We start from the raw sequence: 458,899 nt of genomic DNA on the forward strand, positions 1-458,899 counted from the left end.
GTCGGAGGCATCCTCGAAATCTTCCAGCAGCGCCTGCTTGGAAACGTTCAGGATCTCGATACGGTTGTTCTCGCGGAAGTCCGTGCGGTCGATCAGGAATTTCAAGGAGCGCCACGAGGATTCCAGCTTCTGGAATTGCTCGTTGTGCATGATGGCGTCGACCTGACGGCACAGCTTGCGGTCCAGTCCCGCGATCATCTCGTCGATCAGGCCCTGGCTGACCTTTTCCTGCGAGCGGCTGGGCTCCAGCAATTCGGCAACAAAGGCCTCCAGGCCCTGGCGCGTAATCGAATAGGCTTCGTCGCCCGGCTTGACGCGGGTGGACTCGATCAGCTGGTCGATCAGCGAACCGCCTTCCTGTGCCGCGCCTTGCGCGCCTTCTTGCTGCTGCGGGGATTCCTGGCTCATCACTTACTCCTTGGCCTTGCCCGACTCAGCGTCGGATTCCTGTACGCCCAGTTCGCCCAGCAGCCGTTCGCGGGCGCCTTCGTCCTGGATCAATGCCTGCAATTTCTTGCGGAATTCGGGCAGATTGCCCAGCGGACCCTTCAACGCCTTCAGGGCTTCGCGCAGTTCGATCAACTGGCGCAGTTCGGGCACCTGGCCCACCAGCGCATCAGGCTCGAAGTCGCGCAGGTTCTCGAACTTGAGCGACACGGGAATCGCCTCGTCGGATTCACCTTCGGCAAGTCGGTTCGGCACCGACAACGTCAGGTTCAGGTTCTGCGCCTTCAGGACATCGTTGAAGTTGTCCTTGTCCACCTGGATGGGCTTGCGCTCGTCCAGCGGGGTTTCGGTTTCCTGCAACGTGAAGTCGCCCAACACCAGTTGCTTCAGAGGCAGTTCGACTTGTTCCTGTGCGTCGCCGGTGGCCGGCTTGTAGACGATATTGACGCGTTCCTTGGGGGCTACTGATCCTTCATTGGCCATGGTTTTCTCCTAGGTTCCGGTGGGTCAGGCGGCGGCGGTTGACTGCGAAAGTTGCCAGGCGGCCCGGCAATCCAGGCTGGCCAGCTTGGCCAGCAAGGGATGGGAGGGCCCGGCGTCTTCCGCGCCGTATCGCAGTTCGACGGCCGCCGCCAGTGCAAGGGCTTGCCGGGCAAGCTCCGGTTCCCATTGCTGCAGGCGGTGGGCGTCGAGTTCATCAATCAGGGGGGACATCAGCGCGCGAATATCCGCACGGTCGTCGAAGCGGTGCAGCAGCGCGCATTGCGCCAGCCGCAGGCGAAAGCGCTTGCGCAGCCCTTCCGTGCGGCGCGCAGCTTCTTGCAGGCGGTCCAGGGCATCGTCCAGGCGTCCGGCAGCCGCATCGGCCTCGGCGGCCGAGGAAAGCGATTGCAGGTCGTCGGCGTCGTCGTGCGTGGTGGACGCGCCTTCACCAGCACCGGTGAAGCTCTCCAGCCAGGCAAGCGTCTGGGCGTCAGCGAAAGGCTGGCCATCGTTGAATTTCATGCCGGCCAGTTGGGGCAGTCGGGCGACCAGGCGGCCAGTCTCGAACCCGACGCAGGCCGCGGCATCGGCGGCGCCCAGGCGGGTCAGCGCGGCATGGCTTGCGCGGTTCAGGTCCAGCCAATAGCGATGCGTGATCAGGTGCGACTCCGCGAACTGCACGACGGCCTGCGGTTCGCCGGTCTGCGCGATCTGCTCGAAGCTGCTGACGATTTGCAAGGGCGGCGGCATCAGCAAGGTGACGCCGCCTTGCGCAGGCGGTGTCTGTTCCAGCGTGGCCCAGGCGCACACACGATTCAGGCGAAACAGCAAGGGCAGCGTGGGCTGCGTCTGCAGATACCAGTCAACCAGCGGGCGCAGGCCGGTCAGTGCCGCATCGGCGGCAGCCCCCGGATCAGCCCCTGCGGCAGGGGGCGCCGCGATGCCGGCGGCAGGGGGCGGCGCGGCGGACCGGCTGACTGCGGCCTGCGCGGCGACGGGCGCGATAGCGGGCGCCTGCTGTGGCGCGGCGTCAACGACGGGCTCAGGTTGCGCAGGCGCCTCGACCGGCAAATTCCGCAGGGCGGAACGCAAGCCGTAGAAGGCAGGGGCTTCGTCATCGTGACGCTGCCATTCGCTGTCCAGCGCTTCCCAATCTTCAAGCATGGCCGCGTGCGCGGCGGCCGGCATTGCGGGGTAGCTGTCGCGCCCCGCCTGCAGGCGCTCGTTCAAATGGTCCAGCAACCACTGGATCTGATTGCGTCGGCCGCGCATGCGGGTGACGGCGGGCGACATGTCTTCCCAGTAGGTCGCGACCAGGTCGCGCAAGACACGGATGCCTTCGCCCAGGCCCGTCAGGCCTGCCGTTTCAAGCAGGCCGGCGGCGAGCCAGGTGCCGACCGCCAGATCCTTGCCTTCCTGCTTGAGGATGCCGTTGGCCAGCGCGACAACCGATGTCCAGTCCACGGCGGTGCTTGCGTGGATGTCGGTCAACTGGTCGATGTGCGCCTTCAGTGCCGCGAATGCTTCACCATCGCGCGGGCTAACGCCGGCGGGGTGGTCGGCTTGTATGGGTTGCTGCCCTACATCACGGTCGAAAAGCACTGCAGACACAATGTCTCACCTGTAATAAACCGATACGAGCGGGATTTCCCTGACTCGGATGTCGGCCCACCCTCTTATCCTGATGGCGTAACCGTTGTTACTTCCGCTTTGGAAATGATGCTATCGACCCCCCGTTGAGAAACCGTTGAAGCAATTGCTCCCCCTGTTGTTACATTGCGGCAGCAATTAAACGTTTATTAAACGTTTGCAAAGTAAAACGGGCCGGTGTTACCTTCCGCAAGATTGGGGGGACAACCGCCAGAAGACACAACAACTGTCACGGGGAAAAGAAAGAATGCTCATCAGTACAAGGCGCCTAGGGCAAACCCTTTAGGCGCGGCCGCTTGGTCTATCAGGGTCCCATGCATCCCAGTCTGCTGAGGCCCGTGCAACTACGTCTGTTGGGCGAATTCGATGTCGCCGTGGGGGACGTTAGCGGTGCGCGCGCCATCACTTACAACAAACCGAAGCTATTGCTCGCATTGCTCGCGCTTGCGCAAGGCAAGCCATATGCACGGGCGGATCTGGCCGACATGCTGTGGCCGGATGAATTGGGCAATGGGCGTGCCAACCTCCGGCACGCCTTGTTCGTGCTGCGGCGTCTGTTCGAAAACGTGCCGGACGTGTGGTCGGGCACGAACAGCACCCTGGCGCTCAATCCCCAGGTCATCATGGTGGACGTCCTGGCCGTTACCGGCAGTGCCGGCTACGAGGCGCTTGGCCTGGAAGAGCGCTTGTCCTATGACAGGGGCCGACTGCTGGAATATTCGGAGCTACCCGAAAGCGCCGCGTTCAGCAGCTGGCACACCAGTTGGCAATCGCGTATCGAGCGCGAGATCTCGGAATGCCGCAAGACATTGTTGACGCGCCTGGGCCGGGAGGGCAGGCAAGCCGAGGCGATGGAGCATGCCAAGCAATGGGTGCAGACTCACCCGGAGGATGAAGGCGCGCATCGCCAGCTGATACGCCTGCTGCTGGACAGCGGCAATCGCGATGCCGCCATGTTGGCTTTCCGCGATTGCGTCAGCCTGATGCGCGATCGCTTCGACACCGAGCCCTCTGAAGAAACCCGCGCGCTGATGGAAAACGTCGTACCGCCGGCGGAGCTGGGCGGCGTGACCTTGCGCGAGCAAAGGCACTACCGCCCGCTGGCGGTGCTGGCCGTGACCGTATCGGCCGACGATCCCACCCTGCAGCCCGAGCAAACGCTGCATGGCATGCAGATGGCGCGCAGGCACTTGCAGGATCTGGCGCGCAAGGAAGGGGGGCAGGTGCTGCTCGGTCTGGCCAGCAATATGGCGATCGTTTTTGGCCACCCGGTTCTGACCGAGCGGCCCGCGCACGCCGCTGCTCGGCTGGCGTGCGCCATTCGCGATCTGGCCTTGCCGCCGGGCATGCGTGTCGGCATGGGCCTGCACGCGGATATCGCGCTGGTGCACGCCGACGAGCGGCCAGATGGTGGCGCGCTCGTCACGCAAGAGGCCATGCGGCTAAGCTACCTTGCCGAGGCGGGCGAGATACTGATCGGGTCGGCGGTTCGTGAACGCCTGATGGATCAGTTCGCCGTGCGTCGTGAGAAGCGGCATGGGCGCGAGCTGTGCTTGCTGGATGCGCAACTCGAGGCCGCGGCGGTGCATCGCATGTTCGGCCGGGTGCGTGAATTCGACAGCCTGGTGCGCATGTGGGCGCGCCTGCCCATGGCGCAGCCGCCGACGGCCATGATGGTGCGTGGCGAGCCCGGCATAGGCAAGTCGCTGCTTGCCGGCGTGACGGCGGAATATGTGCGCCGCACGGGCGGTGAAGTGTGCGTGCTTGCCTGTTACGAAGGTCATAGCGAAACGCCTTTCCATCCGGTCCGCGAGCATTTGCTGCAACGCCTGTCGCTGGAATGGGGCACGGTCGATAGTGCCGAACCGGGGTCGGCCGACCTGCCGACGCGCTCGGTCGATATCCTGTGCAAGCGCGCGGGGCTGGATCCCAGCTTGCGGCCGGCACTCAAGCGGGTGCTGTTTCCTGAGAATAGCCGCGGCGAAGCCGGTGTCCCGGTATCAGGCCACACCCCGCATGGCGCGCTGGTCGATGCGTTGGCCGCCATTCTGGCGCATCACGAAAAGGGCGAAGGGCCGCGCCTGCTCATATGGGAAGACCTGCATTGGGCGGATCGATCCAGCCTGTCTCTTATCGAGGCGTTGATGCGCCGGACCGTACGGGGGCCGATGATGCTCCTGACCACGGCGCGCGAGGAATTCGTTCGCACATGGGAAGCCCACGATCTGCGCCTTAGCCCCCTGGACCGCCAAGCCATGGGGGAACTTGTTGCCCACCGCTCGCGGGGGCAGCGCCTGGCGCCCGCGCTGCGCGCCAGGATCGTTGAGGGCGCCGAGGGCGTTCCCCTGTACGCGGAAGAAATGGTGCGTCAGGTCGCGCTTGGCACCGATATCGGGGTGACTCCCGTCATTGCCGACCTGGTCGCATCGCGGCTGTCCGCGCTGGATACCGCGGCACGCCACCTGATCCAGTTCGCCGCCGTGGCAGGCCGGCTGGACGATGCCTTGCTCGCCCGCGCGGCCCTTGCCGCCGGATTGAACCGGCGCGATATTCCGCGCTTGCTGGGGGACTTGCACCGCCACGGTCTGATCGACGACGGCATCCCGGCCAACTTCCGGCATGAACTGATCCGCACCGCCATTTACCGATCACTTGGCCCGCAAGAGCGCCAGCGCCAGCATGAGCAGGTTGCGCAGTACCTGATGAGCCTGGATCCGCGCACCAATGCGCCGGAGCCCGCGCATATCGCCCTGCACCTTGATCATGCGCGGCACGCGGATGCCGCGCATTGGTGGTGCCTGGCCATGCGGGACGCGTTGGCGCAGTCGGCCGTGGGAGAAGCGCAGGCCTTGAGCGAGCGCGCGCTGGGAGCGCTGCCGCTGATCGCGGATGCGGATCTGCGCCGCAAGGCCGAACTCGAGTGCCAGCTTTTGCGGGGGACGTTGTTCACGGCGATCAAGGGCGGGGGCGCGCGCGAAACCTCGCAGGCCTATGTCCGTACCGCCACATTGCGCGTCAGCGACGATAGCCCGCATATCCAGTTTCGCCAGATGTGGGGCGACTGGGTCGTGGCGCTGTGCACGCGCCCGCATGCGGAAAGCGTGCAATTCGCCGAACGCATACACCGCCACGCTGAGCTGACAGGCGATGGACTGCACCTGGGCTGGGCGCAATATGCCTACGGCGACAGTCGTCTGTGGATGGGCGATGCCGCCAATGCGGAGCGTTGGCTGCGCGCCTCCGTTGTGACGCTGAGCAGCCAGTCGGATCACAGCCTGCGCTTCGCCTGCTGTGGCGCGGATGGCGCCAGCCTGGCTAAAGCGATGCTGGGTCTGGCCTTGACGCTTCAGGGGCGCGACGCGGAAGGGCAGGCCTGCGCGCGAGCCGCCCTGGAAAGCGCCGATGCGCTCGACCACCTGGCCAGTCGCGTGCTGTGCCTTAGCCTGGTGGTCAGGCTGCATTGGCTACGGGGCGACGAGGACGCGACGCGCGAGACGGCGGCGCGTTTGTCATTCCTGGCCGGGCAAGCAGACTTTTCCATCTGGAAGGAACTTGCCCTGGGCTGGACGGGATGGGTGAATGCTTGCAATGGCGACAGATCGGGCGTTGCCGACATTGAGCGCGCGGTCGGGGCATGCGGCAAGGACCTGCCGGTCATGCAGTCCACGATGGAACTGATGCTGGCGCAGGCGCATCTGGCCTGGAACCAGATGGACGCGGCCACGGTGGCCGTTGAACGGGCAGGGGGGCTGATAGAGAAGTTTGGCACCGAGTCCCTGCGCGGAGAGTACCTTCGTTTACTGGGCGACACCTGGGAAAAACGAGGCGATGGCGCGCGGGCCGTGGCGTGCTGGCGGCAAGCCTTGACGGAAAGCCGCCGCCTGGGCCTGTCCATGTCGGCCAGGAAGGCAGAATCCCGAGTATGGGATGGCGCACCACAGGCGGCCTAGCGGGCCACTTTTTTTAGCGCGGCGCACTTGGTGGCGGACTCTTCAAAATAAGCATGCCCCCCAACCCGTGTAAAATCCACCCCCGCAGCATCTGCAATGGATGCGCATCGCCTCGACAGCGATACCAGTGGACTCGGCTTGGCCGGGTGGCTCGGCCGGGCGCCTATCCCTCGGACAACTCCAAGCGAATCACGGCTCGCTCCGGGACCAAAACAAACCCTCCTCGGTGTGAGGCATCGCTTGCTAACGTCAGGTTAGCCAATCAATGTCTTTTCTTTCTTCTTTTCGTCGCGAATGGATGTCCAATCCTCGCAACGACATTCTTGCGGGCATCGTCGTTGCCCTTGCGCTTATCCCTGAAGCCATCGGCTTTTCCATCATCGCCGGCGTGGACCCGCGACTGGGCCTTTACGCCTCGTTCTCCATTGCCGTGATCATCTCCTTGGTGGGTGGTCGGCCCGGCATGATCTCGGCGGCGACGGCCGCTGTCGCGGTGCTGGTGGGTCCCCTGGTCAAGCAGCATGGCGTCGAATATCTGTTCGCCGCCACCATCCTGATGGGCGTCTTCCAGGTCATCGCCGGATTCCTGCGGCTTGATCTGCTGATGCAATACGTGTCGCGGTCGGTGGTCACCGGCTTTGTGAATGCGCTGGCCATCCTGATTTTCATTGCCCAGTTGCCGCAGTTGATCAACGTCACGTGGGTCACCTACGTGATGGTGGCGGGCGGGTTGGCGATCATCTATCTGTTTCCGCGCCTGACCCGGGCCGTGCCATCGCCCTTGATCGCGATCATCGTGTTGACGGCCATCTCCATTTACTGGGGCCTGCCCGTCAACACGGTGGGTGACATGGGCAAGCTGCCGTCGGCACTGCCTTCGTTCCTGATCCCGGACGTGCCCTTCACCCTTGAAACCTTGCAGATCATTTTTCCGTATTCGCTGACCATGGCGGCGGTGGGTTTGCTGGAATCGATGATGACCGCGCAGATCGTGGACGACATGACCGACACGCCCAGCAACAAGCGGCGTGAATGCAAGGGCCAGGGCATCGCGAACTTCGTGACGGGTTTCTTTGGTGGCATGGGCGGTTGCGCCATGATCGGCCAGTCCGTCATCAACGTGAGGTCGGGCGGGTCGACGCGGCTTTCCACTTTCGTCGCGGGTTCCTTCCTGCTGTTCCTGATCGTGGTGCTGGGGCCCTTGGTGGCCAGGATTCCGATGCCGGCATTGGTCGCGGTCATGATCATGGTGTCCATCGGCACGTTCAGTTGGGGTTCGATCCGCAACCTGCGCTCGCATCCCTGGCAGTCGTCGGTGGTCATGCTGGCGACCGTTGTGGTGGTGGTTTGGACGCATGATCTGGCCCGGGGCGTGCTGGCGGGCGTGCTGTTGAGCGGCGTGTTCTTCGCGGGCAAGGTCAAGCGGCTTTTCGCGGTGACTTCAGCCTTGTCGGAAGACGGACGCACCCGTACCTATTACTACGCGGGGCAGGTGTTTTTTGCGTCCACCGAGCGCTTTGCCGAAGCCATCGATTTCAAAGAGGTCGTTGACCGCGTGGTGCTGGACGTTTCCGCCGCGCACTTCTGGGACATCTCTGCCGTAGGCGCCCTGGACAAGGTCGTGATCAAGCTGCGCCGCGAAGGCAAGGCCGTGGATGTCGTCGGTTTGAACGCCGCCAGCGCCACACTGATTGGCCGATTCGCGATTCACGAAAAAGCCGGCGCCGACGCCAAGTCCTTGGGGCACTAACGAGACAACATGTCGAGAATACTTGGATGCCTGGATGCCTGGATGCCCAGATGCCTCGCCCTACGCCGCGTCGGTTTGTGACTTGTCGGCCTGGGCGGCGCCGCGCCCAGCGACTTTGCCTTGTAGGATGGGTGTAGCGCGGCATGGTGTAGGCAAGAACATTAACGCCGAACGCGCGGAACCCATCACGCAGCGCTGAACGAGGCTAAGGCTTACCGCAGGAAAACAGCCGGTAGATGATGGACCAGGGCTATCCAATCTGCCGGCTGTTCTTGCTTTTGGCGGTCTACGTATTCGTCAGGCGCCGGTTGATGGGTTTCGCGCGATACACACCGGTATTCTTTTTGCGGATCTGGCGCGCTCCACCCATCCTACATTTTGCAGTTTGCCGCCTTGTAGGATGGGTGTAGCGCGGCACGGTGTAGACAAGAACATTAACGCTGAACGCGCGGAACCCATCAAGCAGCGCTGAACGAGGCTAAGGCTTACCGCAGGAAAACAGCCGGTAGATGATGGACCAGGGCTATCCAATCTGCCGGCTGTTCTTGCTTTTGGCGGTCTACGTATTCGTCAGGCGCCGGTTGATGGGTTTCGCGCGATACACACCGGTATTCTTTTTGCGGATCTGGCGCGCTCCACCCATCCTACATTTTGCAGTTTGCCGCCTTGTAGGATGGGTGTAGCGCGGCATGGTGTAGGCAAGAACATTAACGCTGAACGCGTGTATGGACCGGGGACATGGGTGACACATGTTCGGGGACATGGGTAACACATAGGTTTTTATCCTATTGGGGTGCTCTGAGGTCGATCTGTTGAACAATTTTGTACAGGAAGACGACATCAAGCACGCCGTCTTGCGAGGAGGGTCTGACCGCGACAGGCAGACCCGCCATTCCCTCTCCGACGAAGACGACGCGTCCGTTCACAATGATCTGCCCTTTGGTCCTGACCTTGAGCACTCGATCGCCCGGCTCGTATTCGATCGGAGGCAACGAGGCAGGATAGCGACGAGGGCTAGGTCTATATCTCGACAGGGGCGGCATCTGCCCCAACGCCTGGTGGGGCCGGACGTGGTTGTACTGTTCACGCCACTGATCCATGGCTTGCTGGCAGTCCGGCAGACTGCTAAACCCCCGGGCCTGGATCAACTCGCGCTTGAGCGTTCGATGCAGGCGTTCTAGCTTGCCTTGGGTTTGCGGATGATGAGGGCGACTGTGGCTGATACGCACACCCAGCCGCATGAGCCAAACCTCCAGGCCTGTCAGCCCCAGGCCGCGCACCGATGCCCAGGATGGGCCGTTGTCCGCGGTGATCCGTTCGGGCAATCCGTAACGGCGAAATACGGCCTTCAGGTGCTGCTGCACGGTTTTGCTGCGCTCATCGCCACAAGCCTGGATGCACAGGGCGTAGCGTGAGTGATCGTCCAATAGCGTCAGCGGATGGCACCGTCCCTGACGCGCGTCGGTCAGGGCAAAGTGCCCCTTGAAGTCCATCTGCCACAACAGGTTTGGCGCCTCATGCTCAAAGCGCTGGTTCGCCAGCCCGGCGTTCGAGTCCTCGCCTTGGACCCGATAGCCATGTCGTCGCAAAATTGCCGAGATGGTACTGGGCGCGGGCGCCGTAGTCGGCCCAAGCAGCGCCCGCAACTTGCGAGGCCCCCAGTACGGGTAACGCTTGTGCAGGTCGATCACCTGCGCTTCGATTTGCTCACACGTGCGCCCAGGACTATTGCCTGGCCTGCGAGACAGATCTTGCAACCCAGCCTGGCCGTTCTGCTCGTAGCGGCCCAACCACTTATATGCGGTCTTGGCGCTGATATCGAAACGCCGGCAAAGCTCCCGCACATTGCTGCCCGGTTGCAGGGCAAGCTGAACGAACTCCATTCGGCAGGACATAAGGCTTGACTCCTTCCACGGCATCGCTCGCTCCTAAAAACGACCATACCGTGATGCTAGAAGTGTTACCTATGTCCCCGAACACCCGTTACCCATGTCCCCGGGCCATACAAACGCGCGGAACCCATCAAGCAGCGCTGAACGAGGCCAAGGCTTACCGCAGGAAAACAGCCGGTAGATGATGGACCAGGGCTATCCAATCTGCCGGCTGTTCTTGCTTTTGGCGGTCTACGTATTCGTCAGGCGCCGGTTGATGGGTTTCGCGCGATACACACCGGTATTCCTTTTGCGGATCTGGCGCGCTCCACCCATCCTACGTTGTCGTTGCCGATGGCTTCGCATCCTTGCTGGTCATGGGCGCCTACGGCCATTCCCCGCTGGTGCAAACCTGCGGTAATCGAATCAGCTTCCCGCCCCGAAGCTGCATCCTCGCCGGTAGTCCTCGGCCCGAGCCAAGGTTCGATAAAAGTCCGCGCCCAGGTTGATGAAATCTTCCATTTCCTGCCGGGTGAGCTTGTGTTGCACGGTGTCCAGGCAGGCGGCGTAAGCGGCCAGGACTTCGGGCCAGTCTTCGAAGCGCCGCGTGCCTGATGTTCTGGTGATCATCTGGGCGACCAATTCTTGCGTATCCATAAGAAGCTCCTGCTGTCTCCCTACGTCTGCGTTGCCTGACGCATTTCCTCTTACGTTCCGATTGCTTGCGCCAAGCGCAAAGCCGCCCTTGTGGCGGCCCTGCATTGCTTGCGACGAGGTGGCTGCGGGGCGACCCGCAACTGTCCCGGGTTACATCGGCATCAGAACCGTGTCGATGACGTGGATGACGCCGTTGTCGGCGGCAATATCCGTCTTGACCACATTGGCGTCATTCACCTTGACCTTGCCGTCGGCGACGGTCACGGTGACTTCGCTGCCCTCAACGGTCTTGACCTTGCCGGCCTTGACGTCCTTGGCCATGACCTTGCCCGGCACGACGTGATATGTCAGCACCTTGGTCAGCGCGGCCTTGTCCTTCAGCAGCGCGTCCAGCTTGTCCTTCGGCACCTTGGCGAATGCCGCGTCAGTCGGCGCAAAAACGGTGAAAGGGCCCGGACCCTTCAGCGTGTCGGTCAGGCCGGCGGCCTGCACCGCGGTCGTCAAGGTATTGAACCCGCCCGCCGATTTGGCCGTGTCCACGATGTCGGCGGCATTGGCCCAGCCGCAAGCCAGGGCAATTGTCGTTCCAATCAAAAAACGCTTCATGTTGTGCTCCAGAAAGTGAGGGAATCAGGCGCCCGCGTCCTGGGGGGCCCTCAATATCGCTTCGCAACTTGGAAAACGCGATGCGTGAGGGTAGAGTAGGCGGCATCTTTCACTTCGTCCATATTTTGAACCTGTAATTGCTATCTTTATCGGTTCATAGGCGGGTCAAAATGCCAAACACTTCAAACACCGACCTAGACGACTCCGGTTCAACCGCGGCCTACCGCACGGGGGTTGCCGCCAAGCTGGCCGGCCTGCCCGTCGAAACCCTGCGCGTCTGGGAGCGGCGCTATCAGCTGTCCTCGCCGGCACGCTCGCCACATGGCCAGCGGCTGTACTCGGCCGAGCAGGTTCGACGGCTTAGCCTGTTGAAGCAGCTTGTGGACCAGGGGCACGCCATCGGTACGCTTGCGGTGCTGACGCTGGCGCAGTTGCAAGCCATGCTTGGCGCGCAGCCAAGCGTGGCCGGCCCGCCCTTGCGCGCCGTGGCGGTCGGCGCGACCCTTGTCCATCGCCTCTCGGCCGGGGGCGCGGGCCACGACGGGTCCACGGGCTACATGGCCGGGCCTGACGTGCATGTGGTCGGCGCCTGCGCACATCTGGAAGACGCCGGGTCGCTGCCGCGCCATGCCGACGTGCTCATTGTTGAAATTTCCGAGTTGGATGCCGATGCGCTCGCGCCCATTCAGCGCGCGCGGGACGCGACCGAGGCTGGCGCCGTGGTCGTTCTCTACCGCTTTTGCGCCAGCACCACCATACGCACCCTGCGCGCGCAAGGATGCCTGGTCGCGCGTATTCCGGCGCAGTTAACGGAACTTGCACCGCTGTGCCGTTCGGCGGTCGCCGGCTCGAACTTTGCCGCGCTTGCTCCGGCTTCGGCCATCACGTTCAACGAAGAAGCCTTGGCCAAGATCATGGCGCTGCGCAACCCCATCGCCTGCGAATGCCCCAGGCATCTGGCCGAGTTGCTCATGATGGTCGGCAGCTTCGAGCGCTACAGCGCCCAATGCGCATCACGCAATGATGCCGACGCGCAATTGCATCTGGCGCTGGAGCAGGCCGCGGGCCAGGCGCGTGGCATTCTGGAAAATGCCATGGGGCGCCTGCTGCAATCGGAAGGCATGTGGCCGCTGGCGGGATGACGGCGCCGCCCCGCACAGGGCGGCGCGTTGTCGATCACACTCCGATCGGTCCACCATCGGCGCGTTGGATCACCACCGTGGACGCGCGCGGGCGTACGGTGCCAGTGGCTGCGATCGTCGCGTCGTCCGTGGCGTAGGCCGGCCAGTTGGCCGGGTGCTGGATGTTCAGGAAGATGCTGGTGTAGTCCGGCGTGAACGCGAAGCCCGTAACTTCGGCTTCGTTGGGGCCGACGAAGAAGCGGCGCAGGTCCGCCTGATTGGACGCGTTGATGGCGGGACCCGTGCCGGTGCTGTCGGCAAGCGCGCCGGGGATGACGGCCAGCATCTGGTCGTTGGTGGCGCGCGCCACGTCGTTGTTGCGGCCGCCGTCGATGCCGTTGTCCGTCTGAATCCACAAGATGCCGCGGGTGTCGAAGCCGATACCGTCGGGGCTGGCCAGTTGGTTCAGCGCGGTCAGGCCCGAGCGGTTGGTGTCGGCGTCGGCGCCGGCATCCGAACCAAACACGAAGATATCCCAGTCGAACTTGGTCGAGCCGGCTTCGTCGTGCCAGCGGATGATGTGGCCGTTGACGTTGTTCAGACGCGGATTGGGCGGGTTGGTGCCGGTGCCGGCGTTGCGGCTGGTGTTGTTCGTCAGCGTCAGGTAGATGTCGCCGTTGGTGGGGTGCGTGGCGGTCCACTCCGGGCGGTCCATCGGGGTGGCGCCCACGAAGTCGGCTGCGCCGCGCGTGTTGATCAGAATGGCGTCCAGGCTGCCGAATTCGTCGGCCAGTGTACGGCCGCCCGCACCCACGGTGGTGCCCGTCAATGCCAGCCATTCGCCTGTGCCGTCCGCATTGAAGCGGGCCACGTACAAGGTGCCCTTGTCCAGATACTTCGCGCCCACGGCCAGGCGGTCGGTGCGCTCGGCGTCCTTCGGATCCCACACGGCTTCAGACACGAAGCGGTAGATGTACTCAAAGCGTGAATCGTCGCCGCTGTAGAAGGCCAGCGGCTTGCCGGCTTCGGGCTTGCTGTAGGCGGAGCCTTCATGGGCGAAACGGCCCATGGCGGTGCGCTTGGTGGCGATGCTGGCGGGGTCGTAAGGGTCGATCTCAACCAGGTAGCCGAAGCCGTTGACTTCGTTGCGCCAGTCTTGCGTGGCGTCGACGCCCGTTTCGGTGACGTTGAAGCGCGCGAATTCGCCCTGCACTTCGGTCACATCGCCCGCGGCGGTTTCCCACTGGTAGCGGCCAGCGGGGCCGGCGGAGACGCCAACGCGAAGCTGGTGCGCGGGGCGCACGCCAGTGTTCACAAAGCAGGCTGCCCAGTTTTCTTCCGCGGTGATGTAGGTGCCCCACGGCGTGTAGCCGTTGCCGCAGTTGTTGTTGGTGCCGCGCACTTGCATGCCGTTGGGCGAGAAGGGCGTCTTGACCCAGTCCGTGCCGCCGACGGGGCCGGCCAGCTTCATCGCGGTGGCCGACGTGAAGCGGCGGTTGTATCGCGAGTTGTTGACGATGTTCCAGCGGCCGTTTTCACGGCGCACATGCACAATGGCCACGCCGTGCGCGTTGATTTCCTTGCGCACTTCTTCAGCGGGGCGCTTGCCGGCCACCGTCGTGGGGCCGGCGGGGTGCAGGGCGCCTTGGTCGATGTATTCGTGGTTGATCGCGAGCAGGCCTTCGGTGGAGCTGCCTTCGATGGGGAAGAAGTGCATGCCGTCGTGGTGCATGCCCATGGAATTGAGCAGGTCGTTGGACGTGTTGTTGCCGTTCTGGTCCCAGGGCTGCGCGTTGTCGTTCAACGGCGTGCCCCACGGCGCGAACACGTGGGCCACATAGCCTTGCGGCACGACGCAAGCGTCCGTCATCGACGTGGGCAGGGAATCGAAGCCGAGCTTGAGCGGCGGGACTTCGGGCGTGGGGGTCGGGGCACCGCCGACGTTGTCGTCATCATTGTCATCGCTGCTGTTACAGCCAGCCAGGCCAAGGCTGGTCATCGTGGCGAAGGCGGCGGCAAGACCGCCGCGCATGACCATGCGGCGCGACAGATTCTTTTCCAGAATTTCGCTGAACGGGCTGCTCTGGCTGGGGTTGCGGACGATCTTGTCGGAGATGGATTTGCTCATGTGGCTTCCTGGCGTTGATGGGCTGTGCCTGAATGGACGAGCAATACTAGAAGCCGCAAATGAAAGGTTAATGACACCACGCTGAAAGGGTTTATGGGTGATCGGCGCGCGAAAAAAAGGCCGGCGCCGCTTGCGCGGGGCCGGCCAAACGCAAGCAAGCGTGATTATCTGGATGTGCTGGCGGCAGATTTTGTCGCTGCTGATTTCGACGCGACCAAGGTGCATCCGCCCTGGTCCAGCGGCCGGAAGGCGTTGTCGCCCGGAATGGTGCGCAGGATCTTGAAGTAGTCCCAGCGAGCCTTGGACTCAGACGGCTTCTTCACTTCCACCAGGTACATGTCGTGCACCAGGCGGCCGTCTTCGCGCAGATAGGCATTGCGCGCGAACATGTCGTCGATCTTCATGCCGCGAATCTGCTTCATCACCGCGTCGCCTTCCAGCTTGCCGCTTTCCTTCACGCCGTTCAGGAACGTCAGGACGGCGGAATAGACGCCTGCTTGCGCCATCGTTGGCACGCGGCCCTTCATCCGTTCGGCGTAGCGCTTGGACCAGTCGCGCGTGCGCTCGTCCATGTCCCAGTAAAAGCCGCTGGTCAGGACCAGGCCTTGCGCCTGCTCCAGCCCCACGCCGTCCACGTCGGTAATGAACATAAGCAAGCCAGCCAGTTTTTGCCCGCCCTTGATCAGGCCGAATTCATTGGCCTGCTTGATCGCCATGGTGGTGTCGCCCGACGAATTGGCCAGCGCCACGATCTCGGCCTTGGAGGCCTGCGCTTGCAACAGGAACGACGAAAAATCGTTCGATGCGCGCGGATGCTTGACCGAACCCAAGGTCTGGCCGCCCGCCTGTTTGACGGCGTTTTCGGTGTCGGCCTGCAAGGCGTGGCCGAAGGCGTAGTCGGCTGTCAGGAAGTACCACTTCTTCATGCCGGACTCGGTCAGCGCGCGCCCGGTGCCGTTGGCCAGCGCATAGGTGTCGTAGGTCCATTGCGCGGTGGAAGCCGAGCAGGCCTTGCCCGTCAAATCCGATGTGCCGGCCGTGGACGCCAGAAAGGCGATGTTGGCGGTGCGCGTGATTTCCTGCACCGCCAGCGCCACGGAAGAGGTCGGCACGTCGACGATGGCCTTGACGTTTTCCTGGTCGATCCAGCGGCGTGCGGTGGCGGAACCCACGTCCGCCTTGTTCTGGTGGTCGCCGGCAATGACTTCAATCTTGCGTCCCAGCACGGTCGGCCCGAAGTCTTCCACCGCCATGCGGGCGGCTTCCACCGAGCCTTGGCCGGACAGGTCGGCATTCATGCCGGAGAGGTCGGTCAGGACGCCGATGCGGATGGGCGTGTTGGGTTGCGCGTGCGCGGCCGGTATGGCGAATGCCCCGGCAACGAGCAGGGCGCGTAGGTAATGGTTCATGTCTTCCTCCAAGGGGGCGTCCGCTGTTTACGCGGATCTTTGCGGCATTGGTAATACGGCGGTGGGTTGGGACAGCAGATGGCACAACAGGAACTGATCGGTCTGCGCGTGCGCCAGGTGGCTCGCGTCGAATTGGGCGTCGATGGCGCGTTTGCTCAGGCGTAGCGCCAAAGGCGGGCAGGCGGCGGCATCGCGCGCCAAGGCCATTGCGGCGTGCAGCGCGTCGCCGGTGGGGGCCACTACGTCCGCCAGGCCCCAGGTGTGGGCGGTATCGGCGTCCAATTGCAGGTCGGTGAAGAGCGCCCGCTTGGCGCGAGCGGGCCCCACCAGGCTGGCCAGCCGGGGCAGGCCGCCCCAGGCCAGCGGCAGGCCCAGCCGCACTTCGGGCAGGCGCAGAAAGGCGTTGGTTGAAAGCACGCGCCAATCGCACGCCAGCGCCAGCACCGCGCCGCCGCCCACGGCCGCGCCTTCAACGGCGGCGATGGTGGCCTGCGGCAGGTTGGCCCACGCGCGGCACAGCGCCTCGCCCCGCGCCAAGGCGCGCTGCGTGGTCAGGGGATCGTCATGAGTCCACAGCGCGGGGTCTTTCAGGTCTATGCCGGCGCTGAAGACGGCGGGCGTGCCGGTCAGCACCACGGCGCGGATGTGTTCGTCGCGCGCTAACTCGGTGGCGGCAGCTATCAATGCGTCCATGGCGGTCAGGTTCAATGCATTGGCCTTGCCGCCACGGTCGTAACGCACCACCGCCACGCCATCGTCACGCTCGATTGAAACCATGCTCATGGGATTTTTCCGTGCTTGTTTTGAGGAATTTGGTGGATATACTACCAAGTATGTTGAAAGCCGCAAGGCTTCCTGGACGGTTCTTCATTGCGGGTGCGGGTAAGTCCGTATCCATCAACGCTGGATGGCCGCCGGGAAGTCATGAAAAATAAGGCGAAACCACAAGATGAGGAGACAGTTGATGAATGACGAGGCTGGGGCAGCCGTTCCCGAGCGCGAGGCATGCGTGCTGCGCTATCTGCTGGAAGCGCAAGCGAAAAAGATACCAGACGGTATCTTTGTTCAATTCCATAAGGGTCCGGCGTGGACCTATGCCCAGACGCTGGCGCAGGTACGCCGACGGGCAGCGACGCTGCGTCGCGCGGGCGTCAAGCAGGGCGATCGCGTGCTGTGCTGGATGGGCAATGGGCCCGAGCTGCTGGTCAGTTGGTTCGCCATCAACTATCTGGGCGCGGTGTACGTGCCGCTGAACACCGCGCTGCGTGGCCGCCCGCTGGCCCATGTGCTGGAAAACGCCCAGGCCTCGCTGATGCTGGCGCACCGCGCGCTGGTGGGGCGCTTGCAGGAATTGCAGGCGGGGGCGCTGCGTCACGTGCTGCTCACGGGTGAAGGCGATGGCGGTACGTCGTTCAACCCGTCCGAGCCACTGGCCGGCGTGTCGTTCGCGCCGCTGGTGGATGAACCGGGCGACCCCGCGCCGGAGCTGCTGGCTACCGAGACGCCCATTGAGCCCTGGGATACGCAGTCCATCATGTACACGTCCGGCACGACGGGGCTGTCCAAGGGCGTGGTGACGTCCTACGTGCAGATCTACACCATGGGGCCGGACGCCTTCGACTGCATCACGCCGGAAGACCGCTGCATGATCGCGGGCCCCATCTTCCATTGCGGCAGCACCTTGTACGTGTACGCCATGCTGGCTTATGGCGGGTCGATCGCGATGGTGCCGGAGTTTCGTACCGCCGAGTTCTGGGACGCCATCCGCGACACCGAAAGCACGGTCGTGCTGTTGCTGGGCGTGATGGCCAACTTCCTGCTCAAGCAGCCGCCGTCGCCGCGCGACCGCGAGCACACGTTGCGTAGTGCGTTCATCGTGCCGTTTGGCGAAGACGCGCCGGCGTTTCAGGCGCGCTTTGGCGTGGACCTTTACACGGTCTACAACATGACCGAGATTGCCAGCCCGCTAAGCGCCGGGCCGGGCCTGACCGAGGCCGGGCACTGCGGCAAGCCCAGGCCCTGGTTCGAACTGCGCGTGGGCGATGCGCAAGACCGCGCGCTGCCGGACGGCCAGGTGGGCGAGCTGCTGATCCGTTCGCATCGCCCCTGGGCGCTGTTCTCGGGCTATTACCGCAACGCCGAAGCCACCGCCGCGTCGATGCGCAACGGCTGGTTCCACACGGGGGATGCGTTTCGGCGCGAGGCGGACGGCACGTTTTTCTTTGTTGATCGTTTGAAGGACGTGATCCGGCGGCGCGGAGAGAACATCTCGTCGTTCGAGCTTGAGGGGGAGATTTGTGCGTACCCTGCGGTGCGGGAAGCGGTGGCCGTGGCGGTGCCCAGTGAGCACGGTGAGGATGATGTGCTGGCGGTGGTGACGGCGGTGGAGGGCGCGCAGGTGGATCCGGGCGAGTTGATCGCGTGGCTGGCGGAGCGGGTGCCGCATTACATGGTGCCGCGGTATGTGAGGGTGGTGGAGGAGTTGCCCAAGACGGCTAGTGGCAAGCTGCAAAAGCATGTGTTGCGCAGCGAGGGGGTGGCGGCGGGGACGTGGGATCGGGAACGCGCGGGGGTTCGGTTGCGGAGGGAGAGGTTGGGGTGATGGTGTTTAGGTTGCGGTGATGCGGTTAGGTTGCGGTGATGGGTTGCGCGCGTTGGGTCTTGGGGTTCTTGTTGAGGGCATTGCGCGCTTCACCCATCCTACGGTGGGGACAGCAGAAACGGGAGAAACGGCAGAGGCGGCAGAGACGGTGGGGGCGTCGCGGGGTGACCGCGACGTTTGCCGTCAGGGGCGGGTGCCGAGGCCGGCGATGATGGTGTGGACGACTTTGTTGGCCAGGATTTCGCGGTCGTCGCGGGTTTCGCCCAGGCGCGGGCGATACCAGACGGCCAGCCAGTTGATGGCGCCAAGTGCCGCCTTGATGGCGACTGATACATCGTCGATGGCCAGCGAGCCGTCTTCCACGCCTTCGTAGGCCACGCGCTTGAACAGCGCTTCGAAATCGTCGCGGATGGTCATCAGGTCGGCCAGGGTCTGGCGCTGCGCGGGGGTGGTCGCGCCCAGGCGATGCATGTGTACGCCTTGCACCACCACCGTTTCAAACGCCAGGTTTTCCATCATGGACAGCGCATGGTGCTTGAGCATCAGCGCCAGCCGATGCGCGGCGGTGCCTGGTTCCTTCATGACCGGACGCACGGCCTCGAAGTTGCGCCGCATGCCTTCGCGGTGCACGTCGAAGAACAGGTCGGTTTTTGACCGGTAGTAGTGGTAGACGCGACCTTTGGTGGCGCCCAGCCGGCGCGCCACGTCGTCGATGCTGGATGCGTGGAACCCCTGCTCCATGAAGCACTCGGCCGCCGCGGTCAGCAGTTCAATGTTGCCCATGCCGTCATCGCGTGCAGCCGTCACCGTAGGTTCCCCATTCATTGCGCCTATCTCCATCCATGCGTCGCGGCAAAGCGCCAGTTTAGCCAATCGCCCCGTGTCGCGCCGCGTGGCGGGACACTTTTGCACCGGCGCTCACCAGCGAACGGCGCACTATGCAAATCGGAAAAACGAAGTTTATACTACTCGGTATGTTTTGGTGTTCCATCGCATGACGGTGCTCTTTCGCGTGGCGCTTGTCATGCAGGCCTTTCGGGCACCTCTCTTCATGCAACTCTCTTCATGCAACTCCTATCGGGCAGCCCGTTTCCCGCAGTCCGGACCACGCAGCCCCTCATCGCATAGCCCTGATCACCTAGTCCAATAACGGCCTTCCATGACGACAGATCTTGCCTCCCCTCTTACCAGCCCCCAAACCCTGGCTGCCCTGGTTTCGCAAGAAATCGGCGTGTCGGATTGGCTCACCGTCACGCAGGCGCAGGTGGATCTGTTTGCCGACGCCACTGGCGACCATCAGTTCATTCATGTGGACCCGGAGCGCGCCGCACGTGAAAGCGCGTTTGGCGGGCCGGTCGCTCATGGCTTTCTGTCGTTGTCGCTGCTGACCCGGTTCAGCTTGCAGGTGCTGCCCGTATTCGAAGGGGCCATCGGCATCAACTACGGTTTCGACAAAGTCCGCTTCCTGACCCCGGTGCCCGTGGGGGCACGGATTCGCGGCCGCTTTGTCCTTAGCGAATTCACGTCCCGCAACGACCGTGAATTCACCACCCGCTACGCCGTCACCGTCGAGATCGAGGGCGCCGCGCGCCCCGCCTTGGTGGCTGACTGGATCACCATGACCGTGCTTCAAGGATGACCGCCATGACCATACGCTTTGACGAACGCATCGCCATCGTGACAGGCGCCGGACAAGGGCTGGGCCGCAGCCACGCGCTGCAACTGGCCGCGCGCGGCTGCCGGGTGGTGGTGAATGATTTTGGCGGCGCGGCGCAAGCCGTGGTCGACGAGATCCGCGCGGCGGGCGGGCAGGCCATTGCCGACGGCGGCAACGTCTGCGATACCTCGGCCGTGGACGCCATGGTGGCGCGCGCCATGGACGCCTGGGGGCGCGTGGACATCCTGATCAACAACGCCGGCATCCTGCGCGACAAGACGTTCGCCAAGATGAGCGCCGACGACTTCAACGCCGTCATCGACGTGCATCTGCTGGGCTCGGCCAACTGCGCGCGCGCCGTGTGGCCGATCATGCGCGAGCAACGCTACGGCCGCATCCTGATGACCACGTCCACCTCGGGCTTGTATGGAAACTTCGGCCAATCGAACTACGGCGCGGCGAAGGCGGGCGTGGTCGGCCTGATGAACGTGCTGCACCTGGAAGGCCAGAAGCATGGCATCCATGTGAATGCGCTGGTGCCCACCGCCGCCACCCGCATGACCGCCGAGATGTTCGACGCCGAGGCGCTGCGCGCGCTGGATCCCGCCTATGTGACGCCCGCGGCCTTGTTCCTGGTGGCCGAAGGCGCGCCCAGCCGCACGGCGTTGCTGGCGGGCGCGGGCACCTACGCGCGGTTGGCCATCGTGGAAAGCGCGGGCATGTATTTTCCAGAAAGCGAACGCACGCCGGAAAGCATCGCCGCGCACTTTGATGAGATCGCCAGCCTGGACACGCTGATCGAGCCGCCCGAGGGGCTGGCCCACGTTGCCCGTATCTTGAAGCGCGCACAGGAGGCCGCATGAACGCCAGCGCAGAACAACCGCAGCCGAATCAGCATCAGCAACCGCATCAGCAAACGCCGCAACCCCAGCGCGCCGCGCCGCACGCGCGTGGCGACTACCCGCGTCTGCTGCCGATGACGACGCGGCTGCGCGACACCGACGTCTACGGCCACATGAACAACGTGGTCTACAACGAATATTTCGACACGGCGGTCAACCAGACGCTGATCGAGCTGGGCGTGCTGGATCTGCGCGCCAGCGCCGTGATCGGCCTGGTGGTGCACAGCCAGACCTCGTACTTTCGCCCGGTCACGTTTCCCGACCGCGTGGTGCTGGGCATGCGCGTGGGGCGCCTGGGCCGCAGCAGCGTCACCTACGAGTTCGCGATGTTTCGCGAGGATGACGAGACGGCGGCTGCACAGGGCAGCTACACCCACGCCTATGTGGACCGTGAATCCAGCAAGCCCGTCGAACTGCCGCCGGCCTTGCGCCGCGCGCTGGAACCGTTGTTGCGCGCGGCCTGAGCCCGACGGCCGGCCACGCCGTAGCTGGCCACGCCTTCGCCGGCCACACCTCAGCCGGCCACACCTAGCCGGCCGCACTGACCCAAACGCCGCCCTGGGAGCTGCTGTGATCGACCACACCCTGCCTCGCGTCACCTACTCGAACATCCACACCGACTTTTCGGCGGTGCACGACCTGCTGGACCAGCGCCTGCCCGATTTCGAATCGCGCATGCTGGGCCATGACCATCGCCATCGTTTCGATGGCCAGGCGGTGGCGGGCGAAGACCTGCACGCATGCTATTCGCCGATCGACCATTGGTTGTTGATCGGCCGCTTCCCCTGCGCGGATGCCGATACCGTGGACCGCGCCATCGCCTGCGCCCGGCATGCGCAACCGGCTTGGGCCGCGCAGGGTTGGACAGCGCGCATCGCGGTGTTGCGGCGTCTGGCGATGGTGCTGTCCGAACGCAAGTACGACTTCGCCATGGCGACGATGATCGAGATCGGCAAGTCGCGCCTGGAAGCGCTGGGCGAAGCCGAGGAAGCGGTGGACCTGATCCGCTACTACTGCGATCAAGCCGAACGCAGCGATGGCTATCGGCAACCGCTGGCGCGCGCCTTCGATAACGAAAGCACCCACGATGTTCTGCGCCCGTATGGCGTGTTCGCGGTGATTGCGCCCTTCAATTTTCCGTTGGCCTTGTCGGTGAACATGATGTGCGCCGCCTTGCTGGCGGGCAACGCCGTGGTCTACAAGCCATCGCCCCGCGCCGCGTTGACGGGGGCGTTGCTGCTGGGCGCGTGCGACGCGGCGGGCGTGCCGCCGGGCTGTGTGAACGGCGTGTACGGCGGCGCCAAGACGGGCGCGCTGCTGGCGCATCACGCGGGCATCGACGGCTACGCCTTCACCGGCAGCCTGGACGTGGGCATGGAGCTGCTGCAAACGGTGGCGGCGGACCGCCACGCGCGGCCGGTCATTGCCGAGATGGGCGGCAAGAATCCCACCTACATCACCGCCAGCGCGGACCTGGACGTGGCCGTGCAAGGCGTGCTGCGCTCCGCCTTCGGGCTGCAAGGGCAGAAGTGTTCGGCGGGGTCGAAGGTATACGCGCACGCGGCGGTGCACGACGCTTTTCTGGAACGGCTATGCGCGGCCACCGAGGCCGTCACGGTGGGCGATCCGCGTGAGCGTGGCGTGTTCATGGGGCCGCTGATCGACGAAGCGGCGTGGCGGCGCTATCGCACGGCTTGCGAAGACGTGGACGCCGCCGGCCGGCTGCTGTCGGGCGGACGTCGCTTGAGCGCGGGAGAGCTGGCATATGGCCATTACGTGCGCCCGGCCGTGGCGGCAGGTCTGCCCGCCGAGCACCGCTTGAACCGCAAGGAACTGTTCCTGCCGTTCGTCTCGGTGCTGCCGTTTAACGACCTGCAAGCGGCTATCGATGACGGCAACGCGGTCGACTACGGTCTCACCGCCGGCTGCTACGCCCAAGAGCAAGACGAGATCGACCTGTTCCTGAACCAGGCGCATGCCGGCGCCTTGTACGTGAACCGCGCCAGCGGCGCGACCACCGGCGCCTGGCCGGGCATACAAACCTTTTGCGGTTGGAAGGGGTCGGGCATGACGGGCAAGGGCGGCCTGGGGCCGTACTACGTGACGCAATTCGCACGTGAGCAAAGCCACACCGTCTGGCGCCGATGACACGATCAGAAAGATCAACACGATCAGCAAGATCAACAAGATCAGCGAGAGCAGCCCGATCAGCAAGATCAGCAAGATCAACACGACCAGCACGGTCAATGCGGTCAAGACCTGGGAACCCATCATGAGAGAAGCCGTCATCGTTTCGACCGCCCGCACGCCGATCGGCCGGGCTTATCGCGGGGCGTTCAACGACACCACCGCACCCACGCTGGGCGGCCATGCGATATCGCATGCGGTGTCGCGCGCGGGCATCGACCCCCGCGAGGTGGAAGACGTGATCCTGGGCGCCGCCTTGCAGCAAGGCACCACCCACATGAACGTGGCGCGGCAGGCGGCGCTGCGGGCCGGCCTTCCCGTGCACGTGGCCGCAATGACGCTGGATCGCCAGTGCGCCTCGGGCTTGATGGCCATTGCCACGGCCGCGCGCCAGGTCACGCAGGAAGGCATGGACATCGTGGTGGCGGGTGGGCTGGAATCCATTTCGCTGGTGCAGAACGACCGCATGAACCGCAGCCGCTGGTTCGACGATGCCCTGATGCGCGAGCAACCGGAAATATTCATGAGCATGCTGGAAACGGCCGAGATCGTGGCCAGCCGCTACGGCATACCCCGCGCCGCGCAAGATGCCTACGCGCTGCGCTCGCAGCAACGCACGGCCACCGCCCAGGCCGCCGGCCGCTTCGATGAAGAGATCGTGCCGCTCGCCGCCATCAAGCAGGTGACCGACCGCGCCACTGGCGAGACCTCCGCGCAGGCGGTGACCCTGACCCGCGACGAGGGCAACCGGCCCGACACCTCGCTGGACAGCCTGGCCGCGCTGCAACCTGTGTTCAAGAACGGCCAGCGCTTGGAAGTCGGCCACCACATCACGGCCGGCAATTCCTCGCAACTGTCGGACGGGGCCTCGGCCTGCGTGGTGATGGAAGCCGCCCAGGCGCGCCGCCGTGGGCTGACACCGCTGGGCATCTATCGGGGCATGGCCGTGGCGGGCTGCGGCCCGGAAGAGATGGGCGTCGGGCCGGTGCACGCCGTGCCGCGATTGCTGGCGCGACACGGTTTGAAGGTCGATGACATCGGCTTGTGGGAACTGAACGAAGCCTTCGCTTGCCAGGTGCTGTACTGCCGCGATCAGTTGGGCATTCCGGACGAGCGCCTGAACGTCAACGGCGGCGCCATCGCTATCGGCCACCCTTACGGCATGTCGGGCGCGCGCATGGCGGGGCATGCGTTGATAGAAGGCAGACGGCGCGGCGTGCGCTATGCCGTCGTCACGATGTGCGTGGGCGGAGGCATGGGCGCGGCCGGCCTGTTTGAAGTCGCGGGCTGAACCGGCCCGCGCGGGTTTGAGGGGTGATGCACGGCGTGCGAGTCCTGTGCGCCGAAGGTGGCCACCGGCACGTTGGCGCGTTGGCGCGTGGTGTTTGGTGCGTGACGCCAGCCAGCCGCTACTTGGCCGTGTTCTCGTCGTCCACGGTCAGGCCGCCTTCCTTCATGATGCCTTGGGCAATCTCTTCGGCGGACTTGCCGGCAAAGCCGTGTTCGCCGGCCGTGATGCGAAAGCTATCGCCTTCCAGCGGGCTCATCAAGGTGGCCGACGACAGCAGAATGCCGTTGGAACGCAGTTGAATGCGCTTGCCGACGCGCTCGCGGGTGAAATCGGCCAGCGCCTTGCGGCTGTCGGGCTTGAGTTCAACATCGACCACGCGTGCGCCGGTGTTATCGGCGCCGGCGGTGGCGCGTTCGGCGTGCAAGGTAACGCTGTCGGCGTGCGCGGCTAGCGGCATTGCCAGGGCGGCGGCGGCCGCCAGGATGACGTGTCTCAGTGAGGGCATCGCAATCTCCTGCTGTTGGACGACGCCATTATCCTAGCCGAAGTGGCGCCTGCCGTTCACTTCAAGGCTGCCCGGGCGGTCGCACGCCCAGTGCGCGCATCCAGGGCATGTCGGGCAGCCCCTGGATGGGCGGCATGCCCGGCTGCGGCAGGCCAGGGGGGTTGCGTAGCGCATCTTGCAGCACCTCGGCCCATTCGCGCGGGTCCAGGGGTTCGCCCATGCGCACGCGCAGGTCCAGCAGGTTCAGCGCGGCGCGGCGGTGGCCGGCTTCGGCCGCATCGCGGAACAGTCGCTCGGCCACGTTGTAGTTCTTGGGCACGCCGCGCCCCATGCCGGCCAGTTCACCCAGATAGGTCTGCGCGGGCGCGAAGCCCTGGTCGGCGGCGCGTTGATACCAGCGGGCGGCGGCCTTGTAGTCCTGCGTGACGTGCTCGCCGTTTTCGGCGATCAGGCCCAGCGTGGTCATGGCCACCACGTCGCCCGCTTGCGCGCGCGCCTGTAGCGAAGCCAGGCGTGGCTCGTCCAGGTACTGCGCGCCGCGTTCAATTTCGTACTCCCAGGCGCTGATGCGGGCCTTGATCAAATCGCGGCCCAGCGTGGGCGACGGGCCTCTGCCCGGTTCGCCGGCACTGGCGGAGTTGGCGGGCTTGGCTCCCGGTACGGCAGGCGTCTGGCCGTCCGCCAGGCTGGTGAAGGTGATGGTGCCGACCAGGCTGCTGGCGTAGTGCGGAATCTGCCGATAGGCGGTGGCCACCTGCACGTCGCCCGTCAATTGCTTGAAGAACGTTTCGACCGGTGCGGACGCCGGCAAGTCAGCGAGGCCTTGCGCGAAGTAGAACGCATAGGGACTGTGGCGCGGCCCTTCGTTGCCAAAGCCGTCTTCAGCCGTGGCGCCGGGTTGGGTAGAGAACGCGATCAGTTCACCGCCCGCGGGCACGGTATGGACCAGGCCCGCCGACGGCGCGCCGCGCGTCAGGTTGGTGCGGCAAGCGTCCAGCACCAGCAGGCGGGCGCGTACCTGCGCGCGGCGCAGGGCCTGTGACACGCGCTTCAAACTCAGCGAGCCTTGCTGCGCGGTGCGGATGCGCACCTCGGCCAGCGGCACGGGCAGTTCCACCCCGAACAGGTAGTTCACATCGTCCACCGCCACCGCGTGGCCCGCGAAGTACACCAGCGCCAGGTCGGCGCCCGTGGCGCGGGTGGCGAACTCGTCCACCGCCGCTTCCATCTGGGCGGTGGTCAGGTCGGTCAGCAAGGTGACGTCCAGGTTGCGCTTGCGCAGCGTGTCGGCGACCAGGCGCGCGTCGTTGACCGGGTTCGCCAAGGCGTTGGCGGGCAGCGCGTAGCGGGCGTTGCCGATGACCAAGGCAAAGCGGCGCTTGGCCGGTACAGGGGTTGGCGCCGGGATTGGCGTGGGGTTGCTCAAGCCAATGCTGTGCCAGGCCAGCAGGCCGACGCCGAGGGAGGCGGCCAGCAGACGGCGTCGCGCGGACAGGCGAGACAACGAGGGGGAGAGGGCGTTCACGGGCGCTTTCATGGTTTGGGGCAGACGCCGGCCGGCGCCACGGACACGGACCGCGCACCCAGCGCCTGCGCGGCGTCATGCAAGGAGGACTCGCGCGCCGCGCTCAACACGAAGCGGCCGTCTTCGTCGGGGCCCGCCACAACGGACACGGCGTATTGGGACAAGGTATTGCGCAATTGCTTGGCGGTCACGCCGTCGGGCAAATCCACCACCAGGCGCGGGCAAGCGCCGCCGCCCCGGGTCAGCGTGCCGCCCGACAGCGGCACGCCGTCGGACATGGCGCCCGGCATTGCTCCCGATCCTGCGCCTGATCCCGCGCCCGTCACGCTGCCGTCTTGCGGTGCTTGCAGCACGACCACGACGGACAGCGCGATCGCCAGCGCCCAGCCCAAGGGCATGAGCGGGCTGGCGGGTGTGGGCCACAACCATTGCCACACGCGCGCGCGGGTGGTTTTGATGTCGGGCTTCGGCGTGGACGCTATCCGTGCCTGCTCGGCCAGCGCGCGCAGAAAGCCGGTGTCGCGCTCGGCCTGGCCGATGTCGTTGTGCGCCATCTGGCGCGCTTGCGCCAGCGTGCGCCAGTCGTCGACCTCGGCCTGTAGCGCGGGGTCGCGCGCCAGGTCGGCCTCGAACGCGCGGCGCGCGTCGTCGTCGAGCTCGCCGGACAAGTAGGACAGTACGCGGTCTTCAGACATGATCAGTCCATTCCTTTGCGCGTGCAGTCCGCCACAAGCTTGCGTGCCGCGTGCAGGCGGCTCTTGACGGTGGGCACGTGCAGGTCTTGCTGCTTGGCGATCTGTTCCATCGGCACTTCGTCCAGATACAGGAACATCGTGGCGCGCAAGGTATCGCTTAGTTTGTTGAGGCAGTCGCGCATGCGCTGCACGACCGACAGGTGCTCGTAGGCATGCGCCGGGTCGGCAAACGGCGAGGGGTCGCCAACGTCTTCGGCGTCGTCAAAGACGTTGTCGTCCGCGTCGCCGTCGGCGTTTGGTCCGTTCCAATTAACTTCGTGCCGCGTGCGCCGATGCATCTGAATCAGCTCGTGCAACGATCCCCGGTACAGGTAGCCGCCCAGCTTGCTGACCGCCAATTCATGCGCCGCCCAACCGCCCGGCGGCTGGCCGTGCTGAAAGCCTTCGTCCTTGAACGTGCGGGTTTGCAGGAACTTCATCAGCGCGTTGTTGAATGCGTCCACCACGCCTTCCGGCGAGGTGTTGAAGAACTTCTTGCGCAACTTCAGCGTGATGTGGTGCTCGGCCTTGTTGCGGAACTCCAGCGCGTAGCGGGGGTCGGCATGCATGATGCGCAACAGCGCGTCGACGTTGGTGATGACGTAGCGCTTGGGTTCGAGCGAGTTCATGGTTTAGCTTGTTGTTGGCGAACTGGACGCGCGTGACGTCAGCCCATCGGCGCGGGACGCCGCCGCCCTGCAAGACGAGGGCAGCGGCACCTTAGCCGTGCAAGCCAGGAAAATCAAGCGCGGCGGCGCAGCACGGCGATGCCGCGAATGGTGAAGCCCGCCACGATCGCCAACGACAGATAGAAGCCGAAACCAAAGCTCAGGCTGCTCCACAGCGTGGAGGCCATGTCGCCCGCCATGTTGCGGCTGGCGCGCGAATTGCCCATGAAGCCCGCGAATTGGCGCGTGGCCTCCATCAGTTCGCGCACTTGCGAGACCACACCGGCCAGCGCAATGCCCCACAAGACCAGCGGCATGAAGTAGCCCAGGCGGGCGGCGCGCTGCGGCATCAGCGACGGCAGCAAGGGGCCCACCACGGCCAGCAGCCACAGCAGTGCATAGATGCCCGCGCCGGACGCTTCACCCGCCATGGCGCCTTGCGCGCTGCCGCCGTTTTGCAGGCGCAAGAGGTCATAGAAGCTGAGGCTGGCGTTGGACCCCATCATGCGCACGGTGATCACCGAGAACACGGTCGTGGCCAGCAAAAACAGCAATGCGCCCACGGCGTCGCCACGGTTGACGCGGGCGGCGGCGGGGGCGGCGATGGCTAGCAAACGGCCGCCGAGGGTCTTGGCCTGGGTCAGGGCGTCGCGCAGCGCTTTCTCTTGCATGGTCTTTCCTTGTGGGTGGCGGCACTGTGTGCCTGTACCCACCTCTATGCACGGCGCGAGGAAAGGTTCGATTTATTTTTCTTGGGGTTCGTCGAACCTATTTTTCGAACCTTTCCGCGCCGGGTGCGTAGCAGAGGGCAAGGGCGCGGGTTGTCGCGCCACCTTTCATCCTTTGCCATACCCCCAACGGAGAGTCTCCTCATGTCCAACCCCACCCCGCTGACCGCCCTGTACCAGAACGTGGTCCAGGAAGAACTGGGCCTGGTCGCCCGCATTGACGAAGACGGCGACGTGCTGTTTCGCCACCCGGACCTGGGCACCATGTTCTTCAGCCTGAGCGAGTCGGACCCGGAGTTTTTGCGCCTGGTCTACCCGAGCTTTGTCGACGCCGAGGAACTGGGCCTGAGCCGCGTGCAACTGCTGGAAGTCATCAACGCGGTCAACCATCGCTGCAAGGCGGTCAAGCTCAGCTTGCAGCAAGACCGCGACGGCAAGCCCGGGCGCGTGACGGCATCGCTTGAGAGCTTTGTGGCCGCCGCCGATACGCTGCCGGCCGAAGCCTTGCTGCGCGCCATCATCGCGCGTTGCGTGTCGGTCATCCGCCATAGCGCGAACGAATTGGTCAAGGACGTGCTGGAGAGCAAGCAAGGCGGCGTCAGCAAAAGCTGATTAAAAAATGCGGGCGCTGTGGCGTCCGCGGAATTGAAACAAGCCTGGCCTCGTCTTGTAACTTTGAGATACATTGCGGGGCCGTTCCTGACACCACGATGATCTCGATGCACCCGTTCTTGTTCCGTTCGTTGACCCTGCGCCTTGCGGCCGCGCTGCTGTTGCTGGGAGGCTTGAGCGCTTGCGCGGTCAAGACCAATTCCCGTGGCGGCTACGTCTATAGCGTCGACACCGCGGCCTTGTTCGGCACCGAGATCGGCCAGTTCCCCTTGCAAGACGGGGGCTTGGGCACGTTGCGGCGCGAAGGCAAGAACTTCTCGGTCAAGCTGTCGGGCAACCAGCGCGTGGTGCCCTTGAACAATGTGGAGTCGGCCCGGGTGGCGCGCACCGAGAACGTGGGCCCGCGCACCGTTGTGGTCATCGAGACGCAAACCCGTCGTTGCGACTACCGCTACACCGTGCTGGCCATCGAGGGCTCGGACGTGCTGTCCTGGGACCTGGGCAATTGCCGCGACCGCCCGGCCGTGCTGGTGCAGGACGACCGCAGCGCCATGACGCTGGACTTTCCCAAAGGCAGCGCGATCGAGCGCTTTGTCTACACGCAGGACGGCCGCATGCGTCGTGGCGACGTGAAGTCGGTGGCCGGTATGAATCCGCGCGCCAAACCCTTCGCCGACGAATCGCTGTACCCCTCGGGCTATATGGAGTCGATACGCCAGTACGGCGTGTATCCGCCTCCGGCCGCGCAGACCGCCAAGGGCAAGCCTGGCAAATCGGGCAAGTCCGGTCGACCGGCCAAGTCCCCCGCGCCGACGCCGGCAACGCCCGCCACCGCGCCATCCCAGAGCGCGGGCCGCGTCGTGCCCGCGCCGCCCGCCCCCGTGTCGGGCGGCAACGCGACGGCGGCCAACGCCAGCGTCTCGTCTCCGCGCGCTAGCGCCTCGCGCACGCCCGCCAAGCTGGACCTGCCCGACGAGGAAATCACCTCGACCCGAATCGACCTGAGAGATTGACGTGCGGCAAGCCCAGATTCGCCAGATTCTTATCCTGATCGCGCTGACGGTCGTCTACCTGAGTTTTGAACTTGGTTTCAACGCGCGCCTGCTTGACGTGGTGGGCAGCCGCGCCACGCCGCACGACATCGAAGAGCTGGAGTTCTTCGGCCGCAGCCTGTCAGGCATTGCCGCCGCGCTGGTGGTGTTGCAAGTGCTGTGGACGCGGCGCTTGCGTACCGGCAAGCCTTCGTTTCTGAAGATCGCCGTCGCCTGCGCCGTGACCGCGTTCGTGGTGTTCGGCGCCATCAAGACCTTGGTGAATGTGCTGGTGGATACGCGCGACGGCGACTTCCGCCGCATCGCCACCAATGCCGGCTTGCTGCAGCGCTCGCTGGTGCAGGGCGACCTGCATCTGGACGGCCTGGTGGACGACGCGGTCTATGCGCGGCCCGAGGGCAAGGCGTTCCTGGCGGTGTTCCAGGTGCTGCTGTCCAACATCGATAACCTGGACGAGAAGGTCGAACCCAAGAAGCGCCAGGTCATCCGCGCCGACCTGCAACGCCAGATGAAGACGTTCACTTTCGACGGCCGCGACGTGCGCATGACGGCGCCGGGCATACGCGGCTATCACCAGGTCTACACCACGGTGATGCAGTCCGTGGCCGACCGCTGGAAGAAATACGCGGGTGTGCCGGTGGCGTCAGACATCGGCCTGGCGCGCGAGCAGGACCGCGCGTGGAGCGATTACCGCAAGAACCTGTCGCGACGCGGCTGGACCCCGGAAACCGTGCCCGCGCGCTACGAGGACCGCGTGGTGCGCGACGTGCGCAAGCGCGTGCCGGTGCCGGCCGGCTGGCAGCCCCATGACCGCGCCACCTTCCACGAGGCGGTGGCGCAGCAGTATTGGAAGACCCTGCGCAGCCGTACCGTACACGTCGAAGGCGATGCCATTCCGCCCGGCCTGTCGTATGAAGATTTCGTGGCCCGCCCCGGTGTGCAAAAGCTGTTGCGCCAGGCGCTGTTGGTGCCGGCCAACATGAACGTGGCGGCCAACTACACCGATGCCGCCAGCTTCAAACGGCTGTACGACGGCATGCTGGACCACGCGGTGGACGAGGCCCTGCCGCGCTTTTCCGCGCACACCGCCGACTTTCAGCGCGGTGGACAGCATCAGCAGTTGGGCCAGGACGCGGCCCGTGCGGCCATCGTGCCGCCGGTGGCGCTGCTGTGCTCGCTGCTGGGCGCGGTGGGCCACTTCGCCAAGCTGCTTTACCTGATCGCCAAGCTGGTCGTCTGGCTGCGTACGCCTGCTGGCCAGGAACCGGGCCGCACTGCGACGCGCGCGGCGGGCGCGGCCTTGGTGTTGACGCTGGTCTGCGTGTGGACGGCGTTTTCCTTCATGCAGAACGGCGTCACGCAAAGCGAGCTGTTCCAGCAGATGTCGCGGGCGGATTCCGGGCGCGACGACGAATCCCTCGGCCAGGCGCTGCGCCGCCGCGTGCTGGCCAATGTGGCGCACGTGGTGGTGGTGGGCCAGGCCTACACCTACCCCTTCAACGAAGCGGTGCGCACGCGCCTCTTGGGCGGCATCAAATACGGATATCACGGCGATGCAAGCTAGGCGCCGATAGTCTGTGGCGAGCGAAGCCCGGTATCCGGGTTTCTCCCTATTTGCATACGTATGCAAGCCTTCGAAAGTGGCCTCACTTTGTTGAACCACTCACGATTGCAGGGCCAGAAAACCATGATTCGCTATCTGAAGCGCGGCCGTACCGCCGCCGTAAAAACCGACGATGACGCCAAGGTACGCGCCACCGTCGAAGCCATCATCCGCGACATCGAGACACGCGGCGACGACGCCGTGCGCGACTACAGCCGCAAGTTCGACAACTGGGACCCGGCGGACTTCCGCCTGTCGCGCGCGGAAATCGAAGCGGCCCGCAAGCAATTGTCGGCGCGGGAAATCGAGGACATTGCGTTCGCCCAATCCCAGGTGCGCAACTTTGCCCAGATCCAGCGTGATTCCATGCGCGACGTGGAAGTGGAAACGTATCCCGGCGTGGTGCTGGGCCACAAGCACGTGCCGATGAACGCCGTGGGTTGCTACATCCCGGGCGGCAAGTATCCGCTCTTGGCCTCGGCGCACATGAGCGTGCTGACCGCCAAGGTGGCGGGCGTGAAGCGCATTGTGTCCACCGCGCCGCCGTATCAAGGCAAGCCGCACCCGGCCATCGTGACCGCCATGGACATGGCCGGCGCGGACGAAATCCTGGTGCTGGGCGGCGTGCAGGCCGTGGTGGCCATGGCGGTGGGCACGCCCAGCGTGGCGCCCGTGGACATGCTGGTCGGGCCGGGCAATATGTTCGTGGCCGAAGCCAAGCGGCAACTGTATGGGCGCGTGGGTATCGACCTGTTTGCCGGCCCCACTGAAACGCTGGTGATCGCGGACGACAGCGTGGACGGCGAATTGTGCGCGGTGGACCTGCTGGGCCAAGCCGAGCACGGCCCCACGTCACCGGCCGTGCTGCTGACCAACAGTGAACAACTGGCGCGCGACACTCTGGCCGAAGTCGAACGCCAACTGGCCATCCTGCCCACCGCCGGCATCGCGTCCAAGGCCTGGGCGGATTGTGGCGAAGTCATCGTCTGCGACACGATCGAGGAAATGCTGCAAGTGGCCGATGAACTGGCTTTCGAGCACGTCCAGGTCATGACGCGGGACCCCGATTACTTCCTGCACAACATGACGAACTACGGCGCGCTTTTCCTGGGCCCGCGCACCAACGTCAGCTTTGGCGACAAGGTGATCGGCACCAACCACACGCTGCCGACCAACCGCAATGCGCGCTACACGGGCGGCTTGTGGGTGGGCAAGTTCTTGAAGACCTGCACCTACCAGCGCGTGCTGACCGACGCGGCCAGCGCGACGATGGGCGAATACTGCTCGCGCCTGTGCCATATGGAGAACTTCGCGGGCCACGGCGAACAGGCCAACATCCGCGTGCGCCGCTATGGCGACCGGCCCGACCTGCCCTGGTATCAGCCCGTTGAGGCGCAGGCATGATTGCGCTGCCCAAAGGACCCGACTTCCGTCTGGACGGACGCCGTGCCCTGGTCACGGGCGGCAGCGGCGGCATCGGCCTGGCGGCGGCCGCCGCGCTGGGGCGCGCCGGTGCGCACGTGACGGTGGCGGCGCGCCGCGAACCTGAACTGCTGCAAGTCTGTGAGGCCTTGCGCGCCGAAGGCATCGACTGCGCCGCGCTGGTGCTGGACGTGACGGACTCTGCTGCTGTGGATGCCGCGGTCGCGCAAGCCGACCCCTTCGACATCCTGGTGAACAACGCCGGCATGAATCGCCCTAAGCCCTTGGTGGAGCAGTCCGACGAGGACATCGACGCGGTACTGGACCTGAACGTCAAGGCGGCGTTCTACACCAGCCGCGCGGTGGCGCGCCGTCTGCTAAAGGAAAGTCTGCCGGGGTCGATCATCAACGTGTCGTCGCAGATGGGGCATGTGGGCAGCCCCCGGCGCACCTTGTACTGCGCCAGCAAGCACGCGCTGGAAGGCATGACGCGCGCGCTGGCCTGGGAAGTGGGTGGCGCGGGAATCCGCGTGAATACCGTGTGCCCGACCTTCATCGAAACCCCGATGACCGCGGGCATGCTGGAGCAGCCCGGCTTTCGCGATTGGGTCTGCGCGCGCAACGCGCTGGGCCGCGTCGGACGGCTGGAAGAAGTGATGGGCGCCATCGTGTTCCTGGCCAGCGACGCGTCCAGCCTGATGACGGGCAGCGCGCTGATGCTGGATGCGGGATGGACGGCCGCATGAAGACCGCGCCGCGCGCCCAGGACGTGGCGGACCTGGCGGACGTGTCCCAGTCCGCCGTCAGCCGCACCTTTACGCCGGGCGCCAGCGTGTCGGAAGCCACTCGCCGCAAGGTGCTGGCGGCGGCGCAAAAGCTGGGCTACCGGCCCAACGCGTTGGCCCGCAGCCTGATCACGCGGCGCAGCCGCATCGTGGCCCTGGTGATGAGCTATCTGGAAAACCAGTTCTATCCGCTGGTGATCGAGAAGCTGTCGCAGAAGCTGCAGAAAGAGGGCTATCACGTGCTGATGTTCATCGCCGAAGTCGATGAAGCGGCGGACGGCGTGCTGGCGGAAATTCTGCAATACCAGGTGGACGGCATCGTCATGGCATCCGCCATGCTGTCCTCGAACGTGGCGCGCAGTTGCGCCGAGGTCGGCGTGCCGGTGGTGCAATTCAACCGCGTGTCCATCCTGGGCGGGTTGGCGCGGCATGCCAGCAGTTCGGTCACGTCCGACAACTACGCGGGCGGCCAGATGGCGGCGCGCTTGCTGGTGCAGCGCGGCTACCGGCGCTTTGCCTATCTGGCGGGCCTGGAAGATTCATCGACCAGCATCGAACGCGAACGCGGCTTTGTCGACGGCCTGCACGAACTGGGTCACGCGCTGCATCGTCGCGAGGTGGGCCATTACGACTTTGATCGCGCGCAAGAAGCGGTGCGCAGGCTGTTTGCCGACCCTGGACCCACCGCGCCCGACGCGCTTCTTGCCGGCAACGACCACATGGCGATCGCGGCCTTGGACGTGCTGCGCCAGGAACTGGGCCTGTCCGTGCCGCAAGACGTGGCCGTGGTGGGCTTTGACGATGTGCCGCAGGCGGCATGGGGCGCGTACCGCTTGACGACGATACGCCAGCAGGTCGAACCCATGGTGGACGCCACGGTGGCCCTGCTGCGCGAACAGATGCACGCCGAACTGCAACCGCGCGACATCGTCGTGCCATGCAGCCTGATTGAACGCGCCACCGTGCGGGCAGGACCCTGATTTCTTTTTTACCGGCAACACTCCAAAGCGCACACAGAACGCGCTCAACACACTCAGCAGGAGACACACCCATGCGCAGCATTTTCATCCGTACCCTGAGCGCCGTCGCGGCGTTCGGCCTGACCGCCACCCTGGCTCACGCCCAAGGCGACGCCGCCGCCTGGCCCACCAAGAACATCCGATACATCGTGCCGTTCTCGCCCGGCGGCGTGTCTGACGGCGTGGCCCGTCTGATGGCCGAGCAGTTGAGCGCACGGCTGGGGCAATCGGTAATCGTTGAGAACAAGCCGGGCGTATCCGGCATCGTGGGCACGCAGTTGACGGCGCGCGCGGAACCCGATGGCTACACGATCGAAGGCGGCACCATCACCACGCACGCGGTCAACCCGTTCTTCATCAAAAAGCTGGGCTATGACCCGGTCAAGGACTTCACGCCGATTGCCCTGGTGGGCATGGTCAGCAATGCGCTGGTGGTGCGCGCCGACAGCCCCTTCAACACGGTGCAGCAGGTGATCGACGCGGCGCGCGCCAAGCCGGACACGCTGACCTACGGCACGGCGGGCGCGGGCACCTCGCAACATTTGTCGGGCCAACTGTTCCAGTCCATCTCCGGCACCCAATTGCGCCAGATCATCTACAAGGGCGGCTCGCAATCCATGGTGGATTTGATTGGCGGGCAGATCGACATGGTCTTCGAAACCGTTGCCGCCGCGCGTCCGATGATCGACTCCAAGCGCGTCAAGGTGTTGGGCGTGACGTCCGCCGCGCCGCTGGCCGACCTGCCGGGCGTGAAGCCGCTGGCCGAGCTGGGCTTGCCCGGGTTTGAAATGCAGTCCTGGCAAGGCATCTTCGCGCCCGCCGGCACGCCCGCGCCGGTGGTGGACCGGCTGGCGCGCGAATTGGCGGCCATCGTGAAGACGCCCGAGGTGCGCGCCAAGCTGCTGACGCTGGGCGTTGCGCCGGATGGTCGCGGCTCGGCGGCGTTCTCGCAATTTCAGCGCAGCGAAATCGATAAATGGGGCAAGGTCATCAAGGACGCCGGTATCCAGGCAGACTGATCGCCTTTCCCAGCCATAGCAGGAGACTTCCATGACCCATTCCCACCATCCCCTGGACGGCCGCCTGCCGCACATGCTGCGCAGCGGCAAGCCCTTGCGCGGCTTGTTCAACGGGCTGCCCAGCCCGGCCATCGTGGAGATGTGCGCGTATGCCGGTTTCGATTTCATCATTCTGGATAACGAGCACGGCAGCGCTGACCTGGGCACCACCGAACACATGCTGCGCGCCGCCCGCGCGGCGGGCATTGTGCCGGTGGTGCGCTGCTTTGAACACGACCTGCCGCGCGTGCTGGACATGGGGGCCAGCGCGGTGCAGGTGCCCATGGTGGAAAGCGCCGAGCAGGCGCGGCGGCTGGCGGCCATGGTGCATTACCCGCCCCTGGGCCGCCGTGGCAGCGCCTTCAGCACGCGCGCGGCGGGCTATGGCGCGTTCGGCGGGGCAGGGCACACGCAACACAGCAATGACGGCATCGGCTTTATCGCCATGATCGAAACCCCCGAAGCCATTGCGGTGGCGGCGGAGATCGCGGCGGTGGAGGGCGTGGACGCCGTCTTCATCGGTCCGAACGACCTGGCCCACGCCATGGGCCATGGCAGCGACTGGACGGCGGCGCCCGTGCAGCAGGCTATCGAGCAGGGCCTGAAGGCCATCGCATCGGCCGGGAAATGCCCCGGCATCATTGCGCTGACACCGGCCGACGAAGAGAAGTACGGCGCATTGGGCGCCCGCTATTTCGCCAACGTGTCCACCAGCATCATTACGCGGGCGCTGGCGCAGGCGGCCTCGGCCGGACGGGACGCGCAACTGCGCTATTGAAGGCAGCGCGGGTCGGGTGGTGGAAAACAAGGGCCGAAAAATGCAGGGCGGAAATTGCGCATAAACTTGGCGGCTTCATAATCCGCCGACCCTGCAAGGAAGCCCACATGCCCGCACGCGCGATTTCGTTTCTGTCCTGCATGTTATTGATTGGGGCGGCCCACGCCGGGTCGGCCCCGGCCGAATTGTCGTGCCTGTCGGACAGCGGCAAGGTGGCCTTGAAGGGCGTCATCCCGTCGCCGTCTTCCGAAGACCTGAACCTGACGCTGAGCTACTTCGACGCACAGCTCAGCTTCAACGACAGCACAAGCGACGGCAGCTTCGTGGTCTCGGATTTCCCGCAATCGGTGTTCCTGCTGCGCGTGCCGTCCCCCGGCACCGCGCTGACCCTGTACGCGCTGCCTGCCAGCATGGCGGTGGAAAAGACGAGCGACAGCGGCGACCGCTCGGGCACCTTCCAGGCCAAACTGACCGCGCCCCGCCCACGCTCGGCCACGGGCGCGCAGACGGCAACGCCGTTGACCGCCACGCTGAATTGCGAGTACCGGTATTCGCTGTAAGGGCTTAATCCGAAGGGAGGCAAGGCAGGTGCAGCGCCACGACTTCGGTGTCGCCTTGCACCAGGCTGGGGTAGCGGCTTCGAACCAGCGGGTCGTGTCCCGGCACGATGTGGTCCGGCGACTCGGCGTGGCGTAGCAAGGTCTCGTACCCAGCCAGCATGTCGGCCACGTTCAGCACGATGGGAAACGGCGCATCCAGGCCCATGTTGTCGTAGTAGTGGCTGGCATCCGAGGCCAGCACGATCCAGCCGCGCGCCGTATGCACCCGCACCGCTTGCAGCCCCTGTGTGTGGCCGCCGATGTGCAGCAGTTGCAGGCCCGGCGCAATCTCGTCGTGGCCGTTGTAGAAGTCCACCCGCTTGTCGTACACGCCCCGCACCACATCAAGCACGTCTTCCACCGCATAGGCGTGGCGCAGCATGTCGAAGCGCATGTTGCAGCCGCAGGCGTAGTGCAGCTCGCTTTCCTGCAAGTGCAGGCGGGCATGCGGTAATTTGCGGAGGTTGCCGGCGTGGTCGTAGTGCAGGTGCGTGACGATGACGTCCTGGATGCCGTCGGGCGCCAGCCCCAGTGTTTTCAAGGCATCGATCGGGCAGCGCAGGAAGTCGCGGCCGCGTGCGTCGGCGGCGGCGTGGTTGAAGCCGGTGTCAACCAGCCAGACGCGCTGCTCCCGGCGGATGACCCAGACGAAATAATCCATGGGCATCGGGCCGTCGTGCGGGTCGGGCGGCGTGATGAAGTTCTGCGCGCGGCGACGGGCCACGGTGGCATAGCGCAGGGCATAGACTTCGTATTCAGGCAGCGTCATGCGATTCCCCGGGTGGTTCGGATGTGGTCGAGTTCGGGCTTCAGGTAGTGCATCAGGCGCTGTGGGCTTTCCACCATGGGGAAGTGGCCCAGGTCCGGCATGGCGGTAAAGCGCGCGCCAGGAATCCGCGCGGCGACGCGGCGAGAATCTTCCGGGCTGGCCGAATAGTCGTAGGCGCCCGTCAACAACGACACGCCGAATGCGCGCGTATCCAGGCCGTCCAGGTGTTGGGAAGCGTCGAAGTCTTCGCTGTAGAACCAGAGGTCGTTGGCGTAGACGTTGTAGCCGCCTTGCGCGTAGATCCAGGCCGCCTCGCGGCGCGCGTGCAAGGTGGCGGCGGGGCCCATCAGCCCGCGCACGTAGGCCGGGTTGTGCGCCGCCTGATTCACCTGGGGATGGCACAGCATGGGTGTGCGGCGCCCAACGGCCTTGTCCGGTGCTTCCAGTGCCACCACGCCCGCTACGTCCGCCGGGCTGCGGGCGGCGATCACCAAAGCCATCGCCGCGCCCATCGAGCAGCCAAGCAGGACGACGGGCGCGCCCGCCAGTTGGCGGATCACGGCCAGGCAGGTGTGCAGGTAGGCGTCGCGGGTCAAGCGGGTATCGGTCCAGGCGCGGCCGGGCAGGGGCATGCTGCGCCCATGGCCGGGCATGTCGAAGGCGATCATTCGCCATTGGGCGCGCAGCTCGGCGTCGGCCATCAGCGCGTGGTATTGGCGGGAATCGGCGCCGGCGGTGTGCAGCATCAAGAGCGGCGGGCCGTCCGTCAGGCCGCTGGTTTCAACATACAGGGAAGTGCGGGTGTCGCCCAGATCCAGCGTGGCGTAATGGCCGGTGATGCTGCCGCGGTCCAGCACGTCGGAGGGCGCGGCGTCGTCCTGCTGCCCGCGCAGGATTTCAAACAGCCGTTCCAGGGGATGTAGCGCCTGCGCAATGGCCAGCGCATCGCCTTTGACACGCAGGCCCTGAGCCTGCCGATGCGCGGCGGTGAAGGAGTGGTAACCGGGGGGTGGGGTGGGGGTCATCAGCTTGTGCCAGGTGTCCGGCAAGGCGCTGATGACGATGCACTGCGAGGGGGCGGCGGGCTGGCCGGCCCAGGCGCAAATCCGGTCTTCAGGATCAGCGCCTACTTGCAGCCAGATGGCGCAGGGCAGGCCCCTGGCTGCGCTGATGAATTCGCTATCCTGCTGCGCCAGGGCCGTTACGGCCCTCAGTTCCTGGACGGTCGCCTTCACGGGTTGATGCCTCCTCTTGTTGGCGCCTGAGCACGTCGAGCGCGGTGCGTTCCGCGTTCACGATATGGCTCTGTGCGGCCGCTTGGGCGCCTTGTGGGTCCCGAGCACGGATGCGCTCGTAGATGTCGTCGATTTCGGCCATGCTTTCCGGCAGCCGGTCGGGGCGCGCGAACGAGGTGGCGCGCAGCAGGTTGATGCGTGACAGCAGCCCCGGCAGCATGTCCTTGATCAGGTCGTTGTCACAGCCCGACAGCAGCACGTCGTAGAAATCGCGCTTGGCGGCCAGCAGCGCCGACTTGTTGCTGCCCTTGGCCTGGCGGTGCAGCGCGTCGACGGCCTTGCGCAGCCGGTCGACGTCGGCATCGCTGGCCAGGCGCGCGAATTCATGCGCGGCAAAGCCTTCCAGCAGCGCGCGCAGGGCATACAGGTCGTGCGCCGCTTTTTCAGTGATGCGCACCACCGTGGGGCCACGATGGGGCTCGATGGAAATCAGCCGTTCGGCCTCCAGGGTGCGCAGGGCTTCGCGCAGCGTGCTGCGGCTGATGCTCAGTTGCTCACAGAGCTCCACTTCGCGCAGGCGTTCACCGCCCTTGATATGGCCATCCATGATGGCGCCGCGCAGATATTCCTCGACGCGGGTGCGCAGGGTGGTGGGCTTCTCGAAAATCGCACCGGTGGGGGTGGGCATGGCTGTCTCTCGCTTAGCGTGGCGGCGGGGGCAAGGCGTCATCCAGGCTTTTGGCCAGGGCGCCGCGCACCGCCGATTCAACGTAAAGACGCAATATATCCCGCCGGCGGGTCATAGCCTTAACCTCATAGCCTTAACCTCATCGCTTGAGCCCCATCGCCTTGGCCCCATCGCTACAGCCCCAGGTACGCTTCGCGCACGCGGCTGTCTTCCATCAGCGCGTGGCTGGGCCCGGACAGCACCATGGCGCCGGATTGCAGCACGTAGGCGTGTTCAGCCACCGACAGCGCCAGCCGCGTGTTCTGCTCCACCAGCAAAATGGTCAGCCCGCTGCGGTGGATGTCGATCATGGCCTGGTGCATTTCCTCGACCACCTTGGGCGCCAGGCCGTGGCTGGGTTCGTCCAGCAGCAGCAGCCGGGGCTTGAGCATCAGCGCGCGGCCGAACGCCACCATCTGCTGCTCGCCGCCGGACAAGGTGCCGGCGGCCTGCCGACGGCGTTCCAGTAGCCGGGGAAACAAGGCATAGACCTCGTCGCAGCCGCGTTTGAGGGCCGCGCCGTCACGGCGGCGGGTGTAGCCGCCCAGGTAAAGGTTTTCCTCGACGGTCATCTCGGGGAACACGTGGCGTCCTTCCGGCACATGGGCAATGCCCAGCTCGGGAATGCGGTGCGGCGGCAGGCGCAGGATGTCCTGCCCGTCGAAGACGACGCTGCCGCTGACCTTGTCCAGCAAACCCGATACGCAGCGCAGCAGCGTGCTCTTGCCCGCGGTGTTGGCGCCCACGACCGCGATGAAGCCACCTTCCGGCACCTCCAGCGACACGTCGTGCAAGACCGGGCTGCGGTCATAGGAGGCGGTCAGCCCCCGAATCTGCAACAGGCTCATGCGCCGGCCTCCATGTGCTCCATCGACTTGCCCAGGTAGACCTCGATGACTGTGGGGTTCGCCGCGATCTCGGCTGGGCTGCCCTCGGCGATCTTCTGCCCGAACGACAGCACCAGGATGCGGTTGCATAGCCGCATGATGGCGCGCATGTGGTGTTCCACCACGATGAAGGTGATGCCGGATTCGTCGCGCAGCGTGCGGATCAGGTCCAGCATGGTGTCCATCTCGGTTTCGTTCAGTGCCGCCATCACCTCGTCCAGCAGGAACACCCGGGGGTCGGTACACAGCGCGCGCGCCAGTTCCACCCGCGCCTGTTCGGGAAACGACAGTTCGCCGGCGGGCTTGGCGGCAATGGCGGACAGGCCCACGCGATCCAGGCTGTCGCGGGCCACCTCGCGGGCGCGCGGCACGTCGTGATGCAGCAGGCCGCCCACCAGCACGTTGTCCAACACCGTCATCTCGGGAAACAGGGCCACGTTCTGGAAGGTCTTCGTCATGCCCAACGCCGCGATCTGGTGGGGACGCAGGCCGTTGACGTCGCGGCCTTCCAGTTCGATGCGCCCGCCCTGGCTGGCGTACAAGCCCATCAACAGGTTGAACAGCGTGGTCTTGCCGGCGCCGTTCGGCCCGATCAGGCCCAGGATGTCGCCGCGCGCCACGCTGAACGACACGTCGTCCACCGCCTTCAGGCCGCCGAAGCGGCGCTGGATGTTCGAGACTTTCAGGATGTCAGGCATGCTGGCCCCGCTTCAGGTTGCGCAGCCGCGCCCACAACGCCGACAGGCCGCGCGGCTCGATCAGGATGATGGCGATCAGGATCAGGCCGAACGCCAACTGCGACACGCCGGCCGTGTGGCCCGACAGCCAATCGTTGAACACCTCTTCCAAGGGAATGATGACCAGCGCGCCGATCAGCGGCCCCGCCACCGTGCCCACGCCGCCGATGATGCAGATGAGCGCCACGCGCACCGACACGCCCACCAGCGAGAACACCGTGTCCGGGTCGAAGAAGTAGATGAACTGCGCGTACAGCGTGCCGCAGGCGCCCATCAGCGCGGCGGACACCACGGCGGCCAGGATGCGCGTTTGCGCGGTGTTCACGCCGATGACTTCCGCCGCTTGCGGGTTGGCCTTCACGGCGCGCAGGCGGTAGCCCAGCCGCGAATGGCTGATCAGCGCGAAGACGAGCGACGTGATGATGGCGGCCCCCAGCATCAGGTAGTAGTACGGAATGCTGGACTTGAACTGCATCTGCGCCCAGCCTTCGGCAAACGGAATGGACAGGCCCACCGGCCCTCCCGTGACTGATGCCCAGGTGTTGGCGATGGCGCGCAGCACTTCGCCAAACGCCAAGGTGGCCAGCGCGAAGTAATGCCCGCGCAGCCGCATGGTGGGCAGGCTGAGCAGGGCGCCCGCCAGCGCCGCCACCGCCATCGCGGCCACGATGCCCAGCCAGGGCGAAATGCCATAGCGCATCAGCAGCAGCGTGGACGTATAGGCGCCCAGGCCAAAGAAGGCCGCATGGCCCAACGAGATCTGATTGGCCAGCCCGCCCACGATATTCCAGGACTGGCCCATGGCCGCGAACAGCAGCACCAGCGTCACGACGCGCATGGCGTAGCCCTGGTCTTCCATCAACCAGGGCGCCGCCAACGCCACCGCCAGCAGCAGCGCCCAGGGCAAGAGTTGTCGATTCATGCGCATCATGCCGCCCTTTTCAAAAGACCTTCCGGGCGCACGGCCAGGACCAGAATGAAGATGGCGAACAGCACCAGGTTTTGCAGTTGCATGGGCAGCACCAGCGACGACAGCGACTGGATCACGCCCACCGCCACGCCACCCACCACCGCGCCCATCACGCTGCCCAGGCCGCCCAGCACCACCGCCGTGAACATCAGCACGCTGAATTGCGCGCCGACCGTGGTGGATGCCGTGAGATACGGCAGGATGATGCCGCCGCCCAGGGCCGTCAGCCCCACGCCCAGGCCGAAGGCCAACTGATGCACGCGGTGGGTAGAGATGCCCGACAGCCGGGCGGCCATCGGGTCTTGCGCGGTGGCTCGCACGGCCATGCCCCACCAGGTTTTCTTCAGCACCCACCACAGCGTCAGCCCGGCCACGGACGCCACCACGAAAGCCAGCAGATACGGCGCGCTGAACAGAATGGGGCCCACGGCCAGCGCCGTCATCTGGTAGGACGTCTGCACCGAGCGGAACTCCGATCCGAACAGGACCAGCGCCAGGTTTTCCATGACGATCAGCAAGCCCACCGTCAGGAAAATCTGCGCCACGGCCGGCGCCTTCATCACCCGGTTGATCAGGAACTTTTGCGTCAGCACGCCCAGCACGAAGGCCACGGCGAATGACAGCAGCGACCCCACCAGCGGGTCCAGCCCCAGCAGTTTCCAGGCGAAGTACGCCACGAACATGCCCACCATCAGGAACTCGGCCTGGGCGAAGTTGACGATGGACACCACCCCGAAGACGAGCGTCAGCCCGATCGAGATCACCGCGTAAACGCCGCCCAGCAGAATGCCGTCCACCAGCGCCTGCAAGAATTGCATGACCTTCCCCCTCTGCTTTCTATCTTTCGCTCAAGGTGGCGTTCAGCCGGCGCTGATGACGCGGCCCTTGGCCAAGGCCTGCGGCCACACCGACACCAGCTCGTTGTTCTGCCACTGCACCATGACGGGCTGGGCCAGCGTGTTCAGGCCCTTGGCGTCGAAATGCACGCCGCCGCCCGACATCACGCCCGCCCAACCCTGGTCGTACTTCTTGGCGCGCAGGGCTTGGGTCACGGCCTCGGGCTTGTCGGACGCCGCCACCTCCAGCGCTTCGGCCAGCACCCCCGCGCACACGGCGTGTTCCAGCGCTTCGTGCGGCATGAAGGTGCCGAAGCGTTTGCGGTAGCGCTCGGTGTATTCGGGCGCCTGGTCGTAGTTGGCCGGCGCAATCGACAGCACCGCCTGGGCGTACTGGCCCAGTGCCTTGGCGAAGTCGGGAATGACGTAGCCCGCCGCGCCGCCCACCACGGGCACGGTCAGCCGTTGCTGGCGCATCACGCGGATGATCAGCAGGCTGTCGTTCAGATACGAAATGGGGAATACGATCTGCGCGTCGGAGCCGCGCAGCTTGCTGATCAGCGGCGTCACGTCGGTGATGCCCAGCGGGTAGGCCTCGTCCAGCACGATCTGGGCGCCGGCCGCCTTGGCCGCGTTGCGCACGCCCACCGCCTGCGAGGTGCCGTAGGCCGTGTCTTCGTACAGCAGCGCAATCTTCTTGATGTCGGACGCGCCGGCCACAACCGACGCGGCGTAATCGTACTGAGCCTTGCCCAGCACCGAGCCCTTGGACACCACCTGGAAGATGTGCTTGAAGCCGCGCTCGGTGAGCATGTCCGAGAACGACATGGTCAACAGCGGAATGCCACGGCGTTCGGTCACCTCGGACACCGCCAGCGTCAGCGACGAGGCGTACGCGCCGATGATGGCCACGCAGCGGTTCTGCGTGATCAGGCGCTGCGCCACCGTAGCGGCGGTGGTGGGTTGCGAGGTGGCGTCCGCGATGATCAGCTTGAGCTTGGCGCCGCCCATCGACTTGATGCCGCCCGCCGCGTTGATCTCGTCGGCGGCCAGTTCCAGCCCCTGGCGGGAATTGATGCCGAACTGCGCGTTGGCGCCGGACAGCGGCAGGATGACGCCGACATTGATCTCGGCCGCCGCCGCCCGCGCCATGCCCGGCAGCGAGGCCGCCAGCGCGGCGGCGCCCAGTCCCGCGACAAAATCCCGGCGGCCTTGGTGCACGGCTGAGCGGCGCACGTCTGCGTGGCGCACGGCTGCGTGACGCACTACCTGTTTGGCGTTGCTTTTCATGCTTGTCTCCTGGCTTTTATGGGGAATGGGCGCACGGCAGCCAGCCCGGCGCTTTGCGGCATTATTGTGCTCAATATTTACGCAGTCAAGCATATTGTCAGACAATCCGACTATTGACGATCCGACAAAAATGGGCTGACAATCGACCCCGTAATTGCCCATCACCATCACCAACGAGGAACTCATGGCAGACATCAAATCCGAAACCCAAGCCCTGTTTGACCAAGGCCTGAACCTGCGTCGCGAGGTGCTGGGTACCGAGTACGTGGATGGTTCGCTGGCGCGCGCCAACGACTTCATGATGGCGTTCCAGCACATCACCACCGAATGGTGCTGGGGCTATACCTGGGGCCGTCCGGGCCTGGAAAAGAAGACGCGCAGCATGCTGAACCTGGCCATGCTGACGGCGCTGAACCGTCCGGCCGAGATCAAGCTGCACGTCAAGGGCGCGCTGAACAACGGCGTCACGGTGGAAGAGATCAAAGAGATCCTGCTGCAAGCCACTGTGTATTGCGGCATTCCGGCGGGGCTGGACGCCTTCAAAGTGGCCAACCAGGTGCTGGAAGAAGAGGGCGCCTTCAAGGAGCAGCAAGCATGAGCGCAGCGCAAGAACGCGTGGGCCTGATCGGCATCGGCAGCATGGGTTGGCCGATGGCGGCGCGGCTGGTGCAGGCCGGCTTCGCGGTGACGGTGTTTGATGCCGTGCCGGGCCAAGCCGATAAGTTCGCGCGGGAAGTGGGCGGCCAGGCGGCCGCCACGTGCGCGGCGCTGGCCGCGCAAAGCGACATCATCGTCACCATGCTGCCCACCAGCGGCATCGTTGAACAAGTCTTGAGCGGCGCCGACGGCGTGTTGGCCGGCTTGCGTGCCGGCAGCGTGGTGGTGGAGATGAGCTCGGGCGTGCCGGCCCATACGCAGCGCCTGGCTCAGGCCGTGGCCGAAGCGGGCGGGCAGATGGTGGATGCTCCCGTGTCCGGCGGCGTGCCGCGCGCGCGCACCGGCGACCTGTCCATCATGTTCGGCGGCCCGGCCGCGACGCTTGAGCGCGTGCGCCCGGCACTGTCGGCCATGGGCACGTCCATCACCCCGGTGGGCGATGTGGGCAGCGCCCACGCGATGAAGGCGCTGAACAATCTGGTGTCGGCGGGCGGCTTTTTGATCGGCGTGGAAGCCATGCTGATCGGCCAGCAATTCGGCCTGGATCCAAACGTGATCGTGGACGTGCTGAACGCCTCCACCGGCATGAACAATTCCACGCAAAAGAAGTTCAAGCAGTTCGTGCTGTCGCGCGAATTCAACTCGGGCTTCGGCCTGGATCTGATGGTGAAGGACCTGGGCATTGCGCTGGGCATCGCCACCGATACCGGCACGCCCACGCCGTTCGCGTCGCTGTGCCGCGAGCTCTGGGCCTCGGCCGGCAAGACGCTGGGCAAGGGGCAGGATCACACCGCCGTGGCGCGCCTGTCGGAACAGTTGGCGGGCGTGGAGCTGGGCGCAAAGAAAGCGGATTCCTAGATTTCACCCTACGGCGCGGCACGGTCCGCGCCTTTTTTTCAACCTGCATTACCCATAACCGCCGGTACCAGGCGGAGGGGCCGGCTATCGCCGGCACGTACAGCAAGGAGCGAGACATGAAGAAGACATTGCGGGCGGCCCTGGCCGTCGGCCTGCTTGCGCTTGGCGCCAACGCAGGCGCGCAGGACTACCCCACGCGGTCCATCTCGATGGTGGTGCCCTATGCGGCGGGCGGCTCCACCGATGGTCTGGCCCGCATCGTGGCGCAGGCCATGGGCGAGAATCTGGGCCAGACCGTCGTTGTGGAAAACCTGGGCGGCGGCGGCACCATGATCGGCAATCAGCGCGTGACGCGCGCCGCGCCCGATGGCTACACGATCACCTTCGGCAACATGGGTTCGCTGGCGATCGCGCCGTCGCTGTATCCCAAGGCCAAGTTCGATCCGCGCCGCGACATGGCCGCCATCGGCCTGGTGGCCACGGTGCCGATGGTGCTGTCGGTCAGCAAGAAAAGCGGCATCACCACGCTGCCCGATTTCGTTGCGCGCATGAAGAAGAACGGTGCGGAGGTGAACTTCGGCAATGCGGGGTCCGGCTCCACCAGCCACATCGCGGCGGCCTACTTCATGCATGTGACGCAGACCCAGGGCATGCAGATTCCGTATCGCGGGGCGGGGCCGGCCATCGCCGACCTGATGGCCGGCACGGTGGACGCGGTGATCGACCAGACCGTGACGATGATTCCCATCCATGAAGGCAAGCGCGTCACAGCCCTGGCCGTGGCCAGCGCCTCGCGCCTGCCGCAGATTCCGGATGTGCCGACGTTTGCGGAAGCCGGGGTGCCGGCCTTCAACATGAGCGTCTGGAACGGCATCGCCGCGCCGGCCGGCACGCCACCCGCCGTCATCGCGCGCCTGGAGCAGGCGCTGGCGGCAGCCTTGAACAGCCCCGGCGTGCGCGATTCATTGGACAAGCTGGCGGCGCAGGCGCCCGCCGGCAAAGACCAGGGCGCGGCGGCATTCCAGGCGCTGATCGCGCGTGACGTACCGCATTTCGCGGCCTTGATCCGGGACGCCAACATCACCGTCAACTGAAGGCCGGGGTGGCGCCAGCCGCTTTGTTGCCAGTTCCTTTGGCGCCACCCCGATCTGCTGGCATGATCACCAAGCGATCATGAAACAAGGAGACATACGCATGAGTACCATCCCGTCCACCCCGTCCGGCCAGCCGTCTCAAGAACCGCCGCTGTGCCTGGCCCCGTTGCCCGACATGGACGCCGCCACCTTCGACATCCCGCCCGGCGCCTGCGACACGCATGCGCACGTGGTTGCCGCCGACAGCAGCGCGTATCCGCTGGTGCCCGAGCGCACCTACACGCCGCCGCCCGCGCCGGAATCCGCTTACCTGGGCATGCTGCGCCAGACCGGCATGTCGCGCGGGGTGCTGGTACAGATCAGCGTCTATGGCACCGACAACCGCTACATGCTGGAAGTGCTGCGCCGCCATCCCGAGCAACTGCGTGGGGTTGGCGTCGTCGCGCCCGACGTCAGCGACCAGGAACTGGAAGCCATGCATGCCGCCGGCGTGCGCGGCCAGCGCCTCAACGTCTTGTTTGGTGGCGGCATCGGCTTTGACGCCATGGAAACGCTGGCGCACCGCATTGCCGGGCTGGGCTGGCACATGCAGTTCCTGATGGATGCGCGCCAATTGCCCGACCTGCTGCCGCGCATGCGCAAGCTGCCGGTGCCGGGCGTGGTGGACCACATGGGGCACATGCCGGTGGCCGATGGCACCGACAGCGCGGGCTTCCTGGCCTTGCAGCATCTGGTGCGCGACCACGGCTGGTGGGTGAAGTTGTCTGGCGCCTACCGCATCAGCGACCGCTTCGACGATTTCAGCGACGTAACGCCGTGGGCGCAAACGCTGATCGACACCGCGCCCGACCGCATGCTGTGGGGCAGCGATTGGCCCCACGTGCATCAAACGCGCATGGTCAACACGGGCCGCTTGCGCAACCAGCTTGCGCAGTGGGCGCCGGATGCCGACGTGCGCCACCGCATCCTGGTCAGCAACCCCGAACGCCTGTACGGCTTCACCCCGGCGCGCTAAGCGCCAGCACCTTCAGAATCACCCAAGAGACAAGCCATGCAATGGTATAGAGAGCTGAACAAGACCGAACGCCGCACCTTCATTGCCGCGTTCGGCGGATGGGCCATCGACGCCCTGGACTTCATGGTGTTCACCTTCGTGATCGCCACGCTGATGACCCTGTGGGGCATCGACAAGGGCCAGGCGGGAATGCTGGGCACGGTAACGCTGCTGTTCTCCGCCATCGGCGGTTGGCTGGCCGGCATTCTGGCCGACCGCTATGGCCGCGTGCGCGTCCTGCAGTACACGATCCTGTGGTTTTCGGCGTGCACCGTGGCCATTGGCTTTGCGCAGAACTTCGAGCAGTTGTTCGTGCTGCGCGCGTTGCAAGGCCTGGGCTTTGGCGGCGAGTGGGCCGTGGGCTCGGTGTTGATGGGCGAGATCGTGCGCGCCGAACACCGGGGCAAAGCGGTGGGCACCGTGCAAAGCGGCTGGGCCGTGGGGTGGGGCGCAGCGGCGGTCTTGTACACCGTGGCGTTCTCATTGTTGCCGCCCGAATGGGCATGGCGCAGCCTGTTCTGGATCGGCGTGCTGCCCGCCTTCCTGGTGCTGTACATCCGCAAGAACGTGCCCGAACCCGAAGTGTTCAAGCGCGCCCAGGCCAAGGTGCAGGCGGGCGAGGCGCGCGCGTCGTTCTGGACGATCTTTTCGCCCGCGCTGATCAAGACCACCGTCATCACGGCCATTCTCTGCACCGGCGTGCAGGGCGGTTACTACGCCATCACCACGTGGTTGCCGACGTACCTGAAGGTGGAGCGCCAACTGTCGGTGCTCAACACGGGTGGTTACCTGATGGTCATTATTTTCGGCTCGTTCTGCGGCTACATTGCGGGGGCTTATCTGGCCGACCGCCTGGGCCGTCGCGCAAACCTGTTGATCTTCTCGGTGCTGTCGACCATCAGCGTTTATGTGTACACGCAGGTGCCGCTGACCGATCACCAGATGCTGTTCCTGGGGTTCCCGCTGGGCTTTGCCGCGTCGGGCATTTTCAGCGGCATCGGCGCTTACCTGACCGAGTTGTTCCCGTCGGGCGTGCGGGCATCGGGCCAGGGTTTTGCCTACAACTTCGGGCGCGGCATCGGTGCGCTGTTTCCCAGCCTGGTCGGCTTTCTTAGCCAGACGCACGGGCTGGGTTGGGCCATCGGCGCGTTTGCCACGGGGGCGTACGCGGTGGTGATCGTGACGGCGCTGCTCTTGCCCGAGACGAAGGGGCGCGTGCTGGAATAAGCGCCGCGCAGGCTGTCTTTGCGTTCGCATAGACGCTGCTGTTCGCGTTAGTTCGCGCTAGTTTTCGTCCGTGGGGCCTGGGCATCTGCCCGGGCCTTTTGTTTGGCTGTTTAAGGGTTTACCCGATATGGCCGCGATCATTAAATTTGTATGATGACCCGATAAATTCAACACAAGAGACATCCCATCATGCTGGCCCAGCCGAGATCCGCGCCGAACTTTTCGCGCCGCTTATTCCAGACATGCACCCCTGCCGAACAGGGGTTTTTTCATGACTGATGAAACCCGAATCCGTGAGGAAATCTGCGTCGTCGGCGCCAGCCTCTATCAACGCGGCTACACCGTGGGCGCAGCCGGCAACATCAGCGCCCGGTTGGATGATGGATGGCTCATCACCCCGACCGACGCTTGCCTGGGGCGGCTGGACCCCGCCGATCTGGCCAAGGTCGACCTGGACGGCAACTGGGTGTCCGGCGCCAAGCCGTCCAAGACGCTGGTGCTGCATCAGGGGATCTATCGCGCCAGCCCCGAATCGCGCGGCATCATCCACACGCATTCCACGCATCTGGTGGCCTTGACGCTAGCCGGCGTGTGGCGGCCTGACGAAGTGCTGCCGCCCATCACGCCCTACCAGGTCATGAAGGTGGGGCGCATTCCCTTGATCGCTTATCGCCGGCCGGGCGACCCGCAAGCCGCCGCCGAGGTGGCCGCCGTGGCGGGCCAGGTGCGCGGCGCCTTGTTTGAAAGGCTGGGGCCGGTGGTGTGGGAACGCTCGGTGGCGCACGCGTCGTATGCGCTGGAAGAGCTGGAAGAAACCGCCCGCCTGTGGCTGATGAGCCAGCCGCGCCCCGCGCCGCTGTCCGCCCAGGCCATTGATGAGCTTCGCGCCACCTTCGGCGCGCGCTACTAGTTCCCTCACCTGTACAAAGCCGTCTGGCCGCCGTGTGGCGGACCGGGTCGGCGCATTCCTTTTGGAGACGATGCATGCCCCCGATGGATTTGACGTCCGGCACGGCGCCTGGCAAACCCGGTATCCCCAACACCGCCGCCACTGCCGGCGCGCCACAGCCAGACTCCCTGGAAACCGCGCGCGCCTACGCCAAGGTGTTCTGGCGGCTCGTGCCGTTCTTGATGCTTTGCTATGTCATCGCCTATCTGGACCGCGTCAACGTCGGCTTCGCCAAGCTGCAAATGTCGCAAGACCTGGGCTTCAGCGAAACCGTGTTCGGCCTGGGCGCCGGCGTTTTCTTCATCGGCTACTTCCTTTTTGAAGTGCCCAGCAACCTGCTCATGCACCGCCTGGGCGCGCGCGTCTGGATCGCGCGCATCATGATCACCTGGGGCATTCTTTCCGGCATGTTCATGTTCGTGGAAACGCCCACCGGCTTCTACATCCTGCGCTTCCTGCTTGGCCTGGCCGAAGCGGGTTTCTACCCCGGCGTCATTCTGTACCTTACCTACTGGTATCCCGCGCATCGCCGCGCCAAGATCATCGCGCTGTTCATGTCCGCCATTCCCGTGGCCGGCATATTCGGCAACCCGCTGTCGGGCTGGATCATGGAAGCGTTTCACGGCACGCACGGCTTGCAGGGCTGGCAGTGGATGTTCCTGATCGAAGCCATACCCGCGCTGCTCATCGGCGTGGTCACCATCATGTACCTGGACAACGGCATCTCCAGCGCCAAATGGCTGACGGCCGATGAAAAGCAGTTGCTGACGCGCGAGATCGAACAGGACCAGAAGCAGACCGGCACGCAAAAGCACTCGCTGCGCGCGGTGTTTTCCGACAAGCGCGTGTGGTGGATGTGCCTGATCTACTTCGCCTTCGTCGCGGGCCAGTACGGCCTGACCTTCTGGATGCCCACGCTGATCAAATCGACGGGTGTCACGGGCGCTTTCAACATCGGCTTGCTCAGCGCCATTCCGTTCATCTGCGCCATCATCGTGATGAACCTGTTGGGCCACTCGGCCGACAAGCGGCGCGAACGCCGCTGGCACTTGATCGTGCCGGCGCTGGCGGGCGCGGTGGGCTTCACCGCCGCGGCGTCCTTTGCCGACAGCACGGTTATTTCGCTGATCTGCCTGTCCCTGGCCGCCGCCGGCGTGCTGACGTGCGCGCCGCTGTTCTGGTCCTTGCCCACGGCCTTCTTGTCGGGCACCGCGGCGGCGGCGGGCATCGCCATCGTGAACTCGGTTGGCAACCTGGCCGGCTTCGCCAGCCCCTACATGATCGGCTACCTGAAAGACCTGACCCAATCCACCGCGTCCGGCATGTATGTGCTGGCCGCCGTGCTGGTCATCGGCGCCATCGCGGTCTGGTTCACGCCCGCCAAGCTGGTCAACCGTTAGTAGCCGACGGTTAATGGCCCGACGCCCACGCCACCCTAATCAATAAGGACCGCCATGCCGCGCCTGGCCGCCAACCTGACCATGATGTACAACGAGCACCCCTTCCTGGACCGCTTCCAGGCCGCCGCCAGCGACGGGTTCCAGGGGGTGGAGTTTCTGTTCCCCTACGACTTCGCCGCCGCCGACATCCGTGCGCGGCTGCAAGACAACGGGCTGACGCAAGCCTTGTTCAATGCACCGCCTGGTGATTGGGCGGCGGGCGAGCGCGGCATTGCGTCGCTGCCGGGCCGGGAAGACGAATTCCTGCGCGGCCTGGATCAGGCGCTGGCCTACGCGGCGCAATTGGGTAACCGCAGCCTGCACGTGATGGCGGGCCTGATTCGTCCGGATCAAGATCGCGCGGCGCATCGCGAGGTGTATGTGCGGAACCTGGCGCGCGCCGCCAGCGCCGCCGCGTCGGCGGGTATCACCGTAGTGATCGAACCCATCAACACGCGCGACATCCCCGGCTTCTTTCTGAACCGCCAAGACGAGGCCCAAGCGATCTGCGCCGAGGTTGGCGCGGCCAACCTGAAAGTGCAGTTCGATTGCTATCACTGCCAGATCGTCGAAGGCGATATCGCCGTGAAGCTGGAACGCGACATGGCCGGCATCGGGCACATCCAGATTGCCGGCGTGCCCGACCGCCACGAGCCCAACCTGGGCGAACTGAATTACCCCTATTTGTTCGACCGCATCGACGCGCTGGGCTATGCCGGCTGGGTCGGCTGCGAATACCGCCCCAAGGCCGGCACGCGCGCGGGCCTGGGCTGGGCCCAAGCCTATCTGGCCAAGCACTGAGTCAACAAGAAGCGAGCACCCCACCATGAAAATCCTGATCACCGGCGGCGCCGGATTCCTGGGCCAACGGCTGGCTCGACAACTGCTTGAGCAGGGCACGCTGACGCTGGACGCCAGCGGCCCGCAAGCCATCACGCGCATCGACCTGCTGGACGTCGTCAAGACCGACGCTTTCACAGACAAGCGCGTGCATTCGCGGGTGGGCGACATCGCCGACCCCACCGTGCTGCGCGACGCCATCGACACCGATACCCGCGCCATCTTCCACCTGGCGGCCATCGTCAGCGGGCAGGCCGAGGCGGATTTCGATCTGGGCATGCGCATCAACCTGGATGCCTCGCGCGCCTTGCTGGACGTTTGCCGCGCGCTGGGCCACCAGCCGCGCGTCATCTTCACCAGTTCGGTGGCGGTGTATGGCGGCGACTTGCCCGACACCGTGCGCGACGACACCGCCTTGAACCCGCAATCGTCCTACGGCACGCAGAAGGCCATTGCCGAACTGCTGCTGGCCGACTACACGCGGCGCGGCTTTGTGGACGGGCGCGTGCTGCGCCTGCCCACCATCAGCGTGCGTCCCGGCCGACCCAACGCGGCCGCCTCGTCGTTTGCCAGCGGCATCATCCGCGAACCGCTCAGTGGCGAAGCCGCCGTGTGCCCGGTGGGCCCCGACACGCGCCTGTGGCTGCTGTCGCCCCGCGGCGCCATCCAGGCGCTGATCGCCGGTTGCGAACTGCCCGCTGACGCCGTGGCCGACCGCGCGCCGATCAACCTGCCGGGCGTGTCCGTCACCGTGGCCGACATGGAGCAGGCGCTGCGCGACGTGGCGGGCGACGCGGTGGCCGATCGCATCACCTGGCGGCCGGATGAACGGGTGGAACGCATCGTGGGCAGTTGGCCCGGCCGCTGGGACACCAGCCGCGCCAACCGTCTGGGCCTGGCGGGCGACAAGAGCTTTGGCGACATCATCCGCGCTTACCTGGCCGACGACCTGCCGCGCTGACGCGCAGCGCGACACCTCCTCCGTATCGACACGCCGTATTGACATGCGACGGGCCGTACCGCCATTCCGTATCGACACTTTCCTATCGCCATTCCCATCGACATTCCGGACGACACCGCCATGAGCCATCCGCAACCCTCACCCCGCCGCGTCGGCGTCATCGGCCTGGGCGCCATGGGCGCGGGCATTGCCCAAAGCCTGCGCCGCGCCGGCCACGATGTGCACGTCTATGACATCCGCCCCGAGGCCGCCGCCGCCTTCGCCGCCCAAGGCGGCGTGGCCTGCGCCACATTGGCCGACATGGCCGCCGCCTGCGACATCGTGGTCAGCGTGGTCGTCAACGCGCAGCAGACCGAAGCCGTGTTGTATGGCGACGGCGGTATCGCCGCCGCCTTGCGCCCCGGCGCCGTGTTCGTGATGTGCTCCACCGTGGACCCCAACTGGTCCATCGCGCTGGAGTCGCACCTGGCCGAATTGGGGGTGTTGTACCTGGACGCGCCGATCTCGGGCGGGGCGGCCAAGGCCGCCGCCGGCCAGATGACGATGATGACGGCGGGCAGCGCGGCGGCCTACGCCGCCTGCGGCGCGGTGCTGGAATCCATGGCCGGCAAGGTCTACCGGCTGGGCGACCGCGCGGGCGCGGGCAGCAAGGTCAAGATCATCAACCAACTGCTGGCCGGCGTGCACATTGCCGTTGCCGCCGAAGCCATGGCGCTGGGCTTGCGCGAAGGCGTGGATGCGGACGCGCTGTACGAGGTCATCACGCACAGCGCCGGCAATAGCTGGATGTTCGAGAACCGCATGCCCCATGTCTTGGCGGCGGACTACACGCCCTTGTCGGCCGTGGATATTTTTGTGAAGGACCTGGGGCTGGTGCTGGACACCGCGCGGCACAGCAAGTTTCCGCTGCCGCTGGCGTCCACCGCACATCAGATGTTCATGCAGGCGTCTACGGCCGGGCATGGCCGCGAGGACGACAGCGCCGTCATCAAGATTTTTCCTGGCATCAGCTTGCCGGAGGCCAAATGAGTATCAAACTGGGCTGTATCGCCGACGACTTTACGGGCGCCACCGATCTGGCCAACAACCTGGTGCGCGCGGGCATGCGCACGGTGCAAACCATAGGCGTACCGGGCGAGCCCTTGCGCGCCGACGCGGACGCCGTGGTGGTGGCATTGAAAACGCGCACGCTGCCGGTGGAAGACGCCGTGGCGCAATCCCTGGCCGCGCTGGAATGGTTGCAGCAGCAAGGCGCCGAGCAGATCTATTTCAAGTACTGCTCCACCTTCGACAGCACGCCGGACGGCAATATCGGGCCGGTGACCGATGCCTTGATGACGCAGCTGGGCACGACGTTCACCATCGCCACGCCCGCGTTTCCCGATAACAAGCGCACCGTCTTCAAGGGCTATCTCTTTGCGGGCGACGTGCTGCTGAACGAATCGGGCATGCAGCATCACCCGCTGACGCCGATGACCGACGCAAACCTCGTGCGCGTGTTGCAGGCGCAGACCACGCGCAAGGTCGGGCTGATCGACTACAGCGTGGTGGCCGCGGGGGCCGACGCGATTCTTGCGCGCGTGCAGGCGTTGCAAGGCGAGGGCGTGGAGATTGCGATTGTGGATGCGGTGTCCAACGATGATCTGCTGCGGCTGGGCCCGGCGCTGCGCGGCATGCCGCTGGTGACGGCGGGCTCCGGCGTGGCGATCGGCCTGCCGGGCAACTGGGGCCTGGCGCCCACCAGCGCCGCCAGCCAGGTTCGCGCGCCCGGCTTGCAGGCCGTGGTGGCGGGTAGCTGCTCCAGCGCCACCAATGCGCAGGTGGCGGCATTCATCGACAGCGGTCGGCCGGCGCTGGCGCTGGACCCGATGCGGCTGGCAACGGACGAGGATGTGGTGGCGCAGGTGCTGGACTGGGCCGAGCCGCGCATGCAGGACGGCCCGGTGCTGGTCTATTCCACCGCCGAGCCCGATGCCGTCAAGGCGGCGCAAGGCGCGCTGGGCGTGGCGCGCGCGGGCGCGCTGATCGAGGCGGCCATTGCGCGCACCGCGGTCGGGCTGGTTGAACGCGGCGTGCGCCAATTGATTGTCGCGGGCGGCGAAACGTCCGGCGCCGTGGTGCAGGCGCTGGGCTTGCAGCAGATGGCCATCGGCGAGCAGATCGACCCAGGCGTGCCGTGGTGCGCCGGCTACACGCCGGTGGCGCGTGGCGACGTCAGCATCGCGCTGAAGTCCGGCAATTTCGGCACGCGGGATTTTTTCACCAAGGCATTCGGCTAAGGCCGGAAATAGAAGCAGACGCAGCAGCAAAAAGCGGCAGCAGAAGCAGCAAAAGCAGCAGCAGTAGAAACAGGAGCAGGGCATTGGCCAGCAAACAAAACACCGAGCTCAAGGGTGGCTTGAAGTCGCGCCACCTGACGATGATGTCGATCGCCGGGGTCATCGGGGCGGCGTTGTTCGTCGGGTCCGGCAAGCAGATCGCGCTGGCGGGGCCGGCCGTCATCCTGGCGTACCTGGGCGGCGGCATCCTGGTCATTCTGGCCATGCGCATGCTGGGAGAAATGGCTGTTGCGCAGCCCGACACGGGGTCGTTCTCCACCTACGCCGACCGCGCCATCGGGCGCTGGGCCGGCTTCACCATCGGTTGGCTGTACTGGTATTTCTGGGCCTTGCTGATGGGCTGGGAAGCCTATGTGGCCGGGCAGATCCTGCACGGCTGGTTTCCGATGGTTCCCGACTGGGGCTATGCGCTCTTCATCACTGTGGCGCTCATCGTCGTCAACTTCATGAACGTGCGCAACTACGGCGAATTCGAATTCTGGTTCGCGCTGATCAAGGTGATTGCCATCGTGGCGTTCCTGGTCATCGGCAGCCTGGCGGTGGTGCATCTGTGGCCCTGGGGCGAAGCGCGCGGCGTGTCGCAATTGACGGCGCAGGGCTTTATGCCCAATGGCATCAAGTCGGTAGTGGTGGCCATGCTGGGCGTGATGTTCGCCTTCATCGGCGCGGAAATCGTCACGGTGGCCGCCGCCGAATCCGCCGACCCCGCGCGTGAAATCATCAGGACCACGCGCTCGGTAGTGTGGCGGATCTGCCTGTTCTACGTGGGCTCCATCTTCATCATCGTCTGCCTGGTGCCGTACAACGATCCGCAACTGTCGCAGCCCACGCACGGCAGCTATAACGTGGCGCTCAGCAGGTTGGGCGTTCCGTACGCGCAGGCCATCGTCAACTTCATCGTGCTGACGTCCGTGTGCAGTTGCTTCAATTCGGCCTTGTACACGGCGTCGCGCATGCTGTATTCGCTGTCGCGGCGGGGCGACGCGCATCGCATCATGCAGGTGACCGGCCGCCGCACCGGCACGCCGTATGTGGGCGTGCTGATTTCCAGCGCGTTCGCGTTCGTGGCGGTGTGGATGATGGCCACGTCCAAGATGGATCTGTACGACGTGCTGATGCAGGCTACCGGCACCATCGCGTTGTTCGTGTATCTGGCCATTGCGCTGTCGCAGTTGCGCATGCGCTACCGGCTGCAGGCGCAAGGCGTGGAGCTGACGTTCAAGATGTGGCTGTTTCCGTGGCTGACCTATGCGGTCATCGTGTGCATCATCGCCGCGTTGATTACGATGGTGGTGGAAGGCACGTATCGAAACGAAGTTGCCTACACGTCCTTGCTGGCGGGCGTGATCGTGCTGATGGGTTTGATCGCGCAGCGCTGGGGCATCGGCACCCGCCGGCGGCGCGAGCAGCTCAGCGGTGCGCCTGGCTAAGGCGCTTGGCCGCGTTCACCATGTGGATGCGCGCCGCCTCGCGCGCGCCTTCCACGTCTTGCCGGCGGATGGCTTCGACGATGGCGAGGTGTTCTTGCAGCACGTCGCGCATCAGGTCGGCATGGCGGGCTTCGTTGCCGCGCGTCACGCGGGTGGCGGCTTCCAGGAACTGGCTGACGAACGCCAGCGTGGTCAGGAAATAGGGGTTGCCGGTGGCGCGCGCAATGCTGCGGTGAAACGCCACGTCTTCCTTCACGCCGTCGCCGCCGTCCGCCACCGCTTGTGAAATCGCGGCTAGCGCGCGGTCAATCTCGACCATGTCGCGCTTCTTGCGCATCGCTGCCGCCTGGGCCGCGATTTCGGTTTCCAGCGCGCGGCGCAAATCCACAATGTGCAGCACTGCGTCCAGTGAACTGAGTTCGGTGGCGTCGATGCGCAAGGCCCGGTTGCCCGTCAGCCCGGTCACGTACACGCCGCTGCCTTGCCGCGCTTCCACGATGCCGTCCTGCCGCAGCCGCGACACCGCTTCGCGGATGACGGTGCGGCTGACGCCAAACTGCTCGGCCAGCGCGGCTTCGGTGGGCAGCTTTTCACCCGGCAGCACGCGGCCTTCGTCGATTTCGGCGAGCAGGCGCTTGGCGACCGTGTCGGTCAACGTGGGCGGGGACGGAAGTCGGGGGAACACCATGGATCTTGACTGCGAGGGAGGGAGCGGCCGGCAAGGGTCAGCGGCCGGTTTCAAGGCCGTCGGCGGGCACGGCGCCCATGATAACCGGTCCTCTATCAACGCTAGCGTGTTGGCGAGGCATGGGGGTTGAGCAGGCAATCGATAAAGCACTGCGCGGCGGGCGTGGGTGGGGAATCGGCGCGGGTCAGGATGGACACGCGCGCGGCCGGTAGTTCATGGGACAAGGGCACCATGCGCAGGTCGCGCGGCAGCAGCCGGTGGTCAAACAGATTGCGCACGAAGATGCCCAGCGCGTCGCTGTCGGCAATGATGGCCAACGCCACCGCAATCGACTGGCACGGAATCACGTCGCGCGGCGCGGGCAGCTTGTGCGCTTCAAAGGCCAGCCGCAGCAGGTTGGCGGGCGCCTGGATGTTGCCGGGCAGCAGCCACAGCGCGTCGTGCAAGTCGGCCAGCGTGCGTGCGTGGCGCAAGGGGTGGCCCGCGCGCGCGCCCACCGCCAGCGGCAGCGTGAACAGCGTGGTACGGGCAAAGCCGTCGTCGATGTCGCCGTCGTATTCGGTTTGCACCAGGAAGTCGTAGCGGCCGGATTCTAGTTGTTCGTGGCTGAAGGGCGGCGCCACTTCATTGAAGGCCACCGCCACGCGCGGCATGCGCGTTCGAAACGCCGCCAGCGCGGCGGGCAGCACCGTCAAGGCAGCCGAACTGATGGCCAGGTTCAAGGAACCCCCTTCGCCGTCGCGCATTTGCCCGATCTCTTCCTGGGCGCGCCGCGCCTCTTGCAGGATCACCACGGCGCGCTTGTACAGCGCCGCGCCATAAGGCGTCAGCTCGACGCCGCGCGCGCTGCGGCGCACCAGTTCGGCGCCCACGCTTTGCTCAAGCTCGCGCAGGCTGCGCGTGGCGGCCGGCTGCGTCACGAACAGGGCGCGCGCGGCCGCGCGGATGCTGCCGTGTTCGGCAATCAGGACAAAGGCGCGCAGTTGACGAAGGTTCATGGGCCAGGGCTATAACAAAAAGGTTTCACTGGAACAAAAATACTGTCTTTTCCTTATCGTGCGCCATCCGTATATTCACGCGGATGGGGCGGGCTTAGAGGGCCGGGTGGTCCCCGCACCGCCTCGCCACGGACATCAAGGGGAAAACATGTCTATCGCCATCGCCGCCGCGTCCGGCGGGCAGCAGCCTTTGCATTCGTCGACGATGCGCCGGCGCGTGATCGCCGGCACCACCATCGGCAACGCGCTGGAGTTCTTCGACTTCACCGTCTTCACGTTCCTGATGCTGGTCATCGGGCCGCTGTTCTTTCCGGCCGCCTCCAGCTACGGCCAACTGCTGCTGACCACCGCCACCTTTGGCGTGGGCTTCTTGATGCGGCCGGTGGGCGGCATGCTGATTGGTTCCTACGCCGACCGCCACGGCCGCCGCGCCGCCATGACGCTGACCCTGTGGCTGATGGGCCTGGGTTGCGCGCTGATCGCCGCCGCGCCCACGTACGCGCAGATGGGTGTGGCCGGACCGGTGCTGATGGTGCTGGCGCGCTTGATCCAGGGTTTCGCCGCGGGTGGCGAGGTGGGGGCGTCGACCACGCTGCTGGTTGAGCACGCGCCCGCCAACCAGCGCGGCTTTTACTCAAGCTGGCAGTTCGGCAGCCAGTCGCTGGGGGTGATGCTGGGCGCGCTGACCGTGGCGCTGCTGACGGCCACGCTCAGCAAGGACCAGATGCAAGCCTGGGGCTGGCGCGTGCCCTTCGTGATTGGCATCCTGACCGTGCCGGTGGGCGCCTATATCCGCCGCAACCTGGAGGAAACTCTGGAACCCCAGCTACAAGCCACCCCGGCTTCCACGCCAACCGCCACGCATGCGCGCGAGGCCGTGCATGCCGCGCCCACCCACCAGCCGCTGCGCCGCGTCTTCACCGAACACAAGGCGCTGGTCGTCAAGGGCATCCTGCTGGTCATCGGCGGCATGGTATGCGCGCAGATCATCGGCTTCTACATGCCCGCCTACGCCAATAAAGAGCTGGGCCTGCCCGCCACGTCCACGCTGTTCGCCAGCGTGGTGCTGGGCGCCATCGGCTTTGTGCTTGCGCCCTTTGTCGGCATGCTGGCCGATCGGGTGGGCCGCAAGAAGGTCATCTTCTGGTCGCGCGCGGCCACGGTGTGCGCCTTGTTGCCCTGCTTTCAGTGGCTGGTATCCGCGCCCAGTACGGCGCGGCTGATGACGGTGATTGCGTTGCTGGCCGTGTTGCTGGCTTTGCAGACGGCGCCGGTGATCACGATGCTGCCCGAACTGTTTCCGAAGGCGGTGCGCACCACCGGGATGTCTGTCGTGTATGGTCTGGGCATCTCGGTTTTTGGCGGCTTTGCGCAGTTCTTCGTGACCTGGCTGCTGCACGTCACCGGCAACCCGATGGCGCCCGCCTGGTACTTGATGGTGACCGTGACGCTTTCCACCGTGGTGCTGTTCTGGATACAGGACCGCACCGGCCATGCAATCGACACTCAGGAGGCATGATGCCCAGCAGTACGAGCTACTTCCCCCGCAGCTACGCGGAATCGCGCGAACGATTCCTGGCCGACGCCGAGCGCCTGGGCGCCTCGGTCGCGTCCTACCCGATCGATGCGCGCGGCAGCGAGGGCGAAGCCTTGGCTACCGACGTGGCGCTGATCGGCGCGCCCAACGCGCAACGTCTGTTGATCGTGACGTCGGCCACGCACGGCGTTGAAGGTTTCTGCGGCGCGGGCTGCCAGTTTGCCTTGATGGATGACGCCCCGATGTTGAAGCGCGCGCGCCAGGCGGGCGTGGCCCTGCTGCTGGTGCACGCGGTGAACCCTTACGGTTATTCGTGGATGGCGCGCACCGACGAAGGCAACGTCGATTTGAACCGCAACGTCCAGCCCTTTGACGGCACGCCGCTGCCGGCGAACCCGGGCTATGGCGCGCTGCATCCGCTGCTGCTGCCGGCGCAATGGCCGCCGTCGGAAGACAACCAGCGCGACGTGGCCCGCTATGTGGCCGAACATGGGCAAGCCGCGTTTGCGCAAGCCGTGTCGCGCGGCCAATACACCCACGCCGATGGCCTCTTCTACGGCGGCGCCGCACCTGCCGCCTCGCGCGAAAACCTGCGCCGCATCCTGGAAACCCATGCCAGCCCCTACGCGCATATCGGCTGGATCGACGTGCATACCGGGCTGGGTCCGCGCGGCCACGGCGAAAAAATCTACGCCGGTCGCCGCAATGACGCCGAAGTGGCGCGCGCGCGCCAATGGTGGGGCCTGGACATCGCGGTGCCGTTCCAGGGCACGTCGGCCTCGGTGGACATTACCGGCCACCTGGCCAGCCTGATCTACCAGGCGTGCCCACAGTCGTCGCCCACGCTGATGGCCCTGGAATACGGCACGGTGCCTTTCGACGACGTGGTGCTGGCGCTGCGCGGCCGCAACTGGCTGCGGGCAAACCCCGATGCCCCCGCCGCGCTGCGCCGCGACATCCTGCAAGCTACGCAAGACGCTTTCTATTGCCACGCCTACGACTGGCACGGCATGGTGCTGGGCCAAAGCCGCGTGGCCGTGCTGCAAGCGCTGTGCGGGCTTGAAGCCGCGCAGTGACGTCAGGCGCTAGACCAGCGCCGCAATCCTTCAATGTAAACCTTGGGTGCAACCCGCCGCCGCCATGATGCGGTGGCGGGTTGCACCCGCGTGTTTGCACCGTGCTACGGAATTACCCGCGTGAAATGCCCCATGTTGGGTAATCCCTAGTTGAGCCGCGCAGCAACCCGTCGATATGCTTCGGTTAACCGAAGGAATCAAAGAGTTCCAACCGGAGGAGTTTCAAACCGAGCCGGCACCTCGCTGACAAGGAAACAGGATTTGCATAGCGCGCCTCCTTTGAACTCGGCCGTCGCGGCCACCCGGGTCAAGCCTATTCGCATGATTCCGTGGGCAACGTGGCTGCATCGGGTCTTCGTCGTATTGATGTATGCGTTCATGCTCTGCCCCATCGTGCTGGTGGTCTGGTTGAGCTTCTTCAAGGACGCCATCCTCTATTTCCCCCCGTCCGGCTACACGCTGTCCTGGTACGTGAAAGCGTGGGACAACCCCGCGTTCGCCAACGGCTTCCTGTTCAGCCTGCAAGTGTCGCTGGTGGCCGCCGCCATCGGCGTGGTGATGGGCGTGCTGGCCGCCGTCGGCATCGCGCGTTACCGCTTCCAGGGCAGCAAGGGCGTCAACACCTTGCTGCTGTCGCCTTTGCTGATACCCGGCATCGTGGCGGGCGTGGGCATCTACCTGTTTTATCTGCGCGCTGAAGAAGTGCTGGACCAGGACATCGTCGGCACCTTCGGCGGCCTGATCATCGCGCACGTCTGCCTGACAATTCCCTGGACGGTGCGTTTGGTGACGGCCGGCATGGCCGGGCTGGATGGCTCCATCGAGGAAGCCGCGCGCAATCTGGGCGCCAGCGCGCCCAAAGCCTTCATGCGCGTGACGCTGCCCATGCTGCGCCCGTCCATCGTGGCGGCCGCGCTGTTCAGTTTCGTGGTGTCTTTTGAAAACCTGGAACTGTCGCTCTCGCTGGTGGGGCCGGGCCGCACCACGCTGCCGATCGCCATCATGCAGTACCTGGAATTCAATCTGGACCCGACCATCGCTTCGGTGGCTTCGGTGCAAATCTTGCTGTTGGGCATCATCATGCTTGTGACCGACCGCTATGTGAAACTCAGTCAGGTGGTGTAAGAAAATGGCGAAGGTCTCAATCGAGAATATCCGCAAGCAGTTCGGTGCGGCGGTGGCGGTATCCGACTTTTCACTGGAGATCGCGGAAGGCGAGCTGGTCACGTTCCTGGGCCCCAGCGGCTGCGGCAAGACGACGACCTTGCGTATGATCGCCGGCTTTATCACCCCCACGGCCGGCCGCATTCTTATCGGCGACACCGACGTGACCCGGCTGCCGGTGCACAAGCGCGACACCGGCATGGTGTTCCAGCGATATGCGCTGTTTCCGCACATGACGGTGGCCGAGAACGTGGCCTTCGGGCTGGAAATGCACAAGGTGCCCAAGGCCGAGCGCGACGCGAAGATACGCCGCGTGCTGGACATGGTGCGCATGACCGAACTGCGCGACCGCTATCCGCGCCAGTTGTCGGGCGGCCAGCAGCAGCGCGTGGCGATTGCGCGCGCGCTGGCCATCGAACCCAAGGTGTTCTTGCTGGACGAACCCTTGTCCAACCTGGACGCCAAGCTGCGGCTGGAAGTTCGCGAGGAAATCCGTTCCTTGCAGCAGCGCCTGGGGCTGACCACCGTGTTTGTCACGCACGATCAGGAAGAGGCCCTGGCGATTGCCGACCGCATGGCCATCATGCACGACGGCATCGTGCAGCAAGTGGGCGCGCCCGACACCTTGTATGAACACCCCGCCAATCTGTTCGTGGCCGACTTCCTGGGCAAGATGAACGTGTTCACCGGGCGTGGCCAGGCCGACAACCAGTTTCACACCGACGCGGGCCAGCGTATCGCCACGCCGGGCGGGGCAGGGGCCACGCATGTGGGCGTGCGGCCCGAGCGCGTGCGGCTGGCCGAACAGCCTTCGGGCGGCAATGCTTTGGCGGGTGTGGTGGAGTCGTCGCTGTACCTGGGGTCGGTGCTGGAAGTGCGCGTGCAGCTGGAAGGCGGCAACCGCATGATCAGCCAGGTGGCCAATGGCGGCGCGGGCCGCGCGCAGCCGGCGCCCGGTGCGCGCGTGTACGCGTGCTTCGAGCCCGAAGACTGCGTGGCCTTCACACAATAGGAGCCGCCATGACGACTGCAACCGTAGACGGGCGGCCCAGCCGCTGGCTGGGGCCCGGGCTGGCCTTTCCGGCATCGCTGGTGGTGCTGGTGATCATCATGGTGCCCATCCTGCAATTGGCGCGCTACAGCTTCAACCAGTTCGACCCGGCGGAGCTGATGCAAACCGCCTTCACCTTCGACAACTACGCCAAGTTCTTTGGCGATGCCTATTACCGCGACATCTTCTTCACCACCTTGTGGGTGGCGGGGCTATGCACGGTGCTGGCGCTGGTGCTGGGCTTTCCGGTGGCGTACTTTCTGGCGCGCACGCAGAGTAAATACAAAAGCCTGTTCGTGATCCTGCTGGTGTTTCCGCTGATGGTGGGCAACGTGGTGCGCGCGGCGGGCTGGATGGTGGCGCTGGGCAATGCGGGCGTGGTGAACGCCGTGCTGCAGGGCCTGGGGCTGATCGACAAGCCCATCACGCTGATGTACACGCCCACGGCGGTGGTCATCGGCACCACGGCGGTCGTCATGCCCTACCTGATATTGACGCTGCAAAGCGTGCTGGAAGGCATGGACCTGTCGGTGGAAGAAGCCGCGCGCAACGTCGGCGCCAGCTTCTTCACCACGTTTCGCCGCATCGTGCTGCCCATTGCCGCGCCGGGCGTGGCGGCGGGCACGATGCTGGTGTTCATCTTGTGCATGAATGCCTACGCCACGCCGGTGCTGCTGGGCGGTTCCGGCCTGACGATGATGGCGCCCGCGCTGTATGACCAGATCACCCGTGCGTCGAACTGGCCGTTTGGCGCCGCGCTGGCCGTCATTCTGGTGTGCGGCACGCTGGTCATTGCACTGCTTTCGAACTGGCTGATTCATCGGCGCTACATCAAGACCATGGCGTCTTGAGCCCGAGCCACAACAAGGAAATTCCATGGCATCCGTATTGTTCAAGAACGCGAACCTGCTCGACCCCTTGCTGGCTGACCTGCAGGAAGGCCACCACGTGCTGGTCGAGGATGGCGTCATCAAGGAAGTGTCGGACAAGCCCATCACCAGCGCGTCGGCGCGGGTGATCGACGCCGCCGGCCGCACGCTGATGCCCGGCCTGATCGACCTGCACGTGCATGTGCTGGCCACCCAACTGAACCTGAGCACGCAAGGCGTGTTGCCCGATGCGCTGGTGATGATGCGTGCCGTGCCCATCATGGCGGCCATGCTGCGCCGGGGCTTCACCACCGTGCGCGATGCGGGCGGCGCCGGCTGGGGCTTGAAGTGCGCCGTCAACGAAGGCACGGTGAAGGGGCCGCGCCTGTTCATCTCGGGCCGCGCCATCAGCCAGACGGGCGGGCATGGTGACCCGCGTCCGCGTTCCGACCACCTGCGCCCGATGAGCTTTTGCGGCTGCTGCTTCCGCGCGGGTGACATCGGCCGCGTGGCCGATGGCATCGACGACGTGCGCAAGGCCGTGCGCCAGGAACTCCAGATGGGCGCGGATCAGATCAAGATGATGGCCTCGGGCGGCGTCGCATCGCCGACAGACCCCATTGCCTCCTTCGGCTATTCGGAAGAAGAAATCCGCGTCATCGTTGACGAAGCCGCCAGCCGCCAGACCTATGTGATGGCGCATTCCTACACGGCCGACGCCATCGAACGCGCCATCCGCAACGGCGTGCGCACCATTGAACACGGAAATTTGGTTGACGAGCGCGTGGCGCGCTTCATGGCCGAGAAGGGCGCGTTTGTGGTGCCCACGCTGGTGACCTATGAAGCGTTGGCCAACGAAGGCGCGGACTACGGCTTGCCGCCGGATTCGGTGGCGAAGATTGCCACGGTACGCACCGCCGGGCTGCATTCGCTGGAGATCTACAAGAAGGCGGGCGTGAAGATCGGCTACGGGTCTGATCTGCTGGGCCCGTCGCAGCGCCTGCAAAGCGATGAATTCCGGATCCGCAACGAAGTGCTGTCCGCGCAGGAAGTGATCCAGTGCGCCACCACGACCGCCGCCGAAGTGCTGAACCAGGTCGGCCAGTTGGGCCGCATCCAGGTGGGCGCGTTGGCGGACGTGCTGCTGGTGGATGGCAACCCGTATCGCGACCTGTCCTGCCTGCTGGGTCAGGGCGATCATATCGACCTCATCATGAAGGAAGGCGTCATCGAACATAACGGGCTGGGGGTGTAAGCGCCATGAGCGATCCCACGTTTTCGCAATCGGAAGTTGGTGAGGAATCCCGCGACGTCAACGCTGCCAAGGGCTGGCATCCGCCGTCCGCGCCTGCATCGCGTGATCGCGGGCTGGGGCCGTTTCCCCGGCTGATCCTGCGGGGCGCCACCATCATCGACGGCACCGGCGCGCCGCCCTGGGGGCCGGTGGACATCGTGATCGAGAACGACCGCATCACCGCCCTGGTCAACGTGGGCACGCCGCACAAGGTCATCGACCCCAAGCGCCGGCCCGGCCCCGGCGACCACGAGATTGATTGCCACGGCAAGTTCGTCACGCCCGGCTTCGTGGACGCGCATGCGCACATCGGCACGCCGTATCACGCGATGAGCGGCATCGTGCCGCCCGCCGACTACATCTACAAGCTGTGGTTGGCGCATGGCGTAACGACGGTGCGCGAGATGGGTGCGATGGGTGGCCTGGGCTGGACGATGGAGCAGCGCGAGCTCTCGGCCGCCAACAAGATCGCCGCGCCGCGCATGGTGGTGCATTCGGTGTTTCCCGCCGTGAACGACCGCGTGAAGACCATCCACACGCCCGAGCAGGGCCGCGAATGGGTGCGCAAGCTGGCCGCGCGTGGCGCGGACGGCATCAAGTTCTTTGGCGCGCCGCCCGCCATCATGGAAGCGGCCCTGGACGAGGCCGCGCAACTGGGCCTGCGTTCGGGCTGCCACCACGCGCAGATGGCGGTGACGCGCGTGAACGCGCTGAAGTCCGCGCGTTGGGGCCTGACCAGTTCCGAACACTATTACGGCCTGCCCGAAGCGCTGTTCGAAGACCGCGTGGTGCAGTCCTTTCCCACCGACTACAACTACAGCGACGAGTACTACCGCTTTGCCGTGGCCGGTCAGACCTTCATGCAGGCGGCGCAACCGGGCTCGGCCAAGTGGCGCCAGGTGATGGACCAGTTCCTGGAGCTGGGCCACACCTTCGTGCCCACCTTCAATATCTACGACGCCAATCGCGACCTGATGCGCGCGCGTCGCGCCGACTGGCATGACGACTACACCTGGAAAGCGGTGTGGAAGTACTTCCAGCCGCAGCGCGGCGGGCATGGCGCCTACTGGTATCGCTGGAGCACCACCAACGAGATCGAGTGGAAGCAGAACTATCGCCTGTGGATGCAGTTCATCAACGAATACAAGAACCTGGGCGGCCGTGTGTGCGCGGGCAGCGATTCCGGTTTTATCTTCCAGATCTACGGCTTTGGTTTCGTGCGTGAATTGGAACTGCTGCAGGAAGCGGGCTTTCATCCCATTGAAGTGTTGCGCGCCGCCACCTCGCAAAGCGCCGCGCTGCTGGGCATTGATGAGGACACCGGCTCTATCGACGTGCAAAAGCGCGCCGACCTGCTGATCCACGATCAAAACCCGCTGACCGATTTCAAGCTGCTGTTCGGCACCGGCGCCATGCGCCTGAACGACGACACGGCCAAGGTGGAATGGAAGCGCTGCCTGCAAACCACCATCAAGTCCGGCGTGGTGTACGACACCGCCGAACTGCTGGCGGACGTGCGCAAGATGGTCAAGGACAGCTGGGCCGACGATCCCGATGGCGAGCGTCCGCCGTTTGGCGGATCGCCCACGGGTTCGCCTTGCGATAGCGCGGATCAGGCGTCCTGACATGGCGGTCGACCTGTTCCTCTTGTGCGGGTTTCTGGGTAGCGGCAAGACCACGCTGCTGGTGGATTACCTGCGCGATCCGGCTTCCCGCGATACGGGCGTGATCGTCAACGAGGCGGGAGAAATCGGCGTGGACGGCGCCATTGTCGCGAACGACAGCGACAACGTGCCGATGACGCTGATGGCCAATGGCTGCGTGTGTTGCTCGCTGCGCAGCGACCTGGTCTACACCTTGAGCGCGCTGCTGGACGCGCCGCGCCCCGAGGGCGTTGGGCCCTTGCAGCGTGTGATCCTGGAATGCAGCGGCCTGTCGCGGCCCGGCCCCATCATCGCGTCGCTGGCCGATCCCGAACTGGCCAGCCGTGGCTTGCGGCTGACGGTGGTCTGCACCGACGACTGCGCGCGCGACCCCGACGCGCTGGCCGAGATGGACGAAGCCATGGCGCAGTTCGGCGCCGCGCACCGCATCGTGCTGACGAAGACTGACCTGTTGCCGACATCCGCGCTGGATGCCCGCGCTGCGCGCGCCGCCTTGCTGAATCCGCTGGCGGACGTGATCGCGGAACCAGACCGCAAGCAGGCCGTGCAAGCTGCGTTTGCGCCGTCGCAAGGCGTTGCCGACCTGGCGGGGCTGGCGGCCCGGATGTTGATTGCCGGCAAACCAGGCTTGGCGCATCCGCGCATCCGCGTCATGGCCGCGCGGGCGCGCGAGGGCATCAGTTGGACGGATTTTTCAGAGTGGCTGGATAACCTGGCCGGCCTGTGCGGCGAACGCCTGCTGCGCGTGAAGGCCGTGGTGCGCGTGGCCGACTGCGCCGAACCCATCCTGATCCAGTCGGTGGGCACCACCTTCAGCGCGCCGCAACGGCTGACGCGCCAGCCCGACGCCAGCGCCGCCATCATCGTGATCGCGCGCGACATCGATGCGGACGACATCCGCGCCTTGTCGCCCGACTCACCGGTGGAAATGCTGGCCTGAACGTATGTAAGAACCCTGGTTGCGCGGCCGGGCACAGCCGTACCGCGCAGCCGCACCGTAGCAAGTCGTTAGTCCCCCTTCGATACGAGGTTGTTATGCAAGAGAAAAACCTGACTCGCCGTGGCTTCATCAAATCCGCCTCTGGCCTGGCGCTGGCCCCCGCGTTGGGCTGGGTGCCCGGCATGGCGCACGCCGCCGAAAAACAGATCGTTGTGGGCACCTGGGGCGGTGATTACCAAAACCTGTTGCAGCAGATCATCAACCCCATCGTCACCAAGCAGGGCGTGACCGTGGTCTACGACACTGGCAACGCCGTGGGCCGCGTCACCAAGCTGCGCGCCGAAAAGAACTCGCGGCGCGGCAGCATGGACGTGGCGCTGCTGGGCGAAGTCGACATGTACGACGCCGAACGCTCGGGCACGCTGGAACCCATCGACGCGAAGAAACTGCCCAACCTGGCGCAGGCCATCGCCGCGCTGAAGACGCCATACTCCATTCCGCACATCTTCAGCGCCATGACGCTGGTCTACAACACCGAAAAATTCCCCACGCCGCCGGACTCGCTGGAAGTGCTGCTGGACCCGAAGTGGAAGGGACAGGTCGGCTTCTCGGACATTCTTTATCTGTACAACTCGGTGTTCGTCGGACTGGGCGCGGGCGGCGACACCAAGAGCTTTGACGGCGGCAAGCGCTTCCTGGCCAAGCTCAAGGCCAACGCGCCGCGCATCTACCCGTCCAACGAAGCGGTGGCATCCGCCTTCAAGTCGGGCGAGATCGCCATTGCGTGCATGTGGAAAGCGCGCGCGCTGCAATGGAAGGACAGCGGCCTGCCGCTGGGCTTCGTGATTCCGAAGGAAGGCTCGGTGCCGGTGTCGTTTGAAGCGGGCGTGGCCAAGAACAGCCGCAACAAGGACGCCGCGTGGGAATACCTGAACGCCATGCTCGACCCGCAAGGCCAAGTCGGCTTCGCCGAAAAAATGGGCTACGCGCCGACGGTGACCAATGCGTCGCTGCCGGAAAACCTGAAGCGCGTCGGTTTCACCGAGGCCGAGGTGAAGCTCTTGAAGGCGTATGACTTGAAGGGCCTGACCGAAGGCAAAGCCGACATGCTGGAATTCTGGAACAAGGAATTCAAGGCGGGTTGATCTGGCAGGTCGATCGGGCAGTTTGATAAGGCTGGGGCCGGCGCGGCCGGCTCCAGCGAATATCCTCACCCGCGCCGCGCCGCTTCGATCGTGGCAACGTCGATCTTGCCCATCGTCATCATGGCTTCAAACACGCGCTTGGCGGCGGCGCGGTCGGCACCCGTGTAGGCCTCGGTCAACACGCGCGGCGTGATCTGCCACGAAATTCCCCACTTGTCCTTGCACCAGCCGCACTCGCTTTCCTGCCCGCCATTGCCCACGATGGCATCCCACAAGCGGTCGGTTTCCGCCTGGTCGTCAGTGGCCACCTGAAACGAGAAAGACTCATTGTGCTGGAACGCCGGGCCGCCATTCAGGCCCAGGCAGGGGATGCCCATCACCGTGAATTCCACGGTCAACACATCGCCTTCCTCGCCGGAAGGGTAGTCGGACGGTGCATGGTGCACAGCGCCCACGGCGCTATCGGGAAACGTCTTGGCATAGAACCGCGCCGCTTCCAGCGCATCGCTTTCATACCAAAGACAAATGGTGTTCTTGGGAATCATCGGGGGTCTCCTGGTTGGTTGAAAACCCGTCGACGCCTGGCGCCCGAACAACCGGCGCACATCACGTGCAGGGGTTCGTGGTGTTGAGGATACTCGGTCAGTGGAGCCGATTCTCGTTCGCCAAATCCCGTTTCAACTGTCAGGTTTTTGTGGCAAACGGCTCGTCGTTTGTGTGTATCTCAATTGAGATACATAATGGCCGGTCCATCACCGGAGGCTTCCCATGGCACCCACTTCAATGTTGCACGTCCGTGTCGACGACAAGCTCAAGGCCGAAGCGGCGGAAAAGCTCGCCAACGTTGGCCTGACCATCTCGGATGCGGTGCGAATTTTGCTGACAAGAGTGGCAAAAGAAGGCGGTTTGCCCGCCGGCTTGGCCGTCGACGCCTTGAGCTACGACTCTTGGTTTCGCGCGAAGGTGCAAGAGGCCTTGGCCGATACGCGGCCACCGGTCGCCCATGAAGCGGTCATGGACGAGGCTCGTGCCCTGATCAGCAAGAAGAAGCGCCGTGCCGGTTCTTGAATGGCGCGAAACGGCTCGCGAGGATTTGCTGGCGATTGTCGATTACATCTCGGACGATAGCCCGGCCGCGGCGCTGCGTTTGGTAGATGAAATTCAGAAGAAAGTGGTCAAGCTGCGTGAGCGCCCACGGCTGTATCGCGCGGGACGGGTAGCGGGCACCAGGGAAATGGTGATTCGGCCGAACTATTTGGTTGTGTATGCGGAATCGCCTCGCGCCGTGACAATTTTGCGCGTCCTGCACGCCGCGCAGCAATGGCCGCTCGATAGCGCCTGATCCCTAAACCGTGGCATGTTCGCGTCAGTTCATCGCCAAACTTTCATCGCTTTGATTCTGAAATGTTATATCATTCATCCGCAATTTGTAATGATATAACATCCGAGAGAATACGATGAAAGGCAAGAAACTGGGGTTCAAGAAGGGAAGCCGCAAGATCGCCATCGCCCGGCCAGCACGCCGTGGCAGCCTGAAACCGCTGGTGTGTTCGCTGATGCTGATCGCGCCCGTCGCGCAAGCCGATACCGAGGCGGACAGCAAGCGCGCCAAGACGCTGGCGCCCATTACGGTTTCCGCCAACCCGCTGGGCTTGGACCTCAACAGCACCACGCTGCCGGCATCTGTGTTGGAAGGCAACGAGCTGATCGAACGGCGCAACGGCACGCTGGGTGAGTCCCTGACGAGTCTGCCTGGTGTCAACAGCGACACGTTTGGGGGCGGCGCCAGCCGTCCGGTGATACGCGGCCAGACCGCGCCGCGCGTGAAAGTGCTGTCCGATGGCTCCGAAGTGATGGATGCCTCCAGCATTTCGCCCGACCACGCCGTGACCGTCGAGCCGCTGCTGGCCGAACGCATCGAAGTGCTGCGTGGCCCGGCAACGCTGCTGTACGGCGGCGGCGCCATCGGCGGCGTGGTGAACGTGGTGGACAAGAAGGTGCCCACCGCCGTGCCGGAAAACGGTGTTGAAGCCGAAATGGAATTGCGTGGCGCCACCGGCACGAAGGAACGCGCGGGTGTCGTCGGCATCACCGCGGGCGAAGGCCAGTTTGCCGTGCGCGTCGAAGGCATGAAGCGCCGCACCAGCGACTACGACGTGCCCGATTGGCCGGGCGGCAAGCTGGAAGGCTCGTACAGCGAGTCCAGTCAGGGTTCCGTCGGCATGTCGTGGATTACGCCGCGCGGCTACGTCGGCCTGGCGTTCACGCACCTGGAAAGCAAGTACGGGCTGCCGGGGCACAACCACGAATACGAAGGTTGCCACCCGCACGGCACGCACCTGCACTGCGGCGGCCACGACGATCACGACCATGAAGAAGAGGGCCACGGCGAAGAGGGCCACGACCACGACCATGCACACGGCGGCGTGCCGTATGTGAAGTTGCGCAGCAACCGCCTGGACCTGCGCGCCGAATACCAGGACCCGTTCGCCGGCTTTGAAAAGATCCGTGTGCGCGGCGGGCTGACCGATTATCAGCACGACGAGATCGAGGGCGGCGAAGTCGGCACGCGCTTCAAGAACAAGGGTTACGACCTGCGCGTGGAATTGCAGCACAAGCCCATCGCCGGTTGGCGCGGCGTGGTGGGCTTCCAGAATGCCTATAGCGACTTCCGCGCCGATGGCGAAGAAGCCTTCCTGCCGCGCAGCCGTACGCGCTCGAACGGCTTGTTCGTGCTTGAGGAATACCAGTTGAACGACTGGCGTTTCGAAGTGGGCGCGCGTCAGGACTGGCAAAACATCTCGCCGGAAGGCGGCGCATCGCGCAGCAGCCTGTCGGGCACGTCCCTGTCGGCCGCGGCCATCTGGGACTTCGCGCCGCAGTACTCGGTGGCGCTGTCGTTGTCGCGCTCGCAACGCCTGCCGAACGCGCAAGAGCTCTTCGCCGACGGCGTGCACCTGGCCACCAATACCTACGAATTGGGCAACGCCGACCTGGGCCGCGAAACCTCGCACAACATCGACCTGACCTTGCGCAAGCACGCGGGCGACACGACGTTCTCCGCCAGCGTGTTCCACAACCGCGTGAAGAACTACATCTACGCCAACACGCTGGACCGCTACGAAGACTTTCGCCTGATCGAATACACCCAGCGCGACGCGGAATTCACGGGCGTGGAAGGCGAGCTGCGCCACCAGTTCACGCCGATCTTCTCGGCCGCGGTGTTTGGCGACTATGTGCGCGGCAAGCTGACGGGCGGCGACGGCAATCTGCCGCGCATCCCGGCGGCGCGCGCGGGTGTGCGCGGCAACGTGAAGTGGCAGCAGTGGTCGGGCGGCGTGGAATACGCGCGCGTGTTCTCGCAAAAGGACATCGCGGCCTACGAAGACAGCACGCCGGGCTACAACCTGGTCAACGCGGTGGTCGCCTATCGCGGTAGCTACAACAGGACGGGCTACGAAGTCTATCTGCGCGGCACCAACCTGCTGAACAAGCTGGCCTACAACCACGCTTCATTCATCTCGTCGGTGGCCCCGCTGCCGGGCCGCAGCGTGTTGCTGGGTGTGCGTTTGACGTATTGATGCGCTGGGGTGTCCTACAAGGGGCGCCCAGGGATGCAGCGAGGCCGGGGCGGGGTGCCCTGGCCTTTTTTTGTTGCGTTGCGAGAGCGATAAGGTCTACGGGTAGACCCCGAGCCCAATCGGGTTGACGCTGGTCCCTCGCCTTCCTAGAATCAAATTTGTGATCACATATCAAAAATAGCGTCCGGTATCCGCCGGCACGCGGTCAGCAGCGAAGCAGAGCATGACCCAACAACTATTCAGTGTTCGAGACAAGATCGTTTTGATTACCGGTGCCGCGGGCGGCATTGGCGCCGCGCTCAGCCGGGCATTCGCCCAGGGTGGCGCAACGCTGGTGCTGGCCGACCTGGCGGGGGAAAAGCTGGACGCGCTGGCGTCCGAGCTGCGCGCAGCCGGCGTGAAGACCGGCGCCATCGCGCTGCGTGTGCAAGACCGCGAAGCCTGCGCGAACGCCGTGGCCGACGCGGTTGCCAAGTACGGCGGCATCGATGTGCTGATCAACTGCGCCGGGGTCAATACGCGCATGCGGCCGGAGCTTTACGCCGAAGACGAATGGGACCGCATCGTCGATATCAATCTGAAGGGCACGTTCAACATGTGCCAGGCGGTGCACCCCACGATGAGCCTGCGTGGCAAGGGCAAGATCATCAACATCGGTTCGATTCTGGCGCTGGCCTCCAATGCTGTTACGGCGGCGTACTCGGCGAGCAAGGGGGGTGTGTTGCAACTGACGCGGTCGCTGGCCTGCGCCTGGGCCTTGGATGGCATCACCGTCAACGTGATCCAGCCCGGCTGGATCGACACCGCTTTGTCGCGTCAGGCGCGCGTGGACATCCCCGGCCACGCAGAGCGCGTGGTCGCCACCACGCCGCTGGGCCGTTGGGGCGAGCCGGAAGACCTTATCGGTTCGACCTTGTTCCTGGCAAGTGCCGCGTCCGATTTCGTGACGGGTGCAAGCCTCGTCGTGGACGGCGGCGTGACCGCCCATATTTGAATGCGCATTGTTGAACGCAGCCAGCCGGCCCTCGAGAGCCGGCACGGCACAAGGAGGAGACATGCAACTTGAGGACATCGGGCAGACGACGCCGGCCCGCACCCTGGTCGTGGAAGAGAGCGACTGGGCGCAATTGACCCGCGCCGACGCCATGCGCCTGACGACGCTGTTCCTGGCGGCGCGCCGCTTCGAAGAAAAGATTCTGTTGCTGGACAAGCTGAACCTGGTGCACGGGCCCGCGCATTCCAGCATCGGTCAGGAGGGTGGGGCGGCGGGCTGCATCGCGGCGCTACCGATCGACACGCTGATGAATGGCACGCACCGCGCGCACCACCAATGTGTGGCCAAGGCCGTCAACGCGCTGTATGACGAGAGCACGGATCCGGTCGCAAGCGGACTGAGCTTGCGCATGCGCCAAGAGATCCAAGGTCTGATGCACGAGATCCTGGGCCTGAAGGACGGCTGGACAGGGGGACGCGGGGGGTCGATGCATTTGCGCCGCGCCGACCTGGGCATCATGGGCACGAACGCCATTGTGGCGGGCGGAATCCCCATTGCGTGCGGCCACGCATTCGCGGAAAAACAGCGCCGATCCGGCAAGCTGATGGTCACCTTCTTTGGCGACGGCGCCGTGCACCAAGGCGCCACCCATGAAGCCATGAACCTGGCGGCGCTGTACGGCCTGCCCATGATCTTCTTCCTGGAGAACAACAAGTACGCCGTGTCGATGAGCGTGGAGCAATCCACTTTTCAGACCGAGCTGCTGACGCGCCCGCAGGGCCACGGCATCGCGGCGGTCAAGGTCGACGGCATGAACCCCTATGCCGTCTGGCTCGCCACGCGCTGGGCGCGCGAGCACATCGAACGCGAAGGCAAGCCGGCGTTTATCCTGGCCGAGGTCTACCGCTATTACCACCAAAGCTCCTCCATTCCCGGCAGCGCATTTGGATACCGCACGCGCGACGAAGAGAACGCCTGGAAAGCGCGCGACCCGTGGCTGTTCCTGCAACATGAACTGACCGATCGCGGCATCCTGGGGGCCGATGAGTTGGCCGCCATCGACACGGCGGTGTCCGATGCCATGGACGCGGCAGCGGCATCCTGCGTGGAGGGCGCGGGTTCGTCGGCGCGCATTCGTCCCGAACTCTGGCCCGAGGCGGCAAGCGTGGACGCTAACCTGAACAGCGACATGCGGGAATTCGAGGGCGTGCGCTTTGCGGAGTCGGAAGACTACGCCGCCCAGGACATGGAAGACCTTTCCTACATTGAAGCCATGTCGCGCACGATGGGCGCGCGCATGGCCGAGGACGAACGCATCTATGTCTTTGGCGAAGACGTCGCCAACATGGGCGGCGGTACAGTGGGCGCCACGCGTGGCCTGACGGAAACCTATGCCGGGCGCCTGGTCAATACGCCCATCACGGAAAACGGCTTTTGCGGCCTGGCCACCGGCGCGGCTCTGTCGGGCTTGAGGCCCGTGGTCGAGCTGATGTACAGCGATTTCTTCTTGGTGGCGGGCGACCAGTTGCTGAACCAGGCGGGCAAGATCCGCCATCTGTTCAACGGCACGGCAAGCGTGCCGCTGGTGTTGCGCACGCGCATCCCGGGCGCGGAGGGCTATGGATCGCAGCATTCCATGGATCCGGCCGGGGTGTTTGCGTTGTTCCCCGGATGGCGCATCGTGGCGCCGTCCAATGCCTTTGATTACGTGGGCCTGATGAATTCGGCGCTGCGCTGCGAAGATCCGGTGCTGGTGATCGAACCGCAAGAACTGCACAAGCGCAAGGCCCCGGTGCCCAAGAACCTGGACTACTACATTCCGATTGGCCGCGCCAAGCGGGTGCAAGAAGGCGAGCAGATTACATTGCTGGCCACGCTGACGATGGTGGACCGCTGCGTGCAGGTGGCGGCCGAGATGGGCGTGAGCGCCGACATCATCGACCTGCGGACGTTGTCGCAGCGCGACATCGATTACGACACCATCGGCGCATCGGTCATGAAGACGGGCCGGGTGGCGATTGTCGAGCAGACCACGCGGGGGGCCAGCCTCGGCGCGCTGATCGCCGATGAGATCCAGCGCCGCTACTTCGATTATCTGGATCAGCCCGTGCAACGAGTGACGGGCCGCTGGGCGCCGCCGACGGTGTCGCAGGCCCTGGAGCGCGCGGCGCTGGCGGGCGAAGACGATATCCGCTCGCGCCTGGGCGCCATGCTGCAAGACAGCGGCCTGATCCCTCAACCAGGAAACGTCCATGCCCTGCGCGCTTGAAGGCAAGACCATACTGATCACGGGCGCGGCCGGCGGCATCGGCAGCGCGACCGCGCGCGTGTGCGCCGAGCAGGGCGCGTCGCTCGTGCTGGCGGATCGTGATGCCCCGGAGCCCTTGGCGGCGGAACTGCGCGCGCGCAACGTGCCGGCCCGCGCGGTGGCGTTCGACGTGACAGACCGCGCCGCCACCGAGGCCGCCATTGCCGGCATCGACCGACTGGATGCCCTGGTGGCCAACGCGGGTTACTGCCCCTGGGACGACTGGAATGCCGAGGGCTGGGATCAGGTGTTTCATCAGGTCATCGACATCAATCTGCTGGGCGTCATGCACCTGACGCGCGCCGCGCTGGCCAAGATGGCGGGCCAGGGATGCGGGCGCATGGTGCTGGTGTCGTCGGTGGCGGCGCGCATGGGCGGGCTGGCGGCCAGTCCGCACTACGTGGCGGCCAAGGGGGGCACGCACGCATTCGTGAAATGGCTGGCGCGCAAGGCGGCGGAGTCTGGCGTAAACGTCAATAGCGTCGCGCCCGGGGCCACCGATACGGGAATGACCCACGGCGCCGCGCTGGATACGAATAAAATTCCCCTGCGACGCATGGCCCAGCCCCGCGAGATCGCCTTGCCCATCGCCTTTCTATGCTCCGATGGCGCAAGCTACCTATGCGGCGCCACGCTGGACGTGAACGGTGGCGTCTACATGACTTAGGCGTACACATGGACAACAGCATCCTGGAAGGCCTGCTCAACAAGCAGGAACGCGTAACCGTCGCGGATCAGATCTATCAACGTACGCGGGAGCTCTTGATGAGCGGGGCCGTGCCGCCCGGCGAAAAGGTCACGCTGCGCGGCCTGGCCGCGGCGCTGAACACCAGCCCGATGCCGGTGCGTGAAGCAGTCAACAAACTGGTGGCCGAAGGGGCATTGGAAATGCTGCCTACTCGTGGTGTGCGCGTGCCCAAGCCCAGCCTGCCGAGATTTCGGGAAGTGGTGCGCATCCGCTGCTGCCTGGAGGGTTTCGCCGCGGCGGAAGCCGTGAAGATCATCAGCGACGAGACCGTGGCGCGCATCGAACACTACGCGCAGGAGTTCGACAAGTTGGGACATCAGCGCAAGATCGATACGCTGAAGACGATCCAGGCCAACCGCAATCTGCATTTCACCTTGTACGAAGCGGCATCGATGCCGTTGCTGGTGACGATGATCGAGAACATCTGGCTGCAGATCGCGCCGCTGTTTTCATTGAGCATGAGCAGCAAGGACCGCAAGTCGGAAAGCTGGGAGTCGTTCAGCCATCACGACAAACTGCTGCAAGCGCTGCGCCGCCGCGATGCCGATGGCGCGCGCGACGCGGTGGTGGCGGACATTTCCGATGCGGCTACCTATATCGAGAAGACGGGTAACTTAAGCCCAACCTAAAAGCGAGTGAGACATGGATATCGAGGTCGTAATGCCCGCGATTGGCGCGGGCACGACAGAGGGGAAAATCCTCCAGTGGTTGAAGCAGTCCGGCGATACGGTCAAGGTGGGCGATATCCTGGCCGAAATTGAAACGGACAAGGCGGTCATTGAACTGGAGGCCGTGGACAACGGCGTGCTGGATCGTATCCATGTCGAAGCGGGCGACACGGCGGTGCCCGTGGGCGACGTGATTGCAACCTTGATGGCGCAGCCGCGCGCTGAGGCGCAAGCGGAACGGCAAGCCGAACGACAGGTGGAACGAAACGCGGTAGAAAGCACGCCTGCTGCCCAGGCCGCGGCGGCGGTATCCGCTACCGATGGCGCAGCGGCGGCGCCCTCGCACCGCTTGTTCGCCAGCCCCTCGGCGCGGCGCCTGGCGCGCTTGATGGGCGTGGATCTGCAGGCTTTGACGGGCAGTGGCCCGAACGGGCGCATCGTGCGTGTGGATATCGAACACGTCGCGCAAGATCGCACCGCGTCGACCACCAAACTCGCGGCGTCCTCGGACACGGCGGTCGCCACCCATGCCCACGCCGGCAGGCTGACGCCCCACACGTCCATGCGCGCCACCATCGCGCGTCGCCTGGTGCAGTCCAAACAGCAGATACCGCACTTCTACCTGACTGTCGATTGCCGCATGGACACCATGCTGGCCGCGCGCGAATCGCTGAATCGCAGCGCACAGATCGGCCCCGATCCTATCCGTTATTCCCTGAACGATCTGCTGCTGTTGGCCGTGTCGCGCGCCGTGGCGAGGGTGCCAGAGATCAACGCCCAATGGACCGACGAGGGCGTGCTGCGCTTGGAGCAGATTGACCTGAGTATTGCCGTTGCGCTGGATACGGGTTTGATCACGCCGATCTTGCGTGACGCCGGCCGCAAGGGCCTGCACGACATTGCGACGCAAGTACGGCAGTTGACCGAACAGGCGCGGGGCGGCCGCTTGCGGCCCGAGCAATTCGAAGGCGGCAGCCTGACAGTGTCGAATCTGGGCATGCATGGGGTGCAGTCGTTCGCGGCGATCATCAACCCGCCGCAGGCCGCCATTCTGGCGGCGGGCGCAGTAACGCGTCAGCCCGTGGTGGACGGCGACGCTCTAGCCATCGGCCACGTGATGAGCCTGACGCTGTCGGCGGACCATCGCGTGGTGGACGGCGCGGTGGGGGCGCGGTTCTTGAAGGAAGTCAGGCATTTTCTGGAGCATCCCATCGAATTGATTCTCTAGCGGGCTGAGTGGAAGCGTGGTTCCTGGCAGTGTCCACACAGCAGCGCGCAGGGTGGACCGCGAACGGCGACAGACCGATGGCGGCGGCAAGTCGAAGCACCATTACCTAAAAGTCTGGAGACAAAACAATGAGCAAGCAGAATCCCCTTTTGCGCCTCGCGTGCACCGCCGCACTGATGGCCGCCGCGCAGGGCGCCTGGGCGCAGAGTGATATCAAGATCGGATACAACAGCGACATGTCGGCCAGTGGTTCGGCCGACTTTGGTGTTTCGGCGCTGTCCGGCGCGCGGCAGGCCGCCGAAGAGATCAACGCGGCGGGCGGCGTATTAGGCAGGAAAATCGTCATTGTGCCGCGCGACGATGTAGGGTCGCCACCCAAGTCCATCCAGAACACCAACGAATTGGTGGACAACGAAAAGGTTGTCGCGATGTTGGGCGGTGTTAATTCAGGCAACATGCTGGCGTGGCTGCACATCGTGCAGCAGAAGAAGATTCCGACCATTTCGCCGTCGGCCACCGCCACCGAGATCACCAACCGCTACAGCAAGGAACCGGCCAATTACATCTTCCGCGTGTCGATGCGGGACCTGGACCAGATCACGCTGCTGGCGGCGTATGCTGCGCACGCCACGAAGAATCAGAAGGTTGCGATCATTGCCGACACAACGGGCTATGGCCAGCAGGGCGCGAAAGACGCCGCCGCCGTGTTGAAGCTGCACGGCATCACGCCGGTGGCCAACGAAAAGTTCGGTCCGAAGGACACGGACATGAGCTCGCAATTGAACAAGATCAAGGCGACCGGCGCGGACACGCTGATTGTCTACGCGCTGGCGGATTCCAATGGCCACCTGATGCGCAGCCAGGAGAAGATCGGCTACTTCCCGACCACGTTGGGGTCGTGGTCGAACCTCAGCCCCCCGTTCCTGCGCATTGCCGGGCCCGAATTGGCCAAGAAGATGATTTTCTCGGCGTCCATCACGGAAGACTCCACGCCGCAGTCCAAGGCGCTGTACGACACCATCATGAAGAAAGAGGGCAAGCTGCCTACCTATGTGTTCGCCGCGCACGCCTATGACTCGGTGAAGATCCTGGCGGCGGCCATGACGCAGGCTAAATCCACCGATGGCGACAAGGTGCAGCACGCACTCGAAAACCTGGGCAAGGTCGATGGCGTGATCAAGACCTACGCGCCCGCTTTCACCAAGGACAACCACGAAGCTTTGTCGTACAAGGACTTCCGACTGGTGCGCTGGGTGGACGGCAAGGTGACGTCCGTGGACGACGCCATTACGCAGGCAATCAAGCCCGAAGATCTGAAGCAATAGGCCCCTGTGGGCGGCGGTCAGGCCTGGGCCTGGCCGCTGCTCAAGTGGTTGACGAAGAGCTTGGCGGCGGTGGGCAGCGAATCGAATGACCGCATGCAGATCTGGATCTTGCGTCGCGCCCACGGCTCGGACAGCGGGATGATGCGTAAGTCGAACATCACCGAGTAACGCCGCGCAATGTCCAGCGGCAGTACGCCAACGCCCAGCCCGGAATTCACCATGAAGCACAGGGCATCAAAGCCTGTGACCTGCACCTTGAGCCGGATATTGCGCTTTTCGTCGGTGGCGGCATGGGTGAGGATGCGGTTGATGGCGCTGCCCCGATGCAGTCCGATGAAATCGTGTTCCAGCGCGTCGGCGAAGCGAAAGCCGGGCTTGTCGCGCAGCGGATGGTCGGCGGGTACGACCAGCGCCAGTGTGTCTTCCCGGTAGGGGCGGATCTCAACGTCGTGGTCTGGCGGGGAACCGGAAAAAATGCCGACGTCGGCCGCGTTTTCGGCGACCGACTTGATGATGGTGGACGTGATTTTCTCTTCCAGGTCCACCTGCACATTGGGGTAGTCGTTCAGGAACAGCTTGATGTCTTGCGGCAGGAATTGCGTAATGGCCGAGATATTGGCATAGACGCGAATGAAGCCGCGCAGGCCGCGCGAGTAGTCACGCATGTGGACGGCGATCTCATCCAGCTCGTGCAGGGCGCGGCGTGCCATGGTCGATAGGGCGATGCCCGCTGGCGTGGGACGGATGCCCTTGTTGGTGCGGATCAGAAGCCGGATTTTGAGGCTTTGTTCCAGCTCGCTGATGCGTTTGCTGATGGCCGCCGCGGCGATGTGCTCGTGTTCAGCGGCCGCCGCGATGGTGCCTTGTTCGACCACGCTGATGAAGAGCTTGAGGGAAGTGGGGTCTAAACGCATGAGGCGGGACAGGCATCGAACAGGACGGGCCATTGTAGCCACGCGCGGCTGTTGCCATCGCGTTTGGCGATGGCGGCATCGTTAATGACTGCTGTTGGGGACGCCAGGGCCAGGGCTATCCTCACGAAAAATAGCGTCGGCGTCCGATGGACGAGCGACGCAAGAATGATGGATGGAGCGAGAAGACAATGAATCTGCAGAACAGCCAACTGCTGCGGCAGCAGGCGTACATCGGCGGCGCCTGGTGCGATGCCGATAGCGGCGCCACCCTTACCGTGCGCAACCCGTTTGATGGCCGCGCGCTGGGCACGGTGCCCAACCTGGGCCAGGCCGAGACCGCCCGCGCCATCGCGGCAGCCGATGCCGCGCTGCCTGCCTGGCGCGCCCTGACCGGTAAGGAGCGTGGCGCGATCCTGCGTCGCTGGCATGGCTTGATCGAAGCCCATTGCGACGATCTGGCGCTGCTGCTGACGCTTGAACAGGGCAAGCCCCTGGCCGAGGCGCGCGGCGAACTGAACTATGCGCTGTCCTTCGTGGAGTGGTTTTCCGAGGAAGCCAAACGCATCTATGGCGACGTACTGCCTTCCACGCGTGGCGACCAGCGCATGCTGGCCATCCGCCAACCCGTGGGCGTATGCGCCGCCATCATTGCCTGGAATTTTCCTTCGGCGTTGGTCACGCGCAAGGTCAGCCCGGCACTGGCTGCGGGCTGCACCGTGGTACTCAAGCCTTCCGAGCTGACGCCATTCACCGCGTTGGCGCTGGCCTGGCTGGGCGAGCAGGCCGGCATTCCGCCGGGGGTCTTGAATGTGATCATCGGCGATCCGGCGCCCATCGGCACGGAGCTGACGCAGAACCCCACGGTACGCAAGCTGACATTCACCGGCTCCACCCAGACCGGCCGCCTGCTGATGCAGCAAAGCGCATCCAACATCAAGAAGCTGTCGCTGGAACTCGGGGGCAATGCGCCGTTCATCGTGTTCGAAGATGCCGACCTGGACGAAGCCGTGGCCGGACTGATGCTGTCGAAGTTTCGCAATGCCGGACAGACCTGCGTCTGCGCCAATCGCGTCTATGTGCACACGCGCATCGCGGACGCCTTCAATGACAAGCTGCTGGCCGAGGTCCGGCGCATGAAGGTGGGCGGCGGGCTGGAAGACGGCGTGACGCAAGGCCCGCTGATCGACCAGCGGGCGGTCGACAAGGTGACACGCCTGGTGGCAGACGCCATGGCACACGGCGCGTCGCTGTTGGCGGGCGGCAAGCTGCGCGCGCCAGACACTTTGTTGTACGAGCCCACGCTGCTGACGGGCATTACTGACGCCATGGAGCTGGCGCACGAAGAGATCTTCGGTCCGGTGGTGGGCATCAGCACCTTTCAGAACGAAGCCGCCGTGCTGGCGCGCGCGAATGACAGCACCTCGGGCCTGGCCGCCTATTTCTACACGACCAACCAGGAAAGAATCTGGCGCATGATGGAAGGGCTGGAATACGGCATCGTGGGCGTGAACACGGGCGCGGTGTCCAATGAGGTCGGCCCGTTTGGCGGCGTCAAGGAATCAGGCGTGGGCCGCGAAGGCTCCAAGTACGGGATCGAAGAATTCCTCGAAATCAAATACGTCTGCCTGGCCGGCAAGGCGTTCAACGCGCCGCGCTAACCCTTTCCGGATTCCTGATATGAGCCAAGCACAACAAGCATCCCTGCAGGATGCCGACACGTTCGACTACGTGATCGTCGGCTCCGGGGCGGCCGGTTCCATCCTGGCCAACCGTCTGTCCGCCGATGGCGCAACGGTATGCGTGCTGGAGGCGGGTCCGCCGGACAACAGCCCCTTCCTGCATATTCCGGCCGGCTTCATCAAGGCGGTTTTCAACAAGAAGTACGCCTGGCAGTTTTCCAGCGAGGCCAGCGCGCAGACCCATGGGCGGCGCGTGCCGATCCCGCAAGGCCGCACGCTGGGTGGCTCGACCTCCATCAACGGGCTGGTCTACAACCGCGGACAAGCTGCGGATTTCGATCATTGGGCCAGCCTGGGCAACCCGGGATGGTCGTATGCGGACGTGTTGCCCTACTTCAAGTCCATGGAACGCCGCGAGGGCGGCGACGACCGTTTCCGCGGCCGCCAGGGCGAGTTGCCCGTGACCGACATAGACTGGATCCATCCGCTTTGCGAGGCGTTCATCGCGGGTGCGGTGGAGCAGGGCCTGCCCCGCAACCCCGATTACAACGGCGCGGACCAGGCGGGCGTGGGCTACTTCCAGCGCACCATCAGCAACGGCTGGCGCATGAGCACCGCGAAGTGTTTCTTGAAGCCCGCCATGGCGCGCAAGAATCTGGACGTGCGTACCTATGCGCAAGCCACGCGCGTGCTGTTCGAGGGCACGCGGGCGGTGGGGGTGGCGTATTGCCACCCGGCGCATCCCAAGCGTGTGCGCGCCGTGCGCGCAGGCCGCGAAGTCATCGTGGCCTGCGGCGCCATCAACACGCCCAAGCTGCTGCAGCTATCCGGCTTGGGGCCGGCTGACCTGCTGCGTCAGCATGGTATTGCGGTGGTGCGCGACTTGCCCGGCGTGGGCGAGAACCTGAGCGATCACTATTCGGTGCGCATCGTGGCGCGCGTCAAGAACAGCAAGACCATGAACGAGCTGGTGAAGGGCTTTAGCCTGGCCGGCCAGATCAGCCGTTGGATGATGAAGCGGCCCAGCATCATGGCGCTGAGTCCGTCGCTGCTGCACTACTTCTGGAAGTCCACGCCCGAACTCACTGCGCCTGATCTGCAGGGCGTGTTCACCCCCGCCAGCTACAAGGAAGGCTATGTCGGCGTGCTGGATGATTTTCCGGGCATGACGACGGGCGTGTGGCAGCACCGCCCCGACAGCCGTGGGCAAGTACGCATCCGTTCGGCCGACCCCTTGCAGGACCCGCTCATCCTGGCCAACTACCTGCAAGACGAGCGTGACCAGGTCACGCTGGTGCGCGGTATCCGACTGGCGCGCCGGCTGCTGCAATCGCAAGCGCTGGTGCCATTTTCGGATGGTGAGGCGTTGCCCGGGCCGCTCTGCGAATCCGATTCCGAATTGCTGGATTTTGCGCGCCGTTTCGGCGTGTCGTCCTATCACGTCAACGGCACGGCCCGCATGGGGCCGGCCGGCGACCCCTACGCCGTCGTGGATGCGCAGTTGCGCGTGCATGGGGTGCAGAACCTGCGTGTGATCGACTCATCGGTCATGCCTTGCATGCCGTCGGCGAACATCTGCGCCGCCACCATGATGATCGGCAACAAGGCGGCCGACCTGATCAAGAACGCCTGAATAAGCCATCGTGATCACCCGAGTGATCCCTAGGAGACAACGTGTACACCAAGCATTTCCCCAAGACCATGAAAGCGCTGTTGCTGTCGGCGGCGCTGATGGGTGTCAGCGCCGCGGCGCAGGCCGATGACGTCAAGATCGGCTTCAACAGCGACATGTCGGCCACTGGCTCGGCCGACTTCGGCATTTCGGCGCTGGCCGGCGCGCGCCAGGCGGCCGACGACCTGAACGCGGCGGGTGGCGTGCTGGGCAAGAAAGTCGTCATCGTCGAACGCGATGACGTGGGCGCACCGCCCAAGGCCATCCAGAATACCAATGAACTTGTCGACAACGTCAAGGTCAACGCGATGTTGGGCGGGGTGAACTCCGGCAACATGCTGGCGTGGTTGCACCTCGTGCAGCAGAAGAAGATTCCGACGATCTCGCCGGTGGCCACGGCCACCGACATCACCGGCCGCTACGCCAAGACACCGCCGAACTATGTGTTCCGCGTGTCCATGCGCGACCGCGATCAGATCGCGCTGCTGGCGGCCTATGCCGCCCGCGCCAGCAAGTCGGGCAAAGTGGCGATCATTGCCGACACCACCGGCTACGGCCAGCAGGGTGCGAAGGACGCGCTCGAGATTCTGGCGTTGCACCAGATCACGCCGGTCGCCAACGAGAAGTTCGGCCCGAAAGACACGGACATGAGCTCGCAGTTGAACAAGATCAAGGCGTCGGGCGCGGACACACTGATCGTCTACGCGCTGGCGGACTCCAACGCGCACGTCATGCGTAGCCTGGAGAAGATCAACTACTTCCCGACCACATTGGCCTCCTGGGCCAACCTGAGCTCGCCGTTCCTGCGCATTGCCGGCCCGGAGCTGGCGGGCAAGATGATCTTTACCGCATCGATCACCGAGGATTCGTCGGCGCAATCGAAGGCGCTGTACGACACGCTGATGAAGCGCGGCGGGCGCGTGCCGACGTACGTGATGGCCGCGCAGGCCTATGACTCGGTCAAGCTGATCGCCGCCGCCATGGAGCAGGCCAAGTCCACCGACGGGCCGGCAGTGCAAGCCGCGCTGGAGCAATTGGCGCAGGCGCCTGGCGTGATCAAGACCTATCAGCATCCGTTTTCGGCCAGCAACCACGAAGCGCTGTCGGTGAATGACTTCCGCCTGGTGCGCTGGATCGATGGCAAGGTGGTGACGGTGGACGACGAGATCACGCGCGCCATCAAACCGGAAGACCTGAAGCGGTAAGTAAGTCGATCAGCCGGACATCAAGGATCTCTCCCGCGCGACGCAGGCCTTGCGCGGGAGTCGTCAAAAGGGGGGCCTTCAGCATGCAAATACTACAAGCCATATTGAGTGGATTGGCCATGGGCAGCGTCTATGCCCTGGTCGCGTTCGGGTTCAGTATTACCTACACCACGACCAAGACGTTCAATTTCGGCCAGGGCGCCTTCCTGGCCTTGGCCAGCCTGATCGGCATTAGCGCCATCCTGCTGGTCACACAGGGCAAGCTCATCGGCTTTCCCAGCCCGGAGGACGTGACCTGGGGATCGTTCCTGTTCGCGCTGCTGGCGGCCATGCTGATACTGGGCCTGCTGGGATTCGTGCTGTACATCACGGCCATCAAGCACTTCGTGGGCGAAGCCGGACTGTCGTGGGTGATGAGCACCATTGGCTTTGGCATCATCATTCAGAACCTGGCACTGCTGATCTGGGGGCCGGCGCCTATCGCGGTGGCCTCGCCGCTGGGTGACGGCATCGTCACCATTTTCGGCACCGGGGTGCGCCCTCAAGAGATCCTGGTGTTCGGTACGACGCTGGTGTTGATGATTGTGTTTGACTGGGCGTTGCACAAGACCAAGATGGGCAAGGCGGTGCGCGCGGTGGCGTTCAGCAAGTCCACCGCCAGCCTGATGGGCATCAATGCCAATGCCGTGGCTGTGGCGGTGTTCGTCATCAGCTCGGCATTGGCCGCCATTGCCGGTGTGATGATTGCGCCCATCGCTACCGCGTCGGTGTTCGTGGGCACGCTGCTGTCATTGAAGGCGTTTTCGGCCGCCATTTTGGGCGGGCTTGAGAATCCGCGCGGCTGCATCTTCGGCGGCTTTTTGATTGGGTTGCTGGAATCGCTGATCGGCCTGTGGTATTCGAACCTGCGCGAAATCGCGGTGTTCGCGCTGATCATCGTCGTGCTGTATTTCCGCCCGGCGGGCATCCTCGGCCGCGTGCATGCGGAGAAGGTGTAAACATGTCAAAACTGCTTATCCCGCTTGTCATCGCCGCGCTTGCCGTGGGGTTCGCCTATTCGGGGCTGAACGATTTCTATCTGTTGATCCTGTTCAATATCGGGGTTTATTACATTGCCGCCACCGGCTTCAACATCCTGGTCGGGCAGACCGGCCAGAAGTCGCTGGGTCATGCCGGCCTGTTCGGCGTGGGCGCCTATACCGTGGCGCTGTTGACGGTGAACTATCAAGTCAACCCCTGGCTGGCGCTATTGTGCGCCGCGGGCGTATCGGCGGTGTTCGGCGTGGCCATCGCCATTCCGGCGCTGAAGGTCAAGGGCCCCAGCCTGGCCATGGTCACCATTGCGTTCGGGCTGCTGATTGAAAAGATCGTGTCGGAATGGACGGATGTGTTCAAGGGCCAGGAAGGCTTCTATGGCATCAGCGCGCTGACGTTCAACGGTGCCACGCTGGACAGCCGCCAGTGGGTGGTGGTGGTGGTGGTGCTGGGCCTGGTCTTGCATGCGATGACGTCGCTGCTGCTGCGCGGGCGCTTCGGCCGCGGTTTTGCCGCCGTGCGCACCTCCGAGATCGCGGCGGAAAGTGTGGGCATCAGCGTCTACCGGTTCAAGATTCTTGCGTTCGCGATCAGCGCCATCACCTGCGGCATCGCCGGTGGGTTGGTGGCGCAGCAGAATCAGTACATCAACTCGGATTTCGTCAACTTCAACCTGTCGGTGTTCTTCCTGGTGCTGGTGTTGTTCGGGGGACGCACGCCGGTGGGCTCTTTCCTGGGCGCGGTGGTGCTGACGGTGTTGGACGCCATGCTGGCGCGCTGGCCCGAGGTGCAGCACTTTGCCTACGGCCTGATCTTGCTGTTTGCGCTGTATGCCATGCCGGAGGGCTTGGCCGGCCTGCTGCGCCGCTTGCTGCCGCAACGCGGGCAGCACGATGCATTGGAGCGCAGCGCGGCTGCCGCCGAATGGTCGCCGACGGTTGCCAGCGGGCAGTCCATGCGCAGCGCGGGCCCGGATTTCCTGGAAGTGAATGATCTGTACAAAGCATTCGGCGGCGTGATTCCGACCAACAAAGTGTCGTTTTCCCTGGCGAAAGGTTCGATCGTGTCGCTGATCGGCCCCAACGGCGCCGGCAAGACCACGACGCTGAACCTGTTGTCGGGGCTGGTCGCGCCGGACGCGGGCAGCATTCGCTTCAAGGGCAAGCAAATGGTGGGCTTGTCTCCCAACGAGATCGCGGCGTCCGGCATTGGGCGCACGTTCCAGAACTTGAAGTTGTTTGACGGATTGTCGGCGCTTGAGAACGTCATGGTTGGCTTTTACCGGGTGCAGAAGTCCGGTTTTCTCGCGAATCTGCTGGGCCTGCCGGCCAGCCTGCTCGAGGAACGGCGCATGCGTCGTGAAGCGTACGCCATCCTGAAATTCTTTGATCTGGACCGCTACGCCGATGACATGGCCAACAGCCTGCCCTATGGCTTGCAGCGTCGCCTGGAGATCGCCCGCGCGGTGGCGGCCATGCCCGACCTGCTGTTGCTGGACGAACCCGCCGCTGGCTTGAATCCGGCCGAAACGGAGCAGCTGACCGACCTCATCGTGAAGCTCAAGAACATGGGCCTGACCATCCTGCTGATCGAGCATCACATGGATCTGGTCATGGCGATTTCGGACCATATCGTTGTGCTGGACTACGGCGTGAAGATCGCCTCCGGCCTGCCGACCCACATCCAGGAGAATCCGAAAGTGATCGAAGCCTACCTGGGCGCGCCCGCATAGGAGACCATCATGAGCCGATTACTGGATATCAAGAACCTGGCGGTCAGCTACGGCGCCGTCAATGCGTTGAAGCAAGTGTCACTGCATGTGGACACGAACGAAATCGTGACCATCATCGGCGGCAACGGCGCGGGCAAGAGCACGATGATGCGCGCGCTGTCCGGCATTGAGAAATCAACGGGGTCCATCGCGTTCGCCGGGCAGGACCTGGGCGGCGTCAGCGCGCACAAGCGCGTGGGGCTGGGTATTGCCCACGTGCCGGAAGGACGACAGGTGTTCCCTGACCAGACGGTGTTCGACAACCTGATGCTGGGCGCCTTTCTGCGCCGTGAATCACCGGTCGACCTGGAGGCCGAAATTGAAGGTTGCTTTGCGATGTTCCCGCGCCTGAAAGAGCGACGGGACCAGTATGCGGGCACCTTGTCGGGCGGCGAACAGCAGATGCTGGCCATTTGCCGCGCGCTGATGAGCAAGCCGCGCATTCTGATGCTGGATGAACCGTCGTTAGGGCTGGCGCCGCTGATCGTGTCCGAGATCTTCAAGATCATCAAGTCGCTGAAGGAACGCGGCATGACGATTTTGCTGGTCGAGCAGATGGCGAACCAGGCACTGTCCATTTCGGACCGCGCGTATGTGCTGGAAGTGGGGTCTATTGTGATGGACGGCACCGGCCAGGAGTTGTTGGCGAGCGAGCGTGTGCGCGAAGCCTATTTGGGTAAACACAAGAACTGACGAGGCAATCATGTCATCCAAACCTTTGAGCGGGATCCGCGTACTGGAGTTGGGCCAGTTGATCGCCGGGCCGTTCGCCGCCAAGATGCTGGGCGAGTTCGGTGCCGAGGTGATCAAGATCGAGCCACCCGGCAAGGGTGACCCGTTACGCAACTGGCGCCTGATCCACGACGGCACGTCGGTCTGGTGGCAGGTGCAGTCGCGCAACAAGAAGTCGGTCAGCCTGGACTTGCGCCAGCCCGAGGCACAGGACCTGATCCGCGCACTGGTCAAGGATATCGATGTTGTGGTCGAGAATTTCAAGCCGGGCACGATGGAGAACTGGGGGCTGGGCTGGGAAGATTTGCGCGCGATCAATCCGCGCCTGGTGATGCTGCGCGTGTCGGGCTACGGCCAGACGGGGCCGTACCGTGACCTGCCCGGCTTTGGCGCCATTGGCGAGGCCATGGGGGGCCTGCGCCATCTGAGCGGCGAGCCGGACCGCACGCCGGTGCGCGTGGGCATTTCCATTGGCGATTCGCTGTCCGCGCTGCACGGTGTCATCGGTATCCTGCTGGCCTTGCGGGCGCGTGATCAGAATGGCCAGGGTCAGATGATCGACGTGGCGCTGTACGAGTCCGTCTTCAACATGATGGAAAGCCTGCTGCCGGAATATGCGGTGTTTGGTGAAGTCCGCCAAGCGGCCGGCAGCAGCCTGCCAGGCATCGCGCCCAGCAACGCCTACCGTTGCCAGGACAACAAGTACGTGCTGATCGCGGGCAATGGCGACAGCATCTTCAAGCGCCTGATGGGCGTGATCGGCCGCGCCGACCTGGCGGCCTCGCCCGACTTGGCAAATAACGCAGGCCGCGTGAAGCATGTGGTGATGCTGGACGAGGCTATTTCGCAATGGACCGGGCAGCATCCGCTGCACGTCGTGCTGGAACGCCTGAACGAGGGACAGGTTCCCGCCGGCAAGATATACGACGTAGCCGATATCGCAACCGACCCGCATTACTTGGCGCGCGGCATGATCCTGGACGACGTGCTGTCTGACGGCACGCCAATCAAGCTGCCGGGCATTGTGCCCAAGCTGTCTGAAACGCCAGGTGAGGTGCGCGGCGCCGCGCCAGCGCTCGGACAGGATACGGACGTCGTGTTGGCCGGGCTGGGGGTGGACGACGCCAAGCGGGCCGACTGGCGCAAGCGCGGCATCATTTGAAAGGAACCGACATGATCGAACCCGACGCAAGCCGCAAGAAGCTTTACATCCAGGAAGTTGCGCCCCGTGACGGCTTGCAGAACGAAAAGCAGTTCATTGAAACGCAGGACAAGATCGACTTTATCAACGCGCTGTCGCAAAGCGGCTTTGCCAAGATCGAGGCCACCTCGTTTACGTCTCCCAAGGCAATTCCCGCGCTGCGCGATGCCGAAGCGGTGATGCACCAGATCGTGCGCAATCCGGACGTGGTCTACACGGTGCTGGTGCCCAACGTGCGCGGGGCGCAACGGGCGCTGGAGTGCAACGTGGACGAGATCAACCTGGTGATGTCGGTCAGCGAAACGCACAACCGCGCCAATCTGCGCATGTCGCGCGAACAGTCGTTCGAGCAATTGAGCGATGTGGTGAATGCGGTGCGTGGCAGTCAGGTTGAGGTCAATGTGTCGCTGTCCACAGTGTTCGGTTGCCCGATGGAAGGCGATATCAGCGCCTTCGATGTGCTGGAACTGGTGGGCCGCTTTGCCGCCTTGGGCGTGGACGGCGTGACCCTGTGCGACACAACCGGGATGGCGTACCCCACGCAGGTCGGCAAGATCAGCCGCGATGTCCGCAGGCTGTTTCCCGATCTGACCACAACCCTGCATTTTCACAACACGCGCGGCATGGCGTTGGCCAATACCGTGGCGGCGCTGGAGGCGGGGATCGACCGCTTCGACGCATCGCTGGGTGGGCTTGGGGGCTGCCCCTACGCGCCTGGCGCCAGCGGCAATGTCTGCACGGAAGAACTGGTGCACATGCTGGCATTGATGGGCTATGACACCGGCGTGGACCTGACACGCATCCTGGGTATCGCGGCGACCTTGCCCGCGCTGGTCGGGCACGACATCCCCAGCCAGATCCTGAAGGCGGGACCGCGGCTTACCCTGCATCCGGCGCCGGACGCCGCCGGATAGCGCGCGCGGCGTGGGCGTGTGCTAAGTTGCCGGGAATCCCGCCCGGACCGGAGCCCCGCCATGCTGAAATTCGCCGCCAATCTGTCGATGATGTATCAGGAATACGCATTCCTGGACCGCTATGCCGCCGCCGCCTCGGACGGCTTCTTGGGGGTGGAATGCATGTTTCCCTACGCGGAACCCGCTGCCTTCGTGCGCGAGCGCATGGATGCGGTGGGGGTGTCGCAAGTGCTGTTCAACGCGCCACCGGGCGTGACCAGCCGTGGCGAGCGCGGGTTGGCGGCGCTGCCGGGGCGGCAGGCGGAATTCCAGGCAGGCGTCGAACAGGCGCTGGCCTACGCAACCACGCTGTCTTGTTCCAACGTGCACGTCATGGCGGGCCTGGCGCCGGACGGCGTGCCGCGCGAGGCGCTGCTGGATTGCTATCGCGAAAACCTGGACTGGGCCGCGCGCCAGGCAAGGTCGGCAGGCGTGACCTTGCTGATCGAACCCATCAATACCCGCGACATTCCGGGCTACATCCTGAACCGCCAGGTCGAGGCCCACGCGATCGTGCAGGCCGTCAACGCACCGAACCTGAAAGTGCAGATGGACCTCTACCACTGCCAGATCGTGGAAGGCGACGTCACCACCAAATTGCGTGAATACCTGCCGACGGGCAGGGTGGGGCATTTGCAGATCGCGGGGGTGCCGCTGCGCCAGGAACCCGATCGGGGTGAGCTCGATTACGGATGGGTGTTCAGCGTACTGCGCGAATTGCACTACACCGGCTGGATCGGTTGTGAATACCGTCCCGCTAGCGATACGTCGTCGGGTCTGCGATGGCTCAATGCCGCGCGCTCGTAATCGGCGCAATCGGTAAGCGGCTTGCCGGCTTTCCGCTTCTGCGGCTCCCGTCTCCATACCTTCCACTGCCCGTGTCCCGGTGACCTGCTACGGTAAATTCCCGGGCTTGCTTACGCATTAAAAATCATTAATATGTTAATTAAAAATTCAATCGATCGTGGTTCGAGGAGACCAGGACATGACTAGCAGCTTCCTGCCGCGCATGGTGTTGAAGGCGGCGTTGTTCAAGGTGGCATCGAGGGGCGCCGCCGCGCTTTGCGCCGTGGCGTTCACCGTGTTGCCCGCCACCGCCTCGGCGGCGGAATTTCCCGATCATCCCATCCGTTGGCTCGTGCCGTTCAGCGCCGGGGGCGGCAGCGATATCGCCACCCGCATCGTCGCCAAGCACGTGGGCGACGCGCTGGGCCAAGCGGTCGTGGTTGAAAACCGCCCGGGCGCCGCCACCATCGTCGCGGCGCAAGAAACCGCCCGCGCCGCGCCCGACGGCTATACCTTGATGACGGCGGGCATGAGCACGCTGGCGTTGAACCCCTGGCTATACAAGAACCTGCCTTATGACCCCGGCCGCAACCTGACGCCGGTGTCCACGCTGGTGGCCTTGCCCATCGTGCTGGTGACCTCGCCCGGTTCCAAGCTGACCGACATGCCGGCCGTCTTGCAGTATTTGCGTAGCGAGCAGCCGGGCAGTTATGCGTCCTTGGGCGTGGGCAGCCCGCACCATCTGGCGATGGAACTGTTCCTGGAGTCGATCGGTGGGCGCGCCACCGCCATCCCGTACAAGGGCACGCCGCCTGCGTTGCAGGACGTGGCATCCGGCGTGGTGCCCATGATGATGGCTGACCTGGCCGCCGCCCGGCCGCTGATTCAGGCGGGCAAGCTGCGCGCCATTGCCGTGCCTGCCGCGCAGCGTTCGGCCCAGCTGCCGGACGTGCCGACGTTTGCCGAAGTGGGCGCGGATCCCTTCGAGGCCGCGGCGTGGCAAGGCGTGGTGGCGCCAGCCGGCACGCCCGCGCCCATCGTCGATAAGCTCAGCCGCGCCATCGTGGCGGCATTGAAATCTCCCGACGTGGTCAAGCAACTGCGGTTGCAGGGCATGGAGCCCACGGGCAGCACGCCGGCGGGCTTCGCCGAGTATGCAAGCGAAGAGCGCGAGCGCTGGGGCGCGGTGATCCGCCACAAGGGCATCTCGGTGGAATAAGCGCCGGGTGCGCGCGCTCTAGATCTTGCCCGGGCGCGCGCCCGTGATCTTGCCCGTGCACGTGCCGGTGCGCGCTTAGCCGTGCGCTGGTATGTGCCTGGCGAGCACTGTGTGCATGCCTAGTCGTGCACCGGCGCCTGACGCTTCTTTCCGCGCTGTGCCGTGGCCGCGCAACCCGCCGACGCAATGATGATGCCGCCGATGGCCAGCCATTGCGTCTGGGTCAGATGTTCATTCAGCACGATCACGCCGGCCAGCGCGCCCATGGCGGGTTCCATGCTGAGCAGCACGCCAAACGTTTTCTGAGGCAGACGCCGCAGCGCCACCATCTCCAGCGAATAGGGCAGCGCGCTCGACAGAATGCCCACCCCGATCCCGGCCAGGATCAACGACGGGTCCAGCAAGGCCATGCCCGCATGCGCCGCGCCCACGGGCAATGCCACCATCGTCGCCGCCAGCAAGCCCAATGACGTCGCCTGGCCGCCATGCACGTTGCCGGCCATTTTGCCGAAGATGATGTACAGCGCCCAGCACACGGCGGCGGCCAGCGCGTAGGCAATGCCGGTCGGGTCCAGGTCGTGGATGGATTGACCGGTGGGAATCAGCAGCACCAGCCCGGCCAGCGCACAGGCAATCCACACAAAATCGATGGCGCGCCGCGACAGCACCACCGCCAGCGTCAGCGGCCCGGTGAATTCAATGGCAATGGCCACGCCCAGGGGCAGCGTGCGCAGCGCCATGTAGAACAGCAGGTTCATGCACGCCAGCGTCACCCCGTACAGCGCGATCTTGGCGGCGTTTTGCCGGGTCAGCGGAAAGCGCCACGGGCGCCAGAACGCCATCAGGATGATGGCGCCGATGACGATGCGATAGGCAGTCGTGCCCTGCGCGCCCACTTCCGGAAACAAGGATTTGGCGAACGAGGTGCCGATGCACAGCGAGGCCATGGCGCCGATCAGCGACAGCGTGGGAAGCAGGGTGGAGGCGGGGGCGTTTTGCCCGGCGTTCAAGGTGGCGGCGGTCATGGGAAGTCAGGGCAAGGGCAATGCAAGGACAGGCAACGGTGCAACGGAAATGGAAAGATCACGGCGCCGGCGTGGCGGCCGTGGAGTAAAGCACATACAGCGCCAGGCCCAGCATGACGGCGCCCAGCAGGCCTTGCTGCATGCGCAAGAACCAGGGATTGCGTCCGACCCATCCGCGTATGCGCGAAGCGCCGTAGGCGAAGCCACTGCCGTAGGGCAGGCTGAGCAGCTTCATGGTGATGCCCAGCACCAGCATCTGAATCCAGACGGGTCCGTTTGCCGGCGACGTGAACTGCGGCAGGAAGGCGATCATGAACAGCAGCACCTTGGGATTCAGCAGGTTGGTCATGAAGCCTTGCCAGAATGCGTCGCGCGCATCGCCGGGGCGGGCCGACAGGGAAACATCGGCCGACCGCGCGCAACGGATCATTGCCTTGACACCCAGGTAGCCCAGATACAAACCGCCCGCGGCCTTGATGCCCACGAACAGCGTCGGAAAGGCTTGCAGCGCGGACGCCAGGCCCAGCACCACGGCCGGTACCTGGATGAAGCCTGCCGCTACGTTACCCAGCACGCTATGGAAAGCGGGGCGAAATCCCTGGGTCATGCCACGCGACAAGGTCAGCGCCATGTCCGGCCCAGGCGTGAGCTTGAGCGCTGCGTCAGCGGCAAGAAAAAGCAGGAAAAGCTGGAGCGAGGGCATTGCGGAATACGGCCGAAGAAGCGGGAGCGCGGATGAAGGGTTCCCAGTGTAAGCAAGCGGCCTGATTATTTCCTGCGTCCGGCACGGGCAAAATGAAGTTTCCCGTCGAATTGGGGCCGGAGTCTGTCGCGGCCGGGATTAGAATCAGCCGAAGGCCGATCTTTCCCGCTTATTTATCCTGATTTTTGTTTGCCCCGGCCCACCCCAGCGTTGCCCAGCCCCCATGGAACTAGACGATTTCGACCTTCAAATCCTGCAAAGCCTGCAGGAAGACAACCAGCGCACCAGCCAGGACGTTGCCCAGCGGGTGAACCTGTCGCCCGTGTCGTGCCTGCGCCGCATGAAGCGGCTGCGTGAAGCCGGGGTGGTGACGGCCGACGTGTCCGTGGTGGACCCGGCCGCGCTGGGGCGCGGCATCATGATGGTGGTGCTGGTGTCGCTGGAGAGCGAGCGCGTCGACAAGCTGGACGTGTTCAAGCGCGCCATGCTGGGCGCGCCCGAGGTCATGCAGTGCCTGTCCGTGACGGGCGAAGTCGACTTCGTGCTGACGCTGACCATGATCGACATGGCCGACTACGACACCTTTGCCCAACGCCACTTCTGGGGCAACCCCAACGTCAAGCGCTTCTCCACCCTGGTAGTGATGAATCCGGTGAAGAACACGCTGACGGTGCCGGTGTCGGTTTAGCCGGTTTCAGCCTGGCCGTTGCCGGGGTAGGCGGCGCGCGCGCGGGCGGGCGCGCCGATGTCGAGCGTCAGGTCGATCACCGCTTCGCCATAGGCAGGCGCCAACGCCACGGTGCCGCCGGACGGGTCGGCCGCCTGGCTTTCTCCGCTGAATTCGTAGCGTTCGCCAGGCCCGACGCGGTTGGCCATGACGATATGCATCTGGTTGTCCAAGGCGCGTATCGGAATGGCATGTCGATGTACGTGACCGTAGGGATGCATCATGCCGTCAAGCAGCACGGTCAGGTCTACCCGCTGGCGTCCCAGGGCACGGGCAGGGGCGGGAAATTCAATGTCGAAACAGATCAGCATGCCGAGGGTCATGCCACGCCATTGGCAGACCGGAAAGTCGGTACCCGGCTCGAACACGTCCTGGTCCGAGTCGTACAACATGGTCTTGCGATAACGCAGCAGCACCTGTCCCGCTTCATCGATCAGCACGCCGGTATTGAAATAGCGGCCGCCATCGACTTCAGCGAAGCCGAACGCCACGCTGACACGCGCTTGCCGGGCGGCCTGCCGCAGTGACGTTACCGACGGGCCATCCATTGGCTCGGCAAGCTCGGCCACGTTGTCTGGCGTGGGAAAGCCCGAGACGCTGGTCTCCGGGAAGACGATCAGGTCTGTCTGGCCGGAGGCGGCATCGATGGCGCGCAACAGTTTCGCCAGATTGCCGGCGACATCGCCGTCGACGAGCGTGGGTTGAATCAGGCGGATGCGCGGGGCGGTCATGATGGGTCTCCTTCAAGCCTCGGGGCAGGGGCGAAATCGCTTCCCTGGATGTTCTGGATGGCGTGGTCTTCCGCGGCCAGGTCCAGCGAGCGCGCCAGCACCGCATACACCGCGCCGGAGACGGCCAGCCCGACGAGCCAGGCAAGATCCACGCCATCCAGGCGCTGCGCCGCCCAGCCCACGAAGATCGGCTGCTGGCTCGCGGCGTCGACAATGTTGAAGAACGGGATCATCGCGGCGAAGCCGACAAGGTATGCGGCGATGCCGCGCGCGCCCCACGCGCCGTAGAGGCCGTGGGGCGTGAAGAAATGCGGGATGGCATAACGGCCCTTGCGCACGAAGAAGTAGTCAACCAGGTTGACCGACGTCCACGGCACCAGGAAGTACAGGAGCAGCACCAGGAAGGTGTTCAGCAGCGCGACCCCGCTGCCGGGGACCGAGGTGGCGAAAATCAGGATCGTGATGCTGATCAACATGATCGTGATGACGCGGGCGCGCCGCGTGGGGCGGATAGGCCGCAGGGAATCGACGCCGGTCAGCAGCGTGAGCATTGCGCTATAGGTGTTCAGCGCAATCACGGGCAGAAAACCCGCCACCGACACCACCACCAGCACGCTGCCGAATCCCGGCATGAGCGCGTTGCCGATCTGATGCAAGGCCGCCAGCGCGTCGGTGGCCCGCAGCGTCTGGGCCAGCCACGCGCCCAGCCCGATCATCCAGCTGCCCGACAGCGACGCACCCAGGAAGATCGCCAGAATCAATCGCCGGGGGTTGGTGCGTCGGGGCAGGTAGCGGGAATAGTCGGACACGTAAGGCGCGTACGCGATGTTGTAGCTGGCCGCGATGGCGAACTGAGCGGCGAAGGCGCTGGCGCTGAAGCCAAGGCCGGGTAGCGGCGACGGTGCGTTGCCGGTGACGCCCAGCATCAGAGCGCCCGTCACCAGGGCGTACAACGGCAAGGTCAGCCACAGGGCGCGCCTGAACGCGCGGTGCATCAGATCGTGGCCGAAGATGGCCAGGCATGCGCCCGCCGCAATGGCCACAACGGCGATAAGCGTGCGCGGCAGGCCGAATACCTTGTGCAGGCCATCCATGATCAGCGACACGTTGACGACGTTGAAGCCGGCGAAGACGAACAAGGTGGCGGCCAACGCCAGCACCACGCCGCGATAGCCGAACTGCGCGCGCGACTGGATCATCTGCGGAAGGCCCATCTGAGGGCCCTGCGCGCCATGAAACGCCATGAAGAGCGTGCCGAACATAATGCCCAGCGCGCCGGCCAGCGTGGTCCAGAAAGCGGTCAGCCCCAGGCTGGGGCCGACGAAGCCGATGGAGATCGTGAAAAAGTGGAAATTGCCCAGGAACCAGAATGGCCCCTGGCCGGCCAGCGTGGCGTGGCGCTCGCTTTCGGGGATGTAGTCGATCGAATGGCGTTCGATCTTCACGCTTGCGCGGGCGGTCGCCGCAGTCTCGGAAAGATGCATGCGGCGGATTGTAGGAACGCCCGTGGCAATGTTCCATGATCAAAGCGCCGCGTTCATATCGACCTGCGCCAATGTTTGGCCAGGGATAACCCGCAAGCGGCTACATCGGCTTGAGGCCCAGGGTCTGGATCATCTGGCGGTACTTGGCCACCTGCGCCGTGGCGTAGGCATCGGCGTCCTGCTGGCTCATCGGCGCCAATAGCAGTCGCCCCTCGGCTTCCATCCGCGTGCGCAGGTCGGGCTGTTCCAGCGCGTAGCCCACGGCGCGGCGCAAGGTGTCCACTTCGGGCGCGGGCGTGTCCTGGCGCACGTAGTAACCGCCCGCGATGGTGTAGACGAAGTCCGGGATGGTTTTGCTTTGCGAAATCCGCGGTAGCTTGGCCAGCGGGGCGGGCAGCGTGTCAGAGAAGCTGGTCAGGATTTTCAACTGTTGTTGCGCGGCCATGCCTTCCATTGCCTGCTGGTAGGGCAGCACCGCGAAATCCACCTGGCGCCCGATCAGGTCTTGCAGCGCGGGCGCTGCGCCGCGATAGGGCACGTGCAGGAATTCCGCGCCCACGCGCCGGCCCAGGTACTCCGTCATGATGTGGTAGAGCGACCCCACGCCCACGCTGCCGAAGGTCAGGGGCGTGGCGCCCGGCCGCTTGGCGTAGGCGATGAATTCGTCGACGCTGTTCACCGGCAGATCCGCGCGCGCGAGCAGCACGATGGTGGCTTCGCTGATGGGTTGCGTCAGCCGGAAGTCTTCGGGCTTGTAGTGCGCGGCGGCGTTCAGGAAGGGGCTGAGGATGACCTCGTTGGCGGACCCGTGCAGGAAGGTGTAGCCGTCAGGCGCGCTGGTCAGCACGCGGCGCGCGCCCAGCATGCCCGCGCCGCCGCCCACGTTTTCCACCACCACCTGCTGCTTGAGCGCGTGCGCGATGTGCACGCCGAACTGGCGCGCCGAGGCATCGCTGGCGCCGCCCGCCGGATAGGGCACGATCAGGCTCAAGGGCTTCTTGGCCGGGTAGTCCGCGTGGGCCAGGGGCATCACGGCGCAGGCCGCAAGACAGACGGCGGCCGCCCGGGCCGGTAGATTCCAACGCATGCTGCTTCTCCCTTGTCATTGCTGTTGTCGACGCTGTTCTTACGCAGCCGGTTTTCCGATCTGCTGCATGCAGTCTAGGCAGCGGCGTTTGTTCGCATCAATGACGGACGAGGGGTCGGATCAATGTGAATTCCACAACGATGTGCAGTCACTCAAGGGGGGCTGCTTGGGCGCGGCCGGCCAGGCGCGGCCGGCTAGGCGCGGCCGGCCTAGGCGCGGCGCGACTCCAAGGCGGGAAAGGTCTTCAGGATGTGGCGCAGCATGCTGGCGGTGGCGGGGGGCAGGTGCCTGCCCGCCAAACTGATCACGTGCGTGCGGCTGTTGTTCAGAATGGGGTTGGCCAGTGGCAGCGACACCATCTGACGAAACTGCGCGCCTTTAAGCGGCATGGACAGCGGGTTCACCACATAACCCAGGCCCTGGCTGGCGAACTCCCACAGGATCTTGAACGAATTGGTCAGCAGCGCGGGCTTGAGCTTGACGTTCTCGTCCAGCTCGGCCGCCTGGATGTGCTGGCGCACGCCAAACGATTCGTCCATGGCGGCCCAGCCGTAAGGCGCCAGGTCCGCCAGCCGCAAGGCGCGCCGCGAACGCGCCAGCGGGTGGTCTTTGTGTACGTGGACGCGCATGGGCGCGGGGCGGGAATAGTGCGACCGCAGGCGCACGTCGTTGGGTGGCTGGAAGGCCAGCGCAATCTGCACGCGCTCTTCTACGAGGCGACGCACGGTTTCATTGGTGCCGGCCACGTGGATGCTGTAGGTGATGTCGGGATGCTTGCGCACGAAGGACAGCAGCACGGGTTCCAGCAGCATATCGACAAAGCCTTCACCCAGCGCCAGTTCCACATGACCTCGGGTGGCGCTTTTCAGGTTGTTGACCTCGGCCTGGAAGGACTCGTTCAGGTCTTGCTGGCGACGCGCGAACAGCGCCACCAGGCGTCCGGCGTCGGTGGGCACCACGCCGCGCCCGCGCCGTTCCAGCAGCGTCAGCCCGGTGTCGGCTTCCAGGCGGGCAATGGCGCGGCTGATGGCGGACGGGTCGGTATTGAGTTGATCGGCGGCGGCGCGCAGCGTGCCGGTTTCTATGACTTGCAGCAGGCACAGCGTCCGTTTGAACTCCAGGACATCATCCATGATCGGCTTCCATGATGGGCATTCTTCGCGCTTTTTGGCTAAGTGGAATCGTTGCAAAAACCGCATCGATAAGACGCAATCATTGCTATCGGCTTTGTACTCGCGCCTGTCTATAGTCGGTAGCCGTATTTCCCCCAAGCTTGCCTACGGAGAGACCGCAACATGGCTAACGTTGAATCGCCCCTGAGCCCGGAACTGCTGCGCCACATGCGCGAATGGCGCCGCGATTTGCACGCGCATCCCGAAACCGCTTTCTGTGAATTCCGCACGGCCGACCTGGTGGCGCGCGAACTGGACCGGGCCGGCGCCGTGGTGCATCGCGGGCTGGGCAAGACCGGCGTGGTGGGCACGCTGACGCGCGGCGAAGGTCCAGTGATCGGCCTGCGCGCCGACATGGATGCGCTGGACATGCAGGAACTGGGCGACGCCTCGCACCGGTCAACCATCCCCGGCAAGATGCACGGCTGCGGCCACGACGGCCACACGGCCATGCTGCTGGGCGCGGCGCACCATCTGGCGGCCGACACGGGGTGGCGCGGTACCTTGCACCTGATCTTCCAGCCTGCCGAGGAACACGCGGGCGGCGGCCTGGCCATGGTGCAGGATGGCCTGTTCGACCGCTTTCCCTGCGATGCGGTGTACGCACTGCACAACTCGCCCAACCTGCCGTTCGGCACGGTGGCCACGCGCGTGGGCACGGTCATGGCCAACTGCGACACCTATGAAATCACCGTCACCGGCAAGGGTTGCCATGCCGCGCAGCCCGAACATGGCGTGGACCCCATCGTGGCGGCGGCGCAGCTGGTTGCCGCCATGCAGACCATCGTCAGCCGCAACGTGAAGCCCACCGACGCCTTGGCGCTGAGCATCACGCAGATTCACGCGGGCGACACCTGGAACGTGGTGCCCAACAGCGTGATGCTGCGCGGCAGTTGCCGCACGCTGACCGCCGCCACGCGCGACCTGGCCGAACGCCGCTTGCGCGAGGTGTGCGCGGGCGTGGCCGTGAGTTCGGGCGCCAGCATCGACGTGCAGTTTTTTCGCGGTTATCCGGCCTGCGTCAACACCGACGCCGAGGTCCGGTTGGCCGTGCGCGCGGCGGTGCGCGTGGTGGGCGCGGACAAGGTGGATGCGGCTTGCACGCCGCGCATGGGTTCGGAAGATTTCGCCTACATGTTGCAGCAGCGGCCCGGCGCTTATGTGTTTGTCGGCGCGGGCCGGCCGGGCGTTGAGAACCCGCCTGTGCACAACCCGTACTACGACTTCAACGACGACATTCTTCCGCTGGGCGGGCACTACTGGGTAGAGCTGGTGAAAGCGGCGATGCCGGCCTAGCGCGTCGGCGTGTCGCGCGCCAAGGGGGCGTCGGACGCGGGCGCTTGGGGCTTGCGCGCGCCGCTCAACACGGCGTCCAACGCGGCGCCGGCTTCGTCCGACACGCTGCGCAAGTGCAGATCACGCTGCGGAAACGCGATCTCGATGCCGGCCTGCCGCAGCGCGTCGACCATGCGCGCCATCATGTCGCTGCGGATGTTGATCCAGCGGTCGAAGTCATGGGTCCAGGCGCGGACGCTGAAGTCCAGCGTACTGGCGCCAAAGCCCATGAACAGCACCGTGGGCGCCGGTTCGGCGACAACGCCGGGCGTGTCGCGGGCCACGGCTTCCAGCACGTCAATCGCCCGGTTGGGCTCGGTGCCGTAGGCCAGGCCGATACTGACTTCGATGCGGCGGCTGCGGTCCAGCAGGGTCCAGTTGGTGAGCTTGTCGGACAGCAACGTGCCGTTGGGCACGATCACATCGGCGCCTTCGAAGGTCTTGATGCGAGTGGCGCGCATGCCGATGTCGCGTACCTGCCCGGACGTGCCGCTGATGTCCACCACGTCGCCCGGCTGTATCGGCCGCTCAAACATCAGGATCAGGCCCGACACGAAGTTGTTCACCACCCCTTGCAGGCCGAAGCCGATGCCCACGCCCAGCGCGCCGAAAACGATGGTCAACTGACTGGTCTGAAAGCCCGCTGCCGACAGCGCGATGCCCAGGCCCAGCAGCAGCACCAGGTAGTACGACAGCGACGCGATGCTGTTGCCCACGCCGCGCGGCAACGCCATGCGGGTCAGCACCTCGTCGCGCAGGATCAGGCGGATGGTGCGCGCGGCCCAGAACGCAATCACTACCGAAATCAGGAAGAGCAGCACGTTGCCCAGGCTGATGGACACTTCGCCCACGGTCAGCGTGTAGGACAGCACCTGCGCGGTGAACGCATAGGTGGCGCGCAGGATGCGGAAACGGTCCATGGCATAGACCGCCCAGCCCACGACGGCGGCAACGGTCAATAGGCGGATCAGCAACTGCACGAGCGGCGGCGCATGTTCGCGCGCCAGCCGGAAGCGCGCAATGCCCTGGCGCGCCAGCATCACTTGCACCAGGGTGATGATGACGGTGACGCCGGCATAGAGCACCAGCCCGAAGTAGCCGCAACCGATGACGGCGCTGGTCAGCATTTCCGCCAGCGAGACATTGCCGACCAGGTTGGCCGACAGCGACACGCATAGCAACGCCACCGCGACCCAGGCGATGCCGCGCAGCATGCCCGCCAGGCGGGTGGGGGCGGGGGACGACGTGGGGCACCGACCACGGCGCAGCAGCCACAGGATGGCGGCCAGCGCCACCGCGGTCAGCGCCACGGTGGACAGGCGGTAGAACAAGGTGTTGGCCAGGAACAGGAAGCCCAGCCGCTCGGCCAGGAACAGGGCGGTGATGGCATAGGGCCATAGATCCAGTTGCCGACGCGCCGAGGGCGGCAGCAGACGCAGCACCGGCACCGCCGCCAGCACCAGCGCCACTTGCTGCACCATCAGCGGCGCGTCGGGCTCCAACGCCAGCACCGCCACCATCGACAGCAGCAGCCAGGTGGACAAGGGGCGGCCCAGCACGCCCGCGGCGGTTTCGCTCATGACGCCCGCGCGAATGGCGTCGCGGCTCTTCCTGGCCAGCCACAGCAGAAACACCAGCAGCACGATCTGAATTACATGCAGCGCGCGCTGGTTGCCGCTGCCGGTGCCGCTGTAGTCACGCGCGAAGCGGGCTTCGATGTCGATGCCGGTGCGCAGCAAGGCCATGGTGTCCTGGCTGGTGTCTTGCGTCTTGCCCAGATCCCAAAGCGGGGGGGAATCCACCCGCATCAGGCGCGCGTCGATGTCGTTGATGGCGTCGGCCACGGCGCGATGGCCCGCCTTGATGCGTTCTTCGACGGCGTTGGCGCGTTGTTCAAGGCCGGCCTGTCGCGACAACGGACCGGACAGCGCCTGCGCGGCCGCGGTCAATTGCGCCAGCACGGCATCCACGCGGTCGGCCAGCGCGGGCGGCAGGCTGGCGGCAGAGGCTGAATTCTTGATGGCCTGCCAGGCGTCGCGGCGCCGCAGCAGTTCGGCCGCGTCGCTGGCGTACCAGGCGGTGGCCTGGCGCAGATCCGCCTGCCAGCGCGCCAGCCGGTGCGCGTCAAAGACCCAATGCCGCTCCAGGCTCTCGACCCGCATGATGGGCAGGGTGCGCAGTTGGGCCGGCTGGAATTCGTAGAGCTTTTCGTCGGTGGATTTGGTGATCGCTTCCAATGCCGGGCCGAGCGTGGCGTCGGGGTCGGTGGTGGCGACGCGTTGCAACACGCCTTCGGCGTAGCGCATGTCGCTGTCGGCGCGCAGCGGGATGTCGCCCATCTGAATGGCGGCGGGTGCTGCGGGTAGGGCGGGGGGTGTGGCGGCGGGCGGGTCGGCCAGCGCAAGACGTGCCTGGGTCAGGCTCAGCAAGCCAAGCAGCAATCCGAACAGGCAGGTAAAAAGTCGTGCTCGGACGCGCATGAGGCGGCTCCGTGGGGTACTGCGAACCGGGGGCTAAGCCACTCTAGCGCATCACCAGTCCGCCGTCCACGAACAGCACCTGCCCGGTCATGAAGCCGCTCCAGTCTGACGCCAGGAACAGCACCGGGCCGGCTACGTCCTCGGGCCGGGCGATGCGGCGAAGCGGCGTCGCGGCAATCAAGGCATCGCGGAACGACTCCTGGGTGCCGCCGCTGGCTTCGGTGGGGTAGACCAGGCCGGGCGCCACGCAATTGACCCGGATGCCGTAGGGGCCCAGTTCCGCCGCCAGGTTGCGGCTGAACGCCACCAGCGCGGCCTTGGCGGTGGTGTAGTCGTGGTACGGCACGACGGGGTGCTCGACCAGGTTGCTGGCGATGTTGACGATGCAGCCCTGGGCGCGCTGCTTGAAATGCGGCAGCGCGGCGTGGCAGACGTTGAAGGCGGCGCCCACCGAGCCATCGAACTGCGACTGGTAGTGCTGCCACGACAGGGCGTCGAACGCGGTCCGCTGGCGGGGGTCGAAAGCGTATGGCCGAAAGGCGTTGTTGACCACCACGTCCAGCCGGCCGGCGTCCTGCACGATGCCGTCCACCATGGCGCGCACCGCGTCCGGCGAGCCCACGTCGGCCTGCACGGCCCAGGCGTCGCCGCCCGCCGCCTGGCATTGCGCCACCACGGCGTCGGCCGCATCGGCATTGCTTAGATAGTTGACGACCACCGTTGCGCCTTCGCGCGCGAAACCGCGCGCGATCTCGGCACCGATGCCTCGGCTGGCGCCCGTTACCAGCACGATCTTGCCTGCGAATTTCTTTGGGGTGTCCATGTCAGTCTCCCGGCAGCAGGCCGGTGTCGACCACGGCTGCGATGTCGATGGGCTTGTCGATCAGGCCCAGCGCCCGGTAGGCGTCGGCGGCCTTTTGCAGCGAGTCCAGATCGAACGTGCCCAGCGGCCGGCCAACGGCGGTCGAGGCCGCGTTGCGCAGCCGGATCACCTCCAGGCTGATGGCGCGGTCGGTGCCGTCAATGGCGCGCTTGCCGGCCAGGCTGGCGGCTTCTTCCGGCTGGGCGATCATCCACGCGGCGCTGTCGCGATACGCCTTCAAAAACGCCCGCAGCAGCGGCTGCTTTTGTTGGTACACCGCTTCGCGCACCACGAAGAGGTCGCTGGACACGTTGAGCGTGTCGCGCACTTCCATGACGTTGACCTCGCCCAGGCCGCGCCGCCGCCCCACGAGCAAGCCGGTGTCGGTGGCGGCCGTGGCGTCCACCTGGCCTTGCAGTAGCGGCGCGAAGTTCAGCACGCCGGTCACCACGATTTCCACATCGGCTTCGGTCAGGCCCGCCTGATGCAGCATCACCAACAGGTTCTGACGGGTGCCGCTGGCCAGGCTGTAGACGCCGATGCGCTTGCCTTTCAGGTCGGCGGGGCGCGTGATGTTGGCCGACTTCAGCGACACCACGTTGAACACGTTCTGCGGATAGATGTCGTAGATGGCGCGCAGCTTCTCGCCCTTGTCCAAGGCCATGAAGAACGAACCGGGGTCGGTGAAGGCCACGTCGGCCTGGCCGCTGAGTATGTTGCGGATGGCGTCGCCGCCGCCCGCGCCGGGCAGGTAAACCAGTTCCACGCCCTGCGCCTTGAAGAAGCCCTTGTCGGGTTCGGCCAGCAGGTTGGTGATTTCGCTGATGGGTTTGCTCCAGCCGGCCAGGGTGACCTTGCCGGATGCGGCGTTCTGGGCGCCCTGGGCGCGAGCGGCTAGCGGCGCCAGTGACACGGCGGCAAGGCTTGCGGCGGCCGTCAACAGGGCGCGGCGGGTCGGATGGGGAGGCATGGAAGGGGTCTCGAAGATGGTCATGATTGATCGGCATAGGGGCGCAGCAGGCGCCGTTCCAGCAGCAGCGTGGCCTGATAGCCCAGCAGCCCGATGACGGCGATGGCGGTCAGCGCGGCGAACATCAGGGGCGTGTCCATCATGCCTTGCGCGGCGATGATGACCGCGCCCAGCCCCCGGCTGGCGCCAATGAATTCGCCCACCACGGCGCCCACCAGCGCCAGCACCAGCGCCACGCGCAGCCCGGCCAGAATGCCGGGCAGGCCGGCGGGCAGCTTCAGTCGCAACAAGGTCTGCGTGCGTGACGCGCCCAGCATGCGGAACAGTTGCAGCCGGTTCGGGTCGACCTGCCGCAGGGCGGTCAGGGTGTTCTCCATCAAGGGGAAAAAGCAGATCAGCGCCGTCATGACCACGGTGGGCGCCATGCCGAAGCCGAACCACAGCACGAACAGCGGCGCGAGCGCCAGCTTGGGGACCACCTGGCTGACGATGACATAGGGCTTGAGCACGCGGTCCAGCAAGGCGGATTCCGCCAGCGCCACGCCGATGCCCAGCCCCGCCGCGCCGCCGATCGCCAGGCCCAGCAGCATCTCGGCAAGCGTTGCGCCGATGTGGGGCCAGAGGTAGCCGGTGGCAAGACTGATCCACAACATCTTCGCCACGGCCGAGGGGGCGGGCAGCACCAGTGCCGATATCCCCACCTGCCGCACGGTGATTTCCCAGACGGCCAGCAGCAAGACCAGCAGCGCCAGGGCAAGCAGGCGGGGCTTGATCGTGGCGTGGGGGGCGGCCTGGGGGATGGCGGGGTCGGCGGCTTCAGCGGCGGCCTTATTGGCGGCTTGGGTCGCCGCTTTGATGGCGGTCGGCTTCATGGGCGCGCCCCGTTCATGAACGCAAATACTTGGGCGCAGGCGGCATTGAATGCCGCGCCATGGCGCATGGCTTGCGTGCGCGGCGCGGGCAGGTCCACGGGCAGGTCGGCCAGCATGCGGCCCTGATGCATGACAGTCACACGGTCGCCCAGGTACACCGCTTCGCTGATGTCGTGGGTGACGAACAGCACGGTGGTGTTGCGCAGCCGGCACATGCGCAGCAGGTCGTCTTGCAGCTCGCCGCGCGTGATGGCGTCCAGCGCGGCGAAGGGTTCGTCCAGCAACAGCAAGGCCGGTTCAAGAATCAGCGCCCGTGCCAACGCCACGCGGCTTTGTTGGCCGCCGGATAGTTGGCGGGGATAGTGTTGGGCGTGGTCGGAAAGCCCCAGCATGGCGAGCAGACCGTGCGCGCGTTCCAGGTCTTCCGGCAGCGGGCGGCGTTGCAGCGACACGGGCAGCAGCACGTTATCGATCACGCGTTGCCATTCCAGCAGCGTGGGCGCTTGAAACACATAACCCAGTTGCGGGCCGGGCGCGGCGGGCGTGCCGTCTTGCAGCACGACGCGGCCGGATTGCGGGTTGAGCAGGCCGGCGGCAAGTTTCAGCAGCGTCGTCTTGCCGCAGCCGCTGCGGCCAACCAGGCAATGAAAGCCGCCGGCTTGCAGGCGCCAGTCGATGCCGTTCACGATGGGCGCGCGGCCGGGGTAGGTGTAGACCGCCCCTTCGATGTGAAGAAAGGGCCGGGACGGGTCGGCAATCATGGTTCGTACGACGCGTAAGGGTCGGCGGCAGTTTCGGCGGACTGTTCGATTTCCGTCATGCGAACCAGATCCAGCAGGTTGAAGCGGCCGTCGTGATGCCAGCCAGCTTCGGGCACGCTCATCGCGCCGATGGCGCTGATGCGGGTGACGCCCGCCGCGCCCAGTTGGTCGGCCAGACGGTAGAGTTCTTCGGGCGTGGCCGCCACGCCCGCCGTTTGCAGATAGCGGCTGTGCGCGGCCACGAACGGCGCCACGTCATCCAGCGTGTCGATGCCGGCCACCACGATGCTGCGTTGCAAGGCCGTGGGCGCAAGCGGCGCGGCGGCATCGGTGTACGAGACGCTCCATGCCGCGTCGGGGTCGCCGATCAGCGCATCGGCGCCGCCATCCGGCAACTGCCATTCGATGCTCTGCCGCCACTTCGCAATCGCGGCGGACTCCGCCAGGTCCAGCGCGCGGCGCGGAAAGCGCTGTTGCAGATTCGAGAGCTCGCCTGCCAGATACCCGGCGAAGTCGCGCGGTGAAACCTGGCCGCCGCGCTGCACGTAGAAAACCTGCGGCGAATAACAACCCTGCTGGTCGTAACGCGCCACATCCCAGGCCGCGCGGCGCGCCAGGGCGGGCGCCTTCAGCGCATCCAACGCGGCGGCGCTGACCACGCCAAAGCCCAGCTTGTGCCCATGCGCAAGAAAGCGCGCCGTGACCGGCAGGCGGCGCTGGATGGCATGCAGTGCGTCATTGCCGCCGTAAGCCACCACCGTGTCCGCCTGCGCGTACAGCGCGGATGCATCTTCATCACCCGCGCCGCGCCACCAGACCACGGCCAGGCAGTCGGCCAGCGGCGGGTGCACCTCGACCAGCAGGCGCGCGAACCAGCCGGCAAACAGCGGCTCGGCGCTGGGCAGCTTGCCGATATTGCCCGCCTTCACGAGCAACCCGCAAACCAGGCTCCATAACGCCAGCGCGGGCACGTTGCCCGCCCAGCTATGCACCAGCAATTGCGGGCCGTAGGCACGTACCGCGCCGCCCTTGGGCGCAGCCTGAAAGCCGTCCAGCACCTTGGGGTTGGCGAAGTCCTCGGCCACAAAGCGGTGCAGTTGCGGCGCGCGGAACGTCTTGAATAAGCCGGTGAGACCCAGCCGCACCATCTGCGCGTCGTAGCCGCTGACAATCGGCAGCAGCGCGTCGGCTTGCCGGCGGTACGGGTCGCTGGGGTCCAGCAGTCGGGCGATGGCGCGGTCGATGACGTTGATGATTTCCGACACCGTCATCGTCTTCAAATGCTGCGCGCTGGCCTGTTGGACGCGCTGGGCCAGCGCCTGCATCTGCAAGGCGGTCACCACCGGCACGGCGACGTCCACGCGCTGGCCGTCCTGCTCGAAGGGCAGCGTCTGCCATTGGACGTCGGCCGAAGCCAGCCCCGGCAGATAGCCCGCTTCGATCCGTTGCACGTTCATGGCCGCGTGGACTGAATGAATTCTTCGACCGCCAGCGAGCAACCTTTGGCCTGTGCGCCCTCGGCGCGGCCCAGCAACAGGAAGCCGCCATCGGCGGGTTCGCCCACGTCTTCGGTGAGGATGGTGCTGACGGAATTGAAGTTGCCCAGGTCGCAATGCGCCAGGATGCCGCGTTCGCCAGCCGGCACCGTGCGCCCCGTGGCCGGGTCCACCAGGCGCGACCGAATCCAGTGCGGCCCCGATTTCACGGAAGGGACCGTGGCGTTGCCGTCGTCATAGAACTGGGTGCTGAGTTCGGTCATGCCGTACATGTTGATGCACAGCGCACGCGGCACGCCCAGCAGGTCCGATAGTTCGGAATAGAACGTGTCCAGCGGCAATTCGCGCGACTGACCCTTGTAGCCGCCGGTGTCCAGGATGCGGCTGCCCGGCGGCAGGCGGAATGTTCGGCCTGCCTTGCGCAGCGCATCGATCACATGCACGAAGCTGAAGCTGGCGCCCAGCAGGGCGTAGGGCGCGCCATCGCGCTCGGCGGCTTCCAGGCGGCGCCACAAGCCATCAAGATCAATGCCCTGCGGCGACATGAAATAGCGGCTGTCGTCGGTGCCAAACGCGGTCTTGGCCAGCGCCAGATAATGCGCCAGCGACGAATTCGGCATGGCGACTTCGTCCGGGAACAAGATGCCCATCGGCAAGCGCGGCGTGCCCCGCATGACGCGGGCGGCGAAGTTGCGCGTCATGGACAAGTCGTAGACGTCCAGGTGCGGATGAAAGTGGCGCCCGCGCATATCGGCGCGCGTCGTGCCGCTGGTCATGAAAACGCGTTCGTCGGGGCGGGCGGGTTCACAGCGCAGTTCCATCGCCTTGAAGGCGTCGATGGGCACGGCGGGAATATCGCTCCAGGTCTTCACATTGCGCACCGTGGCGCCTCGGCGCTGGCAGAAGCTGCGGTAGGCGGCGTTGGTGCCATACTGATACGCAAACAGCCGCAGCGCGAGCTGATCGAACTGCGCGTCGGTGCAGCCGTTCTGGGCAATGAATTCGAGGAGTTCCGCGACGGGCGGGGCGGCGTTGTTCATGGGCGTTCGTTGATTCCAATACAGGGAAGCTCCGAAGCCCGCCCGCGCAAGCGGCGCAAAAGGCGCGGCAGGGCGAATGCTCTTCTTACGCCGGCATGAACCGGGTCAAGTTCGCGGGTTTGATTCTCAGCACTGGCGTGCACCCCGGAGCAGAGGCAATGTTAACCCGCTCTAGGGTTCGTCGCTTAGGTCGAATCCCTTCTGGCCGTCCAGTCGGAAGGCCGCGGGGTCATACCGTCATGAGTCGTCGCCCCGCAGTGATTCAACCCATCGCGTGGCGTCGGGTACGTCCGACCAGGCGGCGGTGCCTTTGCGTACCATCTGCTGGAATTCGTCTTCGTCGTAGGCAGGGTGGTGCACCTCGAACGAACGCAGATTCAAATTGCGCAGTTCGCCCGTGCGCAAATTCTCTTCAGCCGTCACGTGCAGCAAGGCCGGACGATAGAGACGGTTTTCGCTCTCTTGTGCGAGCAACTGTTGAGTAGCGGAAACCGTTAGCGACTTGCCGTTTTCAAGCACAAGATGAACATTTGCCTTGGTCTTGCCGCCCCAGTCCACGATTTTTCCGTGCAGGTATTTTTCAACCTTTACCCAGATATCGATCGATTGTTTGAAGTCTGATTGGGCATTGATGATCGTGAGAGGGCGCCGGGCGGTGTCCTCAAGCGCGTAAACGCGATGAGGGTTGTTACGGGCCTGAGCTTGCCAACGCTCAATGACGGCAGCTCGCCTGGGGTCGATGGCGTTGAGAGAATCTGGCGCGGCCAGACGTTCCATATCCGCCCAGAGCATCGAAGCCGCCAACAACCCCTCGGCGACGAAAACCAGAGACCCTTCTTCTATCGACACCAGCACTTCGGCAGGGTTGACCTCTCGGGTTGATCCTTGCAGGAAGTCGCTGACCTCTTTCTGAAATTCGCCAAGCAAACTGAGCGGAATAGCCTTCGGCCCCACATCAACGCCATTGATGCGGTCGCGGAGAGCGAAGCGAAGATTGTCGGCGGGTTTCATAGCGACGATTGTAGACCTCGTCCCGGGCTATTTCGCGGGTCTGTAATATTTTGCAAGCTAGGCACCGCGCGTGCGCCAGCGTAGCGCTGTCCGCCCTGGAGGGGCGGGCGCGAATCTTGTCACGGTGACAAGATTCGCGCTCAAAACCTATCACCTGACAAGATTTCGATAAGATTACGACAAGATTAGGATTCGATGATAAGAAAGACATCGCTAGAAAGAAGGGCAGCGCCAAACGCAAAAAGCCCCGCCAATGGCGGGGCTCAATGCTTGAATCTTTGGTGGCCTGGGGCGGAATCGAACCACCGACACAAGGATTTTCAATCCTCTGCTCTACCGACTGAGCTACCAGGCCAACACGTACACGGTGCAAAAAGCCCAGCGCGGCGGCTGGGCTTTTTTTGGGACTTGATATTGCTACCGCAATCCCAATAATTCTTTTGGTGGCCTGGGGCGGAATCGAACCACCGACACAAGGATTTTCAATCCTCTGCTCTACCGACTGAGCTACCAGGCCAACGAAGTCCGCAACTATACACAATTTTTTTGGCTCACGCCAGCAAGGCGGGGCCAGATCGCCAACTATTTTTCCGCCCGGGTTTCCGCCCTGACTGTTGGGTGAATGGCACGGATAGGTGCGACGCAGCGTCGCGGCGGGGGCGGAACTGCGCTGGGGATAACCCGCAGGGGTATAATCTTCCAGTTATTTCGTGGCAGTCTTTTACGCATCCCACATGTCGGTAGCTGTCCTTGCCTTCGGTCTGAACCACACGTCCGCGCCGGTTTCGGTTCGCGAGCGCGTGTCCATGCCCGTCGATCTGGTCAAGCCCGCGCTGGAAGGCCTGCGTTCGGCATTCGGCGGTTCCGTCCGCGAAGCCGCCATCCTGTCCACCTGTAACCGCACCGAGATCTATTGCGCGGCCGACGGCCACGTCGCCGATCAACTGCCCGCCTGGCTGGCTGAACACAACCGCCTGGACGCCGGCACGCTGCGCCCGCACCTGTACCGCCATCACCAAGACGACGCCGTGCGTCACGCTTTCCGCGTGGCCAGCGGGCTGGATTCCATGGTGCTGGGTGAAACCCAGATCGTCGGTCAGATGAAAGACGCCGTGCGCGCCGCCGGCGAAGCCGGGTCGCTGGGCACCTTGCTGCACCAGATGTTCCAGCGCACGTTCTCGGTGGCCAAGGAAGTGCGGTCGCAAACCGCCATCGGCGCGCAGTCGGTGTCCATGGCCGCCGCCGCCGTCCGCCTGGCCGAACGCGTGTTCGGCAACCTGGACCAGGCCCGCACGCTGTTCATCGGCGCGGGCGAAATGATTGAACTGTGCGCCACCCACTTTGCCGCGCAACGCCCGCGCAGCATGGTCGTGGCCAACCGCACGGCCGAGCGCGCAGAAATCCTGGCCAACCGTTTTTCGGCCAGCACCATGAAGCTGTCCGACCTGACGGACCGCCTGTCGGAATTCGACGTCATCGTGTCCTGTACGGCAAGCTCCCTGCCCATCCTCGGCTTGGGGATGGTGGAACGGGCCACGCGCCTGCGCCGCCACCGCCCCATGGTCATGATCGACCTGGCTGTGCCGCGCGACATCGAACCCGAAGTCGGCCGCCTGGACGACGTCTACCTGTATTCGGTGGATGACCTGGGCCGCCTGGTGCAGACCGGCACCGACGCGCGCCGCGCCGCCGTGGTGCAGGCCGAAGCCATTATCGAAACCCGCGTCCAGGGCTTCATGCACTGGATGCAGTCCCGCGAAGTGGTGCCCGTCATCCGCGACCTGCACCAGGCCGCCGAAGACGTCCGCGCCGCTGAACTCGAACGCGCGCGCCGCCTGCTGGCGCGTGGCGAATCGCCCGAAGCCGTGCTGGAACAACTGGCGCACGGGCTGACGCAAAAATACCTGCACGGCCCGCTGGCGGCGTTGAACCGCAGCGAAGGCGACGACCGCAAGCAACTGCTTGCCTGGATGCCGCGCCTGTTCCCCGGCCGCGACTCCCGCCGTTAGCGAATCTGCCCCACGTCCCGCCTCCTGGCGGGCGTTCGTCTTTGTGGGCGCCCGCTATTCCTGTTTTCTCTTTGGTCATTCCCCATGAAATCTTCCATGCGCAGCCGGCTGGAGCATCTGTGTAACCGCCTGATCGAGGTGGACGCATTGCTCGCCCAACCGGAAACCGCGTCCGATATGGACCGTTTCCGCAAGCTCTCGCGCGAACGCGCCGAGCTGGAACCCGTGGTCGAGGCCTTCACCGCTTTCGCCCGCACCGAGGAAGACCTGGCGACCGCGCAGGAAATGCTGTCTGACCCCGAAATGAAGGCCATGGCCGAAGACGAGATCAAATCGGGCCGAGGCAAGCTGGAAAGCCTGGAAAGCGCGCTGCAATTGCTGCTGCTGCCGCGCGACCCCAATGACGGACGCAGCGTGTTTCTGGAAATTCGCGCGGGCACGGGTGGCGATGAAAGCGCGCTGTTCTCGGGCGACCTGCTGCGCATGTACACGCGCTATGCGGAAACGCGCGGTTGGCGCGTCGAGCTGATGTCGGAAAGCGCCTCGGAACTGGGCGGCTACAAGGAAGTGATCGCCCGCATTGACGGCGACGGCGCCTACGGCCGCTTGAAGTTCGAGTCCGGCGCGCACCGCGTGCAGCGCGTGCCCGCCACCGAAGCGCAGGGTCGCATCCACACGTCGGCCTGCACCGTGGCCGTTATGGCCGAAGCCGACGAGATGTCGGAAATCGTCATCAACGCCAATGACCTGCGCATCGACACGTTCCGTGCCAGCGGCGCGGGCGGCCAGCACATCAACAAGACCGATTCCGCCGTGCGCATCACGCACTTGCCGACGGGGCTGGTGGTGGAATGCCAGGACGACCGCTCGCAGCACCGCAACAAGGACAAGGCCATGCAGGTGCTGGCCGCGCGCTTGAAAGACAAGGAAACGCGCGAACGCCAAAGCAAGGAAGCGGCCGAGCGCAAGAGCCTGATCGGCACGGGCGACCGCTCCGAGCGCATCCGCACCTATAACTTCCCGCAGGGCCGCGTGACGGATCACCGCATCAACCTGACGCTGTACAAGCTGCAGCAGATCATGGAAGGCGACCTGGAAGAGCTGACCGGCGCGCTGATCGCCGAGCATCAGGCCGAGCAGTTGGCGGCGCTGGGCGACGACATCTAAGGCGGCGCCATGACGACGCCCCAGCTTAAAAGCCTGCTGCTGGACACCCGCCTGCCGCGCCTGGAAGTGCGCATGCTGCTTGAGCACGTGTTGCAAAAGCCGCGCGCCTGGCTGCTGGCGCATGACACCGATCCGCTTGCGCCTGATGTGGCGGCGGCGTTCGAGGTCTTGCTGGCGCGCCGCCTGGCCGGCGAACCCATGGCGTATCTGCTGGGCCATCGCGAGTTCATGGGCCACCGGTTTCGCGTCACGCCTGATGTGCTGATTCCGCGCCCCGACACCGAAGTGCTGGTGGAAACCGCGCTGGAATGCGTGGCGGGCATTGCGGGGCCGGCCGTGCTGGACCTGGGTACGGGCAGCGGCGCCATCGCGATATCGATCGCCCTGGCGCGCCGCGACGCGCGCGTGATGGCGTCCGACGTCAGTGCCGCCGCGTTGAAGGTGGCGGCGGCCAACGCCTGGGATCTGACCGCTTCGGTGCGTTTCGTGGAAGGCAGCTGGTTTGACGCTGTGCCGGCCGGCGAAGGCTTTGACCTGATCGTGTCCAATCCGCCCTACGTAGCCAATAACGACCCGCACCTGGACCAGGGCGACTTGCGCTTCGAACCGCGCGGCGCGCTGACCGATGGCGCGGGCGGGCTGGAAGACCTGGGCCGCATCGTGGCCGGCGCCGGCCCGCACCTGAAGCCGGGCGCGCAGCTATGGATGGAGCATGGCTGGGACCAGGCGCAGGCGGTACGCGGCTTGCTGGCGGATGCGGGCTTTGAATCGGTGCACAGCCGGCACGACCTGGCGGGCATTGAAAGAATATCCGGCGGGCGCTGGCCGGCCGGGGGGCGTTGACCGCCCCGGCTGTTACAGTTTTCCACTACGGCAAACCCGCGAAAAGCCCGCCCGAGTAGCCCGGCGCGGGGCGGGTATCCGCCCAGCTTTACGGGTATTTACGGCCGTTTTTTCCGCTGTACCTATAATTGGCGTATTCCGTTATGCCTGTCCAAGAGACCACCATGAGCGACGTTCAAGAATTCATCCGCGAAACCGTGACCCAGCACCCCGTCGTGCTGTTCATGAAGGGCACCGCCCAATTCCCGCAATGCGGCTTTTCCGGCAAGGCCATCCAGATCCTGAAGGGCTGTGGCGTGAAGAAGCTGGTTACCGTCAACGTGCTGGAAGACGACGAAGTCCGTCAGGGCATCAAGGAATTTTCCAGCTGGCCCACCATCCCGCAGCTTTACGTCGCGGGCGAATTCATCGGCGGCTCGGACATCATGAACGAGATGAATGAATCCGGCGAACTGAAGACGCTGCTGGAGCAATCCGGCGCCACGGCTTAAGTCGCCCATGCGGCGACTTGTCATCGGCATCACGGGCGCCACCGGCGCGCTCTACGCGGTGCGCATGCTGCAAGCCTTGCGCGGCGTGGACGATGTCGAGACTCACCTGGTTGTGTCGGCCTCGGGCGTGTTGAACATCAAGCACGAGCTTGATGTCAGCCGCCACGATATCTATGCGCTGGCCGACCACGTGCACTCGGTGCGCGATGTGGGCGCCACGCTGGCCAGCGGCGCGTTCCAGACGGCGGGCATGGTGATCGTGCCGTGTTCGATGCGCACCTTGGCGGCCGTGGCGCATGGCCTGTCAGATAACCTCATCACACGCGCCGCCGACGTCACCTTGAAGGAACGCCGGCGCCTGGTGCTGATGGTGCGTGAAACGCCCTTCAATCTGGCGCACTTGCGCAACATGACCGCCGTGACCGAAATGGGCGGCATCGTGTTTCCGCCGCTGCCGGCGTTTTATCACCGCCCGGCAACCATTGAAGAAATGGTGGACCACACCGTGGCGCGCGTGCTGGAACTGTTCGACATCGTCGTGCCCGGCCCGCACTGGGAAGGCATGAAGTAGCCGACGAGCCTCGGTAACGTGAACATGTGGCGTGCACATGTAGCGTGCACATCCAGCGTGACCATGTAGCGTGAAAAATGAAACAGCCCCGCATGCGGGGCTGTTTGCATCGCGGCCGCGCGGGGTTACTCGACCAGCCCCAGGCCATTCAACGCGGCCAGATTCTCCGGCCATTGGCGCGCACGGGCGTTTTGCAGTTCGATGCGCGCCCAGGCCATCCAGCCCGCCCACTCAATCCGCTTGTCCCACGCCGTGCCCCAGGCTTGCAAGGCCGCCAGCCCCGCCGCCGCGTGCGCTTGCGCCGCATCGAAATCACCCGAGGTCAATGCCAATTGCGCCAGCAGCAAGCGCGGCTCGCCCACCCAGGGGTTGTGTTCGACGGCGGCTTCCAGCAGGTGGCGCGCGCTGTCCATTTCCGTCAGCGGATGCATGCGCGTGATGACTTGCCAGTACAGCGCGCTGGCGGCCGCCTCGTCGCGCGCGCTGAGCGTGGCGCGGCAGGCGTCGAACGCCGGGGGAATGGGGATGCCCGTATCGGCGGGCATGCGCGACAAGGGCGCCAACAGGTGCGACAGCATCGACAGAATGTTCGACGGCGGCTTCAGCGGACCGGGCCACAGCGAAGACGCCCAGTTCGTTTTCAAATCGCGGCGCTGCTGCTGCGGATAGCCCGCGAAGATCTCGTCTTGCCAGCTATGCCATTGTTCGCCGATGTCGGCGGCGGACACGACGATGAACGCGGCAACCTGGCGTGGCGTCAACGTAAAGACCTGCCCGTTAGCGCCTTCAAGCGTCATGCCTTCGCTGCCCGCGCCCTGGCCCGCCAGCACCGCTTGCACGAACTTCGTGCGCGGCATCTCGCAGAACAGGCTGACCCACGCTTCGGCTTCTTCGCCCAGCACCTCGCGCAGGGTCGAGCGTTCACGCTCGCGGTCAAACAGCGTCAGGTCCACGTATTCGTTGCCGTAGACGCTGTGGAACAGACCCAGCATGCGCACTTCGCGCGGCTGGTTCCACAGCGCCAGCGTGCGATACACGCCCAGCAGATGGTGCTTGAAGGTGCCGGCCTTGTGCCAGTCTTCCCCGGCGCTGCGGGCGAACAGCAAGTCCAGCAACGCGGGCAGGTCGGCATCGATGGCGGCGTAGTGGTCAGCGAGCAGGGCGCGCGCGTGCGGGTGGAGTTCGTTGTTGGTGGACATGGCGCAAGGCGTGTAATTGAAGGCAGCCGCTATTGTGTCCGCATGAGGCGGGCTTGTCATGGGGCGGCGCTTTATACGATTTGGCTCATATCAATATGAATATTCATCGCTTCCAGTTTGGTAGCGCGCTGCATAGAATCGCGGGTCATTCTTTTTACATGCAGAGCTTCCCATGCGCCTTCGCCATACCCTCGCTATTTTTGCCGCCGTGCTCGGATTCACGGGTACCCAAGCCATGGCGCAGGACGCCGAACTGAAGGTGGGCGTCACCGTCGGCCCGCACGCGCAAATCGGTGAAGTGGCGCAGCAGGTGGCGGCCAAGCAGGGCCTGAAAGTGAAGCTGATTGAATTCAGCGATTTCATCCAGCCCAACGCCGCGTTGGACGCCAAGGAGCTGGACCTGAACATCTACCAGCACAAGCCCTTCCTGGATTCGCAGAACAAGGCGCGGGGCTACAAGCTCGTGCCGGTGGCGACCGCCGTGGTGCAACAGATGGGCATTTATTCCAAGCGCCTGAAGTCGCTTGACGAGCTGCCGCAAGGCGGCAAGGTTGCCATTCCCAACGACCCGACCAACGGCGCCCGCGCGCTGCTGGTGTTGCAGGCGGCCAAGCTGATCACCCTCAAGGACGGCGTCACGGTGACCGCGTCGCTGTTCGATGTGGTCGAGAACCCCAAGAAGCTGAAGTTCATCGAAATCGAAGCGGCGCAGTTGCCGCATTCGCTGGCGGACGTGGACGCGGCGGCGGTCAATTCCGCTTATGCCATCCCGGCCGGCCTGTCGCCCGCCAAGGACGCGCTGGTGCTGGAAAGCAAGGATGCGCCGTTCGCCGCCGTGGTGATCGCCACGCGCGAAGACAACAAGAATGACCCGCGCGTCGCGCGCTTCATCAAGGCGTACCAGTCGGACGAGGTGAAGGCGTTTGTGGCCAAGCAGTTTCCGGGCGCGTATTCCACGTCCTGGTAACACGCCATACCAGGGCCGCCCGCCTGCCTTCGAAAAGCGGCGCCTGCAACGGGCGCCGCGCCTGACGCACTGCGCGTCAGGCGTACTTGCCTGTCAGCCCGCCATCCACCACCAGTTCCGTGCCGGTGATGTAGGACGCATCGTCCGACGCCAGGAAGGCCACCGCTTTCGCCACTTCCCAGGGCGTGCCCATCCGGCCCATCGGCACCTGCTTGTCGCGCGCGGCCAGCGCCGCCTGGAGGTCGTTGGGGTCGAACATGCGCGCCACGTTTTGCGCTACGCGCGGCGTGTCGATCAGGCCGGGGATGACGGTATTCACGCGGATGCCGTCGGCCGCGTATTGCTGCGCCGCCATGCGCGCAAAATGAATCACCGCGGCTTTGCTGACGCTATAGGCCAGGTGCGGATAGCCGGTGTAGCGAATGCCCGCAATGGACGACACCGTGACGATGGCCCCGCCGCCTTGCTGGCGCATCAGCGGCGCCAGCAGGCGCGTGGCAATCAGCAGGCTGGTCACGTTCACTTGCTGGATGCGGTTCCAGTCTTCCAGCGAAATGTCTTCCGGCCCGCCCACCTTGCCGATGCCCGCATTGGCTTGCAGGATGTCGATACGCCCGTAGCGGCGCAGCGCGGCGTCCACCGCGGCCTGCATGGCGTCCGGGTCGGCCACGTCTGCCTGCACGGCCAAGGCGCTGCCGCCCGCCAGTTCGACCTGGTGCGCGGCGTCCTCGGCGGCCGCAAGGTCCACGTCCAGCGCCACCACTGACGCGCCTTCGCGCGCCAACGTCACACAGCTTGCGCGGCCGATGCTCCAGCCGGCGGCCGACGCCCCGGCGCCGGCCACCAAGGCGATCTTGCCTGCCAGGCGTGCGTTGCCAGTGGCAGCGGTGGCATTGGTAGCAGTGGCCTCGGTGGTCGTGGCAGCGTCCGTGGCTGTCATGCCGAGCCCTCGCCGTCCTGCTGATGCGTCTTGCCCTTGCCCACATAGGGAATGGCGTGGTCGATGGTTTCCCAGATGTAGCGGCCCGACGGGCTTTGCTGTTCTTCCGCCACGTGCGACACCAGGCCCGCCGCGCGCGAAATGACGGCGAAGCCGCGCATCAGGTCGGTGGGCACGCCGATCTCGCTCAGCAGCGCCGCCACCGCGCCCGTTGCGTTGATGGTGATGTGCTTGCCATAGGTCTCGTTCACCGCGCTAGCCAGCAGGCGCAGCGCGCGCAGCGATGCGCCGTCCAGATCCGGCTCGGCTTCGGCCAGCGCCAGCAGCTTGATCGAACGCGGGTCGTCGGGCTTGTGCAGATGGTGGCCAAAGCCGGGCAGGGCGCGGCGCTGTTCGCGGAACTCGCGCGCAATGGCCAGCGCTTCGGTGCGTCCATCGGCCGCCTGCTTGATGCGGTCCAGCAGGCGCGAGCAGTTTTCCATGGTGCCCACGAACTGGCTGCCCACGGCCATCAGCCCGGAGGCGACCGCGCCTTGCAGGTTCTCGGGCGCGCTCATGTAGATCAGGCGCGTGGCAATGGCGCTGGGCGTCATGCCGTGTTCCATCAAGGTCACCAGCACGGCGTCGACGATGCGCATGTCCACGGGGCGCGCGTCACGCCCCAGGATCTGCATGATCATGACTTCGGTAAACGTCTTCTTGCCGATCAGGTCTTCAACCAGATCGACGTCCCGGTACGACATGCCGGTCAGGTGGTGGGCGCAAAGACGGGTTTCGGGGGTGGTGCTCATGGCGTTTCCTTTTGCGCGGCGTCGCGCACGGCGTTCTTCAACACCTTGCCGACGCTGGAGCGTGGCAGGCTGTCGTGGAAATGGAATTGTTTGGGCGTGGCGACCGGACCCAGCAGCGCGCGCACATGGGCTTTGAGCGCGTCGGCGTCGGCTTGCGCGCCAGGTTGTAGCTGGACGGCAGCGTGCACGGCCTCGCCCCATTTGTCGTCGGGCAAGCCGAACACCGAGCATTCGTACACCGAGGGGTGTGCCGACAGCGCGTTCTCGACGTCCACGGGATACACGTTGAAGCCGCCGGTGATGATGACGTCGCGCAGGCGGTCTTTCAGGAACAGGTAGCCACGCGCATCGATCAGGCCGGTGTCGCCCGTGTGCAGCCAGCCGTTGACCACGGTTTCCGCCGTCTTCTCGGGCAGGCGCCAGTAGCCGGTCATGGTCAGGTCCCCTTGCACCACCACTTCGCCGATCTCGCCCCGGGGCAGCAGCGCGCCATCGGCGCCCATGATGGCCACGTCCGACAGCCAGGTCACCCGGCCAACCGAGGCGCGGTTCTCGGGCGTTTCCAGGTCCGCGGGGCGCAGCACGGTGACGATCTGCGGCGCTTCGGTCTGGCCGTAGGTGGTGCCCAGCACGGGGCCGAAGAAGTCGCGCGCGCGGTCGATTTTTTCGGGCGGCATGGGGGCGCCGCCGTAGATCAGGTTGCGCAGCCGGGGGAAGTCGGCGCGCGACACGCCTGGCTGCGCCATGATCATGTAGATCAGCGTGGGCGGCATGAAGCTCAGCGTGCCGCCCCGTTCGCGAAACGCCGCCGTGATGCTGGCCGGCGTCACGCTGTCCAGCAACAGGTGCGCGCCGCCACGCGCCAGGATGGGCAGCAGATAGGTGCCCGTGCCGTGCGTGATGGGGGCGGACACCACGTAGCGATCTTCGCTGGTCAGTTCCCAGCTGGCGATCTGGTTGATGATGCCCGCGTTCCACGCGCGGTACGGCTGCATCACGCCCTTGGGCAACCCGGTCGTGCCGCCCGTGAACTTGATGGCCTGGCTGGCATCGCGTGACAAGTCGTGGCGCACGGGTTCGCGCCCGGCATAACGCTTGAGCAGCGCGCTCGCCGCCAGTTCTTCCGCGCTGTCTTCCAGATGGATGCGGGCGCCATCCGATGCGCCCGCCAGCGGCGCCCCGACGCCGTCGACGATGACGATCGACGGCGCCGTGGCGTCCAGGATGCGCCCGATCTCACGCTCGGTGCTGCGGTAGTTGAGCGGTACCCAGACCTTGCCGCTGGCCATCACGGCCAGCAAGGCAAGGATGTGCCGCGCGGAATTGCCCGCGCAGATGGCCACGCGGGTTTGCGGGGCAGGGTCCAGGTCTTGCAAGGCGGCCGCCAGCGCCCGCGTGTCGGCCGCGAGTTCGGCGTAGGTCACGACGCCATCGGGGCCGTCCAGGGCTACGCGCTGCGGGTACTGCTCGGCGGCGCGGAAGAAAAAATCGATCGGGTACACCTGTGCTCCTTGAACCTAGTTGGCCTTGATGTTGGCGCGCTTGACCACGGCGCCCCATTTGTCGATTTCGCTGTCGATCTTCTTGCTGAAGGTCTGCGGGGTATTCGGCGGCTGCGGCGCGTAGAAGCCAGCCTGCTTGTAGGACGCCTGCACTGCCGGGCTGGCCAGCGCCTTGTTCAAGGCCTCGTTCAAGCGCTTGACGACGGCGTCGGGCGTACCGGCGGGCGCCACCAGGCCGAACCAGGATTCCACGTCGAAGCCGGGCAGGCCGGATTCGGCCAGCGTGGGCACATCGGGGGTGGCATCCAACCGCTTGGGCGACGTGACGCCCAGCGCGCGCAGCTTGCCGGCCTGCACATGCGGCAGCGATGACGGCAGGTTGTCGAACATGGAATCCACTTGTCCGCCCAGCAGATCGGCCACGGCCGGGCCGCTGCCGCGATACGGCACGTGCAGGATGTCGGTGCCGGTTTCCATCTTGAAGAGCTCGCACGACAGGTGGATGGACGAGCCGCTGCCGGACGATGCGCAGGTCAGCTTGCCGGGGTGGGCCTTGGCGTAGGCGATGTATTCCTGCACCGTCTTGATGGGCACCTTGGGGTTGACCACCAGAATGTTGGGAATGGTGGCGACCAGGCCGACCGGCTTGAAGTCTTTGATGAAGTCGTAGTTGAGCTGGCTGTACAGCGAGCGGTTGATGGTGTTGGCGATGGAGCCCATGTACAGCGTGTAGCCGTCGGCCGTGGCGCGCGACACGATTTCCGCGCCGATATTGCTGTTGGCGCCCGTCTTGTTTTCGACGACGACGCTTTGCCCAAGCTCTTCCGTCAGCGACTTGGCCATCAAGCGCGCGACGATGTCGGTGGCCCCGCCGGCGGCGTAACCCACCACGATGGTGACGGGCCTGTCGGGATAGGGCGCGGCCGCAAGCGAAGCGCCATTGATGGCAAGCGTGCCGCTCAGGGCGGCCGCGATGGCGGCCAGCCTCCTGGTGATTGTCTTCATTGTTGTCTCCGTCCTGTTTGTCTAGTATTTGGACAGATCTTTGTCTGCCCGTTTTCATATTGGGCTCAGTCGAGGGCGTCATCAACGCAGCGTGTCCAAAATATGAACAAACGTGAATCGGAAGAGACTGGCCCGCGCATCCTGCGCCGTGGGCTGCGGGTGTTGGGGGTGTTGCGGCAGGCGGGGGCCGGGGGCATGCACGTGGCCGATATCGCGCGCGCGGCGGGAATGCAGCGGTCCACCGTCTACCGCTATCTGGATGTGCTGATGGAAGAGGGCTACGCCCTGCGCGAGCCAAATGCGCCGCGCTGGCGCTTGGCGGAGCTGGGGGTGATGCTGGCGGACGACCCCCACGCGCAGGCGGTGCGGCGGCTGCGGCCGATACTGCGCCAGATCAGCGATGTAACGGGCGACTCGGCCTTCCTGATCTGCCGCGCGGCCAATGATTCGCTGTGCCTGCACCGCGAGGTGGGCAACTACGCCGTGCAGGTGCTGGCGGTTACGGTGGGCCACCGTCAGCCCTTGGGCGTGGGGGCGGCGGGGCTGGCGCTATTGGCCGCCTTGCCGCCGGGCGAAGCCGATGATGTGGTGACGCAAAACGCGCAAGCCTTGAGCGCCTATGGCGGCATGACCGCCGCGCACATGCGGCGCCTGGTGGAGAACACGCGGGGGCGAGGCTGGTCGGTGGTGGGCAACGCCGCCGTGCCCGGGGTGCTGGGCGTCGGCGTGGCGCTGTGCGATGCAAGCGGCTATCCGCGTCTGGCGGTCAGCGTGTCCAGCGTGATCGACCGCATGCAGGCCACGCGCCAGCGCAGCATTGCCGAGCTCATCCGCACGCACCTGGCGCAGGACGAAGCCGGGCTGTAGCGCGGCGCGCGGGCGTATCAGGCGGCCGCTGCTGACGGGGGCGCGCGATACGTTTTCTGATAGTGCACCGTGAACGTCTTGAAGGCGTCCAGCGCCTTGTGCGGGTCGTGGCCGGGCTTGACCAGGAAGCTGTTGAAGCCCACGCGCGCCTGGTAGTGGATGGTGTCGATCATGACGTCACCCACCGCGCGCAGTTCGCCTGCCCATTGGTACTGCGTGCGCAGCAACTGCGCCAGCGAATAACCGCGGCCGTCCGTGTAGTTGGGAAAGTCCACGGCGATGAAGGCGATGCCGGCCGGGTTCAGGGTGCCGTCGGCGTCAAGCAGGTCATGCAGGTCGGCGTCGGGTTCGAGCAGCACGGCCACGGGATGTTCGTGGCGGCGCAAGGTGGCGCGCGAGGTCTTCCAGATGGATAGCGGCACGACCCAGCCGGGTTCGTCCGTGGGCACCTGGCCTTCAGCGGCCACTTCGGGTTCGGGCACGAACGGGCGCGACGTATCGGCTTGCAGGCGGCCGTCAAGAATCAGGTGCGGGCCGGGGGCGTCGTGGGCGTAGAGGTCAGACATGGGCGGGCTCGGCGCTTTGTGCGGGTTTGGCGAAGGCGGGATCGGCGTAGACGTCCTGCTTGAAGGGGTCGATGCCAACGCGGTCCACCACGTCGATGAAGCGCTCGGTTTCGCTGTCGCGCAGGCCCAGGTAGGTGCGGATCAGGCGGTCCACCACGCCGGGCACCTGGTCGCGCGCGAACGAGGGGCCGATGATGCGGCCCACGGCGGCGCCGCCGCCACGGGTGGATTCCAGGTCGGGCAGGGGCTTGGCGGCGCCGTTTTGGCGGCCACCCAGCGTGACCTGATACCACTCTTCGCCGGCCTTATCGACCCCCAGGATGCCGATGTGCCCCACGTGGTGGTGGCCACAGGAGTTGATGCAGCCCGAGATGTTCAGGTCCAGTTCGCCGATTTCGAACAGGTAGTCCAGGTCGTCGAATTGGCGTTGGATGGCTTCGGCCACGGGGATGGATACCGCGTTGGCCAGCGCGCAGAAATCGCCGCCCGGACAGGCGATGATGTTGGTCAACAAGCCGACGTTGGGTGTGGCCAGGTTCAGCGCTTCCAGCTTCTGCCAAAGCTCGTGCAGACGGGCGCGGCGCACGTCGGCCAGAATCAGGTTCTGTTCGTGCGAGACGCGCAGTTCACCGTATCCGTAGGCGTCGGCCAGGTCGGCCACGGCGTCCATCTGGTCTGCGGTGATGTCGCCGGGCGGCACGCCGGTGGGCTTGAGCGAAACGGTGACGGCGGCGTATCCCGCGACCTTGTGCGCGTGCACGTTGGTGCGCAGCCAGCGTGCAAAGCGCTTGTCGCCGGCGGCCAGGGCGTCGGTGTTGTCGGTGTCTTGCGCGGCGGCGGCATCGTACTGCGGCCATACGAAGCGGGCCTTGATGCCGTCAACGAATTCCTGGGTGATGGTGTCGGGGCCGCCCTTGATGAGCTGCCACTGTTCATCGACCTGCTGGGCATAGACTTCGGGCGTCAGGTCCTTGACCAGGATCTTGATGCGCGCCTTGTACTTGTTGTCGCGGCGGCCATGCAGGTTGTAGACGCGCAGCGCGGCTTGCAGATAGGTCAGCAGATGCTGCCATTCCACGAAGGGGTTGATCAGCTTGCCGACGATGGGCGTGCGGCCCATGCCGCCGCCGACCCACACGCGAAAGCCTAGCGTGCCATCGCGTTCAACGGCTTGCAGGCCGATATCGTGCACGCCCACGGCCGCGCGGTCTTGCACGGCGCCGCTGACGGCGATTTTGAATTTGCGCGGCAGGAAAGCGAATTCGGGGTGCAGCGTGGACCACTGGCGAATGATCTCGCACCAGACGAGCGGGTCAACGAGTTCATCGGGCGCGACGCCGGCGAAGTGGTCGGTGGTGGTGTTGCGGATGCAGTTGCCGCTGGTCTGGATGGCGTGCATCTGGACGGTGGCGAGTTCCGCCAGGATGTCCGGCACGTCTTCCAACTTGGGCCAGTTGAACTGGATGTTCTGGCGGGTGCTGAAGTGGCCGTAGCCGCGATCCCACTTGCGCGCGATGTGCGCCAGCGTGCGCAGTTGGCGCGACGCCAGCATGCCGTACGGAATAGCCACGCGCAGCATGGGCGCGTGGCGCTGGATGTACAGGCCGTTCTGCAAGCGCAGAACGCGGAATTCATCTTCGGTAAGCTGGCCGTCGAGGAAGCGGCGCGTCTGATCGGCAAACTGCGCCACTCGCTGCTCGACAAGCTGCTGGTCGACGGGGTCATACACGTACATGTCTACTGCCCTTGTGGTCTTCTCGGTCTGAGCCCTTCCGCGCCCGGCGCGGGGCGGCGGAAAAGGGGATTCATAACCGTAACAGGCAGCAGATATCAGCGTCTAAGTCATTCTCGTAATAAGAAAATAAGGCGGCGGTCCGCCTTGGGGCGGCGGGATTTGATCACCGCCGCGATGGCGATCGGCCCCACCCCAACCACAGGTCCCCAAAAGGCACGTAGGATGGGTGAAGCGCGGCAGGACCCAGGCAAGAACCCCAACACCGACCGCGCGCAACCCATCAAACGTCGGTGACCACCCGGCAATTTTTGCCACGGCGCAATCACCGTCCGATGGGTTGCGCGCGTTTGGCATTCGCATTCTTCTGCCGTCCATCCTCGCGCTTCACCCATCCTACGATGCGGTGATCGGCTCGCCCCAACCACAGGTCCCCAAAAGGCACGTAGGATGGGTGAAGCGCGGCAGGACCGAGGCAAGAACCCCAACACCGACCGCGCGCAACCCATCAAACGCCGGTGACCACCCGGCAATTTTTGCCACGGCGCAATCACCGTCCGATGGGTTGCGCGCGTTTGGCATTCGCATTCTTCTGCCGTCCATCCTCGCGCTTCACCCATCCTACGATCAGCGTTCGGCCTCTCCGGCCGCCGCGCCGATCCCCCGCACGATGTGGTCCAGCAGTTCTCTTGCGGCGGGGGAAATGTGGCGGCCGGCGCGGCTCAGGACGTGCAGGCTGCCCTGGTTCAAAATCGGGTTGGCCAGGGGCAGGCTGGCCAGGCGCTGGGCGCGCATGTCGGCGGTGACGGCGATGGGGGGTGTTAGCGCGTACCCGATGCCCGCCGCCGCGAACTGCCACAGCGCCTTGAAGGACGACGTCGTCAGCACGTTACGCAGCCGCACCTGTTCGCTGATTTCGGCGGCCTGTATGTGTTGCCGGACCCCAAAGCCTTCCTGCATCGACGCGCCGGGATAATCGGCCAGGTCTGTCAACAGCAGCGGCCGGCCCAGCCGGGTCAGCGGATGGTCTTGCTGCACGATGGCGCGGATGGGTTCGGGGCGCGAATAGTGCGTGCGCAGGCGCGCGTCGTTGGGCGGCTGGAAGACCAGCCCGATGTAAGCACGGTCGTCCACGATGCGCTGCACGATTTCCGACGTGCGCGCCACGTCGATGTCCAACGTCACCTCGGGGTGGCTGCGCCAATAGCCGGGCAGCACGCGGTCGAACATCAGTTCGACGAAACCCTCGCCCAGCACCAGGTCGATATGGCCGCGTTCGGCGTTGCGCAGGCTGTCGATCTCGGAAAAGAAGCTTTCCTGAATGTTCTGCTGGCGCTTCACGTAGCGCGCCAGGATGTGGCCGGCGTCGGTGGGCACGACCCCCCGCCCGCGGCGTTCGAACAGCGCCATGCCGCAGTCGCGCTCCAGCGCGGCGATGGCGCGGCTGACGGCGGAGGGGTCCATGTCCAGCACTTCGGCGGCGCCGCGCACGGAGCCCCGGCTCATGACCTGCATGAAATAGTGGGTGCGGCGGGCGTCTAGTTTTTCATCCATGGCGGGCTCTTGAAGGCAGGCGGCGGGCGGGGTGGTGCGGCGGCAGATCCACAGTGGCGGATCAGGGTTTACCCGAACCTTTTGGGATGTCGTGCAAAATTTTCCCAGGAAAAGGCCGTGCGTTGCATTTTACGCAACGCTTATACCCGCGCGATGTCATGGTTGCCGATCGGACCCCCAGGCGAAAATCGCGCCTGCTGTTCGCGCACGCAGTTGGGTGTCCGGATCGCTGGTTCGCCGGTCGCCGGTCGCGGGTCGTAGGTCGCGGGTCGTAGGTCTCAGGTCGCCGGATAGCCAGACGCCGGACCGCCGAATGGCCTGATCGGCTGATCGCCGGATTGCCAGCCGCCGGCCAGCGGCCACCAAACCTGCGGATTGCCGACCGGCGGACCGCCGACCGCCGGACCGCCGGATCGCCGAACCAACGAAAACATACTCACGTTCATCAGGGGAAATTGATGTCTTATGCCAGCGCCAGTCTGGCCGCGCCTTCCATGTCGCTATCCGCCCGCGTTCGAATGCTTGCCGCCATTTTGTTGGTGGTGGTCATTTCCGAAGCGATCGGCAGCGTCACGTTTTCGGTGGGCCCGGGCAAGATCGTTCTGCAACCGATGCTTTGGGCCATTTTCATTGGCGCCATCGTGGCGGCTTTTGGTCAGCGACTGCCCATGGGCAGCGCCATCGACAAGGCCATGCAGACCCGCATCAGCGGCTATCTGCAATACGCCTTGCTGCCGTTCCTGGCCAAGCTGGGCCTGATGGTGGGCGGTGCGCTGCCGCAAGTGCGCGAAGCCGGCTGGGCGCTGGTGTTCCAGGAATTCGGCCACTTCTTCGGCACCATGGCCATCGGCCTGCCGTTGGCACTATTGCTGGGCATCAAGCGTGAAGCCATCGGCGCCACCTTCTCGGTGGGCCGCGAGCCCAGCCTGGCCATCATCGGCGAGCGCTACGGCATGAACTCACCGGAAGGCCGTGGCGTGATGGCCGAGTACATCACGGGCACGGTGATCGGCGCGCTGTTCGTGGCCCTGATGGCCGGCTTCATCACCAGCCTGAACATTTTTGATCCGCGATCGCTGGCCATGGGCGCCGGCGTGGGCTCGGGCAGCATGATGGCCGCCGGCGTGGGTGCGATCGCTTCCCAGCAGACGCCCGAAATGGCGCATCAGGTGGCCGCGCTGGCCGCTGCCGCCAACTTGCTGACGACGGTGGTGGGCGTGTACTTCACGCTGTTCATTTCGCTGCCGACCACCATCTTCCTGTACGGCAAGCTGGAACCCGTGCTGGGCCGCTTCTCGCGCGGCAAGTCCGATGACGCCGTGGTCGACAGCAGCGTGTCGGAAGACGTGCCGGCGCATAACTCCAAATTGGGCTTTGGCGACCGCCTGACCGCCTATGTCATCTGCGGCCTGTTCGCGCTGGTGGGTAACCGCCTGGGCTACAACGTGCCGTTCATGGACGCGCTGCCGGGCATGGGCATCATCATCCTGCTGGTCGTGCTGACCGACCTGATCCTGCGTGTGGTGCCCAAGCTGCCGGCCGTGTTCGTGCTGTCGCTGATCGCCATGACCGCGGGCTGCCCGGGCGTGCTGCCGTATTCGGACCAGATCATCGCGCTGGTCGGCAAGGTGAACTTCCTGCCGTTCACGACCGTCATCCTGGCCATGGCCGGGCTGTCGATCCTGAAGGACCTGCCCGCCTTCCGCAAGCTGGGCTGGAAGATCGTGGTGGTGTCCCTGGCCGCCAACGCAGGCACCTTCCTGGGCGCCACGATGATCGCGGAATTCTTCCACTGATCGAACCGCGCTGAATGTGGAAAGGCCGCCTGACGGATGTTCAGGCGGCCTTTTTTACATGGTGGGTCGTGGGCTGACGGCCGTGCTGCGCTCAGGAAATGGCGGCTGAAAACCCGGGACGGTAGCGCGCGTTGTCGGTAGCATTTTCGGTGGCGCCGATGTTGGCCACCGCCGGCACTGCCACCGATGCGGCCTTCATGGCCACGGCGGTTTGCAGTTCCTGCACCTGCGGGTTGGCCATGGCCACGCGATACGCCTGCAAGGGCATCAGGCCTTCAATGGTGCCCAGGTCGTTCGCGTTGCCGGCGCGCTGGGCCACCGGGTCGGGTTGGGCGGCGTAAGCGTCAAGGGCGCGGCGCAGGCGCGTGTCCGCGTATTGATCGCGAAAGACATCCAGGTTGGGCAGCGCGTCGGCCGCCGCAAGGGTGGCCGCGTCGGCGCGGGCGTGGACGGTTTGTGACGGAGATTCGGTGGCGCTGGGCGCTTTGGCGGAATCAGCCGTTTCAGCCGCTTCACGTACGCGGGCAACGCGCTGGGCTTCCCACGCCGCTTGCGCCTGCGCGCTGCGCTGGGCCTCGCGCGCGGCTACGGTCTGGGCCAGACGCTCGGCTTCCCAACTGGGGCGGGTGTCGTCTACCCGCGCGATGTGCGCCGCGTAGGGCGCCGCAACGCGGGCAATGGGCGAGATCGCAGTGATGTTCATCCTTGCTCCCTGTGCGAGTCGACAAGAACCAGAGGTTTGGTTCTGCCGGGGGCTGACAAGTTCAATATTTGGCGTCAGAACTTCCTGCGTCAAAATTTACCGCGCTGCGGGCGCGGCGTCGTGTCAGCCCGTCGCACTAGGCGTCAAGGCGTAACCGTGTCAGGCCGGGGGCAGGGTTGCCTGCATGGACGGGCGTGCGTTGAAGGTCTTGAACCACGCGGCAACGCCGGGGTGGGTGCTGCGCCAGTCGTAGCTGGCGTAGCGGAAGTCCAGGTAGCCCAGGGCGCAGCCGATGGTGATGGTGCCGATATCCACACGGCCTTCCAGGCTGGCCACGTTCTTTTCCAGTTGCGCCAGCGCATCGTGCGCCTTGCTCATCTGGCCGTCGACCCAGTCGGACCAGCGCAAGGCTTCGGGGCGCAGGGCGGTTTCATAGCGGGCCAGCAGCGCCGCGTCCATGACGCCATCGCCCAGGGCCTGATCAGCCAGCGCCTGCCAGCGCGCGCGGCCGTTCGCGGGGAACAGCGCACCGCCGCCCAGGTCGTTCAGGTATTCGCAGATGACGCGGCTGTCGTACAGCACCTGGCCGTCGTCCGTGATCAAGGTGGGCACCTTGCCCAGCGGGTTGCTGGGAATGATGCTCTTGTCGCGGGCGACGGGGCCGGCGGCGCTGGGCAGGTTTTCGATGCGTTCTGTCAGCGCCAGTTCGTGGGCAATGACCATGCATTTGCGCACGAAGGGTGAAGCCGGCGAGAAAAACAATTTCATAGCGGTCCTTGTCGGTTGCGTAACGTCTTTGAAGAAAGCGAAAAGCAGCCGCAAGCGTACCGGATATGCGCCTTATTCGGTGATGCCGGTTTCCAGGCAGGGGTTGAATTCACCCGTTGCCGGATCGCGCAGGAACAGCACGCCGGTGGCCACGCCGAAGTAGGTGCCGTGCAATTCCAGTTCGCCCTTTTCCACGCGGCGGCGGATGGACGGGAACGTCATCAGGTTGTTCAGGCTGTGTTCGACAACGGCCAGTTCCAGGCGCTTGAGCTTGGTCTGGCGGTCGCCGGAGCCGGGGCCCAGACGCTCGGCCATCGGTTCGATCTGCGACATCCACTTGCCGATGAAGTCGCCCTTGGACAGGGGCTTGGCGTCGTCGAAGAACGAGCGGATGCCGCCGCAAGAGGCGTGGCCCAGCACGACGATGTGCTTCACGTTCAGGCCGTTGACCGCGAACTCGATGGCGGCGCTGGTGCCGTGGTAGGACGATTCGGAATCCGGCTCACAGGGCGGAACCAGGTTGGCGACGTTGCGCACCACGAACATCTCGCCCGGGCCGGCGTCAAAGATCACTTCAGGCGACACGCGGGAATCGCAGCAGCCAATAAGCAGGATTTCCGGGCTTTGGCCCAGTTCGGCAAGTTTTTGATAGCGGCTGCTTTCCGAGTGGAAACGGCCGTCCAGGAACGATTGATAGCCTTCGGTGAGTCTTTTGGGGAACATGGTGTCACTTCCTAGTATCTAGGCCAGGCTTGCTGGCACGCCGACAGACGCAATAAGGGGCTTCGTTTGGAAGCCCCTGTTATCGAGTCGGCAAGCGGAATTTTCCCATATTTGCCCCTACAACCGCCTGTCTAAACCCTGCTTTGATAAGGGTTTTTTGCCTCGTTGGCCTACTGCGCCCGGACGTCCAGCACGGTGACTTTCGTGAATTGCAGCGGCGTAACCGCCTTCACCAGCCGGATCTGCCCCGCGGGAATCGGCCCGATCACGTCATCATTGACCCGGCCCACTTCGCGGCCTTGCGCGTCGTACAGCACATAAGTCAGCACCGCGCTGGAGATGGGGCGACCCGACAGGTTGGCCAGCGACCCGGTGATGGTGGACATGTTGATGTTGGTGTCGCGTACCGATTGCACATTGCCCAGCGTGACGCCGTAAGTCAGGTTTTGCGCGCTGGCGGCGCCGGACATCCCGGCCAGCAAAGCAAGGGAAGCAAGGGCGAGTTTCATGGCGGTCTCCAGGTGTGCCGGCGTAGGGGCGCTTAGCTGTCCGCGCCGCCGTTTGCGCCATCCGCTTATTGGGGCGGACAGGGCTATCTCACACCTTTCCGCCACCGTGCACAACGGGTCAAAAGGATGAATCGGTAACAGGTTGCGTGGGTTGTTCCCATATTCGTCGCTTAATGACAAGGATGCGTCGGAATGTCTCTAGATTGAGATTTTTCGGCTTGTCTTTTCCTAACTTTCCGATGCTTGCGGCGCGTGGCGGTTTGTTCGATGATGGCCGGGTCGGCAACCGGCCGGCAGCCCGGTCTGATGCGTGTATTCACGCAGGCGGGCGCTAAACGCAAGGGAGAAAACTCATGCTTTCCCGTACCACTCGGATGGCCTCGGCCATGGTGTTGTCCGCATGTTTTTTTGGGGCCTACGCCCAAACCCCCGCCACCCCCGCCAAGACCCCCACGCCGCAGCAGCAGCGCATGACGGAATGCAATAAGTCAGCCACGGGCAAGACGGGCGACGACCGCAAGGCCTACATGAGCAGTTGCCTGAAAGGCGAGACGCCATCGTCCGAGAAGGCGCTGACGCCGCAGCAGCAGAAAATGAAAGACTGCAACGCCAAGGCGGGCGATCAAAAATTGACAGGCGACGCCCGCAAGACGTTCATGAGTACCTGCCTGAAGGGATGATCGGGGTGGGGAAAAGCCGTCCATAGGCGCGTCATGGCATTCGCCGCGCCACGCGGTCGGTCATGGGCACGTCATGGCGTTCGTTGCGTCATGACGTCGGTCATGGGCACGCGATGGTATTCGTCGCGCCACGCCGTCGGTCATGGGCACGTAGGATGGGTGCAGCGCGGGAAGGTGTTCGCAAGGAACACAATGGAAATCGCGCGAAACCCATCAAACGGCGGTGGATAAATGGCCAATTCAGCCACAACGCTGCCGCTGCTTGATGGGTTTCGCGCGATACGCACCGGGGTTCTTGCCATCGATCTGGCGCGCTCCACCCATCCTACAATTTACGACCCGTAGGATGGGTGCAGCGCGCGCCGGCATCCGCCAATACCGCAACGCCCACCGCGCGAAACCCATCATGCAGCGGTGACATCACGACCCATCCAGCCAACCCCGCCACCATCCATCAACCCGTAGGATGGGTGCAGCGCGCGCTGGCATCCGCAAGGAACACAATGGAAACCGCGCGAAACCCATCAAACAGTCGCGATCGGGGTCACCGGTGAGCCGATCGCGTGCGGCAAACGCAGCGGTGGGGCGGTCAACATGAAATGATGCCGGCCATTCGCCTCTAGAAACTCCGCCAGGTCTTTCAAATACCAAAGCTCCGCCAGCGGCAATCCCAGCTTGAACAGACAATGGTGATGCAGCGGCAGCATGGCGCGTGGGCCGGTCTTTTCCCTTGCGGGGTAAGCCTCGACCGCGTAGTTGTCCGCACAGATCGCGGCGATGCCGCTGTCCGTGATCCATTGCAGCAAGGCCGTATCCGTACCATCCAGCGCCGCGCCGTAGGTATGCAGCACTTCCGGATCCGGCGTGCCGTTCATCGCCACGACGGCTTCGGCGTAGCCGGTGCGCAGCACCAGCATGTCGCCGCGTTCCACCGTGATGCCATCCGTGTTCAACACATGCATCAACTCGGCATGGCCGATCAGCGTGCGGCCCGGGCCGTAGTGGCGGAACAGGTCCACCAGCACGCCGCGCCCCTGCATGCCTTTCTGCGCCAGATTCTCCACCCCCAACTTCAACGCCGCGGACGGGCCGCCGCTGTTGCAGCCGCAGCCGGTGTGGTCGCCATCGGCCGGGCCGACCACGTCCACACCCGCCTGGAAACCGTTGTAGTAGCGCAGCTCGGGCTTGCCATCTCCATCGGCATCAAACAGTGCGCCCACGTGCGCCAGCGCATCCCACTGCGTGGAATACTGCATCGACAGCAGCACCTGGTCATCGCTCAATACATCCACCGCGTCCGGGTTGACGTTACGCAACGGAAAGTTCAGGTACGGCGTATCCGCAAGCTTGGTCGGGCTCAGTTGCGGCGGATGGCGGCGCGGGTTCAGCACGTTGCCGCCCGGCAAATCCAGGGGCAAGGACAAGCAGAACGTCTTGCCCGCGCGGATTTCCCGCGCGCCCTTCAGCACTTGCTCTTCGGTGATCAGGTTCAGGCGGCCGAGTTGGTCGTCGGGTCCGAAGTCGCCCCAGTTGGAGCCTTCGGGCCGATGTTTCCAGCGCTGCATGCGGTTACTCCGTCAGGAAGTCGACGACCGCGCGGGTGAAGGCTTCCGGTTGCTCCCAGTTTGAAATATGGGACGTATTCAATTCAACATAGCGCGCGCCGGGGATGGCGGCGGCCAGTTCCTGGCCCTGCGCGGGCGTGGCGGCCAGGTCGCGCGTGCTGCTGATGACCAGCGTGGGGGCGGTGATGGCGGACACTTGCTGGCGGTAGTCGGCGTCGCGCAGCGCGGCGCAGTTGGCCGAATAGCCGGCGTCCGGCGTGCGGCGCAGCATGTCGATCAGCACTTGCGTCAGGCCCGGTTCGGCGGCGCGGTAGTCGTCGGTCAACCAGCGTTCCACGAGCGTGGGCGCCATCTTTTCCAACGTTTGATCGGCCACGGCGGCGATGCGCGTGCTCCAGCCTTCCACCGACCCGATGCGCGCCGCGGTGTTGCACAGCACCAGCTTGCCGACCAGTTCCGGGTGCGCCAGCGCCAGCGCGATGCCGGTGGGGCCGCCCATCGACAGGCCGCAGAAATGCGCGCGCTTGATGTTCAGATGCGCCAGCAGTTCGGCGACGTCGCCGGCCAATTGCGCAAAGGTGTATTCGCCATCGGGAATCGACGACTTGCCGTGGCCGCGTGTGTCGTAGCGCAGCACACGAAAATGCTTGGTCAGTTCGGGAATCTGGCGCGCCCACATGTCGGAGCAGGTGCCCAACGAATTGGAAAACACGAGCACCGGCGCGTCGGCGGGGCCATCAATGACGTAGAACAGCCGGGCTTGGCTGAGATCGGCGTAAGCCATGTGGGAAGTCCTCGGATGAAACCGCGGCCGCGCAAGGGCGGCCGCTTGGGGATTACAGGTGGCAGGTGCCGTCGACGTAGGCTTTGCGCCAGCGCGTGATGGTCACGCGGTCGAACAGATTGGCTTGCGAGAACGGATCGGCGTCGATGAACTGTTGCGCGGCTTCGCGCGTGTCCAGGTCCACGATGTACAAACCGCCGCCCGCGTCCTTGCCGTCGTCTTGCAGCTTGGCGCCGCAGGCCAGCAGCAACTGCTTGTTGGCGTCCAGGTATTCCAGATGCGCCGCGCGATGCTGCTGGCGTACTTCCTGGTGGTTGGGCTTGTCGAAGGTTTCGATGATGTAGGGCATGGAATGCTCCGGTCAGATCGCCGAGGGGTGGCGCGCCAGCGCCGTGACGTTGATGTCCATGTACGGAAACAGCGGCAGCGACGACAGCAGCGTGTGCAGTTCGTCATTGCTTTCGACATCGAAAATGCTGACGTTGGCGTAGCGGCCCACCACGCGCCACAGCTCTTTCCACTTGCCGTCGCGTTGCAGTTGTTGGGCCAGCGCCTTTTCGTCCGCCTTCAGTTTGTTGGCTTGCTCGGCCGGCATGTCGACGGGCAGGTTGACTTGCATTTGAACCATGAACAGCATGATGAGGGCTCCTGATTAGCGGGAAAATTTCAGCGGCAGGCCGGTCAGGGCCAGCAGATCGTCAGCGGTGACGTCGCCGAAGATATCGGTGACGGTCACGCCGTCGGCGCGGATGTCGAACACGGCAACGTCGGTGTACACGCGCGATACGCAGCGCACGCCCGTCAGCGGATACGTGCAGGCTTCGACCAGCTTGCTCTGGCCTTCGCGCGTTTGCAGTTCCATCATCACGAAGACGTCTTTGGCGCCGATGGCCAGGTCCATCGCGCCGCCCACGGCGGGGATGGCGTCGGGCGCGCCGGTGTGCCAGTTGGCCAGGTCGCCGTGTTGCGACACCTGGAAGGCGCCCAGCACGCAGATGTCCAGATGGCCGCCGCGCATCATCGCAAACGAGTCGGCGTGATGGAAGAACGAGCAGCCCGGCAGTTCGGTCACGGGCTGCTTGCCGGCGTTGATCAGGTCGTAGTCTTCTTCGCCCTTGGCGGGCGCGGGACCCATGCCCAGCATGCCGTTTTCGGTATGCAGGATGACTTCGCGGTCAGCAGGCAGGTGGTTGGCCACCAGCGTGGGCAAGCCGATGCCCAGGTTGACGTAGGCGCCTTCGGGAATGTCCTGCGCGACGCGGGCGGCGATCTGGTCGCGGGTCAGTTTGGTGCTCATTTCTGCTCCTTGGCGGCCGGGGCGGCGTCGATCTGGACGACGCGCTGCACGAAGATGCCGGGGGTGACGACGGTTTCGGGATCCAGCGTGCCCAGTTCAACCACTTCGCGCACCTGCGCCACGGCCACGCGCGCGGCGCTGGCCATGATGGGGCCGAAGTTGCGGGCGGTCTTGCGGTAGACCAGGTTGCCCCAGCGGTCGCCGCGTTCGGCCTTGATCAGCGCGTAGTCGGCGTGCAGCGGATATTCCAGCACGTAGTGGCGGCCATTGATTTCGCGCACTTCCTTGCCATCGGCCAGCGGGGTGCCGTAGCCGGTGGGCGAGAAGAACGCGCCGATGCCGGCGCCGGCGGCGCGGATGCGCTCGGCCAGGTTGCCTTGCGGCACCAGTTCCAGCTCCAGCTTGCCGCTGCGGTACAGCCCGTCGAAAATCTGCGAGTCCGCCTGGCGCGGGAACGAGCAAATGATCTTGCGGACGCGGTTCGCGCCCAGCAGGGCGGCAAGGCCCGTGGTGCCGTTGCCGGCGTTGTTGTTGATGATGACCAGGTCTTTCGCGCCCTGTTCGAGCAGGGCGTCGATCAATTCCATGGGCTGGCCGGCAGTGCCGAAGCCGCCGATCATGACGGTGGCGCCGTCGGGTACGTCCGCCAGGGCGGCCGCCGCGCTTGAAACAAGCTTAGAGATCATGATGTTCGCTCATAGGTGGCGTGTCATAATTTGTTCTTCATTAGAACTTTCGTTCTGCTGAAGAACATCGTTTCATGGGGACCGCACAGCGTCAAGGCAAGCCGACGCATGACGTTCCTCCATCGTTTGGCGTTGCCCGCAACGGCAACGAACGGCTCGCCAGCGGCGAGCTTTTTACTCTTGGGACCAACCGGATGGCCGAGCTCGACCCCCAACAACCCAGTGACAGCTACGTGCAATCTTTCGCGCGCGGCCTGTCGGTGATCCGGGCGTTCGGCCCCGGCCGCTCGCAGATGACGCTGTCCGAAGTGGCCGCCGTTACCGGGCTGACCCGTGCCGGCGCGCGCCGCATCCTGCTGACCTTGGAACACCTGGGCTACGTCACCGTCACCGACCGCAAGTTCGAGCTGACGCCGCGCATCCTGGAACTGGGCTACGCCTACCTGTCCGGCACGCCGCTGTGGAACCTGGCGTTGCCGTACATGGAAGAAGTGGCCGAGCAGACGCGCGAATCGTGTTCGGTGTCGGTGCTGGAAGGTGCCGACATCGTCTACATCCTGCGCCTGTCCACGCACAAGGTGATGACCATCAACCTGGCCGTGGGCAGCCGCTTGCCGGCGTGGGTGACGTCGATGGGCCGCGTATTGCTGGCCGGCCTGCCGGAAGCCGAACTGGATCGGGTGCTGGCCATGAGCCAGATCCAGTCCTACACCCCGCAAACGGTTACCGACATCGCCGAACTCAAGCGCCTGCTGGCCGGCGTGCACGCCGATGGCTACGCCTGCGTGGCGCAGGAACTGGAACCCGGCTTGCAATCGGTGGCCGTGCCCATTGTTGACCGCAGTGGTCGTGTGATTGCCGCGATGAACGTCAGCGGCCAGTCCAACCGCTTTTCGCGCGAAGCCATGCTGGACGCCTTCCTGCCGCCCTTGCGCCGCGCCGCCGACCAGATCAACCACGCGCTGCTGCGCCGCTAGTTGCGGCGGGCAGGCGCGAAGGTCAAGGTGGGCGGCCATGGCGCGCGCGCTCAGATGGGGGCGACGCCCAGCGTCGTGCCGCCACACACATACAGCATCTGGCCCGTCACGAAACCGTTATCCGGCGACAGGAAGAACATGGCGGCGCGCGCCACGTCTTCTGGCGTGCCCAGGCGCTTGACGACGATGCTGTTGATGATGCGTTCGGTTTGCGGAGCGCCCGCCGGATTGCTCTTGGTGAAGAGGTCGGTGGCGATGGGGCCCGGGCCGATGGCGTTGACGGTGATGCCGTCGCCGCCCAGCTCCATGGCCAGCGTGCGCGTCAGGCCCACCAGCCCGGCCTTGGTGGCCGAATAGACCACGCGATCCGGCTTGCCTAAAGCGGCGCGCGACGACATGTTCACGATGCGGCCAAAGCCCGCTTCGCGCATGGCCGGCAGCGCGGCCTGCACCAGGATCAGCGCGGTGCGCAGATGCAGGTTCACCACATAGTCCAGATCCGCCAGGGTGGCCGTGTCGGCCGTGCCCGGGCGGGTGGCGCCGGCGTTGTTCACCAGGCCCACGATGTTGTAGGCGCTGGTGACTTCGGCGGCGACTTCCTTCGTGCGCGCTTCATCGGTCAGATCAGCCTGATACGAGACCAGCCCGGCCGGCGGATTCTCGGGCAGGCGGTAGTCAATGTTGACCACTTTATGGCCCGCATCCAGCAGCATGCGGATGATGGCGGCGCCAATGCCGGCGCTGCCGCCGGTGACGAGATACGCAGTCGGTTTGCTCATATCGGTTTCCAGTCTGTTTGAGGTAAGCGCGGTGGATCAGTGCGTGGCGTAGCCCCAGGCCAGCACGGCGGTGATGTGGATCACGCCCACCCACAGCATCATGATGACGGTGTAGCCCATCACGTCGCGCAGCTTCAGCTTCGACAAAGCCAGCGCCGGCAGGATCCAGAAGGGTTGCACCAGGTCGTTCCAGGCATTGCCCAGCATGACGGCCATGGTCGTCTGGTTCAGGGCGCTGCCGATTTCCTTGGCCGCGTCGATCATGAACGGACCCTGGATCACCCAGTGGCCGCCGGCGGAAGGCGCGAAGAAGTTGATGAAGAACGAGCTGATCAGGCCCCAGAACGGCAGCGTGGCCGGCGTGGCGAAGTCAACGAACACTTGCGAGATCGACGTCACCAGGCCGGACGCGGCCATGATGGCCATGATGCCGGCGTAGAACGGGTATTGCAGGATGATGCCCGAGATCGTCTTGATGCCTTCGGTCAGCTTGGCCACGTAGGCGGCCGGCGTACCCAGCAGGATGATGCCCAGGAACAGGATGATGAAGTTGATCAGGTTCAGGTCCAGCGAGCCGCCGTCCATGAAGTGGAACGTGACGTAGGCAATGCCCAGCGCGCCGATCAGCAGGCTCAGGATGCGGCTGTTGTTCAGCTTCGAGGCGATGGTGCCTTTTTCCAGCATGTCTTCGCCGGCGTTGGAAGCGTTGGCGTCGCGGTCGATGCCCGGGTCCACTTCAACAATCTTCTCGCCCTTCTTCGGGTGCAGCCAGGCGTTCAGCAGCGGCAGCGTGATGATGATGACCAGGCTGGTGATCAGCATGGGCACCGAGAAAATGGTTTCCGACAGCGGGATGGTGCCCATCTGCTTGGCGGTGGGGTGGCCGGGGGTGGCGACCAGCACGGGGATACTGGCGGACAGGCCCAGGCCGTACATCGTGAAGCCGCTATAGGCCGCCGCGATGATCAGCGGGTAGTGCACGCCCTTGACCTTCAACGCCAGCTTCTTGGCGACGATGCCGCCAATGACCAGACCAAAGCCCCAGTTCAGGTAGCTGCCCACGCCGCCGACCAGGGTCGCGACGATGATGGCGGTGTGCGGCTTGTGCACGTGGCTGACGATGCGGTTCAGCAGGCGGTCGGTCAGCGGCGCGGTGGCCAGCACGTAGCCCATGGCCAGAATCACAGCCATCTGGGTCGTGAAGGCCAGCAGGCTCCAGAAGCCCTTGCCCCAGGCGCGGGTGACGTCGCCGATGCTCTGGCCTTCGATGCCCATGGCCAGCAGCACGGTCAGCAGGGTGAGTGCAATCGCGAAAACAAAAGGATCCGGCAGATACTTGCGCATCAGCTCGGTAAAGAATGAAGCCAGTTTATTCATGGTGCCTCCAACAACTCCGTAGGCGGTTCTCTAGTGTCTGGTTCGACCGGGCATCGGCGGGCGATGCGCGGGGGATACCGACGATTGGTTTTCTTTGTGTGGTGGGGCTCGTGGCCCGATGGCGCGGTGGGCGTGGCCCCCGCGCCTTATCTGTCTTGAATTCGATTGCGGCGTCGGAACAAAGCGCCGTCAGGTGTCGCCGGCCTTGCTGTTCAGCCAGGCCGCCAGTTCGCCCAGCGCGGCGCTTTTCTCGCGCAGCACGCGCTCTCGGCGCTCGGGGCTCCAGGTGTAGAAGCCCTGGCCGCTCTTGGCGCCGATCTGGCCGCTGTCGACCTTGCTTTTCAGCAGGTCGGACGGCTCGGTGCGGTTTTCCAGGTCTTTGTACAGGTAGCTGGCAATCGCGTAGTGCACGTCGATGCCGTTCATGTCGCGCTGTTCCAGCGGGCCCGACAGGGCCAGGCGGATGCCCAGGCTCCACTTGACCACTTCGTCGATGTCTTCCGCGCTGGCCACGCCCTTTTCCAAGAGCGAAATGGCTTCGCGGGCCAGGGCGTGCTGGATGCGGTTGGCGATGAAGCCGGGGATGTCCTGGCGCACCAGCACCGGCCGCTTGCCGGCAAAGCGCAAGGTCGCCATGACTTGGGAGACGGTGGCTTCCGAGGTGTCGTCGTTGCGCACCACTTCCACCAGCGGAATGACGTCGGCCGGCGTGAAGAAGTGGGTGCCCACGAAGCGGTCGCGGCGCGCCACGGCGCTGGCGATCGCGTTGATGGACAGGCCTGACGTGTTGGTGGCGAACAGCGTGTACGGGGCGCACAGCGCGTCAAGCTTGGCGAAGATGCCGCGCTTGAGTTCCAGATTTTCGGGAACGGCCTCGATCACCAGTTCGCAGTTCGCGGCGGCTTCCAGCCCGGGTTCCATGCGGATGCGCTGGAGCGCTTCCTGAACCTGGGTGGGCGCATAGACGTTCAACTGGCGGTCGATGACGGCGCGGGCGCGGTCCAGCGCACCTTCCATCGGGTCGATCAGGACGATGTTCAGTCCCTTCGATGCGAACAAGGCGGCAATGCCGCTGCCCATGGCGCCTGCGCCGATGACGGCCAGATTTTTAAGGGGAGTATCCATGACGGCTCGCTTGATGCTTGCAGGCGAACGGGGCGGGCGGGCACGCGGGGGAATCAGGGGGGATCTCTGTCTCTTCCGAGGTGCCTTTCCGTGCCGTTCGGCCAGAAAAATCATTGTGTTCTAACTACGAACATTTGTGCGTAGTTAGAATTTCTGTCAGGAATAGTACTAAAAGTCGCCAGGGGTGGACAAACCGGCATCCGCGGGTGTTCGGCAGGTGGACGCTGTCCGCCTAGCCGGAATTGCGCAGCCCCGCGGCGATGCCGTTGATCGTTAAGTGAATCGCGCGCTGCACCCGCTTGTCGACATCCGCCTCGGGATGCTTCTGCGCCGCGCGGTGGCGTCGGATCAGGTCGATCTGCAAATAATTCAAGGGATCGATATACGCAAAGCGTTCGCGCAAGGAATCTTGCAGGGCCGGGTTGTCGGCCAGCAGTTCGCGCTGGGTCAGCAGCTTCAGCATGGCCAGCGTGCGGCCGTGTTCGGCGCTGATCATGCCGAACACGCGCTCGCGCAGCGCGCGCTGCGGCACCAGTTGCGCGTAGCGCGCGGCGATGGCCAGGTCGGACTTGGCCAGCACCATTTCCATGTTGGACAACAGCGTGCGAAACGCCGGCCACTCGCGCGCCATCTCGCGCAGTTGCGCCAGGCGGGCGCGGCGCGAGCGGGGGGCGTCGGGGGCGCCCGTTTCCAGATAGGCCTCGATGGCCGAACCCATGCCGTACCAGCCGGTCAGCATCAAGCGGCATTGCGCCCACGAAAAGCCCCAGGGAATGGCGCGCAGGTCTTCAATGCGTTGGCCCTTCTTGCGGGAAGCCGGGCGCGAACCGATGTTCAGCCCGGCGATTTCGCTGATGGGGGTGGCGGCGAAGAAGTATTCGGCAAAGCGCGGCGTGTCGTAGACCAGGCCACGGTAGGTGCGCTGTGCGGTTTCCGACATGAACGACATCGCCGGGCCGTGCTGCGCCATGTGCGCGTCTTCGGCGCTGGTGGCTTCGGCGCGCGGCGCCAGGCTGGATTCCAGCGTGGCCGCCACCAGCAGTTCCAGGTGCCAGCGGCCCACCTCGGCGTCCTTGTACTTGCTTTGGATGACTTCGCCTTGCTCGGTCAGGCGGATCTGGCCGGCCACCGTGCCCGGGGGCTGCGCCAGGATGGCGTCAAAGCTTGAACCGCCGCCGCGTCCCACCGAGCCGCCGCGTCCGTGGAACAGGCGCAGGCGCACGTTGCGCGCCGAAAACACATCCACCAGCGCGCGTTCGGCCTGGTACAGCGACCAGTTCGACGTGAGGAAACCGCCGTCCTTATTGCTGTCGGAATAGCCCAGCATGACTTCCTGCGCGCCGTTCTGCGCCTGCTTCACGCGCTGGCGCACCTCGGGCAGGTCCAGCCAGGCGGCCATGATGTCGGCGCCGCGCTGCAAGTCGGGGATGGTTTCGAACAGAGGCACCACCATCAGGCCGTCTTCGGGCGCGATGTCCTGGCCGGCCGGCGCGATCAGGCCGGCTTCCTTTTGCAGCACCATCACTTCCAGCAGGTCGCTCAAGGTTTCGGTATGCGACACGATGGTCTGGCGCACTGCCTGCTTGCCATAGCGCGCGCGGCCGGCGGCGGCGGCGCGCAATACGGCCAGTTCGCGCGTGGTGTCTTCGCTGTAAGCGATCCAGGGCGAGGCCAGCGGGCGGGCCTGGGCCAGTTCGGCGCGCAAGAGCGCCACGCGCTGGTCTTCGTCAAGCGACAGGTAGTCCAGCGGCTTGCCGTCGTGCTGGACGCCGGCGCGTTCGAACAATTCGGCCAAGGCGTTTTCATGCACGTCTGAGCTTTGGCGCAGGTCGACGGTGGCCAGGTGAAAACCGAACACCTCAATGGCCTGTTGCAAGCCGGACAGCCGCAGCTTGGCCAGCGGCGAACCATGGTGCGCGGCCAGCGACGCGGCGATGATGGCCAGGTCGGTCGACAGTTCTTGCGGCGCTTGGTAGGCGGGCGCCGCCACGGTGCTGCGGCGCGCCAGGTTCTGCCCGGTCAGCGCCTGGGCGGTGGCGGCCAGGCGGGCGTACACACCGACCAGCGCGCGGCGGTAGGGCTCGTCGCGGCGGTGCGGGGAATCGTCGCCGCTGTTGTCGGCCAGCGCCAGCAATTCCGGGTCGGCCGAAATCAGCATGGTGGTGATCGACAGTTCCGCGCCCAGCGCGTGCACCTCTTGCAGATAGTGCTCGAACAGCACGGTGGCCTGGCGCAGCAGCGCGCGCTCCAGCGTGCTGGCATCCACATTGGGATTGCCGTCGCGGTCGCCGCCGATCCAGCTACCCATGCGCAGGAACGGTTCCAGCGGAGGGGGCGGGGCGGCAAACGGCTTGGCCGTCTCGCGGTTCAAGAGCTTGGACAAATCCGCGTACAGGCGCGGGATGACTTGCAGAAAGGTGCTGCGGTAGTACGACAGCGCGTTTTCGATCTCGTCGGCCACCGTCAGGCGCGTGTAGCGCAGCATGCGGGTCTGCCACAAGGTGGCCACGCGGCCAAGCAGCGCGGCATCCAGTTCGGCCAGCTCTTCCGGCGTCAGCGGGTTGCCGCGCTGGGTCAGCGCGGCGGCAATTTCGCGGTGCACGTCCAGCGTGCTCTTGCGCTGCACTTCGGTGGGGTGCGCGGTCAGCACCGGCACTACGCTGGCATCCGCCAGCAGCCGGCGGATGCGGGCCACGCCCACGCCTTGCTTGCCCAGCGTCTGCACGGCATCGCGCAGGCTGCCGCGCGGGGCGGTGTCGCCGGCCAGCGCGCGGGCGCGCTGATTGCGGTTCTGGTCGCGGTCTTCGGCAATGTTGGCCAGGTGCAGGAAATAGCTGAAGGCGCGCGCCACCGAATTCGGGTCGTTGCCTTGCAAGCGCTTGACGCGCTGCTCCAGCAGCTTGCTGTCCGCCTCATTGCCTTCGCGGCGAAACTTCACTGCCGTGCGGCGCAGCGTTTCGATGGTGTCAAAGACACGTTTGCCTTCGCATTCCTCAATGACGGCGCCTAAAAAACGGCCTAGCAGCCGGATATCGTGGCGCAGGGGTTCTGCGGAGTCGGACTGCGGGCGAATGGCTTTCATCGGGCGGTGGATCCGTCGGGCTGAAGAAGGGAAGGAAAAAGGAAAGGCGTGGGCGTTGCGGCAAAACCAGGAAAATCGAACCGATTGATTTTACGCAGCGTTCCTTACGGGGCGCGCGTTTGTCTCGGTTAAAGTCCGTGATGTCCCTTCGTCTTTCTAGAAGCCCCCTTTATGCAAAATCATCAACGTCGCGCGCTCGTGCTGTTCTCGGGCGGCCAGGATTCCACCACTTGCCTGGCGTGGGCGCTGGACCGCTATGCCCATGTGGAAACGGTGGCATTCGACTACGGCCAACGCCATCACATCGAACTGTCGGCCCGGCTGAACGTGCTGCGTGAAATCCGCACCAATTTCCCCGACTGGGCGCCGCGCCTGGGTGAAGACCATCTGCTGGACCTGAAGGTGCTGGGTCAGGTGGGCGACACCGCGATGACTAGCGACCGCGCCATCGAAATGCAGGCCAACGGGCTGCCCAATACCTTCGTGCCCGGGCGCAACCTGCTGTTCCTGACGCTGGCGGCGGCGCTGGGGTATCGACGCCAACTGGATGTGCTGGTGGGCGGCATGTGTGAAACGGATTTTTCCGGCTACCCCGATTGCCGCGACGACACCATCAAGGCGCAACAGGTGGCGCTGGGGCTGGGGCTGGGCTCGCGCATCACCATCGAAACGCCGCTGATGTGGATCGACAAGTCCGAAACCTGGGCATTGGCGCATCAATTGGGCGGCGACGCCTTGGTGGACATCGTCGTTGAAGACAGCCACACCTGCTATCTGGGCGAGCGCGGCGCACGGCACGACTGGGGGTATGGCTGCGGCGAGTGCCCGGCGTGCAAGCTCAGGAAAATTGGCTGGGAAAAGTGGATGGTGGCTTCCGCCGCCGAAGGCTGATTTTTTTCGGCGGCGCCGGTGTCAAGAACGGCTGCACGTTTGGCAATGGCCGCGAATCCTACGCGGCCATTGCCGTCACCCTGCCGATAAACCGCTTTCGCAATACCCAAGCCGCCGAGGCAATCACGGCCGCCAACACGACGGACATCGCCATGGCGGCGCGCGCGCCCTGCGTCTGGATCACAAACGCATACGCCACGGGCGCCGCGGCCGTCAGCAAGAAGCTGGGCACCAGCAGCGCGCCGACCAGCGAGCCGTAGCTGCGGAAATCAAACAAAGCCAGCGGCAGCGTGCCGCGCGTGATCGTCAACAGGCCGTTGCACGCGCCGTAGAAAAACGCATAGGCGGCGGTGGCATACAGGTTGCCGTTCGAGAACCAGCCCAGCACGAAGCAAAATGGCATCAGCGCGGTGACGGCCCAGTTCAGCGTCAACGGATGCAGCCGCGCGCCTACGGCCACATCCGCCATGCGCGCGGCGAATTGGCCGATGCCCCACAGCGCGGCCACGCCGGCCGCCGCCGCGCTGGCCAGGCCCACGCCGGTCAGCAAAGTGATCAGATGCGCGGCGGTGCCGGCCGCCAGGAAGTTGGTCACCATGGCGATCACGGCGTAAAGCGTGCCGGCCAGACGGCGTTCGGCCAGGCTGCGGGTCAGGCCGGGGGCGTTGCTGTCGGTGGCCGTGGCGGGCGCGGCGTAGCGTTGGCGGGGCAGCGCCAGGTAGAGCGGCAGGGTGGCCAGGGCCAGCGCGGCATAGACCAGCACCGCGCCGCGCCAACCCAGCCAGGCGGCCAGTGCGTGACCCGCCGGCCACATCGCCGTGGATGACAAGCCCCCGAACAGCGTGATCTGCGACATCGCTCGCCGCGCCGTGGGACCGCCCGCCCGCGCCAACGCGGCAAAGGCGGCGTCGTACAGGCTTAGCCGCATGCCGATGCCCAGCAGCAGCCAGGCCAGGTAGTACCAGACGACGGTGTGCGCGGCGGCCAGCAGCACGCAACCGGCAGCGGCCACCACGGCACCCATCGGCATCACCACATGCCCGCCCCAGCGGTCCACCGCGCTGCCCGCCAACGGCGACACCAGCGCCATCGTCACGATGGCAGCGGAAAGTCCGCCATAGATGAGGGGGGCATCCCAGCCCAGGTCGGCCGTCATGGCCGGGCCGAACGCGCCGATCAGATAGAACGTCACGCCCCAGTTCACCAACTGGGTCAGGCCCAGGCAGACGACGGCGCGCGGCCCGATCACGGGCGTTGCGGCGGCGTGCTGTCGCCTTCGCCCAGGCTGCGTTGCATCAGCACGGTGTCGCGCCATTCCCCATGCTTATGGCCCACCGAGCGCAGCGTGCCCACCGGATGAAAGCCCTGGCTGGCGTGCAGCGCCAGCGACGCGGCGTTGCGGCTGTCGCCCACCACCGCCAGCATCTGACGCCAACCCGCGGCGGTGCAGCGCGTGATCAGTTCGGCCAGCAGCTTGCCGCCGATGCCCAAGCCGGCTCGGCCGGCCTTGACGTAGACCGAGTCTTCGACGGTGTGCCGGTACGCGGGGCGCGGACGGTAGGGGGTGACGTAGGCGTAGCCGACGACCTCGCCGTTGATCTCGGCCACCAGATGCGGCATGTCTTTTTCCAGCACGCCCGCGCGGCGCTGCCGCATTTCGGCGATGGAAGGCGGCTCCAGCTCGAACGAGGCGGTGCCGTGTTCGACATGGTGGGCGTAGATGGTCTTGATGGCGGGCAGGTCTGCTTCCGCGCTGTCGCGGATCAGGACGGTGGGGGTGGTGGGGGGCATAACGGGGCCGGCAGGTAGAAGGGAAAAAATCCAGCCGCCAGTGTGGTCCGAAATAAATCATAAATAAAGCTTTGGAAGATTATGATTTGCATAAGCAAAACTTTTGGTGGACGCCATGCGCGGCTTGAACCTGGACCACCTGCGCCTCTTCGCGCAGGTCATTGAGCTGGGCAGCTTCTCTGCCGCCGCCGAGCGCGGCGGCGTGACCCAGCCGGCGGTCAGTCTGCAAGTGCGCCAGTTGGAAAGGCGTTTTGGCTTGAAGCTGGTCGAGCGGGTCGGCCGCCGTGCCGGGCCGACGGCGGCGGGCCTTGAACTGCTGACCCATATCCGCGTGATCGACGCCGCGCTGGCGCAGGCCGAGCAAGCCATGACCGCGCATGCTTCGCAGGTGTCCGGCCGCATCCGGCTGGGTACGGGCGCCACCGCCTGCACCTATCTGCTGCCCCCCGTGCTGGCCCAGTTGCGCCGCCGCTTTCCCGCGCTGGACATCGTGGCCAGCACCGGCAACACGGCGGACATGCTGCGGGGGCTGGAGAGCAACACGCTGGACATGGGGTTGGTGACCTTGCCCGCGCCGGGCCGGATGTTCCAGGTGACGCCGCTCATGGAAGACGAATTTGTGGCGATCTTCCCTGCTCGGGAATCGGCCTCCATTCCCATTCAGGTAACGCCGCAGGCATTGGCGCCGTGGCCCCTGGTGCTGTTTGAGCCCGGCGCCCGCACGCGCCGTTTGGTGGATGACTGGTTCGAGGCGGCGGGCGTGGCGGCCAAGCCCTTCATGGAGCTGGGCAGTACCGAGGCGATGAAGGAGATCGTGGCGGCGGGGCTGGGCTGCGCGGTGCTGCCCAAGCTGGCGGTGTCGGGCGCGGGGCACCGCGATGCGCTGGCGGTACATGCGCTGACGCCCCGCCTGTCGCGCGAGCTGGCCATCGTGATGCGTCGCGACAAGCCGCTCAGCCGGGGCTTGCGCCACCTGCAAGAGGCGCTGATGGCGTTACGGGAGTAAGGGTCCGGGCGGCTCGCGGGCAGCCCCGCCCCGATCCAGCGTATTATTTAGCGTTTTGCCGCCCACGCTAACAGCACTCGAGACAAATCATGCCGCATTACCGTTCCCGCACATCGACCCACGGCCGCAACATGGCCGGCGCCCGCGCCCTGTGGCGCGCCACTGGCATGAAGGACGGTGATTTCGGCAAGCCGATTATCGCGGTGGTGAACTCCTTCACGCAGTTCGTGCCGGGCCACGTACACCTGCGCGACCTGGGCGCCTTGGTCGCCAAGGAAATCGAAGCCGCCGGCGGCGTCGCCAAGGAATTCAACACGATCGCCGTCGATGACGGCATCGCCATGGGCCACGGCGGCATGCTGTATTCGCTGCCGTCGCGCGAACTCATCGCCGACTCGGTCGAATACATGGTCAACGCGCATTGCGCCGACGCCATGGTCTGCATTTCGAACTGCGACAAGATCACCCCGGGCATGCTGATGGCCGCCATGCGCCTGAACATTCCGGTCGTGTTCGTGTCCGGCGGCCCGATGGAAGCCGGCAAGGTCAAGTCGCCCACTGATGGCAAAGTCATCGCCAAGATCGACCTGATCGACGCCATGATCAAGGCCGCCGACCCGAAGGTGTCGGACGCCGAAGTCGCCGAAGTGGAACGCAGCGCCTGCCCGACGTGCGGCTCCTGTTCCGGCATGTTCACCGCCAACTCGATGAACTGCCTGACCGAAGCCATCGGCCTGGCGCTGCCGGGCAACGGCACCATCGTGGCCACGCACGCATGGCGCAAGGGCTTGTTCGAGCAAGCCGGCCGCCTGGTCGTGGACCTGTGCCGCCGCTACTACGTGGAAGAAGACGAATCGGTCCTGCCGCGCAACATCGCCACCAAGAGCGCGTTCCAGAACGCGATGGCGCTGGACGTGGCCATGGGCGGCTCCACCAATACCGTGCTGCACTTGCTGGCCGCGGCGCAGGAAGCCGGCGTGGACTTCACCATGGCCGACATCGACCGCATTTCGCGCAAGGTGCCCTGCCTGTGCAAGGCGGCGCCCGCCACCGACAAGTACCACATTGAAGACGTGCACCGCGCGGGCGGCATCCTGGGCATCCTGGGTGAACTGGCGCGCGCCGATCTCCTGGACCTGTCTTGCGGCAACGTGCACAGCGGCACGCTGGGCAACGCCATCCAGCAGTGGGACGTGGCCGGCGACGCAAGCGAAGAAGCGCAGAAGTTCTATCGCGCGGCCCCCGGCGGCATCCCGACCACGGTCGCCTTCAGCCAGGACGCCACGTTCCTGACGCTGGACACGGACCGCAAGACGGGCTGCATCCGCAGCAAGGAAAGCGCTTATTCCAAGGACGGCGGCCTGGCCGTGCTGTACGGCAACCTGGCCGAGAAGGGCTGCATCGTCAAGACGGCCGGCGTGGACGAATCGCAATGGGTCTTCACGGGCCGCGCCCGCGTCTTCGAAAGCCAGGACGACGCCGTTGAAGGCATCCTGGGCGACAAGATCGTGGCGGGCGACGTGGTCGTGATCCGCTACGAAGGCCCCAAGGGCGGCCCGGGCATGCAGGAAATGCTGTATCCCACGTCGTACCTGAAGTCCAAGGGCCTGGGCAAGACCTGCGCGCTCTTCACCGATGGCCGCTTTTCGGGCGGCTCGTCGGGCCTGGTGATCGGCCACGCCTCGCCGGAAGCGGCCGAGGGCGGCACGATCGGCCTGGTGGAAGAGGGTGACGTCATCGAGATCGACATCCCGAACCGCAAGATGCACCTGGCCGTGTCCGACGAAGAACTGGCTCGCCGCCGCGCCGCGATGGATGCGCGCGTCGATGGCTGGGAGCCCGTCGGGCGCGAACGTGTCGTGTCGCAAGCCTTGCAGGCTTATGCGGCGTTGGCCACGTCTGCCGATCGCGGCGCGGTGCGTGATCTGTCGCAGTTGAAGCAGAAAGCCAAGCGTTGATCGGGCTTGGTTGATGCAGGAAGCGGCGCCCTTTTGGGGCGCCGTTTTTTTTGGGCTGGTGCGGCGTCAGCGTTGATGCGGGATGCCGCTGCGGGGTATTGCTACGGGGTACTGCTACGGGGTACTGCATTAAAGCTGTAAATTCCCTGTACAGCAGATAGGCTGTTTTTCAAGCGCAAGGACGCTTCATATGGCTTTGAATTCCGACGCATTGCGCGTGTTCCTGGGGGTGGTGGATGCCGGGTCGCTTAGCGCCGCCGCCGAACTCCTGGGCCAGACCGCATCAGGTGTCAGCCGCGCGCTGTCGCGGCTGGAAGAGGATCTTGGCGTGATGCTGCTGAACCGCACCACAAGGCGTATGGAGCTGACGGAAGAGGGCGCGCATTTCCTGCCCAAGGCGCGGCAGATCGTGGCGTCCTTGGAAGAAGCCGAAGAGTGCATGCGCATGGTGCATCAGCGGCCGGCGGGACGCTTGCGGGTGGACGCGTCGGTGCCGGTGATGCTGCATTGCGTGGTGCCGCACGTGGGGGAATTCCGGCGCGAGTATCCCGAGATTTCGCTGGAGCTGACCAGCAACGACCGCATCGTGGATTTGATAGAGCACCGTACAGATATCGCGATCCGCATGGGTCCGCTGACGGATTCCACGCTGCACGCGCGCGTTCTGCGGCCGTCGCCGCGTTGGATGATGGCCAGCCCTGACTACATCGCCCGGCATGGGGCGCCGGAAACGGTGGAGGACCTGGCCAAGCATGAGGTGCTGGGCTTCACACAGCCTGAAAGCCTGAACCTGTGGCCGCTGAAGCACGCGGGCGGGTCAAGTTATCAGGCGACGCCGACCTTGGCGACGTCAAGCGGCGAGACGCAGCGGCAGTTGGCGTTGCGCGGCGTGGGCATCGCGTGTTTGTCCGACTTTGTGGTGCGTGAGGATATTGCGGCGGGACGCTTGGTGAAGGTGATGGAAGGGGTGTACAGCGATCAGCTGCAGCCGATGCACGCGGTGTACCACCGCAACACGCAGCTGTCGCGGCGGATTGCGTGTTTTTTGGATTTTTTTGCGGGGCGGGTGTGATGGGTTGCGCGCGATAGATGTTCGCGTGCTTTTGACGGTGATGTCGCGCTTCACCCATCCTACGTGGACCGGTCATTTGTAGGATGGGTGAAGCGCGCGTGGCGCGTCACCAATGGGCTAATGGTGATCGCGTGTATGGACCGGGGACATGGGTGACACATGTTCGGGGACATGGGTAACACATAGGTTTTTATCCTATTGGCGTGCTCTGAGGTCGATCTGTTGAACAATTTTGTACAGGAAGACGACATCAAGCACGCCGTCTTGCGAGGAGGGTCTGACCGCGACAGGCAGACCCGCCATTCCCTCTCCGACGAAGACGACGCGTCCGTTCACAATGATCTGCCCTTTGGTCCTGACCTTGAGCACTCGATCGCCCGGCTCGTATTCGATCGGAGGCAACGAGGCAGGATAGCGACGAGGGCTAGGTCTATATCTCGACAGGGGCGGCATCTGCCCCAACGCCTGGTGGGGCCGGACGTGGTTGTACTGTTCACGCCACTGATCCATGGCTTGCTGGCAGTCCAGCAGACTGCTAAACCCCCGGGCCTGGATCAACTCGCGCTTGAGCGTTCGATGCAGGCGTTCTAGCTTGCCTTGGGTTTGCGGGTGGCGAGGGCGACTGTGGCTGATACGCACACCCAGCCGCATGAGCCAAACCTCCAGGCCTGTCAGCCCCAGGCCGCGCACCGATGCCCAGGATGGGCCGTTGTCCGCGGTGATCCGTTCGGGCAATCCGTAACGGCGAAATACGGCCTTCAGGTGCTGCTGCACGGTTTTGCTGCGCTCATCGCCACAAGCCTGGATGCACAGGGCGTAGCGTGAGTGATCGTCCAATAGCGTCAGCGGATGGCACCGTCCCTGACGCGCGTCGGTCAGGGCAAAGTGCCCCTTGAAGTCCATCTGCCACAACAGGTTTGGCGCCTCATGCTCAAAGCGCTGGTTCGCCAGCCCGGCGTTCGAGTCCTCGCCTTGGACCCGATAGCCATGTCGTCGCAAAATTGCCGAGATGGTACTGGGCGCGGGCGCCGTAGTCGGCCCAAGCAGCGCCCGCAACTTGCGAGGCCCCCAGTACGGGTAACGCTTGTGCAGGTCGATCACCTGCGCTTCGATTTGCTCACACGTGCGCCCAGGACTATTGCCTGGCCTGCGAGACAGATCTTGCAACCCAGCCTGGCCGTTCTGCTCGTAGCGGCCCAACCACTTGTATGCGGTCTTGGCGCTGATATCGAAACGCCGGCAAAGCTCCCGCACATTGCTGCCCGGTTGCAGGGCAAGCTGAACGAACTCCATTCGGCAGGACATAAGGCTTGACTCCTTCCACGGCATCGCTCGCTCCTAAAAACGACCATACCGTGATGCTAGAAGTGTTACCTATGTCCCCGAACACCCGTTACCCATGTCCCCGGGCCATACAATCGCGCGTAACCCATCATGCAGCGTTACCCATGCAACGCCCGCCCAAAGGCGCTTAACACCGATTCATGCAGCGTTTCCGACAAGGTCGGATGCGCGAAGACGGTGTGCATCAGATCTTCCTCGGTCGCTTCCAATGAGGCTGCCACGCCGTACCCCGTGATCAACTCGGACGCTTCCGGGTGAATGATGTGCGCGCCCAGCAATTCTCCTGATTTTGCGTCGAACACGGTCTTCACCAGGCCTTGGTCTTCGCCCATGGCGATGGCCTTGCCGTTGCCCGCGAAGCTGAATTTGCCGACGCGGATCTCGCTGCCGTGCGCCTTTGCGTGATCGCGCGCGCGGGCTTCCGTCATGCCGATGCTGGCCACTTGTGGGTACGAATAGGTGCAGGCGGGAATGCGCAAGGGGTCGATGGCGTGCACGATGTTGCCGGCGATGGCTTCCACGCACAGCACGCCTTCGTGGCTGGCCTTGTGGGCAAGCCAGGGTGCGCCGGCCACGTCGCCGATGGCGTAGACGCCGGGCTCGGCGGTGCGGCAAAAACCATCGGTGACGATGTGGGTTTTCTCGACCTTTACGCGTGTTTTCTCCAGCCCCAGGTTTTCGACATTGCCGACGATGCCGGCCGCGACGATGACGCGGTCTACCTCAAGGTCTGTCTTCTTGCCTTGCTGTTCCAGCGTGACCTTGACGCCCGTGTCGGTCAACGCAGACGCCGTGACGGCGCATTGCGTCATGACGCGGATGCCTTGCTTTTCAAACGCCTTGCGTGCCAACTGCGAGATCTCCGCGTCTTCTTGCGGCAGGATTTCGGGCGTCATGTCGATCAGCGTGACTTCAGACCCGATAGCACGGTAGAAGCTGGCGAACTCGGCGCCGATGGCACCTGCACCCACCACCAGCAAGGACTTTGGGATGCGGTCCGGCATCAAGGCCTGGCGATAGGCCCAGATGCGTTCGCCAACCGGTAACGCGGGCAGTTCGCGGGCGCGTGCGCCGGTCGCCAGAATGATGTGCTTGGCCGTCAGCGTGGTGCCGTCGTTGATAGACCGTTTGCTCGCCAGCGTCGTGCTGTCGTCGATCGATTGTTTGCCCGCCGGCGTGGCGCCGTTATCGAGCGACAGCTTGCCCGCGCCCGCCAACGTGGCCGTGGCGGCAAACACCGTCACGCCGTTCTTCTTCACCAAGTGCGCAACGCCCTGGCCTAGCCGGCCCGCCACCTTGCGTGACCGCGCCACCATGGCGGCCAGGTCGGCGCGCGCTTCGCTTGAGCCTGTCACGCCGTAGTGCGAGGCTTCCTGGCAGGCGCGCAGCACCGTCGCGCTGTGCAGCAACGCCTTGGTGGGGATGCAGCCCCAGTTCAGGCAGATGCCGCCGAGCTCCGCGCGTTCCACCAGCGCCACCGACATGCCCAACTGCGCGGCGCGGATGGCGGCCACGTAGCCACCGGGGCCGCCGCCCACGACGATCAGGTCAAACTCGGTCTTCGTCATTGCGGCGGGCCTCACAGCAGAAAATCCGCGTCAGTCTTCGTCATCGTGGGCCTCACAGCAGCATCCGCATCGTTCTTCGTCATCGTGGGCCTCACAGAAGCATCCGCATCGGTCTTCGTCATCACAAGCCTCACAGCAGAATCCGTACGGGGTTTTCGATCAGCGTGCGAAAGGCCGCCAGCCAGCGTGCGCCGACGGCGCCGTCCACCGCGCGGTGGTCGGCGGACAGGGTCACCGTCATGACGGTGGCCGCCACCAGCTCACCGTTCTCGCCCACCACGGGGCGGCGTTCGGCCGCGCCCACGGCCAGGATGGCGGCCTGCGGCGGGTTGATGATGGCGGCGAACTGGGTGATGCCGTACATGCCCAGGTTGCTGACAGTCAGCGAGCCGCCCGTGAATTCCTCGGGCTTCAAGCGGTTGATCTTGGCGCGGCCGGCCAGCTCGACGATTTCGGCGGCGATGGCGGACAGCGGCTTCACGTCGGCATCACGCACGATGGGCGTGACCAGGCCGCCGTCAGTGGCGACGGCGACCGAGATGTCGGCGCCCGCGTGGTATTCGATGGCGTCGTCATGCCAACTGACGTTCACTTCAGGCACTTCGCGCAGCGCCAGCGCGGCGGCGCGCACGATGAAGTCGTTGACCGACAGCTTCACCGCGCCGCCGTGATTGGCTTGCGACCGCAGCGCCAGCAGCGCGTCCATCTTGCAGTCCACCGACAGGTAGAAATGCGGCACGTTCTGCTTGCTTTCCGTCAGGCGGCGGGCGATGGCGCGGCGCATGCCGGTGTGCGGCACGCGGCGGGCGGCCGGGCGGTTTGATGAGGCGAGGGCGGTGGTAGTGGCCAAACCGGATGCATCGGGCGCACGGTCGCGCGCGGCTTCGACGTCGCGGCGCACGATGCGGCCATGCGGGCCGGTGCCTGTCACGCCCAGCAAGTTCACATGCCACTGCGCGGCCAGCCGGCGTGCCAAGGGACTGGCGAACAGGCGTCCGCCGGGGACGGGAGTGTTGGAGGCAGGGGCAATGCCAGACGCGGACAGGGCGGGCGCGGCCGGCGATCCAGAAGTGGGCGACATTGCGCCTGGCGATCCGACAGCAGCTGACGCTGCGGCAGCCGGCGCTGCGGCAGCCGGCGCCGCAACTCTGGGTGCCGTGCTGCCCGGCGATCCCGCCGCCGCCCCGCCATGTTCCTCCAACAAGCGATCGATCGCCGATTCATCATCGCCGTCGGCCAACAACACACCAATCACCGTATTGATCGGCACCGACGTCGCGCCGGCCGGGATCACGATGCGGCCCAGCACGCCCGCGTGTTCAGCGTTGATTTCGACAATGGCCTTTTCGGTTTCGATTTCCGCCAGCGCGTCGCCGACGGCAACCGGGTCGCCTTCTTTCTTGAGCCACTGATGCAGGTTGCCGTCCGACGTATCGGCGGCAATTGAAGGGAGCTTGATAAGGTGAGCCACGATGTTCGTCCTAGGTTGCGGCGGCGGCCAGGTCGGGCCGGTAGGCGGCGGGATCGTCGTATTCGACCAGTTCCAGCACGTTGCCTTCGGGGTCGCGGAAGAACGCCAGCCAGGTGCCGGGGCGCACTTCCATCGGCGCGGGCGCGCTGTCGAACACCACGCCGCGCGCTTGCAGCCCGCGCACCACGCCGGCCAGGTCACGCACGATGAAGGTCAGATAGGTGGCGCCCTGGCGGTCCAGGATGGCCGCGCCGCGCACGGCGGCGTCAGGCGCCACGCTGGGTTGCAGCAGCTTGATGCGTTCGCCGTAAGGCGTCTGCAAGCGCGCCACGTCGTAGCCATGCGCGGTCAGGCCGGTGGCGCGCGCCTTGTCGGCAGGCACGCTCACGCGGTTCACCAGCGTCAGGCCGACGACGTCCGTGTAGAACGCCAGCAACGCGTCCAGGTCCTGGCAGCAGATGCCGACTTCCATCGGCACGGTCATGTGCAGTGCGCTCATGCCTGTTCTCCCAGATCGGCCAGCACGTCGGCCAGGCCCGCCAGCACTTCCTCGGTGTCGGCGAACGCCGCGCGTTCCAGCACCTTCGAGATGCTGGGCGAGGCTTCGCCGCCGGTGACGCGCTTGATCGGCTGGTCCAGCCAATCAAAGTAGCGCCGCTGGATTTCGTCGGACAGCATCGCGCCGTAGGACGTGCCGCGCGCGCCCTGCTCCACGATCAGCACGTTGTTGGTCTTCTGGATGCTGGCGCCGATGGTGTCCCAATCGAGGCTGGCGCGGTCCAGCGTGCGCAGGTCGATCACTTCGGCGTCCACGCCTGCTTCCTCGGCCGCCTTGAGCGCGCGGCTGACCATCGACAGGTACGTCAGGATGGTGACCTTGCCGCCTTCGCGGCGCACGCGGGCGCGGCCAAACGGAATGGCGTAGTCCAGGTCGCCGTCGGCCACGTCGCCCGACGACGCATACAAGTCCACGTGTTCGATGACCAGCACCGGATCCTTGGAGGCCAGCGCGGTGTTCATCAGCCCCACGTAGTCATAAGGCGTGGAGGGCGCCACGATGCGCCAGCCCGGCGCGGTGGCGAAGATGCCGGCCGGGTCCATCGAATGCTGCGAGCCATAGCCCGTGCCCATCGCGACCTTGGTGCGCAGCACGAAGGGCACGTCGATGTCGCCGCCGAACATGTGGCGGGCCTTGCCGATCTGGTTGAAGATCTGGTCGGCCGCCACCCACATGAAGTCGGGGTACATGAATTCAACGATGGGCTTATAGCGCCCGTCCATTGCCAGGCCGCCGCCCAAGCCGGCGAAGGCGTTCTCGGAAATCGGGGTGCCCAGCACGCGGTCGGGATACTTGTCCTTCAGGCCGCGCGTGGCGCCGTTGGTGCCGCCCTTCAAGCGGTGCACGTCTTCGCCCAGCACGATGACGCCGGGGTCGGTTTCCATGCGGCGGTCCAGCACGTCGGCCACGGCATCGACGAACTTGCGTTCGACCTTGGCGCCCGTGTAGTCGTCGGCGTCCTGGTAGCGCAGGCCGGCCAGTTCGGCCCCATCACTGCGCAGGCCCACGTCGCGGAAGTCCGGGCGTGGCCAGAGGTCGGCGCGCACGCGGCGCTTGCCGCCGTCAGCCGCTTCGGTCAGGCGGCTGCATACGTCTTTCATGACGTCCTTGCAGCGTTGGCGCAGCGCGTCCACTTCCGCTTGCGTGATCAGTTGGCGGCCGATCATTTCGGTGGCGATCTTGTCCAGCGGATCGCGGCGGCGCCATTGCGCTTCTTCGTCCTTGGTGCGGTAGCCAAAGGCGCTGCCGGGAAATGGGCCGTTCTGGTGGAAGAAGCGGTAGACGTCCACTTCCACGATGGTCGGGCCGTTGCCCGCGCGCATGTGCGCCACGGCCTCCGACATGGCCAGATGCACGGCCAGCGGGTCCATGCCGTCGACTTTCCACGATGGAATGTTGAAGGCCAGGCCACGCGCGGAAAGGCGCGGTTCGGCGGTGGACTCTTCCACCGTGGTGGACACGGCGTAGCGGTTGTTCTCGATGAAGAAGCACAGCGGCGTCTTCCACGCGGCGGTCAGGTTCATCGTTTCCAGCACGGACCCGATGTTCACCGCGCCGTCGCCGAAGTAGGTGACGGCCACGCGGTCGGTGCCCGCGTGCTTGTGCGCCCAGCCCGCGCCCGCCGCCAGCGGCACGCCGCCGCCCACGATGGCGTTGGTGCCCAGCGCGCCCGCTTCCAGCCAGCGCAGGTGCATGCTGCCCCCACGGCCCCGGCAATAGCCTTGCGCCAGGCCCATGATCTCGGCCAGCGTCTTTTGCAGGACTTCATCAATGGCGGGCGTGAGCGGGTTGCGCGGGTCCAGGCCCAGCGGGGCCACGTGTTGCAACGCCTTGGCCAGAAACTGGTGGTGCCCGCGATGCGAGCCGTTGATCTGGTCGCCCGCGCTCAGGGCCAGCACGGAACCGACCGCGCCGCCTTCCTGGCCCACGGACGAGTGCGCGGGGCCGTGCACCAGGCCTTCGGCGGCCAGGTCCAGCACGGCTTCTTCAAAAGCGCGTATCCAGTGCAACTGGGTGAGCATGGTGCCGAGCAGGGCGGGGTCCGCCTGCTGCCAGTCGCCGGTGTCAACCGTCAGTTGCCGCCAGGGCGCTTGGGACTCAAGCGGTTGGTAGGTGGCCATGAGTGTGTCTCCAGAATGTTTTTAGCGTCAGTGCGATTAAAGGTAGCTGTAGCGGCTCCAGCCGCCATCGGCCACCAGGGTGTGTCCGGTGATGTAGGCGGCCTGGCGCGATGCCAGGAAAACCGCCAGGTCGGCCATTTCGGCCGGCTGCGCCATGCGCCGCAGGGGCGTGCGCTGTTTCAGGCGTTCGGGGTCAAGACGGCCGCGCGCCGCCAGGTCGCGCACCAGGTCGGTTTCAACGTAGCCGGGCGCCAGCGCATTCACGCGCACCCCCATCGGGCCCCATTCCACCGCCAGTGTTTCGGTCAAGAGCACGACGGCGCCCTTGGTGGCGCAGTAGGCGGCGCGGTCGGGCGCGGCCACCACGCCGTACATCGAGGCCAGGTTGATGATGCTGCCCGAGCCGGCCGGCACCATGCGGCGGCCCGCCGCCTGCGCGCAAAGAAATACGCCCGTCAGGTTGATGTCCACGGCGCGGCGCCATTCATCCACGGTGACTTCCAGCGTGGGCTTGTTGGCCGAGATGCCGGCGTTGTTGATCAATACGTCGATGCCGCCCCAGGCCTGTTCGACCTGGGCGAACGCGCGCTCGACCGCGTCGGCGTCGGTCACGGATGCCTGCACGGCCATGGCGTCGCCGCCCGCCGTTTTCAAGTCCGCCACGGCGGCGTCCAGCGCGGTGGCGTCCATGTCCAGCAAGGCCACGCGCGCGCCTTGGCGCACAAAGGCCTGCGCGGTGGAAAAGCCGATGCCCTTGGCGCCGCCGGTAATGACGACGCGCTGGCCACGCAGCTCGCTGTGGATGACTTCTGTGGTGTGGTCCAAGATAGTTGCCTGTAAAGGATTTGCGTGCGGGCGGCGGTCAGACCGCCAGCCATTCCTGGACGACGTCCTGGCGCTCATGCAACTGCGCGGGCGGTCCTTCAAACACGATGCGGCCATGGCCCATGACGCTGACGCGCGTCGACACTTTCAGCGCAATCGTCAGCTTCTGTTCCACCAGCACGACCGACACGCCGCGCTTGTGGATATCGCGGATCACGTCGGCGATGACTTCCACGATCTTCGGCGCCAGCCCTTCGGTGGGTTCGTCGATCAGCATGACCTTGGGGTTGCCCAGCAGCGAACGGCACATGGTCAGCATCTGCTGTTCGCCGCCCGACAGGTTGCCCGCGCGGGTGTTGCTGCGTTCCTTCAGGCGCGGGAAGTAGTCGAACATCTGCGCGGCGGTCCAGTGCGGCGCGTCGTCGCGCTTGGCTTGTTCGCCCATGCGCAGGTTTTCGTCCACGGTCAGGTTGGCGAAGACCTCGCGTTCTTCCGGCACAAAGCCCAGCCCGGCGCGCGCGATTTCAAAGGGGCGCTTGTTGGTGATGTCGCGCCCTTCAATGGCGATGCGTCCGCCGGTCACGTCCACCAAACCCATGATGCTCTTCAGGGTGGTGGAGCGGCCCGCGCCGTTGCGGCCCAGCAGGCTGACGACTTCGCCGCGCCCGATGGACAGGTCGATGCCATGCAGGATATGGCTCTTGCCGTAGTGCGCATGCACGCCTTGCAGGCTGAGCAGGGGCGATGAAGGGGTTGGGTGCGGGCTTTGGTGCGTGGCGGGGTGCGCAGTTGGGTAAATGGTCATACCGTTTCCTCTCCCAGGTAGGCTTCGCGCACGCGAGCGTCGCCACGGATGGCGGCGGGCGTGCCGGTGGCCAGGATCTCGCCGTACACCAGCACGCTGATGCGATCGGCCAAGGAAAACACCACTTGCATGTCGTGCTCGACGATCAGCAAGGTGCAGTCGCGCGTAACGTCCTTGATGAGTTCCACCGTGTAATCGACTTCGTGCTGCGACATGCCGGCCATGGGTTCATCCAGCAGGATGACCTTGGGGCGCGAGGCTAGCGTCATGCCGATTTCCAGCGAGCGCTGTTCGGAGTAGTTCAGGTCGCCCGCGGCGGTGTGTTGCTTGGGCGTCAGCCGCACCTTTTCCAGCAGACGGTCCACGTCTTCGTTCACCGCGCGGTTGCGCGCGATGGGGCGCCAGAAGTTGTAGACCAGCCCGTGCATGCGCTGCACGGCCAGGCGCAGGTTTTCACGCACGGACAGGCGCGGGAACACATTGGTGATCTGGAACGAACGCGCCAGCCCCAGCCGGTTGATGGCTTCGGGCGCCAGGCCGCCGATGGATCGCGAGCGCAGGCTGATGTTGCCCGAGGTGGGCGCGAACGAGCCTGACATCAGGTGGAACAGCGTGGACTTGCCCGCGCCGTTGGGGCCGATGACCGCATGGCGTTCACCGGCTTCGATCGTCAGGTTTACGCCCCGGATGATCTCCGCTTGGCCAAAGGACTTGCGCACATCGGTCAGGGTCAGGATCTCGTGGCTCATTTTGCGGGCTCCAGCACAGGGGCGGCGTTGCCGTCGTTGCGCCACAGGGCCAGCGCCCAGCGGCAGGCTGCAAGCCCCAAGGCAAACAGCGCTACAGGGACCAGCCAGGTCGACCAGGCCAGCGGCGCCCAATCCTGGCCGAACAGCGTAATGGCGGGCCAGCCGGCGTCGGGGTTCATGGCCAGCAGCGAACGGTAGTCGCGCGCGAACATGCGTTGCAGCAGTTCCACCGAGAACACGGTGGCGGCAGTCAACAGCAGGCCGCCCGCCACCGACACCAGCGCGCGCGGCAGCCAGTTGGCCAGGCCGCGTTCACGCAGCGACTTGGCGGCGCGCTGCACCAGGCCCACCAGGCCGTCGGGCACGAACAACATCACCAGCACAAACAGAACGCCTTGGTACAGCAGCCACGAGCGCGTGATGTCGGCCAGCGTCTGCGACAGGAACGTCAGCACGGCGGCGCCCAGTACGGGACCTAGAAACGCATTTACGCCGCCGATGTAAGCGAACAGCACGGCGTCGGTGGACAGCTTGACCTCAAACAGCACGTAGTTGCCGGCTTCGATATTCAAGGCCTGCAAGCCGCCCGCGATGCCGGCGAACATGGCCGACAAGGCAAACACCATGGTCTTGAGCGTGTGCGGGCGGTAGCCCAGGTAGCGCAGGCGGTTGGCGTTTTCGCGCAGGCCCAGCGTCAAGCGGCCCAGCGGCGTGCGGGTCAGGCCGTATAGCGCGGCAAGCGAAATCAGCACCCAGGCCAGCACCAGGAAGTACACCTCGATGTCGGAACCAAAGGTAAAGCCCCAGGCCGGCATGCGCATGGCGGATACGCCGGCTTCGCCGCCGAACACGCCTTTCAGGTGCGGCGCCAGCGCGTGCAGCAGTTCAGCCAGCGCCAGCGTGATCATCGAAAAGTACACGCCCGAACGCATGGTGGCGAACCAGCCGGCGACCAGCCCGAACAACAGCCCGGCCACGCCGCCCACCAGCGGCATCAAGGGCGTGGGCAACAGGCCCGCGCCGCCCAGGGCGTTCATGGCGTGGATGGTGGCGAAGGTGCCCACGCCGAAGTACGCGGCATGGCCGAAGGACAGCATGCCGCCCTGGCCGGCCAGCAGATTGAAGGCGCAGGCGAAAAGCGCGGCAATCAGCATCTGCACGGCGGCCACCAACTGGCCCGGGGGCAGCAGCCAGGGCAAGGCGCACAGCGCGGCCACGCACAGGGCCAGCAGCAAGGCGCCGGAGGCAAGACGGGTGTGGCTCATGCTTGCTCTCCCTTCAGGCCCGACGGCTTGACCAGCAGCACCACCAGCATCAGCAGGAAGGGCAGGGTGGCCGCCAGGCTGGACACCTTCACGGTCATCAGGCCGCCCACGCTTTCGGCCCATTCGCCCGCGCCGAACAGGCCGAAGAGCGAGGCCAGGCTGGCGTCGATACCGACCGAGAACGAACTGATCAGGCCGATCAGCAACGAGGCGATCATGGCGCCTTCCAGCGAGCCGAGCCCGCCCACGACGACCACCACGAACACCAGCACGCCCAGTTCAAGCGCCATGTTGGGGTTGGTGGTGTAGAACGCGCCCGCCACCGCGCCGGCAAGGCCGGCCATGGCCGCGCCCACGCCGAACACGCTCATGAAGACGAGCGGCACGTTGTGGCCCAGCGCTTCGGCCATGCGCGGCCGGTAGATGGCCGAGCGCACGACGATGCCCACGCGGGTGCGCGACAGCAGCAGGTAGATGACGGCGAACATCGCCAGCGACACGCCGCCCATCAAGAGGCGGTAGAAGGGGTAGTCCGCATCGAACACGCGAAAGGCCGCGAAGTTCAGGAATTGGGGAACGCGGTAGTCAACGGGGAAGTCACCGTAGAACAGCTTGATGAGCTCGGCCACGATGAAGGCCAGCCCGAAGGTGACGAGTAGTTCCTGCGCATGGCCGAACTTGTGGACGCGGCGCAGGAAAAAGCGTTCCACGCCCATGCCCAGCACGCCCGCGATCAGGGTGGCCAGCACCAGCGCCGTCCAGAAGCCGGTGACGGGCGAAAGCGTATACGCGGCGTAGGCGCCGATCATGTAGAACGAGGCGTGCGCGAAGTTCAGCACGCCCATCATCCCGAAAATCAGCGTCAGGCCCGCCGACACCATGAATAGCAGCAGGCCGTAGATCACGCCGTTCAACAGCGAGACGGTAAAGTATTCCATGTCTGATCCATCATTCTTGCGTCAAGACGGCGGGGGCGTGTTGCGAGCCGGCCCGCGCCGGGGGAGCATGTTTTTTTGGTGGTGTGGTGATGGGTTGCGCGCGTTCGACATATGGGTTCGCGGCGTGATCGGTGCGCGCTTCACCCATCCTACGTAGGATGGGTGAAGCGCGCGAAGGCCACGCCGCGCACGCAACTATCGAACGCGCGCAACCCATCAAGCAGCCTATTCCGGCCGCTTCATCTTGCACGTCGCCTGCACCGGCGCCGACACGTCCGCCGCCGCCAACACCTTCACCGGCTCAAAGCCCATGTCCGTGCCGTCGGCCTTGTACTTGGCGTTCTTGCTGACCTTGGACACCACCATCGGCAACTGCACCTGGTGGTCTTCTGCGCGCATCGTGTAGGTGCCCAGCGCCGACGTATAGGTGACCTTTTCCAGCGCGTTGGCCAGCGCCGGCACGGACAGCTTGCCGTCCTGCGGCGGAACCTGTTTCAGCGCTTCACCCAGGAAGCGCACGCCGATCACGGTCTGCGGTTCCGTATAGCTGGGGTAGTGGCCGGTCTTGGCCTTGTAGTCTTCGGCGAACTTGGCGCCTTCGTCGTCCGCTGCTTCGATGTTGTACGGGTGGGCGATGTAATGCCCCATCGCCACCTCGCCCGCGTTGGCCAGGTTGCCCACCTGGTCCAGGAACACGGTGGCGAAGCGCACCTTCAGTCCGCCGGCCTGGGTGGCCTTCATCAGCAACAGCAGGTCGTTGGACCAGTTGCCCGTGATGACGGTGTCGGGCGAGGCCGCGCGGATGCGCGCGACGTAGGGCGCGAAGTCCTGGATCTTGTTGACTTCGTGCAGCGTCTTGCCCACCACTTCATAGCCGTATTGCTTGGCGAAACGCTCGGTGGCGTCCTCCATGTCCTGGCCCCAGGAATAGTTCTGGTTGATGGCGTACACGCGCTTGCCCAGCGTGCCGTCGGCCGACATGACCGAGGCCAGCGACTTCACCCGCAGGTCGGCGTTGGTGGTGAAGCGGAAGTGGTAGAAGTGGCACTTCTGGCCGGTCAGTTCCAGCGCTTCGCCGCCGACGTTCAGGAAGACGACTTCCTTGCCGGGGTTGCGCAGGTTGTGCTTGCGCACGTCTTCGGTCAGTTGGCCCGAGATGGCCGACGACGAACCCTGGATCAGCACTTGCACGCCTTCGGCGGCGGCGGCGCGGAAGCGGTCGGAGGCGCCCACGGGGCCGCCCTGGTTGTCGAACTCAACCAGTTCCAGCGGCTGGCCGTTCCAGCCGCCCGCCGCGTTGATGCGGTCCAGTTCATATTTGACCGCGGCGCGGAACATCAGGCCGGTCGAGGCCTGCGGGCCGGACAGCGTTTCGATCAGGCCGATCTTGACGGGTGCGGCGTGCGCCGATGCGGCGATGCCGGCCAGGCACAGCAGGCCGGTGGTGAAAGCCAATTTCATGCGTGTCTCCTCCGTGGGACGGGAGTGGTGTTGTTTGCGTAGTTACGTGCGTACAGGATGCGTACGACCGCCATGCAAGCGCGCTTGGTGGCGGCTTTTGCAGGCCGGAGTCGGGCAAATCGGGATGGGGGGTATCGCAAGATGGGGGCGAATACCGTCGTGCTGCCGGTGGTATTCACCCTGTTGTCCCCGTCCTGTTTTGCGGCGCTTCGGCCTTGTTTTTCTCTGACTGGCTTGCCTGGAAACCTGAGTTGCTTTACGCTTTCCGGATAAGTTGTCAGTTAACTTTTATAAGTTGTCTGATAAATAATAGGGCAAGCGTTTTTCTCGTGTCAAGCGGCGCATTCAGGAGTTCAATCGCAGATGACACGGCGATCAGAGCGACCGCCGGCCCGCACTCAGAAGACAAAAGACAGACGACTGGAGACAGGATGATTTCATTTGAAGGACAGGTGGCCGCGATCACGGGCGCCGGCAATGGCATTGGCTTGGCAACGGCGCGCCTGATGGCGGCCCACGGCGCCCGCCTGGTGCTGACGGACATCGACGGCGCGCGCCTGGACGACATCGCCGCCGAACTCGACCCGACCGGCCAACGCATCTATACGCATGCGCTGGATGTGTCGGTGTCGCATGATTGCGAACGGGTGTTCGAGGCGGCGGCCAAGCATTTCGGTGGGCTGGACCACCTGGTGCATTGCGCCGGCATCTACCCGGAACAACTGGTCAAGGACACCAGCGACGAGGCCTGGCGCACGCTGATGCGCGTGAACCTGGACGGCACCTTCTATGCGTGCCGCGCGGCCCAGCGCCATCTGCGCCACAACGGGTCTATCGTGCTGCTGACGTCCTTGGCCGCGCAGCGCGGCAGCTACGCGCATGCGGCGTATTCCGCGTCCAAGGGCGCGGTGCAAAGCTTCACGCGCAGCCTGGCGCTGGAACTGGCGCCGCAGATCCGGGTGAATGCGGTGGCGCCCGGCATCATCGCCACGTCCATGACGCATGACCTCATCGGCCAGAAAGGCGCGCATCTGCTGGAAAGCACGCCGCTGCGCCGCTTTGGCACGGCCGATGAAATCGCGGGGGCGATCGCCTTCCTGTGTTCACCGCTGGCGGGCTTCGTGACGGGTGAGGTCATGCAGGTCAACGGCGGCATCTATATCGCTTAAAGTGCAGGACGCAACCATCACGTTTCCCCGACCTTCCATGCCGCCGAATCAAGATCAGGATCCGCCGCGCACCGCGCCCAAGAGCTCACTTTCCGCCGCGTTGGGCGATGCGCTGGCCGAGCAGATACGCCAAGGGGCGCTGGCCCCCGGCGACCGCCTGCCCACCGAAAAGCAGTTGACCGAAACCTATTCGGTCAGCCGCGCGGTGGTGCGCGAGGCGCTGGCGCGCCTGAAGTCCGAAGGGCTGATCACGTCGCAGCAGGGCAGCGGCGTGTTCGTGGATCCCAACTTTCAACGCAACGCCTTTCGCATCGCCGCGCCCACGCCCGGCGACACGCAGGACCTGGAACACATCCTGGAATTGATGCTGTCCATTGAAGTGACCGCCGCGCGTTATGCCGCGCAGCGCCGCACGGATCAGGACTTGAAGAAGATGCGGCAGGCGCTGGTCGGCATGGAATACGCGCTGATCAACGACAAGCTGGGCGACGAAGAAGACTATCAATTCCATCAGGCCATCGTGCAGGCCACGCATAACCCGCACCTGGTGTCGTTGAACGATTATCTGGAAGCGAATGTGCGCCGCGTCATCCGCAGCGCGCGCCACAACACGGCGCGCCGGTATGCCGAGCGCATGGCGGCGGTGCAAAGCGAGCATCAAGCCATCTTCGTCGCCATTGAAGGGGCAGACCCGGACGCCGCCGGCCGCGCGGCCGAACAGCATCTGCGTAACGCGGCCGACCGCTTGCGGCTGTTCCAGGCGGAACGCCCCGCGCCGGTGTAGCGGGCGGGGCGTGGGTGTGGAGTGCTGTGCGTGGATGTGGTTCTGGCTGCGGGGCGGGGGACGGGTTTGTGCGCCTAGGCGAAAGTCTGTTCCATTTCCCGCCGGAACTGCACCGCCGTTGACGTCTCGTCGTACTCCACGTCGCGCCAGCGTATCGCCTGCGATTGCCGCACCGGATTCTTGAGCTTGACCCCGTGCGACAGCCCCAGGGGCAGATAGCCTTCTTCCACCGAGTCGGGCGCCGGCATCAAGCGGCCAAACACCGTGTAGCCGCCTTCGCCGTCCAGGATCTGGCCAGCTTGCAGATCGCGCTTGGCGGTGGCGACCACATCGCCGTGCCAACCGGCCGGCGCGCCCGTGGGTTCGCGCCGCAAGCCCACGCTGGCCACGCTGATGCCCAGTTCCAGGCCGATCAGGTGATAGGGCTTGTACATGGCGGTGTAGTTGCCGCTGGGGTCGGTGACCAGGCCGTATTCCTGGAAGCAGCGGCGCACATAGTCGCTGTCGGCGGCCAGCGTCACGTAGACGCCCCAGCGCAGGTCGCGAAACACGGGGCGGCCGTCGCGCTCCAGCGATGAAATCACTTCCACCTGGCCGCGATGGTGCAGGATGCCGCCGTCTTCGCGCGGCCGCAGCACGCGGGCCAGGTCGTCCACGCCGCACGGCGGAAAGTGCAGGCCCGACGGCGAGGGCAAGAGCCCCGTGGCGTTCGATACCGCCGCCATTTCGATGGCGCTTTTGGTGCCGTCCAGAAAGCTGTTGAACATCTGCGCGTTGAAGTCGCCCGCGGCCACCATTTCAGCGGTGAAGCCGTAGTAGGGCCAGACGGTGTCGGGCGTGGACGTGTGGAATTCCGGCAGGTACTTGGTGCCCTTGCCGGCCGCCATGACCTCGAAGCCGCTGGCGCGCGCCCAATCGACCATTTCGCAGATCAGGGCGGGTTGGTCGCCATAGGCCAGCGAATACACGATGCCCGCTTCGCGCGCGCGGCGCGCCAGCAGCGGCCCGGCCAGGGCGTCGGCTTCAACATTGACCATGATGATGTGCTTGCCGTATTCGCAGCAGGCCAGCACGTGGGTGATGCCGGCGGCGGCTTGCCCGGTGGCGTCGATGACGATGTCGACCTCGGGGCTGGCGATGATGGCAAGCGGGTCGTCGCTGAAGAAGACCTTGCCGTTCTTCAGCGCGTCATTGGTGCTGCTGGCATTGAGCGCGCTGGCCGGCCAACCCACCCGGGTCAAGGCGGCGCGGGCGCGGTCGGGCGCCAGATCGGCCACCGCCACCAGCCGCATGCCCGGCGTGCGGGGGGCCTGGCTCATGAACATGGCGCCGAACTTTCCGGCACCCAGCAATGCAACACGCAAGGGCTTGTGGTCGGCTTCTCGCTGCTTGAGCAGACGGTGCAGATTCATAGTGCGGACTCCTCCGGGGTGGGGGTACAGCCAGCACAGAATAGTCCTAAATCATGACGACTGAACAGCGTCCGGCAGGCCTCATGCGTCCGCGGTATAGAGCTCGCCCGCCAGCACGTTGCGCCAGTTCGCCCAGGTGATGCGGGGGCGGTCGGTCACCTGCCGGTTGTAGGGCGCATCAAACAAAATGTGCTTCCAGCGCGGCTTCACGGCGCCTTCTATCTTGGGCTTGTCGTCGATCAGCAGGTTGCCCTGCACCAGCGTCTTGTCCTTGGTCAGGATCAGCCGGTTGGTGGCGTCGCGGCCCAGGTTCTTTTCCACCCACAGGTACTTCTCCGCCACGCAGTTTTCAAACTGCGAAAGTGGCGACGAGCAGATGCGCACGTCCATGCCTAATGCCAACAGCTCGCGCACGGCGTCCAGCGCGCCCGGCACCGGGGGCAGCTCGCGGATGAAGCCTGGCGCCGTGTAGATGGCCTCGGCCATCTTGCGTAGTTCGGGGGCGTAGTCCTCGCGGATGTGGAAAGACTTGCGGTCTTCGAATTCCACGGGCGGGATGTCGGGATGGCGCAGGCGCCAGGCGTCGATGAAAGCGTGTTCGAAGTCGGCCAGCACGCCGTCTTGGTCCAGCAGGATGATCATGGCAATCCCAGGAGTGGCAACCGCCTGATTGTGCCAGAGCGGCTACGGCGAAAGCGGCCGCGATTGCGCCACGATCCGGTAGCGGCTGCCGCCCGTCTGCGATTCGGACGCCACCAGCACCAGGCGGTCATAGCGCCAGATCAACGGGTCGGGCGGGGGCGGCGGCGGGTCGTCGCGTTCGATGTTGCGCAGCAAGGTGACGTGCGGGCGAAACGGCTGCGGCGGCGCGGCCAGGCGATAGTCGGCCAACCAGTGCCACAGGCCGTCGTGCATGGCTTGCAGTGGCGCGGGGGCCTCACGCGGCCCCGCCTCACGCGGCCCGGCCCACAGAATGCGCTGGCGCTTGAATACCCCGTAGCGGTCCAGCGCCAGTTCTCCCGGCGGCACACAGCGGTCGGGCGTGGCGGCGGCCAGCGCGTCCGCCAACTGCGCCTCCACCGGCCCCAGGAAAGCCAGCGTCAAATGCAGTGTCTCGGTGCGCATCACGCGGCCACCGGAATGCAGGCGGGCGGCTTGCGCCCATTCGGCCAAGGACGCGGCCAAGGGCGGCGACGGCCACAAGGCGAAGAAAAGACGGATGGCGGACATGCGCCGATTGTAGGCGCGGGATCTTTGCCAGGCGTTGTTTACGTCGCCGAAGCGCCGTTCAAGTCCCCGTGTTTTCCGACTTGCGCAGGCGGGACAGCGCGGTGTCGAAGCGTTCGACGCCCGGCCGTGCGGGGCGGGCGGGGGTGTCGAAGCGTTCGACACCGGGGCGCGCCGGCTTGTCGAACCGCTCCACGCCCGGGCGCGCCGGTTTGTCGAAGCGCTCGACGCCAGGTTGGTTGAAGCGTTCCACGCGCGGCGGGCTTTGCGTTTTTGCCTGCACGCTTTGGGCCGCGGCCTGTTCGCGCTTGGCGATGATCTCTTCGGCGCGCTGATGGTGCGGCGCCATCTTGCGCACCATTACCCGGCCGTCACGCGGGAAATAATTGATGCGGCGCGCATGCACGTCGCCCAGGTCCTGGGCCTTGACCGGAATGCCTTCGAGCTTCAGGTAGTTCAGGACAAAAACGCCGTTGCGTTCGCCGATGTTCATCTGCTGCATGGCGCTGAGCACCGCGCCGCCGCCAAACACCTTGGCTTCCAGGCGGTCGCGCGAGGCGCCGGCCTTCAGCAATTCGTTGATCAGCACTTCCATGGCGAAAGCGCCGTAGCGCATCGTCGCCGACGCGGGCGACTGCATGTCGCCTTCCGGCAACATGAAGTGGTTCATACCCCCCACGCCGGTCACCGGATCGTGAATGCAGGCGGCGACACAGGACCCAAGAACGGTCGAGATCATCAGGTCTTCGTTGGTGACGTAGTACTCGTTGGGGAGCACTTTCACCGCTTGGCATTGGAATGCGCTGTCGAAGTAGTGGCGCGTCGCGCGGGCTTCAAGTCGGGAGACCATGGGACTTATCAGGCAAGAACGGCGATTGGGACATGAAGGACGAAGCCCTGCAGAACGGCATGTTTCAAAAAGTGTAGAAAAATTTCGCTTTATTCTTACATATCCCGAATGACAACGGGAGAAATGCTTGTAACGGCGGGGAGTGATGCGGCCCTGTTTAACGTCAAACGTAACGCCGAACGCTACCCCGCTGGCAACGACCGAGCCGGCCGCAGCAACTGGGACCCATCGTACACAGGCGCGTGCAGAGTCTTTCCCCGGATCACGGGGAGGTTCGGGCTTTATACGTGGCTTTAATGCGGAACCGGGGCGCGTGGAGTGAGGCGCCCCGGGTGCGTGAGGACGCCTAGAAGCGGGTGCTGCGCGTGACCGACCAACGGGCCGACAGCGCGCCCAGCGCAGCCGAAGCCACCACGGCGGTGACCAGGACAGACGCGCCGGGCAAATGCAGGGCGAATTCGGCGCCGTAGCTGCGGGCCAGCCCCAGCAGGGCGTCGTTCAAGGGCGACAGCGCAATGGCCGACACGCCGATGGCCAGCAACGAGGCCACCGCGCCCGACAACGCGCCCAGATACAGGAAGGGCCGGCGCACGAAGGATTCCGTGGCGCCCACCAGACGGGCTACGCCTATCTCTTCGCGTTGCGACAGCGCTTGCATGCGCACGGTGTTGAACACCGTGGCCAACACCACGACGGCCACACAAGCGGCCAAGAAGCCCAGGCCGATGCGGGCAAAGCGCAGAATGGCTTCCAGGCGCTGCACCCAGGCGCTGTCCAACTGCACCAGGTCGACGTGGTTCCATTGCTTCCAGTCGCCCGCCAGTTTGTCGGCGCGGCCGGCCAGGTTGTCGCCATCGGCCAGCGTCACGACCACGGCATCGGGCAGCGGGTTGCCGGGCAGCACGGCCAGCGCCTGTTGCCAGGCGGGGTTGGCGCGCAGGTCGGCAAGCGCCGCGTCGCGCCCGACCACGCGCACGGCGCGCACGTCGCTTTGGTAATCGTCCTTGATGCGCTTGGCCACGTCCGCGGCGGCGCCCGCCGGGGCATCCACGCGCATGAACACGGTGACTTCCGGCGTGACGGACATTTGGCGTGCAACGGGCTGCACGGACACCAGGATGGCGCTACCCAACAAGGGCAGGGCCAGTGCCAGCGCCATGACCAGCAGGTTGGCCAACGATGAGAACGGTTGCTTGGCCAGCCGGCGCACGGTGACCATCAACGCATAGCGGTGTTGCCGCAGCCAGGCGTTCATGACGAGGCTCCCGGGTTACCCATGCCGGGTTCAGTGCGGCCGCTGGCGCGCGACGGCCCCGAAGCGGACTGCCCCGCAACGGGTGGCGTGGCAGGGCCGTGCGAATCGGCGAACTTGCCCGGGTCGATGCGCAGGGTGCGCGAGGCGTAGCGCGCCATCAGCCCCTGGTCGTGCGAGGCAATCAGCGTGGTCACGCCCACGCGGTTGAAATCGCGGAACACGTTCATGATGCGCTGCGCGTTGTCGTCGTCAAGGTTGGCGGTGGGTTCGTCGGCAATCAGGATGGCGGGCCGGTTCACGATGGCCCGCGCGATGGCCAGGCGCTGCTGCTCGCCGCCGGACAATTCGATGGGATTCAGGTCTTCCTTGCCCGACAGGCCCACCTTGTCCAAGGCGGCGCGGGCGCGCGACGCGGCGGAATCCCAGGGATGGCCCTGGACCGCCAGCGGCAGCATGACGTTTTCGAACGCGCTTCGATCGAACAACAGGTGGGTGTCTTGCAAGATGACGCCCACGGCGCGGCGCAGATAAGGGCGCGCGCGGGCGGGCAGCTTGTCCAGGCGTTGCCCGTTGACCTGGATGGACCCGCGGCTGGCGGGCTCCAACCCGCCGATCAACTTGAGCAGCGTGGATTTACCGGCGCCTGACGGCCCGGATACAAAAACGAATTCTCCCGCGCTTACGCGGAAGTTGATGTCGGCCAGGATATTTCGGCCGCGACCATATGATTTGAATACGTGCTGGAATTCGATCATGGCGGCTGTCGGATGAAGCCGCCATAGTAACTCGGGGACAGGAGGCAGGCATAAGCCGATTCACGGTGGTCCTGTGAAAAAGCGTTTCCGCGTGACCAGTTGGACACCTTTTGATCAGAACGAAATGAACGCATCTTCGAACGCCGTTCAACCGAAAAAAGGTGTCCCCGTTTTCGAGCGAAAACATCAATTGATTTCGCCAGTGTCCCTATATTTCAAGGGAATTCCCGGATGTGCCCGCCCGTGTCCGGACGCTACCATCCGCCCCATGCTTCGGCCCAACCCGGCCGTTGCAAGCTCGATTTGTCCCACACGGAGATCACGATGAAAGTACTGAAACTCGCTGCTATTGGCGCGGCACTGTTCGCTGCATCCGCGGCTGCCAATGCGGGCGCGACCTTCGATAACGTTAAGAAGAAAGGGTTTGTCCAATGCGGGGTTTCAACGGGCATTCCGGGATTCTCGATTGCTGACAGCAAGGGCGAATACAAGGGCATCGACGTGGACATGTGCCGCGCCATCGCCGCGACCATGTTCAACGACCCCACCAAGGTCAAGTTCACGCCCCTGAACACGCAACAGCGCTTCACCGCCCTGCAATCCGGCGAAATCGACGTGCTGACCCGCAACACCACCGTGACGCTGACGCGCGACACGACGCTGGGCCTGATCGGCGCGGGCGTGAACTACTACGACTCGCAAGGCGTGATGGTCTCCAAGGACCTGAACATCAAGAGCGCCAAGGAACTGAACGGCGCCACCATCTGCGTGCAGCCGGGCACCACCACCGAACTGAACCTGGCCGACTGGTTCCGCAGCCAGAAGATCGAATTCAAGCCGGTCGTGATCGACAAGTACGACGAAATCATCCGCGCCTTCTCGGCCGGCCGCTGCGACGCCTTCACCACCGACAAGTCGCAACTGGCGTCGACCCGCACCACGCTCGAGAACCCGGACAAGTTCGTCATCCTGCCGGAAGACTTCTCCAAGGAGCCGCTGGGCCCCATGGTCCGCCAGGGCGACGAGCAGTGGTTCAACATCGTTCGTTGGTCGCTGAACGCCATGCTGGAAGCCGAGGAATACGGCATCACCAAGGCGAACGTCGATGAAATGACCAAGAGCCCCAACCCCAACATCCAGCGCATCCTGGGCGTGACCCCGGGCATGGGCAAGAACCTGGGCGTGGACGACAAGTGGGCCTACAACATCATCAAGAGCGTGGGTAACTACGGCGAAAGCTTCGAAAACACGCTGGGCAAGAACAGCGCGATGAAGCTGGAGCGTGGTTTGAACGCGTCGTACAAGCAAGGCGGTTTGATGTACGGCTGGCCGGTGCGCTAACACGGCTGCCTGGCAAAACGGAGCCTTGGCGCTCCGTTTTGCCTAGCCCGCCACCCGAGCGGGCGGCAGGAGTAGGGGTGGCCTTGCCGGCGTTGCCGCCCGGTTTACGACTTCTGTAGATTCATCATGACGACTTCTAAAAATAGTGCCCCAATTGCGGCTCCTCGCCGGCGGCTCAACTGGAACGACCCCGGCGTACGGTCGGTGGTGTACCAGGTGTTCGCGCTGGCGGCGGTGGCCTGGGCAGTGTGGTTCCTGGTTTCCAATACGCTACACAACCTGTCCGTGCGCAATATCGCCACGGGCTTCGGGTTCCTGAGCCGTGAAGCCGGGTTCGCGATCGGCGAAACGCCCATCGCATACTCTCCCTCGAATGACTACGGCCGCGCCATCATGGTCGGCTTGCTCAACACCTTGCGCGTGGCCGTCATCGGCATCGTGCTTGCCACCATCCTCGGTACGCTGATCGGCATTGGCCGTCTGTCCAAGAACTGGCTCGTCGCCAAGATCACCTCGGTTTACGTCGAAGTGATGCGCAACGTGCCGCTCTTGCTGCAATTGTTCTTCTGGTACGCGCTGATCACGGAAAACATGCCGGGTCCGCGTCAGGCGCACAATCCGCTGCCCGGGGTGTTCATTTCCAATCGCGGCCTGAAGGTGCCGTCGCTGGAAGGCAATTCGCTGGACTGGATGCTGGCGGGCCTGGGCCTGGCCATCGTCGCGATCATCTTCCTGGGCCACTACGGCAAGAAGCGCCACGAAGCCACGGGCCACATGTTCCCGCTGGGTCGCTGGGCCATCGGCCTGCTGATCGGGCTGCCGTTCATCGGATGGCTGGTCAGCGGCGCGTCGCTGACTCTGCAAATGCCGGAACTCAAGGGCTTCAACTTCGCGGGCGGACTGACGCTGTCGCCGGAATTCGCCGCACTGCTGGCGGGTCTGGTGATCTACACCTCGGCCTTCATTGCCGAAGTGGTGCGCTCCGGTATCCAGGCTGTCAACAACGGCCAATGGGAAGCCGCCGGTTCGCTGGGCTTGCCGCGCGGGAAGGTGCTGCGCCTGGTGATCCTGCCGCAGGCGCTGCGTGTGATCATCCCCCCGATGACCAGCCAGTACCTGAACCTGACGAAGAACAGCTCGCTGGCCGTGGCTATCGGCTATCCGGACATCGTGTCGGTGGTCAACACCACGCTGAACCAGACGGGCCAGGCCATCGAGGGCATTCTTATCATCATGGGCGCGTACCTCACGGTCAGCCTGTCGATCTCGATATTCATGAACTGGTACAACAAGCGCATCGCGCTGGTGGAGCGTTGAGATGAGCAGCACTACGCATACCCCCACCGAAGCCATGCCGCCGCCCAGCACGCATGTGGGCGCCTGGGCGTGGCTGAAATCCCGCCTGTTCTCGTCGCCGCTGAACATCCTCATCACGGTACTGCTTGCGTGGTTCCTGTTGATGTCGGTGCCGGCGCTGCTTGAATGGGCGTTCTTCAAAGCCGACTTCAACGCGGCCAACGCCCAGGAATGCCGGGCCTCGGGTGGCGCCTGCTGGGCGTTCATCATCGAAAAGCACCGGCTGATCCTGTTCGGCACCTATCCGTTCGACGAGCAATGGCGGCCGCTGATCGCCACTTTCCTGCTGGTGGCCGTGATTGTGTGCAGCGGCATCCGCCGTTTCTGGAACTGGAAGCTGGCCGTCATCTGGGTCGTGGGCCTGACGGCGGTTGCGCTGTTGATGTGGGGCGGCGTGTTCGGCCTGACCTACGTGGAAAACGCACGCTGGGGCGGCCTGCCGCTGACGCTGATCCTGTCCACGTTCGGTATTGCCTTCGCGTTCCCCATCGGCGTGCTGCTGGCCCTGGGCCGGCGCTCGAAGATGCCGGCTATCAAGGCGCTGTGCGTCGTGTACATCGAGCTGATCCGTGGCGTGCCGCTGATCAGCCTGCTGTTCATGTCGTCGGTGATGTTGCCGCTGTTCCTGCCGGAAGGCGTGTCCATCGACAAGCTTCTGCGCGCGCAGATCGCCATCATCATGTTCGCCGCGGCCTACATCGCGGAAACGGTGCGCGGTGGCTTGCAGGCGATCCCGAAGGGGCAGTACGAAGGCGCGGATTCGCTGGGCCTGAAGTACTGGCAGCAGATGCGCAAGATCATCTTGCCGCAGGCGCTGAAGATCGTGATCCCGCCGCTGGTCAGCATTTTCATCGCGCTGTTCAAGGACACCTCGCTGGTGGTCATCATCGGTATTTTCGACCTGACGCTGGCAGCCAAGGCGGCCCTGTCGGATGCGGCATGGCGCGGATTCGGCGTAGAGGCGTATCTGTTCATCTCGCTGATCTACTTCGTGTTCTGCTTTTCCATGTCCAAGTACAGCCAGGCGCTTGAAAAACGTCTTGCGACGGATCACCAACGCTAGTCAATGGTGCGCGTCCGCCTGCCGGCGGGCGCGCACAGCGATATTTACGGGAGTACAGGCATGTCGGATGCCATTATTCGTTTGCAGGACGTGAACAAGTGGTACGGCCAGTTCCACGTGTTGCGCAATATCAATCTGGACGTGGCGCAGGGTGAGCGCATTGTGGTGTGCGGCCCGTCGGGCTCGGGCAAATCCACGATGATCCGCTGCATCAATCGTCTGGAAGAGCACCAGAAGGGCCACATCATTGTCGATGGCACCGAGCTCACCAATGACTTGAAGCACATCGAGACGATCCGCAAGGACGTCGGCATGGTGTTCCAGCACTTCAACTTGTTCCCGCACCTGACGGTGCTGGAAAACCTGACGCTGGGACCCATGTGGGTGCTGAAGAAGCCGCGCGCGGAGGCCGAGGCCACGGCCATGAAATACCTGGAGCGCGTACGCATTCCGGAGCAGGCCAAGAAATTCCCCGGCCAGTTGTCGGGCGGCCAGCAGCAGCGCGTGGCCATTGCGCGGTCGTTGTGCATGAGCCCGAAGATCATGCTGTTTGATGAGCCGACGTCGGCGCTCGACCCCGAAATGGTCAAGGAAGTGCTGGACGTGATGGTGACGCTGGCCCAGGAAAGCGGCATGACGATGATCTGCGTCACCCACGAAATGGGCTTCGCACGCAAAGTCGCCAACCGCGTCATCTTCATGGACCGCGGCGAAATCATCGAACAGAACACGCCCGACCAGTTCTTCGACAATCCGCAGAACGAACGGACTCAGCTTTTCCTGAGCCAGATCCTGCACTGATCCGTCAAGAACCGCCGTTTCGGCAAACACCCCAAGGCTTGGATTGCGATCCGGGTGTTGGGGTGTGTTGTTTTTAGCGGGAGGAAGGTGCATCCGGGGGGAATGGGGCTGTCGTGGAGACAGACATGCAAATCCGAGCCCACGCCGCAAGGCTGATCGGCGCACGTGTGGCGCTGAAAGCCCCCTTACCCGAGCGAATATCGGGCCAATCTGGCGCGTATCCCTTTGTTACGCCAGCGCCTGGGCTGCGGTATGCTACTGACCGCCATTGATCAGGATTGAGGAGAACAACATCATGACGAATACCCCCCGCCGCGCGGTCCGCCGTGCCCTGTTGCAAGGCGCCGTGGCGCTTGCCGCCACCTTGCCTTTCGGCGCACCCGCGCTGGCCCAAGCCACTGACTTCCCGACCAAGCCGATCCGCTTTGTCGTGCCTTACCCGCCCGGCGGCCCGCTGGACACCATGGCCCGCATGCTGGCCGAAAAGGTGCGCGGTTCGCTCGGCCAACCCGTGATCGTGGAAAACCGGTCGGGCGCGGGCGGCAACATCGGCGCCGATCTGGTGGCCAAGGCGCCGGCCGACGGCTACACGCTGGTCATGGGCGCGGTGGCCACGCACGCCATCAACCCCTGGCTGTTCGCCAACCTGCCTTACGACCCGGTCAAGGACTTCGCGCCCGTGACGATCGTGGCGGCGGTGCCGAACGTGCTGGTGATGAACAATGAATTCGCCGAGAAGAACAGCATCAAGACGCTGGCGGACCTGATCGCCTACGCGAAGAAGAATCCGGGCAAGCTGAACTACGGTTCGGGCGGCAACGGCAGCGCGGGCCATTTGTCGGGCGAATTGCTGAAGGCGCGCGCCGACATCAAGGTTGAACACATTCCTTATCAAGGCGCGGCGCCCGCGCAGTTGGCGTTGTTGTCGGGCCAGTCGGATTTCATGTTCGACAACCTGGCCGCATCGGCGCCCTTGATCAAGGAGGGCAAGGTCAAGGCGCTTGCCGTGACTACGGCCAAGCGTTCGTCGCTGCTGGCGGATGTGCCGACGGTTGAAGAATCGGGCATCAAGGGCTTTGACCTGGGCACCTGGTTCGGCGTGTTCACGACCGGGGGCACGCCCGCGCCGGTGGTGGCAAAGCTGAACAAGGCCTACGCGGATGCGATGCAGCAACCGGACGTGAAGCAGCGCCTGTTGACGATGGGTTCGGAAGCCACGCCGATGACCCCGGAAGCGTTTGCCGAGTTCGTGAAGGGTGAAAAAGCGAAGTACCAGGAGATTGTGAAGATCTCGGGGGCTAGCTTGAATTGAGGGGTGGGGGCGCGCGGCATGCGGGAGTATGTGGCGGCTGCGTGAACATTTGGCGGCTCCGTGAACATTTGGCGGGTTGCCTGATGGGTTCGCGCGCTTGGCGGTGGGGTTCTTTTGGCGAGTCTGGCGCGCCACACCCATCCTACGTGCCGGCCGTCTCTTCTGGCGCGCCACACCTATCCTACGTGCCGGACGTCTCTTGTAGGATGGGTGTAGCGCGGCACGGTCCAGGCAAGAATGCCAACGCCGAACGCGCGGGACCCATCAAGCAGCGGTAGAAGCAGCATAGGCCCCACAATAGAACAAACAGCCGCCCGAGGTATTTATCGGGCGGCTGTTTTTTCTTGCGGTCCGCGCTGGGGCAGGCATCGCCTGATGGGTTACGCGCGATTCACGCCTGTGTTCTTTTTACGGATCTGGCGCGCTCCACCCATCCTACATTTTGCTGTCTTCCGCACGCACCTACATTTTGCTATCTGCCGCATGCACCTACATTTTGCAGTTTGCCGCGTGCACGTCTGTGTGATCGCGTGCCAGCACCTTTACGTTTTTGTAGATCAGCTTGCCGCTTGCGTCCGCTTCGATGTGCAGCAGGTACCAATCCTGGATCGGGTGCTGGTTCGGTCCGAATTTGAACTTTCCGCGCACGCTCGCAAAGTCTGCTTTGCGTAGCGCGGCGCGGAAGTCGTCTGCGCGGCCGGTAATGTCGCCGTTGACGGCTTTTAATGCCGACGCGATCAGATTCGCGGTGTCGTAGGCCTGTGCCGCATACGCCGTGGGCGCGCGCTGATACGCCTTGGTGAAGGCCTCGACGAAATGCTTGTTCTGCGCGTTGTCCAGGTCCGCGCTCCATAGCGAACTCAGATAGAACCCCTTGCCCGCCGTGCCTGTCGCAGCCAGCATGCGTTCGTCCATGGAATAGAGAGGTGTGATCATCTTGATCTTGTCCGACAGCCCCGAATTGGCGAACTGCTTGGTCAGGTTGATGCCAGCGCCGCCCGGATGAAACTGGAAAATCGCATCGGGATTCAATGCGCGGATGCGGGCCAGTTCAACCGAGAAATCCGACTGATCCAACTTCGTGTAGATCTCTTCAACGATGTCACCCTTGTACGCACGCTTGAAACCCGCCACGGCGTCGCGGCCGGCCTGGTAGTTGGGCGCCATCACCGCCACGCGCTTCACACCCAATTCATTCGCGGCGATGCCGGCGGTGTCGGCGTACGAGTCGTTCTGGAAGGCGACCGCGAAGTAGTTCGGGTTGCAAGCCTTGCCCGCGTAGTTGGAGGGGCCGGCGTTCAGGCTGACGTAGAAACCGCCCGCGTTCAGCACCGTGGGGCCAACCGCCGCCATGACGTTTGAAAAGTTCACGCCCGTGAAGAGACGCACGCCGTCCTGCACCATCCTGTCGGCGGTCTGCTTGGCGTTGGCGGGTTTGAGCGCGTCGTCTTCCACGCGCACATTGACCGGCACGCCGCCCAGTTTGCCGCCGCCTTCCTTGACGGCCAGCATGAAGGCGTCGCGCTCGTCTTCGCCGATGTAGCCGGCGGGCGTGGACAGCGTGCCGATGAAGCCGATGTCCAGCGGCTTGCCCTGCGCGCCGGCGGCGCATGCCGTCAGCGCCAACGCCAGGGCGGCGGCGCCCCGTAGGATATGGCATGTCATGGTTGTCTCCTGTTGTGCTTCGGTCTTGTGCTGCTGTTGTTTGCCTGCACCCTGTGCTTGAATCCCGCTTCTTGAACCTGCGCTTCGGTATTGATGTCTTTGTATTGAGTCCCTACATCGGCGCCAGGCAGCGTTCCACCTTCCAGCCGTACAGCCACTGCAACGCGTCGTAGAACTGTGACTGGCTGCGGCCCGTCCACAGCATGTTGCGTACGGTGCGCTCCACGCCACGCGCGTGATACAGCCTGCCCATTTCCCGGGTGGACCAGACCACGCGCGCGCTGCGCGGAATGCGCACCGATTCATACAGTCGGAACGCCGCTTCCAGGTCGTGCCCGCATTGGCGCACGGCTTCACCCAGCGTGACCGCATCTTCCAGCGCCATGCACGCGCCCTGCGCCATGTACTGCGTCATCGGATGCGCCGCGTCGCCCAACAAGGTGACGCGGCCCTGACCCCAGTGTTCGACGGGGTCGCGGTCAGCGGTGGCCCAGCGCTTCCATGAGGTGGGGCGGTCCAGCATCTGGTGCGGGCGCGGATGGATGCCATCGAAGTACGACAGCACCTCGGCCTTGCTGCCTTCGCGCACGCCCCATTGCTCTTCTTCGCGGCTGTGGAAGGTGACGACCAGGTTGTATTGCTGGCCGCCGCGCAGCGGGTAGTGCACCAGATGGCAGCGCGGCCCCGCCCACAGAACAGGCGCGTTGATGCGCAGTTCTTCGGGCATGTTCTCGCGTTCGACCACGGCGCGGTAGACCACGTGACCGGTCACGCGCGCGGGGTCGCCCACGATGCGTTCGCGGATCACCGACTTCACGCCGTCCGCGCCCACCACAGCATCCGCGCGGTATCGTTCACCTTTCGTGTCCACCACTTCCACGCCTTGCCCGTCTTGCGACATGGCGGCGATCTGCGTCGACGTTCGAAAGCGGATCAACGGGTTCTGCTGCACGGCTTCAAGGATCGACAAATGAATGTCGGCGCGATGGATCACCGCATACGGGCCGCCAAAGCGCGCGCGAAACGCTTCGCCCGTGTCGATGCGCACCACCTCCTGCGCATCCACTGCGTCCATCATGATGATGTGGTCGGTGAACACCGCGCGCGTACGTGCCGTCTTACCCACGCCCAGCGCGTCCAGCGCCGCGAAGGCGTTGGGGCCAAGCTGGATGCCCGCGCCGATTTCACCGATGTGCGCGGCCTGCTCCAGCAATTGCACGGCGATGCCTTGTCGGGTCAGCGCCAGCGCGGCCGCCAGTCCGCCGATGCCGCCGCCAACCACGATGATGGAGCGTGTGGCGGGGGTTGTCGTTCCCGTTGTTGTCGAGGATGCATTCATATCAACATTCCGTGCCGGTTCATTCCTGGCCGCCCAGGAAGGCGCCCTGGCGAGTCAATTGCGCCTGCAAGGCCGCGATGGGAAGTTCGGCCGGCATGACGCCCGCGCGCAGCGCCATGGCTGCCGCCGTGCCCGCCGCTTCGCCCATCACAAAGCAACTGCCGCTGACGCGCGCGGCGGACTGGCCTTCATGCGTCATGGAGGCGCAGCGGCCCGCCACCAGCACGTTGTCGGCCACGCCAGGCCCGCGCTTGGGCACCATCATCCGAAACGGAAGCTGGTTGTAGCCGCGAGATTCCGGAATAGGCGGCCAGGCCCATTTCACGTCGCCGGCCGTGTGCATTTCCAAGGGCCAGCCGTTCACGCCGATGCTGTCTTCAAAGTCGGCGCAGCCCAGCACGTGCTCTTTGGTCAGCATGGCTTCACCCACGATGCGGCGGGTTTCACGTATGCCAAGCTGCGGCGCGATGTCCAGCACATAGGCCTGTTCAAAGCCCGGCACCTTGGCGCGCAAGAAGGCCAGGTACTGCACGATCTGGCGGCGGCCTTCCAGTTCACCGGCGGACAGAGATCCGACGTCGGTGCCGTCGGCCGCGCTGCCGTCGGCATTGGCCAGTTGGGTGACGTTCACTCGCCATTCGTAGTCGTGCTTTTGCGGGCGCACGATGGCGCCGCGACGCGGGAACGTGAACTCGCCGCTGGCGGCGGCTTCGTCCATCAAGAGGGGAATGGTTTTCCAGGCTTCCTGCGCGCGCGCGCCGTCTACGTTGCCGACCTTGAACATCAACGTGGGGTAGAGCATGTGGCCGTGTTCGTCGCCTTTCTCGAAGGGCAGGCCGCCCCATTGCGCGATGTCGCCATCGCCCGAGCAGTCGATGAAGACCCGGGCACGCACCGCGCAACGGCCAGACTTGGTCTCCAGGAACAAGACGTCGACGCGGCCTTGCGGATCGCGCGCCAGGCCCGTGGCCAAGGCATGGAACAGCACCTGCGCGCCGCTGTCCTGCACCATGCCGTCGGCCGCGCATTTGAAGGCGGAGATGTCATAGGCCTGGGCGTGGATCTTGCCCAGGATCAGGTGCGGGTCGTTCAAGCCGTCCATGGCGCGCATGCGGTCGAGCAGCTCGTCGGTCATGCCGTGCACCACCTGGCGGATGTTGCCGTGGATGTTGGCGTGCAGCCCGCAGAAATTGGACACGCCGGCCGCGGTGCCCATGCCGCCCAGAAAGCCGTAGCGTTCCACGAGCAGCACGCGCGCGCCGTTGCGGGCGGCGCTGGCGGCGGCCAGCACGCCAGCGGGGCCGCCGCCCAGCACCACGACGTCGAATTCGCCGTAGAGCGGCACTTGGCGGGCGGGTTCGGTAATGAGCATTGATGTCCTCCTTGCTTGTCTTGCGTGTGCCTTATTGCCCCTTGATGCCCAGCTTCTTGATCAAGGGCTCCCAGCGCTTGAGCTCGTCGTCCATGTAGGCGCGGAACTCGGCGGGCGTGCTGCCCACGGGGTCCATGTACTGCGCTTGCAGGCGCTTGGCCACCTCGGGGTCGCGGATGGCCTGGATCAGTGCATCGGACAATTTTTTCTGTATGTCGGCCGGCACCTTGGACGACACGACAAAACCGATCCACGCCGAGCCCTCAATACCCGATACGCCGGCTTCCGCCAGCGTCGGAATGTCGGGCAGCAGCGCGGACCGCTTGGATGAAGTCACGGCCAGCGCCTTCAAGCGCCCGTCCTTCACCATCGGCATGACGGCAATGGGCGGCAGCGCCGCAAACTGCGTATCGCCCGACAGCAGGGACGTCAGCGCGGCGGGCGACGACGGATAGGGCACGTGCGTGGCACGACCACCGATCTGTTGCAGCATCAGCTCAACCGCCAGATGCGACACCGTGCCCGCGCCCGTCGACGGGAAGTTGTACTTGTCCGGATTCTTCTTCAGCGCGTCCAGCAACTGGCCCACGTTGGTGATGCCGGCCGACGCGGGCACAACCAGCACGTTGGGCTGATGCACGGCCAGCGTCAGCGGCGATAGATCAGTGGCGGGCGCGTAGGGCAGCTTGTCGAACAGCAGCGTGTTGTTCACCAGCGGGCCGGTGATGGACACGCCGAAGGTGTAGCCGTCTGGCTTGGCGTTGGCGATGGCGTAGGTGCCGATGTTGCCGCTGGCGCCGGGCTTGTTCTCGATGACGATGGATTGTCCCAAGATGGCGCTGGCCTTTTCACCGACCACACGCGCCACCTGATCCGGGCTGGACCCGGGGCCGAACGGTACGACGGCTTTCAAGGGCTGTGACGGCCAGGCGTCGGCGGCGTGTGCGGCGGACAGCGGGGCGGCAAGCGGACCAATCACGGCCACGGCCAGCGTCAAGACGCGCGCCGCCAAGCTCAGGGGCCGTCCCAGGTGCCGCTTCAGGGGCGAAAACTCAGTCATCCGTGTCTCCCACATTTTTCATGTTGTCGAAATAGGTTTGCTCGTTTGCGATGAAAGCCGCCACCATCGCGCGATAGGTCGCGTCCACCACCGATTCGAGGTTGGCGAAGCCGCGGTTGTGGCGGGTGGCCAGCGCGCGCGCCTTGTCAAAGACCTGAGCCTGGCGCGCGGGCGCGCTGACCTGGTAGGCATCGCGCTTGAAGCGCGCCGCGTCTTTCACATACAGCGCGCGGTCGGCGATCAGGCGCACGATCTCGTCGTCCAGCCGGTCGATGTTGGCGCGCACCTCGGCCAGATTGGCGCACAGGGGCTGGTAGGCGGGGTCGGTGTATTCGCGCAGCGGTGCGCCGTGGGTGTCGGGTTCTTGCATGGGCGTGCTCATCGTTATGGGGTGGCGTCGGGTTGGCGGGCGGGCGCGGCGTGCTGGAATGCCGGCTGGGCGTTGCAGTGCTCATGGATGCGCAGAATGCGCGGAAAGGCCGACAAGTCGCAGCCCATGCGCTGCGCGTTGGCCACTTGCGGCACCAGGCAGCAATCGGCCAGCGTGGGTGCATCACCAAAGCAGTAGGCACCGTGGCCATGGCGGGCCAACAGTTCTTCGACCGCGCCCAGGCCTTCGTTTACCCAATGCTGATACCAGGTGTTTTTCTGCGCGTCGCTCGCGCCCAGCACGTCTTGCAGATAGCGCAGGATGCGCATGTTGTTGACGGGGTGGATGTCGCAGGCGATGGCGTTGGACAGTTCCAGCACCCGCGCGCGCGCCAAGGTGTCGGCGGGTATCAGGCGCGGCTCGGGATGCGTGGCGTCCAGGTAGTCAATGATGGCCAGCGATTGCGACAACTGGACGTCGCGGTCAATCAGCAGCGGCACACCGGCCGACGGATTCTTGGCCACGTACTCGGGCGCGCGTTGTTCCTGCTTGCGCAGGTTCACAGGAAGGATCTCGTAGGGCAGGCCCTTGAGCGCCAGCGCGATGCGCACGCGATACGACGTGGAGCTATTGAAAAAGCTGTGCAGTTGCATGGGGGCTCCTGTCAGACCATCTGCACGCTCAGCGTGCCCAGCCCGTCGACGCCGCCCAGCATCTTGTCGCCGCGCACCACGGGGCCCACGCCTTCCGGCGTGCCGGTGTAGATCAGGTCGCCGGGTTCCAGGCGGAAGTAGCGCGACAGGTAGGCGATGGTTTCCGCCACGGACCAGATCAGCTTGCCGATGTCGCTGCGCTGCTTATCGGCGCCGTTGACCTGTAGCCAGATGCCCGCCTGCTCGATGCCCGCGACGGACGCGGCCGGGTGCAGGGGGCCGATGGGCGCGCTCTGGTCGAAGGCCTTGCCCAATTCCCAGGGGCGGCCGGCTTCGCGCATCTTCATCTGCAAGTCGCGGCGCGTCATGTCCAGGCCCACGGCGTAGCCCCAGACGTGTTGCAGCGCGTTGTCCACCGCAATGTTCGCGCCGCCCTGGCCAATGGCGGCAACCAGTTCAATCTCGTAATGCAGGTTGGCGGTTTCGGGAGGGTAGGGCAGTTCCAGCGTCTGGCCGTCGGCCACCGGCACGACGGCGTCGGCGGGCTTGCAGAAAAAGAAGGGCGGTTCGCGGTCGGGGTCGAAGCCCATCTCGCGCGCGTGGGCGGCGTAGTTGCGGCCCACGCAGTAGACGCGGCGCACGGGAAAGGCATCCTGGCCGCCGGCAATGGGCACGGCGACGGGAGCGGCGGGAGCAAACACGAAAGGCATGGATCAACCTTTGATCGAAGAGGCGGGAAACAAAGCGGGAAACAACGCGGAAAGCGAAGCGGAAAGCAAAGCGGAAAGCAAAACGGGAACCCGGCAGGAAGCGGGCCGCAAACGCAGCGCGGCGAACCACGCGACGCGTATCAGCCCGCGCGCTCTTCGCGCCATACGCCCAGCGCGTCCTGCACGGGGCGGTCGGAATAGCTGAACAGGGTGGCGTCGTCCAGCGCGGCCAGTTGCACGGGCAGCCACGACGGCGCCACGAAGACGTCGCGCGGGCCGAAGTGGAATTCCTCTTCGCCAATGCGCGCGATGCCCCGGCCTTCCACCACGCTGTAGACCGTAGAGTCGGTGCTGCGATAGGGCCTGCCCTGAAATCCGGCAGGCAGAAACTGCATGAAGGTGGCCATGGTGGGCATCGGGTAACCGCCCGTGGCCGGGTTCAGGTAGCGCAGCTTCACGCCGTCCCACGCGTCCAGTTCGCCGTGCCGGTAGAGCGCGTCCAGTGCCTCGCGGCTGCGCTCATAGGGGTAGTTGAAGATGGGCGAGGTGCCGCTGGATACCTGATGGCGCACGGGCGCCATGTTGTGGCCAAAGCGCGCCATGCTGTCGCCTTCCGGGCGGGTCACCGGTTGGGCGGCTTGCGGATAGTTCTCGGCAAAGCCGGCATCCAGAAAGCGCAGCAAGGGAATGTCCAGGCCGTCCAGCCAGACGACGGGCTCGCCGCCTTCGACGGTTTCGGCATTGCCGTGGTCATGCCAGGTCCACGACGGCGTGATGATGAAGTCGCCCGGATGCATGGTGGTGCGCTCGCCGTTGACGGCGGTGTACGCGCCCCGGCCTTCGACGATGAAGCGCAGCGCCGATTGCGTGTGGCGGTGGCTGGGCGCCACTTCGCCGGGCAGGATCAGTTGCAGGCCCGCGTACAGGCTTTGGGTGATGCTGGCCTGGCCGGGCAGGCCGGGGTTTTCCAGGATCAGCACGCGCCGCACGGCTTCCTCGGCGGTAATCAGCGAGCCGGACGCCATGACGTCGTCGCGCACGTCGTCGTACTTCCAGATGGCGGGCACGCAGCGTGGGGCGGGCTGGCGGGGCACCAGGTTATGCAATGACTCCCAGAGCGGAGCCATGTGTTTCTTGGCGATGCGGGCGTAGTAGTTGCTGCGGTCGGCGCTGCGGTCAGTGCTGCGCTCCGCGCCGGTGGTGTGGCCGTCGGGCATGTTTGTCTCCGGGTTGTCCGGCTGATGCCGGCTTCTACGGGGGGCCGCCGCGTGGTTCGCGGCTGGTCCAGGTTCGAAGACAATTATGCGTAGAACAGCTATGTGTTTTGAAATGAAATTATCTTATTATCCATACCAATAAACATATACATACGAGACAACCCCCCAACGGATGAGGGCCTGCATGGACTGGACCCACCGCCTGCGGCTGCGCAATCTGAAGATGCTGTTGAGCTTGGCGCAGACCCGCAACATCAGCCATTCGGCGGCAATGCTGAACACCACGCAGCCCGGCCTGTCGAAGTGGCTGAAAGACCTGGAAGACGATATCGGGCTGCCGCTGTTTGAACGACATGCGCGCGGCTTGCGTCCCACGCCGCATGGCGATGTGCTGATCGCGCACGCGCAGCGGCTGGAGGCGCAACTGGACCGTGCGGGCGCCGACATGGCCGCGCTGCGCGAAGGGGGTGGCGGCCGCGTGGTGATCGGCGCATCCGGCGCGTCGGCCTCCGATACGGTGCCGCTGGCGGTGATGAAGCTGTTGGAACGCATGCCGCAAGCGCGCGTCAAGCTGGTGGAAGGCACCACCGACCGGCTGCTGGCGCAACTGGCGCAAGGCGATCTGGATATCGTGGTGGGCCGCTCGGCGCCTGAACACCACGACCCCGCCATTCGCTTTGAAGCGCTGTACCTGGAACCGATCCACTTGGTGGCGCGGCCGCGTCATCCGCTGTTCACGATTGAACAGCCGACGTGGCCGGATCTGTTGTCGTATCGATGGATTTTGTGGCCCAAGGGCACGCCGATCCGCAACGCGGTGGATGCCGCGCTGGCGGCGGCGGGGCAAGCGCCGCCGGCTGATCACGTGGAATCAAATTCGGTCACGATCAACCTCACGCTGATCAATAACAGCGACATGATCGGCGTTGCCTCGCATCGCGCCGCGCTGCGCTTTTCGCAGATGCGGGCGATGCGGATCATTCCGGTGCGGCTGTCGGGCTTTGGATCGGTGGCGATGTACTGGCGCGAAGATGCGTTCCGGCCGCTGGCGGTGCAAGAGGCCATGGCGGCGCTGCGCAACACGGTGGCGGAACACGCGCCGGGCGTGACGAGGCTGTGATGCCGTCGTCGGGCAACAGGCCCCAGGCCGGACTGAACACGTTGATCGCGCAGTGCCGCAAGGTAGAGGCGGTGTTGTCCGCGATGGATGAGCGTGGCGGCCCGGTGGGGTCATCGGCGATGCGGATGCACGACCCCGACGACCCGGCGGCGTCATCAGCGATGCACCGCTTCGTGGCCGACATGGATGCCCGCCGCGCGCCGCCCGGCATGTGGTCGCCGTTGGTGTTGGCGGTGCTGGTCATGACGGGCGGCCTGGGCGTGGGGATTGAGGTGCTGAGCCTGCTGCTGCGATCCGCCGGCGCCGCATGGGCGGCGTTCGCGTTGGTGGCGGTATGCGCGGGCACGGCGCTGGCCTTGGCGATAGGCGTGGTGTGGGTGATGGCGGGCAGGTCAGCCGGCTTGGTGGTGGTGAAGTGGCTGGTGCTGGGTTTGGTGACAGTCGGCGCGCTAGGCGTGGCGGTATGGACCCAAGGCGGGATAACGGCGGTAGGCCCGGTGTTAGCGCTGCTGGGCGGCTTGGGGGCGTGGCTGGTCGTGAACAGCGCGGCGTTCTATGTGTTCGCGGGATATCGGGTGGCGCAGCGCGTGGCGCAGCGCGGGAGACTCCCAACGTAGGATGGGTGCAGCGCGGCAGGGATTTCAATAGAACGAAATTGCTGATCGCGCGAAACCCATCAAGCAGCGCCACAATTCTTCTGAAGCGTAGCCACATAGCAACCGTTGCATGATGGGTTCCGCGCGATCGGCGTTTGGGTTCTGGCGGTGGTGATGCCGCGCTGCACCCATCCTACGGACCGTGTGATGGGTTCCGCGCGATTGGCATTTTCGTTCTAGGCACGGCTGTGCCGCGCTGCACCCATCCTACGGCGGCGTGTCATCGTAGGATGGGTGTAGCGCGGCAGGGAATTCATTAGAACGAAATTGCCAATCGCGCGAAACCCATCAAGCAAGGGTCCAGTTCTTTTGAAGCTTAGCCACACAGCAACCGTTGCATGATGGGTTACGCGCGATCGGCGTTTGGGTGCTAGGCGCGGTCTTGCCGCGCTTCACCCATCCTACCGGGCCGCTACCGTATCTGGCGGGACGGGGTTGTCCCAGCCGCCGCCGATGGCGCGGATCAGGGCTACCGCCGAGCGTGCCTGTTCGCCGCTTAACTGCACGGCAACGCGTTGCTGCAACAGTACGCTGCGGTCGGCTTCGATCACGTCCAGGTAGCTGATGCTGCCTTCGCGATATTGCGTGTGCGACAGCATCGCGGCGCGGGCCGAGGCTTCGACAGCGGCGTCTTGCGCCTTGGTCTGGTCGGCCAGGATGCGCAGGTTGGCCAAATTGTCTTCGACCTCGCGGAAGGCATTCAGCACCGTCTGGCGATACACGGCAACGTCCTCTTCATACACGGCGCGGGCGCGGTCCAGGCCGGCCTGGCGGCGGCCGCCGTCGAAGATCGGCATCGACAGCGCGGCGCCCACCAGCGGGCCCAGCAGGAACGTGCGGCTGGACCACTGGAACAGGTTGCCCAGGTCGGACGACTCGTAGCCAAAGGCGCCGGTGATGTCCAGGCGCGGGAAGAACGCGGACTTGGCCGCGCCGACGCGGGCATTGGCGGCGGCCATGGCGCGTTCGGCGGCGGCGATGTCGGGGCGGCGTTCCAGCAAGGTGGACGGCAAGCCTGCGGGAATCGACAGCGCCACCTTTTCAATCGGCTGCGGCGGCATCGTGAAGTCAGACGGCGCGCGGCCCAGCAGCACGGCCAGCGCGTGTTCGGCGGCGGCGCGGCGGCGGTCGATGCCCAGCGCTTCCGACTGCGCCGAGGCCAGCTCGGACTTGGCGCGGGCCAGGTCCAGTTCGCTGATGTCGCCGGCGTCGAAACGGCGCTGGATCAATTGCAGCGTGTCGGTGCGCAGCTTGACCGTCTGATGGTAAAGCTGCGATTCGGCGTCCTGCTCGCGGACCAGGAAGTAGGTCGAGGCCACGTCGGCCTGCAAGGCCAGCAGCACCGACCGGTACAGCGCCTCGCTTTGTTGGGCGTCGGCGGTGGCGGCGTCCGCGGTGGAGGCCACACGGCCGAACAGGTCGGCTTCATACGACACGGCGCCTTGCGCGCGCCACGTCGTCACCGGGCTGGTGGACGTGCCGTCGGGCAGGCCTTGCGACACGGCCGACGGGCGCTGGCGGTTCGGGCCAAAGGCCGCGTCCAGCGTTGGGAAAAAGCCGGCGCGGGCTTCGCGTTGCAGCGCGCGCGACTGCGCCAGGCGGGCGGCGGCGGCTTGCAGGTTCTGGTTGGCCTGCTGCGCTTCTTCTTCCAACTGGTTCAGGCCTTCGTCGCCGAACACCTTCCACCAGGCGCCGCGCAGCGCGTCTTCCGACGGTTCGGCGGGCTTCCAGGTGCCGGCTTCAGACGCGGGCAAGGCCGCTTCCTTGAACGCCGCCGGGGAAGCGGCGGATGGCTTTTCGTAGGTGGGGCCCACCGCGCAGCCGGCCAGCACGAGCAGGACGGCAAGCAGGGCGGAACCGCGGGTCAGTCTTTGGATCATGATGAATTCTCTTTGGCGCGCGCCCTGCCTTGTGAGCAGGACGCGCTGGCTTCTCTTCTGCCTGCGTTAAGCGTGGGGCTGCGTGGCGGGCGGCGCGTTCGTGTCGATGTGCGGCGCGCACTCCGGCGCTTCATGCGGAGCCGCCGAATGCAGCGGCTTGCCGCCCAGCGAACGCAGCAACACGTAGAACACCGGCGTCAGGAACAGGCCGAACAAGGTCACGCCCAACATCCCGAAGAACACGGCCACCCCCATGGCATGGCGCATTTCCGAACCGGCGCCCGACGACAGCACCAGCGGCACCACACCCATGATGAAGGCGATGGAGGTCATCAAGATCGGGCGCAGACGCAGGCGGCTGGCTTCAATCGCGGCTTCCAGCGGCGTGCGGCCACTCATCTCAAGCTCTCGGGCGAACTCCACGATCAGAATCGCGTTCTTCGCTGACAAGCCCACCAGCACCATCAAGCCGATCTGCGTGAAGATGTTGTTGTCGTTGCCCGTCAGGTACACACCCGTCAGCGCAGCCAGGATGCTCATCGGCACGATCAGGATCACGGCCAGCGGCAAGGTCAGGCTTTCGTACAGCGCGGCCAGCACCAGGAACACCAACAGCACGCTGATGGGGAAGACCCACAAGCCGGCATTGCCCGCCAGGATTTGCTGATACGTCAGGTCGGTCCATTCGAACTTCACGCCACGCGGCAGCGTTTCGGCGGCGACGCGTTCCGCCGCGGCTTGCGCCTGGTCAGACGAGTAGCCGGGCGCCGGGCCGCCGTTGATGTCGGCGGCGGTGTAGCCGTTGTAGCGCACCACCATTTCCGGGCCGAACGTTTGGTTGACCGTCACCAAGGACGACAGCGGCACCATGTCGCCCGCCGCGTTGCGGGTCTTCAGTTGCAGGATGTCGTCGGCATGCGCGCGGAACTGGGCGTCGGCTTGCGCCCGCACCTGGAACACGCGGCCGAAACGGTTGAAGTCGTTCACGTACATCGAGCCCAGGTAGATCTGCATGGTGTCGAACACTTCCGTCACCGGCACACCCAACTGCTTGGCCTTCACGCGGTCCAGGTCCACATCCAATTGCGGCACGTTGATTTCATAGCTGGAGAACGCCGGGCCCAGTTCAGGCGTTTCACGCGCCTTTGCCAGGAAGGCCTGCTTGGCCTTGTCCAGTTCGGCATAGCCCAGTGCCGCGCGGTCTTCCAGTTGCAGCTTGAAGCCGCCCAGCGTGCCCAGGCCCATCACGGGCGGAGGCGGGAACACGGCAATGAACGAGTCCTGGATGGCGGCAAACTTCTGGTTCAGCGATGCGGCAATGGCGTCGCCGGAAAGCTCGGCGCTCTTGCGTTCACCAAAGGGCTTGAGCGTGACGAACACGATGCCGGCGCTGGAACTGTTGGTGAAGCCGTTGATCGACAGGCCGGGGAACGCGATGGCCGATTGCACGCCGGGTTCCTTCAAAGCGATGTCGCTCATGCGGCGGATCACCGCTTCCGTGCGGTCCAGCGACGCGCCGTTGGGCAACTGCGTGAAGCCGATCAGGTACTGCTTGTCCTGCGCGGGCACGAAGCCGCCGGGCACCAGGTACGACACGCCAATCGTCGCGGCCACCAGCACCGCGTACACGCCCATGGCGCCCGCCTTGCGGCGGATCACGTTGGACACGCCCGTGCCGTAGGACTCGGACGCGCGGCCGAACATGTTGTTGAACCAGTTGAAGAAGCGGCCGAAGACGCGGTTCATGCCACGGGTCAGCCAGTCCGGCTTGTCGTGATGGCTTTTCAGCAGCAGGGCCGACAGCGCGGGCGACAGGGTCAGCGAGTTGAAGGCCGAGATCACCGTCGAAATGGCGATGGTCATGGCGAACTGTTTGTAGAACTGGCCGGTCAGACCCGTCATGAAGGCCAGCGGCACGAACACGGCGCACAGCGTCAGCGCGATGGCGATGATGGGGCCGCTGACTTCACGCATGGCCCGATACGTCGCGTCGCGTGGACTCAAGCCCGCCGCGATATTGCGTTCCACGTTTTCCACCACCACGATCGCATCGTCCACCACGATCCCGATGGCAAGCACCATCCCGAAGAGCGAGAGCGCGTTGATGGAATAGCCGAACACCAGCAGCAGCGCGAACGTACCCACGATGGAAACGGGCACGGCCAGCAGCGGAATGATCGACGCGCGCCAGGTTTGCAGGAACAGGATCACCACCAGCACCACCAGTGCAATGGCTTCCAGCAACGTGTGCACCACGGCTTCGATACTGGACCGCACGAACTGCGTGGGGTCGTATTCGATGCGGTATTCCACGCCGGGCGGGAAGTCTTGCGCCAGCTCGGCCATGGCGGCGCGCACCTGGGACGACACGTCCAAGGCGTTGGCGCCCGGCGACTGCATGATGCCCATGCCCACCGCCTGCTTGTTGTCCAGCAGCGAACGCAGGCCGTATTCCTGGGCGTCCAGTTCCACGCGGGCGACGTCGGACAGATAGGTCACGGCGCCATCGGGCGAGGTCTTCAGGATGATGCCGCGGAATTCTTCCTCGGTTTGCAGGCGGCCGCGCGCATTCACGTTCAGTTGCAGCGGCACATCGCCTTGCGTGGGCGATGCGCCGATCACGCCGGCGGCCACCTGCACGTTCTGTTCGCGGATGGCGGCCACGACTTCCGACGCGGTCATGCCGCGCTGCGCCACCTTTTGCGGGTCCAGCCAGATGCGCATCGAGTAATTGCCCGAACCCCACACCGTGACTTCACCCACGCCCGTGATGCGGGCCAGGCGGTCCTTGATGTTCAGGATCGCGTAGTTGCGCAGGTAGGTGATGTCGTAGCGGTCGTTCGGCGAGATCAGGTGCACCACCAGCGTCAGCGTGGGCGAACTCTTGGCCGTGGTCACGCCCAGGCGCTGCACGTCCGGCGGCAGGCGTGGCAGCGCTTGCGACACGCGGTTCTGCACCAGTTGCTGCGCCTTGTCCGGGTCCACACCCAGCTTGAAGTTGACCGTCAGCGTCAGGTTGCCGTCGCTGTTGGCCTGCGACTGCATGTACAGCATGTCTTCGACGCCGTTGATGGATTCTTCCAGCGGCGACGCAACGGTCTCGGCGATGACCTTGGGGTTGGCGCCCGGGTACTGCGCGCGCACCACCACCGACGGCGGCACGACTTCCGGGTATTCGGAAATGGGCAGTTGGAACATGGCCAAGAGGCCCGCCAACAGCACCAGGATGGACAGCACACCGGCGAAGATCGGCCGGTCGATGAAGAACTTTGAGATATTCATGAACGTTCTCTGAAGACGCGCGGGCCTTACTGGACTTGGGCCGCGGCGGTCTGCACCGGCGCGCGCTTGGCGGCGACCATGGGCACGACAGTGGGGGTCACGGCGTCGCCGGGACGGATGCGTTGCAGGCCGTTGACGACAATGCGGTCACCGACGGCAAGGCCGGAATCCACCACGCGCAGGCCTTCCTGGTTGGCGCCCAGCTTCACCTGGCGGTAGACGGCGTGGTTCTTGTCGTCCAGCACCAGCACGTAGCGCTTATCCTGGTCGGTGCCGATGGCTTTTTCATCGATCAGCACGGCGGAACGGGGCTCGCTGCCGCCCAGGCGCACGCGGGCATACAAACCAGGCAAGAGCGAGCCGTCGGCGTTGTCGAACTCGGCGCGCACGCGGATCGTGCCCGAGGTGGCATCCAGGCGGTTGTCCACCGACTGCACCACGCCCGTGCGCGAATAGCCTTCTTCGTTCGCCAGGCCCAGCTCAACCGGCACCGAGCCGGCCTTGCCATTGCGGGCGGGGTTGACGTACTTCAGGAAGGTTTGTTCGTCCACGTCGAACGATGCGTACATCTTCGACACCGACACCAAGGTGGTCAGCGGCACCGAACCGGCGCCGGCGGCCACCACGTTGCCCTCGGTGACTTCGGCGCGCGACACGCGGCCGTCAACCGGCGCTTCGATGCTGGTGTAGCCCAGGTTCAGCTTGGCGTAGTCCAGCGCGGCCTGCGCGCCTTGCAGGTTGGCGGCGGCTTCGCGCGAGGCGTTCTGCTTTTCCTCGAAATCGCGGCGGGCGATGGCGTTGTCTTTCAAGAGGCGCTGGCCGCGCGCAAGATCGGCGGCGGTGTAGGACGCGCGGGCGCGGGCGGCAGTCAGGGCGGCGGCGGCGCGGTCCACCTCGGCCTTGTACGGACGCGGGTCGATGGTGAAGAGCACGTCACCCTTCTTGACGATGCTGCCGTCCTGGAAATGCACTTTGGTCAGGGTGCCGGACACCAGCGGGCGGATGTCGACGCGGTCGATGGCTTCCAGGCGGCCGGAATAGCGCTGCCAGTCCACGATGGTCTTGTTGATCACTTCAGCCACTTCCACGGGCGGGGCCGCCGGGGCGCCCTGGGCCATGGCGACATTGCCGCCGGCGGGGCCGCGGGTCAGGGCGTAGCCGCCTCCGGCCGCCAGCACGGCAGCAAAAACAACGAGCAAAGCAATACGATTACGCGAAACCATGATGTTTCCTTGAGTGGTATAGGTGCGAAAGCGCGCTTGTTTGGGCCTGGGGCGGAGGCGGCCGCGGCGGTCGGGCATGGCAGTCCTGAGCATCCCCGGGGAATTTGCTTATGCTGCAACGCAGCATTCAACAAGGTCAGGGTCCCGAGGCAGAAAACCAGTTGGCGGCTGGCATCTACAGGGGTGGAAAGCTGAGGATTGACATGCCCTGTGGGGTCGCCGGGAGGCAAGGGCACTTCAAGATGGTTTGCATTCTGAGTGTTTTGTGGGGCCGGATAAACTCAGTTATTTCGGCAACACTGTTCGACAAGGATGACTAATCAGCGCCGAAATCGGGTTATGCTCCGTTCACCCCGACTTATCAGCCCAAAAGGACACCGTTGCCATGGACCGTTTTCAGGCTATGCAGGTGTTTGTGCGCGTCGTGGACGCCAATAGCTTCACGCGGGCGGCCGACAGCCTCTCGCTACCGCGCACCACCGTCACCACCATCATCCAGAACCTCGAACGCCTGCTGGGCGTGCGCCTGCTCAACCGCACCACGCGCCGTATCGGCCTGACGCCGGACGGCGCGGGCTATTACCAGCATTGCGTGCGCATCCTGGCCGACGTCGAAGAAACCGAGGCCTGCTTCCAGGAAGCGGCGCTGCGCCTGAAAGGGCGGCTGCGCATCGACGTGCCGACCTGCATCGGGCGGCTGATCCTGATTCCCTCATTGTGTGATTTCCACGACAAATACCCCGACGTCGAGCTGGTGCTAGGCCTGGGCGACCGCCCCGTGGATATGGTGCAAGAGGCCGTGGACTGCGTGATCCGCGCGGGCGACCTGGAAGATTCAAGCCTGGTGGCGCGCCGTATCGGCACCCTGCAGACGGTTACCTGCGCGTCGCCCACCTATGTGGCGCGCCATGGCATGCCGCAAACCATCGAATCGCTGCGCGATCATCACGCCGTGCACTACTTCATGAGCCGCACGGGTCGCAACTGCGCCTGGGATTTCAAGGTGGACGGCAAGCACCAGGAAGTGGACATGAAGGGCACGGTGGCGGTGAATGAAGCCGGCGCCTATCTGGATTGCGGCTTGAAGGGATTCGGCCTGATCCAAGTGGCCCGCTATATGGCCTTGCCTCACTTGCAATCGGGCGAACTGATCGAGATCCTGCCGCAGTGGAAGCCTAGCTCCACCCCCATTTCGGTGCTGTATCCGCAAAGCCGGCAGTTGTCGCCCAAGGTGCGCGCCTTTACCGATTGGGTGGCGGAATTGTTCGCCGGATGCCCGCTGCTTAGCGGCCGGGATGAAACCGACCCGGCGGCAGCCAGTTGCGGCGTTTACCAGCGTCAACTGGGCATGCCCAGCGCCATGACGATGGGTGCGCCCGCGGCTCAGCCCCGGGCCGAACCTGTTTTGGCCCAAACCCCGCCGCGCCGTCGCAGCCCGCGTGAAGAGGCGGCCGAGTACGCGCTGTAAGCTCCCTGGCGTGGTGCGTCCGATGGCGCGCCACGCAGCCAGACCACGGGAAACCCCGTAGTAAATACAGGGATCGTGTCCCTCGTATTTTTTGAAACGTCTGTATAGTCCGACAGTCAAAGCCTACAACGCCCTTACTGTCGATCCGCTCTATGCAGCCTGTACTTCCCGCTTACCTGATCGCCCGTTGGCTGCTGCTGCTTGTGCTGTTGGCTGGGGTGTACTTCCTTAGCGGCTTCCTCGTCCCCGCCCTGGCGGCAATGATTATCGGCCTGGCCAGTTGGCCTTTGTACCGGCGCCTGGTCGTGCGCTGTGGCGGCCGCACGGCGATAGCGGCTACCTTGGCCTTGCTGATGGTCATCGTGGTGCTGATCGTGCCGATGTCATTCGCGCTGTCCTACGCCATCAAGGAAGCCAGCACCTTCTTCGCCTGGGCCATCGCGGCCAACCGCCACGGGGTGGCGGTGCCCAACTGGATCTCGTCCTTGCCGGTCTTTGGCGAACGCCTGGGGCAGTACTGGGAATCCTATATTGGTCAGCCGCATGCGCTGGGCGAACTGGTCGAGGCGGTCAGCGGCGAGCACCTGGGCAACATCTACCGCATGGTGCTGGCGGCCACGGGCAACGTGTTCCAGCTTCTGCTGACCGTATTGTTCATGCTGATTACGCTGTTCTTCGTCTACAAGGACGGCGTGCGCATGGTGGCGCAGTTGGACGTTCTGGGCGAACGCATCCTGCCGGCCCGCTGGCAGCGTTTTTCGCGCGTGGTGCCGGCCACCATCAATTCCACCGTCACCGGAATGGGCCTGATCGCCTTGGGCGAAGGCCTGGTGCTGGGCATTGCGTACTGGGTGGCGGGCGTGCCGTCGCCGGTGCTGCTGGGCGTGGTCACCGGCTTCATGGCCCTGATACCGGGCGGCGCACCGCTGTCGTTCACGCTGGTGTCGTTGTATCTGGTGGGCTCCGGGCACCTGGTTGCGGGCATCGCGCTGATGGTGTGGGGCAGTGTCGAACTGTTCATCGTCGATAAAACGCTGCGCCCGCGCCTGGTGGGCGGCCCGGTCAAACTGCCGTTCCTGCCGACCTTCTTCGGGCTGGTGGGCGGCGTGAAGACGATGGGTATCGTCGGCTTGTTCGTGGGCCCGGTGTTGATGGCGCTGCTGGTGGCCGTGTGGCGTGAATGGGTCCACCACGAGGTCCAGGAACTGGACGCCGGGCGATCCCAACGGCCCTTGCCGCCCCAGGTTGAAAAAACCCCGTCCGCCTGACGCGCGGCCCCGGGCGCTTTGGTAATCTAGCCATCCCCGCGTATACCGGCGCCTGACCGGTACGCGCCTGCCCAGCACGCAGACGCTTCGCAACCGCCGCGGGGTGTGAGGATCGAGATGTCCGGGTTTCTGCATGATGATCAGATAGCCGTCCTGCGCAAGCAGGGCTTTGTGGTGGCCCGCCAGTTCGCGGACCCCAGCCAGGTGGCCGCGCTGCGCGCCTTGGCCCAGCGCCACTTGGCGGAGCATGTAGCGCCCATCGAATACGAAGCCGACCTGCAATACCCCGGCGCGCCGCCATCACGCGGGGCCGAAGGCGGGTTGACGGTGCGACGGCTGTTGAACGCCTATGCGCGCGACCCCTTGTTCGCGCAATGGGCAACGGACCCGCGCATTGGACAGTGGCTGGCGCGTTACTTTGACGAACCGCCCGTGCTGTCCACGGTCCACCACAACTGCGTGATGACCAAGCACCCCGCCTACGGCAGCCTGACGGGGTGGCATCAAGACATCCGATATTGGTCTTTTACGGATACCGACCTGGTTTCCTGTTGGCTGGCCCTGGGGCCTGAAACGCGCAACAACGGCGGTTTGTCTTTCATCCCGGGTTCGCATGCGGCGGCCTTTGCGCCCGATCAGTTCGACGAGAAGAAGTTCTTTCGCGAAGACGCGCCGCAAAACGCCGACTGGATTGCGCGCGCCGTGTGCCCCGAGCTTCAGGCCGGCGACGTGGTGTTCTTCCACTGCCGCACCTTGCACGCGGCGCAGGGCAACCGTAGCGATCAGGTGAAGTTGTCGGTGGTGCATACGTATCACCCCGCGTCGTGCCACCCGGTGGCGGGCACCCGTTCGGCGTCGCAGCCCGGGGTGCCGCTGGTGGCGCCCGCCGAAAGTGATTGATATCTGCTATTAGTAATTGAACTACAATTAAATCAAGCGCAATACGCGATGCCGGGCCGGCAAATCCCGCATCGCGTTGATGTTTGCGTGGCCTCCCTAGAACTCAATAGGCTGTTCCCCGTGCGCAAAAAAAACATCGACGACACGCAAGAACCGCAGGCGCCCACCGCAACCCGGTCGTCGCTGTTTGTCGGCTCCACTGAAAAAGCATTTCAGGTCCTGCACGCCTTCGACGGTTCCAAACGGCACATGACCCTGGCCGACATCGCGCGTGAGTCGGGCCTGGACCGCAGCGCCACGCAGCGCCTGGTCTACACGCTGGAAACGCTGGGCTACCTGCGCCGCATTCCCGATACGCGCAACTATGGGCTGACGCCGAAGGTGCTGCAGTTTTCGTACAACTATGTGCGTGCGAACGAGCTGATCGACAAGGCATCGCCTTATCTGCTGGACATCAGCCGCACCTTGGGTGAAACGACGAACCTGCAAGAGCTGGACGGCCACGAGATCGTCTTCGTCGCGCGGTTTCCCGGCCATCATCTGGTGAACGTGGACATCGCCGTCGGCAGCCGCCTGCCGGCGTTTTTCACGGCGTCGGGCACGGCAATTCTGTCACGGCTGTCGGATGAACATCGCCGCGAGATTCTGGCGCAGACAAGGCTGGAAGCGATTACGCCGTACACCGAAGTGAACCCCGAGAAGTTGCTGGACCGCGTGCAGCGCGTGGCCGAAAAGGGCTACGCGATCATCGTGAACGAGACGGTGTTGGGCGATATTTCAGTGGCGGCGCCCGTGACGGACCATCGCGGGTTCGCGGTGGCCGCCATCAATATTTCGGTGCCGACGACACGTTGGACGGTGGCCCGGGTCGAAGCCGAATTGGCCCCCCACGTGCAGGTGGCGGCCACGTCGATTTCGAAGTCGAAGTTCGCGGGGTATTCGAGGTAGGGGATGCTGCTGTGATGGGTTCCGTGCGCTAGGCGCCGGGGGCCTGTCCGTATTTTTGTGGGCGAGGCGTTTTAAAAGTTGTTATCCCCGCACCGCAGTAAACCGTTCACCGAACAGGATAGCAAACTGGTTCATGGCGGCTTTCCAGTCGAAGGTCGCCCTGACGGACTTGGCCAGCACATTGCGTAGCGCCAGCCATAGGAGCTTGATGGCGGCCTCATCGTTGGGGAAGTGCCCCCGCGTCTTGATGATCTTGCGCAACTGCATGTTCAAACTTTCAATGGCGTTTGTGGTGTAAATCACGCGTCTGATGTCTGGCGGAAAGACGAAGAACGGCGTGACGTTCTCCCAGGCCCGCTGCCAGGCCTGGACGATCGTTGGGTACTTGATCCCCCAGGGTCCATCGGCGAACGTTTGCAGCGCCTGCTCGGCCGCTTGTTCGCTGGCGGCAGCGTAGATCGGACGCAGGGCAGCGGCCACTGCCTTGCGGTCTTTCCATCCCGCGTAATCCAGGCTGTTGCGGATCAGATGCACGATGCAGGTCTGTACCGTCGTGCGCGGGAAGGCTGCGCCAATAGCATCGGCCAGGCCCTTCAGGCCGTCGACGACCGCGATCAGGATGTCCTGGCAGCCACGGGTCTTCAGGTCATTGAAGACCTTGAGCCAGAACTTGGCCCCTTCGGTCTGCTCAACCCATAGGCCCAGCACGTCGCGCTGGCCGTCGGCCTGCACGCCCAGCGCCAGATACACCGCCTTGTTGCTGACCCCGCCGTCGTCACGGATCTTGACCCGCAACGCATCGAAGAACACCACCGGGTACATCGCCTCCAGTGGCCGGTTCTGCCAGGCGATGGTTTCGGTCATGACCTCGTCGGTGACCGAGCTGATGAAGTCAGGCGAGACCTCGGTGCCGTAGCTCTCGGCCAGGAACGCCTGGATCTCGCGCACGCTCATGCCCCGGGCGTACATGGCAATGATCCGGTCATCGAACCCGGTGAAGCGCCGCTCGTGCTTGGGGATCAGGATCGGCGCGAAGGAGCCGTCCCGGTCGCGCGGCAGTTCCACGCGCACCGGGCCATGCTCGGTCAGCACCGTCTTGCCACTGGCGCCGTTGCGCTCGTTGGCCTGGCCTTCGGGCTTGTCCTCGCCTGGCCGATATCCCAGATGCAAATTCATCTCTGCGGCCATCGTCCGCTCGATCACGGCCTTCTGGAACGACAGGAACAGGTCTTGAACCTCGCTGGGCGTCATCGGTCCCTTGACCAGATGATCCAGCAACTCGGCCGGCACTTCAGGCAGCGGCCCGCGGGCCGCTGCCTGAGCAGCTGCTGTGCGTCTCTTCTTCATCGGCATATCCATGGTCTTTGGTCCTCATGATATGCCTCGCACACAAAATCACGGATAGGTCCGGCGCCGGCGTTCTTCTGCACGCCCACGCGCACTTCACCCATCCTACGATGTGACGTGCAACCGCCCCATCGTAGGATGGGTGAAGCGCGGCAAAATCACCGCAAGAACGCCGACACCCACCGCGTGCATGGACCGGGGACATACAACCGCGCGTAACCCATCACACAGCGCACACCGAAGCCACCGTAGGATGGGTGAAGCGCGGAAAAATCACCGCAAGAACGCCAACGCCCATCGCGCGTAACCCATCGGCCGGCGCATGCCGAAGCCACCGTAGGATGGGTGAAGCGCGGCAAAATCACCGCAAGAACGCCAACGCCCATCGCGCGTAACCCATCGTGCAACGCGAGACGAAGCCCCCGTAGAATGGGTGAAGCGCGGCAAGGTCACCGAAAGAACGACAACGTCCATCGCGCGTAACCCATCATGCAACGCAAGCCGAACCCACCGTAGGATGGGTGAAGCGCGGCACGGTCGCCGCAAGAACGACAACGTCCATCGCGCGTAACCCATCACACAGCCCCTCCGCCTACTTCACCCCCTCAAACTCCTCCAACAGCGGCACCAACTTTTCACGCAGCTTCGCCTGCAACCCCTCCGCCGGGGCCACTAACGGGTCCAGCACCTCGGGCGCATTCACTCCAATCAAATCCATCACCGACTTCATCGGCCCCGGATTTGTTTCCGCGAACGCCAGATTCATCAACGGGATCAAGCGGCGATGCAGCGCCATCGATTCACTCGTGCGCCCTTCCATTGCCAACGCATACACCTGCTTCCACGCCGACGGCAGCAGACTTGCCGTCACCACGATCCCACCCTTCGCGCCGGCGGCCAAATGCACCGGCAGCAAGGTGTCTTCCCCACTGAACACCGCGAACGACTCATCCACCCCCGCCACCGTACGCAGGAAGTGATACATGTCCGTATTGCAGGCCTTCATGCCAATAATATTTTCATGGCGCGACAGCTCATGCAGCACCTCCGGCGCAATCGCAATCCGCGTGCGGTACGGAATTTCGTAGATCATCACGGGCAGCGGCGACGCGTCCGCATAGCGCAAAAAGTAATCGCGGATACCCGCTTGCGTCGGGGTCGTGTAGTACGGCGTCAGCACCATCAAGGCATCCGCGCCAGCATCCGCGAATTCATTGCCCGCTTGCAGCGCATCATGAAAGCCGGGGTCCAGCACGCCGGGAATCACCGGCACGCGGCCGGCCACGGCCTCCACCGTCAGCTTGCACATGCGGATGCGCTCGGCGCGGGCCAGCGCGCCGTACTCGCCCGTGCCGCCCAAGGGCACGATGCCGTCGATGCCTTGCTTGAGCAGGTAGGCCACCAGCGCCTGGGCCGCCTTAACGTTGATGGTGTCGTCGGCGTTGACCGGCGTCGGGATCGCGGGAAAGACTCCGCGCAGATGGGTTGCGTTCAGCATGTTGGGGTTCCTAAAGATAAATCAAACGCGCCGGGCTCAGTTGGCCAGGCTGCGGCGGCGCAGCCTGTCGGCCAGCCAGATCAGCGCGGCAATGAAAATGAACAAGCAGGTGGATACCGCCGCAATCACGGGTGAAATCTGCAACGTCACCTCGTCCCAGAACTGCTTGGGCAACGTGGCGTTCAGGCCGCCCAAGGCGAACAGCGCAATCGTCAATTCATCGAACGACGTGGCGAACGCGAACAGGAACGACGACATCAGCCCCGCGCCAAGAATCGGGAAGGTCACGAAGCGCAGCGTGGACCAGGGACCCGCGCCCAGGCTTTGCGCCGCCAGGTCCAGCCGCGTGTCGTAGTTGCGCAGCACCGCCATCATCGTGATCACCACGTACGGCACCGCCACCACGGTATGCGCCAGGATCAGCCCGATCATCGAGCCCACCAGGCCCACGCGGGCGAAGAAATAGAACATGCCCACGGCGATGATCATGCGCGGCACCACGATGGGCGACAGCACGAAGGCCAGCATCGCCGACTTGCCGCGCATGTTGGCGCGCACCAGCAGGAACGCAGCAGGCGTGCCGATCAGCATCGCCAGCAAGCCCGTGCCCACCCCCACGATCAGCGATCGCGTAATGGCCTGCATCCATACGGGCGACGTGAACATCTGCTCGTACCATTGCAGCGAAAAGCCCTTGGGCGGCCACGTCAGCCCGGACCCCGAATCAAACGACAGCGGGATCATCAGGAAGGCCGGCGCGCTAAGGAACGCCAGCACGCCCAGCACCATCCACCACAGCGTGCGCGACTGCCCGGTGCCCGACACCGACCGCCGCATGCGCTTGGGCAGCAGCGCGAACAGTGCATCCGACACATTGGCCAGTACCGTCAGCACCGCATCACCCGCGCGGCGCGACACGCTTTCCTTGCCGGACCCGCGTACGCGGGTGGACGCGCCGCCCGTCATGGTGGACAGGCCCAGCACCTTGTCATAGATGGCAAACACCACCAGCACCACTACCAGAAGCAGCACCGACACCGCGCCGGCGAACTCCCAGTTCATGGTCTGCTGCACCTGGTCGATGATGATCTGCGTGATCATCGTTTCCTTGCGCCCGCCCAGCAGTGCGGGCGTGATGAAGAAGCCGATGGCGGTCACGAACACCATGATGGCCGCGGCGGCAACACCCGGCATCGACAACGGGAAATAGATCTTCCAGAACGCGGTGCCCGGGCGCGCGCCCAGCGTGGACGCGGCGCGTGGCAGGTTGCGGTCGATGTTCTCCATGACGGACAGCATCGTCAGCACCGCCAGCGGCATCAGCGCATGTACCATGCCCACCAGCACGCTGCCGAAGTTGTAGAGCAGGTTGGCGGGCGCATCCAGGATGCCCAGCGCTTGCAGCAACTGGTTCACCACGCCATTGCGGCCCAACAGCACTACCCACGCAAAGGTGCGCACCAGAAAGCTGGTCCAGAACGACAGCAGTACCCAGAACAGCAGCGAGGTCTTGCGCTTGGCCGTCAGGCTGGAGATCAGGTAGGCCACCGGGTAGCCTGCGACCACCGAGAAGAAGGTGGTCCATAACGAGATCTTCAACGTGATCAGCAGCACGTTGATATACACCGACGATTCAAACAGCCGGTGATACTGCGTCAGCGTAAAGCCCTGGTCGCCGACGAAACTCAGCAACAGCAACTGGCCGACCGGATAAATCAGCAGCACCAGCAGCAGCACGACCAGCGGCGCTGCCATCAGGAAATGGCGGCGGCCGGGGCTCATGCGCTTGCGAGGGGTGGCAAGGGTAGTCATGCGTTCACTCCGCAATCGCCACCGCGTCGGCGGCTTGCCAGCTAACGGTCAAAGGCTGGCCGATGGCGTATTGCTCGGCCTGCCGCTGCGTCGGATACGCCACGACGATAGGCGCGGCGTCGGGCACGCCCGAGTCCAGGTACAGCTTGGTCAGGCTGCCGGTCACCATCACGTCCAGCAGCTTGCCGGTCAGACCGGGGCCGGCCGTGCCCACGCGCAGGTTCTGCGGACGCAGCATCACCGTGACCTTCTGGCCGGCCTTGATGGGGGCGCCGTTGGACAGCGCCTGCCCGGTCACGCCCTGATGCGCCAGCTTCACGGTCAGCGTGTCGCCGTCTACCGAGGCGACCTCGCCTTGCAGCAGGTTCGATTCGCCCAGGAAGTCCGCCACGAACAAGGTGCGGGGGCGGAAGTACAGGTCGGCCGGCGTGCCCAGTTGTTCGATCGCGCCGCCGTTCATCAGGCAGATGCGGTCGGACATCGTCATGGCCTCTTCCTGGTCGTGCGTGACGTACACGATGGTGGTGCCCAGCTCGCGGTGGATGCGCTTGATCTCCAACTGCATCTGGTCGCGCAGCTTCTTGTCCAGCGCGCCCAGCGGCTCGTCCATCAGGATGATGGCGGGGCGATAGACCATGCAGCGCGCCAGCGCAATGCGCTGCTGCTGGCCGCCCGACAGTTCGCGCGGCAGGCGCGTGGCCACGTGCGGCAGGCGCACCATTTCCAGCGCCTCGTGCGCGCGGCGGCGCGCTTCGGCCGTCGGCACCTTGCGCATCTTCAAGGGGAACGCGATGTTCTCCTCGATGCTCATGTGCGGAAACAGCGCGTAGTTCTGGAACACCATGCCGATATCCCGTTCATACGGCGCGCCATAGGTGACGTCGGCGCCGTCGATCAGCACGCGGCCCTCGTCGGGCTGCGCCAGGCCGGCGATCAGGCTCAACAGGGTGGTCTTGCCGGAGCCGGACGGGCCCAGCAGCGTCAGGAATTCGCCGCGGGCGACGTCCAGGTGCGTGGGCGCCAGCGCAACGAAATCGCCATAGCGTTTGCCCAGGCCCGAGATTTGCAGATTGGAAGAAGACATGGTGTTCAACACGTTAAAGATGCCCGGTGCGCGCCACGGTCGTGGCGCGCGATTGACGACTTACTTCAGGACCCAGCCGTTGAAGCGCTCAAGCACGTCGCGCTGCTTGTCGAGCCAGTACGCCGCGTTGATGTGCAAGCCGGTCTTGATGTTGTCGGGGTGGGTGGGGCAATTGCGCGCCACATCGGCCTTGATGTAGTCGAAGGCGGCGGGTTGCGTGACGCCGGCGGCAAAGTACTCCACCAGCGACGCCTGGCGCTTGGGGTCGGAGGCAAACTTGATGAACTCGCGGCACGCGTCGGCGTTGGGCGAGCCTTTCAGAATGGCCCAGTTGTCGCAGCCCCAGATGTTCTGGTCCCACACGATCTGCACCGGCGCGCCGTTGGCTATGGCCGATTGCGCGCGCGACACCCAGGTGGCGATCATGTCGACTTCGCCCGATCCCAGCATTTGTTCAACTTGCGCGCCCGTGTTCCACCACACGTCCACCGACGGCTTGATCTTGTCCAGGCTGGCCAAGGCGCGGTCGATATCGCAGGGGTAGACCTTGTCGGTGGGCACGCCGTCGGCCATCAGGGCTTCTTCGATGGTGTCGAACGGGTGCTTGCGCAGGCCGCGGCGGCCGGGGATGTCTTTCACGTTCCAGAAATCGGCCCACGACTCGGGCGCGCGGCGGCCCTTGAACGCGTCGGTGCGGTACGCCAGCACGGTGGTGTAGACGTTGTTGCCCACGCCGTAGGGCGACATGTATTGCTTCGGAATGGTGGCCACGACCGGGTCGGATTCCAGGCCGTGCTTTTCCAGATAGACCTTGCCGCCTTCGGTCAGCATCAGGATGGCCGGTTGGCTGATCTTGGCCATGTCCCAGGTGTAGTTGCCGGTGTCGACCATGCTGCGGATCTGCGCGGTGGGCTCGGCGTTGGCCTGCACGCCCACCACCTGGATGCCGGTCGCCTCCGAGAACGGCTTGTAGAACACGGCGCCATACGCCTTGCTGTAGATGCCGCCGTCATCGCGCACCACGATGCGCTTGGAGGCCGCGCGCGACGGCGTCCAGATCATGGGCATGGCCAGCGCGGCGGCGCCGGCGGCGACGGATTTCAGCGCGTTGCGGCGCGAAGCGTTGTGAGGGATGGATTTCATGGAAGACTCCTGCGGGTCGGGTCAGGGACTACGGATCAAGGACGGCTAATCAAGGAATAGGGAGCAAAGACGGCGGCTCAAAGACGACGGAACAAAAGCACTCGCTCATGGCAGCAAGCGCCCGGGGTTGAACAAATTGGCGGGATCAAAGGTGGACTTCAGCGCGCGCATCATCGCCAGTTCAACCGGCGATTTGTAGTGCGCCATCTCGGCCAGCGACGTGCGGCCCACGCCGTGCTCGGCACTGAAGGTGCCGCCCAGCACATCGGCCACGTCATTGACGGCGCGGCGGATATCGGCGGCCATCGCGTCGTGGTCGGGCAGGGCGTTCCAGGCGTCGAACGTGAAGAAGGGAATGAAGTGCACGTTGCCGTCGCCCAGGTGCGCCACGATCAGCACGGGCAAGTCCGGCACCAGCCGGCGCACGGCGGCGGTGGCTTCGTCGATAAAGCGCGGCACGCTGGAGACCGGTACGGCGCTGTCGGTGGTCAGGCCCACGCCCGCTTTCTTATTGCCTTCGGACACGCTGTGGCGCACTTCCCACAGCGCGGCGCGCTGCGTGTCGTTGCTGGCCAGCACGGCGTCGTGCAGCAGGCCACGTTCAGCGGCTTGCAGAAGTGTCTGCTGCAACAGGTCTTGCAGTTCTTCGCCGCTGCCGGTGTCGGACAGTTCAATCAGCACATGCCATGGGTGCGTGCCGTCCAACGGATTCTTGCGGCCCGGCACGTGCGCCATCACGATGTCCAGTTGGTTGCTGTCGATCATTTCAAAGGCCGACAGGCGCGAACCGCAGCTGCGTTGGAACATGCCCAGTATGTCCAGCGCTGCTTGCGGGCTGTCCGGCGCCACCCAGGCCACGGCGTGGCGCGTGGGCAGGGGATGCAGCTTGAGCACGGCGGCGGTGACGATGCCCATCGTGCCCTCGGCCCCGATGAACAGGTGCTTAAGGTCGAAGCCCGTATTGTTCTTGCGCAGCGCTGTCAGCCCATTCCAGATGGCGCCGTCGGGCAGCACCACTTCCAGGCCCAGGATGTTGTCGCGGGTATTGCCGTAGCGCAGCACGCCGGTGCCGCCCGCGTTGGTGGCGATGGTGCCACCAATCTGGCAGGAGCCTTCGGCGCCCAGGCTGATCGGGTACAGCCGGCCTTCGGCGGCGGCGGCGTCCTGCACCGTGGCCAGCACGCAGCCCGCTTCGACTTCCATGGAATTGTTCGCCGCGTCGACCCGGCGCACGCGGCGCATGCGGGCCAGGTTCACAATGACGGGCGGCGTGCCGGTCGCGTTTGGCACCGCGCCGCCGCACAGGCTGGTGTTGCCGCCTTGGGGCAGTACCGGCGTGGCGTGGGCGTTGCAGAGCCGGACGATGTCAGCCACCTGCTGCGTGTTGCCCGGCAGGGCGACGCACAACGCCGGACCCTTGTACCGGCCGCGCCAGTCTTCGGTGTAGCCCGCGGTGTCGGCCTCGGTGTGAAGGATGGCGTCGGCGCCCAGGGCCTGGGTCAACGCGTCTAGCAGGGTGATGCCGTTGGTCATGTCTGTGGTCCCGAATGAAGCTCGGGGTTCAAGGGAACCCGAGTGCATTGAGGCACAGCATACGATCGATTAAATCGCTTTTCGATTTGATTAATCGTATATCAATTGATTTTAGGGTATGTCCTAGGCGGGAAGCGGGCGACAGAACTCAGGCCGCGCGTGCAGCACAGCCCGCCTCGTCGTCTAATGGCACGCCTGGATTGCAGTTGCTGAAACGATCGAAATACAATCGTATCGTGCGATATGCAATCTACTGTGAGCTCGTTTGCACGCTGGCTCGCAATCTTTCCTGGACCCCTATCCCTATGCGCGAAAAAATCGTTTTCATCGGCGGCGGCAACATGGCCTCCGCCATCATTGACGGCTTGCTCGGACAGGGCCGCGAGCTGGCCGATTTCCTGGTGGTTGAGCCTTACGCACCCACGCGCGACGCGCTCATCGCGCGCGGTTTGGCCTGCCGGGAAAGCGTGGGGGCAGATATTGGCGACGCCGCACTGTGCGTGCTGGCCACCAAGCCGCAAGGGCTGCAAGAAGCCTGCGGGCAGGTGCGTGAATTCCTGCCGGCTGACGCCACCGTGATCAGCATCGCGGCCGGGGTGGACTTGGCGTCGTTGTCGCAATGGCTGGGCGGGCACGCGCGCATCGTACGCGCCATGCCCAACACGCCCGCCAAGGTGGGTCTGGGCATGACGGGCCTGTACGCCACGCCGGCCTGCGCGGAAGCCGACCGCAAGCGGGTGGACGCCCTGTTCGCCGCCGTGGGCGAGCGCATCTGGACCGATACGGAAGCCATGATCGACGCCGTGACCGCCGTGACGGGCAGCGGCCCCGGCTACGTGTTCCATTTCATGGCGGCCCTGGAAAAGGGCGCGTTGCAACTGGGCTTTTCGGCCGACGACGCGCGCCGCCTGGCCGTGTCCACGTTCCGAGGGGCGGCGGGCTTGGCGGCTAGCGAAGCGGTGCCGCTGACGGAACTGCAGGAACGCGTTACGTCCAAGGGCGGCACCACGTATGCGGCGTTGTCGCATATGCGCGAAGCCGGCGTGGCGGATGCCATCACGCAAGCGGTGCGCAAGGCCGAAGCGCGCGCGCGTGAGTTGTCGGCGGGCTAAGGCTACAAACTCCGGCGGCCCAACCACCACAACAGCAGTACCGCCGCCGCGATCGCCGCGACGTTGAACTGCATGGCCGCGCTGAAGGCATGCGCGTAGCGTTCGGGCGCACTGGCGTCGGCATGGGCTTGCAAGGCGCCACCGAACAGCATGCCCGCCGCCGCGACGCCTAGCGCGGCGCCCACTTGTTGCAGCGTCGACACCACGCCCGCCGCCATGCCGGCGTGGCGGTCTTCGACCAAGCCCAGCGCCACGTTGACCAGCGGCGTATTGACCGCGCCCTGCGCCGCGCCCAACCACACCAGCGCGGGCACCAGCGACCACGGCGACAAGTCCGCGCCGGCCATGCCCACCTGAGCCATCAATGCCGCGGTGGCGCCACCGTACAGCAGGGCGGCCAGCGTAATGGCGGGCGTGCCGAAGCGGGCCACGAGGCGCGGCGCGGCCATGGACCCGGCCACAAAGCCGACACTTGCCGGCGCGAATATCAAGCCGGCCGTCAACGCGTCCAGCCCAAAGCCGGTTTGCACCAGCATTGCGTAGCAAAGAAACATGGCGCTGGCGGTCGAAAACACCAGCATCACCAACAGGCACCCCACCGCAAAGCGCGGCTGCGTCATCAAGCCCATGTCGAGCAGCGGCGCGCCGCCGCGCGCCTTGACGCCACGTTGCATGCGCACGAACGACAGCAACAGCAGCACGGCCACTGCGGCACACGCTACCGACCATACGGGCCAGTGCCGCGCCGGGCCCTCGATCAGCGCCAGCAGCAGCAAGGCCAGGCCCGCTGCCACGCACGCCGCGCCGGGCCAATCCATGGCCGCACTGGAAGGCTCGCGGGATTCGGGGATATGGCGCGCCAGGCGCCACGCCAGCAAGCCTATCGGCACGTTGATCAGAAAAATGGCGCGCCACGTCAAGCCGAACAAGTCGGCATGCACGATCCAGCCGCCCAGCACCTGGCCGGCAATGGCGGCCAAGCCCAACGTCATGCCCATCAGGCCGAACGCGCGCCGCCGCGCCTGGCCATCGAAGCTGACACGGATCAACGCATAGACCTGCGGAAACAGCATGGCCGCCGCCACGCCTTGCAGCACCCGCGCGCCGATCAGCGCGTTGGCGCTGGGCGCCAGTCCGCACAGGGCCGAGGCCAACGCGAAGCCGGCCATGCCCAGCATGAACAAGCGGCGCCGGCCGTGGCGGTCGCCCAGGCGGCTACCGGCGATCAGCAACACGCCATACGCCATTTCGTAGGCGGCAATGATGAAGTTGATTTGTGAAAAGCTGGCCGCCAGCGTGCTTTGCATGCTGGGGATGGCGACGTTCACCACGAACAAATCGAAGATGGTGATGAAGCCGCCCGACAACAGCACCGCCAGGCCCAGCGGGCCCAGGGTCGGGGTGTCGGGGGTGGGGCAGGTGCGGGGGGAAGGCAGGGCGTTCGAGCTCATGTCAGCGCTATCGGATTGGAATCGGCGCTATTCTGGGCGGGCACGCAGCCTTATACAATTTAGCTGTTTATGCTGTTACTAAGGGCAATAGGCTGGCAGCAGTGGCCTTCTAGCAGCAACCCGTCAGCAGTAGCGCTTCAGCAGTAACCAGCCCACAGTAGCCCCGTCCACCAAACCCGATTCGCGCCCCGTCATGACCCCAATCCCCACCCCCGAACGCCTGGACCGCACGCGCCCCGACCTGGCCGAATTCCTGCGCCTGCGGCGTGCACGCCTCAACCCGTCGGACTTAGGCTTGCCCGCCGGCAGCCGCCGCCGCACGCCTGGCCTGCGGCGCGAGGAAGTCGCCGCGTTGGCCGGCGTGGGCCTGGCCTGGTACACGTGGTTTGAGCAAGGTCGCAACATCAGCGTGTCGGCCACCTTCCTGGAAAACCTGGCGCGCGTTTTGAAGCTGGACGCCGCCGAACGCCGCCATCTTTATCTGCTTGCGCATCAGCGCCCGCCTGCTGAACCCGGCCGCACCTGGTGCACGGTGCCGCCGCAAGTGCGCCGCCTGATGGACGACCTGCCCACGCGGCCCGCCTACATCCTGAATCTGCGTTGGGACGTGGTGATGTGGAACGCCGCGGCAGACCGGGTGTTCGATTTTTCCGCGCAGGCGCCGGGCCGCCGCAACCTGCTGTGGATGCTGTTTGTGGAGCCCCGCATGCGGCAGCTATTCGTGGACTGGTCCGCGCAGGCGCCCGCCATGCTGTCCACCTTCCGACGCGACTTCGCCAGTGCACACGGGGTGCCGGACATTGCCGAGCTGGTGGATGAGCTGGAAGCCGTATCGCCGGATTTCAAGACATGGTGGCGCGAACACGACGTGCACGGCGCATGCATGGGGCAGCGCAAGCTGCACGTGGAGACCCTGGGCGACATCGCGTTCGAACACGCCACGCTGACCGTCGACGAAAGCCGCCATTTGCGTCTGGTCGTCTATGCGGCGGCGCCCGACGAACCCCGGGCGGCGGAGTTCGCGCACTGGCTAGGGGCGCGTTCCGACCCGGGAGCCGTCGCCTAGGGATACAAGCTCGCGGTTGACGCCGGGAATTTTGCGGGTGTATCGTAAGATCTATATCTTTAGATACATCGTAAGAGGCATTCCATGCGCCAGCACGACGTCGACCACACCCAACCCCATGCCCATGTCCACGGGCACCGTGGCCATCATCATCACCATCACCACCATCACCCCCACCACGCCAGTGCCGGGGGTGATTGGTTTTCCGGGACGCCTGACGGGGGGCGCGGCGGCGACGCCGGCGGCTTTGGCGGCGACGGCCGTGGCTTTACACGCGGCCGCCGCGTGTCCGCCGATGACTTGCAGTTGATGCTCTTGGGCTTGTTGGAACAGAACCCCAGCCACGGCTACGAACTCATCAAGGCGTTCGGCACGCTTAGCAACGGCTTCTACACGCCCAGCCCCGGCATGGTGTACCCCGCGCTGACCTATCTGGAAGAGCTGGGCTACGCGACCGTCGAGCAGGACGGCGCCAAGAAGCGCTACCACCTGGCGGAACCCGGCCGGGTCCATCTGGACGCGAATCGTGATCGCGTGTCGATGATGTTCAACCGCTTCAAGCACATCGCTCGCAAGATGGATTGGATGCGGCAGGCATGGAGCGGCGAGCCGCGCAGCCTGGGGCCGGAAGGCGAGGACGCGCGCACGGGCTGGCTGCCCGAGTTTGTTGAAGCCAGGCATGCCATGCGCCGCGCGCTGATGGAACGCACCGATGCATCGCCCGCCGAACAACGCCGCATCGCCGCCATCCTGGCGCGTGCCACCGATGAGATCACCGGCAAGCCCTGTGCTTGATCCCGCACTTTCCCAGAATTTGGAGCTTTGATGAATCGTAGTGACCTGACCGTGGAGCGCGTGCGCCACAACTTGAAGATGCGCGTACTGACCGTTCAGCGCGTCGAGCGCGTCGCGGGCCTGTTGGCCCGCGTTACCTTCACCGGAGACGACCTGCAGGACTTCGTGTCCGCCTCGTTCGATGACCACGTGAAGCTGTTCTTCCCCGCCGATCCTCTGCTGCCGCCGGCGTTGCCCAGCGTCGGCCCGGACGGCGTGAAGTTTCCTGATGGTATGCCGAAGCCTGCGGCGCGTGATTACACGCCGCGCCGTTTTGATGCGGAGCGTCGTGAGCTGGAGATTGAATTCGTGCTGCATGGCGACGGTCCGGCATGCATGTGGGCGGAACAGGCGCAGCCGGGTCAACAGCTTGGTATTGGTGGCCCGCGTGGTTCGTTCGTGGTGTCCAAGGCGTTTGACTGGCATGTGCTGATCGGCGACGAAACCGCGCTGCCCGCCATTGCCCGCCGGCTTGAGGAATTGCCTGCAAAGGCGCAAGCGCTGGTGTTGATTGAAGTGCCGTCTGCGGAGAATGAAATGCCGTTGGCGTCGGCGGCGAATGTGTCGGTGCGTTGGTTGCCGCGTAATGGGACCGCGCCGGGGTATAGCACTTTGTTGCTGGATGCGGCGCGGGAATTGACGCTGCCTGAAGGTGAAGGCTATGTCTGGGTCGCGGCGGAATCCGCCGTGGCCAAGGCCGTGCGCGAAATCATGGTGTCACGGCATGCCATCGACAAGTCTCGTATTCGCGCCGCGAGCTATTGGAAGAGGGGGGCGGTGGCGGTGCATGAGTCGCATGAGGGGTGAGGTGGGGGGGCGGGGGTGATGGGTTTCGCGCGGGCTGCGCTGGGGGTTCTTTTTGTTGGATTGCCGCGCTGCACCCATCCTACGTTCGTGCCATCGCACGTTCGCGCCATCGCACGTTCGCGCCATCGCACGTTCGCGCCATCGCACGTTCGTGCCATCGCACGTTCGTGCCATCGTAGGATGGGTGTAGCGCGGCAGGGGCGTGATAAAAACCGAAGCGGTTAGCGCGCGGAACCCATCTTGCGGTGGTGGTTCTTGCGTTGGGCTTCATAAGAACTGGGGCGTTGCTTGATGGGTTTCGCGCGAACCGAATCTGCGTTCTTTTTTCGTGTCTCTCGCGCTGCACCCATCCTACGGGTTTGGCGTTGGTTTTTCGCGGGCCAGGCGCAGCAGGTTTTGTATTCTGCCGCCGAGATTTTCTGCGCGGACGGCCAGGCCTAGCACCGCGCGGGGCCAGTCCAGGGTGAAGGGGCGGTAGACCACGCCGTCGGGGCGCAGGGGGCGTAATGACGCCGGCACCACGGCCACGCCCATGCCTGCCGCCACCAGGTTCACCGCCGACGATAACTGCGGCGCGCGTTGGCCGATCAACGGGTTCACGCCATGCTGGCGGCACGCCGCCATGATGTCCGCGCTAAGCCCGTAGCCGGATTTGCGCGAATACAGGATGAAGCGTTCCTGCGTCAGATCCTTCGGCGCCAAGCGCTTGCGGCGCGCCAGCGCGTGGCCCAGCGGCAACGCCACCACCAAAGGCTCTTCGGTCAACTGCGTGAACATCAGCCCGCCATCCAGCGCGAACGGCGGCCGCACGAAAGCGGCGTCTATCGCGCCATCGCGCAATTGCGCCACCAGCGTCTCGCTATCGCCTTGCGACAGCGTCATCTCAACCTTGGGATACTGCTGGCGATAGCGTCGGATCACTTCCGTCACCACGCCATTGAACGAGGCCGACTCCGTAAACCCCAGCGCCAGTTCCCCCACTTCGCCACGTGCAGCACGTTGGGCGGTCCGCACCGCGGCCTCCGCGCGTTGCAGGATGTCTTGCGCGCAGGACAGGAACGCCCGGCCCGCGTCATTCAGCACCACACCGCGTCCCGTTCGGTCGAACAGTGGCGTGCCTACTTCCTGTTCCAACTGACGAATCTGCTGGCTCAGCGGCGGCTGCGCCATGCCCAGGATTTCCGCCGCGCGCGTGAAGTGCTGGGCCTCGGCTGTCACCACGAAATACCGCAGATGCCGCAGTTCCATATCGATACCTTTAAAGTACTGATTATCAATATTCCATATATTGGACATTCTAGCCCTGCAAGCCGATCATGCACGCATCGATCCCGCTTCCAGGAACCCGCATGAACTCCCCTTTGAAACCCGGCGCCTTGCTGCGCCAGCATCTGGCCGATGACATCGTGGTGGCGCCCGGCGCCTATGACGGCATGTCCGCGCGGCTGGTGGCCCTGGCCGGGTTCAACGCCGTTTACGCCAGCGGCGGCGCCATTGCGCGCGCGGCGGGCTATCCCGACATCGGCCTGCTCAGCTTTACTGAAGTGATGGACCGCGTGGAAAAGATCGTGGACGCCAGCGGGCTGCCGGTCGTCGCGGACGCGGACACGGGCTTCGGCGGGTCCGCCAATGTTGAACGCACGGTACGCATCATGGAGCGCGCCGGCGTGGCGGGTTTCCATATCGAAGACCAATCGTTTCCCAAGCGCTGCGGCCACCTGGACGACAAGAGCCTGGTCGACGTCGAGGAAATGTGCCGCAAGGTCCACATCGCGCGGCAAACATTGAGCGACCCCGACATGCTGGTCATCGCGCGCACGGACGCTATCGCGGTCGAAGGGTTTGACGCCGCCATCACGCGCGCCGAGCGCTACCTGAAGGCGGGCGCCGACATGATCTTCGTGGAAGCGCCCGAAACGCTGGCGCAGATCCGCGCCATTGCCGACCGCCTGCCGGGCTTGAAGCTCATCAACATGTTCTATGGTGGCAAGACGCCGCTGGTGCCACTGCCCGAGCTGGCGGCCATGGGTTATCGACTGGCCATCATTCCGTCGGACTTGCAGCGCGCCGCCGTCCACGCCATGCAGGCCACGCTGGCCGCCATCAAGCAAACGGGCGACAGCAGCGCGCTGGCCGAACAACTGACCAGCTTCAAGGAACGCGAAGCCATCGTGCAGACCCAGCGTTACCTGGCGTTGGACACGCAATAGCCGTCCAGCGCCGGCGCTTCACGCGCCCCTTCAAGCGCTCGTTTCAAGCACGTGCGTCAATCACGCCCTTCAAGCACGCGCTGACGTTTCACGCCCGCGCCGGCCTTAGCGGTCGCAACGCGCCGGCATCGTGTTGGGCCACAAACGCTGCCCCCCGCTGCCGTACAGCGCGCGCACGCCGCATACCATTTCCACGCGGGCCAGTGCGCGGCCGGCCGGGTCGATGAGTTCCGAGTAGTCCATCGTGGACACCACCGCGCGCTGGTTCTTGAACGGCGTGACGGTGCTGTACTCGGGCTGAATGACGTACTGCCCCTGGCGGTCGACAAAGCCGATGTTCATGTCCCCCAGGGCCGGCGCCAAGCCGTCGCGCAGCGTGCCCAGCGCATTGAACGCCGGGCCGGTGAGCGCGCCTTTGGCATTCACGGCGCGCATCGCGCGAGTCGGCAGCAACGACACCGCCTGGCCTTCCGAAAACGCCGATGTGACGCCCTCAACGCTCAGCCGCGTCTTGCCGCTCGTGTCGACATAGTCCGTGCGCAGCCGGCCGTTCATCTCGTAATGCCTGAGCAGTTGCGGTGAACCTTGCGGCCACTGCCATTCGCCCGCGGGCAGCGTCGCCACCGTCTTGCCCGCCGTGTCGATCAGGCGCGCACCGCTTTCATCCGATGCCAATGCACGCGCGGGCGAGCCCTGGAACATCGAGCCGGTAGCGGCGCTGGGCGGAATCTGCCATTTGCCCAGTTCGTTCAGATAGCCGTGACGGGGCGTGCGACGAATCTCCAGCCAGTCGCCCAAGCGCGTGTAGAGCGCGTCTTCCAGGTCTTGCGCATTGGCGCCGTCTGCCGAAAAGATCCAGCGGCGCTGATCGCTCTCGGCCGTGACGGCGCCGTCTTCCGTCTGGCCAATTTGCAGCCGGCTGATGAAGGGCGTCAGCGCGCGGCCCTGGCTGTTGAACAGCGCAACGGGGCGGGAGTAGTCCTCGTCCTGCGCGCCCGCCTGCATCACCTTCCACAAGGTGTCGTTGACCCGCGCGACGGCATGATGGCGCGCCGGCACGGTCCACTTCCCTTGCAGATCAATCACGCCCACGCGGTCCGCGCCCAGCGACGCGACGGCGCGCCCGTTTTCAAACGCACCGATCTCCTGAAACGCGGGCGCGGCCAGTTCCTTGCCCGCCACGAAGTCGTACAGACCCCATGGCGCATCGGCGCTGGCGGTCTTGACGTAGCGCATCACACCCGGCGCCACCACCTGCGAATCAAAGACATCGGCGGGCAGGCTGTACAGCTTGCCGTCGCGGTCGATCATCTTGTTCACGCCGTTGGCGTACACCAGCGCATAGCCCTGGTGAAACGCGCCTATGTGTTGCTGCGCCGGCAGGTCCATCACGCGGCCCTGGGCGTCCAGCAGGCGTATGCCGTCGGCGGTGGTCGCGGCGTAGCGCAGTTGTTCCGGCTTGAGGGCGTCGGTGGAGATGGGCGCATCGCTGTCGCGGTCCGGGTCAACGTCCAGCATCGTCAGGTCCTTCCACGACGGGTCGGTCACCAGGCTTCCATCCGCCAGCAACAGGCCGGCGCCCGCCGGGCCGCATTGGCAGTGCGACTGACCCAGCAGCCCCAAGGGCGCGCCAGGCAAGTCCACGGGCAGGGCCTTCAGTTGCATGTTCTGCACGGCCTCGACGGCGTCAGGCTTCAGCAATACCTGGCCGTCGGCGTCGACGATATTGAGTAGCCCACGTTCCTGATTCTTGATCCACAGCCGGCCTTGCTGCACTTCCATCGTGCCGGCCTCTGCCAACCAGGCGGGCGCGGTGGCGCCGTGCAACCACGCGCCCTTGGGCGTCAGCAGGCCGACGCCTGCCTCGCCTCTGAACAGCACGAAGCCTGCTTCATCGACGCTGGGCGCGAGGCCCGCGCCCAGCGGCACCGGCTTGGGCTGGCTGGGCACCAACGCCATCATCGTGTCGCCCGACGGGTACACGATCACGTCGCCAAAGCGCTGCGAGGCCTCGGCTTCGGGCGACGTCATGGTCACGACCAGCTGGCCGGCGGTGTCCAGTACCGCATAGCCTTTGCGATCGCCCAACTGCGCGCTCCAGAACTTGCGGCCCACGGGGTTCAGCGATTCGTAGCGCTGGTCCGCGCCGATCGCCTTGCCGTCCGTGCCCAGCAGCACCACGCCGTCTGGCCCATAAGCCACGGCCAGCATGCCGTCGCGATTGACCGAGATATCGTCATACACGGGCTCAAGCACCCAGTTCCAGTCGCGGTCGACCAAGCCGTATCGGTACTCGCCGTTGTTGGCGATGTACAAGCCCTGGCCATAGGCTTGCGTCACCTTCACGCCGGGCATGGCGAAGCGGCGTTCGCCCGATGGCGACCGGTATTCCAGCTTGAATGCCACTGCTGCGCGCGCGGGCACGCCGTCTTCGATCACCAGGCTTTCGATGCCGGCGTCCAGCGGCTCGCCTACCGTTTCGCCTTGGCGGTTGATGAACACGTGGCGTCCGTCCACCGTGGCCACGGCCAGGCCGATTTCGGCAAAGTCGCCCACGCTGTCATAACGCGGCGGCACGGCCATGCGGCCTTGTGGGTTGATGAAGCCCCACTTGCCTTGCCATTGCACGGCGGCCAGTCCGTGGCGAAAGTCGCGCACGCTTTCAAAGATGGGGCGGATCACCAGCCTGCCGTTCTGGTCCAGAAAGCCCCAGGCATGGCGGCGCAGGGATTGGTCCGATGGCACGCGGCGCATCGGCTCCAGCGCGGACGGCAGCAGCACGGCGGCGCGTCCGTCCGCCAGGTTGCGGATGCAGCCGTTGGCGTAGGGCGTGTGGTACGAGATGTCGTCGACGGCGGCGTCGTTGCGCGCGCGCGCTTCGTCAACACAAAACACATGGCCCGTCTGCGCGTGCGCGGACAGGGAGGCGCCCAGCGCGGCCAGGGCGCAGGCGATACGGGTGGTGCGGATCACTCGTGACGTCATGGTCATTCTGCTTTGGCGGTGTCTAGGGCGGGGGGATCGATGCGCGCTGCATCAGGGCAGCTCAGAGCTTCGCGCGGCCAGCTCTGGTTTTCTTCCTCGTCGAAGATCACGATCTGGTCGCACAGCACGCCGAAGGTGGTGGTGGTTTTGCCGCGTGTGTCGATGAATTCGACCAGGTAGTCGTGAAACACCATGGCGCGTTCGTCCTGGAAGTCTTGCGCCCACGTGAATGCGGGCGGGATGACGTAGCGCCCGCTCAGGTCGATGTAGCCGTACAGCTTGCCCGTACGGTCCAGGCGTTGCGCCCGGGCCAGGCCGTGCTTCAGCGCACCCAGATCGCTGAAGTGCGCGCCCACGATGCGCTTGCCGGCTGCATTCAGGAAGCCTTGCTTGCCGTAGTTTTCGCTATAAGGCACCACGCCTTCGCTGGCGCGCTGGTAGCCCACCGGAAAGCGGTTGGACAGGCGCGCGACCTCGCGGCCCTGCAGGTCCGTCAGCACGGAGGTGGACGCGCGGTCGTCCTCGAACAGCACGCGCTGCATGGACGCCAGCGGGAAGCCGTCGCCGTGCTTTTCCAGCACGGTCTTGCCCTGCTGATCGATGACGCGGTAACCCGAACCCAGATTGACGCGCGCCAGACCTTCGGGTTGCACGAAGAAGGGATTGAATTCGCCATACAGCGCGGGCACTTGCAGTTGGCCGCGCGCGTTGATGGCGCCTTCGCGTTCGCCTTGGCGCACGATCAGCCAGTCGCCATGCTGCTCTTTGCTTTCCGGCCGGCCGTCAGAGATTTTCGTGGCGCGGCCTTGCGCGTCGAACAGCACGGCGCTGCCGTCGGCCAGTTCGCCCATGTAGCGGCCGCCTTGCAGCTTGTCGGGTTTGCCGAAGATGATGTCGCTGCGCTTGCCGGTGCGCAGGTTGACCATCCGGTACGGGCTGTCGCCATAGCGGCCGGCCTGGCCCTTGCCTTCCGGCTCGTTCACCAGCATGAAGCCGTTGCCCAGGTATTCCATGTTGTAGGCGCTGTCGTGCGTGGCCGGCACGACCCACTGGCCCTGGCGGTTGACGAGGCCCCAGCGGCCCTTGTCCTGTACGCGGACCCAGTCGTCGTCGAATTCCTCGATGCGGTCAAATTCAGGCTTCAGCGCGGGCGCGCCCAGGCGCACGTTCCACAGGCCCCAGCGGCGTTGGCGGTTGTCGTCCGCCGCGCGGTAGACCAGCAGCTCGCCTTCCAGTTCGGACGCCGCCGCGCTCACGTCATCCGGCAAGCGCACCGGTTTGCCGCGCGCATCGATCAGCAGAGCGTCGTTGCGCAGCATGTCGCGGGTGCGCGCCCAGGTGTAGGGGCCCTTGAACGGGCGCAAGTCGTCATAGTCAGGCGGCACGGCCCATGCGCCCTGGCCGTCGATGGCGCCCACCTTATCGTTCGTGGCGCGCACCACCAGCGGCATCGTCACGTCATAGGTGTTGATGTTTTCCCATTGCGGGTTCGACACGATCTTGCCCGTGACGGTCAGGATGGCCAGGGGCCGTGCGCCGTTGAGATCGCGCAAGAGCGCCAGCGGCATGGTCTGGTTGCTGGGGCTTCGCTGGGCGGATTTGCCCGGAGAGAACGCGCTGACGTCATAGCTGCGCAGGCGCATGCCGGTATCTGCATCCAGCAAGGGCTTGCCGTCAGCGGCGTACACCTGCATGAGGGAAGCTTCGGCGTTGACCGCGAGGGCGGTATGCGACGCGGCGTCATCCGCGCTAAGGGTGTCGGCCACTTCCGCGTCGGCCGCCGCTTGCCCGGCGTCGGCCGTCTCGGGGGCGTCTGTCACGACGGTCGCGGCGGCGGTCGCTGCGGTGTCGACCGCCGCGGTGTCGACCGCCGCCGTCGCCACATCCGTGGCGGGTTTGGAGGCGTCGGTCGCGTAGGTTCCAACCGAGTCGGCCACCGCGTCGGGGGCGATTGCGTCGGCGGCGATATCCACGTTGCCGTCCGACGCTTCCACCGCCACGGGCGGTTCATCGTCTGTCGCGTTGCTCGTGGCTTCGCCCGAGCCGCTGGCGTTCGCGGCGGTATCAACCGGCATGCCATAAACCCATGCCCGGCCCTGAACGATGTCGACGCGGCCGTCGCGTATCGCCAGTTTCTGCACCGTGCCGTTGGGGCTGATCAACAGCGTCGTCGATGCGTCGGACAGATAGCGCCAGCCGTCGCGTTGCTGAACGCCCATGTACGACGTCGCGAACGCATGCACGGGCTTGAGCCTGGCGTCCAGCAAAGTGGACTTGCCGTCTTCGCCCGCCACCAGCCAAAGGCCGGACGCGAGCCACTGCACGCGCTCGTAGCTTGCTTGCGAAATCGCTTCGCCGCGTGGGTCCACGAACGTCCAATCTTTTTCACGGCGCACCGCCACGACGTCACCGTCGCGCATCGGCGCTTCGCGCGAGCGCAGCACCTGCGGCGTCACGGCCCAGCGGCCCTGCGCGTCCAGCAAACCCCACCAGCCGGAATAGCGCGACCCGCGTGCCTGGGCGGGCAAGTAGCCGGCCGACGGCGCGGCCAGCATCATCACGCCTTCGGGCAGCGCGGTGGCCGTGCCCGTCGCGGTATTGATCAGGCGGGGCGGCGTGGGCACCTCCATCGATGCCACCTTCTGGCCGGGCATGAAGCCCCAGGTGCGGGTGCCCAGCGGGAACGTCTTCACCACCTTGCCCTGCCGGTCGATCAGCACATCGTGTTCGTCGTCTTCAACCAGCGCGGTGCCTTCGGCGTTAAAGCCGGTGGCCGTGGTGTAGCGCGGCTTGATGACCCACTGGCCCTTGGTGTCGATATAGCCCCACAAGTGGCCCTGGCTGACGGCGGCAAGGCCATTCTGAAACGGCGAGGCGTGCACGTAGGCGGGTGCGATGGCCATGCGGCCTTGCTTGTCGATATAGCCCCAGGCGCCGGCCTCGTCGCTGCGCGATCCGGTCAGCACGGCCGCCAGGCCTTCGCTGAAGGACTGATGGCAAACCGTGCCCTCGTTTCGGCCGTAGTAGCTGGTGGTGCATTGGTCCAACCAGGAGTCGGCACGCGCCGTATCGGGCAGGGCGGGCAAGGCCAGCGCCACGGCCAGCGCCAAGGGCTTGATCGCGGCGCGCATCATGCGAACGCGCGGACAGGGGCCGCGAAAAGAGGAAAGCCAAGCCGGACGTGCCACATGGTCGTATGCCTTGCCAGAATATGCGAAGGCAGCACTGTAACCACTCGTAGCGGGGGACAGAAGGGTAAATGTAACGATAGAAAACGAAGCGTTAACAGGTGGCGCTTTTCCGCCTTCCCGTGCCACATGCAGGGCTTGTTTCTGTTGCCCGTACCGTCGGCGCGCCCGGTTAAACCTTACGCAGGCCGGTGCTGCGTGCCCGCGCCCATCGTGATGTGCAGCATGCGACAGGGCTCGACCACCTTGACGGTATGCCACGCGCCCTTGGGGATGACGTAGGCGTCATCAGCCAGCATCTTCACCACTTGCACGCCCGTCGGCCATTCCAGATGCAGCTCGGCCGCGCCCGACATCAAACGCACGATCTCGTCCGCTTCGGGGTGCATTTCCCATTGTGGCCAGTCATTGGCGAAGGTGTATTCAGACACCAGCCAGCCCCGGCCAAACCGGTCCAGCGCCTCGGGCGGCTGCGACCAGAATTCGTCGCCGCCCTTGACCGTGGCGGCGGCGCCGGTGGCGTCCAGCAGAACATAATGCGATGACAGATCAGTCGTCATGGTGGGCATCCTTGATAGGGGTGTTCCTGGCGGGTTCATCCTTGCAGGGCCTGCTGCCATCGTAACCACGCTAGCCCGCATTGGTCAGGCAAGCCGCGCTTGGACGATGCATATCCGGCGATTATCATGTCGCCCATTCGCAATCACCACGGGAAAGGCGATGAGCCAGGGGTTCGAGGGGGTCAGGCCCGCGTCGGAATCGTCCATCGAGATCGGCTTCATGTATAACGGCCGGCATTGCGTTGAACGCATCCGCGTCAAGCCCACGGCCGCCAACTTGAAACGCGCGGCCGATCGGCGCGCCGCCATCCTGGAAGCCATCGCCCGAGGCGACTTCGACTACGCGGCCGAATTCCCCAAACGCGGCACGCCGCCCAAGCCATCACAGGGTTCTGCATGACGAGCAACCAGCAGTTGGAAGTCAATGATCTGACGCCGCAGGCATTCACGCCGTATGGCTGGATGTTGGGCAAGCCCATTCCGGATGGCAACGGCGTGCCCTTGTTCTCCAACCCCGCCACGGACTTCTGGCAGGAACACGTGTTCAACACCGGCGCGGGCGGCGATGCTGAAGTGCTGTGGGTCAATTACCGTAGCGCTTCCCCGGAAATCGCCAACCTGGAAAAGCACCTGCTGACGCAGCAGGCCATCGTGCCGCTGACCGGCACCATCATTCAAGTAGTGGCGCAAAGCCACGCCGACGGCAGCCCTGACCTGGCCACGCTAGCCGCCTTTCGCGTGCCGCAAGGGCAGGGCGTTTGCATGCGGCCCGGGTGCTGGCACGCCACGCGCGTGGTGGATGCCGAAGTCACCTGCCTGATGCTGACCCGCCGTTCCACCACGCTGGACTTGATTCAGCACCTGAACACCGATGCGCGTGCCACCGAAAGCGCCATCGTGGCGATCACGGCTCGTAACATTGCACGCCAAGACGCTTGAACAGCGGCCATTTATTGCGATAGCTGTCCGACCAGATCATGGCGGCGTAGGCCGCGAAGGGCGCGTTCACCGCGTGCACCGTCATGTGCGCGGCGGCGGCGTCGTCTGTCGGGCAGAAGGCCTGGCCCACGGTCGGGTACAAGTCGCCTTCCCATACCGCGCGCTGGCAGTGATCGCAAAAATTGCTCAATTGGCCTTGGCGTTCGGGATCTGGCCGCAGCGCCGGCGCCGTCTGGCTCAGCGTGTGGGCCACTGACTGCGCCACCATCCCCACCTGCGAGATCAGCGCCGGCCCGGCAATACGCTGCCATTGCGCGGGGCTGAAGAGCCAGTCGTGGAAGGCGTCCGGCGAAAGACCCAAGCTGTCGCCGTCCTCTTCCAGCTCAATGTCGGCTTCCGTACTCTCGTGCTCGGGCGGCAGCGCCAGCGCGAACACGGGCGTGGCACGCCGGCAATGGCGGCAGGCGTGCGTGGCCTGCAGCACGTAGTACGCAGAGGCGCGCACGTTGGCGTCAACGCCCAAGGGGCGGTCTGGAGAGTTGCTGTCGATGTCCATGCCTGGGGATGTTCTCTCTTTGGGCTGCGGTATCCCGATCCTTCTTGATTGGCGGGAAATATGCCAGAATCCCCTGCGGAATTGCTGTCCTTGACCGCGACGCTGCCGCCAACAGGGCGTTGCCAACAACATGCAGGTGTTGGAGCAAATTATGCGCGATCGTCAGAGTAGCACCGGCTTTGCGTTCAAGGCCCGCCGCCGTCTTGCGGGCTTGCTGGCCAAACCCCTGCTGGCCACGCCCTTGCTGATGGCCAGCCTGGCCGGGTGCAGCTTCACGTCGCCCGACGAAGCCACGGGGTCGCAGTCTGTCGGCATCCACGGCGTCACCGCGCAACAAGCGCGCAGCATTGCCAGCGAAGCGTATCTCTACGGCACCCCCATGGTGGCCAGCTACCAGACCATGTACGCCTTCAACCTGGACAAGAACAACCCGCAGTACAAAGGCCCGCCCAACACCTTCAACAACATCGCGCGCGTCTTCACGCCAGACGACACCGCGTTCGTCACGCCGAATGCCGACACGCCTTATTCCTTCGCCATGCTGGACCTGCGTGCCGAACCCGTCGTGATCAGCGTGCCGCCGATCGAAAAGCGGCGGTACTTCGTCCTGCAACTGATGGACTTGTACACCTACAACTTCGCCTACATCGGCAGCCGCGAAACCGGCAACGGCGGCGGCAACTTCCTGGTGGCGGGGCCGCGCTGGGACGGCAAGGTGCCGCGCGGCATCACCAAAGTGATCAAGTCGGAAACCGAACTCGTCAACGTGGTGGGCCGCACGCAGTTGTTCAATGCGGCCGACCTGAACAACGTCAAGCGCATCCAGGCGCGCTACAAGATCCAACCCCTGTCTTCCTTTGCCAAGCGGCCCGCGCCGCCCGCGCCCGCCGCCGTGGAATGGATTCCCCCTGTGCCGCCCGGCGAGATGCGCACGTCGCTGGAGTTCTACAACCAGCTGGCCTTTCTGCTGCAATTTGCGCCCACCCATCCCACGGAAAAATGGCTGCGTGAACGGCTTGGCAGCATCGGCATCAAGCCCGGCCAAGCGTATCCCGTTGATCAGTTGGACCCGCGCCTGCGCCGCGCCTTGCAGGAAGGCATGCATACGGCGCAGAACGACATCGACAAGAACCGCACCGCACTGGCCGGCAAGACCGATGGGCTGTTCGGCAGCCGCGCCAAGCTCAAGAACGACTATCTGGCGCGCGCGACCGGTACGCAGATCGGCATCGGCGCCAACAGCCGCGAAGAGGCGCTGTACCCCGTGCTGGAAAAAGACAGCCGGGGCCAGGAGCTGGATGGCCGGTACGCGTACACGCTGCGCTTTGCGCCACGCAGCCTGCCGCCCGTGAATGCGTTCTGGTCCATGACGATGTATCGCTTGCCCGAGCAACTGCTGGCGCCCAACCCGATCGACCGCTATTTCATCAATTCCGCCATGCTGCCGTCGCTGAAGAAAGACCGCGATGGCGGGCTGACGATCTACATCCAGTCGCAGTCGCCCGGCAAGGGCAAAGAGTCCAATTGGCTGCCCGCGCCGCCTGGGCCGTTCATGGTGACCCTGCGCTACTACTGGCCTAAGCCGGCGCTGTTGGACGGCAAGTGGGTCACGCCGGAAATACAGCGGGTGGCGCAATAGCGGCATGAAACGCAACTTCAACATCCACGACCTGCGCATCTTTTATACGGTGGTCATGACCGGGTCCACCCGCCAGGCCGCGCAGGTCATGAGCCTGACGCAGCCCGCGATCAGCCATGCGGTGTCGCGGCTGGAAACCGCCACGGGCGTGCAGTTGTTTGATCGGTCGCACAAGACCCTGCGACCCACCGAAGCCGGGCAATACCTGTACACCGAAGCCAAGTTCGTGCTGGACGAATTGGTGCGCATCGACGAAGCCCTGCACAGCATTGAAAAGTTTGGCGGGCGGGGCTTGCGCGTGGCCTCGTCGCCCGCGTTGGCGCTGGTGTATGCGCCCGAAGCGGTGAAGCGGCACCTGGACGAGCACGGCAAGCGGCCGTTTTCCATCGACGTGGAATCGTCGGTGCAGTGCATCAGCGCGGTGGAAACCATGCGGGCCGACTTCGGCCTGGGCGCGGTGGGCCGCGACAGCCCGCGCGTGAATTTCACGACGTTTCTGCGCACCGACGTCATGCTGATCGCGCACCGTGAGCACCCCTTGGCGCGGCGCGACGTGGTGGCGGTGTCGGACATTCCCCCCGAATCTTTCGTCAAGCCGCTGTGGTCCGACTACGTGGTGGCGCAAGGCGACATTGCCGATTCCGATGCGCTGGACTCCGGCATGCAAGCGCATATGACCTTGGTGCCCGGCACGGTGCGCGCCGTGAAGGGCGTAAGCCTGGTCAACGCGATATCGGCGTCGGACATCGTGTCGGTCTACCCCGACATCGTCGCGGTGCCACTGGCGTCGCGGCAGTGGTTTGAGTTCGTGCTGATCACCCGCAAGGAAGCGCAGAGCCAGGATCTGGCCGAGCGTCTGCTCGGCGCCTTGCACGCCACGGCCCAGGCGCGGCGCACCGGCGTGTTCGAGGACACGATTCAACTGATCGCGTAACCCACCACGCCGCCACACCTCCCCCCCAACGCACGGGGCCTCAATCAGCCGGCGGCTGCCACGGCAAAGATTGCAGATCGCCGTCGATGCTGATTGCCTGCCCGCTGATCATGGCCCCAAACGGGCTGGCCAGGAACAGCGCCATGTTCGCGATGTCGGCGCCCTGTACAAACTGCCGCAGGCTGACGCCCGCCAGTTCCAGCTTGGTTTCTTCTTCTACCGTCAGACCCATCGCGCGCGCCCGTGCGGCAATCACGCGGTCAATGCGCGGGCCGGCAACCAGCCCGGGTAGCAGGGCATTGGCGCGGATGCCGTAAACACCCAGCTCCACCGCCAGCGACCGCGTCAGCCCCACCACGCCCCATTTCGAGGCGGAGTAGGGTGTGCGCAAGGGCAGCCCCATGCGGCCCGCCACCGAACTGATGTTGATGATGGAGCCGCCGCCTGATTCGCGCAGCGCGGGCACGGCGTGCCGCACCGTGTGGAATTGCGACGCCAGGTTGATGTCCAGCGTGGCGGCCAACTCTTCCGGCTGGATGTCGGTGATGCGGGCGGTGGGGCCGGCGATACCGGCGTTGTTGACCAGCACGTCCAGGCCGCCCAGATGTGCCAGCGCTGTCTCCATGTAGCGGTCGATGTCTTCACGGCGGCTCACGTCGGCGCGGCTGTGGGCATGGCGGCATTCAAACAGCGCGCCTTCGTCCACGTCGCAAACGTGCACATTCGCGCCGCGCTCGGCGAAGGCGTCGGCCAGCGCCGCGCCGATGCCCGCCGCGCCGGCGGTAACGATGACGCGGCGGCCGCTCAGGTCCACCGGCAGGGCGGTCAAGTCTTGCGGGTTCATGCGGTTTCCTTCGGCGTGGGCAGGGGTCATGGCTTCATCAGGCGGCACTTGGATTCCTGCGGCGACGTATAGATCTCGTCGCCCGGAATCTTCGCGATCAGCTTGTAGTAGTCCCATGGGCCCTTGGATTCCGAAGGCTTTTTCACCTGCATCAAATACATGTCGTGCACCAGCAGGCCGTCGGCGCGCACCGTCGCGTTCTTCACGAAGAAGTCGTTTACCGGGTTGGACTTCACCCACTTCATGATGGTCTCGCCGTCGGTCGTGCCGGTGGTCTTGACCGCGTTCAGGTAGGTGGTGGTGACGGAGTAGTCGCCGGCTTGCAGCATCGACGGCTTCTTCTTCATGCGCTCTTCAAAGCGTGCCGCCCACTTGCGCGACGCATCGTCCTGGTCCCAGTACCAGGCGGTGGTCAGGTACATGTCTTGCCCGGCCGCCAGGCCCAGCGCGTGGATGTCGGTGATCAGCACCAGCAGGCCCGCGATCTTCATCTTGGGCGTCAGCCCGAACTCGGCGGCGGCCTTGACCGCGTTGCTGGTATCGGCGGCCGAGTTGGCCAGCCCCAGCACCGTGGCGCCAGAAGCCTGCGCCTGCAAGATGTACGACGAAAAGTCCGCCGCGTTCAGCGGATGGCGCACGCGGCCCTTCACCTGGCCGCCGTTGGCCTGCACCACGGCCGATGCATCGCGCTCCAGCGCGTGGCCGAAAGCGTGGTCCACCGTCAGGAAGTACCAGTCCTTATTGCCTTCCTTCAGCATGGCGCGCGCCGTGCCGCGCGACAGCGACACCGTGTCGTACACATAGTGAACCGTGTACGGCGTGCACTGCGCGTTGGTCAGTTCCGACGCGCCCGCGCTCACCACGAAGAAGGGGGTCTTCTTTTCTTCGGCCACCTTCGCCATCGCCAGCGCGGCGGCTGAATTCGCGCCTGCGATCAGCATGTCCACGCCGCGCTGGTCCAGCCATTCGCGTGCGCGCGACGACGCGATGTCGGCGCGGTTCTGGTGGTCTGCCACCAGCACTTCAATCTTCTTGCCGGCGATCTCGCCGCCCATGTCGGCCACCGCCATCTTGATGGCTTCGGCCCCGCCCGGGCCGTCGGCATCGGCCGACAGGCCCGACATGTCGGTAATGAAGCCGATACGGATCACGTTGTCGTCGGCCATGGCTGCGCCGCCCATGGCCAGCAAGGCCGACGCCACTGCCGCGTTCAAGATTTTTTTCATGTTTGTCTCCCGCCTGGGGTTTGATTGTTGTTGCCGTGCCGCCGTCAGAACGCGACGTTGTCCCGGCCCTTCAGTTGCAGAATCTGACGCGCCTCGTCGGGCGTGGCGATGGTCAGCGACAAGTCCTCAAGAATGCGGCGGATGCGGCGCACCTGATCCGCATTCGACTGCGCGAGTTCGCCCGGACCATCCCACAAGGAATCTTCCAGCCCCACCCGCACAAAACCGCCCATCGTCGCCGCCATGGTCGCAAGCGACGTCTGCTTGCGCCCCGCCGCCAGCACCGACCAGCGGTAGTCATCGCCAAACAGCCGGTCGGCCGTGCGGCGCATCATCATCACGTCTTCGGGATGCGTGCCGATGCCGCCCCGGATGCCGAAGACGGACTGAATCAAGAACGGCGGCTTCAACAAGCCCTTGTCCACAAAATGCGCCGCCGTATACAGGTGCCCGATGTCATAGCACTCGATCTCGAAGCGCGTGCCGTTGTCATTGCACGAAGACAGAATGTGCTCGATATCCTTGAACGTATTCTTGAACACCAGATCGTTGCTGCTTTCCAGATAGGGGCGTTCCCAGTCGTGCTTGAAGTCTTTGAAACGTTCCAGCAATTCATACATGCCGAAGTTCATCGACCCCATGTTCAGCGAGGCAACCTCCGGCTTGAATTGCGTGGCCGGCAACATGCGTTCGCTGACCGGCAGCACGGGCGAACCGCCGGTGGTGATATTGACGACCACATCGCTTTGCGCCTTGATGCGCGGCAGAAACTGCGCGTACAGCGCCGGGTCCTGCGTGGGCCTGCCCGTCTGGGGATCGCGCGCGTGCAAATGCACGATGGCCGCGCCTGCCTCAGCGGCATCCAATGCCGATTGCGCGATCTCGTCTGGGGTTATAGGCAGGTAGGGCGACATCGACGGCGTATGCACCGAACCGGTAATGGCGCACGTGATGATCACATTGCTCTTGGGTTTTTTCATGGGCCTTGGACGTATGACGTTGAGGTCTGACGTTTACGTATGACGTTTTATCGTGGCCCCGGCTGTCTCCTCCGGGTGCGGCCCATTCTGTCGCAGGGCATTGCCCTTGTCACCTGAACAGAAATTATCAACTGATACGGTTTCCGGTGCTGCGGCGCAGCGTGATCCTGGCGCCTGCCGCCGGTTGGGATGAGGCTAAGCGCCGGCCCGCGCCCAGACGCAAAAAAGCCGCCGCCGGGTTTCCCCTGGCGGCGGCCTTTTTGCGTGCAGCGGCGGGACTTAGTCCTGGCGGCTGGTCACTTCAACCAGGTGATAACCGAACTGGGTCTTCACCGGGCCTTGAACTTCACCAACCGGCGCGCTGAACACGACGGTATCGAATTCCTTGACCATCTGGCCCGGGCCAAAGGTACCCAGGTTGCCACCGTCACGGCTCGACGGGCAGCTGGAGTTTTCCTTGGCGACTTGGGCAAAGTCAGCGCCGTTTTCAATGGCGGTCTTGAGTTCGTTGCACTTGGCTTCGGTGGAAACGAGGATGTGACGGGCGGAGGCTTGTGCCATGAGGGCTCCTTGCGGAATAGATTGGGGAGGGGAGAGTAACGCATTTGGGCGTGCTCACTACGGTGCCATCATAAACTGGCTTTCAAGACGGCCATATTGCGGTCATTAACGTTCAGTTACGTTGACCGGCGTCATCCCTGTGGCACCCCTGCGCCATGTCTTTGCCCATCTCTTCATTCCGCCAACCACTCCCGAAACGGCTCCAGATCCACCCCGCTAGGCACATACCAAACCTTGCGCGTCTTGTCCCATTGCGCGCCTAGCGCCTTCACCACAGCCCGGTTCGCATACGCGACCTTCAAGTCGCGGTGCCCCACCGCCTTGACGGGCGCGGCCAGGTTTCGGCGTAGCGCCGTATCCGCGCGCTTCTGCGTCGCCGCCAATTGCATCCGCGCGATGAACGCACTGCGTCGCGCGGGGTCTTCCGAAGACACCAAGGTCAGGCGCGACTTGGTGCGTGTTGCCGCCACATAGAACAAGTTCTCTTCTTCCCCCGCTTTGCGCAGCGGATCGGGAAACGCGTCGGCGTCCATGAACGGCAGGATGACGTGTTCGAATTCCTTGCCTTTGACATTGACGATGCAGTCCATCTGCACCGTGTTCTTACCGGGCCGTGCGCCAACAAACGCTTCTGCCGCGCCGATCCATTCCGAGAATTCGCGCAGGGTCTTGCCCGACATCTTGGCCGAGGCGATGAAGCCGTTGACCGAGCGGGTGACGACGGACGCTTCATAGGGATGCACGTACAGGCGCTTGGCGACCTTGTCCATGTCCATCAGGTCGCGCACCGTTTCCAGGGCTTGGTAAGCGGGGCTGTCGGTGGATAGCGCGCGCAGATGCTCCACGGCTTCCGAGATGCGGGCGCGGGCGGCGGGGCTGCCGACGCGCTGGATCTGGCCGGTAAAAAAGTGCTTAAGCGCGGACGGTTCTTTTGCCAGCGTCGTCTGCGCCTCTTGCAGTTCCTTGGGCGTCAGCGGCACTTCGGCGAAGGTGGTCAGGGCGTCGACGATGGCCTCGCGCGTGGCGGGTGCGGCCACGTGATGGAAGTCGTCCAGCGCAATGGCCAGCATGCCGCGCAGGAACAGGATTTCTTCGCGCAGCAGGTAGCTCTTCATCGTCAGCGTGCGGTAGGGCACGCCGGCGTTCATCAGGGCGTTTTCGATTTCGATGGATTGATGCGCGTCGCGCAGCAAGACGCAGCACTGGTCCAGCGGTTTGCGGCCCTGCTTCCATTGCAAGATGGCCTTGACGACTTGTGCACCGCAGTCGCCCGGGGTGTCGGCGTAGGTGGCTTCGTGAATCTCGGTGCGCAGCGGCAGGTTGGAATCCACCGGCTTTTGCTTGAAGGCTTCCATCGCGTAGGCCAGATGCGGGCCGTGGCGGTAGGTCATCGTCAGCGGGAAGTTCGCGCAATCGGGGAAGCTGGTGCGGATGCGGGTTTGCAGGAAAGATTCGTCGGCGCCCAGGTGGGAGTAGATCACCTGGTCTTTGTCGCCCACGCCCACGAAGTAGGTGACGTCCACGTTCAACAGCGCTTCGATAATGCAGAACGATGCTTCGTTGATGTCGTGCAATTCGTCGACGAGAACCAGCTTGTAGGGGGCCAGCACGTCGCGCGGGTCAGACGCGGATCGCAGCAGGCGCGCCAAGTCATACGTGGCGTCGAAAAAGCCCCGGGCGTCCACGTAGCCGAAGACGTCAACGCGCTGCTTTTCGTATTCAACGGCCCAAAGATAGTCGGTAATGGTCACGCCCGCGCTTTCCGCAATGAACAGCGCATCGGCCCCGTCATCCGGCGCGATCCGCATCGTGGCTTTGAGCTTCAGCAGGTTGTCCAGGAACTGGCTGACGGCGGTGTTGTGCGTGCGGATGTCCAGCAGGTCGGCGTATTGCGGGTTATTCGCCGCTACGTTTTCCAGCGCAAACAGCGCGTAGCTTTGTTGTTCGCGCGTGGACGGCAGGGGCTCGGGCTTGCCGTCTTCGACCTTGGCCAATACCCGCTGCGCATACTCTTCAACCGTCAGCACGTTGACGCGCCGCGCCGTGTTGTAGGCGATGCCCACGTCCACCAAGCGCGTTTGCAGCACCTGGCGGGCTTCGTCGGTGAAGGTCAGCGCCAGGATGTCTTCGGGCGGCAGGCCGCGCGTCAGCGCTTCGCCGATGCGCAGGGCCAGCGTGGTGGTCTTGGCGGCGCCCGCGTTGGCGATGACTAGGCTGGTCCGGCTCCGCGAGGTCTGGATCCGGCTCTGTTCTTCAGTGGGCACGAAGCCGGCGGGGAAGAACTGGGGGGCAGGGGAGTTTGTCGTCATCTAGGCGGAAAAGGCGCGAGCAGGAATGTCGCAGGGGCAGACGCCAGTGTACCGATTCCATCAGCCGGCTCCGTCCAATGAAAACGGCCGGCCGGCGCATGAAGCGCCCGCCGGCCGTTCAGGCCGAAAAAGGGGAGCAAGCCCGGAGCCAAGCGTGGGGTCGAACCCGGAAACCGGCCCAAGTCCGGCCTGGATCAGGCCCAGGTTGAGCCCAGACTACAGCCCAGATTGAGCCTCGATCAAGCCCATATCAAGCCGAGGCTCCACCCCCGCCTGAAACCCGATCAGCGCACCGGCCACCCGTACATCAAGCCGCCATCGCGGTACGACGCATTCAGGCCGCGCGACAGCTTCAGCGGGCTGCTGGGTCCCAGGTTCTTTTCAAAGCTCTCGCCGTAGTTGCCGATGTGCTTGATGATGTTGTAGGCCCACTTGTCGTCCACGCCCAGGTTCTTGCCCATGCCGGGCGTCACGCCCAGCAGGCGCTGCACGTTGGGGTTGGTGCTTTTCAGCATCTCGTCCACGTTCTTGGACGTGACGCCGTATTCCTCGGCTTCCAGCATGGCGAACATGGTCCAGCGCACCACGTTGAACCATTGCTCGTCGCCCTGGCGCACCATGGGGCCCAGCGGCTCTTTCGAGAAGTTCTCGGGCAGGATGTCGTACTGGCCCGGGTTGTCCAGATTGCTGCGCGCGGCCGCCAGTTGCGACTTGTCGCCGGTGAAGGCGTCGCAGCGTCCAACCGCGAAGGCGCGGATGATCTCGTCCAGGCGTTCCACCACCACCGGCTTGAAGACGATGTTTTGCGACCGGAACCAGTCGGCCAGATTCAACTCCGTGGTGGTGCCGGGCTGCACGCACACGGTGGCGCCGTCCAGTTCCTTGGCGCTTTTCACGTTCAGGGACTTGTTCACCATGATGCCCTGGCTGTCGTAGAAGTTGACGCCCACGCCGATCAAGCCCAGCGTGGTGTCGCGGGTGAGCGATAGCGTGGTGTTGCGCGGCAGCACGTCGACTTCACCCGACTGCAAGGCGGTGAAGCGCTGCACGGCGCTGACGGCCATGATCTTGGATTTGGCGGGGTCGCCGAACATGGTGATGGCCAGCGCGCGGCACAGGTCCACGTCCAGGCCGACCCAGCCGCCCTTGCTGTCATTGACCGAGAAGCCGGCCACGCCGGTCGAGACGCCGCACTGGACAAAGCCTTTGCTCTTGACGCTGTCGAAAGTCACGCCGGCCGTGGCGGCCCAGGACGAAAGAAGTAAGGCGGTGCCTGCCGCAACGTGTTTGAGTGCTTTCATGGTGTCTCCGCGCGATGGGCGCATAGGTATTCTGTCGGCCGGTAAGCCGAGGTGCGCGGAATGGTAGCCATGGCGCCTGGGCGGGAATATCAGGGAATTCCCGTTAAATCCACTGGGCGGAATTTTGGAGGGATAATCGCTGCCAGGCCGACAGAGGGGCGATGGATGAACGAGAAAGACCAAGAAAAAAAGGCAGACGGCGATGACCGACGCCGACCCGGCCGCGCCTTCGTCAAGCAGCAGGTGCAGGGCACATGGCGTGAACTGATCCGCGTCAATACCAGCGACCGGCGTTGGGAGATGCCGCTGGCGGCGGCCCTGTCTTCCGGCCTGCCCTTGATGGTGGGCGCGTATTTTGGCCGCATGGATTATGGCCTGATGTCCAGCCTGGGCGGCATGGTGTTTCTTAGCCTGCCCAATGCGTCCTTGCAGCAACGGATGATGATGCTGCTGGCCGCGTCCTTCGGCATGGTGGCCTGCTTTGCGGTGGGCGCGCTGACGCAGCTCTGGCCCACGGCCACGATCGCGGCGCTGACCCTGATTGCCATGCTGGTGAACATGGTGTGCCGCTGCTATCGGCTGGGGCCGCCGGGCAGCTTGTTCTTCATCATGGCAACCGCGATTGCGGCGTACACGCCCGGCAGCATCGAGGATGTGCCGATGCGGGTAGGCATGGTGGCGCTGGGTTGTTTGGTGGCTTGCCTGGTGGCCTTTGCCTATTGCCTGCACATGACGCGGGTGGCGCCGCCACCGCCCGATACGCCCTTGCCCAAGCCCACGTTTGATTTTGTGGTGTACGACTCGGTCATCATCGGCCTGTTCGTGGGTATCTCCTTATTAGTGGCCGAACTGCTGCAACTGCCGCGCCCGTACTGGGTGCCGGTCAGTTGCCTGGCGATTATCCAGGGGGCAAGCCTTTGGGCGGCGTGGAACCGTCAACTGCACCGGATACTGGGTACGGCGTTGGGCTTGTGCGTGGCGTGGGCTTTATTGAGTTTGCCGCTGAACGTGTGGACGTTGGCCGCCGTGATGATGGCGCTGTCGTTCGGGATTGAAACCCTGGTGGTCCGGCACTATGCCAGCGCCGTGGCGCTGATTACCCCGTTGACGATATTTCTGGCGGAAGCGCCGCATCTGGGGCAGGGCTATCCCGCCGAGGTGATCGAGGCGCGCTTTGTGGATACGGTGATTGGCGCGTTCATCGGTGTGCTGGGTGCGGTGCTATTGCATAACCAGCGCATTCGGCCGCGATTAAGCCGGTGGATGCGTGCGGTGCTGCCCAATCGTGTGAACTAAAGGGATGAACCAAGACCGTGAACTAGTCGGGTGATCCGCCCGCCACGCAATAAGGGCAATCCAAAGCGGGCTTGGCCGCTTGCGCCGGCATGCCTTCCAGCGCCGCCGCATGCAAACACTCATGCGACAGCCATTGGCTCAGGCGGTCATAGCTTTCCATATTGCTGCGCCAGTTCGGCGCGCAGAGGTAGTAGCCCAGCGGGCTTTCGAACGTGCGGTCGAACACATCCACCAACTGCCCCGTGGCCAATTCCTTTTCGATCAGGCAATGCGGCATCAACGCTACGCCAAAGCCCGATGAGGCCGCCTGGATAATCATCGAAAACAGATTGAACCCGGGGCCGAAACGCGCGCGGTCATAATCACCGAGATACGTGGAAAACCAATATTCCCAAGACAGCGGAATCTCGATGTGCTGCAACAGCGTGCACTGCTTGATGTCTTCCAGGCTGCCGATGGGGTGCTGTTCCAGATACTCGCGTGAGCACACCAGGCGGGTCTCGCGGCCGGTCAGATACTTGGCGTCGCCATCGTGCCAATCCCCGTAGCCATATTGAATGGACGCATCGAAATCCAGTTCGGTGCTTTTGTAATCGGCCACGCTGTAGCGCACGAAATTGATCGAGATATCGGGATTGAATTCGCGAAACGTCTTCAAGCGGGGAAACAGCCACTGCGCGGCGAACGTAGGCGCGGCCGATACGTTCAGCGATTTGGCCGACTGCTGCGTGGCCATGACTTGCGAGGTGGCGCTTTCCAGCGTGTGCAGCGCGGGCCGGATCAAGCTGAGGTAGGTGGCGCCCATGCGGGTCAGTTGCAGCCCGTTGGTGGCGCGGATGAACAGCGCGTGGCCCAGATAGCTTTCCAGCGTGGCGATATGCCGGCTGATGGCGCTTTGCGTCACGAACAGTTCCTTGCCCGCCTTCGAAAACGACAAGTGGCGCGCCGCCGCGGTGAACGCATTCAATTCAGAGAGAGTGGGGCAGCGGCGTCTCATGACGATGGGGCTGAGTCGACTGACAAGAAAAGGGGGGTATGAGTAAAGCTCATAAGGCTGTTCAAATTTGTGTCGAACGCCTAAGGGGAGACCCGGTATCGGACGTTTGGATTGTACCGGTAGAGTTCGCCATGCTGAATTTCCTGCATGTTGAACGAATAGCGTGATTTATATATGAAGCCGGTTGTTGTTAAGAATTGCAAGATCTTGAATACCCGATCGTTGGCCCTGGAAGCCGCGGCGAATGTGTTGATCGAAGACGGAATGATCACTCGCATCAGCGCCGACGAGCTGACCGTGCCGGACGCCGAGGTGGTGGACGCCAAGGGCATGACGCTGATGCCGGGCATGATCGACTGCCACGTGCACGTGGTGGCGTCGTCGTTCAACCTGGGCCGCGTGGCGGCCTTGCCCAATGCCCTGGCGCTGTTGCGCGCACTGCCCATCATGCAGGGCATGCTGGACCGGGGCTTTACCAGCGTGCGTGATGCCGGCGGGGCCGATTGGGCCTTGGCGCAAGCCGTGCTGGACGGCGTGATCGACGGCCCGCGCCTCTTCTGCGCGGGCAAGGCCCTGTCGCAGACGGGCGGCCATGGCGACTTCCGCCAGCGCAACGATGAACTGGACCCCTGCCCTTGCTCGGTCAAGATCGGCAATATCGGCCGCGTGGTGGATGGCGTGGACAACTGCCGTTTGGCGGTGCGCGAAGAAATCCTGAAGGGCGCGACGCAGATCAAGGTCATGGCGTCCGGCGGCGTGGCCTCGCCGAATGATCCGATTCAGAACCTGGGGTTTTCCGAAGCCGAACTGCTGGCCATTGTGGAAGAGGCCAGCAACGCCAACACGTATGTGATGGCGCATGCCTACACGCCGCGCGCCATCATGCGCGCGGTGCGTTGTGGTGTTCGCACCATCGAACACGGCAACCTGGTCGACCGCGAGGCCGCCGAGGTCATGAAAGAGCACGGCGCGTACATGGTGCCCACGCTGATCACCTACGAAGGGCTGGCCAACGACGGCGAACGCTATGGCCTGCCGCTGGACTCGGTGAAAAAGATTGCCACCGTGCGCACGCAAGGCCTGACGGCGCTTGAGATCCTGGACGACGTCGGCGTGAAGATGGGTTACGGCAGCGACCTGCTGGGCGAAACCCACTACATGCAAGCCGACGAACTGACCCTGCGCGCCCGCGTGCTGGGCAACGCCAAGGTGATTCAGCAGGCGACCTTGATCGGCGCCGAAATCCTGAACCAGCAAGGCTTGCTGGGCGAAGTGTGCGTAGGCGCGCATGCCGACCTGCTGCTGGTCGACGGCAACCCGCTGGATGACATTTCCCTGCTGACCCAGCCCGACTCCATCAAGCTGATCATGAACCGCGGCTTGTTGCACAAGAACGCCTGCTGACGTTCTTTCACTCTTACTTCCGGAAATCTTCATCATGTATTCCGTATCGGACCGCCTGGAGCGGCTACCGTTTTCCAGCTTCCATTTCCGCTTGCTGATGATCGGCGGCCTGGGCCTGGCGTTTGAAGCGCTGGACGCCGGCATCATCGCGTTCATCATCCCGTCGTTGCGCACGCAATGGGGCCTGTCCACCGGCGAGATCGGCTGGATCGCCAGCAGCACCTACGTGGGCTTCCTGGTGGGCGCGCTGTTCTCGGGCATTCTGGGCGACCGCTACGGCCGCAAGAAGATCATGATGTGGGCCTTGCTGCTGTTCTGCGTGGCCACGTTCTTCAACGCCTTCGCTCGCAACTATCACGAGTTCTACATCCTGCGCATGATCGCGGGCATCGGCATGGGCGCGGAAGGCGCCATCATTGCGCCGTATCTGGCGGAATTCGTCAGCAGCAAATACCGTGGCCGCTTTACGGGCGCGCTGGCGGGCTTCTTCTCGTTCGGCTTTGTGATGTCGGCGTTGCTGGGGTACTTCATTGTGCCCATGAGCGACGACGGCTGGCGCTGGATCATGATCATCGCCTCGGTGCCGGTGGTGTTCCTGCTGTGGTGGCGCAAGTCGCTGTTCGAATCGCCGCGTTGGCTGGAGCACACTGGTCAAACCGCCGAAGCCGACCGCATCTGCTCGGCCATTGAAGCCGAAGTGGAGCAGAAGCTGGGCCGTCCCTTGCCCAAGCCCGTTGCCACGCGCCGTGCCGCCACCGCCGCGGAAAACCCGCAAAGCGCGATGGAAAAGCTGACGTCCCTGTTCTCGAAAACCTATCTGGGCACCACGGTGCTGGTGTGGGTGTTCTGGATCACCGTGCTGTTCTGCTACTACGCCTTCCTGGTGTGGATTCCCAGCCTGCTGGTCGAGCGCGGCTTCACCATTACCAAGAGCTTTTCGTACACCATCCTGATCTACCTGTCGCAGATTCCCGGCTATTTCTCCGCCGCGTATTTCAACGACAAGATCGGCCGCAAGTACACGATTCTGGCGTACATGCTGTTGTCGTGCCTGTCGGCGCTGGGCCTGGCGCTGGCCAGCGGCGAGCAGCAGATCATCATGCTGAGCATGCTGCTGTCGTTCGGCATGAACGGCGTGATTGCCGGCCAGTACACCTACACCGCCGAGATCTACCCGACCTCGATCCGGGCAACCGGCATGGGCGCGGCATCGGCCTTTGCGCGAATTGGGTCGATTGCATCGCCCACCATTGTGGGCGTGGCGTATCCGGTGCTGGGCTTTGCCGGCGTGTTCGCCATGATGACGGCCATCTTGATGGTGGGCGGGCTGGGAATTCTGTTCTTCGGCAAGAACACGCGCGGCGTGGTACTTGAGGCGATTCACTGATGACGCAAGCATCCACGTTGGCGCCCTGGGCGGCGCATGCGCGCGCCTTGGCGCAAGCCGGTGACCGCGCCGCGCAATGGCAGGTGGTATCGGCCTTGCTGGAAGAAGCCTTCGGGCACCAGCTATTCACCGCCTTGCTGTATCTGGAAGAACATCGGCTGATGAAACGGCTGTACACCTCCGATGAAAGCATCAGCCCGCTGGGCGGCTTCAAGGCCACGGGCAACGGGCCGTGGTCGCGCCATGTGCTGGAACAAGGTCAGTTGTACGTGGCCAGCAACGAGGACGATGTGCGCTCGGTGTTTTCCGAAGCGTCCATGCTGATCGAGCGCGGCCTGCATTCCGCGTTCAATATTCCGGTGCGCTATCAGGGCCGGGTGATCGGTTCGCTGAACCTGCTGGCCGGCCGCAAGGCGTATGACCATGCTGATCGGGATCTGGCTGCGCTGATCTCTGGATTGTGCGCGCCGGTCTTCATCGAGGAAATGCAGGCCGCGCAAGCGGCGGCGGCAGCGGTGGACCGGGCGGGGCTGGATAGCGTCTAGGCGTTCGGGCGGCCTGCGCTCAGGCGGCCTGCGCTCAGGCGGCCTGCGTCCAGGCGGCCTATGTTCCGGTGGCCTGCGTCCTTCGTCAGGTCGCGAGCACGGCGCGTACGGCTTCCGGCGTGAAGGGCGCTTCATAGAAGCGCTTGCCGGTGGCGTCGAACAGGGCGTTGGCGATGGCGGCGGGGCCGGGCACGGATGCGGATTCCCCCGCGCCCATGGGCGGCTCGTCTTGGCGCGGCATCAGCAAGACGTCAATGGCAGGCACATCCTTGAAGCCGATGATGGGGTAGCCACCCCATTCGCGGCTGGCGACACCCGCTTCATCAAAGACCACCTTTTCCAGCAGGCAGCGGCTGAGCGTCTGGATGACGTTGCCGTGAATCTGGTGGCGCACGCCGTCCGGGTTGACGATCATGCCGGTGTCCTGGCCAACCACTATCCGTTCCACGCGCACACGCCCCGTGGCCGGGTCCACGCACAGGTCGATGACCCAGGCGGCCCAGGCGGCCCCAAAGCCAGGAAACTTGCTGTGCACATAGCGTGCGTAGGCGAGGCCGCGACCGTGCAAGCGGCCATCGGCATCCGGCTTGCCACGGCTGCCGCGCGTACCTGCGCGCCACTGCGCTCGCGCGGCCGTGGCTTCTATCAATGCGATGGCGCGTGCATCGTCCAGGTTGCGCACGCGATAGTCGACCGGGTCGGCGCCCGCGGCCTCGGCCAGTTCGTCGATCATGCAGTCATGCGCGAAGGAATTGGGCAAGGCCGACACACCGCGCAACCACGACGAGCGCACCAGCGGCGGCATGTCGTGGCAGACCACGCGGCGGCTTTTGTAGCGGTAGGGCGGCGCGGCGGTGCGATCGCCCATTTCCAGTGTGCGCGGCTCGCCGGAGACGGTGCCCGTCAATAACAGCGCCAAAAGCGGCGCATCGTTGGACGGGTAGCGCACGGCGAAGTCCACCGCCAGCAGCTCGCCTTGCGGGTCGATGGCGGCGGCCACGTCCATCAACTGCCCGGTGCCCTTGGGTTCCCATTGGTGTTCTTGTTCGCGCGTGAGCTGCACGCGCACGGGCGCGCCCACGGCCATGGACAGCAGGGCGGCGTCGGCGCAGACGTCGTCCGCGCAATTGCGGCCATAGCAGCCGGCGGCTTCCAGACGGACCAGGTCGATCTGGCCTTCGCCCAGGTTCAGCAGCCGGTCCAGATCGGTGCGCAGCATGTGCGGGTTCTGCGTGCCGGTCCACACGGTGAGCCGGCCGTCAGAAAAGTCGGCCACGGCGCAAGAGGGGCCTATGGACGCATGCATCTGGTAGGGCCAGACGTAGCTGCGGCGCAAGTGCGTGGCGGCCTGCGCGCAGGCGGCGTCCACATCGCCTTCTTCGATCAGGGGCCGGGCTTGGGCGGGGTTGGCGCGGATGGCGGTGGCCAGATCGTCGAGTTGGGGGGCGGGCGGTACGGGCTTCCAGCGCACCTTCAGCGCACGCATGGCGGCAATGGCCTGTTCTTCACGGTCGGCCACCACGCCAACGAAGTCGCCTTGCACCACTACCTGCACGTTGCCGGGCAGATGCGCGACGGATTGGCGGTCCACGTCGATCAGGCAATGGCCGATGAAGCTGCCGGCGTCGCGGCCCGGATGCGGCGGGCGCACCACGCGGCCGTGGCGCATGCCGGGCACGCGCACGTCATGCACAAAGCTGAGTTCGCCGGTGGCTTTGGCGGGGATGTCCACGCGCGCCACGCCTTGGCCGACGATGCGGTATGCGCTGGCGGGTTTCAACGGAACGGCTTGGTCTGGCGGCGCCAGGGTTAGCCGGATGTGCTGGCCGGCCAGCAACTGGCCGTAATGCAGTTGGCGTGCGTCATCGTCGGGGGTGGGCTGCGCAGCAAGCTGGGGCCCAGGCCGCATTTCAGGCTGCACCTCGGAACGCGTGATGGGCCGCACCACGCCATCGCGCACTTGCACCGCATCACGTGGCAGGTTCCATTGCCGCGCCGCCAGCATCAGCAAATGCTCACGTGCCTGCGCGGCGGCGCGGCGCAAGGGCACGGCGGAGATCTGGATGCTGGCGCTGGCGATGGTCGGGCCCTGATTGGGCGCGGCGCTGGTATGACCCAGCACCATGTCCAGGCGCGACAGCGGCACGTCCAGCTCTTCGGCAACGATCTGCGCCAGCGACGTGCGGATGCCCGTGCCCAGGTCCACGTGGCCGTTGAAGGCCAGCACGCGCCAGCCGGGCGATGGCGTGTCGCCCGCCACCAGGCCGGCGTCGCGCACGATGGCGATGAAGATCTCGGGCGTGGCCTGCACGTAATCCGACGCGCTGCCCGGCTGACCCGGCGCCGGCTTGGGCGGCGCCGAGGGCTCGCGCACCACGAGCAGGGCGTCGGGGTGAGCGAGCAGCGCGTCAGGCAGGTGGTGGGGCGGGGGCAGGGGCATGACAGGAGCAGGGTTCGGACCGGTGGGTGATTATGTCGCCGTTAGCGGGCGGCCGGCAGTGGGGCATCCACCAAGGCGCGGGTCTCGGCCAGCGCATGGTCCAAGGGCATGACGGCGGCGTACTTCTGCGCCATGTCGAACAGGTTGGCGTCGTGCGGACCCAGGGCGCGGTCGCCGCAGCAGTCGGCTACCACCAAGGGCCGAAAACCTGCCTGCATGGCGTCCACCACGCTGGCGCGCACGCAGCCGCTGGTGACGCAGCCCGCCACCAGCAAGGTCTGCACGCCGCGCTGTGCCAACCAGGGCGCCAGCATGGTGCCGAAGAAGGCGGACGGGGTGCTCTTGCGCACCACGTATTCGCCGGGCGCGGGGGCCAGTTCGGGCACGATGGCGCTGTTGTGGCTGTGCTCTTTCAGGGCCAGCATGGCGGGCACCTTCAGGCAGAAGATATTGCTGTCGGCATCGTCGTCCGAGAACACGATGCGGCTGTGCGCCACCGGCCATCCCTGGGCGCGCGCGTGGGCCAGCAAGTGGCGCGTTTGCGCGATGGCTTCCGGGATGTTGCCGCCGCCCAGCACGGCGGGGTCGGCAAAGCCGTTCACGAAGTCCACGATCAACAAGCCAAAGGGCGCTTTGAGCGGCAACGGCGTGCCGAAGCCCTGGCGCGAATACGCGGAGATATCGCCCGTGACGGCGTCGGTGGGTATGGTTTGGGTCGAGGCGTTCATTTGCTGTCCTTGCGGCGGGCGGCGTGCGCCAGGCCGGATTCGTCTTGCACCACGCCGCGCGTCACGACCGCCTGGCCGTCCAGCGCCACGCTGCAATGGCGCATGGGGATGTCGATGTGGCAGGCGGTGGTGCGGCTGCCGCCCGCTTCATTGTTGGGGCCCATGGACCACAGGAAATTGCCCTCGAAGGCGCGCGCGTCCATGCCGATGTGCGCTTCCTTGTTGTAGTGCGCCAGCATCGACCACTGCGCGCGCGGTTGCAGGCCCCAGCCGATGTGCGACACCGCATAGGCTTCGGGGTCTTCGTACGCCGCCATGTATTCCTTCAGGATGTCGGCCTGCAAGCCGCCGTTGATGCGGGTGACGTAGCCGTTTTCAATGACCAGTTCGATGGGGTCGGTCACGTAGTCTTTCATGGGCAGCAGGATGTCTCCCCGGTCCAGCACCACACGGCCATTGCTGTGGCCTTCGTTGGGCCAGGTCAGCACGAAGCCGCTGGGCCAGTGGTCCCAGCGGCCGGGTTCGTCCACGAAACCGTATTCGGATATGGCGGGGAATTCGCCCAGTTCGCAGCGCAGATCGGTGCCGGCCGCCGACGTGATGTGCATTTGCTTGGACGCTTCAATCCGACGCGCGGCGGCCTGCACGCGCGCACGGTCCGCCTCGGTGGGCACCAGGCGGCACAGCACTTCGGGCGGCTCGATGGCCAGCAGGATCTTGGTGCCGGTCTGCAAGATCTCGTGCTGCTCGGGCGAGAACAGCAGCGTCATCAGGTCCAGCACCAGGTCGCTGGCATTCAGCGCGGCGATGGCGGCGGGGTTGCCCGTCAGCGGGGTGGCGCCCAGGTAGGCCAGCGCGTCGCGGCTGATGGATTTTTCGGCGTTGACGGGCGGCAGGTCCAGCCGGTTGACGCGCGCGCCGAGGTCAGTGGCGGCGGCGATCGCGCAGCGCAGTGTTTGCGGATGCGTGTCGGCCCCGGTCAACACGGTGACGATCTGCCCGGCTTCAAGTCGGGACAGCGTCAGCACCTGCTTCCAGGCGTGGATCAAATCGATATCGCTGACGGACATGGCGGGCTCCTTGAATCAGCGGATTGAGGAAAAGGCGTGTCAGTCGACCTTGCTGCCAAGGAAGTCGCCAAAGGCCGCGTAGAAGCCGGCTTCGTTGTCCCACGGAATCATGTGGCCCGCGCCGGGCACGCGCACGTGCTGCGTCTGCGGCGCCAGGCCCTGCCATTCGGCCACATCGTCGTCGCCCACGACGCCGCCTTTTTCGGCGGTCATCAACAGCAACGGAATCTTGATGGCGGGCAGGTCGGCATGGATGTCGTCGCGGCCAAAGTCTTCAAAGCTCTGCACGATGGCGGGTTCAAAGCAGGTGTGCAGCCATTGTGCGCGCAATTGGCGCTGGGCTTCGGTCCAGGTGGGGCAGAAGGCCAGCATGGCTTCGGCGGTCATGCCGTGCGTGGCTTGTCGGATGGAATCCACGTACCACGCCAGGTTGGCCGGGTAGGCGCGGCGGCCCGGGCCGGAGACGGGCGGGTCCACGATGACCAGACGCGCCAGGCCTTCAGGTTGGCTGCGCGCGGCGCGCACGGCGATGCGCCCGCCCATGGAATGGCCCACCAGCGCGTATTTCGACAACCCTAGCGCCTGCGCAAACGCCGTGACGTCGGCGGCTTGCGCGTCCAGCCCGTAGTCCAGCTCGGGGCCGGAAGCCGACAAGCCCCGGCCGCGCACGTCCAGCACATAGGTGTCGAACTGGCGGCCCAGATGTTCGGCCACAAAGCCCCAGGTAACCGCGGGGCTGGTGATGCCGGGAATCAAGATGACGGCGGGGCGGCCGGCGCGTTCGCCCGCCGTGCCGCCGTAGCGCAGGTAGTGCTGGCGGATGCCGTTGGCGTGCACGTGGCCGCCATAGAGGTAGGTGCTGGCGGCTTGGGTCATTGTGCGTTCCTGGAATAGGGGTAAGCGCCCGAGAGCAGGGCGCCGGCGCCGGGTACCACCGGGTCCATGCCCAGTTCCTTCAGGATGGCGTAGGTGGTGGCGATGGAGGCAGTGAGCACGGGCTTGCCGGTTTCGGCTTCCACTTGCGAGACGGCGGGCAGCGACGGCATTTGCACGCAGGCGGACAGCACGATCACATCGGCGTCGGCCACGTTCATGCCGGCGACGATGCCGGGCAGCTTGGCGGGGTCGTGGCGGCCCACGTCCAGGTTGTCGGGAATTTCCAGCGCGCGCCAGTCCACGATTTCAAACCCTTCGGCGGCGATGTAATCCATGACGAGTTCGGTCAGCGGAATCATGTAGGGCGCCACCAGCGCAATCTTCTTGGCGCCCATGACGTGCAACGCGTCGACCAGCGCGCCGGCGCTGGTGATGACGGGCGCCGACGCGCCGTTTTCAGCGGTGCGCTCGGTCAGGCGCTTTTGCGACACGCGGTGGTAGCCGCGCCCCATGGCCATGATGGCCACCAGGCAGGCGTAGCCCAGCACGTCGACGCGCGCATCGCTGAGTTCCAGCGCGCAGCGATCGCTTTCGGCGTCCATGGCGGCCAGCTCTTCCTTTTGCACCTTCTTCATGCGCATGCGGCTGGAATGGAAAGTAAAGCGGTCACTGGGGCGTAGCGAGGAGTGCGCCGTCAGCATGGCGGGCACTTCGGTTTCCATCGTGGTGTTGGAACTGGGAACGATCTGGCCGATTCGGAATGTCTTCGTCATGGAGAAGCCTTGAAAAGGGGCGGGCCTAGGGTTTTCGATAAATTCAAAAGAAGCGTATACGCTCTATTCTTGCAAAGAGCGACGCAGATGACCAGCCCGGTTTCCGTAGTGGTTTTCACCTAATGTTGTGAAATCTATGCACTGTTTTGGTGGCGCGTCTTGGGGTTTACGCTTGGATCGAAAATTTCTGTGTCCATAAATTAAGCGTGTACGTCATAATTTTCAAGAATTCGCTTTCCCAGTCTTTCACCATCCAGCAAGGAGAAGTTCCGTGTCTACATCCCCTCGTATCGCCATCGTCGGCGCGGGTCTTGGCGGCGCCGCCACCGCTGCGCTGCTGCTCAAGGGAGGGCTGAACGTCCGCGTCTACGAGCAGGCGCCCGGCTTTTCGCGGCTGGGGGCCGGCATCCACGTGGGGCCGAACGTCATGAAGATCCTGCGCCGCATCGGCATCGAAGACGCGCTCAATGCCCAGGGCTCGCATCCGGACTTCTGGTACAGCCGTCATTGGGAAACCGGCGACATCCTGGCGCAGATTCCGCTGGGCGATTACGCCGTCAAGGAATACGGCGCGTCGTACCTGACCGTGCACCGTGGCGACTTTCACGCCTTGCTGATCGACGCCTTGCCCAAGGGCGTGCTGGCCTACGATAAGAGCCTGACCCGCGTGGAAGATCGCGGTGATGTGGTCGTGATGCACTTTGCCGATGGCACCTCTGAAGAAGCCGACATTGTCATCGGCGCCGATGGTGTGAACTCCCGCATCCGTGAAGAACTGCTGGGGCCCGAGCTGCCCAAGTACGCGGGCTACCTGGCGCACCGCGCCGTGTTCCCGACGCCGCAGACCAAGCCCGGCATGCTGCCCTTCGATTCCTGCGTCAAATGGTGGAGCGATGACCGCCACATGATGGTCTACTTCGTCACCAGCAAGGCCGACGAGCTCTATTACGTGACGGGCGTGCCGGTGGAACACTGGGACTTGAACGACCGTTGGCTGCCCAGCAGCAAGGATGAAATGCGCGAAGCGTTCAGCGGCTGGCACCCCACCGTGCAGGCGCTGATCGACGCCACGGTTGAAGTGACCAAGTGGTCGCTGCTGGAACGTGACCCCTTGCCGCTGTGGAGCCGTGGCCGACTGGTGTTGCTGGGCGACGCCTGCCACCCCATGAAGCCGCACATGGCGCAGGGCGCGGCCATGGCCATTGAAGACGGCGCCATGCTGGCGCGCTGCTTCAAGGAAGTGGGCGTGAACAATCACGAACTGGCGTTTGCGCTGTACGAGGCCAACCGTGCGGAACGCGCCAGCAAGGTGCAACGCATTTCGCACGACAACACCTGGCTGCGCACGAATGAGGACCCGTCCTGGTGCTTTGGCTATGACGTGTTCAACGAACCGCTGGTGGACCCGAAGACGCGGGCCGCGGCCTGACGATCTGTCCGCCGCGCGGGCGTGGGGGCTTGCCCCTGGTCCCGTGTCGCGGCAACCTTCGTACTTCTCAAAACCCGGACACGCGCCACACGCCATGGGATCCACCGTCAATTCAAGCAGCACCCCGCCTCCGATCCGTCTGAGCGTGAACGGACGCGAGTGCGACGTGCCCGCGGCCCCCGACACGGCGCTGCTGCACGTGCTGCGCAATGACCTGGCGTTGAACGGCCCGAAGTACGGCTGTGGGTTGGGCGAATGTGGTGCATGCACGGTGTTGATCGACGGCGTGGCCGCGCGGTCTTGCGTCATTCCGGTGCGAGCAGCGCAAGGGCGCGCCGTGGTCACGCTGGAAGGACTGGGCACGCGCGAGCAGCCGGGTACGACACAGCAGGCTTTCATCGATTGCCAGGCCGCGCAGTGCGGCTATTGCCTGAACGGCATGATCATGACGGTGGAAGCCTTGTTGCGACGTAACCCCGATCCTAGTGAAGACGCGCTGCGCAGCGAACTGCACCACAATCTGTGCCGCTGCGGCACGCACGTGGAGATCATGCAGGCGGCGTTGCGAGCGGTGCGCTTGCGGGCGGAGGCGGCTGATGTGCGCGGCTCGCAAGCTGCGGGTGGGGGCGGTGCTGCGGGTGTTGCGGGTGTTGCAGGTGTTCCGGATGTTCCAGGCGTTGCGGGTGTTGCCGACGGTGGATCCACGCGATGAGTTCGGACACCTTGGCGTCGCCGCACCATCACGCGGGTTTGCCCGCCGCCTTGCCCGCCGACTTGCTGCACGGCGTGGTGTTGCGCCCGCCCAGCGTGCTGTGGGATGGCGCGCGGTATCGCGGCAGTGTCTTGCAGCACGCGCAGTTGGAGCAGGCACGATCGCTGGCCGGCGTGGTGATGGCGGTGCAGCGCACGCACTTTGCCGGTGTGGTGGCGGTGTCGCCGGTTCACGCGCGGGAAGCGGCCGTGGCCTTGGCGCCCGTGTGGCAAGCCTCGGATTCCGTTCAAACCCCGCGCGCGGATGCGGCCGACCCCGACCAGATTCGTTATGGCATGCGCCTGCCATCGTCCGAGGCGCGTGCCGGCGCACGGGCGACGGCATGGGTGTTGAACGGACACGCCAGCGTGTGGCTGCCGGCATGTACGCCCGCCACGCAAGCACAGGTGCGCCGCGAACTGGCGGCGCTGCTGCAACAAGCGGAAGACACGATCAGTATCTCGGCGGATGGCGCGGTCGACGGCGCGGCCTTCGAGGGCCGGGACGCGGTGCATCCGCTGGACTTGATGGACGCCGCCGCCGACGCCGCGCTGCTGTCGCAAGCCGTGGGCCGGCCGGTATGCGTGGCTTGCCAGTCGGGTGTTGCCGATGAGTTGGTGTTGCGTGTGCCGGTGACTGATGGTGAGTCCGCGTCCGTTGCTTTTGACGCCGTTGCATCTAATGCCTTTGCTTCGAACGCCGCTGCCTCGAACGCTGCTCTCTCCAGCGCCTCTACCTTGACGCCGCAACCTGCATCGGTTGCCGATGGTCGCGTTGCGTCGTTGCTGTCCGACGCACCCTGGGCAGTGCGCCCCAGCCTGGCGCGGCTGTTGAGCCAACCCGGGCAGGCAAGTGCGTCGGCGCATGCGACGGTATGCGGCGCGTCGGTAACGTCGTCCCGACGCGCGCTACCGCCGTTGCGCGCAAGTGTCGATGAGTTGAACGCCGCGCAAGTCTTCGCGCAAGAAAGCCAGTGGCACGAAGCCGCGCTGGCCCAAGATAAAGATCCCATCGCGTGGCGCTTGGAACATTTGCCGGAAGGGAAAGGCCGAGACCTGGCGCGCCAAGTCATTGACCGTGCAACGTCACGCGCCGACGACGCCCCTGCGCCGCGCGTAGGCCTGCTGCATGGCACCGGCTTTGCCACCGCACAGGTGCAATGCGTGGATGACGACGGCGCCGCCCGCATGGTGTGGAGCGCCTGGGTGGCCGAGGTATCGGTGCAACCCCAGACCGGCCATGTCGACGTCACGCGCGTGGTCGCGGGGCACGACAGCCAGCATCTACAAGCGGCGCAGGCGGCGTCCATGCAGGCCGAGATCGAACAACAGACCCCGTGGCTGCTGGCCAACGCACGCCGTCTGCTGGCGGGGCCGCCGGCCTTTGACGATTGGACGAGTCCATCGCAACAGGCTGGCTCCGACGCCGCAGTCGCATTGCGCCGCTATGAAAGCGGTGATGGCTTGGTACAGCACGACGCGACGGCTAACGCGCTGGACGGCGTAGTGAAGCAAGGGCAGTTGGCCGTGGACGGCGTGGTCACCTTGCCCGCTGCCGCCGCCATTGCCAACGCCATCCACAACGCAACCGGCGTGCGCCTGCGGCAAGCACCGTTCGACATAGAATCCTTGCGCCTGGCCTTGGCGGACCAGCGCCCGGCGCGTGCTCGCGGCCTGTTGGGGCGCGGATGGGTATGGTTGGCGGCCGGGATGGCAGGGCTTGCCGGCGTCGCCGCCGCGCTCTGGCCGCTGAAGCCCGCGATGCCGCTTACGGCAGGCCCAGACGTTTCCCTGTATTCCATGCGCGCCATCGAACGCGGCCGCCTTGTCGCCGCCGCGGGCGATTGCATCGCCTGCCACACCGCGCCAGGAGGCAAGGCCAACGCGGGCGGGCTGGCGCTGGACACCCCCTTCGGCACGATCTATTCCACCAACATCACGCCCGACAACGACACCGGCATCGGCCGCTGGTCTTATCCCGCATTCGAACGCGCCATGCGTCAGGGCGTGCACCAGGACGGCCGCCAGCTCTATCCCGCGTTTCCCTACACGGCCTATGCCAAGCTGAGCGACGCGGACATGCAGGCGCTGTATGGCTACCTGATGTCGCAGCCCGCCGTGAAGTCCGAGCCGCCGAAAACGCAGTTGGCCTTCCCGTTCAATATGCGTCCCCTCTTGGCGGGCTGGAATGCGCTGTTTCACGACGCCACGCCCTTCACGCCGGACCCGTCGCGCAGCGCGCAGTGGTTGCGCGGTGCCTATCTGGTGGAAGGCGTCGGCCACTGCGCCGCCTGCCACTCGCCACGCAACCGCCTGGGCGCGGAGAAGAAGGGCGTGCATTACCTGGCCGGCGGCGAAGCCGAGGGCTGGACCGCGCCCGCCCTGAATCAACTGGCTAGCGGCCCGCGTGCCTGGACGGGCGATGAGCTCTTCCAGTATCTGCGCACCGGCTATTCACCGAGCCACGGCGTGGCGGCCGGGCCGATGGCGCCCGTGATCCATGGATTGGCTGAATTGCCCGACAGCGACGTGAAGGCCATCACGACATACTTGCTGGATTTGCCGAAGCCGAAGGGCGAGCCCGCTGCGGCGCCTGTGGCACCGGGATCCTCTTCTCCAGCAGCTTCGCCCTCGTCATCGCCTTCGCCTTCGCCGTCGCCGTCGCCCTCATCGCCGTCTTCGCTATCGCCTGCCGCCGCGACCACGACCGCGCCCGCGCCCGCACCCGCCGCCGCGACGATCCAATCCCTTCAAGGCCGACGCGCCAACGGCGAACGCATCTATCAGAACGCCTGCGCGGTCTGTCACGAAGCGGGCAGCGGGCCCACGCTGTTTGGCGCCAAGCCATTGCTAAGCGCCAACACCAACCTGCATGCCGCCACGCCGGACAACCTGATCCAGGTGATCCTGCACGGCATCCAGGAGCCCGCCGATGACGCGCTGGGCTACATGCCGGGCTTCAAAGACAGCCTGGACGACAGGCAGGTCGCCGATCTGCTGGGTTATTTGCGGGAACGTTTTGCGCCGGACGAAGACGCCTGGCCCGATCCCACCACGACGATTAAACGGCTACGCAACCATGCGGAGCTGAATTAAGGAAAACGCGGCCATAACGCGTGCGGCTTTAGTGATGATCACATCAAGGGGTTTCATCTATGTCAGCTTCATTGGTTTCCGTGGACAAAGCCATTCAGGTGGCGGGCGTCGGCAAGTTTCAATATCGGCTATTCGTGATATTCGGCCTGGTCTGGATGGCCGACGCCATGCAGGTGCTGTCCATCGGCTTTTCCGCGCCGTCCATTGCAAAGACCTTCGGCATCACCGTGCCGCAAGCGCTGCAAACGGGCACGCTCTTCTTCATCGGCATGCTGATCGGCGCCTTCATGTTCGGCCGCATGGCCGACCGTATCGGGCGCCGCCCGGTGTTGATGATCGCGGTGGTCATCGACGCCTGCGCGGGCGTGGCCTCGGCCTTCGCGCCTGAGTTCACGTGGTTGCTGTTCCTGCGCTTCCTGACGGGCATCGGCGTGGGCGGCACGCTGCCGGTGGACTACACGATGATGGCCGAGTTCCTGCCCAGCGCCCGCCGTGGCCGCTGGCTGGTGCTGCTGGAATCGTTCTGGGCCGTGGGCACCATCTTTCTGGCGCTGCTGGCCTTGGCGGCCGTGTCCTGGGGCGACGACGCCTGGCGCGTGATCTTCTTCGTCACCGGCCTGCCCGCCTTGATTGGTGTGGTCTTGCGCTTCTACATCCCTGAATCGCCGATGTACTTGAACCGCAACGGCAAATCAGACCAGGCGCGCAAGGTGCTGGAACGGGTGGCGCGCGTGAACCGCCGCGACGTCGAAGTGCCCGCGCTGCAACCGGAAACGCCTGTCCATAAATCCATCTTCGCCTTGTTCTCGTCCAGCTACCGCCGCCGCAGCATCGGGCTGTTGCTGGCGTGGGCGCTGATCTCCATTGCGTACTACGGCGTGTTCGTCTATCTGCCCATCAAGCTCAGCACCGCCGGCTTCGCCTTCATGCGCGGCCAGGAATTCCTGGTGCTGTTGGCGCTGGTGCAGTTGCCGGGCTTTGCGCTGTCGGCCTATGGCGTGGAACGCTGGGGCCGCAAGCCCACGCTGATCGGCTTTTTGATCTTGAGCGCCGTCGGCTGCATGCTCTACAGCCTGGGCACCGCACCCGCCGTGGTGATCGGTTCCACCTTGCTGATGAGCTTCTCGCTGCTGGGCACGTGGGGCGCGCTGTATGCCTTCACGCCCGAGGTCTACCCGACAGACCTGCGCGCCAGCGGCATGGGCATGGCGGGGGCCGTGGCGCGTTTTGGTGGGCTGTTCGCACCGGCCATCATCGCGCCCATCATGACCAGCCACTTCACGCTGTCGCTGGTGGTGCTGTCCAGCATGCTGCTGGCGGGTGCGGTAGCGATTGCGTCAGTGGACGTGGAATCGCGTAACCGCGCGCTGGATTGATGATGGGGTGAATCGTGGCGGCGCTGGCGTGTATGCCGGCGTCGCAGTTGCCAAGAACGGTGACGAACAGCTCAGACCTGTTCGTCGCCGTTCAGCATTTTGGTCAGCAGAAAATCCAGCGCCAGGCGCTCGGCCGGGTTCAGATTGCCGTAGGTGCTTTCGGTGATTTGCTTGGCAAACGGTTCCATTTCTTGCACCAGCCCCTGCCCCACGGGCGTCAGGCTCACCACCACCTTGCGCCGGTCGACGGGGTCGTGGTCCACCTGCACCAACTCACGCTGCTTCAAGCGATCCACCACGCCGCGCACGGTAGCCTGGTCTATGACAGTTGCCTTGACCAGATCAGCCAGCGAACTCGCGCCATGGTCCCGCACCGAACACAGCACGACAAACTGCGCTGCGGTGAGCTGGGAGTCGGGAATGTAATGCTGAAACAGCGCGGTGTGCCGCTGATAGACACGCCGCAGCAGGTGACCTATCTGATCAGAAAACAAATAGCCTTCCGTGTTGGACGAGGACTTGCCTTTCATATTGCGCATAAGCCTATCCGAAGCAATGCATGGGTCATGATGATTTTTATCAACGGGATGCCGGTTGACTAGTTTGCCAGCAGCGTGACCGTTTGTGGGTTGTATGTGCGGGTTGCGCTGCCGCAGCTTGCATAAGGGACCGCCCGTTCGGGTATGCCTGTTGCGCGTATGCCTAGTTTGTCTTTGGGTAAATGCACCTGCACAAAGCGTTCGACCTCGACCGTGCCGTCAGGCAGGAAATACAACTGAAGCCGCATCAGCATGGATTCTCCGTCCACGGGCTCGGGGTTGCGAAACGCCGGAACGTGTAGGGTCGCGGTGTGCCAGGGGTGGGAGGTGTTGGCTGTGTCGGCCGCGTTAGGCGTGCCAACCGCGCCCACTGCGCTAGCCGTTTGCCAGCGCAGCACCACCGGCCGGCTCAGAATAATAAACGCGGCACCGATCGGCCGCGCAAAGTCATGGCAGGCGGCCGGCAGCGGCGCGACGGACGCCAGCGCGCGGTCGCCGATGTCCAGCGTCTGCCCATTGACTTCAAGCCGGGCAATGGCGCTGGATGTGTAGTTGACCGCACTGAGCAACACCAGCCCGTGCTGCCCCTGCCGATCCAGACGTTCCTCCGTCATCCCCGCCAAGCGATTCAACGCGGGCGCGACTTCCACGTGATCGGGATAGTGAAAATACAGATGCCGCAACATCCACTTATCCGGCTTATTTAACGCCGACGCAAAACGCGCCACGTCCGGGTAGGCGAGTCGCGTCAACGGCAACGAAGCGCCGGCAGCATCGCCCGCGTCGGTGCGATACGTGTACCGCGCGATATCGTCGCGCAAGCGCGTGCCGTCGTAGGGAAAAGGCTGCGTGGCAGTCGGGCTGGGATAGCGGTTGAAAACCATGAACCGCTGAGGTTCGTTGGCGGTAAGCGGCATGCTAGGTCCCGCGCCGGACGACGTGCTGGCGTAAGGCGTGGCGTCAATCCGAAGATCTTTGCCGCTAAGGTTGACGTGCGTTTCCGCAATGTAGGGATGCGCATCGCTGAAACGGTCGCGCTTGGACTTTTCGAACGATTCGCTGGCCGGGTAGATCAGCATGGCGAGTAGCGTCGGCAAGAACAGCCACGCATGGACCCGCCCCGGCACCTGGCCCCGATCGCGAGAAAGGTAGTAAAGCCAGACGATGACCAGCAGGATGGCGAGTGGTACACCTACCCAGATCGCGGCGGTGAGAATGGCGACGATGCCCCAGCCTAGATTGGGGGTTAGTGCGGCGGTTAAACCAAGGAACGCAAGCCAGCCGGCCAGGGCGATGGAGATGATGAGGCCGAAGAGGTAATGCCGGTAGGGGGTGGTCATTGCGTGGGGACGCGGGCAATCAATTAAACAAGATGGAGTACATCACTTAGCGTACGAAGAGAATCGCTGCCGGTTGGCGTGGATGCCAGCCTATTCAAGTGATACCCGTGCATACCGAATTTGCGAGGCCCCACCATATCGGCTTCGATGGTGTCCCCGATCATCAAGACCTCTTCCGGCCGGCAGCCAATCCCATCACAAAGATATTGATAGATTTCTGGCTGCGGCTTAACCGCGCTGGCTTCGTACGACCAAGCGCAGAAGTCCGGCTGGACGGTCAACAGTTTTAGTACGGGCGGTCCATACGGCGTGACCTGCTCCCCGTGATTAGTACGAAATCGATGTAGAGTCCGTTCCCAAAGGAATGGCAATGAAGAAACGATTCACGGAAGAACAAATCATCGGCGTGCTCAAGGAGGCCGATGCGGGTGCCAAGCCCGCAGAACTGTGCCGCAAGCACGGTATCTCCGAGGCAACGTACTACAACTGGAAGGCGAAGTTCGGTGGCATGACGGTGTCGGACGCTCAGCGGCTCAAGGAGCTGGAGCAGGAGAACAACAGGCTCAAGAAGCTGTTGGCCGAGTCGATGCTGGACAAGGCGGCGCTTCAGGATCTGCTAAGCCGAAAGTAGTCAGCCCGCAGGCCAAGCGCGAGGCGGTCAGGACATTGATGGCCGAGCGCAGCATGGGTGTTACCCGGGCCTGCGGGCTGGTAGGAATTTCGCGGTCGTTGTTTGCCTACGGGAGCACGCGCATAGGCGATGCTGCTCTGACCGAGCGCATGAAAGAGATGGCAGTGGCCAAACGACGCTATGGCTATCGGAGAATCCATGTGCTCTTACGTCGCGAAGGCTGGCAAGCAAATCACAAGCGAGTCTGGCGGCTGTACAGCCTGGCAGGGTTGAGCGTGCGCAAACGCAAGCGTAAGCGCATCGCGGCGACCGAGCGCGTGGTTCGCCCAGCGGCAACCGCGCCGAATCAAAGTTGGTCGATGGACTTTGTGGCCGACGGCCTAGCCTATGGCCGCCGGTTCCGTTGTTTGAATATCGTCGATGACTACACTCGCGAATGCCTGGCCATCGAGGTCGATACGTCGTTGCCGGGAGTGCGTGTTGCCACGGTGCTGCAACGGCTAGCTGAAATGCGTGGCCTGCCGCGATCTATTACTGTGGACAACGGTCCGGAATTCGCCGGAAGAGCCTTGGATGCCTGGGCCTACCAAGCTGGCGTAAAGCTGTCGTTTATCCGGCCGGGTAAACCGGTGGAGAACGCTTATATCGAAAGTTTCAACGGCAAGTTCCGCGACGAATGCCTTAACGAGCACTGGTTCTTGTCCCTGCGACAGGCCAAAGACTTGATCGAAAACTGGCGGGTCGAGTACAACACCGATCGGCCCCACAGTGCGCTCGGATATTTAACCCCGGCGCAATTCGTGCAGGCTCATCAGAAAGAAGGTCTTTTACCCCTGGACTCTATGTCGGTGCCGTACTAAATCTGGGGGCAGGTCAGGCCTGCTGATGCTGGAATATTGGGCCGAACCGGGATCTTTCAATGAAACGTTGTAGAACCCCTTAATAATTTGCTCGAAGTTCTCCGGGTATGGTCCATAGTCTGCGGTGCGAATCTGTTCAGTCGTTGGCAGGCTGGTGCAGCCGCCGAGAAAGAAAAGGAGCACAACCGCGATGCGGGACTTCGACATCTTTATCTTACTCATGGGTTGAAGGTAACGAAATTATACTTTCAACGTAGCGTCCTCTGGCAGCAGACGCGCTCCGCCACTGCAGCCATTATTCCGGTGGCCGACCCCCGCAGGCCTTGCCCTCTCTTGATCGATCCACTCCGGCGCATTGCGATTGGCGCGGCCTTTACCAAGCTATGCTGCGCAAGTATGATGTGACAAATCAACACAAATTAAAGGAGAAAGTAATGCGAAGTTCCCTATGCGTCGCTTTCAGGAAGAGGGCGCTTCGTGCGGGCTGTGCCGCGCTCGCACTGCTGGCCCCCTGGGCGGTGTCCGCTGCTTGCACGCTCGAAATGTCCACATCGAACATAATGCAGGAAATTATTAAGGAAAATGGTGGTGTTCCGATTTCGGATGCGCAATGCGCCCGATTAAATAAGAACAGCCTTCGCTTACATATGAACGGGCAGGCGACGGTTCTGAATGGCGTTTCGGTGGCATGGGCGTACGTTACCGTTTCAGATGTGAATACTAGGGTGATATCGCCGGAGGCTGCGAGTCAGACCATCGTCAACACCAAAGCCAGCATGGTCACCGCAAAGGAGTTGGCCTTCACAGCGCTCGAAAGTTCAATAGCACAGCTCGATATCAACAAGGCGGCCAATGCGTTGAGAAGTTACTCCCAGGCCGCAAAGAAGAAATAGGGCTATTGATCCTGCCACTCTCTGAGCGCCATACCCGTCCTCGACGCTAGCTGGGCACTCCCTGGGATGGGGAGCTTATGGGGCGCGAGGCGCAGGACCGCTTAAGGAGCGGATCGCTGCGCACCGCTCCGGATTGCACCAAGCGGTAAGGGAAGGAGCTTCGCAGTTGAAGAAATACCAGGTCTTGAAAAACGAGAGTTGCTTGATCCGATTATTGAAGTTTAGTCACGTCGGCCTGCTCTGCATCGGATTGGCTGGTTGCCAGACTCCTGCGGTCCACGCGTTGAACTATGTGATCAATGGCGGCTCTGTCGAGTTGGCTTCGAACATGCAGCAAGTCAATGTATCCGCCCAAGTCATCCGGGATGAAGCCTGGGCCGGCGATTATCCCTTCGCCGCCCGCAATCAGCTGTACACCGTCGGTGTCATCAAGGGAGAGCCGGAGTATCGCATGCGTGTCGCCTTTCTGCAGATGCGGCACCCCGAGTACGGGGCTTGGGTGAGGGCCGGCGGGAAGGGGTGGGTAACCACCGGCATGGTGCCCGACCACTTACCGCCGTTGAAGCAGGGCGATTTTGTTGAATTGCGTCAAACCGGCACTGTGAACGTCGTGAAGGGTTTTGCCGCCTCGGGCGAAGGCAACGTTGTATTGCGAGTGTTGTGTCGCGCCCAGGACCCGCAATACCAATCCTGCACTTCGAGCCTTCCCCGTATCGGCACGTTCAAAGGATTCGGTGAGACGAATACGTTCTATCCAGAGAGCGTCCAAGAATACGGATTCACCTTTACCCCAAAGTATGACGCTGCTGGCACGGCGATCCAGTGAGGCTTAGCACCTTGATGTCGACTGATATGAAATCGATCATTTGCGCCGGCGCATTTTCGCTGCTGGTAGGCTGCGCCGCCACAGGTGATGACTACGTTACTGGCGTTCGGCCGGCAGTCGTGATCCACCCTGTACTCGGGAAACTGACCATAGAAGAGCAGGACTTACTCGGTCCGGATGCTAATCAAAATGGCGTGCGCGATGAGTTAGACAAGGCGATCCTGAGCAACTTCGGAGACGATATAAGCCACGAGCGGGCGCAGCGTTATGCCTTGGAGGTGTCCAAGGCCATGATCGCCGGAGCGTCCCCTCGCGTACCTAGCAAACTCGAAACTCAGAGATATGCTGCGGCAAGAGATTGTCTTAACGAGAGACGTGCTGATGCGGCGGTGGAAGTTCTACGGCGGACGACTCGCACCAAAGCCCGCGCAGAAGCGATGGCACGATGGGTCGAAGCTTCGGGCGGTTTGCCATCGGTAAGTGGCTTCGAATGCGTCAACGTCGAAATTGAATTGGCGGCCGACTAGAAGTTGCGGTTCGGCTTTGGCAGCGGCGGCTCCGGCGGCCGGCGGACAAACATTCCTTGGTAGCGCGGCCACATGTCGTACTTGCCGATAGCGGCCGGCTTCTGGCGAACTCCGAATTTCTCGAGCAGTTGCTCGGCATCTTTGAGTGTCTGGTAGTGGCTGCACATTGCTGTTCCCTCGCAGCATTCCCATCGAATTAGCTTAAAACTGACAGCGGGGGGGGGCAAACTCGCTCTCAAAGATGAGGGGCATCGTTCAAAAGTACCAAATGTTGAACCGCGGCAGTTTGGCGCGCTCTGTGGCAAAGCGTTGTAACTCATCGGTCACGGAGATGTAGTCTTCTCGGCCTCGGATGCGGGCAAATTTTGACTTGAGCAATAAGCGCTCCTCTTCGGACACGTAGGGCGCGACCACATCGTACATGCGGTCAAAGTTGGTGGCGATGCCGCTTATGTACCATGCCCGGAACGAGATGAAAAACAAGTACGTCGCCATGTAGAGCATTACCAATACCGGCACCAAGCTACGCCGAATGGTGCGGCGGCTGTTGGGTTGGTCGGGATTTGTAGTTTCCGAAGACCTTCGGCTGCGGCGGTCCTTTACGACCTTGATCAGGTCAATCGTAAATATACCCAGGGCTGTTCCGGCCACTATGGACAGCAGGGTGATGGCTGGATACGCATGGTTCCGCTGTGCGGCAGCGGCATAGAGCTCATCTTTTAGAGAATCTAAGCCCAGTGTCACGATGCTCAATCCGACTCCGTATAACGAAGCGAATACCGGTTTGAGCGCAATCTCCCACAATCCAGACCCGAGGGCGCCCAAAACCAAAGTGGACAGGATATAGATTGCAACTTTCTTCATAGTCGTTTTACGTTGCATTTCTTAGTGCGTTGACCATTTGCGGAGCAATTCTACTATTGCGGAGTAAAGCAAAAGGCCCGCAATGGCTTGCGGGCCTTTCCTAGTTCCCCCTGCCTGAGGCTTCGGCATGGACGTCACGGAGCATCAATACCGTGGGATTGGGTGGGGGTTGGCGCCCATTTCGTTTTTGTCCGTGTTGCTGAGGCTTCTGAGCCTTCGGCCTGTCCGCATAGGAACTCTTAAAGAAGCCCACTTCTTCATAGAACTTGATGGTTCTGGCCCGATTGACTGCGTCGACGGTTAGTAGGCGCGCCGCTGAATAGCCACCAAATGCCAGGCCTTCTACGAGTTCAATGAGGCGAGCACCCACCCCGCAAGATTGGCGCTCCGAGTGTGTGGCAAGCTTCGTGATCCTGACTGCAGGGAAGGAACTGAAATTGGGTTGGAAAGGGAGACCCAACTCGCCAAGTTCGAAAGCCGACAGTTGAATAGCATGTGCTGCAAGGCTGACGAATGCTACCGGAGGCGCGAATCCATCGGCGAATGCGATGATCGTATTTGCGAGGCTGTGCTGCTCGTAAGGAAGAGCGTCCTCGTGCAGGAATCGATCGAGCTCGGCATCACCACATGTGAAGTCTCGGAGCAAAGCTTCAGGCACCTCCGCGATTCGGCGGAGAGACAAGTCCAAAGCCATGCCTCTTATCGCGAGCGAGTCGTACCAGAGACGGGGCGTGAGAAAGCATCGCGAGCCGCAGCCGCGTGCTTGTTGAGGCGTTCCCGGCGTTCCGACGTCAACTGGACGCCAAACAAAGACTTGAGCAGGCGAACGCTCGCGCCAGCGGAGAGCTGGGACGACGAATGCAGGTCAAATTGCTTTGCAGCCATGGAGGGAGTTCTCGTTTTTGAGATTATTCTGGAATTGCGAACGTCATCAGTCGCACCTTCGACCCAGGTATAGCGAAGACGTTCGGCGATTTACCAAGCGCAATTCGTGTACAGCTATACGGGTTTACTTTCGTAAATTGTACGTCATTGCTCAAAAAAGATCACGTCGTAATCTCTTCGGATGCGGAACGTCATGCGGAATGGATGCGGAACGCACTCGATGCGGGAAGTGATTGCTTGCCGCTAAGTTATTGATTTTATTGATGGTGCCCGGGGCCGGAATCGAACCGGCACGCCTTGCGGCGGGGGATTTTGAGTCCCCTGCGTCTACCAATTTCACCACCCGGGCAAGGGGGTCGCGAACACGTCCAGATGACGGCTGCGGGAGAACGAAGACAGCGATTATATGCGTACTTTCAAAAATTGTCAGGCGGCCCCACATCCAGCCCCTGATCAGAGCCAGATCCGCCCGGCCATCCAGCCGAAAACGGACCCAGCCCTCAAGCACTACCTACTTCTTTTCCGGTAAGAACCAGTTCATCACCAAGGCGCAGATCCCGCCGGTGGCGACACCGGATTCCAGCACGCTCTTCACGGCGTGCGGCAGGTGCGACAGAATTTCCGGCACTTGCGACACGCCCAGCCCCAGGGCCAGCGACACCGCGATGATCAACAGCGCGCGGCGGTCCAACTGAATGCCGGCCAGGATGTTGATGCCGGACGCGGCAACCGCGCCGAACATCACCATGGCGGCACCGCCCAGGACGGGCTCGGGCACGGCTTGCAGCACGCCGGCCACGCCGGGGAACAGGCCCAGCAGGATCAGCATGCCGGCGATCCACACGCCGACGTGGCGGCTGGCGATGCCGGTCAGTTGGATCACGCCGTTGTTCTGCGCGAAGACCGAGCTGGGGAACGTGTTGAACACGCCGGCCAATAGCGAGTTCGCGCCGTTGACCAGCACGCCGCCCTTGATGCGCTGCATCCACAGCGGGCCTTCGACGGGCTGCTTGGAGACCTTGCTGGTGGCGGTGACGTCGCCGATGGCTTCCAGCGACGTGACCAGGTAGATGATCAGCATCGGCACGAACAACGCCCACGAGAAGCCCAGGCCGAAGTGCAGCGGCACGGGGATCTGGAACAGGGCGGCTTCGCGCGCGCCGGTGAAGTCCAGGCGACCCATGGCGGCGGCGGCGATGTAGCCCACGGCCAGCGCCAGGACCAGCGCGGTGCTGCGGATCCAGACGACGGGCACGCGGTTCAGCAGGATGATGGTGCCCAGCACCAGGCCGGACAGCGTCAGGTTCTCGGCGCTGGCGAAGGTGCCATTGGCCATGGCGCCGAAACCTCCGCCCATGCTGATCAGGCCGACCTTGATCAAGGTCAGGCCAATCAGCAGCACGACGATGCCGGTTACCAGCGGGGTGATCAGGCGTTTGACGAAGGGCAGGATGCGGCTGATGCCCATCTCCACGAACGATCCGGCGATGACCACGCCGAAGATCGCGGCCATCACGGCTTCAACCGGCGTGCCTTGCTTAACCATGACCGAGCCGCCTGCGATCAGCGGGCCCACGAAGTTGAAGCTGGTGCCTTGCACGATGAGCAAGCCGGCGCCCAGGGGGCCGAAGCGCTTGCACTGCACATAGGTGGCGATGCCGGAGATGACCAGCGACATGGACACGATCAGCGTGGTGTCGCGGCTGCTGACGCCTAGTGCCTGGCAGATCAAGAGGCCGGGAGTGACGATGGGGACCAGGATGGCCAGCAGGTGCTGCAACGCGGCGACGAAGGCGACGGGCGGCGCGGGGCGGTCGTCGGGACCGTAGACCAGGTCGGCGCTGGGCGCGTCGTCGGGGGCGCTGTGGGGGGCGGGTTGGGACAGGGAGGCGGGTTGCATGGGCGGAGGGCCGGCCGGGGGTAGGAGAAAGTGCGGGATTTTAGCGGGGTTCGCGCCGCTGCCGCGACGGGGCCTTGAAAAGTTCCCGATAGCCCCCACCTCAGTAGGGTTTCCCAGATTCCGCGTGGGCATACTGCCCCGGCATCCCGGTTTTTTGCATTCCCTTTTATTTGTCCCTAATTTTTTTACTTCACGTAGAACCATGAGCCAAACCGCCACGTCTTCCACGTCCGAAACCCTGGGGTTCCAGGCCGAGGTGAAGCAACTGCTGCACCTGATGATCCATTCGCTGTACAGCAACAAGGAAATTTTCCTGCGCGAGCTGGTGTCGAACGCATCGGACGCCTGCGACAAGCTGCGTTTTGAAGCCATCGACCAGCCCGACTTGCTGGAAGGCAACGGCGAGCTTGCCATCACGGTCAGCTACGACAAGGCCGCCCGCACCATCACCATCTCGGACAACGGGATTGGCCTGTCGCGCGAAGAAGCCGTGGCCAACCTGGGCACGATCGCGCGTTCCGGCACGCGGGAATTCTTTTCCCAACTGACGGGCGACAAGCAAAAAGACGCGCAACTGATCGGCCAATTCGGCGTGGGCTTTTACTCGTCGTTCATCGTGGCGGACAAGGTCACGGTGGTCAGCCGCCGCGCCGGCAGCACGGACGCGATCCAGTGGGAATCCGACGGCCAGGGCGAGTTCACGATTGGCGCCGCTGACAAGGCCACGCGCGGCACCGACGTCACGCTGCACCTGCGTGCCGACGAAGACGACTTTCTGAACGGCTGGAAGCTGCGTGAAGTTCTGCGCCGCTATTCCGACCATATTTCCTTGCCGATCCGCATGGCCAAGGAAGAGTGGGATCAGGAAAAGGGCGAACAGGTCAAGACCGATGAACTGGAAACGGTGAACCAAGCCAATGCGCTGTGGGCCCGCAGCAAGTCGGAAGTTACCGAAGAGCAGTACCGCGAGTTCTACAAGACGGTGTCGCACGACTACGACGACCCGTTGGCCTGGACGCATAACCGCGTGGAAGGCCGTAGCGAATACACGCAACTGCTGTACGTGCCCAAGCACGCGCCCATGGACATGTGGGACCGCGACGGCCGCCACGGCGTGAAGCTGTACGTGAAGCGCGTCTTCATCATGGACGACGCCGATCAGTTGCTGCCGTCGTACCTGCGCTTTGTGCGCGGCGTGATCGATTCCGCCGACCTGCCCTTGAACGTGTCGCGCGAAATCCTGCAAGAAAGCCGCGACGTGCGCGCCATTCGCGAAGGCTCGGCCAAGCGCATTCTGTCGCTCTTGGAAGACCTGGCCGAGAACAAGCCGGAAGACTACGCCACGTTCTGGTCGGAATTCGGCCAAGTGCTGAAGGAAGGCGCGGGCGAAGATTCCGCCAATCTGGAACGCATTGCCAAGCTGATGCGCTTTGCGTCCACGCAGTCGGGCGACCAGGCGCAGACGGTGTCGTTTGCCGACTACGTGTCGCGCATGAAGGAAGGCCAGGACAAGATTTACTACGTCACGGCCGACACGTTTGCCGCGGCCAGCAACAGCCCGCATCTGGAGATCTTCCGCAAGAAGGGCATCGAAGTGCTGCTGCTGTCTGACCGCGTTGACGAATGGATGCTGTCCTACCTGCGCGAATTCGACGGCAAGTCGCTGGTGTCGGTGGCCAAGGGCGGCCTGGACCTGGCCGAGTTGGCCGACGAGGAAGAAAAGAAGCATCAGGCCGAAGTGGCTGAAGACTTCAAGCCGCTGGTCGAGCGCCTGCAAAAGACACTGGAAGAGCAGGTCAAGGAAGTGCGCGTGACGCTGCGCCTGGTGGATTCGCCGGCGTGCGTGGTGGTGGGCCAGAACGAACTCAGCCCGCACCTGCTGCGCATGCTGAAGGCCGCCGGCCAGGAAGCGCCGAACGTGAAGCCGGTGCTGGAAATCAACCCGGAACACCCGCTGCTGGCGCGCATTCGTGCTGCCGAAGACGGTGAGTTTGACCAGTGGGCGCGTCTGCTGCTGGATCAGGCCCTGCTGGCTGAAGGCGCGCAAATTGCCGACCCGGCCGCGTTTGTGAAGCGCTTGAATGCCTTGCTGCTGAAGTAAGCGGCGGGGTGGTGGGATGAGAGGGCGCCTGGGAAACCAGGCGCTCTTTTTTTCGCCAGACACCTACCAAAATGCTAAATATTCCCGATCGGTAATATTTCGACCAAATCGCAGTGCTGCATAAGAAATATTACCGATCGGGAATATTCAATTGGATTCATCGCCGAAACACCATAAACTTACCGAACGGTAATTTTGGAGGCATCCATGCCTATCGACCACGCCCAGCCCACGTTGCCAGCAACCATACGCACCGCAGCCGACCTGGGCGAACTGGTGAAAGCCGTGCGACGCGATCAAGGCTTGCTTCAAGCCGATCTTGCCGGCCTGTCTGGTTCGGGTAACCGCTTTGTGGGGGACCTTGAGCGCGGCAAGCCCACGCTGCAATTGCAGAAGGTGTTGGACATGCTGGATCTGCTTGGCCTTGAAGTGCAAGTTGTGCCGAAACGCCCGAGGCTGCCATGACAGCCTCGGACGCATTGGATCTTTATCAAGGGTTGCGCAAGGTAGGCCGCTTGTATGACGAGCGGCCGTTGCGCTTTGTGTACGACGAGTCGTGGCGGAAAGGTTCGGACGCGCAGGCCATTTCCCCGACGATGCCGTTGGCGCAAGCCGATCACGCTGGCGACGCCGTTCATGCCTTCTTTGAAAACCTGCTGCCTGAAGGGCAGGTACGCAAGTTCTTGCAAGTGAGCCGCCACGCGACGACGGTATTCGGATTGCTGCGTAGCGTGGGCGGCGACACGGCCAGTGGGCTGACGATATTGCCGCAGGGCGAAAAGCCCGCGCCCGCGCACTATCGGCCCACAACGTGGCAAGCCATTGCCGAACGCTTGAAGCATGGCGCGGTGCCGGCGCTGGTAGCCGAAAGCGACGAGGGCGCGCGAATATCCCTGGCAGGCGCGCAAGACAAGCTATTGCTGTCGGTGTTGCCGGACGGCTCGCCCGCGCTGCCCGAAGGCTCGGCGCCGTCATCGCATATCTTGAAGCCCGACATCCGCGGCCTGAAAGGGGTGTGGGCGTCGGCATTGAACGAAACCCTGGTGATGCAATTGGCGGCGCAGCTTGGCTTGGGTGTGGCGGACGCGCACTATCAACGCGACACGCGCGCCTGCCTGATCAAGCGCTATGACCGCTTGGACGATGGTCAAGGCGGCTTGCTGCGCTTGCATCAGTTGGACCTGTGCCAATTGGCAGGCACGCCGTCGGACGTGAAGTACGAAGCGGACGGCGGCCCGACGCTGGCGGATTGTCGCCATTTGCTGGCGGGCATGGGCGTCGGCGCGGGCGACCATAAGCGATTCTTGCAATGGGTGATTTTCAATCTCTATGTGGGCAACAACGATAGCCACGCCAAGAACCTGTCCGTGCTCCAGTCGCCGAACGGGCAATACCGGCTGGCACCGTTCTATGACCTGATGTGTACCGCGATGTACCCGGGGCTTTCCCGCCGCTTTGCGTTTTCCGTGGGCGGCGTGATGACCCCGGGCAGCATCGGACGCGAACAGATCGAAGCCATGGCCACGGACCTGGGCTTTCACCCGCGCTACGGCGTGACGGTCGCGCGGGCGTTGATGACCGCGTTGCCCGCGGCACTGGAGGTTGTGCAGGCGAGCCTGCTTGCGCAGTCCGCCGCCGGGTCCGAACGCACGTTGATCGAACGCCTGGGCAATTGGATCAAGACGAACGCACGCCGCCACGCCCAGCGCTGGGAATAAGCACCGCATCCAAGGCCAGCACCCCCTGCCCATCCGGCAGCGCCAACAACGGGTTGATCTCCACGGAACTGAAGTCTGCCCGGCGCGCATCCGCGAAGCGCGACAGCGCCACCAAGGCGTCTGCCAACGCATTGATGTCGCAAGGCGGTGCGCCGCGTGCGCCTTGCAGGAGCGCGTAGCCCTTGATTTCACGGATCATCGACAGGGCCTGGGCGTGGTCGAAGGGCGCCAGGCGGAAGCTGACGTCTTTCAGCACTTCGACGAAGACGCCGCCCAGGCCGAACATGACGACGGGGCCGAAGACCGGGTCGCTGTGCATGCCCACGATGCACTCCACGCCTTTGGGCGCCATGGGCGCGACCAGCACGCCGTCGATGCGGGCAGTGGGGCAGTGCGTGCGTACGCTGTCCAGGATGGCGGCGTGGCCGTGGCGCACGGCGTCTTCGCCCGACAGGTTGAGCTTCACGCCGCCCACATCGCTTTTGTGCAGGATGTCGGGCGACACCACTTTCAAGACCACGGGGCCGGCCGCGCGGGCAGCGGCGGCCACGGCGGTGTCGGCGTCGGTGGCTAGCGTGCAGTCAGGCACGGGCAGGCCGGCTTGGCGCAGGACGTCCATCGCCTGCACTTCGTTGTAGGTGTCGCGCAGCGGCGCGGTGTTTGCCGCAGCTGGCGGCATGCAGGCGTGCGCGGGAGCATCCGAGGCGGCCTTGGAGGTGCCATCCGTGCTGCCATTCGATACGGCATCCGATACGGCATCCGATACGGTCCCTGACATCCCCGCCAACCCCGCCACCGCGCCTATCGTCCGTATCGCGGCACTAGGATCTTCGAACACCAGCGTGCCCAGGCGCTCAAGCTCGCGGCGGCGTTCTGGCGGGAACAGCGCGCATAAGGCCAGCGGCACGTCGGAATGGCGGGCGCGCATTTCGCGGGCAAAGGTCTCGAAGGTGGGCCACAAGGCTTCCGACGACCCGGCGGCGGCCAGGAAGACCGCCAGCGCATCGTAGCGGCCGTCGGCCAGCATGTCGTCGGCGGTGGCCAGCAGCAGGCCGGGTTCGGACACCACCTGGCCGGTGACGTCGACCGGGTTGCGCGGGCCGGCGAAGGGCACGCGTTCCAGCAGTCTGGCCTGCGCGGCCGCGTCGGGTTCGGGCAGAGACAGACCGGCTTCTTCGGCCTCGTCCGCCATCAAGGCGCCGACCCCGCCGGATATTGTGAAGATGCCCAAGCGCTTGCCTTGGGGGCGTTGCTGCCAGGTGTCCAGCGCATAGCCCAGGTTGAAGAAGTCTTCGATGCTGCGCGCGCGCAGTGCGCCGTATTGGCGAAACAGCGCGTCGTAGACGGCGTCATCGCCCGCCAGCGCGGCGGTGTGTGACGCGGCGGCCTGCGCGCCGGCCTGGGTGCGGCCGATCTTGGTGACGACCACGGGCTTGCCGGCGTCGCGCGCGGCGGCCAGCGCGCGGCGCAGCTTGGCGCCGTCGCGGCAGCCTTCCATGTAGGCCATGATGACGCGCGTATCGGCGTCGTGCGCCAGGCAGTTGATGCAGTCGGCCACGTCGATGTCGGCTTCGTTGCCGGTGCTGATCCAGTGCGACAGGCCGAGTCCGCGTTCGCGCGCCATGCAATAGGCATAGGCGCCGAACGCGCCGCTTTGCGACACCATGCCGATGCCGCCCAACGCCACGGCGCCGTTGGCGGGCGCGGGCGAGAACGTGGCGTAGACCTTGTGGCGCACGTTCATGAAGCCCAGGCAGTTGGGCCCCAGCAGGCGGATGCCGCGCTCGCGCGCGATGGCGCATAGCGCCTCTTGCATGGCGACGCCTTCCGCGCCCGTTTCCGAGAAGCCCGACGTGAAGACAACCGCGCCGCCCACCTGGCCGGGGCGCGCGCTTTGCAGCGCTTGAGCCGCGTGCGCGGCGGGCACGGCCAGGATGACCAGGTCCACGTCGGTATCCAGCGCGGCCAGGTCGGGCGCGGCGGGCAAGCCCTGGATGCTGCCGGCGCGCGGGTTGATGGGCAGGATGCGGCCGTCGTAACCATGCTGGCGCAGCAGGCTGACCGGCATGGCGCCGATCTTGCCGGGCGTGGCGGACGCGCCCACGATGGCGATGCTGCGCGGGGTGAACAGGCGGGACAGGGTGGGGTCGGAATGCGTAGTCATGATGGGGGCGGGGTGGTTCAGGAAAAGCGCACGACGCTGCGGCCGGTGCTGCCGCGTTCGAGCATGGCGGCCAGCGCTTGGGGCAAGTCCTGGGGGTTGATGACGCGCGCGGTAAGGTCCAGGCGCTGCGGGCGGTAGTCGGTGGCCAGCCGTTGCCATAGCGCGCGGCGCAGCGGCATGGGGCTGTTGGCGTTGATGCCCAGCAGCTTCACGCCGCGCAAGATGAAGGGGATGACGGACGTGGGCAGGTCCGCGCCGCCCGCGTTGCCAAACGCGGCCACCACGCCGTCGGGGCGCACGCTGGCCAGCGCGTGGGCCAGCAAGGGGCCGCCCACGGAATCGATGACGCCGGCCCAGCGCGCGCTCATCAAGGGCTTGATGGGGGCGGACAGGTCGGGCGGGGCCATGACCTCGACGGTGCCGAGAGAGCGCAGGTAGTCGGCGGCATCCGGCTTGCCGGACATGGCGCAGACGCGATACCCGCGTTGGCTGAGGATGTCGATGGCGATACCCGCCACGCCGCCGGTGGCGCCCGTGACCAGCACCTCGCCCTGGTCGGGCGCCAGGCCGCAGTGTTCCATCCAGTGCAGGGACAGCGCGGCGGTGAACCCGGCGGCTCCCAGCACGGCGGCGTCGCGCAGCGTGATGCCGGCGGGCAAGGGCAGCACCCAGTCATGCGGCACGCGCGCGTATTCCGCATAGCCGCCGTCGCAGTCCACGCCGATGCCAAAGCCATGCACGACGACTTGCTGGCCGGGCGCAAGCGCGGGGTCGGTGGAGTGGACCACGGTGCCGCTCAGGTCGATGCCGCCGATGCGGGGGTACTGGCGCACGACGTTGCCGCGTCCGGCCTGCGCCAGCGCGTCCTTGTAGTTCAGGCCGGCGTAGGCGACCTTGATCAGCGTATCGCCGGGGGAAAGTTCATCTTCCGACAAGGTGTCGAAGCGGCCTTGCGGGGGCGCGCCGTCGGCGCCGCCGTGCAGCCGGTAGGCCTGAAAGGTGGGGATGGGCATGCGGGTCTCCTGGGATGGGTCAGCCGCGCGCCAAGAGGCGGCGCGCAAGGCTGGCGCGGTGCAGTTCGTTGGCGCCGTCGTAGATGCGGAAGGGGCGCATTTCTTGCCAGATCATTGCCACGGGGGTGTCGTCGGACAGGCCCGATGCGCCCATCATTTGCACGGCGCGGTCGGCCACGCGGTTGACGGCTTCGGATACGAATACCTTGGTCATGGCGCTGTGCTGCTTGACGGACAAGCCCGCGTCCATGCGGCCCGCGCAATCCAGCGTCATCAAGCGGCTGGCGTGCAGGTCGATGTGTGAATCGGCCACCATGGCCTGAATCTGTTGCAGATCGGCCAGGCGCGATCCAAAAGACTCGCGCGTGTTGACGTAGGCTTGCGCGGTTTCCAGGGCGCGGCGGGCGCGGCCGATGTAGCGCATGCAGTGCGACAGGCGCGCGGGCTCCAGCCGCAGTTGCGCGTATTCCAGGCCACGGCCGGGTTCGCCCAGCACGGCGTCGTCGCCGACCTCGCAGCCGTCCAATTCAATTTCCGCATGGCCGCCGATCTGGTAGCCGGTGACCATGCCGATGTCGCGCACCACGCGGTAGCCCGGCGTGTCGGCGGGCACGACGAAGAGCGTGGCGCCGGCATCGGCCTGCGCCAGCACCAGCGCAAAGTCCGCGCCGACGCCGCCGCTGATGAATTGCTTGTGCCCGCTCAACACCCAGCCTTGGCCGCGCCGGGTTGCGCGGGTGCGCAGCATGGACGGGTCGGACCCCGCGCCCGGCGCGGGTTCGGTCATGGCGAAGCAGGCGCGCTGTTCAGCGCGGATCAGGGGCAGCAGAAAGCGCTCGCGTTGGGCGGGGGTGCCCAGCCGCAGCAATGTCAGCATATTGGGCTGGTCGGGCGCGGCGCAGTTCAAGGCGGCCGGCCCGAGAAAGCCGCGACCGGCCGCTTCCAGCACTTGCGCCAGCGCGCGCCAGCCCAGGCCCAGCCCGCCAAGTTCCACGGGCAGCTGCGGCGCGTACAGGCCGGCGTCCCGGGCTTGCACGCGCAAGCGCGCTACACATGCGTCCAGGGCCGTCACGTCGCGGGCGATGGCGGGGGATTCCTCGGGGATGGCGATGTCATCGACAAAGCGGCGAACCCGTTCGCACAGGTCTTCGATGGCGGCGTCGCCGATGGGCTGGGCGGGCATGGCGGTCCCTTTGTAAAGGCTGGCTTGTGAAGGCTTGCGGTCAGGGCTTGCTTGAAGCGACTTGAATGCAGAGGCTTAAATGCGGACGCTTACTGGATGCGGGTGCCGGTGGACTTCACCAGCTTGCTCCACCACAAGGTCTCGTCCGCGATCTGCTTGGCGAATTCGGCGGGCGTGTTGACCAGCGGCTCGGCGCCCAATTCCTGGAAGCGGGCGCGCAACTCGGGGTCTTGCAATGCCTTGGCCACGGCGGCGTGCAAGCGGTCCACCACGGCGGGCGGCGTGTTGGCGGGTGACATCAGCCCTTTCCACGCCATGACCTCAAAACCCGGCATGCCCGCTTCGCTGAAGGTGGGGATGTCTGGCGAGGCGGTCGCGCGCGCATCGCTGGGCACCGCCAGCGCGCGCAGGGTGCCCGCTTTTACGTGCGGCAGCAGCGCGGGCATGTTGTCGATCATGAAATCGATATGGCCGGCGACCAGGTCGGTGATGGCGGGGCCGCTGCCTTTGTAGGGCACGTGTTCGGCTTGCAGGCCGGCCTTCTGCTTGAGCAGTTCGCCGGCCAGTTGCGCGGGCGAGCCATTGCCGGGCGAACCGAACGACAGCTTGCCGGGGTTATTGCGCGCGTACGTCAAAAATTCTTCCAGCGTTTTCACGGGCATGGACTTGGTCACCACCATCAGGTTGTGTTCGCGTTCCAGGCAGGTGATGGCGGTCAGGTCTCGGGCGGGGTCGAACGGCATGTTGGCGTACAGGCTGGGGTTGATGACGGTGGGGCCGGCCGCCGCCAGCAGCAGCGTGTAGCCGTCCGGCGCGGCGCGCGCCACGAAGTCCCCGCCGATATTGCCGCCGGCGCCCGGTTTGTTTTCCACGATGACCGGCTGGCCCAGGATGGGGTGCAGCGCTTCGGCCAGCAGGCGGCCCAGGATGTCGGTGGATCCGCCGGGGGCGAACGGCACGATCAGCCGGATCGGCTTGTCGGGATACGCGGCGGCGGCCTGGGGCGGCAGCGCCGCGCAGGTGAATGCGGCGGCGATGGCGCCGATCCATTTCGGCAGGTGCTTGTGCAGCATGAGAGTCTCCTTGGGTTGATGGGCCGCGGGCTTCTGTTGGCTGCGGTCCCGGGATAGCGCCCTGGCCTAGCGGCCGGGCGTGTAACCGGCCTGCGCCAGCGTGTGGCGGGCGATGGTCAGTTGATGAATCTGGCTGGTGCCTTCGTACAGGCGGAACAGGCGCACGTCGCGATAAAACCGTTCAATGCCCTGGTCGGCGATGTAGCCGTAGCCGCCGTGCATCTGCACGCAGCGGTCCGCCACGCGGCCGCACATTTCCGACGCGAAGTATTTGCAGATGGACGCGTTCATGGTCACGTCCTTGCCCTCGTCGCGTTCGCGCGCGGTTTGCAGCACCAGCGCCAGCGCGGCCTGGATGTCGGTCTGGCAATCGGCCAGCATCGCCTGGATCAATTGGAAGTCCATCAGCGGCTTGCCAAACTGCTGGCGTTCGGCCACAAAGCGCAGCGTGTCGTCCAGCATGCGAATGGCGGGGCCGATGCACAGCGCGGCCAGATGAATGCGCTGCTTGTTCAGCACTTTCATGGCCGTCTTGAAGCCCATGCCTTCCTGGCCGCCGATCAGATTGGCGGCGGGCACGCGGCAATCTTCAAAGTAGACGGCGGACACGGGCGACCCGGCCTGGCCCATCTTGTCGTAGGGCTGGCCGGTGGACAAACCCGGCGTGCCGCGTTCCATGATGAAGGCCGATATGCCCTTGGCGCCGGGCGCGTCGGGGTCGGTGCGCGCCATGACGGTGAACAGGCCGGCAAGCGGGGCGTTGGTGATGAAGCACTTTTCGCCATTCAGCACATAGCTGTCGCCGTCGCGCACGGCGGTCGTGCGCAAGGCGGTGGCGTCCGACCCGGCTTGCGGCTCGGTCAGCGCGAAGCAGCCGGTCAATTCGCCCGACGCCAGCCGGGGCAGGTAGTGGTCTTTCTGCTGCGCGGTGCCGTCGGCCACCAGGGCTTCGGAACCGATGCCGGTGTTGGTGCCCACGCGCGCCCGAAACGCCACGGAACATTGCGACAGCTCAATCGCCGCGCGGATCAGTTCTTCGGTGCTCATGCCCGCGCCGCCATAGGCTTCCGGGATGGAATAGCCGAACATGCCTTGGTCGGCCATGGCCCGCACCAGGTCGTCGGGCACTTCGTCCAGGCGCGCCACTTCGGCTTCACGCGGCACCAGTTGCTGGCGGACAAAGCGCCGCAGCGATTCGATGAAGGCGGGAAAGCCGTCAGGGTCCCTGATCATGGGGTGTCTCCGATTTTTTTGATTGTCTGGCCTGCGGGCGGAGGAATCCGCGCCGGGGCAACATGGAACCCAGGCTAGCAAAGCAAAGCGAAATGCGAGACAAGTGTTTTGATATCTTGAACGCCTATTGCTCGATATGGGCCGCGCTTGCTCTATCATCGGCATCAACATTCCCCACTTTTTCGCTTTTATTGCGCGTTTTTCATTTCTCGCCTTTCACGTTCCGCCTGTCACTATTCAGCGCGGAATCTCCACCCGGATTGCGACCATGACCACGCCCCTGGGCGGCCGCCACCCCGACCCTGATTTCGCCACCACGCTGGCCCACGGCTTGGCGGTGTTGCAGACCTTTCGCCATGGCGAGCCCGCGCTTAGCAACCGCGAATTGGCCGACCGCACCGGCCTGTCCAAAGCCACGATTTCGCGGCTGACCTATACGCTGGTCCAGCGTGGCCTGTTGCGCTATGACGCCAGCCTGCGCCGCTACCGCCTGGGCACGGCGCTGTTGTCGCTGAGCTATCCCTTGCTGGCCAGCATCAAGCTGCGGCAGTTGGCGCGCCCGCTGATGACGCGGCTGGCCAACGCGGCGGGCGGGTCGGCGTCGCTGGGCATGCATCACGGCACGCACATGGTGTACGTGGAAACCTGCCGGGGCCATGACGCCGTGGCGTTCCGGCCCGACATCGGCGCCATGCTGCCGCTGCTGCCCTCGGCGATGGGCCGGGCGTGGCTGGCGCAGGCGGATGACGATGAGGCGCAAGGGCTGTTGCAGGCGCTGCGACGGCAAGATCCCGCCGCCTGGCAACGGCATGCGCCGGGTTGGGAGCAGGCGCGCCGGGACTATGCCGCGCACGGCTACTGCGTGGCCGAAGGCGAATGGCATGCCGACGTGCATGCCGTGGCGGTGCCGATGTGTCGTCGCGTTGACGGGCAGGTGTTCGTGTTCAATTGCGGCGTGCCGGCGCGGCGGCTGCGACCGGGCGATTTGCGCCGACGCATCGCGCCACGTCTGCTGACCTTGGTGACGCGGGTGGAAAAAATGCTGGAGCGCCAGGATGCCGCTTGAACTTGAACAGGGTCCCGCCCGGGATCCCCAGCCCAACCCCACCCCCGACCGCGACTTTGCCACCACCTTGGCGCACGGCATCGATATCCTGGCGTGCTTTCGGGCGGACCGTCCGGAGCTGGCCAACAAGGACTTCGCGCAGCAGACCGGCCTGTCCAAAAGCGCGGTGGCGCGCCTGACGCATACCTTGGTCGAACTGGGTTTCTTGCAGCGCCTGGGGTCGCCCGCCCGCTATCGGCTGGGCGCGTCGGTGCTGGCGCTGAGCTACCCCTTGCTGGCCAGCATGCAGATCCGCCAGTTGGCGCGGCCGCTGATGAAGCAGTTGGCCGACCATGCGCGCGGTGCGGTGTCGCTGGTGGTGCGCGACCGCTTGCAGATGGTGTACGTGGAAACCGCCAGGTCAAACGACGCCTTGCAGACCCGGCCTGATATCGGCGCGGCCTTGCCCTTGCTGTCCAGCGCGGCGGGCAAGGCCTGGCTGTGCCGCGTGTCGGACGCCGAGCGGGCGGTGGTGCTGAACCAGTTGCGCGTGGCCGACGCGCGCCATTACGCCGAGCATTTCCCCAGCCTGGCGGCGGCATCGCGCGACCTGGAACGCAAGGGGTATTGCGGCAACAACGTGCAGTGGCGCCCCGATGCCTATGGCTTTGCCGCGCCTTTGTGGCGGCCTTATCAGTCCCTGCTGTATGTCTTTAACTGCGGCGTTCCGTCGGGGGACGGACCCTACCGCGAGCGGGCGGCGGACATCGGCCCCCGGCTGGTCGCCCTGGCCCGCGAGACGGAGCGCTTGCTGGGGCTGACGTAGCCCACCGTGCCTGGGGGCGATTCGTGACTTGAAGTCAAAAGTGTTTGCCCGCCAGACGGCTTTTTCCGCAAGGATCGCGCCGTCATACTGCACGCCTGTCTTTCCGACGTGCTCCAAGGAATCCGCATGAACCCGCAAGATAATCCGCCGGTGAAGTCCGGCCTGCCGCTGCTGGCGCTCGCCGTCGGTGCGTTCGGCATTGGCGTGACCGAGTTTTCTCCCATGGGCCTGTTGCCCGTTATTGCCGAGGGCGTGAACGTCTCCATTCCCAGCGCCGGCATGCTGATCAGCGCCTACGCCATCGGCGTGATGCTGGGCGCGCCGCTGATGACGCTGGCGTTTTCGCGCTGGTCGCGGCGCAAGGCGTTGATTCTGTTGATGCTGATCTTCACCATCGGCAACGTGCTGTCGGCGCTGTCTCCCAACTACACCACGCTGTTGCTGGCGCGGTTGGTTACCAGCCTGAACCATGGCGCGTTCTTCGGTCTGGGCTCGCTGGTGGCGGCCAGCGTGGTGCCGCGCCACAAGCAGGCCAGCGCGGTGGCGACCATGTTCATGGGCTTGACCATCGCCAACGTGGGCGGCGTGCCCGCCGCTACTTGGCTGGGGCAGGTGATCGGCTGGCGCATGTCGTTTTTCGCCACCGCCGTGCTGGGCTTGATTGCGATGTTGTCGCTGTGGTTCGCCTTGCCCGCGGGCGAAGCCGGACGCCGCCCGGATGTACGTCATGAACTGGCCGTGCTGAAAAGCCCCGTCGTGCTGCTGGCGCTGTTGACCACGGTGCTGGGCGCGGGCGCGATGTTCACGCTGTACACCTACATTGCACCCACGCTGGCCGATATCACCGGCGCATCGCCCGCCTTCATTACCGGCATGCTGGTGCTGATTGGCCTGGGCTTTACGTTGGGCAACGGCGTGGGTGGCCGCATGGCTGACCGCTCGCTGGATGGCACGCTGATTACGTTCCTGGTGATCGTCATCATCGACCTGCTGGCGTTCCCGTGGATCGCTTCCACCCAGATCGGCGCGGCCATTTCCCTGTTGATCTTCGGCGTCGCCACCTTCGCCGTGGTGCCGCCCTTGCAGATGGGCGTGATGCGCGCCGCCACGGCGGCCCCCGGGCTGGCATCGTCGGTGAATGTGGGCGCGTTCAACCTGGGCAACGCGGTCGGCGCGGCCGCTGGCGGCGCAGTGATCTCGGCCGGGCTGGGCTACTCGGCGGTACCCATCGCCGGCGCCGTCATCGCCGTGGCCGGGCTGGCGCTGGTGCTGGTGCAGCGGGCCGGCAACGTGCGCCGCCGCAAGCTGGCGATGCAGGGCTGCTGAGGGGCGCGTCGAGCATTAGCTATTCGCTGGGCGGGTTTGGGTGTTGTCGCCCAACCCGCCCATTCGCATTATCTGGCGCCCGCGGGCGTCAGCGGCTGTACCGCCAGCCGCAGGCCCAAGGCTTTCAGGATTGCCGTCAGGCTGCTTAGCGCGGGGTTGCCCTTGGGTGACAGCGTGCGGTAGAGCTGGGTGGGATTCAGGTGCGCTTGCGCCGCGACGGTCTGCACGCCACCAAAAGCCTGCGTCAGTTGCCGCAGCGCGATCAAGAGCTCAGCCTGGGTTCCGTCTTCCAGCACGCTGTTGATCAAGTCAACAGCCAATGCTGGGTCATCACGGTACAGCTCGGCCATCGCTTCATCATGGGGTCTGCTTTTCATGGTGTTCTCTGGTTCCAATGTTGCCAAGCGCGTACCGCGCGCTTCGTAATATTCGTCTATAGACGAATATAGCTCAAGTTGACTACTTGCACAGCGCACAAAAAAAGGGTGCCGTTCATCCGGCACCCTTCATCTCACCCACACACATCAATCACGCTTCTATCCGTTCCACCTTGCCGACCAGCAGGATGTACGACAGCGCGCCCAGCAGTGCCAGCGATGACACGTACACGATGGCGGGGGCGAAGTTGTCCTTCGATACCAGGAAGCCGATCACGATGGGGGTGCAGATGGACGACAGGTTGCCCACGAAATTGAACACGCCGCCCGTCAGGCCCAAGAGCCGCACCGGCGCCAAGGTGGACACCAGCGACCACGTAATCGACGCCAGGCCGTTGCCGAAGAAGGCCAGGGCCAAAAAGAAGATGACCCAGGGGGTGGAGTCGGTGAAGTTGGCGCCGATCATCGATGTGGAAATCAGCAGGCCCAGGATGATGGGCAGCTTGCGCGCCAGGCCCACGGTGGCGCCGCGCCGAACCAGGAAGTCGGACAGCACGCCCGAGCACAGCACGCCGACGAACGCGGCCAGGAAGGGCACCGACGCCAGGAAGCCCGACTTGATGAAGTCCATGCCCCGGTACTTCACCAGATAGGTCGGGAACCACGTCAGGAAGAACCACAGCGTGGACGTCAGGCAGAACTGGCCCAGGTACACGCCCCACAGCTTGCGCTTGGACATGACCAGGCCCAGGTCATTCCAGTTGAACGGCGCCTTCTTGGCGCGCGCGTTGCGGTCCAGGTCGACCACGCCGCCGCCTTGCTGGATCAGTTCGATCTCGGCGGCGTTGGCGCCCTTGAACTGGCGTGGCTCGCGATAGATCAGGTACCACAGCACGCCCCAGACGATGCCCAGCAAGCCGGTGCTGACAAACACCATGTGCCAGCCGTAGTGGTGTTGCAACCAGGCCAGCACGGGCGTCAGGAAGGCCAGGCCCACGAACTGGCCCGACGTGTAGAAGCCGATGGCCGTGGCGCGTTCTTTTTCAGGAAACCAGGTGGTGACGACACGGTTGTTGATGGGGTAGGCGGGCGCTTCCAACGCGCCCACCGCCAGCCGCAACACGAACAGGATGATGAAGCTGCTGGCAAAGCCCATGAAGAAGGTCGCGGCCGACCACAGGATCAGCGCGGCGGCGTACAGCACGCGGGGTGATACGCGGTCCACCAGCCAGCCGCCGGGGATCTGCATGGCGGCGTAGGTCCAGCCGAAGGCGGACAGGATCAGTCCTTCATGCCAGGTGTCCAGCCCGAACTCGTCCTTGAGCGCGGGCGCGGCGATGGACAGGTTGCTGCGGTCCAGGTAGTTGATGACGACGGTGATAAACAACATCACCATGATGATGTACCGGCTGCGCGTGGGGCGCTGGGTATGTTGCAAGCCGGCGTGGGTGGCGGTCGACACGGATTGTCTCCTCGTGCGCCCATCTCGGGGCGGGGGCCATCGGCTAGATTGCCGGTGGGCTATCGATATAAAGAAGAAAAAGCGGCGCTCGTGACAGAAGCATGAGACGCCGCATGGCGGTCAGTCAGCGTGATCGGGCTGGCCTTACCACTCGGCGAAGCTGCCGTCGGCGTGGCGCCAGATCGGGTTGCGCCAGCGGTGGCCCACGGCGGCGCGTTCCTTCACGTATTCCTCATTCACTTCAATGCCCAGGCCCGGGCCTTGCGGAATGGCGACCATGCCGTCTTCGTACTTGAAGACTTCGCGGTTGCTGACGTAGTCCAGCAGGTCGTTGGCGGCGTTGTAGTGAATGCCCAGGCTTTGTTCCTGGATGAAGGCGTTGTAGCAACCGGCATCGATCTGCAAGCAGGTGGCCAGCGCGATGGGACCCAGCGGGCAATGCAGCGCCAGCGCCACGTCATACGCTTCGGCCATCGCGGCGATCTTGCGGGTTTCGGTGATGCCGCCCGCGTGGGACGGGTCGGGCTGGATGATGTCCACATAGCCTTCGGACAGCACGCGCTTGAAGTCCCAGCGCGAGAACAGGCGCTCGCCCAGGGCGATGGGGGTGGACGTCAGCGGCGCCAGTTCCTTCAGCGCTTCGTAGTGTTCGCTAAGCACCGGCTCTTCGATGAACATCAGCTTGAACGGGTCCAGCTCTTTCATCAGGACCTTGGCCATGGGCTTGTGCACGCGGCCGTGGAAGTCCACGCCGATGCCCACGTTGGGGCCGACGGCCTGGCGCACGGCGGCCACGTTCTCCAGGCACTTATCCACCTTGTCGAACGAATCGATGTATTGCAGTTCTTCCGTGCCGTTCATCTTCACGGCGGTAAAACCACGGTCCACGGCGCTCTTGGCGGCGGCGGCGGTATCGGCCGGGCGGTCGCCGCCAATCCACGAATACACCCGGATGCGATCGCGCACGTTGCCGCCCAACAATTGCGACACCGGCACGCCCAGGTGCTTGCCCTTGATGTCCCACAGCGCCTGGTCGATACCGGCCAGCGCGCTCATGTGGATGGCGCCGCCGCGATAGAAGCCGCCCCGGTACAGGACCGTCCAGTGGTCTTCGATGTTGCGCGGGTCTTTGCCGATCAGGTAGTCGGACAGTTCTTCAACGGCGGCGGCCACGGAATGCGCGCGGCCTTCCACGACGGGCTCGCCCCAGCCGACGATGCCTTCGTCCGTTTCGATTTTCAGGAAGCACCACCGGGGCGGCACGATGTAGGTGGTGAGCTTGGTGATCTTCATGCTTGGGTCTCCTGGGCGGAATAGGCGCGTTGCCAGGCGGCGACAAATGCGCGCGCGTTCTGGCCGACATCGGTGGCCGTCAGGCCGGGTTTGTACAAGGCGGAGCCCAGGCCGAAGCCGCTGGCGCCCGCCTGGGCAAAAACGGAAAGGTTGTCGGGCGTGATGCCGCCTACCGGCACCAGCGCGATCGGCGGGCGCATCACTGCGCGCCAGGCCTTCAGCACGGCCGGGCCTAGCTGTTCGGCGGGAAACATCTTCAGCACGTCGGCGCCGGCGGCCAGCGCGGCAAAGGCCTCGGTGGGCGTGGCAACGCCGGGGCAGGACGCCATGCCCAGTTTTTTCGCGGCGCGGATGACGGCGGCGTCGCTGTGCGGCATCACGATCAATTCGCCGCCCGCATCCTGCACGCGCGCGCAGTCGTCGGGATTGAGCACGGTGCCCGCGCCGATCAGGCAGTCGGTGGGCAGGGCGGCACGCATGGCGCGGATGCTGGCCAGCGGGTCTGGCGAATTCAGCGGCACTTCGATCAGGCGAAAGCCCGCCGCGTAAAGGGCATTGCCGATGTCTTCCGCTTCGTGCGGCTGGATGCCGCGCAGGATGGCGATCAGCCCGCAATGGGCCATGGCGGTTTGCAGTCCGGTGTGGGTCATGTGAGGTTCCTAGACGGGTGCCGAAGTGGGGGTGTCGGTGTCGACCGGTTCTGCCTTGACCGGTCCGGCTTTGATCTGCCCGGTCTTGACCAGCCCGGCGCAGACGGCCAGGTGCCATAAGCCGCGTTCGGTGGCGTTCTGAGCTTGCTCGGGCGTGCCCAGGCCGTAGTGCTGCATGGCCAGGATGTAGCGTTGGCACAGTGCGGGGTCGCCGCACAGCACGATGCGGGGCAGTTCGCCTTGCTCGCGCAGCATCTGGGCCAGCGCGGCAATTTCGTGGCCGATCAGCAGGCCTGACAGATAGTCGGCTTGCGAGGTCGAAGGCAGCTCACCGGTCAGGCCCAGCGCGCGCGTGCTGAAGATGGTGGACAACACGCCGGCGCGTCCGGCCGGCACACCGGCCACTTTCACGCCGCGCATGAAGGCGCCGTTGTCGGCGGCGAGGTCGGCCTGCTTGTTTGCCTGCTTTTCGGCTTGCTGGTCGGGTTGCTTGTCGGCGGCGGGCGCATCGCTCATCGTGCGGCCCAGGATGGTGTGGCCGCGCAGCGCGGCGTAGACCTCGCCGGTCATGAAGGTGTCGAAGTGCGTGACGCGGCCCTGGCGGGAGCTGACCCACTTGGAATGCGTGCCGGGCAGGCCGATCAGTACGGTGTCGGCGGGGGGGGCGATTGGATCTGGTTCTGACGTTGGGCCTGATGCGGGATCTGGCTTTGCATCCGGCTTTGCATCTAGCACTGCATTTCGCCTTGAATCTAGCCTTGCATCCGGCTTTGCCTCTGGCGCTGCGCCCGGCTGCGCGGCCACGTCGCCCACCTGGTCGAACAGCACGCCGAACACCTGTGTCTCTTCGCCGCGCATCACGTTGGGCAGGCCATGGCGCTGGATCAAGCCGGGCACGATGTGTACCGGCGTGGCGTCGGGGCCGGCGCCTGTGCGTTGGACCACGGTCAGCAAGGTGCCGATGCGTTCCAGGTCGACGGGCACGTCCAGGTACGCCGCTTCCTGCCAGCCCTGGGCGCTGCCGACCATGCCGCAGGCGATGACGGGCAGCGTCGGCTCGGCGCGTAGCCAGTCGCCGCAAGCTTGTTCAAACGCCAGGTCGAAACCGGACAGGGCGGTGCTGGCCGCGCCGTCCTGCAAGGGCTGCGGCAGGCGCATGATGCCCCAGGGCAGATGCCGGGTGTCCAGCGTGCGGCCCGTGTCGTCCAGCCGGTACGCGCGTAGTGAAGAGGTGCCCCAATCCAGCGCGATAAGCGCCGCGCGGGCGGGTGTTGCGGGTGTCATCTGATGTGTCTCATCGTTGGCCGCCTTGCCCGAAGTCGCTTGCCGGTGGCGCCGAGGTGGCGCGGGCAAGGCGTGCGATACGGGGCGCTGCGACCTTGTTGTCTTGATGCGCGCCGGGCCTTCATAACAGCCTGCGCGCGTTGGGAAAAAATTCTAGATCAGAGCTTGAAAAATCTCAAAATGTAGAATTAAATCCCATATATAGGGAATATGACCTGACGCGATCGGGCAGCCGCCGGGGTAGAAATCCTGCCGCAACTCGGCCGCAACCCCATCGCGACCCCGCCGCGATCCCGCCACTCCCACTACAACCCCTAACAGCCCCACCGCAACCCACCGCCTCCGCGCCCTGCGCCATCCCGGGTATGCTTGCCCCCGTTCTCGCTGTGTATTCACGTTTCATGACCACCACCCCGACTGCAGATTCCACCCCCACGCTGGACCCCGACGCCGTCGCGCCTGCCGGTACGCAAACCTTGATGCGCGGCCTGGCCGTGGTGCAGGCGGTTGCGTCCGGTGCGCGAGACCTGAAAGACATCTGCGCCCGCATCGGCGTGGCGCGCAGCACAACGCACCGGCTGGCCAGTTGCCTGGTGCAGGAACGCTATCTGCGGGCCTTGCCCGGGGTGGGATATGTGCTGGGGCCCAAGCTGATCGAGCTGGGTTTCCAGGCACGCGAAGCGTTTCCCATGGCGACCCTGGCGCGCCCCTATCTGGCTGCGCTGGCCGCACAAACGGGCGACACCATCCATCTGGCCGTGCGTGACAACGACGACGTGCTGTACCTGGAAAAGATCTCGGGCAAGAAAGGGCTAGAGATGCGGTCGCGCGTGGGGCATCGCATGCCGCTTGCCGCCACGGGCGTGGGCAAGGCGCTGCTGCTGGATACCGAAGAACCGCAATGGAAGGCGCTGCATCGCATCGGCGCGCCGGTGTCGTCGCGCGCGCCGGGCGGCCAGCAGACCTGGGAAGCGTTCCGCGACCGCATGCGCGAATACGCGGCGCAAGGCTACGCGTTTGACCTGGAAGACAACGAGCCGTCGATCCGCTGCGTGGCAGCGCCCGTGCGCGACGCTTCAAGCGGCATCGTGGCGGCGATCAGCGTGTCCAGCACGGTGCCGTACATGTCCCTGGAGCGCATGCGCGACATGATCCCTGTGGTGCAGGACGCGGCGGCGGGCATCTCGGCGGAAATGGGCTGGAAGGTCGACCGCGGCTGAGCCAGCGCAGTGCGTAGGATGGGTGTAGCGCGCAAGGTCGCGCGCAAGAACGCAAACGCGGATCGCGCGAAACCCATCAAACAATGGCTGATCCTAAGCGGAACCCGCCACAACGCCTGGTGCTAAGCGGAACCCGCCACAGCGCATGGTCCTAAGCGGAACCCGTCACAACGCCTGATCCCAAGCGGAACCCGCCACAGCGCCTCTGCCGCTTGATGGGTTTCGCGCGATCCGCAGCGGTGTTCTTCACACCGATCTTTCGCGCTACACCCATCCTACGTTTCTCTATTCCTGCGCACGCCCCGTGGCGCGGAGCGCACGATCATTCGGGCGCGCTATTCCAGCGGAAGCGTCAGCACGCCTTGCGGGGCGGGGCGCATCATCACGCGGCGGTACCAGGCGGATAGTGCCGGGGTGTCGGGGCGTTCAATGGGCAGGGCCAGCCAGCGGTGCGCCGCGCAGACGAGAGCGATGTCGCCCATGGTCAGATGGCGGCCGGCGATGAATTCGCGGCCTTGCAGGGCTTGGTCCAGGATCAGGGCGCGTGCGTTGGAACGCTTGACCGAGGTCTCGATGGCGGCGTGGTCGCGCTTGTCTTCGGGCGTGCGGATCAGGCCCAGGAAGGCCGGGCCCATCGCGCCTTGCCATTCGGTGGCCTGCCAGTCCATCCAGCGGTCGGCGTCGGCGCGCAGGCAGGCGTCTTCGGGCCAGAGCGTGCCCACGCCGTAGCGCGAGGCCAGGTAGCGCACGATGGCGTTCGATTCCCACAGCACGAAGCCGCCATCGTCGATGACCGGCACGGTGCGGTTGGGATTGAGCTTGGCGAATTCCGGCGTGTCGTTCACGCCGAACGGCCCGCCTGCCTGCACGAAGGTGTGCGGCAGCGCCAGTTCGCGCACGGCCAGCATCACTTTCTGCACGTTGACGGACGTCAGGCGTCCCCAGATCTTCAACATAACCAGTCCTTGAGTAGTGTCAGACGGGCGGCAACTGCCGCCGCGCAAAGCCGCTGTCGCGCGAAAAGCGCGTCCAGTTGAAAGCCGGCCCGGGGTCGGTCTTGCGTCCCGGGGCAATGTGTTCGTGGCCCCAGGCCGCGGCCAAGGGGTAGCGCGCGCGCAGCATCGGCGTCAGCTTGCGCAGCGCCAGGTATTGCTCGTCGGCGTAGGGCAGGGTGTCCGTGCCTTCCAGTTCGATGCCAATGGAAAAGTCGTTGCAGCGTTCGCGCGTGCCAAAGCGCGACACCCCGGCGTGCCAGGCGCGTTGGTCGGTGGACACGAACTGAATGATGCGCCCATCGCGGCGAATAAAGAAGTGGGCCGATACGCGCAAGCCGCGCAGGCGTTCCAGCCATGGGTGCGAAGCGTAGTCAAGTGTGTTCAGGAACAGCCCGGCCACTTCGGGGCCGCCAAACTTTCCGGGGGGCAGGCTGATGTTGTGCAGCACCAGCAGCGAGACCTGCGCGCCGTTGGGACGCGCGTCGTGGTTGGGCGAGGGCAGCAGGGTTACACCCGGGGCCGGCGCCAGCCAGCCATGTCGATCCAGAAGCAGAGCCATAAGAGAGAGCATGCGTGGTGAATCCAACGGGCATTATGCCGTGGTCGTCGCCGCCTCCCAAATCCGCGCCTTTGCATGGGGCCGCGCGTAAAACGCAGCCGGTGGCGACATCGCTGCCGCCTGCGCGCCGCTTATTTCCTGGCCGGGCCGAGCTTGGAATGCTCGGTGCTGCACCAGGTGTGGCCGTTCAGCAGCACGGCTTCGGACCGGGGCAGGTGGATGCCGCAGTGCGCGCATCGCACCATGGATTCCGGCGCGTGCTTGGCCGGGGCCGGCTGGCTGCGGCCCTTGGGCTGCTCGCCCGCCTGGCGCGCCGCCGCCATGCGGGCGGCGATGCGGGCCACGAACAGCACCGCGATGATCAAAACGATCCAGAACAACAACTTGCCCACGTCAGCCTCGATGCAGAATCATTTCCAGCACGAACCGGCTGCCGGTGTACGCCAGAATCAAAAAACCAAAACCCGTCAACGTCCAGCGCAGCGCAACGCGCCCGCGCCAGCCCCACACGTGGCGGCCAGCGAGCAGCACGCCGAACGTCAGCCAGGACAACAGGGTGAAGACGGTCTTGTGGTCAAACGGCAAGATTTTGCCCGTCAGCTTCATGGACGCGACCGACCCCGAGCCCACCGCCAGGGTCAGCACGATGAAACCGATCCAGATAATACGGAACAGCAGTTGTTCCTGCACCAGCAATGGCGGCTGGGAGTCCAGCACACGGCCGATGATGCTGCGTTCGGCGGGGGCGTCCAGCGGGCGGTGCAGATGGCGGTCAAGCAGGGCCATCATCATGGCGTGCAGGGCGGCGATGGTGATCAGGCCATAGGCGGCCAGGGCGATCAGCAGGTGCACGCGCAGCCAGGCGTTGTCGGCGTGGGGCACGAACTGCCCCTGGGGAAACACGGCGGCCAGGGCGCTGGCGATGGCGGCGGCGGGCAGCAGCAGCAATTGCAGGCCGTCGATACGTACCAGCAGGCTTTCCAGCCAGAACACCACCATGCCCAGCCAGATGGCCGCGGACAGGGCCAGTGCCCACCCAATGAACAGATGCTGGGCGCCCAGCATGGATTGTTGCAGCCCGATTCCATGCAGGACCAAGGCCCCCAGCAGGCACAGACGGCCGATTTTGCCCGTCCGTTCCACTTCCCCGGCGCCGGCCAGGCGGGCCCAGAGAGACCCCCCTAGCACTGCGTACGCCAAGGCAGCCGCTGTGTGAAATACAATGCCTAGTGACATAAAAACCGTTGTCTGGATGGGGCCTTGGGGTGCGTGCCACCCGAAAGCGCAGAATCCGCGCCTGCGGCCACCGTTCAATCAACTAGTTTAAGCGGAAACGCCTCTCATGCTCGATAACCTAACTCAACGCCTTTCGCGTGTCGTCAAGACGCTGCGCGGTGAAGCCCGCCTGACCGAGGCCAACACCCAGGAGATGCTGCGCGAAGTGCGCATGGCGCTGCTGGAAGCCGACGTGGCGCTGCCCGTCGTGCGTGAATTTGTCGCCCGCGTGAAGGAAAAAGCGCTGGGTGAAGAAGTGGCCGCCAGCCTCAGCCCGGGCCAAGCCCTGGTCGGCGTCGTCCACAAGGAACTCACCGCCCTGATGGGCGGCGACCTGGGCGCCGATTCCAACGAACTGTCGCTGGCCGTGCAGCCGCCCGCCGTCATCCTGATGGCCGGCCTGCAAGGCGCGGGTAAAACCACCACCACCGGCAAGCTGGCCCGCTGGCTGTCCGAAGGGCAGCACACGCAGCACGGCCGCAAGACCGGCAAGAAGAAAGTGCTGGTGGTGTCCGCCGACGTCTATCGTCCCGCCGCTATCGACCAGCTGAAAAGCGTGGCCGCGCAGGTCGGCGTGGACTTCCTGCCGTCTGACCCCAGCCAGAAACCCGAAGACATCGCGCGTGGCGCGGTGGACCATGCGCGCCGTCATCACTACGACGTGCTGATCCTGGACACGGCCGGCCGCCTGGGCATCGACGAAGCCATGATGCGCGAAATCCGCGCGCTGCATGACCTGGTCAAGCCGGTGGAAACGCTGTTCGTGGTGGACGCCATGCAGGGCCAGGACGCGGTCAACACCGCGCGCGCCTTCGCGGACGCGCTGCCCCTGACGGGTGTGGTGCTGACCAAGCTGGACGGCGACGCCCGTGGCGGCGCGGCCCTGTCTGTGCGCCACGTTACCGGCAAGCCGCTGAAGTTTGTCGGCGTGTCCGAAAAGCTGGACGGGCTGGAACCGTTCTACCCCGACCGCATGGCGCAACGGGTGCTGGGCATGGGCGACATCGTGTCGCTGGTCGAGCAGGCGCAGAAGAACATCGACATCGCCGATGCGCAAAAGCTGGCGGCCAAGATCAAGTCGGGCAACAAGTTCGACCTGAACGATTTCCGCGAACAGCTAGGCCAGGTGAAAAAGCTGGGCGACATGGGTTCGCTGCTTGAAAAGCTGCCGGCCCAGTTCCAGCAGGCCGCAGGCCAGTTGCAAGGCGGCCAGGCCGAAAAGCAATTGCGCCGCACGGAAGGCATCCTGAATTCCATGACGGCCGCCGAACGCGCCAAGCCCGAGCTGATCAAGGCGTCGCGCAAGCGCCGCATCGCGACAGGTTCCGGCGTGCCGGTCCAGGAGGTCAACCGCCTGCTGGCTCAGTTCGAGCAGATGCAGGGGATGATGAAGCAGATGAAGAAGGGCGGCATGGCAAAGATGATGCGCGCCATGGGCGGCATGAAGGGGCTAGGCCGTTTTGGAATGAAGTAGGGCCCCCACGGTGCGCGCACTATGTGCGCTTCCTGCCCCCCAAGGGGGCTTTTTTCCCCTTGGGGCGGCCCGGCGGGAAAAAGGGCCCCCACGGCGCGCGCACTGCGTGCGCTTCCTGCCCCCCGAGGCGGCTTTTTTCCCTTGGGGCGGCCCGGCGGGAAAAATCCGCTAAAAAAATGGCCAGACATTGCGTCTGGCCAAGCAATCGCGGCAGGCAGGGGGCGCCGTGCCGCGACACAATCCGGAAAACGCATGGGTGTTCTCCGGCTTGTCGAGTTCAATGACCGCTTACGCCGCCGGCGGAATGCGCAGCACCTGGCCCGGGTAGATCTTGTCCGGGCTTGTCAGCATCGGCTTGTTGGCTTCGAAGATCAGCGTGTTCTTCGCGCCCTGGCCCTTGCCGTACTGCGCTTCGGCAATCTTCCACAGGTTGTCGCCCTTTTGCACCGTGTACATCTTGGCTTCGGGCGTCGCCTGCTTCACCTTCAATTGGTTGTCCACCGCCGCCACGCCCACGGTGTTGCCTAGCGCCAGCGAAATCTTCTCGGCGTCTTCCGTGCTGAGCGCCTCGCCAGCCACCGTGACCTTGTCGCCATCCACCGAGATTTGCAGGCCATCCGCGTTCAGGCCGTGCTTATCCAACTCTTTCTTCAACTCGTCCGCTGTAGCGGCCTTGGCCTCGCTGGCGCCGAAGAGCTTTTCGCCTACATCCTTGATGAAATTGAGCAGACCCATAGTGTTTCCTTTATCTATGTTGCGGTGAGAAAACGAAGTGCGATCAGGGCGCGCGGCCCACGAACATCTTGCGTACGATGCCGGCAATCAAGGTCAGCACGGCACCACCCACGCCGCCGCCCACCACACTACCCGCTATCGCTGAAAGGTCCATCCCCGTGTTGGCCGCCGTGGCGGCGCCCGCCCCGGCGCTGATCATGGGCGCCAGCCACGAGCCACCCGCCAAGCCGCCGATGGCGCCCGCGATGGTGTTGCCCAGCGGGCCCAAATTGAACTGCTGGAGCATTTTTCCCAGTCCATTCCCGCTCGCTGCGCCAGCAACGAGCTGGATGAGAAGATTGATGATGACCGCGGTGTTCATGATGCCTCCTTGCCCCGATGGGGCGATGTGCAACGCTAGAACAACAACACGACAACCTACAACGCCAGCAGCAACGATTATTACTCGCGTATTCGCCGCGAGACGAGGGGGTATCGTGTAACAGGTTGCTAGCTGCTTGGCAGACTACGCAACAATGCTCGTCACTTCGCAGGGCGTGTCGGACGGCAAACGCAAACCGCATCGGGCGCGGGATGTCATGCGTAGCGACGTGGTGCGCAATGCCATGAAAAAGGCCGCTGAACTGACAGCGGCCTTTGCGGTTGCGGCGCCGGTTCGCGCCGCGAGGGATGTGGATAACGGCGATCAGCCGCCGCCCACCGCCACCACGATTTCGATCTGGTCGCCGTCGGTGAGCGTGGTCTGTTCGTGCTGGCTCTTGGGCACGATCTCGCCATTGCGTTCCACCGCTACGCGCTTGCCGGCATAGCCCAGCGTTTGCAGCAGTTCAATCACGGTGGTGTCCAAGGGAAATTCGCGCGCGTCGCCATTCAGGGTGATGTGCATGTCAGGTGTCCTCACTGTTTTGCGTAAGCGTCGGTGGCGGCGAGCAGGCGCGCCAGCGTGCCGGGTTCATCAAAGGCATGGCCGGCGTCGGGCACCAGATGAAAATCCGCTTCCGGCCAGGCGCGATGCAGGTCCCAGGCCGTGCGGGCCGGCGTGCAGACGTCGTAGCGGCCTTGCACGATGGTGCCGGGGATGCCGCGCAGCTTGTGCGCATCGCGAATCAACTGGCCTTCTTCCATGAAGCCCGCGTTCACGAAGTAGTGGTTCTCGATGCGCGCAAACGCCAGCGCGGCGCGGTCGGCGGCGTGGCTTTGCTGGTGGCGCGGGCTGGGCAGCAGCGTGATGGTGCTGTCTTCCCACTTGCTCCAGGCCTTGGCCGCGCGCAGTTGTTCGGCCGGGTCATCGCCCGTCAGCCGCTTGTGATACGCCGCCACCAGGTCACCGCGTTCAGCTTCCGGAATGGGCGCCAGGTATTCTTCCCAACGATCCGGAAACAGCCACGACGCGCCTTCCTGGTAGAACCATTGGATTTCCGCGCGGCGCAGGCCGAAGATGCCGCGCAGCACCAGTTCGCTGGTATGCGACGGGTGCGTTTCCGCATAGGCTAGCGCCAGGGTCGAGCCCCACGAGCCGCCGAACACCAGCCACTTTTCCGCGCCCATGATCTCGGTGCGCAGGCGCTCGATGTCGGACACCAGATGCCAGGTCGTGTTGTTGTCCAGGCTGGCGTGCGGCTTGGATCGGCCGCAACCGCGCTGATCGAACAGCAGTACGTTGTAGCGCTGCGGATCGAACAACTGGCGATGCACGGGCGAACAGCCGCTGCCCGGTCCGCCATGCAGGAACACGGCGGGCTTGCCGTTCGGATTGCCCGACATTTCCCAGTAGATCTGGTGGCCGTCTCCGGTATCCAGCATGCCGTGGCGGTAGGGTTCGATCGGCGGATAGAGCATTAGGCGACTCGCTTGAAGATCAGGTCCCAGACGCCGTGGCCCAGGCGCAGGCCGCGTGTCTCGAATTTGGTCAGGGGGCGGTAATCGGGGCGGGGCGCGTAGCCGTCCACCGTGTTGGCCAGCAGCGGTTCGCCGCTAAGTACTTCCAGCATTTGCACCGCGTAGTCTTCCCAGTCGGTGGCGCAATGGATATAGCCACCCGGCGCGATGCGACTGGCCAGCAGCGACACGAACGCCGGTTGCAGCAGGCGGCGCTTGTGGTGGCGCTTCTTGGGCCACGGATCCGGAAAGTACACGTGCACGCCGGCCAGCGAGTCCGGCGCGATCATGTCGCGCACGACTTCCACGGCGTCGTGCTGGATGATGCGCAGGTTCGTGATCTTGGAATCTTCAATGCGGCGCAGCAGCGAGCCGACGCCGGCATTGAACACTTCCACGCCCAGGAAGTTGTCTTCGGGGCGCGCCAGCGCGATCTTCTCGGTGGTTTCGCCCATGCCGAAGCCAATCTCCAGCACCGTCGGCGCTTGACGGCCAAACGCGGCGGCGGGATCCAGGCGGCGGGGCGCGTACGGAATGGACCATTCGCCCATCAGACGTTCCAACGCAGCCAACTGGCCCTGGGTGATATGGCCACGGCGATGCACGAAGCTGCGAATGTGCGTGGCGCCCGGGCTGTTCGGCGCGTGGGCCGTGCTGGCCAACGCCGCCTGGGTTTCGGGGGAAACGGGCGCTGCGGCAGGCGCCGATGCCGACGAGTCGGCGGGGGTGTCGGAGGTGTTCACGGAAGGCGTCGCGGGGGTGTCCGCGGAGGAGTTCGCGGGGTTGTTGGGTTTCATAGCCCCGAATTGTAGTGGCAGGTGCGGCGGGGCGGAGTCGGCCGGACGGACTAAATTGGGGACGCATTTAATTCCGAAGGCCGATACCGTCGAAAACGCACGCAAAAATCACCCCTGGAATCTGAAAATCCCGCGCTATAATCATCGGCTGTGCCCCGGCCCCGCGCTGCGGCACGACACCCGAGCGGGTGTAGTTCAATGGTAGAACGGCAGCTTCCCAAGCTTCATACGAGGGTTCGATTCCCTTCACCCGCTCCACTTCAGTTTCCCAGTACTTCCACAGTGGTCCAGAAACTACTGATTTATAAGGTTTTTACTTAAAAATCAGTCCAGCAAGATCTACTGAGATCCTCTAAGAGCCAAGGCTTTTAAGGCCACTTTTAAGGCCATCTATTTCCGAATCTCACACAACCGAAATCTTGTCGGTAAGGTTCTGCTGCATATAGGCGAGAAAACGACGCTGAAACAGCATCGTGTGCTCGTGCGCCGCATGCTCGGCTTCGTCGGCCTTGCGCGCGGCAATGGCGTTGATGATTTCGTCGTGGTCGCGCCCCAGTCGCGTGGAGGTGCTGGCGGTGCTGGCGGTGCTGATGATGTAGTCGAAATGCAGGTGCAGCAGGCGTTGTCCCTCACCAAGCAGTTTTTCGTAGTAGCTGATGAAGTACGGGTTTCCCCCCGCTTCGGCGATCGTCATGTGGAACGCCTTGTTGGTCTCGGACATCGCCTGGAAGTCGCCGCTACTGACCGCTTCCAGATAGACCGCGTCGGCCTCGCGGATCCGCGCCAGGTCCTCATCGGTGCGCTGCAGCGCCGCCAACCGGGTGACAGCCCGTTGAATCAGGTCGAGGGCGGAAATGTAGTTGGGGAACTCCTCGATCGCGAAGGGTGTGACCAGGGTCGCGCGGTTCGGCAGGATGGTTACCAGCCCTTCGCTGATCAGACGGGCCAGCGCATCGCGTACGGGAGAACGGGAAAGACCGAACTGGGCGGCCAGCGACACCTCGTCCAGAGGCATGCCGGGCTTGAGTTTCAGCGTCAGGATCTGCTTGCGCAGTTCCTCGTAGATGTAGCGGCCGCCATGGCGTTTCGCAGCACCCGCCGTTTCAGTCGTTTCTTTGCTCATAGGGACATTTTCTCTGCAGTACGCGCTGGCCAGATGGTCGGCGCGCAACTTTAACACCGGCCCCGGCCCACTTAGAACCCGTCCCCCCAGGTATCGCTCAGCATGAACCCCGCGGCCAGCGGATCGTCAGGATCGACACCGATCTGATGCAGGCCATACACCCAGGCGCGCCCGGTGATGCGCGGCAGCACCGCCGCCTTGCCGCCGACATCCGTCAGCCCCAGCAACTCGACCTGAAACTCTCCGCCGATGGTAGAGCGCGACGTCAGGCGATCCCCCGGCGCAACCAGCCCGCGCGCGCTCAGGGTCGCCAGATTGGCCGAGCTGCCAGTGCCACAGGGCGAACGGTCGACCCGCCCGGGCGGCAAGGTGGTACAGGTCTGGTAAGTGCGAGCGTCGAGCCGGTTGCGGAACATCACATAGGCCACCTCGTCGAGTTCCTTGAACAACGGGTGACGCACCTTGATCTGCTGGTTGATCAGCGTCTTCAAGCGCACGCCCTGGGTCGCCAGCGCCCGGGCATGCTCCGGGGCAATGCTCAGCCCGACCTGGTCCACATCGACCAGGGCGTAATACACCCCGCCAAAAGCGATATCCGCCATCAGGGTTCCGAACTCCGGCGTCTGGATCGGCGAGTCCAGGTGCTCGACGAAGGACGGCACCATGTCCAGCGACACGCTCAGGCAGCGCCCGTCCTCGCACTGCGCCCGCGCGGTGACCAGCCCGGCCGGCGTGTCCAGCACCACGGTGGTCACAGGCGACTCAATCGGCAGCATCCCCAGTTCCAGCAAGGCGGTCACCACGCAGATGCAGTTGCTGCCGGACATGGGGTGCGCCTTGTCCGATTGCAACACGATGAAGCCGGCCTGGGCCTCCGGACGGGTCGGCGGTAGCAGCAGGTTCACCGACATCTGCAGGCAGCCGCGCGGCTCCAGCACCACCAGTCGTCTCAGGCTGTCGTCGACTTCATTGATGTAGTTCATCTTGTCGAGCATGGTCTTGCCGGGGATATCGATGACCCCACCGGTGATGACCTTGCCGATCTCACCCTCGCAGTGCACGTCGGCCAGTTGCAGCGTCTTTTTCCAGCGCATGGCGGGCTCCTTTACTTGATGTACCAGCCCCACGGCTGCTGGCTGTCATAGCGGGTGATCTGCTTGGTTTCCAGGTAGTTGTTCAACCCCCACTCCCCCAGTTCGCGACCGATACCGCTCTGCTTGTAGCCGCCCCAGGGGGCTTCGGTAAAGGTCGGTTGCGAGCAATTGATCCAGACGATGCCGGCGCGCAGGCGGCGAGCCACCCGCTCGGCACGCGGCAGGTCGCGCGACATCACTGCCGCCGCCAAGCCGAAGCGCGAGTCGTTGGCGCTGCGCAGGGCCTCGGCCTCGTCGTCGAAAGGCCGCACGCAGACCACCGGGCCGAAGATCTCCTCGCTCCAGATCCAGCTGTCCTGCGGCACATCGGCGAAGATCGCCGGGGTCAGGAAGTAACCCTTTTCACAGTTCGCCGGACGTGTCCCGCCCGTCAGCAGCGTCGCCCCCTCCTCCTGGCCTCGGGCGATGGCGTCGAGCACCTTGTCATACTGGCCGCGACTCACCAGCGGACCGAGCAACACCCCTTCGTCCATACCGTTGCCGATGCTCAGGCTCCGGGTCTGCTCGACCAGGCGCTTGAGCAATGGCTCGTACAGCCCACGCTGCACCAGGACCCGCGAGGTGGCCGAACACACTTCGCCCTGGTTCCAGAAAATCCCGAACATGATCCATTCGACCGCCGCCTCGATATCACTGTCGTCGAAGATGATGAACGGCGACTTTCCCCCCAGCTCCAGGCTGATGTTTTTGATGTCCCGCGCCGCCGCTTGCATGATCCGGCTGCCAGTCGGCACGCTGCCTGTAAAGGCCAGCTTGTCGATCCCTGGATGCTCGCTCAGCGGTGCGCCGGCCTGTGCGCCGAGGCCGGTGACGATATTCAGAACTCCGGCAGGCAGGCCCGCCCGATGGGCGATATCCGCCAGTTCCAGGGCGGTCAGCGGCGTCAGCTCGGACGGCTTGAGCACCATGCAGCAACCAGCAGCCAGGGCCGGGGCGACCTTCCAGGCCGCCATCAGCATCGGGAAGTTCCAGGGAATGATGGCCCCGGCGACGCCCACCGGCTCCTTGCGCGCAATGGAAGTGAAGCGCTCGTCGGCAAGCGCCACGCTCTGCTCGCGATGGCCGTCCAGGTCGTCGGCCAGATCGGCGTAGAAATCGAAGCAGCCGGCCGTATCGCCAATGTCCCACAGCGCTTCGGACAAGGGCTTGCCGTTATCGCGCACCTCGAGCTCGGCGAGCTGCTGCTGGCGTAAACGAATGCCGCTGGCGATCGCCCGGAGGATGGTCGCCCGCTCCGCACCGCTCATGTGCGGCCATGGGCCTTCGTCGAAAGCGCGGCGCGCGGCCCTTACCGCCAGGTCGACATCTTCCGCCGTCGCCGCGGCGACCTGGGCGATCACCGACTCATGGCTGGGGTCGAGCGTATCGAAGGTGCCGCCGAGCCTCGGGCGAACCCACTGGCCGTCGATGTAGAGGTGATCATAGGATTTCATGCGTGGCCTCCCAAAAGGCTGAAGCGCTTGGCGCTGAAGGGGCTCAAGTCCTGGGCCGGCGCGCGGCCGGCCACCAGGTCGGCGATGAGCCGCCCGGTCGTGGCGCCCAGGGTCAGGCCGAGCTGGCCGTGGCCGAAGGCCATGCATACGTTGCCCAGGCGGCGGCTGCGATCGATCACCGGCTTGGTGTCAGGCAGGAACGGCCGATAGCCGACCCCGTACTCGATGTTTTCCAATTGCAGTTGCGGCAGGATCTTTCGTGCCTTCTCGAGAATGATCTCGGCACGCTTGAAGTTGGGTTCGGCGTTCGGGCTGGCGAACTCGATGGTGCCGCCGATCTGCAGGCCTCGGGTCATTGGGCTGAAACAGAAGCCGCCATCGGCGTAGATCACCGAGTGGCGGAGCTCCACCCCCGGCGCGGGCAACAACACCTGGTAACCGGCGATCCCGGCCAGCGGCACCTGCGCGCCGATTTGCTGGAAAAACTGACGCGAGCCCGTGCCCGCGGCGATCACCACATAGTCGGCTGCGTAGCGGTCACCGTTGCTCAAGGTCACGCCGGCGGCGCGGTCAGCCATTTCATCGATGCCCTTGACCTGGCCTCGTACGCGCACGCCACCCTGATCGATCAGGCTTTCTGTCAGCGCGGCGATAAAGCCTTCGGTATCGCTGACCGCGTGCCAGTCCGGAAACAACAGGCCATGACTGAACTGGCCCGCCAGTGCCGGTTCAAGGTCGGCGATCGCAGCGCGGTCGAGCACCTCGGACTTGAAGCCCAGGACCTGGCGCAACTGCAGATGCGGCAACTCGTGATCCAGCCCCGAGGCTGAATCGAACAGCTCGATCACCGGCCTTTTGCCCAGCAGGCGCTTGTCCGGGCAGGCCTCCAGCAGGGGGGCATAGTCGGTATATACATGGTGGGTGAGGCTCGCCATGTCCTCGGCGATCTCGACGATCTTCGACTGCCGGGCGCAGGCCAGGAACCGCAGGAACCACGGCAGGAGCCCGGGCAGAGCCCCGGGCCGCAGTGCCAGCGGGCCGTTCTGGTCGAGCAGCCAGCCGGGAATCTTTTTCAGTATCCCGGGTTTGGACAGCGGGATCACTTCGCTGACCGCCATCTGCCCACAGCTCCACTTGGCGGTGCTGTCACCGGCCGCTGCCGGATCGATCAGGGTGACCGCGTAACCTTCCCGCTGCAGATACAGCGCGCAACAGACACCAACGATGCCCCCGCCGACCACGACGGCCTTTTCAGTCGGGGCGGGATTGGGTACAGCGGACTGCAGGGGTGTCATGGGGAAGTCTCTCGCACAGGGGCCGGGGCGGCATGATCTTCCAGGCTGAAGCCATCCCACCAGGGTTGGGTATCGTCGACGATAAACTCGGCCTGCCCGGTGATCCAGGCGCGTCCTTCTACGCTGGGGCGAATCGCGGCGCGACCGTCTTCCAATTCAAGCTGCTGTGCCACGCGACCGACGAAAAAACTGCCGATCAGGCTTTCGTGGCGATAGGCGGCGTCCGCGGCCAGCCAGCCCCGGGCGAACCGCTGGGCGACCCGGGCCGAGGTGCCAGTGCCGCAGGGCGAGCGATCTATCAGGCTCGCGCCGGCGATCACTACCGCCCGCCCCTGAGACTCGGCCGCCAACGGCGCGCCGGCCCACATGCAATGCTTGACGCCCCTGATCGCCGGGTTCTGCGGGTGGACCACGTCCACCGAACGGTTGACCAGTTCCTGCATCTGCAACCCCCAGTCCAGCAACTGCTGTGGGCTGAAATGCTCACACCCCGGGTAATTTGGTTGCACCTCGACAATCGGGTAAAAGTTGCCGCCGTAGGCAATGTCGATCGTCAGCGGACCCAGTGGCGGGAAATCGAGGCTCAGGTCGCGGTGCAAAAGAAAGGACGGCACATTGGTGAAGCGCACCGAACCGACCTTGTCGCCACTGCGGCTGTAGGTGGCGTGAATCTGCCCCGCCGGGACGTCCACCGTCACCCTGCCCGGCACCTTCGGCTCGATCAGGCCGGCCTCGAGGGCGAAGGTAATGGAACCCAGGGTGGCATGCCCGCACATCGGTAGGCAGCCGGAAGTCTCGATGAACAGCAGGCTGAAGTCGCTGTCGTCGCGCATCGGCGGGTAGAAGATAGTTCCCGACATGTGCGAATGCCCGCGGGGCTCGAGCATCAGGGCCCGGCGGATCCAGTCGAAGCCCGCCATGAAGTGCGCGCGCCGTTCGTCCATGGTGGCGCCCTCGAGCGTCGGCGCTCCTGCCACCACCATGCGCACCGGCATGCCTTCGGTATGGCCTTCGATGCAGTTGAAAACGTGTCGGGTCATCTCGTCTCTCCAAGGGGCCGCATCGGCCGGGCGTAGCGGTCGATGCGGCAGGGCCATCAACCCTGGGCCAGTTCGAAAGCCTTGCGAAAGCCGGCCTTTTCTTCATCGGTCAGCGGTTGCAGGGGCATGCGCGCGTTGCCGACCTCGAAACCGGCCAGCTCGCAGCCGTATTTGACCTTTTGGATGAACTTGCCGGACTCCATGTCCGCCAGTACCGGGAACAGCGAACGGACGATGGCCTGGGCACCCGCCAGGTCGCCGCTGCTGTACTTGCGGTAAAAGTCGCAAACCTGCCGGGTCAGGCAGTTGGCCGGGCCGCAGATCCAGCTGGTAGCGCCCCACAGGAAGAAGTCCAGGGCCTGGTCGTCGGAGCCGCAGGACAGCTGATAGTGGTCCTTGTAAGTGCCGCCGATCTCGATGGCGCGCAACAGGTTGCCGCTGCTTTCCTTGATGCCGATCACCCGCTCATGGTCCTTGAACGCTTCCAGCACGCCGAAACCGACCTCGACGTTGGTGCGAACTGGGTAGTTGTAGAGCACCACGTTGATATCGGGCGCCGCGTCGAGAATCGCCTGGTAGTGACCGATCAGCTCCTCCTGGGACGGCAGCGCGTAATACGGCGGTGCGATCAGCAGATTGGTATAGCCGGCGTCGCGGGTCTGCTGCACCTGCTCGATCACTTCGCGGGTGCAAGAACCGTTGGCCCCGGCGATCAGCACGCCACGCTCGCCCACCCCTTCACGCACGGTCGCCAGTACCTGGCGGCGTTCTTCGTTGGTCAGGGCGTAGTACTCGCCGGTCGAGCCCAGGGGCACGAAGCCTTTGACGCCGGCCTCAAGTTGAAACTTGATGATGTTGCCCAGCATGTCGTAATCGACCTGGCCGTTCTTGTCGAAAGGCGTGACCAGGGCAGGCAGGATGCCTTTGAGTTGAGTCATTAGAGATGCTCCACTTCAGTTGGATGACGGGGTTGGGGACTAGTACGCGTAACGGCGCAGCATCCGTGCCTCGATCACGCCGACCAGCCGGGTCAGCGGGAACGCGACGAGGAAGTAGATGACCGCCACTGCCGAGAGGAACTCGACCGGGCGGGCCGTGCTGTTGGAGATGTTCTGGCCGACGAACATCAGGTCGGCGATGCCCACCGAGGAAATCAGCGCGCTCTCCTTGAACAGCGAGACCACGTTCGAGAGCAGCGGCGGGATGCCCCTGAGCAAAGCCTGGGGAAACACTACGAAGAGCGTCTTGTCCCACGACGCCAGTCCCAGTGCGACGCATGCGTCATGCTGCTCGCTGGGTATGGACTTGAGCGCGCCACGGAAGGTCTCGCTGGTGATCGCCGTCATGTACAGCGTCAGCGCCAGCAACACCGACACGTAGGGCGGCACGTCGATGCCAAACACCACCGGAAAGCAGAAGAACACCCAGAACAGCTGGATCAGCAGTGGGGTGCCGCGGAACAGTTCCACATAGAGCCCGGCGGGCACACTCAGCTAGCGCCGGCCGGAGATGCGCAGCAGGCTCAGCAGAAAACCGCACAGGCTGCCCAGGATGGCGCACCCGACCGTGAATGCCAGGGTCAGCGCCAGCCCCTGCAGCAATGCTTGCCAGTAGGAGAACACCACAGTGAAATCGAGATTCATGGCGCTCTCCTCAGCGCGCGAGTGCGGCATCCTGGCGACGCTCCAGCCACTGCACCCACTGTGCGATGGGCAGCGACAGGGCGAAGTAGATGAGCGCGATCAGCGTATAGGTTTCCAGCGGCCGGTAGGCTTCGGTGGCGATGCTCTTGCCGACGTACATCAGGTCGGCCACAGCGACGATCGCCACCAGGGCGCTCTGCTGGAGGATCGAAATGCCGTTGGTCATCAGCACCGGGGTGGCGCTGCGCAGCGCCTGCGGCAGGATCACGTAGAGCGTGCGCTGCCAGGGGCGCAGGCCCAGTGCGACGCAAGCGTCCAGGTGTTCGCGGGGCACCGCCTGCACACCGGCGCGGTAAGCCTCGGCGTTGAAGGCCGTGAGGTTCAACCCCAGGGCCAGCACGCCCATGGTGATCGGGTCGATGAACACATCGAACAGCATCGGCACGCAGTAGAAGAACCAGACGATCTGCAACAGCACCGGCGTGCAACGGAAAAACTCGATGAACAGCTGCGCCGGCCAACGCAGGAAAAACCAGCGGCTCAAGGTCAAGAGGCACAGGCCGAAACCCAGCACCAGGCCGACGATGTTCGACACCAGCGCCAGTTGCAGGGTGACCTTCAGCCCATCCCACAACAGGCCGAAGTTGCCGTTGAGGAAGTTGAAGTCGAATTGATAGTTCATGATCGCTCCCTCAATCCAGGTGCAGCACTTTTTTCAGGAACTCGCGGGTGCGGGGTTCCCTAGGCTGAGTGAACAACTGGTCGGGATGGCCCTGCTCGACCACCTTGCCGTTGGCGCAGAACACCACGCGGGTGGCGATATGCCGGGCGAAATGCATGTCGTGGGTGACGATGATCATCGCCATCTTCTGTTCGGCCAGCTGCAGCATCACGTTCTGCACTTCGATGACCATCTCCGGGTCGAGCGCCGAGGTGACTTCGTCGAACAGCATCAGCTTGGGTTCGAGCATCAAGGCCCGGGCGATCGCCACCCGCTGTTTCTGGCCGCCGGACAGCTGGCTGGGATACACCTCGAGCTTGGCTTCGAGGCCAAGCCGGGCCAGCAGCTGGCGCGCCCTCTGGGTCGCCTTGGCGCGAGACAGGCCATGCACCTTCATCGGCGCCAGGATCAGGTTGCCCAGGACAGACAGGTGCGGGAACAGTGTGTAGTGCTGGAACACCATGCCCACCTGGGTTTGCAGCGCGCCGTCCATGGGTTTGCCTTTGCCCCGGGCATTGCCGTCGATATAGGGTTTGCCCTGGAAACGGATGATGCCGCCCTGAATGCTCTCAAGCCCCATCATCACCCGCAGCAGAGAGCTTTTGCCGCTGCCGCTGGGGCCGATGATCACCAGACGGTCGTCGGCGCGCATATCCAGGTCCAGATGATCCATCACCACCAGGTTTTCACCGTAGGATTTGTAGACATCGCGCAACTGGATGAACTCGCTGCCCGTGGTTTCGCAGGCGTGCGGGGGCCGTGACGGCAGCGCCGCCAGATTGGAAGCTTTCATCGAACATTCTCCGAGAGTGCGCAGCCATGTGCGCGCTCGGCACCGGCGGGAATTACGGGAGGGTTTTGTCGGAGTTGGCCAGTTGCGAGGCTTTGTCGACGAGGCTGTCGATTTCACCGGTCTCGCGGCGCTGGGTGAGGTAGATGTTCAGCGTCTGCAAGTCCGCCGCGCTGACGTCCCGGCGCACCCCGAACGCGACACCCTGCTTGGCCAGGGCCGGCTTGGGCAGGACTTCCTTGGTCCATGCCGGGTTGGCCAGGGCGAACAGATGATTGGTCTCGCTGGCATCGACCAGGACATCGGCCCGCTTGGACATGACTGCCATGCGCACCTCGTCCATGCCCGGCAGACGCATGACCTTGCCTTGCTTGAGCACCGCGGAAATTGCCTTGTCCTGGGCGGTGCCCGACATCACCGCGAAGGTCACCTCCGGCTTGTCGAAGTCCGCGATGGTGGTGCCGACGTTCGCCAGCTTCGGATTGTCCTTGTTGATCAGCAGCGAGACCTGATAGTCCGTGGCCGGCACGGAAAAGCTCACCGCCAGCGCGCGTTCGGGCGTCTGGTTGAGCGCCATCGCCATGTCCCACTTGCCGCCTTGCAGCCCGGCCACCAGGTTGTCCCAGCTAGTGCTGACGAATTCGACCTTGACCTTCAACACCCTCTCGCCGAAGTCGCGGCACAGATCGACGAAGTAGCCGCTGTATTCACCCGAACGGGCATCGCGCATGACGTAAGGCGCGGCGACGGCCGCCCCACAGCGCAGAACTCCCGCCTTCTGAATGTCTTTCCAGAGTGAAACCTCGGCCGCCTGGGCCGGGACTTGAGCGAGCAACGCGCCAATGGCGCCACCACACACGAGCATGTTGCGGATGGAGCGAGGAAGGAACCGAGCCATTTTGACCTCTCCGATGATTTCGTTCTTGTAGGAAGGTGCAAACTCAGCGCTGCACATACAATGTGTGCAGCGCTGTATTCATATTAGGTTTGAATGAATTGGACTGTCAACACGCGCCGCAGAAAATTATCGGCAAGGTGACCGAGCGGTCGGACGACCGCTCCTGGGTAGAGGGGAAACCAGGGGACTGGGCGAATGGCCTCGAGGAAGTGAGCGAGGATCAGGCTGGGACGGCGACTCCGGAAGGGTAAGCAATCAATTAAATACGCCGTACGGACATGGCCTGCGCGGCAGGCCGCTCTGGCCCGCTCGCGGTTTGGGGCGTGGCTTGCTCGGCCTTGATGAAGCCGCGGCGCACATGCGCCCAGGCGTACTTGAACCGCTGATGCTGGAGTACGCGCACTTGCTCCGGGATGATGTCGACCTGCTCGCTGGTTTCCACGCCGATCTCAAACCAGCGCCTCGGCCTCGTTGAACAGGCCCAACTGATCGGCCGTGCGGAAGTCGCTGGAGGCGCCGAATCGCTCACGCTTGTAAGCGCGTAACCGTTCCTCGGCCATCTCGCGCCAGCCTGACTGCTCCTAACTCTGAGCTCTTCTCTGTCCTTGGTGTCCATCTGGTTTTAGGTGGACAATGTCGCGTTCGTCTTCGGAGACATTGCGTTGCTGGACCTGGGGGTGTTGGTCTCGAATCAGGAAAGCTCTTTATTTTTCAGTTCCATAGCTGGTGGTTGCTGTTATCTTCACCCGCTCCACAATCCTTTTCAGATTTCTCCGCCGCTTATTGCTGGCTGCGTTGAGCCTGCCTGCAAACTCCCAATCTCGTATTTTCCTAGCCGCTTATGGTTAACCTGCCATGGAGCTGACCGGTTTTCGTCATAGTTGATCAAATCTGACTTATATAAGCATATAAAAATTCATATATGACTTGTTATTGCCGGATCGTTCGGTTGATCAAAATTTGACCATGTGTTCAAATATGAACGCCTAACGGCTATTTTTATTCATATCTGAGCAGGTGCGCGTATGCCAACTTCCACGCAGAAAACTCCCGGCCCACGCGTTGCGATGCCACGCCCTGTAGACCGCGCGTTGCACCGCCTGGGGCAAGACATCTCGGCCGCGCGCCGGGTGCGCCGCTTAAGTCAGGAAGATCTTGCGCAGCGCATTGGCACATCGCTGAGCACGGTAAGGCGCATGGAAGATGGCTATCCTGGCACTGCCTTCCATACTTTCCTCCGCGCCTTGCACGTGCTTGGCCGCCTTGAGGACTTGGTGAGGGTGATGGCTACCGAGAATGACTCCCTGGGGATGGAACTGGTGCGGGAGCAACTGCCCCAACGGGTGCGCAGCTCTCGACGTGGCAGCGCGCAGACAGCGTATTCCGCGACAGCCAAAAAGAGCGATGTGGATGACACCGATGAGTTGGAGGGCTTTTGATGGCTACCAAAGCATCACGGCGTCAGGATCTCGAGGTACATCTAGGTTCCAAAGGCCAGGTCGTAGGGCGACTTCATCTGGGCAGCGGCAAGCGCAGCGCGTTCAGTTACGACGAGCGTTGGCTGCGGGATTCTCGATTTTTTGCGCTATCGCCTGACCTGTTGCCGGTTTTAAGTGTTCAACATCCACAAGAGGTCTTTTTTCGCGCGCTCGAGGACACGGGGCCGGACTCCTGGGGCGAACGCGTGATCAGGCGTGCCCATGCTCGGTTGAGGCAACAAGACCGAGATACGCCTGTGCTTGAACCTGTCGATTTCTTGATGTGGGTGGATGACGAGGCCCGTGTCGGCGCGTTGCGTCTGTTTGATCCTCAAGCCAACGTCTATTTGCGATCGGGTGGAACGCATTGGCACATTCCCCCGTTGGTGGAGCTGGGCAGGGTCGTGAACGCGGCCCGCGCGTTAGAAGCCGGCACAGAAAGCGAGCAAGACCTGCAATATCTGCTGGGGCAAGGCACCTCGCTGGGCGGGGCCCGCCCCAAGTCGACCGTTCGAGATACGGATGGCCGCCTGGCTTTGGGAAAATTCCCCAGCCAGTCTGACCAGCGAGACGTGATTCGAGGCGAGGTGCTGGCCATGCATCTCGCCGCCAAGGCGGGCATCAACGTGGCCGCAGCGCGTGTAGAACTGATCAATGGAACAGCCGTCGCCATCATTCGGCGATTCGACCGCACCGTTGATGGCGGTCGTATTCCCTACGTGTCGGCCGCGACGATGCTTCAGTCTACTGGCCGAGATGCCGTGCACGCGTATACGGAACTGGTGGACGTCCTGTTGCAGGAGGGCGCCAATCCTATTGCCGACATCCATGAGTTGTGGCGCAGGCTGGTCTTCAATTTTTTGATCTGCAACACCGACGATCATTTGCGTAATAGTGGGTTTCTGTATGACGCGCGCCAACATGGATGGCGTCTGTCGCCCGCATTCGACCTCAATCCAATGCCCGGAGACCGACGCGAAAGCAAGACATGGCTGACCGAAGAATCCGGCCCCATTGACAGTCGGGACGTGCTCATGGAAGGGGCGCCTTACTTCCGATTGACGGCGGAGGAAGCCAATGCAATGTGGGCCGAGGTGGCGCGAGCCGTCGACAGCTGGCGCGTGATGGCCAAGGGTTTAGGCATGCGGCCTACCGACCTCGTGGATTTCGACCGCGCATTTGCCTGACCTGCTTTCACCCCGCATGGCTTTGGAAGTTGAAGACTTTCCACTGATCGTCCTGGGTGCGCCGGATTTCGAACGACATCATGCATAGCGATATCGAGTCATGAAATTCCACCCATACCTGGTCTTGATCCAGCGGCACGCCGTTTAACCAGCGGCGCAGTCGGTTGCCATGGGTTTGTGGCGGATTCCAATACTTCAGCACGGACACGCGTCCGCAGAATTGGTGAGCCGCAACGGCGCGAAATTCATCGATTGTGCGGCCGGTGTTGCTATTCTTGAACGTCAGGTCAAAAGCGCGTTGCCAGTCTTCTGCGTAGATGTCGCGGATAAACGCCGACGCTGCCGATGTGGCGCCCTTGGGTTCATAGCGCGACTTCAGGATCTTCCAGCCCGCCCAACTTAGCAAGAGACAGAGCAAGAGCAGTAATCCAATAGACACCCAAACCCTTCGAGCAAATCTTGTCCCCTTGCGGTCGTCGAATATCAAGGGATCTCCAATAAATAAGTTGTTTCAACGGAAAAAGCCGGTGAGCCCTTGTCGATCACAAACTTGGCTTCGGCTTATTTCCGCCGCACAGAATCAGGATTGTGGAAGCAATGATCAGTCCGCCTCCCAACAGTATCGCGGGTGTCAAGGCTTCTTCCAGAAAGACGACGCCGAACACAATCCCGAATAGGGGGGCCAGGAAGGCGACCATCATCGCACGTGGCGGGCCGATGTCGCGGACCAATCGGAAGTAAAGCAAAAAGCCTAGGCCGCTGCTCAGTATGCCTAAGCCAAGTACGTTGAGCACGATGCTGAAATCGATATTGCCTTGCGCGGGCGCTACAAACCAGAACGGCAGGAGTGCGGCGGCCGCGAACAGTTGGGCGCAGCCTGCCGATTCAAGTGGATTGACATGGGACGCATAGCGTTTGATGTAGACGCCGGCTCCTGCATAGGACGCCGCAGCAATCAAGCAGGCCAGGATGGCAGAAAAGAACGTCATCGACGTTGCCTCGGGAGTACTGATACCCGTCATGGTTGCGACGCCGATGACGCCTAGCATCAGACCGATACCCTTGCCCCGAGTCATTGCATCGCCCAGCCAGAGAACGGAAAAAGCGGTCCCAAATAGCGGAGTCGTGGCGTTGATGATCGCCGAATAGGAAGCGGGAACATGCTGGGCGGCGTACGAGAACATCAAGAATGGCAGGCCGACGTTGAAGCTGCCGATCACTACGTACTGACGCCAATGTGCTCGCCAATCGGGTTTGAATCGAATGGCGGCGAAATACAGCAACAGAACTCCGCCGCCGATCGCCACGCGCAAGTCGGCCGTAACGACCGGCCCGAGCACGGGCGAGAGCACGCGCATGAAGATGAACGACGCGCCCCAGACGGCGCTGAGCACCAATAAGCGCAACCAATCCGCGCCTCGCATTGAAAATTCTCCTTGCGTCGCGGCAGTCTTGAGTGCTTCGCTTCATTGTGGAAAGTGGGAACCGGATCGTGACGATGCGCGTCATCTTTCCTGAACTTGGCCGATGAAATCGTGGATGTAGGCCTTAACTCCGGGCATATCTGCGAGGTGGTTCTCGATGCGCAGGCTGAACAAGCTTCCGACAATGACACCATGCGCGCCGCTCTGCCAAAATGCGCGCACTTGATCGACTTTGCTGATTCCAAATCCAACGACGATAGGTTGGCTAGACGCGCGGCTTAGACGCCTAATGCGTTCCGTTGATTCTTCTTCAAAACGCTCGCTAGTGCCCGTGGTGCCGAATCGGCTGATGACGTAGGTGAACGCTGATGAATGATTGAGAAGCATAATCGCGCGTTCGAAAGGTGTATTCGGAGCAACCATCTGGATGCACCCGATGCGGCTCTGTGCAAGCTGCATCATATGGCTCGTGCTTTCGTCAAATGGAAGGTCTGAGCAAACAACGGCATCGACACCTATCCCTGACAGTTCTCCGTAAGCGCTGTCGCCGCGCATGTGCAGCAAGTTGTAGTAGAGGAGCAGGCCAATCGGGAGATCCGGATAACGGGTCCTGATTTTGCGGAGCAAGTCCAGGCAAGTCCCGTAAGTCGTGCCCGCATCGAGCGCCCGTCGCATGGATCGCTGATTCACAGGCCCGTCCGTAATCGGGTCCGAGAACGGAAAGCCGAGCTCGACGGCATCCGCGCCAGCCTCGACCGCGGTGCAGATCAGCTCAAAGCTCGATTCGGGGTTGGGGTCCCCCAACGTGAAGAATGGGATAAAGGCTCGACGGGATGCGTCGGCAAAGAGACGGTTGAAGCGATTCATAATGGGAACCCCTTAATTTTCCAGTACTCGTCGAGATCTTTGTCGCCTCGGCCAGATAGGCAGACGATCAAATTGCTGCCCGGCGCGAAGTCTTGGCTGCTCTTGATGGCTAGCGCGACGGCGTGAGCTGATTCGAAGGCTGGGATGATGCCCTCTAGTAGTGAAAGCTGTTCAAAAGCTGCCAGCGCCTCGTCGTCGCTGATGGCGGAGAACCTGGCGCGTCCCGACTCTTGAAGGTCAACCAACTCCGGACCTACGCCGGGGTAGTCCAGCCCTGCGGCGACGGAATGAGTACCGGCGATCTGACCTTCATGATTTTGAAGGAATAGGGAGCGCATTCCGTGGAATACGCCAATAGTTCCTTTAGTAAGCGTTGCTGCATGATGATTGGTGCCGTCGCCCTTACCCGCTGGCTCTGCACCATATAGGGAAACACCAGCATCGTCTTCAAAGCCTGAGAACAAGCCAACCGCATTGCTTCCGCCACCGATGCAGGCAAAGACCGCCTCTGGCAACTGTCCCGTCCGTTCGAGAATCTGCTTTCGTGATTCCGTGCCAATCACGGACTGGAAATACTTGATCATCGACGGGTAGGGGAACGGACCGGCAGCCGTGCCGAAGCAGTGGTAGGTACTGCCGACGTTGGTAATCCAGTCCCTCATGGCTTCGTTAATGGCGTCCTTCAGGGTGGCCCCTCCGGAAGTCACGGGATGGACCTTCGCGCCAAACAATTCCATGCGTCGGACATTCTGTTGTTGACGCGCTATGTCAACGGCCCCCATGTACACCTCGACAGGAAGGCCCAGGGCCGCGCCGGTCATCGCCGTCGCCACACCATGCTGGCCGGCGCCTGTCTCGGCAATGATGCGGGTCTTTCCCATGCGCTGGGCAAGTAACAGTTGGCCTAGCGTGCTATTGGTTTTATGGGCGCCTCCGTGGAGTAGATCTTCACGCTTCAGAAAGAGGTTTCTGCCAAGTTGGCCCGAGAGGCGCCGGGCATGGAACATTGGGGTTTCGCGCCCAGCGAAGTCCCTCATGAGCGTGAACAGGGCATCTTGGAAATCAGTGGCATCCCTTGCTTCAAGGAAGGCGTCGTGAACCTCGGCCAAGACGCTTACCAAGCTTTCGGATACATAGCTTCCACCGTAATTACCTGCGCCAAATCTTCTGACTAACTCCACACTGGCAAACATTACCGGCTCCCTGTTTGGGTTCGATACCGTTGGCACGGATATAGACCGATTTTCGATTTGCCAATAATGGGCTCTGGTCAGGGCATATGCCTATAGGAAAAGTCGGAAAATTCCAAAGTGAAGCACTGCAATGGCAGCTGCATTTTCGGGGTCAATCTCCTCACTCCCCAACACCCTTCTTCGCATGCGCGATGAATTCGGCCTGGCTGATTCTTCCATCCGTATCCATGGCCGCGAGCTGCTCGTCCGTGAATTCCTTTCCCAACTCAACGTCGCATCATCGACGGCGAATCGCCAGCATCATCATCAATCAACGCCAGCCGATACAGCGCATCCTTATCCAGAATCGTCATGCCGCCGTAGTGCGTCCGTAGCACCCCCGCGCGCGCCAGCCGCGTCAGCGCCGCGTTGCAGCGTTGGCGGGACACGCCGCACAAGCTGGCGATCTCTTCCTGGGATATCTTCAATCGCCCCTGCGTATCCGCATGGCGTTCGGCATCGAATTGCGCCGCCACGGCGCGGGCGACCGTGGTGTCCACATCCAGCAGCACGTTGCCGGTGTAGCTGGCCATCAGCCAGTTGACCCGCTGCGCCAGATGCATCGTCAATGCCTTGGTGAATTCGATGTTGTGGTTCCACAGGCGTTCGCAGGTGTCCCGCGGCAGGATGACGATGCGGCTGGGGCGCAGCGCGATCACCTCATATTCAAAGCGCTCGCGGCGCAGCATGGTGGCTTCGCCGAACCAACTGCCGATGCTGAAGCCGGCCAGCGACAGGGACTTGCCGTCCGCGCCGGGCGAGGTCCATTTCACCAGGCCTTCCACCACGCCATACCAACCCAGCGATTTCGACCCCGCGCGAAACAGGTATTCGCCCGTGGCGAGCGACACCGTGCGCAGTTCCGATCGGACCAGGTTGCGCTCAAGCGCCGGCAAGCCGTTGTACCAGGGCACAACGCTCAGCATTTTGTCCACCGGGCATTCGGCCGGCTTGCGCGCGGGGCCACGGGTCTGGCTGCCTACGTTGGCGGTCGGTCCAGGCATGGTTTCTCCGTTCAACAACAGGGCAAATGGGGAAAAGGGCGCACAGGTAAACCCTAGGCCGCTTTGTCACCATGATGACTGTACGCGCCTGGGGGCGGTCCCAGAATACTTGAGGCATCAAGAGCCAAAAAACATAAGAGGAGACAGGTATGTTGTCAATGCCACGCATCAAGTCCGGCCGCGCGCTCGCCTGCGCTGCCGCCGTGTCGCTGCTAAGCGCCACGGCCGCGCACGCGCAGATTTCGGACGATGTCATTCGGATCGGATTCATCACCGACCTGTCCGGTGTGTACTCCGGCCCCGACGGCCCGGGCGGGGCGGAAGCCATCAAGATGGCCATTGAGGAAATGGGCGGCGAGATCAACGGCAAGAAGATCGAACTGTTGACGGCGGACCACCAGAACAAGGCGGATATCGCATCGGCCAGGGCGCGCGAATGGTTCGACCAGCGCGGCCTGGACATGCTGATCGGCGGCACCAATTCCAGCACCGCGCTGGCCATGTCCAAGGTGGCGGCGGACAAGAAGAAGCCCATCATCGTGGTGGGCGCGGGCGCACCCGCGCTGACCAACGAGCAATGCACGCCCTACACCTTGAACTATGCCTACGACACGGTGGCGCTGGCGCGTGGCACGGGCGCGGCGGTGGTCAAGGCGGGCGGTAAAAGCTGGTACTTCCTTACGGCCGATTACGCCTTCGGCCACGCGCTGCAAGCCGATACGACGAAGGTGGTCGAGGCGGGCGGCGGCAAGGTTGTGGGATCGGTCAAGCATCCCTTGTCGGCCAACGATTTCTCGTCGTTCCTGTTGCAGGCGCAAGCCAGCAAGGCCGAGATTCTTGCCTTGGCGAATGCCGGCGCCGACGCCACCAACGCCATCAAGGCCGCCAACGAATTTGGCGTCACCAAGACGATGAAGCTGGCGGGCATGATCATGTTCATCAACGACATCCACGCCATGGGCCTGCCCGCCACGCAGGGCATGTACCTGACCGATAGCTGGTACTGGAACGCCTCGGATGCGAGCCGCGCCTGGAGCCAGAAGTTCTTTGAACGCCGCAACGCCATGCCGTCGTCGCTGCAAGCGGCCGACTACTCCGTGGCGCTGCAATACCTGCGCGCGGTCAAGGCCTTGGGCACGGATGACGCCGACCGCGTCTTGGCATACCTGCGCGAGAACAAGCTGAATGACATGTACATCAAGGACGGCGTGGTGCGTCCGGATGGCCGCGTCGTGCACGACATGTACCTGTTGCAAGTGAAGACGCCGGACGAGTCCAAAGAGGCTTGGGACTACTTCAAGGTGCTGCAAACGATTGACGGCAACGAGGCCTTCACCAAGCAGGCCGAGACGCGCTGCGCACTGTGGATGTGAACCGGAGACCCCCATGGCCAAACGCAAAGTCATCGTAACCATCGCCCCGACCGGGGGCATGGCATTCAAGACCCAGAACCCGCATCTGCCGACGCAACCGGCTGAAATCGCGGAAGACGTTTACCGCTGCTACAACGCGGGCGCCAGCGTGGTGGCGCTGCACGCGCGCCGGCCCGACGACCAGGCCACGTGCGACGCCGCCATCTACCGCGACATGAACCAGCGCATCCGCGAGCGTTGCGACATCGTGCTGAACAACTCCACCGGCGGCGGCGTGCATGGCGACATGGTGAAGGAAACGTCGCCCGGCACCTGGGAAATTTTGTGGGAAGAACGGCTCAAGGGCATGGATGCCGGCGCCGAAATGTGCACGCTGGACGCCACCACGCTGAACCTGGCGTTTGGTGACCGCGAATACCTGATGAATACGCCGCTGAGCAAGGCGCGCGAACTGGCGGCCGGCATGAAGGCGCGCGGCATCAAGCCCGAGTGGGAAGTCTTCAGCCCCACGCATATCCTGCAAGACGCCACGACGCTGATTGATGAAGGCCTGGACGAAGGGCCGCACTTCATCAACCTGGTCATGAACGTGCATCGGAATTTTCAGAACGCAATGCCGTTCTCGCCCCGGCATCTGCAAATGATGGTGGACCTGCTGCCAAAGAACAGCATTTTCTGCGTCAGCGGTATTGGTCCGTCGCAGCTTGAGGCCAACATCAGCGCGTTGCTGCTGGGCGGCCATGCGCGCGTGGGCCTGGAAGACAACCTGTACTACCGGCATGGCGAACTGGCCACCAATGTCCAACTGACCGAGCGCATCGTGCGCATCATCCGCGAAATGGACATGGAGCCGGCTACGCCGGCCGAAGCGCGCGAGATCATGGGCTTGCCCTTGCAAAGCGGTATCCGCCCCGAGTTCGCGGTCTGATCGCATCATCTTTAACGAGACATCATGATTGAATCCCTGAACGGCAAGCGCGTCCTGATCACGGCGGGCGCGCAGGGCATCGGCTTGGCCATCGCGCAGAAATTCCTGGCATCCGGCGCCGAGGTCCACATCTGCGACGTGGACGCGGCAGCCTGCGAAGCGGCCCGCAGGGCGAACCCGCGTATGACGGTCAGCGTGACCGACGTGTCCAGCGAAGCGCAGGTGGCGGCCATGTTCGCGGACTTGGCCGCGCGCTGGGGCAAGCTTGACGCCTTGATCAACAACGCGGGCGTGTCCGGCCCCACCAGCCGCCTGGAAGACACCACGCTGGATGCCTGGCAGAACACGCTGGACGTCAACCTGACCGGCACTTTCCTGTGCGCGCGCAGCGCCGTGCCCTTGCTGCGGGCGGCCGGTGGCGGCGCCATCGTCAATATTTCGTCGGTGGCGGGCCGCCTGGGTTTTTCACTGCGCAGCCCCTACAGCGCCAGCAAGTTCGGCCTGGCGGGGCTGACGCAGACGTGGGCGATGGAACTGGGGCCATCCAACATTCGCGTCAATTCCGTGCTGCCGGGCGTGGTGTCGGGCGATCGCGTCGAGCGCGTCATTGCCGCCCGCGCACAGGCAGGCGGTGTCAGCAACGATGCGATGCGCGAACAACTGGTCGAGAAAGTCTCGCTACGCCGGATGACCCGCCCCGAAGACGTGGCCAACCAGGTGGCCTACCTGTGCTCCGACGAAGGCGCGGTCATCAGCGGGCAGAGCATCTCGGTGTGTGGCAACGTGGAGTATCTGGGCTGAGCGCGGGCGGGCACACGGACGGGGCGGTGCGCGCCGCGCATTCCCAATTCACGCTCGAGGCATTCCCCCGTCCTTCTCATACGCCAGATAGTCCAGGTGGATGCCGATATGGTCCGCGATGTATTTCGCGTCGTGCCACACGCCCCAGATGAATGACGACGACCGGTTCGACTGGTTCGGCAGGCCCAGAAAGTAGATGCCTTTTTCAGCGGTAATGCCGCGCTTGTGAACGGGGTAGCCCTGGTCGTCGAACACGTCCACTTCCATCCAGCGGTAATCCACCTTGAAGCCGGTTGCCCAGACGATGCTCTTGATGCCGGCTTCGGCCAGGTTCAGGCTCAGGATCGGATTTGTCAGGCAGTCGGGGGCGTCCAGCAGCTTCCACGCTTCGGGTTCAGGCGGCAGGTCCAGGCCGTTCTGTTCGATGTAGGCGTCGGCTTCGCGCAGCACTTCAAAGTAGTCCGCGTCGCCTTGCGCAACGTTTTCGGCCAAGCCCTCCTGGAACGCCATCACGCCGTTCTCAAAGCGTTGCGTGATGCCGACCAACTGGATGCCCGCATGCGCCAGGCGGCGAAAATCGATGGTCTTGCCGTTGTCGTAGCCGCTGACCGCGAAGGCGACGTGCTCGCGCTTGGGCTTTTTCTTGACTTCGTCCCACATGCCCAACGCACCCAGCCACCAGCAGTAATCGCGTTCGCGGTAGGAACGGGGCGGGCGATAGTGCTCGCCCACGGACAGGTACACGGTGCGCCCGGCGCGGCGCAATTCCTCGGCAATCTGCGAGCCGGATGCGCCCGCACCCACCACCAGCACCGCGCCGTCAGCGAGTTGGCCGGGATTCTTGTAGGCGGATGAATGCACCTGCTGGATGCCCGCGTCTTCCGGCACGATGGCCGGGTAGCTGGGAATCTGGAACGCGCCGGTTGCCGTCACCACATGCAGCGCCTCGAATACGCCGTCTGACGTGGTGACGGTGAAGCCGGGGCGCTTCTGGTTGCGCTGCACGCGCAGGACCTCGACGCCGGTGCGCACGGGCGCATTGATCATCCTGGCGTAGTCTTCGAAGTACTGCGCCATGCGTTCCTTGGGCGGGAACACGTCCGCGCCGATGTCGTCGAATTTCAGGCTGGGAAAGCGGTCATGCCAGGCGGGGCCGTTGGCCACCAGCGAGTCCCAGCGTTCCGAGCGCCAGCGTTCGGCGATGCGCTTGCGTTCCAGCACGATGTGGTCAATGCCCATCGCGCCCAGGTGCTCACTCATCGCGATGCCGGCCTGGCCGGCGCCGATCACCAAGGTATTGGTTTTTTCCACTGACATTGCTTTTCCTAAGAAGGTTCAAGACCGCATACGTGCATCGATGCGGCGCAGTGTGAGCCAGATGGCCGCGCTTGATAACTTGGTTTTTTGGACGCTGGGCTTAGGAAAAAGCAAATCACTCCCCCAGAGCCAACGCCGGGATCTCGTTTCGTTTTTTCCGATGGACCGCATCAATATCCACAAACGGCCGGTAGACCCCGCTTCCCTTATTCTGCAAAGCATCGCGCAACAGATAGAGCCGCCATGCAGAACAGCCCCGTGTCCCCAAAATCGTCCAGCGCGGTGAGCCTGGAAGGAGTGGTCAAGAAGTACCGTCAGCAGACGGTGTTGCAGGAGCTGTCGCTGAAAATCCGGCGCGGTGAATTCCTGACGCTGCTGGGGCCGTCAGGTTGCGGCAAGACCACGCTCTTGAACCTGATCGCGGGGTTCGCGCAAGCGGACAACGGCGAGATCTTCATCGAAGATCAACTGGTTACGGATCTGCCGCCCTATCAGCGGCAGATTGGCATGGTGTTCCAGAACTACGCGCTGTTTCCCCATATGACGGTGGTGCGCAACATCGGCTACGGCCTGCGCATGCGCCGGATGCCCGCTGGTGAGATTGCCCAGCGCGTAGAAGAGGCCATGGCGCTGGTCAAGCTGGACGGGCTGGGCGAACGCAAACCACGCGAGCTGTCCGGCGGCCAGCAGCAGCGGGTGGCGCTGGCGCGCGCCTTGGTGATCCGCCCCAAGGTGCTGCTGCTGGACGAGCCGTTCTCGGCGCTGGACAAAGGCCTGCGCGGCTCGATGCAGGTGGAAATTCGCGAGATCCAGCGCAAGCTGGGCGTGACCACGGTGTTCGTCACGCACGACCAGGGCGAGGCGCTGGCCATGTCGGACCGCATCGCGGTGATGTCCAGCGGCGTCATCCGCCAGATCGCCACGCCCGACGAGCTCTACCGCAATCCGCAAGATCCCTTCGTGGCCTCGTTCCTGGGCGATGTGAACATTCTTCCCGCGCACTATCACGGTTCGGACCCGGACGGCATCTTGCTGCGCCTGGGCGCGGGCTTGATCCGCGTGGCGCGAGACCGGTTGGTGGGCGGCTCGCACGAAGGCCGTCGCCTGGACATCTATGTGCGGCCGGAACAGATACGGCTAGAGAACCTGCATAGCGAATCCGTGCTTAGCGGCACGGTGGTGAACCATGTGTTCCAGGGCGATCACATTGATTCCTACATCGACGTCGATATCCCGGTGGCCGGCCATCAGCGCGTGATGGTGCGCAGCGCTGGCCTGGACGCCTTGCAGCATTGGCCGGTGGGCTCGGTGACCGGCCTGGCGCTGCCCGGCCAGGGCATCAGCGTGTTCAACGTGTCGTAATGCCCGCCATGCCCGTCATTCCCTCCACCATGCAGGCAGTCGTTGCCCGCGAACCCGGCGATGCCAGTGTGCTGACGCTGGCAACCCGGCCCGTGCCCGCGCCACGCCCGGGCGAAGTGCTGCTGCGAGTGCGCGCCGCCGGCGTCAACCGGCCGGACATCATGCAACGGCAAGGGGCGGCACAGCCGGCCCCCGGCGTCACCGACGTGCTGGGCCTGGAAGCCTGCGGTGAGGTCGTCGCCGCAGGCCCCGGCGTGCCCGCAGCGCTGCGGGGCCAACGGCTGATGAGCTTGTTGCCTGGCGGCGGCTATGCCCCCTGGTGCGTGGCGCGCGTCGATCATTCATTTGTCGTACCGGACTGCCTGGACGACGATGCGGCGGCGGCCTTGCCCGAAGGCTTGTTCACCGTGTGGCACAACCTTTTTGAGCTTGGCCGCCTGCGCATGGGCCAGACCGTGTTGATTCATGGCGCGGCGGGGGGCATTGGTACGCTGGCCGTCCGCATGGCGCACGCGGCGGGCGCGCGGGTGGTGGCCACGGCCGGGCGCGCGGATCGCTTGCCTGCGCTGCGCGAGATGGGCGCGGCCCATGCCCTCTGCTATCGCGATACGGATTTCGTGCGGGCCTGCCTGGACGCCACGCAAGGGCAAGGCGTGGACGTGGTGCTGGACATGGTGGGCGGCGACTACGTGCGGCGCAACCTTCAGGCGCTGGCCTTTGGCGGCCGCCACGTCAGCCTGTCGTTTCTGCAAGGGTCCCAGGTCAACATCGACCTGCTGACCCTGATGCAAAAGCAATTGAGCCTGCATTCATCCACCCTGCGGCCGCAAAGCGCGGCAGAGAAAACGCGCATGGCGCAGGCCATCATCCGGCATGTGCTGCCGTTGGTGTTGGACGGCCGCGTCGCCCCGCGCGTCCATGCCAGCCTGCCGTTGTCAGAGGCGGCGCAGGCGCACCGCCTGCTGGAACGCGGCGACGTATTCGGCAAGGTCGTGCTGCGTCCTTGATGCGTTGCGTGGTTCGTTTTGCATTCGCGATAAAGGAATAGACCCCATGTTGAAGCTGCTTTACGCACCCACTTCCCCCTACGTCCGAAAAGTCATGGTTAGCGCGCATCTGGCGGGCGTGGTGGAGCAGATCCAATGGCTGGACAGCGCGGCCAACCCCGTACGCCGTGATGCCCGTATCGCCGCCCACAACCCCTTGGCCAAGGTGCCGACGCTGATCCTGGGCGATGGCCAGTCGCTGTACGACAGCCGCGTCATCTGCGAATACCTGGCCCATCTGGGCGGCAACGCCGATCTGTTTCCTGCCGTCGGGCCGCGCCGCTGGGTCGCCCTGGCGCAACAGGCGCTGGGCGATGGGCTGCTGGATGCAGCCCTGCTGGCGCGCTATGAACGCACTGCTCGGCCGGCCGAGTATCAGTGGCCGGTGTGGCGCGAGGCGCAACTGGTCAAGGTCGGCGCCTGCCTGGAGCAGATCGAACAGCAGGCCGGCGAGTTGATCAACCCGCTGACCGACCCGCAGGGGGCAGCACTTGCCACGCCAGCGCCCACCATCGGTGAAGTCACCTTGGGCTGCGCGCTGGGCTATCTGGATTTTCGTTTTCCTGAACTGGACTGGCGCGCCAGCCATCCGCGCGCCGCGCAATGGGAAGCGGCGTTTCGCAAGCTGCCCGCCATGCAGGCAACGCTTCCTCATGAAGCTTAAGGCTGCATCACCAAGACCACATTCCGGACCACCGCCATGACGCCATCCACCACCACCACGAACGCCACCATCTGGTTTCTCAACGGCCCGAACGCCAATCTATACGGCCTGGACGCCAACAAGACCTATGGCGCCGAGAGCTTCCCGGCGCTGTGCGACCGTTGCGAAAAGAAGGCGGCCAGCCTGAACCTGCAACTGCATTTCGTGCAGTCCAACCATGAAGGCCAGTTGATCGACTGGATACAGGAAGCGCGCGGCGATGCGCAAGGCATCATCATCAACGCCGCGGGCCTGACATATTCCTCGATTCCCATCCTGGATACCTTGCTGGCGTTTCCCGGCCGCATTATCGAAGTCCACATGAGCAATATCTGGCGGCGTGAGGCGTTTCGCCATCATTCCTATATTTCCAAGGCAGCCGACGGCGTCATCGCGGGCCTGGGCGGCGAGGGTTACGAGCTGGCCATTGAAGCCATGTCGCGCCTGATCGCGCGCCCGGCTTGAGAAGGCGATACCGATGACAGCGAGCAACACTGCGAGCAACACCGCAAACAACACCGCAGGCAACCCCGCAACCCCCACCGCGCCCTCTGGCGCGCTGGTCTTCTACAGCCAGTTCGACGATTTCGCCGCGTGGAAACACGCATTGCAGGCGCGCATGCCTCAGTTGCGCGTCCTGCACGAGAGCGAGGTCGACGACCCCGCCGCCATCCACTACGCACTGGCCTGGAAGCCGCCCACCGGCTTTTTCGACCCCATGCCCAACCTGCGCCTGATCATCAACCTGGGCGCGGGGGTGGATTCCTTGGTCGGCCGCAACGATCTTCCGGCCGGCGTGCCCATTACCCGCATCACCGACCCGCAAATGGCTCGCATGATGGCCGGCTACGTGCTGTTCGCCACGCTGCGCCACGCGCGCGATATTCCCTGGTTTGAACAGGCGCAGCGCCGTGGCGAGTGGGCGTACCGGCATCCGCGCGCGCCAGAGGACACGCGCGTGGCGGTGCTGGGGCTGGGGGAGCTGGGCGCTTATGCGGCGCATGAACTGCAGCGCCAAGGTTTCACCGTGCTGGGCTGGTCGCGCAGCCCACGCCAGATTGAAGGCGTGCAGTGCCACGCGGGCATGGATGCGTTGGATACCGTCATTTCGCAGGCCGACATCCTGGTGATCATGCTGCCGTTGACGCCGCAAACTCGCGGCCTGCTCAACCAGGCGCGGCTTGAGAAGCTGCCGCGCGGGGCCGCGCTGATCAACGTGGCGCGTGGCGCCTTGGTGGACCAGGCGGCCATGACGGCGCTGCTGCAAAGCGGGCATATCGGTGCGGCCACGCTAGACGTTTTTGAACGCGAGCCCCTGCCCAGCGATGACCCGCTCTGGCGCATGGATAACGTGCTGATCACGCCGCATCTGGCGTCCGTCGCCATTCCGGCGTCGGCGGCGGCGCAGATCGCCGAGAACATCGCGCGCGTGTCTTGCGGCGATGCCCCGGCCAACCAGATCGACCCGTCACGCGGGTACTGAGCGTCGGGCGGCCGGATCGCGGGGCCGCCGGACCGCCGGGCCACCGGACCGCCGGACCGCCGGATCGCCGGATCGCCGGGCCGCCGGATCGCCGGCCGCCTAATCCACTTCTTCGATATTCAGGATCTTGCCCAGGCCCAGGAAGGCGTTGGCAAGCGCCAGCAGGCTGGCCGTCACGGCGATATACACCACCGACAGCGCGGCCAGGGTCGGGTCCGCGAATTCCCGCACGTAGTTGTACATCGACACCGGTAGCGTCTGCGTCAGTTGTGTCGTGACGAAAAGCGACGCGGTGAATTCACTGAACGACATGATGGCGGCGAACAACCACCCACCGAAGAGACCGGGCGCCAGCAAGGGCACGGTCACCGTGAACATCACCTTCAAGGGCGACGCGCCCAGGCTGGCCGCCGCCTGTTCCAGGCGTTCGTCAATGTTCTCCATGGACACATACACGCTGCGCATCACGAAGGGCAGCACCAGCATCACATGGCACAAAATGACCAGGCCGTAGCCCCGGTCCATGTCAAACTGCGCCACCAGAATCAGCAGCCCCAGGCCCAGCGTGAAATGCGGGATCACCAGCGGTGACAGCAAGATGGCCTGCAACATGTCCTTGCCGGGAAAGCCCATGCGCTTGACGGCGATGGCCAGCGCGGTGCCGATGAACAGCGCCAGGAACGACGCCCAGGCCATCACGATCAGGCTGGCGCGAAAGCCCTGTTGGAAGTCCGGGTACGTGAACACCCGTTCAAACCAGCGTAGCGACCAGGCCTCGGGCGGAAACGTCAGCAGCGCCTTGTCGTTGAACGATGCCAAGGTCACCACCACCACCGGCAACAGCACGAACGCCATGATCAGGGTGATCAGCAGCGGCGCGCCAATGCGCAGCGGCAAGGGCAGAGTGTGTTTGATGGCCATGCTAGTGCGCTCCCATTGCTTTGAGTCGCTTGGTGCCCCGGCCCAGCAGCATCAGCGACACGACCGTCAAGGCCAGGCCGGCAACGCTCAGGCTCGCGGCCAGGGGGAAGTTCATGGAAGAGAAACCCAACTGGTAGACCAGTGTGGACACCGTCGGCACACGGCCGCCGCCGATCATCTGCGGCGTGGCAAACGCGCTGAAGGTCCACGCGAACGACGTGGTGATGCTGGCGATAATGCCCGGCATGGACAGCGGTAGCGTTACCGTCAGGAAAGTGCGCACGGGGCCGGCGCCCAGGCTTTGCGCGGCTTTTTCATAGTCGCGGTTGATGTGCGAAATGGCGGTGGCCAGCATCAGCACCACCACGGGTATCGTCACGTGCACCAGCGCAATCAGCACGCCCAGGTGCGTGAACATCAGGTTCAACGGTACGTCGATCAGCCCAATTTTCCGCAGCACCGTGTTGATGAAGCCGTTGTTGCCCAGCACGATGATCCACGAATACGTGCGGACGATTTCACCCAGGAACAACGGCGTGATCGACACGATGAGGATGAACGATTTCAACAGGCGGTTGCGCACCCGCACCATGGCGTAAGCCAGCGGGTAGGCCACGAGCAGAGAGCAGACCGTGGTTTCGATGCTGAGCAGCAGCGTGTTGGCGAAGGCGGACAGGTAGACGGACTTGCCCAGCCCGGTGAAGTTCGCCAGCGTCAGCCCGCCCACGTCCAACGAGCCGGGAATGAAGGCGCGTACGCTGAATTGCAGCACCGCCGCCATCGACACGCAGATGCACAGGGCGATGAGACCGGCGGGTGATATCAACCAGCCGCGCAGACTGGAACGTGTATTCATAGGGGCTTGTCAATCCGAATGCGTTGATGCTTGCTGGAAACGCCTGTGTCCCGCCACATTCAAGGCCGGGACACAGGCGCGGCGCGGTGCAACCGGCGCGGGCTTCAGTTCATGATGTTCTCGGTGAACCACTTGCGCCATTCCGCGGTCTTCTCGGCGCGCAGCTTGTCGTCGATGACGATGGCTTGCGTGTCCCACTGTTCCTTGGTGGTGAACACGCCGGGCAGCGCCGCGTCCTCGGCCGATACCTTGGCGTTCGTGACGACCGGGCTGGCCTTCTTGAAGGCCACGATCTTGGACTGCACCTCGGGCGACAAGGCGATGTTCATGAACTTGTAGGCCAGGTCCGCCTTGGTGCTGCCTTTCATGATGCCCATGGTGTCGATGCCCAGCACGGCGCCTTCCTTGGGCATGACCACCTTGATCGGCACGCCCTGGCTGATCATGTAGTAGGCGTTCATTGACAACAGGATCTGCACCGGGGTTTCGCCGGTGGCGATCAGTTGCTGGCTGTTGGCGTCGTTGGTGTAGAAGGCCTTGAAGTTAGGCTTCAGCGCGCGCAGCTTGTCCTGGCCTTTTTCCCACGACTTGGCGTCGCCGCCCGACAGCATGGCCGACACATTGATGATGTGGCTGGGGTCGAAGTCCGGCGCCGACAGCTTGCCCTTGAGCTCGGGGTTCCACAGGTCGTTCCAGCTATCGAACTTGATGTTCTTGGGCGTCAGGTCGGGGCGGTAGCCGATGGTGTAGACGTAGGCCCAACTGCCTACGTGATACGGGCTGACCTTGGCGCGGTCCACCAGGTTGGCGTAGTTGGGCAGCTTGGCGGTGTCCAGTTTTTCGAACAGGCCGCCGTCCACATACAGCCAGCCGATGTGCGAGGTGGTGAACGTAATGTCGCTTTCCGGGGTCTTGGTCAGCTTGGCCTTGTTTAGCCGGTCGATCGTGCCACCCGTGATGTACTTGACCGGCACGCCGGTCTGGCGGGTGAACTCCTTGCCGATGTTTTCGTCGATCAGGTCGCGGAAGCTGCCGCCCCAGGTGCTGACCACCAACGCTTCCTGGGCCCAGGCGACGTTGCCAAGCAGCGCGCCGGCAAGCAGGCCGGCTACCGTAAGTTTGCGAATCATTGAAATCCCCTTGTCTATGTTGGTTCCGCCGAGCGCTTCCGACTGGAAGCCAGATGATGGAAGAGGGGGCAGCGGGGGCCAAGTCGCCTTTTCCTTCGGCCTGGCTCGAATTTCCTGAGGCGCGCCGCGAGGGGCGCAACTTGGCCTGCCTGCGTCTGAGTCGGAAATTCCGAGAGCGGGCAAAGGAAAAAACAAATAGCCGGTGGCGTTGTCCGGGTTTGAAGATGGGGGCCATGCCATTGACCCACCTACCCACGCAGCCATGAAACACAAGCGCATCCGCACCTTCAATACCAAGATCACCTACCCGGAACAGAGCCTGGACAACGATCTGTGCCAGGCCGTGGTGGCCCGGGGCAGCACCGTCTTCCTGCGGGGACAGATCGGGCAGAACCTGGATACCTCTGAAAGCGTGTGCATCGGCGACGCCGCCGGGCAGGCAGAGCAGGCCATGGCGAACATCGCCATGCTGCTCAAGGAAGCGGGTGGCGAACTTGAGGACATCTGCAAGATCACCATCTACATCATTGATCCGCGCTATCGCGAGGCCGTCTACCGCGTGGTGGGGCGTTGGCTCAAAGGGGTATTCCCGGTGTCCACGGGCATCGTGGTGTCGGCCCTGGCGCGCCCGGAATGGCTGGTCGAAATCGACGCCACCGCCGTCATCCCCGATTGATATCCATTCAGGCCACCGACCATGACCTTTTCGATCATTGCCCGCTGCCCCGCCTCCGGCCAGTTCGGCGCGGCCGTCTCGTCGTCTTCGCCCGCCGTGGCCTCGCGCTGCATCCGTGCGCGCGCGGGGGTGGGGGCCGCCGTCAGCCAGAACATCACCGACCCCGCGCTCGGGCCGTTGGCGCTGGACGCGATGGCGGCGGGGCATACGCCGCAACAAGCGCTTGATGGCTTGCAAGCGCGGCCCTTCATCGCGTACCGCCAGTTGATGGCGATAGACGCCACGAACCCGCCGGCGATTTACACGGGGGCCAGCGCGCTGGGCGTATTGGCCAGCGTGGCGGGCGAACACGCCGCCTGCGCCGGCAACATGCTGGCCAGCACCGAGGTGCCGCGCGCCATGCTGGCCGCGTTCGAGCGTGCAGAAGGCGCGCTGGCCGAACGCTTGATGCAGGCGTTACTGGCGGGTCAGGCGGCGGGTGGGGAAGCGGGGCCGGTGCATTCGGCCGGCCTGCTGGTGTATCAAGACCTGGACTGGCCGATTGTGGATCTGCGGCTGGATTGGGTTGAGGCCGGGCCGGTGGAAGCGCTGTACGACGCGTGGAAAATTTACGAGCCCCAGCTTGCGGCCTACGTGACGCGCGCGCGTGATCCGCGCGACGCGCCCAGCTTCGGCGTGCCGGGCGATCTTTGAGGCTGAGCAAAATGTTGCCCACCGCCACGGGCAGACCGGATACTCTGCAACATTCCCTGTTCCCTCAAGTTGGACCATGCTCAATCGCATTTCCCTGCGCCAGATGGAGTACCTGGTGGCGACGGCCAAGCACGGCAGCATCGCCGCGGCGTCCGCCCAGATCCACATCTCGCCGCCGTCCATCTCGGCGGCCATCGCCCACATCGAGACCGAGCTTGGCGTGCAACTGTTCGTGCGTCATCCCTCCAAGGGCCTGGCGCTGACGCCGCTGGGCATGCAGGTCATGCAGGAATGCGAAGACCTGCTGGAACGCGCGACCAAGCTCTACGAGATTGCCTCGAACTCCACGGACGCGATCCAGGGCGTGCTGCGCGTGGGCTGCTTCCAGCCGCTGGCGGCAATGATCGCGCCCGAGGTCATCTTTGGTTTTTCGCGCGCGTTTGAAAAGGTCGAGCTGCATATGGCCGAGGGCGACCAGCAAGAGCTCATCAACAAGCTGCATACGCTGGACATTGACGTCGCGCTGACCTACGACCTGCAGTTGGGCGAAGAGATCAGCTTTGAAACGCTGGCGCACATGCCTCCGCACGTGCTGGTCAGCGAACTGCACCCGCTTGCGCAGCAGATTGCCGTCACGCTTGATGAGCTGGCGCAGTTGCCCATGGTGCTGCTGGACCTGCCCATGAGCCGGGAGTATTTCCTGTCCCTGTTCTCCAAGGCCGGGCTGGAACCGAACATCGTGGCGCGCTCACGATCCGAAGACGTGGTGCGCTCGATGGTTGCCAACGGCATCGGCTACGCACTCTTCAACGTGCGGCCGAAGTCGACCCAATCATTGGACGGCAAGCGCCTGGTGCGCCTGCGTCTGGCCGGTGAGCAACGCCCCATGCTGCTGGGCTTGGCCACGTACAAGCCGATGAAACCCTCGCGCCTGACGCAAGCATTCATGCAGCGCTGCCGCGCGTATATCTCGGATCAATACATCCCCGGCATGAGCGCGGCCAGCTTCTTCGATCCCTACATTTCCGGCGTGGCGGCGGCCGATCCGCCATGACGGGCAAGCCGCGGGTTTAGCCAGTGGGATGTCATCGGGCGTAAATATTTTCTCCCTACCATGCTGCGTTCTCTAACCAGTTTGGTTGATCCTGATGATTCAAGCACGACCCTTGCGCAGGGGGTTCCCAGCCTACGCCTTGCGCGCAACGTCCCTGGCCGTAATCCTGGCCTTGTCCGCCTGCGGCGGCGATGACGACAGCGACGCCTCAGACCAGAACGATGACGTCGCGTATGTCATCCCGGCACCGCCCGCCGGGCTGGGCCGAGTTGATACCGCGCCGGTGCCCGATGCGCCCGCCTTTGTGGATTTCGCCAGCACGAACCAGCGTGGCGACCCGCGCTATGCCACCTTGGAAACCAATGCCGGCGTGCGAGTGCTGGGCGGCTTCCTGGATATCTGGGAACCGCGCACGCGCCTGGTGGATGCCGGTGTCACGGCAGCAGGCGCAGACGGCTTTCCCGGCATCATCGCGTCGGACTGGACGGGCGTGCCCGGCGACGCCACGGATGGCCGCGTCAAGAACAAGGCCGTGCACGACGAGAACATTGACTTTGTCGTGCGCACCACCGCCGCGCGCACGCCGGAGCAGGCCGTGGCTGCCTACCTGGATGATCGCCGGGGCAAGAACTACAGCGTGACCGATGGCCTGGGCCCGCTGACGCCGGCATGGCGCACGGCCGCCCAGCAGACCACCAGCATCAACGACGTGGCGCCTGACGCCACCACGGTGAAGTACGACGACACCGGCAACAACACGGGGGTAAGCGGCGCCGCCAACCCGGCCTTTGGCGATGTCATCGCCTTTGTGGAGAGCATGGGCGGCAATGCGTCCACCGAGCCCAGCAAACGCTACTACAAGTACGCGCGCCCGTGGCGCTGGAGCGCCGCCGTACAGGTGGTGCCCACGCTTGAACCCGCCAAGAGCCTGACCGCCCCGACCGACGGCGGCTACCCCAGCGGCCACACGGCGGAATCCGTGCGCAACGCCATCGGCATGGCTTACCTGGTGCCGGAGCGCTTCCACGAATTGCTGGCGCGCGGCCTGGAGCTGGGCGAAAGCCGCATCATCGCCGGCATGCATTCACCGCTGGACGTGATCAGCGGCCGCATGTTGGGGCAGGCCTCGGCGCTGGGCAACATCTATGCCGCAAGTGAAGGCACGCGCTCGGTCGCGTATGCGCAGGCGCATCAGACGCTGATGGCCGCCGTGGGCGCCAGCACGCCCGAGCAGTTCCTGGCGTTCGCGCATTCGCAGGACGTGAACCAGGACCGCTTTGCGGATCATGCCGCGAACAAAGCCGAGTACCGTCGCCGCCTGACGTTCAGCTTCACGCAGATTGGCGACACCGGCAAACCGGCCGTCGTACCCAAGGGCGCGGAAGTCATGCTGGAAACGCGCCTGCCGTACCTGACGGCCGAGCAACGCCGCGTGGTGTTGAAGACCACCGCGCTGCCGTCGGGCTATCCGGTCATTGACGACGCCGAAGGCTTTGGCCGCTTGAACCTGTTTGCGGCGGGCGACGGCTATGGCGCCTTCAATGGCGACGTGGACGTCACCATGACCGCCAGCCGTGGCGGCTTCAATGCGCTGGACGTGTGGCGCAATGACATCAGCGGCGCGGGCAAGCTCACCAAGAGCGGCACCGGCACCTTGGGCTTGGCGGGCGCCAACACCTACACGGGCGGCACCTTGATTGCGGGCGGCACGTTGCGCGCCGACTCGGCCAAGGCGCTGGGCGATGGCGCGGTGTACCTCAGCGGTGGCGCCTTGGCGCTGAACGCCACCGATGCCGTGCAGGTGCAAGGTAGCTATACGCAGACCTCGGCGGGTGTTTTGCAAACCTTGATCGGCGACGATGAAGCCGGCCAGATCGCCGTGAACTCGGATGCCGCCCTGGCGGGCCAGTTGAACGTCGACTTCCGGTCGGGCTATACGCCGCAGGTGGGCACCACGATCACGGTGCTGCGCGCCAACAAGGTGCATGGCACGTTCGACGGGATTACGGTCAAGGGCTTCAAGGCCACCGCCGTGTACAACGCCGACAGCGTGCAGGTGCGTTTGGATTCGGCCAGCTGAGTCTGGCGGTCCATGACAACAAGCTGAATTTGATATCGCGCGGTGGCGGGCGACCTGGTCGCCGGCACGCCGGCTTGGCCCCTGCCTTCGGGATGGCAGGGGCTTTTTTTTTGTCACCACATATCCGTGAAACTCTGGGTTTTCGGCGAGGGGGCTTTTCCATAAACTACCGGACCATCCCTATAACGAGAACGCCATGAGACAGTTTCTTCCCACCCTGGGCGCCGCCCTGGTTTTGTCGCTGAGCGCGCACGCCGCGCTGGCCCAGACAGCACCGGCCGCGGGCGCCACGCCCGCGACGGCCCCCGCCACCCCACGCGATCCCTTCTTCTGGTTGGGGGAAATCAACAAAGCCACCACCGTCATCAACACCGACGAAGGGCTGTTGGACAAGTCCATGGCGCCGCGCCTGGCGGCGGGCGTGGCCAAGGTGATCCACGACGGCAATCAGCCCGGCGCCAAACGCCCGGCCACCGTCATCAGCTTCGAGCCCCTGCTGATCAAGGCGGCGGGCGAAGACATCACGCTGCTGCACGCCGGCCGCTCCAGCCAGGACATGCACGCGACCTACCGCAGCGCCATCCTGCGCGACAAGCTGCTGGACCTGGCCGACCAGTTGAACAAGACTTCCACCACGCTGGTGGAACTGGCCGCCAAGCACGCCGGCACCGTCGTGCCAAACTACACCAATGGCGTGGCCGCGCAGCCCAACAGCTATGGCCACTACCTGCTGGGTCAGGCAGCGGGCCTGGCGCGCGACGCGCAGCGCATCCGCGAAGCCTATGCGCGCATCGACCGTTCGCCCATGGGCACCACCGTGCTCAACGGCACCAGTTGGCCGCTGGACCGCAAGCGCATGGCGCAATACCTGGGCTTTGAAGCATTGGTCGACAACGCCTACGACGCCTCGCAGATTTCGTCCATGGACCAGCCCGTGGAAGTGGGGTCCATCGTGACCAGCATCGCGCTGCGCACCGGCAACTTCGTTGAAGACGTCATGACCCAGTACGCGCAGTCGCGCCCCTGGATCCTGCTGCAAGAGGGCGGTGGCAACACCTATGTGTCCAGCGCCATGCCGCAAAAGCGCAACCCGGGTTTGTTGAACGACACCCGCAGCGACGCCTCCACCGCCGTGACGCTGGCGATGGGGCCAATCATCCAGACGCACAACATCACGCCGGGCATGAGCGACCCCAAGGACGTGAAGCAGAATTCCGCGATGGTGGACAGCGGCATCTCGGCGCTCAAGCGCTGGGACCGCGTGTTGAAGGCCATGGTCATCAGCCCCGAGCGCGCGCTGGAAGAATTGAACAGCGACTGGACCGCATCGCAGGAACTGGCCGACGTGCTGATGCGCAAGTACAAGCTGCCGTTCCGCGACGGCCACCACTTTGCGTCCGAAGTGGTTACCTACGCGAAAGCCAACAACATCAAGCCGCTGGACTTTCCGTATGAGCAGGCCCGCCGTATCTACGCGGATGCCATGAAAGACTCCAAGTACGCCAAGGAGCTGCCAATGAGCGAAGCGGAATTCCGCTCGACGCTGGACCCCGTGGCCATCGTGAAAAACCGCGCCACCATCGGCGGCCCGCAGCCGGCCGAGATGGACCGCATGGTGAAAGAAGCGCGTGCGCAGTTGAGCGAGCAGGGCAAGTGGATTCAGGATCGCCGCGCGCACATCAACCAGTCGCTGGCCGAGCTGGACAAGCAGTTCAACGCCCTGGCGGCCAGCGCCACGAAGTAAGCGCAAGCCGTGGCACGCGGGGCTACTGGACGGCGTCCAGCACGCACCCGCGCAGCCAGCGATGCGCGGCGTCGCCGTCCATGCGGGGATGCCACAGCATCGACACGGTAATCGCCGGTACCGGGAAGGGCAGCGGAAAACTATGCAGGCCGGCGCGCAGCGTGCCGGTGTGCCGTTCCGGCACGGTGGCGATCAGGTCCGTTTCCCGGGCCAACGCCAGCGCGGCGGAGAAGCCGCCCACCACGGTGGCGATGTGCCGTTGCCGCCCCGTGGCAGCCAAGGCGTCGTCCACCGGCCCTTTGTCCTGATTGCGGCGCGACATCAGAATGTGTTGCGCCTTGGCGTAGCGGGCCAGCGTGATCTTGCCGCCACTGAGCGGATGGCCCGCGCGCACCACGCCGATGAAGCGGTCTTGAAACAGCGCGCGCGTGCGCAGCTCGGGGCTGGCCGCGTCGCCCACCACGCCGGTTTCCAGGTCGACCTCGCCTTCGCGCAGCGGCGCACTGCTTTTGTCGGTCTTCTGCATGAGGCGCAGCCGCACGCCGGGGGCTTCAGCGCCCATGCGGGCGAGCAGCCGGGCGCCAAAATTCTCGACAAAGCCGTCGCTGGCGCGCAGCGTGAAGCTGCGATCCAGCCGCGTCAGGTCCAATGCGTCGGCGGGCCGCAGCACCGCTTCCACGTCTTGCACCAGTTCATGCACATGGGCGCGCAGCGCCAGCGCGCGCGGCGTGGGAACCAGCCCGCGCCCGGCGCGCACCAGCAGCGGGTCGCCCGTGGTGGCGCGCAGCCGCGCCAGCGCACGGCTCATGGCCGACGGGCTTAGCCGCAAGCGTCGCGCGGCGCGCGCCACGCTGCCTTCGTCAAGCAAGGCGTCCAGGGTGATAAGCAGGTTGAGATCGGGCGTGGCCATGCTCGCAAACGTAGCATGGATGCGCGCTTGCCTGTGGGGTTTGATATGGCGTTTGGTGCAGGTATTCAATGCAAATGCTGCGCCTTCCGCCTTGTTTCGGTAGCGCCTAGGATGTGTTGAGGGCGCCGTGTTGGTGGCCCGCCTTGCTTGCAGGCCTGATCGTGCATACCCAAGCTTCCCCCGCTTCCCCGTCCTCGTCCATTCCCCTTTTGGCCTGCCTGTCCTTGTGCATGCTGCTGCCCGCGCTGGCGACGAGTATTGCCAACGTCGCGTTGCCGACGCTTGCGCAAGCGTTCGAGGCGCGCTTTCAAGACGTGCAATGGGTGGTGTTGGCGTACTTGCTTGCCATCACCACGCTGATCGTCAGTGTGGGCCGCTTGGGGGACTTGGTGGGGCGTCGGCGTCTGATGCTGGTGGGTATCGTTCTGTTCACCGTGGGGTCGGCGCTGTGTGGCGCTTCACCCTGGCTGGGCGGCTTGATGGGCTTGATCGGGGCGCGAGCCGTACAAGGCCTGGGCGCCGCCGTCATGATGGCGTTGACGATGGCGTTCGCCAGCGAAGCCGCGCCCAAGGAGAAGACTGGTAGCGTGATGGGGCTGCTGGGCACGATGTCAGCGGTGGGCACGGCGTTGGGGCCCACCTTGGGCGGCTTGCTGATCAGCGGCTGGGGCTGGCCGCTTATCTTCCTGATCAACCTGCCGCTGGGCGCGGTGGCGTTTGCGCTGGCCTGGGCTTATCTGCCGGCGCACCGGAAGCCTGTCGCCCAGCCACGCGCGCGCTTTGACGTGATGGGTTCGCTGCTGCTGGCGCTGGGCATTGCGGCGTATGCGCTGGCGATGACGGCGGGTGGCGGCTTTGGCGGCTTTGGCGCAACCCAGGCCGTGCTGCTGTTGGCGGCCATGGTGGCGGCGGTGGCATTCGTGCGGATGCAGGCCAGGGCCGCGTCGCCCTTGATTCAGTTGGCGCTGTTTCGCCAGCCCACTCTGCGGGCGGGCGTGGCGACCAACACACTGGTGTCCACCGTGATGATGACGACGTTGGTGGTGGGGCCGTTCTACCTGGCGGGCGCGTTGGGCCTGGATGCCGCGCGGGTCGGGCTGGTGATGTCCTGCGGACCGGTCGTGGCGGCGCTGGTGGGCGTGCCGGCCGGGCGCGGCGTGGACCGCTATGGCGCGCAGCGCGTGATGCTGGCCGGCTTGGCCGCGATGGCGACGGGCGCGATCCTGCTGCCCTGGGTGCCGCTGGTGGTCGGCGGTGTGGCGGGGATGGCGCGCATGGCGGAATACGTGGCGCCGCTGGTCGTGATCACCAGCGGCTACGCGCTGTTCCAGGCCGCCAACAGCAGCGCCGTCATGTCCAGCGCGGGCGCGGACCAGCGTGGCGCGGTATCGGGCGTGTTGAACCTGTCGCGCAACCTGGGCTTTATCACGGGCGCATCGTTGATGGGCGCGGTGTTCGCCTGGGCGGCTGGCGCGGGCGACCTCCGGGCCGCATCGCCCGCCGACTTGGCGACGGGCATGCGGTGGACGTACGCCTTGGCCGCGGCCTTGTTGCTGGCGGCCTTGGCCTTGGCGGCGCTGGACCGGGGCCGCGCGCGGGTGGTGGCTTAGAACGACACCATGTCGGCCGGGTTGATGATGCCCATCACGCCCAGCGCGCCCTTGATCAGCGGAATGGCGACGGGCGACAAATGCCGGCCCAGCGGAATGCCCGCGTGGTCAAAGCGCGTCAGCATGGCGTAGTCGGTGTTGCGACCGGTCAGGTCGTCGCTGATGGCGCGGCCGATGCGCACCGTCTGCGCCACGCCGTGGCCGCTCCAGCCATGCACCATGTACACCGGCACGTCGCCCGCGCTCTTGCGGCTGTCGGTGGCGCCGTTCAACGTCAGGTCGCTGATGCCGCTCCAGGAATATTCCAGTTCGGGCTTTTCCAACTGCGGGAACACGGTCTTGATGCGGTCCAGCAGGTAGTTGTTGACGTCGCGCGGCGACCACGAATTGCCCGTGCCTTGGCCGCCGAACAGCAGCCGCTTGTTGCGCACCGGGCGGTAGTAGTCAATTTGCAATTGCGTGTCGTAGACCGGCAAGCCCGACGGAATCAGCGCATCCAGGGTATCGCCCAGCGGCGGGGTGACGGCCACATAGGTGAAGAAGGGCACGGTGGTGGCGCTGCCGGGCATGAACTGGAAGGTGGCGCTGTGCACGGCCAGCACCACGGCGCGGCGGGCCTTGATGGCGCCTTGCGCGGTCTTGACCAGCGTGCTGCCCGGCGACGCTTCAATGGCTTGCGCGCTGGTGTTGTCGTAGACCCGCCCGCCCAGTTTGACGAAGGCGTGGACCAGGCCGCGCAGCAAGGCCAGCGGCTGCACCTGGCCGCCACCGCCGTCGATGGCGGCGCCAAAATAGATGTCGGACTTGACGTACTGCTCTTTCAGTTCGTGCCGCCCGATGATCTTCACGTCGTCATCGCCCAGGCGGCGGCGCGCGTCGGCGTTTTCAACCAGCGCGCCCATGTGGCCCGCGTGTACCGCCGCCGTGATGTGGCCGCGCTTGCGGTCGCAATCAAAGCCGTAGCGGTCGCGCAGGCCGTCCACCGTTTCCATGGCTTCCACGGATGCAAAGCGCCACAGCCGGCGCGCTTCGTCGGTGGAGAGATTGTCCAGCATGGTGCCGGCTTCCCAGCGCGCCAGGCCGGGCGTCATCTGCCCGCCGTTGCGGCCCGAGGCGCCCGAGCCGATATGATCTTTTTCGATCAGCACCACGTCGACACCGGCTTCGGCCAGGTGCAGCGCGGTGGACGCGCCCAGCAGGCCGCCGCCGATGACGACGACTTCGCAGTCCAGGTCGCCGGGCAGGGTGCCAAACGACGGCCACTCGGACAGGGACGCTTCGTAATAGTTGGCGGGCATGGGGTCGGACGGGCTGGCATCTTGGCGCCAGTTCCAGATGCGCGGGTCGATGCCCAGCCGGGTGGCGGTCTTGCGCGCGTCTTGCAGCAATTGGGCGGGCTGCAAGGCCGTGTTGCCGAGCGGCACGGTGGTCAGTGGCGAGGACAGGGCGGAGGAGGCCGCCGGCCACAGGCCCAGCGCGCCGACGGCGGAAGCGGCGGTGGATGCGGCCGCCGTCTTGAGGATGAATTCGCGTCGATTCAATGTCATGTCGAGTTTCCTGAAAGCGGGTGCGGAGGCTCAGGCCGTCTTGAGTTTGGGAGCATTGCCGTAGCGGTTGCGGCCCGAGGCGCCGGCGGCAAGCATGAAGGGCTGCAACAGCAGGGTGCCGATGACCGGCACGGCATGCAGAAGGCCCCACCAGCCGCTGCGGCCGCTATCGTGCAGGCGGCGTATCGATACCGCCAGTGCGGGAAGAAAGGTCAGCAGCAGAAAGCCCGCCGTGTACCAGCCGAACAGGATTTCGGGGTTGGCGATGGCCAGCGCGCGTTCCACGGCAGAAATTGCCAGCACCATCAAGATCTGGCACAGCACGAAGATCCAATACTCGCGACGCGGCGCGCGTCCTTCGAAGACGGCGTAGTGTTTAAGGGCTTGCAGATACCACTTCATGAAGGTTCTCCTGTTTGCAAAAGATGTGCGCCATCCGCGCCGGGGTGGGTGCGGGCGGCGGGGAAACGCCAAAGAAATAGGGGGGGGCGGGCGTGGCCCGCGTGGGGTCAGCCCGTCAGGGGCTGGGGCCCGCTACGTGTGGCCGCTAAGGTGCGGCAGGCCCAAGGGGCCGGGCAGGCCGAAGGCCGTGCGCGGCGGTGCGGCGGGCAGTACCGCCAGGCGCAGCGCGCGGGGGGCGCCGATCAGGCGGTCGCCGTGCTGTGGCCGCCACAGGCTGCCAGGGCGAATGCGGTGGGCGGTGGACATGACCACGCGCGAATCGGCATTGAGCACCAGCGCCGGCTTGCCGATATGGTGCAAGGCGGGCAGCAGCATGCGGTCCAGCGTCGAGACCAGCACGTCGACGGCGGCAACGCCCGCGCAGGCGTCCTGCACCAACACCGGATGCGCGGCGGTGATGGTGTAGGCGCCGTTGCAGATGTAATCCACATAGGGGCCTTCCACCACCGGGCGCAGGCAACGCGCGGGCTGGTCAAACCAGGCGAACGCGCGGAAGTCCAATCGCCGCCGTGTTTCCTGGTTGCGATCCAACTGCGCCTGCTGCATCGACGGGCCTTCCTGCTGCCACCATTCCAGCGTCCAGTAGCCGTCTTCGGGTCCGACCGGCGCCGCGTAGCTGGCAAAGCCCGCGCCGTTGCACCAGGGGTTGAGTTGCAGCGCCACCTGAATATGGGTTTGCAGCGCGCGGCGGTGTTCGCCCGACAGTCGCAGGCCGCTGCCCGGCGCCGGGGTCTGCCCCGACAGGATCTGGGCCGCCGCCTCAGCCAGCGCGCCGGCGGTGTTCTGCGCGTCGTTCAGGACGCATTCCAGAATGCCGTTGGCGCGGTCGATATGAGCGTCTTCGTTCATCTGCCGTCTCCTCTGCCCAGGCTTGCCGCCAGCGTCAGCGGCCCTAGGTCTGTTGTGGCGGGGGCGCCGTGGCGTCCAACCGCAGTTTGTGTTCAAGCAGGTGGTCGGTTTGTATGCCGATCATGTCCTGGGCACAGGCGCTGCTGGCCGCCTCGTCGCCTGCAAGCAGCGCGGCCTGCAGGCGGCGGTAGGCGCCCACGATGCCGGTGTGCAGCGCCGCGTGCGGGTAAATGGAGGCGACCAGCGGCGCCCATTCCGCCTGGATCGCCAGTTCCTGGTTGGCCAGCCGCGCGGACTGCGCGTGGGTGGCCAGCATCAGCAGGCAGCGCATGTCGGCCTGGGCGCGCGCCTGCGGGTCGGCTGCCGCCTGGAACTGATCGATCTCGCGCGCCAGCCGCTGATGTTCATCGGCGGTGGAGCGTTGCGCGGCCAGCTTCGCGCTGTGACCGACCACGGCGCAATGCAGTTCGCCCAGGTCGGCCAGGTCGCCGGGCGTGGCCAGCCGCAGCGGATGGCGATCGTGCATCATCTGCGCCGGTACCGGGCACACGAAGCTGCCGTCATTGCGTCCGCGCCGGGTATCGATCAACTGCCGGGCGCGCAAGGTGTTCAAGGCCTCGCGCATGGTCACGGGCGACACGCCCATCAGGCGTGAAAGCTCGTTCTCGTTGGGCAGTTGCTCGTCGGCATGCAGCAGGCCGGCCACGATCGCGTTGCTTAAGCGTTCGACCACCTGCTCCGAGCGCGTGCCTTGGCCGATGGGGGCATAGACGATGGCGTGGGCGGTCATGGCGGGACTCCGGGGCGGGAATGGGAAACGTGCATCATGCCATGGTGGCGCTAGAAGATGCCGTGGCGATGGCGCGCCTGGCCGTCCTCTGGCACCGGCGTGATGGCGTCCCACAGTTCGGCGACCTTGCCGTCCTGCACGCGCCACAGTTCGAAATAGGCATGGCGCTCGCCGGCGATGCTGCCTTCCGAATGCGTCAGCACGAAGTCGCCTTCGGCCACGCTGCGGTGCACGCGGCTGTATTGCAGCCCCTGGCCCGCTTCCCGCAACTGGTTCAGGAAGTCGACCACGGCCACCGTGCCGTCGGCGATGTCAGGGCTGTGCTGATGAAAGCCTTCGCCGTTGCAGTAATCGTTGAAGGCGGAATAGTCGCCTTCGATCAGGGCGCGGGTGAAAAAGGCCATGACCAGGGCGCGATTGGCCTCGACGTCCTGGCCCGCGCGCGGTTGCGTGGGGCCATCCAGTTGGGTGCGGCCGCTGGCGTTGGGCGGGGCTTCGGGGACCAGGCCGTCCCAGTGTTCAACAATGCGGTTGTCGGCCACGCGGTAGATGTCGAAGCCCACCAGTGCTTGCTCACCCAGGCCGGTGTAGCGGCCCTGGATGGCAACCAGGTCGCCGTCCACCAGTACGCGGTAAACCTCGTGATGCAAGTCGGTATGTTCCTGCACCAGCATGAACAAGCCGTCCGCGCCGTCTTTCACCAGCGGGGAATGCTCAATGAAGCGCGGCGAGAAATAGCGCTCCAGCGCGCCGGTGTCGCGCAGCGTGAATAGTTCATGGTGCGCGCGGGCGACAAGGTCACGCAGGACATTGGCCTTGGGCGGGGTGGTGTGTGAAGTCGTGGTCATGGCGATTCCCCCGGTTAATCGTGCGAGCTCATCACGTGCTTGACGCGCGTGTACTCTTCGAAGCCGTAGGCGGACAGGTCCTTGCCGTAGCCCGAACGCTTGAACCCGCCATGCGGTGCTTCGGCGGTCAGCGGGATGTGCGTGTTGATCCACACCGTGCCGAAGTCCAGGTCGCGCGACAGGCGTTGGGCGCGGCCATGGTCGCGCGTCCAGACGCTGGCGGCCAGGCCGTATTCCACGTCGTTGGCCTTGGTGATGGCGTCGGCTTCATCAGAGAATTTCTGCACGGTGATGACGGGGCCGAATACTTCGGTCTGGATGGCTTCGTCGTGCTGTTGCAGGCCGGTGATGACGGTGGGCTCGAAGTAATAGCCAGCGCGCGCGGCGTGGCGACCACCGGTTTCAACCCGGGCGTGGGCGGGCAGGCGCTTGATGAAACCCTGGATGCGTTCCAGTTGCGCCGCGTTGTTCAGCGGGCCGTACAGCGCGTCTTGGTCGTCGGGTTCGCCAAAGCGCGTGTCGCGGGCGGCGGCCACCAGCTTTTCAACGAAAGCGTCGTGGACGGATTCCGCGACGATGACGCGCGTGGCGGCGGTGCAGTCCTGGCCGGCGTTGAAGAAGCCCGTCATGGCGATGTGCTGCGCGGCGCGGTCCAGGTCGGTGTCTTCAAAGACGACGACCGGCGCCTTGCCACCCAGTTCAAGGTGAGCGCGCGTGAGGTTGGCGGCGGCGGACGCGGCCACTTGCAGGCCGGCGCGCACCGAACCCGTGATGGATACCAGCGCGGGGGTCTTGTGCGACACCACCTTGGCGCCCGTGGCGGCATTGCCCAGCACCACGTTGAAGGCGCCCGCGGGGAAGAACGGCGCGGCGATTTCGGCCAGCAGCAAGGTGCTTTCAGGCGTGCTGTCGCTGGGCTTGAGCACCACGGTGTTGCCCGCGGCGAGCGCCGGGGCGATCTTCCATACGGCCATCATCAGCGGGTAGTTCCAGGGCGTGACCTGGCCCACCACGCCCAGCGGTTCGCGACGGATGCTGGAGGTCAGGCCTTCCATGTATTCACCGGTGGCCTTGCCTTCCAGGAAGCGGGCGGCGCCGGCAAAGAAACGGATCTGGTCCACGCACACCGCGACTTCTTCCGAGGCGATCAAGTGCTTGAGCTGGCCGGTGTTGCGGCTTTGGGCGTCAACCAGGCGCTCGCTGTTGGCGGCGACGGCGTCGGCCAGTTTCAACAAAGCTTGCTGGCGGGCCGACGGGGTGCTGCGACCCCAGGTCTTGAAGGCGTGGCTGGCGGCGGCATAGGCGGCGTCCACGTCGGCGTCATTGGCGTTGGGAGAGCGGGCGATCGGCTGGCCGGTAACGGGGCTGATCAGATCAAAATACTCAGAGCCCTTGGACTCCGCGTACTGGCCGTTGATGAAATGCTTGAGGGTGGGCATCGCCATGGTTTGTCTCCGAAGGGGGATGGGGGGCTTGTTCTAATAGTTATATTCTCTGATGTTATAGGTATTAATTCTGCTGGGGTAAACCCTGGAGCTATCAGAACTGCCAGGGACGCCTTAGTCAGCCGCATCAACGCAAACGCCCGGGCACAAGGCCCGGGCGTTGTCATTCATCGGAGGGTTTGAGAAGGTGGCCTGCCGACGGCCGGCACCCTTACTCAGCTTTCAACCCCGCCTTGAGAATCAGCGGTTCCCACTTCAGCCGTTCGCTGCGCGCAAAGGCTTCCAGTTCGGCCGGCGTGCCGCCGCCGGGTTCGTGGCCCAGTTCCAGCAAGCGCTGCCGCACCTCGGGTTGCTTCAGAATCTTGACCAATGCAGCGTTCAACTTCTGCACCACCGCGGGCGGCGTGCCCTTGGGCGCGTACATGCCGTTCCACGCGATCACCTGAAAGTCCGGCAGGCCCTGCGCCGACACGGGCGGCACGCCGGGCAGCAAGGCCGACTCCTTCAACGACGTGACGGCCAGCGCGCGCAGCTTGCCGCTGGTAATGAACGAGCGCGCGGCGCTGACGGTATCGATGCCGATCTGCACCTGCCCGCCCATCAGATCGGTGGTGGCGGTGGCGGAGCCCTTGTAGGGAATGCCTCGTATGCTGGCCACGCCTTGCTGCTTCAGCAGTTCAAACACCAGGCGCGCTGTGGTGCTGGGCATGCCGACGGTGACGCTGTCGGGCTTGGCCTTCTTCGGGTCTTGCAGGTCCGCCAGGCTCTTGTAGGGGGATGCCGGCGTCGTCAACAACACCATCGGAAACGAACTGACCAGCATGATCGGTTCAAAATCCTTGGCGGGATCAAAGTTGGTGGAGGCGTAGATGTACTGGTTCAGCACATGGGTGCCGTTGGTGCCCATCAGCACGGTGTAGCCGTCGGGCGCGGCGCGGGCTGCTTCGGATGCGCCGATGTTGCCACCCGCGCCAGGGCGATTTTCAACAATGAAGGGTTGGCCGACCTCGCGCGCCAGGTAGTCGCTGAGATAGCGCGCGGCCACGTCGGTGCCTTGGCCCGCCTGATACGGCACGATGATCCGCACGGGTTTGGAAGGGTAGTTGTCCGCCGCCGCCACGGGCTGCGTGCACAGCAGGGTCGCCGCCAGCGCGGCGATCAAACGTAGTGATTTCATGGTGGTGTCCTGGGTTTTCTTATGGGCTTGCGTTCTTGCTGCTACGGCTTGGGCGGAGGCCTGCGCGGCGGCAGAACGCCTTGCTCCCGCAAGCTTGCGATGCGGGTGTCGTCGAGGCCGGCCTCCCGGAGGACCTCGTCCGTGTGCTGCGCAAAAGCGGGCGGCAGGCGGCCCACGCGCGGGGGCGCCTCGGCCAGGCGCGTGGCGGGGCCGATGCCGTGGTAGCCGTCGCGATCAATACGCATGCCGCGATGCGCCGTATGCGCCTGCTCGAAAGCCTCGGGCACGCTATTGACCGGGCCCACCGGCACACCCAGCCGCATCAGGTCATGGCAGACCGCCTCGCGCGCGCGATCGCGCAGCGCCCCTTCGATGGCCTCGCGCAAGGCGTCGCGGTGTTGCAGGCGTTGGCGGTTGGACGTGTAGCGCTCGTCCTCCAGCAACGGCGCCAAGCCGATGTACTCGCAAAATTTTTTGAACTGGCGGTCGTTCACCACGCCCAGGAAGATGTCGCCATCGCGGCAGGCAAAGCGGTCGTACGGCGCGATGTTGGGATGCGCGCTGCCCATCAGCCCGGGCGTGCGTTGCGTGTGCATCCAGTTGGCGGCGTGCGGCACCAGCAGGCTGAGCGCGGTGTCGAACAAGGTCACGTCCACGCGCTGGCCCTGGCCCGTCCGCGCGCGGTGGTATAGCGCCAGCAGAATGCCCGACTGCGCGGTGTATCCCGTCAGGTGGTCGACGATGGGAATGCCGATGCGGGTGGGGCCGCTGGCCGCGTCGCCGTTGACGCTCATCAGCCCGCACATGGCTTGCAGGATGGCGTCGTAGCCGGGCAGGCCGCCCAGCGGACCGTCTTCGCCAAAGCCCGAGATGGCGCAGTAAATCAGTTGCGGAAAGCGCGGCTTCAAATCGGCTTCGTAGTCCAGCCCCCACTTGGCCATCGTGCCGGGGATGAAGTTCTCGACCAGCACGTCGGCCTGTTCCAGCAAGCGCAGCAACACCTCGCGGCCACCTGGCAAGGACAGATCCAGCCCGATGGCGCGCTTGCCCCGGTTCACCGCCGTGAAGTAGGCGGCGTCGCCGTCCGCATTGACGGGCGGGCCCAAGGCGCGCGTTTCATCGCCGGCGGGCGGCTCGACCTTGATGACGCTGGCGCCCTGATCAGACAGCATCTGGGTGCATAGCGGCCCGGCCAGCACCCGGGACAGATCAATCACCCGTATGCCGTCAAGCGCGCCGGCGGCGCGGGCAGGCGGGGCGTGTGCAGCGTGCTCCGATGAACCAGACATCATTGACCTCGTTGTGGTCATGTCCAACGCACGGGCGGTGATCCGCCAGCGCGCGATCATGGCAAGCAGCGGCGGCCGGTCAGCCGTCGGGAATCAGGCTGCGGGGGCGTTCGATGCGTTCGATGCATGCGATGCGCCCACGCAACCCACGCGTCATCCGCGGGTGGGCAATTCAACCACGCCCGTGCCCAGTACGGACAGCTCGTCGTCCTGGTTGCGCGCTTCCTGTTCGATTTCAACCAGATGCCGGCCGTCTTCCACGTACTTGCGCGTGACGCGGCCCTTGAAGAACAGCATGTCGCCTTCCGGGTTGTGGCGGCGGATCTTGCACATGGACTTGCGCAGGAAGCCGGCGTCGCCCATCCAGTTGGTAAGGTGGTGCGTCAGCCACGAATTGCGTTCGGGACCGTAATCGTAGGCGCCCGGCGCGCCCACCTCCAACGCGAATTCCTCTTCCCAGTGCACGCGCTCGGGCACATCGGGAATGCCGAATCGGTTGGTGATGCCCACGCCCGGGTGCGCGTCGATCAGTTGCCAGGCCAGCTTGTTGGCGCGGATGTACAGGCCGCCCCAGCCCTGCGCGTAGGCGATGAATCCCGTCACCGTCATCGGCCCCTTGAACATCACGGGCAGTTCCTCGCCTTCCTTCACGTCTTCCCAATAGCGGGGCGTGGCGCCGCGCACTTCTTCCTGGGCATAGAGCTTGTAGGCTTCCTTGATTTCCTCGGGGCTGTAGCGGCGCGGTTCGCGGGCGCGCACTTCCTTGTACTTGCTGCCTTGTTCGCGGGCGTGGTCGCGTTCGGTGCGAAAGCACCAGCTATCGGCCTCGGCCACCTTGTCGCCGTCCTGGTTGAAGAAGTCCACGTGGTAGATCTGCTGGATCGCGCGGCCCGCGAAGCGGGTCTGATGCTCGATCAGGTCCTTCAAGTGCGCTTCGGTGGAGATCACATCGTTGCGCTTGACGGTCTTGTGCCAGGTCCAGTCGGCGCCCGACCACATGGCGTGCACGCCGGGCAAGCCACCTACGTAGCCCGACACGATGCGGCTGGTGGAAAACAGAAAGCTGGGCAGGGCGACGATGCCGCCATGCTGTGTCTTGGCGGCGTACTCGGGGTCGGACCACAGGGGGTTGTCATCACCGATGCCGTGGGCGTAGTGGCGGATGTTGTCGCGCGTGGCCTCGTAGCACCACGGTTCGGCGGTGGCGCCGATTTTTACGCCGATGCGCGCGCGCAGTTCGTCCAGACCGCGTTCGGTGATGGTCGGGAAACTACGTTCAGTTTTGGTCTTGGTCAACATGATGTCTCCTGGGATGGGTCAGACGTGCGCGGCGGGCGCGGCTTTCGGGGTGTCGGTGGTTGATGCGGCAGCATTGGCAAGCTCTTGCTCGCGTAGTTTTCGGCGATGGATCTTGCCGGCCGGGGTCTTGGGCAGTTCAGGCACGAACACCACCTGACGCGGGTACTCGTGCTGGGCCAGTTGGCTGCGCACGGTGTTCTGGATTTCTTCCACGAAGGCGTCGTCGCCCGGGCGGGCCGACACCACAAAGGCTTTGACGACCTGGCCGCGCAAGGCGTCGGGCACGCCGATGGCGGCGGCTTCGGTCACGTCGCGATGCTTCAGGATGGCGTCTTCGATTTCGACGGCGCTCATCGTCCAGCCGGCCGAGATGATGACGTCGTCGGCGCGGCCGCCATGCCAGAAGTAGCCGTCTTCGTCGATGCGGCCCAGGTCCTTGGTGGCGACCCAGGCGTCGCGACGCCACAATTTCAGTTCGCCCGTCACGCCGGGCGGGCAGGGCGCGCCGCTGGCGTCCTGCACTTCCACGCGCAAGCCCGGCACGGGTTTGCCCAGCGAGCCCGGCTTGACCAGGAAGTCGGACGCGCCCGGATAGTTCACCAGGCACACGCCGATTTCCGTGGTGCCGTACATGCTGCACACCGGGCGTCCGAAGGTGGCCTCGACAAAGGCGGACGTTTCGCCGTCGATGGGCTCGCCGGTGAAGGACAGCTTGTCGAGCTGGTAGCGGTAGCGGCCGGCCGCGCCGGAGTTGCGCATCATCCGGTAGTGCGTGGCCGCGGCCGAGATGTTGTTGAAGCCGTGCTCTTGCAATGCTTGCAGCAGGCGTTCGGCGTTGAACTTGCCGGCGTAGGCGCCGATGGTCACGCCCAGCGCCAAGGGGGCAAGCGTGCCGTGCCACAAGCCATGGCCCCAGGCCGGCGACGACGGGCACATGTAGCGGTCGCCCGGCCGCACGCCGGTGCCGTACAGCGCCGCCAGCATCAGCGTGACCAGCGCGCGGTGCGTGTGCTTCACGGCGTCCGGCAGTTCGCGGGTGGTGCCGGACGTGTATTGATAGATGGCCAGGTCGTCTGCCAGGGTGTTGCAGGCGTAGTGCGCGGGATAGGGGGCCAGCGCGGCGATGAAGCCGTCGTCCGCGATGACGACGCGCATGTCGTCGGCGGCCGCCACCATGGGCGCCTTTTCCGCGTTGGTGACCAGCATGCGGGGCTTGCAGTCCTGCACGCGCAACCGGATGCCATCAGGGCCGAACAGGGTGAACAGGGGCACGGCGATCGCGCCCATTTTCATGGCCCCGAACATCGCCACGTAGAACGCCAGCGAGGGCTCCAGCATCACGGCCACGCGGTCGCCGGGGCGTATGCCCTGATCCACCAGATAGTGCGCGAACCGCGAGGATGCCTCTGCAATCTGCTGGAAGCTGAAGGTTTCATCGCCCCCCGTCGCCCGTACCAGGATGATCGCGGGCTGGTCCTTGCCCGCGTGCCGGTCGATGCATTCGTGCGCGATGTTCATGCGTTCACGATTGCCGTCGAACAGCTCCCAAAGTTTGTCCGGGGAGCAGAGCGCCTGGGCGTCTGCGTAGGAAGTGGTCTGCGTCAACGTCGTCATGTCGTCGTACCTGTGTGGGTCGGCAAGCGGTTGAACAGACTATGCGCGTCGACTTTTAAATTGTCAATAACGTCTATTGATTGTATATATACAATTTAACGTCGGGTTCGGGGTCACCGGCCAAAGCGCGCCCAAGGTATGCTTGCCGCAATAAAAATCGGAGAGCCAGATGAGTGAAGCCAGTTCCCAGGAATCCGCTGCCGGCACGGGCCCGCGCGTGCGCGCCGTGCCGGCGGTGACGCGGTCGATCGCCATCCTGCGATTGCTGGGCCGTGGCGGCGAAGCCATGACCCTGAAGACGATCTCGCAGGAACTCGGCATGGTGACCAGCACCTGCCTGCACATTCTTCGTGTGCTGGTGGAAGAGGGTTTGGTGAAAGTCGATGCCGGCACCAAGCGCTACAGCCTGGGCGTGGGCATGCTGACGCTGGCGCGCAGCGTGATAGAAAGCAGTCCGTTTCCTGCGTTGGTGCAGCCCGTGCTGGACAAGCTTTCCAGCGCCGCGAATGTCACCGCGATCGGCGTGGAAGTGGCGGGCAGCGAACACATGGTGGTGCTGGCGCTGTCGCGTTCCACCGCGCCGTTCCGCTTGCATGTGGACGTGGGCAGCCGCTTTCCCGCGCTGATCAGCGCGACGGGCCGCTTGGTCGCCGCGTTTTCCGAGCTCTCGGACAAAGAACTGGAACGCCGCTTCAAGGCCCTGCGCTGGGATCAGGCGCCCGACTACGCCGCATGGAAAGCCGACGTGGACGCCGTGCGCCGCGACGGCTACAGCCTGGACCGCAACCACTACATCAACGGCGTCGTCGTGATTGCGGTGCCGGTGTTGAACAGCCACAACCGGATGACGCATTCCTTGGTGGCCGCCGGGCTGGCCGAGCAATTGGACGACGCCCGCGCGCATGCATTGGCCAAGGACCTGCAAGCCGAAGCGCACACGCTATCGCAACTGTTGTCCACCCGGAGCTGAACCCATGCCGCCACCCGTCACCGCCGAATCACTTGCCGCCGAGGGTTGGCATTGCAAGACGCTGCCCGGATTTGCGGGGTTGATCGGGCCGTTGTGGGTGCGCAAGGAAGGGGTGTTCAACGAGGGGGTACGCAAGGAAGCGCAAGCCTGGGCGTACGGATTATTGGCGACCGCCGATCACCTGAACCCCGCCGGCCTGGTGCACGGCGGCCTCTTGACCGCACTGCTGGACCACGGCCTGAGCGCCATCGCCTGGCAAGCCCTGGACCGCCGCCCGTGCGTCACCGTGCAACTGGACACGCATTTCCTGGCGCCGGCCCGCGCCGGCCAGTTCCTGGAAGTGCGCGGGCAGTTGCTGCGCGCCACGTCCAGCCTGGTGTTCATGCGCGGGGAGTTGAGCGTCGCGGGGAATGTGGTCGCGACGGGGGCGGCGGTGTTGAAGGTGCTGGCCGCAGCGTCAGATCATTGACTTTCCGCTTTGCTTCGCCGCGCTGATATCCTTCCACAGCGTCACGCACAAGATCGCCAGAATGGCCGCGGATATCGCCGGCCAGATCAGAAAATAGGCGGTCAACCACATATCAATCTCCTTGTTGTTGAGGCAGTTGCATCATTGCGCGGCGTCGGGGGCGAGCGTTGAGGACGGCGTTTTCAACATGACCTCCTGCTCGTGATGAAACGACGTCACGCGGTCTGCCAGCAGCGTGAAATCAAAGCGCTCGTGGTTGCGCAGGCTGAGCGCCACGCACACGATGGCGCTGGCGCCATAGGCAGTCAGGGACGCCAGCAGCACGATGTAGTCGCGCAAGTTGCCGATGAAGGCGGGCAGCATGACGACGATACCAATCGTGCCCACGGCAATCGCGGCCGTGCGGCCAAAAAAGCCGAACGTCATCAGGCCCAACACCACCCCGCCGCCCACGGCCGCGCAGATTTCAAAGAACACCGCGATCACGCCCGTCATGGGCAGCAGCTCAAAGCGCGCGATCGTGAACAGCGCCACGGCGGACAGCACCGAGCAGACGAATGCGCGGTTGTTGACGCGGTCCCAGTAAAAGCTGACGATCACCGGAAAGACGATGGCGCCCCACAACGCGCCCACGAACACCAGCATGACCAGGATGTCCAGGCGCAGGCTTGCAAAGATCACGCCAATCATCGTGGCGATGATCATGGTGGCGCGGCCCCACCACAGCATGCGGCGCGGGTCCGGGCGGCCGCGCGCCAGGTTCTTGGCGTAGACGTCGGTCATGACGATTGCCGACAGCGCAGCCAGATCGGAATCGGCGGTGGACGACAGCGAGCCCACCACCAGCAGGAAGAACAGCGCGATGCCAAACGGAGGCAGGTAGGTCGACGCCATCTGCGGAATGATGTTGTTCATGTCGCCGTTGGCGGGTTCAAGCCCCACGAACAACGCCAACAGGCCCAGCATGCCAAGCCCGATCACCACTGCGCCATACCCGATGGTGGCCGTCAGAAACGTGGGCTTGATCAAGTCTTCCCGTACGGCAAATAGCCGTTGCGCGATGGTCTGGTTGCCGATGGCATAGGCCAGCACCGCCACGAAGTAGGGCGCGCCTTGTTCCAGGATGGCTTTCGTGGAATAGAAGTCGGCCTGATCGCTGCTCAAGCGCCACATGTTGGCTTGCAGCAAGTCTGGCCCGCCGGCGTTGAAGAAGATCAGCGGGATGATGATGACGGCGGCGATGATCATCGCCGCCAGTTGCGCGAAGTCGGTCATGATGGATGTGCGAAAGCCCGACCACAGCGTGTAGGACAGCACGCCCAGCCCGGCGATCAGCACGCCCTGGATGAACGTAAGCGGGCTCAGTATCGACACCAGCGCGCCCGCCGCTGTGAAGTTCACCATCAGGCTGATGCAGCTGCCCACAATGTTCGACACCGCCATGATCATCTGGCTGGACGTGCCGTGGCGCGCATGGATCACCTCAGCCAGTGTGTGCGCCTTGGGCGCCAGTTGTCTGAAGCGTTTGCCAAAGGGGTAGATGAACAGAATCATCAAGGCGCCCCAGAAGCCGTAATGCAGCGGGCCCGACAAGCCGTACTTGAATCCCGACGTGGCGCTGGCGTAGAAGGATGCCGCCCAGATCCAGGTGGCGATCATGCTGGCGGCCGACAGGCCGAAACCGACTGCGTTGTTGGACACCATGAAGCCATCGACGTTCTCGTTTTTTTCGCCGATGAACAGCGACATGAGGAACGTGGCGCCGTAGAAGCCGGCCAGCAACAAAATGGCCGTGGTGGCCGATAACTGGAAGAAAACACTCTCTTGCATCTTGTAGGTCCTTGCTCGTGGACGGCCAGGCACCAAACACCATTGATCACGAGCGCGGGGGTTGTACGTTTCGCGCGCGCGATCACGTGCCTGCCCGCCCGGGCAGGGGATGGCAGCCCGGGGTGGACAAGACACAAGACACACCATGATGGTGTCTTGCTGCGGCATAGGGCCGGCGCATCATGGAAACGAAGACGTCGTTCGAGCGCGTAGTCAGAACGCGTGATTCGACGCCATAGCTCGAAGCCCTAGATGCAGGCGCAGCTCAATGCGGTGAGCAATGGTCCTGCTGGGTAAGCAGGTTTTTGTTCCGCAGCCGCCGGTATAAGCCTGGCGGCTGGGTGGTGGTGTTTCGGCGCTGGCGCCGGGCCGCTGTGCGCGGCCGTGTGACGGGTGCCCTGGGATGACGATGCATCGTCAGAGTCCGGTGATGAGTAACAACAGCCCAGGAGTATAGGGATAGACGAGGGCGGCGTCTACCCTTGAGGCCTAAAAAACCCGGTAAAAATGGGGGTTGCGAGCGTTTGCTCGCAGTTGTGATGCATCAATTTTCAGCGGGAATTGAGGCTGCCGCCAATAGCGCCGCCCAGTCGTCGGGCGGGTTTCCGTTGCTCAACATTTTCGTGAACGCCCGATACGCGTCATCGTCATGCCCATAGGCGCGTTTGGTGTTCTCGTCGTTCACCCAGGCAAAGACAATCACTTTGCTGGCAGCGTGGTAACGGAAAAACAAGCGGTATTGTTGAAAAAATTTGGCGCGGAACCAGTGCTTATGGTGCGCGCCCAGTGTGCCGCCTTGCCGGTATTCTGGCCGGCTGGGATCTTCGGGGATGATCTCGAATGCCAGCTTCGTGATGGCCGCGAGACGCTTGGCGGCATTGCGTTTTGTATAACCGTCAGGATCTTTGGCGCGCTGCGCGGCCACTTGGCTGGCTAGCTGTTCCAGTTGTTGGCGAAACAGAGGGTGCAGGTAAATCGTCCAGCCATGGATGCTGACCGCGCCTGCTTTTGTGCTCATTCGTCTGCCTCGGACAGCGGTGCATTCAGATCCAGCTCACCCACCTTCGAAGCCAGGTCGCGCAAGGAATCCGCCAAGCTGGCGGGAAGGGCTTGCAGGCGATCAGGGTGCGCAGTGATGTCTTGCGCAAGAAAGGTCAGGAAGGCAGAGATGGCCGGATCGTCGTCGTTCGACGTGTCGGCACGCGTCAAAAGGACTTCCCCGCCCGGCCGGATGCTGTAGTGAAGCTTGTCGCGTTTGCTGAGCCCGAGCGCTTTGCGCACGGTATCGGGAATGGTGGTTTGGTAGCGGTCAGTCAGGGTCGATTCAATTTCCAGGGTCGCAGGCATGGCGGTCTCCTAATCGGAATGTTGAAATGGTAATGCAATTGCATTACCGAATCAACGCCGCTCGGAGCCCGTCACCACCAGCCCGCGCTCAGAACCCTTGCCGCGGCACGTGTACCCGCCCTTCCATCAACACCCGCGCGCTGCGGCTCATGATGGCTTTCGTGACCTTCCATTCGCCGTCCACCAACTGCGCCTGCGCGCCCACGCGCAGCGTGCCGGACGGGTGGCCGAAGTTGACGTTGTCGCGTTCGGTGCCGCCGGCGGCCAGGTTGACCAGCGTGCCGGGTACCGCCGCGGCGGTGGCGATGGCCACCGATGCCGTGCCCATCATCGCGTGGTGCAGCTTGCCCATGGACAGCGCGCGCACCAACACGTCGATCTTGTCGGCCTCGATCTGCTTGCCGCTGGATGAGACGTACGCCTTGGGCGGCGCAACGAACGCGACCTTCGGCGTGTGCTGGCGGCTGGCGGCTTCTTCCAGTTTTTCGATCAGGCCCATGCGCAGCGCGCCGTGCGCGCGAATGGTTTCAAAGCGGGCCAAGGCGGCGGCGTCGCCGTTGATGTCGTCCTGCAATTCCGTGCCGGTATAGCCCAGCGCGGCCGCGTCCAGGAAGATGGTCGGGATGCCGGAATTGATCATCGTGGCCTTGAACGTGCCTACGCCCGGCACCTCCAGGTCATCCACCAGATTGCCGGTGGGGAACATCGAGCCGCCGTCGCCGTCTTCGGCCGGGTCCATGAATTCCAGTTGCAGTTCGGCGGCGGGAAACGTCACGCCGTCCAGCTCGAAATCGCCGGTTTCCTGCACTGCGCCGTCGGTCATGGGCACGTGCGCAATGATGGTCTTCTTGATGTTGGCCTGCCAGATGCGCACCACGGCCACGCCGTTGTCGGGCACGCGCGCCGGGTCCACCAGGCCGTTGGTGATGGCAAACGGGCCGACGGCCGCCGACAGGTTGCCGCAGTTGCCGCTCCAGTCCACGAACGGCTGGTCGATGGAGACCTGGCCGAACAGATAGTCCACGTCGTGATCCGGCTGCGTGCTCTTGCCGATGATCACGCTCTTGCTGGTGCTGGACGTGGCCGCGCCCATGCCGTCGATCTGCTTGCCGTAAGGGTCGGGGCTGCCGATCACGCGCAGCAGCAGCGCGTCGCGCGCGGGGCCGGGCACGCGCGCGGATTCAGGCAGGTCGTCAAGCTTGAAGAACACGCCTTTGCTGGTGCCGCCGCGCATGTAGGTGGCGGCAATCTTGGTCTGGGGAGCATGAGCCATGGGTTGTCCTGATGTCTGGAATGTTGAAGGCGGCGGGCGCGTGGGCACCCGCCTGTCCAAGTGATAATCAGCCGGCCTTCTTGGTGGCGCCCGCCACGGATTCGGCTTCCAGGAAGTCTTGCGCAAAGCGTTGCAGCACGCCGCCGGCGTCGTAGATGGAGACTTCTTCCGCCGTATCCAGGCGGCAGGTCACCGGCACCTGCACGGTCTCGCCGTTACGGCGGTGGATGACCAGCGTCAGGTCGGCACGCGGCTTGCGTTCACCGATCACGTCATAGCTTTCGGTGCCGTCCAGCGCCAGCGTCTTGCGGTTCACGCCCGGTTTGAATTCCAGTGGCAAGACGCCCATGCCGATCAGGTTGGTGCGGTGGATGCGTTCAAACCCTTCGGCCACAATGGCTTCCACGCCCGCCAGACGCACGCCCTTGGCCGCCCAGTCACGCGACGAGCCCTGGCCATAGTCCGCGCCTGCCACGATGATCAGCGGCTGCTTGCGTTCCATATACGTTTCGATGGCTTCCCACATGCGCATCACCTGGCCTTCCGGCTCCACGCGCGTCAACGAGCCCTGCTTCACCGTGCCGTCGTCGTTCGTCACCATCTCGTTGAAGAGCTTGGGGTTGGCGAAGGTGGCGCGTTGCGCGGTCAGGTGGTCGCCGCGATGGGTGGCGTAAGAGTTGAAGTCTTCTTCGGGCAGACCCATCTTGTGCAGGTATTCGCCTGCCGCGCTGTCCATCAGGATGGCGTTGGACGGCGACAGGTGGTCGGTCGTGATGTTGTCGCCCAGCACCGCCAGCGGCAGCATGCCGCGCAGCGTGCGTTCACCCGCCAGCGCGCCTTCCCAGTACGGCGGACGGCGAATGTAGGTGCTCTGCGCACGCCAGTCGTACAGCGGGCTGACGCCTGCCTTGCGGTCTTCCTGAATGCCGAACATCGGCGCATAGACCTTGCGGAATTGCTCGGGCTTGACCGCCGACTTCACCATGGCGTCGATCTCTTCGTCGCTGGGCCAGATGTCTTTCAGGCGGATCTCCTTGCCGCTGGCATCCACGCCCAGCACGTCGCGTTCAATGTCGAAACGGATGGTGCCGGCAATCGCGTAGGCCACCACCAACGGGGGCGAGGCCAGGAACGCCTGCTTGGCGTACGGATGGATGCGGCCGTCGAAGTTGCGGTTGCCGGACAGCACGGCGGTGGAATAAAGGTCGCGGTCGATGATCTCTTGCTGGATGACCGGGTCCAGCGCGCCCGACATGCCGTTGCACGTGGTACAGGCAAACGCCACCACGCCAAACCCCAGCGCTTCCAGATCGGGCAGCAGCCCGGCTTCTTCCAGGTACAGCTGAACGGCCTTGGAACCGGGCGCCAGCGAGCTCTTCACCCAGGGCTTGCGAGCCAGGCCCGCGCGGCGTGCATTGCGTGCCAGCAGGCCGGCGGCGATCACGTTGCGCGGGTTGCTGGTGTTGGTGCAGCTGGTGATGGCGGCAATGATCACGGCGCCATCTGGCATCAAGCCCGGCTCGTTTTCCACCACGCCCGAAATGCCGCGCTCGGCCAGGTCGGACACCGGCAGGCGGCGATGCGGGTTGGACGGGCCGGCCAGCGTGCGCACCACGGTCGACAGATCAAAGCGCAGCACGCGCTCGTATTCGGCGGTCGCCAGGCTGTCGGACCAAAGGCCCGCTGTCTTGGCATAGGTTTCCACCAGCGCAATCTGTTCGTCTTCGCGGCCGGTCAGGCGCAGGTAGTCGATGGTTTGCTGGTCAATCGAGAACATCGCGGCCGTCGCGCCGTATTCCGGCGCCATGTTCGAAATGGTGGCGCGGTCGCCCAAGGTCAGGCTGGCGGCGCCTTCGCCGTAGAACTCCAGATACGCGCCCACCACTTTTTCTTTGCGCAGGAATTCGGTCAGCGTCAGCACCACGTCGGTGGCGGTGATGCCCGGCTGCGCACGGCCGGTGAGTTCAACGCCGATGATGTCCGGCAGGCGCATCCACGACGCGCGGCCCAGCATCACGTTTTCAGCTTCCAGGCCGCCCACGCCAATGGCGATGACGCCCAGCGCATCCACGTGCGGCGTGTGGCTGTCGGTGCCGACCAGCGTATCGGGAAACGCCACGCCGTCTTGCGTGTAGATCACGGGCGACATCCGCTCCAGGTTGATTTGGTGCATGATGCCGTTGCCCGGCGGCACGACTTCGATGTTGCGAAAGGCCTGCTTGGTCCAGTCGATGAAATGGAAGCGGTCTTCGTTGCGGCGGTCTTCCACCGCGCGGTTGCGGGCGAAGGCGTCGGGGTCGGTGCCATCGAATTCCACGGCCAGGGAGTGGTCGACAATCAACTGCACCGGCACCACCGGGTTCACCTTGGCCGGGTCGCCGCCTTTCTCGGCGATGGCGTCGCGCAGGCCCGCCAGGTCCACCAAGGCGGTCTGGCCCAGAATGTCATGACAGACCACGCGCGCCGGAAACCACGGAAAGTCCAGGTCGCGGCGGCGTTCAATCAGCTGCTTCAACGCATCGGTCAACATCGCCGGGTCGCAGCGGCGCACCAGGTTTTCAGCCAGCACGCGCGACGTGTAGGGCAGGCCGGCGTAGGCGCCGGGCGCGATGGCTTCGACGGCGGCGCGCGCATCGAAATAATCCAGGCGGGTGCCGGGCAGGGTCTTGCGGTACGAATGGTTCATCATGCCTCCGTGCGCTGCAACGTGCTTTGCGCGATCTGTTGTTCGATGTTGATGCGGGACGCGCGGATATGGCGACGCATCAGGATTTCAGCCAGCTCGCCATCGCCGTCGGCAATGGCGTCAAGAATGCGGTGGTGTTCGGCGTAGGCCTGCCGGGGGCGGTTGGGCGTGGTCGAGTACTGGATGCGGTACATGCGCGCCAATTGATAGAGCTCGTCGCACAGCATGCGAAACAGCATCTGGTTGCCGCTGCCCTTGACGATGCGATAGTGGAAATCGTAATCGCCTTCCTGCTGGTAGTAACCCACGCCGGCTTGAAAGGCGGCATCGCGTTCGTGCGCGTGCAAGACCTCGCGCAGCTCGGCGATTTCAGACGGCGGCATGCGCTCGGCGGCCAGCCGGCACGCGGTGCCTTCCAGCGACTCGCGGATTTCATACAGCTCTGACAATTCCTGCGGCGACAAGGACACCACCCGCGCGCCCGCATGCGGCACGCGCACCAGCAGCCGCTGGCCTTCCAGACGATGCAAGGCTTCGCGCAGCGGACCCCGGCTGACGCCATGGATACGCGCAAGCTCGGGCTCGGAAATCTTGCTGCCTGGGGCGATCTCGCCCTTGACGATAGCGGCCTGGATCTTCTTGAAAATGTGATCCGACAAGGTCTCGCCATCGCCGGGCGCAGCGCCCGGCAGGGTCAGCACTTTGCTCATGGTGTCAACAATCTGTCCGATTTGTGGGGGTGATATCGGGTTAAGGCGTTATGGAAACGCTAGATTGTCAACAATTTACCTTGTGGATCGACAGGGTGCAAGCGGCCGGGCGGCCGCTTGCGACCGAGGCGTCAACGCCGCTTAGCGCTTGTGGTGCACCTGCTGCATGCCGTGCACCTGCACCGGCAACCCCACATGCCGCGCCTTCAGTTGCAGCGACAGATACTGCGAGTAGTGCCGCGACTGGTGCAGGTTGCCGCCATGGAACCACAGGCCTTCCTGCTGGGTCGGCTTCCACATGTTGCGCTGTTCGCCTTCCCAGGGGCCGGGGTCCTTGGTGGTGTCCGACCCCAGGCCCCAGCACTTGCCGACCTTGTCGGCCACCTCCGGGCTGATCAGGTCGGCGGCCCAGCCGTTCATCGAGCCGTAGCCGGTGGCGTACACGACCAGGTCCGCCGGCAAGGTCACGCCGTTCTTCAAGACGACGGCGTCGCGCGCCAGGTGACTGACATCGGTGTTGGATTGCAACTTGACGCTGCCGTCGATGATCAGGTCGCAGGCGCCCACGTCGATGTAATAGCCCGACCCGCGCCGCAGGTATTTCATGAACAGGCCCGATCCATCGTCGCCCCAGTCCAGCATGAAGCCGGCCTTCTCCAGCTTGCCGTAGAACTCGGCGTCGCGTTCGCGCATCTGCTTGTAAAGCGGGATCTGGAACTGCGCCATGATCTTGTAGGGCAGCGACGCAAACGTCAGGTCGGCCTTGCGCGTGGTCATGCCGTTGGCCAGCGCCTGCTCGGAATACAGGCCGCCCAGGCCGATGTCCATCAAGGTGTCCGACCGCACGATGTGCGTGGACGAACGCTGCACCATCGTCACGTTGGCGCCGCCTTCCCACAAGGCCGCGCAGATGTCGTGGGCCGAGTTGTTGGCGCCGATCACCACCACGTTCTTGCCGCGATAGGCGTCAGGGCCGGGGTGCTGCGAGGAATGCTGCTGTTCGCCCTGGAATTCGTCCTGGCCGGGAAAGCGCGGCACGTTCGGCTTGCCGGACATGCCGGTGGCCAGCACCAACTGCTTGGGCCGCAGCACGACGGGCTTGCCTTCCCGAAGCACGGTGACTTCCCATTCTTTCTTTGCTTCGTCGTAACGCGCCGATTCGCACACGCTGGACGTCCAGTAGTTAAGCTCCATCACCTTGGTGTACATCTCCAGCCAGTCGCCGACCTTGTCCTTGGGCGCGAACACGGGCCAGTTCTCGGGAAAGGGGATGTAGGGCAGGTGGTCGTACCAGACCGGGTCGTGCAGGCACAGCGACTTGTAGCGCTTTCTCCAGCTATCGCCCGCGCGCTCGTTCTTTTCGATGATGATGGTCGGCACGTTCAGTTGGCGCAGCCGCGCACCCAGCGCGATGCCGCCTTGCCCGCCGCCGATGATCAGCACATAGGGCTGCGTCGTGTAGCCCAGTTCGGCGGCTTCCTGCTCGCGCTTTTCCAGCCACGTCTGACGCTCGCGGCGACTGCCGTGCTCGGCGCCCATGGGGCGGCGCGTGCCGCTGGGTTCCTCATGCCCCTTAAGTTCGGACATGGTGGTCAGCAGCGTCCAGATCTTGCCGTCCTTTACGCGGATGTGGCCGTAGCCACGCGCCAGGTTGGTGTCGATGTTCAGCCAGCCTTGCAACAGGCCGCCGTCGTCGGTCGACGCTTCACGTTCGTCGCGCGTGAAGCGCACCGGCTCCACCTGCGACAGTTGTTGCGTCAGCATGTCGCGGATCTGCGCATGGCCTTCGAAGGTGCGCAGATTCCAACTGAACAGCACCAGGTCGCGCCAATAGCATTCGTCGTGAAACAGGCCGGTGATGGCGGCCATGTCCTTGTTTCCCAGCGCGGTGTTCAGACGGGCGAGCACCGCATCCAAAGCGGCGTCGGCGGGGGCGGTCTGCATAACTTGTCTCCTTGCCCGGGGCGGGCGTGGTTGGGGGGCGGACGCGTGCGCCCGCGAGCGGCCCCGGCCTGTGCCGGCCGGTGGCTGCCCAACCCCTTCCATGCAAATGCTGTGCCAGCTCGCCGACAACGCCGCGCGCCCGTGGCACGGGGGAACGGGCGGATACGCTGCCGACCCACCGTGGCGCGACGCCACACCTGTGGCGCGGGGGTGTGGCGCAGTGGGGGGGGGCTGGGTCGCGGGCAGGGGGCAAGTCGGGCGAGGCGCGGCAAGTTGCGGCCAGGCGCGCTAACTGGCGGCGGCGCGGCAAGTTACGGCCTGATCGCGGAAAGTCGCGCCAGGAACCCGCAGTGCAGAAAGCCCTAGCGCCGCCCGCGAGCGCCCAGCCCGTAGCGCCGCATCTGGCGGTGCACGGTGGAACGGTCCAGGCCCAGCCGCCGCGCGGCTTCCGACACATTGCCCGCGCAACTGTCCAGCGTGGATCGCAACGCGGCTTCCTCGGCCGACACCGCGACGCCGCCCGGGGCCAGCGCCTCGGGCAGGTCGGCCGGTTCGATGATGCCGTGTTCGCACAGCGCGGCGGCCACGGCGATCACGTTGGCCAGTTCGCGGATATTGCCGGGCCAGGCATGCGCCTTCAACGCCAGCAAGGCGGCGGGCGACAGTACGGGCGCGCCCGATTCATCCTGGTGGCGCGCCAGCATGCGCGCGATCAACCAGTCCAGATCCTGGCGCTCGCGCAGCGCGGGCACGGTCAGCGTAGCGGCATTGATGCGGTAGTAAAGGTCTTCACGAAAACGCCCCTCGCGCACCAGTGCGCCCAGGTCGCGGTGCGAGGCCGACACCAGCGCCAGCCGCAGCGCACGCGGCGCATTGGCGCCGATGGGTGTGACTTCGGATTCCGCCAGCACGCGTAGCAGCCGGCTTTGCAGCGCCAGCGGCATATCGCCGATCTCGTCCAGAAACAGCGTGCCGCCGTCGGACTCTTCGATCAGGCCCTTGCGGCCCTTCGGCGCGGCGCCGGTGTAGGCGCCCGGCAAATAGCCGAACAGCTCGCTTTCAATCAACGATTCCGGAATGGCGGCGCAGTTCACCGCCACGAAACGGCCCGGCCGCCGGCTGTCTTCGTGAATGGCGCGCGCCAGGTATTCCTTGCCCACCCCGGTTTCCCCTTGCAGCAGGATAGGCAGGCCTTGCCGGGCAAGCTTGGCGGCGCGCGCCTGCAAGGCCGCCATCCTGGCATCGCCGCCGTCCAGCCCACGCAGCGCCGACGGCGTGCCGCGCACGGCGACGGTGGCGCCGCGCGCATTGCGGTTCGGTTCAATGGCGTGCGCAAACAGCGCGTTGCCATCCCGCGCGACGATCAGGCGGTCCTGCGGCGCATGGCCGCGCGTGTATTGGGGCAGGTCGTCCAACTGCACGTCAAAGAAGCGCGTGACCGGTTGTCCGATCAGATCCGCCGGTTGCCGCCAGTCCAGCCCCGCGGCGCGGGCCAGCAGCTTGGCGCCGGAATGCGTCATGCCCAGGATGCGGCCCGCGCCGTCCAGCGAGATCGCCGCTTCCGGGGCCACGTCCAGGAACTCGGGCGATCGCGCAAAGCGCAGCACCCATTCGTTGCGCGTGCGCGCCATCAGGTTGGCCAGCTCGATGCGGCGCGTCGTGCTGTTGACCAGGTGCAGCGCCAGGTTTTGGCTGGTCTTCAGGCTGGGCGAACTCAGCAAGGAAATGTCCAGCACGGCGGCCAGTTCCCCGTCGGCGTTGTAGATCGGCGCGGCGGTGCAGGACAGCGGGGTATGGGTGTTGTCGAAGTGGTCGGTCTGGTGAATGGTCAGCGCCTCGCCCGTCTCCAGGCAGGCGCCCACGGCGCAGGTGCCGGCGCGCGGCTCGGACCATTCCGATCCCAGGTACAGGCCCGCCTTGCGCAGCTTGGCCGTCTGCGCGGGGTCGCCCAGGAATTCCACGGTGACGCCTTGCCGGTCGGCCAGCAGCAGCACGTAGTTTTGTCCGGCCACCTGCCGGAAAAGATGGTCCAGCCCGCTGCGCGCAATGCGGATCAGCGCTTCAGATTGCTGGCGATGTTCTCGCAACCTGCCATCCGGCACGATATAGGCTTCGCAAGCCTGCGCGGGGTCAAGCCGGTATTGATCCAGGCAGCGCAGCCAACTGCGCACCACATGCGCGTCGCGCTGAGTGGGGCGGCCCCGGCCCACCTGTTCGATCTCGCGGATGTGGGCGGTATGCAGGGATTCCTGACTAGGCATGTCGTCTCCATGTTGCGCCCGATCTATGCCGGATCAACACGGCAGCATGCACAGAGACGAATCGGCTTGTAAATCGTGGTTATCCAGCGGTGTCGCGGTCCATCGATCGCAGCGCCTTCGGGATGCGGTAGCGCTTGCCGTCAAACGAAAGCGTGTGGCGGGTCTTGCCTTGCTTGATGGTTTGTTCAACGCAGCCGCCTTGCTGCACCGCGGCGCGGCTGGCCGAGTGGGATTCGGTGGCTATCAGGTTGCGGTAGCCACGGCGTTGCGCGTCGCCTACCGCCAGGCTGACGGCGCTTTCCGAGAATTCGCCCGCGCAGGTGGTGTCCCATACGCCGGATGAGCGATTGACGGCCATGCCATCCAGCACCAGGCGCAATTCGTTTTCGTGCACGGTGAACAGGCGCAAGCTGGTTTCGTCGAAGGGGTTGGCGCGCGAGGCGCCCTCGCGTTCGATTCGGATGCCGAAGGCGCGCTGGCTGGCCGCCACGTCATAGCGCGCCGTGTCGAAGGCCAGCCCGGCGATGCGCACGGCGTCGTCCGACATCAGGCCCTCCAGCCTGGCTCGTTGGCGCACTTGCAGCGTCTTCTTGTCCAGCACCAGTACATCCAGGTCGCCGACGTGGCCGTTCTCGGGGTCGGGCGTGTCCTGCATCAAGGGCACCGCCACCAGCAACAGGTCCGGATTGGCGGGCCAGGCCTTGCAGGCCACGGCAAACGGCGCGCCGACGTCGGCATCGGAAAACGTGACGATGGCGTGTCCTTCCGCAAGGCGGATGCGGCCTTGGGCGTCGGGCTTGTCGGTGTTGTTGTAGACGGCGCGCACGATGCCGGCCGCCTCGGGGCAGGGGCCGCTGGCGGCTTGCGCGGCGCCGCAAGCCAGCAGGGCGGACAGGGTCAGGGCGCCGGTCAACAGCGAATAGGGACGGAACATGGCGAGCGGGCGGAGGGGAAGAAGTCCGAATTCTAATCAGGCCTTTGCGCGGCTGCGCGCCCCTTCGCTACCGCCCGCTACAGATCGCTACAGGTCCACCCGGACCTTGCCTGCCTGCACCAGTCCGGCCACGTCGCGGATCTCGGCCAGCAGCGATTGTTGCAACTGCGCGGGTGTGCCGCCCGTGGGGGCAAAACCCTGTTCGGCGAGCTTGGCGCGCACGGACTCGGTTTGCAGGGCGCGGTTGATGCCCTGGTTCAAGGCGGCGATGGTGGCTTCGGGCGTGCCGGCCGCGCAATACGTGCCGAACTGGATCTGCGCGTCAAAGCCGGCGTAACCGCTTTCGGCGACCGTGGGAATGTCGGGATACTTCGGCAGCCGTTCGCGGCTGGTCGCGGCCAGCACGCGCAGCCGCCCGCTCTTCAAATACGGTTCGACGGCCGCCACGGTGGCCACCACCACCTGAATCTGGCCGCCCAGCAGGTCCGTCATCATCGGGCCCGTGCCCCGATACGGCACGTGCAGCATGTCGATGCCGCACGCGGCTTGAAGCAGTTCGGTCGCCAGGTGCTGCGGCGTGGCGTTGCCGGGCGATCCGAAGGTCAAGCCCTTGGGTTCGCGCTTGGCCCGTGCGACAAGGTCGGCCAGGTTCTTCGCGGGCACGTCGGCGTTGACGGCCACCATGTACGGGGAACGCGCGATGGGGCAGACGGGCGCCAGTTGCTTGAGCACCTCTTCCGGTGGCCGCGCGTAATAGCGCACCGACGGCACCAGCCCCGCAAACAGCAGCACGCTGCCATCCTTGGCGCCGTTGGCGGTGTAGTCGGCGCCCAGCATGCCGCTGGCGCCCGGCTTGTTTTCCACCACGACGGGGCGGTCCAGCGCCCCTTCCAGCGTGGCGGCGACAACGCGGCCCAGCACGTCGGTGCCACCGCCCGGCGGAAAAGGCACGATGACGCGCAGCGGCGCCTCGCGCGCGGCGGCATTGCGGCCCAGCGACAGGCCCAGCGACGCGGCCAGCGGCGTCGTTGCGCCCAGGGCCAGTTGCTTCAAAACGGTTCTGCGATTCATGCGCTTGTCTCCTTCTGCGCCCGTTATCGGGGCGTGGGCCGATCACCTCTGTCTGGCGGGCGATTCAGCGGGGGGCTGCTGGTCGGAAATAGGCTGTGGGCTCTGGGCCATTCGGCCCCCCGGGCATGCCGCCCGCCAGCGCCTCCGACGGCGCGCTCGGCAATAAAAACGCATGCAGGGCCGAGGCAAGTGCCTCGGGGGCTTCCACCGGCAGCATATGCCGCTGGCCGTCCACCACGCGCACCCGGGCGTCAGGCAGCGCCCGCGCCAGCGCGCGCGTCATGCGGGGCGTCGACCCGACGTCCTGGTCTCCCGTCATTACCAGCGTCGGACAAGAAATGTCGGGCGCGGCTTGCGCCAGCAGCGTGTCGCCGTGCGCGAACAAGCGATAGGCCGCCAGGAAGTCGGCGCGGTTGTTGCGAAGCAGGCGGTGGCCGATGGCTGCAATACGCGCTGGGCGTGCAGCCTCGAATGCGGGCGTGAACCAGCGTTGCAGCGACACCGCCGCCGCCGCGCCCACGTCCTGCGTGGCCGCCGCCTCCAGACGGGTCATTACGGCTCGGACTTCTTCGGGCGTGCGGTGGAACACCGTGCTCAACAGCACCAGCCGGGTCACGCGTTGGGGCCTGGCGGCGGCATAGGCGCCCGCGATCAAGCCGCCCATCGAATAGCCCAGCACGTTCGCTTCGCCCCAGCCGGCCGCGTCCAGCTCGGCGTCCAGTTGCGCAATAAACCGCGGCATCTCCGCGGCCCCTTGAAGGCCCGGCGCCGCGCCATGGCCCAGCAGGTCGTAGCGCAGCACGTCAAAGCGGGCCTCCAGCAGCGGGGCCACATCATCCCAAAGCGTGTGATCCAAGCCCACGCCGTGCAGCAGCACCAGCGGTGCGCCACGGCCGGATCGATGGCGTGGCGTGCTCATTTCGACTGCGCCTCTTGCGCCAATTCCTGCAAGTCGGAATAGCGGTTGCCGATGCGGTGATGCGGCCTGCCGGACGTTGCCGCGCCCAGCGCAATGACGATTTCGTCCGGCGCGGGGGCGTCGTTGATGTTGGTCTGCACGGTCAGGTAGTGTGAACGCAGTCCTTCGTCCTCTTTGTGCATCAAGGGCACGGAAATGACGCAGCCCGGGCCGCCGCGCGTGTTGGTGAAAGCCAGGTAGCTGGTGCCGCCCACGGCATTGCGGTAGGCATTGCCAAAGCGCAGTGTGTGGATCAGCGCGGACGCATGCTCGACTTCACCCGACGTGCCCACCACGGCAGCCTTGCCGTAGGCTTCGATCTGGTCGGCCGACCCGGCCTGCCGCAGTATTTCGGCCACCAGCAGTTCGCCCAACGGCGGGGCATTTTCCAGGATCTGCGGACGCAGGTCTTCCTGGAACGGCAAGCCCGCCCACGGATTACGGATCACGGCGGCGGCCACGATCATGACCAAGGGCCGCTCTGCCGGCTTGCCGCCTTCGATGCAGGTCTTTTCGACGTAACTGATGATCTTGCGCACTTGCAGGGCCATTTGATTGCTCCAACGCATAAGGCTGATGATGAGCCCATTGTTCATGCCCAGAGCAAATTTTGACAATCCAAATTAACTCAAGTTAATTTCGGAAAACCTGAAGCCAACCGGTGCCCATCATGCCCACGCCCCTGAAGATCCAGCACCTGCGGCAATTCCTGTTGGCGGCCGACCATGGCAGCTTCCGGTTGGCGGCCGAAGGCACGCATCGGTCGCAAGCCGCCGTGTCCGCCGCCATGCAAGACCTGGAACAGCAACTGGGCGCGCCGCTGTTTGAAGCCGGCAAGCGGGCGCAACTGACGCCGTTGGGTCTGGCGGTGGCGCCGCTGCTGCGCGAATTGCTGGCCACGCATGACCGCGTGCTGGATGCGGCGCGGCAACTGGGCATGGGCAATAAGGGGCCCGTGTCGCTGGCGGTGATGCCGTCGTTGGCCGATGAGTGGCTGCCCCGCTTGCTGGAACGCTACGCGCGCAGCCATCCCGACATCCGCATCCGCGCGCTGGATGAGTCGTCGCAGGACGTGCACCGGCTGGTGCTGGGCGGCGAGGTGCAGGTGGGCGTAGCCGGGCAGGTGCCGCGCACGGCCGAGGTCGCCTTCACGCCCGTCGCGCGCGATGCGTTTGGGCTGGTGTGCCGTAAATCGCACCCGCTGGCGCGGCGGCGCGGGGCGGTGCCGTGGTCGGCGCTTGAAGACGAAAGGCTGATCGGCAACGCCACGTTCGACTCGCTCAAGAACCGGCAACTGGGTGGCTATATCGACGACCCGGCCATGGTAGTGTCGAACCGCGCGTCGTTGCTGGCCAGCGTGGTCAGCGGCCTGGGGGTGACGGTGCTGCCGGTGTTGGCGCGGCCCGCCGTCAGCAGCGGGCTGGCGTTCGTGCCGCTGTGCGAGCCCACGGTAGAGCGCATCGTGGGCGTGCTGATCCGCAAGGAAGAAACGCTGCTGCCGTCGGTGGCGGCCATGCACGCGCTGGCGCTGCGTTCGCTGGCCCAGTTCACCCGGCGCAAAGGGGCGGCGCTGGTGTAGACGGCCCTTGGCCGCGCATCCGCGTTAGGGTTGCTACCCGTTCAGCGGCCGTGAAGCCCAGCTTAATAAATCCTAAATTGGCAGCCGCGCGGCGCTGCGTCAGAGTGCGCAACAGAGAAAACGGCCGTCAGATGCCGTCCTGGTCGGCGAACCGATCCGCCGCGCCTTCAACCCCGCACAGCAAAACCCTATCGAAAATAACCCGGGACACACCGGGCGGCTTGCTATCGACCGTTGCCACGTGGTGGCGGTCATCCCTGTTGGTCCGAGGAGACGACAATGAGCAAGAGCTGGAAGAGATTTGCAGGTGCGCTTGGGGCGATGGCGATGATGGCGGGGGCGCAGGCCGCCGATGCGCCGCCCGACGTCAAGCTGATGCAGTTGTCCGTGGGCAAGATAGAGCTGGACAAAGGCTTCATGACCGCCATGGTCGATGTGGGCACGAAGATCAAGATCCCCGTGCCCGCCTATGTGATCCAGCACCCGCGCGGCTTGGTGCTGTTCGATACCGGTATGAACCAGGCTACCGCCGACGGCAACTGCGCCAACTATTGGGGCCAGGGTCTGTGCGGCGCCTTCAATTCCATCCAGGGCCGCGACGAAGTCATCGACCGTCAGTTGAAGGCCGCGGGCTTTGACGTCAGTGACGTGAAGTACGTGGTGTATTCGCACTTTCACCTGGACCACGCCGGCAACATCAAGATGTTCCCCAAGGCCAAGCACGTGGTGCAAAAGGCCGAGCTGCGCGCCGCCTGGTGGCCCGAGAAATTCCAGCGCGCCGCCTATGTCATGAAAGACTTCGACACGACGCGCGACTACGACTTCATCCAGGTGGAAGGCGACTTCGACCTGTTCGGCGATGGCACCATCGTGCTGCTGGACACCAAGGGCCACACGCAGGGGCATCAGTCCTTGCAGGTGAAGCTGAAGAACACCGGCACGGTGCTGCTGGCGGCCGACGCCATCTATACCGCTGAGAACGAGGCGGGCGTGATCCCGGGTATTACCTGGAACACGGCGGCGTCGATGCAGGCGATTGACCGGCTCAAGCAGATCCGCGACGCGCGCCAGGGCCAGCTCTGGTATAGCCACGACGCCGAGCAGCACGCGCAGAACGCCAAGACCAAGGTCTTTGACTAAGGCGCTGGACGCTACGCACCAAGCCTCGCCATCCCAACCCAAGAGCGCCTCATGCAGCCGGCCGTTGCCTTGCACCAGGTCTGCAAGTCGTTCGGACCCCGCCAGGTCCTGCATTCCCTGAGCCTGTCCGTGGCGCCCGGGGAAATCGTGGGCCTGTTGGGGCCGAACGGCAGCGGCAAGACCACCACCCTGCGCCTGATGGCCGGGTTCTACACCCCCGATAGCGGCCGCGTCACGGTGCGCGGGCAGGAACCCGCGCCGGGCCGGGGCAATGCCGACATCGGCTACCTGCCCGAACGCGCGCCGCTGTATGACGCGCTGACGATCATGCAATACCTGGAGTTCGGCGCGGGCGTGAAGGTGGCGGGCGGGGCGCGCGCGCGTCGCCAGGCCATTGAACGCGCCATTGACGGCTTCGACTTGCAAGCCGTTGCCGGCAGCGCCATCGGCCGCCTGTCCAAGGGCCAGCGGCAACGGGTAGGGCTGGCGCAAGCGGTGCTGAATGATCCGCCCGTGCTGCTGCTGGATGAAGCCACCAACGGTCTGGACCCGGTGCAGATCGTGGAAGCGCGCGCCATGATCCGCCGCTGCGCCGAAGGGCGCGCGGTGGTGTTCAGCAGCCATCTCATGCAAGAGGTGGAAGCCCTGTGCACCCGCATCGTCATCCTGCGCCAAGGCCACCTGGTGGAAGATGCGGCCTTGGGTCAGGCGCAGTCGGCGCTGCAATTGCAACTGGCCTTGCCCACGTCGGGCCACGCGGCCTTGCATGCCGCCTTGTCGACCTGCGCGGGCGTGCACGCGGTGGACGCCACGGTGCTGGACGCCGTGTTGAGCAAGTGGCGCATCAGTTGGAACACAGCCGGTGGTGGCGAAGCGCCAGGCGCCGTGTGCGACCAGGTGCTGCGCATCGTGCTGGCGCATGCCCAGGTGCGCGCCGTGCTGTCCTTGCACGACGCCGTCGAAACCCGCCTGCTGGCGGCGTTGGCACCGAATGATCCGGTCTTGCGGAGGCGCGCATGAAGGGCTTTCCTGCCTTGTACCGAAAAGAACTGCGCACCGACTTCGGCTCGCCCGTGGCGCTGGTGGTGGTGGCCGTGTTCTGGGCGCTGTCGGGCTACCTGTTCAGCTTCAATCTGTTCTTCGTCAGCACCGGGCAAATGGTCACGGCGTTTCACAACATGACGATCCTGCTGATCCTGGTGATGCCCTTGGTCAGCATGCGTGCGTTTGCGGAAGAGGCGCGGCAGGGCACCTTGGAATTGTTGCTGACCTTGCCCTTGTCGGACGCCACGCTGGTGGCGGCCAAGTACGCGGCGGGGCTGACCGTATTGGCCTTGATGCTGGCGGGTACGACCGCCGCCGTGCTGCCGCTGGCCTGGTACGGGCAACCTGACTACGGCCCCATCGTGGGCGGCTACATCGGCGTGTTCCTTTACGGCGCGCTGTTCCTGGCGATAGGCATTGCCGTGTCCAGCGCCTGCTCGAACCAGATCGTGGCGGCCAGCGCCACCTGGGGCATCCTGGTGTTGCTGTGGTTCATGGACTACCCGGCCGCGCTGGATGCCTTTCCAGCCTTGTCGCCGTTCTTCCAGGCGCTGTCCTTGTCGGCGCAGCACGTGGACTTTATCCGTGGCGTGCTGCCCGGACCCGCCACGCTAACGTTGGCCAGCGTGGCGGTGCTGGCGTTGATGATCGCGGCCGTCAACCTGAAGCGCTGGAGGCTGCGATGAACGGCCACCCCGGCTTGCGTCGCGCGGGCAGACGGCTGGGGCTCTGGCTGCCCGTGTTGGCGGTGGCGGCTTTGCTGCTGGCGCTGAACCTGTGGGCATCCCGCCATCTGGGCCGTTGGGATCTGACGGCGCAGCGGCTCTACAGCCTGTCGCCCGAAAGCCTGGACGTGGCGCGCCAGATCAAGCAGCCCGTGGACGTGACGTGGTTCTACGACCTGCGCAACAAGAGCATGGTGGATGCGCTGGAACTGCTGCGCCAGTACGAACACGCCAATCCGCTGATCCGCGTGCGCGGCGTGGACCCGGCGCTGCGCCCGGCCGAAGCGCGCGAAGCCGGCATCCAGTTCGCGGGCAGCGCGGTGCTGGCCGCCGACACCCGTAAGATGACGATCAACGGCGGCACTGAAACCGACTTCACCAACGCGCTGATCCGCATCAACCAGCAGGGCGCGCAGACGGTGTGCTTCACGCAAGGGCATCGCGAAGCCATGCTGGACAGCCTGACGTCGCTGGACGATCTGGAAGACCACGGCGACGACGAAAACCTGGTGGCGCGCGTGGAAGTGCATGAGCAGCATGGCATGGCGATGGCGCGCAATGCCTTGCAAACGCTGGGCTTTGGCGCTCGCGCCGTGAACGCGGGCAGCCTGGCGCAAGCGCTGCCGGCCTGCGCCGTGGTGGTGGCGGCCGGTCCGCGCACGCCGTTCGGCGCGGACGACGCGCAGGCGCTGCGCCGCTGGACCGCCGACGGCGGCAAGACCTTGCTGCTGCTGGAACCCGACACCCAGCACGGCCTGGACGCCTTGTTGGCCGACTTCGGCATTGCACGGCCGGCGGGCGCGCTGGCGGACCCGGCCAGCCACTACCGCAACGACGCCGGCAGCCCCGCCGTCAGCGACTACACCCGCCACAAGATGACGCGCGGTTTGCCCTTGAGCTTCTTTCCCGGCGCGGCCGCGCTGGAGCCCGCGGGCGACAGCCTGCCCCCGGGCGTGACCGTGATTCCCTTGGCGCAGACGTCCGCCCAGGCACATCTGCCGGGCCAAACCGGCACGCGCCACACCTTGATGGTGCTGGCCACGCGCAACGCGCAGACGGCCAGCGTGGACGGATCGGCGCGGCCCACCTTGCTGGTGGCGGGCGATAGCGACTTTGCGACCAACCGCCATTTCGCTACCTTGGGCAACGGCGCGCTCTTCACCAGCGCGGTCACGCTGCTGGCCGGCGAAGACGCCTTGCTGACGATCCGCCCGCGCCATTACGAAAACCGCCGCGTCGAGCTCACCAACCGCCAGATGCGCACGGTGTTCTGGACCAGCACTGTTGTCTTGCCGCTGCTGGCGTTGATGACGGGCCTGTTGCTGTGGTGGAGACGGCGGTGAACGCCGTGCGCCTTCCCCTGGGGCGTCGCATCGCATGGCCGATGTTGCTGGCGGCCGGGGTGGTGTTGTCGGCGTGGCAATGGCACGAAGCCATGGAGTCGCCCGCCACGCACAGCGGCCACACGCATCTGCATGACGATAGCGGCAAGCCCGCGCGTTTGTATGCCTGGAATGCGGATCAAGCGGCCCGCGTTACCTTGGTTATCCCTGCGCAAACGCAGACATCAACGCAGACATCAACGAAGACATCGAAGGTGCAGGTGCCGGAGCAGACCCGGACATCGGCGCAGACCTTGATGCTGCAACGCGGCGCGCAAGGCTGGCACGCAACCCCCGCCGTCGCCAACTTCGACGTCGCCGACTTCCTGGCCTTGTTTTCGCACGCCCGCAGCGACCGCATCCTGACCCCGCATGCTGGCGAATCCTATGGCTTGAACCCCCCCGCGCTGCGCATCGCCATTGACGACGCCCACGGCGCCGCGCTGGTCCGCATGGACGTGGGCGCGCTTACGCCGGATGGCCTAGGCCGTTATGTGCAATTGCCCAACGAACCGCACCTGCGCATCATCCCCAATTACCAGACGCGGGCGCCCTTGGCCGCGACGATGCAGGTAAACCCGTAGACGGTAAACACGCCCGCCACGGCCACTCTATCGCTTGTGAAACCCGGCTTGCGCAAAGATAAATAGGCGCTGAAAACGCGCCTCCCTATACTTCTTTTCCACATCGGATGAGTACGAAATGCGGTTGCGGCCAGCAATCGGACCCGTCCATATAAACGCCTTCCGGCCTGTTCCGATTCGCATCGGCAAGGGGCACGACAAGGTCCATAACGAGACAAGGGCGCGCCATGCGCGTCCCGGGCAACATGCCCGTACCGCCGTGCAGGGGACGCACGTTGCCAAGGCAACGCATCGCCCGTGCGGCAGGTGCTTAGCGGATTGGGAGAAGACGCTTGACCTTGGATCTACTGCCTCTCGCCTTGGTGGATGGCGTGGCGTACGCCAGTCTGCTGTTCCTGGTGTCGATGGGATTAACCCTGGTGTTCGGCGTGATGGGCATCTTGAATGTCGCCCACGGCGCCTTCTATGCCTTCGGTGGCTACGCCGCGGCCAGTCTCGTCATGTTCCTGGCGCCCAAGACCGACTCCCCCTTCCTGCTGTTCGCCGCCTTGTTCGTGGCCGCCATCGCGGTGGGCCTGGCCTTGGGCAGCATCATGGAATTCGTGCTGATCCGCCGCGCGCAAAACTACGACCCCATCCTGAAACTGCTGATCACCTTCGGCGGCTTCCTGATGCTGGAAGACATACAGCGCCTGCTGTGGGGCGCGCAGCCTTACAGCGCCAGCGAAGTCGTCAACCGCCTGGGCAATATCGAAATCGGCGACATCACCTACACCACCTACCAACTGGTGGTGGTGCCGGTGACCGCCGTGCTGGCCTACGTGTGCCTGGAGTTCTTCCTGCGCCACACCAAGCTGGGCAAGCAGACGGTGGCCACCACGCACAACCGTGAAGTGGCCACGTCGCTGGGCATCAACGCCAAGAAGATCGGCTACGTCACCTTCGTGATCGCCACCATCCTGGGTGCCCTGGGCGGCGCGATGGCCGCGCCCACCACGTCGCTGGTGCCTGGCGCCGGTACCGACATGACGGTGCTGTCGTTTGCCGTGGTGGCCACGGCGGGCCTGGGGCAGATTACCGGCGCGCTGATCGCCGCATTGCTGATCGGCATCATGCGTTCCATTGCCGTCTACGCCGCGCCCGAACTGGAAGTGGCGGTGCCGTACATCATCATGGTGCTGGTGCTGATCATCCGGCCGCATGGCTTGTTCACCGTCGCCCAAGCCCGGAGGATCTGATGAAAGTCGTCGTACTCAGCCTCGTGGCCGCGCTAGCCACGCTGTTCCTTGGCTATACCTATTCGTGGACCATCACGCCGATCGTCATCGGCCTGACCTACGCCATTGCCGCACTGGGCGTGTCGGTGATGGCCCGCGCCGGCCAGATCTCGTTCGGCCACGCCATGTATTCCTGCATCTCGGCCTACACCGTGGCCTTCCTGGCGCGCGCCATGCCGGGCACCGATGCGCTGGTGCTGATACTGGCCGGTGTCGTGGCCAGCTTCCTGGCTGCCGTGGTGGTCGGCCTGTTCGTGGTGCGCTATCGCGGCATCTTCTTCGGCATGTTGAACCTGGCGCTGAGCATGGTGCTGTTCGCGCTGCTGGGCAAGCTCTACACCTTGACGGGCGGCTCGGACGGCATGCGCATCGTGCGGCCCGCCATTGCCGGTGTGCTGATGGAGCGCGAATCGTTCGAACGTGCCTTGCTGGTGCTGACGCTGGTCTTGTCGTTGGTGCTGGCCTGGTGGGTGCAGCGCTACTTCCGGTCGGGCAGCGGCCAGGCGCTGGCGGCCATCAAGACGAACGAAACGCGCATTGAATATCTGGGGTTTTCCGCCTACTTCATCATGTGGAAGGGCTACCTGCTGTCCGCCGTGGTGGTGGGGTTTTCGGGCGCGATCCTGGCGTTGATGCAGGGCCTGGTCACGCCGGAAATCGGATCGTGGCTGCGGTCGGGCGAATTCGTGTTCATCACGATTCTGGGTGGGGCCGGGCATGCCGCCGGCGCGTTCCTGGGCGCGGTGGGCTTTGAAACCGTGAAGCTGGTGTCGGCCGCGTACTTCCCCGGCCTGTGGCAGTTCTTGCTGGGCCTGACGCTGATCCTGGTGATCTTCATGTTCCCCACCGGCTTTGTCGGCCAGATCATGCAGCGCATCGCCAGGCAAAAGCGCGACGAAGCCCGGGCCCGCGCCAACGCCACCTCGCAGGCGCGTATTCAAGCCGCGACGCAAGCGGCGGCCAGGAACTGATGATGAAACCTCTTATTCAAACCACCGACCTGCATCTGTCCTTCGGCGGCGTGATCGCGGCCGACAACATCAACTTCGAATTGCATGAAGGCGAACGCCTGGCCGTCATTGGCCAGAACGGCGCGGGCAAGACCACCTTCATCAACATCTGCACCGGCTATCTGGCGCCCTCCAAAGGAAAGGTGTACTTCGACGGGCGTGACGTTACGGCGATGGCCCCGCGCAAGATCGTGCGCCTGGGGTTGGGCCGCTCGTTCCAGTTGCCGCAGTTGTTTACCGAGCACAGCGTGCGCCAGTGCGTGCAGATTGCCGCCGCGCGCCGCAACAAGGAACTGAGCTGGTTCCGTTCTTTGGAAAGCACCATCGACGACAAGGAAGTGGACGCCACGCTGGACTTGGTTGGCCTCTTGCCCGAAGCCGACGAAGCGTCCATTGAACTGCCCGAAGGCAAGCGCAAGCTGCTGGACGTGGCCATGGCGCTGGCCTTGCGGCCCAAGCTGCTGATCATGGACGAGCCCACCAGCGGCGTGGCGTCCGAAGACAAATTCGCCTTGATGGAAACCGTGATGCATGCGCTGGACGAACGCCGCGTGACCAGTTGGTTTGTCGAGCATGACGTGGACATCGTGTCGCGCTACGCCACGCGGGTGGCGGCCTGGATCTCGGGCAAGGTCGCGGCCGACGGCACGCCGGACGAAGTGCTGAACAACCCGCAGATCAAAAGCGAAGTGCTGGGGGCTTGAACCATGTTGAACCTATTCGACATCAACGTAGACCTGGCCGGCAACCGCATCCTGCGCGACGTCAGCGCCAGCTTCGACGCGTCCAAGACCATCGGCATCGTCGGCCGCAACGGCGCGGGCAAGACCACGCTGCTGCGCACCATCATGGGCCTGACCAAGATCAAGTCCGGCAAGATCCTGTTTGATGGCGCCGACCTCAGCGCCATGCCCGGCCACAAGCGCGCCGCGCTGAAAGTGGGCTACGCGCCGGAAGACCGCGTGATCTTCCCCACCATGACCGTGCAGGAAAACCTGAACCTGCCTTGCGAGGTGCAAGGCCAGTCCAAGACAGACATCGCGGCCCGCATCCAGACCGTGCTGAAGGTGGTGCCGCAACTGGAACCCATGCTGGGCCGCTCGGGCTCGGCCTTGTCGGGCGGCCAGGGAAAGATGGTGGCGCTGGCGCGCGCCATCATGGTCGGCACCCGCTTGCTGATGCTGGACGAACCCTTCCAGGGCCTGGCCCCCAAGCTGGCGCGCGACTACACCGAAGCGCTGGAACGCCTGAAGGAATTGCAGCCGGAGTTGTGCGTGGTCATCACCGAATCCAACGTGAAGCTGCTGGGCGGCATCCCTGACCAGATCTGGACGATCGAGCGCGGCTCGATCACCTTGAATTGACTACCGGAGACATTGCATGACGCAGATGATTATCAACGGCCGCCAGGTCGATGCCCACGACGGGCGCACCATCGATGTGGTGTCACCCGTGGATGGCGAGGTGTTCACCACCATTCCGCGCGGCCAGCAGGCCGATGTGGATGCTGCCGTGCAGGCGGCGCGCGCCGCGCTGGAGGGTGACTGGGGCCGCATGACGGCGCTGGAACGCGGCCGCCTGATGCTGCGCCTGGGTGAATCGGTATTGGCGCACCACGAAGAACTGGCGCAACTGGAATCGCGCGACACCGGCAAGCCCATGTCCACCGCGCGCGGCGATATCACCGTGCTGGCGCGCTACTTCGAGTTCTACGGCGGCGCGGCCGACAAGGTGCACGGCCAGACCATTCCGTTTCAGAAGGACTATTCGGTTCAGTTGATTCGCGAACCGCTGGGCGTGACCGCCCACATCATTCCGTGGAACTATCCCGCGCAGATGTTTGGCCGCAGCGTGGCGCCGGCCCTGGCCATGGGCAACGCCAGCGTGGTCAAGCCGGCCGAAGACGCCTGCCTGTCCATCATCCGCGTGGCCGAGCTGGCCTTGGAAGTGGGCTTTCCCCCTGGTGCGCTGAACATCGTGACAGGCTTGGGCGAAGAGGCGGGCGCCAGTCTCTCGCGCCATGCCGACATCAACTTCATCACCTTCACCGGGTCGAACGAAGTGGGCGTGCTGATCCAGCAGGCTGCCGCCGTCAACGCGGTCAAGTGCGTGCTGGAACTGGGCGGCAAGTCGGCGCACATCGTGTTCGATGACGCCAATTACAAGCTGGCCATTCCCGCCATTGTGAAGGGTATCGTCCACAACACCGGCCAGACCTGCACGGCGGGCAGCCGCCTGCTGGTGCAGCGCGGCGTCTACGCCGACTTCATGAAGGCGCTGGCCGAAGAGTTTTCCAAGGTGCGCGCCGGCACGCCCGACATGGACCTGACCTGCGGCCCCGTCGTCAACAAGGCGCAGTTCGAGCGCGTGAACCGCTACATCGGCAAGGGCCTGGCCGACGGCCTGACCGTGGCGGCCGAAGGCGGCATTGCCGACGGCGTGCCTTCGGGCGGCTTCTTCGTGAAGCCCACGCTGTTCTCCGCGCCCTCGCATGACAGCACCTTGCTGACCGAAGAGATCTTCGGGCCGGTGCTGGTGGCGCTGCCCTTTGACACCGAAGCCGACGCCATCCGGTTGGCCAACGCCACCGACTACGGCCTGCTGGGCGCGGTCTGGACCGAGAACGGCGGCCGCCAGCAGCGCGTGGCGCGCGGCATCAAGTGCGGCCAGGTCTACATCAACGGCTTTGGCGCGGGCGGCGGCGTGGAACTGCCGTTTGGCGGCGTCAAGAAAAGCGGCCACGGGCGCGAGAAGGGCTTTATCGCCCTGGAAGAAATGAGCACCACGAAAACGTTGATCCAGTTCTACGGCGAATGATCGCCACGCCATCTACGGAGTCCAGTCATGAGTCAGTTGCAGGGTAAGGTCGCCATCGTCACGGGTGGGGGCAGCGGTTTCGGCGAAGGCATCGTCAAGCTGTACGCGAAGGAAGGCGCCAAGGTCGTCATTGCCGACATCAACAAGGAAGCCGCCGACCGCGTGGCCGGTGAAGTGGGCGCGGCCGCGCTGGCCGTGAAGGCGGACGTGTCCAGCCGTGCTGACATCGACAACGTGGTGCGTGTGTGTCTGGAGCAATTCGGGTCGGTCGATATCGTGGTCAACAACGCCGCCATCACCCACAAGAACCAGCCGATGCTGGACGTGGACGAGGCCATGTTTGACCGCATGTTCGAGATCAACGTGAAGTCCATCTATCACATGGCGCAGGCCGTGGTGCCCGTGATGCGCAAGCAAAAGCGCGGCGTGATTTTGAACGTGGGGTCGACTGCCGGCATCCGCCCGCGCCCCGGCCTCAGTTGGTACAACGCGTCCAAGGGCGCGGTCAACGTGCTGTCCAAATCGATGGCCGTGGAACTGGGCCCCGACGGTATTCGCGTCAACGCGATTTGCCCCGTGATGGGCATTACCGGCATGTTCGAACTGTTCATGGGCTTGCCCGACACGCCCGAGAACCGCGCCAAGTTCGTGTCCACCATTCCGCTGGGCCGCTTCTGCCAGCCCTCGGACGTGGCGGCGGCCGCCTTGTTCCTGGCCAGCGACGCGGCGGAGTTCATCACCGGCGTGGAGTTCCCCGTGGACGGCGGACGCACGGTGTGAGGCTGTGATCGGGCCGGAGCCTGCCGGCCGGTTTCCGGTCGGCATTGCTACTGATCCGTATTGCTTTCGGTCCGCATCGCTTCTAGCCCGTATTGCTTCTACTTGGATGTCAGCGCATGAAAATCAAAGCGGCGTTGTTGCGTAACGTAGGGGTGCAAGGTCCTTACGCCCAGACCCGGCCATTGGCCATCACCGAGGTCGAACTGGACCCGCCCGGCACGGGCGAAGTGCTGGTGCGCATCAAGGCGGCCGGCCTGTGTCATTCCGATTTGTCGGTCATCAACGGCGACCGCCCGCGCGGCGTGCCGATTGTGTTGGGGCATGAGTCATCGGGCGAAGTGGTCGAGACAGGCCCCGGCGTCACCGACCTGAAACCCGGCGATCACGTGGCCATGGTGTTCGTGCCCAGTTGCGGCTGCTGCAACCCCTGCATGGAAGGCCGCCCCGCGCTATGCGAACCCGGCGCCGCCGCCAACACGCAAGGCACCTTGCTGGGCGGCGACCGCCGCCTGCACATTGGCGACGAATATTTGAACCACCACACGGGCGTGTCTTGCTTCGCGGAGTACGCCGTGGTGTCGCGTCGGTCTTGCGTGAAGGTCAACGTTGAACTGAGTCACCGCGAGGCCGCGCTGTTCGGCTGCGCCGTGCTGACCGGCGCGGGCGCGGTGCTGAACCGGGCGCGCATCAAGGCCGGCGACACCGCAGCCATCGTCGGGCTGGGCGGCGTCGGCTTGTCCGCCTTGCTGGCCGCTGTGGCGGCCGGCGCGCGCCGCGTCGTTGCCGTCGATCTCAGCGACGAAAAACTCGCCCTGGCCAAGGAGCTGGGCGCGACCCACGTGGTCAACCCCAAGCAGGTCAAGACAGACGACGACCTGTTCGACCTGGCCGGTGGCCGCGTGGACTACGGCTTTGACATGGCGGGCGCCGTGCCCGCATTCGAGACCGCCTACAAGCTGACCCGGCGCGGCGGCGCCACCGTGACGTCGGGCCTGCCCAACCCCAAGTTCAGTTTCCCGCTGTCGCTCTCGCAGATGGTGGGCGAAGAGCGCGACATACGCGGCAGCTACCTGGGCTCGGGCGTACCCGCCATCGACATCAGCCGCTACATCGACCTGTACAAAGCCGGCCAGTTGCCGGTGGACCGGATGATGGGCAAATCATTTTCGCTGGACCAGATCAACGAGGGGTTCGATCACCTCGCCACCGGCGGCAGCCTGCGCGACGCCATCGTTTTCTAAGGGCATAGACCCGACTACAACACTGGAGACAACACCATGAAAACCTCAAGACTCGCCGCCCTGTTAGGCGCCACATTGCTGACCGGCTTCGCGGCCCTGGCCGGCGCCGCCGACAAGCCCAAGGAACTGAACATCGGCATCTCGACCTTTCTGTCGGGCTCGGCCTCGGTGTTCGGCGTGCCCGCCCGCGACGCGGCCGAAATCCTCATCCAGGACATCAACGCGGCAGGCGGCATCGACGGCGTCAAGCTCGTGCCCAGCTACATCGACGAAGGCGGCGGCGGTGAGAAACTGCTGTCTGAATATCGTCGCCTGGCCGAAGGCGGCACCCGCGTGATGCTGTCCGCCATTTCCAGCGGCCACTGCAACATCGTGGCCCCCGTCGCCGAAGACCTGAAAGTGCTGAACGTGATGTGGGACTGCGGCACGGAAAAAGCCCTGGAAGGCAAGAAGTACAAGTACGTGGTGCGCACCCAAGCCAACGCCACCACCGAAATGGTCGCCCAGGTGCTGTACCTGATGAAGGTGAAACCCGACTTCAAGACCATCGCCATCGTCAACCAGGACTACGCCTGGGGCCGAGATTCGCGTGACATCTTCCTGGCCGCCCTGAAGAAGTTCAAGCCCGACGTGAAGGTCGTGGCCGAGATGTTCCCCAAGTTCGGCGCCGCCGACTTCTCCACCGAAATCAGCCGCCTGCAAGCCCTGCGCCCCGACGTCATCGTATCCACCTCGTGGGGCGGCGACCTGGACAACTTCGTGCGCCAGGCCTCGCAACGCAACCTGTTCAAGAACTCCACCTTCGTACTGTCCCTGGCTGAAAGCTCGCTGGAACGCCTGGGCAACGCCTTGCCCGAAGGCGTCTACGTCGGCGCGCGCGGCGACCATTACTTCCTGCACCCGGAAACCAAGGACGACCCGCAGCACCAGGCTTTCGTGAAGAAATTCCACGACAAGACGGGCGCGTACCCGATCTATTCGGTCTACCACATGGTGCAGGCGGTGCAAGGCCTGAAAGCCGGCTACGAAAAAGCCATCAAGGACAACGGCGGCGCCTGGCCCACCGTGGAACAAGTGGCCGCCGCCATGCACGACGTGAACTTCAAAGGCTACGGCCGCGAAGTCAAAATGCACCGCGCCGACGGCCAGGCCCTGGAAGCGCAGTTGTTCGGCGTGACGAAGAAGAGCGACAAGTACCCGTTCAAGGTGCTGGCCGACATTACGATCGTGCCGGCCGAACTGGTCACCCCGGGCGTGGAAGACACGTCGATGGGCTGGATTGAAAAGAGCCTGACCCCGGACGTGCTGAAAAGCGACCAGATCAAGGTGTATTCGAACTGAGCAAGCTGTGTTGTGTGTGCAGGGACTCCCCGACGAGAAATCGTCGGGTTTTTTTTGGGATGGAATTGGTAGATTGGTCTTGTTGAGTGCGTCGAAATGCTTGGTCTGCTCCTCATTGTTGTTTACCCCTAAACCAAATATCCACCACGGGGATAAGTTAGGGATGTTGCGGCGCGAAGGCGCGTCGCCAGACTCTCTCTGTTGACCCATGTCCCGTGAAATTCAATGGTTGTGGCCCACTCCGATCATGCACTACAACTTGCGCGACAGCGGGCAAGTTGGAACGGATCTGCATGAAGCGCTGCAAATATATTCAGGGCGGAATCAAGACCGGCTGCTGAATGACGAAAAACGATCGGCGACGCTTGCGACTTTGTATACGCGCTACGACACGGGGGTATTCAAGCGCACCAGGAATCCTCGACTCACTGCTATCCGAGATCTGCTGTTGGCCGAATGCGATCACTACGCCGAAGAGGTCTACAGCAAACTGATTCTTCAAGCTAAACGCCACCACACGATGTGGTTTGTGGTGCAGCGGTCGGGTCAGGCAAAAGACGCCGTGCATGCGCACTATCACGAGGGTTCGGATCTGGCATTCGTTTATTACCTGACGATGCCAAAGGACGGCAGTGGTCAATTGGCGCTTATGGACCCTCGTGGTCCGATTGGCCGGGGCGGCTTTGCGGTACCACGGCATCCGCTGGTAAGCATCATTCAACCCAGGGAAGGCGACCTGATTATGTTCCCTCGCTATCTCATGCACTACACCACGCCAAACACCGACAACATTACGAGAAGAGTGATTGCGGGAAGCGTGAAGTACGAACGAACGGCCTAACCCTACCGAAAAATAGGTCTAGGCCTATTTCGATAGGCGCGTGCTCTGACGTCACCCCCGTTTCGCAGCAGTTGAAAACTAGAATTCGGTCGGCTCAGGCAGGCTGACCTGCTGTGTTTTGGCGTATTCACTCGGGGTCAGCATGCCGAGCGAGCCATGGGGCCGGTGGTCATTGTAATCAGCACGCCATGCTTCAATGACCGTCTTCGCATGCTCAAGCGATGGGAATTCATGCGCGTTCAGGCACTCATCCCGTAGCCGGCCGTTAAACGACTCGCAAAGGCCGTTATCTGTGGGTTTGCCCGGCCGAGTGAAGTCCAACAACACTTTGTTCTCCCAAGCCCATAAATCCAGTGCTTTGGACGTGAATTCTGTTCCATGGTCGACGGTGATACTGGCCGGCAAAGCAACCCTCTTGGCGACTCGATCAAGCGCCTGAACCACGCTGTCACCGGTTAGCCGAAAACCCACCTCCAACACGGGACTCTCACGACTCCAGTTATCCACGACGGTCAGCACCCGAAACGCTCGCCCGTCAGCTAATTGATCATGCACGAAATCCATGCTCCAGCGCTGCCCAGCACCTGTTGGTTGCGGTGCGGGCCCCCGATGCAGACTCAACCGCTTATTGCGGCGGACGCGCATCCGAACCTGCAGCCCTTCCAGGCGGTACAGGCGATGGACTCGCTTGAGATTGACCTGCCAACCTTCTCGGCGCAAAAGGATATGAATCCGCTCATAACCAAATCTCGGTCTGCTCATCGCGATGTCTCGAATGCGCATTCGCAATGCCGACTGATCTCGCGCGCTGCTTTTGCGATACCAACTGCCGCTGGAAAATTGACCCAGCCGACACGCCCTCTGGACACTTACCTGATGCACGTCCAGAATCCATTGAACCACCTCCCGGCGGCGTGTCGGCGTCAGACCTTTTTTCGGATCACGTCCTGCAGAATATGCTTGTCCAAAGTCAGGTCGGCCACCACCCGCTTGAGCCTCGCGTTTTCCTCTTCAAGCTGGCGCAGCCGACGAATCTCGCTAGCCGCAAGATCGCCGTACTTCTTCCTCCAGTTGTAGAACGTCGCCTCTGATATCCCCAATCCGCGGCAGACATCCGATACAGGCGTACCGGCTTCTGCTTGGCGCAGTGCGTATGTCACTTGCGCCTCGGTGTAGCGTGACTTCTTCATCGCGTCCTGCTCCTTCTTCAAAAAGAGCCTGAAGCGACCTTACTCTAGTTTTGAGATACCCACGTTTTTTGGGAGAACGTCACAGGGCGTGGGTATGGCTTTGGGCATGCAGTCAAAGTTCAATTGGAAGGGCGTTGCCACCAGTGCGCTGGGCGCCGGCGTAACGGCTGGGGTGGGTGCTGCCTTTAATGGTGCAAATGTCCTTGCGACGAACGCCGAGATAGCAAATGCAGCCAGGGGAAGCCTGGGCGTCATGCAATCAGTGGCGCGCGCGGCAGTGAGCTCGACGGTGAGCCAGGGCATCGCCGTGGCGACAGGGCTGCAATCCAGATTCAATTGGACCAATGTCGCAGCGGCCGGAATCGGCGCGGGTGTGGGCTCAGCGGTGAGTTCAGCAGTTCTGCCCAACGCGACTGTGTTTGGCGAAAGAATGACGCGCGGCTTCGTCGCGGGCGCCGTGGGAGGGGTTGCGGCCACGGTCCTGTCAGGCGGCAAGGCGGACTACGTCAGGATTGCGACTGATGCGTTTGGGAATGCGTTGGGGAACGCTGTTGTCGACGCGATGCAGGATGAGTCATCGCCTCCGTCGACAGATCGCAGGCGTTCGGGTCAAGGCATCAGGGTAAGCGAGCAAGATCTTGCCGCCTTCGTGCGCGACCCATTGTCTATGGATGATGGAGGCCTGCCTTTGGCGCGTCTTCGAGCGGGGCTTCCTGTCAATGGAAGTGAATCGCCGACATATACGAGCGGCGAGTCGGAAAACGATCTCTACTCCGCCTTAGTCCGGGTCATGTCCGAGGACAAGCCACGGCACCAAGGGGTACTGCTGGCGGATAACGGGGGGAATAACTCCGCTGCGGCTTTGGAAGCGCTGGCATTGGCACGCAAGGGTGTCGCGCCGAACGAATCTTGGGGGGGGAAGGGGGCATTCTTTTATGGGCTCAAGGAGGGGCGTGCAAATCGATCGGTGATGGACACCGAGCCTGTGAGCATGGCCGAGAAATTAGGTGCATTGACACGCGATTTTGTCGTCGGGGCGAAGGACGCTTTGGTTGAGATGCCGCTGATGGCCGTGGATACTGCGCGGTTGACAGATTTGGCTGCGACAGCCGTGATGACTGGGCGTGCGGAAGAGTTCCAACCTTGGAGCGACACGGGGAAATTTGCGAAGGATGGGGGTACGCTAGGAGAATATTACGCTGCTCCGTTTAGCGCTCTGGGGCATATGGCAGCCGATTTGGTCGCAGGAGATATTGAAGCGGCCGGGAGTGGTGCGGCAGGTATCTTTGGAGGTGTAATTGGAGGGCGGGGATCCAGAGTTGTCTCGTCGAGGGCGAATCAAGGGATTGCGGCGGGGGGGCTTTCGAAGGAATCAAGGGGCTTGGTCGATGCTGGTAAAGTTCCAAGCGTCGGGGAGAGCGTTACGTTGTATCGGGTTGACGATGCTGGCTTCACTCCTCGAATTTTGGAGGATGGAACTGTGCCAGTAGTTTCGACCAAGGCGGGCGGCGAACGGACTATGTTCGTCAACCTTGGACAGCCTCAACGAGCCAAGGAGTTCGCTCGTATCAACCGAGGAGGCAATGCCACCATTACGGCTGTGGAGGTTGATGTTTCGCTCTTGACGCGGCTGAGGCAAGCCTCGATTTATGATAAGGAAGCTAACGTAAAACTTCATCCATCCGCACCGTTGCGGGTAGACGTAAATAAGGCTCCCGATCAGTTCGGGTTAAGGACGCCTGAGCAAATTCAGTGGCTACGTGACGCCATTAGGCCTGGCACTGCGCGGGTGGTTCACCCTGATGATTTGTGATTTAACGGAGTCTGTTTTGGAAAAGGTTTTCATTATTCCCCTTCACGTGACTCGAATGGAAGATTCGGTAATGCCAGTGAATTTTTCGGGGGCTTATGTCAGTTGCTACGCATCCGGGGTCGATTACGTAGAAGCCACAAAAAGGGTCCTTGCGAGACTTTTAGAAGATGGATTGCATCCCGAAGAGATCCTGCAGCCAATCCAACAAATGGATGTTAACGGTTGGTCTCAGCATGTTTTGGAGCAGTGGCCCCATCAAGCGAAGTCATTGCCTAATCAGAATGAATTCAACGGACTCATAGAGCAAGGGGGGGTGGTATATGGGCCATTTGGCTCATATATCTAAATACTGATACGCGTGTTCTGCGGGCAGCCTGCGGGTTGCCTCTGCGAATTGCTTATCGTCGACAAGAGCATGAATCTCGCGAACCAAGGGTGTTACATCTCTAATCCGGTAAATCCATTGATTCACATAAAGCTGAACGGCCTCATTACTCAAGCCGATCTGAATTGTCCGGTACGGTAAAGGCTGTAGTATTAAGTCGCGGTCCGGGTCCCATTGAATGCGCACGGGGGCCTCTTTTTTTACACGCATCCACTCCTCCTTGCTCATTGAGGGGTGGGGGCGGCTCAAGCAACTATGCGTCAGAGCCCATTCGAAGCCCTCCCGCGTGATGTCTATAGCCAGAATACGTCTCTGGCCGTCGTCCTTTTGACCCCATCCTGCCCGGTACATCATCCAGAGGAAGGAAGGTTTAATCCAAGTCATCCGCTCCATTTTGAAAGGTGGTGACACGAACGTTCCGTGTGCCAGGGCCGTATCCGCAACAGCATCTGAGTAAGCCTGATAGACGCGGATTGTCTTGGCGTCATAAACGGCTCGAATTTTCTGCAGCGGAGCGGCCGCGATGTCTAGTAGGTTTTGCATGGTTTATTTTACTGTTGAAGACTGAGCGGCAGCGAGCAGTCACGCCGCCGAGATTCATCCGTGCCGTACTAACTGAAGTGACAACCTAGAAATCACGATGTTAGACCGAGCTACGGCTCAAGTCCCCGATTATCCGTGCGGAACGGGCGTGCCCGTCGCAATGCCCAAGCACTTCCGGTTCACCTCGTCGATCTCGTTTAGCGTCTGGAACGCCGTCGGCCGCAGTCCGACGCGTCATGCATGAAGTCCGTAACGGCTGGCGTGGGCGCTGCCTTCAACGGTGCAAACTTCTTTGCGTCAGACGCCGAGATTGCAAATGCAGCCAGGGGAAGCCTGGGCGTCACGCAATCGGTGGCGCGCGCGGCGGTGAGTTCGACGGTGAGCCAGGGCATCGTCGTGGCGACAGGGCTGCAATCCAGATTCAATTGGACCAATGTCGCAGCGGCCGGAATCGGCGCGGGTGTGGGCTCAGCGGTGAGTTCGACAGTTCTGCCCAACGCGACTGTGTTTGGCGAAAGAATGACGCGCGGCTTCGTCGCGGGCGCCGTGGGAGGGGTTGCCGCCACGGTGCTGTCGGGCGGCAAGGCGGACTACGTCAGGATTGCGACGGATGCGTTTGGGAATGCGTTGGGGAACGCTGTAGTCGACGCGATGCAGGATGAGTCATTGCTTCCGTCGACAGATCGCAGGCGTCCGGGTCAAGGGCTCCGGGTAACTGAGCAAGATCTTGCCTCCTTCGTGCGCGACCCATTGTCCATGGATGATGGAGGCCTGCCTTTGGCGCGCCTTCGAGCTGGACTTCCAATTAATGGAAGTGAATCGCCGACATATACGAGCGGCGAGTCGGAAAACGATCTCTACTCCGCCTTAGTCCGGGTCATGTCCGAGGACAAGCCACGGCACCAAGGGGTACTGCTGGCGGATAACGGGGGGAATAACTCCGCTGCGGCTTTGGAAGCGCTGGCATTGGCACGCAAGGGTGTCGCGCCGAACGAATCTTGGGGGGGGAAGGGGTCATTCTTTTATGGGCTCAAGGAGGGGCGTGCAAATCGATCGGTGATGGACACCGAGCCTGTGAGCATGGCCGAGAAATTAGGTGCATTGACACGCGATTTTGTCGTCGGGGCGAAGGACGCTTTGGTTGAGATGCCGCTGATGGCCGTGGATACTGCGCGGTTGACAGATTTGGCTGCGACAGCCGTGATGACTGGGCGTGCGGAAGAGTTCCAACCTTGGAGCGACACGGGGAAATTTGCGAAGGATGGGGGTACGCTAGGAGAATATTACGCTGCTCCGTTTAGCGCTCTGGGGCATATGGCAGCCGATTTGGTCGCAGGAGATATTGAAGCGGCCGGGAGTGGTGCGGCAGGTATCTTTGGAGGTGTAATTGGAGGGCGGGGATCCAGAGTTGTCTCGTCGAGGGCGAATCAAGGAATCGCTGCGGGGGGGCGAAGGAAGCGGGGAGCTTTACTGGCGGTGATAGAGTATAGAACCTTACAGGCATTGACCTGGAAGTTAGCAGGCTTGAGCGAATTGCAGTAAACAATAAATCGGGTTCATATTGGGCGGATTTTCGTCACGCATATCAACGTGCGCAGGGGCATGTCGACTTTGCAAACATCGAGGCTGATATTGACTTCTCCAGAGTGGCGAGTATGCAGGTTATGGGCGGTCATTTCTCCACGTCACCTGTTCTGCGCGTGGAGCATGGAACTGAACAAGTGGGAGAAAACGGATCGTTGCGAGCTCGGGTCGAACTGCTGGCACCTGGCGGAAATTTCTATCCAAAAAGGGCCTGTCCGTATTTTTGTGGGCGAGGCGTTTTAAAAGTTGTTATCCCCGCACCGCAGTAAACCGTTCACCGAACAGGATAGCAAACTGGTTCATGGCGGCTTTCCAGTCGAAGGTCGCCCTGACGGACTTGGCCAGCACATTGCGTAGCGCCAGCCATAGGAGCTTGATGGCGGCCTCATCGTTGGGGAAGTGCCCCCGCGCCTTGATGATCTTGCGCAACTGCATGTTCAAACTTTCAATGGCGTTTGTGGTGTAAATCACGCGTCTGATGTCTGGCGGAAAGACGAAGAACGGCGTGACGTTCTCCCAGGCCCGCTGCCAGGCCTGGACGATCGTTGGGTACTTGATCCCCCAGGGTCCATCGGCGAACGTTTGCAGCGCCTGCTCGGCCGCTTGTTCGCTGGCGGCAGCGTAGATCGGACGCAGGGCAGCGGCCACTGCCTTGCGGTCTTTCCATCCCGCGTAATCCAGGCTGTTGCGGATCAGATGCACGATGCAGGTCTGTACCGTCGTGCGCGGGAAGGCTGCGCCAATAGCATCGGCCAGGCCCTTCAGGCCGTCGACGACCGCGATCAGGATGTCCTGGCAGCCACGGGTCTTCAGGTCATTGAAGACCTTGAGCCAGAACTTGGCCCCTTCGGTCTGCTCAACCCATAGGCCCAGCACGTCGCGCTGGCCGTCGGCCTGCACGCCCAGCGCCAGATACACCGCCTTGTTGCTGACCCCGCCGTCGTCACGGATCTTGACCCGCAACGCATCGAAGAACACCACCGGGTACATCGCCTCCAGTGGCCGGTTCTGCCAGGCGATGGTTTCGGTCATGACCTCGTCGGTGACCGAGCTGATGAAGTCAGGCGAGACCTCGGTGCCGTAGCTCTCGGCCAGGAACGCCTGGATCTCGCGCACGCTCATGCCCCGGGCGTACATGGCAATGATCCGGTCATCGAACCCGGTGAAGCGCCGCTCGTGCTTGGGGATCAGGATCGGCGCGAAGGAGCCGTCCCGGTCGCGCGGCAGTTCCACGCGCACCGGGCCATGCTCGGTCAGCACCGTCTTGCCACTGGCGCCGTTGCGCTCGTTGGCCTGGCCTTCGGGCTTGTCCTCGCCTGGCCGATATCCCAGATGCAAATTCATCTCTGCGGCCATCGTCCGCTCGATCACGGCCTTCTGGAACGACAGGAACAGGTCTTGAACCTCGCTGGGCGTCATCGGTCCCTTGACCAGATGATCCAGCAACTCGGCCGGCACTTCAGGCAGCGGCCCACGGGCCGCCGCCTGAGCAGCTGCTGTGCGTCTCTTCTTCATCGGCATATCCATGGTCTTTGGTCCTCATGATATGCCTCGCACACAAAATCACGGATAGGTCCTCCAAAAACTAACGGGCAAGGTTATTCAACGATGACCCCAACCTCATGGTCATTAGCGCAAGCCAAGGGCGAAATGAGTATGGCATGGCTGAATCGTCAGCAAATATCTGGAAGCTCCTACCGCGGAATTTCCGGAGGGGTGTCATTTAGATTTTTTGAGCCAAACCACACAAGCGTGAACTTGTGGCGTGGCTATCTGGAATACACACCATGAAAAAGATTATTGCAGAGGTCATGTTGCTACAGGATAAAAGCGCGTACCCAAGAATTTACTGCGTGGGGGAAGACGGTGTTGAGGATGAGGCGGTTACTTACACGCTTTGTGATGCAGTTTGGGAACTGTGTGGCGCGCCGATTTCCGAATTGAAAGAACTCATTGAACAGGTTGCCTGTGTAGAGGGCATCCCAGGTGATCCAAAACTTGCAGACATGTCGATCAACGACAAACTTATATGGGTTCGTCTGCCCTTTTCGAACTTGGGTGGAGTATGTGTCGAATGAGAATGTTCCGGAGTTCTCTGTGGAGGGAGGCATTCCGCAGCAATTTACGTTAAATCAGTTGCAGCGCGTAGTTGAGGTGGCATCCAACTTTTCGTCTGAACTTGCCAAGGCGGGTGGCGAGAATCTAATTGGGCACAGAGTGGAAATGGATTTTCCGGATAGTTAAGTTGTTCGTTTGGGGGCTGCGTACCTCAACTGATCATGAGGCGCAATTTAAGACTGTATTTTTTAATTCCAAACCCGACCGAGGTCTAAAAAAATGTAGTCTGATACTGAGGTTTCTCCACGAATTTCCAGCGAAGTTCATTGTGAATCAACGGCCTGTGCGGCGAGGCAAGGTCAAGCGGTTCGGTTGGCGGTGATTAGGGCGTGCATGGCGCCAGTCTTATACCCTTCATCTGGCGACCAAACCGTTTGAAGGAAGACCCGGCCATGCACGCAGTGGAGTATTGCAGAAACTGCTCCAGGATTCGATCCCTAGTCTACATTTGAGCCGACTCAGGGCCTTGATAAGCACGGTGCGGAGTGCGATGGCAACGCGAGGGTTGGCACTCAGCGGACTGGCACGCGGACTGCCGACTGGGCAAGCGACACGGCATCGGATCAAGCGCGTAGACCGGCTGCTTGGCAACCGTCATCTGCATAGCGAACGCTCCATTTTCTATCAACTGCTGTGCCGCCAGTTCATGGCCGGGACTAAGCGCCTCGTTATCTTGGTGGATTGGTCCGATTTGAAGGCGGACCGGAGTTGGATGCTGTATCAGGAGATATACAGGGCTGTGTTCGATCGTTAGGGTGAGGAGTTAACGGGGGCTGGGATGCTATTGGCGCCTCCGTGTTCTCTAGAAATACCAGAATTCTAATATGAGTCTACAAGTGCGATTGCGCGCTGCGTAGTATTGGATTTGACTGATTTTCAGTGGCTAATTTGCCGTAGAGATGATTTGGACTTGGTAGGGCGCTTTGAGTCCCAATGATCCAGAAACTGTGGGGCTGTGGATAGATTGGAAGGGGCGTATCCACAACTCTGACGAGAGCCCCAGTAGTCCCTTTGTCAGCGCCCCACCGGCAACCCCGCCACCGCCTCCTTAAAATCCGGAAACTCCTTCAAATATTCCGCACTCCCTGCCACCCGCTTCACCACCCTTTCATCCACCGTCAAATTCAGCACCGCCGCGCCATCCCACATTCGCGCCCGCTTCTTCACATGGATCAGCACTTTCTCCGTGAACTCCTTATACGAGTCATGCGGATGGCACTGGTCATAATCCGTGGACACCCGGTGCGCGATGCCCGCCTCCAGCCCCACCTGCCTTGCTTTCTCTTGCAACCAAGCCGCCGGCAGCGTCTGCAAACTCCCGTCCCGATACCCACCGCCAATGTCCGAATGCGCGCCGATAAACCAGCGCTGCTCTACCGGCCTGTCCGCAGGGCGGGGTTCGGAATTAACCAGCCGCGTCCATAGCGTCGGAAAATACGGCTCGCGATATTCGTTCGTTGCAATCGCGTGATAAGCGTGATGGACGTGGTTGCTGAGTTCTGTGTCGTGGAAGTTATAGAACTTGGAAAACCCGGGAAACGAAATGCCGCCGACGGGGATGCCAAGGCTGCCCACCGTGTCCCAAACACCCACAAAATGCAGGTCGGTATCGCGCGAGAACTGCGTGCGAAACGAAAGCGCTTCGATAGACGACGGATGGCAATCGTCGCGATATAGCGCGTAGGCTTCAGCAACGTTGTCGTCAGTGGGGCTTTTAAGCAGCCCGCATTTGCGGACCATGCCGGCCAGGCTGCGGGCGGAATACGCACCACGGCTGAAGCCGAACAAGAAGATGTGGTCGCCGGGTTCCTGGCGTTGGCATAGCCATTGGTAGCCGTGGCGGATGTTGGCGGATAGCCCGGCGCCGAATGCGCCGCCAACGAATTTGTCGATGGCGGCCCACAGGCCTTGGCCTTGGGTGCCGACGCCTTCGATGTACAGGGTTTCCTGCGTGCTGGTTTCCGGGGCGGCTTTGTAAAGCTCGTAGGCGTTGGTGCGGTCGTTGGGTTCGTTCCACGTGCCGTCAAAGAAGATGGCCAGATTCTTCATCATGTTCAGCTCCCCACAGATCGAGTCTTCCGATACATCTGTTGCTGGCTGGGATGACGCCCGCGTGAGGCAAGCTAGCACGCGGGTTGCGCGTTTGCCGCCTGCGTGGTTTCCCTGCTGGCGGCATGTACACCGCCTTTTTTACTAACCGACAAGGCATAAAAAAGCCTGCGCCGGGGTGATGGCGCAGGCGAATCCCGAAGGCGGGATGGTCGAACTAGATAATGTGTAGCAATCCGATTCTTGGAGGATGGTATCCGCGTAGAAAGCGGTTGGTAGCGGCAGCGATCAGTTGATCGTCACAACTCCAACACCACGTTCGCACCGCCACACGAGCGCGAGCAGCACGCCATCATCTTGTTATTCGCGTCACGTTCCGCGCGCGTGAGCACGACGTCGCGGTGGTCGATATTCCCTTCCAATACGCGCACCTCGCACGATCCGCAAAGGCCTTCTTCGCAATCGCTTTGCACGTCGATATTGGCGCCGCGCAGCGCGGTCAGCAGGGTCTGATCCGCCGGCACGTTGATGACGATGCCCGAGTCCTTCAGCATGACTTCAAACGGCTGTTCCTTGGACGGATCCAGCGTGCCCAAGGTGGAATGGAAGTGTTCGACGCGCAGCGCATCTTCGGGCCATGCGGCGCAACAGGTGGCCAAGCCATCCAGCAAGCCTTGCGGGCCGCACGCATAAATCTGCGTGCCGGCATCCGGCTGGGACAACAGCGCCGCGTAATTCGCGCGTGTGCCTTCGTCTTTGACGTGGGTGTGCAGGCGGTCGCCGTGCAGCGCCGTAAGTTCGTCCAGCATCGCCATGCACGTGCGCGCGCGGCCGCTGTAGTGCAGTTGGTAATCCAGGCCCAGTTCCTTGGCGCGCCGTGCCATGGCGCTGATGGGGGTGATGCCGATGCCGCCGGCAATCAAGATCAGCTTGTCGGCCGCTTCATTCATGCGGAAGTGATTGCGCGGCCCACGGATGCGCAGGCGTGCGCCGACCACCGCGTTCGCGTGCATCCACGCGGAACCGCCTCGGCCTTCTGTTTCCTTCAACACGGCGATTTCAAATACACCGGTCTCGGCAGGATCTCCGCACAAGGAGTATTGGCGCGACAGGCCCGTGTCGCCGCATTCCACGTCGATGTGCGAGCCCGGCGTCCAGCGCGGCAGCGGCTTGCCATCGGGCGACACCAAACGCAGGCGCAGGATGCCGTCAGCGGCTTCGACCGCGCTTTGCACGACGACGGGCCGCGTGATGGCGTGCGACGAGGGCTCGCCGATGCGCACGGGGTGCTGATCATTCAGCAATGCCGGCGACGCCAGTTCCGGGTTCTGCTTCGGGTCCCACTCCACCCACAAGTGCTCCGGCCCGCGAAACGAGGTATTGGGCACATAGGTAAACGACTGCTCCGACAGCTTCATATGCGGAAGGCGACGCGTGAGTTCTTCCAGGAAGATCTGCATTTCCATGCGGGCCAGGTTCTTGCCCATGCATTGGTGCGAGCCGTAGCCGAAGGTGAGCTGGTCGCTGGCGTTTTCGCGGCGGATGTCGAAGAGGTCGGCGTCGTTGAACTGGCCTTCGTCGTGGTTGGCGGACGACGTGACGATCAGCAGCTTGGAGCCTGCCGGGATCGGCACGCCGGCGATCTCGACATCGCGCGTGGCCAGGCGGCGCCACGCGGCGACCGAGCCGTTATGGCGCAGGCATTCTTCGACGGCGTTGGGAATCAGGTCGGGGTCTTCGCAGATTTCGCGCCAGGCGTCGGGGTGTTGCAGCAGCAGCTTGATGGCGTTGGCCGATGCGTTGGCAGTGGTTTCGTGGGCGGCGACGATGCCGGCCATCATCATGGAATGCAGGTAGGAATCGGTGACGACATCGGGATGCGTCTGCTGCTTGCGCAAGCCGTATTGCATCCAGCCGGGGCCGGACGGGTCCTGGCGCATCTTGTCCAGGATCTTGCCGGCCAACTGCCAGAAGTTGCCGACGGCATGCGCCACGGCCACTTGTTCTTCGGGCTTGGGGCGACCCCAGGTGTTGACGGTGTGCGCGATGGAATATTGGCGCAGCAGCTCCATGTCTTCTTCGGGCACGCCCAGGAAATGCAGCGCCACGGTCAGCGGCACTTCCCACAGCATCTGGTCGACGAGATCAGCGCGGCCGTCGTTGACGAAGCGGTCGACGTATTCGCGGGTCAGGCGGCGCACCATGGGTTCGTGGTGCTTCAACTCTTCGGGCGTGAACGGGTCCATCAGCACGCGGCGGCGCGGCATGTGGGCGGGTTCGTCTTCGTTGACCAGCGTGCGGTTCATGGCGTAGCCGTACGACTCCAGCACGGCGTTGGCCTCGGGGCCGGTGGGGGTGATTTTTTCCAGCGCGATGGACGGGCTGAAGGTGATGTTGTCGCGAAAAATCGCCTTGATGTCTTCGTAGCGCGTGACCACCCAGTAGCCCAGCTTGGGGCTGTAGAACACGGGTTCCTGCTCGCGCGCCCAGCGCACGTATTCAGGGGGGTCTTGCTGGTAGCCATCGCCAAAGGGGTCGAACTCGGCCGCGCGGGCGCTGACGGGGCAGCCGGTGGGGCTTTGCATCGCGGCAAGCGCCGCGTGATCGATGGGACAGCCCGACGGGCGCGAGGAAGAGGGCGATTGGCTCATGATGCTTTCCGTGTATTCGTGATGCATCGGCCTGCCGCGTGGGCGGCAGGCCGCGGGTGGTGATGGCAGCGCTTAGTCCAGCGTAATCTTCAAATCCGTGATCAGCTTCTGCCAGCGGGCGCGTTCGCCCTTCAACATCTCGGCGTATTCAGCGGGCGTGTTGCCGACCGGCTCGATGCCGAAGTCGACCAGGCGCTTGCGCGTGGCCGGGTCGTTGATGGTGGCCACCACCTGCTTGTTCAGCGCGTCGATGACGGCGGGCGGCGTGCCGGCCGGCACCACCACGCCCACTTGCGCGGACGCTTCGACGTTCTTCAGGCCGATCTCTGCGAACGTGGGCACGTCGGGCAGTTGCGGCAGGCGGGTCGGGTTGGCCACGGCCAGCGCGCGCACCTTGCCGCCGTTGATGAAGCCGGCGCCGGCTGCCAGGTCGACCATCATGGCGGGGATCTGGCCGCCCGCCACGTCCGCCAGCGCGGGCGATGCGCCGCGATACGGCACGTGGGTCATGGTCAGGCCGCTTTCGACTTTCAGCAGTTCCATGGCCAGATGGTGCGGGCTGCCCGCGCCGGCGGAACCGTAGTCCAGACCTTCCTTGCGCGACTTGGCCTCGGCCAGGAATTCCTGCACGGTGTTGACCTTCATGGACGGGCCAACCACCAGAATCATCGGAAAGCGGCCCATCAGCGTGACGGGCGCCAAGTCCTTGACGGGGTCATACGACAGCTTCTTGTACAGCGCGGGGTTGAACACCAGTGTGCCGTTGTCGGCGGACAGCATGGTGTAGCCGTCAGCGGGCGAGCGCGCGGTTTCGGATGCCGCGATGGCGGTGTTGCCACCCGGCTTGTTCTCGATCACAACCGGTTGGCCCATGCGACCCGACAGGCCCTGGCCGATGCTGCGCGCCAGAAAGTCGGAGCCGCCGCCTGCCGCGTAGGGCACGACCCAGCGCACGGGCTTGGACGGGTAGTTGGCAGGCGCCTGTTGGGCGAAAGCGTTGGCACAGGCCAGCAAGGGCAGGGCCAGCAGGCCGGCCAGGAAAGTGCGTTTCAGGGGGCGATTCAGGGTGCGCATCGGCTGTCTCCATTTCGGGATGACCTGATGGCATCCCTTCTTTTGCGTAAATCATATACGCAATGCGTAATTTTTCAAGAGGGGTTAACCTTGGAGCCGATTTCGCGGCGCGTCGTCGTCCGCGCACCCTATTTGCAGGAAGTGCATCCGCTATGAGTCCCCCCAAGCCGTCGACCAAGACGTCCACGAAGTCGCCCAATAAAGGGGCCACTGCCGCGTCCCCCAAAGCGTCCACGACAGCGACCGTCCCGACCCCCGAACTGGACTCCGCTGACCGCCCGCGCGAACGCCGCCAGCGGGTGCAGGCCGCCGAAACCGGCATGCTGGTGCTGAAAGGGCTGGCTCGGATGGGCGGCCGCGCAAGCCTGACCGCGCTGGCCGCGCACGTGGATGAAAGCCCCGCCAAGGTGCACCGCTATCTGATGAGCCTGATTGCCGAGGGGCTGGTGGACCAGGAAGTCGCCACCCAGCAGTACCACCTGGGCCTGGAAGCGCTGATGGTCGGCGTGGCCGCCATGCGCCAGGCCGACCCCTTGCGCATCAGCGAACCGGTGCTGATCCGCCTGCGTGAAAGCCTGGCGGTCACGTGCTTTATCGCCGTCATGGGCAACAAGGGGCCGACCATTGTTCGCTTCGAGGAACCGGCGTTGCCCGTCACGGTGAACGTGCGCGTGGGCTCGGTGCTGTCGATGCTGTGGTCCGCCACCGGCCGCGCGTTTTTGGGGGCCTTGGACGAGGCGCCGATTCAGCAGATGGCGCTAGCCGAACTGGCCGAGTCGCCGGACGATCTGCGTGCCTTGCTGGATCGCGACGATCCCATCGGCGGGCTGCGGCGCCAGGTGCGCGCGGCCGGGTGCGCCACGGTGAAAGACACAAACCTGCGCGGGATCAGCGCGGTGTCGGCGCCTTTGTATGACCACACGGGCCGCCCCTGCGCGGTGCTGACCGCGCTGGGCGCGACGGGCGGCTTCGATGTGTCGGCAGACGGCAAGATCGTGGCGGCGGTGAAAAAAGAAGCGGCGGCGGCTAGCGCGGCGCTGGGGTACGTGGGGGAGAGCGCATGAAACGCCTCGCCATCCTGGGCGCCTTGCATGAAGAAATCGCCGACCTGCTGGCCGCGATGGAACCCGGCGCTACCGTCCACCGAATCGCCATGCGCGATTTTCATGTGGGCACGTTGTGGGGCACGCCCTGCGTGATCGCGTTAAGCCGCATCGGCAAGGTGGCGGCATCCGCCACGGCGTCGATCGTCATCCGGGAATTTGATGTGTCGCGCGTGGTCTTCACCGGTTTGGCGGGCGGGTTGCACGCGGACGTGGAGGTGGGCGACGTGGTCGTGGCCAGCACCTTGATGCAGCACGACATGGACGCGCGTCCGCTGTTTGATCAGCACGAGATCCCCTTGTTGGGGCGGGTGTGTTTTGACACGGACGCCGGCTTGAGCAAGCTGCTGCGAGACAGCGCGGAGACCTTCACCCAAGCGTTTACGCACGCGAGCCCGGGGGCTGCCACGCAGGCGATGCCCACCGTCCACCACGGCCTGATCGCAACCGGCGACCGGTTCGTCAGCCACAACGACGAGGCCCAGGTACTGCGCAAGCGCCTGCCCACTGCTTTGTGCGTGGAAATGGAAGGCGCGGCGATGGCGCAGGTCTGCTATGAATTCGGCGTGCCCTTCGCGGTGCTGCGCGTGATATCCGACCGCGCCGACCATGCCGCCAAGACCGACTTCACCGCGTTCCTGGAAAACGTTGCGCGCGTCTACTCCGCCGGCATTCTGTCGCCGCTGCTGAAATCGGGTGCCTTGCTGGACGGCTAGGGCTTCTGCTCAAGCCGGTGTGGATGACTGGCGACCCTGGCCCGGTTTCAACCGCAACTCCACCGACAGCCCCCCGCCTTCCCGCTCGCTTAACGTCAGCGTGCCGCCCACCACATCCGCCAACTGCTGCGCGATGGCCAGGCCCAGCCCGGTGCCCCCGGTATCGCGGTTGCGCGAACTTTCCAGGCGATAGAAGGGTTGCAGCACGGCGGCGCGCTCGTGTTCGGGAATGCCGGGGCCGCGGTCCAGTACAAAGATCGACACCGCCGTGTCGCCATGCACCGCCACGTCCACTTCAGCCGCGCCCGCGAACTTCAGCGCGTTGTCGATCAAGTTGCCCAGAATCCGCCGCAGCGCATGCGGGCGCGTCATCAGCGGCCCGGCGTGGTCACCGCTCAAGCTGACGGGCTTGCCCGTGTCTTGATAGTCATAGACCAGGCTTTCCAGAAACGCATGCAGGTCCACGCGCGCGGGCGTTTCAACTTTGCCGTGCGCACTGCGCGCGTAGTCGATGCCTTCGCGCACCAGCCTTTCCACTTCGTTCAGGTCCTGCGCCAGCTTGTCGCGGTCGTCCGAGGCGTCCATGAACTCGGTGCGCAGTTTCATCCGCGTGATGGGTGTTTGCAGGTCGTGCGAGATGGCGCCCAGTATCTGCATGCGCTCGGCCACGTGGGCGGCGATGCGGGCCTGCATGGCGTTGAACGCGGTGGCGGCGTGCGCCACTTCGGCCGGGCCGCCTTCTTCCAGCAAGGGGCTCTTGGCGTTCGGGTCCAGCGTCTCGGCGGCATGGGCCAGGCGCGTCAGCGGCCGCACGGCAAGCCGCACGGCCAGCCACGCGCACACGATCAACAGCACCAACTGCACCGCCAGCACCACCAGCAGCCATGGCTCGGGGCGCATTGACGACAGATGGATATCCAGCACTACGGGTTGCCCATCGGACAGCACGACGCGCGCCTGGATATGCCGGGGGTCATTCGCCATGGCGCGTATGGTCAGCGGGCGCGCGCTGCCCAGCGCCGCTTCGATGGCGCTGGCGGCATTGCGCGCGACGTCCAGCCGCAAGGGTTGATCGGCCTGTCCGGCACCCAGCAGGTACTGGCGGTTGCCGCTGGACAGGCGCGGCAGCCAGGCCGCGCGTTCGTCGGCGGGCAGGCGGTCCAGCACGTCCATGGCGATGGCGACGTCGCGTTCCAGGTCGCCCAGCATCATGCTCTTGGTGGTGTTGTAGCGTTCGTAGAACAGCGAGGCGAACGACAGGCCATACGCCAGCACCAGGCCTATCAGGAAAATCAGGAACAGCCGTGCGACCAGGGTGCCGGGCCAGGCGGAACGTGGGCGGGCGGCGGGGTTCACTCGTTGGCTTCCGACACATCGATCGCCGCCGCGAACACATAGCCTTCGCTGCGCACGGTCTTGATGTAGCGGGGTTCGCGCGCATCTTCGCGCAGGCGTTGGCGCAGGCGGCTGACCAGCAGGTCGATCGAGCGGCCAAAGAACTCGGCGTCGCGGCCTTGGGTCAGGTTCAGCAGTTGATCGCGGTTCAGCACGCGCTGCGGGTGGTCCAGGAACACGCGCAGCAGCCGGTATTCCGCACCGCTTAGCGACACCACCGTGCCGCTCTCATCCAGCAAGTGGCGCGCGGTGGTGTCCAGCCGCCAGTCGCCGAAGGCGATCTCGCGGCCCGGCTCCGTCACCTGGAAATTGGGCGGCAGCATGCGCGTGCGCCGCAGAATCGCCTTGATGCGGGCCAGCAGTTCGCGCGCCACAAAGGGTTTGACCAGGTAATCGTCGGCGCCCATTTCCAGGCCCAGCACGCGGTCCATGTCGTCGCTACGCGCGGTCAGCAGCAGGATCGGAATGCGGCGGTGCTTGCCGCTGCGCAGTTCGCGGCACAGCACCAGCCCGTCGTCGCCCGGCATCATGATGTCCAGCACGATCAGGTCCACGGACAGGTTTTCCAGCAGCGACCGCATCTGCCGGCCGTCGGCCGCCAGCGTGACGGCCAGGCCGTTCTTCTTCAGGAAGTTGCCGGCAAGCTCGCGTATTTCACGATCGTCGTCAACGATCATCACGTGATCAATCTGATCCATCTGCGGTGGCCTAAAGGGTGGGGGCGGCAACGCGCGGAAGCACACGCGCGGGTAGGCGGATTTTATCCAAGGCGACGCCTTCAGCGGTCGGCCGGCGGCAGCGGGTCGCGGCGCGGCCGGGTATTGGCGATCAGTTGGCATTGGAAGGGCTTGGCGGCTTCGGTGCTGAAGCCGCCGAACATCAACAGCAGTACGGCAAGAATGCGCTTCATAAGGGTCTCCGGGGGCAGGGCATGAACGGGTTATAGCGCCGGCCGCCGCCGCAAGTGTGTCGTACTGTGTACGCCCCGGCGGCAGATACATAAGCCAGGAAAAAACACGCAAAACCGGCACAAGCCGGATACGCGGCGCGGGTGCAATGGGGCCTCTTTCCAAAGGACTTGCCCCATGGACCTGATCAACACCCCCATCGCTTTGCTGGCCGGCATGCTGACCATCGCCTCACCCTGCGTGCTGCCTCTGCTGCCGGTGCTGCTGGGCACCTCGCTGGAACGGCCGGACCGCTGGCGTCCCCTGTTCGTCGTGTCGGGCTTTGTGCTGGCGTTTGCCGGCCTGGGTATCGCGCTAAGCCTGTTGTCCACCTTGAATGCATCGGTACACGAAGCGGTGCGGTCCACGTCGATCGCGCTGCTGGCGCTGTTCGGCCTGGTGCGCATCTGGCCGCAACCCTACGACCGCCTGATCGCCCGCATTGGCGGCCCCTTGCAGCAATTGGCATTTAACGCGGGCGGCTCGGGCAGCGGCAATGCGGGCGGCTTTGTGCTGGGGCTGTCGTTGGGGGCGGTGTGGACGCCCTGCGCCGGCCCGGTGCTGGCGTCGATTCTGGTGCTGGCCGCCAAGGCGCAGAACCTGACGCAGTCCAGCACCTTGTTGTTGATGTTCGCCATCGGCGCGGGCATTCCGATGCTGGTGATCGCCTACGGCGGCCAGGCCATCGCGGCGCGGGTGCGGGGCTTGTCGCGCTACACGCAGCGCTTGCAGCAAGGCTTTGGCGTGCTGCTGATCCTGACCGCCGCCGCCATCTATTTCCAGTACGACATCCTGGCCTACGCCTGGATCAGCAACCTTTTCAACTGACCGTCCCTCACCTCAATTCAAGGAGCATGACCATGTTCGCCACGTTCAAGAAAATCGCGCTGGGCGCGCTGTTGGCCACGTCGCTGGCCGCCTCGGTGATGCCGCTTACCGCGCAGGCCGGCGCCTCCCAACCGACCCCCGCGCCGGAATTCACCGGCATCGAGCACTGGCTCAACAGCGACCCGCTGACGCTGGCGTCGCTGCGCGGCAAGGTGGTGCTGGTGGATTTCTGGACCTACACCTGCATCAACTGCGTACGCACCTTGCCCTACGTGACAAGCTGGTATCAGAAGTACAAGGACCAGGGGCTGGAGGTGGTGGGCGTGCATACGCCGGAGTTCCCGTTTGAACGGTCCACGCCCAACGTGCAGAAGGCGCTGGAGCGCTTCGGCATCACGTATCCGGTGGCGCAAGACAACCGCTATGCCACCTGGGACGCCTACCGCAACCAGTATTGGCCCGCCTTCTACCTGATCGACAAGCAAGGCCAGATCGTCTACCGCCATTTTGGCGAGGGCAGGTATGCGGAGACGGAGGCTGAGATTCAGCGGTTGCTGGCGCAGCCGGGTTAAGCGTACCTGCCTGGATGGATGAAGCGGACGTCCTTTCCTCGGACGTCCTTTCCTCGGACGTCCTTTCCTCGGACGTCCTTTCCTCGGACGTCCTTCCCGCAGGTGTGCTGCCCGCAGACGTGCTGCCTGATTAGCGACCCGTATCCGGATAGTTCGGACCCGCGTCGTGAAAGCCGCCTTCACTGTAGGGATTGACGGCGCCGGGGTGGGGCGGGCCGCCCGGGCCGGAGGTGCAGCCGCTTATCACCACGGCGCTTGCCAGCAAGGCAAGCAAGCGAATCAATGAGGGTGTCATGTCAGTCTCCCGCGGCTGCGCCTTGGCAAGCGCGTCGTGCGCAGCGTGTGCGGAAGATTATAGGCGCCGCTCAGTTCTCAAGCGTGGGCGCGAGCAGGGCGAAGACCTTGCTTTGGTTGTTGGCGCTGGACAGCAATTCGGCGATCGACACGCCGTTGCGGGGATTCAGGGTCAGGGCAATGGTCCGCTTGTCGCCGCTGGCGAAGCGGGCAAGAGCTTGGCAGGCGTCGTCGTTGTCGTCGAAACCGGCCAGGGACTTTTGGTCCTCGCAACGCTTTTGGCTGTCGCTGACCAGCTTGTCGAACTGCTTGGCGCGCTGCTTGTCGGGGTTGCCTTCGCCCGGTTCGGCGCTGAGGTTATAGCGCTTGAAGAGTTCCACGCTGCGTTGGACGTAGCCGTCGTCCTTCACGGACAGGCTGCCGGACTTGATGCGCAGTTCCGCCAAGGGCGCCAACTTGCGGTCGATGCGGCCCATGCCCATCATGCCCATCATGGCCAGCCCGACCAGCGCGTCGCGGTCTTCCGCCAAGGAAACCGCGCCGTTGACCCGTTCCAGGCTCAACGCCAGTTCGGCGTTCAGCGCCTCGGGTTGTTCCAGGGTCAATTGCAGTTCGGCGTTGTCGTCGTCACGCTGGTAGTCCCAGCGCACCCGCAGGTTGGCGGGCGGCAGGTCCAGCTTGCCGGCCTGGCGGGCCAGGTCTGTCTGGCTGAGCACGCTGGTGCCGTTGGGCAGGGCAGCGCCTTCGATCGTGACGTCGCCGCTGCGGCGGTCGCTGGTGTTGCGCAGCCCGCTGATCTTGACGGTGTCGATCAGGGCGATGGGCGAGCCCGCCGGGCCGACCGTCACCTGTTTCAGCTTGGCGGACCCGAAGGGCGACGCCGAAATGCTCTGCCAGCGCACCATGTCGCGCTGGCCCGTCTTGTCGAGCAGCGCCACGATTTCATCTTCCGCCTTGCCGGAGGCGTAAGCGCCCAAGCCCCACCAGGCGCAGGCCAGCACCACGACGACACCGCCTGCGATCAGGCCATTCTTCTGTTTGATCATTGGGTTGCTCGTCTGGCGGTTAGGGTTGGTTCGCTTGGTCAATGACGGCCTGGGCCTTCTCCGGCGTCCAGTCCGGCAGGCCCAGCATCATGCGGGCGCCGACCAAGGGGTCGTTCAGGTCGGCGCAGCCCGCCTTCTGGCAAGCGACGGGCGCGGCTTGGCCCAGCGTCAGCAAGGTCAGCGGCAGGCCGTTGTCGTCCTGGCGCTTGGTGTCCAGCGTGAGCTCGCCGGGCACCAGATACCAGCCTTCCTTCATGGCCTTCTGGCCGGTCAGGCGGATCTCGTACGGCCAGTCGGCCACGGCGTCGTTGTCCTGGTGGTCGTCTACGTGGATCACCATGCGCACGGCGGCCTTGCGGCCAGCCATCAGGGCCTTGTAGTCGCCGCCGGTCATCAGGTCGTAGCGTACGTCGCGCTGCATGCGTCCCAGGATGCCCTTGGGGTCGCTCTTGGCCTGATCAACCAGGTTTTGATATTGGCGCAGGTTGTCGCGTTCCTGATTGGCCAGGCGCATCCGTTCCTCGCGCTTCTTGCGGGCGAGTATTTCGTCGCGCTTGAACAGGTAGTTCTGGGCGTACTGCAGGTTGTAGCGCCACTCGCCCCGGGGCTTGCCGGTGCGCCAGTCGGTGGGGCGGTCGGCGGTGATCATGTAGAGCAGATGCTCGATCTTGTCGCCGAGCGCGCCTTGCTCGAAGTCGTCCGAGAACACAATGCGGGCATTGCCGGCGTCCGGCATGGCGGTGCGCTCGAGTACGCGCAGTGCGCCGTCCACAGCCACCTTGATGTCGGTGGCGTTGCGGAACACGTCGGCGTGGTCGGTGACGACGTCGATGCGGGTGTAGCGCCACACGTCCAGGCCGCTGCCGTACGACATGCGTTCGGCACGCAGCAAATAGTGGGAACGGCTGGCGGGGTCGCTGTCCAGGTGGAACCACAGGGAGCCATCGTCGTCGACATGCGCGAGGCGGGTCGCGGCAACGGGCGAGGTGAACGGAATGCCGCCCGCCATCCAGACGTCATTGCTTTGCGCGATGCGCGCGCCGTCGGAGCGCTCAAGCCGCAGCCGGCCCTTGCCCGTGGCGTAGCCGTCGGGACCGCAGGACATGCCATCGGTCTTCAGCGTGATGTATTGGGCGCCTTCGCCCAGGCGGAACGTCGACACGACCTTGCAGCCGTTCTGGTCCTGCATGGTCTTCAGCCGCTGCGTGCCGGCCATGACGGCGGCGGGCGACGGCGGCGTCCAGCCGTTGACGGCGAAGGCGGTCTGCACGGCGGGGGCGGGAGCTGGGGCTGCGGCAGGCGCAGCGGCAGGCACAGCGGCAGGTGCAGCGGCAGGCACAACAGCAGGTGCAGCGGCAGGCACAACAGCAGGTGCAGCGGCAGGTGCAGCGGCAGGTGCAGCGGCAGGTGCGGCGGCAGGCACAGCAGCAGGTGCAGCAGCAGGTGCAGCGGCAGGTGCGGCAGTAGCCGGAGCGGCGACAGGGGGCGGGGCAACGGGTGCTGCCGCCACGGCGGGGGCGGCTGGCTCGACGGCGGCCGGTGCGGCGGCTGTGGGAGTAGGTGTTGCTACTTGAGCGGATTGCGGCGCAGCAGCTGCGGGGACCGGCGCCGGCGCTTGCGTTGCGGCTGGTGCTGCGGCGACGGCGGGGGCGGGATCTGGCGTTGTGGCTGCTGCGGGTGTTGCAGGTGCAGCGGTTGCAGCGGGTGCAGCAGGCGCGGCAGCCGGCGCGGGGGCGGCAGCAACTTGCATTGCCCAGCCCGCGGCTTTGGTGCTGGTGCCGTCCGCAACACGCGCGCCGGCGTTGGTAACGCTGGTCCAGCGCAGGTCAACGGCTTGCGGGCACTGTTTGCCGAGCAGCACGCCGATCTTGGGCAGCAAGCGGCCAAGCGCGGCGGCGTCGGGGGCGGCGCCGTACACGGCGCGTAGATCCAGGTGCGGTCCGCACCACGGCGAACCGGTGGCGTGGTCGATGAATATCTCGATGTTTTCCGCTTTGGAATATGCCAGGCGATACGCCTCGGCGTGCGCCGGCAAGCTGCCGACGCTAGCGGCAATTGCCGCGACCACGCAAACCTTCTTCATGCTTTTCGCCTTGCCCCTGTTCGCTTTGGTTTACAGTATAACATTGCGAATCATTTGACATTAAATGATACGTATATTTTGAATATTCCTATTCAAGGTAAAACGCAACAATATCAAGGGGTTATGAAGTGTCTTCAGCTTTCATCGGATGGGTTACGGCAAAGGCGGCAAGTGGGTCCGATGGCAGCCGTGCATTTCGCGCAATAGTGTCCCTTTCCGCCTTGATGGCGTTGAGCGGTTGCGTCAGTACCGGCTCGGGCAAGATGGGCCTGGATTTCGGCGAAGTATTGGCCAAGGAACAGCAGGTTTTCACCGTCAATGGCGAGCGCGCGGCGCTGCGCCGTTACTACAACGATTCGTACGACATCAAGCTGTATGGCCAGAAGAAGGTCATGGAGCTTGAGGTCAAGGGCGCGTCCATGATGGTGGCGAATGTGTCCGAAGTGCCGGGCGCAACGCTGATCACGCTGGATGTGCCGGAGCTCGGCTGCAATCACGTCTATCACGTGTACCGCGTGTCGGGCGTGCAATCGTCCAAGTGGCAGAACAGCTATCGCAGTTGCGAAGGCCCGCTGTCGTTCCAGGTGGCCAACGGCCAGTGGACGGCCCGCCAAACGGTAAAGCCTGCTGTCGGCAAGCCTTACATGCTGGTCTACCAGGACGGCAATCTGTACACGCGCCCGCTTGAAGTGACCAAGCCGCGTGTGCCGGCCAAACCGCGCCCGAAGGCGCCGCCCAAGGCCAAGCCCGCCGCGCCCACGGCCCCCGTGGCCGATGCCGTCAACCTGGACGACGTGGCCGCGCCTGCCGCCGCCGCCAATCTGGACGAGATCGACGCGCCGCCGCCCGGCAAGATCAACACCAGTGGTTTGAAGGCCGACACGGCCAGCGACGTGAAGATGAAGGACGAGAAGTAAAACGCGACGACGGGTAAATCGCGACCTCAGGTAGAACGCAACGTCACACGGCGGGGGCGGGCGGCAACGCCGCGCCCATAGCCACGGTCTTGCGTTTTATCCGAGGCCCGTCGCAGCGTTGCCGATACGCCTGCACCGCGTCGGAATCCGCTGGCTGGAAATAGGGGTGGTCGTAATGCGCCTCGCGCATCGCGGCGTACAGGCGGCGGCCCCATACGCACTGCGCCTGGGCCTCGTCCCACAAGCGCGCCGCCTGTTCCGGTTGGCCGCTGCGCCATAACGCCAAGCCGTAGTCGGCCACGATTTCTTCGTTGCGAGATATCTCGCGGTACGACGCGCGCATCAGGCGCAGGCCTTCCTTGGTGTCGCCTCGCAGGCTGAGGATCCAGCCCAGCGTGCCCTGGTTGTAGGGGTTGGGACCCCACAGGCGGATGGACCGGCGCGCTTCCTCTTCGGCTTGCGGCAGGTAGTCGGGAAAGTCCGCCAGGTAATAGGCAATATCGTTGGGCCAGTCCGTGTCGCTTGCCCGAGGGGGGCGGCCGGGCTTGGTCTGGCGACGTTGCAGCGTCTGCGCGTCGGTCAGCGCCAGGTCGGGCATGCCCAACAAACGTTCCAGGCCTAGGCGGTCGCTCAGCAGCGGGGTTTCGACCGGTTCAAGCGATTCCGGAAACCGCCATTTGCGTGATTGCATCAGCCAGTGGCGCGCGTCGTCCTGCCGGCCGACCATCAGCAGCAGGTGAGCCAGATCCAGTTGCTGGCGAGGGGTGTCGGCGCATTGCATGGTCTGGATCAACTGCTGCGCGCCGGCGGCATCGTTCTGGCTGAACTTGCGGTTGATGGCGTCCAGCTCGTCAAAGCACGCCCGGTTGTCGGTGACGGACGCATCGATGGACAGGGACAGGGAGGCAGCCGGCACGTTGTGGCTGAAATAGGCCGTGGCGCCTTGGCGGGTGGTGTAGCCCAGGTCCACCCATTGTTCGCCCCAGCGCTGGTGCATGGTCAGGATGTAGGGCCAGGCCGGCACGGGTTCCTTGTCGTTGCCGCTGGAGTGCAGTTGGAAAAAGTGGCCCCAGGGGCCGTCGCCCACGCGGCGGATCAGCGTGAAGTCTTCGGGCTGGTAGGCCTTGTCCGTCCACACCCAGGCGGTGCGGCCTTCGGCGTCGGTGGTGCCGTGCAGGATGCCGTCCTGGCTGGGGGTGTCGCGGATGGATTCCTGCTTGCCCGTCAGGAACAAACGATACGGCGTGTTGGGCGCGGGCGCGCTGTCGCGGTTGTTCAGCAAGGTCAGCGTCAGGCTCTGGCCATGCGGGCCCACGCCGTATTGGGCCATGCCGGGCGGCGGGGTGGCGCTTGACGCCGCCGCGACGTCGGCCTGGGCGCCGGACGGAATCAGCAGCGCGGCGGCGGCCAGCAAGAGCGGGGTAAACGGGTGCTGCATCGGGAATGTCATGGGGGCTGCGGGGCGGCGTCTGCGGATGGATTTGGGCGAGCCGAATTGTGTCACGAACCCCTATTTTTCTGTCAGCGCTGGGAGCCAGGCCGACAGGCCCCGTTCAGCCGGGTCGGCAAGCGGGTATTTCAGCGGCGTTTCGGGCATTTGCGCTAGGATGATCGGCGCAATAACCCGTCACGACTTCCGCCTCCCCTGGAGAAACCCCGCATGACCGCCCTAGACTCGTTCGCCATCACCAAGAAGTGGCCCGCCCAGCATCCCGAGCGCATCCAGTTGTATTCGCTGCCCACGCCCAACGGCGTGAAGGTGTCGATTCTGCTGGAAGAGATCGGCTTGCCCTACGAGGCCCACCGGGTCGCTTTCGACAAGCAGGACCAGTTTTCGCCCGAGTTCCTGTCGCTGAGCCCGAACAACAAGATTCCGGCCATCCTTGACCCGAATGGCCCGGACGGCAAGCCGCTGGCGCTGTTCGAGTCCGGCGCCATCCTGATCTACCTGGCCAGCAAGACCGGCCAGTTCATCCCCACGGACACGGCCGGGCGCTACGAGACGCTGCAATGGGTGATGTTCCAGATGGGCGGCATCGGCCCGATGTTTGGCCAACTGGGCTTCTTCCATAAGTTCGCCGGCAAGGACTACGAAGACAAGCGCCCGCTGGAACGCTATGTGGCGGAATCCAAGCGCCTCTTGGCCGTGCTGGACCAGCGCCTGGAAGGCCGCGACTGGGTCATGGGCGACGAATACACCGTGGCCGACATCGCCATCCTGCCGTGGGTGCGCAACCTGGTGGGCTTCTACGACGCCGGTGACCTGGTCGAGTTCTCGCGGTTCAAGAACGTGGCCCGCGTGCTGGAAGCGTTTGTCGCCCGTCCGGCCGTGGCGCGGGGCCTGACCATTCCCGCCTAGGCATGGAACTGCGCCAACTGCGTTATTTCGTGCGCGTGGTCGAAGCGGGCAGCATCGGCCGCGCGGCCACGTCCATCGGCATGGTCACGTCGGCGCTAAGCCAGCAGATCAGCCGGCTGGAAGGCGAACTGTCCACCCGGCTGCTGCAACGCAGCGCCATCGGCGTGGTGCCCACGGACGCGGGGCTGGCGTTTTTTCGGCAGGCCCAACTGGCGCTGCGCCATGCCGATGACGCCGTGCAGGCCGCGCAGCAGGCGCGGCTGGCAGGCCACGTCAGCGTGGGCTTGTCGTCCACCACCGCCGCCATTCTGGGCGCGCCGTTCCTGCAAGCCATGAACGAGCGCTACCCCGACATCCGGCTGCATCTGGTCGAGGCGCTGTCGGGCCATCTGGCCGATATGCTCAACGGCCGCCTGCTGGACCTGGCCATCGTGTTCCAGGCCGAATCCGCGCGCCGCTGGAGCATCATGCCGCTGTTGGACGAGCCCCTGTTCCTGTGCGCGCGGCGCGACATGCCGGGCCTGCCTGAGGGCGACACGACGCGGCTGGCCGACATCGCGCATCTGCCGCTGGTGCTGCCCAGCGGGCGCCACGGCCTGCGGGCGCTGGTCAACAACGCGTTCCTGCAACTGGGTCAGACGCCGCGCGTGGTGGCGGAAGTTGATGGCCTGTCGCTGTTGATGGACGTGGTGCAACTGGGCAGCGCCGCCACCATCCAGCCCAGTTCGGCCACGGCGCGCATCGCACCCGGCCAGTTGCACATGGCCCGCATTGAAGACGCCCACCTGTTTCGCCCCAATCTGCTGGTCAGCCTGTCCGACGATGAACTGTCGCCCGCGGCGCTGGCCGCCCGGCTGGTGCTGGCCGATGTGTCGCGCACCCTGGCGCGCGACGGCAAATGGGCGGTGGTGGCTCTTCACGATTCGTGAAGACCCGTTGACGCCCGCCTGATATCGCGCGCGGCCTCCGCTAGGTAGAGTCGTCCCCTTGATGTGAGGGGCAATGACATGGTGGATGTCTTGGTGGTGGGCGGGGGCAACGCGGCGCTGTGCGCGGCCCTGATGGCGCGCGAGGCCGGCGCAAGCGTATTGCTGCTGGAGGCCGCGCCGCGCGAATGGCGGGGCGGCAATTCGCAGCACACGCGCAATTTGCGCTGCATGCACGATGCCCCGCAGGACGTGCTGACCGACGCCTATCCCGAAGAGGAATACTGGCAAGACCTGCTGAAGGTCACGGGCGGGCAGACCAACGAACATCTGGCGCGGCTGGTCATCCGCGAATCTTCCACCTGTCGTGACTGGATGCGCCGCCATGGCGTGAACTTCCAGCCGCCGCTGTCGGGCGCGCTGCACGTGGCGCGCACCAACGCTTTTTTCATGGGCGGCGGCAAGGCGCTGGTGAACGCCTACTACCGCAGCGCCGAGGCGCTGGGCGTGCAGATCCGCTACAACGCGCCGGTGGATGCGCTGGAACTGGAAGACGGCCGTTTCAAGGCCGCGCGCATCGGCGACGAACGCATCGAGGCCCGCGCCTGTGTGCTGGCGGCGGGCGGCTTCGAGTCCAACCGCGAATGGCTGCGTGAAGCCTGGGGCCAGAACGAACGCGGCGAATGGCCGGCCGATAATTTTCTGATTCGTGGCACGCGTTTCAACATGGGCGTGCTGCTGAAGTTCATGCTGGACGCGGGCGCGGACGGCATTGGCGACCCCTCCCAATCGCACTGCGTGGCGATCGACGCGCGCGCCCCGCTGTACGACGGCGGCATCTGTACGCGCATCGATTGCGTGTCGCTGGGCGTGGTGGTCAACCGCGACGCCGTGCGCTTCTACGATGAAGGCGAAGACTTCTGGCCCAAGCGCTACGCCATCTGGGGCCGCCTGACCGCGATGCAGCCCGGCCAGATCGCCTATTCCATCATCGACGCCAAGGCCATCGGCCGTTTCATGCCGCCGGTGTTTCCGGGCGTGAAGGCCGACACGCTGCCCGAGCTGGCCGACAAGCTGGGGCTGGACCCCGCCACCTTTGAACAAACCCTGCGCGACTACAACGCCGCGTGCCGCGTCGGCACGTTCGACCACACCGCGCTGGACGACTGCCATACCGAAGGCATCGCGCCCGCCAAGACACATTGGGCGCGGCCGATCGATACCGCGCCGTTCTACGGCTACGCGCTGCGCCCCGGCATCACCTTTACCTATCTGGGCTTGAAGGTGGACGACACCGCCGCCGTGCGCTTTAACGACGTGCCCAGCGACAACCTGTTCGTGGCCGGCGAAATGATGGCCGGTAACGTGCTGGGCAAGGGCTACACGGCGGGCGTGGGCATGTCCATCGGCACGGCGTTCGGCCGTATTGCCGGCACCCGGGCCGCCGCCGCCGCGCGCGCCCAGACCCTTGCGAAGAGCACGATATGAAGCAGCTTGAAGCCCTGGCCCGCGAGGCGCAGTCGTTTTCCACCCCGCATTCCTCTACGCCTGGCGGTCCCGCCGTGGCGGAGCAACCTGCGATGCCGGCCGCCATGGTCGAGCACCCCGTCCAGTGGCGCGGCAAGACCGCCAAGCCGCAGGCCGACCTGCTGACCGACGACGAAACCGAAGTCGCGCGTGTCATGCAGATATGCAATGCCTGCCGCTATTGCGAAGGGTTTTGCGCGGTGTTTCCGGCCATGACGCGCCGGCTGGAATTCGGCAAGGCCGACCTGAACTACCTGGCCAACCTGTGCCACAACTGCGGCGCCTGTCTGCACGCCTGCCAGTACGCGCCGCCGCATGAATTCGCGGTGAACGTGCCGCAGGCCATGGCCAAGGTGCGCATGCAGACCTACACCGACTACGCCTGGCCCGCCGCGCTGGGCACGCTGTACAAGCGCAACGGGCTGGTCTTGTCGCTGGCTACCGCCGGCGGCCTGGCGCTGTTTCTGGTGCTGGCCGTGCTGATGGCGGGCGGACTGTTTCATGAGCCCATGGCCGGCAACTTCTATGCCGTGTTCCCGCACAACACGCTGGCGCTGATGTTTGGCGTGGTGTTCGGGTTTTCGATGCTGGCCTTGGCGGTGGGCGTCACGCGCTTCTGGCGCAATGTCAGCCCGGGGGCGGCCTCGGGCGCGGCCGTGGCTGAAGCGGCGCACGACGCGCTGCGGCTGCGCTATCTGGATGGCGGCCACGGCAAGGGCTGCAACAACGCGGACGATGCCTTCACCTTGTGGCGGCGGCGCTTTCATCACTTCACGTTCTACGGCTTCATGCTGTGCTTCGCGGCGACCTGCGTGGCCACGCTGTACCACTATCTGCTGGGCCAGCAGGCGCCGTATCCGTTTTTTAGCGCGCCGGTGCTGCTGGGCACGGTGGGCGGCATCGGTCTGCTGATCGGGCCGGCAGGCTTGCTGTGGTTGAACATCAAGCGCCATCCGCAACAAGGCGACGCTGCGCAAAAGCCGATGGACCGGGGCTTCATCGTGCTGCTGTTCCTGACCAGCGCCACCGGCCTGGCGCTCTTGGCGGGACGCGATGGCAGTGCGATGGCGCTGCTGCTGGCCATCCACCTGGGCGTGGTGATGGCGCTGTTCCTGACCTTGCCCTACGGCAAGTTCGCCCACGGCATTTACCGCTCGGCCGCCTTGCTGAAGTGGTCCATCGAAAAGCGCCAGTCCAACAAGCTGCAACTCGGGTCGGACTGAACCCCGGCCCCATCCCCCCACGGACATGACGGCGCCCCAGGGAGGGCGCCGCATTCGATTACAAACGAGGAGACTTCAATGAGCCATAACCGATTGCTGGCGCGCGTTGCGCTGGCCGCCTGTTTCACGCCGGTGCTGCCGGCCGCGCAGGCGCAAACCTTTCCGACCAAGCCCATCACGCTGGTCGTGCCGCACTCGGCGGGCGGCACGTCGGACATCCTGGCGCGCACTGTCGCGGCGGAGGCGGGCAAGACGCTGGGCCAGAGCATCATCATCGAGAACAAGGGCGGCGCCAACGGCACCATCGCGGCCAAGCAGGTGGCCACGTCCGCGCCGGACGGCTACACGCTGCTGCTGGCCACCGCCAGCACGCATGGCATCAACCCGTCGCTGTATTCGCGAATTTCGTACGACGCGGTCAAGGACTTCACGCCCGTCACGCTGTTGGCCACGGTGCCCAACGTGTTGGTGATCGGCCCCAAGGTCAAGGCTGCCAATGTGCAGGAGCTGATCGCCTACATCCGTGGGCAGGGTGACAAGACCAACATGGGGTCGGCGGGCGCGGGCACGCCGGGCCATCTGGCGGGCGAGATGTTCAAGAGCTCGGCGAAGCTGACGTTCACGCACGTGCCATACAAGGGCGGCAGCCCCGCCATTACCGATCTGATCGGCGGCCAGATCGACTTCATGTTCACGACCATTCCGGGCGTGCTGCCGCATGTGAAGGCGGGCACCTTGCGCGCGCTGGCGGTGACGTCGCCCGAGCGGTCGCCGGCCTTGCCCGAGGTGCCCACGATGGCCGAGTCCGGCCTGCCGGGCTTTCAGGCGGTGTCGTGGCACGGCGTGGTGGCGCCCGCGGGCACGCCGGACGCGGTGGTCGCGAAGCTTAACCAGGCCTTGAGCGGCGCGCTGGCAGCGCCCGCCGTCAAGCAACGCTTGATGGAAGAGGGCGCGCAGGCCTCCAACGTGAACACGGCCGCGTTCGGCAAGTTCATCCAGACCGAGATTGCGACCTGGGCACAGGCGGTGAAGGATTCCGGCGCGACGGCAAACTGAAGCGGGGTGGTGGCCGGCGGGGCGCATGCTAGGATTTCCGGCATGCTGAAAACCTTGTTGTTTACGCTGCTGGCGGCCCTGCCGGCAGCCGCCCTAGCCGCGAATCCTGTTGACGCGAATCCTGTTCCCGCGAATGCTGTTCCCGCGAACACCGCGCCCACGGATGCTGCCGCCACGCGTTCATCTTCCTCTCATGACCTGCAATGCCTGTACGCCGCCAGGCAGGAGGGCGGCATGCTGGAGCCCACCGATCAATGCGCGCGGGTGGAGGGCGACACGGTCGTGTTCGCGGCCGATGTGCTTGGGCGCATGGACTTCAACGAGGATGGCTTGTCGCCGGTATTCACGCACGGATCGTGGCGCTGGGTACGGCCCGATGGAAAATCGGTAGCCGTCGTCACCTACGACAATTTTGCGGATGACTTCGAAGACGGCCTGACGCGCGGGCCGTGGTCGGGTGGGATGGCCTATTACGACACGCAGCTCAAGCGCGTGCTGGCTACCCCCTATGAATGGGTCGACCGCTACAGCGGCGGGCTGGCCGTGGTGTGCGAAGGTTGCCGCAAGGCCCACACTCCGGACGGTGAGCACAGCTACATGACGGGCGGCCAATGGGGCGCTATTGACCGCCAGGGAAAGCTGTCCTTGCCCCTGCGGCCGGATGCGGCATCGCTGTATCGCGAGGTCGAGGCGGCACGCGCGGCGGCTGCGTCCACGGGCCGCTAAGGACAACGTCGCTGACCAAAAATCCGCGAATTAAAAGCCCGCTACCCACAAACTGGCCGACCACAAACTGCTGCCGCTAACCACCCGCCAGCAGCTTGCCCAATGTCGCCATCCCCTGTTCCATGTCGGCGTTCCACGGATGCCCATGGTTCAAGCGCAGGAAATTCCGGAAGGCGCCCGACGACGAAAACAGCGGCCCCGGCGCAATGCTGATGCCGTGATCCAGCGCGGCGCGGTGGACCTTCAACGTGTCGATGTGTGCGGGCAATTCCACCCACACAAAGTACCCGCCCGCAGGCCGCGTGGCACGCGTGCCCTTGGGAAAATAGCGCGCCACGGCTTGCAGCAGTTCGCCTTGCTGCACGGCCAGTGTCTGGCGGAACTGGCGCAGGTGGCGGTCGTAGCCGCCCTTTTCCAGATAGGCGGCAATGGCGGCCTGCGTGGGCGCGGCGGTGGCCAGGCTGGTGGTGAGCTTGTTGCGCATGATCTTCTGCGTATGGCGTCCGCCCGCCACCCAGCCCACGCGGTAGCCCGGCGCCAGCGTCTTCGAAAACGACGAGCAGTGCATCACGATGCCTTCCTTGTCGAAGGCCTTGGCCGGGCGTGGCCGGTGTTCGCCGAAATACAGTTCGCCGTAGACGTCGTCTTCAATCAGCGCAACGTCATGCCGGGTCAACAGCCGGACCAGCGCTTCCTTTTTTCTTTCGGGCATCAGGCTGCCCAGCGGATTCTGGAACGTGGTCATCAACCAGCAGGCGCGCGGCCGGTGCTGCACGATGGCGTCTTCCAGCGCTTGCAGGTCGATGCCTTCGCGCGGATGCGTGGCCACTTCGATGGCATGCAACTGGTTGCGTTCCAGCGATTGCAGGGCGGCATAGAACGTGGGGGATTCCACGATGACCGCATCGCCGGGCTGGGTCACCGCCGCCAGGCTCAGGTTCAGCGCGTCCAGCGCGCCGTTGGTGATGATGATGTCGTCCACCGGCACCGTCAGGCCATCAGCCAGATAGCGCAGCGCGATGGCGCGGCGCAGCGCCGCGTCGCCCGGGCTGAGGTCGTCGATGGACCCCCATGGGTCCAGCCGCTGCGCGGCCGACGCCATGAATTTGCCCAGCCGCGCGTAGGGCAGCAGCGACGGGCTGGGAAAGGCGGACCCAAACGGCACCATGTCGCGGCGCAGCGTGGCGTTCAGCACTTGCAGCACGTTGTCGCTGACGTCCACCGGGTGACGGCCGGCGGGGGCGCTGGACAAGCCGTCCAGTTCGGGCAGGGCGGCGTGCGGCGCGCGCAGCACGTAGTAGCCGGACCGGTCGCGCGCGCGGATCAGGCCGCGCGCTTCCAGCAGGTAATAGGCCTTGAACACCGTGGACGGGCTGACACCCCGGCTGGCGCTGGTTTGCCGTACCGAGGGCAGGCGGTCGCCCACTTGCAGCAAGCCCGAACTGATTGAGTTGGTGATGTCTTCCGTCAGCCTTTCATAGCGCTTCATGGCGGTTCCGATTCAAAGGGAATAGGGTGGGGCAGGCACGGGCGCCGGGCTCATGTCGACATGCCGACGGCGCGCATCAGCAGCCGCAGCGCGTAGGCCGCCACACCTAGCGCCGCGACGCTGGCGGCCCAGATCAGCGCCAGCCAAAGCAGGCGGCTGCGCCACGCAGCCGGAGTCGCGCGGGCGGCGTCAGGGGGTGTCGTCAAGGCAGGCATCAATGAAACTCCTCGCCGGTACGGACCTTGCCGCGAAACACGTAGTACGACCAGGCGGTGTAGACCAGGATAATCGGAATGATCAGCAGCGCGCCGACCAAGGCGAAACCCTGGCTTTGCGGGGGCGCGGACGCCGTCCAGATCGAGATGTCAGGCGGAATGATGGCGGGCCAGATGCTGATGCCCAGGCCGGTGTAGGCCAGGAACACCAGCGCCAGCGACAGCAGGAAGGGGCCGGCGGCGGGCGTGCCGCGCACGCGCCGGATCAAGTCATAGCCGGCGGCGGCCACCAGTACCGGTACCGGCAGAAACCAGAACATATTGGGCAGGCTGAACCAGCGCTGCGCGATATGCGGTTGCGCCAAGGGCGTCCACACGCTTAGCACCGCGATCACGGCAAGCAGCGCGCACGTTAGCGGCCGCACGATCGCGCACATGTGGCGGTGCAGCCGGCCTTCGGTCTTCATGATGAGCCAGGTGCAGCCCAGCAAGGCGTAGCCCGCCACCAGGCCCAGGCCGGTGAATAGCGAGAACGGGCTGATCCAGTCCCACGCGCCGCCTTGGTAGGTACGCCGCACGACGGTAATGCCTTCGATGTAGGCGCCCAGCGTCACGCCCTGGAAGAACGTGGCCGTGACCGAGCCGATCACGAAGGCAAGATCCCAGTAAGGGCGATGGTGTTCGTCGGCCTTGAAGCGGAATTCAAACGCCACGCCCCGAAACACCAGGCCCAGCAGCATGAACACCAGCGGCAGGTGCAGCGCGCTGAGGATCACGGAATACGCCAGCGGAAACGCCGCCATCAGGCCCGCGCCGCCCAGCACCAGCCAGGTTTCGTTGCCGTCCCAGACGGGTGCCACCGTGTTGACCATGACGTCGCGTTCATCGCGGTCACGGATCAGCGGAAACAGGATGCCGATACCCAGATCAAAGCCATCCATGACCACGTACATCATCACGCCAAACAGGATGATGACGGCCCATATCAATGCAAGGTCGATGCCCATGGTGTCAGACTCCGGAAGGCTTGCGAGGCGCGGGTTCGATGCCCGCCAGCGTGGAGGCGGCGGACAGCGGGCGCGAGGGTTGGCGCGGCTCGCCCGGGCCGCCCGACAGCGGCGCGTGGCCGGGCGCGGGGCTGGGACCCATGCGGATCAGGCGCAGCATGTACGACACGCCGGCGCCAAACACCAGCAGGTACACGACCACGAACAAGGCCAGCGTCAGCGTCAGTTCGCCGACGCCATGCGGCGTGGCCGCGTCGGCCGTGCGCATCACGCCGTAGACGATCCATGGCTGGCGGCCGATCTCGGTTACGTACCAGCCGGCCAGCATCGCAACGATGCCCGACGGCCCCATCCACAGCGCAAAGCGTTGCAGTGCGCGCGACTCGTACAGCCGTCCGCGCCAACGCGTCCAGAGCGCCCAGCCGGCCAGCAGAATCATCAGCATGCCCAGCCCGGCCATGATGCGAAACGACCAGAACACCACGGTGGCGTTGGGCCGGTCTTCGGGCGGATACGACTTCAGGCCGGGAAACTGGCCGTCCCAGCTATGCGTCAGGATCAAGCTGCCCAGGCGCGGGACGTTCAGCGCAAAGCGCGTTTCTTCGCGTTCCATGTCGGGGATGCCGAAGAGCGTCAGCGGCACGCCCGCGCCCGGTTCGTTTTCCCAATGCCCTTCAATGGCGGCGATCTTCGCGGGCTGATGCTTCAGTGTGTTCAAGCCATGAAAGTCGCCCACCACGGCTTGCAGCGGCGCCACCAGCAACAGCATGCCCATCGCCATGGCGAACATCTTCTTCACGGCGGGGCTGCGGTCGCCGCGCAGCAGGTGCCACGCGCCAGACGCGCCCACCATCAACGCGGTCGCCAGGAATGCGGCGATGCCCATGTGCGCCAGGCGGTACGGAAACGATGGGTTGAAGATCACGGCGAGCCAGTCGGTGGGTACGACGCGACCGTCCAGGATTTCGTAGCCGGCGGGCGTCTGCATCCAGCTGTTGGACGCCAGGATCCACGTGGCCGACACCAGCGTGCCCAGCGCCACCATGATGGTCGAGAAAAAGTGCAGGCCCGGGCCCACGCGCGTCCAGCCGAACAGCATCACGCCCAGAAAGCCGGCTTCCAGGAAAAAGGCGGTCAGCACTTCGTATGCCAGCAGCGGCCCCGTCACGCTGCCCGCGAAGTCCGAGAAAAAGCTCCAGTTGGTGCCGAACTGGTACGCCATCACCAGGCCGGACACCACGCCCATGCCGAAGTTGACGGCAAAGATCTTGGTCCAGAAGTGATAAAGGTCGCGATAGACGGGCTTGCCCGTGCGCAGCCAGAAGCCTTCCAGCACAGCCAGGTAGCTGGCCAGGCCAATCGTGATGGCGGGAAATACGATGTGAAATGAAATGGTGAACCCGAACTGTATTCGGGCAAGCAATAGCGCGTCGCCATGCATAGCGGTCTTCCTGATAAGCGGTGTCCTACGCTTCGAACAGTAGATCCGGGGCGCGAAGTAGTACAGATTCAGAATTCAGATAAAAAAGCGGATCAGTTTGGCTGGCTGTGCCTCCAAAGCCAGGCAAGACGCGGGCTGGCGCGCTGTGCTCCGGCAATATTCCGGTAGCGTGCATGGCCCTGAATAAGCAGATCAGGTTGGCAGGCCCAGGCTATGACGGTGGATTCTGGCCTCGGCCGGGACACGGTTCCCGCCAGCGGGCCATTCGGCTACGATGGGAGCCCGCTGTTGGAACAACCTTCATCGACGCTTGCCGCAGGCCGCCGTCCTTCGCCCAGAGATACCCGATAGTTATGAGCATGACCAAAACGAAGGGCACGTCCAGTAAAGCCCAGGCGTTGCCGCACCGCATCCGCGACCAGTTGCGTTACGAAATCCTGACGGGCGCCTTGCCCGCGGGCACCCCGCTCAAGCAGGACGCCCTGGCCACGCGCTTCCAGGCCAGCCGCATTCCCGTGCGCGAAGCGCTGCGCCAACTGGAAACCGAAGGCTTGGTGGCCTATCACCTGAATCGGGGCGCGGTCGTCATCCGCATGGACGTGGACCAGATCTGCGAATTGCTCGACATCCGCATCGCGCTGGAAGGCTATGCCGTGCGCGCGGCCGTGCCCAACATGGCGCGGGCCGACCTGGACAACCTGGAAGCCATCCTCAAGGCCTACGACGAGGCCGATTCCGTGTCGCAATGGGCCGAACTGAACCGCCGCTTCCATCTGGCCTTGTGCGCGCCCGCGAACAACACGCGGCTGCGTCGGCTGATCGAGGAATACGGCCTGAATACCGACCGCTACACGCACGAGATGATGTCGCAGGCCACCGGCAAGGAAGGGCCGCAGTCGGACCATTACCGCATCCTGGAAGCCTGTCGCCAGCAGGACGGCGCGTTGGCGGCAAGCCTGGTTGAAGCGCACATCATTGAAACCAAGAAGAACCTGGTGGCCATGCACCGCATGCGCCAGGACGGCTGAACAGCTGAACGGCCCGCGCGGGGCGGGCCTTCAAGACGTGCACACGGGACTCGGCTACGCCGCCCGGCCGCCCAGATACAGCTCGCGCACCTGCGCGTCGTTCATCAGCGCCTGCGCCTCGCCCGTGATGGCAACGGTGCCCATCGACAGTACATACGCGCGGTCGGATATCCGCAGCGCTTCCATGGCGTTTTGCTCCACCATCAGAATCGTCACGCCTTCCTTGGCGCGGATGCGCTGGATGGCTTCGAACACTTCGCCCAACGTCTTGGGTGACAGGCCGGCCGAGGGTTCGTCCAGCAGCAGCAGGCCGGGCGACGGCATCAGCGCGCGCGCCAGCGCCAGAATCTGGCGTTCGCCGCCCGACAGGGACGCGGCGGGGGCATCCAGCTTGCGTTGCAGCACGGGGTAGTGCTCGCACAAGGTACGCACGCGCGCCGCGCACTGCGCCTTGTCCAGCGCATTGCCGCCCACCAGCAGGTTTTCTCGCACGGACAGCGCGGTGAAGACGTTCTCGGTCTGCGGCACGAAGCCCAGGCCGTGGCGCAGAATTTTCTCGTGCACCGGAAAGCGCGAGATGTCCTTGTTGCCCAGCATGACGCGGCCCTCGCGGGGTTTCAGATACCCGGCGATGGTTTTCAACAGGGTCGATTTGCCGCAGCCGTTCGGCCCCAGCAGCGTCACGATTTCCGCCTTGCCGGCATACAGCGAAATGCCGCGCAGGATGTCCACGTCGCGCGTGTAGCCGGCGACGACGTTGTCCACTTCGATCATTTTTTCTCTCATCACGCGGCCTCCATGCGCAACACGGGCGAGGCATTGGCGCCGGCGGCGGGCTTGGCGGGGGCGCCGCCCAGATACGCTTCCAGCACGCGCTCATTGGAGGCCAGCTCGTCGGGCGGGCAGTCGGCCACGATGTGGCCTCGGTCCAGCACGATGCAGCGGTGGCAGACCTCGCGGATGAAATGCATGTCGTGCTCGACGACAACGATCGTCATGCCGGCCTGGTTCAAGCGCTGCAAGGCGCCGACGATGTCGCTGCGCAGATTCGGATGCACGCCCGCGGTGGGCTCGTCCAGCATCAGCATGCGCGGATGCGCCATCAGCGCGCAGACGATGCCCAGCAGCTTTTTCTGGCCGCCCGAGATCGCGGCGGCGGATAAATCACGCACCGGCGTCAGCAGCAGTTGCTCCAGCAGCGCGTCGGCCTGCGCGCGCGCGCGGGCTTCCGCCTGCCGCGCCGCCCGCGTGCCGAACAGGCTTTCCCAGACGCCGTGGTGCTCCACCGACGCGGCCATTGCCACTTCGGCCACCGACATCTTGCGCGGCATCGAGGGCAACTGAAAGCTGCGCGCGATACCGGCACGAACGATCTGGTGCGCGCTGAGCTTGTCGATGCGCCGGCCTTCGAACTGGACGCTGCCGGCGTCGATGGTTTCGAAACCGGTAATGGTGTTCAGCAGCGTGCTCTTGCCGGAACCGTTCGGGCCCAGCAGGCCCACGATTTCGCCGGGGCGGATGGCAAAGCCCACTTTTTCCAGCACGCGATTGCCGCCAAACGCCTTGGCCACCGAATCGACCTGCAATGCATAAGGGGTGGTCATGGCATTTTCCTCATCTTTTCCGGCAGCAGCCCTTCGCTGCGCCACAACAGGCATCCCAGCAGAATGAATCCGATCAAGCCCAGGCGCAGCGCGCCGGCAATGTCGGAGCCAAAGCCGAATGCATCTTTGGCGAACGGCACCAGCGTGTAGGCGGTCTGTACCAGCACCACGCCCAGCACCACGCCGGAGAAATTACCGATGCCGCCGATCATCAACATGGTCCATAGCAGGAACGTTTCCGACGCCAGCAGATAGTCAGGGCCGACAAAGCTCATGTAGTGCGCGTAGAGCGAGCCCGCCAGCGCCGTGACCGCCGCGCCCGCCATGACGGCGCGAGACTTCAAGGACATCAGGTCGTAGCCCATGCAGGCCGCCAGCTTCGGTTCTTCGCGCATCACCCGCAAGGCGCGGCCGAAGCGGCTGTAGGCCAGCCGGCGCAGCAACACGGCGGCGGCCGCCGCCAACACCAGCACCAGACCCAGGAAGGCCAGCGCGCCGCTCTTGCCGTCCATGCCGTCGAACACGGCGGGAATGCCGCTGATGCCCTGCGCGCCATTGGTCAGCCAGAGTTCGTTGGTGGCGATGGTGCGGATGATCTCGGCAATGGCCAGCGTGGCGATGCCCCAGTAGTCGGCCGCCAATTGCTTGCCCAGCCGCGCAATGCCCCAGCCCAGCGCCATGGCGACCGCCACGCCGGCCACGGCGCCCAGCGCCGGATGCCAGCCCGCGTGCACGGCGATGCCGGTGCCGTAGGCGCCGATGCCCGCGAACGCGATGTGGCCGAAGTTCAGCAAGCCGGCCAAACCCGCCTGCAAGTTCAGGCCCAGCGCCATCAAGGCGAAGATGGCGCCGAAGGTCAACGAAGAAATCAGGAAATCAAACACGGCGCACCTCGCGGTCAAACAGGCCGTAGGGCTTGAACAGCAAGGCCAGCAGCAGGATCAGGAACGACGCCGCGCTGATATAGGCCACGGGCAGGAACGCCACGGGCTTGGCGTAGAGCCAGCCGAAGTTCAGGTTGGTCACCAGCGTTTCGGTCAACGCAATCAGGAACGCGCCCGCGACCGCGCCCAAGGGGTTGCCCAGACCGCCCAGAATGGCGGCGGCGAACACGGGCAGCAGCAGGTCCGTTCCCAGGTTGATGTGCGCGCCCGTGGACAAGGCCAGCAAGCCGCCGCCCAGGCCGGCCAGCGCGCCGCTGGCAAACGCCACCTGGCAGGTAATGCGCGAGGCATTCAAGCCACTGGCATCGGCCAGCGCGGGGTTGCACGACAGCGCGCGCATGGCGCGGCCGGCGCGGGTGTAGAACAACAGCAGCGTAAAGCCCGCCAGCAACACGGCGGTGGTCGACACGGCGGCGATTTGCGTCACGGTAACGCTGGCATCCCCCAGCCAGATCGGCTCGGACAGCGGCAGGTTGAACATCCGCGGGAACGACCCGGCGATGCCCTGGCAGAACGCAATCAGCAGCATGGACAGCGCCAGCGAGCCGATCATGGTGATGGCCGGCCCCGCGCGCAGCAGGCGGCGGAACACCAGCAGGTGGAAGGCCAGCGCCATGGCGCCGGTCAGCAGGCTTGCGGCCAGCAGCGCTAGCGGCAAGGGCAGGGCCACGGCGCTTAGCGCATAGGTAAGGTAGGCGCCCACCATGGCGTATTGCACGTGGGCGATGTTCGGAAATTTGACCAGCCCATACACCATGCTCAGGCCCAGCGCGATCAGCGCCAGGTCGGAACAGCGTAGCAGCGTGTCGACGAGAATCTGGGTCATCTTGTTGACTCGAAAGACGGTGGGGAAAGCCGGCTGGAAAAGACGGCAGGGGAAGCCGGCTGGGAAAGACGGCGCGAAAAAAAAGGCCGGCGCCATTCCCCAACGGCGCCGGCCAAGGCCTTATCAACGTACGACGATCTTGCCTTGATCAGACTTCAGCTTGGCGTAGGGCGGGTCGATGCGCTGGCGGTCGCTGTCGAACTTGATGAAGCCGGTGACGCCTTCGTAGCCCTTCTGGCCCAGTTGGGTCAGCGCGGCCTGGATATCGGCGGGCGCGGTGGACTTGGCCTGGTTCATGGCGGCGGCGGTCAGCAGCACGGCGTCATAGGCGTAGCCGGTGTAAGACGTCTTGAAGCCGTCCTTGTAGCGGGCCTTGAAGGCTTCGGCGTATTCGCGGCCCTTGGGACCCAGCACCGAGCCCACTTCCATGCCGATCTGGCCTTGCGCGATATTGGCCGGCGTGTCGCTCAGGCACATGCTCAGCAAGATGCCGTACCACGGCGTCTTGCGCAGGCCCAGTTCAAAGGCTTCGCGATTGATCACGGCCGATTCCTGGCCGTAGGCGGTGTAGATGTAGGCGTCGGGCTTGCTGCGCGACATCTGTTGCAGCTCGCGGCGGTAGGTGGACTGGCCGGCCGTGTACAGCACTTCGGTCACGATCTTGCCGCCCAGCTTCTCGAATTCTTCCTTGTAGCCATGCGCCACGCCCTGGCCGTAGGCGTTGTTGGGCGCAATGATGGCCACGTTGCGGTAGCCCTGGTCCCACGTGTCCTTGGCCGAGAAGCGGTTGCCCTTGTCTTCCAGGCCGATCAGGTTGAAGGACGTGGCGCCCAGGTCGCGGATCTTGACGCTGGTGCTGGCGATGTTGATGTGCGTCACGCCTTCCTTCACCAGGTACTGGCCCAGCGGAATGGAAATGCCCGACGAGTATTCGCCGATCACCACCGGCACCTTGTCCACGCTGACCAGCTTGCGCGCGGCGTTCAAGGCGGTGGTGGGGTTGCCGCCCGAGTCTTCGATGACCACGGCAAACTTCTTGCCCATCACGCCGCCGTCGGCATTGACCTTTTCCACGGCCAGATCCACGGCGCGGCGTACATCTTCACCGACGGTGGCGTTGGCGCCGGTCAAGGACAGGACCGCGCCCATCTTCACGGTTTCCTGCGCCTGTGCGCCGGCGCCGGCCAGCGACAACATCAGGCAGGAGGCGCCCAGCAGCGGGCGGACGTTGAATTTCATTGTGTGTTCCCCTCGAAGATTTGCCGGCCCAGCGTCTGATGCGCGTCGGGGCCGGCGGTGCTGGTAAGGCCGGGGGCAGTGCCCTCGGCTTGCATACGAGGGCAGGGTGTATGGATACTAAAACTACAGATTGCATCCAATCCTGCTCAAGTGGATGCAAATATACGAGGCGCGGGCCTCGGCAACAATATGGGGTTAACCCGTTACCTGCTGTTTCAAACGACGTTTTGGAGAGGCAGGTTGCACCTTTGTTCCACCCCTGAAACAACCGCGCCCGCCGACGGAGGCCGTGGGCGGGCGCTTCAAGCAGGTCGGACCAGATGATCAGTACATGTGCTGGCCGCCATTCATGGCGACATTGCTGCCGGTCATGAACCCGGCGGCGTCGCTGCACATGAACGCCACCAGCGCGGCAACCTCTTCGGGCTGGCCGAGCCGCCCGACCGGGATCTGCGGCAGTATCTTTTCCTTCAAGACGTCTTCGGGCACGGCCTGCACCATGCGCGTGTCCAGGTAACCCGGCGACACGGTGTTGACGGTGACGCCCTTGCTGGCCAGTTCCAGCGCCAGCGCCTTGGTGAAGCCATGAATGCCGGCCTTCGACGCGGCGTAGTTGGTCTGGCCGAACGCGCCCTTGCTGCCGTTCACGGAGGAAATGTTCACGATGCGGCCCCATCCACGCGCCGCCATGCCGCCGCACAGCGGCTGCGTCATGTGGAACAGGGAATCCAGGTTGCTATGCATGACGTCGGTCCAATCTTTCAGGCTCATCTTGGCCAGCCGGGCATCGCGCGTGATGCCCGCGTTGTTGACCAGGATGTCGATGGTGCGCTTGTCCTGTTCCAGCCGCTGCATCAGCGCCTGGCACGAGACGTGGTCGCCGACGTCCACCTGGTACAGCGCAAAGCGGCGGCCGCGCGATGCTTCTTCTTCCGCCCAGGCGCGCGCGGCATCTTCGCTGGTGTGATAGGTGGCGATGACGTCGTGGCCGGCGTCGTGCAAGGCCTGCGCGATGGCCCGGCCCAGGCCGCCCGCGCCGCCTGTCACCAGTGCTGTGCGTTTAACCGTCATGGTGGGCTCCTGCCTGGCTGGCGTCGCGCATGGCCGAGCACGCGGCGGCCATCTGCTCGGACATGGCCGACCACATTTGCGTCATCGGCGACGAGGCCAGCGTCATGTCGCCACTCGTGGCAACTTTGAACCAGCCGCTCATGGCTTCGCCCAGCCCGGCCGCCAGCGCCGCTTGTTCTTGCAGCGCCGCATGCGTGATGGCCTGGCTGGCTTCCAGCTGGCTTTGCCATTGCTTGCGGGTAATCTCGCCCCACGCGGGCGCGATGTTCTGCCAGCCGCCCGACTGCTGCAGCGGACTCAGCGCGGACAAGTACTTGCTGGCGTTCTCGTCGGCCAGGCGCCGGCCAAGTTCCAGCCAGCGTTGTTGGCTGTCTTGCGCAAGCTGCGCCAGCCGTTCGCAGTAGGCGGCGTTGGCGCCGGCGATTCCTTGGGGAGTAGAGGCAGTAGGTTTCTTCATCATCCGTCCTTGTCGAAGTGGGTAAGGGGTAACGAATCAGTCCTCAAGCCGTCAGGTTGGGGGCAGCAGCGCGATGCGCGCGGCGTGAGTCAACAATAGCCCAGCGCGGACCCGAAATACCAGTCTGCGCCCGTCGTCTCCTTGCCATGTATGACCTGGCGCAAACGCATCGTGGCGCGCGCAGCGAGACCGCGCCGAGATGGCGCCAAAGTAACTTGACGTTACTCCATGCTTGGTGTGTCATGCAGCGACGCAGCATGGCGCTGCGTGCCCTTTTCAGCGAGGCGGTTTTGCCCACATCAGGAATGACGGTTCGTGTGCCTTCCTGGAGATACCTGCCGGTGGCCTTTGCCTTGGTGCTTCCGGTTGTGGTGTGCGCCGTCGAGACCTGGTTCTACGCCAAGAAGCAGCAGCGCATGGAAGCCGAGGCGGCCGCGCAGATTGTGCGCGTGCAAGTCGAGAACATACTGGCGCAGGCCTGGCCCGTGTTGGACCAGGTGGCGGAACTTACGCCGCAGCCCTGTGCCGACGTGCTGCCCCAACTGCGCCGCTGGGGCACGCTGAACCCCTATTTCCGCTCCCTGGTGTTGTCGAACGACCGGCACATCTATTGTTCGTCGGCCGTCGGCGAAGTGGATTTCGAGTTAGGCGACTTCCGTCAATGGCCCATTGATGGCACGCCCGACCGCTGGCTGTTTTCCGTGGCGGGCACCCCGTTGGCGCCGGATCGCCCCGCCATCCTGCTGGGCAAGCCGGGCGCGCCCGGATACAGCGGCGCCGTCGCCGTGGATGGCCGCTATGTGCTGGACTTGCTCAACGCCGTCGCCACCTTGGGCGACTATCGCCTGGAACTGATCGTAGGCAAGGGGGCGCCGATCCGCAGCGATTCCTGGCGCGCGTCCGATGCGGGTGTTGAACCCGTGTACGACGAGATCACGCGCAACAATGGGCGCGTGGCGCTGACCATCCATGTGAAGGCGCCCACCGCCCGCCTGATCGACGCCTGGCAGCAGCTTTTGCTGGGCTATCTGCCCGCGGCCTTGTTGATTGGCGCGGGCTTGGCATTCGCGGCCTATCGGCTGCAATTGAACCGGCTGTCGTTCAAGGAGCAGTTGCGCCGCGCCATGCTGGCTGATGAATTCCAGGTGCACTATCAACCCGTGTATGGGCAACTGACGGGGCAGTGCGAAGGCGTCGAAGCGTTGATGCGTTGGAACCGCCCAGGCGTGGGCTTCGTGCGCCCGGACATCTTCATCGCCGCGGCCGAGGCGGAAGGGATGATCATTCCGTTGACGCAGCACCTGCTGCGCTTGATCGAGCGTGACATGCAGTCCTGGGCGACGCCGCCCGACTTTCACGTGGGCGTGAACATCGCGCCCGAACATCTGTCCAGCAGTGCGTTGGTGCCCGACATCCAGGCGTTCGTGGCCAAGGTCGCGGCGCGTCGGCCGTTGATTGTGCTTGAGATTACCGAGCGCAGCCTGATCTCGGACAGCGGCCAGGCCCGCAGCAATATCGATGCCCTGCGTGCGGCGGGCGTGCGCGTGGCCATTGATGATTTCGGCACCGGCCATTGCTCGCTGTCGTACCTGCAGAAATTCCCGGTGGATTATTTGAAGATCGACAAGGGCTTCGTGCACGCGATTCTGCCGACCGGGGAAGACGCGCCGGTGCTCGACGTGATCATTACGCTGGCGCATCGTCTGAATCTGTCGGTGGTGGCAGAAGGCGTCGAAACGCAAGAGCAGTTCGATTATCTGACCACGCGCGGCGTGGCCTTCATTCAGGGGTATTTGTTTGCGCGGCCCATGCCGTCGGCCGACTTCGTGCCGTGGTATCCGCAGCATTCACCACCGGGCGCGCAGGCGGCGTAACGGCTGCCGGCAACTCAGGCGGGCTTCGCTTGCGGATCGACCTTGGCGAAGAACAGGTCCGTAATCGCTTGGCCGTCCATGGGTTCGCCGTTGATGGCGCGCGCCAGCAATTCGGCGCCCAGCAATTGCACCGAAAACACCAGGTCCGGCTGCACACGCCGGATCTTCTCCAGGTGCTTGCTGGTGTTGACCAGCGCCACCGTCTTCGCGCCACCTTCGCCCGTTGCTTCTTTCGCCGCCAACACGATGAATGCGTTCTCGGCGTCGTCGTCGCGCAGCGCCAGCACGTAGCGTGCGCGCGTCACGCCAGCGCTGTGCAAGACTTCCACGCTGGACGGGTCGCCTTCGATCAGATCGGTAGCGGCGGGGTATTCGTGCGGCGTGCCGGGCGGCACGATCACGGTGACTTCGTCACCCCGGCGGCGCAGCCCGGCATAGACGCTAAGCGCCAGCGGTGTGGCGCCCGCGATGATGATGTGGTTTTTTCTCATGGCGGTGGAAAACCTGCCTTTGACGAGCCGTTTCAAATTGCCGCCGATCACCGGGCCGGCAATCGCGCTGATGGACGTGGCGAACACGGTAATGCCAAGAATGATAATCGACGCGGTGAACAGCCTGGCCGTGATGCTGTGCGGCGTGATGTCGCCATAGCCCACCGTGGACATGGACACGATGGCGAAGTAGAACGCGGTGCCCACGTCCTGCACCGGCGGGTTGAATTCGTTGCCCAGGTACAGCGTGCCGAATACCGCGTAGATCAGCAGCGACAGCACGCTGACCAACGCAAACAGCGAACCCGCCGTGACGCTCGCGCGGTCAAAGCGCCGCCAATAGACGATCAGCGCAATCAGCAGCACCAGCGTGTACACGCCCAGCCCCGCGCGCCCGGCCTCGCCAAGAATCGCGAAGGTGCCGATACCGATCAACAGCACCAGCGAGAACGCCCACGCGATCCGCGCTTTGAGGATCAGGCCGATGGCAATCACTTGCAGGCCCACGCCCAGCACCAGCCGTGGAATCTCCAGCAGGCCGACCACGCGCATCACTTCATGCCAGTTGTCCAGCGCGAGCCAAAACGAGTATTCGCGTGCACGCACCTCGCGCAGCACGGGGTGCATGAAGGCATAGCCGTCCAGCGCGACCAGGATGGCCAGGCACCAGTTCGGTGAGAACAGGGCTCGCAGTTTCTTGAACCGGCGTGACAACGCGGGGGAGTTCAGGGGCATTGGTCTGATCCTTTAGTCCGCATTTTAGGACGATGCGACAAGAGGCCCTGCTATATCAAATAGGTATGGAAGACTATCAACAAAGAATTACTGGATTCCCGGGGCAAGTCATAAACTTCGTTCATCACGCGGCTATCGAAGTGGAAAACCGCTGATATGGATGGAAGGTCAGCCAGTAGTCGGGGCAGGCCCGAGATCCAGGCGTTGATCACGTTGCAGCTTGCGCGGGGACTAGAGACCCGGCGCAGGTTCACGGTCGGACCGTGCGTGAGCAGTATGAGGCACGAATGTTGGAATCGCGTGATCCAGGTAGAAGGCATCAGTGCCGGCTGATGACTCCGGGTTCACGTGTTGTTTTAGCGCGGCGTCTTACCTCTCGGGGGCAGCGCCGCGTTTTTTTCGCCTGTGTTCAGTCAAGTTCAATGATGAACAGGCAAGGCCTCAGCGGCCATCTCAATTTGCCGCATCCGCATCCTCGGTTTCGCGGCGCCATTCTTCCAGCCCCTCTTGCCGGCTGTCTTCCCCCGAAGTCCGATAGTCCAGATCCAGCGTGATGTCCGCGGCGAACATATAGCCCCAGCCATGCACCGCGCGGATCGGCAAGGTCATTTGATTGGCGGCGGCCTTGCGACGCAGGCGGCTGATCATCACGTCCACGAAGCGGCGGCGAGTGATGCCGCTGTCGGCATCGTCGGCCCCGTCGGCATAGAAGGCGTCACGGCTGACCTTGCGGTCGGGCGCCGTCACCAGCCGCGACAGAAAATCTCGTTCTCCGGTCGTCAATCCCAGTGTGCGGCCAGTTGGGCTGATCAACGTCCAACCCTTGTTCGCCAGTCGCCAGGCTTCCTGCGCGGGCTCTTCGGCGTGCGCGTCGGCGGCGCTTTCCATGCCGTCCAGGCCCACCGCGCGGCGAACCAACGCTTGCAGCGCCGCCGCCAGTTCCAGGCCCGTGACGTCAGGGGGCAGGCAGGCATCCGCGCCGCAGAGCAGCGTGCGGATGCGGCTTTCAGAGTCGGTGAAGGCGGCAATCGCCACGATGCCCAAGCCCCGGTCCACCGCTCGCAAGCGCACGGCGGCGTTGTGGATATCGGAAAGCGGCGCGTCCAATACCACCAGCGGGCTGGGGCGTCGGGAGTAGCGGTCGTAGACGTCAATCAAGTCATGACAGCGGCGTACGCAGAAACCCAAATGAGATAAGGCGTCCACAAGCCTGGTGTGCTTGGCATCGTCATTGCCAAGGAAAATGACATCCAGCGTGTTATTCATTGATGCTTCCAATGAGGGGCGCGGCGTAAGACGGCGCGCCATGACGAGACCGTGCGGCGGTGTTTTTTTTTGAATGTGGGCGGGGAATCCGGCCGGTTGCTTGTCCCATGCTGGCCGCCAGGGGCCGGTGGACCAAATGCCGTCTTGAAGTCACGCCCGTGTTTCATTTAAACACGGGCGTGTTTTTTTGTGAAGATACGTTTCTGTAGTTTCTGATGGTAACCGTGTGCGGGTCTGTCCCCCTGAGGAAGCACTTGAAACGGTGATTGTTTTCCTGCTGTTGGGTGCTTACGGTCAGGAATTATTAAGTATTACCGATACATTATTTTCTATTTTCCATACCGAATCGCTCATAAACTCAACCCGGAATTTTTGGGCTGGCGGTCCAGTGGTACTGGCGGTGCTTGTGGGTTGTACCCATAGGGCAAGGCAGTTAAGTCAATGCCAGATATGGATATTTTCAAAAATGGGCAGCGCTGGACGGCGCTGGCGGCACACGTCGAGCCGGCAGGCGAACGCACCGATAGTGCGATTTACGGATTAACCCGCAAATTGGGGTGCAATCCGTTTATTTGGCGGTTGTAATGAGATGTTTTAATTAAATAAATAAATTCATATTAATGTCTCAGGTTGATCGATTGGACACGTTTAGCCATCGTCTGCGCAGCGCAAGAATGCTTCAGGGATGGACTCAAAAGGACTTGGCGGTCGCAAGCAACCTCTCGCAAAGCGCTATCGGCAACTACGAAAGCGGACAGCGCCTGCACCCCTCGAGCGATGCCCTCATCAAATTGACCCGCGCCTTGCGGGTCAGCCCGATGTGGCTCAGCACCGGAGAAGGTCCGATGCTGAATTCCGGTTACGCAGAGCCGGCCGCAGCCGCCGAAGGCGGCATCTCCCCACCGCCCGGCTGGCCCTTCGAATCGGTGTCGTACGCCACCTATTCACGCTTGAGCTCGCAAGAAAAGCGGCAGATAGAACTGGTGTTGGCCGCCTACATCAAGGCACGCGGTGAATAGTCCCGATGGGCTGCGCCGTGCTTTGCGGCCGCCGACGGGGATCGGGCAGCGGTGCTGGTGCCGGAACCGGTACCGGCGCGCCGGCTTGCGGCTTGCTGCGCAGGCGGCTGCGCAGGCGTTCCACGGGGTCGGCGACCAGGCCGTTCAACAGCGCTGAAAATCCGATGCTGCCCGCAACCACCAGTGCCGCGAACAGCGTGGGCTGATGCGTCTGGATGTCGTTAAGCAGCCAACCGAACACCAGGATCACCAGTGAATGGCAGATATAGATCGGGTAGCTGAGTTCGCCGATCGCCTTGTCCAGCCGATGCCGCGATTGGAACAGGAACGCCAGCGGCATCAGCGCGGCGAACAGCAGTACGGCCAGCCCGTCGCGCACCGTGGGGTTGATGCTGATCGAGAAATGCAGCAGCGTGTAGGCGAACAGCATGCCGGTTCCGATTTCCGGCAGACGGCTCACGCGGCGGGTCCACGCCTTGAACAGCGGCAGCAGCACCTGGTGCGATAGCGAGCCGATCAGGAACAGCGCCAGCTCGGTCGGGAAGAAGCGGTAGGTCCAGGGGTCGCTCAACCCGATACCGGTTGCGATCAGCACTCCGCGCAGGGCCAGCGACGCAGCCAGCAAGGCCAGCAGCCGGCGCGGCGACCCCAGCACGAAAGGCGCCACCAGGTAGAAGCTCATCTCGACGCCCAGCGTCCAGGCTTGCGGCACCAGCAGCCCCTGATACAGCGGCACGTCGCTCTTGGCGAAGCTGCCCGTGAAAGCCAACGCAGAATCCTGGATGCCAAAGAACATCAGCCAGTCCTGCCCGAAGATGAACAGGTTGGACAGCACCAGGAACAGCTCGGCGGAAAAAGGCAGGGCGTCATAGATGCGGAAGAAGGCGCCACCACTCAGCACATGCGCCGCGAGCGTCAGCGCCGCCACGGCCAGGTAGATGGGGAATAGGCGCAGGAAGCGATTCGCGTAGAACTTGCCCGTCGCGCCCTGGTAGTTGTCGGTGGCGGTCAGCACGTATGAAATCAGGAAACCCGAGATCACGTAAAACAGTTGCACCGCCAGTCGGCCGCCGACGAGATTGTCGGTGTAACTGCCGCCCAGATGATCCAGCACCACTGAAAGCGCCAGTAAGGTTCTTAAGAAGCCCATCGCCGTGTCTCCCCGGTAGTCTTGTTGTTTGCGGCCCCCTCGGACCGGACACCTGCGTTACTTGAAGCGTCTGTCATCGACTTTCTTTCTGTGCTGCCAGGGTGGCCGGCCCCCTGATCTGGAATGATTCTGCGCGCCGGTTGCAGCCGCCGCCATGCGGCATTCGATGCAGCTACCCGCCTCATCGGCGTGAGACGGCGGGCTCGGCTTGCTGCTTTTGGATACCGCTGTAGGGGTGAGATACAAGGACGGCACGGGCCTGGCCCGGTTACAGTCGGGGGGTCGAAACCTTCAGGAGACCTGCCCATGCTTACCCCACTATCTTCGCGTTGCCGGCTGCTCTGCCTGAGCCTGCTGGTCGCGGCATTGGCGGGTTGCGCGGGGTCCACCGGAGGCGCGCGCCCGCAAGGCGCCGCCGCGGCCAACGCGGCCACCAGCGCGGATTCACTGGCCCAGACCAGTTGGGAACTGGTTCGTTGGTCGCAGGCCGGCGGTGGCTTGCGCGACATTCCCCACGGCGACAACGGCGAACCGGTGCGGCTGACGTTCCTGGCGCAAGGCAAGCAGTACCGCGTCAACGGGTTTGCCGGCTGCAACCGCTATATGGGGTCTTACAAGCTGGAAAGCGGCAAGCTCTTCATCGACGCCCCGGCCACCACCCGCATGGCCTGCGTGCCGCCCGAACGCGCCAAGCTTGAGGCCGACTACCTGCGCGGACTCACCGCCATCGATACCTTCACATTGGACAGTGGCGGCGCCCCGCGCCACCTGACGTTCAACCTGCGTGGCGGCGACGTGCTGGAATTCGAGCGCCGCCAGGATCCTCCCACGCCGTAAGCCCAGCGGCCCAAACCCGACGTCCCAAGGCTGCGGCCCCGGCGATAATGTGGCGTTGTCCGCGCCCGGCGTGTTGTCGGGGCGCGGCTTGCCTTGCTTTTGCTGATTCCGGGAGACCGTTCATGTCCTTTACCGCTTCCTTGCGCTGGCTGGCGCCGTGCGTGTTGTCCGTTGGCCTGGCCGCCTGCGCCGCGCCGTATCGCGCGGCAGACGGGCAGGACCCGCGCTTTCAACCGGCGTCTGCCTCGGACGTGCTGGTGCAGACCAATTGGGACCTGGCCCGCTGGACCCTGCCTGGCGGCGGTTTGCGGACCATTCCGCACCCTTCGTCGAATTCCCGGCCGCTGACAGCCAGCTTTGCCCATGTTCAGGGCACCCCGAGCATGTCGGGCTTTGCGGGCTGCAACCAATACAACGCGCCCTATACGGTGGCCAACGGCCAGCTCATCGTGCGGGCGAACCCCGTGGCCACCATGATGGCCTGCGCCCCGCAGACGATGAAGCTGGAACAGGACTTCCTGGCGGGGCTGACGCGCATCACCTCCATGTCGCTGGACAACACCAACAACCCGCAGCGCATGACCTGGGTACTGAGCTCCGGCGACACGCTGGACTTCGGCCGCCGTTGAGCCGGATCAAGCCGCAGCCGTCTGGAACCCGCCGGGCAGCGGGCGGCTTGACCTGCCCAGCGATTATGATTACGGGCTTCGTCGTCCGCTTTCCATCGCTTTGCCATGACTTCCGTCGTCAATATCGCCGCTTATAAATTCGTTTCGCTGGATTCCCTGCCCGACCTGCGTGCCCACCTGCTCACGGTGGCCGGCGACTGCGGGCTCAAAGGCACCATCCTGCTGGCCGAAGAGGGCATCAACCTGTTCCTGGCCGGCTCGGCCGAGGGCATCGACGGCTTCCTGCAAGCGCTGCGCGCCGACCCCCGTTTCGCCGACCTGGAAGTCAAATTCAGCCACAGCGACGCCGTGCCGTTTCGCAAGCTGCTGGTGAAGATCAAGCGCGAAATCATCCGCATGGATCACCCCACCATCCGCCCCGAAGCGGGCCGCGCGCCCGGCGTGGACGCCAAGACGCTGGCGCGCTGGCTTGCCCAGGGCGCCGACGACGCCGGCCGGCCTGTGGTGATGCTGGACACGCGCAATGCCTTCGAAGTGGACGAAGGCACGTTCCACAACGCCATCGACTGGCGCATCGAACGCTTCACGCAGTTTCCCGCCGCCGTCCAGGCGCACCGCGCCGAACTCGAAGGCAAGACCGTCGTCAGCTTCTGCACGGGCGGCATCCGCTGCGAAAAAGCCGCCATCTACATGAACGAGGCGGGCATCCAGAACGTGTACCAATTGGACGGTGGCATCCTCAAGTACTTCGAGGAAACGGGCGGCCCGGGCTATGACGGCAAATGTTTCGTCTTCGACGAACGCCATTCGCTGGATCCGGGCTTGGCGCCTAGTCATTGACGCTTTCTGCGGCAGGTACGAAGGTAACTTCGTCTGATTGGTTCCCCGTATTGCGACCATTAGCCATGCGGCCGCGGTATCTTGCCCTCTGCTACGACTTTTCCAGAGGGCTCCATGACAATATTCCTGATCACACGCCGGACGCGCGTCGCCGCAGACGTGCGCAATGCCGCGTCGCCAGCATCTGAATGCGCCGAGGCGTGGCCGGCCATCGCGCGCCCACAAGGCAGTATTGCGGATTTGCTGGCGATGCCGGAGGCGGGTGACATCGACTTCAAGATTCCGATTCGCCAACGCCCCCCACGGGTCGCGGACTTCTCGTGAGGTTCATCCTGGACACCAATGTGGTGTCGGAATTGCGCAAGGTCCCTTCAGGCAAGGCCTACGAACGGGTTTTGCATTGGGCCAACAGCGTAGACATCAACGAGCTCTACGTGTCGGTGATCACGGTCCACGAATTGGAAATCGGCGTGCTTCGCCTGGAGCGGCGAGATCCGCGACAAGGCGCGGTCCTCAGATCCTGGCTCGACTTGCACGTTCTGCCGACTTTTCAAGGCAGGGTGCTGCCTGTCGACGAGGCCGTCGCGTTGCGCGGCGCGCAATTGCACATTCCGGACTCGCAACCCTTGTTTGATGGGCTGATAGCGGCCACCGCTTTGGTCCACGGCATGACCGTGGTCACCCGCGACGCGGCCGACTTCCTTCCCTGTGGCGTCAGTGTGCTGAATCCATGGCAGGGTGAGGACGCGGCGCGCGCTTTGTGAAAAAAACCGGCTCGCGGAGGTTGCGCGAGCCGGCTGGTCAGTGGCGTTGCTAGCGCATCCCGATCAGCGCACGCGCATGCCGGGCTTGGCGCCGGGGAAGGGTTCCAGCACGTAGATGCCGGCGTCTACCGTTTCGTCCGCGTGGCTGGCGGCCAGCACCATGCCTTCGGACACGCCGAACTTCATCTTGCGCGGGGCCAGGTTGGCCACCATGACGGTCAGCTTGCCGATCAGGTCTTCGGGCTTGTAGGCCGACTTGATGCCGGAAAACACGTTGCGATGACGGCCTTCGCCCACGTCCAGAGTCAGGCGCAGCAGCTTGGTCGAGCCTTCGACGTGTTCGCAGTTGACGATCTGCGCAATGCGCAGGTCGACGCGGGCGAAATCGTCGATGGAGATGGTCTCGGCCAGCGGTTCGCCGCCGGGCACCACCACGGGGGCGGGGGGCGGCTCGAACAGGTCTTCCAGCATCTGGGGCTCAACGCGCTGCATCAGGTGCTTGAACGGCGCCACGCGCTGCGGCAGCACGGCGGCGTCGGCCCAGGTGAACGGGGCTTGTGCGCCAAAGAGCTCAAGCGCCACGCGCTCGGCCAGCGACGGCAGCACCGGGGCCAGCATCACGGACAAGGCCTTGAAGCCCGCCAGCGAACGCGAGCAGATGTCTTGCAGCGCCGCCTTTTGCGCGTCGTCAGCGGTGGCCAGGCCCTTGGCCAGCACCCACGGCTGGGCCGTGTCGAACGCCTGGTTGATGCGGTCGGCGTAGGCCATGATTTCGCGGATGGCGCGGTTGTATTCGCGGGCTTCGAAAGCGGCGCGGATGGCTTCGGCCTGTTCGGCGTATTCTGCCGACAGCGCCGTCGTGTCGCCCGAATAGCCCAGCACGCCGTCAAAGTGCTTGGTGATGAAGCTGGCCGCGCGGCTGGCGATGTTGACGTATTTGCCGACCAGGTCGCTGTTGACGCGGGCGATGAAATCTTCCGGGTTGAAGTCCACGTCTTCGACGCGGGCATTCAATTTGGCGGCGATGTAATAGCGCATCCACTCGGCGTTCATGCCCAGTTCCAGATAGCGTAGCGGCGAAATGCCGGTGCCGCGGCTCTTGGACATTTTTTCACCGCTGACGGTGATGAAGCCGTGCACATTCACCTGGTCCGGCGTCTTGCGGCCGGCGAACTTCAGCATCGCGGGCCAGAACAGCGCGTGGAAGTAGACGATGTCCTTGCCGATGAAGTGGACTTGTTCGGTATTGCCATTGGGGTCGAGCAGGGCGTCGAAATCCAGCCCCTTGACCGCGCAATACGATTTCAACGACGCCAGATAACCCACGGGCGCGTCCAGCCACACATAGAAGTACTTGCCCGGCGCGTCCGGGATGTCGATGCCGAAGTAGGGCGCATCGCGCGAGATGTCCCAGTCGCCCAGCTTGGCCTCGCCGTCTTCGGCGCCCAGCCATTCGCGGGTCTTGGCCAGCATTTCAGGTTGCAGGTGCTTGCCGCCGTTGGCGTTGGACCCCGTGGTCCATTGCTGCAGGAATTCCACGCAGCGCGGGTCCGACAACTTGAAGAAAAAGTGGTCGGACGACTTCAGCACGGGCGTGGCGCCGGTCAGGGCCGAATACGGGTTGATGAGTTCGGTGGGCGCATACACGGCGCCGCAAACCTCGCAGGAATCGCCGTATTGGTCCTTGGCGTGGCACTTGGGGCATTCGCCCTTGATGTAGCGGTCGGCCAGGAACATGCCCTTGACCGGATCGTAGAACTGCTCGATGGAGCGCGTTTCGATCAGGTCCTGGGCACGCAGCGCGCGGTAGATGTCGTGCGACAGCGCGACGTTCTCGGCGGAGTCGGTGGAATGCCAGTGGTCGAAACGGATATGGAAACCGTTCAGGTACTGCGGGCGCTCGGCGGCGTAGCGGGCCACCAGCGCCTGCGGCGAGATGCCTTCTTTTTCGGCCTTCAGCATGATCGGCGCGCCGTGCGCGTCGTCCGCACCCACGAAATGCACCGTGTGGCCCGCCATTCGCATCGAACGGACCCAGATATCAGCCTGGATGTATTCCATGATGTGGCCGATGTGGAAGGAGCCGTTGGCGTAGGGCAGCGCTGTGGTGACAAAAAGGGTGCGAGACATGGTTGTCGACAGAGGTTGAAGGAAAAAGGGGATTGGCGGGCCATTTTAGGGCAATGGCGAAGTCTTGCCCGCGACGCCGGCCGCTAACGACACAACCCGCCGATCGCAAGCCTGCGATTCGGGCGGGTTGAAGGGGAAGCGGCCAGGGCGTGGCGCCGGGGGCTTGCAGCGCGCAGCTAGCAGGTCCCGAGGCCGTACCGAGCAACGACAAGCTTGCGCCGCGTGCGGCGCAAGCCGTCATGCAGCGCCGCCGTTAGCGGATTTCGCGTGCTTCGACGTCGATCACATCACCACGCGGCTGCGTGGCGAACGGGGCGGTGGCGGACTGGAATGGACCCGGTCGGGCGCCTTGGCGTTGGCTCCAGTAGGCGCGGACGCCGAAAGGTTTGCCACGCACCTTGGCGACCACGTACAGGATCGCCACGGCAAGCGCCGTGGAGAGCATGAAGACCAGCGCCATCGCCATACCGATCAAGGCCAGGGCGGCGAATAGGACGGCACGGAAGAAGCGGATAAGTGTGTTGGTCATGAAGGTCGGATGCAAAACGCAGCGAAAGGTTCCCGTGTATCCGCTATCCTTTAGGGGATGGCGGCCCGCAGAAGCCGCGCTGCCTACGGAACCATAGTGACATGAGTATAACGATAGATAACATCCGCGCCGCCCTGCGCGCCGCGCGCGACCCCAACACGGGTTTGGACCTGGGCGTTTCTGTAAAAGATCGTGACATCCAGCTGGGGGGCGCCCGTCCCGCCGTCACGCTGGAATTGGGCTACCCCGCCGATGGCGTGCGTGACGAAATAGCCGCCATTGCCGCCGCTGCCCTGGCCACCGCCGGCGTGCCCGACGCGCAGATCACCATTACCTGGAAGGTTGCCGCGCACGCGGTGCAGAAGGGCTTGAAGCCGCTGCCCAACGTGCGCAACATCATTGCCGTGGCCTCCGGCAAGGGTGGCGTGGGCAAGAGCACCACCGCCGTCAACCTGGCGCTGGCGCTGGCTGCCGATGGCGCCAAGGTGGGCGTGCTGGACGCCGACATCTACGGTCCCAGCGTGCCGACGATGCTGGGCATTTCGGGCCGCCCCGAAAGCCTGGACAACAAAAGCATGGAACCGTTGACGGGCCATGGCTTGCAGGCCAATTCCATCGGTTTCCTGATCGACGCCGACTCGCCCGCCATCTGGCGCGGCCCCATGGTGACGCAGGCGCTGGAACAATTGCTGCGCCAGACCAACTGGCGCGACCTGGATTACCTGATCGTCGACATGCCTCCCGGCACGGGCGACGTGGCGCTGACGCTGGCGCAGAAGGTGCCGGTGGTGGGCGCGGTTATCGTCACCACGCCGCAGGACGTCGCGCTGCTGGACGCCCGCAAGGGCCTGCGCATGTTCCAGAAGGTGGACGTGCCGATTCTGGGCGTGGTCGAAAACATGGCCATCCACATCTGCTCGCAGTGCGGGCACGCCGAACATATCTTTGGCGAGGGCGGCGGCCAGCGCATGGCCGAGCAGTACCAGACGCCCTGGCTGGGCAGCCTGCCCTTGACGCTGGCCATCCGCGAACAGACGGACGCCGGCAAACCGACCGTCGTGTCGGACGCGGGTAGCGAAGCCGCCGCGCTTTATCGTGGTATTGCGCGCAAGCTTGCGGCCGGCGTCGCGGCGCTTCCGCGCGACATGGCCGGAAAATTCCCGTCCATCGTCGTCCAGCAGCCGACGTGACGCATGCGGTGGGCAGCACGCGCCTTTCTGGCAGGACTTTGCGTGGTGTCGGGCGAGGCCTTGGCCAAGCGCCCGGAAATCATCGTGGACCCAGGGGGCGTGCCCCCGGCCGCGCTGACGGCGATCACCGAGGCGGTTGACGCCATTGCGCGCCTGGCCGAAGACCAGGACGGCGGTGAAATCAACCGGCTGCGTCGGCGCGCGCGCGACGCCACGCTGGCCGCGCTGGCCACGCAGGGGTATTTTTCACCCAAGGTGACCCTGGAGGCCGGTACCGACATCGGCGGAGAAACCTGGGATATCGGCATCGTGGCGGGCCAGCGCACGACCGTCTCGTCCGTGGACCTGAAATTCACGGGCCGCATCACGCGGCCTGAATATGCCCAGCGCGTGCAGAAGCTGCGCGACGACTGGCAGCTCAAGGCCGGCCAGCCGTTCATCAACAGCGATTGGAACCGCGCCAAGTCGACGTTGCTGGACGACGTTTCCACGCGCGATTTCATGCTGGCGCGCATGACGGCCTCGCAGGCCGACATCACCGCCGACACGGCCTCGGCCGCCTTGCACGTCACGATCGACAGTGGGCCCCAGGTTCGCATGGGCGAGCTCAATACCGAAGGCTTGAAGCGCGTGCCCAACAAGCTGGTCGAGCGCTACGTGCGCTATTCCGTGGGCGCGGCCTACGACCAGAATCGGCTGGACACCTGGCAGCAGGATCTGCAATCCACCGCCTTCTTTCGCGGCGCGTTCGTGTCGCTGGAGACTCCCGGCAGCGCGCAGTCGCAGGCGACCGACGTGAATGTCGATCGCGCCCGCGCATCGGGCTCCACCGACCTGGCCGCGGCCACCCCGGCGGGCGACCCGTCCGTATCCGGCGCCGTGCCGCCTCCGCCGCCCACCTATGATTCCGACGGCGAAGTGACCCTGCCGGTGCAGGTGCGCGTCGTCGAAGCGCCGCCCAAGCGCTTCACGGCCTCGATCGGCGTGGACGATGAAGCGGGCGTGCGCGTGGAATCGCTGTACCGGCAGAACGTGGTGTTTGGCCAGCCCGTCACCATGGAAACCGGGTTCAGCGTGGACCGGCTGCGCCAACGCGCCTACGCCGACTTCCTGCTGCCGCCGACCGAGCGCGGCTACAAGGATTCCTTCGGCGTCCTGGCGGACCATTCCGACATCCAGGGCCTGGACGTGACGCGCTACGCCCTGGGCGCCACGCGCCTGCAAGAGCGCAAGGGCGCGGGCGACAGCCGGGTGGAATACGAAACCCGATGGGGCCTGTTGCTGGCGCAAGATCACGTGAAGATCGATGGCGGCGACGAATACACCTTGCCCACGCTGACCGCCACGGCCGAATGGCTGCGCCGCGATGTGGACAACAAGTACGACCCGCGCGAAGGCCACCTGATCGCGGTGGGCGGTGGCGTTGGCGTCACGCTGGACACGGGCGAACCCTATACCCGTGCCCGTCTGCGCGCACAGAAATGGTGGCCCATCGGCAAGCTGGACGTGCTGACCGTGCGCGGCGAGGTTGGGCGGGTGTGGTCCAACAGCAAGGTGCAGGTGCCTGATGACTTTGGCTTTCGGACGGGCGGCGCGCGGTCCATACGTGGCTACAAGTACCAGAGCATCGGCGTGCAGCGCGACAACGCGGTGGTGGGCGCGCCCACGCTGGTTGTCGGCAGCATCGAATACGACCACTACTTCGACGAGCGCTGGGGCATGGGTGTGTTTCTGGACGCGGGCGATGCGGCGGAATCGTTCGGCGACATGTCGCTGGCCTTGGGCTACGGCGTGGGCGCGCGGGTGCGCACGCCCGCCGGCCCGCTGTTCCTGGACGTGGCGTACGGCCAGCGCGAGCGCGACCTGCGCCTGCACTTTTCGTTGGGGATCGCGTTTTGAGGATGTTGCGCAAGTTCCTGCGCCAGGTGCTGGTGTGGTGGTTGCCCGGCTTGGCGATGCTGCTGTTGTTGGCAGCCGGCTTTCTGTTCTGGCTGGTGGGTTCGCAGAACGGAACGCGGCTGCTGTTGACGACGGCCGCGCAGCAACTGGACGGTCAGGCGCTGGACGTGAAGGGGTCGCTGCTGCGTGGCGTGACCGTGGGCAAGCTGGACCTGGATGTCGGCGGCGGTACGCGTATCGACGTCAGCGAGCTGCATCTGCAGGTGAACTGGCGCGCGCTGGGCGACCGGCGGCTGCATGTGCGCGACGTATCGGCCGGGTCGGTGCGCGTGGCGTTGACGACAGTGGCCGACGCGCCGGCCCCCGAGGATGACGGCGAGCCGTTTACGCTGCCGTCGCTGCCCGTGGATATTGCGGTGGACCGGGTTGCGTTGGGCGACTTCCACCTGGAGCAGGACGGTGAGCCCTTGCCGGTTACGCTGGGTGACCTGAGCGCCACGTTCGCGGCGGGCAAGCAGGGCGCGCAGTTGCGCATTGCCTCGCTGCGCGTCGGCCACGAGATAGGCGAGGCACAGGTGGCCGGCGAGGCCGAACTCCAAGGCATGGCGGACCCCTGGCCCTTCGCCGCGCGCCTGGACGTGACCGCGCGCGGATCCGGCCCCGACTCTCCTTTGTGCCAAGCGGACAAATTAAGCGGCGTGATGGCGGCCAGCCAGACGGCGGCGGGCAAGCAGGCCGATGCCAAGTCGCCACCTGAATCGCCACCTGAATCGTCGCCCAAGACGTCACCCAAGTCTTCACCCAATTCTCGAGCCAAGCCCGAGCCCGAAGCCAGGCACCAGGCCAAGCCGCAGCCCAAGGGCGACGGCAAGCCCGCCGCTTCGTCCTCTGCTTCCACCCACTTGGCAGGCCCGCCGCCGCCCGCCTGCCAAGTGGTGTTGCGCGCCGATGCCGCGGGGTCGATGGATGGTATCCAGGCCAAGGTGGACGGCGACGGTTCCGGTTTGCTGCTGAACGTGGTGGCCGACTTGGCGCCGCGCACGGCGTTGATATTGCGCAGTGCCCGCGCCAACGTCCAACTACCTGACAAATCGGCCTTGGCCGCGCAGTTGGACCTGCAATCCAACCCAGGGCAGGGGGTGGGCCGCGAACGCATCGCGGGCACCATCAGCGCGCAGCGACTGGATTTGGCGCCTTGGCTGGGCGATGCCATTCCGCCGGCGGTGCTGACCGTGCGCGGCGACGTGCAGGCCGATATCGAAAACCTGAGCCAGTTGCGCCACGCTGCCGTCGACCTGCGCTTTGAAGACGGCACCCGCTGGAACAAGCAGCCCCTGACCGGCAGCCTCAAGGTCCAAGTGGATATTGCTGCGGCAGCCGATGCTGCGGCAGCCGGTGCTGCGGCAGCCGATGCTGCGGCAGCCGGTGCTGCGGCAGCCGGTGCTGCGGCAGCCGCGCCCGCCACCACTCCCCCGTCCCCCTCCACCGACCCGCTGGCCGGGCTGCGTATCCATGGCCTGGACGTGGATTTGAAACTGGGCCGCAACCACATCCGCGCATCGGGCGAGATGGACGCCAACGACGGCGCCCTGACCCTGGACGCGCAAGCGCCGCAGTTGGACGCCTTCTGGCCCGGCATCCCCGGTGGCGCGGAACTCAAGGGCAATGTCGCCGGCACGGTGGCCGCGCATCGTGGCGAACTGAGCGCCGGTTACACGCCCGCCAAAGCGCGCGCGGGCGTCCTGGGCCAAGCCCCCGCCAAGGCCAATATCGTTTTCACCGGTGGCTGGGGCAAGGGCCCGGCAGGCCAGCCCGACTCGGCGCTCGTCGGTTGGCGCGGCGCTTTTTCGCGGCTGACGGCGGATACCGCCGGCTTCACCGTGGCGGCTGATCGGCCGGTGTCCCTGGCCTATCTGCCCTCGGCCGTTCATCCGCAATGGCAATGGCAGGTGGGGCAGACCGTGCTCAGCGTGACCCTGCCGGGCAAGGAACGCCTGACTTTGGCGCACCAGGGCTCGCGCGGGGGCGGCAAGCGCTGGGAAACGGCAGGCCAGGCCGACAACCTGGTCATTACCGCCGCCATGGCGCGCCAGGTGATCGGCGCCATCGATCCCGACGCCGCCAGCAAGCTGGGCAAGGGCCCGGTGCGCGTGAACGCCATGGTGCCCGAGGGTCAGCGCCGCATTGCGCTGGACGTGCTGTGGGACCTCAAGTTCGACGGCCGGCTGGCCGGCAAGGCCCGCATCGCCCGCCGTGAAGGCGATCTGCTGATTCCCGGCGACCCGCCCATTCCGCTCGGCTTGAAGGCATTGGTGCTGGACCTGACCGCCACGCCCACGTCCCCCAACGCCAGCCGCCTGGACGCCAGGATCAACCTGGCCACCAACAAGATGGGTACCGTCAGCGGCAGCGGCACGGCGGTGCTGCGCATGGACGCCAAGGGCGGCATGGCCCTGGACGAGCGCCAACCCCTGCGCGCCAAACTCGACGCCGACATTGCCGACCTGGCCTGGGTGAGCCTCTTCGTGGGCGACACCATGGAAGTGGGCGGCGCGGTAAAGGCCGATATCGACGTCCAAGGCACGCTGGCCGGAAAATGGGCGGCCACCGGCACCATCCGGGGCGACAAGCTGCGCGTGGTGCGCATCGATGATGGCGTGCGCCTGGTTGACGGCACGCTGTCGGCGCGGCTTGACGGCCAGCGGCTGGTGCTGGACAGCCTGAGGTTTCCGGCGGCGCTGCGCGTGATGCCGGCCGAATGGCGCACCAAGGAATGGATCACTACCAACCCCGAGGCCAAGGGCGGCTACGCCGAGGCGACCGGGCAGTGGAACATCATGGATGGCGGCGGCAACATCAAGCTGACGCTGTACCGCTTCCCGGCGCTGCAACGCTCGGACCGCTACGCCATGGTCTCCGGCACCATCAACCTGACGGCGGCCATGCCGCGCATCGATATCGTGGGCGACCTGAAAGCCGACGCCGGCTGGTTCAGCCTGGAAATCCTGCAGGGCGTGCCGTCGCTGGACGACGACGTGAAAGTCATCCGTGCCGGCGAGGACCGCGCCACGGTATCCACGCCGCTGCAAACCAGCATGAACCTGAAGTTCGACATGGGGCCGCGCTTCTACATCACGGGCATGGGGCTGGACGCCGGCCTGCTGGGCTCCATCCAGATCCTGCTGAACGACGGCCGCCTGACGGGCGTGGGCGCCTTGCGCACGCGGGGCGGCGGTATCGAAGCCTATGGCCAGAAGCTGCGGCTAAGCCGTGGCACCCTGACGTTCCAAGGCCGGCTGGACAACCCGATACTGGATATCGAGGCGTTGCGCACCGGCGAACAGGTGGAAGCCGGCGTCAAGGTGGTGGGCACCGCGCAGCGGCCGCGCATCGATCTGGTGTCCTACCCCGACGTCAGCGACGTCGAAAAGCTGTCTTGGCTGCTGCTGGGCCGGGGGCCCGACGAAAGCGGCAGCGACGCGGCGCTATTGGTGTCGGTCGGCACCGCGCTGCTGGGGGGCGGGCAGCCGTTCTACAAGCAGTTCGGGCTGGACGATGTCAGCGTGCGTACCGGCAACATCGGCAGTTCGGGCAGCATCCTGCCCGACCGCACCGTGGCGGGCGACGTAAACCGGGACAGTGACAGTCAACTGGCTACCCAGTTCCTGGTGGCCAGCAAGTCCTTCGCCAACGGCATCACGCTGAGCGTGGAGCAGGCGCTGGCGGGTAGCGATACCGTGGGCCGGGCCAGTTACCGGCTGGCGCGTGGGCTGTCGGTGGACCTGAAGGGGGGATCAGTGAACGGTATTGCCCTGGTCTACCGGACGTTCTGGGGGAACTGAGTAAAATGGCCCCCACTTCATCCCCTTTAGCACCATTGCCACCATGAGCATCAAAAGCGACCGCTGGATCCGCCGCCAGGCCGACGCCGGCATGATCGAACCCTTTGAACCGGGCCAGGTCCGCACGGCCAATGGCGGGCGCATCGTCAGCTACGGCACCAGCAGCTACGGCTACGACGTGCGTTGCGCCGACGAATTCAAGATCTTCACGAACATCAATTCCACCATCGTCGACCCCAAGAACTTCGACGAAGGCTCGTTCGTGGACTTCAAGGGTGATGTTTGCATCATCCCGCCGAACTCGTTCGCCCTGGCCCGCACGGTGGAATACTTCCGCATTCCGCGCAGCGTGCTGACCATCTGCCTGGGCAAGAGCACCTACGCGCGTTGCGGCATCATCGTCAACGTGACGCCGCTGGAACCCGAATGGGAAGGCCACGTCACGCTGGAATTCTCGAACACCACGCCGCTGCCCGCCAAGATCTACGCCGGCGAAGGCTGCGCGCAGATGCTGTTTTTGGAAAGCGACGAAGTCTGCGAGACCTCGTACAAGGACCGTGGCGGCAAGTACCAGGGCCAGCGCGGCGTGACCTTGCCGCGCACCTGATGGCTTAGCGCGCGGGTGCCGCGCGCTGGCCGTGGCGCAGATAATCAATATCCCATTCGGTCTCGCCGGTCTGCACGAAGCCGTGCCGGCGATAAAACCGATTGGCGTCGCTACCGCGTAGCGCGCCCACGCTGATCGGCAGCCCACGCTGGTCGGCGTCTTCCAGAATGCCTTGCAGGACGCGGCCGCCCAAGCCCTTACTCTGCGCGGCGGGCACCACATACAGGTGGTCCAGCCGCAGGCCCTGGCCATCCGGCCGTAGCGCGTAGAACCCTACCCGTTGTCCTCCACGCTCTATCCACCAGGTGCAATCCGGGTGGAAATTGTCGCGTAGCCGCGCGCGCGCCCGGTCGGCGTCAAAGCGACCCACCCGTTCCAGGCTGTCGCGCATGGCCGCGACGCGAATGTCCGCCAGCGCGTCGAAATCCGCGGCCGCAACGGGTGCGATTCGCAGGTCGCTTTCATCCACCAGCTCGTCATAGCCCCGGCCCAGGAATTGCAGAATGCAGATGCCATGGCCGTAGGGATCGCTCAGGTGCGCGATGCGGCCCCAGGCGTGGGTCGTGGCGGCGTCTTCCAGATGCGCGCCGGCCGCGACGGCCTGATCGACCGCGCGGTCCACGTCGGGCACCACCACGTCCAGATGCACCGGCGTCCAGTGGCGCGCGTAGTCGCGCCATTGCTGCGAGGCGCTGGTCGCGCGCGTGCCCGCGGCTTTTTCCAGCAGGTAGATGGGGGCGTTGGCGCCGTGCATTTCCGCCGCCTTCGGCCCCAGTCGTCGATGCAGCGTCAGCCCGAATGCGCGCTGATAGAAGTCAATGGCGTGAGCAAGATCGGGCACATCGATATTGACGAGAAGCTGCATGAAGGCGTTCCGGTGGAAGACGGAAGAAAACCATATCACGCGCAAGGTGCGTCGGCGGCGTCGGCGGTGTTGCGGCGGGAGCGCTAAAGAACCCTCGCCCGCGACCGTAAAAAGGATATATGTGTTTGCCGATTTGGCGACGTCATCTCTGCAAGCTGAGCAAGGCCCCGACCCTCCGTGCGTTACCCCCATATTCCCTGGCTGCCCCTGTTGTTTTATCCCGCGCTGCCAGTCGCCGCCGCGGTCGCCCTGATGCTGTGGCGGGAATGGCCGCCGGCGCTCACCTTGATTGTGCCGTTCGTGCCCTGGGTGATGGCGTTGATTGGCGCGGCGATCTGCCTCATGTATCAGCGTTCGCAAACCATGGCGCTGATGCTGTGCGTGCTGGCCGCCACCGTGCTGTGGCCGACGCTGGCGCGCGAAGCGCCCTGGGCGCTGGGGCCCGCGCTGGCCTGGTGGGCGGTGGCTTACACCATCAACGCGCTGTGGGCGGAACGTTCCAGCATGCTGCTTGACCTGGCCTTGCGCGTTGGCTTGATTGCCATCGGTGTGGTGGGCATTGCACTGATCGGCAAGGACGGCATGGTCGAAATGTTCGGCACCCTGGCCGTGCAAGGCAAGCTGGCGCGCCTGGGAGTGCCCATCGAAGCGCTGGTTGCCCTGTTGGGTACCGGGCTGACACTGACCTTGCTGCTGCTGCGCTACGGACGTCCGCAGCAGGCGGGGCAATGGCTGGGCTTTGTGTGCATGGCGTGGGCCTTGCCGCGCGGCGCGGACCACCCGATTGAACTGGCCCTGATGTCGGCCGCGGCGCTTACCTCGCTGTGCATCTCGCTGGCGCACGAAGGCTTTCACATGGCGTTTCGCGACGAGCTGACCGGCCTGCCGGGGCGGCGCGCGCTGAACGAACGCTTGCAGCGCATGGGCCGCGTGTACACGCTGGCGATGGCCGACGTGGACCATTTCAAGGCGTTCAACGATACGCACGGGCATGACGTGGGCGACCAGGTGCTGCGCATGGTGGCGTCGCAATTGCGGCGCGTGCCGGGCGGCGGCCAGGCGTATCGCTACGGCGGTGAAGAATTCACGCTGGTGTTCCCCGGCAAGACGGCGGCCGAAAGCATGCCGCACCTGGAAGCGGTCAGAAAGTCCATCGAGGCGTATCAGATGCGCTTGCGCGATAAACCGGCGCGGCCCAAGGCGGACCAGCTCGGTCAACGCCGGCGCGGTGCGCGTGGCGGGCGCAATGCGCGACCGATGCGTGTCACCGTCAGCATCGGCGTGGCCGAGCGGGGCGACGCCTTGCGCGCGCCCGAAGCGGTGATCAAGGCGGCCGACCAGGCGCTGTACAAAGCCAAGGACGGCGGTCGCAATCAAGTGTGCGCCTATGGCGCGCGGCGGCGCGGTTCGGCGGCCTGACTGGGCATGATTGGGCCTGACGCGGCCTGACGGGCCCTGGCCGGGCCGGGTGGGGATTGCGATGTCGGACGAGAGCAGAACGACCCTCGCCCGCGCGGGCTACTTGCCGTCGAGCGGCAGCGCCATCAAGGTCTCGTCGTACAGTTGGCCGTTCACGCACAGCGATTCGCGCTCCGTGCCGTACTCCTCGAAGCCCAGGCTGGCGTACAGCGTGGCTGCCGCCGCGTTGTTGGCGGTGACGCTCAACTGCACCTGGCGAATGCCGCGCATGGTGCGTGCGTGCGCAATGGCGGCTTGCATCAGCAAGCGGCCCAAGCCACGGCAGCGCTGCGCGGGCGCGACATACATGCTCCAGATGTGCGCCTTGTGGCGCATCTTCAACTTGCGCTGTCGGCCCACGCCCACGATGCCCACCAGAGACTCGTCGTCAAAGACGCCGAACATCGCGCCATCGTTCTGCGGCGCGATCCACGCCTGGATATCTTCCAGTGTCAGCGTGTGTTCCTCTTCGTAACTTGATCCGAACGATTCGGGCGTTTCGACCAGCGCATCCAGGCGAAGGCGCCGTAAAGACGGGGCATCCGGGGTGGTCAGGCGTCTGACTAGCGGTAGGGTCATGGGCGTCAAGTGTTGGGAATAGGTAACGTTGGCGGGCTTTGCGGGGCAGTATAGGCAAAGCCGCCGCCTATAATCGGGCTATTGCCGCTTGCGGTTTTCAAAAAGGGGCCAACGATGTTCGGTTTCCTCAAGATAAACCAGGACGCCAATCTCGACGAAGTGCAGGGTGCATTTGTCGAGCGAGTGGCGGACGCCGCGCAACACTTTGTCGAAGTCGCCGAATCCACCGGCGTCGTGCTGGACTACTCCCTGTCCAGCGTCCATGCGCTCGATGACGCGCTAGAGGCCGCCCACCTGGGCAGCTTGCCTTTGACCCCCATGCAGACCGTCGGCGCCGCCGCCTACCTTTACGAGGTGGGTCGCCGCGCGCATGGCGGCTTGTACGAAGTCTGCGACGACGACGATCCGGTCGTGCTCGTGTGCGGCGACCCTGGGGCCGAAGTCTGCTTTGGCGCCATCGCCAAGGTCGAGCGCCGCATCCGGGACGGGGCCGCCGAGTCCATTCCCGCCTATTTCGAGCAGTTCACCTCGGCCTTGCGGGCCGGTGAGGCTTGCACCATCCGGTAGGTTTTTCCCCCTGGCAGCCGTTGCCGCCGCGCCGAAAGCCATCGCTTTTGGCGCGATGACAACGGCCGTTCGGTCTATCTGGGGATTTCCCGTAGGACTGAAAGAAAAACGGCCCTACAATTCGGCCATTCCCGCCTGTCGGCGGGGGCTCGCGCCGTCTGTCATCAGCCGGATTTTTACTAGCAGTACACTCGCGCCGCGTTACGCGTCCGAACCCGCCATGCCCCCAGGAGCGCCTGCATGAAATTTCGCTTCCCCATTTTCATCATCGACGAGGACTACCGTTCCGAGAACGCGTCCGGTTTGGGTATTCGTGCCTTATCTGAAGCGATCGAGGCCGAGGGCGTCGAGGTGATCGGGGTGACCAGTTATGGCGACCTGAGTTCGTTTGCGCAACAGCAAAGCCGCGCCAGCGCCTTCATCCTGTCCATCGACGATGAAGAGTTCGACGTGGACTCGCCCGAGGACGTGGCCAGCGCGATCAAGAACCTGCGCATGTTCATCGGCGAACTGCGTTTCCGCAACGCCGACATCCCCATCTATCTGTATGGCGAGACGCGCACGTCGGAACACATTCCGAACGACATCCTGCGCGAGCTGCACGGCTTCATCCACATGTTCGAGGACACCCCCGAATTCGTGGCGCGCCACATCATCCGCGAAGCGCGCAGCTACGTGGATTCGCTGCCCCCGCCGTTCTTCCGCGAGCTGGTCAAGTACGCGCAAGACGGTTCGTATTCCTGGCACTGCCCCGGCCACTCGGGCGGCGTCGCCTTCCTGAAGAGCCCCGTGGGCCGCATGTTTCACCAGTTCTTCGGTGAAAACATGCTGCGCGCCGACGTCTGCAACGCCGTGGACGAACTGGGCCAACTGCTGGACCACACCGGCCCCATTGCCGAGTCCGAACTGAACGCCGCGCGCATCTTCCATGCCGACCACTGCTTCTTCGTGACCAACGGCACGTCTACGTCCAACAAGGTCGTGTGGCACGCCAACGTCGCGGCCGGTGACGTCGTCGTGGTGGACCGCAATTGCCACAAGTCGATCCTCCACGCCATCACGATGACGGGCGCGATCCCGGTGTTCCTGCGCCCCACGCGCAACCACCTGGGCATTATCGGCCCGATCCCGCTGGAAGAATTCCACCCGGACAACATCCGCAAGAAGATCGAAGCCAACCCCTTCGCGCGCGAAGCGGTGAACAAGAATCCGCGCATCCTGACGCTGACGCAAAGCACGTACGACGGCGTCATCTACAACGTGGAAATGATCAAGGAACAGCTCGGCAGCTATGTCGATACGCTGCACTTTGACGAAGCGTGGCTGCCGCACGCCTCGTTCCACGAGTTCTACCAGGACATGCACGCCATTGGCCTGGACCGCCCGCGCAGCCAGGACGCGATGGTGTTCGCCACGCACTCCACGCACAAGCTGTTGGCCGGTATTTCGCAGGCCTCGCAGATCATCGTGCAGGAATCCGAGACCCGCAAACTGGATCGCAACGTCTTCAACGAGGCGTACCTGATGCACACGTCGACCTCGCCGCAGTACGCGATCATCGCGTCGTGCGACGTGGCCGCCGCCATGATGGAGCCGCCCGGAGGCACCGCGCTGGTCGAAGAAAGCATCCGCGAAGCGCTGGACTTCCGCCGCGCCATGCGCAAGGTGGAATCGGAATTCGGCAAGAACGACTGGTGGTTCAAGGTCTGGGGCCCCAACCGCCTGGTGTCCGAAGGCATCGGCAACCGCGACGAATGGATCCTGGAAGCCAACGACCACTGGCACGGCTTCGGCGAAATGGCCGAAGGCTTCAACATGCTGGACCCGATCAAGGCCACGGTCATCACGCCGGGGCTGGACATGTCGGGCAGCTTTGGCGAAACCGGCATTCCGGCCGCGCTGGTGTCCAAGTACCTGACCGAACACGGCGTGGTGGTTGAAAAGACCGGCCTGTATTCGTTCTTCATCCTGTTCACCATCGGCATCACCAAGGGCCGCTGGAACACGCTGTTGACCGCCTTGCAGCAGTTCAAGGACGACTACGACCGCAACCAGCCGCTGTGGCGCATCCTGCCAGACTTCTGCCGCGTGCATCGCCGCTACGAGCGCATGGGCCTGCGCGATCTGTGCCAGGAAATCCACGAAGCCTACCGCGCGCGCGACGTCGCCCGCCTGACTACCGAGATGTACCTGAGCGACATGGTGCCGGCGCTGAAGCCGTCGGACGCCTTTGCGCGCATGGCGCACCGCGAAGTCGAGCGTGTTGACATCGACAAGCTGGAAGGCCGCGTCACGGGCGTGCTGTTGACCCCGTATCCCCCGGGCATTCCGTTGTTGATTCCGGGCGAACGCTTCAACCGCACCATCGTGCAGTACCTGCAATTCGCGCGTGAATTCAACGAGCGCTTCCCCGGCTTCGAAACCTATATTCACGGCCTGGCCGACGAAGTGGGTCCGGATGGCGAAAAGCGCTACTACGTTGATTGCCTGATCGAAGAATAAGACCCGGCGGGTCTGGAGTCCTGATGTTTGATGTAGCCGTACTCGGCGCCGGCGCCGCTGGGATGATGTGTGCAGCGGTAGCCGGCCAGCGCGGCTTGCGCGTGGTGCTGGTCGACCACGCCGAGCGCCTGGCCGAGAAAATCCGCATTTCGGGCGGCGGCCGCTGCAACTTCACCAACATCGGGACCGGACCCGCCAATTTTCTGTCCGATAACCCGCATTTCTGCCGCTCGGCACTGTCGGCCTATACGCCGCAGGATTTTCTGGCGCTGATGAAGCGCCATCACATCGCCTGGCACGAGAAGCATCGTGGCCAGTTGTTCTGCAACGATTCCAGCGAATCCATCATCGATATGCTGCGCGCCGAGTGCGACGCGGGCAATGTGCAGTGGCGCATGGGCTGTTCGGTGGCCGAGATCAGCCATGGCGAGCAGGGCTTCGAGTTGCGCACCAGCCAGGGCGTGATCCGCGCGGCCAAGCTGGTGGTGGCCACGGGTGGCATGGCGATCCCGCAATTGGGCGCCACCGATTTTGGCTTGAAGATCGCGCGCCAATTCGGCTTGAAGGTCGTCGAGCCCCGGCCCGCGCTGGTGCCGCTGACCTTTGACCCCGCAGAATGGCAGGCGCTGTCCGAACTATCGGGCGTGGCGCTGGAAGTCGGCCTGCACACGGGGCAGGGCAAGACCCGTGGCGAATTCCTGGAAGACCTGCTGTTCACCCATCGTGGCCTGTCCGGGCCGGGCATCTTGCAGATTTCCAGCTACTGGAAGCCGGGCGAACCCATCGTCATCGACCTGGCGCCAGGCAGGGACCTGGCCGAAGAACTGCTGGCGTCCAAGTCGGGCAACCGGCAGCAACTGCACACCGTGCTGGCCGGGTTGTGGCCCAAACGGCTGGCCGATCGGTGGCTGCATCTGGCGGAGCAGGGCGGCAAGCCCGGCCTGGCCGCGATGCGCCTGGCCGACGCGCCGGACAAAACGCTGCGCGCGTTGGCGCAAGACATCCATCAATGGACACTGGTGCCCAGCGGCACCGCCGGCTACAAGAAGGCCGAAGTGATGCGCGGTGGTGTCGATACGCGCGGGCTGGATCAGAAATCCATGCAGGCCAAGACCACGCCCGGCCTGTATTTCATTGGCGAAGCGGTGGACGTGACCGGTTGGCTGGGGGGCTACAACTTCCAATGGGCCTGGGCTTCGGGTGTGGCCTGCGGCAAGGCGCTGTAGTTGGCGATGTAGTTGGCGCTGTAGTCGGTCGTTGTCTTCATCGCAGTGATGGAGCAGCGATGGAGCAGCGATGGAGCAGCGATGGAGCAGCGATGGCGCGGTGATGGCCCAACATCCACGCCGCCATTGTTTTATCAAATAAAAATACATATCATTTATGTTTTCGATTTTAACTGGTGCCTTTCGCTAAAAAAGGGGGCCAGTTCCACGGAGACATGCATGGCCTATACCCTTCCGACGCTGCCCTACGCCTATGACGCCCTGGAGCCCCACATCGACGCAATGACGATGGAGATCCACTACAGCAAGCATCATCAAACCTACGTCACCAGCCTGAACGCGGCGCTGGATGGCGCAGGTATCAGCACGGAAGAACCCGTTGAAGCCCTGGTCGCGCGGCTGGACCAATTGCCCGAAGCCATACGCGGCGCGGTCCGCAACCATGGCGGCGGCCACGCCAACCACAGCCTGTTCTGGTCCGTGATGTCGCCCGAAGGCGGCGGTGAACCCGATGGCGCGCTGGCCGCCGCTATTGAATCCGAACTGGGTGGCCTGGCCGCTTTCCGCGAGGCCTTCACCAAAGCCGCTCTGACCCGCTTCGGCAGCGGCTGGGCCTGGCTCTCGGTCACGCCCGCCGGCAAGCTGGTGGTGGAAAGCAGCGCCAACCAGGACAGCCCGCTGATGCAGGGCAACACCCCGATCCTGGGCCTGGACGTCTGGGAGCACGCCTATTACCTCAAGTACCAAAACCGTCGCCCTGAATACATTGGCGCCTTTTACAATGTCGTGAATTGGTCCGAAGTGGCTCGCCGCTATGCGGCTGCGAAGGGCTAAGCCCGCTCTGTGACGGAGGCAGCCGCCCCATGAACACCTTCAGTCGTCATCGCGTGCGTCCCGCGGCCACCAGCATCAGTGTCTGGACGCTGGCGGTCTTGGTGTCATGTCTGGCTTTGCACCAGTTGTGGGCCTATCTGGATGTGCGCGCGCCGCACGTGGCTGACGCCTTGCTGGGCGGACTGGTGGCGGCCGCCGCCACCGCGCTGGGCACCTTGCCCATTCTGTTCGCCCGCACCATTCCGCAGAAGGTCCAGGACAGCATGTTCGGCTTCGGCGCCGGCGTCATGTTGGCGGCCTGCGCGTTTTCGCTGGTGGCCCCGGGCATCGCGGCGGCCGAAAGCCAGGGCATGGGGCCGTGGGGGGCGGGGCTGACGGTAGGGGCGGCCATTCTGTTGGGCGCCGCCGTGTTGCTCATCATGGATCGCACGCTGCCACACGAGCACTTCATCAAGGGCCGCGAAGGCATCGAGTCGCGCCGCATTCGCCGGGCCTGGTTGTTCGTCATCGCCATCACCTTGCATAACCTGCCCGAAGGCCTGGCCATCGGGGTCGGCTACGCGGGCGGCGATCCGGTGGCCGGCACCGCGCTGGCCACGGGCATCGCCATCCAGGACGTTCCCGAAGGGCTGGTCGTGGCGGTGGCGTTGCTGGCAGCCGGCTACACGCGAACCTTCGCCGTGGCGCTGGGGATGTTGTCGGGGCTGGTCGAGCCGCTGGGCGCCGTGCTGGGCGCCGCCATCGTCGGCTGGTCGGCGTTGCTGCTGCCCTGGGGCCTGGGCTTCGCGGCGGGCGCCATGCTGTTTGTCATCAGCCATGAAATCATTCCCGAATCGCACCGCAAGGGGCACGAGGTCTACGCCACGTGCGGGCTGATGCTGGGCTTTGTGCTGATGATGCTGCTGGACACGGCGCTGGGCTAGTTCCGGCGCTGGCGCCAAGCGTGGCGCGGCTTCCCGGCAGCGGTTTGCCCAGGGGTCGAGCCCCGAAATGGCGCTTTTCCGGTGCTTGTTTTCGTTGTATGCTTGGCGCCGCTGTCACGCATGTTCGCGGGAGAGAGCGGCCGCTTTATCGGGGCCGCCGCCGAAGGCGCAATTCGCCCAGAATCGCTCAGGTAACCGATACCGCACATGCTTGCCCCGTCCCGGTTTTTCACCGTGTGGATGCGGCAAAACAGTACTCTGGAGAGACCTGGCGCCGCCCCGAATTCGGGACACAGCGAGCAGCCCAGGCGCCGAAGGTGCAAACCCGCCACGCGCGGGGCAACTCTCAGGCAAAAGGACAGAGGGGCGGAAGATTCAGCCGATGCCGTGCAAGCGCAGTCTGCCTTGTCACGACCGGCATTCCGTAACCCTGGCAAAGCATTGCCGTCCCGGAGTTCTCGCGCATGTCCGCAACCCTCAAACGCACCCCGCTGGCTGAAGAACACATCGCCTCCGGCGCCCGAATGGTCGATTTCGGCGGCTGGGACATGCCCTTGGCCTACGGCTCGCAGCTTGAGGAACACCACGTGGTGCGCCAGGACGCCGGCATGTTCGATGTGTCGCACATGCTGAATGTTGACGTCGCCGGTCCGGACGCCTTCGCCTTCCTGCAACGCCTGGTCGCCAACGACGTTGCCAAGCTGACCGTGCCCGGCAAGGCGCTGTATTCCTGCATGCTGAACCCGCAGGGCGGCGTCATCGACGACCTGATCATCTATTTCTTCGCCGCCGACGAATGGCGCGTGGTGGTCAACGCAGGCACCGCCGACAAAGACGTGGCCTGGATGCAGCGCGTGAAGCAGGCCGGCAATTTTGACGTCGCCATCACCCCGCGCCGTGACCTGGCCATGGTGGCCGTGCAAGGCCCCAACGCCCGCGCCAAGGTCTGGGCCGCGCGCCCGGCCTGGCAGGCCGCCACCGAACCCCTGACGCCTTTCGTTGCCGCCCGCCTGGATGGCGACACGCTGGTCGCGCGCACCGGCTACACCGGCGAAGACGGCTTTGAAATCGTCCTGCCCGCCGCTGACGTTGTGCAACTGTGGCGCGACCTTGCCGCCCAGGGTGTGCGCCCTGCGGGCCTGGGCGCGCGTGACACGCTGCGCCTGGAAGCCGGCATGAACCTGTACGGCCAGGACATGGACGAGCTGACCCAGCCCGACCAGGCCGGCCTGACCTGGACCGTGTCCTTGAAGAACGCCGAGCGTCGCTTCATCGGCCGCGATGCGCTGGAACAATTCGCCACCCCCGCCGCCTTTGTCGGCCTGAAGCTGCAAGAGCGCGGCGTGATGCGCGCCCACATGGCCGTGCGCACGCCGGCCGGCACGGGCGAACTCACCAGCGGCACCATGTCGCCCACGCTGGGCGTGTCGATCGGCTTTGCCCGCCTGCCGCAAGGCGTGCGTCCGGGCGACACGGTCGAAGTCGATATCCGCGGCAAATGGGTGCCCGCCCTGGTCTGCAAGCTGCCCTTCGTCCGTAACGGCAAAGCCGTCGAACACTCGTAAACTCGAAGCTTCGCGCGACCGGCCGCCTGCCTGGATGCACGCGGCGTTCGCGCGAGGCGCGCAACACCATTCATCTACCCCGTATTCCCTAGAGGATTTCCCATGAGCCTGCCCACCGATCGCAAGTACACCCCGTCCCACGAATGGGTCAAAGCTGAAGGCGACGTGTTCGTCGTCGGCATCACCGACACCGCCCAGGACCAATTGGGCGACCTGGTTTTCGTTGGCGACGTGAAGGTCGGCGCCAAGCTGAACGCGGGTGAAACCGCCGGCGTGGTCGAGTCGGTCAAGGCCGCTTCCGACATCTACGCCCCCGTCACCGGTGAAATCGTTGCCTTCAACGACGAACTGGAAAACAACCCCAGCCTGATCAACGAATCGGCCTTCACCACCTGGATCTTCAAGATCAAGCCGGTGAACGCCGCCGACGCCGACAAGCTGCTGGACGCCGCCGGCTACGAAGCCGTCGCCAACGGTTAAGCCGGTTCGAGCCGGGCGCGCCGTCCTCGTGGCGCGCCCGGCTCGCGAAATGCACCACCACCCCGAGATCTCTCCATGTCGCGCGCCCTAGACACCCATACCGACTTCATCCCCCGCCACATCGGCCCGTCCGACGCCGACCAGGCCGCCATGCTCCAAGTGATTGGCAGCGCCAGCCTGGACGCCCTGATCGACGAAGTCGTGCCCGCCAAGATCCGCAGCCAGGCTCCGCTGGCGCTGCCGCCCTCGCGCAGCGAAACAGACGTGCTGGCCGAGCTGAAGCAGATTGCCGGCCGCAACAAGGTCTTTCGCAACTACATCGGCCAGGGGTACTACGGCACGCAGACGCCCAACGTCGTGCTGCGCAACATTCTTGAGAACCCCGCCTGGTACACGGCCTACACGCCGTATCAGCCGGAGATCTCGCAGGGCCGTCTTGAAGCCTTGCTGAACTACCAGACCATGGTCGCCGACCTGACCGGGCTGGACATCTCCAACGCCTCGCTGCTGGACGAAAGCACCGCCGCCGCCGAAGCCATGACGCTGGCTCGCCGTGGCGCCAAGTCGCAAAGCCCGGTGTTCTTCATCTCGCGCCACGTGCATCCGCAGACCATCGAAGTCGTGCGTACGCGCGCCGAAGGCCTGGGGCTGGAAATCGCCGTCGGTGACGAGGCCGAAGGCCTGCCCGAGTGCTTTGGCGTGCTGCTGCAATACCCGCACAGCACCGGTTCCGTGTCCGACTACCGCAAGCTGGCTGAAGCCGCCCACGCGCAAGGCGCCGTGGTCGCTTGCGCCACCGACCTGCTGGCGCTGGCCCTGTTGGCCGCCCCGGGCGAGTGGGGCGCGGACATCGCCATCGGTTCGGCGCAACGCTTCGGCGTGCCGTTCGGCTTTGGCGGCCCGCACGCCGGCTTCATGGCCTGCAAGGATTCCTTCAAGCGCAACATGGCCGGCCGTTTGGTCGGCGTGTCGAAAGACGCGCAAGGCAACCCGGCGATGCGCCTGGCGCTGCAAACGCGCGAACAGCACATCCGCCGCGAGAAGGCCACGTCCAACATCTGCACGGCGCAAGTGCTGCTGGCCGTGATGGCCGGCATGTATGCCGTGTGGCATGGTCCGGAAGGCATCCGCCGCATCGCCCAGCGCGTGCAGCGCAGCACCGCCATCCTGCGTGGCGAACTGATCAAGCTGGGTGTGAAGGTCGTGAACGACACGTTCTTCGACACGCTGCTGCTGGAAACCGGCGCCGCCACCCCGGCCATCCTGACCGCCGCCGAGTGCGAGCACATCAACCTGCGTCGTGTCGATGGCGCGCGCCTGGCGGTGTCGCTGGACGAAACCGTCACCGTCGCTGACCTGCAAGCGCTGGTCAACGTGTTCGCCGCCGGCCTGGAACGCGACGACGTCGAACTCGACATCGACGCGCTGGACGCGGCCGCCGCCAGCGGCATTCCCGCATCGGTCGCGCGCGAAAGCGCCATCCTGAAGCACCCGGTCTTCTCCAGCGTGCAATCCGAAACCGACATGCTGCGTTACCTGCGCAAGCTGGCCGACAAGGACCTGGCGCTGGACCGCACGATGATCCCGCTGGGTTCGTGCACCATGAAGCTGAACGCCACGGCCGAGATGATCCCCATCACCTGGCCCGAGTTCGCGCTGATCCACCCGTTCGCGCCTGCCTCGCAAAGCCAGGGCTACAACGAGCTGATCGACCGCCTGTCCGCCGCGCTGTGCGAAATCACTGGCTACGACAACATCAGCCTGCAACCCAACTCGGGCGCACAGGGCGAATACGCCGGCCTGCTGGCGATTCGCGGCTACCACCAGGCCAACGGCCAGCATCAGCGCAACGTCTGCCTGATCCCGGCGTCGGCCCACGGCACCAACCCCGCATCGGCCCAACTGGCCGGCATGGACGTGGTGGTGGTGGCGTCTGATTCCAACGGCAACGTCGATCTTTCCGACCTGCGCGCCAAGATCGAACAGGTGGGCGACAAGCTCGCCGCGCTGATGATCACCTACCCGTCCACGCATGGCGTGTTCGAGGAAGCCGTCACCGAAATCTGCGACCTGGTCCACCAGGCCGGCGGCCAGGTGTACCTGGACGGCGCCAACATGAACGCAATGGTGGGCGTGGCCCAGCCGGGCAAGTTCGGGTCCGACGTGTCGCACCTGAACCTGCACAAGACCTTCTGCATTCCGCACGGCGGCGGCGGCCCCGGCGTGGGTCCCGTGGCGGTGCGCGCGCATCTGGCGCCGTACCTGCCGGGCGTGGTGAACGAGCAGGGCAAGCTGCCCGGCGACGCCAAGGTCGGCCCGGTCTCGGCCGCGCCGTTCGGCTCGGCCGGCATTCTGCCGATTCCATTCGTGTACATCGCGCTGATGGGTGCCGACGGCCTGCGCCGCGCCACCGAAGTGGCCATCCTGAACGCCAACTACATCGCCACCCGCCTGCGCGACCATTACCCGGTGCTGTACGCGGGCCGCAATGGCCGCGTGGCGCACGAGTGCATTCTGGACGTGCGCCCGCTGAAGGAAACCAGCGGCATCAGCGCCGAAGACATCGCCAAGCGCCTGATGGACTACGGCTTCCACGCGCCCACCATGAGCTTCCCGGTGGCGGGCACGCTGATGGTCGAGCCCACGGAATCCGAAGGCGTGGCCGAGCTTGACCGCTTCATCGACGCCATGATTTCGATTCGCGAGGAGATCGCCCAGGTCGAACGCGGCGAACGTGACCGCGACGACAACGTGCTGAAGAATGCGCCGCACACCGCGCAGATGCTGCTGGCCGAAGAATGGCTGCACGACTACCCGCGCCAGCAGGCCGCCTACCCGGTGGCGTCGCTGCGCGAGGCCAAGTACTGGCCGCCGGTGGCCCGTGTGGACAACGCCTATGGCGACCGCAACCTGGTCTGCGCCTGCCTGCCGATTGAAGCTTACGCGTAACGCAATGGCGATAAAAAAGCCTCCATCGCAAGATGGAGGCTTTTTGCTGGGCGTTTGCCCGGTTGGGTATCAGCCTTATTTGGCCGGCGCTGCCTGCGCTGCCGTGTTGAAGTCTTCGGCGATGCTGATGAAGGTATTCAGCAGGATCTGCAGGTTGTCCTTGCCGATGCCGCCTTCCGCGTTCATGTCCATCTGCAGCACGGCCTGGTTCTTGTCGTCCAGATAGGCGCGCGTCCAGCGGTATTCCTGGTTCCAGCTATTGATGGCCTTCAGCGGCATCGGCTTCTTGGTCTTGTACGTGGCCGTCATGACCAGGTCCAGGCACTTTTCGGTGAAGTCGTTGCACAGGAATTCCAGGCGCAGATCGCTGGCGCCGGTGTTGCCTGCATCCAGCACCAGCACGGGGCCTTCGTTGCCATCCACCTTGTTGGCGGTGATGCCCATGTCGTCCAGCAGGCTGCTGACGGTGTCCAGGTTGAAATCCTGCATCACGCCGACGGCGGACGTCGTATCCGCGGCCGGTTCTTCCTGCCCCATTTCCGGCGTGGGTTCGTCGTCAAAGTCGTCCGTGCCGCCCATGCCGGTCGCGCCCAGCAAACCGCTGAACAGCTCGTCGGCGGGAATCTCCTTGCCGTTCAAGTTGCCCATGCCGTCAGCGAAGGTGAACTTGCCGACGATGTTGTCGCCGTCGTTCTTGCCCACGTTCAGCATCTCGGCCATGCCGGCCATCTGGCGCACGCTTTCGTCGGCTTCTTCTGCTGCCTTCTCAGGCGTCAGGCCTTCTTTCTTGATCGCGTATTGCTTGGCCAGGTCCTGCACCATCGGCTTGGAGATGACCAGCGTGGCGTCGATGCGCTTGATGGCCTGCACGGCGATCTCTTGCGGCGTCAGGTTCTTGATGTCGGCCGGGTTGGCCAGGTCCAGCGTGAAGTTCAGCTTGCTTTCGCCCTTGGGCGTCTTCCAGCTGATGGGGTCGATGCTGAATGACGGGTTGCCCGCCAGCAGCTTGCCGCCGGCGTCCAGCATGGTCTGGATCTGCTCGTCCTTCAGGCCTTCGTCTTCGGTTTGCGCCATGATTTGGCGCAGCAGCTGGTTGTAGGTGTCGGACAGTTGCTTGACGGCCTGGCCGTCCAGCTTGGCCAGCTTGATCACGGCCTGGCCGTTACCCAGCGCCACGTCGTTCACGGTGATGTCGCCCGTTTGATAGGCGGCTTGCACGTTGATGTTCTTGTCGTCCTCGGCCAGCTTCACGCCATAGCCGAAGTTGTCCAGCGACAGCTTGATGTCGTCGCCCTTGCGGGTGACGTCGATGCGCTTGATCTTCAGATCGGAGTCGCCCATGGACAAGCCGAACTTGCCCATGCGGCTGTTGACTTCCATGGTCATGCCGGTGATGGCCATGACAACGGGGTCGTTGCTCTTCGAGCCGTCGATGGCCAGCTTGTCCATCACGCCGTGGGCGGTGACGGCTTCCAGCGAACGGTCGAACGTGCCGGTGATCACCATGCCGCTGAATTCGATCGTATTGCCTTGCAGGGCCGTCGCCGCCGGCGCAATCCTGGACGTGGAGGTGGTGGTACCGCTGTAGCTGACCATGGCGTCGCTGACCAGGGGCGAGACGCCGTTGGTCAGGGTGAACACTTCATGCAGGTCGTCCGTCTTGGCGACTTCCGCGTGCACGAAAGCCAGCTTGGGCGCGAAGGCGCCGCGCGACAGCGCGGTCTTGGGGAAGGGGCCGTGTTCAATGACCGCGTCGAACTCAATCATGCCGGCGGGCATGTCGTCCAGGGCCTTGTCGTTCTTCACGAGCGACAGGCCGTAGCGCGCCTGGGTCGAGAACAGGCTGCGTTCGTACTTGATCTGGTCAATGCGCAGACCGAACAACGGCGTCAGCTTGGCCAGCTTTTCGTTGGCTTCGGCCAGATGGCGTTGCGAGCTTTCCTCTATGCGTTTGCCGGTGTACCAAGTGGCGCCTATCCAGCTTCCCGCTCCCACTATGACCACGCCGAGGGTGATCGCTACGCTCTTTTTCATCGTTTTGCTTCTTCGTTGATTGTCGAGTCATATCCGGCAGGCCAGGCCCTGAGCCATCGCTGCGTGGTCGCCCACGCGCGGCTGCCGGCATATACGCATTCATGGGCCTGTAAGGGCCCGCGCCGGAGTATACCGACGCGAAGGGACACATGACCGTGCGCGCAGTTACGGGAGGTTTCAAAATGAAAGGCCAGCGATCAGCGCTGGCCTTTTTGTCGACAATCCTGAGCTTCAAGCGCGGGTTTGGCGCGCTTAAAGCATCCCTTACAGCGGGTCCAATGGGTAGATCGGGCGGCGCACGTTCTTGAATTCAAGCTGGCTGTAATCGGACGTGGTGACGCCCACGCCGGTACATTCGATGACTTCCGTCGCCATATCGGAAAAGCCCGCGCGCCAGTGCACCCGGCTTTTCAGCACCACATAGCGCTTCTGCAGCGGGTCGATGCCGGCCGACAGCAGGCAGTTGATGTCGAAGGGTTCCTGGTGGCGCGACACCACCACGATCTCGACCCGGCCGGTGTCGATGACGACGGTCAGGCCCGTGTCGTTGCGCACGCCCCGGTACATGGGGCCCCGGCTCAGGTAGACGCCGTCAAACACCAGTTTGACGCGGCCCGTCACTTCCAGCGGTTCGCTGGGTTGCTTGATGGCGGGCATGGCCAGCTTGCCGCCCAGCTTGATCGTGATGGTCTTGCCCACGCCCGCGGTGGCGGCTTCTTGCGCCGCATCCGGGTCGCAAATGGCGTAGAACACGACGTTATCGAGTTCCTGGCGCAGCACTTCGGCCAGCACCGTGGTGGTGTCCATGGTGCCGCCCGAGCCGGTGTTGTCGAAGTGGTCCAGCAACACGACGGGGCCTTGCTCGATCTGTTTGGCGCGCGCGATGGTGGGTTCCAGGGGTTCAGGGTGGAAGACCCAGTCGGCGCGGCCTGCCCAGGCGCGTTCCAGCAATTCGTCGCGGTGTTTCTCAGCGTCTTGCAGGTTGCCGTCCGTACAGACGACGGCGCTCAAGCCGGCTTCGCGGATGTCCGCATGCGGAAAGCCCACGAAGACCGACGCCGCCAGCACGCCGCTTGCTTCCAGTTCCTTGCAACGCTCTTGCAAGGGCTTATTGGGCGCGGCGTGCGTGCCCTGGCACATGATGTGCGGCAGCATGGGCTTGTTGGCCCAGCTCATGACGGGTTTGATTTCACCCTTGAGCGTGCGGACGATGACGTTGGCCGCGCGTACGCCGGCTTCACGGATGTCCACGTGCGGATAGGTGTGAAAGCCGCTGATGACGGTGGCGTTGTTGACGATGTCGTCGTAGATGTTGGCGTGCATGTCCAGCGTGACGGCCACGGGCGTGGTCGGGTCGATTTCGCGCAGGCGGCGCAGCAGGTCGCCTTCCGCGTCTTCCACGCCTTCGGCCACCATGGCGCCGTGCAGGTCCAGCAAGATGGCGTCAAAGCCGCCCAGCTTGACCTGGTCCAGCACCAGCTTGCACAGGCGTTCGTGGGTATCGGCGCTGGTGGGGCCGCTGGGCCAGGACTCGGCCGCCACGGGCACAACGATTTCCGCGCCCACGCGACGGGCTACTTCGATATACCCGCCCAGTCCGCTGTCGGTGTTCTCGTAGGCCTTGATGGCGCGGTCGCCAGCCAGGATTTCAGGACTGCCGCGGAAAAATCGTTCCAGCGGGGTCGGCACGGGCGAATAGGTATTCGTCTCGTGCTTGATCATTGCCAAGAGCCAACGCATGGGAATTCCTGTGGAAGGGTAGGGGAAGCTCAGTTCGTCTTGGGGGGCTGCGGCCAAGGATGCTGCGCGGGGCGCATCTGTTCCCAGGCGCGTGCCACGCGCAGCACGCCCAGGTCGTCAAAGCGCGCGCCGGCAATCTGCAAACCGATCGGCAGGCCCGCCCGCGTGTAGCCGCAGTTAACCGATGCGGCGGGCTGTTCGCTCATGTTGAAGGGCAGCGTGAAGCCGATGTGGTGCATGGTCGTGGCGACTTCATTGGTGGGCGACGGCCATTCGGCGTTGTACGCCACAACCGGCGCCACGGGCGACAGCACGTAGTCGAAGGGGGCGCAGGCGGCCACGGTCTTGGCGCGCACGTTCAGCGTTTCGTAGTAGCTCTTGAACACGGCCTCGCCGCTCTGGCCGCCACCGCTTTCCGCCCAGGCGCGGATGAACGGCAGGATCTTGGCGCGGCGGTCTTCAGACAGCGCGGCCAGGTCTATGGACGAGCGCGTGCGCCAGAAGCGGTCCACGCCTTCCAGCATGTCGGGCGTCATCCACGGCAGCATGGGCGTGACGATGGCGCCCGCCGCTTCGAAGGATTGGGCGGCGGCTTGCACGGCCTCGCGCACTTCCGGGTCCAGCGGCAGGCCGCAGCCGGCGTCCATCAACAGGCCGATGCGCAGGCCTTTGACGTCTTGCGCCAGGTTCAGCCAGTCAAAGTCCTGGAAGGGCAAGCTCATGTGGTCGCGCGCATCGGGCTGCGACAGCACGCCCATCATCAGCGCGCTGTCGGTGATGGTGCGCGTCATGGGGCCGGCGCAGCGGCCCATGAAGGGCGGGTCGATGGGGATGCGGCCCAGGCTGGGTTTCAGCGTGGCAATGCCGCACCAGGCGGCCGGCAGGCGCACCGAACCGCCGATGTCGGTGCCGATGTGCAAGGGGCCGTAGCCGGCAGCGGCGGCTGCGCCCGCGCCGGCGCTGGAGCCGCCCGGGTTCTTGCTCAGGTCCCAGGGGTTCCGCGTCAGTTCATGAAAGCTGGACAGGCCCGAGGACAGCATGCCGAAGTCGGGCATGGTGGTCTTGCCCAGCAGCACCGCGCCCGCTTCGCGCATGCGAGCCGCGGGCGGCGCGTCGGCTGCCGCCGGGGTCAGCTCGGTGGCGGCGGTGCCCAAGGGCACGGGCGTGCCGCGCGTGGCGATGTTTTCCTTGATGGTGGCGGGCACGCCGTCCAGCGAGTAGCCGCCGGCCGACTGCGGCTCGCCCTTCATCCAGCGGGCCTCAGAGGCGCGAGCCATCGCCAGCGCGCCTTCGGGGTCCAGCGCATAGGTGGCCTTCAGGTGGGGTTCCCAGCGCTCGATGTGTTCCAGCACGGAGCGCGTGGCTTCTACGGGCGACAGGGTCTTGTCGCGATACGCCTGCAGCAGTTCCTGAGCGGACAATTCATGCGGTTGTGACATCTCGGTTCCAGTGTTGCGAAGGAAGGCAGTTCGGGTGATCAGCGCATCAGCACATCAAGACGCCGCGGCTTGCGCCAGCGTGGTGGCAACGGGCTGGAAGTTGCGGAAGTCCCAGTCGCGCCCCGGCGCCGCGTCGATCAAGGTGCGCGTGTATTCATGCCGAGGATCGGTCAGCACGGTTTGGGCCGAGCCGGTCTCAACGACCTTGCCGTGCTGCATGACCATGATCGTGTCGCAAATCTGCGCGGCCACGCGCAAGTCGTGGGTGATGAACAGCACGCCCACGCCGGTGCGTTGGCGCACCTGCTCCAGCAGTTCCAGCACCTGCGCCTGCACGGACACGTCCAGCGCCGACACGGCTTCATCGGCCACCAGGATTTCAGGGTCCATCACCAGCGCGCGGGCAATGCAGATGCGCTGGCGTTGGCCACCAGAGAACTGATGCGGATAGCGGCGCATGGCGTCGGGGCTCATGCCCACCACGGTCAGCGTTTCGCCCGCGCGCTTCACGGCCTGGTCGCGCGGCATGCCGAAATTGAGCAGGCCTTCGATGATGGATTCCCCCACCGTGCGGCGCGGGTTCAGCGACCGGTAGGGGTCCTGGAACACAATCTGGATGCGACGGCGCACCGGGCGCAAGGCCGAGCCGGACAGCGTGCTGAGGTCTTCGCCGCCCATCATCATGTGGCCGGCGGTGGGTTCGATCAGGCGCACGATGCAACGCGCCACCGTGGATTTTCCCGAACCGGATTCCCCCACGATGCCCAGGATTTCACCCTTGCGCAGCGTCAGGTTCACGTCGGACGCGGCAATGACGTTCTGCGCGGCCGTGCGGGAAAACAACGAGCTTTTCCCGGCATAGGTGCGGCCCAGGCCCTTGACGTGCAATACCGGCTGGCCGTCGGGCGCCTCGCGGCGGTTGGGCACCAGGCTGGGCACGGACGACACCAGGCGCCGCGTATACGACTGCTTGGGTTCGGCCAGGATTTCGTTGCGTGTGCCGCTTTCGATCAGGTCGCCCCGGTTCATCACCACGATGCGATCCGAAATCTCGGCCACCACGCCGAAGTCGTGCGTGATGAACAGCACGGCGGTCTTGTGCTTGACCTGCAATTCCTTGATCAGCGCCAGGATCTGCTTTTGCGTGGTCACGTCCAGCGCGGTGGTGGGCTCGTCGGCGATCAGCAGCTTGGGTTCCAGGATCAGCGCCATCGCGATCACGATGCGCTGGCGCTGGCCGCCCGACAACTGGTGCGGGTACGCCTCGAATATGCGTTCGACATCCGGCAGGTGCACCGACTGGAACATGTCCAGCACCTTGGCGCGGCGTTCGGCGGCGCTCATGCCCTTGCGGTGCAGGCGCAGCACTTCGTCTACCTGCTTGCCCACAGTGTGCACGGGGTTCAGCGCGGTCATGGGTTCCTGGAACACCATGGCCATGCGGGTCGCGCGCATTTCGCGCAAGCGTCGTTGCGACGCGGTGGCCACGTCTTCGCCTTCCACGCGGATGGAGCCCGCGCTGATCGACAGCACTCCGGGCGGCAAGAGGCCCATCACGGCCAGCGACGTGACCGATTTGCCGGAGCCGGATTCGCCAACCACGCACACCGTTTCACCAGCATGCACGTCCAGGCTCAGGTTGCGCACGACGCGGTTGCCCGCGCCGGCCACTTCCACCGACAGGTTGCGAATGGCCAGGATGGCGGACGAGGTGTCGCCCGCGGGGGGAATAGGAGAGTAGGTCATCGGCATCAGATCCTGCGCACCATTTTCGGGTCCAGCGCGTCGCGCAGGGCGTCACCCAGAATGTTCACGCTAAGCACCGTCAGCGACAGGAACAGGCCGGGAAAGAGAATCAGGCCGGGCAGCATGCGGAAGTACATGCGGCCTTCGGACATGATGTTGCCCCACGAGGCGATCTCGGGCGGGATGCCCGCGCCCAGAAAGCTGAGGATGGCCTCGGTCAGCATGGCGGAGGCGAACACGTAGGTGCCCTGCACCGTCAGCGGCGCGATGGTGCTGGGCACCATGTGGCGCCACAAGAGCAGGGGCAAGGGCGTGCCCAGCGCCAGCGCGGCTTCCACATAGGGTTCGCCGCGCACGGTCAGGATCTGCCCGCGCACCAACCGCACCACCCGAGGAATTTCCGGGATGGTGATGGCGATCAGCACGGTCATGATGCTGGCGCCGGTGACGGACACCAGGGCAATCGCCAGCAGGATGCCGGGGATGGCCATGATGGCGTCCATGGTGCGCATGATGAACCCGTCCAGCGACCGGAACCAGCCGGCGATGACGCCGATGATCAGGCCGAGGACGACGCTGACCACCGCGGCGCCCAGGCCCGCGATCAGCGAGATGCGCGCGCCGTAGGCCACGCGCGACCAGACGTCGCGGCCGAAGGCGTCGGTGCCGAACAGGAAGTCGGTAAAGGGTTGCTTCAGGCGCGAGCCCGGGTCGATGAATGTGGGGTCCACCGTGCCCAGCAGCGGCGCGAACACGGCGATGGCGACGATGGCGACCAGCACCACCAGCGCCAGCATGACCGGCCAGCTTTTGAGGCCCTGGCGGACTTGCCGCCAGGCGGTGACGTGAGGAGTGCCGCCTCCGGGAAGGTCGGCGGCCGCTTGCGCGGCGGCATCGGTTGGCGTTTGCATGGCTCTGCCCTAGTACCTGATTCGCGGGTCGAACACCGTGTAGGCGCAATCGACAACCAGATTGATGAACACGTAGACGAACGCGAAGAACAACGTCAGGCCCTGGATGACGGGGTAGTCGCGCGCCAGCACGGCTTCCACCACCAAGCGGCCCAGGCCGGGAATGTTGAACACCGATTCGGTCACGACCACGCCGCTGATCAAGAGCGCGATGCCCAGGCCCACCACCGTGGCGATGGGCACGGCCGCGTTGCGCAGCGCATGGCCGAGCAGCACGCCGGTTTCGCCCAGGCCCTTGGAGCGCGCGGTGCGGATGAAGTCTTCACCCATGACCTCGATCACGCTGGTGCGCGTGATGCGTGCGATCAACGCGACATACACCGTGGACAAGGCCAGTGACGGCAGGATGAGCCGGTGCAGATACGGCCAGAAGCCCTTGGCCAGCGGCGCATAGCCCTGCACGTTGAACCAGCCCAGCTTGATGGCGAACAGCCAGATCAGCAGGTAACCCGTGACGAACACCGGTACTGAAAAGCCCAGCACCGAAAAGCCCATCACGGCGCGGTCCAGCAACTTGCCTTGCCGCCATGCCGCCAGGATGCCCAGCGGGATGGCGACCAGCAAAGTAAAGACCAGTGTCAGCACCGCCAGGCTCATGGACGGTTCCAGGCGTTGTGCGATCAGTTTGGTGACCGGCACGCCCGACATGAGCGAGGTGCCCAGATCGCCTTGCAGGAGCTTGCCGCCCCAGATGAAGAACTGCTTGATGACCGGTTGGTCCAGGCCCATCGTCTGCCGTATCTGGACGATACGTTCAGGCGTGGCGCCGTCGCCCGCCATGATGATGGCCGGGTCACCCGGGCTGAAACGCAATATCGCGAAGACCACCACCGCGACCATCACCAAAACGGGGATGGTCGCGAGGAGCCGGCGTGAGACAAATGCCAGCATGTATTTCCCCCTGAACTGCTTGCCCCTTTAAGGAGCTTTCTTGACGTTCCAGAACGCAAAGACCGGTGCATGCACCAGGCCGGAGAGCTTGGTCGAGTAGACGGTGGGCACGGACATCTGGCCCAGCGGCACGTACAGGCCTTCGTCGATGCCGATGCGCTGCAGTTCGTCGGCGATCTTCTTCTGCTCGGCAGGGTCGGACGTCAGGGCGAACTTGGTGCGCAGTTCTTCTACCTTCGGCATGTCGGGCCAGCCGAACCAGGCGTTGTCGCCGTTGGCGGCGGCGGGCGCGGAACGTACCGGGTCCATCACGTCGGTGGCGTACCAGTTGGTGTTGTGGATGTTCCAGCCGCCTTCAGCCGGCGCGGCCTTCGAGGCGCGGCGCGTGGCCACGCTTTGCCAGTCCATTGCGGCCAGGTTGACGTTGAAGCCGGCCTTGCGCAGCGCCTGGGCCATCACTACAGGTTGGGCCGACAGCGTGCCCACGTCGGTGGCGTGCATGACCAGGATAGGCGTGTTGTCGTAGCCCGCTTCCTTCAGCAGCGCCTTGGCTTTTTCGATGTTCGACGGCACCACGATGTCCTTGCCGATATCGGATTCCATCGGCGTGCCGCAACCCCACAGCGATGCGCAGGTCTGCCAGTACTTGGGATTGCCCACCAGCGCCTTCATCACATCTTCCTGGCCGATGGCGTACATGGCGGCCTGGCGGATCTTCTTGTTGTCGAAGGGCGGGTACTTGAAGTTGAAGCGGTACATCGTGAAGTAGCCGACCGGGCTGAGCGATTCTTCCTTCAGGTCGGGGTTGCCTTCGATCATGGGCAACAGGTCATACGGGAACTGTTCGACGAAGTCGATCTCGCCGCCCAGCAGCGCGTTGGCGGTCGTCAGCGCGTCGGGCATGACGTCCCATTCGACCTTGTCCACGTTCACGACCTTGCCGCCGGCCAGGCCGCTGGCGGGTTCCTTGCGCGGCACGTAGTCGGCGTTCTTGGCGTACACCGTCTTCACGCCCGGCTTGAATTCGATGACCTTGAACGGACCCGAACCGGTCATGTCGGTGATGGGCTTGCCGATGGCTTGTTCAGCGATGCGCTTGGGCATCATGAACGGCGCGGTGCCGGTGGGCTTGGACAGGGCGCGCAGCGCCAGGTCCGTGGGTTCTTTCATGACGATGCGAAAGTTCTTGTCGTCGATGACTTCGATCTTGTCGGTGAACTTGAGCAGCGTGCGGCCCATGCCGTCGCCGGCGGCCCAGCGCTTGATCGAGGCCACGCAATCTTCGGACGTGACGGGCTTGCCGTCATGCCACTTCTGGCCGTCGCGCAAGGTCATCGTGTAGGTCTTGCCGTCGGGCGAGACTTCCCACTTCTCAAGCATCTGCGGCTGGATCTTGTTGTTGGCGTCGGTGGCCAGCAAGGTGTCGTAGATCATGTAGCCGTGCCACGTCGTGATGTACGCGGTGGTGGCGTGCGGGTCGGTCAGGCGCAACGGCGAGTGCATGACGGACTTGATGACGGTTTCGGCGTACGCGCCGTGAGCCATCATCAACGTTGCACCGGCCAGCGCGGCCGCTCGGACAAACTTGAGCATGGAGATTCCCCTTGAAGCGGTGTGAGCGGCACGGTCGGCCGCTACGTCGTTAACGCGCCGCTCGATGGCGGCGTACGAGGGTCAGGCGGTTGCGGCCCGGCCGGAAAACACCGGTCCGCAAGGCGCCATTCTGATGCCGGGACGCAACCGTGTCCATGGTTGTTTTGCCGCATCCATCAGCATGGAGCCGGGGGCGGCGCAGACCAGGATCGTTTGCGCGATGGCCGTGAAATCCGCGCGGAAATGCGCGGAGCTCTTCACCACCAGAATCGCGGCGCGCGTGGGTTCCACGCCGGCGAACCGGAACATCTCCTGGTCCGCCATCTGCACCTTGTTCGACGCGACGATGATGCGCACGCCGCCGATGCGCAGGCAGGCGCTGGGGCCCAGGTCCATGTGGAATCCGCGGTAGAAAGCGCCGTGCGTATCGAAGCGTCCATCTGACGTTTTCTCGACGATGAATTCGCTGTCCAGCGGCTCGTCGTCGGGAATACCCGAGTGTCCACCTAGTGCAATCCGTACCTTGTTTCCGACGCCCGCGCGGTGCGCGGCCAGAGCGGCGGCGGGGTCGACGATCAGGCCGATGGCGGCGTCGCGCGCATCGTGGCGGATCAAGGCGCGCAGCATGCCCGTGGTGTCGGAACTGCCGCCCGCGCCGGGGTTGTCTTGTGCGTCGGCGATGACGACGGGCTTGTTGGCGTCGCGCGCGATCCGCATGGCTTCTTCCACGGCTTCATCGGGCGTGTAGAGCTTGCCGCCGAAGTCGCGTTCAGCGTTCAGCACGGCGCGCGCCATTTCAGCGGCGGCCGCGTCGGCTTCGGCTTGCGTCGCGCCGTAGGCCCACACGGTGGGCGCGCATTCGGGGAAGTCAGCGGCGGGAAAGCCGGTGGCGAATGACAAGCTGGTAGCGCCGCGCGATTCAATCTCGCCCACTTGCGCGTACAGGCTGCGCGAGGGTTCGATGTCGGTGGACTGCCAGCACAGTGAAATCAGGTAGGGCAGGGCGCGCAGCGATGCGTACGGGCGCGGCATGCCGGCCAGCCGCAGGGACAGCAGCGACGCCGCGCGTTGCCCGGTTTCGGCCATGTCGATGTGGGGATACGTGCGATAGCAGACCAGCGCGTCGGCGTGGCGCACCATGGCGCGCGTGACGTTGGCGTGCAGGTCCAGGCTGGCGACCACGGGCACATCGGGGCCGACGAGGTCGCGCACGCGCTTGAGCAGTTCGCCTTCGCCGTCGTCCAGGTGTTCGGTGACCATGGCGCCATGCAGGTCCAGGTAGACGCCGTCCAGCGGCAGGGCGTCGGACAAGCCTTGCAAGATCAACGCGCTGATGCGTTCAAAAGCGTCTTTGGTGACCGGGCCCGACGGGCTGGCCGCGGCCCAGGTGGTGGGCACAAGCGTGTGCTGGCTCATGGCTTCGATGAAGCCCGCCACGGGAATGTTGGCGCCTGCCACGGCTTGGAACATCGCGGGGCCGCTGACCAGTTTTGGCCAACCGCCGCCTTTCTCGGCAAAATCTTCCCACGTTGCGCGCGAAGGCGCGAACGTATTGGTTTCGTGCTGAAAGCCGCCTATACCGATGCGCATCAGGCATCCCCTTGTGTTGTTTGATGTTGCTGTGTCGTGGTACTGGCCGGGCGCGGCCGAAGCCGCGCCCTATGCAAAAGCCGGGTAATGCATCCTTCTTGAATACAGTGCGATGAAAACGTAAAGGCGCGCGGGCGGTTTACTTCGCCACGGGCATGGTGAATTCCGCGCCCTTGGCGATGCTGTCGGGCCAGCGCTGCATCACGCTCTTGTAGCGCGAGTAGAAGCGGATGCCTTCTTCGCCGTAGGCGTGGTGGTCGCCAAACAGCGAACGCTTCCAGCCGCCGAACGAATGCCATGCCATCGGCACGGGAATCGGCACGTTAATGCCCACCATGCCGACCTTGATCTGGCGCGCGAAGGCACGCGCTACGCCGCCGTCCGACGTGAAGCACGCCACGCCGTTGCCGAACTCGTGCGCGTTGATCAGTTCAACTGCGCTGGCGAAGTCGGGCACGCGCACGATGCACAGCACCGGTCCGAAGATTTCTTCGCGATAGATGTTCATCGCGGGCTTGACGTTG

Annotated in this window: 413 protein-coding genes, 4 tRNA genes, 1 pseudogene, 3 riboswitches and 1 other annotated feature (2 of these 422 only partly in view); of the genes and pseudogenes, 186 read left to right on the top strand and 232 right to left on the bottom strand. The window is 64.6% G+C overall.

Features of this window, described 5'->3' with window-relative positions; genetic code table 11:
• The 3 genes in view from tssC to tssA are tightly spaced (at most 24 nt apart) and all read right to left on the bottom strand, a layout consistent with a single transcriptional unit that may run on beyond the window.
• Positions 1-408, bottom strand: partial view of a type VI secretion system contractile sheath large subunit gene (tssC, locus tag CVS48_RS08560; protein WP_100854064.1) — the 5' portion only. 1,080 nt of this gene lie to the left of the window's left edge; only the first 408 of its 1,488 coding nucleotides appear in the window; it begins with the start codon at positions 406-408; its stop codon lies beyond the left edge, outside the window.
• Between the two features lie 3 nt (positions 409-411).
• Entirely contained in the window at positions 412-930 is a 519-nt protein-coding gene (tssB, locus tag CVS48_RS08565) for a type VI secretion system contractile sheath small subunit (RefSeq protein ID WP_100854065.1), read from the bottom strand.
• A gap of 24 nt (positions 931-954) precedes the next feature.
• Positions 955-2,541 (bottom strand): type VI secretion system protein TssA, encoded by a 1,587-nt coding sequence (tssA, locus tag CVS48_RS08570; RefSeq protein ID WP_100854066.1) that lies wholly within the window; start codon positions 2,539-2,541, stop codon positions 955-957.
• 377 nt (positions 2,542-2,918) lie between these two features.
• Between tssA and CVS48_RS08575 the strand changes: the two genes are divergently transcribed.
• Positions 2,919-6,530 (top strand): ATP-binding protein, encoded by a 3,612-nt coding sequence (locus tag CVS48_RS08575; RefSeq protein WP_167400965.1) that lies wholly within the window; start codon positions 2,919-2,921, stop codon positions 6,528-6,530.
• A 126-nt stretch (positions 6,531-6,656) separates the two neighbouring features.
• Positions 6,657-6,710, top strand: a sequence feature (sul1 is cis-regulatory element that is thought to sense ions involved in sulfur or methionine metabolism; They are found in Alphaproteobacteria).
• Between the two features lie 85 nt (positions 6,711-6,795).
• A complete protein-coding gene (locus CVS48_RS08580) occupies positions 6,796-8,280 on the top strand; it encodes a SulP family inorganic anion transporter (protein WP_100854068.1) in 1,485 nt (494 codons plus the stop codon).
• A gap of 785 nt (positions 8,281-9,065) precedes the next feature.
• Here CVS48_RS08580 and CVS48_RS08585 read toward each other — a convergent pair.
• From CVS48_RS08585 to CVS48_RS08595, 3 genes are all read right to left on the bottom strand, one after another.
• The gene (locus CVS48_RS08585; protein WP_100854069.1) at positions 9,066-10,199 is read right to left on the bottom strand and encodes an IS481 family transposase; all 1,134 of its coding nucleotides are present in this window, start codon (positions 10,197-10,199) and stop codon (positions 9,066-9,068) included.
• Positions 10,200-10,577: 378 nt separating this feature from the next.
• Complete coding sequence (locus CVS48_RS08590; protein WP_100854070.1) at positions 10,578-10,808, bottom strand: DNA-3-methyladenine glycosylase; 231 nt, start codon at positions 10,806-10,808, stop codon at positions 10,578-10,580.
• Positions 10,809-10,958: 150 nt separating this feature from the next.
• A complete protein-coding gene (locus CVS48_RS08595) occupies positions 10,959-11,414 on the bottom strand; it encodes a fasciclin domain-containing protein (protein ID WP_100854071.1) in 456 nt (151 codons plus the stop codon).
• Between the two features lie 170 nt (positions 11,415-11,584).
• Between CVS48_RS08595 and CVS48_RS08600 the strand changes: the two genes are divergently transcribed.
• Positions 11,585-12,556, top strand: coding sequence for a MerR family transcriptional regulator (locus CVS48_RS08600; protein ID WP_100854072.1), 972 nt, complete (start codon positions 11,585-11,587; stop codon positions 12,554-12,556).
• Between the two features lie 34 nt (positions 12,557-12,590).
• Here the strand turns inward: CVS48_RS08600 and CVS48_RS08605 are convergent, their stop codons facing one another.
• From CVS48_RS08605 to CVS48_RS08615, 3 genes are all read right to left on the bottom strand, one after another.
• Positions 12,591-14,663 (bottom strand): PhoX family protein, encoded by a 2,073-nt coding sequence (locus CVS48_RS08605; RefSeq protein WP_100854073.1) that lies wholly within the window; start codon positions 14,661-14,663, stop codon positions 12,591-12,593.
• Between the two features lie 164 nt (positions 14,664-14,827).
• Positions 14,828-16,072, bottom strand: a complete 1,245-nt coding sequence (locus CVS48_RS08610; RefSeq protein ID WP_100854074.1) for an ABC transporter substrate-binding protein — start codon at positions 16,070-16,072, stop codon at positions 14,828-14,830.
• Between the two features lie 27 nt (positions 16,073-16,099).
• Positions 16,100-16,855 (bottom strand): enoyl-CoA hydratase/isomerase family protein, encoded by a 756-nt coding sequence (locus CVS48_RS08615; protein ID WP_100854075.1) that lies wholly within the window; start codon positions 16,853-16,855, stop codon positions 16,100-16,102.
• A gap of 181 nt (positions 16,856-17,036) precedes the next feature.
• On the opposite strand from CVS48_RS08615, the gene CVS48_RS08620 reads away from it, so the two are divergent.
• Positions 17,037-18,674 (top strand): AMP-binding protein, encoded by a 1,638-nt coding sequence (locus CVS48_RS08620; RefSeq protein WP_100854076.1) that lies wholly within the window; start codon positions 17,037-17,039, stop codon positions 18,672-18,674.
• Between the two features lie 183 nt (positions 18,675-18,857).
• On the opposite strand, the gene CVS48_RS08625 is transcribed toward CVS48_RS08620, so the two are convergent.
• Complete coding sequence (locus CVS48_RS08625) at positions 18,858-19,499, bottom strand: TetR/AcrR family transcriptional regulator (protein WP_100854077.1); 642 nt, start codon at positions 19,497-19,499, stop codon at positions 18,858-18,860.
• A 334-nt stretch (positions 19,500-19,833) separates the two neighbouring features.
• Between CVS48_RS08625 and CVS48_RS08630 the strand changes: the two genes are divergently transcribed.
• The 5 genes from CVS48_RS08630 (at position 19,834) to CVS48_RS08650 (ending at position 24,711) form a co-directional block, all read left to right on the top strand.
• Positions 19,834-20,313, top strand: a complete 480-nt coding sequence (locus CVS48_RS08630) for a MaoC family dehydratase (RefSeq protein ID WP_100854078.1) — start codon at positions 19,834-19,836, stop codon at positions 20,311-20,313.
• 5 nt (positions 20,314-20,318) lie between these two features.
• Positions 20,319-21,194 (top strand): SDR family NAD(P)-dependent oxidoreductase, encoded by an 876-nt coding sequence (locus tag CVS48_RS08635; RefSeq protein WP_100857567.1) that lies wholly within the window; start codon positions 20,319-20,321, stop codon positions 21,192-21,194.
• 113 nt (positions 21,195-21,307) lie between these two features.
• Complete coding sequence (locus CVS48_RS08640; protein ID WP_242001401.1) at positions 21,308-21,697, top strand: acyl-CoA thioesterase; 390 nt, start codon at positions 21,308-21,310, stop codon at positions 21,695-21,697.
• Between the two features lie 106 nt (positions 21,698-21,803).
• A complete protein-coding gene (locus CVS48_RS08645; RefSeq protein ID WP_100854080.1) occupies positions 21,804-23,381 on the top strand; it encodes an aldehyde dehydrogenase family protein in 1,578 nt (525 codons plus the stop codon).
• 124 nt (positions 23,382-23,505) lie between these two features.
• A complete protein-coding gene (locus tag CVS48_RS08650) occupies positions 23,506-24,711 on the top strand; it encodes an acetyl-CoA C-acyltransferase (protein ID WP_100854081.1) in 1,206 nt (401 codons plus the stop codon).
• A gap of 118 nt (positions 24,712-24,829) precedes the next feature.
• Here the strand turns inward: CVS48_RS08650 and CVS48_RS08655 are convergent, their stop codons facing one another.
• The 5 genes from CVS48_RS08655 to CVS48_RS08675 form a co-directional block, all read right to left on the bottom strand.
• Complete coding sequence (locus CVS48_RS08655; protein ID WP_100854082.1) at positions 24,830-25,216, bottom strand: SecDF P1 head subdomain-containing protein; 387 nt, start codon at positions 25,214-25,216, stop codon at positions 24,830-24,832.
• A 61-nt stretch (positions 25,217-25,277) separates the two neighbouring features.
• Entirely contained in the window at positions 25,278-26,741 is a 1,464-nt protein-coding gene (locus tag CVS48_RS08660) for a caspase family protein (RefSeq protein WP_242001339.1), read from the bottom strand.
• 8 nt (positions 26,742-26,749) lie between these two features.
• A complete protein-coding gene (locus tag CVS48_RS08665; protein ID WP_100854084.1) occupies positions 26,750-27,436 on the bottom strand; it encodes an anti-sigma factor in 687 nt (228 codons plus the stop codon).
• Between the two features lie 2 nt (positions 27,437-27,438).
• Entirely contained in the window at positions 27,439-28,104 is a 666-nt protein-coding gene (locus tag CVS48_RS08670; RefSeq protein ID WP_100854085.1) for an RNA polymerase sigma factor, read from the bottom strand.
• 113 nt (positions 28,105-28,217) lie between these two features.
• Complete coding sequence (locus tag CVS48_RS08675; protein ID WP_100854086.1) at positions 28,218-28,814, bottom strand: hypothetical protein; 597 nt, start codon at positions 28,812-28,814, stop codon at positions 28,218-28,220.
• Positions 28,815-29,015: 201 nt separating this feature from the next.
• Here CVS48_RS08675 and CVS48_RS08680 point away from each other — a divergent pair, with 201 nt between their 5' ends.
• From CVS48_RS08680 to CVS48_RS08720, 9 genes are all read left to right on the top strand, one after another.
• Positions 29,016-29,483, top strand: coding sequence for a hypothetical protein (locus CVS48_RS08680; protein ID WP_100854087.1), 468 nt, complete (start codon positions 29,016-29,018; stop codon positions 29,481-29,483).
• Between the two features lie 98 nt (positions 29,484-29,581).
• Entirely contained in the window at positions 29,582-30,496 is a 915-nt protein-coding gene (locus CVS48_RS08685; RefSeq protein ID WP_242001338.1) for a hypothetical protein, read from the top strand.
• A gap of 1 nt (position 30,497) precedes the next feature.
• Complete coding sequence (locus tag CVS48_RS08690) at positions 30,498-32,099, top strand: hypothetical protein (RefSeq protein WP_100854088.1); 1,602 nt, start codon at positions 30,498-30,500, stop codon at positions 32,097-32,099.
• Between the two features lie 123 nt (positions 32,100-32,222).
• Positions 32,223-33,542, top strand: coding sequence for a histidinol dehydrogenase (gene hisD, locus CVS48_RS08695; protein WP_100857569.1), 1,320 nt, complete (start codon positions 32,223-32,225; stop codon positions 33,540-33,542).
• Positions 33,539-34,306, top strand: a complete 768-nt coding sequence (locus tag CVS48_RS08700; protein WP_100854089.1) for an SDR family NAD(P)-dependent oxidoreductase — start codon at positions 33,539-33,541, stop codon at positions 34,304-34,306. The genes hisD and CVS48_RS08700 overlap by 4 nt, the downstream gene beginning before the upstream one ends.
• The gene (locus CVS48_RS08705) at positions 34,303-35,325 is read left to right on the top strand and encodes a LacI family DNA-binding transcriptional regulator (protein ID WP_100857570.1); all 1,023 of its coding nucleotides are present in this window, start codon (positions 34,303-34,305) and stop codon (positions 35,323-35,325) included. The genes CVS48_RS08700 and CVS48_RS08705 overlap by 4 nt, the downstream gene beginning before the upstream one ends.
• Positions 35,326-35,396: 71 nt before the next feature.
• Positions 35,397-36,383, top strand: coding sequence for a Bug family tripartite tricarboxylate transporter substrate binding protein (locus tag CVS48_RS08710; RefSeq protein ID WP_100854090.1), 987 nt, complete (start codon positions 35,397-35,399; stop codon positions 36,381-36,383).
• Between the two features lie 31 nt (positions 36,384-36,414).
• Positions 36,415-37,200, top strand: a complete 786-nt coding sequence (locus tag CVS48_RS08715; protein ID WP_100854091.1) for an HpcH/HpaI aldolase family protein — start codon at positions 36,415-36,417, stop codon at positions 37,198-37,200.
• Between the two features lie 107 nt (positions 37,201-37,307).
• Complete coding sequence (locus CVS48_RS08720; RefSeq protein ID WP_100854092.1) at positions 37,308-37,760, top strand: hypothetical protein; 453 nt, start codon at positions 37,308-37,310, stop codon at positions 37,758-37,760.
• Positions 37,761-37,764: 4 nt separating this feature from the next.
• Here the strand turns inward: CVS48_RS08720 and CVS48_RS08725 are convergent, their stop codons facing one another.
• The 8 genes from CVS48_RS08725 to CVS48_RS08760 form a co-directional block, all read right to left on the bottom strand.
• Positions 37,765-38,568, bottom strand: a complete 804-nt coding sequence (locus CVS48_RS08725) for an N-acyl homoserine lactonase family protein (protein ID WP_100854093.1) — start codon at positions 38,566-38,568, stop codon at positions 37,765-37,767.
• Positions 38,565-39,803: an alpha/beta fold hydrolase gene (locus CVS48_RS08730; protein ID WP_100854094.1), complete on the bottom strand. Its 1,239-nt coding sequence runs from the start codon at positions 39,801-39,803 to the stop codon at positions 38,565-38,567. Before CVS48_RS08730 ends, CVS48_RS08725 begins: the two co-directional genes overlap by 4 nt.
• The gene (locus CVS48_RS08735; protein WP_100854095.1) at positions 39,748-40,491 is read right to left on the bottom strand and encodes a GntR family transcriptional regulator; all 744 of its coding nucleotides are present in this window, start codon (positions 40,489-40,491) and stop codon (positions 39,748-39,750) included. The genes CVS48_RS08730 and CVS48_RS08735 overlap by 56 nt, the downstream gene beginning before the upstream one ends.
• A gap of 173 nt (positions 40,492-40,664) precedes the next feature.
• The gene (locus CVS48_RS08740; RefSeq protein ID WP_100854096.1) at positions 40,665-41,378 is read right to left on the bottom strand and encodes an ABC transporter ATP-binding protein; all 714 of its coding nucleotides are present in this window, start codon (positions 41,376-41,378) and stop codon (positions 40,665-40,667) included.
• Positions 41,375-42,115: an ABC transporter ATP-binding protein gene (locus CVS48_RS08745; RefSeq protein WP_100854097.1), complete on the bottom strand. Its 741-nt coding sequence runs from the start codon at positions 42,113-42,115 to the stop codon at positions 41,375-41,377. The genes CVS48_RS08740 and CVS48_RS08745 overlap by 4 nt, the downstream gene beginning before the upstream one ends.
• Positions 42,108-43,076: a branched-chain amino acid ABC transporter permease gene (locus CVS48_RS08750; protein ID WP_242001337.1), complete on the bottom strand. Its 969-nt coding sequence runs from the start codon at positions 43,074-43,076 to the stop codon at positions 42,108-42,110. The genes CVS48_RS08745 and CVS48_RS08750 overlap by 8 nt, the downstream gene beginning before the upstream one ends.
• Positions 43,077-43,081: 5 nt before the next feature.
• Positions 43,082-43,942, bottom strand: a complete 861-nt coding sequence (locus tag CVS48_RS08755) for a branched-chain amino acid ABC transporter permease (protein ID WP_100854098.1) — start codon at positions 43,940-43,942, stop codon at positions 43,082-43,084.
• A 42-nt stretch (positions 43,943-43,984) separates the two neighbouring features.
• Positions 43,985-45,250, bottom strand: coding sequence for an ABC transporter substrate-binding protein (locus CVS48_RS08760; RefSeq protein ID WP_100854099.1), 1,266 nt, complete (start codon positions 45,248-45,250; stop codon positions 43,985-43,987).
• 184 nt (positions 45,251-45,434) lie between these two features.
• On the opposite strand from CVS48_RS08760, the gene CVS48_RS08765 reads away from it, so the two are divergent.
• The 12 genes from CVS48_RS08765 to CVS48_RS08820 all read left to right on the top strand — a co-directional run bounded on the left by CVS48_RS08765 (position 45,435) and on the right by CVS48_RS08820 (position 58,098).
• On the top strand, positions 45,435-45,848 hold the full coding sequence (locus CVS48_RS08765; protein WP_008163645.1) for a carboxymuconolactone decarboxylase family protein: 414 nt from the start codon (positions 45,435-45,437) through the stop codon (positions 45,846-45,848).
• Positions 45,845-46,765 (top strand): NAD(P)-dependent oxidoreductase, encoded by a 921-nt coding sequence (locus tag CVS48_RS08770; RefSeq protein ID WP_100854100.1) that lies wholly within the window; start codon positions 45,845-45,847, stop codon positions 46,763-46,765. The genes CVS48_RS08765 and CVS48_RS08770 overlap by 4 nt, the downstream gene beginning before the upstream one ends.
• A 116-nt stretch (positions 46,766-46,881) precedes the next feature.
• Positions 46,882-47,859, top strand: coding sequence for a Bug family tripartite tricarboxylate transporter substrate binding protein (locus tag CVS48_RS08775; protein ID WP_100854101.1), 978 nt, complete (start codon positions 46,882-46,884; stop codon positions 47,857-47,859).
• 100 nt (positions 47,860-47,959) lie between these two features.
• Entirely contained in the window at positions 47,960-48,874 is a 915-nt protein-coding gene (locus tag CVS48_RS08780; protein ID WP_100854102.1) for an amidohydrolase family protein, read from the top strand.
• A 36-nt stretch (positions 48,875-48,910) separates the two neighbouring features.
• Positions 48,911-50,140 carry an MFS transporter gene (locus CVS48_RS08785; RefSeq protein WP_100854103.1) on the top strand — a complete coding sequence of 410 codons (1,230 nt, stop codon included), beginning with the start codon at positions 48,911-48,913 and terminating at the stop codon, positions 50,138-50,140.
• 271 nt (positions 50,141-50,411) lie between these two features.
• The gene (gene otnC, locus CVS48_RS08790; protein WP_100854104.1) at positions 50,412-51,050 is read left to right on the top strand and encodes a 3-oxo-tetronate 4-phosphate decarboxylase; all 639 of its coding nucleotides are present in this window, start codon (positions 50,412-50,414) and stop codon (positions 51,048-51,050) included.
• Between the two features lie 74 nt (positions 51,051-51,124).
• Positions 51,125-52,489 (top strand): MFS transporter, encoded by a 1,365-nt coding sequence (locus tag CVS48_RS08795; protein ID WP_242001336.1) that lies wholly within the window; start codon positions 51,125-51,127, stop codon positions 52,487-52,489.
• 54 nt (positions 52,490-52,543) lie between these two features.
• Positions 52,544-53,329, top strand: coding sequence for a 2-oxo-tetronate isomerase (otnI, locus tag CVS48_RS08800; protein WP_100854105.1), 786 nt, complete (start codon positions 52,544-52,546; stop codon positions 53,327-53,329).
• 25 nt (positions 53,330-53,354) lie between these two features.
• Positions 53,355-54,329 (top strand): D-erythronate dehydrogenase, encoded by a 975-nt coding sequence (gene denD, locus CVS48_RS08805; protein ID WP_100854106.1) that lies wholly within the window; start codon positions 53,355-53,357, stop codon positions 54,327-54,329.
• Positions 54,330-54,449: 120 nt separating this feature from the next.
• Positions 54,450-55,358 (top strand): L-threonate dehydrogenase, encoded by a 909-nt coding sequence (gene ltnD / locus CVS48_RS08810; RefSeq protein WP_100854107.1) that lies wholly within the window; start codon positions 54,450-54,452, stop codon positions 55,356-55,358.
• The gene (gene otnK / locus CVS48_RS08815; protein ID WP_100854108.1) at positions 55,355-56,608 is read left to right on the top strand and encodes a 3-oxo-tetronate kinase; all 1,254 of its coding nucleotides are present in this window, start codon (positions 55,355-55,357) and stop codon (positions 56,606-56,608) included. Before ltnD ends, otnK begins: the two co-directional genes overlap by 4 nt.
• Before the next feature lie 140 nt (positions 56,609-56,748).
• Positions 56,749-58,098: an amino acid permease gene (locus tag CVS48_RS08820; RefSeq protein ID WP_242001400.1), complete on the top strand. Its 1,350-nt coding sequence runs from the start codon at positions 56,749-56,751 to the stop codon at positions 58,096-58,098.
• Here the strand turns inward: CVS48_RS08820 and CVS48_RS08825 are convergent.
• Together CVS48_RS08825 and CVS48_RS08830 are read right to left on the bottom strand one after the other, a co-directional pair.
• Positions 58,079-58,786 carry a FadR/GntR family transcriptional regulator gene (locus tag CVS48_RS08825; protein ID WP_100854110.1) on the bottom strand — a complete coding sequence of 236 codons (708 nt, stop codon included), beginning with the start codon at positions 58,784-58,786 and terminating at the stop codon, positions 58,079-58,081. The genes CVS48_RS08820 and CVS48_RS08825 overlap by 20 nt on opposite strands.
• 101 nt (positions 58,787-58,887) lie before the next feature.
• Entirely contained in the window at positions 58,888-59,784 is an 897-nt protein-coding gene (locus CVS48_RS08830; protein WP_100854111.1) for a LysR substrate-binding domain-containing protein, read from the bottom strand.
• Positions 59,785-59,932: 148 nt separating this feature from the next.
• Between CVS48_RS08830 and CVS48_RS08835 the strand changes: the two genes are divergently transcribed.
• The 9 genes from CVS48_RS08835 (at position 59,933) to CVS48_RS08875 (ending at position 70,524) form a co-directional block, all read left to right on the top strand.
• Positions 59,933-61,303, top strand: coding sequence for an MFS transporter (locus CVS48_RS08835; protein WP_100854112.1), 1,371 nt, complete (start codon positions 59,933-59,935; stop codon positions 61,301-61,303).
• Entirely contained in the window at positions 61,300-62,397 is a 1,098-nt protein-coding gene (locus CVS48_RS08840) for a M14 family metallopeptidase (protein WP_100854113.1), read from the top strand. The genes CVS48_RS08835 and CVS48_RS08840 overlap by 4 nt, the downstream gene beginning before the upstream one ends.
• Positions 62,398-62,718: 321 nt before the next feature.
• The gene (locus CVS48_RS08845) at positions 62,719-63,522 is read left to right on the top strand and encodes an ABC transporter permease (protein WP_100857573.1); all 804 of its coding nucleotides are present in this window, start codon (positions 62,719-62,721) and stop codon (positions 63,520-63,522) included.
• A 4-nt stretch (positions 63,523-63,526) separates the two neighbouring features.
• The gene (locus tag CVS48_RS08850) at positions 63,527-64,573 is read left to right on the top strand and encodes an ABC transporter ATP-binding protein (RefSeq protein WP_100854114.1); all 1,047 of its coding nucleotides are present in this window, start codon (positions 63,527-63,529) and stop codon (positions 64,571-64,573) included.
• Positions 64,574-64,581: 8 nt separating this feature from the next.
• Positions 64,582-65,463, top strand: a complete 882-nt coding sequence (locus CVS48_RS08855; RefSeq protein ID WP_100854115.1) for an ABC transporter permease — start codon at positions 64,582-64,584, stop codon at positions 65,461-65,463.
• Positions 65,464-65,488: 25 nt separating this feature from the next.
• Positions 65,489-66,736 carry a metal-dependent hydrolase family protein gene (locus tag CVS48_RS08860; protein ID WP_100854116.1) on the top strand — a complete coding sequence of 416 codons (1,248 nt, stop codon included), beginning with the start codon at positions 65,489-65,491 and terminating at the stop codon, positions 66,734-66,736.
• Between the two features lie 5 nt (positions 66,737-66,741).
• Entirely contained in the window at positions 66,742-68,400 is a 1,659-nt protein-coding gene (locus CVS48_RS08865) for an amidohydrolase family protein (protein ID WP_100854117.1), read from the top strand.
• Position 68,401: 1 nt separating this feature from the next.
• A complete protein-coding gene (locus CVS48_RS08870) occupies positions 68,402-69,379 on the top strand; it encodes a CobW family GTP-binding protein (protein WP_100854118.1) in 978 nt (325 codons plus the stop codon).
• Positions 69,380-69,474: 95 nt separating this feature from the next.
• Positions 69,475-70,524, top strand: coding sequence for an ABC transporter substrate-binding protein (locus CVS48_RS08875; protein ID WP_100854119.1), 1,050 nt, complete (start codon positions 69,475-69,477; stop codon positions 70,522-70,524).
• A gap of 65 nt (positions 70,525-70,589) precedes the next feature.
• Here CVS48_RS08875 and CVS48_RS08880 read toward each other — a convergent pair whose 3' ends face one another.
• Positions 70,590-71,069, bottom strand: a complete 480-nt coding sequence (locus tag CVS48_RS08880; RefSeq protein WP_100854120.1) for a VOC family protein — start codon at positions 71,067-71,069, stop codon at positions 70,590-70,592.
• Positions 71,070-71,292: 223 nt separating this feature from the next.
• Between CVS48_RS08880 and CVS48_RS08885 the strand changes: the two genes are divergently transcribed.
• The 9 genes from CVS48_RS08885 (at position 71,293) to CVS48_RS08925 (ending at position 81,376) form a co-directional block, all read left to right on the top strand.
• Positions 71,293-71,592, top strand: a complete 300-nt coding sequence (locus CVS48_RS08885) for a type II toxin-antitoxin system RelB/DinJ family antitoxin (RefSeq protein ID WP_100854121.1) — start codon at positions 71,293-71,295, stop codon at positions 71,590-71,592.
• Positions 71,579-71,866 carry a type II toxin-antitoxin system RelE/ParE family toxin gene (locus CVS48_RS08890; protein ID WP_100854122.1) on the top strand — a complete coding sequence of 96 codons (288 nt, stop codon included), beginning with the start codon at positions 71,579-71,581 and terminating at the stop codon, positions 71,864-71,866. The genes CVS48_RS08885 and CVS48_RS08890 overlap by 14 nt, the downstream gene beginning before the upstream one ends.
• A gap of 214 nt (positions 71,867-72,080) precedes the next feature.
• A complete protein-coding gene (locus tag CVS48_RS08895) occupies positions 72,081-74,105 on the top strand; it encodes a TonB-dependent receptor domain-containing protein (protein ID WP_242001399.1) in 2,025 nt (674 codons plus the stop codon).
• A 223-nt stretch (positions 74,106-74,328) separates the two neighbouring features.
• A complete protein-coding gene (locus tag CVS48_RS08900) occupies positions 74,329-75,099 on the top strand; it encodes an SDR family NAD(P)-dependent oxidoreductase (protein WP_100854124.1) in 771 nt (256 codons plus the stop codon).
• A 61-nt stretch (positions 75,100-75,160) separates the two neighbouring features.
• Positions 75,161-77,368 carry an alpha-ketoacid dehydrogenase subunit alpha/beta gene (locus CVS48_RS08905; RefSeq protein ID WP_100854125.1) on the top strand — a complete coding sequence of 736 codons (2,208 nt, stop codon included), beginning with the start codon at positions 75,161-75,163 and terminating at the stop codon, positions 77,366-77,368.
• A complete protein-coding gene (locus tag CVS48_RS08910) occupies positions 77,352-78,074 on the top strand; it encodes an SDR family NAD(P)-dependent oxidoreductase (RefSeq protein WP_100854126.1) in 723 nt (240 codons plus the stop codon). The genes CVS48_RS08905 and CVS48_RS08910 overlap by 17 nt, the downstream gene beginning before the upstream one ends.
• A gap of 8 nt (positions 78,075-78,082) precedes the next feature.
• Complete coding sequence (locus CVS48_RS08915; protein ID WP_100854127.1) at positions 78,083-78,784, top strand: GntR family transcriptional regulator; 702 nt, start codon at positions 78,083-78,085, stop codon at positions 78,782-78,784.
• A gap of 13 nt (positions 78,785-78,797) precedes the next feature.
• On the top strand, positions 78,798-80,051 hold the full coding sequence (locus CVS48_RS08920) for a dihydrolipoamide acetyltransferase family protein (RefSeq protein ID WP_100854128.1): 1,254 nt from the start codon (positions 78,798-78,800) through the stop codon (positions 80,049-80,051).
• Positions 80,052-80,179: 128 nt separating this feature from the next.
• Positions 80,180-81,376, top strand: a complete 1,197-nt coding sequence (locus CVS48_RS08925) for an ABC transporter substrate-binding protein (RefSeq protein ID WP_100854129.1) — start codon at positions 80,180-80,182, stop codon at positions 81,374-81,376.
• Positions 81,377-81,393: 17 nt separating this feature from the next.
• Here CVS48_RS08925 and CVS48_RS08930 read toward each other — a convergent pair whose 3' ends face one another.
• Positions 81,394-82,290 carry a LysR substrate-binding domain-containing protein gene (locus tag CVS48_RS08930; protein ID WP_100854130.1) on the bottom strand — a complete coding sequence of 299 codons (897 nt, stop codon included), beginning with the start codon at positions 82,288-82,290 and terminating at the stop codon, positions 81,394-81,396.
• Positions 82,291-82,478: 188 nt separating this feature from the next.
• Between CVS48_RS08930 and CVS48_RS08935 the strand changes: the two genes are divergently transcribed.
• From CVS48_RS08935 to CVS48_RS08980, 10 genes are all read left to right on the top strand, one after another.
• A complete protein-coding gene (locus CVS48_RS08935; protein ID WP_100854131.1) occupies positions 82,479-83,948 on the top strand; it encodes an NAD-dependent succinate-semialdehyde dehydrogenase in 1,470 nt (489 codons plus the stop codon).
• A 19-nt stretch (positions 83,949-83,967) separates the two neighbouring features.
• Complete coding sequence (locus CVS48_RS08940; RefSeq protein WP_100854132.1) at positions 83,968-85,602, top strand: GMC family oxidoreductase; 1,635 nt, start codon at positions 83,968-83,970, stop codon at positions 85,600-85,602.
• Positions 85,603-85,643: 41 nt separating this feature from the next.
• Complete coding sequence (locus CVS48_RS08945) at positions 85,644-86,846, top strand: ABC transporter substrate-binding protein (RefSeq protein ID WP_100854133.1); 1,203 nt, start codon at positions 85,644-85,646, stop codon at positions 86,844-86,846.
• 83 nt (positions 86,847-86,929) lie between these two features.
• Complete coding sequence (locus tag CVS48_RS08950) at positions 86,930-87,844, top strand: branched-chain amino acid ABC transporter permease (RefSeq protein ID WP_100854134.1); 915 nt, start codon at positions 86,930-86,932, stop codon at positions 87,842-87,844.
• A gap of 2 nt (positions 87,845-87,846) precedes the next feature.
• Positions 87,847-89,613, top strand: coding sequence for a branched-chain amino acid ABC transporter ATP-binding protein/permease (locus CVS48_RS08955; protein WP_100854135.1), 1,767 nt, complete (start codon positions 87,847-87,849; stop codon positions 89,611-89,613).
• Positions 89,614-89,622: 9 nt separating this feature from the next.
• Positions 89,623-90,345, top strand: a complete 723-nt coding sequence (locus CVS48_RS08960) for an ABC transporter ATP-binding protein (RefSeq protein ID WP_100854136.1) — start codon at positions 89,623-89,625, stop codon at positions 90,343-90,345.
• A gap of 10 nt (positions 90,346-90,355) precedes the next feature.
• Positions 90,356-91,546: a CaiB/BaiF CoA transferase family protein gene (locus CVS48_RS08965; RefSeq protein ID WP_100854137.1), complete on the top strand. Its 1,191-nt coding sequence runs from the start codon at positions 90,356-90,358 to the stop codon at positions 91,544-91,546.
• Between the two features lie 11 nt (positions 91,547-91,557).
• The gene (locus tag CVS48_RS08970; protein WP_100854138.1) at positions 91,558-92,499 is read left to right on the top strand and encodes a hydroxymethylglutaryl-CoA lyase; all 942 of its coding nucleotides are present in this window, start codon (positions 91,558-91,560) and stop codon (positions 92,497-92,499) included.
• 60 nt (positions 92,500-92,559) lie between these two features.
• Complete coding sequence (gene otnI / locus CVS48_RS08975; RefSeq protein WP_100854139.1) at positions 92,560-93,345, top strand: 2-oxo-tetronate isomerase; 786 nt, start codon at positions 92,560-92,562, stop codon at positions 93,343-93,345.
• Between the two features lie 178 nt (positions 93,346-93,523).
• Positions 93,524-94,543: a Bug family tripartite tricarboxylate transporter substrate binding protein gene (locus tag CVS48_RS08980; protein ID WP_100854140.1), complete on the top strand. Its 1,020-nt coding sequence runs from the start codon at positions 93,524-93,526 to the stop codon at positions 94,541-94,543.
• A 119-nt stretch (positions 94,544-94,662) separates the two neighbouring features.
• Here CVS48_RS08980 and CVS48_RS08985 read toward each other — a convergent pair whose 3' ends face one another.
• A complete protein-coding gene (locus CVS48_RS08985) occupies positions 94,663-95,568 on the bottom strand; it encodes an EamA family transporter (protein ID WP_100854141.1) in 906 nt (301 codons plus the stop codon).
• 58 nt (positions 95,569-95,626) lie between these two features.
• The gene (locus CVS48_RS08990) at positions 95,627-96,271 is read right to left on the bottom strand and encodes a LysE family translocator (protein ID WP_100854142.1); all 645 of its coding nucleotides are present in this window, start codon (positions 96,269-96,271) and stop codon (positions 95,627-95,629) included.
• 223 nt (positions 96,272-96,494) lie between these two features.
• Between CVS48_RS08990 and CVS48_RS08995 the strand changes: the two genes are divergently transcribed.
• Entirely contained in the window at positions 96,495-96,959 is a 465-nt protein-coding gene (locus CVS48_RS08995; protein WP_100854143.1) for an Lrp/AsnC family transcriptional regulator, read from the top strand.
• Here CVS48_RS08995 and CVS48_RS09000 read toward each other — a convergent pair.
• From CVS48_RS09000 to CVS48_RS09015, 4 genes are all read right to left on the bottom strand, one after another.
• Complete coding sequence (locus tag CVS48_RS09000; protein ID WP_100854144.1) at positions 96,956-97,729, bottom strand: carbon-nitrogen hydrolase family protein; 774 nt, start codon at positions 97,727-97,729, stop codon at positions 96,956-96,958. The genes CVS48_RS08995 and CVS48_RS09000 overlap by 4 nt on opposite strands.
• Positions 97,726-99,213, bottom strand: a complete 1,488-nt coding sequence (locus tag CVS48_RS09005; protein ID WP_100854145.1) for a purine-cytosine permease family protein — start codon at positions 99,211-99,213, stop codon at positions 97,726-97,728. The genes CVS48_RS09000 and CVS48_RS09005 overlap by 4 nt, the downstream gene beginning before the upstream one ends.
• A gap of 100 nt (positions 99,214-99,313) precedes the next feature.
• Positions 99,314-100,300 carry a Bug family tripartite tricarboxylate transporter substrate binding protein gene (locus CVS48_RS09010; protein ID WP_100854146.1) on the bottom strand — a complete coding sequence of 329 codons (987 nt, stop codon included), beginning with the start codon at positions 100,298-100,300 and terminating at the stop codon, positions 99,314-99,316.
• Between the two features lie 209 nt (positions 100,301-100,509).
• On the bottom strand, positions 100,510-101,433 hold the full coding sequence (locus CVS48_RS09015) for a LysR family transcriptional regulator (RefSeq protein WP_100854147.1): 924 nt from the start codon (positions 101,431-101,433) through the stop codon (positions 100,510-100,512).
• Positions 101,434-101,595: 162 nt separating this feature from the next.
• On the opposite strand from CVS48_RS09015, the gene CVS48_RS09020 reads away from it, so the two are divergent.
• Positions 101,596-102,768, top strand: a complete 1,173-nt coding sequence (locus tag CVS48_RS09020) for a M20 aminoacylase family protein (protein ID WP_100854148.1) — start codon at positions 101,596-101,598, stop codon at positions 102,766-102,768.
• Here CVS48_RS09020 and CVS48_RS09025 read toward each other — a convergent pair.
• The 10 genes from CVS48_RS09025 to CVS48_RS09070 form a co-directional block, all read right to left on the bottom strand.
• A complete protein-coding gene (locus CVS48_RS09025; RefSeq protein WP_100854149.1) occupies positions 102,765-105,287 on the bottom strand; it encodes a mechanosensitive ion channel family protein in 2,523 nt (840 codons plus the stop codon). The two genes, CVS48_RS09020 and CVS48_RS09025, sit on opposite strands and share 4 nt — an antisense overlap.
• 43 nt (positions 105,288-105,330) lie before the next feature.
• Complete coding sequence (locus CVS48_RS09030) at positions 105,331-106,110, bottom strand: SDR family oxidoreductase (RefSeq protein WP_100854150.1); 780 nt, start codon at positions 106,108-106,110, stop codon at positions 105,331-105,333.
• Between the two features lies 1 nt (position 106,111).
• Complete coding sequence (locus CVS48_RS09035) at positions 106,112-107,119, bottom strand: ABC transporter substrate-binding protein (RefSeq protein WP_100857574.1); 1,008 nt, start codon at positions 107,117-107,119, stop codon at positions 106,112-106,114.
• A 20-nt stretch (positions 107,120-107,139) separates the two neighbouring features.
• Positions 107,140-107,991, bottom strand: coding sequence for an ABC transporter permease (locus tag CVS48_RS09040; RefSeq protein ID WP_242001334.1), 852 nt, complete (start codon positions 107,989-107,991; stop codon positions 107,140-107,142).
• Positions 107,988-108,752: an ABC transporter ATP-binding protein gene (locus CVS48_RS09045; protein ID WP_100854151.1), complete on the bottom strand. Its 765-nt coding sequence runs from the start codon at positions 108,750-108,752 to the stop codon at positions 107,988-107,990. Before CVS48_RS09045 ends, CVS48_RS09040 begins: the two co-directional genes overlap by 4 nt.
• Positions 108,749-110,209: an acyl-CoA reductase gene (locus tag CVS48_RS09050; RefSeq protein ID WP_100854152.1), complete on the bottom strand. Its 1,461-nt coding sequence runs from the start codon at positions 110,207-110,209 to the stop codon at positions 108,749-108,751. Before CVS48_RS09050 ends, CVS48_RS09045 begins: the two co-directional genes overlap by 4 nt.
• On the bottom strand, positions 110,206-111,288 hold the full coding sequence (locus CVS48_RS09055) for a LuxE/PaaK family acyltransferase (protein WP_100854153.1): 1,083 nt from the start codon (positions 111,286-111,288) through the stop codon (positions 110,206-110,208). Before CVS48_RS09055 ends, CVS48_RS09050 begins: the two co-directional genes overlap by 4 nt.
• 65 nt (positions 111,289-111,353) lie before the next feature.
• Positions 111,354-111,445: riboswitch (TPP riboswitch) on the bottom strand.
• A gap of 80 nt (positions 111,446-111,525) precedes the next feature.
• Positions 111,526-112,299: a hypothetical protein gene (locus CVS48_RS09060; protein WP_197723158.1), complete on the bottom strand. Its 774-nt coding sequence runs from the start codon at positions 112,297-112,299 to the stop codon at positions 111,526-111,528.
• A gap of 279 nt (positions 112,300-112,578) precedes the next feature.
• Positions 112,579-112,654 (bottom strand) — tRNA-Phe (locus CVS48_RS09065).
• Positions 112,655-112,740: 86 nt separating this feature from the next.
• Positions 112,741-112,816: transfer RNA gene (locus tag CVS48_RS09070), tRNA-Phe, on the bottom strand.
• A gap of 217 nt (positions 112,817-113,033) precedes the next feature.
• Here CVS48_RS09070 and hemA point away from each other — a divergent pair.
• The 5 genes from hemA (at position 113,034) to CVS48_RS09095 (ending at position 117,380) form a co-directional block, all read left to right on the top strand.
• The gene (gene hemA / locus CVS48_RS09075; RefSeq protein WP_046803238.1) at positions 113,034-114,308 is read left to right on the top strand and encodes a glutamyl-tRNA reductase; all 1,275 of its coding nucleotides are present in this window, start codon (positions 113,034-113,036) and stop codon (positions 114,306-114,308) included.
• A gap of 84 nt (positions 114,309-114,392) precedes the next feature.
• Positions 114,393-115,475, top strand: a complete 1,083-nt coding sequence (prfA, locus tag CVS48_RS09080) for a peptide chain release factor 1 (RefSeq protein WP_100854154.1) — start codon at positions 114,393-114,395, stop codon at positions 115,473-115,475.
• Between the two features lie 9 nt (positions 115,476-115,484).
• Positions 115,485-116,318 carry a peptide chain release factor N(5)-glutamine methyltransferase gene (prmC, locus tag CVS48_RS09085; protein ID WP_100854155.1) on the top strand — a complete coding sequence of 278 codons (834 nt, stop codon included), beginning with the start codon at positions 115,485-115,487 and terminating at the stop codon, positions 116,316-116,318.
• A 164-nt stretch (positions 116,319-116,482) separates the two neighbouring features.
• On the top strand, positions 116,483-116,809 hold the full coding sequence (gene grxD, locus CVS48_RS09090) for a Grx4 family monothiol glutaredoxin (RefSeq protein WP_006227137.1): 327 nt from the start codon (positions 116,483-116,485) through the stop codon (positions 116,807-116,809).
• A gap of 7 nt (positions 116,810-116,816) precedes the next feature.
• Complete coding sequence (locus CVS48_RS09095) at positions 116,817-117,380, top strand: UbiX family flavin prenyltransferase (protein ID WP_100854156.1); 564 nt, start codon at positions 116,817-116,819, stop codon at positions 117,378-117,380.
• A 125-nt stretch (positions 117,381-117,505) separates the two neighbouring features.
• Here CVS48_RS09095 and CVS48_RS09100 read toward each other — a convergent pair whose 3' ends face one another.
• Positions 117,506-118,579 (bottom strand): DUF6817 domain-containing protein, encoded by a 1,074-nt coding sequence (locus CVS48_RS09100; protein WP_100854157.1) that lies wholly within the window; start codon positions 118,577-118,579, stop codon positions 117,506-117,508.
• A 172-nt stretch (positions 118,580-118,751) separates the two neighbouring features.
• On the opposite strand from CVS48_RS09100, the gene CVS48_RS09105 reads away from it, so the two are divergent.
• Entirely contained in the window at positions 118,752-119,546 is a 795-nt protein-coding gene (locus CVS48_RS09105) for a MetQ/NlpA family ABC transporter substrate-binding protein (RefSeq protein WP_100854158.1), read from the top strand.
• 76 nt (positions 119,547-119,622) lie between these two features.
• Here the strand turns inward: CVS48_RS09105 and CVS48_RS09110 are convergent, their stop codons facing one another.
• Genes CVS48_RS09110 through CVS48_RS09125 form a run of 4 tightly spaced genes read right to left on the bottom strand, consistent with a single transcriptional unit; the run spans position 119,623 to position 123,784 of the window.
• A complete protein-coding gene (locus CVS48_RS09110; RefSeq protein WP_242001333.1) occupies positions 119,623-120,486 on the bottom strand; it encodes an SDR family NAD(P)-dependent oxidoreductase in 864 nt (287 codons plus the stop codon).
• On the bottom strand, positions 120,483-121,277 hold the full coding sequence (locus CVS48_RS09115; protein WP_100854159.1) for a citryl-CoA lyase: 795 nt from the start codon (positions 121,275-121,277) through the stop codon (positions 120,483-120,485). The genes CVS48_RS09110 and CVS48_RS09115 overlap by 4 nt, the downstream gene beginning before the upstream one ends.
• The gene (locus tag CVS48_RS09120; protein ID WP_100854160.1) at positions 121,274-122,779 is read right to left on the bottom strand and encodes a class I adenylate-forming enzyme family protein; all 1,506 of its coding nucleotides are present in this window, start codon (positions 122,777-122,779) and stop codon (positions 121,274-121,276) included. The genes CVS48_RS09115 and CVS48_RS09120 overlap by 4 nt, the downstream gene beginning before the upstream one ends.
• 15 nt (positions 122,780-122,794) lie before the next feature.
• Positions 122,795-123,784 (bottom strand): Bug family tripartite tricarboxylate transporter substrate binding protein, encoded by a 990-nt coding sequence (locus CVS48_RS09125; RefSeq protein ID WP_100854161.1) that lies wholly within the window; start codon positions 123,782-123,784, stop codon positions 122,795-122,797.
• A 102-nt stretch (positions 123,785-123,886) separates the two neighbouring features.
• Between CVS48_RS09125 and CVS48_RS09130 the strand changes: the two genes are divergently transcribed.
• Positions 123,887-124,651 (top strand): IclR family transcriptional regulator, encoded by a 765-nt coding sequence (locus CVS48_RS09130; protein WP_100854162.1) that lies wholly within the window; start codon positions 123,887-123,889, stop codon positions 124,649-124,651.
• Between the two features lie 17 nt (positions 124,652-124,668).
• Here the strand turns inward: CVS48_RS09130 and CVS48_RS09135 are convergent, their stop codons facing one another.
• From CVS48_RS09135 to CVS48_RS09145, 3 genes are all read right to left on the bottom strand, one after another.
• Positions 124,669-125,217 (bottom strand): DUF934 domain-containing protein, encoded by a 549-nt coding sequence (locus tag CVS48_RS09135; RefSeq protein WP_100854163.1) that lies wholly within the window; start codon positions 125,215-125,217, stop codon positions 124,669-124,671.
• Positions 125,210-126,952, bottom strand: coding sequence for a nitrite/sulfite reductase (locus CVS48_RS09140; protein ID WP_100854164.1), 1,743 nt, complete (start codon positions 126,950-126,952; stop codon positions 125,210-125,212). Before CVS48_RS09140 ends, CVS48_RS09135 begins: the two co-directional genes overlap by 8 nt.
• A 624-nt stretch (positions 126,953-127,576) precedes the next feature.
• Positions 127,577-128,503: a LysR family transcriptional regulator gene (locus CVS48_RS09145; protein WP_100854165.1), complete on the bottom strand. Its 927-nt coding sequence runs from the start codon at positions 128,501-128,503 to the stop codon at positions 127,577-127,579.
• 458 nt (positions 128,504-128,961) lie between these two features.
• Between CVS48_RS09145 and CVS48_RS09150 the strand changes: the two genes are divergently transcribed.
• Positions 128,962-130,299, top strand: coding sequence for a DUF3100 domain-containing protein (locus tag CVS48_RS09150; protein ID WP_100854166.1), 1,338 nt, complete (start codon positions 128,962-128,964; stop codon positions 130,297-130,299).
• Positions 130,300-130,390: 91 nt separating this feature from the next.
• Here CVS48_RS09150 and CVS48_RS09155 read toward each other — a convergent pair whose 3' ends face one another.
• The 4 genes from CVS48_RS09155 to CVS48_RS09170 all read right to left on the bottom strand — a co-directional run bounded on the left by CVS48_RS09155 (position 130,391) and on the right by CVS48_RS09170 (position 133,002).
• Positions 130,391-131,002, bottom strand: coding sequence for a hypothetical protein (locus tag CVS48_RS09155; protein ID WP_100854167.1), 612 nt, complete (start codon positions 131,000-131,002; stop codon positions 130,391-130,393).
• A 159-nt stretch (positions 131,003-131,161) separates the two neighbouring features.
• The gene (locus CVS48_RS09160; protein ID WP_100854168.1) at positions 131,162-131,770 is read right to left on the bottom strand and encodes a glutathione S-transferase; all 609 of its coding nucleotides are present in this window, start codon (positions 131,768-131,770) and stop codon (positions 131,162-131,164) included.
• A 72-nt stretch (positions 131,771-131,842) separates the two neighbouring features.
• Positions 131,843-132,493, bottom strand: coding sequence for a carbonic anhydrase (locus CVS48_RS09165; RefSeq protein ID WP_100854169.1), 651 nt, complete (start codon positions 132,491-132,493; stop codon positions 131,843-131,845).
• A 170-nt stretch (positions 132,494-132,663) separates the two neighbouring features.
• Entirely contained in the window at positions 132,664-133,002 is a 339-nt protein-coding gene (locus CVS48_RS09170; RefSeq protein ID WP_100854170.1) for an FxLYD domain-containing protein, read from the bottom strand.
• Between the two features lie 353 nt (positions 133,003-133,355).
• Here CVS48_RS09170 and CVS48_RS09175 point away from each other — a divergent pair, with 353 nt between their 5' ends.
• A complete protein-coding gene (locus tag CVS48_RS09175) occupies positions 133,356-133,682 on the top strand; it encodes a PsiF family protein (protein ID WP_100854171.1) in 327 nt (108 codons plus the stop codon).
• Positions 133,683-134,206: 524 nt separating this feature from the next.
• Here the strand turns inward: CVS48_RS09175 and CVS48_RS09180 are convergent.
• Genes CVS48_RS09180 through CVS48_RS09205 form a run of 6 tightly spaced genes read right to left on the bottom strand, consistent with a single transcriptional unit; the run spans position 134,207 to position 138,014 of the window.
• Positions 134,207-135,247: a cyclase family protein gene (locus CVS48_RS09180; RefSeq protein WP_100854172.1), complete on the bottom strand. Its 1,041-nt coding sequence runs from the start codon at positions 135,245-135,247 to the stop codon at positions 134,207-134,209.
• A gap of 4 nt (positions 135,248-135,251) precedes the next feature.
• Positions 135,252-136,031 (bottom strand): 3-oxoadipate enol-lactonase, encoded by a 780-nt coding sequence (gene pcaD, locus CVS48_RS09185; RefSeq protein WP_100854173.1) that lies wholly within the window; start codon positions 136,029-136,031, stop codon positions 135,252-135,254.
• 52 nt (positions 136,032-136,083) lie between these two features.
• Complete coding sequence (locus CVS48_RS09190; RefSeq protein WP_006216052.1) at positions 136,084-136,380, bottom strand: YciI family protein; 297 nt, start codon at positions 136,378-136,380, stop codon at positions 136,084-136,086.
• A 12-nt stretch (positions 136,381-136,392) separates the two neighbouring features.
• On the bottom strand, positions 136,393-136,668 hold the full coding sequence (catC, locus tag CVS48_RS09195) for a muconolactone Delta-isomerase (RefSeq protein WP_050450213.1): 276 nt from the start codon (positions 136,666-136,668) through the stop codon (positions 136,393-136,395).
• A 15-nt stretch (positions 136,669-136,683) separates the two neighbouring features.
• On the bottom strand, positions 136,684-137,328 hold the full coding sequence (locus CVS48_RS09200) for a 3-oxoacid CoA-transferase subunit B (RefSeq protein WP_100854174.1): 645 nt from the start codon (positions 137,326-137,328) through the stop codon (positions 136,684-136,686).
• A complete protein-coding gene (locus tag CVS48_RS09205; protein WP_100854175.1) occupies positions 137,325-138,014 on the bottom strand; it encodes a 3-oxoacid CoA-transferase subunit A in 690 nt (229 codons plus the stop codon). Before CVS48_RS09205 ends, CVS48_RS09200 begins: the two co-directional genes overlap by 4 nt.
• Before the next feature lie 194 nt (positions 138,015-138,208).
• Between CVS48_RS09205 and CVS48_RS09210 the strand changes: the two genes are divergently transcribed.
• The gene (locus CVS48_RS09210; RefSeq protein ID WP_100854176.1) at positions 138,209-138,991 is read left to right on the top strand and encodes an IclR family transcriptional regulator; all 783 of its coding nucleotides are present in this window, start codon (positions 138,209-138,211) and stop codon (positions 138,989-138,991) included.
• A 50-nt stretch (positions 138,992-139,041) separates the two neighbouring features.
• On the opposite strand, the gene CVS48_RS09215 is transcribed toward CVS48_RS09210, so the two are convergent.
• From CVS48_RS09215 to ppc, 4 genes are all read right to left on the bottom strand, one after another.
• Entirely contained in the window at positions 139,042-139,770 is a 729-nt protein-coding gene (locus CVS48_RS09215) for an SDR family NAD(P)-dependent oxidoreductase (protein WP_100854177.1), read from the bottom strand.
• 36 nt (positions 139,771-139,806) lie between these two features.
• Positions 139,807-141,147 (bottom strand): short-chain fatty acid transporter, encoded by a 1,341-nt coding sequence (locus tag CVS48_RS09220; protein ID WP_100854178.1) that lies wholly within the window; start codon positions 141,145-141,147, stop codon positions 139,807-139,809.
• Between the two features lie 189 nt (positions 141,148-141,336).
• On the bottom strand, positions 141,337-142,272 hold the full coding sequence (locus CVS48_RS09225; protein WP_100854179.1) for a 3-hydroxyacyl-CoA dehydrogenase family protein: 936 nt from the start codon (positions 142,270-142,272) through the stop codon (positions 141,337-141,339).
• Between the two features lie 232 nt (positions 142,273-142,504).
• On the bottom strand, positions 142,505-145,354 hold the full coding sequence (gene ppc / locus CVS48_RS09230) for a phosphoenolpyruvate carboxylase (protein ID WP_100854180.1): 2,850 nt from the start codon (positions 145,352-145,354) through the stop codon (positions 142,505-142,507).
• Positions 145,355-145,525: 171 nt separating this feature from the next.
• Here ppc and queC point away from each other — a divergent pair, with 171 nt between their 5' ends.
• Complete coding sequence (gene queC, locus CVS48_RS09235) at positions 145,526-146,245, top strand: 7-cyano-7-deazaguanine synthase QueC (RefSeq protein WP_100854181.1); 720 nt, start codon at positions 145,526-145,528, stop codon at positions 146,243-146,245.
• 58 nt (positions 146,246-146,303) lie between these two features.
• On the opposite strand, the gene CVS48_RS09240 is transcribed toward queC, so the two are convergent.
• Complete coding sequence (locus CVS48_RS09240; protein WP_100854182.1) at positions 146,304-147,494, bottom strand: MFS transporter; 1,191 nt, start codon at positions 147,492-147,494, stop codon at positions 146,304-146,306.
• Positions 147,491-148,036: a GNAT family N-acetyltransferase gene (locus CVS48_RS09245; RefSeq protein ID WP_100854183.1), complete on the bottom strand. Its 546-nt coding sequence runs from the start codon at positions 148,034-148,036 to the stop codon at positions 147,491-147,493. Before CVS48_RS09245 ends, CVS48_RS09240 begins: the two co-directional genes overlap by 4 nt.
• 115 nt (positions 148,037-148,151) lie before the next feature.
• Here CVS48_RS09245 and CVS48_RS09250 point away from each other — a divergent pair, with 115 nt between their 5' ends.
• From CVS48_RS09250 to CVS48_RS09260, 3 genes are all read left to right on the top strand, one after another.
• A complete protein-coding gene (locus CVS48_RS09250; protein WP_100857578.1) occupies positions 148,152-149,042 on the top strand; it encodes a LysR family transcriptional regulator in 891 nt (296 codons plus the stop codon).
• Between the two features lie 89 nt (positions 149,043-149,131).
• A complete protein-coding gene (gene ilvD, locus CVS48_RS09255; protein WP_100854184.1) occupies positions 149,132-151,000 on the top strand; it encodes a dihydroxy-acid dehydratase in 1,869 nt (622 codons plus the stop codon).
• A 190-nt stretch (positions 151,001-151,190) separates the two neighbouring features.
• Positions 151,191-152,072, top strand: coding sequence for a LysR family transcriptional regulator (locus CVS48_RS09260; protein ID WP_100854185.1), 882 nt, complete (start codon positions 151,191-151,193; stop codon positions 152,070-152,072).
• A gap of 195 nt (positions 152,073-152,267) precedes the next feature.
• On the opposite strand, the gene CVS48_RS09265 is transcribed toward CVS48_RS09260, so the two are convergent.
• From CVS48_RS09265 to CVS48_RS09315, 11 genes are all read right to left on the bottom strand, one after another.
• Positions 152,268-153,401 carry an IS481 family transposase gene (locus tag CVS48_RS09265; protein WP_100853309.1) on the bottom strand — a complete coding sequence of 378 codons (1,134 nt, stop codon included), beginning with the start codon at positions 153,399-153,401 and terminating at the stop codon, positions 152,268-152,270.
• A 113-nt stretch (positions 153,402-153,514) separates the two neighbouring features.
• Positions 153,515-154,984, bottom strand: a complete 1,470-nt coding sequence (gene lpdA, locus CVS48_RS09270; protein ID WP_100854186.1) for a dihydrolipoyl dehydrogenase — start codon at positions 154,982-154,984, stop codon at positions 153,515-153,517.
• A gap of 130 nt (positions 154,985-155,114) precedes the next feature.
• Positions 155,115-156,455: a pyruvate dehydrogenase complex dihydrolipoamide acetyltransferase gene (locus CVS48_RS09275; protein WP_100854187.1), complete on the bottom strand. Its 1,341-nt coding sequence runs from the start codon at positions 156,453-156,455 to the stop codon at positions 155,115-155,117.
• 10 nt (positions 156,456-156,465) lie between these two features.
• Entirely contained in the window at positions 156,466-156,954 is a 489-nt protein-coding gene (locus CVS48_RS09280; protein WP_100854188.1) for a VOC family protein, read from the bottom strand.
• Complete coding sequence (locus CVS48_RS09285; protein WP_100854189.1) at positions 156,951-159,134, bottom strand: alpha-ketoacid dehydrogenase subunit alpha/beta; 2,184 nt, start codon at positions 159,132-159,134, stop codon at positions 156,951-156,953. The genes CVS48_RS09280 and CVS48_RS09285 overlap by 4 nt, the downstream gene beginning before the upstream one ends.
• Before the next feature lie 36 nt (positions 159,135-159,170).
• Positions 159,171-159,959: an SDR family NAD(P)-dependent oxidoreductase gene (locus tag CVS48_RS09290; RefSeq protein ID WP_100854190.1), complete on the bottom strand. Its 789-nt coding sequence runs from the start codon at positions 159,957-159,959 to the stop codon at positions 159,171-159,173.
• Between the two features lie 37 nt (positions 159,960-159,996).
• The gene (locus CVS48_RS09295; RefSeq protein WP_100854191.1) at positions 159,997-160,764 is read right to left on the bottom strand and encodes an ABC transporter ATP-binding protein; all 768 of its coding nucleotides are present in this window, start codon (positions 160,762-160,764) and stop codon (positions 159,997-159,999) included.
• On the bottom strand, positions 160,761-161,513 hold the full coding sequence (locus CVS48_RS09300; RefSeq protein ID WP_100854192.1) for an ABC transporter ATP-binding protein: 753 nt from the start codon (positions 161,511-161,513) through the stop codon (positions 160,761-160,763). The genes CVS48_RS09295 and CVS48_RS09300 overlap by 4 nt, the downstream gene beginning before the upstream one ends.
• Positions 161,510-162,778, bottom strand: coding sequence for a branched-chain amino acid ABC transporter permease (locus CVS48_RS09305; protein ID WP_100854193.1), 1,269 nt, complete (start codon positions 162,776-162,778; stop codon positions 161,510-161,512). Before CVS48_RS09305 ends, CVS48_RS09300 begins: the two co-directional genes overlap by 4 nt.
• Positions 162,775-163,716: a branched-chain amino acid ABC transporter permease gene (locus tag CVS48_RS09310; RefSeq protein WP_050445589.1), complete on the bottom strand. Its 942-nt coding sequence runs from the start codon at positions 163,714-163,716 to the stop codon at positions 162,775-162,777. The genes CVS48_RS09305 and CVS48_RS09310 overlap by 4 nt, the downstream gene beginning before the upstream one ends.
• Positions 163,717-163,941: 225 nt before the next feature.
• Positions 163,942-165,177: a branched-chain amino acid ABC transporter substrate-binding protein gene (locus CVS48_RS09315; protein WP_100854194.1), complete on the bottom strand. Its 1,236-nt coding sequence runs from the start codon at positions 165,175-165,177 to the stop codon at positions 163,942-163,944.
• Positions 165,178-165,608: 431 nt separating this feature from the next.
• Between CVS48_RS09315 and CVS48_RS09320 the strand changes: the two genes are divergently transcribed.
• Positions 165,609-166,346 carry an SDR family NAD(P)-dependent oxidoreductase gene (locus tag CVS48_RS09320; protein ID WP_100854195.1) on the top strand — a complete coding sequence of 246 codons (738 nt, stop codon included), beginning with the start codon at positions 165,609-165,611 and terminating at the stop codon, positions 166,344-166,346.
• Between the two features lie 37 nt (positions 166,347-166,383).
• Positions 166,384-167,130: a FadR/GntR family transcriptional regulator gene (locus CVS48_RS09325; protein ID WP_050445592.1), complete on the top strand. Its 747-nt coding sequence runs from the start codon at positions 166,384-166,386 to the stop codon at positions 167,128-167,130.
• A gap of 74 nt (positions 167,131-167,204) precedes the next feature.
• Here the strand turns inward: CVS48_RS09325 and CVS48_RS09330 are convergent, their stop codons facing one another.
• The 6 genes from CVS48_RS09330 to CVS48_RS09355 form a co-directional block, all read right to left on the bottom strand.
• Positions 167,205-168,542 (bottom strand): NAD(P)H-dependent oxidoreductase, encoded by a 1,338-nt coding sequence (locus tag CVS48_RS09330; protein ID WP_100854196.1) that lies wholly within the window; start codon positions 168,540-168,542, stop codon positions 167,205-167,207.
• 81 nt (positions 168,543-168,623) lie between these two features.
• Positions 168,624-169,184: a 5'-3'-deoxyribonucleotidase gene (locus CVS48_RS09335; protein ID WP_100854197.1), complete on the bottom strand. Its 561-nt coding sequence runs from the start codon at positions 169,182-169,184 to the stop codon at positions 168,624-168,626.
• A gap of 42 nt (positions 169,185-169,226) precedes the next feature.
• Positions 169,227-169,772, bottom strand: coding sequence for an RNA 2',3'-cyclic phosphodiesterase (gene thpR, locus CVS48_RS09340; protein WP_100854198.1), 546 nt, complete (start codon positions 169,770-169,772; stop codon positions 169,227-169,229).
• A 58-nt stretch (positions 169,773-169,830) separates the two neighbouring features.
• Positions 169,831-170,619: a chemoreceptor glutamine deamidase CheD gene (gene cheD / locus CVS48_RS09345; protein ID WP_100854199.1), complete on the bottom strand. Its 789-nt coding sequence runs from the start codon at positions 170,617-170,619 to the stop codon at positions 169,831-169,833.
• 346 nt (positions 170,620-170,965) lie between these two features.
• The gene (locus CVS48_RS09350; RefSeq protein ID WP_100854200.1) at positions 170,966-171,874 is read right to left on the bottom strand and encodes a cell division protein FtsX; all 909 of its coding nucleotides are present in this window, start codon (positions 171,872-171,874) and stop codon (positions 170,966-170,968) included.
• The gene (locus tag CVS48_RS09355) at positions 171,871-172,629 is read right to left on the bottom strand and encodes a cell division ATP-binding protein FtsE (protein ID WP_100854201.1); all 759 of its coding nucleotides are present in this window, start codon (positions 172,627-172,629) and stop codon (positions 171,871-171,873) included. Before CVS48_RS09355 ends, CVS48_RS09350 begins: the two co-directional genes overlap by 4 nt.
• 324 nt (positions 172,630-172,953) lie before the next feature.
• Between CVS48_RS09355 and CVS48_RS09360 the strand changes: the two genes are divergently transcribed.
• From CVS48_RS09360 to CVS48_RS09380, 5 genes are all read left to right on the top strand, one after another.
• Positions 172,954-173,970, top strand: a complete 1,017-nt coding sequence (locus tag CVS48_RS09360) for an amino acid ABC transporter substrate-binding protein (protein WP_100854202.1) — start codon at positions 172,954-172,956, stop codon at positions 173,968-173,970.
• Positions 173,971-174,096: 126 nt separating this feature from the next.
• Positions 174,097-175,287: an amino acid ABC transporter permease gene (locus CVS48_RS09365; RefSeq protein ID WP_100854203.1), complete on the top strand. Its 1,191-nt coding sequence runs from the start codon at positions 174,097-174,099 to the stop codon at positions 175,285-175,287.
• Position 175,288: 1 nt separating this feature from the next.
• On the top strand, positions 175,289-176,389 hold the full coding sequence (locus CVS48_RS09370; RefSeq protein WP_100854204.1) for an amino acid ABC transporter permease: 1,101 nt from the start codon (positions 175,289-175,291) through the stop codon (positions 176,387-176,389).
• A 60-nt stretch (positions 176,390-176,449) separates the two neighbouring features.
• Positions 176,450-177,190, top strand: a complete 741-nt coding sequence (locus CVS48_RS09375; RefSeq protein ID WP_050445733.1) for an amino acid ABC transporter ATP-binding protein — start codon at positions 176,450-176,452, stop codon at positions 177,188-177,190.
• Between the two features lie 295 nt (positions 177,191-177,485).
• The gene (locus CVS48_RS09380; RefSeq protein WP_100854205.1) at positions 177,486-178,502 is read left to right on the top strand and encodes a Bug family tripartite tricarboxylate transporter substrate binding protein; all 1,017 of its coding nucleotides are present in this window, start codon (positions 177,486-177,488) and stop codon (positions 178,500-178,502) included.
• 489 nt (positions 178,503-178,991) lie between these two features.
• On the opposite strand, the gene CVS48_RS09385 is transcribed toward CVS48_RS09380, so the two are convergent.
• The 8 genes from CVS48_RS09385 to gtdA form a co-directional block, all read right to left on the bottom strand.
• Complete coding sequence (locus CVS48_RS09385) at positions 178,992-180,167, bottom strand: ABC transporter substrate-binding protein (RefSeq protein ID WP_100854206.1); 1,176 nt, start codon at positions 180,165-180,167, stop codon at positions 178,992-178,994.
• A 112-nt stretch (positions 180,168-180,279) separates the two neighbouring features.
• Complete coding sequence (locus tag CVS48_RS09390) at positions 180,280-181,506, bottom strand: 3-hydroxybenzoate 6-monooxygenase (RefSeq protein ID WP_100854207.1); 1,227 nt, start codon at positions 181,504-181,506, stop codon at positions 180,280-180,282.
• A gap of 19 nt (positions 181,507-181,525) precedes the next feature.
• Positions 181,526-182,878 (bottom strand): FAD-dependent oxidoreductase, encoded by a 1,353-nt coding sequence (locus CVS48_RS09395; protein WP_100854208.1) that lies wholly within the window; start codon positions 182,876-182,878, stop codon positions 181,526-181,528.
• Between the two features lie 31 nt (positions 182,879-182,909).
• Complete coding sequence (locus CVS48_RS09400; protein WP_100854209.1) at positions 182,910-183,938, bottom strand: Bug family tripartite tricarboxylate transporter substrate binding protein; 1,029 nt, start codon at positions 183,936-183,938, stop codon at positions 182,910-182,912.
• Positions 183,931-184,308 (bottom strand): chorismate mutase, encoded by a 378-nt coding sequence (locus CVS48_RS09405; protein ID WP_100854210.1) that lies wholly within the window; start codon positions 184,306-184,308, stop codon positions 183,931-183,933. Before CVS48_RS09405 ends, CVS48_RS09400 begins: the two co-directional genes overlap by 8 nt.
• Positions 184,309-184,322: 14 nt before the next feature.
• Positions 184,323-184,961 carry a maleylacetoacetate isomerase gene (gene maiA / locus CVS48_RS09410; protein ID WP_100854211.1) on the bottom strand — a complete coding sequence of 213 codons (639 nt, stop codon included), beginning with the start codon at positions 184,959-184,961 and terminating at the stop codon, positions 184,323-184,325.
• 11 nt (positions 184,962-184,972) lie between these two features.
• A complete protein-coding gene (locus CVS48_RS09415; protein WP_100854212.1) occupies positions 184,973-185,671 on the bottom strand; it encodes a fumarylacetoacetate hydrolase family protein in 699 nt (232 codons plus the stop codon).
• Positions 185,672-185,811: 140 nt separating this feature from the next.
• The gene (gene gtdA / locus CVS48_RS09420; protein ID WP_100854213.1) at positions 185,812-186,888 is read right to left on the bottom strand and encodes a gentisate 1,2-dioxygenase; all 1,077 of its coding nucleotides are present in this window, start codon (positions 186,886-186,888) and stop codon (positions 185,812-185,814) included.
• A gap of 184 nt (positions 186,889-187,072) precedes the next feature.
• Here gtdA and CVS48_RS09425 point away from each other — a divergent pair, with 184 nt between their 5' ends.
• Complete coding sequence (locus tag CVS48_RS09425) at positions 187,073-188,008, top strand: LysR family transcriptional regulator (RefSeq protein WP_100854214.1); 936 nt, start codon at positions 187,073-187,075, stop codon at positions 188,006-188,008.
• Positions 188,008-188,625: a hypothetical protein gene (locus CVS48_RS09430; protein WP_100854215.1), complete on the top strand. Its 618-nt coding sequence runs from the start codon at positions 188,008-188,010 to the stop codon at positions 188,623-188,625. Before CVS48_RS09425 ends, CVS48_RS09430 begins: the two co-directional genes overlap by 1 nt.
• Before the next feature lie 440 nt (positions 188,626-189,065).
• On the opposite strand, the gene CVS48_RS09435 is transcribed toward CVS48_RS09430, so the two are convergent.
• The 3 genes from CVS48_RS09435 to CVS48_RS09445 all read right to left on the bottom strand — a co-directional run bounded on the left by CVS48_RS09435 (position 189,066) and on the right by CVS48_RS09445 (position 195,049).
• Complete coding sequence (locus CVS48_RS09435) at positions 189,066-190,544, bottom strand: efflux transporter outer membrane subunit (RefSeq protein WP_100854216.1); 1,479 nt, start codon at positions 190,542-190,544, stop codon at positions 189,066-189,068.
• Positions 190,545-190,610: 66 nt separating this feature from the next.
• Entirely contained in the window at positions 190,611-193,826 is a 3,216-nt protein-coding gene (locus tag CVS48_RS09440; protein ID WP_100854217.1) for an efflux RND transporter permease subunit, read from the bottom strand.
• Between the two features lie 26 nt (positions 193,827-193,852).
• The gene (locus CVS48_RS09445; RefSeq protein ID WP_172616203.1) at positions 193,853-195,049 is read right to left on the bottom strand and encodes an efflux RND transporter periplasmic adaptor subunit; all 1,197 of its coding nucleotides are present in this window, start codon (positions 195,047-195,049) and stop codon (positions 193,853-193,855) included.
• A 385-nt stretch (positions 195,050-195,434) separates the two neighbouring features.
• Here CVS48_RS09445 and CVS48_RS09455 point away from each other — a divergent pair, with 385 nt between their 5' ends.
• The 4 genes from CVS48_RS09455 (at position 195,435) to CVS48_RS09470 (ending at position 199,633) form a co-directional block, all read left to right on the top strand.
• Positions 195,435-196,517 (top strand): LysR family transcriptional regulator, encoded by a 1,083-nt coding sequence (locus CVS48_RS09455; protein WP_100854219.1) that lies wholly within the window; start codon positions 195,435-195,437, stop codon positions 196,515-196,517.
• A 152-nt stretch (positions 196,518-196,669) separates the two neighbouring features.
• Positions 196,670-197,785 (top strand): AI-2E family transporter, encoded by a 1,116-nt coding sequence (locus CVS48_RS09460; RefSeq protein ID WP_100854220.1) that lies wholly within the window; start codon positions 196,670-196,672, stop codon positions 197,783-197,785.
• Between the two features lie 117 nt (positions 197,786-197,902).
• Positions 197,903-198,685 carry a phytanoyl-CoA dioxygenase family protein gene (locus tag CVS48_RS09465; protein WP_100854221.1) on the top strand — a complete coding sequence of 261 codons (783 nt, stop codon included), beginning with the start codon at positions 197,903-197,905 and terminating at the stop codon, positions 198,683-198,685.
• 120 nt (positions 198,686-198,805) lie between these two features.
• The gene (locus tag CVS48_RS09470) at positions 198,806-199,633 is read left to right on the top strand and encodes an IclR family transcriptional regulator (protein WP_100854222.1); all 828 of its coding nucleotides are present in this window, start codon (positions 198,806-198,808) and stop codon (positions 199,631-199,633) included.
• Positions 199,634-199,714: 81 nt separating this feature from the next.
• On the opposite strand, the gene CVS48_RS09475 is transcribed toward CVS48_RS09470, so the two are convergent.
• The 6 genes from CVS48_RS09475 to CVS48_RS09500 all read right to left on the bottom strand — a co-directional run bounded on the left by CVS48_RS09475 (position 199,715) and on the right by CVS48_RS09500 (position 208,050).
• A complete protein-coding gene (locus tag CVS48_RS09475) occupies positions 199,715-200,986 on the bottom strand; it encodes an IS256 family transposase (protein ID WP_100857483.1) in 1,272 nt (423 codons plus the stop codon).
• A gap of 586 nt (positions 200,987-201,572) precedes the next feature.
• A complete protein-coding gene (dapA, locus tag CVS48_RS09480; protein ID WP_100854223.1) occupies positions 201,573-202,478 on the bottom strand; it encodes a 4-hydroxy-tetrahydrodipicolinate synthase in 906 nt (301 codons plus the stop codon).
• Between the two features lie 36 nt (positions 202,479-202,514).
• Positions 202,515-204,290, bottom strand: coding sequence for an ABC transporter permease subunit (locus tag CVS48_RS09485; protein ID WP_100854224.1), 1,776 nt, complete (start codon positions 204,288-204,290; stop codon positions 202,515-202,517).
• A gap of 4 nt (positions 204,291-204,294) precedes the next feature.
• Entirely contained in the window at positions 204,295-205,374 is a 1,080-nt protein-coding gene (locus CVS48_RS09490; RefSeq protein ID WP_100854225.1) for an ABC transporter ATP-binding protein, read from the bottom strand.
• Between the two features lie 60 nt (positions 205,375-205,434).
• Positions 205,435-206,517, bottom strand: coding sequence for an ABC transporter substrate-binding protein (locus CVS48_RS09495; protein WP_100854226.1), 1,083 nt, complete (start codon positions 206,515-206,517; stop codon positions 205,435-205,437).
• A 105-nt stretch (positions 206,518-206,622) separates the two neighbouring features.
• Positions 206,623-208,050, bottom strand: a complete 1,428-nt coding sequence (locus CVS48_RS09500; RefSeq protein WP_100854227.1) for an FAD-binding oxidoreductase — start codon at positions 208,048-208,050, stop codon at positions 206,623-206,625.
• Positions 208,051-208,355: 305 nt separating this feature from the next.
• Between CVS48_RS09500 and proC the strand changes: the two genes are divergently transcribed.
• On the top strand, positions 208,356-209,162 hold the full coding sequence (gene proC / locus CVS48_RS09505; protein WP_100854228.1) for a pyrroline-5-carboxylate reductase: 807 nt from the start codon (positions 208,356-208,358) through the stop codon (positions 209,160-209,162).
• A 2-nt stretch (positions 209,163-209,164) separates the two neighbouring features.
• Here proC and CVS48_RS09510 read toward each other — a convergent pair whose 3' ends face one another.
• The gene (locus tag CVS48_RS09510; RefSeq protein WP_100854229.1) at positions 209,165-210,613 is read right to left on the bottom strand and encodes an MFS transporter; all 1,449 of its coding nucleotides are present in this window, start codon (positions 210,611-210,613) and stop codon (positions 209,165-209,167) included.
• A 193-nt stretch (positions 210,614-210,806) separates the two neighbouring features.
• On the opposite strand from CVS48_RS09510, the gene CVS48_RS09515 reads away from it, so the two are divergent.
• The 3 genes from CVS48_RS09515 to CVS48_RS09525 all read left to right on the top strand — a co-directional run bounded on the left by CVS48_RS09515 (position 210,807) and on the right by CVS48_RS09525 (position 213,320).
• Positions 210,807-211,679 carry a helix-turn-helix transcriptional regulator gene (locus CVS48_RS09515; RefSeq protein WP_100854230.1) on the top strand — a complete coding sequence of 291 codons (873 nt, stop codon included), beginning with the start codon at positions 210,807-210,809 and terminating at the stop codon, positions 211,677-211,679.
• A gap of 84 nt (positions 211,680-211,763) precedes the next feature.
• The gene (locus CVS48_RS09520; RefSeq protein ID WP_172616202.1) at positions 211,764-212,474 is read left to right on the top strand and encodes a PadR family transcriptional regulator; all 711 of its coding nucleotides are present in this window, start codon (positions 211,764-211,766) and stop codon (positions 212,472-212,474) included.
• A 30-nt stretch (positions 212,475-212,504) separates the two neighbouring features.
• Positions 212,505-213,320 carry a siderophore-interacting protein gene (locus CVS48_RS09525; protein WP_100854231.1) on the top strand — a complete coding sequence of 272 codons (816 nt, stop codon included), beginning with the start codon at positions 212,505-212,507 and terminating at the stop codon, positions 213,318-213,320.
• 351 nt (positions 213,321-213,671) lie between these two features.
• Here the strand turns inward: CVS48_RS09525 and CVS48_RS09530 are convergent, their stop codons facing one another.
• On the bottom strand, positions 213,672-214,568 hold the full coding sequence (locus CVS48_RS09530) for a LysR family transcriptional regulator (protein WP_100854232.1): 897 nt from the start codon (positions 214,566-214,568) through the stop codon (positions 213,672-213,674).
• A 101-nt stretch (positions 214,569-214,669) separates the two neighbouring features.
• Between CVS48_RS09530 and CVS48_RS09535 the strand changes: the two genes are divergently transcribed.
• On the top strand, positions 214,670-215,530 hold the full coding sequence (locus CVS48_RS09535; protein ID WP_100854233.1) for an isocitrate lyase/PEP mutase family protein: 861 nt from the start codon (positions 214,670-214,672) through the stop codon (positions 215,528-215,530).
• Positions 215,531-215,635: 105 nt separating this feature from the next.
• Here the strand turns inward: CVS48_RS09535 and CVS48_RS09540 are convergent, their stop codons facing one another.
• The 3 genes from CVS48_RS09540 to CVS48_RS09550 all read right to left on the bottom strand — a co-directional run bounded on the left by CVS48_RS09540 (position 215,636) and on the right by CVS48_RS09550 (position 222,263).
• Entirely contained in the window at positions 215,636-218,515 is a 2,880-nt protein-coding gene (locus CVS48_RS09540) for a WG repeat-containing protein (RefSeq protein WP_167400966.1), read from the bottom strand.
• Positions 218,516-218,517: 2 nt separating this feature from the next.
• Positions 218,518-221,649: a WG repeat-containing protein gene (locus CVS48_RS09545; RefSeq protein WP_100854235.1), complete on the bottom strand. Its 3,132-nt coding sequence runs from the start codon at positions 221,647-221,649 to the stop codon at positions 218,518-218,520.
• A 233-nt stretch (positions 221,650-221,882) separates the two neighbouring features.
• Positions 221,883-222,263: a cupin domain-containing protein gene (locus CVS48_RS09550; protein WP_100857581.1), complete on the bottom strand. Its 381-nt coding sequence runs from the start codon at positions 222,261-222,263 to the stop codon at positions 221,883-221,885.
• Between the two features lie 160 nt (positions 222,264-222,423).
• Between CVS48_RS09550 and CVS48_RS09555 the strand changes: the two genes are divergently transcribed.
• Together CVS48_RS09555 and CVS48_RS09560 are read left to right on the top strand one after the other, a co-directional pair.
• Positions 222,424-222,663, top strand: coding sequence for an Arm DNA-binding domain-containing protein (locus tag CVS48_RS09555; RefSeq protein WP_100854236.1), 240 nt, complete (start codon positions 222,424-222,426; stop codon positions 222,661-222,663).
• Positions 222,660-223,202, top strand: a complete 543-nt coding sequence (locus tag CVS48_RS09560) for an ureidoglycolate lyase (protein WP_100854237.1) — start codon at positions 222,660-222,662, stop codon at positions 223,200-223,202. Before CVS48_RS09555 ends, CVS48_RS09560 begins: the two co-directional genes overlap by 4 nt.
• Here the strand turns inward: CVS48_RS09560 and CVS48_RS09565 are convergent.
• On the bottom strand, positions 223,168-223,758 hold the full coding sequence (locus CVS48_RS09565) for a hypothetical protein (RefSeq protein WP_100854238.1): 591 nt from the start codon (positions 223,756-223,758) through the stop codon (positions 223,168-223,170). The genes CVS48_RS09560 and CVS48_RS09565 overlap by 35 nt on opposite strands.
• A 151-nt stretch (positions 223,759-223,909) precedes the next feature.
• Here CVS48_RS09565 and CVS48_RS09570 point away from each other — a divergent pair, with 151 nt between their 5' ends.
• Together CVS48_RS09570 and CVS48_RS09575 are read left to right on the top strand one after the other, a co-directional pair.
• Positions 223,910-225,397 (top strand): DUF1254 domain-containing protein, encoded by a 1,488-nt coding sequence (locus tag CVS48_RS09570; protein WP_100854239.1) that lies wholly within the window; start codon positions 223,910-223,912, stop codon positions 225,395-225,397.
• A 4-nt stretch (positions 225,398-225,401) separates the two neighbouring features.
• On the top strand, positions 225,402-226,331 hold the full coding sequence (locus CVS48_RS09575) for a LysR family transcriptional regulator (protein WP_100854240.1): 930 nt from the start codon (positions 225,402-225,404) through the stop codon (positions 226,329-226,331).
• Between the two features lie 40 nt (positions 226,332-226,371).
• Here CVS48_RS09575 and CVS48_RS09580 read toward each other — a convergent pair whose 3' ends face one another.
• The 6 genes from CVS48_RS09580 to CVS48_RS09605 form a co-directional block, all read right to left on the bottom strand.
• Entirely contained in the window at positions 226,372-227,175 is an 804-nt protein-coding gene (locus CVS48_RS09580) for an SDR family oxidoreductase (RefSeq protein WP_100854241.1), read from the bottom strand.
• A gap of 26 nt (positions 227,176-227,201) precedes the next feature.
• Positions 227,202-228,401: an ABC transporter substrate-binding protein gene (locus tag CVS48_RS09585; RefSeq protein ID WP_100854242.1), complete on the bottom strand. Its 1,200-nt coding sequence runs from the start codon at positions 228,399-228,401 to the stop codon at positions 227,202-227,204.
• Positions 228,402-228,445: 44 nt separating this feature from the next.
• Positions 228,446-229,381 (bottom strand): 3,5-dioxohexanoate:acetyl-CoA acetone transferase, encoded by a 936-nt coding sequence (kce, locus tag CVS48_RS09590; RefSeq protein WP_100854243.1) that lies wholly within the window; start codon positions 229,379-229,381, stop codon positions 228,446-228,448.
• Positions 229,382-229,660: 279 nt separating this feature from the next.
• The gene (locus CVS48_RS09595) at positions 229,661-229,942 is read right to left on the bottom strand and encodes a peptidylprolyl isomerase (protein ID WP_050445647.1); all 282 of its coding nucleotides are present in this window, start codon (positions 229,940-229,942) and stop codon (positions 229,661-229,663) included.
• 173 nt (positions 229,943-230,115) lie between these two features.
• Positions 230,116-232,251 (bottom strand): ATP-dependent helicase, encoded by a 2,136-nt coding sequence (locus CVS48_RS09600; protein ID WP_100854244.1) that lies wholly within the window; start codon positions 232,249-232,251, stop codon positions 230,116-230,118.
• 284 nt (positions 232,252-232,535) lie between these two features.
• Positions 232,536-233,552, bottom strand: coding sequence for an amino acid ABC transporter substrate-binding protein (locus tag CVS48_RS09605; protein ID WP_100854245.1), 1,017 nt, complete (start codon positions 233,550-233,552; stop codon positions 232,536-232,538).
• Positions 233,553-233,717: 165 nt separating this feature from the next.
• Between CVS48_RS09605 and CVS48_RS09610 the strand changes: the two genes are divergently transcribed.
• A complete protein-coding gene (locus CVS48_RS09610; protein ID WP_100854246.1) occupies positions 233,718-234,848 on the top strand; it encodes an FUSC family protein in 1,131 nt (376 codons plus the stop codon).
• A gap of 22 nt (positions 234,849-234,870) precedes the next feature.
• Here CVS48_RS09610 and CVS48_RS09615 read toward each other — a convergent pair whose 3' ends face one another.
• On the bottom strand, positions 234,871-235,815 hold the full coding sequence (locus CVS48_RS09615) for a LysR substrate-binding domain-containing protein (RefSeq protein ID WP_100854247.1): 945 nt from the start codon (positions 235,813-235,815) through the stop codon (positions 234,871-234,873).
• Positions 235,816-236,019: 204 nt separating this feature from the next.
• Here CVS48_RS09615 and CVS48_RS09620 point away from each other — a divergent pair, with 204 nt between their 5' ends.
• From CVS48_RS09620 to CVS48_RS09630, 3 genes are read left to right on the top strand one after another with little or no spacing between them, the layout of a single operon-like run.
• A complete protein-coding gene (locus tag CVS48_RS09620) occupies positions 236,020-237,249 on the top strand; it encodes a metal-dependent hydrolase family protein (protein WP_100854248.1) in 1,230 nt (409 codons plus the stop codon).
• 34 nt (positions 237,250-237,283) lie between these two features.
• On the top strand, positions 237,284-238,636 hold the full coding sequence (locus CVS48_RS09625) for an MFS transporter (RefSeq protein WP_100854249.1): 1,353 nt from the start codon (positions 237,284-237,286) through the stop codon (positions 238,634-238,636).
• The gene (locus tag CVS48_RS09630; protein ID WP_100854250.1) at positions 238,636-239,181 is read left to right on the top strand and encodes a GAF domain-containing protein; all 546 of its coding nucleotides are present in this window, start codon (positions 238,636-238,638) and stop codon (positions 239,179-239,181) included. The genes CVS48_RS09625 and CVS48_RS09630 overlap by 1 nt, the downstream gene beginning before the upstream one ends.
• Positions 239,182-239,266: 85 nt before the next feature.
• Here CVS48_RS09630 and CVS48_RS09635 read toward each other — a convergent pair whose 3' ends face one another.
• The 5 genes from CVS48_RS09635 to CVS48_RS09655 are packed head-to-tail and all read right to left on the bottom strand — an operon-like array spanning position 239,267 to position 245,068.
• On the bottom strand, positions 239,267-241,621 hold the full coding sequence (locus CVS48_RS09635; protein ID WP_100854251.1) for a xanthine dehydrogenase family protein molybdopterin-binding subunit: 2,355 nt from the start codon (positions 241,619-241,621) through the stop codon (positions 239,267-239,269).
• A 41-nt stretch (positions 241,622-241,662) separates the two neighbouring features.
• Entirely contained in the window at positions 241,663-242,349 is a 687-nt protein-coding gene (locus tag CVS48_RS09640; RefSeq protein WP_100854252.1) for an isochorismatase family protein, read from the bottom strand.
• Positions 242,346-243,419, bottom strand: coding sequence for a 2,5-dihydroxypyridine 5,6-dioxygenase NicX family protein (locus CVS48_RS09645; protein WP_100854253.1), 1,074 nt, complete (start codon positions 243,417-243,419; stop codon positions 242,346-242,348). The genes CVS48_RS09640 and CVS48_RS09645 overlap by 4 nt, the downstream gene beginning before the upstream one ends.
• A 39-nt stretch (positions 243,420-243,458) precedes the next feature.
• The gene (locus CVS48_RS09650) at positions 243,459-244,295 is read right to left on the bottom strand and encodes an alpha/beta fold hydrolase (RefSeq protein WP_100854254.1); all 837 of its coding nucleotides are present in this window, start codon (positions 244,293-244,295) and stop codon (positions 243,459-243,461) included.
• Positions 244,292-245,068 carry a maleate cis-trans isomerase family protein gene (locus tag CVS48_RS09655; protein WP_050445660.1) on the bottom strand — a complete coding sequence of 259 codons (777 nt, stop codon included), beginning with the start codon at positions 245,066-245,068 and terminating at the stop codon, positions 244,292-244,294. The genes CVS48_RS09650 and CVS48_RS09655 overlap by 4 nt, the downstream gene beginning before the upstream one ends.
• 271 nt (positions 245,069-245,339) lie before the next feature.
• On the opposite strand from CVS48_RS09655, the gene CVS48_RS09660 reads away from it, so the two are divergent.
• The 4 genes from CVS48_RS09660 (at position 245,340) to CVS48_RS09675 (ending at position 251,719) form a co-directional block, all read left to right on the top strand.
• Positions 245,340-246,497 (top strand): FAD-dependent monooxygenase, encoded by a 1,158-nt coding sequence (locus CVS48_RS09660; protein WP_100854255.1) that lies wholly within the window; start codon positions 245,340-245,342, stop codon positions 246,495-246,497.
• Positions 246,498-246,591: 94 nt separating this feature from the next.
• Positions 246,592-247,209, top strand: a complete 618-nt coding sequence (locus CVS48_RS09665) for a (2Fe-2S)-binding protein (protein WP_100854256.1) — start codon at positions 246,592-246,594, stop codon at positions 247,207-247,209.
• Positions 247,206-250,343, top strand: coding sequence for a c-type cytochrome (locus CVS48_RS09670; RefSeq protein WP_100854257.1), 3,138 nt, complete (start codon positions 247,206-247,208; stop codon positions 250,341-250,343). Before CVS48_RS09665 ends, CVS48_RS09670 begins: the two co-directional genes overlap by 4 nt.
• Positions 250,344-250,402: 59 nt before the next feature.
• A complete protein-coding gene (locus CVS48_RS09675; protein ID WP_100854258.1) occupies positions 250,403-251,719 on the top strand; it encodes an MFS transporter in 1,317 nt (438 codons plus the stop codon).
• A 71-nt stretch (positions 251,720-251,790) separates the two neighbouring features.
• On the opposite strand, the gene CVS48_RS09680 is transcribed toward CVS48_RS09675, so the two are convergent.
• The 3 genes from CVS48_RS09680 to CVS48_RS09690 are packed head-to-tail and all read right to left on the bottom strand — an operon-like array spanning position 251,791 to position 253,969.
• Entirely contained in the window at positions 251,791-252,258 is a 468-nt protein-coding gene (locus tag CVS48_RS09680; protein ID WP_172616201.1) for a MarR family winged helix-turn-helix transcriptional regulator, read from the bottom strand.
• 59 nt (positions 252,259-252,317) lie between these two features.
• Positions 252,318-253,598, bottom strand: a complete 1,281-nt coding sequence (locus CVS48_RS09685) for a hypothetical protein (protein ID WP_100854259.1) — start codon at positions 253,596-253,598, stop codon at positions 252,318-252,320.
• Positions 253,599-253,621: 23 nt separating this feature from the next.
• A complete protein-coding gene (locus tag CVS48_RS09690) occupies positions 253,622-253,969 on the bottom strand; it encodes an HAD family hydrolase (RefSeq protein WP_318269768.1) in 348 nt (115 codons plus the stop codon).
• Between CVS48_RS09690 and CVS48_RS09695 the strand changes: the two genes are divergently transcribed.
• From CVS48_RS09695 to CVS48_RS09710, 4 genes are all read left to right on the top strand, one after another.
• A protein-coding gene (locus tag CVS48_RS09695; RefSeq protein ID WP_100854261.1) for an IS3 family transposase occupies positions 253,969-255,089 on the top strand; the annotation gives its coding sequence in 2 pieces (ribosomal slippage) (positions 253,969-254,221 and positions 254,221-255,089; 1,122 coding nt in all). The genes CVS48_RS09690 and CVS48_RS09695 overlap by 1 nt on opposite strands.
• A gap of 434 nt (positions 255,090-255,523) precedes the next feature.
• On the top strand, positions 255,524-255,982 hold the full coding sequence (locus tag CVS48_RS09700) for a hypothetical protein (RefSeq protein WP_100854262.1): 459 nt from the start codon (positions 255,524-255,526) through the stop codon (positions 255,980-255,982).
• A 166-nt stretch (positions 255,983-256,148) separates the two neighbouring features.
• Positions 256,149-256,808: a hypothetical protein gene (locus CVS48_RS09705; protein ID WP_100854263.1), complete on the top strand. Its 660-nt coding sequence runs from the start codon at positions 256,149-256,151 to the stop codon at positions 256,806-256,808.
• 11 nt (positions 256,809-256,819) lie between these two features.
• The gene (locus CVS48_RS09710; protein ID WP_126376208.1) at positions 256,820-257,335 is read left to right on the top strand and encodes a hypothetical protein; all 516 of its coding nucleotides are present in this window, start codon (positions 256,820-256,822) and stop codon (positions 257,333-257,335) included.
• On the opposite strand, the gene CVS48_RS09715 is transcribed toward CVS48_RS09710, so the two are convergent.
• The 5 genes from CVS48_RS09715 to CVS48_RS09735 form a co-directional block, all read right to left on the bottom strand.
• Positions 257,332-257,502, bottom strand: a complete 171-nt coding sequence (locus CVS48_RS09715) for a hypothetical protein (RefSeq protein WP_242001331.1) — start codon at positions 257,500-257,502, stop codon at positions 257,332-257,334. The two genes, CVS48_RS09710 and CVS48_RS09715, sit on opposite strands and share 4 nt — an antisense overlap.
• A gap of 88 nt (positions 257,503-257,590) precedes the next feature.
• Positions 257,591-258,199, bottom strand: coding sequence for a hypothetical protein (locus CVS48_RS09720; protein WP_100854265.1), 609 nt, complete (start codon positions 258,197-258,199; stop codon positions 257,591-257,593).
• A 100-nt stretch (positions 258,200-258,299) separates the two neighbouring features.
• Complete coding sequence (locus CVS48_RS09725; RefSeq protein ID WP_100854266.1) at positions 258,300-258,893, bottom strand: GNAT family N-acetyltransferase; 594 nt, start codon at positions 258,891-258,893, stop codon at positions 258,300-258,302.
• A gap of 455 nt (positions 258,894-259,348) precedes the next feature.
• Positions 259,349-259,433, bottom strand: a tRNA-Leu gene (locus tag CVS48_RS09730).
• A 162-nt stretch (positions 259,434-259,595) separates the two neighbouring features.
• Positions 259,596-260,984 carry a uracil-xanthine permease family protein gene (locus tag CVS48_RS09735; RefSeq protein WP_100854267.1) on the bottom strand — a complete coding sequence of 463 codons (1,389 nt, stop codon included), beginning with the start codon at positions 260,982-260,984 and terminating at the stop codon, positions 259,596-259,598.
• A 202-nt stretch (positions 260,985-261,186) separates the two neighbouring features.
• On the opposite strand from CVS48_RS09735, the gene htpG reads away from it, so the two are divergent.
• From htpG to CVS48_RS09750, 3 genes are all read left to right on the top strand, one after another.
• A complete protein-coding gene (htpG, locus tag CVS48_RS09740) occupies positions 261,187-263,085 on the top strand; it encodes a molecular chaperone HtpG (protein ID WP_100854268.1) in 1,899 nt (632 codons plus the stop codon).
• A 207-nt stretch (positions 263,086-263,292) separates the two neighbouring features.
• Positions 263,293-263,550 (top strand): helix-turn-helix domain-containing protein, encoded by a 258-nt coding sequence (locus CVS48_RS09745; RefSeq protein WP_100854269.1) that lies wholly within the window; start codon positions 263,293-263,295, stop codon positions 263,548-263,550.
• A complete protein-coding gene (locus CVS48_RS09750; protein ID WP_100854270.1) occupies positions 263,547-264,803 on the top strand; it encodes a type II toxin-antitoxin system HipA family toxin in 1,257 nt (418 codons plus the stop codon). The genes CVS48_RS09745 and CVS48_RS09750 overlap by 4 nt, the downstream gene beginning before the upstream one ends.
• On the opposite strand, the gene CVS48_RS09755 is transcribed toward CVS48_RS09750, so the two are convergent.
• From CVS48_RS09755 to CVS48_RS09775, 5 genes are all read right to left on the bottom strand, one after another.
• Complete coding sequence (locus tag CVS48_RS09755) at positions 264,763-266,967, bottom strand: acetate--CoA ligase family protein (RefSeq protein WP_100854271.1); 2,205 nt, start codon at positions 266,965-266,967, stop codon at positions 264,763-264,765. The genes CVS48_RS09750 and CVS48_RS09755 overlap by 41 nt on opposite strands.
• Positions 266,968-266,984: 17 nt before the next feature.
• Complete coding sequence (locus CVS48_RS09760; protein WP_100854272.1) at positions 266,985-267,980, bottom strand: acrylyl-CoA reductase family protein; 996 nt, start codon at positions 267,978-267,980, stop codon at positions 266,985-266,987.
• Between the two features lie 19 nt (positions 267,981-267,999).
• Positions 268,000-269,163, bottom strand: coding sequence for an acyl-CoA dehydrogenase family protein (locus CVS48_RS09765; protein ID WP_100854273.1), 1,164 nt, complete (start codon positions 269,161-269,163; stop codon positions 268,000-268,002).
• An 89-nt stretch (positions 269,164-269,252) separates the two neighbouring features.
• Entirely contained in the window at positions 269,253-270,236 is a 984-nt protein-coding gene (locus tag CVS48_RS09770; protein ID WP_100854274.1) for a Bug family tripartite tricarboxylate transporter substrate binding protein, read from the bottom strand.
• A gap of 66 nt (positions 270,237-270,302) precedes the next feature.
• On the bottom strand, positions 270,303-271,469 hold the full coding sequence (locus tag CVS48_RS09775) for an acyl-CoA dehydrogenase family protein (RefSeq protein WP_100854275.1): 1,167 nt from the start codon (positions 271,467-271,469) through the stop codon (positions 270,303-270,305).
• A gap of 268 nt (positions 271,470-271,737) precedes the next feature.
• Here CVS48_RS09775 and CVS48_RS09780 point away from each other — a divergent pair, with 268 nt between their 5' ends.
• From CVS48_RS09780 to CVS48_RS09790, 3 genes are all read left to right on the top strand, one after another.
• Positions 271,738-272,535 carry an IclR family transcriptional regulator gene (locus tag CVS48_RS09780; protein ID WP_100854276.1) on the top strand — a complete coding sequence of 266 codons (798 nt, stop codon included), beginning with the start codon at positions 271,738-271,740 and terminating at the stop codon, positions 272,533-272,535.
• On the top strand, positions 272,525-273,340 hold the full coding sequence (locus CVS48_RS09785; protein WP_100854277.1) for an IclR family transcriptional regulator: 816 nt from the start codon (positions 272,525-272,527) through the stop codon (positions 273,338-273,340). The genes CVS48_RS09780 and CVS48_RS09785 overlap by 11 nt, the downstream gene beginning before the upstream one ends.
• Before the next feature lie 126 nt (positions 273,341-273,466).
• Positions 273,467-274,666, top strand: coding sequence for an MFS transporter (locus CVS48_RS09790; RefSeq protein WP_100854278.1), 1,200 nt, complete (start codon positions 273,467-273,469; stop codon positions 274,664-274,666).
• A gap of 68 nt (positions 274,667-274,734) precedes the next feature.
• On the opposite strand, the gene CVS48_RS09795 is transcribed toward CVS48_RS09790, so the two are convergent.
• From CVS48_RS09795 to CVS48_RS09815, 5 genes are all read right to left on the bottom strand, one after another.
• On the bottom strand, positions 274,735-275,043 hold the full coding sequence (locus CVS48_RS09795; protein ID WP_050445682.1) for a helix-turn-helix domain-containing transcriptional regulator: 309 nt from the start codon (positions 275,041-275,043) through the stop codon (positions 274,735-274,737).
• Positions 275,044-275,194: 151 nt separating this feature from the next.
• Positions 275,195-276,505: an MFS transporter gene (locus CVS48_RS09800; RefSeq protein ID WP_100854279.1), complete on the bottom strand. Its 1,311-nt coding sequence runs from the start codon at positions 276,503-276,505 to the stop codon at positions 275,195-275,197.
• A gap of 144 nt (positions 276,506-276,649) precedes the next feature.
• Complete coding sequence (gene dgoD, locus CVS48_RS09805; protein ID WP_050445685.1) at positions 276,650-277,798, bottom strand: galactonate dehydratase; 1,149 nt, start codon at positions 277,796-277,798, stop codon at positions 276,650-276,652.
• Entirely contained in the window at positions 277,795-278,448 is a 654-nt protein-coding gene (locus CVS48_RS09810) for a 2-dehydro-3-deoxy-6-phosphogalactonate aldolase (RefSeq protein ID WP_100854280.1), read from the bottom strand. The genes dgoD and CVS48_RS09810 overlap by 4 nt, the downstream gene beginning before the upstream one ends.
• A gap of 9 nt (positions 278,449-278,457) precedes the next feature.
• Entirely contained in the window at positions 278,458-279,732 is a 1,275-nt protein-coding gene (locus CVS48_RS09815; RefSeq protein ID WP_242001330.1) for a 2-dehydro-3-deoxygalactonokinase, read from the bottom strand.
• Positions 279,733-280,133: 401 nt separating this feature from the next.
• On the opposite strand from CVS48_RS09815, the gene CVS48_RS09820 reads away from it, so the two are divergent.
• The gene (locus tag CVS48_RS09820; protein WP_100854281.1) at positions 280,134-280,952 is read left to right on the top strand and encodes an IclR family transcriptional regulator; all 819 of its coding nucleotides are present in this window, start codon (positions 280,134-280,136) and stop codon (positions 280,950-280,952) included.
• A 335-nt stretch (positions 280,953-281,287) separates the two neighbouring features.
• Here the strand turns inward: CVS48_RS09820 and CVS48_RS09825 are convergent, their stop codons facing one another.
• The 4 genes from CVS48_RS09825 to CVS48_RS09840 all read right to left on the bottom strand — a co-directional run bounded on the left by CVS48_RS09825 (position 281,288) and on the right by CVS48_RS09840 (position 283,742).
• A complete protein-coding gene (locus tag CVS48_RS09825; RefSeq protein ID WP_100854282.1) occupies positions 281,288-281,908 on the bottom strand; it encodes a glutathione S-transferase family protein in 621 nt (206 codons plus the stop codon).
• A 19-nt stretch (positions 281,909-281,927) separates the two neighbouring features.
• Entirely contained in the window at positions 281,928-282,506 is a 579-nt protein-coding gene (gene ampD, locus CVS48_RS09830) for a 1,6-anhydro-N-acetylmuramyl-L-alanine amidase AmpD (RefSeq protein ID WP_100854283.1), read from the bottom strand.
• Between the two features lie 131 nt (positions 282,507-282,637).
• Entirely contained in the window at positions 282,638-282,898 is a 261-nt protein-coding gene (locus CVS48_RS09835; protein WP_100854284.1) for a PP0621 family protein, read from the bottom strand.
• A 1-nt stretch (position 282,899) separates the two neighbouring features.
• On the bottom strand, positions 282,900-283,742 hold the full coding sequence (locus tag CVS48_RS09840) for a cytochrome C assembly family protein (RefSeq protein WP_167400967.1): 843 nt from the start codon (positions 283,740-283,742) through the stop codon (positions 282,900-282,902).
• 106 nt (positions 283,743-283,848) lie between these two features.
• Here CVS48_RS09840 and ffh point away from each other — a divergent pair, with 106 nt between their 5' ends.
• Entirely contained in the window at positions 283,849-285,255 is a 1,407-nt protein-coding gene (ffh, locus tag CVS48_RS09845) for a signal recognition particle protein (RefSeq protein ID WP_050445692.1), read from the top strand.
• Positions 285,256-285,543: 288 nt separating this feature from the next.
• On the opposite strand, the gene lysM is transcribed toward ffh, so the two are convergent.
• The 5 genes from lysM to trmB all read right to left on the bottom strand — a co-directional run bounded on the left by lysM (position 285,544) and on the right by trmB (position 288,665).
• Positions 285,544-285,990, bottom strand: coding sequence for a peptidoglycan-binding protein LysM (gene lysM, locus CVS48_RS09850; RefSeq protein ID WP_100854286.1), 447 nt, complete (start codon positions 285,988-285,990; stop codon positions 285,544-285,546).
• A gap of 43 nt (positions 285,991-286,033) precedes the next feature.
• Positions 286,034-286,351 (bottom strand): hypothetical protein, encoded by a 318-nt coding sequence (locus CVS48_RS09855; protein ID WP_100854287.1) that lies wholly within the window; start codon positions 286,349-286,351, stop codon positions 286,034-286,036.
• Between the two features lie 324 nt (positions 286,352-286,675).
• Entirely contained in the window at positions 286,676-286,876 is a 201-nt protein-coding gene (gene thiS / locus CVS48_RS09860) for a sulfur carrier protein ThiS (protein ID WP_006222389.1), read from the bottom strand.
• Between the two features lie 11 nt (positions 286,877-286,887).
• Positions 286,888-287,829: a prolyl aminopeptidase gene (pip, locus tag CVS48_RS09865; protein WP_100854288.1), complete on the bottom strand. Its 942-nt coding sequence runs from the start codon at positions 287,827-287,829 to the stop codon at positions 286,888-286,890.
• Positions 287,829-288,665 carry a tRNA (guanosine(46)-N7)-methyltransferase TrmB gene (trmB, locus tag CVS48_RS09870; RefSeq protein ID WP_242001329.1) on the bottom strand — a complete coding sequence of 279 codons (837 nt, stop codon included), beginning with the start codon at positions 288,663-288,665 and terminating at the stop codon, positions 287,829-287,831. Before trmB ends, pip begins: the two co-directional genes overlap by 1 nt.
• Before the next feature lie 184 nt (positions 288,666-288,849).
• On the opposite strand from trmB, the gene CVS48_RS09875 reads away from it, so the two are divergent.
• Positions 288,850-288,923, top strand: a tRNA-Gly gene (locus CVS48_RS09875).
• 145 nt (positions 288,924-289,068) lie between these two features.
• Here the strand turns inward: CVS48_RS09875 and CVS48_RS09880 are convergent.
• The 12 genes and pseudogenes from CVS48_RS09880 to CVS48_RS09930 form a co-directional block, all read right to left on the bottom strand.
• Positions 289,069-289,788, bottom strand: coding sequence for a GntR family transcriptional regulator (locus tag CVS48_RS09880; RefSeq protein WP_100854289.1), 720 nt, complete (start codon positions 289,786-289,788; stop codon positions 289,069-289,071).
• A 71-nt stretch (positions 289,789-289,859) separates the two neighbouring features.
• Entirely contained in the window at positions 289,860-290,882 is a 1,023-nt protein-coding gene (locus CVS48_RS09885) for a proline racemase family protein (protein ID WP_100854290.1), read from the bottom strand.
• Between the two features lie 11 nt (positions 290,883-290,893).
• Entirely contained in the window at positions 290,894-292,375 is a 1,482-nt protein-coding gene (locus CVS48_RS09890; RefSeq protein WP_100854291.1) for an aldehyde dehydrogenase family protein, read from the bottom strand.
• Positions 292,372-293,670: an NAD(P)/FAD-dependent oxidoreductase gene (locus CVS48_RS09895; protein WP_100854292.1), complete on the bottom strand. Its 1,299-nt coding sequence runs from the start codon at positions 293,668-293,670 to the stop codon at positions 292,372-292,374. Before CVS48_RS09895 ends, CVS48_RS09890 begins: the two co-directional genes overlap by 4 nt.
• Positions 293,667-294,710 (bottom strand): 4-hydroxyproline epimerase, encoded by a 1,044-nt coding sequence (locus CVS48_RS09900; protein ID WP_100854293.1) that lies wholly within the window; start codon positions 294,708-294,710, stop codon positions 293,667-293,669. The genes CVS48_RS09895 and CVS48_RS09900 overlap by 4 nt, the downstream gene beginning before the upstream one ends.
• 56 nt (positions 294,711-294,766) lie before the next feature.
• A complete protein-coding gene (locus CVS48_RS09905) occupies positions 294,767-295,648 on the bottom strand; it encodes a dihydrodipicolinate synthase family protein (protein WP_100854294.1) in 882 nt (293 codons plus the stop codon).
• A 39-nt stretch (positions 295,649-295,687) separates the two neighbouring features.
• Positions 295,688-296,197: an amino acid ABC transporter permease gene (locus tag CVS48_RS09910; protein WP_279629470.1), complete on the bottom strand. Its 510-nt coding sequence runs from the start codon at positions 296,195-296,197 to the stop codon at positions 295,688-295,690.
• Positions 296,198-296,203: 6 nt separating this feature from the next.
• Positions 296,204-296,353 (bottom strand): hypothetical protein, encoded by a 150-nt coding sequence (locus tag CVS48_RS29575; protein WP_242001327.1) that lies wholly within the window; start codon positions 296,351-296,353, stop codon positions 296,204-296,206.
• A gap of 10 nt (positions 296,354-296,363) precedes the next feature.
• A complete protein-coding gene (locus CVS48_RS09915; protein ID WP_100854295.1) occupies positions 296,364-297,035 on the bottom strand; it encodes an amino acid ABC transporter permease in 672 nt (223 codons plus the stop codon).
• A 10-nt stretch (positions 297,036-297,045) separates the two neighbouring features.
• Positions 297,046-297,867 carry an amino acid ABC transporter ATP-binding protein gene (locus tag CVS48_RS09920; protein ID WP_100854296.1) on the bottom strand — a complete coding sequence of 274 codons (822 nt, stop codon included), beginning with the start codon at positions 297,865-297,867 and terminating at the stop codon, positions 297,046-297,048.
• A gap of 52 nt (positions 297,868-297,919) precedes the next feature.
• A complete protein-coding gene (locus CVS48_RS09925; RefSeq protein ID WP_100857584.1) occupies positions 297,920-298,762 on the bottom strand; it encodes a transporter substrate-binding domain-containing protein in 843 nt (280 codons plus the stop codon).
• Between the two features lie 367 nt (positions 298,763-299,129).
• A pseudogene (locus CVS48_RS09930) lies at positions 299,130-299,328 on the bottom strand (IS66 family transposase zinc-finger binding domain-containing protein); the annotation flags it as partial.
• A 459-nt stretch (positions 299,329-299,787) separates the two neighbouring features.
• Between CVS48_RS09930 and CVS48_RS09935 the strand changes: the two are divergent.
• The gene (locus CVS48_RS09935; protein ID WP_100854297.1) at positions 299,788-300,201 is read left to right on the top strand and encodes a helix-turn-helix domain-containing protein; all 414 of its coding nucleotides are present in this window, start codon (positions 299,788-299,790) and stop codon (positions 300,199-300,201) included.
• The gene (locus tag CVS48_RS09940; protein WP_100854298.1) at positions 300,201-301,427 is read left to right on the top strand and encodes a type II toxin-antitoxin system HipA family toxin; all 1,227 of its coding nucleotides are present in this window, start codon (positions 300,201-300,203) and stop codon (positions 301,425-301,427) included. Before CVS48_RS09935 ends, CVS48_RS09940 begins: the two co-directional genes overlap by 1 nt.
• Before the next feature lie 7 nt (positions 301,428-301,434).
• Here the strand turns inward: CVS48_RS09940 and CVS48_RS09945 are convergent, their stop codons facing one another.
• The 5 genes from CVS48_RS09945 to CVS48_RS09965 form a co-directional block, all read right to left on the bottom strand.
• On the bottom strand, positions 301,435-301,914 hold the full coding sequence (locus tag CVS48_RS09945; RefSeq protein WP_126376205.1) for a hypothetical protein: 480 nt from the start codon (positions 301,912-301,914) through the stop codon (positions 301,435-301,437).
• A 55-nt stretch (positions 301,915-301,969) separates the two neighbouring features.
• Entirely contained in the window at positions 301,970-302,851 is an 882-nt protein-coding gene (locus CVS48_RS09950; RefSeq protein ID WP_100854300.1) for a DMT family transporter, read from the bottom strand.
• Positions 302,852-302,932: 81 nt separating this feature from the next.
• Positions 302,933-303,718, bottom strand: a complete 786-nt coding sequence (gene trpA, locus CVS48_RS09955) for a tryptophan synthase subunit alpha (protein WP_100854301.1) — start codon at positions 303,716-303,718, stop codon at positions 302,933-302,935.
• The gene (gene trpB, locus CVS48_RS09960) at positions 303,715-304,911 is read right to left on the bottom strand and encodes a tryptophan synthase subunit beta (protein ID WP_100854302.1); all 1,197 of its coding nucleotides are present in this window, start codon (positions 304,909-304,911) and stop codon (positions 303,715-303,717) included. The genes trpA and trpB overlap by 4 nt, the downstream gene beginning before the upstream one ends.
• A 266-nt stretch (positions 304,912-305,177) precedes the next feature.
• Positions 305,178-305,954, bottom strand: coding sequence for a Crp/Fnr family transcriptional regulator (locus tag CVS48_RS09965; protein WP_242001326.1), 777 nt, complete (start codon positions 305,952-305,954; stop codon positions 305,178-305,180).
• Between the two features lie 158 nt (positions 305,955-306,112).
• Here CVS48_RS09965 and CVS48_RS09970 point away from each other — a divergent pair, with 158 nt between their 5' ends.
• Genes CVS48_RS09970 through CVS48_RS09980 form a run of 3 tightly spaced genes read left to right on the top strand, consistent with a single transcriptional unit; the run spans position 306,113 to position 309,056 of the window.
• Positions 306,113-307,327: an ABC transporter substrate-binding protein gene (locus CVS48_RS09970; RefSeq protein ID WP_100857586.1), complete on the top strand. Its 1,215-nt coding sequence runs from the start codon at positions 306,113-306,115 to the stop codon at positions 307,325-307,327.
• A 13-nt stretch (positions 307,328-307,340) separates the two neighbouring features.
• Complete coding sequence (locus CVS48_RS09975; RefSeq protein ID WP_100854303.1) at positions 307,341-308,255, top strand: beta-keto acid cleavage family enzyme; 915 nt, start codon at positions 307,341-307,343, stop codon at positions 308,253-308,255.
• 24 nt (positions 308,256-308,279) lie between these two features.
• Positions 308,280-309,056, top strand: coding sequence for an SDR family oxidoreductase (locus CVS48_RS09980; protein ID WP_100854304.1), 777 nt, complete (start codon positions 308,280-308,282; stop codon positions 309,054-309,056).
• A 48-nt stretch (positions 309,057-309,104) separates the two neighbouring features.
• On the opposite strand, the gene CVS48_RS09985 is transcribed toward CVS48_RS09980, so the two are convergent.
• Positions 309,105-310,373 (bottom strand): flavin-containing monooxygenase, encoded by a 1,269-nt coding sequence (locus CVS48_RS09985; RefSeq protein WP_100854305.1) that lies wholly within the window; start codon positions 310,371-310,373, stop codon positions 309,105-309,107.
• A gap of 243 nt (positions 310,374-310,616) precedes the next feature.
• Here CVS48_RS09985 and CVS48_RS09990 point away from each other — a divergent pair, with 243 nt between their 5' ends.
• Genes CVS48_RS09990 through CVS48_RS10010 form a run of 5 tightly spaced genes read left to right on the top strand, consistent with a single transcriptional unit; the run spans position 310,617 to position 314,967 of the window.
• The gene (locus tag CVS48_RS09990) at positions 310,617-311,735 is read left to right on the top strand and encodes an ABC transporter ATP-binding protein (protein ID WP_100854306.1); all 1,119 of its coding nucleotides are present in this window, start codon (positions 310,617-310,619) and stop codon (positions 311,733-311,735) included.
• On the top strand, positions 311,735-312,742 hold the full coding sequence (locus CVS48_RS09995) for an NAD(P)H-quinone oxidoreductase (RefSeq protein ID WP_242001325.1): 1,008 nt from the start codon (positions 311,735-311,737) through the stop codon (positions 312,740-312,742). Before CVS48_RS09990 ends, CVS48_RS09995 begins: the two co-directional genes overlap by 1 nt.
• A 46-nt stretch (positions 312,743-312,788) precedes the next feature.
• Positions 312,789-313,445 (top strand): glutathione S-transferase, encoded by a 657-nt coding sequence (locus tag CVS48_RS10000; protein ID WP_100854307.1) that lies wholly within the window; start codon positions 312,789-312,791, stop codon positions 313,443-313,445.
• Between the two features lie 36 nt (positions 313,446-313,481).
• On the top strand, positions 313,482-313,949 hold the full coding sequence (locus CVS48_RS10005; RefSeq protein WP_100854308.1) for a type II 3-dehydroquinate dehydratase: 468 nt from the start codon (positions 313,482-313,484) through the stop codon (positions 313,947-313,949).
• A gap of 13 nt (positions 313,950-313,962) precedes the next feature.
• On the top strand, positions 313,963-314,967 hold the full coding sequence (locus CVS48_RS10010; protein ID WP_100854309.1) for a 2-hydroxyacid dehydrogenase: 1,005 nt from the start codon (positions 313,963-313,965) through the stop codon (positions 314,965-314,967).
• A gap of 99 nt (positions 314,968-315,066) precedes the next feature.
• On the opposite strand, the gene CVS48_RS10015 is transcribed toward CVS48_RS10010, so the two are convergent.
• From CVS48_RS10015 to CVS48_RS10025, 3 genes are all read right to left on the bottom strand, one after another.
• Complete coding sequence (locus CVS48_RS10015; protein WP_100854310.1) at positions 315,067-315,888, bottom strand: ABC transporter permease; 822 nt, start codon at positions 315,886-315,888, stop codon at positions 315,067-315,069.
• Between the two features lies 1 nt (position 315,889).
• The gene (locus tag CVS48_RS10020) at positions 315,890-316,744 is read right to left on the bottom strand and encodes an ABC transporter permease (protein ID WP_100854311.1); all 855 of its coding nucleotides are present in this window, start codon (positions 316,742-316,744) and stop codon (positions 315,890-315,892) included.
• A 104-nt stretch (positions 316,745-316,848) separates the two neighbouring features.
• The gene (locus CVS48_RS10025) at positions 316,849-317,874 is read right to left on the bottom strand and encodes a polyamine ABC transporter substrate-binding protein (RefSeq protein WP_100854312.1); all 1,026 of its coding nucleotides are present in this window, start codon (positions 317,872-317,874) and stop codon (positions 316,849-316,851) included.
• 262 nt (positions 317,875-318,136) lie between these two features.
• Here CVS48_RS10025 and CVS48_RS10030 point away from each other — a divergent pair, with 262 nt between their 5' ends.
• The 5 genes from CVS48_RS10030 (at position 318,137) to CVS48_RS10050 (ending at position 324,121) form a co-directional block, all read left to right on the top strand.
• Positions 318,137-318,550, top strand: a complete 414-nt coding sequence (locus CVS48_RS10030; RefSeq protein WP_100854313.1) for a RidA family protein — start codon at positions 318,137-318,139, stop codon at positions 318,548-318,550.
• Positions 318,551-318,571: 21 nt separating this feature from the next.
• Positions 318,572-319,243, top strand: a complete 672-nt coding sequence (locus CVS48_RS10035) for a DUF1028 domain-containing protein (protein ID WP_100854314.1) — start codon at positions 318,572-318,574, stop codon at positions 319,241-319,243.
• Positions 319,244-319,319: 76 nt separating this feature from the next.
• On the top strand, positions 319,320-320,297 hold the full coding sequence (locus CVS48_RS10040) for a LysR substrate-binding domain-containing protein (RefSeq protein WP_100854315.1): 978 nt from the start codon (positions 319,320-319,322) through the stop codon (positions 320,295-320,297).
• Positions 320,298-320,391: 94 nt separating this feature from the next.
• Positions 320,392-322,377, top strand: coding sequence for a phosphatase PAP2 family protein (locus CVS48_RS10045; RefSeq protein WP_100854316.1), 1,986 nt, complete (start codon positions 320,392-320,394; stop codon positions 322,375-322,377).
• A 196-nt stretch (positions 322,378-322,573) separates the two neighbouring features.
• Complete coding sequence (locus CVS48_RS10050; RefSeq protein ID WP_100854317.1) at positions 322,574-324,121, top strand: argininosuccinate lyase; 1,548 nt, start codon at positions 322,574-322,576, stop codon at positions 324,119-324,121.
• A gap of 22 nt (positions 324,122-324,143) precedes the next feature.
• On the opposite strand, the gene CVS48_RS10055 is transcribed toward CVS48_RS10050, so the two are convergent.
• The gene (locus tag CVS48_RS10055; protein WP_100854318.1) at positions 324,144-325,031 is read right to left on the bottom strand and encodes a LysR family transcriptional regulator; all 888 of its coding nucleotides are present in this window, start codon (positions 325,029-325,031) and stop codon (positions 324,144-324,146) included.
• Positions 325,032-325,192: 161 nt separating this feature from the next.
• On the opposite strand from CVS48_RS10055, the gene CVS48_RS10060 reads away from it, so the two are divergent.
• Complete coding sequence (locus CVS48_RS10060) at positions 325,193-326,641, top strand: MFS transporter (protein ID WP_242001324.1); 1,449 nt, start codon at positions 325,193-325,195, stop codon at positions 326,639-326,641.
• On the opposite strand, the gene CVS48_RS10065 is transcribed toward CVS48_RS10060, so the two are convergent.
• From CVS48_RS10065 to CVS48_RS10110, 10 genes are all read right to left on the bottom strand, one after another.
• On the bottom strand, positions 326,638-328,188 hold the full coding sequence (locus CVS48_RS10065; RefSeq protein ID WP_100854320.1) for an NAD(P)/FAD-dependent oxidoreductase: 1,551 nt from the start codon (positions 328,186-328,188) through the stop codon (positions 326,638-326,640). The two genes, CVS48_RS10060 and CVS48_RS10065, sit on opposite strands and share 4 nt — an antisense overlap.
• Before the next feature lie 30 nt (positions 328,189-328,218).
• Complete coding sequence (locus CVS48_RS10070) at positions 328,219-328,590, bottom strand: DUF805 domain-containing protein (protein WP_100854321.1); 372 nt, start codon at positions 328,588-328,590, stop codon at positions 328,219-328,221.
• A 132-nt stretch (positions 328,591-328,722) separates the two neighbouring features.
• Positions 328,723-329,499 (bottom strand): cache domain-containing protein, encoded by a 777-nt coding sequence (locus tag CVS48_RS10075; protein ID WP_100854322.1) that lies wholly within the window; start codon positions 329,497-329,499, stop codon positions 328,723-328,725.
• A 43-nt stretch (positions 329,500-329,542) separates the two neighbouring features.
• Entirely contained in the window at positions 329,543-330,289 is a 747-nt protein-coding gene (locus tag CVS48_RS10080) for a FadR/GntR family transcriptional regulator (protein WP_100854323.1), read from the bottom strand.
• A gap of 50 nt (positions 330,290-330,339) precedes the next feature.
• A complete protein-coding gene (locus CVS48_RS10085; RefSeq protein WP_100854324.1) occupies positions 330,340-331,137 on the bottom strand; it encodes a nuclear transport factor 2 family protein in 798 nt (265 codons plus the stop codon).
• Between the two features lie 14 nt (positions 331,138-331,151).
• Positions 331,152-332,582, bottom strand: coding sequence for a gamma-aminobutyraldehyde dehydrogenase (locus CVS48_RS10090; RefSeq protein WP_100854325.1), 1,431 nt, complete (start codon positions 332,580-332,582; stop codon positions 331,152-331,154).
• A gap of 211 nt (positions 332,583-332,793) precedes the next feature.
• Positions 332,794-333,759: a Bug family tripartite tricarboxylate transporter substrate binding protein gene (locus CVS48_RS10095; RefSeq protein WP_100854326.1), complete on the bottom strand. Its 966-nt coding sequence runs from the start codon at positions 333,757-333,759 to the stop codon at positions 332,794-332,796.
• 41 nt (positions 333,760-333,800) lie between these two features.
• A complete protein-coding gene (locus CVS48_RS10100) occupies positions 333,801-335,051 on the bottom strand; it encodes a CaiB/BaiF CoA transferase family protein (protein WP_100854327.1) in 1,251 nt (416 codons plus the stop codon).
• A gap of 150 nt (positions 335,052-335,201) precedes the next feature.
• Complete coding sequence (locus tag CVS48_RS10105; RefSeq protein ID WP_100854328.1) at positions 335,202-336,347, bottom strand: FAS1-like dehydratase domain-containing protein; 1,146 nt, start codon at positions 336,345-336,347, stop codon at positions 335,202-335,204.
• 18 nt (positions 336,348-336,365) lie between these two features.
• Positions 336,366-337,961, bottom strand: coding sequence for an acetate--CoA ligase (locus CVS48_RS10110; RefSeq protein ID WP_100854329.1), 1,596 nt, complete (start codon positions 337,959-337,961; stop codon positions 336,366-336,368).
• Between the two features lie 169 nt (positions 337,962-338,130).
• Between CVS48_RS10110 and CVS48_RS10115 the strand changes: the two genes are divergently transcribed.
• Both CVS48_RS10115 and CVS48_RS10120 read left to right on the top strand, forming a co-directional pair.
• A complete protein-coding gene (locus CVS48_RS10115; protein WP_100854330.1) occupies positions 338,131-338,931 on the top strand; it encodes an IclR family transcriptional regulator in 801 nt (266 codons plus the stop codon).
• A 4-nt stretch (positions 338,932-338,935) separates the two neighbouring features.
• The gene (locus CVS48_RS10120) at positions 338,936-339,400 is read left to right on the top strand and encodes a PaaI family thioesterase (RefSeq protein ID WP_100854331.1); all 465 of its coding nucleotides are present in this window, start codon (positions 338,936-338,938) and stop codon (positions 339,398-339,400) included.
• On the opposite strand, the gene CVS48_RS29580 is transcribed toward CVS48_RS10120, so the two are convergent.
• The 13 genes from CVS48_RS29580 to CVS48_RS10180 all read right to left on the bottom strand — a co-directional run bounded on the left by CVS48_RS29580 (position 339,389) and on the right by CVS48_RS10180 (position 354,965).
• Positions 339,389-339,511, bottom strand: coding sequence for a putative transporter small subunit (locus CVS48_RS29580; RefSeq protein ID WP_217482139.1), 123 nt, complete (start codon positions 339,509-339,511; stop codon positions 339,389-339,391). The two genes, CVS48_RS10120 and CVS48_RS29580, sit on opposite strands and share 12 nt — an antisense overlap.
• A 30-nt stretch (positions 339,512-339,541) precedes the next feature.
• Entirely contained in the window at positions 339,542-341,230 is a 1,689-nt protein-coding gene (locus CVS48_RS10125) for a sodium:solute symporter family protein (RefSeq protein ID WP_100854332.1), read from the bottom strand.
• A 544-nt stretch (positions 341,231-341,774) separates the two neighbouring features.
• On the bottom strand, positions 341,775-342,248 hold the full coding sequence (locus CVS48_RS10130; protein ID WP_100854333.1) for a type II toxin-antitoxin system YhaV family toxin: 474 nt from the start codon (positions 342,246-342,248) through the stop codon (positions 341,775-341,777).
• Complete coding sequence (locus CVS48_RS10135) at positions 342,245-342,577, bottom strand: type II toxin-antitoxin system PrlF family antitoxin (protein WP_100854334.1); 333 nt, start codon at positions 342,575-342,577, stop codon at positions 342,245-342,247. Before CVS48_RS10135 ends, CVS48_RS10130 begins: the two co-directional genes overlap by 4 nt.
• A gap of 88 nt (positions 342,578-342,665) precedes the next feature.
• The gene (gene prpF, locus CVS48_RS10140; protein ID WP_100854335.1) at positions 342,666-343,850 is read right to left on the bottom strand and encodes a 2-methylaconitate cis-trans isomerase PrpF; all 1,185 of its coding nucleotides are present in this window, start codon (positions 343,848-343,850) and stop codon (positions 342,666-342,668) included.
• Between the two features lie 67 nt (positions 343,851-343,917).
• Complete coding sequence (gene acnD / locus CVS48_RS10145) at positions 343,918-346,536, bottom strand: Fe/S-dependent 2-methylisocitrate dehydratase AcnD (protein WP_100854336.1); 2,619 nt, start codon at positions 346,534-346,536, stop codon at positions 343,918-343,920.
• Positions 346,536-347,246 (bottom strand): GntR family transcriptional regulator, encoded by a 711-nt coding sequence (locus CVS48_RS10150; RefSeq protein WP_050445729.1) that lies wholly within the window; start codon positions 347,244-347,246, stop codon positions 346,536-346,538. The genes acnD and CVS48_RS10150 overlap by 1 nt, the downstream gene beginning before the upstream one ends.
• A 141-nt stretch (positions 347,247-347,387) precedes the next feature.
• Positions 347,388-349,190, bottom strand: coding sequence for an NAD(P)/FAD-dependent oxidoreductase (locus CVS48_RS10155; RefSeq protein ID WP_100854337.1), 1,803 nt, complete (start codon positions 349,188-349,190; stop codon positions 347,388-347,390).
• A 362-nt stretch (positions 349,191-349,552) separates the two neighbouring features.
• Positions 349,553-351,451, bottom strand: coding sequence for a sigma-54-dependent Fis family transcriptional regulator (locus tag CVS48_RS10160; RefSeq protein WP_100854338.1), 1,899 nt, complete (start codon positions 351,449-351,451; stop codon positions 349,553-349,555).
• A gap of 79 nt (positions 351,452-351,530) precedes the next feature.
• Positions 351,531-352,385, bottom strand: coding sequence for a PA3715 family protein (locus CVS48_RS10165; RefSeq protein ID WP_100854339.1), 855 nt, complete (start codon positions 352,383-352,385; stop codon positions 351,531-351,533).
• A gap of 87 nt (positions 352,386-352,472) precedes the next feature.
• Positions 352,473-353,456: a Bug family tripartite tricarboxylate transporter substrate binding protein gene (locus CVS48_RS10170; RefSeq protein WP_100854340.1), complete on the bottom strand. Its 984-nt coding sequence runs from the start codon at positions 353,454-353,456 to the stop codon at positions 352,473-352,475.
• Between the two features lie 64 nt (positions 353,457-353,520).
• Positions 353,521-354,375, bottom strand: coding sequence for an alpha/beta fold hydrolase (locus CVS48_RS10175; RefSeq protein ID WP_100854341.1), 855 nt, complete (start codon positions 354,373-354,375; stop codon positions 353,521-353,523).
• A complete protein-coding gene (locus CVS48_RS10180) occupies positions 354,372-354,965 on the bottom strand; it encodes an amino acid synthesis family protein (protein ID WP_100854342.1) in 594 nt (197 codons plus the stop codon). Before CVS48_RS10180 ends, CVS48_RS10175 begins: the two co-directional genes overlap by 4 nt.
• Before the next feature lie 119 nt (positions 354,966-355,084).
• Here CVS48_RS10180 and CVS48_RS10185 point away from each other — a divergent pair, with 119 nt between their 5' ends.
• The 15 genes from CVS48_RS10185 (at position 355,085) to CVS48_RS10255 (ending at position 370,175) form a co-directional block, all read left to right on the top strand.
• The gene (locus CVS48_RS10185; protein WP_100854343.1) at positions 355,085-355,993 is read left to right on the top strand and encodes a LysR family transcriptional regulator; all 909 of its coding nucleotides are present in this window, start codon (positions 355,085-355,087) and stop codon (positions 355,991-355,993) included.
• A 279-nt stretch (positions 355,994-356,272) separates the two neighbouring features.
• The gene (locus CVS48_RS10190) at positions 356,273-357,133 is read left to right on the top strand and encodes an N-acyl homoserine lactonase family protein (protein WP_100854344.1); all 861 of its coding nucleotides are present in this window, start codon (positions 356,273-356,275) and stop codon (positions 357,131-357,133) included.
• A 51-nt stretch (positions 357,134-357,184) separates the two neighbouring features.
• Positions 357,185-358,153 (top strand): ABC transporter ATP-binding protein, encoded by a 969-nt coding sequence (locus tag CVS48_RS10195; protein WP_100854345.1) that lies wholly within the window; start codon positions 357,185-357,187, stop codon positions 358,151-358,153.
• Positions 358,150-358,863: an ABC transporter permease gene (locus CVS48_RS10200; RefSeq protein ID WP_100854346.1), complete on the top strand. Its 714-nt coding sequence runs from the start codon at positions 358,150-358,152 to the stop codon at positions 358,861-358,863. Before CVS48_RS10195 ends, CVS48_RS10200 begins: the two co-directional genes overlap by 4 nt.
• The gene (locus CVS48_RS10205) at positions 358,860-360,245 is read left to right on the top strand and encodes a GldG family protein (protein ID WP_100854347.1); all 1,386 of its coding nucleotides are present in this window, start codon (positions 358,860-358,862) and stop codon (positions 360,243-360,245) included. Before CVS48_RS10200 ends, CVS48_RS10205 begins: the two co-directional genes overlap by 4 nt.
• A gap of 5 nt (positions 360,246-360,250) precedes the next feature.
• Positions 360,251-360,868, top strand: a complete 618-nt coding sequence (locus CVS48_RS10210) for a DUF4340 domain-containing protein (protein ID WP_242001323.1) — start codon at positions 360,251-360,253, stop codon at positions 360,866-360,868.
• A gap of 332 nt (positions 360,869-361,200) precedes the next feature.
• On the top strand, positions 361,201-362,106 hold the full coding sequence (locus CVS48_RS10215) for a branched-chain amino acid ABC transporter permease (RefSeq protein WP_100854348.1): 906 nt from the start codon (positions 361,201-361,203) through the stop codon (positions 362,104-362,106).
• Entirely contained in the window at positions 362,106-363,116 is a 1,011-nt protein-coding gene (locus CVS48_RS10220) for a branched-chain amino acid ABC transporter permease (protein WP_100854349.1), read from the top strand. Before CVS48_RS10215 ends, CVS48_RS10220 begins: the two co-directional genes overlap by 1 nt.
• Before the next feature lie 2 nt (positions 363,117-363,118).
• Positions 363,119-363,859, top strand: a complete 741-nt coding sequence (locus CVS48_RS10225; protein ID WP_100854350.1) for an ABC transporter ATP-binding protein — start codon at positions 363,119-363,121, stop codon at positions 363,857-363,859.
• Between the two features lie 3 nt (positions 363,860-363,862).
• Positions 363,863-364,519, top strand: coding sequence for an ABC transporter ATP-binding protein (locus CVS48_RS10230; protein WP_100854351.1), 657 nt, complete (start codon positions 363,863-363,865; stop codon positions 364,517-364,519).
• Positions 364,520-364,535: 16 nt separating this feature from the next.
• Positions 364,536-365,972 (top strand): aldehyde dehydrogenase family protein, encoded by a 1,437-nt coding sequence (locus CVS48_RS10235; RefSeq protein WP_100854352.1) that lies wholly within the window; start codon positions 364,536-364,538, stop codon positions 365,970-365,972.
• 27 nt (positions 365,973-365,999) lie between these two features.
• Entirely contained in the window at positions 366,000-366,752 is a 753-nt protein-coding gene (locus CVS48_RS10240; protein ID WP_100854353.1) for a glucose 1-dehydrogenase, read from the top strand.
• 116 nt (positions 366,753-366,868) lie between these two features.
• Entirely contained in the window at positions 366,869-367,993 is a 1,125-nt protein-coding gene (locus tag CVS48_RS10245; RefSeq protein ID WP_100854354.1) for a zinc-dependent alcohol dehydrogenase family protein, read from the top strand.
• A 36-nt stretch (positions 367,994-368,029) separates the two neighbouring features.
• On the top strand, positions 368,030-369,334 hold the full coding sequence (locus CVS48_RS10250; protein WP_100854355.1) for an ABC transporter substrate-binding protein: 1,305 nt from the start codon (positions 368,030-368,032) through the stop codon (positions 369,332-369,334).
• Positions 369,335-369,581: 247 nt separating this feature from the next.
• Positions 369,582-370,175 (top strand): putative 2OG-Fe(II) oxygenase, encoded by a 594-nt coding sequence (locus CVS48_RS10255; protein WP_157814459.1) that lies wholly within the window; start codon positions 369,582-369,584, stop codon positions 370,173-370,175.
• Between the two features lie 78 nt (positions 370,176-370,253).
• Here the strand turns inward: CVS48_RS10255 and CVS48_RS10260 are convergent.
• Positions 370,254-371,365, bottom strand: a protein-coding gene (locus CVS48_RS10260; RefSeq protein WP_419191448.1) for an IS3 family transposase whose coding sequence is annotated in 2 segments (ribosomal slippage) — positions 370,254-371,113 and positions 371,113-371,365 — 1,113 coding nt in all. Because the reading frame shifts where the segments join, the coding sequence is not laid out codon by codon here.
• Between the two features lie 106 nt (positions 371,366-371,471).
• On the opposite strand from CVS48_RS10260, the gene CVS48_RS10265 reads away from it, so the two are divergent.
• On the top strand, positions 371,472-373,178 hold the full coding sequence (locus tag CVS48_RS10265; protein WP_126376200.1) for a hypothetical protein: 1,707 nt from the start codon (positions 371,472-371,474) through the stop codon (positions 373,176-373,178).
• 334 nt (positions 373,179-373,512) lie between these two features.
• Here CVS48_RS10265 and CVS48_RS10275 read toward each other — a convergent pair whose 3' ends face one another.
• On the bottom strand, positions 373,513-374,106 hold the full coding sequence (locus tag CVS48_RS10275; protein WP_100854360.1) for a DUF4291 domain-containing protein: 594 nt from the start codon (positions 374,104-374,106) through the stop codon (positions 373,513-373,515).
• Positions 374,107-374,346: 240 nt separating this feature from the next.
• Here CVS48_RS10275 and CVS48_RS10280 point away from each other — a divergent pair, with 240 nt between their 5' ends.
• On the top strand, positions 374,347-375,648 hold the full coding sequence (locus CVS48_RS10280; protein ID WP_100854361.1) for a hypothetical protein: 1,302 nt from the start codon (positions 374,347-374,349) through the stop codon (positions 375,646-375,648).
• 291 nt (positions 375,649-375,939) lie between these two features.
• Here the strand turns inward: CVS48_RS10280 and CVS48_RS10285 are convergent, their stop codons facing one another.
• Positions 375,940-377,211 carry an IS256 family transposase gene (locus CVS48_RS10285; protein WP_100853290.1) on the bottom strand — a complete coding sequence of 424 codons (1,272 nt, stop codon included), beginning with the start codon at positions 377,209-377,211 and terminating at the stop codon, positions 375,940-375,942.
• Between the two features lie 266 nt (positions 377,212-377,477).
• Here CVS48_RS10285 and CVS48_RS10290 point away from each other — a divergent pair, with 266 nt between their 5' ends.
• Positions 377,478-377,768, top strand: a complete 291-nt coding sequence (locus CVS48_RS10290; protein WP_100854362.1) for a hypothetical protein — start codon at positions 377,478-377,480, stop codon at positions 377,766-377,768.
• A 1,054-nt stretch (positions 377,769-378,822) separates the two neighbouring features.
• On the opposite strand, the gene CVS48_RS10300 is transcribed toward CVS48_RS10290, so the two are convergent.
• From CVS48_RS10300 to CVS48_RS10310, 3 genes are all read right to left on the bottom strand, one after another.
• Entirely contained in the window at positions 378,823-379,860 is a 1,038-nt protein-coding gene (locus tag CVS48_RS10300) for a DUF2235 domain-containing protein (protein WP_100854364.1), read from the bottom strand.
• A 296-nt stretch (positions 379,861-380,156) separates the two neighbouring features.
• The gene (locus tag CVS48_RS10305) at positions 380,157-382,508 is read right to left on the bottom strand and encodes a cytochrome P450/oxidoreductase (protein ID WP_242001322.1); all 2,352 of its coding nucleotides are present in this window, start codon (positions 382,506-382,508) and stop codon (positions 380,157-380,159) included.
• 72 nt (positions 382,509-382,580) lie between these two features.
• Entirely contained in the window at positions 382,581-383,582 is a 1,002-nt protein-coding gene (locus tag CVS48_RS10310; RefSeq protein WP_100854365.1) for a Bug family tripartite tricarboxylate transporter substrate binding protein, read from the bottom strand.
• 152 nt (positions 383,583-383,734) lie between these two features.
• On the opposite strand from CVS48_RS10310, the gene CVS48_RS10315 reads away from it, so the two are divergent.
• Entirely contained in the window at positions 383,735-384,646 is a 912-nt protein-coding gene (locus CVS48_RS10315; RefSeq protein ID WP_100854366.1) for an IclR family transcriptional regulator, read from the top strand.
• On the top strand, positions 384,643-385,401 hold the full coding sequence (locus CVS48_RS10320; protein ID WP_100854367.1) for a 5'-methylthioadenosine/adenosylhomocysteine nucleosidase: 759 nt from the start codon (positions 384,643-384,645) through the stop codon (positions 385,399-385,401). Before CVS48_RS10315 ends, CVS48_RS10320 begins: the two co-directional genes overlap by 4 nt.
• Before the next feature lie 9 nt (positions 385,402-385,410).
• Here the strand turns inward: CVS48_RS10320 and CVS48_RS10325 are convergent, their stop codons facing one another.
• The 3 genes from CVS48_RS10325 to CVS48_RS29765 form a co-directional block, all read right to left on the bottom strand.
• Entirely contained in the window at positions 385,411-386,757 is a 1,347-nt protein-coding gene (locus CVS48_RS10325; protein WP_100854368.1) for a sensor histidine kinase, read from the bottom strand.
• On the bottom strand, positions 386,754-387,494 hold the full coding sequence (locus tag CVS48_RS10330) for a response regulator (RefSeq protein WP_100854369.1): 741 nt from the start codon (positions 387,492-387,494) through the stop codon (positions 386,754-386,756). Before CVS48_RS10330 ends, CVS48_RS10325 begins: the two co-directional genes overlap by 4 nt.
• A gap of 80 nt (positions 387,495-387,574) precedes the next feature.
• Positions 387,575-387,706, bottom strand: a complete 132-nt coding sequence (locus CVS48_RS29765; protein WP_268081047.1) for a hypothetical protein — start codon at positions 387,704-387,706, stop codon at positions 387,575-387,577.
• A gap of 175 nt (positions 387,707-387,881) precedes the next feature.
• Between CVS48_RS29765 and CVS48_RS10335 the strand changes: the two genes are divergently transcribed.
• Together CVS48_RS10335 and CVS48_RS10340 are read left to right on the top strand one after the other, a co-directional pair.
• On the top strand, positions 387,882-388,571 hold the full coding sequence (locus CVS48_RS10335) for a cytochrome c biogenesis CcdA family protein (RefSeq protein ID WP_100854370.1): 690 nt from the start codon (positions 387,882-387,884) through the stop codon (positions 388,569-388,571).
• A 32-nt stretch (positions 388,572-388,603) separates the two neighbouring features.
• Complete coding sequence (locus CVS48_RS10340; RefSeq protein ID WP_100854371.1) at positions 388,604-389,143, top strand: thioredoxin family protein; 540 nt, start codon at positions 388,604-388,606, stop codon at positions 389,141-389,143.
• Positions 389,144-389,273: 130 nt separating this feature from the next.
• Here the strand turns inward: CVS48_RS10340 and CVS48_RS29360 are convergent, their stop codons facing one another.
• The 4 genes from CVS48_RS29360 to CVS48_RS29365 all read right to left on the bottom strand — a co-directional run bounded on the left by CVS48_RS29360 (position 389,274) and on the right by CVS48_RS29365 (position 391,977).
• Entirely contained in the window at positions 389,274-389,438 is a 165-nt protein-coding gene (locus CVS48_RS29360; protein WP_167400968.1) for a hypothetical protein, read from the bottom strand.
• Positions 389,439-389,508: 70 nt separating this feature from the next.
• Entirely contained in the window at positions 389,509-390,483 is a 975-nt protein-coding gene (locus tag CVS48_RS10345; RefSeq protein ID WP_100854372.1) for a hypothetical protein, read from the bottom strand.
• 19 nt (positions 390,484-390,502) lie between these two features.
• A complete protein-coding gene (locus CVS48_RS10350) occupies positions 390,503-391,753 on the bottom strand; it encodes a hypothetical protein (RefSeq protein ID WP_126376196.1) in 1,251 nt (416 codons plus the stop codon).
• Positions 391,678-391,977: a hypothetical protein gene (locus CVS48_RS29365; protein ID WP_100854374.1), complete on the bottom strand. Its 300-nt coding sequence runs from the start codon at positions 391,975-391,977 to the stop codon at positions 391,678-391,680. Before CVS48_RS29365 ends, CVS48_RS10350 begins: the two co-directional genes overlap by 76 nt.
• A gap of 476 nt (positions 391,978-392,453) precedes the next feature.
• Between CVS48_RS29365 and CVS48_RS29190 the strand changes: the two genes are divergently transcribed.
• Positions 392,454-392,624: a hypothetical protein gene (locus CVS48_RS29190; RefSeq protein ID WP_157814461.1), complete on the top strand. Its 171-nt coding sequence runs from the start codon at positions 392,454-392,456 to the stop codon at positions 392,622-392,624.
• Positions 392,625-392,772: 148 nt separating this feature from the next.
• Positions 392,773-393,483: a hypothetical protein gene (locus CVS48_RS10360; RefSeq protein WP_126376190.1), complete on the top strand. Its 711-nt coding sequence runs from the start codon at positions 392,773-392,775 to the stop codon at positions 393,481-393,483.
• Positions 393,484-393,526: 43 nt separating this feature from the next.
• Here the strand turns inward: CVS48_RS10360 and CVS48_RS10365 are convergent, their stop codons facing one another.
• Positions 393,527-394,933, bottom strand: a complete 1,407-nt coding sequence (locus CVS48_RS10365; protein WP_100854376.1) for a tetratricopeptide repeat protein — start codon at positions 394,931-394,933, stop codon at positions 393,527-393,529.
• A gap of 210 nt (positions 394,934-395,143) precedes the next feature.
• Here CVS48_RS10365 and CVS48_RS10370 point away from each other — a divergent pair, with 210 nt between their 5' ends.
• The 6 genes from CVS48_RS10370 to CVS48_RS10395 all read left to right on the top strand — a co-directional run bounded on the left by CVS48_RS10370 (position 395,144) and on the right by CVS48_RS10395 (position 401,300).
• Positions 395,144-395,842 (top strand): glutathione S-transferase N-terminal domain-containing protein, encoded by a 699-nt coding sequence (locus tag CVS48_RS10370; protein ID WP_100854377.1) that lies wholly within the window; start codon positions 395,144-395,146, stop codon positions 395,840-395,842.
• A gap of 2 nt (positions 395,843-395,844) precedes the next feature.
• Positions 395,845-396,771: a LysR family transcriptional regulator gene (locus CVS48_RS10375; protein WP_100854378.1), complete on the top strand. Its 927-nt coding sequence runs from the start codon at positions 395,845-395,847 to the stop codon at positions 396,769-396,771.
• A gap of 78 nt (positions 396,772-396,849) precedes the next feature.
• Complete coding sequence (tcuA, locus tag CVS48_RS10380; RefSeq protein WP_050449450.1) at positions 396,850-398,256, top strand: FAD-dependent tricarballylate dehydrogenase TcuA; 1,407 nt, start codon at positions 396,850-396,852, stop codon at positions 398,254-398,256.
• Complete coding sequence (gene tcuB / locus CVS48_RS10385; RefSeq protein WP_100854379.1) at positions 398,253-399,518, top strand: tricarballylate utilization 4Fe-4S protein TcuB; 1,266 nt, start codon at positions 398,253-398,255, stop codon at positions 399,516-399,518. The genes tcuA and tcuB overlap by 4 nt, the downstream gene beginning before the upstream one ends.
• 78 nt (positions 399,519-399,596) lie before the next feature.
• Entirely contained in the window at positions 399,597-400,574 is a 978-nt protein-coding gene (locus CVS48_RS10390) for a Bug family tripartite tricarboxylate transporter substrate binding protein (RefSeq protein ID WP_100854380.1), read from the top strand.
• A gap of 42 nt (positions 400,575-400,616) precedes the next feature.
• Positions 400,617-401,300, top strand: a complete 684-nt coding sequence (locus CVS48_RS10395) for a hypothetical protein (RefSeq protein ID WP_100854381.1) — start codon at positions 400,617-400,619, stop codon at positions 401,298-401,300.
• A 76-nt stretch (positions 401,301-401,376) separates the two neighbouring features.
• Here the strand turns inward: CVS48_RS10395 and CVS48_RS10400 are convergent, their stop codons facing one another.
• From CVS48_RS10400 to CVS48_RS10415, 4 genes are read right to left on the bottom strand one after another with little or no spacing between them, the layout of a single operon-like run.
• On the bottom strand, positions 401,377-402,789 hold the full coding sequence (locus tag CVS48_RS10400) for an aminotransferase-like domain-containing protein (protein WP_100854382.1): 1,413 nt from the start codon (positions 402,787-402,789) through the stop codon (positions 401,377-401,379).
• Between the two features lie 50 nt (positions 402,790-402,839).
• Positions 402,840-403,004 carry a DUF2474 domain-containing protein gene (locus CVS48_RS10405; protein ID WP_100854383.1) on the bottom strand — a complete coding sequence of 55 codons (165 nt, stop codon included), beginning with the start codon at positions 403,002-403,004 and terminating at the stop codon, positions 402,840-402,842.
• A complete protein-coding gene (gene cydB, locus CVS48_RS10410) occupies positions 403,004-404,011 on the bottom strand; it encodes a cytochrome d ubiquinol oxidase subunit II (RefSeq protein WP_100854384.1) in 1,008 nt (335 codons plus the stop codon). The genes CVS48_RS10405 and cydB overlap by 1 nt, the downstream gene beginning before the upstream one ends.
• 4 nt (positions 404,012-404,015) lie before the next feature.
• Positions 404,016-405,452: a cytochrome ubiquinol oxidase subunit I gene (locus CVS48_RS10415; RefSeq protein WP_100854385.1), complete on the bottom strand. Its 1,437-nt coding sequence runs from the start codon at positions 405,450-405,452 to the stop codon at positions 404,016-404,018.
• A gap of 359 nt (positions 405,453-405,811) precedes the next feature.
• On the opposite strand from CVS48_RS10415, the gene CVS48_RS10420 reads away from it, so the two are divergent.
• Complete coding sequence (locus tag CVS48_RS10420; protein ID WP_242001321.1) at positions 405,812-406,480, top strand: GntR family transcriptional regulator; 669 nt, start codon at positions 405,812-405,814, stop codon at positions 406,478-406,480.
• A gap of 54 nt (positions 406,481-406,534) precedes the next feature.
• On the opposite strand, the gene CVS48_RS10425 is transcribed toward CVS48_RS10420, so the two are convergent.
• From CVS48_RS10425 to CVS48_RS10455, 7 genes are all read right to left on the bottom strand, one after another.
• Complete coding sequence (locus tag CVS48_RS10425) at positions 406,535-407,254, bottom strand: ABC transporter ATP-binding protein (RefSeq protein WP_100854387.1); 720 nt, start codon at positions 407,252-407,254, stop codon at positions 406,535-406,537.
• Between the two features lie 11 nt (positions 407,255-407,265).
• The gene (locus tag CVS48_RS10430) at positions 407,266-408,084 is read right to left on the bottom strand and encodes an ABC transporter ATP-binding protein (protein WP_100854388.1); all 819 of its coding nucleotides are present in this window, start codon (positions 408,082-408,084) and stop codon (positions 407,266-407,268) included.
• The gene (locus tag CVS48_RS10435) at positions 408,081-408,968 is read right to left on the bottom strand and encodes a branched-chain amino acid ABC transporter permease (protein WP_100854389.1); all 888 of its coding nucleotides are present in this window, start codon (positions 408,966-408,968) and stop codon (positions 408,081-408,083) included. The genes CVS48_RS10430 and CVS48_RS10435 overlap by 4 nt, the downstream gene beginning before the upstream one ends.
• Positions 408,961-409,854, bottom strand: a complete 894-nt coding sequence (locus tag CVS48_RS10440; protein WP_100857589.1) for a branched-chain amino acid ABC transporter permease — start codon at positions 409,852-409,854, stop codon at positions 408,961-408,963. Before CVS48_RS10440 ends, CVS48_RS10435 begins: the two co-directional genes overlap by 8 nt.
• A 123-nt stretch (positions 409,855-409,977) precedes the next feature.
• Complete coding sequence (locus CVS48_RS10445) at positions 409,978-411,093, bottom strand: ABC transporter substrate-binding protein (protein ID WP_100854390.1); 1,116 nt, start codon at positions 411,091-411,093, stop codon at positions 409,978-409,980.
• Between the two features lie 324 nt (positions 411,094-411,417).
• Positions 411,418-412,164 carry an acetoacetyl-CoA reductase gene (phbB, locus tag CVS48_RS10450; protein WP_100854391.1) on the bottom strand — a complete coding sequence of 249 codons (747 nt, stop codon included), beginning with the start codon at positions 412,162-412,164 and terminating at the stop codon, positions 411,418-411,420.
• A complete protein-coding gene (locus CVS48_RS10455) occupies positions 412,154-412,621 on the bottom strand; it encodes a hypothetical protein (protein WP_318269484.1) in 468 nt (155 codons plus the stop codon). Before CVS48_RS10455 ends, phbB begins: the two co-directional genes overlap by 11 nt.
• Positions 412,622-412,938: 317 nt before the next feature.
• Between CVS48_RS10455 and CVS48_RS10460 the strand changes: the two genes are divergently transcribed.
• Positions 412,939-414,495 carry an EAL domain-containing protein gene (locus tag CVS48_RS10460; RefSeq protein WP_318269483.1) on the top strand — a complete coding sequence of 519 codons (1,557 nt, stop codon included), beginning with the start codon at positions 412,939-412,941 and terminating at the stop codon, positions 414,493-414,495.
• A gap of 14 nt (positions 414,496-414,509) precedes the next feature.
• Here the strand turns inward: CVS48_RS10460 and kch are convergent, their stop codons facing one another.
• The gene (gene kch / locus CVS48_RS10465) at positions 414,510-415,721 is read right to left on the bottom strand and encodes a voltage-gated potassium channel protein (protein WP_100854394.1); all 1,212 of its coding nucleotides are present in this window, start codon (positions 415,719-415,721) and stop codon (positions 414,510-414,512) included.
• A 453-nt stretch (positions 415,722-416,174) separates the two neighbouring features.
• Positions 416,175-416,987, bottom strand: a complete 813-nt coding sequence (locus CVS48_RS10470) for a winged helix-turn-helix domain-containing protein (RefSeq protein ID WP_100854395.1) — start codon at positions 416,985-416,987, stop codon at positions 416,175-416,177.
• Between the two features lie 620 nt (positions 416,988-417,607).
• Between CVS48_RS10470 and CVS48_RS10475 the strand changes: the two genes are divergently transcribed.
• On the top strand, positions 417,608-418,006 hold the full coding sequence (locus CVS48_RS10475) for a helix-turn-helix domain-containing protein (protein ID WP_100854396.1): 399 nt from the start codon (positions 417,608-417,610) through the stop codon (positions 418,004-418,006).
• Here the strand turns inward: CVS48_RS10475 and CVS48_RS10480 are convergent.
• Positions 417,987-419,156, bottom strand: a complete 1,170-nt coding sequence (locus tag CVS48_RS10480; protein ID WP_100854397.1) for an acyltransferase family protein — start codon at positions 419,154-419,156, stop codon at positions 417,987-417,989. The two genes, CVS48_RS10475 and CVS48_RS10480, sit on opposite strands and share 20 nt — an antisense overlap.
• Positions 419,157-419,462: 306 nt before the next feature.
• On the opposite strand from CVS48_RS10480, the gene CVS48_RS10485 reads away from it, so the two are divergent.
• The 5 genes from CVS48_RS10485 (at position 419,463) to CVS48_RS10505 (ending at position 422,226) form a co-directional block, all read left to right on the top strand.
• Entirely contained in the window at positions 419,463-419,993 is a 531-nt protein-coding gene (locus tag CVS48_RS10485; RefSeq protein ID WP_100854398.1) for an META domain-containing protein, read from the top strand.
• A 122-nt stretch (positions 419,994-420,115) separates the two neighbouring features.
• Positions 420,116-420,622, top strand: a complete 507-nt coding sequence (locus CVS48_RS10490) for an META domain-containing protein (RefSeq protein WP_100854399.1) — start codon at positions 420,116-420,118, stop codon at positions 420,620-420,622.
• Positions 420,623-420,727: 105 nt separating this feature from the next.
• On the top strand, positions 420,728-421,462 hold the full coding sequence (locus CVS48_RS10495) for a sulfurtransferase (protein ID WP_100854400.1): 735 nt from the start codon (positions 420,728-420,730) through the stop codon (positions 421,460-421,462).
• A 114-nt stretch (positions 421,463-421,576) separates the two neighbouring features.
• Positions 421,577-421,786: a hypothetical protein gene (locus CVS48_RS10500; RefSeq protein WP_100854401.1), complete on the top strand. Its 210-nt coding sequence runs from the start codon at positions 421,577-421,579 to the stop codon at positions 421,784-421,786.
• Entirely contained in the window at positions 421,783-422,226 is a 444-nt protein-coding gene (locus tag CVS48_RS10505) for a type II toxin-antitoxin system VapC family toxin (RefSeq protein WP_100854402.1), read from the top strand. Before CVS48_RS10500 ends, CVS48_RS10505 begins: the two co-directional genes overlap by 4 nt.
• A gap of 63 nt (positions 422,227-422,289) precedes the next feature.
• On the opposite strand, the gene metG is transcribed toward CVS48_RS10505, so the two are convergent.
• Entirely contained in the window at positions 422,290-424,356 is a 2,067-nt protein-coding gene (gene metG / locus CVS48_RS10510) for a methionine--tRNA ligase (RefSeq protein ID WP_100854403.1), read from the bottom strand.
• Between the two features lie 253 nt (positions 424,357-424,609).
• A complete protein-coding gene (locus tag CVS48_RS10515; protein WP_050448114.1) occupies positions 424,610-424,885 on the bottom strand; it encodes a hypothetical protein in 276 nt (91 codons plus the stop codon).
• Positions 424,886-424,986: 101 nt separating this feature from the next.
• Here CVS48_RS10515 and apbC point away from each other — a divergent pair, with 101 nt between their 5' ends.
• From apbC to dcd, 4 genes are read left to right on the top strand one after another with little or no spacing between them, the layout of a single operon-like run.
• The gene (gene apbC, locus CVS48_RS10520; RefSeq protein ID WP_100854404.1) at positions 424,987-426,075 is read left to right on the top strand and encodes an iron-sulfur cluster carrier protein ApbC; all 1,089 of its coding nucleotides are present in this window, start codon (positions 424,987-424,989) and stop codon (positions 426,073-426,075) included.
• 3 nt (positions 426,076-426,078) lie between these two features.
• Positions 426,079-427,974, top strand: coding sequence for an autotransporter assembly complex protein TamA (locus CVS48_RS10525; RefSeq protein WP_100854405.1), 1,896 nt, complete (start codon positions 426,079-426,081; stop codon positions 427,972-427,974).
• On the top strand, positions 427,971-431,816 hold the full coding sequence (locus CVS48_RS10530; RefSeq protein WP_100854406.1) for a translocation/assembly module TamB domain-containing protein: 3,846 nt from the start codon (positions 427,971-427,973) through the stop codon (positions 431,814-431,816). The genes CVS48_RS10525 and CVS48_RS10530 overlap by 4 nt, the downstream gene beginning before the upstream one ends.
• Positions 431,817-431,859: 43 nt before the next feature.
• Positions 431,860-432,423, top strand: coding sequence for a dCTP deaminase (dcd, locus tag CVS48_RS10535; protein ID WP_050448101.1), 564 nt, complete (start codon positions 431,860-431,862; stop codon positions 432,421-432,423).
• Between the two features lie 4 nt (positions 432,424-432,427).
• Here the strand turns inward: dcd and CVS48_RS10540 are convergent, their stop codons facing one another.
• On the bottom strand, positions 432,428-433,288 hold the full coding sequence (locus tag CVS48_RS10540) for a GNAT family N-acetyltransferase (RefSeq protein WP_100854407.1): 861 nt from the start codon (positions 433,286-433,288) through the stop codon (positions 432,428-432,430).
• 177 nt (positions 433,289-433,465) lie between these two features.
• Between CVS48_RS10540 and CVS48_RS10545 the strand changes: the two genes are divergently transcribed.
• A complete protein-coding gene (locus CVS48_RS10545; protein WP_100854408.1) occupies positions 433,466-434,707 on the top strand; it encodes a GGDEF domain-containing protein in 1,242 nt (413 codons plus the stop codon).
• A gap of 99 nt (positions 434,708-434,806) precedes the next feature.
• Here the strand turns inward: CVS48_RS10545 and CVS48_RS10550 are convergent, their stop codons facing one another.
• On the bottom strand, positions 434,807-435,325 hold the full coding sequence (locus tag CVS48_RS10550; RefSeq protein WP_100857590.1) for a GNAT family N-acetyltransferase: 519 nt from the start codon (positions 435,323-435,325) through the stop codon (positions 434,807-434,809).
• A gap of 114 nt (positions 435,326-435,439) precedes the next feature.
• Here CVS48_RS10550 and CVS48_RS10555 point away from each other — a divergent pair, with 114 nt between their 5' ends.
• The 8 genes from CVS48_RS10555 to gcvP all read left to right on the top strand — a co-directional run bounded on the left by CVS48_RS10555 (position 435,440) and on the right by gcvP (position 446,371).
• Positions 435,440-435,892 (top strand): hypothetical protein, encoded by a 453-nt coding sequence (locus tag CVS48_RS10555; RefSeq protein WP_100857591.1) that lies wholly within the window; start codon positions 435,440-435,442, stop codon positions 435,890-435,892.
• A gap of 240 nt (positions 435,893-436,132) precedes the next feature.
• Positions 436,133-438,394, top strand: a complete 2,262-nt coding sequence (locus CVS48_RS10560; RefSeq protein ID WP_100854409.1) for an arginine/lysine/ornithine decarboxylase — start codon at positions 436,133-436,135, stop codon at positions 438,392-438,394.
• A gap of 23 nt (positions 438,395-438,417) precedes the next feature.
• Complete coding sequence (locus CVS48_RS10565; protein WP_100854410.1) at positions 438,418-439,620, top strand: BaiN/RdsA family NAD(P)/FAD-dependent oxidoreductase; 1,203 nt, start codon at positions 438,418-438,420, stop codon at positions 439,618-439,620.
• 219 nt (positions 439,621-439,839) lie between these two features.
• Entirely contained in the window at positions 439,840-440,454 is a 615-nt protein-coding gene (locus CVS48_RS10570) for a superoxide dismutase (RefSeq protein WP_100854411.1), read from the top strand.
• A 29-nt stretch (positions 440,455-440,483) separates the two neighbouring features.
• A complete protein-coding gene (locus CVS48_RS10575; RefSeq protein WP_100854412.1) occupies positions 440,484-441,377 on the top strand; it encodes a ZIP family metal transporter in 894 nt (297 codons plus the stop codon).
• A gap of 117 nt (positions 441,378-441,494) precedes the next feature.
• Positions 441,495-441,591, top strand: a riboswitch (glycine riboswitch).
• Between the two features lie 34 nt (positions 441,592-441,625).
• Positions 441,626-441,749, top strand: a riboswitch (glycine riboswitch).
• Between the two features lie 92 nt (positions 441,750-441,841).
• Positions 441,842-442,942, top strand: coding sequence for a glycine cleavage system aminomethyltransferase GcvT (gcvT, locus tag CVS48_RS10580; protein ID WP_100854413.1), 1,101 nt, complete (start codon positions 441,842-441,844; stop codon positions 442,940-442,942).
• Positions 442,943-443,044: 102 nt separating this feature from the next.
• A complete protein-coding gene (gene gcvH / locus CVS48_RS10585; protein WP_100854414.1) occupies positions 443,045-443,422 on the top strand; it encodes a glycine cleavage system protein GcvH in 378 nt (125 codons plus the stop codon).
• Between the two features lie 75 nt (positions 443,423-443,497).
• On the top strand, positions 443,498-446,371 hold the full coding sequence (gcvP, locus tag CVS48_RS10590; RefSeq protein ID WP_100854415.1) for an aminomethyl-transferring glycine dehydrogenase: 2,874 nt from the start codon (positions 443,498-443,500) through the stop codon (positions 446,369-446,371).
• A 75-nt stretch (positions 446,372-446,446) separates the two neighbouring features.
• On the opposite strand, the gene CVS48_RS10595 is transcribed toward gcvP, so the two are convergent.
• The 9 genes from CVS48_RS10595 to CVS48_RS10635 all read right to left on the bottom strand — a co-directional run.
• A complete protein-coding gene (locus tag CVS48_RS10595) occupies positions 446,447-448,405 on the bottom strand; it encodes a DUF945 family protein (protein ID WP_100854416.1) in 1,959 nt (652 codons plus the stop codon).
• A 264-nt stretch (positions 448,406-448,669) separates the two neighbouring features.
• The gene (locus CVS48_RS10600; protein ID WP_100854417.1) at positions 448,670-450,145 is read right to left on the bottom strand and encodes a M81 family metallopeptidase; all 1,476 of its coding nucleotides are present in this window, start codon (positions 450,143-450,145) and stop codon (positions 448,670-448,672) included.
• 29 nt (positions 450,146-450,174) lie between these two features.
• Positions 450,175-451,584 (bottom strand): amidase, encoded by a 1,410-nt coding sequence (locus tag CVS48_RS10605; protein ID WP_100854418.1) that lies wholly within the window; start codon positions 451,582-451,584, stop codon positions 450,175-450,177.
• A 54-nt stretch (positions 451,585-451,638) separates the two neighbouring features.
• The gene (locus CVS48_RS10610) at positions 451,639-453,330 is read right to left on the bottom strand and encodes an ABC transporter ATP-binding protein (protein WP_100854419.1); all 1,692 of its coding nucleotides are present in this window, start codon (positions 453,328-453,330) and stop codon (positions 451,639-451,641) included.
• 5 nt (positions 453,331-453,335) lie between these two features.
• A complete protein-coding gene (locus CVS48_RS10615; RefSeq protein ID WP_100854420.1) occupies positions 453,336-454,241 on the bottom strand; it encodes an ABC transporter permease in 906 nt (301 codons plus the stop codon).
• A 9-nt stretch (positions 454,242-454,250) separates the two neighbouring features.
• A complete protein-coding gene (locus CVS48_RS10620; protein ID WP_100854421.1) occupies positions 454,251-455,192 on the bottom strand; it encodes an ABC transporter permease in 942 nt (313 codons plus the stop codon).
• Between the two features lie 27 nt (positions 455,193-455,219).
• The gene (locus CVS48_RS10625; RefSeq protein WP_100854422.1) at positions 455,220-456,785 is read right to left on the bottom strand and encodes an ABC transporter substrate-binding protein; all 1,566 of its coding nucleotides are present in this window, start codon (positions 456,783-456,785) and stop codon (positions 455,220-455,222) included.
• Positions 456,786-456,866: 81 nt separating this feature from the next.
• Positions 456,867-458,375, bottom strand: a complete 1,509-nt coding sequence (locus CVS48_RS10630; protein ID WP_100854423.1) for a M81 family metallopeptidase — start codon at positions 458,373-458,375, stop codon at positions 456,867-456,869.
• Positions 458,376-458,514: 139 nt separating this feature from the next.
• Positions 458,515-458,899, bottom strand: partial view of a CoA-acylating methylmalonate-semialdehyde dehydrogenase gene (locus CVS48_RS10635; protein ID WP_100854424.1) — the 3' end only. The gene runs 1,109 nt beyond the window's last position; only the last 385 of its 1,494 coding nucleotides appear in the window; its start codon lies beyond the right edge, outside the window; it ends in the stop codon at positions 458,515-458,517.

Origin of the sequence: Achromobacter spanius (assembly GCF_002812705.1) — a bacterium.
GTDB lineage: Bacteria > Pseudomonadota > Gammaproteobacteria > Burkholderiales > Burkholderiaceae_B > Achromobacter > Achromobacter spanius.

Coding starts and splice junctions, on each gene's coding strand:
- CVS48_RS08605 (WP_100854073.1), bottom strand. CDS start 14,663: ATGAGCAAATCCATCTCCGACAAGATCGTCCGCAACCCCAGCCAGAGC.
- CVS48_RS09490 (WP_100854225.1), bottom strand. CDS start 205,374: ATGTCTTCTTCCAATCTGCAAATCTCGGGCCTGGGCAAACGCTATGGC.
- CVS48_RS10225 (WP_100854350.1), top strand. CDS start 363,119: ATGAAACCTCTTATTCAAACCACCGACCTGCATCTGTCCTTCGGCGGC.
- CVS48_RS09115 (WP_100854159.1), bottom strand. CDS start 121,277: ATGAGCACCACCCCCGAAACCCGTCTTTGCGCCCACCACCTGACCGGC.
- gtdA (WP_100854213.1), bottom strand. CDS start 186,888: ATGCCCGACGGCCACACCACCGGCGCGGAGCGCAGCACTGACCGCAGC.
- CVS48_RS10525 (WP_100854405.1), top strand. CDS start 426,079: ATGCGGTGGGCAGCACGCGCCTTTCTGGCAGGACTTTGCGTGGTGTCG.
- ltnD (WP_100854107.1), top strand. CDS start 54,450: ATGAGCCATCCGCAACCCTCACCCCGCCGCGTCGGCGTCATCGGCCTG.
- CVS48_RS29575 (WP_242001327.1), bottom strand. CDS start 296,353: ATGAATCTCGATTTCACTGTGGTGTTCTCCTACTGGCAAGCATTGCTG.
- CVS48_RS10500 (WP_100854401.1), top strand. CDS start 421,577: ATGACAATATTCCTGATCACACGCCGGACGCGCGTCGCCGCAGACGTG.
- CVS48_RS09050 (WP_100854152.1), bottom strand. CDS start 110,209: ATGAACGTGCAACGGATCGAAGCGGGCTATCTGCCGGGGCTGGCTTCG.
- CVS48_RS09935 (WP_100854297.1), top strand. CDS start 299,788: ATGCCAACTTCCACGCAGAAAACTCCCGGCCCACGCGTTGCGATGCCA.
- CVS48_RS09105 (WP_100854158.1), top strand. CDS start 118,752: ATGCGCCTTCGCCATACCCTCGCTATTTTTGCCGCCGTGCTCGGATTC.
- CVS48_RS09310 (WP_050445589.1), bottom strand. CDS start 163,716: ATGGAATACTTTACCGTCTCGCTGTTGAACGGCGTGATCTACGGCCTG.
- CVS48_RS10185 (WP_100854343.1), top strand. CDS start 355,085: ATGCCCACGCCCCTGAAGATCCAGCACCTGCGGCAATTCCTGTTGGCG.
- ampD (WP_100854283.1), bottom strand. CDS start 282,506: ATGGCTCTGCTTCTGGATCGACATGGCTGGCTGGCGCCGGCCCCGGGT.
- gcvT (WP_100854413.1), top strand. CDS start 441,842: ATGTCCGCAACCCTCAAACGCACCCCGCTGGCTGAAGAACACATCGCC.
- CVS48_RS10170 (WP_100854340.1), bottom strand. CDS start 353,456: ATGAATCGCAGAACCGTTTTGAAGCAACTGGCCCTGGGCGCAACGACG.
- CVS48_RS09035 (WP_100857574.1), bottom strand. CDS start 107,119: ATGCCTCCCCATCCGACCCGCCGCGCCCTGTTGACGGCCGCCGCAAGC.
- CVS48_RS09465 (WP_100854221.1), top strand. CDS start 197,903: ATGTCCGGGTTTCTGCATGATGATCAGATAGCCGTCCTGCGCAAGCAG.
- htpG (WP_100854268.1), top strand. CDS start 261,187: ATGAGCCAAACCGCCACGTCTTCCACGTCCGAAACCCTGGGGTTCCAG.
- CVS48_RS09600 (WP_100854244.1), bottom strand. CDS start 232,251: ATGACGACAAACTCCCCTGCCCCCCAGTTCTTCCCCGCCGGCTTCGTG.
- CVS48_RS09530 (WP_100854232.1), bottom strand. CDS start 214,568: ATGGAACTGCGGCATCTGCGGTATTTCGTGGTGACAGCCGAGGCCCAG.
- CVS48_RS08675 (WP_100854086.1), bottom strand. CDS start 28,814: ATGCAAGAGAAAGCGCTGCGCGACGCCCTGACCCAGGCCAAGACCCTC.
- CVS48_RS09315 (WP_100854194.1), bottom strand. CDS start 165,177: ATGAAATTGGCTTTCACCACCGGCCTGCTGTGCCTGGCCGGCATCGCC.
- CVS48_RS08995 (WP_100854143.1), top strand. CDS start 96,495: ATGGAACTAGACGATTTCGACCTTCAAATCCTGCAAAGCCTGCAGGAA.
- CVS48_RS10195 (WP_100854345.1), top strand. CDS start 357,185: ATGCAGCCGGCCGTTGCCTTGCACCAGGTCTGCAAGTCGTTCGGACCC.
- CVS48_RS10375 (WP_100854378.1), top strand. CDS start 395,845: ATGGAACTGCGCCAACTGCGTTATTTCGTGCGCGTGGTCGAAGCGGGC.
- CVS48_RS10610 (WP_100854419.1), bottom strand. CDS start 453,330: ATGACCTACTCTCCTATTCCCCCCGCGGGCGACACCTCGTCCGCCATC.
- CVS48_RS09640 (WP_100854252.1), bottom strand. CDS start 242,349: ATGAACGCCTCGACCCAAACCATACCCACCGACGCCGTCACGGGCGAT.
- CVS48_RS10025 (WP_100854312.1), bottom strand. CDS start 317,874: ATGATTCGCAAACTTACGGTAGCCGGCCTGCTTGCCGGCGCGCTGCTT.
- CVS48_RS08725 (WP_100854093.1), bottom strand. CDS start 38,568: ATGACGCTGCCTGAATACGAAGTCTATGCCCTGCGCTATGCCACCGTG.
- CVS48_RS09595 (WP_050445647.1), bottom strand. CDS start 229,942: ATGGCACAAGCCTCCGCCCGTCACATCCTCGTTTCCACCGAAGCCAAG.
- CVS48_RS09765 (WP_100854273.1), bottom strand. CDS start 269,163: ATGCCCGCCCAGCCCATCGGCGACGCCGCCATCGAAGACCTGTGCGAA.
- CVS48_RS10120 (WP_100854331.1), top strand. CDS start 338,936: ATGCCGCCACCCGTCACCGCCGAATCACTTGCCGCCGAGGGTTGGCAT.
- CVS48_RS09165 (WP_100854169.1), bottom strand. CDS start 132,493: ATGTTCCCCAAAAGACTCACCGAAGGCTATCAATCGTTCCTGGACGGC.
- pip (WP_100854288.1), bottom strand. CDS start 287,829: ATGCTCTATCCGCCGATCGAACCCTACCGCCACGGCATGCTGGATACC.
- CVS48_RS09665 (WP_100854256.1), top strand. CDS start 246,592: ATGGGATCCACCGTCAATTCAAGCAGCACCCCGCCTCCGATCCGTCTG.
- CVS48_RS08625 (WP_100854077.1), bottom strand. CDS start 19,499: ATGAATGGGGAACCTACGGTGACGGCTGCACGCGATGACGGCATGGGC.
- CVS48_RS09815 (WP_242001330.1), bottom strand. CDS start 279,732: ATGACACCCGCAACACCCGCCCGCGCGGCGCTTATCGCGCTGGATTGG.
- denD (WP_100854106.1), top strand. CDS start 53,355: ATGAAAATCCTGATCACCGGCGGCGCCGGATTCCTGGGCCAACGGCTG.
- prpF (WP_100854335.1), bottom strand. CDS start 343,850: ATGGCTCATGCTCCCCAGACCAAGATTGCCGCCACCTACATGCGCGGC.
- hisD (WP_100857569.1), top strand. CDS start 32,223: ATGATTCGCTATCTGAAGCGCGGCCGTACCGCCGCCGTAAAAACCGAC.
- CVS48_RS10470 (WP_100854395.1), bottom strand. CDS start 416,987: ATGAATAACACGCTGGATGTCATTTTCCTTGGCAATGACGATGCCAAG.
- cydB (WP_100854384.1), bottom strand. CDS start 404,011: ATGGGCATCGACCTTGCATTGATATGGGCCGTCATCATCCTGTTTGGC.
- CVS48_RS09855 (WP_100854287.1), bottom strand. CDS start 286,351: ATGAACACCGCGGTCATCATCAATCTTCTCATCCAGCTCGTTGCTGGC.
- CVS48_RS09330 (WP_100854196.1), bottom strand. CDS start 168,542: ATGAATCTGCACCGTCTGCTCAAGCAGCGAGAAGCCGACCACAAGCCC.
- CVS48_RS09405 (WP_100854210.1), bottom strand. CDS start 184,308: ATGCAAGAACCCGACACCCACGGCGCACCGCTGCGCGAATACACCGAC.
- CVS48_RS08700 (WP_100854089.1), top strand. CDS start 33,539: ATGATTGCGCTGCCCAAAGGACCCGACTTCCGTCTGGACGGACGCCGT.
- CVS48_RS10050 (WP_100854317.1), top strand. CDS start 322,574: ATGAGACAGTTTCTTCCCACCCTGGGCGCCGCCCTGGTTTTGTCGCTG.
- CVS48_RS09260 (WP_100854185.1), top strand. CDS start 151,191: ATGGCTTTGAATTCCGACGCATTGCGCGTGTTCCTGGGGGTGGTGGAT.
- CVS48_RS09220 (WP_100854178.1), bottom strand. CDS start 141,147: ATGAATAAACTGGCTTCATTCTTTACCGAGCTGATGCGCAAGTATCTG.
- CVS48_RS08905 (WP_100854125.1), top strand. CDS start 75,161: ATGCAACTTGAGGACATCGGGCAGACGACGCCGGCCCGCACCCTGGTC.
- CVS48_RS10105 (WP_100854328.1), bottom strand. CDS start 336,347: ATGTTGACCAAGACCAAAACTGAACGTAGTTTCCCGACCATCACCGAA.
- CVS48_RS09810 (WP_100854280.1), bottom strand. CDS start 278,448: ATGACCCACACCGGACTGCAAACCGCCATGGCCCATTGCGGGCTGATC.
- CVS48_RS29190 (WP_157814461.1), top strand. CDS start 392,454: ATGAATATCTCGATGTTTTCCGCTTTGGAATATGCCAGGCGATACGCC.
- CVS48_RS08965 (WP_100854137.1), top strand. CDS start 90,356: ATGTCATCCAAACCTTTGAGCGGGATCCGCGTACTGGAGTTGGGCCAG.
- CVS48_RS09215 (WP_100854177.1), bottom strand. CDS start 139,770: ATGAGCAAACCGACTGCGTATCTCGTCACCGGCGGCAGCGCCGGCATT.
- CVS48_RS09920 (WP_100854296.1), bottom strand. CDS start 297,867: ATGAAAGCTTCCAATCTGGCGGCGCTGCCGTCACGGCCCCCGCACGCC.
- CVS48_RS08830 (WP_100854111.1), bottom strand. CDS start 59,784: ATGAACCTTCGTCAACTGCGCGCCTTTGTCCTGATTGCCGAACACGGC.
- CVS48_RS10045 (WP_100854316.1), top strand. CDS start 320,392: ATGATTCAAGCACGACCCTTGCGCAGGGGGTTCCCAGCCTACGCCTTG.
- CVS48_RS10200 (WP_100854346.1), top strand. CDS start 358,150: ATGAAGGGCTTTCCTGCCTTGTACCGAAAAGAACTGCGCACCGACTTC.
- otnI (WP_100854105.1), top strand. CDS start 52,544: ATGCCGCGCCTGGCCGCCAACCTGACCATGATGTACAACGAGCACCCC.
- CVS48_RS09210 (WP_100854176.1), top strand. CDS start 138,209: ATGGCCGAGCTCGACCCCCAACAACCCAGTGACAGCTACGTGCAATCT.
- CVS48_RS09250 (WP_100857578.1), top strand. CDS start 148,152: ATGCGCGGCTTGAACCTGGACCACCTGCGCCTCTTCGCGCAGGTCATT.
- CVS48_RS08850 (WP_100854114.1), top strand. CDS start 63,527: ATGGCGAAGGTCTCAATCGAGAATATCCGCAAGCAGTTCGGTGCGGCG.
- CVS48_RS10570 (WP_100854411.1), top strand. CDS start 439,840: ATGGCCTATACCCTTCCGACGCTGCCCTACGCCTATGACGCCCTGGAG.
- CVS48_RS10090 (WP_100854325.1), bottom strand. CDS start 332,582: ATGGCGATGCCCACCCTCAAGCATTTCATCAACGGCCAGTACGCGGAG.
- CVS48_RS10395 (WP_100854381.1), top strand. CDS start 400,617: ATGCTGAAAACCTTGTTGTTTACGCTGCTGGCGGCCCTGCCGGCAGCC.
- CVS48_RS08600 (WP_100854072.1), top strand. CDS start 11,585: ATGCCAAACACTTCAAACACCGACCTAGACGACTCCGGTTCAACCGCG.
- CVS48_RS10220 (WP_100854349.1), top strand. CDS start 362,106: ATGAAAGTCGTCGTACTCAGCCTCGTGGCCGCGCTAGCCACGCTGTTC.
- CVS48_RS10305 (WP_242001322.1), bottom strand. CDS start 382,508: ATGAGCCAATCGCCCTCTTCCTCGCGCCCGTCGGGCTGTCCCATCGAT.
- CVS48_RS09030 (WP_100854150.1), bottom strand. CDS start 106,110: ATGGACACCCCAAAGAAATTCGCAGGCAAGATCGTGCTGGTAACGGGC.
- trpB (WP_100854302.1), bottom strand. CDS start 304,911: ATGTTTGCCAGTGTGGAGTTAGTCAGAAGATTTGGCGCAGGTAATTAC.
- CVS48_RS09965 (WP_242001326.1), bottom strand. CDS start 305,954: ATGCCTGGACCGACCGCCAACGTAGGCAGCCAGACCCGTGGCCCCGCG.
- kch (WP_100854394.1), bottom strand. CDS start 415,721: ATGCCCCTGAACTCCCCCGCGTTGTCACGCCGGTTCAAGAAACTGCGA.
- CVS48_RS09295 (WP_100854191.1), bottom strand. CDS start 160,764: ATGACCATTTACCCAACTGCGCACCCCGCCACGCACCAAAGCCCGCAC.
- CVS48_RS09380 (WP_100854205.1), top strand. CDS start 177,486: ATGACGAATACCCCCCGCCGCGCGGTCCGCCGTGCCCTGTTGCAAGGC.
- CVS48_RS09760 (WP_100854272.1), bottom strand. CDS start 267,980: ATGCCCATCCCCACCTTTCAGGCCTACCGGCTGCACGGCGGCGCCGAC.
- CVS48_RS08955 (WP_100854135.1), top strand. CDS start 87,847: ATGTCAAAACTGCTTATCCCGCTTGTCATCGCCGCGCTTGCCGTGGGG.
- CVS48_RS08930 (WP_100854130.1), bottom strand. CDS start 82,290: ATGCGTTTAGACCCCACTTCCCTCAAGCTCTTCATCAGCGTGGTCGAA.
- CVS48_RS09020 (WP_100854148.1), top strand. CDS start 101,596: ATGGCTAACGTTGAATCGCCCCTGAGCCCGGAACTGCTGCGCCACATG.
- CVS48_RS10000 (WP_100854307.1), top strand. CDS start 312,789: ATGTTGAAGCTGCTTTACGCACCCACTTCCCCCTACGTCCGAAAAGTC.
- CVS48_RS08745 (WP_100854097.1), bottom strand. CDS start 42,115: ATGCCTGACATCCTGAAAGTCTCGAACATCCAGCGCCGCTTCGGCGGC.
- CVS48_RS09715 (WP_242001331.1), bottom strand. CDS start 257,502: ATGTGCAGCCACTACCAGACACTCAAAGATGCCGAGCAACTGCTCGAG.
- CVS48_RS08785 (WP_100854103.1), top strand. CDS start 48,911: ATGCAATGGTATAGAGAGCTGAACAAGACCGAACGCCGCACCTTCATT.
- CVS48_RS09335 (WP_100854197.1), bottom strand. CDS start 169,184: ATGATCATCCTGCTGGACCAAGACGGCGTGCTGGCCGACTTCGAACAC.
- CVS48_RS09925 (WP_100857584.1), bottom strand. CDS start 298,762: ATGGCTCGGTTCCTTCCTCGCTCCATCCGCAACATGCTCGTGTGTGGT.
- CVS48_RS09755 (WP_100854271.1), bottom strand. CDS start 266,967: ATGACTACGCATTCCGACCCCACCCTGTCCCGCCTGTTCACCCCGCGC.
- acnD (WP_100854336.1), bottom strand. CDS start 346,536: ATGAACCATTCGTACCGCAAGACCCTGCCCGGCACCCGCCTGGATTAT.
- CVS48_RS09915 (WP_100854295.1), bottom strand. CDS start 297,035: ATGAACTATCAATTCGACTTCAACTTCCTCAACGGCAACTTCGGCCTG.
- CVS48_RS10175 (WP_100854341.1), bottom strand. CDS start 354,375: ATGAGCACGCCACGCCATCGATCCGGCCGTGGCGCACCGCTGGTGCTG.
- CVS48_RS09155 (WP_100854167.1), bottom strand. CDS start 131,002: ATGAACATCACTGCGATCTCGCCCATTGCCCGCGTTGCGGCGCCCTAC.
- CVS48_RS09500 (WP_100854227.1), bottom strand. CDS start 208,050: ATGACCAACGGCATCACCCTGCTAGACGCGTTGACCCAGGCCCTGGGC.
- CVS48_RS08685 (WP_242001338.1), top strand. CDS start 29,582: ATGATCTCGATGCACCCGTTCTTGTTCCGTTCGTTGACCCTGCGCCTT.
- CVS48_RS10160 (WP_100854338.1), bottom strand. CDS start 351,451: ATGCCTAGTCAGGAATCCCTGCATACCGCCCACATCCGCGAGATCGAA.
- CVS48_RS08985 (WP_100854141.1), bottom strand. CDS start 95,568: ATGACCGCCGCCACCTTGAACGCCGGGCAAAACGCCCCCGCCTCCACC.
- CVS48_RS09820 (WP_100854281.1), top strand. CDS start 280,134: ATGACCACCACCCCGACTGCAGATTCCACCCCCACGCTGGACCCCGAC.
- CVS48_RS10035 (WP_100854314.1), top strand. CDS start 318,572: ATGACCTTTTCGATCATTGCCCGCTGCCCCGCCTCCGGCCAGTTCGGC.
- CVS48_RS09680 (WP_172616201.1), bottom strand. CDS start 252,258: ATGCGCAATATGAAAGGCAAGTCCTCGTCCAACACGGAAGGCTATTTG.
- CVS48_RS10440 (WP_100857589.1), bottom strand. CDS start 409,854: ATGACCCAGATTCTCGTCGACACGCTGCTACGCTGTTCCGACCTGGCG.
- CVS48_RS09395 (WP_100854208.1), bottom strand. CDS start 182,878: ATGCTCATTACCGAACCCGCCCGCCAAGTGCCGCTCTACGGCGAATTC.
- CVS48_RS08740 (WP_100854096.1), bottom strand. CDS start 41,378: ATGAGCCTGTTGCAGATTCGGGGGCTGACCGCCTCCTATGACCGCAGC.
- CVS48_RS10595 (WP_100854416.1), bottom strand. CDS start 448,405: ATGAAAAAGAGCGTAGCGATCACCCTCGGCGTGGTCATAGTGGGAGCG.
- CVS48_RS10560 (WP_100854409.1), top strand. CDS start 436,133: ATGAAATTTCGCTTCCCCATTTTCATCATCGACGAGGACTACCGTTCC.
- CVS48_RS09645 (WP_100854253.1), bottom strand. CDS start 243,419: ATGTCCGTCAGCGATATCGATTTGATCCACGCCTGGAAGCAGGTGCTG.
- CVS48_RS09130 (WP_100854162.1), top strand. CDS start 123,887: ATGAACAAACGTGAATCGGAAGAGACTGGCCCGCGCATCCTGCGCCGT.
- CVS48_RS08640 (WP_242001401.1), top strand. CDS start 21,308: ATGACGACGCGGCTGCGCGACACCGACGTCTACGGCCACATGAACAAC.
- CVS48_RS10365 (WP_100854376.1), bottom strand. CDS start 394,933: ATGACATTCCCGATGCAGCACCCGTTTACCCCGCTCTTGCTGGCCGCC.
- pcaD (WP_100854173.1), bottom strand. CDS start 136,031: ATGGCTTACGCCGATCTCAGCCAAGCCCGGCTGTTCTACGTCATTGAT.
- CVS48_RS08590 (WP_100854070.1), bottom strand. CDS start 10,808: ATGGATACGCAAGAATTGGTCGCCCAGATGATCACCAGAACATCAGGC.
- CVS48_RS10555 (WP_100857591.1), top strand. CDS start 435,440: ATGTTCGGTTTCCTCAAGATAAACCAGGACGCCAATCTCGACGAAGTG.
- CVS48_RS10340 (WP_100854371.1), top strand. CDS start 388,604: ATGTTCGCCACGTTCAAGAAAATCGCGCTGGGCGCGCTGTTGGCCACG.
- ffh (WP_050445692.1), top strand. CDS start 283,849: ATGCTCGATAACCTAACTCAACGCCTTTCGCGTGTCGTCAAGACGCTG.
- CVS48_RS09370 (WP_100854204.1), top strand. CDS start 175,289: ATGAGCAGCACTACGCATACCCCCACCGAAGCCATGCCGCCGCCCAGC.
- CVS48_RS10335 (WP_100854370.1), top strand. CDS start 387,882: ATGGACCTGATCAACACCCCCATCGCTTTGCTGGCCGGCATGCTGACC.
- CVS48_RS10285 (WP_100853290.1), bottom strand. CDS start 377,211: ATGCCGATGAAGAAGAGACGCACAGCAGCTGCTCAGGCGGCGGCCCGT.
- CVS48_RS09200 (WP_100854174.1), bottom strand. CDS start 137,328: ATGAGCACCAAACTGACCCGCGACCAGATCGCCGCCCGCGTCGCGCAG.
- CVS48_RS08770 (WP_100854100.1), top strand. CDS start 45,845: ATGAGCGCAGCGCAAGAACGCGTGGGCCTGATCGGCATCGGCAGCATG.
- CVS48_RS08775 (WP_100854101.1), top strand. CDS start 46,882: ATGAAGAAGACATTGCGGGCGGCCCTGGCCGTCGGCCTGCTTGCGCTT.
- CVS48_RS08630 (WP_100854078.1), top strand. CDS start 19,834: ATGACGACAGATCTTGCCTCCCCTCTTACCAGCCCCCAAACCCTGGCT.
- CVS48_RS10180 (WP_100854342.1), bottom strand. CDS start 354,965: ATGGCCCTGCAAGTGCGCAAGATCATCAGTTACGTCGAAAAGACCTGC.
- CVS48_RS08915 (WP_100854127.1), top strand. CDS start 78,083: ATGGACAACAGCATCCTGGAAGGCCTGCTCAACAAGCAGGAACGCGTA.
- CVS48_RS09895 (WP_100854292.1), bottom strand. CDS start 293,670: ATGACACCCCTGCAGTCCGCTGTACCCAATCCCGCCCCGACTGAAAAG.
- CVS48_RS10125 (WP_100854332.1), bottom strand. CDS start 341,230: ATGCAAGAGAGTGTTTTCTTCCAGTTATCGGCCACCACGGCCATTTTG.
- CVS48_RS09900 (WP_100854293.1), bottom strand. CDS start 294,710: ATGACCCGACACGTTTTCAACTGCATCGAAGGCCATACCGAAGGCATG.
- CVS48_RS09430 (WP_100854215.1), top strand. CDS start 188,008: ATGCCGTCGTCGGGCAACAGGCCCCAGGCCGGACTGAACACGTTGATC.
- CVS48_RS09000 (WP_100854144.1), bottom strand. CDS start 97,729: ATGACCGCCCCGCGCATCCGCCTGATTCAACCCACGCTCGTCGACGGC.
- CVS48_RS09995 (WP_242001325.1), top strand. CDS start 311,735: ATGCCCGCCATGCCCGTCATTCCCTCCACCATGCAGGCAGTCGTTGCC.
- CVS48_RS09785 (WP_100854277.1), top strand. CDS start 272,525: ATGCCGCTTGAACTTGAACAGGGTCCCGCCCGGGATCCCCAGCCCAAC.
- phbB (WP_100854391.1), bottom strand. CDS start 412,164: ATGACGGTTAAACGCACAGCACTGGTGACAGGCGGCGCGGGCGGCCTG.
- CVS48_RS08665 (WP_100854084.1), bottom strand. CDS start 27,436: ATGTCTGAAGACCGCGTACTGTCCTACTTGTCCGGCGAGCTCGACGAC.
- CVS48_RS09840 (WP_167400967.1), bottom strand. CDS start 283,742: ATGTCACTAGGCATTGTATTTCACACAGCGGCTGCCTTGGCGTACGCA.
- queC (WP_100854181.1), top strand. CDS start 145,526: ATGCAAAATCATCAACGTCGCGCGCTCGTGCTGTTCTCGGGCGGCCAG.
- CVS48_RS09245 (WP_100854183.1), bottom strand. CDS start 148,036: ATGCCCCCCACCACCCCCACCGTCCTGATCCGCGACAGCGCGGAAGCA.
- CVS48_RS08610 (WP_100854074.1), bottom strand. CDS start 16,072: ATGAACCATTACCTACGCGCCCTGCTCGTTGCCGGGGCATTCGCCATA.
- CVS48_RS09545 (WP_100854235.1), bottom strand. CDS start 221,649: ATGATGCGCGCCGCGATCAAGCCCTTGGCGCTGGCCGTGGCGCTGGCC.
- CVS48_RS10265 (WP_126376200.1), top strand. CDS start 371,472: ATGCAGTCAAAGTTCAATTGGAAGGGCGTTGCCACCAGTGCGCTGGGC.
- CVS48_RS10625 (WP_100854422.1), bottom strand. CDS start 456,785: ATGCTCAAGTTTGTCCGAGCGGCCGCGCTGGCCGGTGCAACGTTGATG.
- CVS48_RS08940 (WP_100854132.1), top strand. CDS start 83,968: ATGAGCCAAGCACAACAAGCATCCCTGCAGGATGCCGACACGTTCGAC.
- hemA (WP_046803238.1), top strand. CDS start 113,034: ATGTCGGTAGCTGTCCTTGCCTTCGGTCTGAACCACACGTCCGCGCCG.
- CVS48_RS10165 (WP_100854339.1), bottom strand. CDS start 352,385: ATGTTCCGTCCCTATTCGCTGTTGACCGGCGCCCTGACCCTGTCCGCC.
- CVS48_RS10615 (WP_100854420.1), bottom strand. CDS start 454,241: ATGCAAACGCCAACCGATGCCGCCGCGCAAGCGGCCGCCGACCTTCCC.
- CVS48_RS09550 (WP_100857581.1), bottom strand. CDS start 222,263: ATGACGACTGATCTGTCATCGCATTATGTTCTGCTGGACGCCACCGGC.
- CVS48_RS09990 (WP_100854306.1), top strand. CDS start 310,617: ATGCAGAACAGCCCCGTGTCCCCAAAATCGTCCAGCGCGGTGAGCCTG.
- metG (WP_100854403.1), bottom strand. CDS start 424,356: ATGTCTCGCACCCTTTTTGTCACCACAGCGCTGCCCTACGCCAACGGC.
- CVS48_RS08870 (WP_100854118.1), top strand. CDS start 68,402: ATGGCGGTCGACCTGTTCCTCTTGTGCGGGTTTCTGGGTAGCGGCAAG.
- kce (WP_100854243.1), bottom strand. CDS start 229,381: ATGAAAAAACCCAAGAGCAATGTGATCATCACGTGCGCCATTACCGGT.
- CVS48_RS10420 (WP_242001321.1), top strand. CDS start 405,812: ATGACCAAAACGAAGGGCACGTCCAGTAAAGCCCAGGCGTTGCCGCAC.
- CVS48_RS10495 (WP_100854400.1), top strand. CDS start 420,728: ATGACTTCCGTCGTCAATATCGCCGCTTATAAATTCGTTTCGCTGGAT.
- CVS48_RS10330 (WP_100854369.1), bottom strand. CDS start 387,494: ATGGATCAGATTGATCACGTGATGATCGTTGACGACGATCGTGAAATA.
- CVS48_RS09225 (WP_100854179.1), bottom strand. CDS start 142,272: ATGGATACTCCCCTTAAAAATCTGGCCGTCATCGGCGCAGGCGCCATG.
- CVS48_RS10405 (WP_100854383.1), bottom strand. CDS start 403,004: ATGCCTGCCTTGACGACACCCCCTGACGCCGCCCGCGCGACTCCGGCT.
- CVS48_RS09770 (WP_100854274.1), bottom strand. CDS start 270,236: ATGCTGCACAAGCACCTGCCGAAATGGATCGGCGCCATCGCCGCCGCA.
- CVS48_RS09100 (WP_100854157.1), bottom strand. CDS start 118,579: ATGTCCACCAACAACGAACTCCACCCGCACGCGCGCGCCCTGCTCGCT.
- CVS48_RS09565 (WP_100854238.1), bottom strand. CDS start 223,758: ATGGACATCGACAGCAACTCTCCAGACCGCCCCTTGGGCGTTGACGCC.
- CVS48_RS09720 (WP_100854265.1), bottom strand. CDS start 258,199: ATGAAGAAAGTTGCAATCTATATCCTGTCCACTTTGGTTTTGGGCGCC.
- CVS48_RS10020 (WP_100854311.1), bottom strand. CDS start 316,744: ATGAATACACGTTCCAGTCTGCGCGGCTGGTTGATATCACCCGCCGGT.
- CVS48_RS09580 (WP_100854241.1), bottom strand. CDS start 227,175: ATGAACCCGCAAGACTTGACCGCCCTGCCGGTGGACCTGAGCGGCCGC.
- proC (WP_100854228.1), top strand. CDS start 208,356: ATGCGCGAAAAAATCGTTTTCATCGGCGGCGGCAACATGGCCTCCGCC.
- CVS48_RS10430 (WP_100854388.1), bottom strand. CDS start 408,084: ATGACCACCCCTTATGCATTGCAGGTCGATTCGGTGGCCAAGGCGTTT.
- CVS48_RS09485 (WP_100854224.1), bottom strand. CDS start 204,290: ATGACTACCCTTGCCACCCCTCGCAAGCGCATGAGCCCCGGCCGCCGC.
- CVS48_RS08705 (WP_100857570.1), top strand. CDS start 34,303: ATGAAGACCGCGCCGCGCGCCCAGGACGTGGCGGACCTGGCGGACGTG.
- CVS48_RS09110 (WP_242001333.1), bottom strand. CDS start 120,486: ATGACAGCCACGGACGCTGCCACGACCACCGAGGCCACTGCTACCAAT.
- CVS48_RS09780 (WP_100854276.1), top strand. CDS start 271,738: ATGACCACGCCCCTGGGCGGCCGCCACCCCGACCCTGATTTCGCCACC.
- CVS48_RS09445 (WP_172616203.1), bottom strand. CDS start 195,049: ATGGTTTCGCGTAATCGTATTGCTTTGCTCGTTGTTTTTGCTGCCGTG.
- CVS48_RS10565 (WP_100854410.1), top strand. CDS start 438,418: ATGTTTGATGTAGCCGTACTCGGCGCCGGCGCCGCTGGGATGATGTGT.
- CVS48_RS09365 (WP_100854203.1), top strand. CDS start 174,097: ATGACGACTTCTAAAAATAGTGCCCCAATTGCGGCTCCTCGCCGGCGG.
- CVS48_RS08840 (WP_100854113.1), top strand. CDS start 61,300: ATGATGCCCAGCAGTACGAGCTACTTCCCCCGCAGCTACGCGGAATCG.
- CVS48_RS08650 (WP_100854081.1), top strand. CDS start 23,506: ATGAGAGAAGCCGTCATCGTTTCGACCGCCCGCACGCCGATCGGCCGG.
- CVS48_RS08820 (WP_242001400.1), top strand. CDS start 56,749: ATGATGTCGATCGCCGGGGTCATCGGGGCGGCGTTGTTCGTCGGGTCC.
- trmB (WP_242001329.1), bottom strand. CDS start 288,665: ATGAAACCCAACAACCCCGCGAACTCCTCCGCGGACACCCCCGCGACG.
- CVS48_RS08875 (WP_100854119.1), top strand. CDS start 69,475: ATGCAAGAGAAAAACCTGACTCGCCGTGGCTTCATCAAATCCGCCTCT.
- CVS48_RS10400 (WP_100854382.1), bottom strand. CDS start 402,789: ATGAAGCGCTATGAAAGGCTGACGGAAGACATCACCAACTCAATCAGT.
- CVS48_RS09280 (WP_100854188.1), bottom strand. CDS start 156,954: ATGAGCGCACTGCACATGACCGTGCCGATGGAAGTCGGCATCTGCTGC.
- CVS48_RS09635 (WP_100854251.1), bottom strand. CDS start 241,621: ATGCCCCTGCCCCCGCCCCACCACCTGCCTGACGCGCTGCTCGCTCAC.
- CVS48_RS08765 (WP_008163645.1), top strand. CDS start 45,435: ATGGCAGACATCAAATCCGAAACCCAAGCCCTGTTTGACCAAGGCCTG.
- CVS48_RS09975 (WP_100854303.1), top strand. CDS start 307,341: ATGGCCAAACGCAAAGTCATCGTAACCATCGCCCCGACCGGGGGCATG.
- CVS48_RS09010 (WP_100854146.1), bottom strand. CDS start 100,300: ATGCGTTGGAATCTACCGGCCCGGGCGGCCGCCGTCTGTCTTGCGGCC.
- dcd (WP_050448101.1), top strand. CDS start 431,860: ATGAGCATCAAAAGCGACCGCTGGATCCGCCGCCAGGCCGACGCCGGC.
- CVS48_RS08595 (WP_100854071.1), bottom strand. CDS start 11,414: ATGAAGCGTTTTTTGATTGGAACGACAATTGCCCTGGCTTGCGGCTGG.
- CVS48_RS09675 (WP_100854258.1), top strand. CDS start 250,403: ATGTCAGCTTCATTGGTTTCCGTGGACAAAGCCATTCAGGTGGCGGGC.
- CVS48_RS10485 (WP_100854398.1), top strand. CDS start 419,463: ATGCTTACCCCACTATCTTCGCGTTGCCGGCTGCTCTGCCTGAGCCTG.
- CVS48_RS08795 (WP_242001336.1), top strand. CDS start 51,125: ATGCCCCCGATGGATTTGACGTCCGGCACGGCGCCTGGCAAACCCGGT.
- CVS48_RS09285 (WP_100854189.1), bottom strand. CDS start 159,134: ATGGCCACCTACCAACCGCTTGAGTCCCAAGCGCCCTGGCGGCAACTG.
- CVS48_RS09745 (WP_100854269.1), top strand. CDS start 263,293: ATGCCTATCGACCACGCCCAGCCCACGTTGCCAGCAACCATACGCACC.
- CVS48_RS09880 (WP_100854289.1), bottom strand. CDS start 289,788: ATGAGCAAAGAAACGACTGAAACGGCGGGTGCTGCGAAACGCCATGGC.
- CVS48_RS10190 (WP_100854344.1), top strand. CDS start 356,273: ATGAGCAAGAGCTGGAAGAGATTTGCAGGTGCGCTTGGGGCGATGGCG.
- CVS48_RS09170 (WP_100854170.1), bottom strand. CDS start 133,002: ATGAAACTCGCCCTTGCTTCCCTTGCTTTGCTGGCCGGGATGTCCGGC.
- dapA (WP_100854223.1), bottom strand. CDS start 202,478: ATGCTGAACGCAACCCATCTGCGCGGAGTCTTTCCCGCGATCCCGACG.
- CVS48_RS09750 (WP_100854270.1), top strand. CDS start 263,547: ATGACAGCCTCGGACGCATTGGATCTTTATCAAGGGTTGCGCAAGGTA.
- CVS48_RS09970 (WP_100857586.1), top strand. CDS start 306,113: ATGCCACGCATCAAGTCCGGCCGCGCGCTCGCCTGCGCTGCCGCCGTG.
- CVS48_RS08780 (WP_100854102.1), top strand. CDS start 47,960: ATGAGTACCATCCCGTCCACCCCGTCCGGCCAGCCGTCTCAAGAACCG.
- CVS48_RS09095 (WP_100854156.1), top strand. CDS start 116,817: ATGCGGCGACTTGTCATCGGCATCACGGGCGCCACCGGCGCGCTCTAC.
- CVS48_RS09385 (WP_100854206.1), bottom strand. CDS start 180,167: ATGACATGCCATATCCTACGGGGCGCCGCCGCCCTGGCGTTGGCGCTG.
- CVS48_RS10575 (WP_100854412.1), top strand. CDS start 440,484: ATGAACACCTTCAGTCGTCATCGCGTGCGTCCCGCGGCCACCAGCATC.
- CVS48_RS10320 (WP_100854367.1), top strand. CDS start 384,643: ATGAAACGCCTCGCCATCCTGGGCGCCTTGCATGAAGAAATCGCCGAC.
- CVS48_RS10280 (WP_100854361.1), top strand. CDS start 374,347: ATGAAGTCCGTAACGGCTGGCGTGGGCGCTGCCTTCAACGGTGCAAAC.
- CVS48_RS10345 (WP_100854372.1), bottom strand. CDS start 390,483: ATGATCAAACAGAAGAATGGCCTGATCGCAGGCGGTGTCGTCGTGGTG.
- CVS48_RS10415 (WP_100854385.1), bottom strand. CDS start 405,452: ATGCATGGCGACGCGCTATTGCTTGCCCGAATACAGTTCGGGTTCACC.
- CVS48_RS09670 (WP_100854257.1), top strand. CDS start 247,206: ATGAGTTCGGACACCTTGGCGTCGCCGCACCATCACGCGGGTTTGCCC.
- CVS48_RS10040 (WP_100854315.1), top strand. CDS start 319,320: ATGCTCAATCGCATTTCCCTGCGCCAGATGGAGTACCTGGTGGCGACG.
- CVS48_RS10055 (WP_100854318.1), bottom strand. CDS start 325,031: ATGGCCACGCCCGATCTCAACCTGCTTATCACCCTGGACGCCTTGCTT.
- CVS48_RS09160 (WP_100854168.1), bottom strand. CDS start 131,770: ATGAAATTGTTTTTCTCGCCGGCTTCACCCTTCGTGCGCAAATGCATG.
- CVS48_RS08735 (WP_100854095.1), bottom strand. CDS start 40,491: ATGCCCACCCCCACCGGTGCGATTTTCGAGAAGCCCACCACCCTGCGC.
- CVS48_RS10255 (WP_157814459.1), top strand. CDS start 369,582: ATGCACTACAACTTGCGCGACAGCGGGCAAGTTGGAACGGATCTGCAT.
- CVS48_RS09150 (WP_100854166.1), top strand. CDS start 128,962: ATGTCTTATGCCAGCGCCAGTCTGGCCGCGCCTTCCATGTCGCTATCC.
- CVS48_RS09620 (WP_100854248.1), top strand. CDS start 236,020: ATGAAGCCGGTTGTTGTTAAGAATTGCAAGATCTTGAATACCCGATCG.
- CVS48_RS10030 (WP_100854313.1), top strand. CDS start 318,137: ATGAAACACAAGCGCATCCGCACCTTCAATACCAAGATCACCTACCCG.
- CVS48_RS09655 (WP_050445660.1), bottom strand. CDS start 245,068: ATGACGAAGACATTCCGAATCGGCCAGATCGTTCCCAGTTCCAACACC.
- CVS48_RS08970 (WP_100854138.1), top strand. CDS start 91,558: ATGATCGAACCCGACGCAAGCCGCAAGAAGCTTTACATCCAGGAAGTT.
- CVS48_RS09005 (WP_100854145.1), bottom strand. CDS start 99,213: ATGCATCTTTCCGAGACTGCGGCGACCGCCCGCGCAAGCGTGAAGATC.
- thiS (WP_006222389.1), bottom strand. CDS start 286,876: ATGCACATCACCCTGAATGGCGACGCGCGCGAATTTCCCTTGGACACC.
- CVS48_RS09605 (WP_100854245.1), bottom strand. CDS start 233,552: ATGAAAGCACTCAAACACGTTGCGGCAGGCACCGCCTTACTTCTTTCG.
- CVS48_RS10010 (WP_100854309.1), top strand. CDS start 313,963: ATGACAGCGAGCAACACTGCGAGCAACACCGCAAACAACACCGCAGGC.
- CVS48_RS08580 (WP_100854068.1), top strand. CDS start 6,796: ATGTCTTTTCTTTCTTCTTTTCGTCGCGAATGGATGTCCAATCCTCGC.
- CVS48_RS08680 (WP_100854087.1), top strand. CDS start 29,016: ATGTCCAACCCCACCCCGCTGACCGCCCTGTACCAGAACGTGGTCCAG.
- CVS48_RS09950 (WP_100854300.1), bottom strand. CDS start 302,851: ATGCGAGGCGCGGATTGGTTGCGCTTATTGGTGCTCAGCGCCGTCTGG.
- CVS48_RS08835 (WP_100854112.1), top strand. CDS start 59,933: ATGTCTATCGCCATCGCCGCCGCGTCCGGCGGGCAGCAGCCTTTGCAT.
- prmC (WP_100854155.1), top strand. CDS start 115,485: ATGACGACGCCCCAGCTTAAAAGCCTGCTGCTGGACACCCGCCTGCCG.
- CVS48_RS09980 (WP_100854304.1), top strand. CDS start 308,280: ATGATTGAATCCCTGAACGGCAAGCGCGTCCTGATCACGGCGGGCGCG.
- CVS48_RS09320 (WP_100854195.1), top strand. CDS start 165,609: ATGATTTCATTTGAAGGACAGGTGGCCGCGATCACGGGCGCCGGCAAT.
- CVS48_RS10250 (WP_100854355.1), top strand. CDS start 368,030: ATGAAAACCTCAAGACTCGCCGCCCTGTTAGGCGCCACATTGCTGACC.
- CVS48_RS09735 (WP_100854267.1), bottom strand. CDS start 260,984: ATGCAACCCGCCTCCCTGTCCCAACCCGCCCCCCACAGCGCCCCCGAC.
- dgoD (WP_050445685.1), bottom strand. CDS start 277,798: ATGAAGATCACCAAGCTCACCACCTACATCGTGCCGCCCCGGTGGTGC.
- CVS48_RS10205 (WP_100854347.1), top strand. CDS start 358,860: ATGAACGGCCACCCCGGCTTGCGTCGCGCGGGCAGACGGCTGGGGCTC.
- CVS48_RS09890 (WP_100854291.1), bottom strand. CDS start 292,375: ATGAAATCCTATGATCACCTCTACATCGACGGCCAGTGGGTTCGCCCG.
- CVS48_RS09885 (WP_100854290.1), bottom strand. CDS start 290,882: ATGCGCTGGAAAAAGACGCTGCAACTGGCCGACGTGCACTGCGAGGGT.
- CVS48_RS10155 (WP_100854337.1), bottom strand. CDS start 349,190: ATGCAGACCGCCCCCGCCGACGCCGCTTTGGATGCGGTGCTCGCCCGT.
- CVS48_RS09175 (WP_100854171.1), top strand. CDS start 133,356: ATGCTTTCCCGTACCACTCGGATGGCCTCGGCCATGGTGTTGTCCGCA.
- CVS48_RS09300 (WP_100854192.1), bottom strand. CDS start 161,513: ATGAGCCACGAGATCCTGACCCTGACCGATGTGCGCAAGTCCTTTGGC.
- CVS48_RS09360 (WP_100854202.1), top strand. CDS start 172,954: ATGAAAGTACTGAAACTCGCTGCTATTGGCGCGGCACTGTTCGCTGCA.
- CVS48_RS10075 (WP_100854322.1), bottom strand. CDS start 329,499: ATGAACGAAGACGCTCATATCGACCGCGCCAACGGCATTCTGGAATGC.
- CVS48_RS08880 (WP_100854120.1), bottom strand. CDS start 71,069: ATGATTCCCAAGAACACCATTTGTCTTTGGTATGAAAGCGATGCGCTG.
- CVS48_RS09630 (WP_100854250.1), top strand. CDS start 238,636: ATGACGCAAGCATCCACGTTGGCGCCCTGGGCGGCGCATGCGCGCGCC.
- CVS48_RS10515 (WP_050448114.1), bottom strand. CDS start 424,885: ATGACCAACACACTTATCCGCTTCTTCCGTGCCGTCCTATTCGCCGCC.
- CVS48_RS29765 (WP_268081047.1), bottom strand. CDS start 387,706: ATGAAGCGCATTCTTGCCGTACTGCTGTTGATGTTCGGCGGCTTCAGC.
- CVS48_RS10015 (WP_100854310.1), bottom strand. CDS start 315,888: ATGGCCATCAAACACACTCTGCCCTTGCCGCTGCGCATTGGCGCGCCG.
- CVS48_RS09460 (WP_100854220.1), top strand. CDS start 196,670: ATGCAGCCTGTACTTCCCGCTTACCTGATCGCCCGTTGGCTGCTGCTG.
- CVS48_RS10240 (WP_100854353.1), top strand. CDS start 366,000: ATGAGTCAGTTGCAGGGTAAGGTCGCCATCGTCACGGGTGGGGGCAGC.
- CVS48_RS10300 (WP_100854364.1), bottom strand. CDS start 379,860: ATGATGAAGAATCTGGCCATCTTCTTTGACGGCACGTGGAACGAACCC.
- CVS48_RS09440 (WP_100854217.1), bottom strand. CDS start 193,826: ATGAATATCTCAAAGTTCTTCATCGACCGGCCGATCTTCGCCGGTGTG.
- CVS48_RS10245 (WP_100854354.1), top strand. CDS start 366,869: ATGAAAATCAAAGCGGCGTTGTTGCGTAACGTAGGGGTGCAAGGTCCT.
- CVS48_RS08920 (WP_100854128.1), top strand. CDS start 78,798: ATGGATATCGAGGTCGTAATGCCCGCGATTGGCGCGGGCACGACAGAG.
- CVS48_RS09515 (WP_100854230.1), top strand. CDS start 210,807: ATGACCCCAATCCCCACCCCCGAACGCCTGGACCGCACGCGCCCCGAC.
- CVS48_RS09455 (WP_100854219.1), top strand. CDS start 195,435: ATGGACCGTTTTCAGGCTATGCAGGTGTTTGTGCGCGTCGTGGACGCC.
- CVS48_RS09205 (WP_100854175.1), bottom strand. CDS start 138,014: ATGATCTCTAAGCTTGTTTCAAGCGCGGCGGCCGCCCTGGCGGACGTA.
- CVS48_RS10230 (WP_100854351.1), top strand. CDS start 363,863: ATGTTGAACCTATTCGACATCAACGTAGACCTGGCCGGCAACCGCATC.
- CVS48_RS09390 (WP_100854207.1), bottom strand. CDS start 181,506: ATGAATGCATCCTCGACAACAACGGGAACGACAACCCCCGCCACACGC.
- maiA (WP_100854211.1), bottom strand. CDS start 184,961: ATGCAACTGCACAGCTTTTTCAATAGCTCCACGTCGTATCGCGTGCGC.
- CVS48_RS10080 (WP_100854323.1), bottom strand. CDS start 330,289: ATGACCGCCCACGCCATCGTCTATGCCCCCATCGGCCAAGGCACGCGC.
- apbC (WP_100854404.1), top strand. CDS start 424,987: ATGAGTATAACGATAGATAACATCCGCGCCGCCCTGCGCGCCGCGCGC.
- CVS48_RS09905 (WP_100854294.1), bottom strand. CDS start 295,648: ATGACTCAACTCAAAGGCATCCTGCCTGCCCTGGTCACGCCTTTCGAC.
- CVS48_RS08900 (WP_100854124.1), top strand. CDS start 74,329: ATGACCCAACAACTATTCAGTGTTCGAGACAAGATCGTTTTGATTACC.
- CVS48_RS09825 (WP_100854282.1), bottom strand. CDS start 281,908: ATGTTGAAGATCTGGGGACGCCTGACGTCCGTCAACGTGCAGAAAGTG.
- CVS48_RS29360 (WP_167400968.1), bottom strand. CDS start 389,438: ATGACACCCTCATTGATTCGCTTGCTTGCCTTGCTGGCAAGCGCCGTG.
- CVS48_RS08760 (WP_100854099.1), bottom strand. CDS start 45,250: ATGAAAAGCAACGCCAAACAGGTAGTGCGTCACGCAGCCGTGCGCCAC.
- ppc (WP_100854180.1), bottom strand. CDS start 145,354: ATGAAAGCCATTCGCCCGCAGTCCGACTCCGCAGAACCCCTGCGCCAC.
- CVS48_RS09940 (WP_100854298.1), top strand. CDS start 300,201: ATGGCTACCAAAGCATCACGGCGTCAGGATCTCGAGGTACATCTAGGT.
- CVS48_RS09685 (WP_100854259.1), bottom strand. CDS start 253,598: ATGACCACCCCCTACCGGCATTACCTCTTCGGCCTCATCATCTCCATC.
- CVS48_RS08860 (WP_100854116.1), top strand. CDS start 65,489: ATGGCATCCGTATTGTTCAAGAACGCGAACCTGCTCGACCCCTTGCTG.
- CVS48_RS08825 (WP_100854110.1), bottom strand. CDS start 58,786: ATGGTGTTCCCCCGACTTCCGTCCCCGCCCACGTTGACCGACACGGTC.
- CVS48_RS10605 (WP_100854418.1), bottom strand. CDS start 451,584: ATGTCACAACCGCATGAATTGTCCGCTCAGGAACTGCTGCAGGCGTAT.
- tcuA (WP_050449450.1), top strand. CDS start 396,850: ATGGTGGATGTCTTGGTGGTGGGCGGGGGCAACGCGGCGCTGTGCGCG.
- CVS48_RS08895 (WP_242001399.1), top strand. CDS start 72,081: ATGCTGATCGCGCCCGTCGCGCAAGCCGATACCGAGGCGGACAGCAAG.
- CVS48_RS09540 (WP_167400966.1), bottom strand. CDS start 218,515: ATGACGTCACGAGTGATCCGCACCACCCGTATCGCCTGCGCCCTGGCC.
- CVS48_RS08655 (WP_100854082.1), bottom strand. CDS start 25,216: ATGCCCTCACTGAGACACGTCATCCTGGCGGCCGCCGCCGCCCTGGCA.
- CVS48_RS09055 (WP_100854153.1), bottom strand. CDS start 111,288: ATGAACAACGCCGCCCCGCCCGTCGCGGAACTCCTCGAATTCATTGCC.
- lpdA (WP_100854186.1), bottom strand. CDS start 154,984: ATGACGAAGACCGAGTTTGACCTGATCGTCGTGGGCGGCGGCCCCGGT.
- CVS48_RS10425 (WP_100854387.1), bottom strand. CDS start 407,254: ATGATCGAAGTGGACAACGTCGTCGCCGGCTACACGCGCGACGTGGAC.
- CVS48_RS10130 (WP_100854333.1), bottom strand. CDS start 342,248: ATGAGCACAAAAGCAGGCGCGGTCAGCATCCATGGCTGGACGATTTAC.
- CVS48_RS09040 (WP_242001334.1), bottom strand. CDS start 107,991: ATGAAGCCGACCGCCATCAAAGCGGCGACCCAAGCCGCCAATAAGGCC.
- gcvH (WP_100854414.1), top strand. CDS start 443,045: ATGAGCCTGCCCACCGATCGCAAGTACACCCCGTCCCACGAATGGGTC.
- CVS48_RS09325 (WP_050445592.1), top strand. CDS start 166,384: ATGCCGCCGAATCAAGATCAGGATCCGCCGCGCACCGCGCCCAAGAGC.
- CVS48_RS08845 (WP_100857573.1), top strand. CDS start 62,719: ATGATTCCGTGGGCAACGTGGCTGCATCGGGTCTTCGTCGTATTGATG.
- CVS48_RS09560 (WP_100854237.1), top strand. CDS start 222,660: ATGACGAGCAACCAGCAGTTGGAAGTCAATGATCTGACGCCGCAGGCA.
- catC (WP_050450213.1), bottom strand. CDS start 136,668: ATGCTGTTCATGGTTCAAATGCAAGTCAACCTGCCCGTCGACATGCCG.
- tssB (WP_100854065.1), bottom strand. CDS start 930: ATGGCCAATGAAGGATCAGTAGCCCCCAAGGAACGCGTCAATATCGTC.
- CVS48_RS09305 (WP_100854193.1), bottom strand. CDS start 162,778: ATGAGCCACACCCGTCTTGCCTCCGGCGCCTTGCTGCTGGCCCTGTGC.
- trpA (WP_100854301.1), bottom strand. CDS start 303,718: ATGAATCGCTTCAACCGTCTCTTTGCCGACGCATCCCGTCGAGCCTTT.
- CVS48_RS10310 (WP_100854365.1), bottom strand. CDS start 383,582: ATGCGCACCCTGAATCGCCCCCTGAAACGCACTTTCCTGGCCGGCCTG.
- CVS48_RS10540 (WP_100854407.1), bottom strand. CDS start 433,288: ATGCAGCTTCTCGTCAATATCGATGTGCCCGATCTTGCTCACGCCATT.
- CVS48_RS09135 (WP_100854163.1), bottom strand. CDS start 125,217: ATGTCTGACCTCTACGCCCACGACGCCCCCGGCCCGCACCTGATTCTT.
- CVS48_RS09060 (WP_197723158.1), bottom strand. CDS start 112,299: ATGAAACCCGCCGACAATCTTCGCTTCGCTCTCCGCGACCGCATCAAT.
- CVS48_RS08980 (WP_100854140.1), top strand. CDS start 93,524: ATGACTAGCAGCTTCCTGCCGCGCATGGTGTTGAAGGCGGCGTTGTTC.
- CVS48_RS08855 (WP_100854115.1), top strand. CDS start 64,582: ATGACGACTGCAACCGTAGACGGGCGGCCCAGCCGCTGGCTGGGGCCC.
- CVS48_RS09435 (WP_100854216.1), bottom strand. CDS start 190,544: ATGATCCAAAGACTGACCCGCGGTTCCGCCCTGCTTGCCGTCCTGCTC.
- thpR (WP_100854198.1), bottom strand. CDS start 169,772: ATGTCCGCCATCCGTCTTTTCTTCGCCTTGTGGCCGTCGCCGCCCTTG.
- CVS48_RS10235 (WP_100854352.1), top strand. CDS start 364,536: ATGACGCAGATGATTATCAACGGCCGCCAGGTCGATGCCCACGACGGG.
- CVS48_RS08990 (WP_100854142.1), bottom strand. CDS start 96,271: ATGCCCTCGCTCCAGCTTTTCCTGCTTTTTCTTGCCGCTGACGCAGCG.
- CVS48_RS10550 (WP_100857590.1), bottom strand. CDS start 435,325: ATGACCCTACCGCTAGTCAGACGCCTGACCACCCCGGATGCCCCGTCT.
- CVS48_RS09415 (WP_100854212.1), bottom strand. CDS start 185,671: ATGCCTTTCGTGTTTGCTCCCGCCGCTCCCGTCGCCGTGCCCATTGCC.
- CVS48_RS10370 (WP_100854377.1), top strand. CDS start 395,144: ATGACCGCCCTAGACTCGTTCGCCATCACCAAGAAGTGGCCCGCCCAG.
- CVS48_RS09265 (WP_100853309.1), bottom strand. CDS start 153,401: ATGCCGTGGAAGGAGTCAAGCCTTATGTCCTGCCGAATGGAGTTCGTT.
- CVS48_RS10630 (WP_100854423.1), bottom strand. CDS start 458,375: ATGCGCATCGGTATAGGCGGCTTTCAGCACGAAACCAATACGTTCGCG.
- CVS48_RS09180 (WP_100854172.1), bottom strand. CDS start 135,247: ATGCAGCGCTGGAAACATCGGCCCGAAGGCTCCAACTGGGGCGACTTC.
- CVS48_RS10620 (WP_100854421.1), bottom strand. CDS start 455,192: ATGCTGGCATTTGTCTCACGCCGGCTCCTCGCGACCATCCCCGTTTTG.
- CVS48_RS10115 (WP_100854330.1), top strand. CDS start 338,131: ATGAGTGAAGCCAGTTCCCAGGAATCCGCTGCCGGCACGGGCCCGCGC.
- CVS48_RS09025 (WP_100854149.1), bottom strand. CDS start 105,287: ATGCGCGTCCGAGCACGACTTTTTACCTGCCTGTTCGGATTGCTGCTT.
- CVS48_RS09775 (WP_100854275.1), bottom strand. CDS start 271,469: ATGATCAGGGACCCTGACGGCTTTCCCGCCTTCATCGAATCGCTGCGG.
- CVS48_RS09045 (WP_100854151.1), bottom strand. CDS start 108,752: ATGATTGCCGACCCGTCCCGGCCCTTTCTTCACATCGAAGGGGCGGTC.
- CVS48_RS08715 (WP_100854091.1), top strand. CDS start 36,415: ATGACCCATTCCCACCATCCCCTGGACGGCCGCCTGCCGCACATGCTG.
- CVS48_RS09520 (WP_172616202.1), top strand. CDS start 211,764: ATGCGCCAGCACGACGTCGACCACACCCAACCCCATGCCCATGTCCAC.
- CVS48_RS09425 (WP_100854214.1), top strand. CDS start 187,073: ATGGACTGGACCCACCGCCTGCGGCTGCGCAATCTGAAGATGCTGTTG.
- CVS48_RS10005 (WP_100854308.1), top strand. CDS start 313,482: ATGACGCCATCCACCACCACCACGAACGCCACCATCTGGTTTCTCAAC.
- otnC (WP_100854104.1), top strand. CDS start 50,412: ATGACTGATGAAACCCGAATCCGTGAGGAAATCTGCGTCGTCGGCGCC.
- CVS48_RS09190 (WP_006216052.1), bottom strand. CDS start 136,380: ATGCCCTACATCATCGAAACCTTCGACAAGCCCAACCACCAGGAAGTA.
- CVS48_RS09495 (WP_100854226.1), bottom strand. CDS start 206,517: ATGAAATCCATCCCTCACAACGCTTCGCGCCGCAACGCGCTGAAATCC.
- CVS48_RS08935 (WP_100854131.1), top strand. CDS start 82,479: ATGAATCTGCAGAACAGCCAACTGCTGCGGCAGCAGGCGTACATCGGC.
- cheD (WP_100854199.1), bottom strand. CDS start 170,619: ATGGTCTCCCGACTTGAAGCCCGCGCGACGCGCCACTACTTCGACAGC.
- CVS48_RS08755 (WP_100854098.1), bottom strand. CDS start 43,942: ATGCAATTCTTGCAGGCGCTGGTGGACGGCATTCTGCTGGGCGGCGTT.
- CVS48_RS10150 (WP_050445729.1), bottom strand. CDS start 347,246: ATGAGCAAAGTGCTGACCCTGCCGGGCGCTGCGCCCGGCGATGGCGAG.
- CVS48_RS08620 (WP_100854076.1), top strand. CDS start 17,037: ATGAATGACGAGGCTGGGGCAGCCGTTCCCGAGCGCGAGGCATGCGTG.
- CVS48_RS10100 (WP_100854327.1), bottom strand. CDS start 335,051: ATGATGTCTGGTTCATCGGAGCACGCTGCACACGCCCCGCCTGCCCGC.
- CVS48_RS09355 (WP_100854201.1), bottom strand. CDS start 172,629: ATGATCGAATTCCAGCACGTATTCAAATCATATGGTCGCGGCCGAAAT.
- CVS48_RS09535 (WP_100854233.1), top strand. CDS start 214,670: ATGAACTCCCCTTTGAAACCCGGCGCCTTGCTGCGCCAGCATCTGGCC.
- CVS48_RS08950 (WP_100854134.1), top strand. CDS start 86,930: ATGCAAATACTACAAGCCATATTGAGTGGATTGGCCATGGGCAGCGTC.
- CVS48_RS09625 (WP_100854249.1), top strand. CDS start 237,284: ATGTATTCCGTATCGGACCGCCTGGAGCGGCTACCGTTTTCCAGCTTC.
- CVS48_RS10445 (WP_100854390.1), bottom strand. CDS start 411,093: ATGAAATTCAACGTCCGCCCGCTGCTGGGCGCCTCCTGCCTGATGTTG.
- CVS48_RS10490 (WP_100854399.1), top strand. CDS start 420,116: ATGTCCTTTACCGCTTCCTTGCGCTGGCTGGCGCCGTGCGTGTTGTCC.
- CVS48_RS08910 (WP_100854126.1), top strand. CDS start 77,352: ATGCCCTGCGCGCTTGAAGGCAAGACCATACTGATCACGGGCGCGGCC.
- CVS48_RS09510 (WP_100854229.1), bottom strand. CDS start 210,613: ATGAGCTCGAACGCCCTGCCTTCCCCCCGCACCTGCCCCACCCCCGAC.
- gcvP (WP_100854415.1), top strand. CDS start 443,498: ATGTCGCGCGCCCTAGACACCCATACCGACTTCATCCCCCGCCACATC.
- CVS48_RS29580 (WP_217482139.1), bottom strand. CDS start 339,511: ATGTGGTTGACCGCCTATTTTCTGATCTGGCCGGCGATATCCGCGGCC.
- prfA (WP_100854154.1), top strand. CDS start 114,393: ATGAAATCTTCCATGCGCAGCCGGCTGGAGCATCTGTGTAACCGCCTG.
- CVS48_RS10390 (WP_100854380.1), top strand. CDS start 399,597: ATGAGCCATAACCGATTGCTGGCGCGCGTTGCGCTGGCCGCCTGTTTC.
- CVS48_RS09350 (WP_100854200.1), bottom strand. CDS start 171,874: ATGAACGCCTGGCTGCGGCAACACCGCTATGCGTTGATGGTCACCGTG.
- CVS48_RS09140 (WP_100854164.1), bottom strand. CDS start 126,952: ATGTACGTGTATGACCCCGTCGACCAGCAGCTTGTCGAGCAGCGAGTG.
- tcuB (WP_100854379.1), top strand. CDS start 398,253: ATGAAGCAGCTTGAAGCCCTGGCCCGCGAGGCGCAGTCGTTTTCCACC.
- grxD (WP_006227137.1), top strand. CDS start 116,483: ATGAGCGACGTTCAAGAATTCATCCGCGAAACCGTGACCCAGCACCCC.
- CVS48_RS10315 (WP_100854366.1), top strand. CDS start 383,735: ATGAGTCCCCCCAAGCCGTCGACCAAGACGTCCACGAAGTCGCCCAAT.
- CVS48_RS10085 (WP_100854324.1), bottom strand. CDS start 331,137: ATGACCACGACTTCACACACCACCCCGCCCAAGGCCAATGTCCTGCGT.
- ilvD (WP_100854184.1), top strand. CDS start 149,132: ATGCCGCATTACCGTTCCCGCACATCGACCCACGGCCGCAACATGGCC.
- CVS48_RS09400 (WP_100854209.1), bottom strand. CDS start 183,938: ATGACTGAGTTTTCGCCCCTGAAGCGGCACCTGGGACGGCCCCTGAGC.
- CVS48_RS09700 (WP_100854262.1), top strand. CDS start 255,524: ATGCGAAGTTCCCTATGCGTCGCTTTCAGGAAGAGGGCGCTTCGTGCG.
- CVS48_RS10480 (WP_100854397.1), bottom strand. CDS start 419,156: ATGGGCTTCTTAAGAACCTTACTGGCGCTTTCAGTGGTGCTGGATCAT.
- CVS48_RS10110 (WP_100854329.1), bottom strand. CDS start 337,961: ATGACGACGTTGACGCAGACCACTTCCTACGCAGACGCCCAGGCGCTC.
- otnK (WP_100854108.1), top strand. CDS start 55,355: ATGAGTATCAAACTGGGCTGTATCGCCGACGACTTTACGGGCGCCACC.
- CVS48_RS09375 (WP_050445733.1), top strand. CDS start 176,450: ATGTCGGATGCCATTATTCGTTTGCAGGACGTGAACAAGTGGTACGGC.
- CVS48_RS09650 (WP_100854254.1), bottom strand. CDS start 244,295: ATGACCCAAGCCGCCAGCACCTACCTCTATGGCGGCCACGTGCACGCC.
- CVS48_RS09570 (WP_100854239.1), top strand. CDS start 223,910: ATGCGCGATCGTCAGAGTAGCACCGGCTTTGCGTTCAAGGCCCGCCGC.
- CVS48_RS10095 (WP_100854326.1), bottom strand. CDS start 333,759: ATGAAATCACTACGTTTGATCGCCGCGCTGGCGGCGACCCTGCTGTGC.
- CVS48_RS08615 (WP_100854075.1), bottom strand. CDS start 16,855: ATGAGCATGGTTTCAATCGAGCGTGACGATGGCGTGGCGGTGGTGCGT.
- CVS48_RS09015 (WP_100854147.1), bottom strand. CDS start 101,433: ATGGATGATGTCCTGGAGTTCAAACGGACGCTGTGCCTGCTGCAAGTC.
- CVS48_RS09985 (WP_100854305.1), bottom strand. CDS start 310,373: ATGTCAGTGGAAAAAACCAATACCTTGGTGATCGGCGCCGGCCAGGCC.
- CVS48_RS10475 (WP_100854396.1), top strand. CDS start 417,608: ATGTCTCAGGTTGATCGATTGGACACGTTTAGCCATCGTCTGCGCAGC.
- CVS48_RS08750 (WP_242001337.1), bottom strand. CDS start 43,076: ATGAATCGACAACTCTTGCCCTGGGCGCTGCTGCTGGCGGTGGCGTTG.
- CVS48_RS10070 (WP_100854321.1), bottom strand. CDS start 328,590: ATGAAGTGGTATCTGCAAGCCCTTAAACACTACGCCGTCTTCGAAGGA.
- CVS48_RS09555 (WP_100854236.1), top strand. CDS start 222,424: ATGAGCCAGGGGTTCGAGGGGGTCAGGCCCGCGTCGGAATCGTCCATC.
- CVS48_RS08925 (WP_100854129.1), top strand. CDS start 80,180: ATGAGCAAGCAGAATCCCCTTTTGCGCCTCGCGTGCACCGCCGCACTG.
- CVS48_RS09790 (WP_100854278.1), top strand. CDS start 273,467: ATGAACCCGCAAGATAATCCGCCGGTGAAGTCCGGCCTGCCGCTGCTG.
- CVS48_RS10275 (WP_100854360.1), bottom strand. CDS start 374,106: ATGCAAAACCTACTAGACATCGCGGCCGCTCCGCTGCAGAAAATTCGA.
- CVS48_RS08635 (WP_100857567.1), top strand. CDS start 20,319: ATGACCATACGCTTTGACGAACGCATCGCCATCGTGACAGGCGCCGGA.
- CVS48_RS10600 (WP_100854417.1), bottom strand. CDS start 450,145: ATGCGTTGGCTCTTGGCAATGATCAAGCACGAGACGAATACCTATTCG.
- otnI (WP_100854139.1), top strand. CDS start 92,560: ATGCTGAAATTCGCCGCCAATCTGTCGATGATGTATCAGGAATACGCA.
- CVS48_RS08670 (WP_100854085.1), bottom strand. CDS start 28,104: ATGAACTCGCTCGAACCCAAGCGCTACGTCATCACCAACGTCGACGCG.
- lysM (WP_100854286.1), bottom strand. CDS start 285,990: ATGGGTCTGCTCAATTTCATCAAGGATGTAGGCGAAAAGCTCTTCGGC.
- CVS48_RS08720 (WP_100854092.1), top strand. CDS start 37,308: ATGCCCGCACGCGCGATTTCGTTTCTGTCCTGCATGTTATTGATTGGG.
- CVS48_RS09125 (WP_100854161.1), bottom strand. CDS start 123,784: ATGAAGACAATCACCAGGAGGCTGGCCGCCATCGCGGCCGCCCTGAGC.
- CVS48_RS09610 (WP_100854246.1), top strand. CDS start 233,718: ATGAACGAGAAAGACCAAGAAAAAAAGGCAGACGGCGATGACCGACGC.
- CVS48_RS08885 (WP_100854121.1), top strand. CDS start 71,293: ATGGCACCCACTTCAATGTTGCACGTCCGTGTCGACGACAAGCTCAAG.
- CVS48_RS09725 (WP_100854266.1), bottom strand. CDS start 258,893: ATGGCTTTGGACTTGTCTCTCCGCCGAATCGCGGAGGTGCCTGAAGCT.
- CVS48_RS08960 (WP_100854136.1), top strand. CDS start 89,623: ATGAGCCGATTACTGGATATCAAGAACCTGGCGGTCAGCTACGGCGCC.
- CVS48_RS08865 (WP_100854117.1), top strand. CDS start 66,742: ATGAGCGATCCCACGTTTTCGCAATCGGAAGTTGGTGAGGAATCCCGC.
- CVS48_RS10455 (WP_318269484.1), bottom strand. CDS start 412,621: ATGAAGAAACCTACTGCCTCTACTCCCCAAGGAATCGCCGGCGCCAAC.
- CVS48_RS09575 (WP_100854240.1), top strand. CDS start 225,402: ATGAAACGCAACTTCAACATCCACGACCTGCGCATCTTTTATACGGTG.
- CVS48_RS10135 (WP_100854334.1), bottom strand. CDS start 342,577: ATGCCTGCGACCCTGGAAATTGAATCGACCCTGACTGACCGCTACCAA.
- CVS48_RS08585 (WP_100854069.1), bottom strand. CDS start 10,199: ATGCCGTGGAAGGAGTCAAGCCTTATGTCCTGCCGAATGGAGTTCGTT.
- CVS48_RS09795 (WP_050445682.1), bottom strand. CDS start 275,043: ATGAAAAGCAGACCCCATGATGAAGCGATGGCCGAGCTGTACCGTGAT.
- CVS48_RS09475 (WP_100857483.1), bottom strand. CDS start 200,986: ATGCCGATGAAGAAGAGACGCACAGCAGCTGCTCAGGCAGCGGCCCGC.
- CVS48_RS09525 (WP_100854231.1), top strand. CDS start 212,505: ATGAATCGTAGTGACCTGACCGTGGAGCGCGTGCGCCACAACTTGAAG.
- CVS48_RS10290 (WP_100854362.1), top strand. CDS start 377,478: ATGAAAAAGATTATTGCAGAGGTCATGTTGCTACAGGATAAAAGCGCG.
- CVS48_RS09585 (WP_100854242.1), bottom strand. CDS start 228,401: ATGAAAAAAATCTTGAACGCGGCAGTGGCGTCGGCCTTGCTGGCCATG.
- CVS48_RS09145 (WP_100854165.1), bottom strand. CDS start 128,503: ATGGATGAAAAACTAGACGCCCGCCGCACCCACTATTTCATGCAGGTC.
- CVS48_RS10065 (WP_100854320.1), bottom strand. CDS start 328,188: ATGACATTGAATCGACGCGAATTCATCCTCAAGACGGCGGCCGCATCC.
- CVS48_RS08710 (WP_100854090.1), top strand. CDS start 35,397: ATGCGCAGCATTTTCATCCGTACCCTGAGCGCCGTCGCGGCGTTCGGC.